Below are 461,373 nucleotides of genomic sequence, written 5' to 3' on the forward strand. Positions count from 1 at the left end.
CTGGACGGCTTCACCGAGGGGCGCAACGCCGTGCTCGCCGCGGCGAAGGACCTCAAGGTCACCGACGCCCAACTGCGGACCGTCGAGCGCTCGTTCAACGCCCACGGCATCGTCCCCGGCTGGGAGCTCGCCATGGGCGTGGACTCCGACCAGCTGCTGGGCCGGGTCAACACCAACGAGAGCCGCGCGGGCGCGGGCGGCGGCTGGTGGGCCGCGTCCAAGTCCAACGACGACGGGACCGAGGCGTACTCCGTCTGGGCCGGCCGCACCGACGGCACCGGCGCCCCCAAGCTGATCAGCCCCAACGACGGCCGCTTCCACGTCGACCCGGTCACCGACGGCAAGACCGTGGTGTGGATGTCGTACAAGGGCCGGGACATCCAGCTGCTGGCCCGGCCGCTGGCCGGCGGGCCGGTCAAGGTGCTCGCCACCAGCCGCTACCGCTTCACCTCGCTGGCGGTCGAGGGCAAGACGGTCGCCTTCGAGCTGCACGGGCGGCGCGGCTACACCGCGGCGGCGTACCTGCGGATGGGCCAGGACGACGAACCGGTCCGCATCCCGCCCTCCGCGGGCACCGGCCGCTTCAACCGCACCAACTACCCCTCGCTGCACAACGGCAGGATCGCCTTCGCCGACGAGCACCGCGTCGACGGCGCGTACCGGAACGACGTCGGGATCCTGGACGTCGCCACCGGCAACCGGACCACGGTCAAGCTGACCGACGCCGCGGCCGAGGCCGGCCCGACCGCGATCACCGGCAAGCACGTCTTCTGGCTGAGCACGCCGGACTACGAGACCGGGCTGACCGCGGTGCGCCGGGCGGACCTGGACGGCGGTAACGTCGTCGACATCAGCCCGGCGACGGGCAAGGACGCGCTGCGCGGCGTGCTGCTCACGGCCTCCGACGAGGCGGTGACGGTCCTGGCGCAGACCCCGGACACCCAGTACCGCAACGAGACGCTGTCCAAGCTGTGGCAGTTCTCGCCGGACGGCGCCCGCAAGGGCCGGGTCTCCTGCAACCGCGGTGAGCAGCTGGGCGGCGCGGCCGACACCGGCACCCGCGTGGTGTGGACCGACGCGACCACCGGCTACACCGACCTGGTGACCCGGCACCGCCCGGCCGGCAACTGCGGCTGACGGCCGACGCCCGGTGGGACGCTGACGGCCGTGCCCCCGGCGCCGATGTGCCGGGGGCACGGCCCGCCGTCAGGCCGCTTCTCAGCCGACCGCCGACCGCCGGCCGCCGACCGCAGACCGCAGACCGCAGACCGCAGACCGCAGACCGCAGACCGCAGACCGCAGACCTCCGGCCGTCAGCCGCCGGCCGTCAGCCGTCGGCCAGTGCCTGGAGGCGGGATTGCGAGCCGTTGAAGCGGTTGTGGTCGCCGACCGTCGGCCCGGTGTCGGTGTACTGCCAGAACGTGTGGAAGCTCCAGCCGGCCGGGAGCGTCCCCGGCGACCCGGAATAGCGTGGGATCCAGAGCGGGTTGACGGCGCCGAAGCCGGCGTAGTCACCGGTGCACCGCTGCCACCAGGCGGTGGAGGTGTAGAGGACGGCGTCGCGGCCGGTGCGCTGCCGGTAGGTGCCGAAGAAGTCGGTCATCCAGTCGACCAGGGCGGTGGCGCTCATCCCGTAGCAGATGTCGCCGTAGGGGTTGTACTCCATGTCGAGCACGCCCGGCAGCGTCCGCCCGTCGGCGGACCAGCCGCCGCCGTGGTCGGCGAAGTAGTTCGCCTGGGCGGCGCCGCCGGAGTGGTCGGGCAGCGCGAAGTGGTAGGAGCCGCGCAGCATGCCGACGTTGTACGAGCCGTTGTACTGCTGGGCGAAGTACGGGTTGGTGTAGCCGGTGCCCTCGGTGGCCTTGACGTAGGCGAAGCGGGCGCCGGAGTTCCAGAGGGTGCTCCACGCCACGTTGCCGTTGTGGCTGCTGACGTCCACGCCTTCGACGGAGGCGGTCAGCCGCGCCGGTTCGTTGACGGACCGGCCGCCCTCGTGGAGGCGGACCGTGGAGCCCATCCAGTCGCGGTCCGGGTGGCCCGGGCGGGGCGCCGCGAAGCCGCCGGCGGCGTGCGCGGTGCCGGGGAGGGCGACGAGCAGGGCGAACACGGCGAGCAGGAGGGTCAGGAGGGTCGGGAAGGAGGGGACGGCCGCCCGCGTAGCGGGTCTGCGGCGGGCGTGGGGACTGGTGGGGCGGGGGAGTGCGGACATGCTGCCTCCGGGACCTCGGTGGGGGAGGATCCGATCGGTGGGCGCCGATTGGCGCGGCCATGACATAGATATGCCCACTCGACAAACTACGCGGGGAGCGGTATCGGGGATAGGCCCCCGGGGTGCCGTCGTTGGTCTAATCCTGCGAAATACTGACGGAGCTGCGGCGACCTGCCGCGACCCGGGCAAAGTTTCACGTACTGGAAAGCCGGAGAGGGCCCCACGTGCACCAGACCACCACGCCGCCTCCCGAGGAGGGCGGCACGGACCAGCGGACCGCCAGTGGTGAGGACCACCCGTTCCTCGCCCTGGAACGCGAGCTCTCCGTGTTCCTGCGCCGCGCCCGCGCCTCCTCGGGGGAGATGGCACGCGAGGTCCACCCCGAGCTCGAAGCCGCCGCCTACGGCCTGCTGGTCCGGCTGGCCGACGCCGGCCGCCAGCGCGCCACCGACCTCGCCGCCTACTTCGGCGTCGGCAAGGCCACCATGAGCCGCCAGCTCCGCGCCCTGAGCGACCTCGGCCTGGTCACCCGCACCCCCGACCCGGCGGACGGCCGCGCCTCGCTGGTCGCCCTCACCGAGGAGGGGCACGCCCGCTTCAGCCGCGTCCGCGACGCCCGCCGGGGCCAGTACATGCGCAAGCTCGCCGACTGGGACCGCGCCGAGATCGGCGAACTGGCCCGGCTGCTGCACCGGCTGAACACGACCCTGGGCGGCTGACGGGCCGGGGACGGGCGAGGGGCCGCGGGTGGCGGACGGGCCCGGGGCGGGCCGTTTCGTCGATGTGAGCGGATCGTTCATCGGACTCCCCGAGTGGCTGACGGTCACGCGACGGCGGACGGCCGCCGCAGGCCGTTCCGGACGGATACCCGGCATGGACCGCTCCAGGCGGGAGGTTCACCCGGACGCCGCGCCCGAAGGGGGATCCGGCCGTGGGCGGGGCCCCGGCCCGCTTGCCCCGCGGACCCGCGCGGGGCCTTCGGCCGCGGGGCCTTCGGCCGCAGGGCCGGTCCGCAGACGTCTCCGGCCGCAGGGGCTGCCCGGACGCGTGGGGTCGCGGGGCTTGTCCGGAGCGCCTTCGGTCGCGGACTGGCCGGGAGGCGCCTCCGTCCACGGCGGGGCCCGCTCGCCGGTGGAGCCACCCGTCCGCCGGCAGGCCCGCCCGCCGGCGGACCCGCTCGCCCGCCGGCCCCCGGCCGGCTAGAGCTCCGCGTACACCGCCGCCGCGTCGTCGTGCACCTTCCCCCGCCGGAACAGGCGCCGGTCCGGGTCGGCCAGTTCCGCCGCCCGGACCCGGTCGACGAGGGCGCGCGGGCCGCTCTTGGCCAGCAGGGCGGCGCAGGCGGTCCAGTCGCCCTCGGCGAAGACCTCCACCCAGCGGGCCGCGCCGTCGCTGAGCGCGGCCAGGGCGCGGACCCCGGCGCGCGGCAGCGCGCCGGTGACGGCCAGGCCGGCCACGGCCGGGTCGGCGGCGGCCGTGTGGAAGCCGCCCTCGGCGTTGCGGTGGGCGTCCGTCACCGGGCCGAGCGCGGCGAGCCGGGCGATCCGGTCGTCGAGCACGGGCGTCACCGCGCCGTCCGCGCCCTCCACCAGGAGGACGGAGTCCGACAGCACCAGGTACTCCACCCGCTCCTCGTCCCAGCGGGCGGCCACCACGGTGGCCTGCGGGGTGCGGCGGTGACCGAGATCACAGTGGGCCCGGTGGGCGTCCGCGGCGCGGGTGATCGCGTCGGACAGGCAGTGGCGGAGCGTCAGTTCGCGCCGGGTGGCGCACAGTTCCAGCAGTGCGCCGCCCAGACGCGCCGTGAACCAGGGAACGCCGTGCTCACAGCCGTCGTCCCCGTCCGGCGGCGGCGTCACGCCGTCCAGCAGCACCAGCGCGCCGCCCTGTCCGGAAGCGGGCAGGACCGCCGAGACGAAGTCCTCGTTGGGCCGGGCCGGGTCGCCCGGCCGGGTGGCCAGCTCGATGCGCATGGGGCCAGTGTGCACGAGCCGTGATTTCCGCGGCGGTTGACGCGCATCCTTCCGGCGGGCCGGGCGGTTTACCGGGTGGCGGTTGCCGGGGGCGGCGGACGCGGCGGACACGACACTCCACCTACGCGACGGAGGCGGCGTGCGGCCGGTGGACGATCACGGCAACTTCCGGGACGGAACCCCACACCTTCGGGTGTGGCGGACGGATGACCGGCGCCCGCCCCGCCCCCGTGCTGACAAGGTCCAGTCAGCGCCAGGGGTGGGCGGGACCCAGACCGGACGAGAGCGGATTGTGAGCACCGGTGCGGAAGAAGCGGCTTCGGGGCGGGCGACGGGAGCGACAGACCACGGGGGTGCCGGAGGGCACCGCCCGCGCCCGCAACCGGCTCGTCCTCTCCGTCGCGACCGCCTCCCTGGCGGTCCTCGGCGCGGGCGCGCTGGGCGTCGCGGACGCCTACCGCGACGCGGCGGACACCGCGCGGCTGGTCCCCACGGCCGAGGCCGCGAGCGACGCGGTGCGCCTCGCCCACGAACTGGCGGACGAGCGCGACGCGGTCACCGAGTACGTGGCGGCCGGCCGGGGTCCCGTACCGGCCACCCTCGCGGCCCGGCGCGCCCGGACGGACCGGCGGCTCGGCGCCTTCCTGACCTCGGCGACGACGCGCGCCGGGCTCCCCGAGGCGGTCCGCACCCGGCTCGACGGCCTGGCCGGGGAACGGCGTACGGTCCTCACCGGCTCCGCCGACCCGCTGACCGTCTTCCGCACGTACACCTCCACCGTGCAGGCCCTGCACGGCGTCGCCGGCACCCTCGCGGCCCGGCTGCCCGAGCGGGCCGGGACGGGCGACGGCGAGGCCGTGGCGCTGCTCGGCCGCGCGGTCGAGGAGGCGTCCGCCACCCGCGGGCTGCTCCTCGCCTCGTACGCCGCCTCCGCCGCCCACGGCGAACGGCCCGAACTGGCCGCCGCCGCCCAGCAGACCGACACCCGCGAGCGCGCCGCCCGCGCCGACTTCGCCCAGCTCGCCCCGGCCAAGGCCCGCGACGCCTACGCCCGGGAGGTGAGCGGCCCGGACGTGTCCGCCGCCGAGTCCCGGCTCCCCGCCCTGGTCGCCGGGGAGCGGGTGCAGGACCCCGGGCCGGTGCGCGCCCTGCTCACCACCCGCCTCGACCGGATGCGCGGCGTCGAGACCGACCTGGCCGCCGCCGAGGCCGACCACCTGGCGCGGGTCCACGAGCGCGACGTGACGGCCTTCCAGGTGCGCGCCGGGCTGGTCGCCCTGTGCTTCGCCGCCGCCCTGTTCGGCGGCGTCCGGGCCACCCGCTCGCTGACCCGCCCGCTGGCCGCCCTCCGGCAGGGTGCCCGCCGGGTCTGCGCCGACCCCGGCGCCACCGAACCGGTCGCCTTCAAGGGCCGGGACGACGAGTTCGCGGAGATCGCCCGCTCGGTCAACGTCCTGCACGGCACCGTCGTCCGGCAGCGGGAGCGCATCACCCTGCTGGAGGGCGAGCGGGCCCGGCTGGACGCCGCCCGCCAGGACCTCGCCGAGGAGCGCGACGCGCTGCGCGCCCGCGACCGGGACCGCGAGGAGAAGCTCGCCGGCCTCGCCGGACGCGCCCACACCACCTGTGCCAGCCTGTCGCTGCGCACCCTCGGCCTGGTCGAGCGGCAACTGACGGTCATCGAGGGGCTGGAGGCGCACGAGGCCGACCCCGACCGCCTCGACGTCCTCTTCAAACTCGACCACCTCGCCACCCGGATGCGCAGGCACAGCGAGAACCTGCTGGTCCTGGCCGGCTCCGAGCACGCCGGCGGGCACGCCGGGGCGGTCCCGCTGCTGGACGTGCTGCGGGCCGCCGTCAGCGAGATCGAACGGTACGAGCGGGTCCGCATCCACTCCCTTCCGGCCCGCTCCCAGCTGGCCGGCTTCGCCTCGGACGACATCAGCCACCTGGTCGCCGAACTCCTGGAGAACGCCACGGCGTTCTCGCCGCCGGACGTGCCCGTGCAGGTCTCCGGCTGGCTGCTGGAGAACGGCGACGTGATGCTGTCCGTCCAGGACGAGGGCATCGGCATGGCCCCGGACCGTCTGGAGCAGATCAACTCCCTGCTGGCGCAGGCCGATCCGGAGCCGCCGGGCGCGGGCCCGGCGGGCGTTCCGGACGACGCCGTGATGGGCCTCGGCCTCTACGTCGTCGCGCGGCTCGCGGCCCGGCACGGCGTCCGCGTCCAGCTGCGCGAGCAGCGGCCCGGCGGCATCACGGCCGTCGTGGTGCTGCCCGCCCGGCTGCTGCCCGCGGGCCCGCCGGCCGCGGCCGAGCCGCAGACCGCGCCCCCGGTGCCGGGCGCCTCCACCGCCCCGCCCGTCCAGCTCCCGGGCGTCGCCGCCGAGGCCAACTCGCACGTGATGTCCGGGCGTTCGCGACGGATGGCCGGGTTCGCGCCCCAGCCGGCGGCCTCCGGACCGCCGGACGACGCGACGATCCAGCTCATCGTCCCGGAGCGGGGCGCCGCGCCCGTCGTCCCGCCCGAGGTGCGTCCGCTCAGCCCGGAGGGCCGCCCCACCGTCCCCGCCCAGCCCGGCGGGAGCGGACGGCACGCCCGGCCCCCGGCCCCGGACCCGTACCCGACCGGTACGGCGGAAGGTGCCCTCACCGACAGCGGTCTGCCCAAGCGCACCCCGCGCTCGGTGCCGCAGGCGGTGACGGTGTCACCGCCCCGGCAGGTGCGCAAGGGCGTGGACGCGGAGGCGCTGCGGGCCAAGCTCGCCGGGTTCCAGCAGGGGGCGCGGGAAGGGCGGCGCGACGTCGAGCAGGAGCTCGCGGGGCGCGAGGGCGGCCGGCGCCGGGCGGCGGCGCCGCCCGCAGGTGGTGACGTCGGCGATGTCGAGGAGGCACGCGGTTGACTGCATTTTCCCGGGGGGCGACCCCCGTCACCCCCGTCGGCACCCCAGGAATCCCCGGCGGCGCCGGACTTCCCTCCGGCGGCACCGGCTACGGGCTGAGCCATGAGGCCCGCAACCTCCAATGGCTGCTGACCGACGTGGTCGAGGAGGTGCCCGGCGTCCGGTCCGTGGCGGTCGTCTCCTCCGACGGCCTGCTGCTGCTCTCCTCCGACCCGCGGCAGCGGCCGGACGGCGGCGGCCCGGTGGACGGTCCCCGGCACTCCAGCGCCGACCTGGCGACCATCGTCGCCGGCCTGGGCAGCCTCACCACCGGGGCCGCGTCCCTGATGGACGGGGGCACCGTCAAACAGACCATGGTGGCCATGGAGGAGGGCAGCCTGTTCGTCATGACCATCAGCGACGGCTCACTGCTGGGCGTCCACACCGCCCCGGACTGCGACATGAGCGTCGTCGCCTACCACATGGCGCTGTTCGTCGGCCGCGCCGGACACGTCCTGACCCCCGAACTCCGCCGCGAGCTGCGGCAGTCGGTGGAGGCGGTCAGGTGACCGGCGGCTGCGCCGTGCCCGCCCCGCGCCCGGCCCCCGCGCCCGCGCGCCGGGGCCGGACGGCCCGGGTCCGCCCGTACTCCGCCGCGGGCGGCCGCGCCCCCTGCGGGCACGTCCTCCAGGTGGAGACGTTCGTGCAGACCCACGAGCGGCGGCCCGGCGAGGCGGGGGCCGCCCGGCTGGTCCCCGAGGCGGGCGCCATCGTCGGGCTCTGCCGCGGGCTCCGGGCCGTCGCCGAGGTCTCCGCGCTGCTCAGGATGCCGCTCGGCGTGGTCCGCGTCCTCCTCGGCGACCTGGCGGACCAGGGAAGAATCCGCGTCTACGGGCCCGGCCACGGCACCGGCCGGCCCGACCGCGCGCTGCTCGAAAGGGTCCAGTGTGGACTTCGCAGGATCTGACACCGAGACGGAGACGATAGCGGGCTCCGAACCCGTACGGGAGCGCCCGCAGCACGCCCCGGACGGCCGCACCCGGGCCCCCGCCGCGACGAAGATCGTCATCGCGGGCGGCTTCGGCGTGGGCAAGACGACGTTCGTGGGCTCGGTCTCCGAGATCACCCCGCTGCGCACCGAGGCCGTGATGACGGTCGCCGGCGAGGAGGTGGACGACGCCGTCGCGGTCCCCGAGAAGGCCACGACCACCGTCGCCATGGACTTCGGCCGGATCACCCTCGAACCCGACCTCGTCCTCTACCTGTTCGGCACCCCCGGCCAGCAGCGGTTCTGGTTCATGTGGGACGACCTGGTACGCGGCGCCATCGGGGCCGTCGTCATGTGCGACACCCGCCGGCTGGCGGACTGCTTCCCCGCCCTCGACTACTTCGAGAGCAGCGGACTGCCGTACATCGTCGCCGTCAACCACTTCGAGGGGACGCCCCGGCACGAGACGGAGGAGGTCCGCGAGGCGCTGTCGCTGACCGCTCAGGTGCCGATCGTGATCATGGACGCGCGGAAGCGGAACACGGTCGTCGACTCGCTGCTGATCCTGGTCGGCCGCGCCCTCGACGTCACCCCCGGATGAACGGACCATGCGACGCATCCTCATAGTCGGCGCCGGCCAGTCCGGACTCCAGCTCGCCCTCGGCCTCCAGGCCCGGGACTACGACGTGACGCTGCTCTCCAACCGCACCCCGGACGAGATGCGCTCCGGCCGGGTCACCTCCACCCAGGTCATGTTCGGCACCGCCCTGCGCCACGAACGCGAACTCGGCCTCGCCTTCTGGGAGGACCGGGCCCCCGGCATCCAGGGCTTCGGCTACTCCGTGGCCGGTCCGCCGCTCCCGGCCGCGGCCGGACGGGTGCGGCGCATCGTCGACTGGGTCGGCCGGCTCGACGAGCCCGCCCGCTCCGTGGACCAGCGGCTCAAGATGGCCGGCTGGCTGGAGACCTTCGCGGCCCGCGGCGGCACCCTGGTCCTCCACGGCGCCACCGTCTGCGACCTGGACTTCTTCGCCGGCCGCTACGACCTGGTGCTGGTCGCCGCCGGCAAGGGCGAGCTGGTCTCCCTCTTCGACCGCGACCCCGCCCGCTCCCCGTACGCCGCGCCGCAGCGCTGCCTGGCCCTCGCCTACGTGCACGGCCTGGGGCCGCGCCCCGAACACCCCGAGTACGACGCGGTCCGCTGCACCCTCGTACCCGGCGTCGGCGAACTGCTCGTCATCCCCGCCCTCACCCTCTCCGGCCGCGCCGACATCCTCTTCTGGGAGGGCCTGCCCGGCGGCCCCCTCGACGTCTTCGGCGCCGGCGAGAGCCCGGCGGAGCACCTGGCCCGCATGCTCGAACTGATCGAACGCTACGCGCCCTGGGAGTACGGCCGCGCCACCCAGGTCGAACTCACCGACGCCGGAGCCACGCTGGCCGGCCGCTACACCCCCGTCGTCCGCGATCCCGTCGGCCGGCTCCCCTCCGGGGGCCTCGTCCTCGGCATCGGCGACGCGGTCGTCGTCGACGACCCGGTCACCGGGCAGGGCGCCAACTCGGCGGCGAAGTCCGCGGCGGCGTGCCTCGCCGCGATCGTCGAGCGGGGGGACGAGCCGTTCGACGAGGCGTGGATGCGGTCGGTCTCCGACCGCCACTGGACGACGTCCGCGCGCCACGCCACGCGCTGGACGAACACGATGCTCGCGCCGCTGCCGCTGCACGTCCAGCGGCTCATCGGGGCGGCTTCCGACTGCCGGCCGGTCGCGGACCGCTTCGCGAACGGGTACGACGATCCGGCGGATTTCGAGGGGTGGTTCTATGAGGAGGAGAGGGCGGAGGCGTATCTGCGGGAGGTGGGTGGGGGGTGAGGGTGCCCCGGTCCCGCCCTTTCGCCGTTTCCTGGGGCTGCGCCCCAGACCCCGCTTGTCGCGGCTTCGCCGCTCGTCCTCAAACTCCCCCAGAGGGGGCACCCCCAACGGGCTGGATATCGCGCCCGGGCGCGATATCCAGCCCGTCCGGCGTTTGAGGACAACCGCGCGGAGCGCGGTTTCGGGGGTGCGGGGGCGCAGCCCCTGCAAGAAACGGTGAAAGGGCGGGACCGGGGCTCACCCCCTACCCGACGCCCGCAGCGCCGCCAATTCCCTCTCCGAAAGCCCGGCCAGCAGCCGCTCCACCTCGTCCAACCCCCGCCGCGCCGCCTCCCGCCGCCGATCCCGCCGATCCGCCAACGTCAACTGAGCGTCCAGAGCGACCCGAGCCCCCCGCGCGACGACCTCCGCCCGCGCCGCGGAAGAGGCGAGCCGCGACAGCGCACCGACGCGCCGCGCCGCCTCCCGTTCCAGCTCGTGCTGCCGGCGAAGAGCCCCCTCCGGATCCGCGGCGAGCAGCAGGGTGACGGCGGGGGAGAGACCACCCACGCCACCGCGGTACTGCTCCCGCGCGAGCGCACCCGCCTCGTCGCGGCTCCGCGCCAGCGCCGTCCGCGCCACGGCCAGTTCCTCGGCCGTCCGATCGGCCGCCGCCCGCTGCCGCCGCAGCACGGGCCCCGCCGCCTCGTACTCCCTCGTGGCCGCGTCGGCCTGCCGGTAGAGCGTGCGCAGCCGGGTGAGCAGGGCACCGACCGACCGGTCACCGGACGGCGGCGGCGTCGGCCCCCCGGGCGGCGGGGCCGCCGAGACCGCGGCGGCGACCAGCGCCAGGGCGCAGAAGCAGCGCACCAGCCGTCCTGACACGGGGGTTCACCTCCGGGGCGATCGTGTCACGGACCGGTCGTACTTTTAGGGCGTCAGGGGCGGAACCGCCCGAGCCGCACACCGTCCGGGCGACGCCCCGTCACCCGGACGGCGGCCGCTCACCCCCGGCGTCAGGCCGGGGCCGCGACCACGGCCACCGGATCCGTTCGCTCCGCCGCCCCTCCGGGTCGTACACGAACTTCCACCCCCGCGGCAGCCCCAGCCGCCGCGTCACCCCGGCCTGCGCCCGCCGGTAGACCAGGACGGTGGGCGGCCCGCCGGCCGCGTCCGGCACCGGGACCTCGTAGACCTTCGGGGGGTGCCCGGTCGGCCCCAGCAGCACCGGCAGTACCCGCCCGTCGAGGGGCCCGCCCTCGAAGGGCACTTCTTCGCTTCGCACCGTACGAGCCTACGTTCGCTCCGCCCGAGCCGCCCGTCCGCGCCGTCAGAGCAGATGCCCCGCCTCCGCCAGCACCGGCCCCAACCGCCGCACCAGCCGCGTCACCACCCCGTCCGCCGGTTCCAGCGCGAGGGCCGCCCGCGTCACCCGAGCCGTCTGCTCGTCGCTCGCCGCCGTGGTGATCAGCAGGGCGACGAAGTGGTCGACGAGCCAGTCCCGCAGCTCCTCCACGGGCGGCCGCTTCCCCTCGTCCAGCCAGGTCAGCGACGCGCCCTCGACGGCCGCTATCCACGTCCTGACCGTCATCCGCAGCCGCACCCCGGGCTCGGGCACCTGGAGGTGGGCGAGGATGTGGCCGGCGGCGGTGCGGCGCACCTCGTCCACGATCGCGCCGGTCCGCGACGTCTCGACGACGCTGCCGCCCTGGAGCAGCGCGCCGAACCCCGCCGCGTGCCCGTCGACGAAGGCGAGGTAGCGGTCGAGGGCGGCGGCCAGCCGGACGGTCAGCGGGCCGGTCTGCGGTTCGGCGAAGCACAGTTCCAGCTCGTCGGCCGCGCTGCGCAGCGCGGCTTCGTACAACTGGGTCTTGCCGCCCGGGAAGTAGCGGTAGACCAGCGGCCGGGACACCTGGGCGGCCGCCGCCACGTCGTCGAGGGAGACGTCCTCGGGCGGACGCTGGGCGAACAGGCCGAGCGCGGCGGTGATCAGCTGGGCGCGGCGCTGGGCGACGCCCAGCCGGCGGTAGGAGGTGGTTCCGCTGCCGGTCATGCAGGGCAGGGTACGGCAGCCGGCGCGGCGCCCGGCCGGTGCCCGCGGCCCGCTCAGGCCAGCAGGCCGGAACTGCGCCACAGCCGGCGCCCGGCCCCCCGCAGCACCCCGATCTCCCCGAGGAAGTCGGTCAGCCGCTTGGCGCCCGCCTGCATCACCTCGCGCCGGTGCCCGCTCGCCCGCACCTGGGCGACCGCCTCGCGCCGGTCGAGCCCGACGTTGGTGTAGACGGCCGGGTTGACGAAGGCGACGGAGAAGACGCGGGCCGCCTCCCCGCAGCTCAGCCGGGTGAGTTCCGCCTCCCAGCGCGGGCAGGTCTTCATCTGGCGGCGCAGTTCCTCCCGGGCGTAGCGGACGTGCCGCGCCTCCTCGACGACATGGATCCGCGTCACGCCGCGCACCAGCGGCTGGACGCGCTCGTCGGGGAAGGTCAGCCGCTGCATGTAGTCGAGGATCTCCTCGCCGAGCAGGGTGCAGGCGAACGAGCCGGGGGTGGTGGAGATGGTCTTCAGGATCCGGGCGAGGTTGTGGTGCAGCCGGGCGACGGGGTACGCGGGGGCGCCGCCGCGCTGGATCATGCGGGCGAACATCATGGAGTGCCGGCACTCGTCGGCTATCTCGGTGAGCGCGTAGCGGACGTGGGCGCTGGTCACCGGCTTGTCGTAGATGTGCCGGACGAGCAGCTGCATCAGGATGACCTCGAACCAGATGCCCAGCGAGGCGAGTGAGGCGGCCTCGTGCCGGGCGAGGTCCATGCGCTGTTCCTCGGGCATCCGCCGCCACAGCGGCGTCCCGTAGAGCGAGACGAGCTCCGGGGGCCAGTACCACTTGCCGTCCTCGGGCGGGCTGTCCCAGTCGAGTTCGGTGTCCGGGTCGAAGGAGTGTCTGGCCGAGGACTCCAGCAACCGCTGGGCGATCTGTTCGCGGTCCTTGAGCGGCCCGAGCGCGTCGCGGAGCGCGGGTCCGGCCGTACCGGCCGGGGTCATCGGGTCTGCTGCCATGCCTGATCCCACCTCAATTGCGGGTTACCCGAGGTTACCTGCTTATAAGACTGCGTGTCAGCAAGCCCGTCAAGACCCCCGAGAGCCCCTGCCGTCCCTCGCGGCCCGAACCGCTCCGGACGATTGACCGCCGGTCAAAAACCGTGTGAGCCTGCCCACAGTGGCGAGCCGCGAGGGACAGCGAGCGAAGGAAGCGAAGGAGGCGTCCGATGGCGACGCGACAGCTCTACGCGCACGAGCCCGACGAGCCGCTGTGGGAGGTCCCCGCGAGCGGCGCCGCCCGCTTCGGCTGGGAGTACGAGGAGGGCCGCGAACGGCTCCTCGCCCTCTACCGGAAGGGCAAGGACAAGCAGTGGGACGCCGCCAAGCGCATCGACTGGGACGTGGAGGTCGATCCGTACGACCCGCTCGGCGTCCCCGACGAGAACATGGCGGTGTACGACACCCCGTACTGGCACCGGATGGGCGAGGCGAACCGGCGCGACATGCGCCGCCACTACGCCGCGTGGCAGTTCAGCCAGTTCCTCCACGGCGAGCAGGGCGCACTGGTCTGCGCGAGCCGGATCACCGAGTCGGTGCCCGACCTCGACGCCAAGTTCTACTCCGCCACCCAGGCCATGGACGAGGCCCGGCACGTGGAGGTCTACAGCCGCTTCCTGCACGAGAAGATCGGCATGCTCTACCCCGTCGACGCCAGCCTTCGGGAACTCCTCGGGGACACCCTGCGCGACTCCCGCTGGGACATGCCCTACCTGGGGATGCAGGTCCTCATCGAGGGGCTCGCCCTCGCCGCGTTCGGCATGCTGCGCGACTTCACCGAGAAGCCGCTGCCCAAGCAGATCCTCACCTATGTGATGCAGGACGAGGCCCGGCACGTCGCCTTCGGCCGGCTGGCACTGCGCGACTACTACGCGCAGCTCGGCGACGCCGAGCTGCGCGAGCGCGAGGAGTTCGTGATCGAGGGCTGCTACCTGATGCGGAACCGGCTGCGCGGGGAGGCGGTCCTCACGGACTTCGGCATCCCGGCCGCGGAGGCGGTGGAGCTGAGCGAACGGTCCGACTTCGTCCGGGCGTTCCGCAAGCTGCTGTTCAGTAGGATCGTCCCCTGCGTCAAGGACATCGGGCTGTGGGGCGAGCGCCTGCGGCGCGCCTACGTCGACCTCGGCGTCCTCGACCTGGGCGACGCCAGCCTGGACCGGTTGATGGCCCAGGACGAGGAACTCGCCGAACAGCTCGACGCCCGGCGTTTCGCCGCCGAGGAGGCGGCCCGCGTCGCCGAAGTGGCGCGCGTGATCGCGGAGGGCGAAGCGCCGGACGTGAAGGAGGACGGTATTCCGGGAGAAGATGGCGGAGGAAAGCCGGAAGAGTGACCGCCGTACGGTGATTGAGGACGTCTCAGGCGCGTGAGCGCCTGCTTTGTCACTGTTTTGTGAGCGATACCGCATAACGGAACGGCATGCGGTACAAGCACGTCTTCGCGGGCAGGGAACAGACAGGCGTGCGAGGGAGTGGATCGTTCATGACGCGAACTACCGGGCGGGGGCGGCACATCGCGGTGGCGGCCGGGTCGGGCCTTGCGCTCGTGGCCGTGATACTGGGCTCGGTGGCCGTGGCCAACCAGACGTCGGGCGGTGGCGGGGGCGAGCATGTCGCCGCCGACGCCAAGGGCCCGTCGGCGAAGGTGCCCCGCGAGCGGGGCAAGGCCGCCGAACCCGACGCGGGGGGACCGGTGTCGGAGGAGATCTCGCACGACAGCGAGAGCCCCGGCAAGGTCGTCAACATCACCATCGACGACGGCCCGGACCCCGTCTGGACGCCCAAGGTGCTGGACCTGCTGCGCCGGAACGACGTCAAGGCGACGTTCTGCATGATAGGTCCGCGAGCCAAGGAGTACCCGTCCCTGGTCAAGAAGGTCGTCGCGGAGGGGCACCGGCTCTGCGACCACTCCATGGACCACAACACGGCCATGGACAAACGCCCCGAGTCGTACCAGGCGAGCCAGATCCTCGACGCCCAGAAGCTGATAGAGGACGCCGCCGGCGACGGCGTGAAGGTGCGGTACTACCGCGCTCCCGGTGGCGCGTTCACCCCGTACAGCCGCAAGGTGGCCGCCGCGCACGGGATGCGGCCGCTCGGCTGGCAGGTCGACAGCCGCGACTGGCAGCGTCCGGGCACCGCCCGCATCGTGGCCAACGTCAAGCGCGAGGTCCCCAACGGCCCCACCATCCTCTTCCATGACGCCGGCGGCGACCGCAGCCAGACGATGGCCGCGATGGAAGAAACGCTTCCGTGGCTGAAGGCGCAGGGATACGGCTTCAGCTTCCCGAAGATCTGAGGCGAGCCGGGGGCGCCGTTCCGGCGCCCCCGCCCCTCGGGAAGAGCGCTTACCGCGCACGGGAAGAGCGCTTACCGCGCAAAAAAAGAACCCGCTTCGTCGAAACGAAGCGGGTTCCTCGCGGTGCGCTCGGCAGGATTCGAACCTGCAACCTCTTGATCCGTAGTCAAGTGCTCTATCCGTTAAGCTACGAGCGCGGGCTTGCGAGAAATACTTTACACGCCCCACGGACCCCCGATGACCAGGTCAGGGGGTATTCGGAAAAGAAACGACTGTGACGGTCGCCACTTCCGCTCGCGGCCTCTTGCGGCCTGGGGGAATTCCCGGCGGCGATACCTGGCGAACGGCCCGCCCTCAGTCGCGCCGTCCGCGTCCCGGGGCCGGCGCCCCGGTGGCCGGCGGTTCCGGAGCGCCCTGCTCGTCGGGCCGGTACTTCCCGATCTTCGGCTCCTCGATGGTCCCGTCAGCGTTGATCTTCGGCAGGCTCTTCTGCGGGGTGGGCAGCAGCGCCTTCTTCGGGTCGACCGAGCCCTTCCCGTCGACGCCGTACAGCGCGCTGTAGATGTTCCGCACGGCCGGGGCCGAGGCGCCGGAGCCGGTGCCGCCCTGCGCGATCGTCATCACCACCGCGTAGTCGTCGCTGTAGGTGGCGAACCACGAGGTGGTCTGCTTGCCGTAGACCTCCGCCGTGCCCGTCTTGGCGCGCAGCCGGATCCGGTCCTGCGGCCAGCCACCGAAGCGCCAGGCGGCCGAACCGCGGGTGACGACCCCCGCGAGGGCCTGGTCCATCTCGTCGCGCAACCGCTTGCTCACGGGCAGTTTCCCGCGCGCCTTGGGGGTGAGCTCCCGCACCTTCTTCCCGTCCGGGCTGATCACCGCCTTGCCGATGGAGGGCGTGTAGAGCGTGCCGCCGTTGGCGAGGGCCGCGTAGACGCTCGCCATCTGGACGGGCGTGACGAGGGTGTCGCCCTGGCCGATGGAGTAGTTCACGGCGTCACCGGCGCGCAGCAGGTCGCCGCCGCGGCAGTTGTCGTAGGCGATCCGCTCGGCGTAGCTCCCGTCCTTCTTGCCCTGTTTGCACCAGGCGTCCTTGTTGGCCTCCCAGTACCGCTGCTTCCACCGGCGGTCGGGGACCCGGCCGGGGACCTCGTTCGGCAGGTCGACCCCGGTGGTCGCGCCGAGGCCGAACCGGTGGGCCGTCCGGTAGAACCAGTCGCCGGCGCCGCCCTTCGCCCGGAGTCCGCCGTCCGCGCGCCACTCGTCGTGGGCGAGCCGGTAGAAGACGGTGTCGCAGGAGACCTCCAGGGCGCGGCCCAGGGAGATCGGGCCGTGGTTCGCCGACTCGAAGTTCTTGAAGACCTGGCTGCCGATCCGGTACGAGCTGGAGCAGTCGTAGGGCCCCTCGTAGGAGTGGCCCGCGTCGACCGCGGCCGTGGTGGAGATCACCTTGAAGATCGAACCGGGCGCCGACTGGCCCTGGATCGCCCGGTTGAGCAGCGGGTGGTGGGAGTCCTCGCCGGTGAGCTTGCGGTAGTCGGCGGCCGAGATGCCGCCCACCCAGGCGTTCGGGTCGTACGTCGGCGCGGACGCCATGGCCACCACGCGGCCCGTCTTCGCCTCCATCACCACGACGGCGCCGGAGTCCGCCTTGTAGTTCTCGCCGGTGTTGTGGTCCCACTCCTTGCGGGCGGCCTTCATGGCCTCGTTCAGCTCGTACTCGGCGACCCGCTGGACGCGGGCGTCGATGCTGGTGACGAGGTTCGAGCCGGGCACCGGCGGGTCGGTCTCGGCCGTGCCGATCACGCGTCCCAGCTTGTCGACCTCGTGCCGGGTCACGCCGGCCCTGCCGCGCAGCACCTCGTCGTACTGCCGCTCCAGCCCGGACCGGCCGATCATGTCCGAGCGCAGGTACGGCGAGTCGCCGTCCTTGGCCCGCGCCACCTCCTCGTCGGTGACGGGGGAGAGGTAGCCGAGGACCTGCGCGGTGTTGGCCTCGCCGGGGGCCGGGTAGCGGCGCACCGCCGTGGGCTCGGCGGTGATGCCGGGGAAGTCCTCGGCGCGCTCCCGGATCTGGAGCGCCTGCCGGGTGGTGGCCTTGTCGGTGATCGGGATCGGCTGGTACGGAGAACCGTTCCAGCACGGCCGTGGCGTCTTCGCGTCACACAGCCGGACCTTGGCCATGACCTCTTTCGGGTCCATGTCCAGCAGCCCGGCGAGCCGGGTGAGCACCGCCTTGCCGCGGTCCTTCGCCTTCGACAGCTCGGTCCGGGACGCGGAGACGACCAGGCGGCTCTCGTTGTCCGCGAGCGGCACCCCGCGCGCGTCGAGGATCGACCCGCGCACGGCGGGCTGGACGGACCGCTGGACGCGGTTGCCGGTCGCCTCCGCCGCGTACTCGTCCCCCTTGCGGATCTGGAGGTACCAGAGCCGCCCGCCGAGGGTCAGGAGCAACGAGAAGACGAGGATCTGGACGACGACGAGCCGTATGCGGATCCGCTGCGTCCGGCCGCCGGTCTCCGGGATGTTGGTCACGCGCGGCATTCCCCCCACAGGAACCGAACAGTCGTACCAGCAGCAGAGCTTAGGCGACGTGGGGGGAGCGCGGCATCGGGGGGCGGGGCAGGCCCGTCCTTCGGTCGCGGATCAGCCGATCCGGGTGATCCGCGTACCGAAGGACGGCTCCTTGAGCGCCGACTTCACCACGACGGGGACCTTCCCGGCCGCCGACCCGGGCCCGGGGGTGGCGATCAGCTCGCCGACGACGGTCCCGCGCTTGGCCGTACGGGCGAGGGCCCGTCCGCCGTCGCGGAAGGTGACGCGCACCCGCTGCCCCGGCAGGCCGACGACGGTGAGGTCCTTGGCGGCCACGACGGGCGTCCGGCCGCCGAACCCGTCGTCGACATGCCCGACGACTTGCCCCTTGCGCACGACGGTGGCGGTGGTCAGCCCCTTGCGCACGGCCGCGACGACCTTCCTGCTGTTCTCCAGCACCAGGGCGAGGCTGTTGGAGCCGTTCGGGTCCGGGCCGGTGACGTGCTGGTCCATCATCGTGCCGAGGACCAGCCGTTCCTTCCCGTCCACGGTGGCCCGCGCGGCCCACGACAACGTGCCGCCGGCGGGGGTGTTGGAACCGGTCTTGATGCCCTCGACGCCCAGACCGGCGGTGAGCAGCGGGGCGTTGTTGTTGTCGATGTGCCCGGCACCCGGGATGTCGGCCCCGACCATGGAGACGACGGACCGGAACGCCTCCGACTTCATCACGGCGTCGGCCAGCTTGAGCTGGTCGACGGCGGTGCTGACGGTCCCGCGGTCGAGGCCGCTGGGGTCGGTGTAGGTGGTGTTCCGCATGCCGAGCGCCTTGGCGGCGTCGTTCATCTTCCGGACGAACGCGGTCTCGTCCTTGGACTTGGTGTCCCAACGCGCCAGCATCCGGGCGATGTTGTTGCCCGACGGGATCATGAGCATCCGCAGCATGTCCAGCTCGCTGAAGCTCTGCCCTTCCTGGAGCCCCTCGACGCGGGACTCGTCCTCGGCCGTCCCGTCCGTCACGGTCTTGGCGTCGATCGTGATCCGCGGCCCCTTCTCGCCCTTGGCCAGGGGATGCTCGCGCAGCACCACGTAAGCGGTCATGATCTTGGCGACACTGGCGGTCGGAACGGGCTTCTCCGCCCCGAACGTCCCGACGGTCCCGCCCCCGGCGACCATGACGGCCCCCTGGCCCTTCTTCGGCCACGGAATGACGAACCGACCCCCCGGAACGGTGACCGTGGAAGCGGCCTCCCGCACCTTCAACTCGGGCGAGGGCAACGGCCGCACCATCTGCACGACCAGAAACACGACGACGAGCAGCGCGAGCACACCCCCACCCAGCAGGACGGGCCGCCGCCGCGCGGCTTCCCGCGCCACGCCCCGCACACCGGCGTCACCGGACTCGGCACTCTCCGCCCCGGCACCACCGCCACTCTTGCCCACGACACCGGCAGGACCGGGCGCGGGCACGGCGACCTTGACCGGCCCGGTGGCTTGGGGCTTGGTGCCCGCCGGGGACTTGGCGGAGGCGGCGGCTTGGCTCGATCCGCCGGTCTTGGGCTTGGCGTCTGTCGGGGGCTTTGCCGAGCCCGCGCCCGTGCCCTTGGTGGGAGCGGCGGCCTTGGACTTGGCATCCGCCGGGGGCATTGCCGAGCCTGCGCCCTTGGACTCGGCGGAGGCGGATGCCTTGCCCGCGCCGCGGGCGGCCTGGCCCCCGGCCCGGGGCACGGCCTTGCCCTGCGGCTCGGCGGGAGCATCGGCCTCGGACTCGGCTTCGGCATCGGCCTCGCCCATGCCGCCGCGCTCGGTTCCGGTCTCCGCCGGCGCCTTGCCCCGGGCAGAGGGCTCCGACTCGGTGCCGCCGCTGACCGCGGCAGCGTTGCCGGTGGCGGCGGCCTTGCCCCGCCCGCCCGACCGGACGCCGTCCACGACGTCGCCACTCGCCGCCTTCACGCTGCCGGGCTCACCACCACTCGCGGCAGCGGCCACGTCCGCACCTTCGGTCCCGGAGGCACGGGCGGCGGCATCGCCTTCCGTACCACCCACACCGTCGGCCTCGGCCGCGTCCGCACCGCCGACAGGTCCACCGACCTTGCCCGTGGCAGCGGGCTCGCCCTCCCCGGACCGGCTGTCGGTGGCCACCCCGTTCGTGCCACCGGATTCGGCCCCGGTGTCGCCTTGGTCCGTGCCGTCGCCGGTGGTTCCGACGGCAGAAGCACCGGCCGCGCCCTTGGCGGCGGGCTTGTCCGTCGCGGACTTGCCGCGGGCCTCGGCCGTCTTCTTCGCACCGCTATCGGCCTCGGCTTCGCCCTGGCCCCCGACCTCGCCGGAGGCGACGGCGGCAGCGGTGCCGGGCTCGCCCTTCCCGGACTCGTCGCCGGTCTCGACTTCGGCCGCGTCCCGGTCTTCGACGGTGCCGGAGGCGACGGCGGCGAGGTCGCCCGCCTTGTCCGCGGCGCCGCGCCCGGACTTCCTGCCGGACTCGCCGGTCTCGTCCGTGTCCGTACGGGCCTCGTCCTGGTCTCGCGTCGTGGCCTTGCCCGCCGCGCCGGCTGTGGAACGTTCCGTGGATGCGGCGGGAAGCCGGTCGTCCGCAGGATCCGGTACGTCTTTGGCGTCCGCGGTGCGGGCGGTGCCCTTCGTAGCGCTCCCGGCAAGGGACTTGGGGCCGGCGCCGCCGCTCTTGGCCTCGGACCGGGGAGCGCCTCCGCTGCTCGCCTCGGCTCCGTCCGCGTCATCCGACGCGGCGGGACTGCCGACGGCGTCCGGGACGCGGACGGAGCCGTGCTCGGAGTCGGCTGAGGTTCCGCTGCCGGGGCGGACCTCGGTACCGGCGTCCGCCGCGCCATGAGCGGCGGACGCTTCGGCGTCGGCCTCGGTGTCGTCACCGGGCCGAGGGGCGCCCATGGTGTCGTCACCCGGCCGGGAGCCGCCCTCGGCGTCGGCGGTCACCTTGCCGGACACCTCGGCACGATTCCGCGCCTGGGCGCCGGCCGCCGCGTCGCGCGCGGTGTTCTGCCGGCGAGACTTCGCCTCGGACGCGTCGGAACTCCCGGTCGCCGGCCGGGCCGCCGCGGCCTCGGCGCCCGCGTCGGGCCCGGGCTCCGTCGTCCCGCCGGCGGACGCCGCGCGGTCGCCGGCGCGCGTACCGCCCTCGGCGGAATCGGCGGACTCGGCGTCCCGCTCGGCGCCCACCGCCGTCCCGGCCGCCCGCCCGCGCGAGGCGTCGGCACCGGCCCGTTCGGACGCGGCGCCGGACGCGGTCGCTTCACGTTCGTCGGAGGAGACGTCCGCCCGCGTCGGCTGCTCGTCGGGTGCGTCGGGGGATCGGCCCGCCATCCATGTCTCCTACGTCGCGTGTCCTGGTGCCGCGGGCCGGTGTCACGCCCGGCGGACCCGGCGGTCCACGACTGAGACACTCAGGTGCGCCCGAGCACCGCGAACGCGGGAAAGGACGGTGTGGAGAGACGCCGGGAACCGGACTCCGCACAGGCCCTCCCCCTGGGCCTGAAGGCCGTTCACCGTACGGCGGCGTCAGCGTAACCGATCACTGTTCGACGCCGTCCCGTCCGCCCGGCCCAGCCGACGAGGCCGCAGCCGGAGGGCCCTGTGTCTCAGGCGCTCCCGGCCTGTCGACGGTTTTGAACAGCGTCGCCGCCACTCGCGGCCGGAGCACGTTGTCGGAAACCGTGCCGCACCCTCGCCGCCGATGGACAGACGGCAATAGGAGGGCTTCGCCGCGCTCATACGCGGACTGGCGTGTCCGCTCGGTGGCACCGCCCGTCGTCTCCGCCAACGTCATGCACCGGAAGACCGTCGCCAGCGGCGAGCACACGGTTCTGCTGGGCAGTCCCGCCCTCGCGGGCCCGCGAGACCATGCGCGCCCGACAGGGGCGCTGCTCGAGAGCGTGGGAAGCACCGGTGTCGCCCCGTCGGGGGCATCCGCGGTGAACTGGATCCGGCCTCTGGTTCTGTCCGGCGGGAGGCTACGAGGCGCGGCGGCGGCTGCGTTGTCGCGGGAGCTGTCTTTGCCGCGATCGCCTACCGGATAGATTCGCCTCATGCCCAGCCGCCTCCTCGAACTCCACGTCGAGAACTTCCGAAGCCTGCGAGACGTGACCGTCCCGCTTGGCCCGCTGACCGTCCTGGTGGGGCCGAACGGTGTGGGCAAGTCGAACGTGCTGAAGGTTTTCGATTTTCTTGCCGACATCATTCGCACGGACCTTCAGCCGGCGCTCGACGTGCGCGGCGGCTTCGACGAAGTTGCCTTCTGGGGTGGCGTCAAGCCCCCCACCTTCATGCGCGTCCAATTGAAAGCGACCTGGACGAGCAACTCCACACTTAATGCGCCTGACCAGTACAGTCTCACGATCCGGCGACGATCCCTGCCGGCGAACCGGGACAGCAGCCGGGCCGCCTACACCCTGTCCCGTGAGGAGAGCTTCGTATTCAAGCGAACCCAGGGGAGGGGACGGCGCATCACCATTTCCGGCGAGGAAGCGCGCGTGGTCGACAGGCGCGCGGGCAAGGAGGAAGGCGGCGGGAGGTTCGGTATCCGCAGACTGAGCAGTGGCTTGTCCACGCTTCCCAGGCTCGGTCCCGCGGACGGCGGTGACGAGGTGACCCGCGTTGCGGAACGCCTCTCATCCTTTCGGGTCTTCGACGTCGATGTCGCCGCGGCTCGTATGCCCACTCGGCTGCGTGCCGCAGACATGGATACGCTGGCGTCCCATGCCGAGAACCTCGCTGCTTTCCTGATCAACCTCAGTGGGCGTGAGGAGATCTGGGAGAACCTGGTCGAAGACGCCCGGCGGGTGCTGCCGCAACTGGAGAGCATCGAGTTCGAGGAGGCCGGCGGTTCGACCGACCAACTGACGGTCGTTCTGCGCGAGCGAGGCCTGCGCCGCCTGACCCCTCTGGCCGATGCCTCTTACGGCACGGTCCGCTTGTTGGGGCTGCTCGCCCTTCTCTACGATCCTCACCCGCCGGCCTTCACCTGTATCGAGGAGATCGATCACGGGCTGCACCCGCAGGCGCTGGAGCTCATCGTGGAGCGGCTGCGGGAAGCCTCTGAGCGTACGCAGCTCATCGTCGCCACTCACTCTCCCGCCCTCGTGAACCGGCTTCGACCTGACGAGTTCGTCGTCTGCGACCGGGACGATGGAGGCGCATCGGTCATTCCGGCGCTCACGGCGACGGAAGTCGAGGAGATCGTCGAGGAGTCGGGAGACCAGCCACTCGGCGAGCTCTGGTTCGCGGGCGTGCTCGGCGGCGACCTTACCGGGGGAGCGCTGTGAGCGGCAGAGGCCGGGGAAGTGGCTCGCGCGGCAGTTCCCCAAGCAAAGTGATTGTTCTCGCCGGTGAGGACCAGAACGACTGCGACATCATGGCGGCTTTGATACGTGCGCACCGCCCCGACTTGTGTGCGGCTGCCAAGCTGGTTCGCATCAATGACCCCGTGCGACTGCGCAAGAAGTCCGGCGCCGATCTGAGCGCGGCGGTAAAAGCGCTTGTCGGTAAGGCGCGGGCCAAGGCGCTGCAGCAGAAGGCGCAGCTTCTCGGGTTTGTCGTCCACGAAGACCTGGATGGATTCACCGATCCCCACTACAGCAAGGTCCGTGCAGCGGTCTCCGCTGAACTCGACCGTCAGTGCACGAGCTTCCACCACACTGCGCTGGCGCTTGCCGCCTGGGAATCGGAAGGCTGGCTACTCCTCTTCCCGGATGCTTTCCCGCACGTACGCCCCAGGTGGAAGGTTCCCCCTCGGCTGCGGGGAAGGGACATGGGCCGGGTCAAGGAACCCAAGGAGGAACTCAAAGGACAGCTCGGGTCACCGCGCTTTCGCGAGAGCGACGGCCCCCTGGTCGCGCGTGCCGCTTTGGAGCATGGTCTGATTCGCGCCCCCGAGGGCGAAAACGACTCGTACATGGACTTCGTCGAGGAGCTCAGGAACTGGTGAGCACCCGGGTACCGGAGGCCGTGCAGGGTTCCGACAGGTGCCGCTAGGTCTCGTTCGCGGGGTTCGCCCACGAAAGATGGGCGGGGACGTTCACGGCCCGGGCCGGCTCAAGGGAACAAGTCAACGTCCCGGTCCGTGGCGCCCGTCGGCGGCCGGATCCATCCACGCATACGGGAAAACCCCGCCTCACCGGTTTCGGTGGTAGGCGGGGCTTTCCGGCACTTCCTGCGAAGTGCCCCCGGCAGGATTCGAACCTGCGCACACGGCTCCGGAGGCCGTTGCTCTATCCCCTGAGCTACGGGGGCGTGTCTTCCGTTCGCGGTCTCGCTCGCGGCGACAGGAAGAACAGTACCAGCTCCGGGCGGGTGATCCGTAACGGGTTCCGGAACGGGCGCCGGTGGAGGGAGGCCGGGTCGCTCTCGGGGGTGGAAGTGGGGAAAACCCGGACGCGGTGCGGTGGGCGCGCCTACCCTCGGGGTGTGCCTGGCTTGCCCGGCCGGGTCCTCGTTGTCGACGACAACAGGGTCATCCGGCAGTTGATCAGGGTCAACCTCGAGCTCGAAGGCTTCGAGGTCGTGACCGCGGCCGATGGTGCCGAGTGCCTGGAGATCGTGCACCGGGTGCGCCCCGACGTCGTGACCCTCGACTTCGTGATGCCCCGGCTCGACGGCCTGCGGACGGCGGCGCGGTTGCGGGACGATCCGCGGACGCGGGACATACCCATCGCCATCATCAGCGCCTGCACGCAGCTCGAAGCGGAGGGCGGGCGGTCCGCCGGGGTGGACGCGTTCCTGGCGAAGCCCTTCGAACCGGCGGAGCTCGTGCGGACGGTGTGGGGGCTGCTCCTGGGGCGCGGGGTGCGTGACGGGGGCGACGGGGAGGCGGGGGAGACGGCGCCCGGTGACGCCGGGGCCGGAGCGGGGACGGGGACCGGGGCCGGGACCGGGACCGTGGTGCGGCCCACCGGCTGCCCATGAGAACGGATCGGCGTGACGACGGACCAGCGTGACGACGGACCGACGTGGCAGCGGCCCGCCCTGGCGACAGCCCGTGTTCGGCGGACCGGCGTGAGGCCGATCGCCCCCGAGGACGGATGTAGGGGGCATGTCCGGGGAACATCGGGGAAACCGGCTGGCGGAGCGACCCGCTTCCTCCCCTAGGCTTGCCCCTGTGACCCCCGCAGATCTCTCCCGTACCGTGCTGCGCGCCGTGCGTCGTGCCATCGACGCCGACGAGCTGCGCGCCGTGGCGCCGGCCGCGGTCGGGATCCGGGTGCCGCCGCACCCGGGCAGTGGGGACTACGCCACCGAAGTCGCCCTGCGGCTCGCCAAGGAGAGTGGACGGCCCGCCCGGGAGGTCGCCGAGCTGCTGCGGCGCCGGCTGGTACGGGAGCCCGGGATCGCCCGGGTCGACATCGCCGGCCCCGGGTTCCTCAACATCACCCTCGCGGGTGCCCCGCACGCGCGGCTCGTACAGGACGTCCTCGCGCGGCGCACGGACTCCGAGCCGCTCCCGCTGCACCCCTCCGACGAGCTCGTCCGGCGGCTCGGGTCCGACGCCGCCCGCTGGAGCCTGGTCAGCCCGCCCGGCCTCGACCGCCGCCTGCTGCTGGTGCAGCGCGAGGCCAACCCCCTCTTCCGGGTGCGGTACGCCCACTCCCGGTGCCGCGCCCTGCTGCGCAACGCCCACGACCTCGGGTTCGGCCCCTCCGTCGCCGACGGCGGCGAAGGCACGGAGGGCACCGACGGCCCCGACCTCTTCGGTGCCGGCTCCGGGCCCCTGATATCCGGCCTCGCCGATCACCCCCGCATCGTCGCCGCCCGTGACCCCGAGCGGCTCGCGCGGGCCCTGGAGCGCCTGGCCGACGCCTTCCTCCGCTGGCAGACGTCGTGTCCGACGCTGCCCCGGGGGGACGAGAAACCCTCGGTCGTCCACCGCGCCCGCCTGGCCCTCGCCGAGGCCACGGGCACGGTGCTCGCCGACGGCCTCCACCAGCTCGGCATCACCGCACCCGCACATCTCTGAGACCCCACATCTCCGAGCACCGAGCACCCGAGGAGATCAGCGCCATGAGCCGCTCCGCCCACCCCGCCGGGCCCCGCTACGCCGACGTCCTGCCCGAGGGCCACTACCCGGCGCCCCCCGCCGACCTCAACGCCCTCCACCCGCGCGTCTGGTCGCGCACCGTCTCCCGGAACGAGGACGGCGTCGCCACCGTCGGCGGGCTGGACGTCAAGCGGCTGGCCGAGGAGTTCGGCACCCCCGCCTACTTCCTCGACGAGGACGACTTCCGGGCCCGCTGCCGCGCCTGGCGCGAGGCGTTCGGACCGGACGCCGACGTCTTCTACGCGGGCAAGGCGTTCCTCTCCCGGGCCGTCGTGCGCTGGCTGACCGAGGAGGGGCTCAACCTCGACGTCTGCTCCGCCGGCGAGCTGGCCACCGCGCTCGACGCGGGCATGCCCGCCGAGCGGATCGCCCTGCACGGCAACAACAAGTCGGCCGAGGAGATCAGCCGGGCCGTCGAGGCCGGTGTGGGCCGGATCGTCGTCGACTCCTTCCAGGAGATCGTGCGCGTCGCGCACACCGCCCAGCGGGCCGGGAAGCGGCAGCGGGTGCAGATCCGGGTCACGGTCGGCGTCGAGGCGCACACCCACGAGTTCATCGCCACCGCCCACGAGGACCAGAAGTTCGGCCTGCCGCTGGCCGGCGGCCAGGCCGCCGAGGCCGTCCGCCGCGCGCTCAAGCTGGACGGGCTCGAACTGATCGGCATCCACTCGCACATCGGCTCGCAGATCTTCGACACCTCCGGTTTCGAGGTCGCCGCGCACCGCGTCGTCGGCCTGCTCCGCGAGATCCGCGACGAGCACGGCGTCGAGCTGCCCGAGATCGACCTCGGCGGCGGCCTCGGCATCGCCTACACCCCGGACGACGACCCCCGCGAGCCGCAGGAGATCGCCACCGCGCTGCGCGCCATCGTCGAGCGGGAGTGCGCGGCGGCCGGGCTCGCGGTGCCGCGCCTGTCCGTCGAGCCGGGGCGCGCGATCGTCGGTCCCACCGCCTTCACGCTGTACGAGGTGGGGACGGTCAAGGAGCTCCCCGGACTGCGGACGTACGTCAGTGTCGACGGCGGCATGTCCGACAACATCCGTACCGCGCTCTACGACGCCGACTACTCGGTGGCCCTGGTGTCGCGTACGTCGACGGCCGACCCGATGCTCTCCCGCGTCGTCGGCAAGCACTGCGAGTCCGGTGACATCGTGGTCCGCGACGCCTTCCTGCCCGCCGACGTCGCCCCCGGCGACCTCCTCGCCGTGCCCGCGACGGGCGCCTACTGCCGCTCCATGGCCAGCAATTACAACCACGCGCTGCGGCCCCCGGTCGTGGTGGTGAAGGACGGCGCGGCCCGGGTGATCGTCCGGCGGGAGACGGAGGAGGACCTGCTCCGCCTCGACGTCGGCTGACGACTCCGACGTCGGCTGACCCCCTGACATCGGCTGACGACGCCCGGCCGATCACAGCCCCCGCCGGCCGCCCGAAAACCGGCCGGCGGATGTCGGAATCTCGGATACTGGACGGGGGAGCGAATCCCTCCGACCGGTGAGTGAGACTGGTGTACCACCCAAGATGTACGAGAAACGAGGTCGGATGATGCGTACGCGTCCGCTGAAAGTGGCGCTGCTGGGCTGTGGAGTGGTCGGCTCCGAGGTGACGCGCATCATGACGACGCACGCCGACGACCTCGCGGCCCGGATCGGCGCCCCGGTCGAGCTGGCCGGCATCGCGGTGCGCCGGCCCGACCGGGTCCGGGCCGGGGTGCCCGCCGAGCTGATCACCACCGACGCGACCGCGCTGGTCAAACGGGGTGACATCGACGTCGTCGTCGAGGTCATCGGCGGCATCGAGCCGGCCCGCACCCTGATCACCACCGCCTTCGAGCACGGCGCGAGCGTCGTCTCGGCCAACAAGGCGCTGCTCGCCGAGGACGGCGCCGCCCTGCACGCCGCCGCCGGGCAGCACGGCACGGACCTCTACTACGAGGCCGCCGTCGCCGGCGCCATCCCGCTGATCCGCCCGCTGCGCGAGTCCCTCGCCGGCGACAAGGTCAACCGGGTGCTCGGCATCGTCAACGGCACCACCAACTTCATCCTCGACAAGATGGACTCGACGGGCGCCGGCTATCAGGAGGCCCTGGACGAGGCCACCGCCCTCGGCTACGCCGAGGCGGACCCCACGGCCGACGTCGAGGGCTTCGACGCCGCGGCCAAGGCCGCGATCCTGGCCGGTATCGCCTTCCACACCCGCGTCCGCCTCGACGACGTGCACCGCGAGGGCATGACGGAGGTCACGGCCGCCGACTTCGCCTCCGCGAAACAGATGGGCTGCACCATCAAACTGCTGGCCATCTGCGAGCGCGCCGCCGACGGCCGGTCGGTCACCGCCCGCGTCCACCCCGCGATGATCCCGCTCAGCCACCCGCTGGCCTCGGTCCGCGAGGCGTACAACGCGGTGTTCGTCGAGGCCGAGGCCGCCGGGCAGCTGATGTTCTACGGGCCGGGCGCCGGCGGCGCGCCGACCGCCTCCGCGGTCCTCGGCGACCTGGTCGCCGTCTGCCGCAACAAGCTGGCCGGGACCACGGGCCCGGGCGAGTCGGCGTACGCGCGGCTGACCGTCAGCCCCATGGGCGAGGTCGTCACGCGCTACCACATCAGCCTCGACGTCGCCGACAAGCCGGGCGTCCTCGCCCAGGTGGCCACGGTCTTCGCCGAGCACGGCGTGTCCATCGACACCGTCCGCCAGCAGGGCAAGGACGGCGAGGCGGCGCTGGTCGTCGTCACCCACCGGGCCCCCGACGCCGCCCTGTCGGCGACGGTCGAGGCGCTGCGCAGGCTGGACACGGTGCGCGGGGTCGCCAGCATCATGCGCGTCGAAGGTGAGTAGGGGAGCAAGGAAGACCATGTCTGCGAACAACGGCAACGCCGCCACCCGTCAGTGGCGCGGCATCATCGAGGAGTACCGCGACCGCCTCCCGGTCTCCGCGGACACGCCGGTGGTCACCCTGCGCGAGGGCGGCACGCCCCTGGTGCCGGCCCAGGTGCTCTCCGAGCGCACCGGCTGCGAGGTGCACCTCAAGGTCGAGGGCGCCAACCCCACCGGCTCCTTCAAGGACCGCGGGATGACGATGGCCATCACCCGGGCGAAGGAGGAGGGCGCCAAGGCCGTCATCTGCGCCTCCACGGGCAACACCTCCGCCTCCGCCGCCGCCTACGCGGTGCGCGCCGGGATGGTCTGCGCCGTCCTGGTGCCCGAGGGCAAGATCGCGCTCGGCAAGATGGGCCAGGCCCTGGTGCACGGCGCCCGCATCCTCCAGGTCGACGGCAACTTCGACGACTGCCTGGACCTGGCCCGCGCCCTGGCCGACAACTACCCGGTGGCTCTGGTCAATTCGGTCAATCCGGTGCGCATCGAGGGCCAGAAGACCGCCGCCTTCGAGATCGTGGACGCGCTCGGCGACGCCCCGGACATCCACGTCCTGCCGGTGGGCAACGCGGGCAACATCACCGCGTACTGGAAGGGGTACAAGGAGTACGCCGCCGACGGCGTCGCCTCCCGCACCCCGCGGATGTGGGGCTACCAGGCGTCCGGCTCGGCGCCGATCGTGCGCGGCGAGCCGGTGAAGGAGCCGCACACCATCGCCACCGCCATCCGCATCGGCAACCCCGCCTCATGGCGGTTCGCCGAGCAGGCGCGTGACGAGTCCGGCGGGCACATCGACGAGGTGACCGACCGCCAGATCCTCGCCGCCTACCGGCTGTTGGCCGCGCAGGAGGGCGTCTTCGTCGAGCCCGCCTCGGCGGCGAGCGTCGCCGGTCTGCTGAAGGCCGCCGAGCAGGGCAAGGTGGACCCGGGCCAGCGCATCGTCTGTACGGTCACGGGCAACGGCCTCAAGGACCCCGACTGGGCGGTGGCCGGTGCCCCGCAGCCGGTGACCGTACCGGTGGACGCGGCCGCGGCGGCCGAGCGGCTCGGGCTCGCGTAGCGGCGGGCGGCGGCCGTCCCACGGTCCGTGACCCCGGCCGCGTACCCGCGCGTCCGCCGCGTACGTACGCCGCCCCCCCCGGGCGGCCGCCCCTCACGGGACGGCCGCCCGGCTCCCGGGAGGGCGCAGGCACCTCCCGGCGCCGGGCGCGACGCGACGGACGGGCGGGGCGCGGCGGACCCGTAGTGGACACGACGGACCCATAGACGGACCCATAAAGGAACACCGGAGAAAAAGGGAGAGCGAAAAATTTCGCCCGCTCCCCTCCGAATCCGCGAATCCGCAGGTCACAACCCCGACGAAAGCCCGCCAAAATCGACACGGGGCATGGCTTGGCGTGCGACACGCATCGCGCGCCTCCTGTGCGCCCTATGTCGCCACAGAACCTTCCTTCGATAGGCTGTCCTCACTCCGCCCCGTCGCTGACCCAAGCCGCCCCCCATGCGGTATCGCCGTCGCGGCCCTTGCGGATGTCGCACGCCCTACCAAGGCCACATCAAGGAGAGTCATCGAGCGATGGCCGGTCCCGCCTTCCGCGCCGCCGCCGTCCGAGTGCGCACCCCCGCCACCAGCGCCAATCTCGGTCCCGGCTTCGACGCCCTCGGTCTGTCCCTGGGGCTCTACGACGACGTCGTGGTCCGGGTGGCCGAATCCGGGCTGCACATCGACATCGCCGGCGAGGGCGCCGATTCGCTCCCGCGCGACGAGGGTCACCTGCTCGTACGGTCCCTGCGCACCACGTTCGACCTGCTGGGCGGCCAGCCGCGCGGCCTGGAGGTCGTCTGCGCCAACCGCATCCCGCACGGCCGCGGCCTGGGCTCCTCGGCCGCCGCGATCTGCGCCGGGATCGTCGCCGCCCGGGCGGTGACCATAGGCGGGGCCGAGCGGCTCGACACCACGGCGATGCTGGAGCTGGCCACCGAGATCGAGGGTCACCCGGACAACGTCGCGGCCTGCCTGCTCGGCGGTTTCACCCTGGCCTGGATGGACGGGGGAGCGGCCCGCGCGGTGCGGATGGACCCCGCCGATTCCATCGTTCCGGTGGTCTTCGTGCCCGGTCGTCCCGTGGCGACGGAGACCGCGCGCGGCCTGCTGCCGCGCACGGTCCCCCATGTGGACGCCGCGGCCAACGCCGGTCGGGCCGCGCTGCTCGTCGAGGCCCTGACCAGGCGCCCCGACCTGCTGCTGCCGGCCACCGAGGACCGGCTCCACCAGGAGTACCGCGCCCCGGCGATGCCGGAGAGCGTGGCCCTGGTCAACCGACTGCGGGCGGACGGCGTCCCCGCGGTCGTCTCCGGCGCGGGCCCCACGGTGCTCGCGCTGGTCGAGGACAGTGCGGCGGACAAGGTCGCACGGCTGGCGGGCGAGGGGTGGGCGGCCAACCGGCTGTCCCTCGACGCCGGGGGGACGAGTGTGCTGCCGCTCGCCTGACAAGGGGCGGAACGCGGTGGCACACCGCCGAGGAAGGCCCCGCGGAAAACGCGGTTGCCGGACTTTGAGAGGGGGAATGTTTGTGGGATCCGGTAGTGTTAACCTCAAGTCTGCACCCGAAGCCACGTCGGCTCGGTGCTCTGTGTCCCGATCAGGGACCGCTTTTCTTCCGGGAGCCTCCCAGACTGCCTGAGCAGATTCGAGCACGCTCCGGAAATCGGCGTGGGCGACATGAGTGATGCGATGCGTCTTGTCCTCACTGATTTCCCCACGTCGGCATCAACGCACTGATTCTTCCGCCGTACCGCGGCGGACCACCGCCCCGGCCCGGTCCGCGATCAGGACCGCAGCCGGACAGCACAACCGGTCGCCGAGCCAGACAGGCCGACGCCCGCTCCAGGGAAGGACCCCTTCGTGAGCGACACCACCGATCTGATGGGCGTGAACGCCGCGGGCACCAAGGGTGCCGCGGGCAATGCCTCCGCGCCCGCCACGGACGCTCCCGCCGCGCCTGCCACCGGTGCTTCCGCCGCCCCCCGGCGGCGACGCTCGGGCACGGGCCTCGACGCCATGGTCCTGGCCGAGCTCCAGCAGCTCGCCTCCAGCCTCGGCATCAAGGGCACCGCGCGGATGCGCAAAGGCCAGCTGATCGAGGTCATCAAGGAGAGGCAGGCCGGTTCCGGCGCCTCCGCCAAGCCCGCCGCCGAGCCGGCCGCGGAGCAGCCGGCGGAGAAGCCGAAGCGCCGCGCCACCTCCCGGGCCCGTACCGGCGAGGCCGCCGAGAAGACCGCCGAGCAGGCACCCGCCGCCCAGCAGCAGATCGAGATCCCGGGCCAGCCGGGCAGCGAGGAGGCGCCGGCCGGCGAGCGCCGCCGCCGCCGTGCCACCGCCCCCGCGGGCTCCCCGGAGCCCACCGCCGAGGCCCGCACCGAGGCCCGTGCCGAGGTGCTGACCTCGGAGAAGCCCGAGGCCGCGGTGGACACCGCCGAGGGCCGGGGCGCCAAGGGCGACCGCCAGGAGCGCGGCGACCGCGCCGAGCGAGGCCAGAAGGGCGACCGCCGCGAGCGGGGCGACCGCGGTGAGCGGGGCGAGCGCGGCGACCGTGGTGAGCGCGGCCAGCGCGACCGCCGCGACCGCCGCGGCGACGAGGCCGGCGCCGGCCAGCAGGGCGGCAACCGCCAGCAGCGCGCCGGGCGCGCCGAGGGCCCGCAGGACGACTTCGACGACGAGGCGGGCGGCCGCCGCGGCCGGCGCGGCCGTTACCGCGACCGCCGGGGCCGTCGTGGCCGCGACGAGTTCGCCAACGAGCCGCAGCTGTCCGAGGACGACGTCCTGATCCCCGTCGCGGGCATCCTGGACATCCTCGACAACTACGCGTTCATCCGCACCTCCGGCTACCTGCCGGGCCCGAACGACGTCTACGTCTCCCTCGCCCAGGTCCGCAAGAACGGCCTGCGCAAGGGCGACCACGTCACCGGCGCGGTGCGGCAGCCGAAGGACGGCGAGCGGCGCGAGAAGTTCAACGCCCTCGTGCGGCTCGACTCGGTGAACGGCATGGCGCCCGAAACCGGCCGCGGCCGCCCCGAGTTCCACAAGCTGACCCCGCTCTACCCGCAGGACCGGCTGCGGTTGGAGACCGACCCGGGCGTTCTGACGACCCGTATCATCGACCTGGTCGCCCCCATCGGCAAGGGCCAGCGCGGTCTGATCGTGGCCCCGCCGAAGACCGGCAAGACCATGATCATGCAGGCGATCGCCAACGCGATCACCACCAACAACCCCGAGTGCCACCTGATGGTCGTCCTGGTCGACGAGCGTCCGGAAGAGGTCACCGACATGCAGCGGTCGGTCAAGGGCGAGGTCATCTCCTCGACCTTCGACCGCCCGGCCGAGGACCACACCACCGTCGCCGAGCTGGCCATCGAGCGCGCCAAGCGCCTCGTGGAGCTGGGTCACGACGTGGTCGTGCTGCTCGACTCCATCACCCGCCTGGGCCGCGCCTACAACCTGGCGGCGCCCGCCTCCGGCCGCATCCTGTCCGGTGGTGTCGACTCGACCGCGCTCTACCCGCCGAAGAAGTTCTTCGGTGCCGCGCGGAACATCGAGGACGGCGGCTCGCTGACCATCCTGGCCACCGCGCTGGTCGAGACCGGCTCGCGGATGGACGAGGTGATCTTCGAGGAGTTCAAGGGCACCGGCAACATGGAGCTCAAGCTCGACCGGAAGCTCGCCGACAAGCGCATCTTCCCCGCGGTGGACGTCGACCCGTCCAGCACCCGCAAGGAGGAGATCCTGCTCGGCGGCGAGGAGCTCTCCATCGTCTGGAAGCTCCGCCGGGTGCTGCACGCGCTGGACTCGCAGCAGGCCATCGAGCTGCTCCTCGACAAGATGAAGCAGACGAAGTCGAACGCCGAGTTCCTGATGCAGATCGCCAAGACGGCGCCCGCGCCGGGCAACGGCAACGACTGACCCGGCGACCGCCGGCAGTCCCCGGAACCTCCCCGTCACGTCCGTGGCGGGGAGGTTCCGCGTTTTTCGGGGATTCCGGGACCGTTGTCCGGATCCCACGGGCACCCGGTGTCGCCTTCGTGATCTTGTCGAGTCCTCACCGTGACCTTCTGAGACTTCCGCCACAGGGGCACCCGCCGAAGCGCGGCGCACCGACGCCGATGCGACGGGCGAAAACGCAGGTGACAGGGGGTGTGGGTGGGTTTGTCGCGGCGTTCCGTCCGGTCGGTTCATAAGAAGGGGCTCTCACCGCTCCGTGCAACCCTGTCGCAGACCTCGCCGTCTGAAAGTGGCGAGGCACCGCGCCTGATCGGGCGGCAGGGGGGAAGCCGAACCAGCGGAGGACTGAGGAGCGTATGGCGGACGAGACCAGGGGCAGGCAGGCGGGAGCGCGCCGTCGGCGCCCCGGCGGACCCCATGGCCGCAGGCGCAAGCCCCGCGCGCGCCGCACGGGCTGGCGAATAGTCCTCTGGACGGCCGCGGCGCTGGTCGTCCTGGGCGGATCCGGGATCGGGTACGTCTACTTCAAGCTCAACGGCAACCTGCACGGCGTGGACATCAACTCCGCGCTCGGCACCGACCGCCCCGACAACGTGGACAACGGCTCGCAGGACATCCTCGTCCTGGGCTCCGACTCGCGGGCCGGCGACAACAACAAGTACGGCCGGGACGAGGGCAGCTCCCGCTCCGACACCGCGATGATCGTCCACGTCTACGCGGGTCACAAGCAGGCCAGCGTGGTCAGCATCCCGCGCGACACCATGGTCCCCCGGCCCGAGTGCAAGACCCTCGACGGCAAGACCAGCCCGGCCGTCCGGCGGGCGCAGTTCAACGACGCCTACTCGGTGGGCGGCGCGGTCTGCGCCGTGAAGACCGTCGAGGCCATGACCGGGATCCGGATGGACCACTACCTGGAGGTCGACTTCGCCGGCTTCCAGAAGCTCATCGACCGGCTCGGCGGCGTCGAGGTGACCACCACCAAGCCGATCCACGACAAGTGGAGCCACCTCGACCTCCCGGCCGGCAAGCACACCCTCAACGGCGAGCAGTCGCTCGGCCTCGTCCGCACCCGGCACGGCGTCGGCGACGGCAGCGACCTCGGCCGGATCAAGCTCCAGCAGGCGTTCATCAAGGCGCTGATCGACCAGGTCAAGTCCGTCGGCCTGTTCACCAGCCCGACCAAGCTCTACGGGATCGCGGACACCGCCACCAAGGCACTCACCACCGACTCCGACCTGGCCTCGGTCAACAAGCTGCTCTCCTTCGCCAACGGCCTCAAGGGCATCGGCTCCGGGGACATGCACATGGTGACCCTGCCCGTCACCACCGACCCGCTGGACAAGAACCGCGTGGTGCCTCTCGCGTCCGCCAAGGAGATGTGGCGGGCGCTGCACGAGGACAAGCCGATCCCCGCGTCGGCCCTCAAGGGCGGCGAGGGGACGAAGACGGACGCCGACGGCGTCGTGAAGTAGTCCGCGGCCGGTCGCGCCCCCCGGAAAGAGCCTGGGAATAACGGGCTCCCGGACCCCGTTTTGGGGGATGCGACCGGTACTGGCAGACTGGTACGTCGGCCCCGGTTCACGTACGGCAATCCCGCCGCACGACCCGGTGCCCTCCCGAACCTAGGAGATCCCTTGAAGCGCGACATCCACCCGGAGTACGTCGAGACCCAGGTCAGCTGCACCTGTGGCGCCTCGTTCACCACCCGTAGCACCGTCGCGGACGGCACCATCCGTGCCGACGTGTGCTCCGAGTGCCACCCGTTCTACACGGGCAAGCAGAAGATCCTCGACACCGGTGGCCGTGTGGCGCGGTTCGAGGCCCGCTTCGGCAAGAACGCCGGGTCCGCCAAGAAGTAGCGACCCGCAGGCGCCGGTCGGCCGTCCCTCCTCGGCGGGGGACGGCCGCACCGGCGCTTTGTCGTCCGGCAGGTCCGTGACAGGTCCGTCACTTCCAGCAGCTCCGTCACCTTCGTAGGGAATCCTGATGTTCGAGGCAGTCGAGGAACTGATCGGCGAGCACGCCGACCTCGAGAAGCGGCTCGCCGACCCCGCGGTCCACGCGGACCAGGCCAACGCCCGCAAGCTCAACAAGCGCTACGCAGAGCTGACCCCGATCGTCGGCACGTACCGCTCCTGGAAGCAGACCGCGGACGACATCGAGACGGCCCGCGAGTTCGCGGCCGACGACCCCGACTTCGCCGCCGAGGTCAAGGAGCTGGAGAAGCGGCGCGAGGAGCTCACCGAGAAGCTCCGCCTGCTGCTCGTCCCGCGCGACCCCAGCGACGACAAGGACGTCATCCTGGAGATCAAGGCCGGTGCCGGCGGCGACGAGTCCGCGCTCTTCGCGGGCGACCTGCTGCGCATGTACCTGCGCTACGCCGAGCGCGTCGGCTGGAAGACCGAGATCATCGACTCCACCGAGTCCGAGCTCGGCGGCTACAAGGACGTCCAGGTCGCCGTCAAGACCAAGGGCAACGTCACCCCCGAGCCCGGCCAGGGCGTCTGGGCCCGGCTGAAGTACGAGGGCGGCGTGCACCGCGTCCAGCGCGTGCCGGCCACCGAGTCCCAGGGCCGCATCCACACCTCCGCCGCCGGCGTGCTCGTCACGCCCGAGGCCGAGGAGATCGACGTCGAGATCAACCCCAACGACCTGCGGATCGACGTCTACCGCTCGTCCGGCCCCGGCGGCCAGTCCGTCAACACCACCGACTCGGCCGTCCGCATCACCCACCTGCCGACCGGCGTCGTGGCCTCCTGCCAGAACGAGAAGAGCCAGCTCCAGAACAAGGAGCAGGCCCTGCGCATCCTCCGCTCCCGGCTGCTCGCCGCGGCGCAGGAGAAGGCCGAGGCCGAGGCCGCCGACGCGCGCCGCAGCCAGGTCCGCACCGTCGACCGCTCCGAGAAGATCCGGACGTACAACTTCCCGGAAAACCGGATCTCGGACCACCGGGTCGGCTTCAAGGCGTACAACTTGGACCAGGTGCTCGACGGCGAGCTGGACGCGGTCATCCAGGCGTGCGTCGACGCCGACTCGGCGGCCAAGCTGGCTGCCGCACAGTAGAGATCGCGTACGGAGTTGGTCATGGAGCGCAACAGGAGGAAGGTCCAGTGAACCTGCTGCTCGCCGAGGTGGCGCAGGCCACCCAGCGGCTGGCCGACGCCGGCGTGCCCTCCCCGCGCTTCGACGCGGAGGAGCTCGCGGCCTTCGTGCACGGCGTCAAACGGGGTGAGCTGCACCTGGTCGCCGACGCGGACTTCGACGCCCGCTACTGGGAGGCCGTCGCCCGCCGCGAGGCCCGCGAACCCCTCCAGCACATCACCGGGCGCGCCTTCTTCCGCTACCTGGAGCTCCAGGTCGGACCCGGCGTCTTCGTCCCCCGGCCGGAGACCGAATCGGTCGTCGGCTGGGCCATAGACGCGGTCCGCGCCATGGACGTCGTCGAACCCCTGATCGTCGACCTGTGCACCGGCTCCGGCGCCATCGCGCTGGCCCTGGCCCAGGAGGTGCCGCGGTCCCGCGTGCATGCCGTGGAGCTGGACGAGGGCGCCCTGTCGTGGGCGCGCAAGAACGTCGAGGGCTCGCGCGTCCAACTGCACCACGGGAACGCGCTCGACGCGCTCCCCGAGCTCGACGGCCAGGTCGACCTGGTCATCAGCAACCCGCCGTACATCCCGCTGACCGAGTGGGAGTACGTCGCCCCCGAGGCCCGCGACCACGACCCGCAGCTCGCGCTGTTCTCGGGCGAGGACGGTCTCGACACCATCCGCGGCCTGGAGCGCACCGCGCACCGGCTGCTCCGCCCCGGCGGCGTCGTCGTCATCGAGCACGCCGACACCCAGGGCGGCCAAGTGCCGTGGATCTTCACCGAGGAGCGGGGCTGGGCCGACGCGGCCGACCACCCCGACCTCAACAACAGGCCCCGGTTCGCGACGGCCCGGAAGGCCCTGCCGTGACCGCCACGGCACCCCAGACATCTGCCCCGTACGAGGAGGTTGGCTCAATGGCTCGGCGATACGACTGCGGCGACGCGACCGACCGCAGGACCGGTCTGCGCGAGGCGACCGCCGCGGTCCGCCGCGGCGAGCTGGTCGTGCTGCCCACCGACACCGTGTACGGCATCGGCGCGGACGCCTTCAGCCGCGACGCCGTCGGCGACCTCCTCCAGGCCAAGGGCCGCGGCCGGGGCATGCCCTCGCCGGTCCTCGTCGGCTCCCCGAACACCCTGCACGGGCTCGTCACCGACTTCTCCGAGCAGGCGTGGGAGCTCGTCGACGCCTTCTGGCCCGGTGCGCTCACCCTGGTCGCCAACCACCAGCCGTCGCTGACCTGGGACCTCGGCGAGACCCGCGGCACGGTCGCGGTGCGGATGCCGCTGCATCCCGTCGCCATCGAACTGCTCACCGAGTTCGGGCCGATGGCCGTCTCCAGCGCCAACCTCACCGGGCACCCGGCGCCGCAGACCTGCGACGCCGCCCAGGAGATGCTCGGCGACTCCGTCTCCGTCTACCTCGACGGCGGGCCCACCCCCGCGGACGTGCCGTCCTCGATCGTCGACGTCACCGGCAAGGTGCCGGTGCTGCTGCGGGCCGGCGCGATCAGCGCCGAGCAGCTCCGCGAGGTGGTACCCGACCTCGAGGTGGCGAATTGATCGCCCCGCAGGGGCGTGGCATAGCGGGACCGGAGACGAGCACCGACACCTTCCGCATCCTCCACGTCAGCACCGGCAACGTCTGCCGCTCGCCCATCACCGAGCGGCTGACCCGCCATGCCCTCTCCGAGCGCCTCGGCGACCCGGACGCGGGCGGGCTGGTGGTGGAGAGCGCCGGCACCTGGGGGCACGAGGGTGCCCCCATGGAGGCCCACGCCGCCACCGTGCTGACCGACTTCGGCGCGGACCCGCACGGGTTCACCGGGCGGGAACTGCTGGACGAGCACGTCATCCGGGCGGATTTGGTGCTCACCGCTACGCGTGATCACCGGGCTCAGGTCATCTCGATGGGGCACTCGGCCGGGTTGCGGACCTTCACGTTGAAGGAGTTCACGCGGCTGGTGCGGGCGATTGATCCGACGACCTTGCCCGCTCCGGACGGGGCCGGTGGGGTCGTCGAGCGCGCCCGTGCTCTGGTGCAGGCGGCTGCCGCGTTGCGGGGGTGGTTGCTGGCGCCCGACGCGGAGGCGGATGAGGTGCATGATCCGTACGGGGCGCCGATCACGTTCTTCCGCTCGATCGGCGAGGAGATCCAGGTGGCGCTGGATCCTGTGGTGACCGCCCTGACCGGGGTCCCGGCGGGTTGAGGGAGCCCCGGTCCCTCCCTCTCACCGTTTCCTGGGGCTGCGCCCCAGACCCCCCTTTTTCGCGGCTTCGCCGCTCGTCCTCAAACGCCGGACGGGCTGAAAGCGCCAGCTCAGGCACCATTCAGCCCGTCCGGCGTTTGAGGACAGCGCGCGCAGCGCGCTTGGGGGTGCGGGGGCGCAGCCCCCGTAAGAAACGGTCAAAGGGCGGGACCGGGGCACCCTGCACGCGGCCCGCACCCGGCCTACATTGGGAGTGAGCACAGCGCTCACCCCCACCGCACGGAGCCCCCGATGCCCGTCACCGACACAGCGGCCGACGCGCTCACGCGTCAGGATCCCGAGATCGCCGGCATCATCCTCGCCGAGACGAGACGGCAGTCCGCGGGGCTCCAGCTGATCGCGGCGGAGAACTTCGCCTCGCCCGCCGTGCTGGAAGCACTCGGCTCGCCGTTGGTGAACAAGTACGCCGAGGGCTACCCGGGAGCCCGGCACCACGGCGGGTGCGAGGTCGTGGACATGGCCGAGCGGGTGGCCGTGGAGCGGGCCAGGGCGCTGTTCGGGGCGGAGCACGCCAATGTGCAGCCGCACTCGGGCTCGGCGGCCGTGCTGGCCGCGTACGCCGCGCTGCTGGCCCCGGGGGACCGCGTGCTGGCGATGGGGCTGCGGGAGGGCGGGCACCTCACGCACGGGTCGCCGGCGAACTTCTCGGGGCGGTGGTTCGAGTTCACGGGGTACGGGGTCCGCGCGGACACCGGGCTCATCGACTACGACCGGGTGCGGGAGCTGGCCCTGGACCGCCGCCCGCGGGCGATCGTCTGCGGGTCCATCGCCTACCCGCGCCACCCGGACTACGCCCGCTTCCGGGAGATCGCCGACGAGGTGGACGCGCTGCTGATCGTGGACGCCGCGCACCCCATCGGCCTGGTCGCCGGGGGAGCGGCGCCGAGCCCCGTGCCGTACGCGGACGTGGTGTGCGCCACCACGCACAAGGTGCTGCGCGGGCCGCGCGGCGGGATGCTGCTGTGCGGCGGGCGGCTCGGGGACCGGGTCGACCGGGCGGTGTTCCCGTTCACGCAGGGCGGCGCCCAGATGCATACCGTGGCCGCGAAGGCCGTCGCCTTCGGGGAGGCCGCGACGCCGGCGTTCGCCGCGTACGTCCGGCAGGTGGTGGCCAACGCCCGGGCGCTCGCGGCCGGTCTGGCCGAGCAGGGGCTCGCCGTCGCCACCGGCGGGACGGACACCCACCTCGTCGTCGTGGACGTGACCGGGCTCGGGCTGGACGGCGTCCGGGCGCGCGGCCGGCTGGCGGCGGCCGGCATCGTCCTGGACGTCTGCGGTCTTGGCCACGGCGCCTCCCGCGGCCTGCGGCTGGGCACCGCGGCGGTGACGACGCAGGGGATGCGCGAGCCGGAGATGGCCCGGGTGGCGGCCCTGACGGGCGCGGCGCTGCGGGGCGACGGCGACGTCGCGCGGCTCCGGGAGGCGGTCGCGGAACTGGCGCTGGCGTTTCCGCCGTATCCTGCGCTGGCGTGATCGTTTACCGAGCGCTCGCAACCATCAGGGGGTGGTGAACGTCTTCATCTGCATTCACGGATCCGGTCCGGACGCGAATATGGTGTGGGGCTGTGATGGCCGGCGAAATCCCTGGGGCAGCCCGTGCGTGAATACCTGCTGACGCTCTGCGTCACCGTGGCGGTCACCTATCTGCTCACGGGTCCGGTACGGAAGTTCGCCATCGCGGCGGGCGCGATGCCGGAGATCCGGGCGCGTGACGTGCACCGGGAACCGACGCCGCGGCTCGGCGGGATCGCCATGTTCGGCGGGCTCTGCGCGGGCCTGCTGGTCGCCTCGCACCTGTCCAGCCTCAAGCACGTCTTCGAGACCTCCAACGAGCCGCGCGCGCTGCTCTCGGGCGCCGGGCTGATCTGGCTGCTCGGGGTGCTGGACGACAAGTGGGGCGTGGACGCCCTGGTGAAGCTCGGCGGGCAGATGATCGCCGCGGGCGTGATGGTGCTCCAGGGACTCACGATCCTCTGGCTGCCGGTGCCCGGTGTGGGCACGGTGGCGCTGACGCCGATGCAGGGCACCCTGCTGACCGTCGCCCTGGTCGTGATCACCATCAACGCCGTGAACTTCGTCGACGGCCTCGACGGCCTCGCCTCGGGCATGGTGTGCCTGGCGGCGGCGGCGTTCTTCCTCTACGCGTACCGGCTCTGGTACGGGCACAACGTGGAGGCGGCGGCCCCGGCGACGCTGTTCGCGGCCATCCTGATGGGCATGTGCCTGGGCTTCCTGCCGCACAACATGCACCCGGCGCGGATTTTCATGGGCGACTCGGGTTCGATGCTCATCGGACTGGTGCTGGCCGCCGGCGCGATCTCCATCACCGGCCAGGTCGACCCCGATCTGCTGGGCTCGTTCACCGGGTCGGAGAAGGCCACCGTCCAGGCCACGGTGCCGATCTACATCCCGCTGCTGCTGCCGCTGACGATCATCGCGGTGCCGGTGGCCGACCTGCTGCTGGCGATCGTGCGCCGGACGTGGAACGGCCAGTCGCCGTTCGCGGCCGACCGCGGTCATCTGCACCACCGGCTGCTGGAGATCGGCCACTCGCACAGCCGGGCCGTGCTGATCATGTACTTCTGGTCGGCGCTGATCGCGTTCGGCACGGTGGCGTACTCGGTGAACTCGGCGGGCGGCGTACTGCTGTTGATCGTCGCGCTGAGCGCCGTGGGCCTGGTGCTGCTGCTGATGCCGCGCTTCCGGCCGCGGGCGCCCCGGTGGGCCGAGCACCTGGTGCCGCCCCGCTACCGGCGCCGTAAGACCGCCGTCGCGCCGGCGTCCGGGGAGGAGCGGCCCGAGGGCCCGGAGGGGGCGGAGAAGCCCGGGGAGGCGCTCGACGAGGACCGCGAGCCGGTCCCCGCGGGGCTGCACGGCGCGACCGCGGTGGGCGACCGCTCGCGCTTCCGGCACGTGCGCGACATCAGCGGACGGCGCTGACCCCGGCGTTAGCAGAGAACAAGCCGCTCGTCAGCACGAGGACGGGCGGCTTGACTCTTGTGTGTGACAGGCAGCACACGATATAGGTAAAGACCTCATCAAATAGTTTGTGATACCGTTCACGAAACCCGTGGCAGAGCCGAAGGACCGTAGTGGAGCGCCCCCCGGCGGTTCCTTCGTCGCGAGGTCGCGCCCACACCCCGGGATACCCTCGTCCCCGACGAATCGTTGCTTCCGAATCCGCCGGAGAGACCCTTCATGCAGGCCAACGACGCCCGAACGCTACTTCAGTGCGCCGTCCCGACCGCAGCCGCGGGGGTCGTCGCCGTTGCCGTCGGATTCGCCGTCGCGGGCGGCAAGGGGGCCATCGGCGCCGTGGTGGGCACCCTGTTGGCGCTGGCCAGCATGTCCCTCGGGCTGTACATGCTCCAGCGGACCGCGCGGCAGTGGCCGCAGGTCTTCCAGATGATGGGCCTGGCGCTCTACGCCGTGCAGTGCCTGGTGATCGTGATCCTCCTCGGCATCCTGAAGGGCACGACGCTCTTCAGCTTCAAGAGCTTCGCCTTCTCCGTGCTCGCCGCGACCCTGGTGTGGGTCGCCGCCCAGCTGCGCGCCCACCTGAAGATGAAGATCCTGTACGTCGATCCGGAGGCCGCCGCCGACGCGAAGAAGCCCGCGCCGGCGGAGTCTCCGTCATGACAGGTAGGGCCGGGATAAGCCTCCGTGTGCTCACCTGCTATCGTCCGGTGCCATCTGAGGTGCAGCGGACGCAGACAGCCGGGTCCCCGCTTCCGGCGGGAGCGAACCGGCGGTCCGCGCAGCTGATGCCCGCGATGGTTCCCGGCCACCGGCCGACCTGCCGCACCCCTAACCGTAAGACCAGTCCAGTGCCGTTCCGTGGCTGCTTGCCGCGCCGACACAACGAGGTTGCCGTACCTATGCGCCACGCTGAAGGAGCTCGCGGTGAGTGCTGACCAGATGCTCGCCTTCGAGACCGATTGCCACATCTTCGACGGGTGCGGCTTCCCGACCCCAGGGCTCCACTCCTTTGTGTTCGAGCCGCTGTTCACCGTCGGCGGTATCGAGGTCAACAAGCCGATGCTGCTGGCCGTCCTGGGCTCGGTCATCACGATCGTGTTCCTCTGGGCCGCCTTCGGCCGGGCCAAGCTGGTCCCCGGCAAGCTCCAGATGGTCGGTGAGGCGGGCTACGACTTCATCCGCAAGGGGATCGTCTACGAGGCCCTGGGGAAGAAGGAGGGCGAGAAGTACGTCCCCCTCATGGTCTCGCTGTTCTTCTTCATCTGGATGATGAACCTCTGGTCGATCATCCCGGTCGCCCAGTTCCCGGTGACGTCGATCATCGCGTACCCGGCAGGTCTCGCGCTGCTGGTCTACCTGATCTGGGTGCCCCTGACGTTCAAGCGGCACGGCTTCATCGGCGGCATCAAGAACATCAGCGGCTACAACAAGGAACTCGGCTGGGTTCTTCCGCTGGTCATGATCCTGGAGCTCTTCTCCAACCTGCTGATCCGGCCCTTCACCCACGCCGTGCGGCTCTTCGCCAACATGTTCGCGGGCCACGTGCTGCTGCTGATCTTCACGATCGCCAGCTGGTACCTGCTGAACGGGATCGGCATCGCCTACGCCGGTGTCTCCTTCGTGATGGTCATCCTGCTGACCGTCTTCGAGATGTTCATCCAGGCCCTTCAGGCGTACGTCTTCGTCCTTCTGGCCTGCTCGTACATTCAGGGCGCTCTCGCCGAGCACCACTGAGCAGACCCTCCCCACAGACCCCCAGACGTCCGGTGGCCAACCCCCACCGGTCCGTGAAAGAGAAGGAAGTAACGGCATGTCCGCTGCTCTCGAAATGGTCAACCTCGCCGCCGCCAAGGACACGTTCCACGGCAACGCCGCTGCGATCGGTTACGGTCTCGCGGCCATCGGCCCCGGTGTCGGCGTCGGCATCATCTTCGGCAACGGCACCCAGGCCCTGGCCCGCCAGCCCGAGGCGGCCGGCCTGATCCGCGCCAACCAGATCCTGGGCTTCGTCCTCTGTGAGGCGCTCGCCCTGATCGGCCTCGTCATGGGCTTCGTCTACAGCTGATCCGTAGACGGCCACTCATTACGCGACGAAAGGCACTGATGTGATCGCCCTGGTACAGCTGGCATCGGAGGAGACGGAACCCGCGTTCCTCCCCCCGCTGCCCGAGCTCGTCATCGGCACGCTGGCCTTCCTCATCGTCGTCCTCTACCTCGGCAAGAAGCTCCTCCCGAACCTCAACAAGGTCCTGGACGAGCGCCGTGCCGCCATCGAGGGCGGCATGGAGAAGGCCAAGGCCGCCCAGGACGAGGCTCAGCAGGTCCTCGACGACTACCGTGCACAGCTCGCGGAAGCCCGCAACGAGGCCGCCCGGCTGCGCCAGGACGCGCAGGAGCACGGCGCCGCCTTGGTCGTCGAGATGCGGACCGAGGGCGAGCGCCAGCGCGACGAGATCGTCGCCGCCGGCCGGGCCCAGGTCGAGGCCGACCGTCAGGCCGCCGCGGCCTCGCTCCGCCAGGACGTCGGCAAGCTGGCCATCGACCTGGCCGACCGGATCGTCGGCGAGTCCATGAAGGACGCCGCCCGACAGGAGCGCACCATCGACCGGTTCCTCGACGCGCTCGAGGCCAAGCCGGCCGACACGACGAAGGCTGAGGTCACGCGATGAACGGAGCGAGCCGCGAGGCCCTTGCCTCGGCACGCGAAAACCTCAACGCGCTGGCGGACAGCGCCTCGGTCGACGCCGCGAAGCTGGCCGGGGACCTTGCCTCCGTCACCGCGCTGTTCGACCGCGAGGTCTCGCTGCGCCGGGTCCTCACCGACCCGGCGCAGCCCGGCCAGGCCAAGGCCGAACTGGCCGGACGCCTGCTCGGTGGGCAGATCGGCGCCGACTGCGCCGACCTGGTGAGCGGCATGGTCCGCTCCCGCTGGTCGACCTCGCGCGACCTGGTGGACGCCCTGGAGGAGCTCGCGGCGTCGGCCGACCTGGCCGCCGCCGAGCGCGCCGGCCGGCTGGACGACGTCGAGGACGAGCTGTTCCGCTTCGGCCGGATCGTCGACTCCAACCCCGGTCTGCGCGCCGCGCTGACCGACAAGGTCGCCGACCGCTCCGCCAAGGCCGAGCTGCTGCGCAGCCTGCTGGGCGGCCGGGCGAACCCGGTCACCGAGCGGCTCGTCGTCCGCCTGGTCACCGCGCCGCGAGGCCGTAGCCTGGAGGCGGGGCTCACCGCCCTCTCCAAGCTGGCCGCCGACCGCCGCGGCCGCGTCGTCGCGGAGGTCGTCTCCGCGGTGCCGCTGAACGACCGGCAGAAGCGGCGGCTGGGCGACGCGCTCGCCCGGCTGTACGGGAAGGACGTCCACCTCAACCTGGACGTCGACCCGGAGGTCCTCGGCGGCATCCAGGTGCGCATCGGCGACGAGGTCATCAGCGGGACCATCGCGGACCGCCTCGCCGAGGCGGGCCGGCGCCTCGCCGGCTGACCAGCCACCAACTCAAGAGCATGACTGACGGCCCGAGTTGGGCCGACGGTGTCCCGCGGGGCAACACCCGCGGGAGAGAAATACTTCGGGCCCAACAAGGAGAGCAGGGAACCCAGATGGCGGAGCTCACGATCCGGCCGGAGGAGATCCGGGACGCGCTGGAGAACTTTGTCCAGGCGTACAAGCCGGACGCGGCCTCGCGCGAGGAGGTCGGTACGGTCAGCCTTGCCGGCGACGGCATCGCGAAGGTCGAGGGTCTTCCCTCGGCCATGGCGAACGAGCTGCTGAAGTTCGAGGACGGCACCCTCGGCCTCGCCCTCAACCTTGAGGAGCGCGAGATCGGTGCGATCGTCCTCGGTGAGTTCAGCGGCATCGAGGAGGGCCAGCCGGTGCAGCGCACCGGCGAGGTGCTCTCCGTGGGTGTGGGCGAGGGCTACCTCGGCCGCGTCGTCGACCCGCTGGGCAACCCGATCGACGGCCTCGGCGAGATCAAGACCGAGGGCCGCCGCGCCCTCGAACTGCAGGCCCCCACGGTCATGCAGCGCAAGTCGGTCCACGAGCCGATGGAGACGGGCTACAAGGCCGTCGACGCCATGACCCCGATCGGCCGCGGTCAGCGTCAGCTGATCATCGGTGACCGCCAGACCGGCAAGACCGCCCTGGCGATCGACACGATCATCAACCAGCGTGCCAACTGGCGCACCGGCGACCCGAAGAAGCAGGTCCGCTGCATCTACGTCGCCATCGGCCAGAAGGGCTCCACCATCGCGTCCGTCCGCGGCGCGCTGGAGGAGGCCGGCGCCCTGGAGTACACGACGATCGTCGCCGCCCCGGCGTCCGACCCGGCCGGCTTCAAGTACCTCGCGCCGTACACCGGCTCCGCCATCGGCCAGCACTGGATGTACCAGGGCAAGCACGTCCTGATCGTCTTCGACGACCTGTCGAAGCAGGCCGACGCCTACCGTGCCGTCTCCCTGCTGCTGCGCCGCCCGCCGGGCCGCGAGGCCTACCCGGGTGACGTCTTCTACCTGCACTCCCGCCTGCTGGAGCGCTGCGCCAAGCTCTCCGACGAGATGGGCGCCGGTTCCATGACCGGTCTGCCGATCGTCGAGACCAAGGCCAACGACGTCTCGGCGTTCATCCCGACCAACGTCATCTCCATCACCGACGGCCAGTGCTTCCTGGAGTCCGACCTGTTCAACGCCGGCCAGCGCCCGGCCCTGAACGTCGGTATCTCGGTCTCCCGTGTCGGTGGCTCCGCCCAGCACAAGGCCATGCGCCAGGTGTCCGGCCGACTCCGTGTGGACCTCGCCCAGTACCGCGAGCTGGAGGCGTTCGCCGCCTTCGGTTCCGACCTGGACGCGGCCTCCAAGGCGGCCCTGGAGCGCGGCAAGCGCATGGTCGAGCTGCTGAAGCAGACCCAGTACGCGCCGTACGCCACCGAGGACCAGGTCGTCTCCATCTGGTCCGGCACCACCGGCAAGATGGACGACGTCCCGGTCGAGGACATCCGCCGCTTCGAGCGCGAGCTGCTGGACTACCTGCACCAGGCGCACAAGGGCCTGATGACCAGCATCGTCGAGGGCGGCAAGATGTCCGACGACACGCTGCAGGCGCTCGGCGACGCCGTCGCGTCGTTCAAGCAGCAGTTCCAGACCGCGGACGGCAAGCTGCTGGGCGAGGGCTGAGCATGGGTGCCCAGCTTCGGGTCTACAAGAGGCGGATCAAAGCCGTCTCCGCGACCAAGAAGATCACCAAGGCGATGGAGATGATCGCCGCCTCGCGCATCGTCAAGGCACAGCGCAAGGTGGCCGCGTCGACTCCGTACGCCAGTGAACTCACCCGGGCCGTGACCGCCGTCGCCACCGGCTCCAACACCCGGCACCCGCTGACGACCGAGGTCGAGCAGCCGACCCGGGCCGCGGTCCTGCTCGTCACGAGCGACCGCGGTCTCGCGGGCGGCTACTCGTCCAACGCCATCAAGGCGGCGGACCAGCTCACCGAGCGGCTCCGCCGCGAGGGCCGGGAGGTCGTCCACTACCTGGTCGGCCGCAAGGGCGTGGGCTACTACGCCTTCCGGGAGCGCCCGGTCGCCGGTTCGTGGACGGGCTTCACGGACAACCCGACGTACGCGGACGCCAAGAAGGTGGCCGACCCGCTGATCGAGGCCGTCCTGAAGGACACGGCCGAGGGCGGCGTGGACGAGCTGTACATCGTCTCCACGGAGTTCGTGTCGATGATGACGCAGACGCCGGTGGACAAGCGGCTGCTGCCGCTGACCCTCGAGAAGGCGGACGCCGAGGACGCGGCGGCGAAGGACAGGATCCTTCCGCTGTTCGAGTTCGAGCCGTCGGACGAGGCCGTGCTCGACGCGCTGCTGCCGCGGTACGTCGAGTCCCGGGTCTACAACGCCCTGCTGCAGGCCGCGGCCTCCGAGCACGCGGCCCGGCGCCGGGCGATGAAGTCGGCGACCGACAACGCCGAAGAGCTCATCAAGTCGTTCACGCGGCTTGCCAACGCGGCCCGACAGGCCGACATCACCCAGGAAATCAGCGAGATCGTCGGTGGCGCGAGCGCCCTGGCCGACGCGACCGCGGGGAGTGACCGATAAATGACCACCACTGTTGAGACGGCCGCCGCGACGGGCCGCGTCGCCCGGGTCATCGGCCCGGTCGTCGACGTGGAGTTCCCCGTCGACGCGATGCCGGAGATCTACAACGCCCTGACCGTCGAGGTCTCCGACCCGGCCGAGGCCGGCAAGAAGAAGACCCTGACGCTCGAGGTCGCCCAGCACCTGGGCGAGGGCATGGTGCGCGCCATCTCCATGGAGCCCACCGACGGCCTGGTCCGCCAGGCGCCCGTGACCGACACCGGCGACGGCATCACCGTCCCCGTCGGCGACGTCACCAAGGGCCGGGTGTTCAACACCCTGGGCAAGATCCTGAACGACCCGGCGGCCGAGAGCGAGGTCACCGAGCGCTGGTCCATCCACCGCAAGGCCCCCGCGTTCGACCAGCTCGAGTCGAAGACCGAGATGTTCGAGACCGGTCTGAAGGTCGTCGACCTGCTGACCCCGTACGTCAAGGGCGGCAAGATCGGTCTGTTCGGTGGCGCCGGTGTCGGCAAGACCGTTCTGATCCAGGAAATGATCATGCGTGTGGCCAAGCTGCACGATGGTGTTTCCGTGTTCGCCGGTGTCGGCGAGCGCACCCGTGAGGGCAACGACCTCATCCAGGAAATGGAAGAGTCGGGCGTTCTGGACAAGACCGCGCTGGTCTTCGGCCAGATGGACGAGCCCCCGGGCACCCGTCTGCGCGTCGCGCTGGCCGGCCTCACCATGGCCGAGTACTTCCGTGACGTCCAGAAGCAGGACGTGCTGTTCTTCATCGACAACATCTTCCGCTTCACGCAGGCCGGTTCCGAGGTCTCGACCCTGCTCGGCCGCATGCCCTCCGCGGTGGGTTACCAGCCGAACCTGGCCGACGAGATGGGCCTCCTCCAGGAGCGCATCACCTCGACCCGCGGTCACTCGATCACCTCCATGCAGGCGATCTACGTCCCCGCGGACGACCTGACCGACCCGGCCCCGGCCACCACCTTCGCCCACCTCGACGCGACGACGGTTCTCTCCCGTCCGATCTCCGAGAAGGGCATCTACCCGGCCGTGGACCCGCTGGACTCCACGTCCCGGATCCTGGACCCGCGCTACATCGCGCAGGACCACTACGAGTGCGCCTCCCGCGTCAAGGGGATCCTGCAGAAGTACAAGGACCTCCAGGACATCATCAACATCCTCGGTATCGACGAGCTGGGCGAAGAGGACAAGATGGTCGTCCACCGCGCCCGTCGCGTCGAGCGCTTCCTGTCGCAGAACACCCACGCGGCGAAGCAGTTCACCGGTGTCGACGGTTCGGACGTTCCGCTGGACGAGTCCATCGCCGCGTTCAACGCGATCTGCGACGGTGAGTTCGACCACTTCCCGGAGCAGGCCTTCTTCATGTGCGGTGGTCTCGAGGACCTCAAGAAGAACGCCAAGGAGCTGGGCGTCTCCTGAGCATCGCGATGCTCGCGGTCCGGGGGCGGGGCACTCCCGCCCCCGGACCGCACGTCCCCTATTCTTTGACCCAACACCCGCCGCGCCCGGCGGGTGGAGACCCGAGGAGCCACGTTGGCTGCTGAGCTGCACGTCGAGCTGGTCGCGGCGGACCGAAGCGTCTGGTCCGGCGAGGCCACTCTGGTCATCGCGCGTACCACATCGGGTGACATCGGCGTCATGCCCGGCCACCAGCCGCTGCTCGGTGTGCTGGAGTCCGGCCCGGTGACCATCAGGACCACGGGCGGCGGCACCGTCGTCGCCGCGGTGCACGGCGGTTTCATCTCCTTCGCGGACGACAAGCTGTCGCTGCTGGCGGAGGTCGCCGAGCTGGCGGACGAGATCGACGTCACCCGTGCGGAGCGGGCTCTGGAGCGTGCGAAGGCGGAGGCCGACGGCGCCGCCGAGCGCCGCGCGGATGTCCGGCTGCGTGCGGTCGCGGGCCCTCACTAGCCCACGGCCACACTGAAGTACGTCCCTCAGCCGCGGACCGCCCGGAACAAACCGGGCCGGTCCGCGGCTGAGGCAATACAGGTGCGGTTGCTCTAGATGATGCGAGGAGGTCGGTGGTGATGGTCCTCGCTCTGCTCGTGAGCGGCATCGTCGTTCTGCTGGTACTGCTGGGACTCTTCGTCTTCGGACTGCGCAGACGGCTCATCCAGCGGTCGGGGGGCACCTTCGACTGCAGCCTCCGCTGGGACGTCACCGAGCCGGCCGCGGACCCGCCCGGGAAGGGGTGGGTGTATGGCGTCTCGCGGTACAGCGGTGACCGGATCGAGTGGTTTCGGGTCTTCTCCTACGCGTATCGCCCGCGGCGGGTTCTCGAGCGGGACGCGATCGAGGTTCTGGAGCGGCGGGCTCCTCATGGGGATGAGGAACTGGCCCTGTTGTCGGACGCGGTTGTCCTTCGGTGTGCGCATCGCGGCACGCGGCTGGAGCTTGCGATGAGCGAGGACGCTCTCACGGGGTTTCTGGCTTGGTTGGAGGCGGCGCCTCCTGGGCAGCGGGTGAATGTGGCGTAGGGGGGGTGTTGCCCCGGTCCCGCCCTTTCTCCGTTTCCTGGGGCTGTGCCCCAGACCCCCTTTTCGCGGCTTCGCCGCTCGTCCTCAAACGCCGGACGGGCTGGAAGAAACGGTGAAAGGGCGGGTCCGGGGCTCCTTCCGCGTCAGCGGAGACCGTTGTCCAGCGCGGTCATGAGCGTGCCGCTGTCACCGCTCATCTCCCACACCATGGCCCCGCCAAGCCTCTTCGACTTCAGCCAAGCCGTCTTCTTCCCGATCGACCAGGCGTCGTCGAACGTCCACCACTGCCCGTTCTCGCCGGTGTAGCCGTACGTCGCGACCGACGTCTCGTCGTGGTAGACGGTCAAGTTCGGTACCGAGGCGAGCAGGTTGTCGTAGCCGCGGGTGCCGGACTCCTCGGGGAACTGGCCGGGGGCCGCGCCGTTGGCCTTCTGCCAGACGCCGTGGACGCCGCCGTCGGTGACCTGCTGCCAGCCGCGGCCGTAGAAGGCCATGCCGAGGACGAGCTTGCGGGAGTCGACGCCGGCGTCGAGGTAGGTCTGGACGGTCTTCTCGACGCTGAACTTGGTGGCGTACGGGTCCTTGGCGTCCGGGTACAGGTTGCCCTGGTGGCCGGTGAGGTTGGGTTCCCAGCTGTTGTCGCTGCCGGAGCCGTGGAAGTCGTACCCCTGGACGTTGGCGTAGTCCATGTAGTCGAACACGCTGGGCGTGCCGTCCTTGGTGGTGATGTCCCAGCCCGCCTCGATCTTGCCGGGGTCGGCCGGGGTGAAGGCGGAGAGCAGGTACTTCTTGCCGTCGGCCGCGCCCTGCGCGTCGAGCTGCTTGCGGAACTCGGCGAAGAGGAGGGTGTTGCCGGCCTTGTCCTCCTTGGAGATGTGGTTGCCGGCGTGGCCCTCGGAGCCGGGCCACTCCCAGTCGATGTCGAAGCCGTCGAAGATGCCGGCTGCCGCGCCGTTGCCTCCGCGTCCGTTGCTGACCGGCAGGTTGCCCTTGATGTACATGTCGATACAGGACTTGACGAACTTCTGCCGGGACGCGTCGGTCTTGACCACGTCGGAGAAGTACTTGCTGTACGTCCAGCCGCCGATCGACATCATCACCTTGAGCTTCGGGTACTTGGCCTTGAGCTGCTTCAGCTGGTTGAAGTTGCCGGCCAGCGGCTGGTCCCAGGTGTCCTGGGTGCCGTTGACGGACTCGCCGGAGCTGAAGCCCTTCTCGTAGTCGGCCCAGGAGTCACCGGCGCCGTCGCCCTGGTTGGGGTCCTGCGGGTTGGAGCCGGTGGCCTTGGTGACGCCGTTGAGGCAGGTGAGGTTGTTCGGGTCGATGTTGCTGAAGGCGTAGTTGATGTGCGTGAGCTTCGCGGCGGCGCCGGTGGTGTCCAGGGACTTCACCGTGTAGGCGCGGCCGTAGATGCCCCACTGGGCGAAGTACCCGGCCTTGATCATGTCGCCGGAGGGCTGGGTGCCGCCGCCGGTGGTGCGGACGGTCAGCGGCGGGCTGGCCGGTCCGGTCTGGCCGGCGGTGTCGCGGGCGACGACGGTGTACGTGTAGTCGGTGCCGGGCTGGAGGCCGGTGTCGGTGTACGCCAGTTTGGCGACGGTCGCGACCTTCGCCGTGCCGCGGTAGACGTCGTACTCCTTGACGCCCTTGTCGGACGTCGCCGCCGTCCACTTCAGGGCGACGGAGGTGTCGGTGACCGCTGTGGCCTGCGGGGTGCCGGGGGCGGACGGCGGCTGGTCCGAACCGCTCTTCGTGGTGCGGAAGGTGGCGGCGGGGCTCGCGGGGCCCGTCTTGCCGTCCAGGTTGCGGGCCACCACCGTGTACGTGTACTCGGTGTCCGCCGTCAGTCCGGTGTCGGTGTACGCGAGCTTGGCGACGGTGGCGACCTTGGCCGTGCCGCGGTAGACGTCGTACTCCTTGATGCCCTTGGCGTCGGTGGCCGCCGCCCACTTCAGGCCGATGCTGGTCGCGGTGACGCCGGTCGACTCCGGCTTGCCGGGGGCGCTGGGCGGGGTGTCGGTCGACGAGCCGTCGCACGCCCCACCGTTGAGCTTGCAGCCGGCCGGGGTGCCGGAACCGGTGGCGACGAAGCCGAAGGAGACGCTGCCGCCGGGCGGTATGGAGCCGTTGTACTCCCGGTTCTTGGCGGTGTAGTGCGTGCCCGAGCCGGTGATCAGGGCGTCCCAGTAGGCGCCGACGGCGGTGCCGGAGGGGAGGTCCCACTCGACGGTCCAGCCGTCGACGGCGGTCGTCCCGGTGTTCTTGACGGTCCATTCGCCCTGGTAGCCGGAGCCCCAGTCGCCGGTCTTGGCGAACGTCGCGGTCGCGGAGGCGGCCTTGAGGGGTTTGCCGGCCGCGCTGGTCGCCGGATGGGCCGGCGCGCCGGCCGAACTCGCCGGTGCCGCGAAGCCGATGAGGGCGGCGGCCGGGAGGAGCAGTGCGCCGAGGGTGGCGACGGCGCGGGTGAGGGGGCGTCTGCGTGGGGTGTTGAGGGTGGGGTTCGTGAGATGTCGAGAGGGCTCTGTTGGCAAGGGAGTGCTCCTCAGCTGAGGTCAGGAGATGTGGGGGGTGATGTGGGGGGTTTCCGTGACCTGTGCGCAGTGAGGTGAGCGTGCGAGTGGGCGAGGGGAACGGGCCCGGCGCAGGAGGGTGCTGTCGGCGATGGCGCTCACCACGACTGTGAGGGGAGCGTAAGAAGGTCCGTACCAATGGTCAAGAGGTCTGGACCATGCCCAACTCCTGGGCCAGCACAGCCGCTTGCACCCGGCTGCGCAGCCCCAACTTGGCCAGCAACCGGCTGACATGGGTCTTCACCGTGGCCTCCGCCATCCCCAGGCGTCCCGCGACCTCCGCGTTGGACAGTCCGCCGCCCAGGCAGGCCAGCACCTCCCGTTCGCGGCGGGTGAGGGTGTCCACGACCGCGGCGTCCCGATGCGCCGCCGGGTCGGGGGCGCGGCGGGCGAACTCGGAGATCAGCCGGCGGGTCACGGCGGGCGAGATCAGCCCCTCGCCGCGGGCGACGGTCCGTACCGCCGCGAGCAGGTCGGCGGCCTCGCTGTCCTTGAGCAGGAAACCGGCCGCACCGGCGCGCAGCGCGCCGAAGACGTACTCGTCCAGGTCGAAGGTGGTCAGGACGAGGATGTCGGCCAGGCCCTCGCCGGCGATCCGCCGCGTGGCCGAGATGCCGTCCAGCCGGGGCATCTGGACGTCCATCAGGACGAGGTCCGGGCGCAGTTCGCGGGCGAGCCGGACGGCCTCCTCGCCGTCGGCGGCCTCCCCGGCCACCTCCACGTCCGGCGCCGACCGCAGGATCAGGGCCAGCCCGGACCGCACGGACGCCTGGTCCTCGGCCACGACCACGCGGATCGGCCGTTCCCGCTCGCTCATGTGTTCTTCTCCTCGTCGTCCAGGGGCAGTTCGGCCCGTACTTCCCAGCGGCCGTCGCCGTCCGGTCCCGCCGTCAGCCGGCCGCCCAGCAGGGCGACGCGCTCCCGCATCCCCACCAGGCCCGCCCCGGCGCCCGGGGCGCGCGGTTCCGTGCCGCCGCCGGCACCGCCGTCCAGGGCGCTGGTCACCCGTACGGTCAGGGCGCGCTCCCGGCCGTCCGCGCCGGTCAGTTCCACGGCCACCGGGCCCGGCGCCGCGTGCTTGACGGCGTTGGTCAGCGACTCCTCGACGATGCGGTACGCGGCCAGTTCGACCGGGGCGGGCAGCGGCCCGGGGCCGCGGCCGTCGCGCAGTTCCACGGTGAGGCGCCCGTCGGGCAGCGCGGCACGGGTGCGGTCGAGGAGGGCGTCGAGACTGCCGAGGGTGGGGGTCGCGGCCGGCTCCCCGGCCTCCTCCGCGCCGCGCAACAGGGCGATCAGGCGGCGCATTTCGGCCAGACCTTGGACGCTGTTGCCGCGGATGACGCCGAGCGCCTCGCGGGACGTGTCCGGCTCGTCGATCGACAGGGCGGCCGTGGAGTGGATCGCGATGGCCGACAGGTGGCCCGCGACCACGTCGTGCAGCTCGCGGGCCATCCGCGCGCGCTCCGCGACGACCGCCTCGCGCCGGTCCATCTCGGCCAGCAGCACGGTCCGTTCGGCCGCGAGCCGGGCGGCCTCCGCCGCGTCGCGGTGCTGCCGGACGCCGACGCCCGTCCAGGCCGGGGCGATGGTGACGACGGCCAGCGCGCACCCGACGAGCACCGCCTCCGGCCGGCGGATCAGGGCGAGCGACAGCAGCGTCCCGATCACGGTGACCGCCTCGCAGGCGCGGGGGAGGAGGCGGTACGCGGCCGGGGGCCCGTAGAGCACGGCCGCGTAGACCAGGTCCGTGAACATCACCGTGGTGGCGACCAGGTTGCCCGAGCACACGTCGACCGCCAGCGCGCACGTCCCCACGGCGAGTCCCACGAGGGGCCTGCGGCGGCGCAGCAGTTCGACCGCGGCCATCGCGGCCAGTGCCACGAGCGCCACCCGGCGGGGCAGCCCGGCCACCGGGCGGCTGCTCAGCCCCAGCGCGTACAGCACCAGACCGCCGAGCAGCCCGGACGCCGCGATCAGCAGGTCGTCGCGGTGCGGGAGGGAGCGGGGCATGAGGACATCACAGCACGTGGGAGGGGGTGCCGTCGTCCGCCGGCGGGAGGCGGGGCGGAGCGCGGAGTACATCGAAGGATGCAGCCGTGAATCACCGTCCGCGCGGACGAGACGGCGTGCGCGGGCCGGGAGCCTGGAGGGGAGGGAAGGGAGAACACGTGGTCGTCACACTGATCATCGCCTGCGAGGTGGCGTTCTGGCTGCTGCTGGCCGGTGGGCTGAGCCTGCGCTACCTGCTGCGCATGCCGCGCGCGGGTGCGGCGCTGCTGCTGTTGGAGCCGGTGCTGGAGCTGGTGCTGCTGGTGGTGACCGCGATGGACCTCCGCGACGGCGCGACGGCCGACTGGAAGCACGGCCTGGCGGCCGTCTACATCGGGTTCTCGGTCGGCCTCGGCCATTCGACGCTGAAGTGGGCCGACCAGCGCTTCGCCCACCGGTTCGCGGGCGGACCGCCGCCGGTGAAGCCGCCGAAGTACGGGCCGGAGCGGACCCGGCACGAGTGGCGGACGGCGGGCCGCTGGATCCTCTCCGCGGTGGTCGCCATGGCGCTCCTCCAGGCGGCCGTCTGGTACGTCGGGAGCGCGGGGGACACGTCCTCGCTGCGGATGTGGCAGACGCGCATGCTGTGGGTGATCGGCATCAACGTGGCCATCGCGGGGAGCTACACCCTGTGGCCGCGGCGCGCCCCGGACGCGTGACGCCGCGCGGCGGCGGTCCCCGCCGGGGGCACGCGGGTGCCCCCGGGGGCCTTCGGCGTCGCGTTCAGCGGTTCTCGCCGGGCACCCAGAGGACGTCCCCGACCTCCTTGTTCGCCGTGCGCGCCAGGATGAACAGGAGGTCGGAGAGGCGATTGAGGTAGGTGGCCGTCAGGGGGTTCATCGTCTCGCCGTGCGTCTCCATGGCCGCCCAGGTGGAGCGCTCCGCCCGGCGGACCACCGTGCACGCCTGGTGCAGCAGCGCCGCACCCGGCGTGCCGCCCGGCAGGATGAAGCTGCGCAGCTTCTCCAGTCCGGCCAGGAAGCGGTCGCAGTCGGCCTCCAGCCGGTCGACGTACGACTGCTCGACGCGCAGCGGCGGGTACTTGGGGTTCTCCACGACCGGCGTGGAGAGGTCGGCGCCCACGTCGAACAGGTCGTTCTGCACCCGGACGAGCACCTGTACGACGTCCTCGGGCAGCTCCCCGAGGGCCAGGGCCACGCCGATCGCGGCGTTCGCCTCGTTGGCGTCCGCGTAGGCGGCGATGCGGGGGTCGGTCTTGGCGGTGCGGCTCATGTCGCCGAGCGCGGTGGTGCCCTTGTCGCCGGTGCGGGTGTAGATGCGCGTCAGATTGACCATGCCCCGAGCCTAGCCGCGGCCCTCGCCGGGGCGGCCGACGCGGGCGGTCCGGGGGCCGGACAGGTGCCGGACGGGTGTGACCGTCGGTACGGGAGTGGCTGGATTGAGCCGTGCGCCCGCGCGGCCGAGCCGTCCGGTGTGATGTCCGTCATTTGGGACGTGACGCGCATCTCTCTGCCCCCACCAGCGCGGTGACGGGCGCTAAGGTCCGCAGCGGAGCCGTAAGTGAACCGCCGGTAAGCGCACAGGAATTAAGGGGACAGTCGTGGCCAAGAAGCTCGCCGTCGTCGGAGCCGGACTGATGGGTTCCGGTATCGCCCTGGTCTCCGCACAGGCCGGCTGGGAGGTCGTCCTGCGGGACGTCACCGACGCGGCGCTGAAGCGGGGCACCGACGGGATCCGGGCCTCGTACGACAAGTTCGTCTCCAAGGGGAAGCTGACGGCCGAGGCGGCCGACGCGGCGTTCGGGCGGATCACGGCCACCACCGACCTGGACGCGGCGGCCGACGCGGACGTCGTCGTCGAGGCGGTCTTCGAGGACGTCGACACCAAGCGCGACATCTTCCGCGCGCTGGACGGGATGGTGCGCGAGGACGCCGTGCTCGCGTCCAACACCTCCGCCATCCCGATCACCAAGATCGCCGCCGCCACCTCCCGCCCCGAGCGCGTCGTGGGCGTCCACTTCTTCTCCCCGGTTCCGCTGATGCAGCTGTGCGAGCTCGTGCGCGGCCACAAGACCAGCGACGAGACGCTCGCCAAGGCCCGAGAGTTCGCCGAGGGCGTCGGCAAGACCTGCATCGTCGTCAACCGGGACGTGGCGGGGTTCGTCACCACCCGTCTGATCACCGCGCTCGTGGGCGAGGCCGTCAAGCTGTACGAGTCCGGGGTGGCCACCGCCGAGGACATCGACACCGCGTGCAAGCTCGGTTTCGGCCACGCGATGGGCCCGCTGGCCACCACCGACCTCACCGGCGTCGACATCCTGATGCACGCGATGGGGAACATCTACACCGAGTGCCAGGACGAGAAGTTCGCCCCGCCGGAGATCATGCGCCGCATGGTGGACGCGGGTGACCTCGGCCGCAAGAGCGGGCAGGGCTTCTACCAGTACTGAGCCGTCCGCGCAAAGCCCGGTTCACCCTGCCGTGTGAATTCGGTAATGGTTCGCTAACGGACGGCAACCTTCGCGTGTGAGAGGCAGTCAGTTCTTTAGAGCCACAACCACACCACGCAGCACTCAGGGGAGCGCATATGCACATCAGGGGCGACCACGCCGAACTGGTCGTCGGGGGCCGCCTCGACGTCCGCAACGCGGCGGACGCCCGAACGGTCCTGCACTCCGCGCTCGACGCCGGCCGGGGCGACCTCGTCCTCGACCTCACCGAGCTGGACTCCTGGGACGCCACCGGACTCGGCGTCATCATGGGGGCCCACCGCCGGGCCGGGCGCACCGGCCGGCGGCTGGTGCTGCGCGGGGTGCCGGACCGGATGCAGCGCGTGCTGGTGGCCACCCGGCTGCACCGGATCCTGGCCATCGAGGACCCCGAACAGCCGGGCCGCGTCACCCCCCTCCCGGCGTGTGAACGCGCCGGATGAGGCGGGTGTGAGCCGAGTGTCCGGATTGCCCGCACGAGGGTGACGCCCGGGGCGCCGTGGGCGCTCCCCGTCGGCGATACTGTCCCAAGGTCTGTTCGGTTTCCCGTCGCTTTCGCCTTGCAGAAGCCCGCGGGGCGCCGGACCGGTGGTCGGAAGAGCGCGGACAGGCCGGGAGGACACGACGGCACGCCACGCGACTGGGGGGCTTTGAACGATGGACCCGACCAACCGGACACCCGACGCGGCGCGGCCGGGTGAGGGCCGTACGGGTACCGGCTCCCCGGTGCCCGCCCAGCAGGGCGAGGAGACGGGTCAGAGCCCCGCCCCGGTCCGGGTCGTCCAGCTCGTCGCCGGGGACTACCTGCTCACCGTCAACCCCGTGGACGGCAGTGAGATAGAGCCCTGTCCGCCCGGCCGCATGCCCCCGCCCGCCCGCCGGCACGATCCCGAGGCACGCGCGGAGCGGGACCGCGCCGCCGTCCCGCCGCCGCCCGCCGGCGCCGTACGGTCCGGGGCGCCGCTCATCGGCCGCGCCGAGGTCCGCGAACGGCTCGGCCGGCTGCTCTCGCGCGGCCGTTCCGTCCGCCTCACCGGCCCCGCCGGTTCCGGGCGCACCGCCCTGCTGGACGTCCTCGCGGCCGACTGCGCCCACCTGGCGCCCGACGGCGTCGTCCGGCTGAACGGCCGTCACCGCACCACCGCCGACCTCCTCCACGAGCTCTTCGCCGCCGTCCACCACGCGCCCCTGCACCGGCCCGACCGGGCCGGACTGCCCGCCGCCGTACGGGAGATCGGCGCGGTCGTCGTCCTGGACGACCTGGAGTTCGGCGGTGCCGCGCTCGACGAACTCCTGGACGCCACCCCGGAGTGCGCCTTCCTCTTCGCCGCCCGGCCCGACGTCCCGGCGCCCTCCGCCGACGCGCACGTCGAGGAGGTCGTCCTCGACGGCCTCGACCGCACCGAGTGCCTGGAGCTCCTGGAGACGGCCGTCGACCGGCCGCTCACCGACGAGGAGGCCGACTGGGCGGCCGACCTGTGGGTCGAGTCGGACGGGCTGCCGCTGCGGTTCGTCCAGGCCGGCGCGCTGCTGCGGCGGCTCGACAGCGCCGCGTCCGACGCGGACGCGGCCGACGGGGAGCGGCCGTTCAGCATTCCCGAGGACGGCGTCGCCGAGGGCGATCCCTCGCGCGGCGGGGAGGGGGCCCCGGCCGGCCGGCGCGAACCGCTGCCCCGGGGGACCGCGCCCGCCGCGGCGCTCGCCGCCCGGCTGAGCGACTCCGCCCGCGAGACCCTGCGGTTCGCCCTCGCCCTGGGCGGCGAGGTGCCGCACCAGGCCCAACTGCCCGCGCTCGTCGGGGACGAGCACGCCGACGCCGCCGTGGCGGAGCTGTTCGACGGCGGGCTGATCACCGTCGTCGGCGCGCACTACCGGGTGGCCGCCGGGGTCGCGGGAGACCTGGCGGCCGCGGACCGGTCCGAGGGCGCCGCCGAGCGCGTCCTGGCCGCCGCCCGGCACTACGCCTGGTGGGCCGGGCACCCCTCCGTCACCCCCGAGCGCATCGCCGCCGAGGCGGACGTCGTCCTCGCCGCGCTCGCCGCCCTGGTCACCTCCGGCGCGCCCGGCCACCCGGCCGCCGCCGTCCTGCTGGCCCGCACGGCCGCGCCGGCGTTCGCGGGCGCCCTGCACTGGAGCGCCTGGGAGCGCGGGCTCCGGCATGGACAGGAGGCCGCGCGACTGGCCGGCGAAGTGGGCGAAGAAGCGTATTTCCACCATGAGTTGGGCGTTCTCGCGCTGTGCACCGGGAACCTGGGCCGGGCGCGCGCCGAACTGGAGGCGTCCACCGGGCTGCGCGGGGTGCTCGCCGACAAGCGCGGCGCCGTCGCGAGCCGGCGGGCGCTCGCCCTGGTCGCCGACCGGTCCCGGCCGGCGCCCGCCCCCACGCCCGTCGGACGGCCCGGCGGTCCCGCCGTCCGGCCGCCCGCCGCGCCGGCCGGCGGCCCCCGCGGGTCCGCGGGCGAGGAGGTCCCGGCGGCCCGCAGCGAGCAGTCCGCGGCGCCGCCGGCCGGGCCCGCGCCCTTCACCACCGACCCGGACCGCGTCGCCACCGCGGCCATCAACCGCGTTCCCGCGCCGCGCGCCGGGACGGGCGCCGGTGCGCCCCCGGCGGGCGGCAAGCGGGGCGGCCGGCCGCAGGCGTGGGTGCAGAAGCTGATGGCCGGCGGCGGGCGCCGCAACCTGGCCGCCGCCGGGGCCGGCGTGGTGCTCGCCGCCGTGCTCGGCACCGTCGTGTCGCTCGGGACGTCCGCCGGGGGCGGCGAGTCGGGTGGCGGTGATCAGGACGCGGTCAAGCCGGACCGGTCCGCTTCCCAGCAGGACGGGGAGCCCGATCTGACCGCCGACCATCCGGTGGGGGGTGGGGGTGGGCCCGCCCCGATGCGGGGGCGGGGTGGCGCGTCGGAGCGGGTCGGTACGCAGGGGCCGAGTGGGGCGCCGTCGGGGACGCCGTCCGGGAGCACCTCGCCGTCGCCGTCGGGCACCGCTTCGCCCGATGACTCGCCGTCGCCCACCCGGACGCCTGGTGGTGGGCACTCGACTGGGCCCACTCGTACGCCGGGGGGCGGTGAGTCGACCAAGACTCAGCCTCCGACCACTCCGAGTGAGCCGACGGATACGCCGAAGACGGAGCCGCCGGTGACGCAGAAGCCGACTCCGCCTGCCGGCGGGGGTGACTCGGCGGGGTCGGGGACGGTCAAGCCGAGTAGCTGACCGGGGTGGGGGTGCCCCAGTCCCGCCCTTTCGCCGTTTCCTGGGGCTGCGCCCCAGACCCCCTTTTCGCGGCTTCGCCGCTCGTCCTCAAACGCCGGACGGGCTGAAGAGGGCGCCCGCTCCAGCCCGTCCGGCGTTTGAGGACAGCGCCCGAAGGGCGCTTCGGGGGTGCGGGGGCGGAGCCCCCGGGGCCCCTCAGAACAGCCGCAGCTTGTCGTCCTCGATCCCCCGCAGCGCGTCGTAGTCGAGCACGACGCACCCGATCCCCCGGTCCGTCGCGAGGACACGAGCCTGCGGCTTGATCTCCTGGGCGGCGAAGATGCCGCGTACCGGTGCCAGGTGCGGGTCGCGGTTGAGGAGTTCGAGGTAGCGGGTGAGCTGTTCGACGCCGTCGATCTCGCCGCGGCGCTTGAGTTCGACGGCGACCGTCTGACCGTCGGCGTCGCGGCAGAGGATGTCGACCGGGCCGATCGCCGTCGGGTATTCGCGGCGGATCAGGGTGTAGCCCTCGCCGAGGGTCTCGATGCGGTCCGCGAGGAGCTCCTGAAGGTGCGCTTCCACGCCGTCCTTGATGAGGCCCGGGTCGACGCCCAGCTCGTGCGAGGAGTCGTGGAGGACCTCCTCCATGGTGATGATGAGCTTCTCGCCCGCCTTGTTGATCACCGTCCAGACACTGCCGTCGCCCTCCTTGAGGGTGCACGGCGGGGACATCCAGTTGAGGGGCTTGTAGGCCCGGTCGTCCGCGTGGATCGAGACACTGCCGTCGGCCTTGACGAGGATGAGACGGGGGGCGGACGGCAGGTGGGCGGTGAGCCGGCCGGCGTAGTCCACGGAGCAACGGGCGATGACGAGACGCATGGTGAGCCACGCTACTCGACTCCCGGCACCGGACGCGATTCGCCCTGGATGGGCCCGTTCGCCGGTGGCCAGTTGTAGGTGCGTTCTCCTGGTGGGGCAGCAGTGGCCGGATTACCGTTGAAGCGGGCGGTCGTCGTACGGGCACAGGGCGTCGTCGTCCGCTCGCCCACCCCAGGACCCCGCCCGGCGGGGTCCGCGAGAGGAGAACTCATGTCGCTCGACGTCTCACCGGCCCTCCTCGAACAGGCCGAGCGAGGCGAGGTCGACGAAGAGGCATTCGTCGACTGCGTCCGGAACTCCCTGCCCTACGCCTGGGAGATGATCAGCTCGCTGGTGACCCGGCTCGAGGTCGAAGGCGGCGAGTTCGCCGACAACCGGACGCCGCCGCCGGACGAGCAGGCGCGCGGTCAGCTGCTGCGCGCCCTGGCGAGCGACGCGATCCGCGGAGCGCTCCAGCGGCACTTCGGGGTCCGGCTGGCGTTCCAGAACTGCCACCGGGTCGCCGTCTTCCCGCTCGACCCCTCGGCCGACGAGCGGCTGGCCCGCTTCACGTCCGTCCGCGGGCAGCTCCTCAACCAGTCCCCGGAGCTGCGCGACTGCTGAACCGGCGCCGCCGCCGCTCCGCGCGCGGGGGCGCGGGACGGTACGGGGGCGGCGGCTCCCCGGAACCTGTGGCCGGGGAGCGGGGGCGGTCACCGCGGTGCGCGGCGCCGACGACGTGCCGCGCGCCGGGGGCGGCCCGCCGTGTGGCGCGCACGCGTCCGCGCGCCCCGTGGGAAACGGCCAAAGACCGTCACCGTTCTCAGCGGATCAGCGGCAGTACCTCCGCGCCGAGCCTGCGCAGGTTCTCCTCGGTCGCCGCGAGGTCCCCCGATCCCTCGGCCAGCAGCGCGAAGCCGCGGATCCCGGTCCGTTCCGCCGTGGCCGCGAGGCGGTCGGCGCACAGCCGGGGCGAGCCGACCGGGTGGAGGGAGCAGAGCAGCTCCGTGTACGCGAGCGGGTCCCGCATCCGGCGTTCCCGGCCGTCGACGGTGACGTGCGCGCCGAGGCCCTGGCGCAGCCAGCCGGGCATCGCCTTCAGCAGGGTCTCCGCCGCCTCCTGGCGCCGGTCCGCCACCTGCACCACGCCCGCCGCGACGTGCCCGGCGGTCGCCACGTGCTCCGGGGAACTCCCGGATTCCAGGGCGCACTTGCGCCACAGGGACACCATTTCGGCCTTCTCCTCGTCGGTGCTGTGCATGCCGAGCAGCATGGGCAGCCCGTGCCGGGCGGCCAGCCGGACGCCGGCGGGCGAGGTGCAGGCGACCAGCACCGGCGGACCGGGCCGGTCGAGCAGTTCGTCCGGGCGCGGCACCACCGGCACCTCGCGGAAGGAGAATCGTTTGCCCGAAGCGCCGACGCGGGGTTCGCGCAGCCAGCGCATCAGCAGTTCGAGGGATTCCGGAAACGCTTCTTCGTAAGCCTGGACGCCCGCGTTGAACACTTCCAGGTCCACCCAGGGCCCACCGCGGCCCACCCCGAGGGTGAACCGGCCGCCCGAGGCGATGTGCAGCACCGCCGTCTGCTCCCCGAGGGTCACGGGGTGGGTGGTGGGCAGGACGCTCACCGCCGTGCCCACCCGGATCCGCCGGGTGCGGCCCAGGAGCAGCCCGGCCAGCGTCACCGCCGAGGGGCAGACGCCGTACGGGACGAAGTGGTGCTCGGCCAGCCAGACCGCGTCGAGCCCGGCCTCCTCGGCGACCTCGGCCGTCCGCACCGCCCGGTACAGCGCCTCTCCGTGACCCTGGCCCGGGAACTGGGCGGCCAGGACGAACGCTCCAACGCGCATCTCGTGCACCTTCCTGCGCGACCGACCCGACCCCCCGGTGGCAATAACGCCCGACACGTGCCACGAGGTACGGGCGCTCAGGAAGTTTTCATGATGATCGGAGAGGGTGGCCGGGTAGGGCTGGGGTACGTCCGGCCGGGGTGGTGACCGTCCCGCGTACCCTGGTCACAGCCCGTAGCTCGTCCGACCTCCGAGGTGACCCGTGTCCCCGCGCCGAAACCGCCCCCGAGGCGGCGCCGCCAGCCAAGCCGCCGAGTCCGACCGGTACGAGGGCGGCGGGACGCGCTACGGCCTGGAGCAGACGGAGAGCTGGCAGGGCGAGGACTGGTCGGTCCGCATGGTCGGCGGGAGTTCGGCGGGCAAGCGCTACCGCTGCCCCGGCTGCGACCAGGAGATCCCGCCCGGGGTCCCGCACTTGGTGGTGTGGCCGCAGTACGGCGCCGGGGTCGAGGACCGCCGGCACTGGCACAAGTCCTGCTGGAACGCGCGGGACCGCCGGAGCGCGCGGCTCCAGCGGTCCCGTAACGCGCCGCGGTACTGAGTACCGCTCGTCTCGACTGCCGTCAGGCGTCGCGCTTGTTCAGCACCAGGTGGGCGCCGGCCGTGGCGGCGGCGGTCAGCGCGAGCATGATCCACAGCGGCTCCCAACCGGACGGGCCGCCGTCCACGTTCGCCCCGTAGAGGGTGAACAGCTGCATGGGGATCGAGTACTTGGCGAGCACCTCGCCGATGTCCTTGACGGCGTCGGCCTGGAGGAACAGGGACAGCAGCGGCGGCAGCAGCACCAGGCCCAGCATGCCGGTGATCGCCCCGGCGGAGTGCCGCAGCAGGGTGCCGACGGCCAGCGCCAGCAGCCCGGCCAGCGCCACGTAGAGGCTGACGCCGACGGTCGCCTTGAACCACTGGCCCGCGGTCGGGTCCTCGGTGACCTGGTCGCTCAGCAGGGCGGCACTGATCATGGCGACGAGGAGCGTCGCGATCAGCGTCGTCACAAAGGACAGGGAGCCGAAGACGATCGCCTTCGCCGTCAGCACCCGGGAGCGGCTGGGGCAGGCGGTGAGAGTGGTGCGGACGAGCCCGGTGCCGTACTCGGAGGAGATGGTCAGCACGCCCAGGGTGAGCACCGGGATCATGCCGAGCAGTACGCCGACGGCGCCCAGGCCCAGCATGTCCTCACCGCTGGCGAGCTTGTCCGAGGCGGAGGCGACCAGCGACAGCGTCAGGCCGAGGCCGACGACGAGCACCAGCATCGTGCCCAGCGTCCACATCGTGGACCGCAGGCTCCGGATCTTCGTCCACTCGGCGACGACGGCGTCCCCGAGGTGCGCCGCGCGCACCGGGACCGGCGAGACATAGCCGCCCGGCCCGCCGGGGCCCGCCTGACCGGGCCAGTACGGCTGCGCGTGCTGCGGCGCGCCCTGCGGGGGCGCGGGGTGCTGAGGGGTCGTCGGGGTGGTCATCGGGCGTCCTCGGTGTCGCGCTTGGTCAGGTCGGCGGGTGCTGACGGGGCTGAGGGTGCTGCGGGGGCCGGGGCCGCCGCGGGTGCGCCGGCCGGCGGCTGCGGCGGGGCGGCGGGGGCCGCGAGGTGCTGCGGGGGCCGGGGTGCCTCCGGTGCCTGCGGGGCCGCCGCGGGCTGCTGCTGGGCGTACGGGTTGGGCTGCTCGCCCGGCAGCACCGGGTAGCCGGCCGGCCCGCTCCACCCCTGGGGCACCGGCGCGCCGGGCCCGCCGGGCATCCCGTAACCGGGGGCCGCCGGCGGCTGGAAACCGGCCCGGGCGTCGTGGGTCGACCGGTAGTCGACGGCGCCCTGCGTCATCCGCATGTACGCCTCCTCCAGGGACGCCTGGTGCGGGGAGAGCTCCCAGAGGCGGACGTCGTGGTCGTGGGCGACGTCGCTGATCCGGGGCAGCTCCAGGCCGGTGACGCGCAGCGCGCCGTCGGGCTCGGGGAGCACCTGGCCGCCCGCCTCGACCAGCGCGGCGGTGAGCTTCTCGCGCTTCTCCGGCTCGGTGTCGGGGGTGCGGACGCGGGCGAAGCCGGCCGAGTTGGCGGCGATGAAGTCCTGGACGCTCATGTCCGCGAGCAGCTGCCCGCGGCCGATGACGATCAGGTGGTCGGCGGTGAGCGCCATCTCGCTCATCAGGTGCGAGGAGACGAACACCGTCCGGCCCTCGGCGGCCAGCCGCTTCATCAGGTTGCGGACCCAGAGGATGCCCTCGGGGTCGAGGCCGTTGACGGGCTCGTCGAACAGCAGCACCTGCGGGTCGCCGAGGAGCGCCGCCGCGATGCCGAGCCGCTGGCCCATGCCGAGCGAGAAGCCGCGGGAGCGCTGCTTGGCCACGCCGTGCAGACCCACCACGCCCAGCACCTCGTCCACCCGGGAGCGCGGGATGCCGGCGAGCTGGGCGAGGGACAGCAGGTGGTTGTAGGCGCTGCGCCCGCCGTGCACGGCCTTGGCGTCGATCAGCGCGCCGACCTGGCGAGCGGCGTTGGGCAGTTCCCGGTAGGGGCGGCCACCGATGGTGACCCGGCCGGCGGTCGGCGTGTCCAGGCCCAGGATCATGCGCATGGTCGTGGACTTGCCGGAGCCGTTGGGGCCCAGGAAGCCGGTGACGGCCCCCGGCCTCACCCGGAAGTTCAGGTTGTGCACGGCCGTCTTGGCGCCGTAGCGCTTCGTCAGGCCGACTGCCTCGATCATTCTCCGCCCCTCGCGAGATGGTCGGGGCGTGTGCCCCCGTTCGGGTTAGGAGGATAACGAGAGGCTGACGGTTCCATTGCATGCCGGGGGAGGGGGACCCGCGTTGTCAAGGGGTCAGGTCGGCATGGCGGAGGTCGATCGTCCCGGAACCCGACGGAAGATCACCTTCCGGGTGGATCCAGCCCTCCTCGCGGAAGATCCGGGCACCCTCCGCCCGTACCGCCTCCTCGGCGCGCGCCCGCTCGGTCCAGGCGAGCGGGTCGGGCCCGAGCAGGGTGCGCAGGCGCTTCGAGGAGCGCAGCAGCGCGGAGAGCAGCGTGCCCTGGTCCTCCGCGCCGGGGCGCGGGCGGCCGGTGGCCGGGTCCAGCAGCACGCCGTGCCGGGAGACGTAGAGGTAGGCGCCGCCCAGCGGGTCGCCGGAGGGCAGGGTCATGGGGAACGCCGTGCCGGGCAGCAGGACGCGCCGGTAGTGCAGCTCGGAGGCGTCCACGGCGGCCAGTTGGTCCGGGTCCAGCCAGCTCACCACCAGCCGCCGCTCGGCGGCCGGGTCGGCGTACGGCGCGGCGGCCACGTACCCGGCGCGCCCGATGTGGGCGGAGCAGCCGACGCCGATGCCGCGGACGGTCACCGGGACCATGGGCACGGCGGCCGGCAGGCCGTGTGCGGCCAGCTTGTGGCACATCTGGGCGGGGGAGGCGTTGGAGCCCACGGCGAGGACGGGGTGCCGGTGGCCGGTGGTGAGCCGGCCGAGGGCGGTGAGGAGGGTGTCCAGCGCGCGCCCGGTGCCGTCCCGGGCCCATGTGTCCCCGTCGGCCACCGGCCACGCCCCGAGCGGCCGTCCCGGCACGGCGCGCAGCGGCAGCAGTTCCGTCTCCAGCAGCAGGCACGGCTCCGGGGCCGGGCGGCCCGGGTACTCCAGGGGGTGCCGGAACGGGACGGCGTCCAGTCCCAGCGCGCGCAGCGACCGGCGGCGCATCGGCGGGCTACGCGTCGCGCTTCTTCAGCACGGCGTACCCGCCCACCAGAGCCGCGACCACCCACAGCACCATGATCGCGAAGCCTCCCCAGGGCCCGTACGGCGCGTCGTCGTCCACCAGCACGACCTGCATCACCTTCTGCCCTGCCTTGTCGGGCAGGTACTCGCCGACCTTCTTCGTGGCCGAGACGTTCGCCAGGATGCTGGAGATCAGGAAGAAGAACGGCATCAGGACGCCGAGCGAGAGCATGGGGCTGCGCAGCATCGCCGCCACCCCCATCGAGAACATCGTGATCAGCGTCATGTAGAGCCCGCCGCCGACGACCGCGCGGAGGACGCCCGGGTCGCCCAGGTGCGCGCCGCGGTCGCCCAGCATCGCCTGTCCGACGAAAAAGGTGAGAAAGCTGGTGATCATGCCCACGACCAGCGCGAGCGCCGTCGCAATTGCGATCTTGCCGAACAGGAAGACGCCGCGTTGCGGAACCGCCGCCAGCGATGTGCGGATCATTCCGGTGCTGTATTCATTGGCGACCACCAATACCCCGAAAACGATCAATGCGAGCTGGCCGAGTCCCATCCCCGCGAAACTGATGAATGTCGGGTCGAAGGTGAACCGGTCCCTCGGGGAGAGGTTTTCGTAGTCGTTTTTCGCGAGTGCGCTGATCAGCGCGCCGAGCGCGACGGTGACCACCACGCCGGTGCCCAGCGTCCACACCGTGGAGCGCACGGATTTGATCTTCGTCCATTCCGATCGCAGGACCTGTGCCGTCACCGCCATGATCAGGATTCCTTCCCGCGCCAGTCCGCGCCCCAGCCCGGCCGCCCCTCCGGCGGCTCGCCGGGCACCCCGGCGTCCGGCGGCGCGTCGTCCCCCGCGCGCGCGTGGTACTCCACGGACGCGGCCGTCAGCCGCATGAACGCCTCCTCCAGCGAGGCCCGCTGCGGGCTGAGTTCGTGCAGCGTGATCCCGTGCCGCGCCGCCAGTTCGCCCAGGTGGGCCGCGTCCTCCCCGGTCACGTCCAGCCCGCCCTCCGGGCCCGGCGCGGCCGTGATCCCGGCGCCCGAGAGCACGTCCCGCAGCCGCTCGTGCTCCGGCGAGCGCATCCGCACGAACGACTTCGAGTTCCGCGCGATGAAGTCCGCCATGGAGGTGTCGGCGAGCAGCCGGCCCTGGCCGATGACGATCAAGTGCTCGGCGGTGAGCGCCATCTCGCTCATCAGGTGCGAGGAGACGAACACCGTCCGGCCCTGCGCGGCCAGCCCCTTCATCAGCGTCCTGATCCAGTGGATGCCCTCCGGGTCCAGGCCGTTGACGGGTTCGTCGAACATCAGGATGCGCGGGTCGCCGAGGAGCGCCGCGGCGATGCCCAGCCGCTGGCCCATGCCGAGCGAGAACCCCTTGGCCCGTTTGCGCGCCACCGACGTCAGGCCCACCGTGTCCAGCACCTCGCGCACCCGCGTGGCCGGGATGCCGTTGCTCTGCGCCAGGCACAGCAGGTGGTTGTAGGCGCTGCGACCGCCGTGGATCGCCTTGGCGTCCAGCAGGGCGCCCACCGTCCGCAGGGGGTCGCGCAGTTCGCGGTAGTGCCGGCCGTCGATGCGCACCGTGCCGCTGGTGGGGTTGTCGAGGTCCAGCATCATGCGCATCGTCGTCGACTTGCCCGCGCCATTGGGACCGAGGAAGCCGGTGACGATTCCGGGGCGCACGGTGCAGGTGAGGTGATCGACGGCGAGCTTGTCGCCGTAGCGCTTGGTCAGACCCTCCAGCTCGATCATTCATTCACGGTACGGGCGTGCCGGGGGCCCCGCCACCGGAAGGACGCCGTTCGCGGGGGCGAGGGCGCGCGGGACACGTCAGCGCGCCGTAAGCCGCCGCCGGATCCTCGGACGGCCACGACGCGCTGAGCGCGGGATCCCCCGAACGAATGTGGTGCTGGGTACTGCTGTTGTCGCTGTGATGCGTTGTCGCGGTGCGGCGTTGCCGCCGTGGTGCGTTGTCGCTGTGGTGCCGCTCTGTGCCGCTGACGCGCGGATCCGCCGTACCGCCCTCGTGCGGGTCCCCCGCCGCCGCGCGGCCGCTCTCGCCGCCGGTGAACCGCCGCGGTTCAGCGGCTCTGCTGGGCCGGGACGCCGCGCGAGATCGGCTCGTCGTCACCGGGCACACCGGCCGCGGCCACCGCGGCGCCGGTCAGCGTGGCCAGCATCTCGCGGACGTTGGTGAGCTGGGCGTTGATGCTGTCGCGGCGGTTGGTCAGCGCCGCCAGCTCGCGCTCGGACTCGCTGCGGATGCGGTCCGCCTTGGCGTTGGCGTCGGCCACGATGTCCTCGGCCTGGCGCTGCGCGGTCTCCACCGTCTGGCGCGCCCGGCGCTCCGCGTCCGTCCGCAGCTTCTCGGCCTCCAGCCGCAGCTGCTCCGCGCGGTGCTCGATCTCCGCGAGCCGCTTCTCCGCCTTCGCCTGCCGGGAGGCGAGGTCCCGCTCGGACTGCTCGCGGCGCTTGGCCAGGTTGGTCTCGAAATCGGCCGCCGCCTGGGCCGCCTTGGCACGCGTCTCCTCGAAGAGGGCGTCCGCCTCCTCGCGCTTGGACTGCGCGTCCTTCTGCGCCTCGGCCCGCAGCGTCGCCGCGTCCCCCTTGGCCTTCTCGACGATCCGGGCGCCCTCGTCCTCCGCCTTCGCCTTCCGGTCGGCGGCGAACGCCTCGGCGTCGTTGCGGACTTGCTGCGCCGCCGACTCCGCCAGCTCCCGGTGCTGCTCCGCCGCCCGGCGGGCCTCCTCGCGCAGGTCCTTGGCCTCTTCCTCGGCCAGCCGGAGGATCTTCTCGACCCGCGCCCCGAGCCCCGCGTACGACGGTTCCGCGTCATTGATCTGGGCCTGAGCGTTCTGCGTTTCGAGGTGCAGCTCCTCGATGCGCTTTTCCAGAGAGGTGATCCGGGCCAGTGCGCTGTCACGGTCGGCGACGAGCTTGGTAATGCGGTCGTCCACCTGGCCGCGGTCGTATCCACGCCGCACGAGCTCGAAGCCGAAGGGGGAGGAAGTGTCGCTCATGGGGTTCCTGTCGAAAGAGACCGGTGAGGTGATAAGGGAATCCTAGGGCGGTGAGCGGCGTCGCATGGAGCAGATCCTCGTACTCGGTTGGCGGATTGGGGAATTGTCCCCTCGAATGAGTGGCTTACTTCTGACTCTGCTTGCCACCCGAACGAGTTGCGCCGGCTCCCGCCGCCGCCTTCACCCCGCCCTCCTTGGAGCCGCTTGCCCCGGGGGACTCAAATGATTCCAACGCCTCCAACACGTCCTGGACACGGGAAATCTCCGCGTTGATGTCCTTGCGGCGCCGAACCAGCGCCTCCAACTCCGCCCGGCCCTCCTCGACCAGGCGCCGCGCCTCCTCCTCGGCCTCGGTGCGCAGGCGCTCCGCCTCGCGTACGGCCTCGGTGCGCAGCCGCTCCGCCTCGCGCACGGCGGCGTTCCGCTTCTGCTCGGCCTCCTTCAGCAGGCCCTCGGCCTTCTTCACCGCGGCGACGCGGACCTTGTTGGCCTCGCCGCCGGCGTCCGACACCAGCTGCTTCGCCTTGGCCTCGGCCTCCGCCAACTGCTCGGTGGCCGCCGCGACGAGCTTGTCGCAGCGCTCGCCGGCCGACTGCATGGCCTCCGCGGACTCCCGCCGCGCCCGGTCGTGCAGCTCCTCGACCTCGGCCTCGATCCGCGCCCGCAGGTCCTCGGCGCGCTCCCTTATGGCGGTCGCGTCCCCGCGGGCCTCGGCCAGCAGGGTGTCCGCGTCCGTACGGGCCTGCTCCACCAGCGCGTTGCCCTCGCCGGTGGCCTCCGCGACGATCCGCTCGGCCTCCCGGCGGGCGACGCCCACCATGGTGTCCGCCTGCTCCTCGGCCGCGGCGGCGGTCTTCACCGCCTCCTCCTGGGCCTTGGCGATCAGCGCGTCCGCCTGCTCGGCGGCCTCGGTACGCCGCTGGGCCGCCGCGTCCCGCGCCTCGTCGACCGTCCGCTCGGCCTCCTCGCGCGCCTCCGCGCGCAGCCGCTCGGCCTCCAGCACCGCGTCGGCCTTCAGCTTCGCCGAGTCGGCGCGCGTGCTGTTGGCGTTCTCCTGGGCCGCGGCCAGCGCGGCCCGCGCCTCGGCGGCCATCCGCTCGGCCTCGGCCGTCGCCTCGGCGACCAGCTCGTCGGCCTGCCGCGCGGCCTCCGCGCGCCGCCGCGCCGCCGCCTCCCGCGCCTCGTCCGCCGTCTCGGCGGCCTCCTGACGCGCCTGCTCCAGCGCCGCCGCCGCGTCGGCCCGGACCCGCTCGGCCTCGGCCTGGGCGTCCGCCAGCGTCCGCTCGGCCTCCGCCGCCGTCTCCGCGCGGTGCGCCTCCGCCGCCTCGCGGGCCTCCTCGACCGTGCGCGCGGCCTCGGCGGCCATCCGCTCGGCCTCGGCCGTCGCCTCGGCGACCAGCTCGTCCGCCTGCCGCGCGGCCTCCGCGCGGCGCTTGTCGGCCTCCGCGCGCGCCTCGTCCAGGATGCGGTCGGCGTCCTCCTGCGCGGAAGAGGTCAGCTCCGCCGCCTCGTTGACGATCCGTTCGGCCTCCGCACGGCCGTCCGCCCGCATCTTGTTCGCGTCCTCACGGGCCTCGGCCCGGGCGCGCGCCGCGTCCTGCTCGGCCGACGCCAGCGCGTCCGACGCGTCGGTACGCATCTGCTGCGCCTTCGCCGACGCGTCCGAGACCAGCCGCTCGGCCTCCGCCGTCGCCATCGCGACCAGCTCGTCGGCCTGCTGCGCCGCCTCCACCCGGTGGGCGTCGGCCGCGTCCCGCGCCTCGTCCAGGACCCGCTGGGCCTCGGTCCGCAGCGCCTCCGCGTCGGACGCCGCCTGGGCGCGCTCCGCCTCGGCGGCCTCCTCGGCCTCGTCCAGCACCCGGCCCGCGTCCGCGCGCAGCCGCTCGGCCTCGCTCGTCGCCTCCGCGATCAGCGCGTCCGCCTGCTCGGCGGCGTCCGACCGGCGCTTGTTCGCCGCCTCGCGGGCCTCCTCCAGCACCCGCGCCGCCTCGGCCTCGACGCGCTCGCCCTCGGCGATCGCCTCCTCGACCGTGCGCTCGGCCAGCTCCCGGGCCGCCTCCGAGGCCGACTGGGCCTCGGCGCGGATCCGCACCGCGTCCTCCCGGGCGCTCTCGCGCTCGGCGTACGCCTCGGAGCGGACCCGGTCCGCCTCCTCCTGCGCCTCGGTGACCGTCCGCTCGGCACTGTGCTCGGCGGCCGACCGCAGCCCGGCGATCTCCTCCTCGGCCTGCTCGTGCAGACCCGCGACGGACTCCCGCACCTGCTGGGCCGTCTGCTCGGCCGCGGCCACCAGCTCGGCGGCCCGCGCCTCGGCCTCCTCGACCAGGCGCCGGGCCTCCTCCTGCGCCTCCGCGACCCGCTTGCGCGCCGAGGCCAGCAGCTCCTCGCTCTGCTCGCGCGCCGCCTCGCGCTCGGCCTGCGCCTCCGTACGGGCGTCGCCGAGCGTCTCCTCCGCCTCACGGCGGCGCCGGGCGGCCTCCTCCTGCGCGGCGGCCAGCTCTTCGGCGGCCTCCGCCGCCGTCCGCTCCGCCGCCGCGTTGGCCTCGGCCCGGATCCGGTCGGCGGCCTCCTGGGCCTCCGACCGCAGCCGCTCCGCCTCCTCGGCCGCCTCGGCACGCAGCCGCGACGCCGTCTCCTGGCCCTCGGCGCGGGCCGCGGCCGCCTCCTCGGCGGCCTCCGCGCGCTGCCGCTCGGCGTCCTCCTCGGCCTGCGCCCGCAGCGCCCGGGCCCGCTCCGCGGCCTCGGTCCGCTGCCGCTCGGTCTCCTCGGCCGCCTCCTTGCGCAGCCGCTCGGCCTCCGTACGCGCCTCGCGCAGCGCCTCCTCGGCGGCCTCGACCCGCTCCTCGGCCTCGGTCCGCAGCCGGGTCAGCTCCTCGGCGGCGTCCTCACGCAGCGCCTCGGCGGCCTTCTCGGCCTCCGCGCGCAGCTTCTCCGCCGCCGCGGCGGCCTCGGTACGGGTGCGCTCGGCGTGGTCCTCGGCCTCCTCGGCCATCTCCTCGGCCTCGGCCCGGGCGCGCTCCAGCGCCTCCTCGGCCTGCTTGCGCAGCCCGGTGGCGCGCTCGGCCGCCTCGGCCCGTACCCGCTCGCCCTCGGCGGTCGCCGCCGACCGGGTCTCGGCCGCGTCGTCCTTCGCCTTGGCCAGCAGCTCCTCGGCGGTCTTCGCCGCCTCCTCGATCTGCTGCAGCGCCTCGCGGCGCGCCTCGGCCCGTACCTTCTCGGCCTCGGCGACGGCGTCCGCGCGCAGCTGCTCGGCCTCGCCGCGCAGCCGCCGCGCCTCCTCCTGGAGCTCGACGGTCTTGGCGCGGTACTCCTTGGTGTCGTCCTTCGCGGCGCCCTTGAGCTGCTCGGCCGATTCCTCGGCCTGCGCCCGCAGCCGCTCCGCCTCGGCCTCCGCCTCCTTGCGGATGCGCTCGGCCTCGGCCGCCGCCGCCTTGGTGGTGGCCCGGGCGTCCTCGGACGCCTTGGACAGCATCTCCTCGGCCGTCCGCGCGGCCTTCGCCAGCTGGGCGGCCGAGTCCTCGGCGGCGGCGCTGCGCGCCTTGTCCGCCGTCTCCGCCAGCAGCCGCTCGGCCTCCGCCGCCGCGTCGTCACGCAGCTGCTGGGCCTCGGCCCGCAGCGCCTCGGCCTCCTTGGTGGCCTCGCCGACCAGCCGGGTGATCTCGGCGCGCGCGGCCCGGGTGCGCTGCTCGTTCTCCGTCTCGGCCTCGGACAGCCGCGCCGCGGCGGCCTGTCCGGCCTCGGAGACGACCTTCTCGGCCTCGGCCCGCGCCTCGCGCAGCGCCGTCTCGGCCTCCCGCATCCGCTCCTCGGCGGCCCGGGTCAGCTCGGCGGCGGCCGTCCTGGCCTGCTCCGCCTCGCCGCCGGCCTCGGTACGCAGCCGCTCGGCGTGGTCGGTGGCCTCCTGCGCCTGCTGGGAGGCGGCGGTCAGCAGCCGCTCGGCGTCCGTGCGCGCCCGGCGCAGGATCGCTTCGGCTTCGGCCCGCGCCTCCTCGGCGGCGGCGCCCAGCCGGGTGCGGGCCTGCTCGGTGAGGCGCGCGGCCTCGGCGCGGGCGGCGCTCAGCGCCTGCTCGGCCTCGGCCCGGGACTCGTCCAGCAGCCGGCGGGCCTGCGCCTCCGTCCGGGCGCGCAGCTGCTCGGCCCAGGCGACGTTCTCGTTGACGTGCGACTCGACGGTCGAGCGGCGCTCGTTGAGCTCCTCGTCCAGCCGCTGCCGGCGGGCCACCGCCTCGGCGTGCAGCTCGGCCTCCATGCGGGCCTGCCGCTCGGCCTGCTCCTGGAGCAGCCGCTGCGTCTGGGCGCGCGCCTCGCGCAGCTCGCGCTCGGCGTCCGCGCGCAGCTGGTCGGCCTGGATCTGCGCGTTGCGCAGCAGTTGTTCGGCCTGGTAGTCGAGCCCGGCCGCGTCATAGGCGGGACGGTGCGCGAGCGTGCGCCGCGCCTCGTGCAGCTTGGCGCGCAACACCTCGACCTGGTAGCCGAGGTCGTCGGCGTGCTGAACCGCCTTCTCCCGCTCCTTCTTCAGCCGCTCCATCTCGGCCTCGAATTGCGAGAGGTGGTCGGTTTCAGCCCGCTGGCTGTCCTGGCGCTCGTAGCCCCGCACTGCGCGGTCCATCCGTCCCCTGGTCGCGTCGGTGGCCGGCCCCGTGCGTGGTGGTGGAACCCGGAGCCCGCCCTTCCGAAGAAATGGTGTCAGATCATCGGCACAGCCTGGGCCGGACCCCACCCGTACCCCGGCCGAACCTGCACTCTACCGGCCGGGGCAGGTGTGGGTCAGTGCTCCTCGGCCGGGCGGGGCGCCGAGGTGACCAGTTCCGTCAGCACGCCGTGGCAGTCCTTGGGGTGCAGGAAGGTGATGCGCGAGCCCATGGAGCCGGTGCGCGGGGTGTCGTAGAGGACGCGGACGCCCTTGTCCCGCACGGCCGCGGCGTCGGCGTCGACGTCGGCCGTGCCGAAGGCGATGTGGTGCACGCCCTCGCCGTTCTTCGCCAGCCACTTGCCGACCGGGGAGTCCTCCCGGATCGGCTGCAGGAGCTGGAGGTAGGAGGCGCCGCCGTCCGACGTCTCATTGATCTTCAGCATGGCCTCGCGTACGCCCTGTTCCTCGTTGACCTCCGTGTGGAACACCTCGAAGCCGTACGTGGCACGGTAGAAGTCGACGGTGGCGTCGAGGTCGGAGCAGGCGATCCCGATGTGGTCGATGCGCGTCAGCATGGGTCCAGTGCACCGCCGCGCGGAGCGGTTACGCAACGTGCGCGCGATCACACCCGCGGCCCGATGACCGACCGGTGTACCGCTCAGTACATTGACGAGAACCACCGTTAACCGCCTCCGCCGAAGGAGCACCGTCCATGTCTGGTACGAACGGTTCGACCGCCCCCACGTCAGTGATCGTCGCGGGCGCCCGGACGCCCATGGGCCGCCTCCTCGGCTCCCTGCGCTCCTTCTCCGCGGCCGAACTGGGCGGTTTCGCCATCAAGGCCGCGCTCGACCGGGCCGGCATCGGCGGCGACCAGGTGCAGTACGTGATCATGGGTCAGGTGCTGCAGGCCGGCGCCGGGCAGATCCCCGCCCGCCAGGCGGCCGTGCACGGCGGCATCCCGATGAACGTCCCCGCACTGACCGTCAACAAGGTGTGCCTCTCCGGCCTCGACGCCATCGCGCTGGCCGACCAGCTCATCCGCGCGGGCGAGTTCGAGATCGTGGTCGCCGGCGGCCAGGAGTCGATGACCAACGCCCCGCACCTGCTGCCCAAGTCGCGCGAGGGCTACAAGTACGGCGCGATCGAGATGCTCGACTCCATGGCGCACGACGGACTCACCGACCCGTTCGAGGCCATCGCCATGGGCGAGTCGACGGAGAAGCACAACACCCGGCTGGGCATCGGCCGCGCCGCCCAGGACGAGATCGGCGCCCGCTCCCACCAGCGGGCCGCCGCCGCGCAGAAGAACGGCCTGTTCGACGCCGAGATCACCCCGGTCGCGGTGCCGCAGCGCAAGGGCGAGCCGGTGGTCTTCAGCAAGGACGAGGGCGTCCGCGGCGACACCACCGTCGAGGTGCTGGGCAAGCTCAAGCCCTCGTTCAGCAAGGACGGCACCATCACCGCCGGCACCTCCTCGCAGATCTCCGACGGCGCCGCGGCCGTGGTCGTGATGAGCAAGGCCAAGGCCGAGGAGCTGGGCCTGGAGTGGATCGCCGAGATCGGCGCCCACGGCAACGTGGCCGGTCCGGACAACTCGCTGCACTCGCAGCCGTCCAACGCGATCCTGCACGCCCTGTCCAAGGAGGGGCTGACGGTCGACGATCTGGACCTGATCGAGATCAATGAGGCTTTCGCGGCGGTTCTTGTGCAGTCAATCAAGGATCTGGGGGTATCGCCGGAAAAGGTGAACGTCAACGGCGGCGCCATCGCGCTGGGCCACCCCATCGGCATGTCCGGCGCCCGCACGGTGCTCCACCTCGCCCTGGAGCTGCGCCGGCGGGGCGGCGGGGTCGGCGCCGCGGCGCTGTGCGGCGGCGGCGGCCAGGGCGACGCCCTGATCATCCGCGTGCCGGGCAAGTGACGGCCGGGACCCGACGGACCCCGGCGGAAGGAGCGGCGATGGCGGACGTGACCAGGCTGGTCGAGCAGGCCCGGGCCGGCGGTCCGCGCGCCGTCGCCCGGCTGATCTCGCTGGTGGAGGGGGCGTCCCCGCAGCTCCGCGAGGTGATGGCGGCGCTGGCGCCGCTCGCCGGCGGGGCCTACGTCGTCGGGCTCACCGGCTCGCCCGGGGTCGGCAAGTCCACCTCCACCTCGGCCCTGGTCTCCGCCTACCGGCGGCGGGGCAAGCGGGTGGGGGTGCTGGCCGTCGACCCGTCCTCGCCGTTCTCCGGGGGCGCCCTGCTGGGCGACCGGGTGCGGATGTCGGAGCACGCCTCCGACCCGGGGGTGTACATCCGCTCGATGGCCACCCGGGGGCACCTGGGCGGCCTCTCCTGGGCCGCGCCGCAGGCGATCCGCGTCCTGGACGCGGCCGGCTGCGACGTGGTGCTGGTGGAGACCGTGGGCGTGGGCCAGTCCGAGGTGGACATCGCCTCCGAGGCCGACACGACGGTGGTGCTGCTGGCCCCGGGCATGGGCGACGGGATCCAGGCGGCGAAGGCCGGGATCCTGGAGATCGGCGACGTCTACGTGGTCAACAAGGCCGACCGGGACGGCGCGGACGCGACGGCCCGGGAGCTCAACCACATGCTGGGGCTGGGCGAGGCCCGCAAGCCCGGCGACTGGCGGCCGCCGATCGTCAAGACGGTGGCGGCCCGCGGCGAGGGCACCGACGAGGTGGTCGAGGCGCTGGAGAAGCACCGGGCCTGGATGGAGGAGAACGGCGTCCTCGCGGAGCGGCGCGCGGCCCGGGTGGCGCACGAGATCGAGCGCATCGCGGTCACCGCGCTGCGCTCGCGGATCGGCGACCTGCGCGGCGGCCGGGACGTGGGCGCCCTGGCGGCGCGGGTGCTGGACGGGTCGCTGGACCCGTACACGGCGGCGGACGAGCTGGTGGCGGGGCTGACGGCGGGGGCGTGAGGCCGTCCTGCCGTGCGCTGTGCCGCGGGGCGCGGGGTCCGGCCGTGCGTTTCCGACGCGGAGCCGTGGAGCCCGGGAGTCCGGCCGTCCGCTCCTCCGGCCGGAGGAGCGGACGGCCGGACCGTGGCGTCCCGAGGGTCAGCCCTTGCCCCGCGCGGCGCGCAGGTGCTCCGCCACCGGCGCCAGCGAGGAGCTCAGCGCCTTCAGCTCGTCCGGCGACAGCAGATCGATGAAGTGCTGCCGGACGGACGCCACATGGTGCGGGGCCACCTTCCGCATGGTCTCCCAGCCCTGTTCGGTGAGGACGGCGAACAGCCCCCGCCGGTCGGACTCGCAGTTCTCCCGGCGGACGAGACCCGCGTTCTCCATCCGCGTGATCTGGTGCGAGAGGCGGCTCTTCGACTGGAGGGTCGCGGCGGCGAGGTCGCTCATCCGCATCCGGTGGTCCTTCGACTCGGAGAGGTTGACCAGGATCTCGTAGTCGTTGTTGGTCAGTCCGAACGGCTGGAGGTCCCGTTCGAGCTGATGCATCAGCAGTCGGCTGACGTCCAGGTGGGCCCGCCAGGTGCGCTGTTCCTCATCGCTGAGCCAACGTGTGCCGTTCTCGGTGTCCATGGTGAGATTCTACCTAAGAAAGTTGAAAAGCGAACCAATTGGAATGTGGGGCCGGAACGGGAGGTCAGGCGTTCGACGTCACACTCCGCAGGGTACCGCTCACAGCCCGAAGCGGCGCTGGAGGTCTCCCAACTGGCCGGGCAACCGGGGAGCGGATGGCTGATTCCCATGCGTCGACGGCGTCCCGCCCGAGGGCACGCCCGCCTCGTCCGGCGGCGCCCCCGTGGGCTGTTCGGCCATCAACTGCTCACTGGACTGCAGCAGCACCGTGCCGGCGCCCACGAACTCGAACTGGTGCTCCTCGCCCGACGTCCCGCCGAGACCGGTGAACATCCGCACCCCGCCCAGCACTCCGCGCATGTACCCGTGGTCGTAGTGGTGGCACGGCGCGGGGCAGTCCGCCCAGCCGACCAGCGCCTGCGGATCCACCCGGATCGGCGGCTCCACGAAGACCACCGGCCCGTTGGACGCGGCCACGAACTTCCCGGTACCGATGAGCGTCACGAACCCCGGGATGATCGACTGCTTGAGGGCCAGGGTCGGCTGGTAGGCCAGCAGATTCCCCGACCGCACGGTCAGGTTGCCCTCCTCCAGGTCGTACGAGTTCACGTCGAACGACCGGTCCGCGAGCAGCATCCTGCCCCGCCCCTCGGCCACCACCCAGTCCGCGGCGTGCAGCGGCGAGTGGAAGCTGCTCCGGATCAGCCGGTCCAGCGGACCGTGGCCGATACCGTGGAAGCTGATCTGCCCGAAGTAGGCGATCATCTTCCCCTTCTGCAGGAACCACTGGCCGTCGAGGTCCACGCTGAACGCGTAGGGGTTGACGTTGTCGTCGACCGGCAGCGAGTGCGCGTCATGGATGACGGGGCCGTTCACAGCTTCTCCTCGGACGCCTGGACGAACACGGTGCCGGTGCCCGACAGTTCGAGCTGGAACGCCTCGCCCGAGCCGCGGCCGATCATCTCCCGCCAGCCGATCGCCGTCGACAGCTTGTTGCGCACATCACCGCGGTGCGCCACATACGCCTGGGGATCGACGTGCACCGGCCGCTGCGGCCGGATCGGCAGCTCGATGAAGCCGCCGTGCGCCATCACCGCCACGGCGCCATGACCCTTGAGGGTCGTAGTGAACAGGCCCTGGCCCGTCACCTGGCCGCGCACCATGCCCATCACGCCGCCCTGCGACCCCATGAACATCGTGCCCTGCTGGAGCGGACCGTCGAACGCCAGCAGCCGGTCCGCCTCCACGTAGAGGGTGTCACCGGTCAGTTCGATCACATGGACGTGGTGACCGCCGTGCCCGAACATCACCGTGCCGCTGCCCTCCACCGTCATCAGCGGCGTGGCCTCGTTGGCGATCCGGCGGCCGATCATCCCCATGACGCCGCCCTGGCCGCCCGTGATGCTGGGGGTGAAGGAGACGTCCCCCTTGTACGCGAGCATCGCCCCGCGCTGGCTGAACAGCCGCTGCCCCGGGATCACCTGGGCCTCGACCATCCGCGAGTTCAACGAACGGAACGGCATCAGACGTCACCCCCGAACGTGGTGCGCTCGCTCGGCTGCACGTACACCAGCCCGTCGCCCTCGAAGCGGATCTGGAACGCCTCGCCGGACCCCTCGCCCAGGAACGTCCGGAAGTTGACGCCGGACTGGAAGTGCTGCCGGAGCCCGCCGGTGTGCGCGATGTACGCCCCCGGGTCGACCGACAGCGGCGTCTGCGGTGTCACCCGCAGCACGATCGCCGTGCCGTCCGAGAGGATCGCCGCCTGGCCGGTGCCCTCCACGGTCGTCGTGAACAGGCCGTTGCCCTGGGACGCCCCGCGCAGGCCGGTGAACGACGTGCCGGTGCGCAGCGCCGAGTCGGTGCAGAGCAGATTGCTCGCCTCCACGTACAGCGTCTCGCCCTGGAGGTTCACCAGGTTGATCTCGCTCGCCCGGTCGGCGAAGTAGCAGGTGCCGTGCCCCTTCACCTCCATGACCGTCATCTGTTCCCCCGTGAGCCGGCGGGTGACCATGCCGCGCAGGCCGTCACCGCCACCGGTCATCTTCTTGAATGTCATGTCGCCCTCGTACGCGACCATGGACCCGTTCTTGGCCTTGACCGCGTCGCCCGCCATGTCGACGGCGAGGACTTTGCTCCCTTGGAGCCGAAACTGTGCCACGCGTCGAAGCTAGCGGGCGCCGGCGCCGCTCCGACAGGCCCCCGGCCCCGGAGAGACCCCGGAGTCGTCCCTGATAAGGCCCCTGGTATGGGTTCGAACACCACCCGGAGCCGGGGCTGTCGGCGGTAACTGCAACAATGGTCAGAACTTGTGAACGCACTCACAAGATCGCTGCAGTGCGTGACCGTCCCGCCACTCCCGACGGAAAGGGTGCTCACCCGTGGACCTCAAGACCGCCTCCGCTCTGCGCCGGCTCCGGCTGATCTCCGCGCCCGAGGCCACGTCGTTCCTGCTGCTGCTCGTCTGCGCGGTCCTCAAGCGGACCACCAGCTTCAACGCCGTCCCGACCATGGGTATGGTGCACGGCTTCCTGTTCATCACCTACGTGATCTTCTGGGTCGACGCCTGGAAACGGGCCAAGTGGGAGACCAAGACCGCCGTCCTCTACTTCGTCCTCTCCGTCCTCCCGCTGGGCGGCTTCTTCGCGGACCGCAAGCTCCGCCGCGAGGCCGAGGCGAGCGTCATGGCCGCCCGGGCCCGCAAGGAAGGCGTGGTCGGCGCGTGATCGTCGCTTTTTCCGTCACCCCCATCGGTGCCGGTGAGGACGTCGGCGAGTACGTCGCGGAAGCGGTCCGCGTCGTCCGCGCCTCCGGCCTGCCGAACCGCACCGACGCCATGTTCACCTCCCTGGAGGGCGAGTGGGACGAGGTCATGGACGTCGTCAAGCGCGCCGTCCAGGCCGTCGAGGCCCGCTGCGGCCGGGTCTCCCTCGTCCTGAAGGCGGACATCCGGCAGGGCGTCACCGACGGCCTCACCGCCAAGGTCGAGACGGTGGAACGCCACCTGGCGTCCTGACGACGACGGCACGGCCTCGTCCCGAACGACCGGGGAGGCCGTCGCCGTCCGCGGCCCCGCCCCGGAGAGGACGTCCGAAGAGCGGAACGCCGGCGCCCGGAAGAGGGCCGGGCGATAGGCTCATGCCGTGTCCAAGCCGCTCAGCCTCCCCTTCGACCCCATCGCCCGCGCCGACGAACTGTGGGAGCGGCGCTGGGGCGCGGTGCCCTCGATGGCCGCGATCACCTCGATCATGCGGGCGCACCAGATCCTGCTCGGCCAGGTCGACGCCGTCGTCAAGCCGTACGGGCTGACGTTCGCGCGCTACGAGGCGCTGGTGCTGCTCACGTTCTCCAAGGCCGGCGAGCTCCCGATGTCCAAGATCGGGGAGCGGCTGATGGTGCACCCCACGTCGGTGACCAACACGGTGGACCGCCTCGTCACGGCCGGTTTCGTGGACAAGCGCCCCAACCCGCGGGACGGGCGCGGCACGCTCGCGTCGATCACCGACAAGGGGCGCGAGGTCGTCGAGGCGGCGACGCGGGACCTGATGGCGATGGACTTCGGGCTCGGCGTGTACGACGCGGAGGAGTGCGCGGAGATCTTCCGGATCCTGCGGCCGCTGCGGGTGGCGGCGGAGGATTTCCGGGACGAAATGTGATGCGGAACAGTAACCTCAAGGGCGGGTCAGTGCGGAGTCCCTGCTAGGCGGGGGTTTCTCCACCAGGTACAGCACGTAGAGCCAACTGTGGGCGTGGTCCCCGTGCAAGCGGGGTTCGGCGGGCGGTTACGCTCGTGGGCATGAAACGAGCCGTGCTGACCCGTTACCGCATCCTTGCGTACGTAACCGGCGTTTTGCTGGTCCTCCTCACGCTTGGTGTGATCGCCAAATACGGCCTGGACATGGATGGCGTCTCGGGTCTCGTGCGGGTCGTCGCGATCGCGCACGGATGGCTCTTCGTCGTCTACCTTGTCGTCGCCTTCGACATGGGCTCCAAGGCCAAGTGGCCCTTCGGCCGGCTGGCCTGGATCCTGCTGGCGGGCACCATCCCGACGGCCGCGTTCTTCGTCGAGCGCAAGGTCACCCGCGAGCTGGAGCCCCTCTTCGCCGAGGCGGCGCCCGCTCCGTCGCCCGTCGCCTGACCCCCGCCCGGCGGGGCGGCGCCCCGAGAACGAACGGCCCCGGACGCCCCTTGTGTCCGGGGCCTTCTTGCGCGACGATTTACTAGGACGTCCTAGTAATTCGACGTCCCCGGGACGGCCCGCGACGACGGGGGCCGCCCGGCGGTCGTAGACCCGCGCGGGGTCGCGCGGGAGCGCGGAGAGGCGGACGGCACCACCATGGACGCAGCATCCATCGAAGCGGGACGCGGTCGCTGGCAGGCCCGTTACGACGCGGCGCGCAAGCGGGACGCCGACTTCACCACCCTGTCCGGCGACCCGGTGGACCCGGTCTACGGCCCCCGCCCCGGCGACACCTACGAGGGCTTCGAGCGCATCGGCTGGCCCGGCGAGTACCCCTTCACCCGCGGCCTGCACCCCACCGGCTACCGGGGCCGCACCTGGACCATCCGCCAGTTCGCCGGCTTCGGCAACGCCGAGCAGACCAACGAGCGCTACAAGATGATCCTGGCCGCGGGCGGCGGCGGCCTCTCGGTCGCGTTCGACATGCCGACCCTGATGGGCCGCGACTCCGACGACCCCCGCTCGCTCGGCGAGGTCGGCCACTGCGGCGTCGCCATCGACTCGGCCGCCGACATGGAGGTCCTGTTCAAGGACATCCCGCTCGGCGACGTCACCACCTCCATGACGATCAGCGGCCCGGCCGTGCCGGTCTTCTGCATGTACCTCGTCGCCGCCGAACGCCAGGGCGTGGACCCGGCCGTCCTCAACGGCACGCTCCAGACCGACATCTTCAAGGAGTACATCGCCCAGAAGGAGTGGCTGTTCGGCCCCGAGCCGCACCTGCGCCTGATCGGCGACCTGATGGAGCACTGCACCCGCGCCATCCCCGCCTACAAGCCGCTCTCCGTCTCCGGCTACCACATCCGCGAGGCGGGGGCCACGGCCGCGCAGGAGCTCGCGTACACCCTCGCCGACGGCTTCGGATACGTCGAACTCGGCCTGTCCCGCGGCCTGGACGTGGACACCTTCGCCCCCGGCCTGTCCTTCTTCTTCGACGCGCACGTCGACTTCTTCGAGGAGATCGCCAAGTTCCGCGCGGCCCGCCGGATCTGGGCCCGCTGGATGAAGGAGGTCTACGGCGCCAGGACGGACAAGGCCCAGTGGCTGCGCTTCCACACCCAGACCGCCGGCGTCTCGCTCACCGCGCAGCAGCCGTACAACAACGTCGTCCGCACGGCGGTGGAGGCCCTGGCGGCGGTCCTCGGCGGCACCAACTCCCTGCACACCAACGCCCTCGACGAGACCCTGGCGCTCCCCAGCGAGCAGGCCGCCGAGATCGCCCTGCGCACGCAGCAGGTGCTGATGGAGGAGACGGGCGTCGCCAACGTCGCGGACCCGCTGGGCGGTTCGTGGTACGTCGAGCAGCTCACCGACCGGATCGAGGCCGACGCCGAGAAGATCTTCGACCAGATCAAGGAGCGCGGCCTGCGCGCCCACCCCGACGGCAAGCACCCCATCGGTCCGATCACCTCCGGCATCCTGCGCGGCATCGAGGACGGCTGGTTCACCGGCGAGATCGCCGAGAGCGCCTTCCGCTACCAGCAGGCGCTGGAGAAGGGCGACAAGCGGGTCGTCGGCGTCAACTGCCACGAGGGCTCGGTCACCGGCGACCTGGAGATCCTCCGCGTCAGCCACGAGGTGGAGCGCGAGCAGGTCCGCGTCCTGGCCGACCGCAAGGCCGCCCGCGACGACGCCGCCGTCACGGCCGCCCTGAACGCCATGCTGGCCGCGGCCCGCGACGGCTCCAACATGATCGAGCCCATGCTGGCGGCGGTCCGCGCGGAGGCCACGCTCGGCGAGATCTGCGACGCGCTGCGGGACGAGTGGGGGACGTACACGGAGCCGGCAGGCTTCTGACCTGCTGATACCCCCGTTATTCGGTCGAGGTGCCCGGTCCCCTCCGGTTAGGGTGACCGGGCATCGATCGTGATGCGGACGAGACTCGGGGGGAACGGCAATGCGGTACGACGGACATGTGGACGAGGGCTTCGAGGCCGTCGCCGACGCCTTCGCGCGGAACTTCGCCGAGACCACCGAACTGGGCGCGGCCGTCACCGTCTTCCACCGCGGCCGCAAGGTCGTGGACCTCTGGGGCGGCACCGCCGACGAGCGCACCGGCCGCCCCTGGGAGGCGGACACGGCCGTCCCGGTGATGTCCGCCGCCAAGGGCGTCCTCGCGCTCTGCGTCCACCTCCTCGTCCAGCGGGGCCTGCTCGACCTCGACGCGCCCGTCGCCGCCTACTGGCCCGAGTTCGCCCGGAACGGCAAGGAGGGCATCACCACCCGCATGATCCTCGCCCACCGAGCCGGCCTCCCCGTCCTCGACGCGAGCCCGGACTTCGCGGAGATCACCGCGTGGACCCCGGTCGTCCGCGCCCTGGAGGAGCAGAAGCCGCTCTGGGAGCCGGGCACGGCGCACGAGTACCACGGCCACACCATCGGCTGGCTGGCCGGCGAGCTGATCCGGCGGATCACCGGCCGCACCCCCGGCGCCTACTTCCGCTCCGCCGTCGCCGACGACCTGGGGCTGCGCACCTGGATCGGCATCCCCGAGGACGAGTACGAGGGCCTCGCCCGGCTCGCGTACGACGGCGAGCCGCCGGTCCTCCCGGACCCGGACCACCTGATCGTGCGCATCCTCACCATGAACGGCGCCTTCGTCTTCCCGGGGCTCGACCACCCGCGCGGCTGGAACGCCAAGGACTTCCTGACCGCCGAGATCCCCGCCACCGGCGCCGTCTCCACCGCCCGCGGCCTCGCCGCGATGTACGCGGCGGCGGTCACCGGCGTCGACGGCGGCCCCCGGCTGCTCACCGAGGAGACCGTGGACGCCGCCCTGCGCCCGCAGACCTCCGGCGCCTCCTGGTCCGGCTTCCCCGACCTGGGCGTCCGCTGGGGCGTCGGCTTCCACCTCGACTCACCCCCCGTCGTCCCCATGCTCGGCCCCCGCAGCTTCGGCCACGACGGCGCGGGCGGCCACCTGGGCTTCGCCGACGACGAGTTCGGCGTCGGCTTCGGGTACGTCGCCAACCGCATGATCGGCGAGGGGGACGAGCGGGCGGGGCGGCTGGTGGCGGCGGTGCGGGGGTGTTTGGAGGGGTGAGGGTGCCCCAGTCCCTCCCCCAGAGGGGGCACCCCCATTCGCCGTTTCCTGGGGCTGCGCCCCAGACCCCCTTGTCGCGGCTTCGCCGCTCGTCCTCAAACGCCGGACGGGCTGAATAATGCGCCCGGGCGCACTATTCAGCCCGTCCGGCGTTTGAGGACAACCGCGCGGAGCGCGGTTTCAGGAGGTCCGGGGTCCTCCCCGGGAAACGGTGAAAGGGCGGGACCGGGGCACCCCTACCGCGGCGAAGCCGCGCCCGCCAACCCCCCGATAAGCAACGCCGTGAACCCCCGCGCCCACTCCGCGTCCACCGGCTCCGCACTCACCAGCGTCCGATGTACAACCGCGCCCGCGATCACGTCGAAGATCAGGTCCGCGGTGCGCGCCGCGGCGGCCGGCTCGTCCTCGCGGGGGAGTTCGCCGCGGGCCTGAGCCCGCTCACGACCGACAAGAACGAGCATCTTCTGCCGGTCGACGATCGCCGAGCGGATGCGTTCGCGCAGCACCTCGTCCCGGGTCGACTCCGCGACGACGGCCATGAGGGCCGTCTTCGTCTCGGGGCGGTCGAGCAGGGCGGCGAACCGGAGGACGACGCCCTCGATGTCGGCCTGGAGGCTGCCCCGGTCGGGGAGTTCGAGGTGCTCGTCGAAGAGGTCGGCGACGGCGTCGACGACAAGGGCGTTCTTGCCGGCCCAGCGCCGGTAGAGGGTGGTCTTGGCGACCCCCGCGCGGGCGGCGACGTCGCCCATCGTCAGCTTGCCCCAGCCGAGTTCCACCAGCGCGGCGCGCGTCGCGTCGAGGATCGCGCGGTCGGCCTCGGCGCTGCGGGGGCGGCCCGTGCGGCCGCTCGCGCGGTGTGCGGGGGGCGGGGCGGACGTCATAGGGGCGACCTTACCGCCGAGTAGCCGCGCGGGTATGAGGCAGATCACGGAAGGCGCCCTGCCGTGGCGATGGGGTTCCAGTTACGCTACGAGTCGTAGCGAAAGAGTGAGCGACAACCACGGACGCCAGGTGGGGACCCGGCGTCGAATTCGCTGTGTACCGCTGCGTACTTTTCCGATCGCCGCGCGGAAGGGGGAGGATAGGCCCATGCAGCCACGGAACATGTCCATGAGTGGAGTGGTCGACCTCGCCGCGGTGAAGGCGGCCGGGGAAGCCAAGCAGAAGGCGGAGCAGGCGCGGGCCGAGGCGGCGCGCCAGGGCGGCGCGCCCGCGGGCGCGGTGCGTCTGGTCCTCGACGTCGACGAGGCGTCGTTCGAGCACGAGGTGCTCCAGCGGTCGGCCGAGGTGCCGGTCGTCATCGACTTCTGGGCCGACTGGTGCGAGCCCTGCAAGCAGCTCGGTCCGGTGCTGGAGCGGCTGGCCGGGGAGTACGCGGGCCGGTTCGTGCTGGCCAAGGTGGATGTCGAGGCCAACCAGCGGCTGTTCCAGCAGTTCGGCGTCCAGTCCATCCCCGCGGTCTTCGCGGTGGTGGCCGGGCAGGCGCTGCCGCTGTTCCAGGGCGCGGCGCCCGAGGCGCAGATCCGGCAGGTGCTCGACCAGCTCGTGCAGGTGGCCGAGCAGCAGTTCGGGATCGTCGGCGTGCCCGTGGCGCCGGGTGCCGGTGAGGCGGAGGTGCCGGCGCGGCCGGCCGGGCCGCACGACGCGGCGCTGGGCGCGGCCCACGACGCCCTCGACAAGGGGGACCTGGGCGGTGCCGTCCAGGCGTACAAGAACGTGCTGTCCGACGACCCGGGCAACGTCGAGGCCAAGCTGGGGCTGGCCCAGGCGGAGCTGCTGCAGCGGGTCCAGGGCATGGACGCCCAGCAGGTGCGCAAGGCCGCGGCCGACGCGCCGGGCGATGTGTCCACGCAGATCGCGGCGGCCGACCTCGACCTGGTCGGCGGGCACGTCGAGGACGCGTTCGGGCGGCTGATCGACGTCATCCGGCGGACGGCCGGCGAGGACCGCGACGCGGCACGGGTCCGGCTGCTGGAGCTGTTCGAGGTCATCGGCCCGGACGACCCGCGGGTGACGGCGGCGCGGACGGCGCTGTCGCGGGCGCTGTTCTGATCGCCTCGTTCACACGCTTGTCACAGGGGAAACATCGGTCGCGGTATATCAAATCTTTATAAAGGCGACCGTAGTTACTTGAGGTAAGGGAAACCCGGGCTTCCGCCCGGGTTTTTCCGTATATGCCGTGATGTTTCCGGCATGCCGCCGCTCACGCCGCGTGCCCGCTCGTCGCGACCCCGACTCCTCGGGGACGTCCGCGCGTTACTCGCAAGTAATGAACCTCTTGTGCCCCGCCCCGGAATCGACCACGATCGGCGCAACCCGGTCCAGCACCGCGGCACGGCATCCGGCCGGCGCCCGGGAGCTGGGTCCCCACCGGGGCGACCGGCGGCCCGCCCGCCGGCCGTGGGACAGGGGGGTCCCCGCCGCCAACGACGGGGCCTGTCCCGGAGGTTGCGCGCACGCGTGGCCACGTGGTTGTCGCTCGGGGGTGATCGCCGGTGTTTCGGTCGCGGCTTGGCGTTGGACGCCACCGCATGCGACGGCGCTCCGCTTCCCGAGGACGTAGCACGTCTCCCACCCCGGGCCACAGGTCGTCGGCCCGCTCGGGGTGTACGTCCGAGAAGGAGGCAAGTCATGAAGTCCCAGGCACGCGGTGGGACCAGATGGAAGCGGTTCGCGGTCGTCATGGTCCCGAGTGTGGGCGCGGCGGCGGCGGTCACGATGGCGATCGCGCAGGGCGCGCTGGCGGCGTCGTTCCAGGTTTCCGGTCAGCAGTTCCAGATCACGGCCAAGCACATCCACGGCGAGGGCTTCGGCCAGTACGGCGCCATGGAGGACACCGACCCGAACGCGAAGGACCACAAGGCGGTCGCGGTCGTCGGCATGAACCGGGCCGACATCACCAACCTCTGCCAGGCGGTCAACGTCCCGACGCCCTTCGGAGCGGTGGGGCTCAAGCTGAAGGCGGGCGGCGGGGACACGAAGGTCGTGGCGAAGCAGCTCTATCTCGACGCCAATGAGATGAAGGTCAAGAAGGCCCAGTTCAACAAGATCGACATCGGCGTCTCGTCGGACCACATGACCCAGGGTCCGGGCAAGAACCCCGGCGACAAGACCAAGTCGGTTCCGGGCTCCTTCGCCCAGCAGGCCGAGACGGTCGACTTCGACGGCGTGGAGCAGCAGGCATGGGCCACGTCGGCCGGTTCGTTCACCCTCCCCGATCTCCACATGAGTGTCGGCATGGGCGGACAGAAGTGCCAGGTCGGCGAGTAACACGCCGGGACGGCCGGGTACGGGAACCGCACCGGCTCCCGTACCCGCGCCGCGCGCACTCCGCAGCGGGGTGACGGAACGGAGCCCCGGAAGGGCTCGCACAGCACCAAACCGCCAGTTCCGAGGAGCTGTACATCATGAGCGCCGACACGACGCCACCACAGCCGGCCGACAAGGGCGGCCTGCGCCGCAGGTTCCGGACCTGGCGGGGTGAGCGCCCGTTCTGGGCCGGTCTGTGGACCATGCTCGCCGGTGTACCGATCATGTACATCCCGTACCAGACCCTGAAGTTCGGCGAGCTGAGCATCCGGCTGTCCACCACGGCGGGCGCCGGCTCGCTGATCATCGGGATCCTGCTCATCGTCCTCGGACTGACCATGTGGTACCAGCGGCACTCCCGGGTCTTCGCGGGGGTCGCGGCCATCCTGCTCGGGATCGTCTCGCTCGTCGTCTCCAACTTCGGCGCGTTCCTGCTCGGCATCATCCCGGCGATGCTGGGCGGCGCGCTCGCCGTCGCCTGGGCGCCGGCCCAGCCGATGCCGGAGACCCCGGAGGTTTCGGAGGAGGAGCCGCCGGACCTCCCGATCCCGTCCGGTCCGTCGCTGGTGAAGGAATGAACAGGAGCCACCGTGGCGACTGACGACGACGCGCGCGACCGCGACCGCCCGAGTTCCGGTCCGCGCCACGCCGCGCCCAGGAGACCTCTGCTGGCGCGCCTGCACATGCCCGCGGGGAAGGCGGTCGCGCTGGCGGCCATGCCCACCGCGGTGCTCATGGGCATGGGCTTCACGCCCCAGCTGGCCACGGCCAAGCCGGGGGCGCCCAGTCCGTTCGGCGACGCGTTCTGCGTGACCGCGCCGGACGGGACGCCCACGCCGGACGTGCCGACGCCCGGTTCTCCGACGGCGGGTTCACCGACGGCCACGCCGAGTCCCGGCACGAGCGCGGGCGGGGACGCGGACGAGGACGAGGACGCCGGCAAGGAAAAGGACAAGGGCAAGAAGAAGGACAAGGGCGAGGACGGGGGCAAGGACAAGGACAAGGCGACGAGCGCGCCCGACCACGACGGGACGGACGGCCCGGACGCGAACCGGAAGCGGAAGCCCGCTCCCACGCCCACCGCCGATCCGACGCCGGACCCGGCCGTACCGGGCGAGGGCAAGCTGCCGGTGCCGCCCGTACCGGACCTGCCCACGACGCCTCCGACGCCGTCACCGGACCCGACGGCGACGAAGTCCCCGAGCCCGAAGGCCACTCCGTCACCGGGCGCCACGGACACCACACCCACCCCTCCGGCCACTTCCGCAACGCCCAAACCCGGAAAGACTCCGGACGGCGCCGGAAGGAAGACGGAGGAAGCGGCGGGCAAGAAGCCGGCGCACCCCACCGCCGACCCTTCCCCGGGCGCCTCCACCGGCCCGAAGGACGGATCCCCGGACGCGACCCCCACGCCCACCACGACCCCTGGCTCGTCGCCGTCGAGCACCCCGTCACCCGGCGCGTCGGCCGCGAAGACGCCACCCCCCTGCCCGCTCACCAAACGACAGGCCGACAAGGGACAGGCCGCCTTCGCCGACAACCCCTGGTACCTGGAGGCGAACCGGCTCACGCTGACCGGCCTCACCTACGAGGGGGTCAAGGAGGTCGTCACGGCGGGCGGACAGAAGAAGTCCGTCCTCAAGTTCACCGCTGACAAGCTGGCGATCGACGACCTGCACGCCCTGGTCAACGACCGGAAGCGGATCTACCACCAGTCCGGCCCGGGCGAGGTCTCGACCGTCGACGGCGACCGCGTGACGATGTACACCGAGCAGCTGAAGGGCAAGCTCCTCGGCAGCACCCTCCCGATCTTCGCCGCCGACTACACCGCCGAACACCCGCCCCCGCTCATCCCGGGTCTCAAGCTCCCCATCCCGATCTTCTTCACCGACGTGAAGATCCGCCAGGCGGGCCAGTTCGGCGGCACCCTCACCATCCCGAACATGCACGTCTACGTGACGGACGGGGTGTATCCGTAATGTCCACCTGACGGGACCGGGCGTACGCCCACGGCCGCGCGTTCGAGCCGAGGCTCCTCGGCGGCCGGGAGGAACGGTTCCGTCCCGTCCGTCGCGCCCAGCCTGTACCGGAATGGGGCGAATGACCGCCGGCCGAGCCCGCATCGGGCCCGCGCTCGGGCCCACGGTGGCTGATCACCGGTGTGCCATCGTCGGGAACGACCGGGATATCGGGGCCCGGGAGTCCGTTCCGGCGAGGGGAGAAGCGACCGGTGATCCGTCGACCGTGGTTCCTGTCGGGTGCGGCTGCCGTCGCCATGGGGCTGGCGTCGGCCGTACCGCCGCCCGCGGCGGCGACCCCGCCGGCCGCTCCGCTCGCCGCGGTGCTCGAGGGCGGCGGCGCGCACTGCACGGCACGGCCGCAGAACCCGCACTGGTCCTCCGGAGCCGCCGACCGCCGGATCCTGTTCAAGACGCGCGTCTCCTGCTCCGGCACGTACCCGGCCGTATCCGTGCGCATCGACGGACAGTTGCTGCGCGGCCCTCTCGTAGGGCCGAAGGCTCTGGTCGCTGTCAGCAGCGGGGAACAGACCGTTCGCGGGGGGAAGGTGGCGACCTTCTACACGCCCCTCGCCGGCGCGAAGCAGGTCTCGGCTCCCGGCTGGTACACCGGCGTGATCCGGGGCCGGATCATCGCGCCCCAGCCGGGGAACCTGGACGACGGCCACACACAGACCGTGCTGCTGGAGTGAGCGGGCCGCGAGACGCCGCCGACCCTAAGGTGGGCGCATGCTGACGCGTCGCGTGGATCCCAGGGACATCGTCTGGGAAGAGGACCGGGCCGTGTACCGGGTGTACTTCTGGGACACCAGGTCGCGGCAGTCGCACGAGTACGAGGTGACGGACGGCGACGTCGACGAGGTGCTCGGCTGGGCGCGGGACCGTGCCGCCGGGCAGGGATGGGCGTACACCGTCTACGCAAAGGTCGGCGGGCAGGGGGACGGGCCGGGGCTCGTGCGGCTGTGCGGGGTGGTGGGCGACCCGTTCGCGTGAGCAGTGCCCGTCGCCCGGAAACGGCCGTGGCCGCCGGCCCCCGGAGGGGTGGCGGCCACGGCCGTCGGGCGTTGGGGCGAGGTCAGTTCTCGCGGCCCAGGTGGTGGACGCGGACCATGTTGGTCGTGCCCGGGACGCCGGGCGGGGAGCCGGCGGTGATGATCATGGTGTCGCCCTCGTTGTAGCGCTTGAGCTTGAGGAGTTCGGCGTCGACGAGGTCGACCATGGCGTCGGTGTTGTCGACGTGCGGGACGACGTACGTCTCGACGCCCCAGCTCAGGGCGAGCTGGTTGCGGGTGGCGGCGTCGGTGGTGAAGGCCAGGATCGGCTGGGCCGCGCGGTAGCGGGACAGGCGGCGGGCGGTGTCACCGGACTTGGTGAAGGCGACGAGGGCCTTGCCGCCCAGGAAGTCGGCGATCTCGGCGGCGGCGCGGGCCACCGAACCGCCCTGGGTGCGCGGCTTCTTGCCCGGGACGAGCGGCTGGAGGCCCTTGGAGAGCAGCTCCTGCTCGGCCGCCTCGACGATGCGGGACATCGTCTTGACGGTCTCGATCGGGTAGGCGCCGACCGAGGACTCGGCGGACAGCATGACCGCGTCCGCGCCGTCCAGGATCGCGTTGGCGACGTCGGACGCCTCGGCGCGGGTCGGACGGGAGTTGGTGATCATCGACTCCATCATCTGGGTCGCGACGATCACCGGCTTGGCGTTGCGGCGGCACATCTCGATGAGGCGCTTCTGCACCATCGGGACGCGCTCCAGCGGGTACTCCACCGCCAGGTCGCCACGGGCCACCATCACACCGTCGAAGGCCATGACGACCTCCTGCATGTTCTCGACGGCCTGCGGCTTCTCGACCTTGGCGATCACCGGGACGCGGCGGCCGACCTCGTCCATGACGCGGTGCACGTCGAGGACGTCCTTGGCGTCGCGGACGAAGGACAGGGCGACCATGTCGCAGCCCATCGCGAGCGCGAACTTCAGGTCCTCGATGTCCTTCTCGGACAGCGCCGGGACGTTGACGGCCGCGCCGGGCAGGTTGATGCCCTTGTGGTCGGAGATGACACCGCCCTCGATGACGATGGTCTTGACCCGCGGGCCGTCGACCTCGGTCACGCGCAGCTCGACGTTGCCGTCGTTGATCAGGACCTGGTCGCCCTTGGACACGTCACCCGGCAGACCCTTGTAGGTGGTGCCGCAGATCGTCCTGTCGCCGGCGACGTCCTCCGTCGTGATGACGAACTCGTCACCGCGCACCAGCTCCACCGGGCCGTCCGCGAAGGTCTCCAGGCGGATCTTCGGGCCCTGGAGGTCGGCCAGGACGCCGACCGCGCGGCCGGTCTCCTCGGCGGCCTTGCGGAGGCGGTGGTACCGCTCCTCGTGCTCCGAGTGGCTGCCGTGGCTCATGTTGAAGCGGGCCACGTTCATACCGGCCTCGATCAGCGTCTTCAGCTGCTCGAAGGAGTCGACGGCGGGGCCCAGGGTGCAGACGATTTTGGAACGGCGCATAAGGCGGATCCTATCGGTTTGTTTCGGAGCGGAATATTCGAGCTGTGGGAAATGACAGGAGCGGGCCGCGGGCGGAACCCCCGGCTCCACCGGGATTCAGGCGCTGACCAGCGCGTACGCCTGAGTGGCGATCTCCAGCTCCTCGTCGGTCGGCACCACCGCGACGGCGACCCGCGCGTAGTCCGGGGAGATCAGCCGCGCCGATTCCCCGCGCTGCGCGTTGAGCTCCGCGTCCACGGCCAGGCCCAGCTCCTCCAGACCGGCCACCGCGGCCTCCCGCACCGGCGCCGCGTTCTCGCCCACACCCGCCGTGAAGGCGATCGCGTCGACCTTGCCCAGCACCGCGTAGTAGGCGCCGATGTACTTCTTCAGCCGGTGCACGTAGATGTCGAACGCGAGCCGCGCCGCCTCGTCGCCCTCGTCGATCCGCCGGCGGATCTCGCGCATGTCGTTGTCGCCGCACAGTCCGATCAGACCGCTCTTCTTGTTGAGGAGCGAGTCGATCTCGTCGACCGACATCCCGGCGTTGCGGGCCAGGTGGAAGATGACCGCCGGGTCGATGTCACCGGAACGGGTGCCCATGACCAGGCCCTCCAGCGGGGTGAGGCCCATGGAGGTGTCCACGCAGCGGCCCCCCTGGACGGCGGACGCGGACGCGCCGTTGCCCAGGTGCAGGACGATCACGTTGACCTCGGACGGGTCCTTGCCCAGCAGCTTCGCCGTCTCCCGCGAGACGTACGCGTGCGAGGTGCCGTGGAAGCCGTAGCGGCGCACCCGGTGCGCGTCCGCGGTCGCCACGTCGATCGCGTAGCGCGCGGCGTGCTCCGGCATCGTCGTGTGGAACGCCGTGTCGAACACCGCGACCTGCGGCAGGTCCGGGCGGAGTGCCTGGGCCGTGCGGATGCCGGTGACGTTGGCCGGGTTGTGCAGCGGGGCGACCGGGATCAGCCGCTCGATCTCCGCCAGCACCTCGTCGGTGACCAGCGTGGGCTCGGTGAACTGGCTGCCGCCGTGCACCACCCGGTGGCCGATGGCGGCCAGCTCGGGGGAGTCCAGGCCGAGCCCGTCCGCGGCCAGCTCGGCGGCGACGGCCTGGAGCGCGGCGGTGTGGTCGGCGATCCGCTCGGTGATCTCGCGCTTGGTGCCGCCGGTCGCCAGCGGGGTGTGGGCCAGCCGCGAGGTGTCCTCGCCGATGCGCTCGACGAGCCCGACGGCGAGCCGGGAACCGTCGGCCATGTCCAGCAGCTGGTACTTCAGCGAGGACGAGCCGGAGTTGAGGACGAGGACGCGGGTCGCGGGGGCGTTGGCCTGGGCGTTGGCAGTCATGGGGCTTTCCGTGGTGGGGGGAACGTCGGGGTACGGGGTGGGCGTCACGGCTCGACGCGGTCGCCGCGCTGGTCGCCCTGGGCCTGGATGGCCGTGATGGCGACCGTGTTGACGATGTCCTGGACGAGGGCGCCGCGGGACAGGTCGTTGACCGGCTTGCGCAGGCCCTGCAGCACCGGGCCGACGGCGACCGCGCCGGCCGACCGCTGCACGGCCTTGTAGGTGTTGTTGCCCGTGTTGAGGTCGGGGAAGACGAGGACGGTCGCCTTGCCGGCCACCTCGGACCCGGGCAGCTTGGTGGCGGCGACGGCGGCGTCCACGGCCGCGTCGTACTGGATCGGGCCCTCGACCAGCAGGTCGGGACGGCGCTCGCGGACCAGCTCGGTCGCCCGGCGCACCTTGTCCACGTCCGCGCCGGAACCGGAGGTGCCGGTGGAGTACGACAGCATGGCGATCCGCGGCTCCACGCCGAACTGGGTGGCGGTCGCGGCGGACTGGATGGCGATGTCCGCGAGCTGCTCGGCGTTCGGGTCCGGGTTGACGGCGCAGTCGCCGTAGACGAGGACCCGGTCGGCCAGGCACATGAAGAAGACCGACGAGACGATCTGCGCGCCCGGCGCGGTCTTGATGATCTCGAAGGCGGGCCGGATGGTGGCGGCCGTGGAGTGCACCGCGCCGGAGACCATGCCGTCGGCCAGTCCCTCCTGCACCATCAGGGTGCCGAAGTACGACACGTCGGCGACGACGTCGTGGGCCAGCTCCACGGTCATGCCCTTGTGGGCGCGGGCCGCCGCGTAGATCTCGGCGAAGCGCTCGCGCAGCGGCGACTTCTGCGGGTCGATGAGCTGCGCCTCGCCCAGGTCGATGCCCAGCTCGGCGGCGCGCTTGCGGATGGCCTCCTCCTCGCCCAGCAGGGTGAGGTCGCAGACGTCGCGGCGGAGCAGCACGTCGGCGGCGCGCAGGACGCGCTCCTCGGTGCCCTCGGGGAGGACGACCCGGCGGCGGGCGGAGCGGGAGCGCTCGATCAGCTCGTGCTCGAACATCATCGGGGTGACGCGGGCGGAGCGGGCGACGGCGATGCGCTCGGTGAGCTCGGCGGTGTTCACGTGCCGCTCGAACAGGCCGAGGGCGGTCTCCGCCTTGCGCGGCGACGAGCCGTCCAGCTTGCCCTCGACGGCGAACAGCTCGCCCGCGGTCGGGAAGGAGCCGCCGGGCACGGAGATCACCGGGGTGCCGGGGGCGAGCCGGTCGGCGAGGGCCAGGATGTCCGGCCCCGGGCGCTCGTCCAAGGTGAGGAGCACACCGGCTATGGAGGGGGCGCCGGCGCTGTGCGCGGCGAGGGCGCCGACGATCAGGTCGACGCGGTCGCCGGGGGTGACCACCAGGCAGCCGTCGGTCAGGGCCGGGAGGAAGACGGGGAGCATGGCGCCGCCGAAGACGAAGTCCTTGGCGTCCCGGTTGAGCCCGGCGTCGTCGCCGAGCAGCACCTCGGCGCCCAGCTTGCGGACGATCTGCGCCACGGTCGGGGCGGACAGCGAGGCGTCCTCGGGGAGCGCGTAGCAGGGCACGGGCAGGCTCGCCGCCAGGCCCTCGGCGATGGCCTCGCGGTCGGCCGGGGCCACCCGGTTGACGACGAGGGCGACGACGTCGCAGCCCAGCGCCTCGTAGGCGCGGCAGGCGTTGCGGGCCTCGGCGCGGACGGCCTCGGCGGTCTGGCCGCCGCCGCCCACGACGGTGATCACGGAGGCGCCGAACTCGTTCGCCAGCCGCGCGTTGAGGGCCAGCTCGTCCGGGAGGTTGCTGCCGATGAAGTCGGTGCCGAGGACGAGGACGGTCTCGTACTCCCGGGAGACGGCGTGGAAGCGCTCGACGAGCCGGGAGACCAGCTCGTCGGTGCCCTTCTCGGCCTGGAGGGCGGCGGCCTCGGCGTAGGTGAGGCCGTACACGCTTTCGGGTGACTGTTCCAGCCGGTAGCGGGTGCGGAGGAGGTCGAAGAGGCGGTCCGGCCCGTCGCCGTGCACCAGCGGGCGGAACACCCCGACCCGGTCCACCTGGCGGGTGAGGAGCTCCATGACTCCCAGCTCGATGACCTGGCGTCCGTCGCCGCGGTCGGTCCCGGTCACGTACACGCTGCGCGTCACGCGTGCTCTCCTTGCTCCATGGCCGTGTGCTGTTCGAGTGGCGTTTGTTCGGCTTGTGAAATTACCCGTTAGGGTGGTCTTGCCCTCTTGACAATACCTGCGACCCTGGATAAGGCGCTCGTCAGGCGGGAGGCGATGGCCCGGCGGACGACCGTCAGTATTCGTTGACGGTCGTCAGTGCGGGCGCGGCGGGCCCGGCAGGCCCGTGGAACAATCGGGTCCGGCTCACAGGTCCCACTAGCGACCACCAGAACCAGCAGGAGACACAGCACGATGCGCATCGGAGTCCTCACCGCGGGCGGCGACTGCCCCGGCCTGAACGCCGTCATCCGCTCGGTGGTGCACCGTGCCATCACGGAGCACGGTGACGAGGTCATCGGCTTCGAGGACGGCTTCAAGGGCCTGCTCGATGGCCGGTTCCGCAAGCTCGACCTCGACGCCGTGAGCGGCATCCTGGCCCGGGGCGGCACCATCCTGGGCTCGGCCCGGCTGGAGCGCGCCCGGCTGCGCGAGGCGTGCGAGAACGCCAAGGACTTCTCCCGTGAGCACGGCATCGACGTGCTCATTCCCATCGGCGGCGAAGGCACTCTCACCGCGGCCCGAATGCTGTCGGACGCCGGTCTCCCGGTCGTCGGCGTCCCCAAGACGATCGACAACGACATCTCCTCCACCGACCGCACCTTCGGCTTCGACACGGCCGTCGGCGTCGCCACCGAGGCCATCGACCGGCTGAAGACCACCGCCGAGTCCCACCAGCGCGTGATGGTCGTCGAGGTCATGGGCCGGCACGCCGGCTGGATCGCCCTGGAGTCCGGCATGGCCGGCGGTGCCCACGGCATCTGCCTCCCGGAGCGCGCCTTCGACCCCGCCGACCTGGTGAAGATGGTGGAGGAGCGGTTCGCCCGCGGCAAGAAGTTCGCCGTCATCTGCGTCGCCGAGGGCGCGCACCCGGCCGACGGGACGATGGACTACAAGAAGGGCGCCATAGACCAGTTCGGCCACGAGCGGTTCGCCGGCATCGGCACCAAGCTCGCGGGCGAGCTGGAGCGCCGCCTCGGCAAGGAGGCCCGCCCGGTCATCCTCGGCCACGTCCAGCGCGGCGGCACCCCGACCGCGTACGACCGCGTCCTCGCCACCCGCTTCGGCTGGCACGCGGTCGAGGCCGCGCACCGCGGCGACTTCGGCAAGATGACCGCGCTGCGCGGCACCGACATCACGATGGTGCCGCTGGCGGACGCGATCACCGAGCTGAAGCGGGTGCCGGAGGACCGGATGGACGAGGCGGAGTCGGTCTTCTGACCGGCTGAGGGTGCGCGGGCGGACGGCTCGCCTGGACGGCTCCGGTGTGCGGCATTCCACCTCCCCCGTACGGGGGTTGGCGGGTACGGCACTTGACGCGGCGGCGTTTACGGTGTGTCGCGGGAGCGCTAGAGTGCTGGTGGCCCTGGGGAGTCTTCGTAATCCTCGGGGCTGGGGACGCCCCATGGCTTCGCCCGGGCTGATCTCCTGAGCAAGGTGCTCCCTTCATTGGTCCAGCACAACCAAAAAGAGGCTCTCGCCCCTGGGCGGTCACCCGGGACGAGAGCCGACACCGCCTTCAACGGACGGCATCCTGACCGTCAGTCCTCAGTAGCTCGGAGGACTGGCGGTCACCGAGGCGGCGCTCACCGCGTCGTCGCGGCACAACCAAAAAGAGGCTCTCGCCCCTGGGCGGCCACCCGGGACGAGAGCCGACACCGCCTTCAACGGACGGCATCCTGACCGTCAGTCCTCAGCTTTTCGGAGGACTGGCGGTCACCGTTCGTTGAGCCACCTCCAGAACTCCCGGATCACTGCCGCGATCCGCTCGTGCAGAGGCTTTTTGCGGTGACGCCCCACGGCGCCCCCCTTCATCGGTTGCGGTCAGAGGACCGGTGACCGCTCCGGAGGGGGCCCGGGTTCGGGCTCCCCGCCCGTGGAAGCCCGTGAAGGACCTCCCGGACGAGGACCCCGACGTGCGTGGGTCCCTCGTGAAGGGGGGCGCGTATGAAGCGCTGGTCCGTACGCTATCGCAACGGACCTGCGCTCAAAGGCCGTTGGGAGATCGTCGAGAGGGAGCGTGAAAGCGGCGTGCGGCGCCCGGAGTTCACCGGGCGCCGCACGCCGCTTCTTCGCAACCCCATTCCGCCGGGGCTCCGTTCTACTTCCGCGTCATCATCAGCTCGACGACGCTCGTGAGGTCGTCCGCCCCGTACCCCTCCGCCGTCCGCCGCACCATCAGCTCCTGGAGCGCCGTGAAGAAGACCGGGCGCACGCCCTGCTCCTCGGCGGCGCCGATGAGGTTGTCGAAACCGGCCGTCTGCATCGCGAGGTTGGAGACGACGTGCTGGGAGTGGTCGCCCGTCTCGATCTGCTCGGCGAAGCGCGGGATGCCCGTCGCCATGGCCTCCAGCCAGGAGGTGAGCAGCGGGACGAACTCCGCCGCCGGGACCCCGGCCGAGGACGTCATCGCCAGGGCGTGCATCACGCCCATGAACTGGCCGTACATGCCGCTCAGCAGCGACACGTCGTACAGCGCCGCCAGCCCGGGGTCGGTGCCGACGAAGCGGGCCGCGCCGAGTCGTTCCAGCACCGGGAGGTACGTGTCGAACGCCTCCCGGGCGCCGCTGTAGACGATGAACGCCTGCTCGGTGCCGATGCCCGGCGGGACGGCCATGATGCCGCCGTCGAGGTAGGTGATGCCGTGCTTGTCCGCCCAGGCGGCCATCCGCCGGGCCTGGTCGGGCGTGCCGTTGGTGAGGTTGACCAGCGTCCGGCCCTTCAGGGCGTCGGCCGCCGGCTCCAGCGTCTCCATCACCGACGCGTAGTCCCAGATGCAGGCGATCACCAGCTCGCTCGCGCTCGCCGCCGCCACGACGTCGTCGGCGCGGACGGCGCCGAGGGCGACGAGCGCGTCCGCCTTCTCGGGAGTGCGGTTCCAGACGGTGGTCGGGTGGCCGTTGGTGAGGAAGGCGGTGGCCAGCGCCTTGCCCATGGCGCCGAGGCCGAGGACGGTGACGGGGGTGTTGCTCATGATGGGTCTGCTCCTGGAGAGGCGGGGAGGGATGTGTTCTCGGCTGTGCGCGCCCCTTCAGCCTCGTCCAGGTGACTGTCCCGCTCAAGTACGCACAATAAGGTGGGTACTTACCCGGAGGTGGGGGCCCGCCCGCGACGGACCCCCGGACCCCCGAACCCCGGGCCCCTCACTGCGCCCCGATCGCCTCCAGCGTGTTCAGCCGCGCCGCCCGCCGGGCCGGCCACGCCGCCGCCAGGATCCCGACGGCCAGCGCCAGCAGCAGGAACACCCCGATCCGCTCCCACGGCACGACCATCTCGTACTGCGGGAACGAGGTCCGCAGCAGATGCCCGCCCGACCAGGCGAGGAAGAGGCCCAGCCCCACCCCGAGCACCGCGCCGAACATCGCGATCATCACGGACTCCAGCCGCACCATCGCCTTGACGCCCGAGCGGGACAGGCCGATCGCCCGGAGCATCCCGATCTCCCGGGTCCGCTCGAAGACCGACATGGCGAGGGTGTTGACCACGCCGATCACCGCGATCACGACGGCCACGCCCAGCAGCCCGTACATCAGGTACAGCACGTCGTCGATGTCGCCGGCGGCGGAGCGGCGCAGTTCGTCGCGGCTCGCGACCTTGACGGCCGGGTTGCCGCCCAGGGCCTCCCTGATCCGCGCGCGCAGCCCGTCGGTCTTCCCGGGCGCGGCCTTGACCAGCACCGACTGGTCGCGCACCCGGTCCAGGTGCGGATCGACGAAGGAGGGGGCGGCGAGGACGTCGCTCAGTACGTCGTTCTCCGAGTGGACGGCGACGACGCGGGCGGTGCCGCGCTTCCCGTCGTAGAACGTCATGGGCAGCGACGAGCCGACCGTCAGGTGTCGTTTGCGAGCGTAATCCTCGCTGACGGCCACGCGGTCGCCGTGCACGTCGGACAGGGAGCCCTTGAGGACCTTCAGGTCGGTGACCTTCCCGACCGCGGCCACGTCCGTCCCCCGGATGCCCGCCGGATCGCCCGCGGAGTCGAAGCCGGTGACGCGGAGCGGCACCGCCGCGGCGACGCCCGGCAGCTTCGCCAGCGCCCGCGCGGTGGCGGGGTCCAGGCCCCGGCCGCCCGCGCCGTCCACCCGGTAGTCGGCCGTCAGGTCCTGGTCGCCCATCCGGTCGACGCCCCGGTCGGCGGAGACCGCCGTCACGGTCAGGCCGGTGATCAGCGTCAGGCCGATCATCAGCGCCGAGGCGGTGGCGGCGGTGCGCCGCGGGTTGCGCAGCGCGTTCCGCCGGGCCAGTCGGCCGCTCACCCCGGAGACGCGCTCGGCGAGCCGCCCGAAGAGGTGGACGACCGGCCGGGACAGCAGCGGGGCCAGCACGATCACGCCGGTGAGGGTGAGCACCGAACCCGCCATGGGGACGGTGAGGTCGCGGGCGTTCCTGAGGGTGCTGACGTAGAGCATGGTCGCGACGCCCGCGCCGGTGAGGACGGCGCCGATGGTGTTGCGCACGACGAGGCTCCGGGCGCCCGCAGGCGCGTCCACGGCGGCGAGCGCCTCCACCGGTGCGATACGCGCCGCCTTGCGGGACGGCAGCCACGCGGACAGGACGGTGACCAGGAAGCCGACGCCGAGGGCGGCCAGCGCGGACGTGGGCGTGACGACCAGCGGCCCGTCCGGGAGTTCCGCGCCGTTGGCGTCGAGCAGCGACCGCATGCCGACCGCGACCCCGAGGCCCAGCAGGAACCCGGCCGCCGACGCGATCAGGCCCAGCAGCCCGGCCTCGATCAGCACCGAGCGCACGACCTGGCGTCGCGACGCGCCGACCGCCCGCAACAGCGCGATCTCACGGGTGCGTTGGGCGATGAGCATGGTGAAGGTGTTGGCGACGATGAAGATGCCCACGAAGAGCGAGACCGCGGCGAAGACCAGGAACGTCTTGCGGATCGTGCCGGTCTGCTCGTCGATGGCCTTGGACTGCTCGGCCGCCAGCTCGGTGCCGCTCCTGGCCTGCGCACCGTCGGGCAGGACGGTGCGGACGCGGGCGGTCAGCGCGTTCCGGTCGGCGCGGGGGGCGGCGGTGACGACCAGCTCGTCGAACCGGCCCTTGGTACCGAGGAGTTTCTGGGCGGTGGCCGTGTCGAACAGGGCCAGGCTGCCGCCGGCGCCGACCCGGGGGTCGTCCGTCCGCACCGTGCCGACGAGCTTCTTGGTCAGCACCGGCCCGTCCACGGCCAGCCGTACCGTCCCGCCGATCCGCGCGCCGGTCTTCCCTGCCGTCCTGGTGTCGAGCGCGACCTCCCCGGCGGCGGCCGGGCCGCGGCCCTCGACGAGCGGGTAGCGGCGGTCCTTGCCGTCCGCGCCGGGCACGTAGTTGGCGCCGGTACTGCCCCAGTCGCTGCCCGCGGACTCGCTGTGGCGGTCGGCGACGACGACGGTGCCGGTGACGGAGGGGCGTACGGAGGCGACGCCGGGGAGCGCGCGGATCCGGTCGGCGGTCCGGGCGTCGAGGCCGGGGGCGCCGGGGCCGCCGCCCGTCGACGTCACGGAGACGGCGACGTCGTCGAGGCTGCGGGACGTCCGGTCGCGGTACGCCTTGTTCACGGAGTCGCTGAAGACGAGCGTGCCGGAGACGAAGGCGGTGCCGAGGAGGACCGCGAGGGCGGTCATCAGCAGGCGGGTCCGGTGCGCCAGGAGGTTGCGCAGAGCGGTACGGAACACAAGCTGTCCTGGATTCTGGTGGTCTGGTCGGTTGCTGTGCGTTTTTCGGCGGCCGGTTGTGTGTCTTCGGCGGCCGAATGGGGGCGCCGGTGGGCGATCAGCTCGTGCGGCCGTGCGCCTCGAACGCCTTCATCCGGTCCAGCACCGCCGAGGCGGTCGGGCGCGGCATCTCGTCGACGATCCGCCCGTCGGCGAGGAACAGCACCCGGTCCGCGTACGAGGCCGCCACCGGGTCGTGGGTGACCATGACCACCGTCTGGTCCAGGGCGCGCACCGACTCCCCGAGGAAGCCGAGGAGTTCGGCGCCGGCGCGGGAGTCCAGGTTGCCGGTGGGCTCGTCGGCGAAGACGATCTCGGGGCGGGAGGTGAGCGCGCGGGCCACGGCGACGCGCTGCTGCTGCCCGCCGGAGAGCTGGTTCGGCCGGTGCGCGAGCCGTCCCGACAGCCCCAGGGCGTTGACGATCTCCTGGAGCCACTCGGGGTCGGGCCGCCGGCCCGCGATGTCCATCGGCAGGGTGATGTTCTCCAGCGCGGTCAGGGTCGGCAGCAGGTTGAACGCCTGGAAGACGAAGCCCACCTTGTCCCTGCGCAGCCGGGTGAGCTGCCGGTCGCCGAGTGCGGACAGCTCCGTGTCGCCGATCCGGACGGATCCGGAGGAGACGGTGTCCAGGCCGGCCATGCAGTGCATCAGCGTCGACTTGCCCGAACCCGAGGGGCCCATGATCGCGGTGAACTCGCCGCGGCGGAACGCGACGTCGACCGCGTCCAGGGCGGTCACCCGGGTCTCCCCGGCGCCGTACACCTTGCTCAGGCCGGTGGCGCGGGCCACGACAGCGCCGGTGCGGGGGGTGGTCGGGACGGCCGTGGGGGACAAGGGGGCTCCTCGGGGACGGTCGGGGGCGCCGATTCCGCGGGGGCCGGAGTGGGGGACCGGGCCGGACGGGAATCGGAAGGGACCCGTCCAGTCTCGGCGCCGGGAGGCCGCCGGGCGTCAGCCGCGAGACCGGAAAGCGGTGTCGCACTTTCGGGAGGAGCGGGGTCCGTCGCGTAGTCCCTGAGAGGGACGGCAGTCATCCTGGGGGCGCACGGGGCCGCGCGAGCGTACGGGGCGTGCGTGCCGTCCCCGTACGGTCACCCCTTCACCGCACCGCCCAGCGCGAAGCCGCCGCCGAGCCGCCGGGCGACCAGGGCGTAGAGCAGGACGACGGGCGTCGAGTAGAGAACCGAGAACGCGGCGAGCTGCCCGTAGGCCACCTGCCCGTGGTTGCCGAAGAAGGTGAAGACGGTGACCGACGCGGGCAGCCGGTCCGGCGACAGCAGGAGCAGGAACGGGACGAAGAAGTTGCCCCACATCAGCGCGAAGCAGTAGACGGCCACGACGGCCGTGCCCGGCCCCATGAGCGGCAGGACGATCCGCACCAGCGCCGTGAGCCGGCCGGCGCCGTCCGTCCACGCCGCCTCCTCCAGCGACGTCGGGACGCCGTCCATGAAGTTCTTCATCAGCCAGACGGCGAACGGCAGTTGGGCGGCGGCCAGGAACAGGATCGTGCCGGACATGGTGTCGATGAGGTTGATCCGGACGAACAGGCCGTAGACCGGCACCATGACCGCGGTGATCGGGAGGCAGGTCGTGAACAGGATCGTCAGCAGGTAGGAGTGGCCGAAGCGGGAGCGGAAGCGGGACAGCGGGTACGCGGCGAGGGCCGCGCAGGCCACCGTGAGGGCGGTGGCCGCGCCGCACAGCAGCAGGCTGTTGAGCATCGGGGTGAAGGTGATCTCGTCCGTCAGCACGGCCGAGAAGTTGTCCGCCGAGGGCGCGTCCGGGGCCCTTACGCTCAGCCCCGCCTCGGGGTCCACCGACGCCAGGGCCAGCCACAGCAGCGGCACGGCGAAGGCGGCGGCCACGGCGAGCAGCGCGGCGTCCGCGGCCAGCCGGCGCCGGGCGCGGCGGGTAAGACGGGGGAGGGGCGGGCGCGGGGCGGGGAGCGGACGCATGAAACCTCCGCGGCGGTCGGCGCTGCGGGCGCGCGTGCTCGGAACGGAGGGTGCCGGCGCGCGTGCTCGGAGGATAGCGGCCGCGGGGTGAGGCGGACAGGGCGCGTGGAGTGCGTGCGCCCGGCGTGAGGAAGCGGGCCCGGTGGCTCCGGGCCCGCTCCGCATCGGCTCGTCGTCCCCCGCCCGGACCACCTCAGGTCTGCGGCGGTGTCGCGTAGACGCGCGACGCGAACGCGTGGACCTGGTTCTCGGGAAGGTTGCGGGCGACGTCCGCCTCGCTGATCATGCCGACCAGCCTCTTGTTCTCGATCACCGGCAGCCGGCGGACGTGGTGGTTGCCCATCTCCTCCACCACCTCCTCGACGCTGGCGTTCGCGTCGACCCAGCGCGGTGTGCCCTGGACCAGGTCGGCGGCGGTGCACCGGGACGCGTCGTGGCCCTCGGCCACGCACTTCACCACGATGTCCCGGTCGGTGATGATGCCGCACAGGCGCTCGTTCTCGTCGCTGACGGGGAGCGCGCCGACGTGCAGGTCGCGCATCCGCTGAGCGGCGTTGAGCAGCGTCTCCGTCTTGGGGATCCACTGCGCGCCCTCGTGCATGATGTCCTTGGCGGTGGTCATGGTGGTACCTCCTGACTGCGCCTTCGTGGTCTCCCCCTCGCGCCTGCCCCGCCCGGGCAGCGTGACGCGTGCCGCGGGGCACGCCGGGCCGTCCGGCCCCGTCCGTCCCCTCTTCCCATGCTCGCGCGGTCGCCGCCGTGCCGCACGCGGGGGCGGGCCGCGCCGTACCGGGCGGGGGCCCTGGGCCGGTGCCAGACTGGGAACCGGGGGGTAGGCGGGAAGCACCGCGCGAGTGGTACGAGGAGAGACGGGGTTCACGGCCATGCTCACCACCGATTTCGTCACCGGTTCGCCCAGCTGGCTCGACCTGGGGAGCCCGGACACCGGACGGGCCGCCGACTTCTACGGGACGGTCTTCGGCTGGGAGTTCCAGTCGGCCGGGCCCGACGCGGGCGGCTACGGCTTCTTCCGCCGCGACGGCGCCACCGTCGCGGCCGTCGGCCCCCTCACCGAGGAGGGCGCCTCCTCCGCCTGGACCGTCTACTTCCGGACACCGGACGCCGACGCCACCGCGAAATCCGTCGAGCAGGGCGGCGGCACGGTCCGCGTCCGGCCCTTCGACGTGATGGACGCCGGGCGGATGGCCTGCTTCACCGACCCGGGCGGCGCGGAGTTCGCCGTCTGGCAGCCCGGTCGCGTCGGCGGCCTGGACAGCGCCTCCGCGGAGAACGCGCTGTGCTGGACCGAACTGCACGTGGCCGACCCGACCGCGGCGTACGCGTTCTACCGCGGCGTCTTCGGGTGGCGGGTCGCGGACATGGAGGTCCCGGGGATGGTCTACAAGGTGCTCTCCACGGCGGAGGGCGACCAGCAGGCCGCCTCGTTCGGAGGGGTGGCCCCCTTGCAGGAGGGTGACCGGCCGCGCTGGATCCCCTACTTCGCGGTCGTCGACCCGGACGCGGTGGTCGCGGCGGCGGAGCGCGGCGGCGGCTCGGCCCTGATGCCGGCGGCCGACGTGGCCGGGGTCGGGCGCATCGCCTGGCTCGCCGACCCCTTCGGCGCCCCCTTCGCCGTCATCCGCCCGGACCAGCCGGCGGCGGCCGCCTGACGGGCGGGCCCCGCCTCGTCCTCCGCGGCGCTCTCCCGCCCGCTCGGCCTCTCGACGCGACGTGTGCCGGGGGCCGCGCGGACGGACTTCCTCGCCGGGCTCCCCCGGGGCTCGTTCGGGCCTCGCGCCCGGTCTCCCCGGACGTGCTCCGGGCTTCCGGCCCCGCAACGACTACGGGCCCGCGGCGGTGGGGCGCGACGGGCTCGGGCCGGACTCGTACGGGTCGGCGGGCGTCACCTGGGCGCCCGGCTCCCGTTGTGGGCTACTCAAACCTGACAAGGCTTGTTTTTGCCCGGTTTTTGCGTAAAGATCGGCGGCATCCCCGCTGATCAGCGGCCTCCCCCGCGGTCGGCGCCTCCCGTGTGGACCGGCGCTGGAGCAGGTCCGCGCGTGCGGCGGGGAATCCGACGGTTCCCCTCCGTCGGACCGCAACCCCTCACTTGCTGTGGGGTGTCTTTTCAGCCGTTGAGCACAGGACTAACTTCGCGTTGAGCGGTGGTGGCCCTGAAGGGAGAACGTAAACCCGAACGCGGTAACTGGCGCCGTATCAACTCCGCCCACTGCCGCCATTTCCCGTCGAAGGACGATCGCATGTTCCCCTCCCGTAACTGATACATCACTCGCCGTGGACGGCGAATCGGGTTCGGTCACCCCCGTAGGTCGAACCCGAGTCTGATGATGCAGGAGAGATGCGATCATTACAGCGGTCAACTTTTCCTCCGAAAAACTCTCGGACAAAAGCGTCTTCCCTCTGCGGGGGAGCCGTGGTAATGGGGGGTCGATGGACAAGGGTGCGCTTCAATGGCTGTTGCGCGAACGAAGGGCGCTCATCGCCCCGGAAGAATACGGTTTGAGTAGGCCGTCCCGACAGGGGCGACGTGCTCCCGGGCTCACGCAATCGCAGATCGATCAACTGTTGCACCGTACTCACGGAACGTACAACAGGCTGGAGACGGGTAACTACCCCAATCCTCCAGAGGACTTATTGCGGGATGTCGCCCGACTTCTGGCGTTCAACGAACACGAGTGGTCGTTGCTTTGGCTCTACACGCTTCATCGCGATCCGCCGACGCCGCTTCATCCGCGGTCCGGCACCGAAGTCCGCGGAGCGTGGCAGGACGTCATCGACGGCATCTCCCATATCGCCTACATCACCGACCAGTCATGGCGGGTGGTCACGTACAACAAGGCGTTCGCCGAGATCTTCCCGAGCGGACGGGTGCCCACCAACACCATGCGGTGGATGCTCCTGGCGCCGGAGGCGCGCGAGGTCCTGATGGGCTGGGACGAGCACTGGCTCCCCATGGTGCTGCCGCAGTTGCGTGCCGCCATGGCGGCCCTGCCGAACGACGAGACGCTCGCGGGCATCGAGAAGGACGTCCTGGCGGACCCGGTCGCGGGCCCGCTCTACGAGGCGGGCGGCGGGTCGTACATCCACCCGGACGGTGACGAACGGCCGTTGCTCCACGCCCGGCTCGGCCCGGGCTGGGTGTCCCTGTGCACCGCCGAGCCGCTGTCGTCGCCCCGGGCCCGCCTCATGGTCATGATCTTCCGCCCAGGTGAGGAACGCCGGCACACCGGGCCGGCCATCCTCCGCGCCACATGAGCCCGAACTTACCCGGCCGGGCGGCCGCCGTGCGGCGGCCGCCGCCGGGCGCAGCCCCCCGCACCGACCCCCCGTGGAGGATCCCTTGCCCGCCTACGTCGCGCGGCCCGCCATAGCGCTGCCCGAACACGTCGTCACCACCGACGAGATCTGTGACGACATCCAGTCCCACCACGGCGGTCTGCCGCGCCTGGCCGCCACCTTGCGCATCGTCCGGGCGACCGGGGTCTCCACCCGCAGGTTCGCCCGCCCCCTCCACTCGCCGACCGTCTCCGGGAACGCCCCGGTCCTGGAACGCAACCAGGTGGCGTTCGACGACGCCTGCCGGCTCGCCGAGGAGGCCGCCCACCGCGCCCTCGCGCACGCCGGGCTGCGGCCCTCCGACATCGACTGCGTCGTCACCAGCCACAGCACCTCGTGGGCGGTCCCGGGACTCGACGTCCACCTGGTCCAGGCACTCGGGCTGCGGCCGGACGTCCGGCGCGTCCCGATGGCGTCCCTCGCCTGCTCGGGCGGGGCCCAGGCGCTGGTCCGCGCGAGCGACGTGATCGCCGCGCATCCGGGCAGCAGGTGTCTGGTGGCCGTCGCCGAGACCTTCAGCGCCATCTACCACCAGCAGGACACCTCGGTGGAAGCCATGATCTACAAGGTGCTGTTCGGCGACGGCGCCGGCGCCTGCGTGGTCACGGACGAGCCCCTCTCGCCGGGCCTGCGGATCGACTCCACATGGGAGTATTTGCTTCCGCACAGCCGCGATCGGTACTGGGCCCATCTGGACGGCAGCGGCTTCCACTTCAACTCCAGCCGCAAGGCCATCGAGGCGGCGGGCGAGGCGATGCCCGCGCTCCGGAAATGGCTGGTGACCGCCGCCGAGGGGGGCCGGCCCTTCCTGCCGGAGTGGACCGTCGCCCACCCCGGCGGGCCGCGCATCCTGGACAGCGTGGCCGAGGAACTGGACCTGGACCGGGAACGGCTGCGGCACTCGTGGGACAGCCTGGCGGCCAACGGCAACCTCGGCGGGGTAGCCGTCCTGGACGTCCTCGCCCGCACCCACACGGATCCGCCGCCGGCCGGCGCCCCGGGGCTCCTGCTCGCCTTCGGCCCGGGCTTCGTCGCCACCGGAGGGGTCGGCGCCTGGCACGCGTGATCCGGTCACGGCGCGGGAACGCACGGCGGGTAGTACCCGGCGGGGTCGTGGGTGCGCGGGTCCGACTCGGGGTACTCCCGGACAGCTGACTCGTCCGTCCGGAACGTCAGTTGGAACTGCCGCAGTCCAGGGAACCCGGAGAGTTCGCTGACGCACATGGTGACGGTTCCGGGGCCGTGCTCCGGGTGGCGCCAGGGCCGTATCGCCCCGTCCGGATGGGCGTGCCCGGACGGGACGCTCCGGTACCACCTGCTCAGCAGCGGGTCGGCCAGGCAGCGGTCGGTCAGCCACTGGAGCACGGGGTCGCCCTTGTGCCGGACCAGCGCCAGCCGGAGCTGGGGGACGGCCACCGGCCCCCAGCGGTTCTCCCAGTCGAGCAGGGTCACGGTACGGGCGCTCTCGTCGAAGAGCATCCAGTGCATGGTGTTGTGCGGAACCCGGCGCCCGGGGAACAACGCGGCGAATCCGCGGCTGTAGGCGTGGACGTTCCACAGGCTGTCGCTGATGTAGGTGACGCCGGGGGACTCGGTGACCATCTCGCGCCAGTGGCGGGGCGTGGTGGTACGGGAACCGTCCGCGAGGGGGAACGGCGGCTGCTCTCCCCGGGCGTATCCGTAGAGAACGACCCATTCCTGTTCGGTGAGTCCGAGAGTATGGGCCACATCACGCAAATACTCGGGCGCCGGATTGTCCAGGACGCCGCGCTCCAGTTTGCCGTAGGTGCCCGGGGCGCGCAGGAGTAAGTGGTCCATGTGCGCCTGCGTCAGACCCGGGGACTTTCTGCCCCGGGGATCCATCCGTACCAGCCCCAGCCCTTCGGGACTGATGGCCGCCCGGCGTTCGGTGAGCATCTGGCGCAACACCTCCGCGTCCAATGAACAACTCCCTTCCTACACCGGGGACCTCCGTTTTTCGAGGTGCGGTCCGCACCTGGAAAGGCCACTCGCGCCCCGATGATAGGGCCGGAGAAGCCCGCGCCCCGTCGCGGGTCGCGGAAATGGCAACGGGCCGGTCCGGAAAGTGCCCGGCAACGCCCCGCCCCGGCGCGCCCCCCGAGGGCCGGTCCCTCCGTCCGCGCGGGGCCCCCGCGTTCACTCCTCGCGCAGCAGGCGCAGATACACCGCCGAGAACAACCCCCCGACGAGCAGCAGGAGCAGCGCGACCGCCGTTCCGTAGCCGATCAGGGACTTGAGGAACGCCTGGTCGTACATGAAGACGGGGAGGGTCTCGCTGCGGTGGGCCGGGCCGCCTCGGGTCATGGACCAGATGAGGCCGAAAACCGACAGGGTTTGCAGGGTGTTGAGCATGAGGTTGGTGCCGATGGTGCGGCGGAGCATGGGGAGGGTGATGTGGCGGAAGCGGCGGAGGCCGGTGGCGCCGTCGACGAGCGCGGCTTCGGTCACGTCCTGCGGGATGCCGTCCAGCGCGGCCGAGTAGACGAGCATGGAGAACGCGGTGCCGCGCCAGACGTTGGCGAAGGAGACGGCCAGGATGGGCAGGGTGAACAGCCAGTTCTGGGTGGGCAGGTGGAGCGCTTCGAGGATGGCGTTGAGGGTGCCGCGCCGGTGGAAGAAGGTGTAGAGGAGGAACCCCGCCACGATCTCCGGCACCACCCACGCGGCGATCACGATCGTGCCGGTGACCGCGCGGACCGGCCGGGACGCGTGCCGCATCAGGGCGGCGAGCGCGAAGCCCAGGGTGTTCTGGCCGACGAGGGACGACAGAACCGTGAAGACGAGGGTGAGGACGACCGCGTTCCGGAAGTTCTCGTCCGCGAAGGCGTGCCGGAAGTTGGCCAGTCCGACCCAGGAGGCGGACGCCTGGCCGGTGAGCCGGGTGTCGGTGAACGCGATCCCGACGCACCAGACGACCGGTCCGGCGAGGAAGAGCAGCAGCAGGACGGTGGCGGGCGCGAGGGGGAGCCAGCGGGTGAGCGCTCGGCGGCGGGGGGCGGTCACCGGCCGTCCCCCGCCGTGTCGGCGAAGGACCGCAGCTCCTCGTCGTAGTCCCGCGCGGCGCGCGCCGGCGCGGCGTCGCCCGTGGCGACCTCCTCCATCGCCTCCTGCAGCGCGGAGGACACCTGCGGGTAGACGGGCAGGGCCGGGCGATGGCGGGTGACCGCGACCAGCCCGGTGAAGAAGTCGATGCCCGGTACGTACGTCCGGTAGCGCGCGTCGGCGGCGACGTCGTCCCGGACGGCGATCTGCCCGTCGCGGACCGTCCAGTCGAGGGCGTTCGATCGGGTCTGCAGGGTTTCCACCACCTGCCAGGCCAGGTCCGCCTTCCGGGAGCGGGCGGCGACGGCCCAGGCCCAGCCGCCCGAGAGGCTGACCCGCCCGGGGGCCGCGCCGTGCTGCGTGGGGAAGGCGGCCCGGCCGAGCACCCGCGACCACGCGGGCCACGGTCTGCTGCCGTCCGGCTGCCAGTTCTTGCCGAGCCAGTTGCCGTCCAGGGCGATGGCGAGCTTCCCCTTGGGCAGCCATTCGGCGGTGACGCGCGTGCTGACGTTGGGGTCGAGGGCGTCCGTCGGGTCCGGGCCGAGTTTCTCGGAGTAGACAGTGCGGACGAATTCCAGGGCGTCGACGAGCCCTTGACGGCCGGTCAGCCACTTCTTCCGCGCCGGGTCGTACAGCGGGTCCCTCCCGGTGCCGTACAGCAGCATCTCGAACCCCTGCATGGCAGCCGCCTCCCCGGGCCCCTTGCCCGTGTAGAGGTGGAACGGGATCACCCCGGGGACCCGCTCCCGGACGGCCCGGGCCGCGGCGAGGACGTCGTCCCAGGTCCGCGGCTGCCAGTCGGCCGGCAGACCGGCCCGGGCGAAGATCTCCTTGTTGAACCACAGCCCCCGGGTGTCCGTCCCGTCCGGCACCCCGTACGTCCTGCCGTCCTCCGCCGTCACCAGTGCCTTGGCGGCCGGCAGATACCGCTTCCAGTCCTGCCAGCCGGCCAGCTTGTCGTCCAGTGGTCGCAGATAGCCCGACGCGACGTCCGAGTCGATGAGGGAGGTGTCCTCACGGACCAGGTCCGGCGCGGTCCGCGGCGAGCGCATCATCTGCTGCACCTTGACGGCGTAGTCGTCCTGCGCGGCCTGGACGGGGACGAGCTCCATCCTCCGGCCCGGGTGCTCCCGCTCGAACTGCCGCTTCACGCCCGTCAGATAGTCGTCCAGGATGCGGTACTTGTTGTCGGTGCTGCGCTGGTAGACCACCCGGACGGTGTCCGGGTCGCCACCCGGGGCCCCGCAGGCGGTGAGCGGCCCGGCGAGCGCCGCGGCGGTCAGCGCGGCGGCGAGAAGCACCCTGGTGACGGGACGCGTGGGGGCGGCGGTACGAGCGGGGGAGCTGGTACGCACACGGGTACTGGCGCGTACACGGGTGCTGGTGCGTACAGGGGCGGCGGGGCGCACGGGGGCAGTGGGGCGCACGGGCGACCTCCTACGGGCCGGAGCCTGCGAGCGGCCCGCGGCGGGCCCGGCGGCTCGGTGGCACCCGGTAACGTTCCCTGCCCGCCGCCCGGGTACGCGCCAGGGACGCCGTACGGCGCACGCCGTGCCGGGCTCCGGCCTCGGCGTCGCGGCTTCCCCCTCAGCCCCCGCTCAGCCAGCGGTAACGCAGCTCCGGCCGTCCCACCTGCCCGTACAGCGGTGCCCGCGCCGCCCGGCCGGTGCCGACCAGGTGTTCCAGGTAGCGGCGGGCGGTGATCCGGGAGATGCCCACCGCGCCGCCGGCCGTGGTGGCGGAGAGGCCGTCCGGGCCCGCCGCGCGCAGCGTGTCCGTGATCGCCGCCAGGGTGTCGGTGCTCAGGCCCTTGGGCAGCACGGCGGGGCGGGGGGCGCGCAGCGCGCCGAGCGCGCGGTCCACCTCGTCCTGGCCGCTGGCCTCGCCCGCGACGGACCGGAACTCGGCGTACCGCACCAGCCGGTCGCGCAGGGTGGTGAAGGTGAACGGCTTGAGCACGTACTGCACCACGCCCAGCGACACGCCCTCCCGGACGACGGCCAGGTCGCGGGCCGAGGTGACGGCGATGACGTCCGCCGTGTGCCCGGCGGAGCGCAGCGAGCGCAGCAGCCGCAGTCCGTGGCCGTCGGGGAGGTAGAGGTCGAGGAGCAGCAGGTCGGCGGGGGAGCGCTTGAGGAACTGCGAGGCGTCGCCCACCGAGCGCGCCACCCCGGCCACGGCGAAGCCCGGGACGCGCCGGACGTAGAGGGCGTGGGCGTCGGCGGCCACCGGGTCGTCCTCCACGACGAGGACGCGGATCGGTGGCGTCGGCGGTGGTGGCGCCGTGGGTGGCGCGGGGGGTGTCACGGCCGCTCACCGGCTTCGCTCGGCGCCGCGGCGCTGCTGCCCAGCGGCAGCCGGACCGTGAACTCCGCGCCGCCGGACGGCGCTTGACTCGCCTCGACCGTCCCGCCGTTGCGCACCGCCGCCTGGCGGACCAGGGCGAGGCCCAGGCCGTGGCCGTGGGGGGCGTCGCCGGGGGCCTTGGTGGACCAGCCGCGGCGGAAGACCTCGTCGGCCGTGCCGGGGGCCAGCCCGGGGCCGGTGTCGGTGACGCGCAGCAGCAGGTCGTCGCCGTCCGGCCGGACGGTCACGGTGACCCGGGCGGCGCCGGCGGGGAGGCCGTCGCCGGGGCGGGGACCGGCCGCGTCCACCGCGTTGTCGATGAGGTTGCCGAGGACGGTGACCAGGTCGCGGGTGGGCAGGCCGGGCGGCAGCAGGCCGTCGTCCACGTGGCTGTCGGGGGAGAGCAGCAGTTCCACGCCGTGCTCGTTGGCGTGGGCGGCCTTGCCGAGCAGCAGCGCGGCGAGGACGGGTTCGGCGACGGCGGCCACCACCTGGTCGGTGAGGGCCTGGGCGAGTTCGAGTTCGGCGGTGGCGAAGCCGATGGCCTCCTCGGCACGGCCGAGTTCGATCAGCGAGACGACGGTGTGCAGCCGGTTGGCGGCCTCGTGCGCCTGGGAGCGCAGCGCCTCGGCGAAGCCGCGGACGGAGTCCAGTTCGCCGCTGAGGGCCTGGAGTTCGGTGTGGTCCCTGAGGGTGACGACGGTGCCGCGGCGCTGACCGCCGGAGACCGGCGAGGTGTTGACGACCAGCGTCCGGTCGGCGGTCAGGTGCAGTTCGTCGACGCGCGGCTCGGGCGCCAGCAGGGCGTCGGTCAGCGAGCGGGGCAGGCCGAGGTCGGTGACGTGCAGGCCGACGGCGTCCGTCCCGCGCAGCCCGAGCAGTTCCCGGCCGCCGTCGTTGACGAGGGCCACCCTGCGCTGCCCGTCCAGCATCAGCAGCCCCTCGCGTACCGCGTGCAGGGCGGCCTCGTGGTAGTCGTGCATCCGGGCCAGCTCGGTGGCGTTCATTCCGTGGGTGTGCCGGCGCAGCCGCCGGTTGAGGACGTACGTACCGGCGCCGCCGAGCGCGAGGACGGCCGCGGCGAAGACGAGCAGGGCGACGACCTGACGGCGGTGGCGCGCGCTGATCGCGTCGACCGTGATGCCGGCGCTGACCAGGGCGGTGACCCGGCCGTGCCGGTCCCGGACGGGGGCGACGGCCCGTACGGACGGGCCGAGCGTGCCGGTGTACGTCTCCGCGAACACCCGCCCCTCCAGCGCCGGCCCGGTGTGGCCCAGGAAGCGCTCGCCGATCCTGGCCGGGTCCGGGTGCGTCCAGCGGATGCCGCCCGGGCTCATGATCGTCACGAAGTCCACGTCCGTGTCGTGCCGGACCCGCTCGGCGTAGGGCTGGAGCGTCCGCGAGGGGTCCTTCGTCCCGGCCGCCTCGGCGACGGCGGGGGACGCGGCCACCGCCGTCGCCGTCGCGGTCACCTGCCGGCGCGCGGCCCGCTCGGCCTCGGCGCGGTCGGAGATCCAGGCGAACGCGGCGCACCCCGCCACCACCGCGGCCACCAGCACGATCTGCACGGCGAAGAGCTGGCCGGCGAGGCTGCGGGAACGTATGCGAGGTGTGCGCATGGCCGACAGTGTGCACCGCGGTCCATTCGTGAACGTAATGCACGCAAGGGTGACCGCGGTCACAGCGGCGTGCATAGTCTCCGGGACCCCCCTCACGGGAACGGGACCCCGCCGAACGGACGGGCGGGGCCGGCCCGCAGGAGCCGCGACGACGAGGAGCCCCACGTGACACCCGTGACGACGACGTCACCGTCCACCCCACCGGGACCGCCGGACCGGCCGGGACCGCCCGGACCGTCGGGACCGCCCGGACCGTCGGCAGGGCCGGCCGGGAAGCGGGACCGGACCCACTACCTCTACCTCGCCGTCATCGCGGCGGTGCTGGCCGGTATCGCGGTCGGCTTCGCCGCCCCCGGCACGGCCGTCGAACTCAAGCCGCTGGGCACGGGATTCGTCAATCTCATCAAGATGATGATCTCGCCCGTCATCTTCTGCACGATCGTGCTCGGCATCGGATCGGTCCGCAAGGCCGCCAAGGTCGGCGCGGTGGGCGGGCTGGCGCTCGGCTACTTCCTGCTGATGTCGAGCGTGGCGCTGGCCGTCGGCCTGCTCGTCGGCAACCTGCTGGAGCCCGGCAGCGGCCTGCACCTGACGGAGGCCCTCCGGCACGCCGGCGAGGCGCAGGCCAAGAACGCGCACGAGTCCACCACCGCGTTCCTCCTCGGCATCATCCCCACCACCCTGGTGTCCGCCCTCACCGGCGGCGAGGTGCTGCAGACGCTGCTGGTCGCGCTGCTGGTGGGCTTCGGCCTGCAGGCCATGGGCGGCGCGGGGGAGCCGGTGCTGCACGGTGTCGGCCACCTTCAGAAGCTGGTCTTCCGGATCCTGTCCATGATCATGTGGGTGGCGCCGGTGGGCGCCTTCGGCGCCATCGCCGCGGTGGTCGGGGCGACGGGCGTCGACGCGCTGAAGTCGCTGGCCGTCATCATGATCGGCTTCTATACGACCTGTCTGCTGTTCGTCGTGGTGATTCTGGGGACGCTGCTGCGCCTGGTGGCCGGGGTGAACATCTTCCGGCTTCTGAAGTACCTGGGACGGGAGTTCCTGCTGATCCTCTCCACCTCGTCGTCGGAGTCGGCGCTGCCCCGGCTCATCGCGAAGATGGAGCACCTGGGCGTCAGCCGGCCCGTCGTCGGCATCACCGTGCCGACCGGCTACTCGTTCAACCTCGACGGCACCGCCATCTACCTGACGATGGCCTCGCTGTTCATCGCGGAGGCGATGGGCACGCCGCTCGACCTGGGGCAGCAGGTCTCGCTGCTGCTGTTCATGATCATCGCGTCCAAGGGCGCGGCGGGCGTCACCGGCGCCGGGCTGGCCACCCTCGCGGGCGGCCTCCAGTCGCACCGGCCCGAACTCGTCGACGGCGTCGGCCTGATCGTCGGCATCGACCGCTTCATGAGCGAGGCGCGCGCCATGACCAACTTCGCCGGGAACGCGGTCGCGACGGTGCTCGTCGGCACCTGGACGAAGGAGATCGACCGGGAGCGGGCCCAGGAGGTCCTCGCCGGGCGGCTGCCCTTCGACGAGAGCACGCTGACGGCGGAGGACGGCGGCCACGGAGCGCCGCCGCCGGAACCGCGGGAGGCGGAGCGGGCGGCGGCGGGCGTCTGAGGGCGTCTGAGGACGGCGGTGCGTTCTCGGTGGGCGCGTGCGTCGGTGACGCGTCGGTGACACGTCCCAGGGGCGCCGGGCGGGGTTCCGCCCGGCGCTCCGGTGCGTGTTCGGTGGGGGCGGCTCGCCGCCGTGTGGTCCGACGGGGGGCAACTGGTCGTCGCGTGTTCCGGCGGGGGTCGGCTCGCCGCCGTGTGTTCCGGCGGGAGTCAACCGGCCGTCTTGTCCGGCGGGGGTCAATTCGCCGTCGCGAGTTCCGACGGGCGGTCGGCTCACCGCCGTGTGTCCCGGCGGGCGGTCGGCCCGTCGCCGCGTCCGCCGCTGTCCCGGCGGGCGGTCAGCCCGCCGCCGTGTCCTCCGCCGCGATCCGTTCCACCAGTTCCGCCGCCTCGTCCGCCCGGACGCCCGCCGCCGTCAGGACCGTCACGGCGGCCGAGCGGCCCGCCCGCTCGGGCGGCAGCAGCCCGTCGTTGACGGCCTGGAGCAGTCCGAACAGGATCTGCTCGTGCACGTAGGCGAGGGCCGCCGCGGGCAGTACGGACGTGAACCGTCCCGCCTCCAGACCGCGCCGCAGCAGCGCCTCGCTCTCCCGCCGGACCGGCTCCAGCCGGCGCAGGATGCCCTCCACCGTGACGCTGCGCTGCGCCATGGAGACCAGCAGCCGGTAGCCGTCGGCGATCTCCCACACCGCGAGGATCGCGCGGGCCAGCGCCTCCGCCGCATCGCCCGGGTCGCCGACCGCCCGCAGCGCCTCGGCCCGTGCCGCGCCGACCGTCTCCGCCGCGTCGTCCACCAGGGCCGCGACCAGCGCGTCGCGGCCGGGGAAGTGGCCGTAGACGGTACGGCGTACGACGCCGGCCGCCCGGGCGATCTGGTCCATGCTCGCCTCGGGGTCGCGCAGCAGCTCCGCGAGGGCGACGTCCAGGATGCGGCGGCGATTGGCGTTCGCTCTGCCGGTCATCGGTTCTCTTCTCCGTCGGGCCCGTCCGGCCCGCCCAGGGCCTTCTGCCTCCTCATTTTGCACACCGCCGTCCACCCCCCGTACATTGCACAGCAGTGTGTAATTGCACAACCCTGTGCAAGATCGAGTGCAAGATCGAGGAAAGGAAGGTTGCCATGCGCCTGGGGATATCGCGTCCCGTCGACGCGATGGACGGGCCGTACGCGCGACGCTGGTGGGCACTGGGGGTGCTCTGCATCAGCCTGCTGATCATCGTCATGGCGAACACGTCGCTGACGGTGGCCGCCCCGGACATGGTCCAGAGCCTCGGTCTCGGCAGCTCCGACCTCCAGTGGGTCATCGACGGCTACACCGTCCCGTACGCCGCGCTGATGCTGATCCTGGGCGCGGTCGGTGACAAGTACAGCCGCCGCGGCGCCCTCGTGCTCGGCCTGCTCGTGTTCGCCGGGGCGTCGGTCGCGGGCTCGCTGGTGGACAGCGCGGGGGGCGTCATCGCGTCCCGCGCGGCGATGGGCGTCGGCGCGGCCATGATCATGCCGGCGACCCTGTCGCTGCTCGCCGCCACTTTCCCGCGCGCCGAGCGGGCCAAGGCCATCACCATCTGGACGGCCACCGCCGGTCTCGCCATCGCCGTCGGCCCGCTGGTCGCGGGCGCGCTGCTGGAGGACCACGGCTGGGCCTCGACGTTCCTCATCAACGTGCCGATCGCGCTGCTGGGCGCGGTGGGCGCGCTGTTCCTGGTGCCGCCTTCCAAGGCGGAGAACGCCGAGAACGCTGCGAAGATCGACTACATCGGCGGCCTGCTGTCCGTCATCTGGGTCGGCTCCCTGATCTACATGATCATCGAGGGTCCGCACTTCGGCTGGGGCGCCAAGGCCATCACGGCCGCGGTAGTGGCCGGAGTCGGCTTCGTCTGCTTCGTGCTGTGGGAGCTGCGCCACCCGCGTCCGGTGCTGGACGTGCGCCGGTTCGCCAAGCGGGCCTTCGCGGGCTCGACGCTGGCGGTCGCCCTGTTCTTCCTCGCCGTCTTCGGCGCGTTCTACTACCTGACGCAGCACCTGCAGTTCGTCCTCGGCTACTCGCCGCTGGACACCGGCGTCCGGATGCTGCCGCTGGCCGGCGCGGTGTTCGTGGGCGGCGCGCTGACCGCGTTCCTCACCCCGCGCTTCGGCATGAAGATCACGGTCGCGCTGGGCATGACTGTGGGCACGGTCGCCATCGCGCTGCTCACCCGCGTCGACGCGTCCTCCTCCTACGACGACTTCGTGCTGCCGCTGATCATCCTGGGTCTGGCCATCGGCCTGTCCCTGTCGCCCTGCACCAACGCCATCATGGGCTCCTTCCCGGAGAGCCAGCTGGGCGTCGGCGGTGCCGTCAACAGCACCTCCATCGAGCTCGGCGGCTCCCTCGGCATCGCCATCCTCGGCACGGTGCTCGCCAAGACGTACTCCTCCAACCTCGGTGACGCCGCCGCCAAGGCCGCCGCCGCGGGCGGCCCCAAGCTGCCGGAGAAGGCGCTCTCCGCCGCCCAGGACTCGGTCGGCGCGGGCCTCTACGTCGCCAAGGAGGTCGGCAAGCAGGTCGCGGCCGGTGCCGCGCCCAAGGTCGGCCCGGAGAAGGCCGCCGCGCTCGGCGCCCAGCAGGCCCAGACCGTCGTGGACGCCGTCCACAAGGCGTTCGCCGACTCGGTCGCCCACACCAGCGTCGTCGGCGCCGTGATCCTCGGCATCGGCACCGTCGTCGTCGCCTTCCTCCTCCCGCGCAAGGCGTCCCAGCCGCAGCCCGCCGCGGCGGAGCGCTCGGAGGAGCGGGAGACCGAGCGGGTCTGACCGCGCTGCTCCCACCGACGGGGTGGGGCCGGGACGATGCCCCGGCCCCACCCCGTCGGCTTGTGCGGTCCCGCTTTCCCCGCGACAGGTCGTGTCACCGGCGCCGGCGCCGCGGGTACGTGGAGGTCAGCGCCGGTACGCCGCTGGGCCCGACCGGCTCACCCGCCGACGGAGCCGTGGCCGCCGCCCGTCCGGAGGTAGACGGGAACGCCGTCCCCCAACGCGGCGACGGCGGCGGCGAACCGCCGGGTCAGACGGGGGCTCAGCAGCCCCCGCGCCCGCCCGGGCGCGACGAACGACAGCCCGGACAGCTCCCCGTCGCAGGGCCGAAGGCGGGCGGCCGTCGCCGCGTCGAGCACGCCACCGTCGAAGACGAAGGCGATCAGATCGTCCCAAGGCCCGTGCGGCGCCACCCAGTCGACGACGAGCAGCCCTCGGATCGCCGCAACCAGACCCAACTCCTCCCGCAACTCCCGCACCGCGGCGACATCAGGAGCCTCATTGGCCTCGGCCATCCCGCCGGGGAGGTCCCATCCGGGCTTGTAGGTGGGCTTGACCAGCAGGAAGCCCCCGGTCTGGTCCCGGAGCAGCACGTCGGCGCTCACGCGCTTGCGCGCCTGTCTGGCGTTGCCTTCCGCCAGGTAGGCGTTCCACGCCTCGGGATCGGAAGGGTCCGGGCTCATGTCTCCGTGCCTTCGCCACGCTGCGGGATCAGGTCGGCGAGGAGCAGGGATCGCGTTCTCGTGAAGTCGTCCAGTCTCGCTGCGAACTCACGCCGGGGCGGGTGGTCGCATCGCTGCCTCAGCCGGTGTCCGAGAGCTGCCATGCGGCGCATCACGCGCACCGATCCGAGGGCCGGACTGATGGTGAGCAGGTCTGCCCCGTGGTGCACGACTGCGTCCCAGTCGGCGCGACGAGCGTGGACGTCGACCAGAGTGATGCGGTTCGACGCGAGTGAGCGCACCCTGTGCGCCTCGCGCAGCGTGATGGCCCGTTCCGCGTAGGCGACGGCCCGGTCGTAGTCCGCCAGGTCCCGGGCGACGAGAGCGGCTTCGCCGGAGAGGGCGGCCGTGTCGAAGGGGCTCACCCAGGGATGAGCCGCCGCCGGAGGCCGTTCCAGGGCCTCATGCGCTCGATCGAGGGAGCGAAAGGCCGCGACTCGTCGCCCTGTCGCCGCGGCGGCTCTCGCGCTCATCGCGCCGAGCCGGGCGTCGGGCCACGGGCGGCGATGTCCGGGCCGGCGGCCGCCCAATGCGCGGCCTTCGACGGATCTCCCGTCTGGAGCGCGAGGTGACTGATGCCTACCGCTACGTTGCCGGCCGACGACCAGTCCCCGGATGCGTGAGCCAGGTGCGAAGCGCGCTGAAAGTGCCTGGCCGCGAGTGCGTCGCGTCCGGAGTCGTGGGCCGTCCAACCGGCCATCTCCGAGAACGCGGCCGCCTCCCCCGAAGGCTTGGACATCGCCTTCGGAATCGACGAGCCGCCGGGCGACCTTCTCGTTGAGTGATGCGGCACGGCCTGGTACAAGCGCCCGCCACCCGCTGCCTTGTCCGCCTCGCGGAACGTGGTCACGACGGAGACATCGTCACCTGCCGGTGCGGTCTGCGCTTCGATTCCGGACGGTGGCGGCTGTGGTTCCCAGGGGCGGCTCGCGATGCCCAACAGCCGCCCGGGGATACGGAGTCCGTCGGCGATCTCCTCGAAGACCGACAGCTTTTCGACCCGGCTCTTCCCGTTCATGTAGTCGTAGAGCCGTCCCTGCGAAATGCCGGCCGGCTCGGCGAGGCGGCGGGTGCTGACGCCAGGGTGGTTGAGCATGCGGAAGACCGCTCCCATGTCGCGCCGCGCGCACGCGTCGGCGAACCGAGCGTCGTCGAGCAGCCCCGCCACGACATGCCCTGGGTACTGCGCCCGCTTCACCGCGCTCCTCCCCTGGTGTAAGTCGAAGCGTAGACCTCAGAGGCGCGCATGACTCCGCCTTGGTGCCACCTCATGCGGTCACTTGGACAGCCGGGGGGACCGTTCACTGGAAGCAACCGATGCCCGGCCCGGCCTTCTGGCCTGGGCCCGAACTTCAAGGCGACTGTTGATGAGTCTGCCCCCTCCACTCTGCACTCCGGCGGCCCGCTCCTTTACCCGTCACGAGAGGAGCGCGGTGTCTGCCGCCGGTACGCAGGCAAGTGCGCGATGACCCGCGCGGCCGGGTGGGGCACCGCCCTAGCCGACCCTGTCCCGCAGCGTGTAGCCCCCGGCGATGACGCGTGCGTCGGTGGCCGAGGCCATGCACTTGGTGAGCGTCGGCTGCCCCTTCGGGGATGGTGCCGCCAGCCCTATGCGGCTGGGGCCGGCGCCCTTCGGGGCGATGTAGAAGCTCACGCCCATGCGGGCGTGCTCGGGCAATGTGGTGCGCCAGGGGTGGCCGGGGCTGGTGCGGGTGAGGGTGCCGGTGACGACGGCGGTGGGGCCGCCGGTGCGGAGGCAGTCGACCGTGAAGTCGCCCCAGTAGACCTTGGCTTGCTTTCCGGTGCCGATTTTGTGGGAGAGGCGGAAGGTGCCCCAGGACTTGGTGGGGAAGGTGGGGCCGCTCGTGTAGGCGGCGTGGGCGTCGACGGTCAGGCGGATGTCCTCCGTGGTGACGGGGTACTCCATGCGTCCCGAGCCCCGCAGGGCGGACGTCACGATGCGGTCAGGGGCCTTGGTCGGCGTCGCGGCGTCCGCCACGCCGGCCGTGTCCGTCGTCGTGAGGATCAGGGCGAGGAGGGCGGCGGTGCGGAGGGTCCTGTTCATCGGTGCTCCGGTTCGGGATTCGGGAGAAGTGGTGGCCGGGGGGACACCGTCGATCCTGGCCGGGGGTGTGTTCGCCCGCCTCCGCCGCGAGGCTCGTTCCGCTCCGTCGTGCGGGTGAGGACCGGTGCTACCCGGGGGCGATCCGATGCGGGATCCACGTCGGCCGTTCGTGGTGCCGCGTTACGCGGGTACGGCGCCGGGGCGTCCCGCCGCGCCGATCAGGGGGCCCACCACGAGGAGTTGTCCGGCCGCCAAGGTGAGGCAGACCGCCGCCGTGCCGGACCACAGGGCCGTGACGCCGGCGTGTTCCAGGACCTGTGTGGCGGTGATCGGGGCGGCGACCGTGGCGATGCCCCAACTGACGCCGTACGCCGCCAGATAGCGGTCGGCGCCGCCGGGTGGTGCCAGTTCCGCCACGACGCCGAGGATCCGGCCCAGGACGAGCAGATCGCCCAGGCTCCACACGACCGTGGCCGCCAGGAACGCGGGGAGGCCGGACGCCGGCGCGTAACCCGCCAGGCCGGCCGCCATCAGGGCGTGGCCGAGGGCGAGGGCCGTGGAGTCCGGGAGGGCGGCGAGGCGGCGGAGGCGCAGGGCGGGCTGGGCCGCGACGATGGTCACGGCCGAAGCGCTGAACAGCAGCCCGGCGTCGGAGGGCCGGAGGCCGCGGTGGGCGAGGGTCAACGGCAGCGCCATCGTGATCTGCAGGGAGACGAGGGCGAAGACCGTGCCGGAGGCGAACAGGGCCCACAGCGCGCGGTCCCGCCACGGGTGGGCCGGCTCGGGGAGCCCGGCGTGCCCGGCGGACCCCCGGCCGGGGCGATCGGCGGGCAGTGCGAAGCGGAGCGTCACCGCGCAGGCCAGGCAGGTCAGCGCGTCGGCGACGAACAGCCAGCGCAGGTCCCACCGGCCCAGGGCGGCGGCGATCAGGCCGGCGCCCGTACCGCCCGCCGCGAGCGCGGCGTTGAGCAGGCTGTAGGCGCGCACCCGGTCGGCCGGGCCGACCGCGTCGGCGATCATCCCCTGGCTCGGCGGTTCGTACAGTTCGAAGGCCAGGCCGAGGAGGACCGCGAAGACCGCCACCGCGGCCAGGGAGTCGGCGACCGCGATGCCCACCTGCGCGAGCGCGCAGCCCGTGAGGCCGAGCACGATCGTCCGGCGCCGCCCGAGCCGCGCCGCCAGGTGGCCTCCGGCCAGGCGCGACGGGATGGTCGCGAGGCCGAAGGCGGCCGAGAGCAGCCCCGCCGTGGTGGCGCTCGCACCGAAGTCGGCGCTGATCAGGACGGTCAGGAAGGGCAGCGAGAAGGCCCCGAGCCGGTTGATCGCCCGCGCCGCCACCAACAGCCATACGATGCGCGGCATTGCCGTCGCCGTCGCCGTCTCCATCCCCGTCCCCCCGCCGTCCCCGCGTAACTGGTGAATCGAGTAACGTCGGTTACGGACGCTAGCCCCGGAAGGAGTGACTGGTCAAGTGATGTTCGACAGTCACGTCGCGCTGCTGCTGGACCAAGCCGTCGCGCTCGTGAACACGTTGACCGATGGAGCCGCGCGCGGCCGCCCCTACACCGCGCCCCGCGGAACCGGGCTCCGGACCGCGATCGACGCCGCGCTACCGCGCACCGCCTCCTCGCTGCCGCGCGACATCGACGACGAGCAGGCGGCGTATCTGTCCGGAGCGGCCCGGCGCATGCGCGACGTCTTCCAGGCCATGCAGGACGGGCGGCCGGACGACGCGGCGGCGGCCGTGAACGACCTGCTGCGCGACACCGGCGCCCGGCCGCGGCTGGACCGGGGTGCCGGTGAACCCTGGCAGCTGCACTTCCACGGCCCCGACGACTCCTTCGCCGCGGGGTCCAGTGCCGCCTGCGCCACCGCGCTCGCCGTGGCGGTGGGCGGTGGCCTCGCCGGGCGGCTGGGCGTCTGCCGCGCCGACCGCTGCGACCGCGTCTACGTCGACCTCTCCCGCAACGCCGCCCGCCGGTTCTGCTCCACCGCCTGCCAGAACCGCGCCAAGGCCGCCGCCTTCCGCGCCCGCCAGGACGCTCGCGGCTGACGCGCGACGGGGTCCGGGTACGCGGGTGCCTTACGCGGTGCCGGGGCGGGCGCTGCACGCGGTCCCGGTGCGTGGGGCTCACGCCGTGCCGGTGCGTGCGGCTCACGCGGTGCCGGTGCGTGCGGCTCACGCGGTGCCGGTGCGTGCGGCTCACGCCGTGCCGGTGCGTGCGCCTCGACGCCGCGCCTCACGGGCGTACCTCACCGGATGTACCTCGCCAGGCGTGCCCCACCGGGCCACCGCGCCCTCACCCCCTCGGTGGCGGAACCCGTTCCACATACGGCCCGTCCGTGAGCCGGCGGCCCAGGATCGGGGCGCGGGGGCCCGGGGACGGGTCGATGCGGATGACGGTGGCCAGGCCGCGGGTGGGGACGGGGAGCGGGGGAGGCTCCTCCTCGGCGGTGGGCTCGGGGTGCGGGGTGATCGCGGGGCGGAGTTCGGCCAGGAGGTGGTCGGCGGCGGCGGGGACGCCGGCCAGGCGGAGGATCTCCGCCAGGGCGCGGGCCTCGGTGCGGGGACGCTCGCGGGCGGCGAAGCCGAGGAGCCAGCGGGCGTCCTCGGAACGGCCGGCCGACTCCAGCGAGCGGACCAGCGGTGGTACGTCGCCGAGCGCCCGCAGCCGGCCGGCGGCCATGAGGATCTGGTAGACGTCCGAGTGCAGGCCCGCCTCCCGGAGCGCGGCCACCACCTCCAGGACCCGTTCCGCGGACTCCGCGCGGGCGACCGCGACATGGACGTGCGAGGCGTCCTGCGGCCGCCCGGCGCGGAACAGGGCCGTGAGGACGGCGGGGACGCGGGCGGCGGGGCGGGTCCGGGCCACGGCCGTGAGGACGCGCTCGGCGTCCGCCGGCTGTTCGTCGGCGTGCAGCAGGGCCACCACGCGCTGGACGAAGCCGGGGTTGCCGTCCCGGCCCACGGTGGTGGCCAGGTGCCGGGCCGCGGTGTCCTGGCCGTGGGCGCGGGCGTCGGACAGGGCGCGTACCGCCGTCAGCGGGGAGTTGTCCGGCGGTGGAGTCGTCCGGACGTCGCCGGGGGTGCCCCAGGGCTTGTCCGGGCGGTTGTCCGGGCGGTTGTCCGGTGGATCTGTCCGGGCTTCGCCCCCGGTTGTCCGGACCGGGCCCCCGGTTGTCCGGTCGTCCGGACCGGACAGGGAGGCGCGGCGCAGTGCGTCCCGTTCGGCCCGGACCCGCCGCAACTCCTGTGCGAGCAGCGTACGTCGGGCCTCGCTCCGCTGGAGTCGCCGGTGCGCCCGCCGCAGTTGCTCCGTGCGCACGCCGTCCGCCCCTCCCCGGGCACGCAGTTCGTCCAGGTCCTTCTCCAGTCGTCCGACGGTCGTGAGGAGCAGGACGGACAGCTGGTGTGCCCCGTCCCGCGCGCGTTCCGCCTCGGCGGCCCGGTCCAGCGCGGCGCGCAGCGCCTCGTCGGCCGGCCCGCCGGGAGCCGAGCGGGAGGGATCGTCCGGGCTTCCGCCGGAGCGGCAGTCATCAAGCGGGCAATCAACGGGCCGGCCTTCGTCGCCCCTCGCGCCACCGACTCCGCCATCCTCGTACCGACCGGGTTGTCCGGCCCGTTCCCCGCGTTGTCCGGTCCGGCCGTCGCGCCGCAGCGCGGTCGCCCGGACGCGCTCCCACACGGGACGTGCCTCGTCGAGCAGCCGGGAGCGCTCCGCGTCGTCCCGGGAGCAGACGTCGGCGACGGCCTCCACGAAGTCCCAGCGCGGGTTCGCGCCGGCAAGCCGGTCCGAGACCGTGGAGCGGGCGGGCACCCGCCCGTCCGTGAAGTGCTCGGGCTGCAGGGCGCCCGCCAGGTCCCTGACGCGCAGTCCGGCCTTGTCCAGCCAGGCGCGCTGTAGGTCGGCCAGCTCCCGGGCAGGGCCGGAGGGGCCGCGCAGCGGTCCCCAGGGTCGTGTCCGCCTCCTTCCCTCACTCAACGTCCCTCTCCTTGTGTTCGCAACGGCAATGAATGCAATCGATAGCAACGGTTGGCGACGGCTGGCAATGGATCTTGTCCATGCTTGTCCGGCCGGACGCCCGGACCAGTGGACCAACGGATTCCGTTGGACGAACCTCGCTCTGGAGGCCGGTCCGCCGGGGGAGTTGATGGATCTCATACTGAAGCACGCGTCATGCTTCCGGCGCACCGGGTGGTGGGGTCGACTCCGGGTTCGATCAGGGAAAACCCCGAGACGTTTCGCACTGGTGAACGAGGCGAGGAGTGGCCGGCCCGGCACGTCCGGCGCTTCCCCGCATCCGGGGCCTGCACGTTCGGGCCCCGAACGGCGCTTGTACCCATGGAGACCACGCGTCTCCGGCGCCGCATGGGGGATGACCGGCGTCCCCCCACTCCACACCGCTACGCAGTACGGGAGAAGCAGGTGCATCAAGAGAACGCGGCGCGATGGATCGAAGTCGGCCTGGCCTTGCGGGTGTTCGGACCGGACGCCTTCCGGTTGCTGCGCCGGCTGCTCGCCGCCGGCGTCCGGATCGGTATCTCCGGCCTGGCCGGCGGCCCCCGCCACTCGGGACCGGTGAAGCCCTCCTGCAAGCACGGAGGCCGCTGTGACTGAGGGGGTGCCCGACGGGGAAGACCCGATGGAGCGGTGGCCGGACGCCGACCGGCTGTCGTTCTGGGCCTTCCACCTCGCCCGCAGACGGGACTACATGCGGTTCGCCTACGCCCGGTTGGGGTCCGACGCCGACGCGGAGGAGGCGGTGGACCTCGCCTTCGAAGCCGTCATGCACAGCTGGCCCCGCATGCTGCGGATGGCCCACCTGGAGCAGTACGCCTGGACGATCCTCAAGCACCGCATCTGCGACCAGTGGCGCCGCCGCAGGCGCCGCCCCGAGCCCATGGACACCGACGCCTTCGAGGCCGCCCTCCGCGACCAGGCCGAGGACCCCTATGAACTCCTCGCCGATTTCATACAGTTGAACGAGGCCATCAGCGGTCTGAGTGAGCGCCAGCGGGACGCGGTTGTGCTTCGGTACCGCATCGGCTACACCACCTCCGAAGCGGCGGAACTGCTGGGCATCGAGGAGGCCACCGTGCGCTCCCACGTCAGCCAGGCATGCCGGCGGCTGGCCCGGGTGCTGCGGACGGGCGTCACCGGAGCACCGCGCGGCGAAGGGACCCCGGGCGCCCCCGGGGCCCCGGAGGCCACGGCCGACACCGCACCGCGGGAGGAGACCCCATGACCGACGACCTCGCGCCCGCGGCCCGGGGCAGAGTCGAACGACTGCTGTCCCTGGCCCGCACCCGGGACCGCTACGCCGACTACGACGTGCCGGCGGCCGAGGCGCGCCTCCGGGCCCGGCTGTCCGCCCGCGCCCGCCGGACCGCGCCGGCCGTCTTCGTCGCCTGGTCCCCGGCCTGGACGGAGCCCGCCCCCGGAGCCGCGGGCACCCTCGGCGACCCACCCGCCCCCGGCGGCCGGGCCGCCCCCGACGCCGACCGCGCCTGGTGGGACCTGACGGACATGAGCCTGGCCGTGCTGCGCGCCCCGGACGCCCCCCGCGACCTCGACCGGTTCATCCGCGACCGGTGCGCGGGCCGCACCGGCGCGCGGGTCTTCGCCTGCCTGCTGCACCTGGCCGACCACGGCGACGGCGCCCGCTTCTGGTGGCAGTTCGCGGCCGGCGCGGGCGACGGCACGGCCGAGTACTGCCTGTTCCTGGACCACTCCTGCCGCGGTGAGTACCACGACGCGGCCTTCTGGTGCGGGGAGCTCGTCCGCCACGGCTTCGTCCCGGACCGGGTGTGGGGCGACCGGGCCGCCGCCACGGCCGCGCGCCGCCTGCCCGAACCGCCCGTCGTCCACTTCAGCGAGCACCACGACCCGGACCTCGGCGCGATCCCGCTCCCCGAGCCCCCCCTCGTCCAGGACCTGCGCGCCCTCGCGGCGGCGGCTCCCTAGGCCCCCGGGCCCCTTGGCCCCCGGGCTCCAGGCCCCGAGGGCCAAGCCCTCACCCCGGCCGGAACCACACCGTCGCCAGCGGCGGCAGCGTCGGCTCGATGCTCGCGGGCCGCCCGTGCCGGCCCACCGGGAGCGCCTTGACGGGATCGGGGTTGCCGACGCCGCTGCCGCCGTACCGGGCCGCGTCCGTGTTGAGGCACTCCTCCCAGACCGCCGTCCCGGCCGGCACCCCCAGCCGGTACCCGGTCCGGACGACGGGCGAGAAGTTGCTCACCGCCAGCAGCGGCGAGCCGTCGGCGGCGAAGCGGAGGAAGGCGAGGACGTTGTCCTCCGCCGCGTCGCCGACGACCCAGGAGAAGCCGTCCGGCACCGTGTCGTACTCCCACAGCGCGGGCGTGGCCCGGTAGCGGGCGTTGAGGTCGCGGACGAGGTCCCGTACGCCCCGGTGGTCGCCCCCGGCCGCGTACGTGGGGTCGAGCAGCCACCAGTCCGGTCCATGCCCCTCCGACCACTCGGCCCCCTGGGCGAACTCCTGGCCCATGAAGAGCAGTTGCTTGCCCGGATGGGACCACATGAACCCCAGGAAGGCCCGGTGGTTGGCCCGCTGCTGCCACCAGTCGCCCGGCATCTTCGACACCAGGGACCGCTTCCCGTGCACCACCTCGTCGTGCGAGATCGGCAGCACGTAGTTCTCGCTGTACGCGTAGACCATGGCGAACGTCATCTCGCCGTGGTGGTACTTGCGGTGCACCGGCTCCTTCGCCATGTACTCCAGCGAGTCGTGCATCCAGCCCATGTTCCACTTCAGCCCGAAGCCCAGCCCGCCGAAGCCGCCCGGCCCCACGTGGTGGGTGGCCCGGGTGACCCCGTCCCAGGCGGTGGACTCCTCCGCCACCGTGACGATCCCCGGGCAGCGCCGGTAGACGGTGGCGTTCATCTCCTGGAGGAACGCCACCGCGTCCAGGTTCTCCCGCCCGCCGTGCTCGTTGGGCGTCCACTGACCGGGCCCGCGCGAGTAGTCGAGGTAGAGCATCGAGGCGACGGCGTCCACCCGCAGCCCGTCGATGTGGTACTCCTCGCACCAGTAGACGGCGTTCGCCACCAGGAAGTTGCGCACCTCCGTGCGCCCGTAGTCGAACTCCAGCGTCCCCCAGTCCGGATGCGCCGCCCGCAGCGGGTCGGCCGGCTCGTACAGCGGACGCCCGTCGAACTCCGCCAGCGCCCATGCGTCCCGCGGGAAGTGCGCCGGCACCCAGTCGACCAGCACCCCGATGCCCGCCTGGTGCAGCCTGTCCACCAGGTACTTGAACTCGTCCGGCGTGCCCAGCCGGGCGGTCGGCGCGTAGAAGCCCGTCACCTGGTAGCCCCACGAGCCGCCGTACGGGTGCTCCGCGACCGGCAGGAACTCCACGTGCGTGAAGCCCAGGTCCGTCACGTACGCGGAGAGCTGCTCGGCCAGCTGCCGGTAGCCCAGGCCGGGCCGCCAGGACGGCAGGTGCACCTCGTAGACGGAGAACGGCGCCGTGTGCGCCGGCCGGTCGCCGCGCCGGGCCATCCAGTCGCCGTCGCCCCACTCGTGGTGCGAGACGTGCACCACCGACGCGGTGGCGGGCGGCGCCTCCGTGCGCCGGGCCATCGGGTCGGCCCGCAGGGTGTGCGTCCCGTCGGGCCGGGTGATGTCGAACTTGTACAACTCGCCCTCGCCGACCCCCGGGACGAACAGCTCCCACACCCCCGTCGCCCCCAGCGAGCGCATCGGGTGGGCCGTGCCGTCCCAGAGGTTGAACCCGCCCGCCACCCGCACCCCGAGGGCGTTCGGCGCCCACACCGTGAACCGGGTGCCCGTCACCCCCTGGTGCGTCATCGGCCACGCGCCGAGCGCCTGCCACAGCTGTTCGTGGCGCCCCTCGCCGATCAGGTAGAGGTCGAGCTCGCCGAGGGCGGGCAGGAAGCGGTACGGATCGTCGATCTCGACCTCGCTGACCTCACCGACCTCGCCCGCCTCGTTGTCTTCGTACGCCACGTGCAGCCGGTACTCGGGGATCTCCCGCAGCGGCAGCACCCCGCCGAAGAAGCCGTCCCCCTCCGGGAGCAGCTCCGCCCGCAGCCCCTTGGCCACCACGGTCACCGCGCGGGCGTACGGGCGGAGCACCCGGAACGCCACCCCGCCCGGGGCGTGGTGGGCGCCCAGCAGGGCGTGCGGATCGTGGTGGGCGCCGCTCAGCAGCCGTGCGCGCTCGGCCTCGTCCGGGCGTGGTGCGGGCCGCACCCCCCGCCCGCCGGCCGGCGCGGGCGGGGAGCCGGGGCGTCGGCGGCCGGGCAGGAACGTGGCGGGGACGAACCCGCTGGGGGGCTCGTGGGACGACGGTCGAGCGGTCACGGGGTCTTCCTCCCGGAAGTCATCAAGGGGGGACGGGTGCGGTCAGGGCCGCCGGACGCCGTCCGCCCGCTCGGCGAGCCGGCGGATCGCGGACAGCGGCACGGGGAGCCAGTCCGGCCGGTGCCGGGCCTCGTACAGCACTTCGTAGACGGCCTTGTCGGTCTCCTGCGCGACCAGCAGCGGGCCGTCCTCGCGCGGGTCGCGGTGGGCGGCGGCGTAGCCGTCGCAGTACGCCTCGCGGGCCCGGGGCGCCCACTCGGTGCCGGCCCGGCCGACCGCCGCCGCGTAGTCGAAGGAGCGGAGCATGCCCGCGACGTCCTGCTCGACCGGCTGCGGGCGGCGCCGCTCGGCCAGCGGCCGGGCCGGCTCGCCCTCGAAGTCGATCAGCGACCAGCGCCCGTCCGCCGCCGTGCGCAGCGCCTGCCCCAGGTGCAGGTCGCCGTGGATCCGCTGGGCGCGGCGCGGCCGGCCGGGACCCGGCGGGCGGGTCAGCTCGTCGTAGGCGGCGCGCAGCGCGTCCCGGTACGGGCGGAGCGCCGGGACGGCCTCGGCGGTGACGTCCAGCCTGCGGCGCATGGCGGCGGCGATCCGCTCCAGCCGCGGCGGGTCCAGGTCGACGCTCGGGAGGGCCGCGGCCAGGGCGCGGTGCACCTCGGCGGTGGCCTGCCCGAGGGCGCGCGCGGCGGCGGTGAAGCCGTCCCCCGCGGCCAGCGCGTCGAGGGCGAGCCGCCAGCCGTCGGCGGAACCGGCCAGGAAGGGCTGGAGGACGCCGAGGGTCATCGGCTCGGCGACGCCCGGCGGTTCGGCCTCGAACCAGGCCGCGGGCGCGGGAACCCGGGCGCAGCCGGTACGGGCGAGGGCCCGGGGGAGTTCGAGGTCCGGGTTGACGCCGGGGCCCACGCGGCGGAAGAGCTTGAGGATGTACGAGTCGCCGTACACCACCGAGGAGTTGGACTGCTCGACCCCGAGGAGCCGGGGGGCGAGGCCGGCCGGCAGGTCGGTGTGCGGCTCCCGGGCGAACCGCAGCGGGCCGAGCCGGCCGGGCACCCGCAGCCGCTCCAGCAGCAGCCCGGCCAGCCGGGGGTCGGCCAGCGCCTCGTAGACGGCGAGCCCGCGCAGCGGCCCGCCGTCCGGCCGGCCGACGAGCGCGGGCGCGAGGCGCGGCGGCAGCACGTGCCGGACGCCGAGCAGCAACTGGTAGCAGTCGTCCGAGCCGGTCCCGGGCTGCCGGGCGCGGACGAGGAGGTGCAGCAGGCCGGGGGCACCGCCGGGCGGGCCCAGGGGCAGCAGGTCGACGGCGGTGACCGGGGCGAGTCCGGTGACCGGGCTGCCCTTGCCGGCGAACCAGCGCTGCCGGGGCAGCCAGTCGAGGAGCGGCGGGGCCAGCGAGGCCAGCAGCGCCTCGGCGCGGCCCGGCCCGTCTGAGGAGTGGCCCTGCCGGCCGGAGGAGCGGCCCGCTCCGTCGGAGGACGTGAGGGGTACGGGCGGCGGCGCGGCGGTGACGCCGGACGGTGCGGACCCGGGGCTCTCCGCCCCCGGTGCGGTCTCCCGGCGGGGCGGTACAGCGTCCGACATGGCGTCGCGTCCTTTCCCCGGGGCACACGACGATGGGGCACAGTGTCCCGGATTGCGGCTTTGGCCAGTGTGCGGTGCGTCGGGGCGCTCCCGCCGAAGGCGGCGGGAGTGTCCGGCCAGGATCGTCCGTACGGTCAGCGCGTGCCCTGCCGGAACCGTTCGATCCGGGCCGGTCTGTGCGTAGTAGTGAGGGTGCCCGGGGCGGGGGCGGGAAAACCGGGTCCGCGACCCGCTCCCGCCCCGCGCGTCGGTCACCCGGGCTGGTGGCCCCCCGCCGGCGCGTTGCGGCGCAGCCGGAACCAGTAGAAGCCGTGCCCCGCCAGGGTCAGCAGGTACGGCAGCTCCCCGATGGCCGGGAAGCGGACGCCGCCGATCAGCTCCACCGGGTGCCGCCCGTTGAAGGTCCGCAGGTCCAGTTCGGTCGGCTGTGCGAAGCGGGAGAAGTTGTTCACGCACAGGACCAGGTCGTCCTGGTACTCCCGCAGGAACGCCAGCACCGCCGGGTTGCTCGACTGGAGCTCGGTGTACGAGCCGAGCCCGAACGCCACGTTCTGCTTCCGGATCTCGATCATCCGGCGGGTCCAGTGCAGCAGCGACGACGGACTGCTCATCGCCGCCTCGACGTTGGTGACCTGGTACCCGTAGACCGGGTCCATGATCGTCGGGAGGAACAGCCGGCCCGGGTCGCAGGAGGAGAAACCCGCGTTGCGGTCCGGCGTCCACTGCATCGGGGTCCGGACGCCGTCCCGGTCGCCGAGCCAGATGTTGTCGCCCATGCCGATCTCGTCCCCGTAGTAGAGGATCGGCGAGCCGGGCAGCGACAGCAGCAGCGCGGTGAACAGCTCGATCTGGTTGCGGTCGTTGTCCAGCAGCGGGGCCAGCCGGCGCCGGATGCCGATGTTGGCGCGCATCCGGGGGTCCTTGGCGTACTCCGCGTACATGTAGTCGCGTTCCTCGTCCGTCACCATCTCGAGGGTCAGCTCGTCGTGGTTGCGGAGGAAGATGCCCCACTGGCAGCGCGAGGGGATGGCCGGGGTCTTGGCCAGGACTTCGGAGACCGGGTAGCGGGACTCGCGGCGGACGGCCATGAAGATCCGCGGCATCACCGGGAAGTGGAACGCCATGTGGCACTCGTCGCCGCCCTTGGCGTAGTCGCCGAAGTAGTCGACGACGTCCTCCGGCCACTGGTTGGCCTCGGCCAGCAGCACGGTGTCCGGGTAGTGGGCGTCGATCTCGGCGCGGACCCGCTTCAGGAACGCGTGCGACTGCGGCAGGTTCTCGCAGTTGGTGCCCTCCTGCGCGAACAGGTACGGCACCGCGTCCAGCCGGAACCCGTCGATGCCCAGGTCCAGCCAGAACCGCAGGGCCGCCAGGATCTCCTCCTGGACCGCCGGGTTCTCGTAGTTGAGGTCCGGCTGGTGGGAGAAGAACCGGTGCCAGTAGTACTGCTTGCGGACCGGGTCGAAGGTCCAGTTGGACGTCTCGGTGTCGATGAAGATGATCCGCGCGTCCTGGTACTGCTTGTCGTCGTCGGCCCACATGTAGTAGTCGCCGTACGGCCCGTCCGGATCGGTGCGGGACTGCTGGAACCAGTCGTGCTGATCGCTCGTATGGTTCATGACAAAGTCGATGATGACGCGCATGCCGCGCTGGTGCGCGGCGTCCACGAACTCGACGAAGTCCGCCAGGTCACCGAACTCCGGCAGGACGGAGGTGTAGTCCGAGACGTCGTAGCCGCCGTCCCGCAGCGGGGACTGGAAGAACGGCGGCAGCCAGAGGCAGTCGACGCCCAGCCACTGCAGGTAGTCCAGCTTGGCCGTCAGCCCTTTGAGGTCCCCGATGCCGTCGCCGTCGCTGTCCTGGAAGGAACGCACGAGGACCTCGTAGAACACCGCGCGCTTGAACCAGTCGGGATCCCGGTCCTTGGCGGGGGTGTCCTCGAACGTGTCCGGTACGGGCTCGTTGACGATCATGGTGTGGGTGACCCTCCGATCGGTGAGGACGGTCGCAGCGAGAACACGTGCGCGGGCGCGATCGCACGGCCCGGCTCCAGGCGCACATAGTTGTCCCTGCCCCAGTGGTAGGTCTCGCCGGTGAGCTCGTCGCGCACCGGGAAGGTCTCGTGCCAGTCGAGGCCGAGCTCCGGCATGTCCAACGAGACCGTGGCCTCCTGGGTGTGGTGGGGGTCGAGGTTGACGACCGTCACCACGCAGTCTCCGCCCGGGCCGGCACAGCGCTTGGAGTACGCGATGACGGCGTCGTTGTCCACGTGGTGGAAGCGGAGGTTGCGCAGGCGCCGCAGAGCCGGGTGCCGCCTTCGCAGCCGGTTGAGCACGGTGATCAGGGGAGCCAGGCTGCGCCCCGCGCGCTCGGCCGACTCCCAGTCGCGCGGCCGCAGTTGGTACTTCTCCGAGTCCAGGTACTCCTCGCTGCCGGGCTGGGCCGGGACGTTCTCGCACAGCTCGTAGCCGGCGTAGACGCCCCAGGACGGGGAGAGGGTGGCGGCGAGCACGGCCCGGATCTCGAACGCCGCGCGGCCGCCCTCCTGGAGGTAGGCGTGCAGGATGTCAGGGGTGTTGACGAAGAGGTTGGGGCGCATCACGGCAGCGGAGTCACGGGACAGCTCGGTGAGGTAATCGGTGAGCTCCTGCTTGGAGTTGCGCCAGGTGAAGTAGGTGTACGACTGCTGGAAGCCGACCGCCGCGAGGGTGCGCATCATCGCGGGCCGGGTGAACGCCTCGGCCAGGAAGATCACATCGGGGTCCGTGCGGCCGATGTCCGCGATGACCTTCTCCCAGAAGGCGACCGGCTTGGTGTGCGGGTTGTCCACCCGGAAGATCCGCACCCCGCGGTCCATCCAGAACCGCAGCAGCCGCAGCGTCTCCCGCACCAGCCCGTCGAAGTCCGCGTCGAACGCCAGCGGGTAGATGTCCTGGTACTTCTTGGGCGGGTTCTCGGCGTACGCGATCGAGCCGTCCGCGCGGTGGTGGAACCACTCCGGGTGCTTCTCCACCCAGGGGTGGTCGGGGGAGCACTGGAGGGCGAAGTCCAGCGCCACCTCCATCCGCAGCTCGCGGGCCGTGGCCACGAAGTGGTCGAAGTCCTCGAAGGTGCCGAGGTCCGGGTGGATCGCGTCGTGCCCCCCGTCGGCCGAGCCGATCGCCCAGGGGCTGCCCACGTCGTACGGGCCCGCGCTCAGCGCGTTGTTGGGACCCTTGCGGAAGGCGGTGCCGATGGGGTGGACGGGCGGCAGGTAGACGACGTCGAAGCCCATCCGGGCGACGGCCGGCAGCCGCTGGGCCGCCGTCCGGAACGTCCCGCTCACCGGTGGCCCGGCCGCCGTCACCACCGCACCCTCCGAGCGCGGGAACAGCTCGTACCACGAGCCGTACAGCGCCCGTTCCCGCTCCACCAGCAGCGGCAGCGGCCGGGTGGAGGTGACCAGTTCGCGCAGCGGGTGGGCGGCCAGGGCGGCCGAGACGGCCGGGGTCAGCGCGGCGGCGAGCCGGTCGGCCACCGGGCGCTCGGTGTCGCGCAGCGCGTCGACCGCGGCCAGCACCGCCTCCCGGCCCTCGCTCTTGGGCACGCCGCCGGCCGCCCGCTCGTACAGCCGGGCGCCCTCCTCCAGCACCAACTCGGTGTCGATGCCCGCCGGGATCTTGATCCGGGCCGCGTGCCGCCAGGTGGTCACCGGGTCGCTCCACGCCTCGACCGCGTACGTCCAGCGGCCCTCCGCGTCCGGGGTGACCTCGGCGCCCCACCGGTCGGTGCCCGGGGCGAGCTCCCGCATCGGCGTCCACGGCCCCGACCGGCCGGCCGCGTCCCGCAGTACCACGTTGGCACCCACCGCGTCATGGCCTTCTCGGAAAACCGTAGCGGTGACCCCGAAGGACTCGCCGACCACTGCCTTCGCCGGTCTGCGGCCGCAGTCCACGAGCGGGGCGAGGTCCAGGACGGGGATGCGACCGATCATGGAATCACCTGGGGTTCGAGGGGAAACCGGAGAAGTGCCCGGTTGCCGACGGGTGCTGACGGGAGGTCTGGCGCGTTCCGTTCTTTCTATCCGCTGCCCCGACGGCCGGGAGAACGCGGGCAGGGCTGCACCTGTCCGCATTCACCCGGCCGGGCGCCGGAAAACCTGCGAAAACCTGACGAGCGGGAAGTGCGGAAATACCGAGGGGGTCGACCTGGGGGCGAGTGGACGGGGGCGCGGGGTCCCCGCACCGATGGAGCTTTCCCACCGGACCCTGGCGGACATGCCCGCACCGCCCGGTCTACCGGTGCGTAGTTCCCCTGGCACCGCCCGGGGAGGGCGGCGGGGCCTCCGTCACTCGTAGGGAGTCTCCCCGCTGGGCCGACCGTGTGCAATGTGACGACCGGGTGCCGCCGACGGCCGGATGGGGGAACGCCGCGCCCGCCCGGCGTTCGAAGGTCGTAGCGACTTCCGGCCTTGGAACGTCCTGGTGTAGGCGTGGCGTATTTCCGCCTCGTACCAGAACATCAGCGCACGGTCGGCCCCTGGCGGTCGTGTTCCACGCGCGGGGCGACGGCGCCCTCGGGCCCCGGTGCGCCGGCCGGCTCCAGCGTCGTTGCCAGCAGCCGCAGCCCCGCCTCCGACGGACTCCCCGGCTCCGCGCTGAACGTCAGCAGCGCCTGCCTGGGACCGTCCGCCACCGGCACCCGCAGCAGCTCGAACGTCAGCGTCAGCGGGCCCACCAGCGGGTGGTGGAACTCCTTGGTGCCCGAGACGCAGGCCCGCACCGGGTGCCGGGCCCACAGGGAAGCGAACTCCGGGCTCTTCATGGTCAGTTCCCCGATCAGCTCGGCCAGCGCCGGGTCGTCCGGGTGCTCGCCCGCGGCCAGCCGCAGCGCCGACACCGCCCGCCGCGACTCCAGGTCCCAGCGCGGGTAGAGGTCCCGTACGTGCGGGTCGAGGAAGAGCATCCGCTGCGTGTTGGGGCGCGCGGCGGCGCGGTGCGGGACGTCGGCGGCCAGGTGGCCGGCGGTCAGCGCGTGGCCCAGCGGGTTCCAGTCGAGCACGTCGTAGCGGTGGTTCAGGACGAGGGCGGGGATCCCGTCCAGGGCCGCGACCAGTCGCCGCACCCCGGGCCGCACCCGCGCGGGCCGGCCGGCGGCGGCGCGCGGCGCGGGACGGCCGGGACGCGCCAGGTTCCTCAGGTGCGCGTGCTCGTCCGGGCTCAGCCGCAGGGCCCGCGCCAGCGCGTCCAGCACCGCGTCCGAGGCGTTCACGGACTGCCCCTGCTCCAGCCGGGTGTAGTACGCGGTGCTCACCCCCGCCAGCAGCGCCAGCTCCTCGCGGCGCAGCCCGGGCACCCGGCGCTGTCCCCCGTAGGTGGTCAGCCCGACGTCCTCGGGCCGCAGCGCGGCGCGGCGGGTGCGCAGGAATTCGCCCAGGGCGGCAGGAGTGTCCATGGGGCCAGTCAACCGCGCCCGCGCGGGCGCTGCCTGCCCCTGCCAGGGTCAGGGAGGGCGGCCCTGACGCGCACCGGTGGCCGGGACCCCGTCGGCCCGCCTCCGGGGGAAGCCCGCGCGCCACCGATCGAGAGGCGGCGTCCGGCCGGAGCCCATCGGCGCGCCTCCGGGGGAAGCGACTCGGGCAGAAGGAGGCACTTGGCGTCTTGAGCCGCGACCGCGGCCCCCGCGCCGCTACCGTCGTCCCCGTGAAGGCCATTCGTCGATTCAGCGTGCGCCCCGTCCTTCCGGAGCCCCTACGACCGCTCAGCGAGCTGGCGCGCAATCTGCGCTGGTCCTGGCATCCCGAGACCCGTGAGCTGTTCCAGACCCTCGACCCCGAGGGCTGGCGGGCGGCCGGCGGCGATCCGCTGCGGCTGCTCGGCGCCGTGCCGGCCGCCCGGCTGACCGCCCTCGCCGACGACCGCCGCTTCCGCAGGCGGCTCGCCGCGGCCGCCGACGACCTGCACGACTACCTCACCGGCGCCCGGTGGTACCAGGAGCAGCCGCCCGGACTGCCCGCCGCCGTCGCCTACTTCTCGCCCGAGTTCGGCATCACCGCCGCCCTCCCGCAGTACAGCGGCGGCCTCGGCATCCTCGCCGGCGACCACCTGAAGTCCGCCAGCGACCTGGGCGTCCCGCTGATCGGCGTGGGACTGCTCTACCGGCACGGCTACTTCCGGCAGTCCCTCTCCCGCGAGGGCTGGCAGCAGGAGCACTACCCGCTGCTGGACCCCAACGAGCTCCCGCTGTCCCTCCTCCGCGAGGCCGACGGCACGCCCGCCACGGTCGCCCTGGCGCTGCCCGGCGGCCGGTCGCTGCGCGCCCACGTCTGGAAGGCCGAGGTCGGCCGGGTGCCGCTGCTGCTCCTCGACTCCGACGTCGAGGAGAACGCGCCGGGCGAACGCGACGTGACCGACCGCCTCTACGGCGGTGGCAGCGAGCACCGGCTGCTCCAGGAGATGCTGCTGGGCATCGGCGGCGTCCGCGCGGTCCGCGCCTACTGCCGGCTCACCGGCCACCCGGCCCCCGAGGTGTTCCACACCAACGAGGGCCACGCCGGCTTCCTCGGTCTCGAACGCATCCGCGAACTCAGCGCGGGAGGGCTGGACTTCGACGCCGCCCTGGAGAGCGTCCGGGCCGGTGCCGTGTTCACCACCCACACCCCCGTCCCCGCGGGCATCGACCGCTTCGACCGCGAGCTCGTCGCCCGGCACTTCGCCGACGGCGCCGAGCTGCCCGGCATCGACGTCGACAGAGTGCTGCGGCTCGGCGCGGAGGACTACCCCGGCGGCGACCCGGCCCTGTTCAACATGGCCGTGATGGGACTGCGGCTGGCGCAGCGCGCCAACGGCGTCTCCGTCCTGCACGGGGAGGTCAGCCGGCGGATGTTCGCGGGCCTGTGGCCGGGGTTCGACGACACCGAGGTGCCGATCACCTCGATCACCAACGGCGTCCACGCGCCCACCTGGGTCGCCCCCGAGGTCTTCCGGCTCGGCGCCCGCCGGATCGGCGTCGCCCGCGCGGAGGACGCGCTCACCCTCGGCGGCAGCGAGCGCTGGGACTCGGTGGCCGACATCTCCGACGCGGACGTCTGGGAGCTCCGCCGCACCCTGCGCGAGCAGCTGGTGGAGGAGGTCCGCGAGCGGTTGCGCGCCTCCTGGCGGGAGCGCGGCGCGGGCACGGCCGAGCTCGGCTGGATCGACGGCGTCCTCGACCCGGACGTGCTGACCATCGGCTTCGCCCGCCGCGTCCCGTCGTACAAGCGGCTCACCCTGATGCTCAGGGACCGCGAGCGGCTCACCCGGCTGCTGCTCGACCCGGAACGGCCGATCCAGATCGTCGTCGCGGGCAAGGCCCACCCGGCCGACGACAGCGGCAAGCGGCTGGTCCAGGAGCTCGTCCGGTTCGCCGACGACCCGCGGGTCCGGCACCGCGTCGTCTTCCTGCCGGACTACGGCATGGCCATGGCCCAGAAGCTCTACCCCGGCTGCGACGTCTGGCTCAACAACCCGCTCCGCCCGCTGGAGGCGTGCGGCACCTCCGGCATGAAGGCGGCCCTCAACGGCTGCCTCAACCTCAGCGTCCTGGACGGCTGGTGGGACGAGTGGTACGAGCCCGACTTCGGCTGGGCCATCCCCACCGCCGACGGCTCGGCCACCGACGAGGAGCGCCGCGACGACCTGGAGGCCGCCGCCCTCTACGGCCTGCTGGAGGAGCGCGTCGCGCCCCGCTTCTACGACCGCGGGCCCGACGGGCTGCCCGGCCGCTGGATCGAGATGGTCCGCTCCACGCTGGGCTCGCTCGGGCCCAAGGTCCTCGCCGGCCGGATGGTCCGGGAGTACGTGGAGCGGCTCTACGGCCCGGCCGCCGAGGCGCAGCGGGCCCTGACCCCCGACGCGGCGCGCGAACTGGCCGCCTGGAAGGCCCGGGTGCGGGCCGCCTGGCCGGCGGTGGCCGTGGACCATGTGGAGGCCGCCGCCGACGGGCCCCTCGACGGCACCGCCGAGCTGGGCTCGACCGTCACCCTGCGGGTGACCGTCACCCTCGGCGACCTCGATCCGGCGGACGTCGAGGTGCAGGCCCTGGCCGGCCGGGTGGACGCCGCCGACCGGCTCACCGGCGCGGCGGCCGTGCCGCTGAAACCGGCCGGCACCTCGGCCCTCGACGGCCGCCGCCTCTACGAGGGCCCGCTCACCTTCGACCGCACGGGCCCCTTCGGCTACACGGTTCGCATCCTCCCCAGCCATCGCCTGCTCGCCGACGGCGCCGAGATGGGCCTCGTCGCCGTCCCGCCGGAGGCTTCCGGGGAGGCGGCGGGGGTGCTGATGCGCTGAACGCGCCGGGGCCGGCCGGGCGGGGCGTCGCCCCTGCCCCGGCCGGCCCCGGAACCCGCGTTTACTTGACGTTGACGCCGTCCCACGCCGCCTGGACCGTCTTGTACTGCTTGCTCTTGGTGCCGAACATGTCCCGGGCCGCCTTCAGGGTCGCGGAACGCGCGCCCTTGTAGTCGGTGTTGGTGGTCATGTACACCGTGAGCGCCTTGTACCAGAGCTTCTCGGCGGCGCCGCGGCCGATGCCGTTGACCTTGATGCCACCCCAGGTCGGGCTGTTGTACTTGACGCCGTTGATCGTCTTGGCGCCGCTGCCCTCGGCCAGCAGGTAGAAGAAGTGGTTGGCCACGCCGGACGAGTAGTGCACGTCCAGGTCGCCGAGGTCCTTGCGCCAGTAGTCGGCCGAGCGGCCGTCCTTGCTGGGCTTGTCCATGTAGCGGAGCGGCTTGCCCAGCTTCTCGCCGATGAGGTAGTCGCCCTTGTCCTGGCCGTTGCGGGCGTAGAACTCGACGGCGGTACCGAAGATGTCGGAGGTGGCCTCGTTCAGGCCGCCGGACTCGCCCTCGTAGCGGAGGCGGGCGGTGGCGGAGGTGACGCCGTGGGTCATCTCGTGGCCCGCGACGTCGAGGGAGGTCAGCGGCGCCTTGTTGCCCTTGCCGTCGCCGTAGACCATGCAGAAGCACTCGTCCGACCAGAAGGCGTTGTTGTAGCCGTTGCCGTAGTGGACGAAGGAGTTGGCGGCCTTGCCGTTGCCCTTGATGCCCTTGCGGCCCAGGACGTTCTTGTAGTAGTCCCAGGTCATCGCGGCGCCGTACTGGGCGTCCACGGCGGCGGTCTGGGCCATGCTCTGCTTGCCGTTGCCCCAGACGTCGCGGGTGTTGCTGAAGGCCGGGAAGGACTCGCCGGACTTCTTGTTCTGGGCGTGGAAGGTCGTGTGACCGCCGCGCTGGCCGTCCTTCATGTAGAACCGGCCGCCGGACTTCACGGAGTTCACCGGCACCTTGCCGTTGTACATGCCGGTGCCCGTGCCGGTGGCGATGGCCTGGAACTCGTCGAGCTTCTTGCCGGTGGTGGCGTCGGTGACGACGTGCAGCTCGCTGGGGGTGCCGTCGTGCTGGAGGCCGCCCACGACGGTCTCGTAGGCGAGGACGGGGGTGCCCTTGGCCGCCCAGACCACCTTGCGCGGGGCCTGGTTGCTGATGAACGCGCCGGCGCCCTCGTCCGCCGAGGCCAGCATCGCCTGGCGGCGCGCGGCGGGGGCGGAGATCTTCGCCTTGGTGGTGGGGACCTTGATGGCGGCCTCGACGGCCTTGGTGACGTCCTCGACCTTGCCCTGCTTGTCCTGGTGGACGACGAGGTCGCCGCCGAGCACCGGCAGGCCCTCGTAGGTGCGCTCGTACCGGGTGTGGACGGTGCCGTCCTCGTCGGTGACCGTGCCGCGCGGGACCAGCCGCTCCTTGCCGCTGAGGTGCAGGGCCTTGGCGGGGTCCTCCTGGCCGGCCGCCTGGGCCGGGGCCCCGGCGAAACCGGAGGCGAGGAGGGCCGCGGCGACGGTGGCCGCGCTCGCGGCGACGGCGGGGCGACGGGACCCGGAACGGGCTATTCGGGGCGTGTGACGCACGCATGCTCCTGGCAGGTGAGAGTAGAGCGGTCCGCGAGGGATCGCGGCCGAGCGTCAGTTTGATCGAACTTGCGTGCGTCCTGCCGGGAATATCGGGGCTGCTGTGGCAGCGGTTTGATAAAGATTCTTCGTTCGTTCAGGGAATTTCCGGGCGAAACGGGCGAATTGGCCATTCCGGTTGTGTTGGGGCGCCGGGTGACCCGGGCCGAGGGGGCACGACGAGAGGCGCCGCCCGGGGGAGTCGGTGCTCTCCCCGGGCGGCGCCCGGTCCTGCGGGGCGGGCCGTGCCCGGCCCTAGGGGGCCTGCTGTCAGAAGGTCAGCCGCCACTTGTCGATGGTGCCGGAGTCACCCGAGTACACGTCCTGGACCTTGAGCTTCCAGGTGCCGTTGGCGCTCACCGAGGAGGCGTCGACGGTGTACGTCTCGGAGACGTCCGCGGCGGAGTCCCAGGCGTCGGAGTTCTTGAGCCGCCAGGTCTTCCCGTTCGGGGCGACGAGGTCGATCGTCAGGTCACCGCGGTAGGTGTGGGTGATGTTCACGTCCACCTTGAGCGCGGAGGGGCCGTTGCCGCTCCGGGTGACGACGATCGGCGAGGTCACGGCCGCGCCCGCGTCCGGGATGGCCACCTGGGTGGTGTTCTCGAAGACGCTGCCGCCGCCGGTGGTGTTGACCGTCCACTTGAAGGAGGTGGAGCCGGTCTTGCCCGCGGAGTCCTTGACCGTCACCGTCACGTTGCTGGTGCCCGTGGTGGTGGGGGTGCCGGAGATCAGGCCGGTGGAGGCGTTGATCGACAGGCCGGCCGGCAGGCCGGTGGCCGAGTAGGTCAGCGCGCCGCTCGTCGAACCGGTGGCCTTGATCTGCAGGGAGACGGCCTGGTTCACGATGCTGGTCTGGTCGCCGGGGCTGGTGACCGAGACGCCGGAGGAGGCGCGGGGCCCGACGTTGATGGCGGCCCAGGCGTTGGCCACGTTGTTGTACGTGTCGCTGTTGACGCCGAACAGCTCGCCGGCCGCCCACAGGGTGGCGTCGCGGGCGCCCTTGTAGTCGGTGTTGGACTGCATGCGCTCGGTCAGCGCCTTGAACCAGATCTTCGCGGCGTTGTCCCGGCCGACGCCGGTGACGGGCAGGCCGTCGGAGGTCGGGCTGTCGTAGTGCACGCCGCCGATGTCCTTGGGGCCGCTGCCCTCGGAGGCCAGGTAGAACCAGTGGTTGGCCGGGCCGGACGAGTAGTGCACGTCGATGCCGCCGAGGCCGGAGTACCAGGCGTCCTTGGACGCCCCGTCCTTGCTGGGCTTGTCCATGTAGCGCAGCGGGGTGCCGTCGCCGTTGATGTTGATCTTCTCGCCGATGAGGTAGTCGCCCGGGTCGGCCGGGTTGTTGGCCCAGAACTCCACGGCGGTGGCCATCATGTCCGAGGTCGCCTCGTTGAGGCCGCCGGACTCACCGCTGTAGGTGAGGTTGGCGGTGGCGGAGGTGACGCCGTGGGTCATCTCGTGCGCCGCGACGTCGATCGAGGTCAGCGGGATGCCGTTGCCGTCGCCGTACGTCATGCAGAAGCAGCTGTCGTCCCAGAAGGCGTTGACGTAGTTGTTGCCGTAGTGGACGCGGCTGTACGCGCCGACGCCGTCGCCCCGGATGCCGTTGCGGCCGTGCACGTTCTTGTAGTAGTCCCAGGTGAGCTGGGCGCCGTAGTGCGCGTCCACACCGGCGGTGGCCGGGTCGGAGTTGGTCCCGTTGCCCCAGACGTCGTCGCTGTCGGTGAACAGGGTGCCGGTACCCGACGAACCGTGGTTCAGGTTGTACGTCTTGTGGCCGCCGCGCGTGGTGTCGTTCATCTGGTACGAGCTGCCGGACTTGGTGGTGCCGATCTGCACCTGGCCGCTGTGCTGGCTGTTGCCCGTGCCCTGCTTGACGCCCTGGAACTCGAAGAGCTTCTTCCCGGTCTTCGCGTCCGTGATGACGTGCAGCTGGCTGGGCGTGCCGTCGTCCTGGACGCCGCCCACGACGGTCTCGTAGGCGAGCACCGGCGTGCCCTTGGCCGCCCAGACCACCTTGCGCGGCGCCTTGTCGGCCTTGCCGGCCTTCGAGCCCTTGGCGCGCGCGGCCTTGACCGCGTCCTTCTCGGCGGCGGAGGCGGCGAGCGAGGGGGTCGTGCTGGCGACCGCGATGCGCTGCTTGGTGGCCTTCGCGGCGGTCTTGACCTGGCCGCTCCGGGTGGCGTCGACCACCAGGTCGCCGCCGAGGACCGGCAGGCCGTCGTAGGTGCGCTCGTACCGCGTGTGCAGGGTGCCGTTCTTGTCCTTGACGACGTCCTTGACGACGAGCTTCTCCTTGGCCCCGAGGCCCAGGTTCTTCGCCGTCTCCGCCTTGGTGGCGTTGGCGTCGCGTATCAGCTCGGCCCGCTGCGACGGGGTCAGCTTGACCGGCTCGGCGCCCGGATCGGGCTTGTGGATCGACTGCCGGGGGGCCGGGTGCGCGGCCTTGTCCTGCCCGGCGTTGGCCGAGGTCGTCTGGACGCCTACGGCGAGCATCGCGGTGACGGCGACGAGGGCGCCGGTCGCGACGGCGCGTCTCTGGGGGGTGGGTCTCACGCTGACTCCTTCTGCGGCGACCACGACCGGTGGGTGTGTGGCCGAATGGGCGACCGGCCGGCGTGGGGGCCGGCCGGCGGTTCACGGCAGAACCAGTGGAGAAGAGGAGGAAACGTCGGAATGCCGAGGAAAGCGGTGGGAGAGAGGGGGGTGAGGCTTCCGTGGGCCCGTGGCGTCCATGGCGTCCATGGGGTTCCGGGGCGGTACGGGAGCTTCGGTGCGGGTGCTTCGACGGTGAAGCCCCGACGGGGAGGCTTCGGCGGTGAAGCCTCGATGCGGAACGTCTCGCAGTGGGGGGTTCGCTGTGGGGAGTGCGGGGGGTGGGGGGTGTTCCGGCGCCGGTTGTGGTGAAGAGTGCCACCGCCCCCCGTCGTATGTCAGGGGCGCGTCAACAAGTTGGCCGGAAAATGTCCGTTGGCCAAAGATCGCTGTCCGAATAGCGGGCGGTATGCCGGGAGTTGGGCGGGGAAGGGGTGTCTGGGCCGCCGGGCCTGGCCGGAAGGGGCCTCGCCGGGCGGCCGGAACGCGACGGTCCGCCGCCCGCGGCCGGACGGCACGGAGTGCCGGCGGGTGGCCGGATACGGCCGCTCGGGGGCGGTGCCGCTCCGGAGGCCGTTTCAGGAGCCGTTCCGGTGCTCCGGCCCCCCCGGACCGATTCCCGTACGGGCCCGGGTCGTTGACCCGGCTACCGGCTACCGGCTACCGGCTACCGGCTACCGGCTACCGGCTACCGGCTACCGGCTACCGGCTACCGGCTACCGGCTACCGGCTACCGGCTACCGGCTACCGGCTACCGGCTACCGGCCCTGACTCTGGCTTCGACCGATTGCCCCGGCCCCGGCTCTGACTCCGGCCCTGACCGGTTACCACGGCCCCGGTTGTGGCTCTGGTTCCGGTCCTGGCTCTTCCCTGCCCTGGCCCTGGCCCTGGCCGTAGGGCGCGGCCCGGCCCGTGGCTCCGGTCCGGACCGGTCCCGGGCCCGGCCCGCTGGTCCCGGGCGGGCCCGCCGGTCCCGGGCGGGCCCGCCGGTCCCGGGCGGGCCCGCCGGTGGCTCCGCCGCGGCGCGGCGCGGGGCTGTCGGCCGCCCTTCCGCCGCGCGCCCCAGCGCGTGCCCTCACGCCAGGCTCTCCCGCCATGCCCGGTGCAGCTCCGCGAACTTCCCCGTTCCTGACGTCAGTTCGGCCGGAGTGCCGTCCTCCACCACACGCCCGTCGGCCATCACCAGCACCCGGTCGGCGATCTCGACGGTCGACAGCCGGTGCGCGATGACCACCGCCGTCCGGCCGCGCAGGACCGTGCGCATCGCGCGCTGGACGGCGCGCTCGCCGGGGATGTCGAGGGACGACGTGGCCTCGTCGAGGACGACGACGGCCGGGTCGGCGAGGAGGGCCCGGGCGAAGCCGACGAGTTGCCGCTGGCCGGCGGAGATGCGCCCGCCGCGCTTGCGGACGTCCGTGTCGTACCCGTCGGGCAGGGCGGTGATGAAGTCGTGGGCGCCGATGGCCTTGGCCGCCCGCTCGATGTCCGCGCGGGAGGCGTCGGGGCGGCCGACGGCGATGTTCTCGGCGACGGTTCCGGAGAACAGGAACGCCTCCTGCGTCACCATCACCACGTGCCGGCGCAGCTCCGCGCCGGACAGCTCGGTGAGGGGGACGCCGTCCAGCAGCACCCGCCCCTCCGTCGGGTCGTAGAACCGGGCCAGCAGTTTGGCCAGGGTGGACTTTCCGGCGCCCGTTGCGCCGACGACCGCCACCGTGCGGCCGGCGGCGAGGGTGAGGTCGAAGCGGGGCAGCACCTCGCCGCCGGTGCGGTAGGCGAAGCGCACGCCCTCGAAGACGACCTCGCGGCCCGGGTCGCCGGCGGGGCGGGCCGGCAGCGCGACGGGCCGCTCCGGCTCCGGGACGGTGGGCCGCTGGGCCAGCAGCCCGGCGGTCTTCTCCAGTGAGGCGGCGGCCGACTGGTAGGAGTTGAGGAACATGCCGATCTGGTCGACCGGATCGTAGAGCCGGCGCAGGTACAGCACCGCCGCCGCGAGGACACCCAGCTCCAGGCCGCCGGAGGCCACCCGGTAGGCGCTCCAGACCACGATCGCGGCCAGCGAGACGTTGCAGATCAGACGGGAGGTCATCACATAGCGGGCCATGCTGAGCATCGCGTCCGCGTTGGTCTCCCGGTGGGCCCGGTTGAGCTCGGCGAAGTGCTCCTCGTTGACGGCCTCCCGGCGGAACGCCTGCACCGGCCGGATGCCGTTCATCGTCTCCGCGAACTTCACGATGACGGCGGCGGTGGCCGTCGACTTGCGGCGGTGCACGGTCAGCGACCGGCGCCGGTAGCCCCGCATGACGAGGGCGAGCGGGACGAAGGACAGGGCCGCCGCCGCGCCCGTCCGCCAGTCCAGCCAGGCCAGGGTGGCGGAGACGAGGAGGACCGAGGCGGCGATGCCCATGAGCTCCTGGAGCCCGTCGTTGAGCAGTTCGCGGAGCGACTCGACGTCGGTGGTGGCCCGGGAGATCACCCGGCCCGAGGTGTAGCGCTCGTGGAAGTCGACGCTCAGCGTCTGCGCGTGCCGGAAGATGCGGCCGCGCAGGTCGAGCAGGGCGTCCTGGCCGACCCGGGCCGAGACCCGGACGAAGGCGAGCTGGAGCAGCCCGGAGGCCACGGCGCAGGCCAGATAGGCGGCGCCGACGGCGGCCAGTGGGCCGTAGCCGTCCCGGCGGACGGCCGGCACGGCCCGGTCGATGGCGACGGCGACGAGCAGCGGGCCGGCCTGCACCGCCGCCTGTTGGGCCAGCAACAGGAACACCGTGAGCCACACCCGCCCGCGGGCGGGCGCCAGCAGGGAGCGCAGCAGCTTCAGCGAGGCGCCCTTGGGGGCGGGCAGGACGTCCTGTGCGACGGGATCGTCGGCGGCGGGGCCCCGCGCTCTGCCGGCGGGTCCCTCGGTATCGCTCGCGGCGGCCGGGCGGGCGCCGGTGTCCCGCGGCCCGGAGACGGTGGAGGTCACGGTCGGTCGTCCCCTTCCTGACGATCCTCGTGCGGCTCCCGCCCGCCCTCGGGGGCGGACATCAGCCACGCGTACTCCCGGTTGTCGCGCAGGAGTCGGTGGTGGGTGCCGACGGCCGCGATGCGGCCTTCCGACAGCAGCGCGACCCGGTCGGCGAGCAGCACGGTGGACGGGCGGTGGGCGACGACGAGCGCGGTCGTGGTGGCGAGCACCTCGCGCAGCGCCCGTTCCACCTGGGCCTCGGTGTGCACGTCGAGCGCCGAGAGCGGGTCGTCGAGGATCAGGAACCGGGGGTCGCCGACCACGGCGCGGGCCAGGGCGAGGCGCTGGCGCTGCCCGCCGGAGAGGCTGAGGCCCTGCTCGCCGACCTGGGTGGCGGTGCCCTGCGGCAGCGCGTGGACGAAGCCGTCGGCCTGGGCCACCGCCAGTGCCCGCTCCAGCTCGGCGGGCCCGGCCGCGGCCCCGCCCATCAGCACGTTCTCCCCTACGGAGGCGCTGAACAGGGTGGGTTCCTCGAAGGCCACGGCCACCAGCTCGCGCAACCGTGCGCGGGGGAGCGTGGCGATGTCCAGGCCGTCGAGGGTGATGCGGCCGGCGGTGGCCTCGTGCAGCCGGGGGATCAGCGCGGTCAGGGTCGTCTTGCCGCTGCCGGTGGCTCCGACCAGGGCCATGGTTTCCCCGGGGCGGATGTGCAGGTCGACGCCGCGCAGCACGGGCGGCGCGTCCGGCGCCGCGTCGGGATACCGGAACTCGACCCCTTCCAGCCGCAGTCCGCCCCCGACGACCGCCTCCGCCTCCGGAGCGCTCACGGGCACGGACGCGCTCCTGACCGCGGGTGTATCCCGCGGCGCGGGCGCGTCCCCCGCCGTCGGCGCGCCCTCCGACGCGAGCACACCCTTACGCACCGGAGCGTCCCCCGCTGCCGCTGCCACGCTCTCCGTCGCAGGAGAACTCTCCGACGCGGGCGCGCTCTCCGCCACAGCCGTGCTCTCCGCCACAGCCGCGCTCTCCGACACGGGAGCGCCCCCGGACACCCGAGCACCTTCCGGCACCCGAGCACCCCCCGACGCGCAAGCGTCGCGCGGCACCGGCACGTCCAGTACCTCGAAGTAGCGGTCCGTCGCCGTCGCGGCCTCGTTGGACAGGGCCAGCAGGAAGCCGATCGACTCCACCGGCCAGCGCAGCGCCAGCGCCGTCGACAGGAACGCCACCAGGGCCCCCGCCGTCAGGCCGCCGTCGGCGACCTCCCGGACGCCCAGGACCAGCGCCGCGCCGATCGCCACCTCGGGCAGGATCATGATGACCGCCCACAGCGACCCCAGCAGCCGCGCCTTGTGCAGCTCCGTCGCGCGGACCCGGCCGGAGAGCGCCGCGAAGGCCCGCTGCTGCCCCCGGTGCCGGCCGAAGCCCTTGATGACCCGGATGCCGAGGACGCTCTCCTCCACCACCGTGGTCAGATCGCCGACCTGGTCCTGGGCGGTGCGGGCGGCCAGCGAGTAGCGCGCCTCGAAGGAGCGGCAGAGGATCACCAGCGGTATGACGGGGGCGAGCAGCACCAGCCCCAGCGTCCACCGCTGGAGCAGCAGGATCACGAACCCGGTGACGATCGTCAGGCCGTTGACGACGAGGAACGTCAGCGCGAACGCCAGGAAGATGCGCAGCAGCATCAGGTCGGTGGTCGCCCGGGAGAGCAACTGCCCGGACGCCCACCGGTCGTGGAAGGCGACGGGCAGCCGCTGAAGGTGCCGGTAGAGGGTGTCCCGCATGGTCGCCTCGACCTGCGCGAGCGGCCGGGCCACCAGGAGCCGGCGGAGCCCGAACAGGCCCGCCTCCAGCACGCCCAGCACGAGGATCGCCAGCCCGCCGAGCCACACCCCGTGCGGATCGTGGTCCGCGATCGGGCCGTCCACGGTCCACTTGAGGGCCAGCGGGATCACCAGGCTCATGGCCGAGGCGAACACCGCCATCACCACGCCGGCCAGCATCCGGCCGCGGGCCGGCCGCACGAACGGCCACAGGCGCAGCAGCGAGCGCACGGCGGAGCGGTGCGCCTCGGCTCCGGGTGCTTCACGGTTTCCGGTCATCAGTGGGGAGCCTACGACCCACCGCTGACAACGCTCACTCGGATTTCCGCCCTAGGCCGGAGGGCGTGCACCACCCTCCGTCCCGCCCCCGGTCACCCGTCCCGGCAGCACCTTCCACACCACAACGGACCGCGCTTCCACGGTTGTTGGGGCGCCCGCCGGCCGCCGCGCGCCGGGTGCGGCGCCCTGCTCCTCCCGGGCCGTGTCGACGAGCAGCTCGTACCCCTCCGCCCACGGCGGCCCGGGCAGCGTGAACCGGATCGGCTCGTCCCCGGCGTGCAGGACGACGAGGAAGCTGTCGTCCGTGACCGGTGTGCCGTCCGGCCCGCGCTGCGGGATGTCGCCGCCGGAGAGGTACATGCCGAGCGTGGCGGCGGGCGCGTACCAGTCGGACTCCGTCATCTCGGTGCCGCGCGCCGTGAACCAGGCGAGGTCCCGCAGCCCGTCCGACGACTGCGGCCGGCCGGAGTAGAAGGTGCGGCTGCGCAGCACGGGGTGGGTGCGGCGGAGCGCCAGCAGCCGGGAGGTCAGGTCGGCTAGGGCGCGCCAGCCCGGGTCCGCCAGCAGCGACCAGTCGACCCAGCCGGTCTCGTTGTCCTGGCAGTAGGCGTTGTTGTTGCCGCCCTGGGTGCGGCCCATCTCGTCGCCCGCGACGAGCATCGGCACCCCGGTGGAGAGCAGCAGCGTGGTCAGCAGGTTGCGCGTCTGCCGCCGGCGCAGGGCCAGCACGCCGGCGTCGTCCGTCGGGCCCTCCGCGCCGCAGTTCCAGGAGCGGTTGTCGTCGCTGCCGTCCCGGTTGCCCTCGCCGTTGGCCTCGTTGTGCTTCCGCTCGTAGCTCACCAGGTCGCGCAGGGTGAACCCGTCGTGCGCGGTGACGAAGTTGACGGAGGCGTACGGGCGCCGGCCGCCCCAGGCGTAGAGGTCGCTGGAGCCGGAGAGCCGGTAGCCCAGGTCCCGTACGTCCGGCAGGGCGCCGCGCCAGAAGTCCCGTACGGCGTCCCGGTAGCGGTCGTTCCACTCCGTCCACAGCGGCGGGAAGTGCCCCACCTGGTAGCCGCCGGAGCCGACGTCCCACGGCTCGGCGATCAGCTTGACCCGGCGCAGCACCGGGTCCTGGGCGATCACGGCGAGGAACGGCGAGAGCATGTCGACGTCGTGCATGGACCGCGCGAGCGCCGCCGCCAGGTCGAAGCGGAAGCCGTCGACGCCCATCTCCGTCACCCAGTACCGCAGCGAGTCGGTGATCAGCCGGAGCACGTTGGGCTGGACGACGTGCAGGGTGTTGCCGCAGCCGGTGTAGTCGGCGTAGCGGCGGGGGTCGTCCTGGAGCCGGTAGTAGCGGCGGTTGTCGACGCCGCGCAGTGAGAGCGTGGGCCCCAGCTCGCCGCCCTCGGCGGTGTGGTTGTAGACGACGTCGAGGATGACCTCGATCCCGGCCGCGTGCAGCGCCCGGACCATCCGCTTGAACTCGCCGACCTGCTGGCCGCGGGTCCCGGTGGCGGCGTACGCGGCGTGCGGCGCGAAGTAGCCGATGGAGTTGTAGCCCCAGTAGTTGCGCAGGCCGCGCCGGAGCAGGTGGTCCTCGTGGGCGAACTGGTGGACGGGCAGCAGCTCGACGGCCGTCACCCCGAGGCGGACCAGGTGGTCGAGCGCGGCCGGGTGCGCCAGCCCCGCGTAGGTGCCGCGCAGCGCCGGGGGCACGCCGGGGTGGCGCATGGTGAAGCCGCGGACGTGCAGCTCGTAGATGACGGTGTCGGCCCAGGCCGTCCCCGGCCGGTGGGCGCCGGCCGGGACGCCGTCGGGGGCGACGACCACGCCCTTGGGGACGTACGGGGCGGAGTCCCGCTCGTCGCGGACGGTGTCGGCGACGTGCTGCTGCGGCCAGTCCCTGACGTGCCCGTACAGCTCCGGCGGCAGCGGTCCCGAGCGGCCGGGCGGATGGCCGAAGTCGCCGTCGACGGCCCGGGCGCACGGGTCGAGCAGCAGTTTGGCCGGGTTCCAGCGGGCTCCCGTCCAGGGGTCCCACCGGCCGTGGACGCGGAAGCCGTAGCGCTGCCCGGGGAGCACGCCCGGCAGGAAGCCGTGCCATATCTCGTGCGTCAACTCGCTCAGGAAGTGCCGCGTTTCGCGCTGGCCGCCGGTGGCCGTGACGTCGGGGTCGTCGTCGAAGAGGCAGACCTCCACCGCCTCCGCGCCCCCCGCCCACAGGGCGAAGTTGGTCCCGGCGATCCCGTGGGCGCCGACGCCGAAGGAGGCGCCCAGCGGCTCGGGGGAGCCCGGCCACACCGCTCCCTCGGCGCCGTGGACCACCGGCCGCCCGTTGACGGCGGCGGTCGGTGCCCCCGTCGTCGGGGCCGCCGGTCCGGCCTGGGGGCGGCGCCCCGTCTCCTGCTCCGGTGTGCTCGACACGTGTTCGCCTCCGGCGGCTCTGGACGGCGCGCACCGGGCTCCCGGCGTCCCTTCCGGGGGTCCGGCGGTGCGGCCTCCGCCCCGCGACCCGGGGCTCCTTCGGGGTTTCCTTCCCACTCCTGCCCGGTTCCGCGCATGCGCTCACACGTGTGAGCGGGAGCGGCAAGCGAGTGCCGACACGTTTCCCGTGGGGAACCGGGTCGTTGGGACGGATGTGACAGGATTTGCCCTCCCGCGCGCCCTGCGCGGACTGTGCGCCCTCGCCGCCCTCGCCGCCCTCTGCGGCTGCGCCTCCGACGCCCCGCGAGCGGCGCGGCCGCACGCCCCGGTGTCGTCGCCGGCGGCGCCCTCGGACGACCCGCGGCCGGTCGCCGGGCTGATCCGGGTCACCCCGCGCGCCGGCGCCCGGGACGTGCGGGCCGCGGACCGGTTCGAGGTGCGGGTGCGTCAGGGGCGGCTGGAACGGGTGCGCGCGGTGCGGATCCGGGACGGCGTCCGGGCCCCGGTCGCGGGCCGGATCTCCGCCGACGGACGCCGCTGGCGGCCGGACGCCCACCGGGTCGCGCTCGCCGCCCGCTACACCGTGGACGTGGTGGCCCGGGACGCGGCGGGCCACCGGGCCACACAGCATTCGGAGTTCAGGACGTACGTCCCGGCGCACCGCTTCGCCGCGGCCGTCGCCCCCGCCCCCGGCGCCACGGTCGGCACGGGCATGATCGTCTCGCTCGCCTTCGACCGGCCGGTCGTCGACCGGGCCGCGGTCGAACGGGCCGTCCGGGTCACCGCGTGGCCGCGGACCGAGGTGGCCGGGCACTGGTTCGGCGCGTACCGGCTGGACTTCCGGCCGCGCCGGCGCTGGGCGCCCGGCTCCGTCGTCACCGTGGACCTGCGCCTGCGCGACGTCCGCGGGGCGCCCGGCGTCTACGGGCTCCAGCGCCGGAGCGTCGCCTTCCGGGTCGGCCGGGACCAGGTGAGCACCGTGGACGCCGCCACGCACACCATGACCGTGGTCCGCGGCGGCCGGACGCTGCGCACGGTGCCGGTCACCACGGGCGGCCCCGGCACCGAGACGTACAGCGGCCGGATGGTGATCAGCGAGAAGGCGCGGGTCATCCGGATGAACGGGGACACCGTCGGCTTCGGCGGCGCGTACGACATCAAGGACGTCCCGCACGCCATGCGGCTCACCGCCACGGGAACGTTCCTGCACGGCAACTACTGGGTCCCGGCCGGGACGTTCGGCGCCCGGAACGTCAGCCACGGCTGCATCGGGCTGCGCGACGCGGAGCACGGGAACGCCGCCACCCCGGCCGCCTGGTTCTACGGCGTCTCGCTCGTCGGCGACACCGTCGAAGTGATCAACTCCGGGCGCCGCCCGGTCCTCCCCGACAACGGGCTGGGTGGCTGGAACCTGACCTGGGAGGAGTGGCGCGCGGGCTCCGCACTGGGCCGTACGGCCACCCCGGCGGGGGCGGATTGACCCGGTCGGCACCCTATGCACCCCCGGTCGCGTGCCACTTGGAACGCAACGGTGACCTTCACGGGACCGGGCTGTCCGATCCGTATGGTTATCTATCGCCATGCGCGGAGGACGCGCTTCGGGGGCGCCGCGTGGCCGCGGGCCGTGCGATGAGGAGAAGACCGAGTGAACGTGTTGCCGCTGTCCGCGAGAGCCGCGGGGACGGGGACGAGGGGACGCCGGGGAGTGCTGTCCGCCCTGGTGCTGGCCGCGGTGATGACCGTGGCGACGGCGTGCGGAGGCGACGGGGACGGCTCGGACGCGGGCAAGAAGTCGGGCAAGAAGGTCAGCGCCGAGGGCCCGTCCCAGGCCGTGGTCTCGATCGCCGTCAAGGACGGCGCGACCGATGTGAAGACCAGCGGGGCCCTCAAGGTCACCGCCGAGCAGGGCAGCCTGACGTCGGTGAAGGTGACGGACGGCAAGGGCGGCCGAATAGAGGGGAAGATATCCCGCGGCGGGTCCCTCTGGGAGCCCGTCGCCCACCTGGCCGCCTCCACCAAGTACTCGGTGGACGCCATCGCCAAGGACAAGGACGGCCGCGAGTCCGCCAAGCACGCGTCGTTCACCACCCTCACCCCGCAGAACACCTTCGCCGGGTACTTCACCCCCGAGGACGGCAGCACCGTCGGCGTGGGCATGCCGGTCTCGCTCACCTTCAGCCGGGGCATCACCGACCCCAAGGCGGTGGAGCGGGCGGTCAAGGTGACCGCCGAGCCCGCCGTCGACGTCAAGCCGCACTGGTTCGGCAACGACCGCCTCGACTTCCGGCCGGAGAAGTACTGGGCGGCCGGCACCAAGGTCACCCTGAGCCTCAACCTCAACGGCGTCGAGGGCCGCCCCGGCGTCTACGGCACCCAGACCAAGACCGTGAAGTTCACCGTCGGCCGCTCCCAGGTGAGCACGGTGGACGCCAAGGCGCACACCATGAAGGTCGAGCGCGACGGCAAGGTCATCAAGACCGTCCCGATATCCGCGGGCGCCCCCGGCCACTCGACCTACAACGGTCAGATGGTGATCAGCGAGAAGTACGACGTGACCCGGATGAACGGCGACACGGTCGGCTTCGGCGGCGAGTACGACATCAAGGACGTGCCGCACGCGATGCGCCTGTCCACCTCCGGCACCTTCATCCACGGCAACTACTGGTCCGGCCACGACACCTTCGGCTCCGAGAACGCCAGCCACGGCTGCGTCGGCCTGGAGGACCAGCGGGGCGGCGGCGACCCCTCGATGCCCGGCGCCTGGTTCTTCAAGAACTCCATGATCGGCGACGTGGTCGTGGTGAAGAACTCCGACGACAAGGTGATCCAGCCGGAGAACGGCCTCAACGGCTGGAACCTGCCGTGGTCGGAGTGGACCAAGAGCAGCTGACCCCCGTTCACGAGCACGGCCCGGCGCACTGTGACCAAGTGCACCGGGCCGTCGCCGTTTCCCGGCGTCTAACCTGCTGCCATGACTGTGCATCTTGAGGTCGCGGAGGGCGTCGGCACCGTCCGGCTCGACCGTCCGCCGATGAACGCGCTGGACATCGCCACCCAGGACCGGCTGCGCGAGCTGGCCGAGGAGCTCACCCACCGCGCGGACGTGCGGGCCGTGGTGCTCTGGGGCGGGGAGAAGGTGTTCGCGGCCGGCGCGGACATCAAGGAGATGCGGGACATGGACCACGCGGCCATGATCGCCCGGTCCCGCTCGCTCCAGGACGCCTTCACCGCCGTCGCCCGCATCCCCAAGCCGGTGGTCGCCGCGGTCACCGGTTACGCGCTGGGCGGCGGCTGCGAGCTGGCGCTCTGCGCCGACTTCCGGATCGCCGCCGACAACGCCAAGCTCGGCCAGCCCGAGATCCTGCTCGGCCTGATCCCGGGCGCGGGCGGCACCCAGCGGCTGCCCCGGCTGATCGGCCCGTCCAAGGCCAAGGACCTCATCTTCACCGGCCGTCAGGTCAAGGCCGACGAGGCGCTGGCCATCGGCCTGGTGGACCGGGTGGTCCCGGCCGCCGAGGTGTACGAGCAGGCGCACGCCTGGGCGGCCCGGCTCGCCGCGGGACCCGCCATCGCCCTGCGGGCCGCGAAGGAGTCGGTGGACTCCGGCCTGGAGACCGACATCGACACCGGGCTGGCCATCGAACGCAACTGGTTCGCCGGGCTGTTCGCCACCGAGGACCGGGAGATCGGTATGCGCAGCTTTGTCGAGGACGGTCCGGGCAAGGCGAAGTTCGTCTGACGGCGGGCCACTTGTCGTGCCCTGGCGGGGTTTGGCCGGTACGGCAGGTGTTGACAGGGAGTGACCCCCTGGCCCGACCGCGAGTACACGGAGGATCGGGTTCCGGGGGTTGCCTCTTGTGGGGGAATTTCAAGGGCCTTGCGGACCCTTGGTGTTGACCGGGTCGGGCACCCCCGCCGATCTTTTGCGCATCCACGATCGCCGCAGGTCAGTCGTGGTGTGCGGGGGCGAATGAAGCCCCTGGCATATGTCGTCGCGGGCCCTCGGAGGGGGGCCTTCCGGAAAACCGAATCCGAAGGTTCCACTCCCGGACGGCTTTTCGGCCGCCATCATGGGGGCATGGCGGGTCTGGAGGGAACGGAGCAGCCGCGACGCGGAGTCGGTACGGCCGGGACGCGCTGGGCTCCGGCGGTTGACGACGAACTGGCGCTCAGGGCGCTCGAGCGGTACGGCGACCCCACGGTCCGTGAGATCCGGATGCCCTCCTGCCCGGAGTCCACGGTCGCGGTGCGGCGGCTCACCCGGGCGGTGATCGTCCACCACTGGGGGCTCTCCGAGCGGCTCGCCGAGCCGGCGGTGCTCCTCGTCTCGGAGCTCGTGGGCAACGCCGTCCGGCACACCGGAGCTCGGCACTTCGGGCTGCGGCTGGTCCGGCGCCGGGGCTGGATCCGCGCCGAGGTGCGCGACCCCTCGCGCGGGCTGCCGTGCCTGGTGCCGGTGGGGGAGCTGGACATCAGCGGACGCGGCCTGTTCCTCGTCGACCGGCTCGCCGACCGGTGGGGCGTGGACCTGCTGGCGCGGGGCAAGACGACGTGGTTCGAGATGCGGGTCGCCGACCGCTGAACGCGTTCCGCCGCAGGGCGTTGAAGATCGCCTTCCGCTTCCCCCGTTACGCCGAGAGGCCCCGGTCCGTCGTCTTGCGACGGGTGGGGGCCTCTTGCTGGCGCCGCGGAGAAGTGGGGTGTGTTCCGCGGCGTGGTGACGACCGAGCCCGGGTCAATGGGGGTCGTGGCCTCGACTATGGCAGACGGGGCGGTGCCCGGCCAAACCTCAATAGGGACGATTTGGGTCGGTTTGCGGGCGATTTCCCAAATGACTCTGGGTAATCGAAGGTGAGTTGCGCCACTCGCCTTCTTTTCCATGAATTAATCCGCCGAGTAACTTATGTATATGCGGCTGCACGGTAAATAGGTGCAGACCATTCCGGGGAACCTGAGGGGAATTCGGGGTGCGGCGGTGCTTGCGCCCTCCGGTCGCTGCGGGTGTCATGTCCCCGTCCGACGTTCCCTCGCACCTCCGGGAGGCCCCATGGACGCCGAGCCGTTGAACGACGTGCCGCCGAACGCCGTTCCGTCGGACTGCGCACCACCGAACGACGCGCCGCCGAACGCGGTTCCGTCGGACTCCGCGTCATCGGCAGCCGCGTCGGCGTCGTCGGGTGGCGCGTCGTCGGGTGGTGAGTCCCGGCCCGGTCCCGGCCCGGCCGGTGTGCGCCGCCGCCGCGCCCTCGGCGGTGCCGCCACGCTCCTCGGGGCGGCGGCCCTGGGAGCGGCCACCGCCTTCAGCGTCGGCCGCCCGGCCGCCTCCGCCGCCTCCCGGCCCCCGGAGTCGTACCCGCCCACCCACTGGATCCCGGCGAGCAGCGCCAACTACACGGTCTCCGGCCGCCCCGGCTCGTACCCCGTCGAGTACCTGGTGATCCATGTGACCCAGGAGACCTTCCCGGACACCGTGAAGATCTTCCAGGACCCGAAGTCCAAGGTCTCGGCGCACTATGCCGTCGCCTCCGCGGACGGCTACGTCGCCCAGTTCGTCCGCGAGCGGGACATCGCCTGGCACGCCGGCAACTGGAGCTACAACACCCGCAGCATCGGCATCGAGCACGAGGGCTGGATCGACCGGCCCGAGTACTTCACGGACGCGCTGTACCAGGCGTCCGCCCGGCTCGCCGCCGCCGTCTGCGCGCGCTACGGCATCCCCGCCGACCGCGACCACATCATCGGGCACATCGAGGTCCCCGGCTCCACGCACACCGATCCCGGCCCGTACTGGGACTGGGACCGCTACCTGCGACTCGTGACCGGCCACCTCACGGCGGGCGGGGCCGGGCGTCCCCCGGCGGGCGGCTAATCTGTGCCGGTCAACAAGCCCGCGACGCACGGTGCGCGGCAGATTCAGGGGAGGCCCACATGGCTGACATCGAGGAAGCGCGCAAGGTGTTCGCGCAGTTCGACGCGAACGGCGACGGTTTCATCACCGCGGCCGAGTACAAGAGCGCCATGGCCCGGCTCGGCGACCCGTACGTCACCGAGACCGTGGCCCAGGCGATCATCAACTCCAAGGACCTCAACGGCGACGGCCTGATGTCCTTCGACGAGTTCTGGGCCGCCCAGAACAAGGGCTGACCCGCGCCGCGGGCCCGGCGGCCCGGGCGGGTCAGCGCCCGCCCCGCCGCTGGGCGCCCGCCCGGCGCCGCGCGTCGTTGCACAGCAGGCAGCGGCCCCAGCCCGGGGGCAGCGGATCCTCCTTGTCCCCGTACAGCGGGTCCACCGCGCCCTTGGGATGCAGCGAGCATCCCGTCGCGCCGTGCGCGGCCCCCAGGGCACGGGCCGCGTCCAGCGCCCGGCGCAGGGCGTCGACGATCTGCCCCGCCTCCTCGGCGGTGGGCTGGGACTCCAGGGCGTACGCGATGTCCGAAGCGGTGTTGAGCGCGCTGTGGAGTTCGCGCAGGTCTGCGTAACTCATGCTCGCGAGCGTACGCGGTACCACTGACAACGGGCCGGGGCGGCGGACTCCGGCGCCGTTCCGGCCTCCGTACCGGCCGCGGTTTCCGGCCGCCGTACGGGCGCGGCTCCGGCCCCCTGCCGAAGCGGCACGGGCGTGGTTCCGGCACCTTCCCGACGCGGCACAGGCGGGTTTCGGCGCTCTGCCGACGCGGCACGGGCGCGGCTCCGGCCCCCGCCGACGCCGCACCGGCCCGGCTCCCGCCGCCGTACCGCAGCGCCCCGCGCCCGCGATACGGTCGGCTCCATGGACGACGCCGCGACGCCCCCGTACCTCGCCGTGCTGACCACGGCCCCCGACGAGGAGACCGCGCGCCGCCTCGCCAAGGACGCCGTCGAGCGCCGGCTCGCGGCCTGCGCCCAGATCGACGGCCCGGTGACCAGCGTCTACCGCTGGCAGGGCGCGATCGAGACCGACGCCGAGTGGCGCGTCCTCTACAAGACGACGGGCGCCCGCTACGCGGAGCTGGAGGCCCACATCCGCGCCGGGCACCCGTACGACGTCCCGGAGGTGATCGCCACCCCGATCACCGCGGGCAGCGACGCCTACCTGACGTGGCTGCGCGCGGAGACCACCGCCGCCCCCTGAAGGCCCGGCACGCGGCCGGAAAAACCACGAGCGCTCCCGCCCGCCCGTACGCGAGGATCGCCACCCATGACCACGCTCGTCCTGCCACCCCGCCTCACCGCCTCCGCCGAGTCCGTCCGGGACGCCGCCGTCCGGCGCGGGCTCGACGCCGTACAACTGCCGGACTTCACCGTTCCGGACGGGCTCCGCGCGGAGCACCTGCACGCCGGGCCGGCGTTCGCGGACGCGGTGGCGCCCGCCCTGGGGATCGCCCCGCTGGAGGCCCCGGCGGACTGGCTCGCCCGGCTGCCGCGGGAGCGCACCCGGCGCGAGGTCCGGGCGGTGCCGATCGGCGAGGCGTACGGCCTCCGCCGGCCCGCCTTCGTCAAGTCCCCGAACGACAAGGGGATACGCGCCATGGTCTACGCCGACGGCTCGCGGCTGCCCGGCCCCGACGCCGTCGATCCGGCGACGACCGTCCTGGTGAGCGACGTGGTCGAGTTCACGGCCGAGTACCGGCTGTTCGTCCTGGACGGCACGGTGCGCGGCGGGAGCCGCTACGGCGAACGGGGCCGGCTCGCCCTCGGCCCCCTGGCCCCCGACGCCGCCCGCTTCGGCGCGGAGCTGCTGGCCGCCCACGCGGACACGCTGCCCTCCGCCGTGGTCGTCGACGTGGGCACCGTCGCGGACGGCTGGGCGGTGATCGAGGCCAACGCCGCGTGGGCGAGCGGCCTCTACACCACCGACCCGGACACGGCCCTCGATGTCGTGCTGCGGGCCGCCGGGCCGCACACGGCGCTCGCGGACCGCGACCGCCCGTTCGTCCGGGGCGCGTCCGGGACGGAGTGACGACACCGGGGGGCCCGATGTGCCACGAGCGGCCTGACGGGGCTCCTGAGACGTCAGTCGTCCGACGACTCCCCTCCTGGGTCGTCGGTCGATTGACGTGGGAACGCGAGCCGGACCCCCGTACCCGCTCGCACCCCGGTCCGCGCGGCCCTTGGCCGGCCGCCGGCGGATGGGCAGCGTCCGTTTCCGGCCGCCGAAGCCCCGCGACCGCTCCAGAGTGCCCAGGCCGGGGCACCCCTGCCCAGGACCGAATGTGCCACCCGCGGCACACGACGCGCCAACCTGTCGGAAAATGAACCCATGGCAGAAGCGCTGACGACCCGGACCAACGGTGAACTGGACTCCATCGTCCTGTCGAAGTTCCTCCTCACCGCGGCGGCGGCGAACGGCGCCGACCCCGACCGCATCGCCCGCGAGGCCGGGGTGCCGGACTGGGCGCTGGCCGAGGACGAGGTCACCATCCCCGCCCGCCGCACGATGCACGTCTGGGAGCTGGTGGAACGGGCCCTGGACACCCCGGACTCCCCGGTGTCCATCGCCGGCCTCTACAGCCTGGGCGCCCTCGGCCTCTTCGACTACCTCTTCGTCAACGCGCCGACGCTCGGCGCCGCGATGGAGACCAGCACCCGGTACCTGCACTTCATCACCACCAACGGCCGCTTCGCGCTGCACACCCAGGACGAGCGGGAGACGACGTTCTCCTTCCACTACCTGGAGGGCGAGCCCCGGCAGGTGGAACTGGCCGAGCAGTTCGCCCTGGCCGTGCTCTGCGCGCGCTCGCGGGGGGTGACGGGCACGCCCGTGCACCCGCTGCACGTCGGCTTCTCCCAGCGGGCGCCGCGCCGGCACGCCAACCTGGCCGACGCGCTCGCCGCCGAACGCGGCGTCGACTTCGGCCAGGACCGCGCCACGGTCACCTTCCGCACCGCCGACCTGGCCCGCCCGGTCCTCGGCGCCGACCCCCGGCTGGGCGCCATCCTCAGCCGCTACGCGGCGACCCTGCCGCCGCCCCCGCCCGCCGACTGGCGCGACCAGTTCCGCCAGGCCCTCGACACCTGCCTCGCCGAAGGCCCCCCGGCCCTCGACCACGTGGCCCGGCGCCTCACCATGAGCCGCCGCACCCTCCAGCGCCGCCTGGCCGAGTCCGGCACCACCTGGCGCACGGAACTGGACGCCGCCCGCCGCCGCCAGGCCGACCTCGCCCGCCGCACCGGCCACCCCACCAACGCGTCCCTCGCCGACCGCCTCGGCTACTCCGACCCGCGGTCCCTGCGGCGGGCGGTACGGCGGTGGTCGGCGGAGGAGTCCGACGAGCGGGGGGAGGGCGGCGGACCGACGGCCGGGGCCTGAGCGCTCGCGCTCCGGGCGCGTGACGTCACCGTTTGCCGAAGTCGACGACGTAGGCGATAGCGAGCGTGAGTCCGAGCGCACCGATGCCGAGCGCCGCCAGAACCTGGAACACGCTCGCCCCCGTCGCGACGCCCCGGGCCGCTCCGGCGAGCCCGCCGACGGAGGCGAACACTCCGAGAACGAGCATGCGAGACGACATACGCCCTGCGGACCGGCCCGCCTTGCCCCCTCGATTCGGCATGCCGCCGCGCTCCCTTCCGACTTGCGGGTCCTCTCGTACCCTTGGAGGCTACGAGAGGAGCGACGCCCCTTCCACCGCGCGCTTGCCGGAAGGCCGGGCGCCTTCGTTCTCGGACAAGTGGGTTCCTTTCGATTCACGTTCCGACGAGCGCGGGAGCGAGCCGGCGCGCCCGTTCGTGGAGTTCCCTGGCGGCCCGGTTCCGTAGGTACGGGCGGAGGCGGGAAGTCATGGCGCGGACGCGGTCGTCCGCGCGGCCGGAGTGGACGTCGGGGTAGTCGTCCAGGGCGAGGTGCCAGGTGCGGCAGGCTTCCTCCAAGTGCCCGAGCTGCAACTGCCGTTCGGCGAGGGCGCAGCGGTGCCGCACGCGGGCCCGCCGGAACACCCCTTGCCGTGCCCGGTCCGACTCCTTCAGGGCGGTCACCGAGCCGGTGACGTCCCGTAGTTCGTAGCGGACCTGGCTCACGTGGTACAGCAGTGACGAGGGATCGTACGAACCGAACGCCCTGGCCCGGGACTCGGCCTTCTCCATCGCCACCTCCGCCTCCCGGAGATACGCCAGCGCGCCCGCCCGGTCCCCGGTACGAGCCGTCGCGTGGGCCTGCTGCCCGGCCAGGAACGCGCGCATCCGGGGGCCCGCTCGCGGTGACGCGGCGGCCGCCGCGTCGGCGAGGCGCAGGGCCTCGCTCCCGTGCCCGAGGTCCACGGCCTGGACGCTCATCCCGCGCAGGGTGGTGCAGTACGTGAGGTGGTCGCCCGCCGCCCCGGCCAGCTCCAGGGCCTTGACGTAGTAGCGCTGGGCCAGGCCGTGGAGCCCCTCGTCGACGGCCATGTAGCCGGTCAGGTAGCAGAGGTCGGCGGCGGCCGACAGCATCGCCTGCCGCACCGGCTCGGGGGCGTCCGCACGGAGGTACGGCGCAACCGTGTTGACGAGGAACGCCGCCGCCATCGGCCGCGCGTGCCGCCCGCCGAACCGGTCGTCCAGTTCCGAGATCCGCTCGGTCATCGCGGTCACCATGGCGACGTCCGACTCGCCGAACCGCTGCCGCCCGCCCCGCCCGACCGCCTCCATACGCCCGACCACGTCCTGCCAGTGCGGCACGGTCAGAGCGACGGAGAACAGCCCGGCCCCGAGGACGCCACGCCGGGACGGGTCCATGTCCTGCCGGCCGAGGGCGAGCAGCCCCTCCGTCGTGCCCGCCGCTTCCTCGGCCTCCTCGCGGGGCGCGGGGAAACCGGCCTCCGCGTACGCGACCGGCCGCCCCAGCCGCCGGGCCAGGGTCTCCACGACGAGTGGTCGTACGGACTCCTTGGGCAGGTGGCCGGCGAGCCACTGATGGACCGACGGTTCGCGGTACTTGAGCGGCGTCCCGCGCTCCGTCCCGAGCCGGTTCACCTCCTGCGCGAACCGGCGCAGCGTCCAACCCGTCTCGCGGTACAGCTTCGTCAGGCCCGTGTTGCCCTGCGCTTCACTCACAGCACTCACGCCCTCGTGCCGGACTGTCACTTAAAGCTCTTAAGCCATGACGCCCCGCCCAACCGTACCGCCGCGACTGGCCCGTTGGTTCTCTGGACGAGTGACCGCCACGATCACCAATAGAGACAGATGACCGACTTCCGCGGCAGCGACAGCCCGCACGCGCCCGACCGCCTGCCGCCCGTGCCGCTGGGGCGACTGGTCAAGGACATGGACACGGGAAAGCTGGGGCTGGTGAGGGAGACCCAGGGCGGCAAGGTGCGGCTGTCGGGGATCGGTGGCGCCGGGTCGTGGTGGTGTCCGCGGTACCGGCTGAGCCTCGCCTCGCCGGACGAGCGGCGCGCGCTGGGGCTCGACCCGCAAGGGGCGCACGATGACCGGATCGGGTGACCTCGACGCCGCCGCGCTCAGCCCCGGGCGGCCCGACCTGGCGATCCTGCACGAGTACGTGGTCACCGTCCCGCACGGATCCGGCGCCGTGGGCGCGTACGCCCTCCCCGCCGTCTCCCGGCGGCCACGTCACCCGTGTGTCCGCTGCGCCTCGCTGCGGGACGCGCTCTCCGATGCCGTGCGGGCGGGCGACGCGGCCGTCGAAGCCCGGGTCGCCAGGGAACGGGCCGCGCACTGGCGGCGGGAGCACCGGCGGGTGCACTGGTGAACGGCGAGGCCCCGCCCGGGAGTGGCGGTTTCTAGGGGTCGTTGCAACACGTGGTCGTGTTGATCAGGCCGCAAGCAGTTTATGCAGGCGCTCGGCTGGGGTTTCCCAGCCGAGCGTTTTGCGTGGGCGGCCGTTGAGCTCGGCTGCGACGGCGTCGAGGTCTTCACGGCTGTGGGCGGACAGGTCGGTGCCCTTGGGGAAGTACTGCCGCAGGAGGCCGTTGGTGTTCTCGTTCGAGCCGCGCTGCCAGGGGCTGGCGGGATCGCAGAAGTAGACCGGGACATCAGTGGCGATGGTGAAAGCGTGGTGGGCGGCCATCTCGCTGCCCTGGTCCCAGGTCAGGGACCGTTTCAGGTGGGTGGGAAGCCGCTGCACGGTCTCCTGGAGCGCGTCGCGGACCTGCTCGGCACCGCGGCCGTCCGGCAGATGGACCAGCATCACGTAGCGGGTGGCGCGCTCGACCAGGGTGCCGATCGCGGAACCGCTGTCCTTGCCGATGATCAGGTCGCCTTCCCAGTGGCCGGGCACCGCCCGGTCCTCGGCCTCGGCGGGGCGTTCGCTGATCATGACCATGGGGTGGGTGAAGCGCGGCTGGCGCGAGGCGGCCTGGCGCTGTGGCCTGCGCATGGCCCGGCCGCTTCGCAGGGAGCGGGCCACTTCGCGGCGCAGTTCGCCGCGTCCTTGGATGTAGAGGGCCTGGTAGACGGTTTCGTGGACCACGTGCATCTCCGGCCGGTTCGGGAACTGTGCCCGCAGAGCGTTGCAGATCTGTTCCGGGCTCCACCGCCGTCTCAGGTGGCGCTGGATGAAGTCCCGGAGTGCCGGGTTGCGGGCGATCTTCCCCTGCTTGGGGCGGGGCCGGCGGGCATCGGCGCGGGCCTGGGCAGCGTGGGGACGGTACTGCCCGCCCACGGGGTGGCGGTTGCGGCGGATCTCGCGGCTGACCGTGGAGGGGCTGCGGCCCAGCTCGGCCGCGATCGCCCGCACCGATGCCTTCTCCCGCAGCCGGTCGGCGATGTGGATCCGGTCGGTCTCGGTCAGGTACCGGGACGACAGCGAGGGCGCCCGCACAGCGTGTGCGGGCAGCCTCGGCGGCTTCCTGCGGCCCTCGGGCCGGCCGTTGCGCCACTCACGGCCGGTCCGAGGGTTGACACCTACGCGTCGGCTCGCCTCCGCGTTACCGAATCCCAGCTGCATGAGCCGGAAGTATTCCTCCCGTTCCCGGTGCAGCTTCCGTGGGCCCTGTTCCCTGCGGCTCTCACGGATCTTGAAGTCCATCGCATCCCCTGAGCTGGGGTGTTGCGACGACCACTAGAACCCAAGAGTTCCGGGCGGGGCCTCGCCGGGGCGGGGAGCAGCGTCAGCACTCGATGACGTTGACCGCCAGGCCGCCGCGGGCCGTTTCCTTGTACTTGACCTTCATGTCGGCGCCCGTCTCCTTCATGGTCTTGATGACCTTGTCGAGGGAGACGTGGTGCCGGCCGTCGCCGCGGAGGGCCATGCGGGCCGCCGTGACGGCCTTCGCCGCGGCCATGCCGTTGCGCTCGATGCAGGGGATCTGGACCAGGCCGCCGACCGGGTCGCAGGTGAGGCCGAGGTTGTGCTCCATGCCGATCTCGGCCGCGTTCTCGACCTGCTCGGGGGAGCCGCCCATGACCTCGGCGAGGCCGCCGGAGGCCATGGAGCAGGCCGAGCCGACCTCGCCCTGGCAGCCGACCTCGGCGCCGGAGATCGAGGCGTTCTCCTTGAAGAGCATGCCGATCGCGCCCGCGGCGAGCAGGAAGCGGACGACGCCCTCCTCGTCCGCGCCGGGCACGAAGTTCATGTAGTAGTGGAGGACGGCCGGGATGATGCCGGCGGCGCCGTTGGTGGGGGCGGTGACGACGCGGCCGCCGGCCGCGTTCTCCTCGTTGACCGCCATCGCGTAGACGGTGATCCACTCCATCGCGCGGGCCTGCGGGTCGCCCTCGGCGCGCAGCTGGCGGGCGGTGCTGGCGGCGCGGCGGCGGACCTTGAGGCCGCCGGGGAGGATGCCCTCGCGGGACATGCCGCGGCTGACGCACGCCTGCATGACGCGCCAGATCTCCAGCAGGCCGGCCCGGATCTCGTCCTCGGTGCGCCAGGCCTTCTCGTTCTCCATCATCATCGCGGAGATCGACAGGCCGGACTCGCGGGACATCCGCAGCAGCTCGTCGCCGGTGCGGAAGGGGTACTTCAGGACCGTGTCGTCGGGGACGATCCGGTCCGCCCCGACCGCGTCCTCGTCCACCACGAAGCCGCCGCCGACCGAGTAGTAGGTCTTCTCCAGCAGGGGCGCGCCGCTCTCGTCGTAGGCGAAGAGGGTCATGCCGTTGGCGTGGTACGGCAGGGCGCGGCGGCGGTGCAGGATCAGCTGCGTGGAGGCGTCGAAGTCGATCTCGTGGGCCGAGCCGATCTCGGTGCCGAGGAGGCGCAGGCGCTTGGTGGTGCGGATGCGCTCCACCTCGTCGTCGGCGATCTCGACGTCGACGGTGCGCGGCGAGTGGCCCTCCAGGCCGAGGAGGACGGCCTTGGGCGTCCCGTGGCCGTGCCCGGTGGCGCCGAGGGAGCCGAACAGCTCCGCGCGCACGGAGGCGGTCTGGGCGAGCAGGCCGTCCTTCTTCAGGCGGCCCACGAACATCCGGGCGGCGCGCATCGGGCCGACCGTGTGGGAGCTGGACGGGCCTATGCCGATCGAGAAGAGATCGAATACGGAGATGGCCACGGTGGCAGCTCCTTGGGTCGGGGGGTGGTACAAGAGGTGGTACAGCGGTATGACGTGGTGCGGGGCACCGCGCTCACCACCAGTGTGCGCGATGCCCCGTACATCCCGGTAAAACCGGAGGTCCGGTCCTACTTCAGGCCGGGGTACAGCGGGTGCTTGTCCGCCAGCGCGGTGACGCGGGCGCGCAGCGCCTGGGCGTCGTACTCGGGCTTCAGGGCCTCCGCGATGACGTCCGCGACCTCGCGGAAGTCCTCGGTGGTGAAGCCGCGGGTGGCCAGCGCCGGGGTGCCGATCCGCAGGCCCGAGGTGACCATCGGGGGGCGCGGGTCGTTCGGGATGGCGTTGCGGTTGACCGTGATGCCGACCTCGTGGAGGCGGTCCTCGGCCTGCTGGCCGTCCAGCTGGGAGTTGCGCAGGTCCACCAGGACCAGGTGCACGTCCGTGCCGCCGGACAGGACGGAGACGCCGTGCTCCTTGACGTCGTCCTGGACCAGGCGCTCGGCCAGGATCTTGGCGCCCTCCAGCGTGCGCCGCTGGCGCTCCTTGAACTCCTCGCTGGCCGCGACCTTGAAGGAGACCGCCTTGGCCGCGATCACGTGCTCCAGCGGACCGCCCTGCTGACCGGGGAAGACCGCCGAGTTGATCTTCTTGGCGAGCTCGGCCGTGGAGAGGATCACACCGCCGCGCGGACCGCCGAGGGTCTTGTGCGTGGTGGTGGTGACGACGTGCGCGTGCGGCACCGGGGAGGGGTGCAGCCCGGCGGCGACCAGGCCCGCGAAGTGGGCCATGTCGACCATCAGGTACGCGCCGACCTCGTCGGCGATCCGGCGGAAGGCCGCGAAGTCCAGCTGGCGCGGGTAGGCGGACCAGCCGGCGACGATCAGCTTGGGGCGGTGCTCCTTGGCGAGGCGCTCGACCTCCTCCATGTCGACCAGGTTGGTCTGCTCGTCGACGTGGTAGGCGACCACGTTGTAGAGCTTGCCCGAGAAGTTGATCTTCATGCCGTGGGTCAGGTGCCCGCCGTGGGCGAGGTTCAGACCCAGGATGGTGTCGCCCGGCTTCAGCAGCGCGAACATCGCCGCGGCGTTGGCCTGGGCGCCCGAGTGCGGCTGCACGTTGGCGGCCTCGGCGCCGAACAGCGCCTTGATCCGGTCGATGGCGATCTGCTCGACGACATCGACGTGCTCGCAGCCGCCGTAGTAGCGGCGGCCCGGGTAGCCCTCGGCGTACTTGTTGGTGAGGACCGAGCCCTGGGCCTCCATGACCGCGACCGGAGCGAAGTTCTCCGAGGCGATCATTTCGAGCGTGGACTGCTGACGGTGGAGTTCGGCGTCGACTGCGGCGGCGACGTCGGGGTCGAGCTCATGGAGGGAGCTGTTCAGAAGCGACATGAGTTCTTCCTGGCGGGAAGGGGCCGGGAGGGGCCGGGTGGAGGCGGGACGCGGGGTCAGCCGGCGAAGTCCGTGTACGCGTCGGCGGTCAGCAGCTCCGCCGGCTCGTCCGTGATCTTCACCTTGAACAGCCAGCCGCCCTCGAAGGGGGCGGAGTTCACCAGCGAGGGGTCGTCCACGACGTCCTGGTTGGCCTCGACGACCTCGCCCGTGACGGGGGCGAAGAGGTCGCTGACCGACTTGGTGGACTCCAGCTCACCGCAGGTCTCGCCCGCGGTGATGGTGTCGCCGACGGCCGGGAGCTGGGCGTAGACGACGTCGCCGAGCGCGTTGGCCGCGAACTCGGTGATACCCACCGTCGCCACACCGTTCTCATCCGTGGCCGACAGCCACTCGTGCTCCTTGGTGTAGCGGAGGTGCTGGGGGTTGCTCATGGGTCGATTCTCCTGTACGCGGGTGGATGCTTGTGCAAGGGGTCTTGACAGGTGAGACGGGGACCGGACGAACGTACTCGCCGGGCGGGCTCAGCGCTCGCGCTTGTAGAACGGCAGGGCGACCACCTCGTACGGCTCGTGGCTGCCGCGGATGTCCACCGCGACCCCGGCCGTGCCGGGCGCGGCGTGGGCCGCGTCCACGTAGGCGATGGCGATCGGCTTGCCGAGCGTGGGGGAGGGGGCGCCGGAGGTGACCTCGCCGATCACCGCGCCGGAGGCGGCGTCCACCACCGGGTAGCCGGCCCGCGGCACCCGCCGCCCGGTCGCCACCAGGCCCACCAGCTTGCGCGGCGGGGCGTCCGCGGCGCGCTCGGCGGCGGCCTCCAGCGCGGCCCGCCCCACGAAGTCGCCCGGCTTGTCGAACTTGACGACGCGGCCGAGCCCGGCGTCGAACGGCGTGGTCGCGGTGGTCAGCTCGTGCCCGTACAGCGGCATGCCCGCCTCCAGGCGCAGGGTGTCCCGGCAGGAGAGGCCGCAGGGCACCAGGCCGGCGTCCGCGCCCGCCTCGGTCAGCGCCTGCCACAGCTTCTCCGCGTCGGCGGGGGCGACGAACAGCTCGAAGCCGTCCTCGCCGGTGTAGCCGGTGCGGGCGATCAGCGCCGGGACGCCGGCGACCGTGCCGGGCAGGCCCGCGTAGTACTTCAGGCCGTCCAGGTCGGCGTCGGTGACCGACTTCAGGATGGCGGGGGAGGCCGGGCCCTGGACGGCGAGCAGCGCGTAGTTCTCGCGGTCGTCGCGCACCTCGGTCTCGAAGCCCGCGGCCCGCTCGGTCAGCGCGTCCAGCACCACCTGGGCGTTGGAGGCGTTGGCGACGACCATGTACGTCTCGTCGGCCAGCCGGTAGACGATCAGGTCGTCCAGGATGCCTCCGCGCTCGTCGCAGATCATCGTGTAGCGGGCGCGGCCGGGCTTCAGCGCGGAGAGGTTGCCCACCAGGGCGTGGTCCAGGGCCTGGCCGGCCTGCGGACCCGTAAGGGTGATCTCGCCCATGTGCGAGAGGTCGAACAGACCGGCGCGGGTGCGGACGGCCACGTGCTCGTCGCGCTCGCTCCCGTAGCGGAGCGGCATGTCCCAGCCGGCGAAGTCGGTCATCGTGGCGCCCAGGGCGCGGTGCAGCGCGTCGAGCGCGGTACGACGCGGGGCGGCGGTCTCTGAGGGCTGTGAGGTCTCTGCGGCAGACATGATCAAGGCTCCCGGGCAGCGGTCGCGAGGACGCGGGGACGTCGAAGGACGGCCTCCCCATCTGTCATCGGAACCTGAGAGGTTCACCGGGAGCCCCCGGAGAGGGCACGCGGCTTGCACCTTGGGTGGGACCGCCGGGCGGTCCGCTTTTCAGATCTGCCTCACCCTGCGCGGTACGGGGCCTGAGAGATTCAAGGGAGGAACTTGCTCCTTCGGCGCCCGGCATGCGGCGTGCCGCGGTGCGGCAGGCACATGGCCGGGACTCTCCCGCGCGGATTCGAGCGGCCGGTATGCAGTTGTACGCAGGTGCGCGTGTACGCAGGTGGTCGTGCTCTTGGCGCGCACATCATTGCACGTACGGGCGTGCGATGGACCGTTCGGAGCCCATCGCATTGGATTACTTTTCCTTTACTCCGTCCGTATGCGGGTGGGGTACACCGTGGGCACCGGGTGACGGGGCACGGAGCGGCACGGAACGGCGGGGCCGCGGAGCGGAACGGCGGACGAGGGCGGGGGAGCGGTGCGAACGGGCGGCCGGACGGAAACGGTGGACGCCGCGTGGGCGACGGGCGGCGGCGGGGCGCGGGTGCGCGACCTGCGCGGGGCGGTGCCGGCCGCGGTGGAGCTGCGCTGCCGCGCCGGTGATCTGCTGGTCGTCTCCGGCCTGCCCGGCGCGGGGAAGTCCACCCTGATCCGACGGGTCGTGCCCGCCCTCGACGGCCGGGGCGAGCCCGTGCGCGGCGTGGACTCGCAGGACTCCCGGGCCCGCCTGGAGCGCCGGTTGCGCGGGCTGCCCGTACGGCTCCCGTACGGCGTCTACCGCCCCGCCGCGCGCCTCGCGCACTACGCGCGGCTGTGGCGCGCCCTGCGCTCCGGCGCGAGCCTCGTCGTGCACGACTGCGGGCAGCGCGGCTGGGTCCGCCGGCTGCTGGCCCGCGAGGCGCGGCGGCGCGGCACCGCGCTGCACGTCCTGCTGCTCGCCGTCGAGCCCGGGACCGCGCTCGCCGGGCAGCGGGCCCGGGGGCGGACGGTCTCCCGGGCCGCGTTCGGGCGCCACCGCCGCGCCATGGAGCGGCTGGTCGCGGCGGCGGTGGCGGGCCGGCCGCCGGCGGGCGCGACGAGCGTCCTCCTGCTCGACCGCCCGGCCGCGACGGCGCTGCGGACGATCACCTTCGCGGAGACGCCGGGCGGACCGGACGGTGCGGGCGCGCCCGCGGCTCCGGCCGTCCCGAAGACGTCCTCGGGCCCGCCCGCACCGTCAGCGCCCGCCGTCCCCGCCGCGCCCGGGTCGCCTGCCGTCCCGCCGGCGCCGGGAGCACCCGGCCGGCCCGCCCCCGGCACCCCGCCCGTCCCCGGCGCCCCGCCCGTCCCCCTTGCGCGCCGCCCGGCCCGCCCGGTCGCCGTCCCCCTCCCGCCCCCTGACGGGGAGCCGGCCGTTAAGGTGCGGGTGCGAGCGCGACGAGACCGTGGGGAGAACGGATGAGCGGCCCCGAGCTGCACGGCATGGAGCGGGCCCGGGGCGAGGCCCCCGGCTGGCCCGCCAACGAACTGGAGGAGACCCTCGCCGCCTGCGCGGGCGTCCCCGGCACCGGCGAGCGCGTCGTCGAGGCGCTCGGCCGCAGCGAGATCTGGATACCCCTGCCCAAGGGCGGCGGCCCCGACAGCCCCGACCTCGACCTGCCCACCGTCGAGCTCGGCGGCGCCGCGTTCGTTCCGGTGTTCAGCTCCGAGGAGCAGTTCCGCCGCGTCATCGGCGATCACATGGCCTACGCGGTCGCGCCCGCCGTGGAGTTCGCCCGCGGCCTGCCCCCGCAGGTCGGCCTGGTCGTCAACTTCGAGGGAACGGTGGCCGCGCCGCTGCCCCCCGCCGCCGTCGCCGGGCTCTGCCGGGCGGGCACGCTCCGGCTGGAGGGCGAGCCGACCGGCGGCCGGGTGCGGCTGCACGAGCCGGACTGGCAGGTCGAGCCCACCGCCTTCCTCGCCGCCGCCGGCCTGGAGTTCACCGCCGCCCGCGCCGTGCGCACCGCCCGCCGCGCCCTGGCCAGCGTCGAGGGCGGCCCGCCGGAGCTGTTCGTCGGCGTGGAACTCGACCTCCCCGACGACGACAGCCGTGCCGCCGCCGTGGCCGCCCTGGGCCGCGCCCTGGGCTCCGCCCCCGTCCCCTGGCCGGTCCGCACGGTCTTCCTGGACGTCACCCGCGACCCGGTCGCCGAGTGGATGCGGGACCGCGTCGCACCGTTCTACGACCGTGACCGTTGACTGCTCCCCTGCGGGCCGCCCCGGCCTCGTAAGCTGGTTGGACGACCGTACGGGAGGCGCGACCGCGCCGTGAGGCAGGGGGCGGACGCGACGCGAGCGTCCGCCGGGAGAAGGGGCGGGATCAGGTGAGCGCGGGCGCGGAGAGCGGCGTGGAGCAGGTGCTGCGCCAAGTGGCGCCCGGGCGGTACGACGTCTACGAGTCGCTGCTGCACGCCGTCGCCGAGGGCCGGTTGTGGATGCTGCTCTGGCACGGCCGGCCCGGCTCGCCCGACGCCCAGTACGGCAACATGGAGGTCGACGGCCTCGGCTACGCCCCCTGCGTCACCTCCGAGCGCGAGCTCGCCGCCAGCGGCTGGAACCGCGCGCACGAGGTCGCCACCGGCCGTACTCTCGCCGCCTCCCTCTACCCGGGCCGCTGGGGCCTGTGGCTCAACCCGCACGCCCCGGGCGGCGGCGTCGGCATCCCCTGGCTCGACCTGCGCCGGATCGCCGGCGGCCTGGACCGGCTGCCCGCGGGCCCCCTCCAGATCTCCGAACCCACCGTCGACATCGCCCGGTTCTACGCCCTGCTGGCGCAGCACGCCCAGCGGACGCCCGCCGTCCGGGCCCTGCGCCGCGCCTGGGTCCAGCCGGCGATCGGCGCCGCGTACCTGGCGATCGGCCTCGACCTGTACGACACCTCGCCGCCGGCCGTGGAGTCCGTGCGGGCGATGATGCAGCAGGTGGTGGCCGTGGTGCCGGAGGGGCTGCCGGTGTCCACGGTGGCCATGTCGGACGAGTTCGACCCGGTGGCCCTGTGGATGCGCGCCCACGCCCGCCCGTTCTACGGCCACGCCGCCCCGAGCGGGGCGGCGGCACCGGTGCCGGGGTACGGGTACCCGCACTAGCGACGCGGCCCGCGGCCGTCCCGCCCTTCCCACGCCCGCGGCCGTCCCGCCCGTCCGGGCGCGCCCGCGCCCGTCCCACCCGCCGGCGGCCCCAAGCCCGTCCGCGCTCGTCCAGGCCCGCCCGCGCCCGTCCAGGCCCGCCCGGGCCCGTCCCGCCCGAGCCCGGCCGCCGCGCGCACGCGAACCGGCCGGCCCGTCGACGACGGACCGGCCGGCAGATGGGGAGGCGTCCCCGGGCGTCACTCCCAGATCCAGAGCTCCCAGCCGCCCGACACGTCGTAGCACTCGTAGTGGGTCGCGCCGTGGCGCATGAAGTACGCGCCGCCGCCCTGGCACTGCTGCTTGCTCTCGTAGAGGTCGATGTAACGGCGCGTGTCGGGGACCACCCGGGAGGCCGAGGAGTCCCCGGAGGGGGCCGCCATGGCCGAGGCGCCCGCGGCCAGGGCGCCGGTCAGTCCGAGGGTGAGCGCCGCGCCCGCCATGGCGGCGCGGTGGATCAGCTTCCGTGTCACGTCAACTCCCTTGATTGGAGCGGCAGATGGATCACCGGGATCGACGGTGAGCCTGATCGTTTACAGTGCCGCTGTCAAGCCTCAGGGGTCACTTGTGCCACTTGCGCCACATCCGTAACGCCATTACCAATGGGCGGAGTTGATGGTTCCCCGCCCCTTCGCTGAGCGGCCGCCCCCGTCCGTATAACGGAACCTCGCATCGCACATCACGGTTGCGCATCCATTGGTTGCCAGGTCTGGCGGGTGATCGTGAACGCGTTGAAGACTCCCGCTCCAAGGACCCGCAGGTCCGGTGTACGACCAGCTCCGCTTGTACTTCCCGCACCACAGCACCGCACAGCACCGCATGTGTCAGTGATGTCGACCAGCCGCGACCGCGCGGCAGGCGGAGGCCGGTTCCACCGGCCGAGAGGGGTCCAGCGAACGATGACGGCACCACTCCCCGAGACGAGCGCGACCGGGACCGCGACCGTCGTCGCCGACGCGGAAATACCGGTCCCGGGCACGACGATCGAGGGCCGCTCCCCGTGGCGCATCGCCTGGACGCGGCTCAAGCGCGACAAACTGGCCCTCGCCGGCGGGATCGTGGTCCTGCTCCTCATCCTGGTCGCGATCTTCGCCCCGCTGATCGTGAGCCTGCTGGGCCACCCGCCGAACGAGTACCACGAGGACCAGATCGACCCCCTCTTCGGCACCCCGAAGGGCTCGTGGGGCGGCATCAACGGGGACTTCCTGTTCGGCGTCGAGCCGGTCAACGGCCGGGACGTCTTCAGCCGGGTCGTGTACGGCGCCCGGGTCTCCCTGCTCGTCGCCTTCCTCGCGGCCGTGGTCGCCGTGGTGATCGGCACCGTCCTGGGCATCGTCGCCGGCTACTTCGGCGGCTGGGTGGACACCGTGGTGAGCCGGGTGATGGACGCCCTGCTGGCCTTCCCGCAGCTGCTCTTCATCATCGCGCTGATCTCCGTCGTCCCCAACGAGCTGTGGGGACTGAGCGGTTCGGGCGTCCGGATGGCCGTCCTCATCGGGGTGATCGGCTTCTTCGGCTGGCCCTACGTGGGGCGCATCGTGCGCGGGCAGACGCTCTCACTGAGGGAGCGCGAGTACGTGGAGGCGGCGCGCAGCCTGGGCGCGGGGCGGACGTACATCCTCTTCCGCGAGCTGCTGCCCAACCTGGTCGCGCCGATCACCGTCTACGCCACGCTGATGATCCCGACCAACGTCCTCACCGAGGCCGCGCTGAGCTTCCTCGGCGCCGGCGTCAAGCCGCCCACGTCGTCCTGGGGGCAGATGCTCTCCAAGGCCGTCAACACCTACGAGGGCGACCCGATGTTCATGGTGATCCCGGGCCTCGCCATCTTCGTCACCGTGCTGGCGTTCAACCTCTTCGGCGACGGCGTCCGGGACGCCCTGGACCCCAAGGGCTCGCGCTAGCCGCACCCGCACCACAGTTCACAGGGAGCGATCCGACGGGGCGTCACTCACGACGCACCCGGTCCCTCCCGCATCAGGAGTACGAGCTGAAGGAACCACCCCCATCGCGGTCCGCTCCCCGGCCCGCGACGATCACGGAGGTCGCGACATCTTGGCAACGCACAGGACTTCGAGGCGCGGAACGGCCGCGGGCGCGGCACTGGTGGTCGCGGCCCTCGTCGGGGTCACCGCCTGCGGTGGCGGAGGCGGCAGCAAGGACGACAAGGGCGGGGGCGGAGGCGGCAAGGGCCCCGGCTTCAACGCGGGCGTCGAGAAGGTCGCCAGCCCGTCCGACAAGAAGGGCGGCGAGCTGAAGTTCATCGCCACCCAGGAGGCCGACTCCTGGGACCCGCAGCGCATGTACTACGGCTTCGCCTGGGACTTCGCCCGCTACTACGTCCGCACCCTCGTCACCTCCAAGCCCGCGCCGGGCCACGAGAGCGCCGAGCTGGTGCCGGACCTGGCCACCGACCTGGGCAAGGTCTCGGACGACAAGAAGACCTACACGTTCACCCTGAAGGACGGGATCACCTGGGAGGACGGCAGACCGATCACCGCCCAGGACATCAAGTACGGCATCGAGCGCACCTGGGCGCAGGACAAGATCTCCGGCGGCCCGACCTGGCTGATGCAGGTCCTGGACCCGGAGAAGAAGTACAAGGGCCCCTACAAGGACGACAGCAAGGACAAGCTGGGCCTGTCCGCGATCGAGACGCCCAACGCCAAGACCATCACCTTCAAACTCGCCAAGCCCAACGGCGACTTCCTCCAGATGCTGGCGCTGCCCGCCGCGAGCCCGGTGCCCCAGGACAAGGACACCGCGGAGAAGTACAGCCTGCGGCCGTTCTCCAGCGGACCGTACAAGTTCGAGTCGTACAACCCCAACAAGAGCATGGTCCTCGTCCGCAACGACAAGTGGAACAAGGACTCCGACAAGGTCCGCAAGGCGCTGCCGGACAAGATCTCGGTCAAGTTCACCACCAACGCGGACGCGATGGACAGCGACCTGATCGCGGGCAACTACGACGTCGACCTCAACGCCACCGGCATGGGCTCGGCCGGCCGCCAGAAGGCGCTCCAGACCGCCAAGGGCAACCTGGACAACCCGCAGACCGGCTTCATCCGGTACGCGGCCTTCCCCAAGTCCGTCGCGCCGTTCGACAACGAGCACTGCCGCAAGGCGGTCATCTACGGCGCCGACCACACCTCCCTCCAGACCGCCCGCGGCGGCCCCCAGGCGGGCGGTGACATCGGCCTCAACATGATCCCGCCGGCCGTCACCGGGCACGACGGGTCCTACGACCCGTACAACCTCAAGCAGGGCGCGCCCGACCCCGACAAGGCCCGCGCGGAGCTGAAGGCGTGCGGCAAGCCGGACGGCTTCAAGACCACCATCGCGGTGCGGAACAACAAGCCGCAGGAGATCGCCACGGCCGAGTCGCTCCAGGCGTCCCTGAAGAAGATCGGCATCGAGACGCAGATCGACCAGTACGACGGCGCGCAGTCGTCGACCGTCGTCGGCGCCCCGGCGAACGTGAAGAACAAGAACTACGGGATCATCGTCTTCGGCTGGGGCGCGGACTTCCCCAGCGGCCAGGGCTTCCTCCAGCCCATCGTGGACGGCCGGTTCATCCTCGACACCGCCAACCAGAACTACCCCGAGCTCAACGACCCCGAGGTCAACAAGCTGATGGACCAGGCCATCGCGGAGAGCGACCCGAAGAAGGCGGGGGCGATCTATCAGGAGGCCGACAAGAAGGTCATGGAGGGCGCCTGGTACCTGCCCTTCACCTACGAGAAGAACATCATCTGGCGCAGCTCCCGGCTGACCAACGTCTACACGACGGACGCCTTCAACGGCCGGTACGACTACCAGGCCCTGGGCGTCGTCAAGTGACGGCGCCCGGCCCGCACAGCCCGCAGTCGATCGTCCATCCGCTCCTCCGGCACTCCCGCCGCTAGGCCCGAAGGGCAGGTGAGGGCCGAGTGCGGCGGTCCGGTGGCAACCCCACCCACCGGACCGCCGCCGGGCCGACCGCAGTGTTCGCTTACATCGTCAGGCGACTGTTCGCCGTCATCGTGATGCTGCTCGTGGTCACGCTGGTGACCTTCTTCATCTTCTTCACCATTCCCAAGCTCACCGGGGCCGACCCCGCCGCCATGTACGTCGGCAAGCAGGCGGACCCGCAGACGATCGAGGGCATCCGGCAGAAGCTCGGGCTGAGCGACCCGGTCCTGGTCCAGTTCTGGCACTTCATCACCGGCATCTTCGCCGGCCGCGACTACACCGGGGGCGGCACCACCGACCACTGCCCGGCCCCCTGTTTCGGCTACTCGTTCCGCACCGAGCAGGCCGTCTGGCCGATCCTCACCGACCGGCTGCCCCCGACCCTCTCGCTCGCCGGCGGCGCCTGCGTCATCTGGCTGCTGCTCGGCGTCACCGCCGGCGTCGTCTCCGCCCTCAAGCGCGGCACCAAGATCGACCGCGGCGCCATGATGACCGCCCTGGCCGGCGTCTCGCTGCCGATCTACTTCACCGCCCTGCTGCTGCTCGCGCTGTTCAAGTACAAGCTCGGCTGGACCTCGTCCGAGTACGTGGACTTCGCCGACGACCCGGCCGGCTGGTTCGGCGGGCTGATCCTGCCCTGGGTCGCCCTCGCCTTCCTCTACGCGGCCATGTACGCCCGGCTCACCCGCGCCACCATGATGGAAGTGCTCGGCGAGGACTACATCCGCACCGCCCGCGCCAAGGGACTCACCGAGCGCGTGGTGATCGGCAAGCACGCCATGCGCTCCACCATGACCCCCATCGCCACCATCCTCGGCATGGACCTCGGCGCCCTGGTCGGCAGCGCGATCCTCACCGAGAGCGCCTTCAACCTGCCGGGACTCGGCCAGGCCGCGGTCACCGCCATCAACAACCGCGACCTGCCGATCATCCTCGGCGTGGTGCTCATCGCCGCCACCGCCGTCGTCATCGCCAACCTCGTGGTGGACCTGCTCTACGCCGTGATCGACCCCCGTGTGAGGCTCTCATGACCACCACCCCCGAGCCGGCCGTCGAGACGGCCGCGGAGCCGCCGGGCGACCGCGCCTATCTGGACGTCCGCGACCTGCGCATCCACTTCCCGACCGACGACGGCGTGGTCAAGTCCGTCGACGGGCTCTCCTTCAAGCTGGAGAAGGGCCGCACGCTCGGCATCGTCGGCGAGTCCGGCTCCGGCAAGTCCGTCAGCTCGCTCGGGATCATGGGCCTGCACACCGTCGGCCAGTACGGCCGGCGCAAGGCCCGGATCTCCGGGGAGATCTGGCTGGACGGGCGGGAACTGCTCACCGCCGACCCCGAGGAGGTCCGCCGGCTGCGCGGCCGCGAAATGGCGATGATCTTCCAGGACCCGCTGTCCGCCATGCACCCCTACTTCACCATCGGCGCGCAGATAGCCGAGGCGTACCGGATCCACCACGACACCGACAAGAAGACCGCCCGCAAGCGGGCCGTCGAACTCCTCGACCGCGTCGGCATCCCGCAGCCCGACCGCCGGGTGGACGACTACCCGCACCAGTTCTCCGGCGGCATGCGGCAGCGCGCGATGATCGCCATGGCGCTGGTCAACAACCCCGCCCTGCTCATCGCGGACGAGCCCACGACCGCCCTCGACGTCACCGTCCAGGCGCAGATCCTCGACCTCATCCGCGACCTGCAGAAGGAGTTCGGCTCCGCCGTCATCATCATCACCCACGACCTGGGCGTGGTCGCCGAACTGGCCGACGACATCCTCGTCATGTACGGCGGCCGCTGCGTCGAACGCGGCCCGGCCGAGCAGGTCTTCTACGAGCCCCAGCACCCGTACACCTGGGGCCTGCTCGGCTCCATGCCGCGCATCGACCGTGAGCAGACCGAACGGCTGATCCCGGTCAAGGGCTCCCCGCCCAGCCTGATCAACGTGCCGCCCGGCTGCGCCTTCAGCCCGCGCTGCCCGTACGCCGACGTGCCGGCGGAAGGGGTCACCCGGACCGTACGGCCCGAACTCCGGCCGGTGACGGGGGAGAAGAGCCGGGGCCACGTCGCCGCCTGCCACATGGCGCAGGAGGAACGGACGCGGATCTGGACCGAAGAGATCGCTCCCAAGCTGTGAAGGACCGAGCTGTGCCTGAAGACAACGACGCGGTTCCCGTGGGAGCGCCGGAGAAGGCGGTCGCGCTCGACAAGGAGGCCCCGGCCACCGCCCCGGACGCCGCCGCCCGGCCCCTGCTCCGGGTGGAGGGCCTGGTCAAACACTTCCCGATCACCAAGGGGCTGCTCCGCCGCCAGGTCGGGGCCGTGCACGCCGTGGACGGCATCACCTTCGAAGTCCGCCCCGGCGAGACCCTCGGCGTGGTCGGCGAGTCGGGCTGCGGCAAGTCCACCATGGGCCGGCTGGTGACCCGGCTGCTCGAACCCACCGGCGGGACCGTGGAGTTCGAGGGCCGGGACATCTCCCACCTGGGGGTGGGCGGAATGCGCCCGCTGCGCCGGGACATCCAGATGATCTTCCAGGACCCGTACTCCTCGCTGAACCCCCGGCACACCGTCGGCACCATCGTCGGCGCGCCCTTCCGGCTCCAGGGCATCACGCCCGAGGGCGGGGTGAAGAAGGAGGTGCAGCGGCTGCTGGGGCTGGTGGGGCTCAACCCCGAGCACTACAACCGCTACCCGCACGAGTTCTCCGGCGGCCAGCGGCAGCGCATCGGCATCGCCCGCGCGCTGGCGCTCAAGCCGAAACTGGTGATCGCCGACGAGCCGGTCTCCGCGCTGGACGTCTCGATCCAGGCCCAGGTGGTCAACCTGCTGGACGACCTCCAGGACGAGCTCGGGCTGACGTACATCATCATCGCCCACGACCTGTCGGTGATCCGGCACGTCTCGGACCGGATCGCGGTGATGTACCTGGGCAAGATCGTGGAGCTGACCGACCGCGGCTCGCTCTACAGCACCCCCCTGCACCCCTACACCAAGGCCCTCCTCTCGGCCGTGCCGGTGCCCGATCCGCGCCGGCGGGCCAAACGGGAGCGCATCCTGCTGAAGGGCGACGTACCGTCGCCGATCTCGCCGCCGTCGGGCTGCCGGTTCCACACCCGGTGCTGGAAGGCGACGGAGGTCTGCCGGCGGGACGAGCCGGTGCTGACCGCGCTGCGGCCCGGGCACCAGGTGGCGTGCCACCACCCTGAGGAGGCGGCGGAGGCGGGAGCGGGGGAGGCGGCGGCCTGAGCGAACGGGCCCCGCGAGGGAACCCTCCCAGGGCGGGACAAGGGGGACACCCGGCCGACCGGTAAGAATGTCGCGTGCTCACCGATCTGTTCTCCCCCTCCGTCCAGCACTGGCTGGACATCGTCGGGATCTTCGTCTTCGCGATCTCCGGCGCGCTGCTCGGCGTCCGCAAGAACTTCGACGTCTTCGGCATGGCGGTGCTGGCGGAGGTCACGGCACTGGGCGGAGGTCTCTTCCGGGACCTGGTCATCGGTGCCGTGCCGCCCGCGGCCTTCAGCGACCTCGGCTACTTCGTCACCCCGCTGATCGCCACGCTGATCGTCTTCTTCCTGCACCCCGAGGTGGAACGGATCACCAGTGCGGTGAACGTCTTCGACGCCGCCGGGCTCGGCCTCTTCTGCGTCACCGGGACGGTCAAGGCGTACGCCCACGGGCTCGGCCTCACCCAGTCCGCCACCCTCGGACTGGCCACCGCGGTGGGCGGGGGAGTGCTGCGCGACGTCCTCGCCCACGAGGTCCCGTCGCTGCTGCGCTGGGACCGCGACCTGTACGCCGTCCCCGCCATGGCCGGCGCCACGACGGCGGCCCTGATGCTGAAGTTCGGCGCGCTGCACGGCGCCACCAACGCCATCCCGGTCGTCGTCGGGTGCGGACTGCGGCTGCTCGCGATGCGCTTCCACTGGCGGGCCCCGCGCGCCTGGCACCGGAGGAGCGCGGCGGCGGAGGAGGTGGCGCCCGGTGTCGGGCCGAATGCCACGCCGCGTAAGGCTACCCGCCGGTAACCTACCGGTAGTACGGTGCCCGCATGGCACTGGCAAGCATCGGCAACAGCGAGTTCGACCGGGACACCGCGATCACGCCGCGCGCCCCGGGCGTCACCGGGGACGGCACCGCCGAACACGACGTCCACATCCACCAGGGCTGGACGCTCTTCGGCGCGGCCAACGGCGGCTACCTCCTCGCCACCGCGGCGCGCGCCCTCGCGGACACCCTCCCGCACCCCGACCCGTTCACCGTCACCGCCCACTACCTGAGCGCCACCCGGCCGGGCCCGGCCGTCGTCCGCAGCAGCCGGGCGCACACCCGGCGGTCGCTCTCCACCGGCCAGGCGAGCCTGTTCCAGACGGCCGGCGACGGCACCGAGGTGGAACGGCTGCGGGTGCTCGCCACGTACGGCGACCTGGACGCGCTCCCCGAGGACGTGCGCACCACCGCCAAGCCGCCGGAGCTGCCGCCGCGCGAGCACTGCGTCTCCCGCGACGGCCTCGGCGACGGCGAGGGCTTCGGCGCCGCCGAGATCGTCGCCCGTCTCGACCTGGCGCTCGACCCGGCCACCGCCGGCTGGGCGACCGGCGGGCCGACGGGCCCGGGCGAGATGCGCGGCTGGTTCGACTTCGCGGACGGCCGCGACCCGGACCCGCTCTCCCTCCTCCTGGCCGCCGACGCGCTCCCGCCCACGACGTTCGACCTGGGCGTCATCGCCTGGGTCCCGACGGTCGAACTCACCGTCCACGTCCGCCGCCGACCCGCCCCGGGCCCCCTCCGCATCGCGGTCGTCACCCGCAACCTCGCGGGCGGCTTCCTGGAGGAGGACGCGGAGATCTGGGACAGCGCGGACCGGCTGGTGGCGCAGTCGCGGCAGCTGGCGCGACTGCTGTCCTGAGGCGCGCGACCCTGGCCGGTCAGTCCAGCGGGCGCCCGGTGCGGGCCGCCAGCCGGGTGTGCACGTCGGCACCTTCGGGGGCCGGCCGGGCGGCGCCGAAGGCTCCCTCCTTGCCCTCGGGCGGCAGCGTCTCGGCCACCTTGAGGGCGAGCTCGGACAGCTCCGGGTCGAGGGTCACGGGTCGGCCGAGCGCCTGGTTGAGGTCCCAGGTGTGGGTGACCAGCTCCAGCACCAGGAAGCTCACCACGCCGTGGCCGGGCGACTTCCCCCACGGCACGTCGTACTTGGCGGTCAGCAGGGACTCGTCGTCCCAGGCGGCGGCGAGCCGGTCGCCCGCCTCCGCGACGGCGGCGCCCCAGCCGTCGTCCGCCACCTGCGGGGTGGGCAGCGGCCCGCTCCGCTTGAACCCGCCGGCGGCGGCGACGCCCGCCAGAGCGCGCGCGGCGCCGACGAGATGCTGCAGCAGCCCCTTGACGTCGTACTCGGCGCACGGGGTCGGATCGGTCAGCCGTTCCGGCCGCACCTCGGCGGTGACGGCGGCCAGCTGCGCGACGGCCCGGCGCAGGTGCGGGCGAGGGTCGGGAACGTTTTCGGTGTCGGGCACGGGCGGCTCTCCTCGGTGCGCTGCGGGTGGTGGTACGGGCGGATCGCCCCAGCAGAGCCTGCCGCTCAAGAACGCGGCTCGCCGTGCGCTTTTCGGCCAATATGAGGGCCGAATCGGTCCGTCCGCCACCTGTCCACCAGCCCGTCCGCCACCCACCCATCAGCCCGTCCGGCGTTTGAGGACAACCGCGCGGAGCGCGGTTTCGGGGGTGCGGGGGCGGCAGCCCCTGCCGGAAACGGCGAAAGGGCGGGACTGGGGCACTCCTCCCACCGAACCGTAGAATCGTCCCACCATGGCCTACCTCGACCACGCAGCCACCACTCCGATGCTCCCGGAGGCGGTGCGGGCGATGACCGCCCACCTCCCGGTAGCCGGGAACGCCTCGTCGCTGCACGCCGCCGGGCGCGCGGCCCGCCGCACCGTCGAGGAGGCCCGCGAATCGCTCGCCGCCGCACTCGGCGCCCGCCCCAGCGAGGTCGTCTTCACCGCCGGCGGCACGGAAGCGGACAACCTCGCCGTCAAGGGCCTGTACTGGGCCCGCCGCGCGGCCGACCCCGCACGGACCCGGGTCCTCGCCAGCCCGGTGGAGCACCACGCCGTCCTCGACGCCGTCGACTGGCTGGCGGACCACGAGGGCGCCACCGTCGAGTACCTGCCGGTCGACGCGCACGGCAGGGTGCACCCGGAGGCGCTCCGCGAGGCGATAGCCCGCGACCCGGCGAACGTCGCCCTGATCACGGTCATGTGGGCCAACAACGAGATCGGCACGATCCAGCCGATCCGTGAACTCGCCTCCGTCGCGGCCGAGTTCGGCATCCCGATGCACGCCGACGCCGTCCAGGCGGTGGGCCAGCTGGACGTGGACTTCGCCGCCTCCGGCCTGGCCGCGATGACCGTCAGCGGCCACAAGATCGGCGGCCCGTACGGCATCGGCGCGCTGCTGCTGGGCCGCAGCCACACGCCCGTCCCCCTGCTGCACGGCGGCGGTCAGGAGCGGCACGTGCGCTCGGGCACCCTGGACGTCCCCGCGATCGCCGCCTTCGCGGTGGCGGGCACGCTGGCGGCCGAGCGCCGCGAGGAGTTCGCGCGCGAGGTCGGCGCGCTCCGCGACCGCCTGATCGCCGGCGTCCTGGAGGCCGTCCCCGACGCGGTCCTCGGCGGCGACCCGGACCCGGCGGGCCGCCTGCCCGCCAACGCCCACTTCTCCTTCCCCGGCTGCGAGGGCGACTCGCTGCTGCTCCTCCTGGACGCCCAGGGCATCGAGTGCTCGACCGGCTCGGCCTGCACCGCAGGCGTCGCCCAGCCCAGCCACGTCGTCCTCGCCACCGGTACGGATCCGGAGCTGGCCCGCGGCACGCTCCGCTTCTCGCTCGGCCACACCTCCACGGAGGCGGACGTGGCGGTGGTCCTGGAGGCGATCGGCCCGGCGGTGGAACGGGCGAGAACCGCGGGCCTGAGCTAGCCGGGCCTCGGGGCGGGGCGCGACGGCCCGCGCGATGACCCCCGAAATGGGGGAGGGGACGAGATCGCGCCTCCCGTACCCTGGAGAGGCTATGACTGACTTCCCGGGTGCACCCGATCCCCAGGCCCCCCGCAAGGGACTCCGCGTCCTCGCCGCCATGTCCGGCGGCGTCGATTCCGCCGTCGCCGCGGCCCGCGCCGTCGAAGCGGGCCACGACGTGACCGGCGTGCACCTGGCCCTGTCGGCCAACCCGCAGTCCTTCCGCACCGGCGCCCGCGGCTGCTGCACCATCGAGGACTCCCGCGACGCCCGCCGCGCCGCCGACGTGATCGGCATCCCCTTCTACTGCTGGGACCTGGCCGAGCGCTTCCGCGAGGACGTCGTCGAGGACTTCGTCGCCGAGTACGAGGCCGGCCGCACCCCCAACCCCTGCCTGCGCTGCAACGAGAAGATCAAGTTCGCGGCGCTGCTGGACAAGGCGCTCGCCCTGGGCTTCGACGCGGTCTGCACCGGCCACTACGCGACGGTCGTCCTCAACGAGGACGGCACCCGCGAGCTGCACCGCGCCAGCGACATGGCCAAGGACCAGTCGTACGTGCTCGGCGTCCTGGACGAGCGCCAGCTCGCGCACGCGATGTTCCCCCTGGGTGACACGATCACCACCAAGGAGGAGATCCGCGCCGAGGCCGAGCGCCGCGGCCTGGCCGTCGCGAAGAAGCCGGACAGCCACGACATCTGCTTCATCGCCGACGGCGACACCCGCGGCTTCCTCGCCAAGCGCCTCGGCACCGCCGAGGGCGACATCGTCGACGAGACCGGCGCCAAGGTCGGCACCCACGAGGGCGCCTACGGCTTCACCATCGGCCAGCGCAAGGGCCTCCGCCTCGGCCACCCGGCCCCCGACGGCAAGCCGCGCTACGTCCTCGACATCTCCCCGGTGAACAACACCGTCACCGTGGGCCCCGCCGAGGCCCTGGACGTCTCCGCCCTCACCGCCATCCGCCCCCGCTGGTGCGGCACCGCCCCCACCGGCCCCGGCCGCTACACCGCCCAGCTCCGCGCCCACGGCGGCGAGACCCCGGTCACGGCGGAGCTCGTGGACGGCACCCTCCAGGTCACCTTCACCACTCCCGTCCGCGGCGTCGCCCCGGGCCAGGCGATCGTCCTCTACGACGGCACCCGCGTCGTCGGCTCGGCCACCATCGCCTCGACGGAACGGGCCGTCGCGGCCTGAACGGAGCCCGCTGCTCCTGGGCGCGGCCGACTCGACGTCGCCGCACGGCGGTTCACCGGAGCCTTCGGGCGGGCCGGGGAACCGTCACCCCTCACTCGGCGGGGTGTCCCGACGGACGCCGAGGATGATGTCGGCGGCGCGGTCGATGACCGCCGCGCGGGTGGTGCCGGGGTGGTCGGCGGCGAGGAAGTGGCTGCCGATGGCCGTGCAGAAGGCGAGCAGGGCGCGGGCCTCGACCTCGTCGGGGTCGGCGCAGGTGACGCCGAGCGCGTCGCGCACCAGCTGGATGCGCTTGTTGTCGACGCGGCGCAGGCGCTCGGCGACGGCCTGGTCGCGGCGGGCCCACTCGCGGATGGCGAGGTCGATGGGGAGTAGGCGGTCGCCGGAGAAGGTGAGCTGCCCGGCCAGGCGGACCTTTTCCCGTACGTCGCCGCCCTCACGCTCGACCCGGGCGATGACGTCGTCGACGCTCTCGCGCTCCCAGGCGTCCAGCATCGCCGTCAACAGGGCCTCGCGGTCGGCGAAGTACCCGTAGAAGCCGCCTTTGGTGACCCCCATCGCCTTGGCGAGCGCCTCGACCCGCACCGAGTCCACCCCGCCTGAGGCCAGGGCCGCCAGCCCCGCCTCGATCCACTTCTCCCGCGGGGTACGCAACGCGCCCATCTGTGGCCCACCTCACCCTGTCCATCCGATTGTACGGAGCCGTATATCGCCCTACTCTGGCGTTGTACGGCATCGTATAACTGTCCGGGAGAGGACACCCCCATGGCGTTCGGTTTCGTTGCCTTCCACTACCCCGCCCCCGAGCACCTCGACGCGTTCGTCCGCGAGGCCCACCAAGTCGCCGAGGCGGCGCGGCGGCAGCCCGGATTCCTGTCCGTCGGGGTCTGGGTCACCCCGGACGGCGACGCCGTCGTCACCACCGGGGCGTACGAGTCCGAGGCGGCCTTCGTGGCGGCGTCCGAGGTCGGCCGCGAGATGGGCGCGACGCCGGACGGCATCAGCGACCTGGAAGTGAAGCCCCGCGAGGTCCACTTCCTCGTGTCGCGCTGACGAACTGTTCCGCCCTGCCCGACAGTTCGACGCCACCCACGAGGAGCGATGATGACCGACCCCGTTGCCCGCCCGCGGGTTGCGGACCGGGTGCGCCACATCCCGGTGCCGCCCGCCGCGCACGCGCTCAGCACACTGCCGCGGATCGACTACGAGAACGCCGTGCTCGCCGAACCCGACCCGGCACCGGACCGCACCGCCCTGCGATGGGCGCGAGCCGTTCTGGAAGACGCGGACGCCGAGACGCGCCAGGCCCTCACCCAGGGCTGGACGTCGCTCGGCCTCGCCCTCGCACCGGCCGGATCCGACGGCCACGTACTCGGCTGGCGAGTGCGCGGCAGCACCCCGGACGCCGTGCTCCTCGCCGCCGACGCCACCCGGGGACTCCGCGGCGAGCTGCTCTTCCAACGGGCACAAGGCACGCTCCTGTTGGCCTGTTTCATCCGACTGGACGACGACGCGGCACGCGCCTTGTGGGCCCAGGTCGAGAGTCACCACCCCCAGGTCATGCACCGCCTTCTCGAACAGGCCGTATCCCGGGCGACGTGACCGGGCGGGACGCCTGGTGGCCGGGCATCGGAGGTCTGTCGGCGGTGGCCGCGGCCTGTCGGTGGTCCGTCGGTGGAGGCCGCGAGGGTGAACGGGTTGCCGCCCAGCGCAAGGAGCCTGTCATCGTGTCTTCCGCATCCCCGAGCCGAGCGTGGGACGTCCGCCGGCCGCCCTCCGCCGAGGGCAGGACTGTCCTGGTCACCGGGGGCAACGCCGGGATCGGCTACTTCGTCGCGGAGCAGCTCGCCGCCACCGGCGCCCTCGTCGTGCTCGGCAGCCGGAACGCGGCCAAGGCCGACGCCGCCATGGCCGCGATCCGCTCGCGCGTGGCCGGCGCGCGCCTGCGGCACCTTCCGCTGGACCTCGCCGACCTGTCGTCCCTGAAGACCGCCGTGGAGGGATCGGGTCTCGACCGGCTCGACGCGGTGGTCCACAACGCGGGTGTCGCGCTCGACCACCCGCCGCGCCGGGTGACGGCGGACGGCCACGAGCTGATGTTCGGCACCAACCACCTCGGTCACTTCGCGCTCACCCAGTGGCTGGCCCCGCTGCTGTCCGCGGCCCCGGCCGGTCGCGTCGTGACGGTCGGCAGCTTCGCGGCGCGGTCCGAGCGCCTGGACCCGGACGACCCGCAGTCGACCCGCGACTACCGGCCCAAGCGCACCTACGGCCGGTCCAAGCTGGCGCAGATGTGCTTCGGCTTCGAACTCGACCGCCGCTTGCGTGCCGTCGGCAGCCCGGTGCTCAGCGTGGTCGCGCACCCAGGTGGTGCGCTGGACGGCCTCACGCCGTCCCGCCCGCCTGTGCACGAGACGAAGCGCGGCGCGCGGCTGCGCGCCTTGCCCGCCGGGCTCCTGGTGCAGGGCAAGGAAGCGGGGGCTTGGCCCGTCGTCCGCGCCGTCCTCGACCCGGACGTGCGGGGCGGGCAGTTGTGGGGGCCGAGGATCTTCGGCCTGCGGGGCGCGCCGCGGCGCGAGCCCGCCCCCGCCCACATGGCCGACGAGACCGCCGCCGCCCGCCTCTGGAGGCTCAGCTGCGAACTGACGGGCACGGATCCGTGCCTCGGCTTTTCCTCCCGGTAGGCCACGGTGGCGCTCGGGGCGCGCCGAGGTCCCCGCCGCCGCCCGTTCCGCCCCGTCAGGCGCTGTCGGCGGTCGCGCTCGCCCTTATCCCACGCACCAGCGCCCGGAAGGCGCTCGGGCCGGTCCGTACGACCTGGTCGGGCTCGGTGCTTTCGCGCAGGGCGATGCCGCCCTTCACGGCCGCGATCTCCAGACAGTTGTTCCCGCCGCCCGCGCACATGGACGAGCGTTGCCAAGGGGGACGGTCCATGAAACAACTCCTCACAGCCGCGAACGGGGCGCCTGCTCTTATCTCGCGTATCAGCGAGTGGAAAGCGCTCGGGCTGGTCCGTATGACGTGTTCGGGTTCGGAGCTCTCGCGTAGGGCTATACCGGGTGTGTTCGCGCGCACCTGTACGCAGTTGTTACCACCCTCCTCTGAGAACGACGACTTGACCCAGCTGCGGCTGTACAACCCGCTCCCCCTAGAGCTCTTTGGCGACGGTGAAGATGAAGTCCCTCGACTTCTCCCGGGACAACGCGGTCTTTTCGACGATGTCCAGCCTCGTGCGGAAGTTGGACAACTGCGTCGGTGAGTCGATGAACACGGCTCCGGTCGGGGAGTCCATGTGCACGGTGTCCAGGCACGTGTGGGTGTACTCCGCGTAGAGGACCGAGTTGCCGGCCATCGGGAAGCCTCCGGCCGCGAAGGGGATGACCAGGAGGGTGACGTTGTCGCGTTCGCTCGCCTCCAGGAGATGGGTCAGCTGGGAGCGGGCGGTGTCACGTCCGCCCAGTTGCATGCGCAGGGCGGCTTCATGGATGGTCCCTACGTACGGGATCGCATGGTCACCGGTGACGACGGCCTGTCGGGCGAGCCTGTGTGCGACGCGCAGCTCGACCTCAAGCCGCCGCAGCGGTGGCACGATGAGGTCGAAGATGGCCCGCGCGTGATCCTCGGTCTGGAAGAGGCCCGGCAGATGCGCGGTCTGGACGGTCCGTAACCGGATGGCGCCGTGTTCCAATTCGGATACGTCGAGGAAGCCAGGCGGGATCTTGCCCCGGTACTCGTCCCACCAGCCGCCTTTGCGTCCGCCCGTCATCCGTGCCAGCGCGTCGACCAGCGAATCGTCCTCGCATTCGTAAATGCTCACGAGACGTCGGAGGCGTTCTTCGCTGATCCCGAAACGGCCTGCCTCGATGTTGGAGATCGCTGTCCGGTCGGCGCCCAGCAGACCGGCCGCTGTCGGTGCGGACATCCCGACTGCCTCGCGGAGTCGACGCAACTCCGTACCGAACCGGCGCTGAAGGATCGGCGGGGCTTGCCTTGGTGCCATGTGCCCTCTCTCTGCGGTCGCGGACAGTGTGCCCGTGCGGACGGCTCCGGTCCATTGCGACTGCGGGAAGCACCCGTTGTAGTGAAACGGGTCGCACGGGTTATAGAGCGGGCGCTACGGTGTGGCGCGAGCCACCCGCTCCCCACCCCACCACGCCTCCGGAAGCGCACCGCGCTCACCCCCGTCGCGGCACTGACACCGCGAGGCGCCAGAGCTCTGGGTCCGCCCAGTCGCGACCCCAACTCCACGCAACCACCCAGCCGTACAGCAGCCATCGCGCTCCGCATGGAGGTGCCCTCGTGGTCACACGCCCCCCACAACCCGCTCCCGCCCCTCAACCCCTCCCCTTCAACGCCCCCTGGGAGTACGAACTCGTCTTCCCGCACGACCCGCGCGGTCCGGGGATCGCGCGCGTCACCTTGCGGGCCGTGCTGGCCGTGCACGGGCTGGAGGAACTGGCGGACAGGGCGGAGCTGTTGACGTCCGAGCTCACGACGAACTCCGTCCGGCACGCGTGGGGGCCGGCGACGGTCCGGCTCGCGTGGGAGTACCCGGTGCTGCGGGTGAGCGTGGCGGACACCGGCCCGTACGTGCCGGCCGTGCCGCCGGATCCGTCGGCCGTGGCGCTGGACGCGATCCGGGGCAGGGGGATGCTGATCCTCGACCTCGTCGCGTACCGGTGGGGTGGGTTCCCGCTCGGTCTGCCGCCGGCCGAGCCGAAGGGGAAGATCATCTGGTTTGAGCTGAGGCTGGACGCGGAGGCGCCGCCTCCGGGAGCCGTCCCGGCGCTGGTCGCCTGAGCGCGGCGCGGTATAGCGCGGACCGGGCGGGGGAGGGCCCCCGCCCGGCGCCGGGCGGGGCGTCAGCGGGACGTGCGCGAGACGTTCGTCACCGAGCAGCGGAAGGTGCCCGTGGAGCCGGGCTTGGCGACGTAGATGGTCGAGACGTCGGCCTTGCGGCTGCTGTTCGGGGGCACGGACATGATGGAGGTGTAGCGGGTGCGGGTGTCGCCCTCCGGCATCGTGAACTTCACGGTGAGCGAGTAGTCGCTGGTCTGCGACGCGCTGCTGTTGGTGGCGGTGAGCTTGGCGGTGATGCCGCTCGCGCTGCTGTAGGTGCAGCCGTTGATCTTGATGTCCCGCATGGCGTCGTTGGAGCTGCCGCGGCTGCGGCCGGACGAGCCGAGGATCGAGGAGCCGCCGCTCGACGAGTCGCCCGAGGTGGTCGTGCCGCTCGACGTCGAGCCGGTGCTGAAGCCGCCCGACGTGGAGTCGGAGCCGGTTCCACCGGACGTGGTGCCGCCGAACGTGCCGCCCGACGAGTCGCCGCCCGACGTGGACGTGCTGCCGCCCGACGACGAACTGCTGCTACTGCTGCTGTGGTGGCTGGAACCGCCCCCTCCGCAGCTCCCGCCGTGATGGCCCCGGGCACCGGTCAGTGCGACGACGCAGACACCGAAGATGGCCGCGGCGCGGGCATGACGAAACTTCACTGGTTCGGAACTCCCCCGTTGTCAGGCTTTTTTGCCCGTTCTTTTGACGAGCGCACGCCAGACTAACCAGATCTTTACAACCTCAGAAATCCTCGCGCCGTCTGTTCGCCTTCTGTGACAAGGGCGCGATGAAACCGGTGACGAACCGGAACCGGAGTGGCCGGAAAGAGCCGGTAAGTAGAGGGATGTCGGGCATGCCGGACGAGAGGCCGGGATCCGCGTGACCGGGTAGCGGGGCCGGGGCGGAGCACGACCGCGCGCCGGGTCGACAGCCGTCACCCCGAAGCGGGCAGGACCGTCCGTACCCGGAAACCGCCGTCCACCGGGCCCGCCGTGAACTCCCCGCCGAGTTGTTCGGCGCGTTCGCGCAGGCCCGTCAGGCCGTGGCCGCCCGAGGGGAGGGTGGACGGCCGCGAGCCGGTGCCGCTCGGGGCGGCGGTGTTGGCGACCTCGACGGCGAGGAAGGTCCGGCCGGCCTCCCGGAGGACGTCCACGGAGACGGTGACGGCCGCGCCCTCCGCGTGCTTGCGGACGTTGGTCAGCGCTTCCTGCACCGTGCGGTACGCGGCCTCCTCGACCTCCGCCGGCCACTTCAGGGCGTCGAGGGCGGGCAGGTCGGCCTCCAGGCGGGCATCGAGGCCGCTGCCTTTGACGAGGTCCGGCAGGGCGCCGAGCCGGGGGCGGAGGGCCGCGTCGCCGGGGGCCGTGCGCAGGACGCCGAGGAGGCCGCGGAGTTCGCTCAGGGCGGTGGCGCCCAGGCCGCGGATCACCGAGGCGGTCTCGCGGGCGGACGGTTCCTCCGCTGTCCGCTCCAGGGCGCCGGCCTGCACGGTCATCAGGCTGACCTGGTACGAGACGACGTCGTGCATCTCCCGGGCCAGCCGGGCCCGTTCGGCGACGACCGCCCGTTCGGCGATCAGCTCCGCCTCCCGGCGGTGGGCGCGGGACAACTCCTGGATGTGGTCGGCGAGTTGCCGGCGGGCCCGGCTGAGCTGGCCCATCGCCGTCGGGCCGACCGTCATCAGGGCGGACGAGAGGACGCCGAACAGCAGCGCGTCGTCGCGGCTCTGCCAGGCGCCCGGGATCGACGGCCACCAGGGGCCGAGCGAGGTGAGGAAGAACGCCAGGGACCAGCCGTAGACCGTCCACCGCCGCTCCATGGAGCGCGAGACCTGGTACATCGCCACCATGGGCGCGATCAGCAGGTGCCCGCCGAAGGTGACGGGCAGGGCGGTCACCAGGACGGGGACGGGGAAGCGGCGGCGGAGGAAGAGGGCGGCGACGGTCACCGCGTACAGGGTGGTCTCCGTCGGGCCGGCCACGGGGTACATGGCCGCCGTCTCGGCCGCCGTCACCGGGAGGAGGAGCAGGTCGCGGCGGAAGCCCCGCCACGTCACGGGCCACCGCGCACCGCTCGGCCGCCGCGCGTCCCCGCGCCGGCGCATACCGGCGAGCCGCCGCGCACCCCCGCGCCCCGCGCGGAACCGGCTCACGCCGGACCGGCCGCGTCCGGTCGCCCGCCGCGTGCACCGCCGTGTGCCCCGCCGCGCTCTCCGTCGAGGCGGACCAGCCCGTGGTGATGGGCGAGGACGGCCGCCTGGACGCGGTTGGCCGCGCCGAGTTTGGCCAGGATCGCGCTCACGTGGTCCTTGGCCGTGGCGGCGCCCATCAGCAGGGCGGCGCCGATCTCGGCGTTCGACTTCCCCCGGGCCAGCAGGGTCAGCACCGCGCGCTCGCGGTCGGTGAGGGAGGCCAGCCGGGCGGGCGGGGCGCCGCCGGCCCGCAGGTAGCCGTCGACCACGCTGTTCGCGACGGCGGGGGACAGCACCGTGCCGCCGGCCGCCAGGATGCGGACCGCGCTGGCCAGTTCGTCGGGGACGGTGTCCTTCACCAGGAACCCGGCGGCGCCGGCCCGCAGGGCGGGGGCGATGTGCTCGTCACCGGAGAACGTGGTGAGCATCGCCACCACGGGCGGCTCCGGCAGCGCCAGCAGCGAACCGAGCACCGAGAGGCCGTCCACCTCGGGCATCCGGATGTCCAGCAGCACGACGTCGGGGCGGTGCGCGACCGCGAGTTCCACGGCGCGTACGCCCTCGCAGGCCACCGGGACCTCGATGTCCGGTTCCGCCTCCAGGATGCTGCGGATTCCGGCGCGCAGCAGCTTCTCGTCGTCGACGACCATGACGCGGATCACTATTCACCACTCCTGCGCTGCTACCGGTCAGGAAATATAACAACCGCCCGGTCGGTCGGTTTCCGCCGCCCCCGCCGACCGGAGGGGACGGAACCGACGGTCGGCGGGTACCGGGAGGTGTCCCCGGGTCGTCACCATGGATGTGAGGGGGATGCGGTCCGCATCACGCCGGACATTCCGGAGGCGGGCGGGCGGCCGCGCGTTCCGTGGGGGGAGCGCGGCCGGGAGACGTACGGCCAGGGGGGACGTACGGCTCCGGGGGCCGTCCCGACAAGGGACGGCCGCCCGCCTCCGGAAGGACCCGCCCCGGCCGCGGTGCTTCCCCACCCCCGTAGGGGGTCGCCGCGGCCGGGGCGCTCAACCCGGTTCCCACTCCCGGGCTTCCGCGCCGTGTTGTGGACTGCCGCGTGTCCGCCGGGCGCGGGTAAGGCAAGCTGGGCCCATGGCAACACATGTGATCACCGGTGCCGGATCGGGCATCGGAGAGGTGCTGGCCGAGCGGTTGCTCGCCCGCGGGGACGAGATCTTCCTGTTCGCGCGCGACGCCGGACGCGCCAAGGAGCTGGCGGCCCGGTTCCCCGGCGCCCGCACGCTCGTCGGCGACCTCTCCAACCCCGACCGGCTCTCCTGGGCCCTGGACCAGCAGACGCTCCCGGAGCGCGTCGACTCGCTGCTGCACGTGGCGGGCGTCGTGGACCTCGGCGGGGTCGGCGAGCTGACGCCGCGGACGTGGACGAACACGCTCGCGGTCAACCTCGTCGCACCGGCAGAGCTCACCCGCCTGTTCCTGCCCCAACTGCGGGTCGCCCACGGCCACGTGGTCTTCGTCAACTCGGGCGCCGGCCTCAACGCGGGCCCGAACTGGAGCGCCTACGCGGCCAGCAAGCACGGGCTCAAGGCGCTCGCCGACTCCCTGCGCGCCGAGGAGCACGCCAACGGCGTCCGGGTGACCAGCGTCTACCCGGGCCGGACGGCCACCGCCATGCAGGCGAAGGTGCACCGGCAGGAGGGCAAGGAGTACGACGCGACGCGGTGGATCGAGCCCGGCTCGGTGGCGTCGACGATCCTGCACGCGATCGACCTGCCGCGCGACGCCGAGATCAACGACATCACGGTCCGGCCGGGGCGCTGACCGGCGGGGCGGTCCCGTCCGGCCGGGCCTACATCCGTACGTCCGGCCGGTCCCGCGACCGGCCGGACGGGCGTGCCCCGACCGGCCGGCGCGGTCTCGTACCCTTCCCGGGTGAGCCAGACGATCGAGACCAGCGAGCCCCGTGAGAACCGCCCCTGGGGGCCCGGCGCCGCGACCGGCGTCGGGTCGATGCCGGGAACCGACGCCCGGGAGGCGGCCAAGACCGTCACCGGGTCCCTGGAGACCCTCCCGTACCTGCCGGAACTCCCGGCGCGCGGACCCGGCGCGGACATGATCGGCCGGACCGCGGGCCTCCTCGTGGAGGTCTTCGCCCATGTGGAGCCCAGCGGCTGGCGGATCTCCGACCGGCCCGGCCGCGACACCCGCCGGGCGCGCTCCTGGCTGCGCGAGGACCTGGACGCGCTGGAGGAGTTCACCCAGGGGTACGAGGGCGCCCTGAAGATCTCCGCCGTCGGGCCCTGGACGCTCGCCGCGGCGCTGGAACTGCGCGGCGGCGAGGCCGCGCTGAGCGACCCGGGCGCCTGCCGCGACCTCACCGCCTCGCTCGCCGAGGGCCTCCGCGGCCACCTCTCCGAGCTGCGCCGCCGGGTGCCGGGCGCGACGCCCGTCCTCCAGCTCGACGAACCCTCGCTGACGGCCGTGCTCCGCGGCCGGGTCAGGACCGCCAGCGGCTACCGGACGCACCGGGCCGTCGACCGGGCCGTGGTCGAGGGCGCGCTCCGGGAGATCGCCGCGGTCGCCCGGGAGGCCGGCGCCCCCCTCGTCGTGCACTCGTGCGCCCCCGGCGTGCCCTTCGCACTGCTCCGGCGCGCCGGGGCGACCGGTGTCTCGTTCGACTTCTCGCTGCTCACCGAGCGTGAGGACGACGCGCTCGGCGAGGCCGTCGAGGGCGGAACGACGCTCTTCGCCGGCGTCGTGCCCGGCGTGGACGGCCCATTGTCCGACCCTGCCGGTAGCGTCATGGGTGTCAGGACGCTGTGGCGCCGGCTGGGGCTGTCACCTGGGACTCTCGCCGAGTCCGTGGTGGTCGCGCCCGCCTGCGGCATGGCGGGCGCGTCGCCCGCCTACGCCCGCTCGGCCCTCGCCCACTGCGTCCGGGCGGCACGATCACTCGTGGACAACCCTGAGTGACGGCGCCGGAGGGCGCACCAGAGGACAACGGGAGGACGAGACGGTGGCTGTCGAACAGCACGGCGGGCACGGCGGAAGCGACGGGAAGCTCACCTCGGAGGCGTCGACGCCCGCGGCGGCGCGGGAGCGGCACGCCCTGCTCGCCGAGCAGGTCGAGGAGCACCGCTTCCGCTACTACGTGAAGGACGCCCCGGTCGTCAGCGACGCCGAGTTCGACCGGCTGCTGCGCGAGCTGGAGGCCCTGGAGGAGGAGCACCCCGAGCTCCGCACCCCCGACTCGCCCACCCAGAAGGTCGCGGGCTCCTACGAGACGGAGTTCACCTCCGTCGAGCACCGCGAGCGCATGCTCTCCCTGGACAACGCCTTCGACGACGAGGAACTGGCCGCCTGGGCCGACCGCGTCGCCAAGGAGGTCGGCGAGGGCGCGGACTACCACTTCCTCTGCGAGCTCAAGGTGGACGGCCTCGCCGTCAACCTGACCTACGAGCACGGGCGGCTCACCCGCGCCGCCACCCGCGGCGACGGCCGCACCGGCGAGGACATCACGCCCAACATCAAGACCATCTCCGAGATCCCGCACCGGCTGGAGGGCGACCGGATCCCCGCCCTGGTCGAGGTGCGCGGCGAGGTCTACTTCCCGATGGAGAAGTTCCAGGAGCTCAACGCGCGCCTGGTGGAGGCCGGCAAGCCGCCGTTCGCCAACCCGCGGAACGCGGCGGCCGGCTCGCTGCGGCAGAAGGACCCGCGGGTCACCGCCACCCGCCCGCTGCACATGGTGGTGCACGGCGTCGGCGCCCGCGAGGGCTTCGCCATCGACTGCCAGTCGCACGCCTACGAGCTGCTGCGCGAGTGGGGTCTGCCCACCGCCGCGCACGCCGAGGTCGTCGACTCGCTGGACGGGGTGCGGAAGTTCATCGCGCACTACGGGCAGCCCAAGGTGCGGCACTCCATGGAGCACGAGATCGACGGCGTCGTCGTCAAGCTCGACGAGGTCCCCCTCCAGGGCCGGCTGGGCTCCACCGCGCGGGCCCCGCGCTGGGCCATCGCCTGGAAGTACCCGCCGGAGGAGGTCAACACCAAGCTCCTCGACATCCGCGTCGGCGTCGGCCGCACCGGCCGCGTCACCCCGCAGGCCGTCGTCGAGCCCGTCACCGTCGCCGGCTCCGAGGTCGAGTTCGCCACCCTGCACAACCAGGAGGTCGTCAAGGCCAAGGGCGTCCTCATCGGCGACACGGTCGTGCTCCGCAAGGCCGGCGACGTCATCCCCGAGATCCTCGGACCCGTCGTCGACCTCCGGGACGGCAGCGAGCGCGAGTTCGTGATGCCGGCCGAGTGCCCCGAGTGCGGGACGGCGCTGCGCCCCATGAAGGAGGGCGACGTCGACCTCCGCTGCCCCAACGCCCGCTCCTGCCCCGGCCAGATCCGCGAGCGCGTCTACTACCTCGCGGGCCGCGAGTGCCTGGACATCGAGAACTTCGGCTACGTGGCCGCCTCGGCCCTCACCCAGCCGCTGGAACCGGCCACCCCGCCGCTGCTCAACGAGGGCGACCTCTTCGACCTGACCATCGAGGAGCTGCTGCCCATCAAGTCCTACGTGCGCGACCCGGACACCGGACTGCCCAAGCACGACCCCAAGACCGGCGAGGAGAAGGTCGTCACCTTCTTCGCCAACCAGAAGGGCGAGCCCAAGAAGAACGCCCTGGCCATGCTGGAGAACATCCAGGCGGCCAGGACCCGGCCGCTCGCCCGGATCGTCAACGGCCTCTCCATCCGGCACGTGGGCCCGGTCGCCGCCGCCGCGCTGGCCCGCGAGTTCGGCTCGATCGACCGGATCGCCGCGGCCACCGAGGAGGAACTGGCCGCCGTCGACGGCGTCTCCGACACCATCGCCACCGCCGTCCGCGAGTGGTTCGCCGAGGACTGGCACCGCGAGATCATCGAGAAGTGGCGGGCCGCCGGCGTCCGGATGGAGGAGGAGAGGAGCGGCGACGAGGGGCCGCGGCCGCTGGCCGGCCTCACCGTCGTCGTCACCGGCACGCTCGCCTCGTACACCCGCGACCAGGCCAAGGAGGCCCTCCAGTCGCGCGGTGCCAAGGTGACCGGATCCGTCTCCAAGAAGACCGACTTCGTGGTCGTCGGCGACAACCCCGGCTCCAAGTACGACAAGGCCATGCAGCTGAAGGTCCCCGTCCTGGAGGAGGACGGCTTCGCCGTGCTCCTCGCCGAGGGACCGGAAGCGGCGCGCGCCGCCGCCGTGCCACAGGAGCCCACCCCGGCGGAGTAATGCCCGCGGGGCCAGTGGGCATTACCCCTACAGCGCTTTCCGAACGCCACGCCAGGCCGGATCCTGTTCGGGCAACCGCCGCCGATCGCTGCCCGTCGTAGCCTTCTGCGGCCTACTGTTGAGATGTGCGCCTGCCGTGGCGCGGGCACCGCCGGCTGTGAGAGGGACGGGCATGAAACCCACCGACAGCGCCGAACCGGCATCGCGGCTGCGCAGGGATCCACCACCCGCGCTGCCGGTCGTCTGCGTCCCCCTCGCGCTGCTCGTCCTCGCCCTGGGGATCGAGCGGGCCGCCGCCGCGGGCCACGCGGTGTTCCCCGGGCGGACGGTCGGCTGGTCCCTCGCCACCCTCACGGCCCTCATCGTCGCCCATCTGGTCGCACTGGGCCGTGACCGGTGGTGGGGAGGCTCCGGCTCCGGCGCCGCCCTGACCCTGGCCGTCCTGCTGCTCCACGGCTGGATCCCGGCCGCCGTCATCGGCATCGCCGTCGTCACCTTCGTCACCACGGCCCGGCGGCACCGCTGGCGACAGGCGTTACTCCACTGTGCCGTCGACGTCCTCGGCGTCGCGGCCGGCGGCGCCGCCCTCGGCCTGCTCGACGTGCACGCCTCCGTCGAACACCCCTGGCTGCCCAGCGGCTGGGAGCCGGCCGACGTCCCCCGGATCGCCCTCGCCGCCTTCGTCTACCTCACCGTCACCCGGGCCCTGCTCTGGCGTCACCTCGCCCCGCCGCACTCCGGGTTCACCGGCGGCCCCGCCCGCGCCGCCCTGCTCCGGCAGGCGCTCGTCGGCGGCGCGCTCCTCGGCATAGCCCCGCTGATCGCCGTCGTCGCCGAACACGCGCCGCTGCTGCTGCCGCTGTTCGCGATCCCCCTCATAGCCCTGGACTCCACCCTCTGGATAGCCCACGCCCGGGCCGAGGAGCAGCTCCGCGACCCCCTCACCGGGCTCCCCAACCGGCAGTGGCTCCTCGAACGGACCTGGGCCGCGCTCGACGAGGCCGAACAGGCCGGCGAGCGGACCGCGCTCGTCCTCATCGACCTCGACCGCTTCCGCTCCGTCAACGACACCCTCGGCCACCTGGCCGGCGACCGGCTGCTGCTCCAGATCGCCGCCCGGCTCCGGGACGCACTCCCGCGCGACGCGGAGGCCGCCCGCCTCGGCGGCGACGAGTTCGCCGTCCTCCTCCCCGCCGTGGACTCCCTCACCAGCGCCCAGCGCGTCGCCCGCGGCCTCGTCGCCGCCCTCGGCTCCCCCCTCGACCTCGACGGCCTCACCCTCGTCCTCGAGGCCAGCGCCGGGGTCGCCGTCCACCCCGACCACGCCCTCGACGCCGAAGGGCTGCTGCGCCGGGCCGACGTGGCGATGTACCAGGCGAAACGTGACCGCAGCGGCGTCGAGGTCTACGAGGCCCGCCGGGACGGCAACACCCCCGACCGCCTCGGCCTCCTCGGCGACCTGCGCCGCGCCCTCGACGCGGGGGAAGTGGAGCTGCACTACCAGCCCAAGGTCGGCTTCGACGGGCACGTCGAGGGCCTGGAGGCACTGGTGCGCTGGGTGCACCCGGAGCGCGGCCGGGTCTCCCCGGACGAGTTCATCGCCATCGCCGAGTCCTCCGGCCTGATGCCCCGGCTCACCGAGTACGTGCTGGAGACCGCCCTCGGCCAGGTCGCCCGCTGGCGGGCCATGGGCCTGGAGGTGCCCGTCGCCGTCAACGTCTCCCCGCGCGACGTCCACACCCCCGGCTTCGCCGGTTCCGTCGCCGCCCGCCTCGCCCGGCACGGCGTCCCGCCGGGCGCCCTCCAGCTGGAGATCACCGAGCACGTCCTCCTGGAAGACCCGCAGCGGGCCGCCGACGCGCTCGCCGGGCTCACCGGGCACGGCGTCAAGATGTCCCTCGACGACTTCGGCACGGGGTACTCGTCGCTGGTCCACCTGCGCCGGTTGCCGGTCAGCGAGCTGAAGATCGACCGGTCCTTCGTCGCCCGCCTCGCCATCGACAACGAGGACGCGGAGATCGTCCGCTGCACGCTCGACCTCGCGCACTCGCTCGGGCTTCTCGTGGTCGCCGAGGGTGTCGAGGACGACGAGACGTGGGAGCGGTTGCGGGATCTGGGGTGTGACGCGGTGCAGGGGTGGCTGGTCGCGGCCGCGATGCCTCCTGAGGAGACGACGGCTTGGCTCCGCCTGCGCGAGGCGGGCTGGCGGCGGGAGCACCCGCCGGCCGCCGCGCCCGCGGTGGCGCCCGCGCCCGCGCCGGCGGCGCCCGCTCCCGCTTCCGCGGTGGTCGAGAAGGAGGCGGACCAGCCGGTGACGTAGGGGGATGCCCCGGTCCCGCCCTTTCACCGTTTCCTGGGGCTGCCGCCCCAGACCCCGCTTTTCGCGGCTCCGCCGCTCGTCCTCAAACGCCGGACGGGCTGATTTCAGCCCGTCCGGCGTTTGAGGACAGCGCCCGCAGGGCGCTTCGGGGGTGCGGGGGCGGAGCCCCCGCAAGAAACGGTGAAAGGGCGGGACCGGGGCACCCCACCGCGCCAGCGGACAATCCGTTTCGCGGTGGACGCGGCCCGCGCCATAGGATTGGCCGCGAAACCTACACACTCCACCCTGAGGATCGCTGCATGCCTGGCATCACGCGCGAGGAGGTCGCCCACCTCGCCCGGCTGGCGCGCCTGGAGCTGAAGGGCGAAGAGCTCGACCACTTCGCCACTCAGCTCGACGACATCATCGGCGCGGTCGCCCGCGTCTCCGAGGTCGCCGACCAGGACGTCCCGCCGACCTCCCACCCGCTGCCGCTGACCAACGTCATGCGGCCGGACGAGGTCCGTCCGTCGCTCAGCCCGGAGGCGGCGCTCTCCGGCGCCCCCGCTCAGGAGCAGCAGCGTTTCAAGGTGCCGCAGATCCTGGGTGAGGAGTGACCACGATGACCACCGAACTGATCAAGCTGACCGCCGCGGAGATCGCCGAGAAGATCGCCGCCGGTGAGGTCACGGCCGTCGAGGTCACCGAGGCCCACCTGGCCCGGATCGAGGCCGTCGACGAGAAGGTGCACGCCTTCCTGCACGTCGACCGCGAGGGCGCCCTGAAGCAGGCGCGCGCCGTGGACGAGAAGCGCGCGCGGGGCGAGAAGCTCGGCCCGCTGGCCGGCGTCCCGCTGGCGCTGAAGGACATCTTCACCACCGAGGGCATCCCGACCACCGTCGGTTCCAAGATCCTCGAAGGCTGGATCCCGCCGTACGACGCGACGCTGACCAAGCGCCTCAAGGACGCGGACGTCGTCATCCTCGGCAAGACCAACATGGACGAGTTCGCGATGGGCTCCTCCACGGAGAACAGCGCGTACGGCCCGACCGGCAACCCCTGGGACCTGACCAAGATCCCCGGCGGTTCCGGCGGCGGCTCCAGCGCGGCCCTCGCCGCGTACGAGGCCCCGCTCGCCATCGGCACGGACACCGGCGGTTCGATCCGCCAGCCCGCCGCCGTCACCGGCACGGTCGGCGTCAAGCCCACCTACGGCGCGGTCTCCCGCTACGGCATGGTCGCCTTCTCGTCCTCCCTCGACCAGGGCGGCCCCTGCGCCCGTACGGTCCTGGACGCGGCGCTGCTGCACGAGGTCATCGCGGGTCACGACCCGCTGGACTCCACCTCCATCGACGCCCCGGTCCCGCCGGTCGTCGAGGCCGCCCGCAACGGCAGCGTCGCGGGCATGCGCGTCGGCGTCGTCAAGCAGTTCCGCGGCGAGGGCTACCAGGCCGGCGTCCTCCAGCGGTTCGACGAGTCCGTCGAGCTGCTGCGCGAGCTCGGCGCCGAGATCGTCGAGGTGGACTGCCCCTCGTTCGACCTCGCGCTGGCCGCGTACTACCTGATCGCGCCGTCCGAGTGCTCCTCGAACCTGGCCCGGTTCGACGGTCTCCGCTACGGCCTGCGCGCCGGTGACGACGGCACCCGCTCCGCCGAGGACGTCACCGCCCTCACCCGCGAGGCCGGCTTCGGCCCCGAGGTGAAGCGCCGCGTGATGCTCGGCACCTACGCGCTGAGCTCCGGCTACTACGACGCGTACTACGGCTCGGCGCAGAAGGTCCGCACCCTCATCACGCGGGACTTCGAGAAGGCGTTCGAGCAGGTGGACGTGATGGTCTCGCCGACCACGCCGACCACCGCCTTCGCGATCGGCGAGCGCGCCGACGACCCGATGGCGATGTACCTGGCGGACCTGTGCACCATCCCGACCAACCTGGCGGGCAACGCGGCCATGTCGCTGCCGTGCGGCCTCGCCCCGGAGGACGGGCTGCCGGTGGGGCTCCAGATCATCGCTCCCGCCATGAAGGACGAACGGCTCTACAAGGTCGGTGCCGCGGTCGAGGCCGCGTTCACCGCCCGCTGGGGCCACCCGCTGCTGGAGGAGGCACCCGCACTGTGAGCACCGCGAGCGAGAACAAGAGCAAGGGCAGCGCGCTGAAGAAGGCCAAGGGCTTCAAGAAGTCCAAGGCCGGCACGTACCTGTCCATCGGCACGACCCTGTTCGGCGCGGTCAGCGTCGTCAAGCAGGCGAAGACGGCGCGCGGCGAGCAGGACACGCTCCAGCTGGTCGACGCGGTCGTCTCGGCCGCCGCCATCGTCACCGGCGTCGCCCTGCTCGTGCGGGAGCTGCGCCGTATGAAGAGCGACGACGTCCTCGCGGGCTGAGCCGGGACTGAGAGGTAAGTTTTCCGTGACCGTCACTGAACTGGTGTCGTACGAGGACGCGTTGGCGTCCTACGACCCCGTCATGGGCCTGGAGGTCCATGTCGAGCTCGGCACCAAGACCAAGATGTTCTGCGGGTGCTCCACGGAGCTGGGCGCCGACCCGAACTCGCAGACCTGCCCCACCTGCCTCGGCATGCCCGGCGCGCTCCCGGTCGTCAACGCCGTCGGCGTCGAGTCCGCGATCAAGATCGGTCTCGCGCTGAACTGCGAGATCGCCGAGTGGTGCCGCTTCGCCCGGAAGAACTACTTCTATCCGGACATGCCGAAGAACTTCCAGACCTCCCAGTACGACGAGCCGATCGCCTTCAACGGCTACCTGGACGTCCAGCTGGAGGACGGCGAGGTCTTCCGCGTGGAGATCGAGCGCGCCCACATGGAGGAGGACACCGGCAAGTCCACGCACGTGGGCGGTGCCACCGGCCGCATCCACGGCGCGTCCCACTCCCTGCTGGACTACAACCGGGCCGGCATCCCGCTGATCGAGATCGTCACCAAGCCGATCGAGGGCGCGGGCGAGCGGGCCCCCGAGGTCGCCAAGGCGTACGTCGCCGAGCTGCGCGAGCTCATCAAGGCGCTCGGCGTCTCCGAGGCCCGCATGGAGATGGGCCAGATGCGCTGCGACGTCAACCTGTCGCTGCGCCCGAACGGCACCGAGAAGTTCGGCACCCGCTCGGAGACCAAGAACGTCAACTCGCTCCGCAGCGTCGAGCGGGCCGTCCGGTTCGAGGTCATGCGGCACGCCGCCGTGCTGTCCTCGGGCGGCACGATCGTCCAGGAGACGCGCCACTTCCACGAGGAGGACGGCTCCACCACCGCCGGCCGGATCAAGGAAGAGGCCGAGGACTACCGGTACTTCCCCGAGCCGGACCTGGTGCCGGTGGCCCCCTCCCGCGCGTGGGTCGAGGAGCTGCGGGCGACCCTGCCCGAGCTGCCGCGCGTGCGCCGCAACCGCCTCCGCGAGGAGTGGGGGATCAGCGAGCACGACATGCAGTCGATCCTCAACGCGGGCGCGGTCGACCTGATCGTCGCCACCGTCGAGGCCGGTGCCGACTCCGCCGCCGCCCGCAAGTGGTGGATGGGCGAGCTGGCCCGCCGCGCCAACGAGGGCGGCACCGAGCTGTCCGCCATGCCGATCACCCCGGCCCAGGTGGCCCGGGTGGCCGCGCTGGTCGCGGACGGTTCGCTCAACGACAAGCTGGCGCGCCAGGTCATCGAGGGCGTCCTCGCGGGCGAGGGCGAGCCGGACGCGGTCGTCGAGAAGCGCGGCCTGAAGGTCGTCTCCGACGAGGGTGCGCTCGGCACCGCCGTGGACGAGGCCATCGCGGCCAACGCGGCCATCGCGGACAAGATCCGCGGCGGCAAGGTCGCGGCGGCGGGCGCGCTCGTCGGCGCGGTCATGAAGGCCACGCGGGGCCAGGCGGACGCGGCGCGGGTGCGTGAGCTGATCCTGGAGCGGCTGGGCGTCGAGGGCTGACGTCGGCCGGGTCCGTGCGAGAGGGCCGCTCCCCTGGACGGGGGAGCGGCCCTCTTCCATCAGCACAGGTGACTATTGGCTGACAAGTCGCATTTGGCCGGTTTCGCTCGCTCGCTTCCCCGCCCGCCGGAACGGTCCGGCATGATCCGGGGCAACGGGCCGGACCACGTGCCCGTACTCCATGGCTGGGGGTAGCAATGCGACGGTTGAGCACCGCGCTGGCCGCGCTCCTGCTGGCGGGCGCCGGGCTGGTGACGGCCACGGGGGCGATCGCGTCCGAGCCCGCGGGCGGCGGCGCCACGGACACGTCGGACTGCCGGGTCGGCTGGGGGAGCCAGCCCAGGAGCCATCCCGACTCCGAGTACCACCCGCTGACCGACATCAGAACCGGCCGCCACCGCTGTTTCGACCGGATGGTCTTCGACGTGCACACCTCGCACGGTCACCCGATCGGGTACCACGTGGGGTACGTCGACCAGCTGTATCAGGACGGTTCCGGGGACGTCGTCACCGTCGCCGGCGGCGCCCTCCTGGAGATCCGGGTGGCCGCGCCGAGCCACGACCCGGAGACCGGCGGACCGCGCTACCCCGGGCGCGCCGGCCATCCGCTGCCCGGCGTGGACCTCACCGGTTACCCGGCGTTCCGCGAGGCCAGGTTCGTGGGCAGCTTCGAGGGCGACACGATGGTGGGGCTGGGGCTGAAGGGAAGGCTGCCGTTCCGGGTCTTCCAGACGGGCAACCACGTGGTGGTGGACGTCGCTCATTCCTGGCACACGTTCCGGTAGGGCCGCCGGTCGCGGGGGTGGCGCCCGGGTCCTGTGGTGTGACCCACAAAAGGGACAAACGATCTCCCGGAGCTGTCAGAGTGGTCGGCCGGAGGCCCGCATACTGCGGTCCGTCCCCCCTCTCCGTCGAAGCGCTCCGAACCGCGGGTCCCCCCGGCGTGCGCGACGCGACACGACCCTCCCGGGAAGCAGGGAATGACCGCACTCGCCCGGTGGTGCCTGCGCCGCCGCCTCGCCGTCGTCGTCCTGTGGCTCGTCGCCCTCGCCGGCACGGCCGCCGCGGCGGCGCTGGCCGGTTCCTCCTACTCCGAGGACTACCGGGTGCCCGGCACCGAGTCCGGCCGCGCCACCGCCCTGCTCGAACGGGACTTCCCCGGCCGCGGCGGCGACGACACGATCGTCTGGCACACCACGTCCGGCACCGTCCGCTCCGCCGACGTCCGGCAGCGGATGTCCCACACCCTCCGCGAGGTCGCCGCCCTGCCCGGCGTCGCCTCGGTCGACGGCCCGTACACCGGTTCCGGCGGCGGGATCAGCCCCGACGGCCGGACCGCCTACGCCGATCTGACCTTCCGCGGGGACGGCGCCGGCGATCCCGACGTCGGACAGGTGCGGACGGTCGTCACCACCGCGCGGGCGGCGGCGGGGGACGGGCTGGACGTGGCCCTCGGCGGCAGCTCCATCGGCCTCACCGAGGGCGCGAACAGTCACCTCAGCGAGCTCGTCGGCATCGTCGTCGCGGCGGTGGTGCTCTTCGTCGTCTTCGGCTCGCTCGCGGCCTGCCTGCTGCCCATCGCCACCGCGCTCGTCGGCGTCGGCACGGCCGCCGCGGGCACCGTCCTGCTGGGCCACCTGATGCCGGTCGCCGGCTTCGCGCCCATGCTGGGCACCCTCATCGGCCTCGGCGTGGGCATCGACTACGCGCTGTTCATCGTCACCCGCCACCGCAAGGGCCTGCGCCAGGGGCTGTCGGTCCCGGAGGCGGCCGAACGGGCGGTGGCGACGACCGGACGCGCCGTGGTCTTCGCCGGCGGGACCGTCTGCGCGGCGCTGCTCGGCATGCTCGTGCTCCGGCTGGACTTCCTGATCGGCGTCGCCCTCGCCGCGTCCCTCACGGTCCTCCTCACCGTGGCCGCGTCGCTCACCCTGCTGCCCGCCCTCCTGGGCTTCATGGGACGACGGGTGCTGGGGCGCCGGGAGCGCCGCGCGGTGCCGGGCGCCGGGCTCGGCCCCGACGCTCCGGCGGGCCTGGCCGTCCCGACCGGTTCGGTCGCCTCGTCCGGCCCGGGTGCCCCGACCGGCCTGGTCGCCTCAACCGGTCCGACCGGTCTCGCCGCCCCGGCTGCCCCGACCGGCTCGACCGACCCGACCGCCCCCACCGGCCTGGCCGCCCGCTGGTCGGCGCTGGTCGAACGGCGGCCGAAGCTGCTCGCCGCCGTCGCCGCGGCCGTGATGCTCGTCCTCGCCCTGCCCGCGTTCGCCCTCCACCTGGGCACCTCCGACCAGGGCAACAACCCCGCCTCGTCCACCACCCGGCAGGCGTACGACCTGCTCGCCGACGGCTTCGGCCCCGGCGTCAACGGCCCCCTGACGCTCGTCGCGGAGCTGGACGGCGCGGGCGAGCGCCTCGCCTTCGACCGGCTGCCCGCGCGGCTGCGCGACATGCCGGGCATCGCCTCCGTCGGCCCCGCCACGCACGGCCGCGGCGGCGCCTCCGGCGCCATCGCCGTCGTCCCCGACAGCTCGCCGCAGTCCCGCGCCACCAGCGACCTCGTCCGGCGGCTGCGCGCCGAGACCCTGCCCCGCGCCACCGCCGGCACCGGCCTGGACGTCCACGTCGGCGGGCCGACCGCCGCCTACGACGACTTCGCCGCTGTCATCCGCGGCAAACTCCCGCTGTTCGTCGGCACGGTGGTCGGCCTGGGCTGCGTCCTGCTGCTCCTCGCGTTCCGCAGCGTCGGCATACCGCTGAAGGCCGCCGCGATGAACATCGCCGCCGTCGCCTCCTCGTTCGGCCTGATCGTCGCGGTCTTCCAGTGGGGCTGGGGCAGCGAATCCCTCGGCCTGGGCCGGGCCGGGCCCATCGAACCGTTCCTGCCCGTGGTGATGATCGCCGTCCTCTTCGGTCTGTCCATGGACTACCAGGTGTTCCTGGTGAGCCGGATGTACGAGGAGTGGCTGGCCACCCGCGACAACCGCCGCGCGGTCCGGGTCGGGCTGGCCGAGACCAGCCGGGTCATCAACTCGGCCGCGATCATCATGATCTCGGTGTTCCTGGCGTTCGTGCTGAGCGGCGACCGGGTGATCGCGATGTTCGGCATCGGGCTGGCGTCGGCCGTCGCCCTGGACGCGTTCGTGCTGCGCACGCTGCTCGTCCCGGCGCTGATGCACCTGCTCGGCGGCGCGAACTGGTGGCTGCCGGGGTGGCTGGACCGGCGGCTCCCGCGCATCAGCATCGAGCCGCCGGAGCCGCGGCCGACGCGGCCGCTGCCGACGCCGCTGACGGGCGCGCGGCCCGAGCGGGAGGACGTACGGCCGGTGGCGTGAGGCGGGTGGCGCGACGGTGGCCCCCCGCACACCCGGAGCCCTCTGCTCCTACTGCGTGGCGGTTCGCAGCGCCGCGTGCCGGACGGCGGCCTCCGCCAGGGCCCGGATCAGCGGGTGGGCGCGCGTCCCGTCCCCGGCCAGCTCCGGCTGGAACAGCGTGCCGAGGAAGAACGGGTGGTCCGGCAGTTCCACGATCCGGAGCCCGCCCGCCTCGTCGGCGCCGCTGAAGCGCAGCCCGTGCGCGCGCAGCACGTCCTCGTACGCCGGGTCCAGGGCGTACGAGCAGTGGTAGCGCTCGACCGTGCGGTCCGCGCCGAGCAGCCGCGCGGCGAGCGTGCCGGGCACGACGGTGACCGGGCCCTCGTGTCCGACGAGGGAGCAGGCGAGCGGGGAGATCAGCGGGGCGGCGGCCTCGGGCGCGACCTCCGCGTGCGCCGCGTCGTCCAGTCCGCACACCGAGCGCGCGTACTCCAGCAGCGCGTGCTGGAAACCGCCGCACGTGCCCAGGAACGGAACCCCGCCCTCCCGCGCCGCCCGGACGGCGGCCAGGGCACCCGCCTCGCTGCGGTACGGGCTGCCGGGCAGCAGCCAGACGCCGTCGAACCCGTCGAGCGCGCCGGGGAGTTCGGCGTCCTCGGTGGGGATCCAGTAGGGCTCCACCACCAGTCCGTCGTGCCGGGCGAGGGAGTCGAGGAGGCCGGGGACGCGGACGTGGGAGCGGACGGCGGACGAACGGTCGCCGACGAGGGCGAGGCGGGCGGTGGGAGCGTGCGTTGTGAGAGCCATACGGGCATCCTGACCCGAGCCCGTACTTCAGCACCAACGATGATTCGTGCACTCCCCATCAGAAATACTGATGCGCATGGACCCGCACCTGCTCCGCACGTTCGTGACCGTCGCCCGCCGCGGTTCCTTCTCGGCGGCGGCCGTCGAACTCGGCTACACCCAGTCCGCGGTCTCGCAGCACATCGCCGCCCTGGAGGCGGACCTCTCCGCTGTCCTGCTGCGGCGCCGTCCCGTGGCCCCCACGGAGGCGGGCCGGCTCCTCCTCGACCACGCCGGCCCGCTCCTGCTGCGGCTGGACGCGGCCCGGGCGGACATCGCCCGGCTGGTCGCGGAACCCACGGGCCGGCTGACGCTGGGTGTCACCCCGCTCGCCCTGACGCCTCACGTGGCGGACCGGCTGGCCGCGCTGCGGGCCGCGCACCCGCGCTGGGAGGTGACGATCCGGGTCCTGGACCGGGACGCCGTCCCGGCGGCGGTCTCCGCGGGCACTCTCGACGCGGGCCTCACCGACGGCATGACGGCCCCCAGCGACCCCCTGCGCCTCCCGGAAACGGGCCCGTTGACGTCGACCGTGGTCGCCGAACGCCCCCTCCACGTCACCCTCCCGGCGGGCCACCCCCTCGCCCGCCGCACGGGCCTGCGCCTCCCCGACCTGGCCGACGCCTTCTGGCTCGACGCCCCCGCCACGGCCGTCCCCCTCCCACACCTCCGCACGGCGTGCGCCCCCGGCACCTTCCGCGCCCGCCTCCGCTACGAGGGCACCGACGTCCACGGCCTCGCGGCCCTGATCGCGGCGGGGGAGGGCCTGGCCCTGCTGCCCGCCCTGGACGGCCTGGCGGGAGTGGCCCAAGTCCCGGTGACCGCCCCACGCCTGGTCCACCGCGTGGAACTCCTGACAGGCGGGGTGACGACCGGCCCGGCGGCGGCACTGAGGGAGGCGCTGGCCGGCCCGGAGGGCGGGGGCGCGGCCTCCTGAGGCCCCGGCGCGCCCCTTCCCGTTCCCGCGGGCCGGACCCCGCCCGAGCGCACCTACGGCGCGTGCCCTCGAACGCCGGACCCGCCGTTCGTCCGGCCCGCCCTGAACGACCGCGCGCCGGCGACCTCGTACGGGAAGGCGGCCCGGGCGGACGCCGACGAGATCACTCGCCTGCCGGTGCGGCGCCGTCGGTGGCCGGTGCCATCGGCGGCGGCGTCGTGCGGACCACGCCGGACGGGGGCGGTGGAACGGCCCGGGGCGCACAGGGCAATCGCTGCGCGCGGCAGGCAATGATTACCACTCGAACACGACGGCCCCGTGGCAGCCTCCGCGCCCCTGGCCGCCCTTCGTCCCCTTGTCGCCGCTGTCGCCGTTCCGGGCCCCGGTGTACTTGTTCGAGCCCTGCCCGCCGCCGCCACCGGCGCCGCCACCGGCGCCGCCATCGGCGCCACGAGCGCCGTCGCCGCCGCATCCGAAGGTCCTGTGGCCTTCCGAGCCCGCCGCTCCCTTGCCTCCGCCGCCGCCATTGCCTCCGTTGTAGGAACGCCCACCGAAGCCCTCGTCACGGCCGGAGCCGCCGGCTTGGCCCGCCTCGCCGTCGTAACCGCCCTTGCCCGCAGTTCCGGCGCTCCGCTTCAGCAGCACGCCTCGGCAGAAGGTCTCGCTCTCGTTCAGGCTGCCGCCCTGGCCACCGGAACCGCCCTTGCCGGGCCGGACACCGGCCGCCCCCCGGCCACGGGCACCGTTGCCGATGCTGGCGTTCGTCCCGCCCTCGCCGCCGCCCCCGGCGGCACTGGCCTTTCCGCCGCCTCCGGGCCGGCCGGCTGCCGCCTTGGCCAATGGCTCCCGCAAGTCGGTGAACTCGTACACTTGGGTCGAAACGGGTGAAAGGGGGGAATGCGCGTTCTCGGCGCGGGTGCCCGCCGTGCCGTCGGTGCCCCCGCCGAAGAAGGTTCTTCCGCCCTTGCCGGCTTTTCCGCCAGGGCCTGCGGTCCCGGGAGTACCCCCCTGGTCCGGCCGGCCCACGAAGACGAGGAGGCGGCGGTCCTTGGGGACGGGCATCAGACACTTGACCGCCGCCCCCTCCTCCTCCCGTGCCGCCTGCCGCGGCTCCACCGCCGCCTCCGCCGCCGCCCCCCTCGCCACCGCCGCCACCACCACCGCCACCGGACCCTCCGGCCGTACTGCCGCCCACGCCGCCGGCACCCCACAGGGAGACGGTGACGGCGTCGACCCCCACCGGTACGCGGAGTCCACTCCCACTATGGGTGACCTCCTTCCTTCCGTGCGGCGCCGCCGCCCGGGCGGGGACGGGGGCGGTGAGATCGCCGGTCACCAGGCTCGCCAGTACCAGTGCGGACACCGCCCAGGCGGCCCGGTGGGACCTGCGCCGTTCCGGGGTGGCGACCCCGGGCGGGGAAGACGGGGAGGAAACGCTCGGCACGATGGACTCCAATACGGGTGGACGAGGGGGAGAGCCGTTTCGGCCTTGCCGGGCCGACGTCCTCGCGGTCGCGGGGGTGGGGCGCCGCTCGTGAAAGGGCGAGCGGTTCGACGGGCACGGGCGGGGCGGCTCGTTTCCCGAGGGCCGGCGGGCTGCGCCGCATGGACGACGGGAGCGGTACGTCCCCTGGGGAGAGCACCTCACCGAGGCGCCTGAGAGCTACCGGTGTGATCACCGGGAAGTCAAAAACTCGGACCAGCACACCGAGCCCTGTCGCTCGTACACCGTGCCCAAGGCAGAACATGAGGACGGAGCCGCGACCCCCCCCGGGAGGGGGCGCATGGTCGGCGACGGCCCGGGACGGCCCCGAGGTCCTTCCAAACCCGCCCGGCACGCCTGAAAGGAGGGAGTCTCCGGGCGTCGGGCCGCAGGCCACCCGATCGAGAGGCCCGGTCCCGTTCCCGGCCCCCGCCTACCCCCTGAGTGTGGTGTGCCGAACCGGCCTTGACCCCACCTTCCGCGCCCCACAGCCGTCACCGTCGGACCGTTCGCCGGGCGAGGCGTCGGCTGAGCAGACGGCCGCCGGTCACCGGTCGGCCGAACGCTGCCGACAGCTGCCCCCTACGGGCCCTGAGGGCGCCTAAGGCACCCCGCCCCCGGCACCCGCGCGTCTAAGGCGTCCGCGCACCCCCGATATGAGGCACTCGCCCGATGCCCCGCCCCCACCTCAGAGACGAAGCTTTCCTCAGGTCGGGAGAACGACACCGGCCACCAAAGACCGAAGCGACCTGAGGAGTCACCGTGATCGACAACCTGCTCCACCACTTCCGTCTCGTCGAGTTCGCCCGCGACGCCGTCGACCACCGGCTGCTGGCCGAGGCTCGCGACGCCCGGCGCTCGGAGGGCGGACAGGGCGGCCAGGACATCGGGAGGCGGGTGAGGACGCACACGCTTCTGCCGCTCGTACCGCGGCAGCGGCGCGTGGGCGAGCGGGCCGGACTGTGATCAATTCGGCCGGGCCGTTGTCAGTGGGCTGTGCCATGCTCGGCGATGTGCAGAAGACCTCCGTCAGTCCCGTGTTCGTCGGCCGGACCGAAGAACTGGGCGTACTCGCCGACGCACTCGCCCGCGCCGCCACGGGCGAGCCGCAGTCTGTGCTCGTGGGCGGCGAGGCCGGGGTCGGCAAGACCCGCCTGATCGACGAGTTCCTGGCCGCGGCCGGCGCGGCCGGAGCCGTCACCGCGCTGGGTGGCTGTGTGGAGATCGGCAGCGACGGGCTGCCGTTCGCGCCGGTCTCCACCGCCCTGCGCGGCCTGCACCGGCAGCTCGGGGACGAGCTCACCCGGGCCGCCGCCGGGCAGGAGGGCGAACTGGCCAGGCTGCTGCCGGAGCTGGGCGAGACCGCGCGGGAGTCGGAGGACGGCCGCGCCCGCCTCTTCGAGCTCACCGCCCGCCTCCTGGAGCGCCTCACCACGGACCGCACGATCGTCCTCGCCATCGAGGACCTGCACTGGGCCGACCGCTCCACCCGCGAGCTGCTCTCCTACCTCTTCCGCTCGCTGCACACCGCGCGGCTCGTCATCGTCGCTACCTACCGCTCGGACGACATCCACCGCCGCCACCCGCTGCGCCCCTTCCTCGCCGAGGCGGACCGGATGCGCGCGCTCGGCCGCGTCGAGCTGTCCCGCTTCACCCGGGACGAGGTGCACGCCCAGCTCACCGGCATCAGCGGCAGCGCACCCGACCACTCCCTCCTCGACCGGGTCTTCGAACGCTCCGACGGCAACGCCTTCTTCGTCGAGGAGCTGGCCGCGTCCATCGCCGGCGGCTGCCGCTCCGGCCTCAGCGACTCGCTGCGCGAGCTGCTCCTCGTCCGCATCGAAGCCCTGGGCGAGGACGCCCAGCGGGTGGTCCGCGTCGCGGCCGTGGGCGGCTCGACGGTGGAGTACGCGCTGCTGCGCGCGGTCGCCGGGCTCGACGAGGACGCGCTCATCGAGGCGCTGCGCCAGGCCGTCGGGGCCAGCGTCCTCGTCCCCACCTCCGACGGCGACGGCTACCGCTTCCGGCACTCCCTGGCCCGCGAGGCCGTCGCCGACGACCTGCTCCCCGGCGAGTGCTCCCGGCTCCAGCGCCGGTACGCCGAGGCGCTGGAGGCCCAGCCCGGCCTCGTCCGCGCCGACGAGCTCCCCGCCCGGCTGGCCCTCCACTGGTACCACGCGCACGAGCCGGCCAAGGCGCTGCCCGCCGTCCTGGAGGCGTCCGTGCACGCCCGCCGGCGCTACGCCTACGCCGAGAAGCTCCGGCTGCTGGAGCGCGCGCTGGAGCTGTGGGAGGACGTCCCCGAGGAGGTCCGCGCGGTCCAGCGTCCGCTCGACTTCGCGGATGTCTACCCCGCCTGCGGCTGCGACGACGACGCGCTGCACTACATCGACCTGCTGGCCGAGATCGTCGTCGCCGCCAACCTCTCCGGTGACCAGGAACGGGCGCTGGCCGTCGCCAAGAAGGCGCTGCGCAAGCTGGAGATGGACCCGCTGCGCGGTGCCTGGTTCTGGCTGCAGCGCTCCCGGCTGATGACGGGCCTCGGCCGGGGCGACGGCCGGCACGAGCTCGACACCGCGCTCGGACTGGTCGCGGACCTGCCGCCGTCCGCCGTGCACGCCGAGGTGCTGGCCCAGCTCGCCGGCTGGGGCGCGCTCCACGACCCCGGGCCCGAGGTGCGCGACACGGCCGAGCGCGCGGTCGCGATGGCCCGTGCCGTCGGGGCGGAGAGCACCGAGCTGAGCGCCCGCCTCACGCTCGCCGCCCACCAGGTCGACACCGGCACCGACGTGGAGGGCGGCCTCACCGAGATGGCCGAGGTCTGCGCGCGCGTCGTCGCCGGGGGAGTCGTCGGGGTCGTCGGCCGCAGCCACATCAACCTGGCCTCCGCGCTCCAGGGCGTGGGCCGTTCGGCGCGCGCCGCCGAGGTCGCCCGGGAGGGCATCGCCCTCGCCGACCGCTACTGCCTCGACGACGCCCGCGCCTGGGCGCGGAACAACCTGGCGTCCGCCCTCTTCGTCCTCGGTCACTGGGACGAGGCGGAACGGGCGGCCCTGGAGGCGCGGCGCGAGGCCCGCGGCATCAAGCCGGCCGCCTTCGCCGACCTCCGCCTCGCCGCCGTCGCCCTGTCCCGGGGCGAGCTGGAGCGCGCGGAACACCTGCTCACCGCCGCACGGGAGCTGTTCGGCACCCACGACCCGCAGCCGCAGAGCACCCTGGTCCTCGCCCGGTACGCCATCGAACTGAGCGCGGCGCGCGGCCGGTACGCCGAGGCCCGGGCCGAGCTGGACCGGGTGCTGGCGGAGGGGCTGCCGCGGGGTGCCCACCGGTACGTATGGCCGTTGCTCGCCGCGGCGGCCGCGGCGGAGGCCGACGCCCGGGAGCTGCCTGAGACGGCCGCGGGCCGGGCCGCCGTCCTGGACGGGCTCCGCGCGGCGGGCGAGGGACGGTCCCGGGCGATACCCCTCCGCCGGGCCTTCGGCCTGCTGTTCGACGCCGAACTGGCCCGCGCGGAAGGCGTGTCCGACGCCGGCCGGTGGGAGGCGGCGGTCCGCGCCTTCGAGCCGCTGGACCGGCCTCTGGAGCTCGCGCGCGCCCGCCACCGCTGGGCGGAGGCGCTGCTCACGGAGGGCGGTCCGGGCGTGGAGCACGCCGCCGGGCCGCTCGCCCGGGCGCACGCGGAGGCCGTCCGGCTGGGCGCCCGGCCGCTGCGCGAGGCGACGGCGTCGCTCGCCCGCCGTGCCCGGCTCCCGCTCGACGGGGAGGCGGCGCCGGACGGCCGCGCGCCGGGGGCGGCCGGCGGCGCCGACGCGCCGCCCCGGCTCACGCCGCGCGAGCACGACGTCCTCCGGCTCGTCACCTTGGGCCGGAGCAACCGCCAGATAGCCGAGGAACTGTTCATCTCGCCGAAGACGGCCAGCGTGCACGTCTCCAACATCCTGGCGAAGCTGGGCGCCGCGGGGCGCGGCGAGGCGGCGGCGACGGCGCACCGGCTGGGGCTGTTCGACCTCGGCGCGGCCGGCTCGGCCGTGTCGGGTGCCCCTGCCGTCACCCCTTCCGCGGTCGGATGACGACGACCCGGCCGGAGTCGAGGTCGACCGGCCCCCTCCCGGGGGCGGCGTCCCCGACGTCGTCCAGGCACAGCTCGTGCCGGTCGCGCTCCTCCTTGGTGTGCCGGCGTCCCGGGGCGAACAACTCGCTGAGCGCGTCGAACATGACAACTCCCGTCGTCCTGGCGGATTTTCCAGTGTAAGCACACGGTCGTGCGACACCCGGGTCGTGCGGACGCGCCTTGCCGCTGTACCTACTGGTATGTACAGTCCTGATCATGGACACCTCGGAACGCCTCATCGAGAGCACCCGCGCCCTGCTCTGGGAGCGCGGCTACGTGGGCACCAGCCCCAAGGCCATCCAGCAGCGGGCCGGGGCCGGGCAGGGCAGCATGTACCACCACTTCAGCGGCAAGCCCGACCTCGCCCTGGCCGCCATCCGCAGGACGGCCGAGGAGATGCGCGCCCTGGCCGAGCGGCAGTTCTCCGGGCCGGGGACGGTCCTGGAGCGGATCTCCGCCTACCTGCTGCGCGAACGCGAGGTGCTCAAGGGCTGCCCGGTGGGCCGGCTCACCCAGGACCCGGACGTCGTCGCCGACCCGGACCTCCGGCGGCCGGTGGACGAGACCTTCGCCTGGCTCCGCGACCGGCTCGCCGGGCTCCTCGCGGAGGGCCGCGACCGCGGCGAGCTGGACGCGGCGCTCGACCCCGCCGCGACGGCGGCCACCGTCGTCGCGGTGCTCCAGGGCGGTTACGTCCTGGCGCGCGCCGCCGACTCGGACGAACCGTTCCGGCAGGCGGTGCGGGGGGTGCTCGGGCTGCTGGAAGCGCACGCCCGGTGAGTCCCCGGGGGCCGGGCCGTACCCGGTCGTACGCGACACACGTCGGCCCGCGCGCCGCTTGACCCCTACCGCTGTCGGAAAGCACGATCGGAAAAGAGCGAACCCGTGTATGCGATGCAGTACGAGATCACCCTCCCCGCCGACTACGACATGGGCGTCATCCGGCACCGCGTGGCCACCCGCGGCCACGCCCTCGACGACCGCGCCGGGCTCGGGCTCAAGGCGTATCTGATCCGGGAACGCGGTCGCGGCGGCTCGCCCGTCAACCAGTACGCGCCCTTCTACCTCTGGCGGGACGGTGGGGCGATGGCCGAATTCCTCGTCGGAGGCGGGGGATTCCAGGGCATCATCGCCGATTTCGGCCGGCCCGCCGTCCGGCAGTGGACGGGGATCGCCTGCCATTCCGGCCCGGCCCGGAGCGCCGTTCCCCGCGCCGCGTCGCGCCGGGTCGGCCCGTTGCCCGTCGCCGAGGACCCGGGTGCCCTCGCCGCCCTGGTGGCCGAGGAGACCGCCCGGCTCGCCCAGACCGCCGGGCGCGACGGCGTGCACACGGCGGCGCTGGCCTTCGACCCGGGCCGCTGGGAGCTGATGCGGTTCGTGCTGTGGGAGCACGAGGTGCCGGAGGGGGACGACGTGACCGAGCGGTACGAGGTGGGTCACCTGTCGGTGCCCTGCCTGGACGACGTCTCCGTCGGGCGGCAGTGGTGATGCCACGGGAATGCGGCCGGGCGGGTGCCGCGCTGCACTGGTCATGCGTATGGGAGACATGGTGCGGCGCACCGGCGTCAGTGAGCGGCTGCTGCGGTACTACGAGGAGCAGGGGCTGTTGACGCCCTCGCGGCAGCCGAGCGGGTACCGCGTCTACTCCGAGGCCGATGTCGTCACCGTCCGGCGGATCCGGGGGTTGCTCGCGGCGGGGCTCACGACCGCCGTGATCGCCCGGGTGCTGCCCTGTCTTGAGGGGGATGGCGCGCACATGGTGCCTGTTTGTCCGGATCTCGTCGCCGAGTTGCGAGGGGAGCGGGCGCGGATCACGTCGGCTATCGACGAGTTGCGGGCCGCGCGGGATGTTCTGGACGCGGTGATCGCGGCTGGGCCGCGGGGGTAGGGCCCCGGTCCCTCCCCCGGACGGCGGGGGAGCACGAGCCCGTCCCGTCGCCCCCTCAGTACCACGACCCCAGCGCCCGCGGCAGCCCCCCTATCTCCTCCAAATCCTTCTCCGTCAGCCGTAGTTCTGCCGCCCCCGCGTTCTCCACCGCCCACCGCGCCTTCTTCGTCCCCGGCACCGGTATGACGTACCGTCCCTGCGCCAGCACCCACGCCAGGGCGACCTGTGCCGCCGTCGCGCCGTGGCGGTCGGCCACGCGGCGGAGGCCGGCGACTATGGGCTGGTTGGCGGCCATCATCTCGGCGGTGAAGCGGGGGTGGCGGGCCCGGATGTCCTCCGGTTCGAAGCCCTGGCCGGGGGTCAGGGTGCCGCTGAGGAAGCCGTTGCCCAGGGGCATCGCAGCGAGGAGGCCCACGCCGCGGGAGGCGCACCAGGGGGCCAGGGCGTCGAGGGCCTCCCGGGACCAGACCGACAGTTCGGCTTGGACGCAGCTGACGGGGAAGACCTGCTGGACGCGTTCCAACTGCCGGATCGTGCCGTCGTACAGGTCGCCCGCGACCCGGCGGCGGGTGCGTGCGCCGATCGCGCACCAGCCGAGGGCGCGGACCTTCCCCGCCGCGACGAGGTCGGCCATCGCTCCCCAGGTCTCCTCGACGGGGACCTCGGGGTCGGGCCGGTGGAGCTGGTAGAGGTCTATGACGTCGGTCTGGAGCCGGCGCAGCGAGGCGTCGCAGGCGCGTTTGACGTAGCCGGGGCGTCCGTTGGCGACGATGTGCTGTTCGCCGACGAGCAGCCCGCACTTGGTCGACACGAACGCCTCGGAGCGTCGCTCGCGCAACACCCGTCCCACGAGCAGCTCGTTGGTGAACGGGCCGTACATGTCGGCCGTGTCGAGCAGGCTGGCGCCGGCGTCCAGGGCGGCGTGCACGGTGCGGAGCGCGGTCTCGCCGCTCTGCTGGGAGGCGGTGTAGGCCCAGTGCATGGGCATGCAGCCGAGGCCGATCGCCCCCACTTCGAGCGCCGTGGCACCGATTGTCCTGCGCTCCACCGGCCGTATCCCTCCCGTTCCCTCCTGATCGGCGCGCGTCCAACTTAACCTTTGGCGCCCGTCCGCCCGTCGGCGGGCCGCCGGGGGGCGTCACCTAACCTCGCGGTATGAGCGCAGATCACAGCGGTGCACACGCGTCCACGCCCCGGCCCCTGGCCTGGCTGCCGTACCGTCCCGAGGAGATCGAGGGGCTGCCCGACGGGCTGGAGTACGCGTACTGGAACGGCGGCGGCGACTACCCGACCGACCCGGCCCGGGTCGCCTTCTACGGGGTGCCCTACGAGATCGACGGCCGGCTGGCCCCCGCCGAGGTGTGCCTCCGCCCGCTGCCCCTGATGCGCGGCGTCCGCGTCGTCCAGGCCCTCACGGCCGGAGTCGACCACCTCAAGTCCGCGCTGCCGCTGCTGCCCTCGGGCGCCGTGCTGTGCAACGCGCGCGGGCTGCACGACGCGAGCACCGCCGAACTGGCCCTCACCCTGACCCTGGCCTCGCTCAGGGACATCCCCGGTTTCGTCCGGGCGCAGGACGCGGGGGAGTGGCGGCAGGGCTTCCGTCCGGCGCTCGCCGACAAGGCGGTCCTCATTGTGGGTTACGGCTCGATCGGACGTGCCATCGAGGAGCGGCTTGCCCCCTTCGAGTGTGCGCGGGTGACACGCGTCGCGCGCGCACCCCGCCACGCGGAGCGCGGGCCCGTGCACCCGGTCACCGCCCTCCCCGGTCTCCTGCCGGACGCCGACGTGGTGATCGTCGCGACCCCGCTCACCGACGAGACCCGAGGACTCTTCGACGCCGGTCTGCTGGCCCGGATGAAGGACGGGGCGCTGCTGGTCAACGTGGCGCGCGGGGCCGTCGTGGACACCGAGGCGCTGGTCGCCGAGGTGCGGAGCGGCCGGCTGCGCGCCGCGCTGGACGTCACCGACCCCGAGCCGCTGCCCCCGGGCCACCCCCTGTGGAGCACCCCCAACACCCTGATCACCCCGCACGTGGGCGGCCCTTCCTCGGCCTTCCGGCCCCGCGCGGAAGCGTTGCTCCGCGGCCAACTGGCCGGATTCGTCCTGGACGAGCCTCTGCGAAACGTCGTAGGCACTGCGATCTGAAGCCACGTACAGATACCGTCTGGCTGCACTGCGTATCCATAATCCCGTAGCTAGTTACGCTATGTATATGAGCTATGTCCCTGAGTGACCAGTCTGGTGTATCGTCCGGACCGGGGGCTGCGCCGGGCACCGTACGGGCGCAGCGAAGTACCGCACTCAAGGGGGGCGACGGGCGATGCACGGCCAATGGACGATCAACCCGACGCGGCTCACGCACCAGCGGTCCACGTGCCGTCGGTTCACTTCCTCGGCGGGGCCGGAGGCGTTCCGGGTCCCGCTCGGGACGGCGGAGCGGTGACCGCGCAGGGAGCCGCCCTGCCCCGGCGCACCGCCCCGGCCGGGGGGCCGGGCGGCCGGCCCGCCGGGGCCTCGGGCGTGGTGTCACAGCTCCTGCTCGCCCTCGTCTGCGGCGGGTACGCCACGGGGGCGGCGTTCGGCTGGGGTTCTCCCGATCTCGCCAAGACCATGGGCGACTTCGGGCTCAGCGGGGCGGCGGTCCTCGCGGCCGTCTCCTGCTTCTGGTACGCGCGCACCCGTACCACCCGCTTCCGCCCCGCGTGGCTGCTCTTCGCGGTCTCCTCGGGCATGGCGGGCTTCGGGAACGCGGTCTGGGGCTGGTACGAGGTCGTGCTGCGGGAGCGCGTCCCCACCACCTCGCCCGCCGACTTCGCGTTCCTCCTCTTCGCGCCGCCCGCCATCATCGGCCTGCTGGTGCTGGCCCGCCGCCCGGTCACCCGGGCCGGCTGGGTCTGCCTGGCGCTGGACTCCTGGCTGATCGGCGGCTCGCTGCTGACGCTCTCCTGGAGCCTGGCGCTCGCCCACACGGCGCACTTCGCCGACGAGACGGTGGCGCACGCCGCGCTCTCCCTGGCGTACCCGCTGCTGGACATCGTGCTGGTCTCCATGGTGCTGGCGCTGCACTTCCGGCGCTCCTCCGCCAACCGGTCCGCCGTCAACACGGCGATCGCCGCGCTCGCCCTGACGGTGCTCTGCGACGCCCTGTTCACCTCGCCGCTGCTGCGCGAGAACTACCGCTCGGGCCAGATCCTCGACGCGGGCTGGTTCGCGGGCTACATGCTGATGGCCTACGCGCCCTGGGTGACCCGGCAGCAGGAGAGGGCGTCCGGCGCGTCCGGCACGGCGGGCCGCCAGGCCCAGCCGTCGTCGGGCCGGCCCATCGCCGGCTCCCTCGCCGCCCTCACGCCGTACCTGGCGGCGGCCGTCTGCACCCTGGGCATCCTGTACAACGTCCTGGACGGCCACCACGTCGACCGGGTCGTGCTCTTCACCGGCTGCACGGTCGTCCTGGCCCTCGTCGTCCGGCAGGGCATCATGCTGCTCGACAACATCTCCCTCACCCAGGAACTGGCCCAGACGGAGAACCACTTCCGCTCCCTGGTGCAGGGCTCCAGCGACGTCATCATGATCGCCGCGCCGACCGGCGTCCTGCGCTACGTCAGTCCCGCCGCCGCCGGCGTCTACGGGCGCGCGGCCGAGGACCTGGTCGGCTCCGAGCTCGCCTCCCTGATCCACCCCGAGGACCTGGGCCGGGTCGTCCACGAGGTGCGCCGCTTCCTCGCGGCGCCGCCCGCCGACGAGCCGACCACCCGGATCGAGTGCCGCTTCCGCTCCGGCGACGGCGACTGGCTGAACGTCGAGTCCACCGTCAAGCGGCACCACGGCGGCCTCATCTTCAACAGCCGGGACGTGACGGAACGGGTGCGCCTCCAGGCCCAGTTGCAGCACACCGCCGAGCACGACCCGCTCACCGACCTGCCCAACCGCTCGCTGTTCACCAAGCGCGTCCAGCAGGCCCTGGCCAGCCGCAGAGTGACCGACCCGGGCACGGCCGTGCTCTTCATCGACCTCGACGGGTTCAAGGCCGTCAACGACACCGTCGGCCACCAGGCCGGGGACGAACTGCTGGTGCAGGCCGCCCGCCGGCTCCAGGAGTCCGTCCGCGCCGGGGACAGCACCGCCCGGTTCGGCGGCGACGAGTTCGCCGCGCTGATCATCGGCGACGGCACCCGCGACGCGTCCGCCCGCGAGTACCGCATCATGGAGATCGCCGACCGGCTCCGGCTCACCCTCTCCCAGCCCTACGTGGTGGAGGGCGGCACCGAGGTCCGGGTGGCCGCCAGCATCGGCGTCGCCTTCGCCGAGCCCGGCATCACCCCCGGCACCCTGATGCGCAACGCCGACCTGGCCATGTACCGGGCCAAGCAGGCCGGCAAAGGCCGCGTCGAGCTGTACAGGCCGCACCTCCAGGACGAGGTCGTCCGCCGCGCCGAGCGCACCACCCGGTGGCGCACCGCCCTGAACGACGGCGAGTTCGCGCTGCTCCACCAGCCCGTGGTGGAGCTCGCCACCGGACGGGTCACCGCCGTCGCCGCCCAGGCCCGCTGGCGCTCCCCGCAGGGCATCCTGTTCCCGCCGGAGGAGTTCCTGCCCGGCACCGACCCGGACCGCGGCGACGAGAGCGGGCGCACGGCCGAACTCGGCCGCTGGACCCTGGAGAAGGCCCTCGAGCAGGCCGAGCGGCGACGGGCCGCGGGCCACGCGGTACCGGTGTACGTCCGGCTGTCCGCCGCCCGCCTGGTCGACCGGGCGCTGCCGGCCAAGCACTTCGAGTCCCTGCTCCTCCGGCACGGCATGCCCGCCGGCGGGCTGGTGCTGGAGCTGACCGGCGTCGATTCCCGCGTCCCCCTGGACGAGCTGGAGCGGCGGCTCGCCTCGCTGCGCCGGTTCGGGGTGCGCATCGCCCTGGACGGCTTCGGCAGCGGCCACGCGGCGATGAGTGCCCTGCGGCGGCTCCCCGTCGACGTCCTCCGGCTCGACCGGGACCTCGTCGACGGCGTGGCCGATTCCGTACGGCTGCGCAAGATCACGGCGGGACTGCTGAGGATCGCCGGCGACCTCGGGATGCAGTCCGTGGCCGAGGGCGTGGACGACGCCGAACAGGCCCGCGCGCTGCGCGCCATGGGCTGCACCCACGCCCAGGGCCTGGCGTTCTCCGGCCCGCTCGACGAGCACCGGCTGCGCCAGGCGCTCGGCCGCGGCCCGTTCCCGGTCCCCGGCGGGCCCCTGGACGGCGACGGCGGCCCCGCCCCGGCCGGGCCGCTGCCGTCGCCCGCCAACCGGCTGCCGGGTGGCGGGAAGCGGGTGCTCCTCGGCGGGCCGGTGCCCGTCAATGTGCTGTTGCCGTCCGCGCTGCGGGCCGGGGGCGCGGGGGCCCTGGCCCATGCTCCATTGCGCTCAAATAGTGAGACGCCCATCCCACCCACTTGACACCTCGCCCGTGACAGGGAGAGGGTCGGTCCCATGCGCACCCGAATTCTCGTACTTGGACAGCGCGTCGGCTGAAGCAGGCCGCGGTTCCCCGCCTGCTGACCCACACCGGCGCGCTCCCCTCGCTTGCCTTACGGCACGAGGGGTTTTTTGTTGCACCGACACCTCCACGACACCTCCACCGAGACTCCACCGTCCGACGGGACCGCGACGAAGCGGTTCCCCCGCAGCAGCGGCTCGCGGCGGCCCGACCGGGTCCCGCGGCAGCTCCTAGCCGTCCGAAGCAGTCCGAAGCAGCCGATGCGGTCGTATCCCTCGCGTCCCGCGCGTCCGTCGCATCAGTCCCTCGAAGCGTCCGTCCAGCAGCCGTCAGCGTCCACAGCGTCCGTCCAGTAGCCGTCCAGCAGTACGAATCTCCGAGAAGAGAAGGTCGATGTCCGAGCAGGCCACCGGAGTCCCCCATCCGCAGCCGCGCACCCGAGGCGGCGCGGCCCAGCAGCAGCCCGCCATCGTCGAGCCCGGCGTCACGGGCGCGCAGTCGCTCATCCGCTCGCTGGAGGAGGTGGGCGCCGACACCGTGTTCGGCATCCCCGGCGGCGCGATCCTCCCGGCCTACGACCCGATGATGGACTCCTCGAAGGTGCGGCACATCCTCGTCCGCCACGAGCAGGGCGCCGGGCACGCCGCCACCGGGTACGCGCAGGCCACCGGCCGGGTCGGCGTCTGCATGGCGACCTCGGGACCGGGCGCCACCAACCTGGTCACGCCCATCGCCGACGCCCACATGGACTCCGTCCCGCTGGTGGCCATCACCGGCCAGGTCTCGTCCAAGTCGATCGGCACGGACGCCTTCCAGGAGGCGGACATCTGCGGCATCACCATGCCGATCACCAAGCACAACTGGCTGGTCACCGACCCCGCCGAGATCCCGCGGACGATCGCCGAGGCGTTCCACGTCGCGTCCACCGGCCGCCCGGGCCCGGTCCTGGTCGACATCGCCAAGGACGCCCTCCAGGCGCACACCACCTTCGTCTGGCCGCCCCACACCGAGCTGCCCGGCTACCGGCCCGTCACCAAGCCGCACGCCAAACAGATCCGCGAGGCCGCCAAGCTGATCACCCAGGCCAAGCGGCCGGTCCTCTACGTCGGCGGCGGGGTGCTCAAGGCCCGGGCGACCGCCGAACTCAAGGTCTTCGCCGAGCTGACCGGCGCCCCGGTGACCACCACCCTGATGGCGCTCGGCGCCTTCCCCGACAGCCACCCGCAGCACATCGGCATGCCGGGCATGCACGGCTCGGTCGCCGCCGTCACCGCCCTGCAGAAGACCGACCTGATCATCGCGCTGGGCGCCCGCTTCGACGACCGCGTCACCGGCCGGCTCGACTCCTTCGCCCCGCACGCCAAGGTCGTCCACGCCGACATCGACCCCGCCGAGATCGGCAAGAACCGCGCCGCGGACGTCCCCATCGTCGGCGACGCCCGGGAGGTCCTGGCCGACCTGATCGTCGCCGTCCAGGCCGAGCACTCCGCCGGGCACGTCGGTGACCACACCGCCTGGTGGACCGACATCAACCGGTGGCGCGACACGTACCCGCTGGGCTACGACCGCCCCGACGACGGCAGCCTCGCCCCGCAGCAGGTCATCCAGCGCATCGGGCAGCTCGCCCCGGAGGACACCGTCTACACGGCGGGCGTCGGCCAGCACCAGATGTGGGCCGCCCACTTCATCGCCTACGAACGGCCCGCCACCTGGCTCAACTCCGGCGGCGCGGGCACCATGGGCTACGCCGTCCCGGCCGCCATGGGCGCCAAGGTCGGCATGCCCGACCGCACGGTGTGGGCGATCGACGGCGACGGCTGCTTCCAGATGACCAATCAGGAACTGGTCACCTGCGCCCTCAACAACATCCCGATCAAGGTCGCCGTCATCAACAACGGCTCCCTGGGCATGGTCCGCCAGTGGCAGGCCCTGTTCTACAACGAGCGCTACTCCAACACCGTGCTGCACTCCGGCCCCGAAGCCGACGGCAAGCAGCCCTGCTCCGGCACCCGCGTCCCGGACTTCGTCAAGCTCGCCGAGGCCATGGGCTGCGTCGGGCTGCGCTGCGAGGACCCGTCCCAGCTGGACGCCGTCATCGAGCAGGCCAATGCCATCAACGACCGTCCCGTGGTCGTGGACTTCATCGTCCACCAGGACGCCATGGTCTGGCCGATGGTCGAGGCCGGCACGTCCAATGACCGGATCCTCGCCGCCCGCGGGGTCCGCCCCGACTTCGGCGACGTCGTCGACGACTGACACCAGGAGAGAGAAGACCGATCATGACCAAGCACACGCTCTCCGTCCTGGTGGAGAACACCCCCGGCATCCTGGCCCGGATCGCCGCCCTGTTCTCCCGCCGCGGCTTCAACATCGACTCGCTCGCCGTCGGCGTCACCGAGCACCCGGACATCTCCCGCGTCACCATCGTCGTCAACGTCGAGTCGCTGCCGCTGGAGCAGGTCACCAAGCAGCTCAACAAGCTCGTCAGCGTGCTGAAGATCGTCGAGCTGGAGGACGCCGGCGCGGTCAAGCGGCAGCTCGTCCTGGTGAAGGTGCGCGCCGACAACGAGACCCGCTCCCAGATCACCGAGATCGTCCAGCTGTTCCGCGCCAAGACGGTGGACGTCTCCCCGGAGGCCATCACCGTCGAGGCCACCGGCGGCAGCGACAAGCTCAACGCCATGCTCAAGATGCTGGAGCCGTTCGGCATCAAGGAGCTGGTGCAGTCCGGCACCATCGCCATCGGCCGCGGCGCCCGCTCGATCACCGACCGCAGCCTGCGCGCCCTGGACCGCTCGGCCTGAACGAACCCCTTCGGGGTCCGGATACCGGGACCCGACGACCTTCCGCCTTCCCGCCGTCATACGGTGGGACGCAACACCTCGCATTCAAGGAGAAACCACACGTGGCTGCCGAGCTGTTCTACGACAACGACGCCGACCTGTCCATCATCCAGCGCCGCAAGGTCGCGGTCCTCGGCTACGGCAGCCAGGGCCACGCCCACGCGCTGTCGCTGCGTGACTCGGGCGTCGACGTCCGCGTGGGCCTGCACGAGGGCTCCAAGTCCCGGCAGAAGGCCGAGGAGCAGGGCCTCCGCGTGGTCACCCCGGCCGAGGCGGCGGCCGAGGCCGACGTCATCATGATCCTCGTCCCGGACCCGATCCAGGCCGAGGTCTACGAGCAGTCGGTCAAGGAGCACCTGAAGGACGGCGACGCGCTGTTCTTCGGCCACGGCTTCAACATCCGCTTCGGCTTCATCAAGCCCCCGGCCGGTGTCGACGTCTGCATGGTCGCCCCCAAGGGCCCCGGCCACCTGGTGCGCCGTCAGTACGAGGAGGGCCGCGGCGTCCCGTGCATCGCGGCCGTCGAGCAGGACGCCTCCGGCAAGGCGTTCGACCTCGCCCTGTCCTACGCCAAGGCCATCGGCGGCACCCGCGCCGGCGTCATCAAGACCACCTTCACCGAGGAGACCGAGACCGACCTCTTCGGCGAGCAGGCCGTGCTCTGCGGCGGCGCCTCCGCCCTGGTCAAGGCCGGCTTCGAGACCCTCGTCGAGGCGGGCTACCAGCCCGAGATCGCGTACTTCGAGTGCCTCCACGAGCTGAAGCTGATCGTGGACCTGATGTACGAGGGCGGCCTGGAGAAGATGCGCTGGTCCGTCTCCGAGACGGCCGAGTGGGGCGACTACGTCACCGGCCCGCGCATCGTCACCGACCAGACGAAGGCCGAGATGAAGAAGGTCCTCGCGGAGATCCAGGACGGCAGCTTCGCCGAGAACTGGATGAAGGAGTACAAGTCCGGCCTGCCGAAGTACAACGAGTACAAGAAGGCGGACGAGGACCACCTGCTGGCGACCACCGGCCAGAAGCTCCGCAAGCTGATGAGCTGGGTCGACGACGAGGCGTGATCCCTCAGTGACCCCTCGGTGATCCCTCGGTGATCCCCGGTTCCGGTGGGGCCGCTTGGAGTGCGGCCCCACCGGAACCTCCCCCGCCCGGTTGTCCACGGTGGCCGGTCCTGTGGAGTGATCCTTGCGAAACGGAGCAGGACGCCCGCCCGTCCGCCGATACACTTCTCCGCAACAAAGCGCGTCAGGCTCACAGCGTCGTGCGTCTCCAACGCGGCTGCGCCCCTTCACGCCTGCGGCCGTCGGGACGGCCGTCATTCCCCCGTGCCCCCCACGGCACGGCCCGGGAAACCCATGGACCAGTGAGGACTGAGGACCCCGTGAGCACTGCTTCGACCCGCAAACCCGTCGTACTCATCGCCGAGGAACTCTCGCCCGCCACCGTCGACGCGCTCGGCCCGGACTTCGAGATCCGGCACTGCGACGGCGCCGACCGAGCCGACCTGCTGGCCTCCATCGTGGACGTCGACGCCGTCCTCGTACGCTCCGCCACGAAGATCGACGCCGAGGCGGTCGCCGCCGCCAAGCGGCTGCGGGTCGTCGCCCGCGCCGGCGTCGGCCTCGACAACGTGGACGTCTCCGCCGCCACCAAGGCCGGCGTGATGGTCGTCAACGCCCCCACCTCCAACATCGTCACCGCCGCCGAGCTCGCCTGCGGCCTGCTCATCGCCACCGCCCGCAACATCCCGCAGGCCAACGCCGCGCTGAAGAACGGCGAATGGCAGCGGTCCAAGTACACGGGCGTGGAGCTGTCCGAGAAGACGCTCGGCGTGGTCGGCCTCGGCCGCATCGGCGTGCTCGTCGCCCAGCGGATGGCCGCCTTCGGCATGAAGGTCGTCGCCTACGACCCCTACGTCCAGCCCGCCCGCGCCGCGCAGATGGGCGTCCGCCTCTGTACCCTCGACGAGCTGCTGGAGACGGCCGACTTCATCACCGTCCACCTGCCCAAGACCCCCGAGACGCTCGGCCTGATCGGCGACGAGGCGCTCCGCAAGGTCAAGCCGTCGGTGCGCATCGTCAACGCCGCGCGCGGCGGCATCGTCGACGAGACCGCGCTCGCGGCGGCGTTGAAGGAGGGCCGGGTCGCCGGCGCGGGCCTGGACGTCTACGCGTCCGAGCCGTGCACCGACTCGCCCCTCTTCGAGTTCGACAGCGTCGTGGCCACCCCGCACCTGGGCGCCTCCACGGGCGAGGCCCAGGAGAAGGCGGGCATCTCCGTCGCCAAGTCGGTGCGGCTGGCCCTCGCCGGCGAGCTGGTGCCGGACGCGGTCAACGTGCAGGGCGGCGTCATCGCCGAGGACGTCAAGCCGGCGCTGCCGCTCGCCGAGAAGCTGGGCCGCATCTTCACGGCCCTGGCCGGCGAGGTCGCCGTCCGCCTCGACGTCGAGGTCTACGGCGAGCTCACCCAGCACGACGTCAAGGTCCTCGAACTCTCCGCCCTCAAGGGCGTCTTCGAGGACATCGTCGACGAGACCGTCTCCTACGTGAACGCCCCCCTCTTCGCCCAGGAGCGCGGCGTCGAGGTCCGCCTCACCACGGCCTCCGAGTCCCCGGAGCACCGCAACGTCGTCACCGTCCGCGGCACTCTCTCCGGCGGCGACGAGGTCTCCATCTCCGGCACCCTCGCCGGCCCCAAGCACCTCCAGAAGATCGTCGCCGTCGGCGAGAAGGACGTCGACCTCGCCCTCGCCGACCACATGGCCTTCCTCCGCTACGTCGACCGCCCCGGCGTCGTCGGCACCATCGGCCGCATCCTCGGCGAGGCGGGCATCAACATCGCCGGCATGCAGGTGTCGCGGGCGACGGAGGGCGGCGAGGCCCTGGTCGCCCTGACGGTCGACGAGTCGATCCCGCTCCCCGTACTCGCCGAGATCGCCGACGAGATCGGCGCGGCGTCGGCACGGGCGGTGAACCTGGCGGACTGACGTCCAGGGGCGCTTCGCGCGGTTGTCCTCAAGCGCCGGACGGGCTGACTTGCCAGCCCGTCCGGCGTTCGCCGTTCTTCAGGACGTCCGGCTCTGCCGATGCGGGTGTTCCTCCACATGCCCGTCCCAGGCGGCTCGGAGACCCATGGACAGTTCGGGAAGTCCGGTCGCCTTGGCCACCGCGATCTTGCCGGCGTATCGCGCGCAGATGCCGCACTCTTCTCGCGTGGGGAAGAGAAGCGGTCCGCTGGAGTGCGGGACCGGGACGACCGGGCCCAGGCCCCACATCGGCGGAGGGCTCGCGTAAGCCCTTTTGGCGACGGCTCGTTCGGGGAGCTTGTGTGCCGGTCGTGCTTGAGCCGCGTCGTCCATATCGAGCTCCCTGGGTCTCCGTGTGCTGACGGTGGGAGACCGTAGGGGGCGCGATGGCAGGCGTAGGGGACTGGACGTCCCCCTGCCTTCCGCCAGGACGCTTGTCCCCGAGCGGCCCTCAGGCGGCCACGCCGACGGCTTCCGCGAGGGCGACCGCGTCGGCCTTGAGGGGGCCGGACGCCGTTCGGACGAGGCTCGCCGCGAGGCTGCGGGCGGTCGGGACGTAACGGATGCCCTCGGGCGTCACCTGGTGGGCCCGGCCCAGGTAGTGGACGGCCGCCGCCGTCTCCCGCTTCTGCGCGTGTCCCGCGGCGATGTCCAGGAGCAGCCGCGAACGCCGTTCCAGCGACGTGATCTTTTCGGGGGCGATGTTCTCCGCACGGCGCAGCGCCTCGCCGGGATTGAGGAGCCCCACGCCGATGCCGACGCCGTGGACGGCGACGTTCGAGGCGTCGAACGCCGACTGCGGGTGGCTGTAGTCGCCCGGCAGCCGTCGTGCGGTGCGGTCGGCCTCGGCGAGGTAACGCTCGGCGTCGCCGGACCGGCCGTCCAGGCCGCAGGAGATGGCGGCCTGGAGGTTCAGCGCGCCGTAGACGCTCGTGAGCTCGGCGTCACCCCGGTCGAGTTCACCGCGCAGGATCTCCATCCCCGCCTCGTCGGTCCGTACGGCTTCCTCGGCGAAACCGGCCGCACGTTGGCCGATGGCGGTGGACCAAGCCGCCAAGGCGAGCGCCACGGGCTGGTCGGCTTCCTCGCTGTGGGCTCGCCCGCGGTCCAGGGCGATCCAGTACAACTCCGGCTCGCAGATGTGCGCGAGCAGACGTTGGACGAGCCGATACAGATCGGCGGTGGCCGCGTGGGCGGCCCGCCGCTCGTTCCCCTGGTGCGCCTTGACGCAGGCGTGGGCGTCGCGGACGAGGTCGGGCAGCAGGGCGCCGACCTCGGTGCGTTGGTGCGTGCTGGTGTGCCACAGTCGCCACGCTGAGACCACGCGGTCTTTGAGTGCTCCCGGAGTGATCGCTCCCACGGTCGGCGCGGTGGTGAAGGACGCGCCGTGCAGGGCCGACCGGATGGCCGGCACGGCGCTATGCGACAGCTTGCCTGTTCCGTCGGCGGGGATGCTCAGCTCGCCGCCGGTCAACATGCTCACGTCGGGGACGCGCAGGGCGTTCGCCAGCCGTACGAGGTGGGTGATCGACCGGAGTTCGCGGTCCCCGTTCTCGATTTTCTTGAGCCAGTCGGACGAGCGGCCGACAAGGCCCGCCAGCACCGGCAGGGACAGTCCGCGTCGTTCGCGCAGGACGCGGATGCGCTCGCCGGTCGTCAGCTCCGAGGGAAGATCAGTCATGGGCACGCTCCCTTGACGGCCGCAGCCTTACTTGTACTCGCAGCGTACGCACGGAGTGCTGGGCCGCACATGGGAAACGTTTTTCCGCGAGTGCCGCGCACGGCGCCCGCCCGGGCGCGATCCCGGTTTGCTTAACGGAAGTCAGGTAAGCGTGAGAAGAATCGATGCATCCGAGTTTCGTGGGACGCCACAGAGATATGTGGCCGAGTTGGGTCTGACGACCGAACAACTCGTCTCGCGGTGGGGACGCGAGGAAATCACCCACGACGACCTGGGGCCGTGGTTCACGTTCGCCTTCGCTCTCGACGGCGGGACCTTGGCCGCCCTGGTCCGGGAAGTCGACAACGCGCCGTCTCCGGGCTACATCCTGACTGCCATAGGGCGGCAGGAGCCACGCGTGACGCTGGCGGAGTTTCTGGCGGAGTCGGGTCTCGACGGGGACCGCGTGCTGCGTGAGGGATTCGAGTGAGCACGGCTTGATCACCCTTGCCTCATGGCGTAGGCGAACGCCGGACGGGCTGAACTCAGCCCGTCCGGCGTTTGAGGACAACCGCGCGAAGCGTGGTTTCGGGGGTGCGGGGGCTCGCCCCCGCAAGAAACGGTGAAAGGGCGGGGCCGGGGGCTACCTCCCCGCAGCGACCGGCGCCTCGGAAGGCGCCTGCGAAAGCGCCTCGGACGGCGCCTCCGCGCGGCCCCGCAGGAGCCGTACCGACACCGCCGCTCCGGTGAGGAGGACGAGTGCCGCGCCCACCGCGGCGACGTGCATCCCGTGGACGAACCCGTCCCGGGCGACCGAGAGCACCACCGCCCCGGACCGTCCGGGCAGCCGTCCCGCGACCGCCGTCGCGCCGGTCAGCGTCTCGCGGACGGTGGCGAGTTCGCCGTGCGGGAGGGTGGGGGAGAGGCCGTCGGAGACGTCGTGCCGGTAGACGGCCATGCCGATGGTGCCGAAGACGGCCATGCCCAGGGCCCCGCCGAACTCCTGGCCGGTCTCCAGCAGGGCGGCGGCCGAGCCGGCCTTCTCCGGGGGCGTGGCGCCGAGGGCCAGGTCGGAGACGAGGGCCGCGACGGTGACGATGCCGCAGGCGATGACCGCGCAGGAGATCAGGGTGAGGGTCAGGGAGGACGCGTCGGTGCCGAGGAGGAGAGCGAAGCCGGCCGCCGTGATGACGAAGCCGGTGGCGATCACGTACGCCCGGTCCACCCGCTGGGCCGCGACCGTGGCCAGCGGGCCGGCCGCGCCCACGGCGAGGGAGGGCAGTGTGCCCCAGAGCGCCGCCTCCAGCGGGCCCTTGCCCAGGACCGACTGGAGGTACTGGGTGGTGAAGTACGAGGAGCCCATCATGGCGAACATCGCGAGGGTGTTGAGGCCGATGCCCGCCCCGAAAGCCCGGTGGCGGAACAGTTCGCGGCTGATCATCGCGGACCGCCCGCCGCGCTGCCGCCGGACGAACGCCACGCCGAGCGCCAGGCCGGCGAGCACCCAGAGCAGCCGGGACACGGCGAAGCCGTCGGCCGCCATCTCCTTGACGCCGTAGATCGTCGGAAGCACGGCACCCATCGACAGCACCACGCTCGCCAGGTCGAAGCGGCCGGGGCGCGGGTCCTTGAACTCCGGAACCAGGAGCGGCGCGCAGACCAGCAGCAGCACCATCGCGGGCACGTTGAGCAGGAAGACCGAACCCCACCAGAAGTGCTTGAGCATCACCCCGCCGAGCACCGAACCGAGCGCGATGCCGCCGGCCATGGCCGCGGACCAGATGCCGACCGCCTTGGCGCGCTGGGCGTCGTCGCGGAACATGTTGCGCACCAGCCCCATCGTGCTCGGCATCAGCGTCGCGCCGCCGATCCCCAGCACGAACCGCGCCGCGATCAGCATCTCCGCGCTCTGCGCGTAGGCCGCGGCGACGGAGGCCGTGCCGAAGGCGGCGGCGCCCAGCAGCAGGAGCCTGCGGCGGCCGATCCGGTCGCCCAGCGAACCCATCGTCATCAGCAGTCCGGCCAGGGCGAACGCGTAGCTGTCGAAGATCCAGAGCTGCTGGGTGCTGCTCGCGCCCAGGTCCCGGGTGATGGCCGGGACGGCGAAGAAGAGGACGGACGTGTCCATCGAGACCAGGAGGAGGGGCAGCAGGAGGACGGCGAAGGCGGTCCACTCCTTGCGCCCGGCACGCGTCGTGCTGGGGTTCGTCATGGGCAGGACTATACGGATGTATTAAACGGTTGTCTATGACGCTTGTATAAGACGGTCGTCCATGACATGCGTATGAGCGGCGGTTACGCTTCCGCCATGGGACATCGCGAAGACCTGCTGGAGGGCGCCAAGCGCTGCCTGCTCGACAAGGGCTGGGTACGCACCACCGCGCGCGACATCGTGGCCGCCTCCGGCGCCAACCTGGCCTCCATCGGCTATCACTACGGCTCGAAGGACGCGCTGATGATGGCCGCGTTCATCCAGCTCACGGAGGAGTGGGGGGAGCGGGTGGGCCGGGCGCTGGCCGCCGGCGCGGCACCCGACGCCTCGCACGACGAGCGGATGGCGGCCTGCTGGGACTCGCTGCTCGACGGGTTCGCGAACGACCGCGCGTTCTGGGCCGCCCAGTTCGAGATGATCGGCCAGCTCCCCAACCGCCCCGAGGTCCGCGAGCAGTTCGCCGCGGTGCTGCCGAGCGGCCGCGAGGGCATCGTGGCCATCTTCGAGGGCGTCGAGGACGACAAGGTGCCCGCCGTCGCGTCCCGCACCGTCGGTTCCGTCATCCACGCCCTGTTCATCGGGCTGTGGGTGCAGTGGCTCATCGACCCGGCGGTCGCGCCGCGCGGCAAGGACATCGTCGAGGGGATGCGGCGCATCGTCGAGGGGCGGGTGCTCGACCCGAGCGAGGCGTAGGCGTGCGGGCGGCAGGGGGTGCCCGGACCGCGGTCCAGCGCGCCCGGATTGTGGTCTCACGTGGCCGGAATCCGGTCACGCCCCATGGACGGGTGCGGAACCCTCCGCTCTAATGGTTGCCCAAGGATACCAGTCCGCTTGCCGGAGGTCGTCCATGACCGAGACCGCGCAACACCCGCTGTCCGCCGCCCCCTTGACCCCGCCCGCCGACTCCGGAGCCGCCGCCCGCCCCTGGCCGCAGGACCGGGCCTGTCCGTACCATCCGCCCGCCGGTCACCTCCCGGCCCCCGAGGACCGCCCGCTCTCCCGGGTGACGCTCTTCGACGGCCGGGAGGTCTGGTTCGTCACCGGCCACGCCGAGGTCCGGGCCCTGCTCCGCGACCGCCGCCTCTCCGCCGACCGGCAGCACCCGGACTTCCCCGTCACCGTGCCGCGCCTCGCCGAACAGGCCGTCCGGCCGCTCCCGCTGCTGGGCGCCGACGACCCCCTCCACAACCGCCAGCGCCGGACCCTCATCCCGGGCTTCGGCCTCCAGCGGATCACCGCCCTCCGCCCCGCGATCCAGCAGGTCGTGGACGACCTCCTCGACCGCATGCTCGCCGCCGGCCCGGAGGCCGACCTCGTCACCGCGTTCGCCCTCCCCGTACCGTCCACGGTGATCTGCTCCCTGCTCGGAGTGCCGTACGACGACCACGAGTTCTTCGAGACCCACTCGCGGCGGCTGCTGGTCGCGGAGACCGCGGCGGAGGCCGGCGAGTCGCGCGAGGAATTACGGGCGTACTTCCGCCGGCTGCTCGACCGCAAGCGCGAGGCGCCGGGCGACGCCCTCCTCGACACCCTCCTGGCGGACCCCTCCGGCACCCTGGACCGCGAGGAACTGGTCTCCATGGCGCTGCTGCTGCTCATCGCCGGCCACGAGACCACGTCCAACATGATCTCCCTCGGCACCTACACCCTGCTCCGCCACCCGGAGCAACTGGCCGCGCTGCGCGCCGATCCGGAGCTGATGCGCGGCGCGGTCGAGGAACTGCTGCGCTACCTCTCGATCGCCGACTCGCTGGTGCGGGTGGCCGTGGCGGACGTCGAGGTGGCCGGGGAGACGATCCGGGCGGGTGAGGGCGTGCTGCTCGCCACCCCGGAGGCCAACCGCGATCCGGCCTCCTACCCCGACCCCGACACCCTCGACGTGCGCCGCTCCGCCCGCCACCACGTGGCCTTCGGCTACGGGATCCACCAGTGCCTGGGCCAGAACCTGGCCCGCGCGGAGCTCGAAATCGCCTTCTCGTCCCTGTTCGCCCGTATCCCCACGCTGCGGCTGGCCGTTGCCCCCGATGAGGTGTCCGTCAAACCCGGCGGCACCGTGCAAGGACTGTTCGCCCTCCCGGTCACCTGGTGACCGCAGAACGGAGTACTCCCATGCGCGTGAGCATCGATTCGGACCTGTGCATCGGCTCGGGTCAGTGCGCCCTCACCGCCCCCGGCGTCTTCGACACGGACGACGACGGCTTCGGCGTCGTCCGGTCGGAGGGCGAGGGCGGCGCGGACCCGATGGTGAAGGAGGCGGTGCGGGCCTGTCCGGTCCAGGCGATCACCCTCGACGAGGACTGAGGGCAACCCGCTCCCGGGTGCGGCCGGGCGGGCGTCGCGCCCTTCCGCCCGGCCGCCCCGGAGCGCGGGGCTCACACGCCCGGCGGCATGACCTCCTGCGGGTGTGCCGGCGGAGCGATGAGCTGGGCGTGGTTCGCCGCCGGGTTGACGTCGCGGTGGACAGCGCGGGCGACGGCCTGGATGGCGTCGATGCCGCCCTGCCAGGTGCGGTTGCCGTGCGTGAGGACGGACATGGTGTACGTCCGGCCGCCGACGGTGAAGGCGCCGATGCTGTGCACGCGCCACAGGTGGTCCCGGTCGCGCTGCAGCCAGCCGTTCTTGACGTGCACCTTGGTGCCCTTGGGGGCGCCGGCCGGGGTGCCCCAGCGCTGCGACGAGATCACCTTGTTCATCAGGTCGAGGGCGTAGGCCCGGGACTTGTCGGTGATCAGCTTGTTGCGCGAGGTGAACAGGGCGAGAAGCCGCTGCTCGTCCCGCGCGGTGATCTGGGTGGTGCCCCAGGTCTGGTTGGGGAGCGTGCGCTTCATACCGGCGGCCTTGACGAACGACGTGATCTTCGCCGTGGTGAGGCGGTTGCGGAGCTCCGTCGTGGAGTCGTTGTCCGACTCGGTGATCATCTTGTGCGCGAGCGCCTTCTCACGCGACGTCAGCGAGCGCTTCGCCCGGTCGGCGTCCCACAGCAGGGTGCCGAGGACGATCGGCTTGAAGACGCTCGCGGAGTCGAACTGCCGGTCCGCGTCGTAGGTGCAGCTCGTCTTCGTCGCCGGGTCGTCGAACGCGATGCCGGTGTGTCCGGCCCGGCCGCGCAGCGCCGCGGTGATGTCCTTGGTGAGCTTGGCGGCGAGCCCGGCCTTGCCCGAGGTACAGACGACCTTCGGCCCGGCCGCGGCGGCGGGCTCAGCCACGGCGAGCGGCGCGGCGACGGCCGCGGCGGCGACGACGGCGGTGAGGGCGCGACGTGGGAGGCGGCGGGGGCTCGGGGCGTCTTCGGGTATCGGGTGTGCGGTCACGACAGGTTCCCCCCTGAGGTGTGCGGTGGCGGGCCATGCGCGGTGACGGCGCACTTTTTGACCCGCCCTTGAATCGAATGACCGCCCGATTCTCGCTCATGCTTCCTTCTGGTGTGACGGGTGGTTCGCCTGAGCCGGTCGCCCGGCTGGCCGGAACCTTCCCTTCTGGGCCGCAGTTCGCGCCCGGCGACTGAGGACGCGTTCGATGTGCGCGCGGGCCGCCTCGCGGCACACCGGACCGTCCGCGGTGAGCGCGTGGAGCGTCCACCGAGCGCTCGCCCGTGGAACATTCGTCCAAGACGGGACCGCCGGATTCGGCGACCGTAGGGGCATGCGCAGCTACGACACGGGCCTCGCCCCTATGAACGCCGACGCCGGGGACGGCTGGGATGCCAGGGGCGGTTGGGATGCCAGGGGCGGCTGGGAGGCCGTCCCCGGCGTCCGGATGGCGGGCTTCCGGGACCGTGCCGCCGGCGGACTGCACAAGCGGGTGCTGCCTCGGCCCGACGTGGTCGTCGTCATCGGGTTCGGAGAGGACCCGTTCACGGTCGACGGCGCCACCGGACGGCAGTCCGTGCGGAGTTTCGTCGCAGCGCCGGCGCCCGGCCCGGCCCGCGTCGCCGGGGAACGCGTCGAGTGCGTCGAGATGCGCCTGTCGCCACCCGCCGCCTACGCGCTGCTCGGCGGCGTCCTCCCGCACCCGCCGGACCGGCCGGTCGTCGGCCTGGACGAGGTGTGGGGACGGCAGGAGCGGCAGCTGCGGGAGCGGCTGCCCGAAACCGCGTCGTGGGAGGAACGCCTCGCCCTGGTGGACGAGTTCCTCACCCGGCGGGCCGCGCGGGCGCCGGCGATGGCACCCGAGGTCGTGGCCGCCTGGGAGCACATCGTGACCCGCCGGGGCCGGGTACGGGTCGGCGAACTCGCCGCATCCTGCGGCTGGAGCCGCAAGCGTCTGTGGTCCCGGTTCACCGCACAGATCGGCCTCACCCCCAAGCGCGCCGCCATGCTCGTCCGTTTCGACCACGCCGCGCGGGCGCTCCGCGCGGGCCGGAGCGCCGCCGACACCGCCCTGGCGTGCGGCTACACCGACCAGCCGCATCTCCACCGCGACGTACTGGCGTTCGCGGGCTGCACTCCGGGCGCCCTGGCCGCGCGGGCGGCCGCCCCCACTCGCCGTTCGACGGAAGGAAGAAACCCGTGAAGACCCCCGAGACCCGGGCGGCGGACACCGCCGACCGGAGCCTGATCGTCCGGACCGCCTTCGGCAGCATGGCCGCGCAGACCCTGCGCGCGGCGGTGCGGCTGCGGGTGGTCGAGCTGATCGGCGACACCCCGCGCCGGGCCGACGCCATAGCCGCCGACGCCGGAGCCGAGCCCCGGCCCGTGACCCGGCTGCTGCGCGCCCTGGCCGCCCTCGGCGTGCTGCGGGAACACACCCCCGGCACCTTCTCGGTGACCCCCGCCGGCACGCTCCTCGACCCGAGCCGCCCCGGCTCGCTCGCCTCGTTCGTGCGCGTCTTCACCGACCCGGTGTCCACCCGCGCCTGGGAGCACCTGGACGACAGCGTCCGCACCGGCGACGTCGCGTTCGACGCGGTCTTCGGCACGGACTTCTTCGGCCACCTCGCCCGGCACCCCGAGCTGTCGGAGGCGTTCAACACGGCCATGGGCCAGGCCACCGGCGCGACCGCCGCCGCCCTCCCGGCCGCCTACGATTTCGGCCGGTTCACCTCCGTCACGGACGTCGGCGGAGGCGACGGCACCCTCCTGGCCGGTGTCCTCACGGCGTACCCGGACCTCACCGGCGTCGTCTTCGACACGGCGGAGGGCCTGGCCGGGGCACCGGAAACACTGGAGCGGCACGGACTCACGGGACGCTGCTCCCCGCACGCCGGCGACTTCTTCCGTTCCGTACCGGCGGGTTCGGACCTCTACCTGATCAAAAGCGTCCTGCACGACTGGCCGGACGAGAAGGCGGCCACCATCCTGCGCCACTGCCGCGAGGCGCTGCCGCCCGGCGGCCGGATTCTGATCGTGGAACCCGTGCTCCCCGACACCGTCGATCCCGAAGCCCCCGTCACCGGCGGCGGAATCACCTATCTGAGCGACCTGAACATGCTGGTGAACGTGAGCGGCCGGGAACGCACCCGCGCGGACTTCGAGGACGTCTGCCGGCGCGCGGGCCTGACCGTCGTCTCGGTGACGCCGCTCGCGGGAGCCGCGCCGTTCTCCCTCGTCGAGGCCGCCGCGGACTGATCCGCGCGGCGCCGCTCCCGGGGGCGGGACGAGTCCCGGACCCCGCCCCGCGCGCTCGCCCTGACGCGCACCCGAGCGGCCGGCCCGGGGCGGGGGACGGACGGAGGCGCGGGCCGGGACCGGCCACGACGGTCCCGGCACGCGCCTGGGCCCGGCACGCCCCTCCCGGCGCCTGGGCCCGGCACGCCCCTCCCGGTGCCCTTCGGCCCCCGCCCTACCCCAGTCGCGCCGCCTTCAGCGTCATGTGGAGCAGCAGCCGGTCCTCGCCGTTGTCCAGGTCCAGGCCGGTGAGCTGTTCCACGCGGGACAGCCGGTAGTAGAGCGTCTGCCGGTGGATGCCGAGGGCCGCGGCGGCGCGGCCGGCCTGGCCCGCGCAGTCCAGGTAGAGCTCCGTCGTACGGGCCAGCTCGGCGTGGGAGCGCTCCAGGAGGGGGCGGACGGCGTGGTCGGCCGCGCGGTCGGCGGGGAGGCCGGTCAGGACGCGGTACGGGCCGATGGCCGCCCATTCGGCGAGCGGGCCGAGCCGGCGTTCGGCCGCCGCCGCGCGGGCCGCGGCCAGCGCCTCCGACCAGGCGTCGGTCAGCTCCGCGAGGCCCTTGCGCGGGGTGCCCAGACCGGCCGCGGCCAGGCCCGGACCGCCGTCCGCCCCGGCGCGGGGGGAGTGCAGCAGCCGGTCGGCCGCGGCCCGGGCGGGGGCCGGGGCGCTGAGGGCGCGCAACCGGACCAGGGCGGCCAGGGCCGCCGAGCCGTCCGGCAGGCTGTCCGGCACCGCGCAGAGTGCCGCCACGCCCGACCGGGCGGCGAACGCCGAGCCCGGCCGGTCGCTCGTGGCGTCGTGGGGGTCGTCGGCGTCCGTCCGCCAGGGCGCCACCGCCAGCAGTGCCAGCGGCCCGTCGGCCGCCGGACCCAGGGCGTCGCGGAGGGCCAGGCGCGCCGCGTCGCGGCCCGCCGGGCGCGCGGTCAGCAGGTCCCGCAGCAGCTCGCCCAGCTCCGCGCCCGCCCGGGCCTCCGCCGCGAGCAGGGCGCCGATCCGGGCGGCCGTCTCCATGGCCTGCGCCACGCGCGGGTCCGGTGTGGCGGGGCCCAGGTCGAGCCCGGCCAGGTGCTCGTCGTCCAGCAGCCAGACGTAGCCGTGCACCACGCCCCGGTGGCGTACGGGCAGGCAGATGCGGCCCTTGAACACGCCCGCCGCCGGGTCCGGCGGGATCCGCATCGGCGCCTGCGCCCGGGCGATCCCGAACGCCTCGAACCAGGCCCGGACGGCCGCCGTCGAGCGCCGCTGGAGGATCGAGCGCGTCCGTACGGGGTCCATCGACACTTCCAGGTCGTCGTCGCCGCCGTGCGCGCCGAAGGCGATCAGGCCGAAGTCGCGGTCCTCCAGGGTCGCGGGGGCGCCGAACACCGCCGAGATCTCGTCCACGAGCTGCTGGTACTCGCCCCGCATGACGCGCCGCACTCCTTTTCGTCCCTTGTGTCCCGTCCCCGTAGTCCCCGGGCACCATTGTCATACATCTGTCTGAGATCCCGGCCACGGATGCGTGACAGCTGTCGATGGTCCGCGAGGTGGCGTGAAATCTACGTTTCACGTCGAGTTGGTTATGCCGTCGCCCCAGGGGGGACCGGCCGTCATCGTGGAGGTGCCCGTGCTGGGTCCCGTCATCCTCGCCGCCTCGCGCAGCGACCGCATGCGTCGTTTCGTGTCGGCCGCCCCGGGCACCAAGCAGGTCGTCGACCGCTTCATCGCGGGCGAGACCGTCGACCAGGTCATCCCGATCGTCAAGGACGCCGCGGCCAAGGGCCTGGAGGTCACCCTCGACGTCGTCGGCGAGGACATCACCACCGTCGAGCAGTCGTACGCGGCCCGTGACGCCTACCTGGAGCTGATCGAGCGCCTCAAGGAGCTGGGCCTCGGCGAGCGCGCCGAGATGTCCGTGAAGCTGTCGATGTTCGGCCAGGCGCTGGAGGGCGGCCACGAGCTGGCCCTCGCCAACGTCCGACCGGTCGTCGAGGCCGCCGCCGCCATAGGCACCACCGTCACGCTGGACGCCGAGGACCACACCACCCTCGACTCGATGTTCGCCATCCACGAGGAGCTGCGGAAGGACTTCCCGCAGACCGGCTGCGTCATCCAGGCGTACCTCTTCCGCACCGAGGACGACGCCCGCCGGCTCGCCGCCGCGGGCAGCCGAGTGCGTATCGTGAAGGGTGCGTACAAGGAACCCGCCTCCGTCGCCTACCAGGACAAGGCCGAGATCGACAAGGCGTTCGTCCGCATCGTCAGGATCCTGATGGCGGGCGAGGGCTACCCGATGATCGGGTCGCACGACCCGCGTCTGATCGCGATCACCCAGGAGCTGGCCCGGCAGGCGGGGCGCAAGCTGGACGAGTACGAGTTCCAGATGCTCTACGGCATCCGCGGTGACGAGCACGTCCGGCTGGCCGCCGAGGGCCACCGGATGCGGGTCTACACGGCCTACGGCACCGACTGGTACGGGTACTTCATGCGCCGCCTCGCGGAGAAGCCCGCCAACCTGCTGTTCTTCCTCCGCTCGATGATCACCAAGGGCTGAGACCCTCACAACCCCGTAAGGAGCCACGAGACTCATGGACGCTGTCACCCAGGTCCCCGCCCCGGTCAACGAGCCGGTGCACTCCTACGCCCCGGGCTCCCCGGAGCGCGCCCGCCTGGAGGCCAAGCTCAAGGAGCTGGCGGGCAACCCCATCGACCTTCCGATGACGATCAACGGCGAGAAGCGGATGGGCGGCGGCGAGCGCTTCGACGTCGTACAGCCGCACAACCACAAGGCCCGCCTCGGCACCTACGCCAACGCCACCGAGCAGGACGCCCAGGACGCGATCGACGCCGCCCTGGCCGCCGCCCCGGCCTGGCGCGCGATGTCCTTCGACGACCGCGCCGCGATCATCCTCCGCGCCGCCGAGCTGCTCGCCGGCCCCTGGCGCGAGACGCTGGCCGCCTCCACCATGCTCGGCCAGTCGAAGACCGCCCAGCAGGCGGAGATCGACACCCCCTGCGAGCTCGTCGACTTCTGGCGCTTCAACGTGCACTTCGCGCGCCAGATCCTCGCCGAGCAGCCGGTCGCCAACTCCGCCGGCGTGTGGAACCGCAGCGACCACCGCCCGCTGGAGGGCTTCGTCTACGCGATCACGCCGTTCAACTTCACGGCCATCGCCGGCAACCTGCCGACCGCGCCCGCGCTGATGGGCAACGTCGTCGTCTGGAAGCCGTCCCCGACGCAGACCCACGCCGCCGTGCTGCTCATGCAGCTCCTGGAGGAGGCCGGCCTCCCCAAGGGCGTCATCAACCTGGTGACCGGCGACGGCCTCGCCGTCTCCGAGGTGGCCCTGAACCACCCCGAGCTCGCGGGCATCCACTTCACCGGCTCCACCAAGACCTTCCAGTACCTCTGGAAGACCGTGGGCAACAACATCGAGAAGTACAAGGGCTACCCGCGCCTCGTCGGCGAGACCGGTGGCAAGGACTTCGTCGTCGCCCACCCGAGCGCCGACCGCGCCATCCTGAAGACCGCCCTGACCCGCGGCTCCTTCGAGTTCCAGGGCCAGAAGTGCTCCGCCTCCTCCCGCGCCTACATCCCCCGCTCCATCTGGGAGGACGGCTTCAAGGAGGAGTTCGCGGCCGAGGTCGACGGCATCACCATGGGTGACGTCACCGACCTGTCCAACTTCATCGGCGCCGTCATCGACGAGCGCGCCTTCGCCAAGAACAAGGCCGCCATCGACCGCGCCAAGGCCGACCCGACCTGCACCATCGTCGCGGGCGGCAGCTACGACGACTCGGTCGGCTACTTCGTCCGCCCGACCGTCATCGAGTGCACCGACCCGTCCAACGAGGTCTTCACCACCGAGTACTTCGGCCCGATCCTCGCCGTCCACGTCTACGAGGACGAGGACTTCGACGCGATGCTGGAGCAGATGGAGTCCGTCTCGGCGTACGCCCTGACCGGCTCGGTCATCGGCCAGGACCGCGCCGCGGTGGCCGACGCGATGGAGAAGCTGCGGTTCGCCGCGGGCAACTTCTACATCAACGACAAGTCGACCGGCGCCGTCGTCGGCCAGCAGCCCTTCGGCGGCGGCCGCGCCTCCGGTACGAACGACAAGGCCGGTGCGGCCACCAACCTCCTGCGCTGGGTCTCGACCCGGTCCATCAAGGAGACGCTGGTCCCGCCGACCGACTACCGGTACCCGCACATGGGCTGACCTGCCCTCGGTGCTCGTACCCCCGCCCCCGTCCGGCTTGCGCCGGGCGGGGGCGGGGGCGTTCCGGCCGCCGGTGCGTTCCGGCTGTCGGCGCATGACGGTCGGCGGTTCCCGGGGCTCCGACGGCGTCAGGCTTCGACGGCGTCAGGCGGCGACGTCGTAGGCGGGCGTGCCGAGCCGCAGCTCGGCCGGCGCTCCGCCGCGCGCCGCGTCCAGGGCCGCTCTGACCCGGCGGGCCTGGTGCGGAGAGCAGTGCTCGTCCATTCCGGGGACGGGGACCCAGGCGTAACCGGCCAGGCCGGGCCACTCGGGCAGCCGCACGCTGATCTCGTCGCCGAGCGCGGCCACGGCGTACACGAAGGTGATCCCCGCGCTGCTGCCGTCCCCCCGAACCCAGTCGGTGACGAGCAGCCGCGCGGGGCGGACGGCCAGGCCGGTCTCCTCCCGCACGGTTCTGGCCATGGCCTCCCAGGTGGGCTCGCCCGCGACCGCGGGCCCGCCGGGCAGGCGGAAGTTGGTGCCGGGTACGCCGGGGTGCGCGGGCGACACCATGAGCACGTCCTGCTCGCCTGCCTCGGCGGGTGAGGGACGGCAGATCAGCGCCCGCGCGGTCACCCGCACGCACGCCGCCGGGTCCGCGCCCGCCAGACCGAGCTTTCGCCGGTGCGCCAGCAGCTCCCGAGTGATCAGCGCCAGACTCCGGCAGTAGGTGAACGCCGACGCCAGCCCGTCTCCGGGGCCCGTGCACCGGGCCCGGTACGTCGCCTCGTCCGCGGCCCGCTCGGCGGCGACCCGCCGCGGGTCGTCCACCGGCAGCGACTCCCGTGCCGTGCCCTTGATCCAGGGCGCCCACTCATTGATGAAACGGCGCAGTTCGGCGGCCGACGCTTCCATGATCTCCGCCGGCGGCGGCATGCTCGCGGTGAGGATCAGGCCGGCGGTGCTTTCGATGTCCGCTTCGGCTTCGGGGCGGAGGGTCGGCGGGGCGCCGCGTCGTCCTGCGTGGGGCATGGCTGTACCGGGCCAGACGGGCATGGGGGTCGGTCTCCTCGGTGGGGGATGGTCATCGGGAACCGCTGTACGCCGGCGCACACCCTTTCGTTCGCTGACGTGTGCGACGCCACGGTCTGAACGCCGCAGGGTAATTCGAACACAGCCTCGTACAGGGGGAGTTGCGTGTCCCGGTTCCGGACTCCAGTATCCGTCCCAGCCCTTATGCTCAACCCCACCTCTGGGTTGAGTGATCACCAAGTCGATTGGGGGGTACAACTATGGCTGGTGCCGGTCCACTTGATCCGTATCAAGCGCGCGTGCTCGAACTAGGGAAAGTGATCCGCGAGCACCGGATGGCGAAGGGATGGAGGCAGGTGGATCTGGGCAACGCGGTCGCCTTGTCGAACACCGCGATTTCTCACTTCGAGAAGGGCACGCACGTGCCGAGGCGCGATGTCGTCCGTCGCATCGACACTGCGCTGGAGGCGCGCGGTCGTATCTGGAAGCTCCGCGACGAACTCGATGACAATCCCGATGCCAAGTGGGTTCGGCGGGCATTCTGGTATGAGTCGCGAGCGGTAGGTCTCCGCGGCACCAGCTGCGTGATCCCCGCCCTTCTGCAGAATCCCGAGTACGAACGGGCGATTATTGAGAGGGGTATTCCGTTCTACGGCGGGAATGTCGCGGATAAGCTCAAGTACCGAGCGCGTCGGCACCAATTCTTGGAAGGTCCCCGTGGCCCGCAGTTGACCATGGTGCTCACCGAGGCTGCCCTGCACGCGGTGGTCGGTAGCGGGGCGATCATGCGGGAGCAGCTCGCGGACCTGATCGCAGCGTCTCGGGAGCCGGGGTTTCAGGTGAGAGTCGCACCGTTCGAGGGTGACGCCTCTGTCGTCCAAAGCCTCGGAGAGTTCACGATCATGGATCTTCCCGCCGGCAAAAAGGTCGTGTTCGTGTCAACCGGCGTTCAAGGCTATTTCGTCACTAAACCCGAGACGGTGGCTCAGTACGTCGGTCTCTACAACCAACTCCAGGCCAGGGTGCCCAACTCCGAGGCGTCACGAGCGCTCATTCGCAGGGTGCTGAAGCGGGCTTATCGGGTGTCCCTCTGAACCAAAGCTGCTCGAACCCTCCGCGTTCCTGACCACCCTCGCCGCTGGGGGCGGCGGAATGGGATGGGGCCGGGCAGACGGGCTGCACTCGTGGCCCTCGGCTGGTGCCTGGACGCCGGTTGGGCCGTGACCACCTCCGCGCAGACCAGGGAGGCTGCCGTTCTCCCGTGCTGGTGGCCCGGAACCGGCCCCATCGGCAAGACTCTACGTCGCACCTCTGACAGCCGGGCGCGGGCCTGTTCGGTCAACCCCGGGCGAGGTGCTAAGCCTTTCCCGTCTCCTCCGGCAAAGCGTGATCGAGGAGGATCTCCGCCGCCGCCCGCGCGTGCCGGCCGTAGTCCGCTTCGTCCAGGACCATGGCGCGGCTGGCCGCCCCGTCCGCGAGGGTGGCCAGTTGCTCGGCGAGGGGGAGGGGCTCGCGGCAGCCCAGTTCCGTCAGCACCGCGACGATCAGGTGCACCATGCGCAACTTCTGCTCCCGGGCATAGGAGTGCACCGCGCTCTCCGGGTCGGGGAACTCCGCGGCGGCGTCGATGAACGGGCATCCGCGGACCGGAGTCGCGTCCGCCGCCGGCTGGTCGAACAGTCGGCGGATCCGCTCGCGCGGGGGGATGTCGTCGCGGGTCAGGACGCCTTCCAGGGTGGCGCCCGACAGTGCAAGGCCCCGCAAATGGGCGATGACCAGATCGTTCTTGGTGCGGAAGTGCGCGTAGAGCGTCCGCTTGGACACCGGCGCTTCCTCGGCGACCTGTTCCATGCCGGTCGCGCCGATGCCCTGGGTCGCGAACAGTCGGGCGGCGGCGGCCAGGATGCGCTCCCGCCCGCCGCGCCCTCGCCGTTGGGACGCCGCGGCCGGCGTGTTCACGCTCGTGTCCATGCGGCAAGTATACGGACTCGTTTACCTGGGTCGACAGGGTGCGCTACGGTAACCCTCGGCAGGTAAACGCCGCCGTTTACATGACTTCCAAGGAGCCTCATGAGCACGTGCGTCCCCACCGAGCTGAGCGGTTGCGCGGAGAAGCTGATACGCGGCCGCCGCGCGACCCGCGCGTTCCGTCCGGAACCCGTACCCGAGGAGGCGATGCGCAGCATCTTCGCGCTGGCCGGAGCCGCGCCGTCCAACTCCAACGCGCAACCGTGGCGGGTGGAGGTGGTGAGCGGCGCGGCGCGTCACCGCCTGGCCGGCGCCCTGCGGACGGCCCACGCCGAGCGGCGCACCTCGGTGGACTTCCCGTATTCGGACCGGATGTACGGGCCCGAGCACCAGGCGCGCCGGGCGGCGTTCGGCGCCGAACTGTACGGGGCGCTGGGGATCGGCCCCGACGATCACGCGGCACGTGCGGCCTACGACTCGGAAAGCCTGGACTTCTACGGCGCGCCGCACGCGGCCTTCCTCTTCGTCCACGGTTCCGACCACGGTGAGGGCGAGGCCCGGCTGGCCGCGGACGTCGGCGCCTATATGCAGACGCTGCTCCTGGCGATGACCGCGTACGGCGTGGACAGTTGTCCGCAGGGACTGTTGAGCTTCTACGCCGACACCGTCCGCTCCGAACTCGGCGTCACCGCCGCGAAGCTGCTCGTCGGCGTCTCCTTCGGCTACGCCGACGGGGCGGCGCCGGTGAACCGGGTGAGGACCGAGCGGGCGCCACTCGAATCGACGACGGCCTTCCACGGCTAGGCGGTTCCGTACGAGCCGGCGGGCGGGAGGAACGGGGGACGGGCGCCGAAAGGGACCCGGGGCCCGCCCCTGACTCCTCGGGCGCCCGAGGGTCAACGCTGCGAGAAACGATGCCCGTTGAGCTCGACGAAGCCGACCCAGTAGAGCAGGGCCGCGAGGCTGGTCACCGAGTGGCCCATGACGGTCATCGACTCGTTCGGGTTCTGCCGCGCGCGGCGCACGTAATCGGAGATGTCGCCCCACTGGTTCTCCAGACCGGAGTTGAGGATCATGCCTCGGGGAGCGCCCGCGTCGTAGTCCAGGGGCCGGTTCCGGTTGGGATCCTGGATGTTGCCCCGGATAACATCGAAGACGCTGCCGAAGCGGGCGGCTTCCGAGAAGGTCTGGATCGCCACGACCAGCGAGCGGCCGACGTTGTCGTTGTACTGGTTCGCCTGGCCGAGAGTCCGGACCGCGTTGTATATGCGCTCGGGGTTCAGTTGGAGACGGCCACGGTCGTTGCCGCCCGGGAGGCTACTGTAGTTCCCGGTCGTCGGCATGGTGTGGATGTTGTTGAGGTTGAGGCCGAGCGCGTTCGCGAACTCCTGCCGACGGTCGTTGAAGACCCAGTGCGAATTCGTCTGCGGGGCATAGAAACCGGCGACATACAGGTCGTCGGCCCAGAGGTACACCGAGGCCAGGTGCGTGTCACCCGTGTCCAGCACCCGCACCTGAATGAGCCGCCCGCGCTCGGTCGTGGTCTGCGCGGTTCCGTTGACTCCGGTCGGCTCACCGTAGGTGTACCGGTGAATGCGGTCGATCAGATCCCAGTAGTTGTGATGATGGGTGTCGCCGCCCGCGGTGATGTTCGAGACGCGCCAGTCGAGCACCTGGTAGTTGGCGGCGGACGCCGTCCCGCTCAGTACGGTCACGAGGCCCATCGCCGTCGCGAGCGTCAGCAGAAGCGCGCAGAATTTTCGCAGCATTTCCTTGTCGTCCCCTGGCCCGGCTGCCATCGGAGGAGGTCGGGCGCCGCGCATTTCCGTGGCGCCGTCGGCCGGACTCGAACGCTAAACGGGGAAGGGCCGCACGGGTTGCCGGACGGCGCACGTCTCGTTGCCGCTCCGCGCACGGGGGCCGGAGGGGGCGAGGGATCGTCCGGGCGGGTGAGCCGGTTCACGCGGCGCCGAGGAACCCCGGGTCGGCGCCGTCGAACCGCAGGCACGCGTCGCGGTTCAGGCCCAGGAGTTCCGCCATGGGCACCGCACGACGGCTGGTCGCCGGCAGGTCCTGGCGCGCCTCCGCCGACCACAACGGCGGAAAGAACGACAGCCCCTGCCGCCCGTTCAGCGCGGAGACCTCGCCGCGCCAGCCGTCCCACCGCAGGCCCTCGTAGAACTTCCGGAGCCCTCCGTCGAGAATCCAGGACAGCCAGGCCGAGTGCCCGGCCCCCAGCGCCTCCCAACCAAGGGCGTCGGGAGCGAAGTAGACGACCTCGCCCGGCTCACCGGGCCGACCGGCCGCACGGGGGTCACTCCCGTTGAGGGCGAACACCCCGCCCAGCACATCGTGCGCGACCACCAGACCCGCCCCCGGCCCCCACGCCGGATCGAACGTCGCGGGCATCGCGTTGACCACGGCCAGGCTGGGCAGACCCTCGGCATCGGCGCCACGCGGACTGCCGAAGATCCGCAACCATCCACCGTCCACGATCAGACCGCCGCAGTTCAGTACGATCCCGCCCAGATTCGACCGGGCGGAGACCCGGAGCTGCCGCAGGGAGGCGCGGCCTGCCTCGGCGTCACCGGGCGGTACCTCGACCGGAACGCCGGTGCCGGACAGCTCCTCAAAGAGAAGCGGCCAGGCCGGATCGTCGACATCGACCAGCTCATTGACCTCGCTCACCCCCGCATCGTCGCACCGACCGCCGGAGGCCCGGCCTGCCGGGTCACCTTGGCGTCGACCCACCAAGCGAGATGATCTCTACGGGTGGTAGAGGGCGCGGGCGCGTCCCAGGTCGGGAGCCTCGTTCCGGCCGAGGTCGAGGAAGAAGTCCGCCTGCCACGCCTGGGTGCCGCCGGCCTGCCGGCTGGTCGTGGTCACCCACGGCGGATAGACGCGGAACCCGCGCTTCCCGCCGGAGCCGCCGCTGGAGACGACGCCGCGCTCGACCAACACGTCCACCGGGAAGACGAATTGCCCGAAGCCGCCGTCGTCGTCGCGGCTGCTGACGACGAAGAGGTCCACCCCGTCGTCGGCGTCGAAGGGCCGGATCGGCCCCTCCTCGGACCGCTGCCAGACGGTGACGAACCGGCCCGCCTTCGTCGGGGTCGCCTTGCCCACCCGGAAGCGGACCGAGCGGCCGTCGAGCGTGAACGCGCACGCGGCGTACTCGGCGCTCTCCGGCTCCGGCACCGGCACCGAGCAGACGAAGCCACCCGGCTCGTACACCAGCGCCTTCGTCGCCGACAGATCGCCGTGCAGCCCCGCCCACGCTTGGTTCGCCACCATGCCGCCATCCTGCCATCGCGCCGGTTTTCACGCCGGGGCGCTCGCCACCGAAGCGCCAAGGCGGTCATGCCGGACCGCCAGTGAGCTGCCGGGGTCATGCCAGAGGCGGCGGCTTGTACGCCCAGTGTCAGGACGAGGCTTGCGGTGAGCGCGGCGAGGGGCCGAGCGGCCCTTGCTCCGATCACGACCGGCAGTATCCGGGGTGCGGATGGTGCGGGCTACGGGAGAACGAGACAAAGACGGAACACGAGCGATACGTCCGGCATTTATCCGCGTTTATCGCTCGTTGAGCGCCCTTTGCGACGGTGGCGTCGTCGGCCCGACCGGGTCGTCCGCTCCATCCGAGAGCAAGGAGTTCCCCATGCGTGCACTGAGAATCAAGCGCGGCGCCGCCCTGGCGCTGGCCACCGCGGCGCTCGCCGCGACGGCGGCGGTGTCCACCGCCGGCACCGCGGCCGCGTCCTCGGGCGGCGGCTGCGCCGGCCCCACCTGGAAGAACGTCTGCATCGCCGACCACAACAACGGCGCCATCGGCGCCGACGCGTACCTGGACCTCGGGAACGTGAACCCCAACTGCTACGTGGAGTTCGGCGTCTTCGACAAGACCTCGTGGGCCTTCGCCACACGCCAGTCGGTCTCCTGCCGGAACGGCTACCAGCACTTGGGCGTCGAGCTGACCAACCCCTCCTCCGGCCACCAGTACGTCACCTTCGCCAAGATCCACTGGAGCGGTGGCTCCGACCTCGAGACCACGGACAGCCCCATCCTCACCTACTGACCGAACCCATCGAGGTATTGACGGACTGAGCGCGGCAGCCCCGCTGTCGGGCGGCGCGGACGGACGTGAGGCGGTGCCGTCCGGATCCACCGAACCGTTCGCCGCCCGATGGCGGCCCGCCCACGCGGGGCGGCCGTCTCAGATAGTAGGAAGCCCGAGTAAATACGGCGACAGCGCGGTAATGCTGGCTTAGCGTGGAGGAAGCCGAGCGTCCCGCTCCATCGAGCGACGGCGGACGCGGCCGGGCGCGCGAGCGCAGGTGACCCCTGCGAGCGCCCGGGCCCCCGCCCCTTTCTCCGGCTCTTCGCATCCCTCGCAGGACTCTTCCAGAGGAGACGTGACCCATGGCCGAGACCACTGCCGTCCTTGCCCGCAAGCCCCGCCGCACGCGCCGCGCCGACCGCGACGCCGACCGCCGCAACGCCGCCGCCGCCCTCCAGCGCGCCCTCGACCGCCGCGACAACGGGGGACCGGCGGGCCACTAGTCCCGGGCCGATGCCGCCGGGTCGCCGGCCGGCCGCGGCGGCGGGTGCGCGGGCCCACCGCCGCACGCCGGCTCCCGTATCCGCGTGCGGACGAAATCGTTCGTCAGCTCATGAACCAGCACACCGTCGTCCGTGCCGTCGGCGTCGTCCTGGCCCTCCTTGCCGGAGCCCAGGCCGCGGCGGCCCCGGCGTGGGCCGAGGGGCCGGGCGGGGGCGCACCCGCGCCGGTCGCCGGCGAAGACCCGGCCCTGCTGCGGACACTGTTCCGGCCCCCGCTCCAGCCCTTGTGCGTTCCCCCTTCGGCTCCGTCCTCGGCCGACACCCCGCCGCCGCTCCCGGCCTTGGTCAGTGTGGGCGTCCAGGACATCGGCGTGCTGAGCGACGCCGGATCCCGGGCGTGCGCCGGGGGCCCGGTCGAGCGGGCGCTCTCCCGCGTCCTCGACCTTCCGGCCCTGGCGGAGGCCGCGCCCGTCGGCCCTTGACCCCGTCGGCCCCCGACCCTGCCGGGGCCTGACCCTCCCGCGCCCTGACCCCGCCGGGACCTGCCTACCGCCCCGCCCGCACCACGTCGAAGTGGTCGATCCGCTTCCCGCTCTCCGCCAGCGCCGTGACCCGCAGCCGGGGCCGCGAGCCCGGTTCGCACTCCACCGCCAGGAAGGAGTGGCCCGTGTAGCGGACGCGTGACCATTCCACTCGTTCCGGGGACTTCACCCGGCCCTTCTTCCAGTGGTAGCTGGCGACGCTTTCGAGGTCGTGGACGTGGCCCTCGTAGCTGTCCGGGACGGGGAAGTCGTAGAGGTCCGCGCCCGCGCCGCCGGCGGTGACGTAGACGGTGCCGTCGCGGGCCGGGTCGACCGTCGCGCCGATCGGGACGCGGCGGCGGAGCCGGCCCGCGCGGAGGGCGTCGGTGCGTTCGTAGATGTGGTTGTGGCCGTTGATGACGAGGTCCACGCGGTGCTTGTCGAACAGCGGGAGCCACGCGTCGCGGACGCCGCCGTCCGAGGCGTGCGCCTTCGTCGTCGAGAAGGCGCAGTGGTGGAAGAAGACGACGACGAAGTCCACGTCCCGGCGCGCCCGCAGCTCGCGCAGCCGGCGGTCGAGCCAGGCGGTCTGACCGCCGCCGCTGTAGCCCGTGTTGGCGGCGATCTCGTACGAGACGTCGTTGGCGTCGAGGGCGACGACGGCGACGTTGCCGTGGACGAACGAGTACGCGCCCGGCGACCTGCGCGGGTCGAAGCCGTTGGCGGGGAGCGCCCAGCGGGCGCTCTGGCCGCCGTAGCCGTTGGGGGAGTACCAGGCCTCCATGTCGTGGTTGCCGGTGGTCACCATCCACGGCACGCTCCGGGCCACGGACTCCGTCTGCGCGAGGAACTGGTCCCACACCCGCGCGTCGTAGACGTCGCCGGGCCGGCCGGAGCCGCTGCTGTCGGCGTAGCAGATGTCGCCCGCGTGCAGGTGGAACGCCGGGTCCTGGCCGAGCAGCAGCTGGTCGTTGCCGAGCGCGTGGTAGCCGACGCCCTGGTCGCCGAAGGCCGTGAAGACGAACCGCTCCGGGCGCGCGGGCGCGGTGCGGAAGGACGCGACCGTGCCCAGCCGGCGGGCGTCCGCCGGGTCGAAGCCGGTGTGCCCGACGCCGTAGTAGTACGTGGTGCCGGGCCGCAGCCCGTCCAGCGCGACGTGCAGGTAGTACTGGTCGACGGCGGGCAGCGCGCGGACCAGCGGCGGGGTGTGCAGGTGCCGCACCTCCGCCTCGACGCGGCGGCCGAGGTCCCACGGCTTCGACCCGATCCGCAGGAACGGCTTGCGGACCGCGAAGGGCACCTGCCACGAGACGCGCATCTGGGTCTTCGGGTCGGCGCCGAAGGCGAGGTGCCGGCCGAAGGGGGCGACCAGGGAGCCGTCGACGCGGGCGGTGGCTCTCGCCGTCACGAGGGTGGGCGTGGCCAGGGCGGTGGGCGCCGCCCCCAGCAGGCCCGTCCCGGCGACCGCCCCGGCCGTCACCGCGCCCGCGCGCAGCAGACCGCGCCGGCTCAGCTTGCTCCGCAGGTACTCGTGCTGCTCCGGCATGGTCATGCGCTCGGCGAGCGGCCCGGGAATGCCTACGCGTGGAGTGTCCATGCCGGGAACGTGCCAGCAAAGGCCCGTCCCGTCACCCACTTCCGCCGAATTCCGCCGAACCGGCCCCGGCCACCGCACCGTCGCGTCCATATGGTGGACGGAGAGTGTCATTCAGTGGGACGAGGCAGTACGGTCCCGTCATGTCTCGCAGCATTCGCCTCGCAGTGATCCCCGGTGACGGCATCGGCCCCGAAGTGGTGGCCCAGGGACTCCGCGTCCTCACCGCCGTCCTCCCCTCCGACGTGAAGCTGGAGACCCGGGAGTACGACCTCGGCGCCCGGCGCTGGCACGCCACGGGGGAGACCCTCCCCGACGCCGAACTGGAGTCCCTCAAGGAGCACGACGCGATCCTGCTCGGCGCGGTGGGCGACCCCTCCGTACCGTCCGGCGTGCTGGAGCGCGGCCTGCTGCTCAAGCTGCGCTTCGCCTTCGACCACCACGTGAACCTGCGCCCCTCCCGGCTCTACCCCGGCACCGCCGGCCCGCTCGCCGGCCGCCCGGACATCGACTTCGTCGTGGTCCGCGAGGGCACCGAGGGCCCGTACACCGGCAACGGCGGCTCGCTGCGCACCGGCACCCCGGCCGAGGTCGCCACCGAGGTCAGCGTCAACACCGCGTACGGGGTGGAGCGGGTGGTCCGGGACGCGTACGCGCGGGCCCAGGCCCGGCCGCGGAAGAAGCTCACGCTCGTGCACAAGGACAACGTCCTGGTGTACGCGGGCCGGCTCTGGAAGTCCGTCTTCGAGCGCGTCGGCCGGGAGTTCCCCGAGGTCACGACGGACTACCTGCACGTGGACGCGGCGACGATCTTCCTCGTGACGCAGCCCGAGCGGTTCGACGTGATCGTCACCGACAACCTCTTCGGCGACATCCTCACCGACCTCGCGGCGGCCGTCAGCGGCGGCATCGGCACCGCCGCCTCCGGCAACATCAACCCGGACGGCACCTTCCCGTCCATGTTCGAGCCGGTCCACGGCTCGGCCCCGGACATCGCGGGCACCGGCACGGCCGACCCCACGGCGACCGTCCTCTCCGTCGCCCTGCTGCTGCGGCACCTCGGGTACGAGCGGGAGGCGGCGCGGGTGGAGGACGCCGTGGCCGCCGATCTGGCGGGACGGGCGGGGGCCGCCGCCCGCTCGACCGAGGAGACGGGGTCCGCGCTCGTGAACCTGGTCTCCGAGGTACGCGGAGACTCCGCGACGCCTGAGGCACCCGAGGTACCGGGCGTACCCGCCTGACCCGTCCGCCCCGCGCGCGGCCGGAGTCCCACCGTTCCACCGGGCCGCGCGCCTCCTCGGCGTTCGCACAGGTATTTCGTTCATGCCCCCGTCCGAGCGATAATCGGACACGGGGCCGCGAAAAGAGGCGAAGAAGCTCGGACGTCCGCCAGAGCGGGGACGGCGTGAGCGCGGTCCGCAGCACCCGAAAGTTAAGGACACGCATCCATGACCACGCCCACGATCGAGCTCAAGCCCTCCTCGCAGCCGCTGTCCGACGCGGAGCGGGAGCGCATCCTCGCCGACCCCGGCTTCGGCCGCCACTTCACCGACCACATGGTCACCGTCAAGTGGGCGGACGGGGTCGGCTGGCACGACGCCCAGCTGGTGCCGTACGCGCCGCTGTCGATCGACCCGGCCAACATGACGCTCCACTACGGGCAGGCCATCTTCGAGGGCCTCAAGGCTTACCACCGCCCCGACGGCGGCGTCGCCACCTTCCGCCCGGAGGAGAACGCCAAGCGCTTCCAGGCGTCCGCCCGCCGGCTGGCGATGCCCGAGCTGCCCGTCGAGACGTTCATCGAGGCGTGCGACGCGCTCGTGCGGCAGGACCGCGCCTGGGTGCCGACCTCCGGTGAAGCCTCCCTCTACCTGCGGCCGTTCATGTTCGCCACCGAGGCGGGCATGGGCGTGCGCCCGGCGAAGGAGTACCTCTTCGTCGTCATCGCCTCGCCGGCCGGCGCCTACTTCGCGGGCGGCGTCAAGCCCGTCTCCGTCTGGATCTCCGAGGAGTACGTGCGCGCCGCCCCCGGCGGCACCGGCGCCGCCAAGTGCGCGGGCAACTACGCCGCCTCCCTCGTCGCCCAGGCGCAGGCCGCCGAGAAGGGCTGCGACCAGGTGGTCTGGCTGGACGCCGTCGAGCGCCGCTGGATCGAGGAAATGGGCGGCATGAACCTGTACTTCGTGTACGGGAACCGGATCGTCACCCCCGAGCTGACCGGGTCGCTGCTGCCCGGCATCACGCGCGCCTCGCTGCTGCGGATCGCCGAGGACCTCGGGTACGAGGTCGCCGAGGGGCGGATCTCCGTGGACGACTGGCGGAGCGCGAACGCGGACGGCTCGCTGACCGAGGTCTTCGCGTGCGGTACGGCCGCCGTCATCACGCCGGTCGGATCGGTGAAGTCCGCCCGCGGCGACTGGACGATCGGGGACGGCGGACCGGGCGAGGTGACGATGCGGCTGCGCCAGGCGCTGCTGGACATCCAGACCGGCGCCGCGGACGACACGTACGGCTGGATGCACCGGCTGGGCTGACGGGCCCGGACGCCCGAACGCGCGGAAGGGCCCCGCACTCGGAAGAGTGCGGGGCCCTTCCGCGTGGGCGGGTCAGCCCTGCCAGCTGTGGGCCGCCGTGAAGCCGGCGGACCGCTCCAGGCGCCGCCAGGACGCGGCGGACCGGCGCGGCCGGGGCACCTGGGCCGACGATCCGGCGGACGCCCGGGCGAGCAGGACCGCGGTGACGGCGGCCAGCTCCTCCGGCCCGGCCGTCCCCTTCTCGACGCGAACGAGCGTGTCAGTCATGTCTGCTGTGTCCTCTTCGAGTTACCGGGTTGTTCGGGTTACCGGGGTACCGGGTTACTGGGGCGGGTTGCCGTGCTTGCGGGACGGCAGGTCGGCGTGCTTCGTCGCGAGCATGGCCAGCGACCGGATCAGCACCTGCCGCGTCTCCACCGGGTCGATGACGTCGTCGACGAGGCCGCGCTCGGCCGCGTAGTACGGGTGCATCAGCTCGGCCTTGTACTCCTTGACCATGCGGGCCCGCATGGCGTCCGGGTCGTCGGCGTCCGCGATCTGCTTGCGGAAGATGACGTTGGCCGCGCCCTCGGCGCCCATGACGGCGATCTCGTTGGTGGGCCAGGCGTAGGTGAGGTCGGCGCCGATGGACTGGGAGTCCATGACGATGTAGGCGCCGCCGTACGCCTTGCGCAGGATCACCGAGATGCGCGGCACGGTGGCGTTGCAGTAGGCGTAGAGCAGCTTGGCGCCGTGCCGGATGATGCCGCCGTGCTCCTGGTCGACGCCGGGCAGGAAGCCGGGGACGTCCAGGAGGGTGACGATGGGGATGTTGAAGGCATCGCACATCTGGATGAACCGGGCCGCCTTCTCGGACGCCTCGATGTCCAGGACGCCGGCCAGCGACTGCGGCTGGTTGGCGACGATGCCGACGACCTGGCCGTCGAGCCGGGCCAGGGCGCAGATGATGTTGGTGGCCCAGCGTTCGTGGACCTCGAGGTACTCGCCGTCGTCGACGATCTCCTCGATGACCTTGCGCATGTCGTAGGGGCGGTTGCCGTCGGCCGGGACGAGGTCCAGCAGGGCCTCGCCGGTGCGGTCGACGGGGTCCTCGCAGACCACCCGCGGCGGGTTCTCGCGGTTGTTCTGCGGGAGGAGGGACAGCAGGTAGCGGACCTCCTCCAGGCAGGTCTCCTCGTCGTCGTACGCGAAGTGGGCCACGCCGGAGGTCTCGGCGTGCACGTCGGCGCCGCCGAGGCCGTTCTGGGTGATCTCCTCGCCGGTCACCGCGCGGACCACGTCCGGGCCGGTGATGAACATCTGCGAGGTCTCGCGGACCATGAAGACGAAGTCCGTCAGGGCGGGGGAGTAGGCCGCGCCGCCCGCGCACGGGCCGAGCATCACCGAGATCTGCGGGATGACGCCGGACGCCTTGGTGTTCCGCTGGAAGATGCCGCCGTAGCCGGCGAGGGCGGAGACGCCCTCCTGGATGCGGGCGCCGGCGCCGTCGTTGAGCGACACCAGGGGCGCGCCGGCCGCGATGGCCATGTCCATGATCTTGTGGATCTTGGTGGCGTGGGCCTCGCCCAGCGCGCCGCCGAAGATCCGGAAGTCGTGGGCGTAGACGAACACGGTCCGGCCGTGGACGGTGCCCCAGCCGGTGATGACCCCGTCGGTGTACGGCTTCTTCGCCTCCAGGCCGAAGCCCGTGGCGCGGTGCCGGCGCAGCGGCTCGACCTCGGAGAAAGAGCCCTCGTCCAGCAGCAGATCGATACGCTCGCGCGCCGTCAGCTTCCCCTTGGCCTTCTGTGCCTGGGTAGCCCGGTCGCTGGGACCACGCCGAACCTGCTCGCGGATGGCGTGCAGCTCGGCGACGCGCCCACGGACGTCACTCGCCTCTTCGGGCGCACCTTCGAGATTGCTCATGGATAGACGGTACGTGGGACCCGTGCCGGAACATCATGTCGACTCCGCACAAGGTAGTGCTCGATTTGGTGGGCAAGGAGCACAGAATCGCACTGCGCCCCTACCAGTTGCCCCTGTTCGTCTGGACTTCCCACGCTGTGGGTAGTCCACAAAACCACTCGGACACACCGCCGCCCGGCCGGGGCCGGGGCGGGGCGTCAGCCGGTCTCGACCTCGCAGCGGTGCGGCAGGCACCGGGTTCCCGGCCGGATCCGCAGCCGCAGGACGGGCCCGGTGGCGCGTACCTGTACGGACGGGTCGTGGGACACCACCCGGCGCACCGGCCGCGCCCACGCGAGGTCGACCGGCGCGCCCGTGCGCGGGGGCTCGGCGAGGTGCAGGGTGGCGCGCCGGCCCTGCCGGTGGAGCAGGACGGCGGCGGGGCCGGTCACGGTGAGGGTGCCCACAGTGCCGGGGCGCCAGAAGGCGGCGGCGGTGAGGGCGGGCGTAGCGAGACGTACGGCCTGGAGGTCCGCGGTGTTGGCGAGGACGGTCAGCCGGCCGTGGTCGGCGGCGCGGGCGGCGACGGCGGCCCGGCTCGCGCCCGGCATCAGCAGGTGGACGAGGGCGGCCCCTTCGGGGTCGGTGCCGTGCGGGTGCCACAGGGTGAGGTAGCGCCGGGTCAGCGGGCGGGCGGAGCCGCCGGTGTTGACGTCCCGCCAGGCGCCGGTGCGGTGTTCGTCCAGGACGCGCACGGGCGCGCCGCCGGGCAGCACCCAGCCGCCGTGGCCCTCCAGGTGGAGCCAGTGGGCCCGGGGGAGGAAGGCGTCCCCGGCGCGCCGCACGCCGTCCACGGTGAGCCGGGGCGGGCCGGTGAGCCGCCGGTTGTCGAGCACGGTCTCGACGGGGGTGCCGTCGTGGGCGGTGACGCCCGCGGTGAGGCAGACGACGGCGTCGTCCGCGCACACCCACGTCCGGCGCGCCTCCAGGGTGGAGCCGAGCCCCTTGAGGTGCTGGCCGAGGAGCGCGTACGTGCCGTCCGTGACGCCGCCCACCCAGCGCGCGTCGGGTCTCGGCGCGCCCCAGGCGCCGCCCTCGTTGTCGGCGAGGCGCTTGGCGGAGACGGTGATCCCGGGGAGGCGGTACGGGTCGACGGTGGCCCAGAACCCGTCACCGTACTGGTCCTCGCCGCCGGGGCCCCACCAGAGGAGCATCCCGGCGCCGGAGTGCCAGCCGCGCGGGTTCTCGCCGTTGCCGTTCTCGTAGTGGGCGACGCGGTCGGAGGCCATGGCGAGGGCGGCGGTCCAGCCGGGGCGGCGGTGCACGGCCCGGTCCATGGCGGGGAACAGCCGGTGCCCGGCCGGTTCGGGCGCGGCGGGTTCCGGCCCGGCGAGGACGGCGGCGAGCCGGGCCAGGTCGGCGGTGTCGAACTGGGGGTCGGCGAGGAGCGGGGCGGCCGGGTCGCGGGCGGCCCAGCCCTTGATCAGGCCGTGCCACCGGGCGCGCGCGGCGGCGGGCGCGCCCTCGGCGAGCAGGGCGACGGCCGCGACGAGGGCGTGGCCGCGCTGCCGGTCGCTCTGCGGCGGCCCGTCGTCGGTCAGGCCCCGGCTGACGGCGCGGCCGGAGACGGTGTCCGCCACCAGCCCGTGGTGGATCAGCGGGACGAACGCCCGGTCCACGGCGTCGTGGACGAAGCGGCGGCCGGGGTCGGCGACGTCCCAGGCGGAGCCGCGCAGCAGGGCGAGGAGTCGGGCCAGGCCGTCGAGCAGCACCCATCCGTAGGTGCCGGTGTAGGGGACGGCGGTGTGCTGGAGGAACGATCCGTCGGCGTACAGCCCGTCGCCGTGGTCGACGTGGACGAGGACCGGGGAGAGCGCGTCGCGGGCGAGGACGAGCTTCGCGGGCGCCTCCCCGAGGACGCCGCGGAGGGCGACGACGCGGCAGAGGTCGACGCGGTTGGCGCCGGTGCTGGTGCCGGAGTAGTCGCCGAGCAGCGCGTCCGGGACGAAGTGGTCGACGGCCGCGAGCGCGTCGGCCCGCCGGGCGGGCCCGGCCTCGGCGTACAGCAGGGTGAGCGTGTCCAGCAGCGGGCGCGGGGTGCCGATCTGCCACTCCCACCAGTTGCCGTACCGCTGGGTGCCGGGGTGGTAGACGGTCCGGTGGACGTGGTCCAGGCCGGCGAGGACGTCGGCGGCGAGCGCCGCGTCGCCGGTGAGCCCGGTACCGGGCTGGACGTAGGCGCGGGCCATGACGTGCAGCCGGGCGTGGCTGAGGGTGATCCCGGCGGGCGGGTCGAAGGGGGCGTCGGGCCAGAGCGACCCGGGGCCGGGCCGCATCCGCGCCCGGTGGGCACGGGCGGTCTCGCCGGTGCGGCGCAGGACCGCGCGGTACGGCTCGGCGGCCGGGTCGAGGCCGGTGCCGAGGAGGAGGTCGCGCCAGCGGTGGCGGAGGACGGCGAACGGGTCGTCCGGGGCGGGTGGGCCACCGGTGAGGGGAGCGGCGAGCGCCGTGGCGAGGAAGGCGCGGCGGGTCCAGGGTGGAGGCATGAGGGTCCTCACGGTGCGGGAGGGCTGCGCGGGACGGGCCACACCGTGCCAGGCGCCGGTGGGGCGGCGCAATGAGGCGGGCACGGGCGCTGTCCGGTCCGGCCCGGGCGCGGGCGGGCCCGCTGGGCCGTCCCGAGCCGCGCCGCTCCGCCGGCGGCGTGGGCGGCCCGGCCGGAAACGGTCTCCCGGAGCGTCGGCGCGGGCACGGAAAATCTCGCCCGGAAACCTCCGGATTACGTTGAAGGATGAACTACTTCGTCTTACCGTGGAACACGGATGGAACGTTCCGACCGACCCGCCCCGCCGGCCCCGCCCGGCCGGCCGCCGAACCGCGAGGAGAACGCCATGGGCCCCTTCACCCGCAAGCCCGCCTCCGAGACCCCGGCCGCCGCGAACCCCGCACTGGCCGCCCTCACCGGCGACTGGACCATAGACCCCGTCCACAGCAGCATCGGCTTCACCGTGCGCCACGCCATGGTCACCAACGTCCGCGGCTCCTTCCACGACTACCAGGGCGCGCTCCACCTCGACGGGACCGACCCCTCCCGCTCCACCGCCGCCCTCGACATCACCGTCGCCAGCGTGGACACCGGGATGAAGGACCGCGACGCGCACCTCCGGAAGGAGGACTTCTTCGACGTCGAGCGGTTCCCGCTGATGACCTTCCGCTCCACCGCCGCGGAGTCGCTCGGCGGCGACACCTACCGGCTGACGGGCGACCTCACTATCAAGGACGTCACCCGCCCGGTCACCATCGACCTGGAGTTCAACGGCTCGGCCGTCGACGCCTACGGCACCGAGCGCGTCGGCTTCGAGGGCTTCGCCGCGATCCAGCGCTCCGACTGGGGACTGTCCTGGAACGCGGCCCTGGAGGCCGGCGGCGTCATGATCAGCGACAAGGTGAAGCTGCTCTTCGACATCTCCGCCGTCCGTGCCACGTCCCAGGACTGAGCCCGGCGCCGGGCGTCACTCCCGCGGTTCGACGCCCGCGCGCCACAGCCCGTACGCGTAGGCGTCGTCGAGCGCCTGCCAGGACGCCGCGATGACGTTCTCGGCGACGCCGACCGTGGACCACTCGCCGTCCTGGTCGCTGGTGGAGACCAGGACGCGGGTGATCGAGCCGGTGCCCAGGCTGCCCTCCAGGATGCGGACCTTGTAGTCGGTCAGCTCCAGCCCGCCGAGCTGCGGGTAGAAGGGTTCGAGGGCCGAACGCAGCGCCCGGTCCAGGGCGTTGACCGGACCGTTGCCCTCCGCCGTGGCGACGATCCGCTCGCCCTTGGCCCAGATCTTCACCGTCGCCTCGTTGGCGTGGGTGCCGTCGGGGCGGTCCTCGGCGATGGCGCGCCAGGACTCGACGCGGTAGTAGCGGAGCGCCCGGCCGGTCACCTCCTGGCGGAGCAGCAGTTCGAAGGAGGCGTCCGCGGCCTCGTACGTGTAGCCCTGCGCCTCCCGCTCCTTGACGCGCTCGACGACCCGGCCGACGAGCTCCCGGTCACCGCCCAGGTCGATGCCGAGTTCCTTGCCCTTGAGCTCGATCGACGCCCGGCCGGCCATGTCGGAGACCAGCATCCGCATGGTGTTGCCGACCCGTTCGGGGTCGATGTGCTGGTAGAGGTCCGGATCGACCTTGATCGCGGAGGCGTGCAGCCCGGCCTTGTGGGCGAAGGCCGAAACCCCCACGTACGGCTGATGCGTGGACGGCGTCAGGTTGACGACCTCGGCGATGGCGTGCGAGACGCGGGTGGTCTCGGCGAGCCTGCCCGGCGGCAGCACCCGCCGGTCGTACTTGAGCTCCAGGGCCGCGACGACGGGGAAGAGGTTGGCGTTGCCGACGCGTTCGCCGTAGCCGTTGGCGGTGCACTGCACGTGCGTGGCGCCCGCGTCCACGGCGGCGAGGGTGTTGGCCACCGCGCACCCGGTGTCGTCCTGCGCGTGGATGCCCAGCCGCGCGCCGGTCGCCGCGAGCACCGTGGAGACGGTCCCGGCGACCTGCGCGGGGAGCATCCCGCCGTTGGTGTCGCAGAGCACGACCACGTCGGCGCCCGCCTCGTGCGCGGCGCGGACCACCGCGGTGGCGTACTCGGCGTTCGCCCGGTGGCCGTCGAAGAAGTGCTCGCAGTCGACGAACACCCGCCGGCCGTGCGCCCGCAGATGGGCGACGGTCTCCCGGACCATCGCCAGGTTCTCCTCCAGCGTGGTGCGCAGCGCCAGCGCGACGTGCCGGTCGTGCGCCTTGGCGACCAGCGTGACGACCGGGGCGCCGGACGCGAGCAGCGCCGCCACCTGCGGATCGTCCGTCACCGGGACGCCCGGCTTGCGGGTGGCGCCGAACGCGACGAGCCGGGCGTGGCGGAAGGCGATCTCCTCCCGGGCGCGCCGGAAGAACTCGGTGTCCCGCGGGTTGGCGCCCGGCCAGCCGCCCTCGATGAAGCCCACGCCGTAGTCGTCCAGGTGCCGGGCGATGGTGAGCTTGTCCGCCACCGTGAGGTTGATGCCCTCGCGCTGCGCGCCGTCGCGGAGCGTGGTGTCGAAGACGTGGAACGCGTCGGACGGCGCCGCCTCGGGGGCGTCCGTGAGGGTGTCCGTCATGCTGCTGAGGCTCCTGTCGGGATCTCGGTCTACCGGAATGACCGGCTCCACCGTCCCTCCATGGTCCCGCGTGCTCCGCCGCCGGCGAAGGGTGGGCCGGAAACGAAAAAACCCCTCGCGGGTGCGAGAGGTCTGCGCGCGGGTCGGGGACGAGGGTGGCCGTGCCGTACCAGGTGCGTACGGAACGGTCACTGCGGACCGGCGCGCCTGCTGCCCGTAATCATGGCGAGCGAGAACACGTGACGCAGTCTTGCACAACCGCCGCCGCCGGAGCGGAACCGTCTCGCCATCCGGGCAGCGGCGGCCCCGGCCCCCTGCCCTCCCGGCCACCCTCCCGATCCCTCCGCTTTCGCGCCCTATGACGCGCCGCGCGGGGCACTCGGCGTCGCGCCGCCCCGACCCGGAGCAATCGTTTCGGAATTCATCATTCCAATATCCGGCCGCGGGAATAATTCCGCCGGGAGCCCGAGCGGAAAAAGCCTGTTGATCAAGCCTGGAGCCCCTGTTACGGTCGACGTCAGGAAGGAGGCCACATGAAGAAGAACTACATGAAGCCGACCCTGTTCAAGCAGGGCGACTTCACCAAGAAGACGGCCGGCTGGTTCATGAGCAAGAAGTCGGAAAACCTGACCTGGCGCATCGGCGGGTCGTGATCCGGAAATGAAGATGCCCGACCACATGGGTGACTTTTTCACGGTGCTACCGGACCATGCGGAAGGTCGGTCTGTGGTCGGGCACCTCTTCGGGGGGAGCGGAGGTCCGGCCGGGCCGACGACGGTCCGGTACCCCTCCGGACGGCCGTGGGTCGTCGCCCGGAGCCCCTGGCGCCACGTCAGCCACCTGTCCCGCGGAGCCGACGCCCTGGTCCTGATCGGCCCCGCCCGCGTCCCCGACCGGGTGCTCGCCGACCTGCTCGACCGCGCCCGGACCGGCGCCGACCTGGACCGGCTGCTGCGGCGACTGCCCGGAATCCACCACGTCGTCTCGCTGCTCCAGGGCGAGGTACGGGTCCGGGGCACCGCCTCCGGCCTGCGCCGCGTGTACCACTGCCGGTACGGCGGCCTCCGTGTCGCCTCCGATCGCGCCACCGTCCTGGCCGCCCTCTGCGACGCGGAGGTCGACGAGGGCGCGCTCGCGCTGCGGCTGCTGGACTTCGTCCCGCACCCGCTGCGCCACCGCACGCTGTGGCACGGCGTGGAAGAGGTGGAGCCGGAGTTCTCCCTCACCCTCGGCGACGACGGCCCGGGATACCGAATACACCGATGGTGGAATTCACCCCGTCCGCACCTTTCCATGGCGCGCGGGAAATCCGCTGTGGCGGCCGCTCTGGAGAATTCCGTCAGGGAATACACAAAGGAGTACGCGGACGGCCGGAACCGCATCAGCGGTGACCTTTCCGGCGGCCTGGATTCCACTTCCGTCGCCTTTCTCGCCCGACGGGCCGGAGTCCGCGACATGCTGGCGGTGACCGTCGCCGGACGGGACGCCTTCGCCGAGGACGAACAATGGGCGCGGCGCGCGGTGGAGGAATTCCCCGGGCTCGACCACCACGTCATCCCCGCCCATGAGTACCCGCTGTTCTTCGCGGGCGTCGGCACCCCCGGCGAACCGCTGGACGAGCCGTTCTACCTGGCTCCGGCGCGCGAGCGCGCCCGGGCGATGCTGGAGCCGGCGGTCCGCGCGGGATCTCGGATCCACCTCACCGGCCACGGCGGCGACGAGCTGTTCAACGGCGTTCCCGCCGCCTACCGGGACCTCTTCGCGCGCCGGCCGCTGATGGCGTGGTCCCGCCTCAACGCCACCCGCCACCTGCACGGATGGCCCCTGTGGCCGACCCTGCGGCAACTCCTCGCCCGGCCGCGCTACGGCTCCTGGCTGGCCCGCTCCGTGACCCCCGAGCCCCTCCTGGGGCTGCGCACCCCGCTGTTGACCTGGGGAGCCGAGCAGTCCGTCCACCCGTGGATCACCGCTCGCGGGCGGCGGCTGATCCGCGCCGGATACCTGTCGGCCGCGCGGCGGGCCCGGCCCCTGGCCCCCGGGCCGGGGCGCCACACGGAACTCGACGTGATCAGAACCGGTGCCCGGGCCTTCCAGGCCCTGGAGGACCTGGGCGTCGCCATGGGCGTCCCGGTGGCCGCGCCGTTCTTCGACGACCGGGTGATCGAGGCGGTGCTGTCCGTCCGGGTCGAGGACCGCATGGACCCCGCGCGCTACAAGCCGCTGCTGGTCGAGTCCCTGCGGGGCACGGTGCCGGACGCGCTGCTCGACCGCACCACCAAGGACGAGATGTCGCAGGACCAGGCGCTCGGCCTCCGGCGGCACGCCCCGGACCTGCGCCGGCTGTGGACGGACGCGCGGCTCGCCCGGCGGGGGCTCGTCGACGCGGACCTGCTGGTCCGGCTCGCCGACGAACCGGACACCCCCCTCCTCCAGGAGAACTCCCTCTGGACGGTGGTCGCCTGCGAGTCCTGGCTGCGCGCGATCGAAGACCAAGGACGTTCCCGGGCGAACCGCACGAACACCCGGGCCAAGGAAGGCACAGAAGGCACATGAGACTCAGCAAGGGCGTCGCCCTCACCTCGACCGACTACGGGGCCGTCCTCCTCGACGAACGCGGCGGCACCTACTGGCAGCTCAACGACAGCGGGGCCGTCATCGTGGGCGCGCTCGCCGAGGGCCTCGCCCCGGACGCCGTCGCCGAGCGGCTGGCGGCCGAGTTCGACGTCGACGCCGCGGAGGCCCGGGCCGATGTGCGGGAGCTCGTCCGCCGGCTCGTCGAGGCGGGGATCGTCCGGCCGTGACCACGGAGATGACCATGCCCGCCCGGGGCGCCGGCCGGGGCGGGCCCGCCCTGCGGGTGGTGATCGCGCTCGCCTTCCTGCTGGCCAGGCTCCGCCCCGGACGGCTCCGGAGGCTGCTCACCCTGATCAGCCGGGGCGCGCGCCCGGCACACCACGCCGAGGTCCTGGAGGTGTACCAGGCCGTGGTCGGCACCAGCCGCCGCTGCGCCGGCTGGTACGGCTGCCTGCCCCGCTCGGTCGCGATCGCCCTCGTCTGCCGGCTGTCGGGCACCTGGCCCGACTGGTGTGCCGGCGTGCGGAGTTCGCCGCCGTTCGCGGCCCACGCCTGGGTGGAGGCCGACGGCCGGCCGGTCGGCGAGCGCGGCCGGTCCGAGGACTTCCGGCCGCTGATGGTCGTCACGGTACGAGAAGGGGGTTCCGGTGCGGGAGACCGGCGAGGGGCCGGCCGCCGGTAGGCGCGAACCGGCGCCGCTGCGGCTGCTGTTCGGCCGGCTGGGGCCGCACTGGCGGACCTTGGCGCTCGGCGGCGTACTGTCCCTGCTCGGGGCGGCCGCCGGGCTGGCCATGCCCCTGATGGCCAAGTACGTCGTCGACGCCCTCGGGGCGGAACGGCCGGCGACGGGACCGCTGGCGGCCCTCAGCGCCGTCGCGGTCCTCGGCGCGGGCGCCTCGGCGGGCGCCGCCTACCTCATGGGCCGGACCGGGGAGGACATCGTCCTGGGAGCCCGGCGGCGGCTCGTCGGGCGCGTACTGCGCCTGGGGGTCCCGGCCGTCGACCGGCTCACCCCGGGCGATCTGCTCACCCGGGTCACCGGCGACACCACCCTGCTGCGGACGGCGCTCACTACCAGCGTCGTCGAATCGGCCGCCGGCGTCTGCACCCTGGCCGGCGCGATCGCCTTCATGGCGGCCCTGGACGGCGTGCTCCTCTGCGTCACCCTCCTCGTGATCGGCGTCGTCGCCGGCGTCTCCGCCCTCCTCATGCCCAGGATCCAGCGGGCCCAGCGGCGGGCCCAGGAGGCCGTCGGCGAGATGGGTTCGGCGCTGGACCGCGCCCTCCAGGCGTTCCGCACGGTCAAGGCCAGCGGCGCCGAGGAGCGCGAGACGGGCGTCGTGGCCGAGGCGGCGGCACGGGCCCGGGACCGGGGGGTGACGGTGGCCGGCTGGACCGCGCTCACCGGCGCGTCCGTCCTGATGGCCGTTCAACTCGCCTTCCTGAGCGTGCTGGCGGTCGGCGGCACGCGCGTGGCGTCCGGGGCGCTGGAGGTGTCGTCGCTGATCGCCTTCCTGCTGTACCTGTTCTCCCTGGTCTCACCGCTCGGCCAACTCGTCGAGGGCTGGGCCGCCGTACAGCAGGGCCTCGTCGCGGTGGGACGCGTCCACGAGATCGAGGCGCTGCCCGGGGAGCCGGCCGGCACCGCCCCCACCCCGGGCACGGGACCGGTCGGCATCCGGTTCGACGACGTGGCCTTCCGGTACGGGGACGACCGCGGACCGGCCCACGACGGCGTGACCTTCGAGGTACCACCCCGCGGCATGACCGCGCTCGTCGGCCCGTCCGGTGCGGGGAAGTCGACGGTGTTCGCCCTGCTGGAGCGGTTCTACGACCACCAGTCGGGCACCATCGCCGTCGACGGCCGCGACATCCGCGAGTGGCCGCTGGCCGAACTGCGCGCCTCCCTCGGCTACGTGGAGCAGGACGCGCCCGTCCTGGCCGGGACCCTGCGGGACAACCTGCTGTTCGCCGCTCCGCGGGCCACGCCCGACGAACTCCGGCACGCGGTGGCCCGCACCGGTCTCGACGAACTGGTCGCCCGGCTGCCCGAGGGCCTGGACACCCCGGTCGGCCACCGGGGCACCGCGCTCTCCGGCGGCGAGCGGCAACGGGTGGCGATCGCCCGGGCGCTGCTGCGCAAGCCGCGCCTGCTCCTCCTGGACGAGGTGACCTCGCACCTGGACGCGGTCAGCGAGCAGCGGCTGCGCGACGTCGTCCTGGAACTGGCCGCCGAGACCACCGTCCTGGTGATCGCGCACCGGCTCTCCACCGTCGTGCGCGCCGACCGCATCGTGGTCATGGAGGCGGGCCGGGTCCGCGCGGTCGGCGGCCACGAGGAACTCGTCGGCTCCGACGACCTGTACCGCGAACTGGCCGCCACCCAGCTCGCGGCGGACCGGTCCGGCGCGCCGTAGGACCGGCGCGCCCCCGGGGCTCAGGCGAGCGGGGCCGGGGCGCGGTCCGGCTCCTCCGCGCCGGGCTCCTCCGTGCCCGGCCCCCCGCCGACCCGCTTGAGGTCGATGTCCCGGGTCTCCCGCATCGTCAGGTACACCACCAGCGAGACGGCCGCGCAGCCCGCCACGTACCAGGAGAAGCCCGACTCGATCCCGCTCTTCTTGAACCACAGGGCCACGTACTCCGCCGTGCCGCCGAAGGCGGCGTTGGCGATGGCGTAGGGCAGCGCGACACCGAGGGAGCGGACGCCGGTGGGGAACAGCTCCGCCTTCACACAGGCGTTGATCGAGGTGTAGCCGGTGACGACGAGCAGGGCGAGCAGGGAGAGGCCCAGCGCGGGCCAGAACGAGCCGGCGTGCTTCAGCAGCGTCATGATCGGCACGGTGAGGAACGTCGAGCCCACCGCGAACGTGATCAGCAGCGGCCGGCGGCCGATCCGGTCCGAGAGGGCGCCCGCGAGCGGCTGGAGGCAGGCGAAGACCAGCAGCGCGCAGAAACTGACCAGCGTGGCGGTCTGCTTGGGCAGCCCGGCGGTGTTGGAGAGGTACTTGGTGAGGTACGTGGTGTACGTGTAGTACGCGACCGTGCCGCCCATGGTCAGCGCGATGACCAGCAGCGCCTCCCGCTTGTGCCGCAGCAGGGCGCGGACGGTGCCGCGGTCGCCCTGCGGGGTGTCGTCCGCCTCCTGGTACGTCTCCGTCTCCAGCATGTTGCGCCGCAGGTAGAAGATGACGGCCGCGCCGAGCGCGCCGACGACGAACGGGATCCGCCAGCCCCAGTCGTGCAACTCGGCGGAGGTCAGGGTGTGCTGGAGCACGATCAGCAGGCCCAGGCCGAGCAACTGGCCGGCCGTCATGGACACGTACTGGAAGCTGGACGCGAAGCCGCGGCGGCCCGGCGCGGACGCCTCGGTGAGGTACGTGGCACTGGCCGCGTACTCGCCGCCCACCGACAGCCCCTGCAGCAGCCGCGCCACCAGCAGGACGGCGACGCCGCCGTACCCCGCGACCCCGTAGGTGGGCGCGGCGGCGATCAGCACCGCCGAGGCGGACATCAGCGTCACGGTCAGCGTCAGCGCGGCCTTCCGCCCGCGCCGGTCCCCCACCCGGCCGAGCAGCCAGCCGCCGACCGGCCGCATGAAGAAGCCGACGGCGAAGATGCCGGCGGTGTTCATGAGTTTGGCGGTGTCGTTGCCCTCGGGGAAGAAGGAGCCCGCGAAGTAGGTCGCGAAGCTGGCGTAGACGAACCAGTCGAACCACTCGACCATGTTGCCGGCCGAGCCGATCCAGATCTTCTTCCAGTGCTGTTCCATGGACGGCACGGTGGCGGAACGGCGTGGTTCCGGACAAGGGGCGGATCGCAACGATCACGCGTACTTGCGTGCGTTGCGGTCGCCGGTTGACGCGCGTGCGCGAACGCCGGACGGGCCGGGGAGCCGGCCCGTCCGGCGTGCGAACAAGGGTCCGCTAGCGCAGCCGCGCCATCAGCGCGTGCTCGACGAGCGTGATGAGCGCGCTCTTCGCCTCGTTCCGGTGCCGCGCGTCGGTGGTGATGATCGGCGCGTCCGGCCCGATCTGCAGGGCCTCCCGCACCTCGTCCGGCGTGTACGGCTGGTGTCCGTCGAACCCGTTGAGGGCGATGACGAACGGGAGCCCGCTGTTCTCGAAGTAGTCGACGGCCGGGAAGCAGTCGGCGAGGCGCCGCGTGTCCACCAGGACGACCGCCCCGATGGCACCGCGGACCAGGTCGTCCCACATGAACCAGAACCGGTCCTGTCCGGGCGTGCCGAACAGGTAGAGGATCAGGTCCTGGTCCAGGGTGATCCGGCCGAAGTCCATCGCCACGGTCGTCGTGGTCTTGTCCGGCGCGTGCGTGAGGTCGTCGATGCCCGCCGAGGCGGAGGTCATGACGGCTTCGGTGCGCAGCGGGTTGATCTCCGAGACCGCGCCGACGAACGTGGTCTTGCCCACGCCGAAACCACCGGCCACCACGATCTTCGCGCTGGTGGTGGAGCGGGCTGCCTCGCCGCTAGAGGTTCCGAAGTCCACTGAGCACCCTTTCGAGCAGTGTCACGTCAGGCTGGCCGCCGGCGGACGCGTCGCCGCCGGGCTGATGAATGGCGACGAGCCCGGCCTCGGCCAGATCGGCCACCAGGATTCGGGCGACGCCGAGCGGGATGGACAGAAGTGCCGAGATCTCGGCGACCGACTTGATCTCGCGGCACAGGTGGCAGATGCGCTGGTGTTCCGGCAACTGCCCTTGGAGTTGGGCCGGCTGGGCCGTGGTGTGCACCAGCGCCTCGATGGCGAGCTGGTAACGCGGCCGGGTCCGGCCACCGGTCATGGCGTAGGGACGGACCAACGGGTTGCTCTTGCCACCCGACGGAGATCCCGAACGCCGGTGCTGCGGCCCCTGTCCCGGGCGGGTGCCCTGCCCCGCGGGGGGCGGGACATGGCCCGTCGGGACGTGCCCGGGCGCGCCGGGCGGGGAGTACCCGCCGCCGGGCACCCCGTAGGGCGGTGCCGGGGGCTGCGGGGTGTAGGGCACCTGCGAGGGGTGCTGGGCCTCCGACCGGTCCCTGGGGGTGGGCGCGGAGGGGAAGTTGAAGCGGTTCAGCGGCGGGTTCTCCTGCTGGTCATTGCCATACGGGTAACCGCCTGGGGGCGTTGCCACGGCTCCTCCTCCGACTTTCCTGTCTGCTGCTGGTCGCGCCACCGCACCTTAAGGCGCGGTGGCGCGAAACGCACTGTCTCTCTGCTAGTTGAGAAGGCTCCCCTGTAGTTCGGCGCGGAGGTCGGGCGTCAGGACGTTGCCCGCGCGGTCGACCAGCAGGGCCATCTCGTAGCCGACGAGGCCGATGTCGCACTCCGGGTGCGCCAGCACGGCCAGCGAGGAGCCGTCGGAGATGGACATGATGAAGAGGAAGCCGCGCTCCATCTCCACCACGGTCTGGTTGACGGCGCCGCCCTCGAAGATGCGCGAGGCACCCGCGGTCAGGGAGGTCAGGCCGGAGGCCACCGCCGCCAGCTGGTCCGCGCGGTCCCGCGGAAACCCTTCGGACATGGCCAGAAGGAGTCCGTCGGCGGAGACCACGACGGTGTGGGACACCCCTGGGGTGTTCTCCACGAAACTGGTGATCAACCAGTTCAGGTTCTGCGCCGCCTGGCTCATCGGGCTCACACTAACGCTCCTGCTCGTAGGTGCCGCCGGGGCCGAAGCCCTGGTCGTGTTGCTGCTGCTGCTCCTGCGCGGTGATCGCGGGGAACTCCGAGGAGTCCGTTCCCGCGCTGCGCCCCTGCTGGACACCGCGGCGCAGGTTGGCGAGCCTGCCGCGGACGTCCTCGGGGGCCCGGGATATCTGCGGGCCGCCCTGGGCGGTCTCCACCGCCTTGCCCTCGACCAGATTGGCCCTGGGCACCCGGCGCGGGAGACCGGAGGAAGTGATCCCGTCCGCCTTCGGCACCCGGAGCCGCTCGGCGCGCTGCCAGCGCTCGTCGTTGGCCGACTGCCCGGCGGACGTGTCCCCCTCGGTCCGAGGCCGGGAGATGTCCTGCTGGGACCGGTCCGGTTCTCCGCCGCCCCTCGTGGCCTCCTCGCCCGTCTCCGGCTGCTGCCACTGCCGATCGCGGCGCGGCAGACCGGACCCGGTCAGCGAGGGAGGGCCGCTCGTGGCGGGGCCCGGACGGTCGAACTCTACGCGCTCCGGCTGCGCCGTGTCAGCGGACGGCTGAGATTCCGATTCCGCTCCGTAACCCGACGCGTACCCGTGCTGGTACGGAGTGGCCTCCGGAGCCGTCCCGCCCCACTCGCCTTGGTAGGCGGGGGCGTTGAAGTCACCGTAGGTCTGCTGGTCGGTGAAGCCCTGTTCGCTGTAGGCGGCTTCCGTATACGGCTGCTCACCCGTGGCCTGCGGGGCGAACGGAGTCTGCTGGGTGTCGTGCGACGGAACCTGCTGTCCGGCGGCGTCCTGGCCGGGCTGCCCGGCGGGGTGCGCCCCGAGGGCGCCCTCCAGGGCGGCCCGCCGCTCCTCGCGCAGCCGCGAGCGGCCGAGCGGGTCGAGCACCGGGGCACCGGCCGCGCCCGCCGCCCCCGCCTCATAGCGCGAGTCGTCGAAGCCCAGCTCCGCGGCGGTCCGGACGCCGCCGCCCGTCCCGATCGGACCGGCCTGCTGCTCGGGGACGATCCGGGAGACCGTGAAGTCGTCGCCGGCCTGCTCGTCCTCGCCACCGCCACCGTGGGTGATGGCCTCCGGGAGCATGACCAGCGAGGTGGTGCCGGCCTGCTCGCCCGAGGGGCGGAGCTGGACGCGGATGCCGTGCCGCATGGCCAGCCGGCCGACCACGAACAGACCCATCCGCTGGGAGACCGTGGCGTCCACGGTCGGCGGGTTGGCCAGCTTGTGGTTGATGTCCGCGAAGTCCTCGGGGGTGAGGCCGATGCCCTTGTCGTGGATCTCGACCATCACGCGGCCGTCGGGCAGTCGCGTGGCGTTGACGCGGACCTTGGTGTGCGGGGAGGAGAACGTGGTCGCGTTCTCCAGCAGCTCGGCGAGGAGGTGCACGAGGTCGGTCACGGCGAGACCGTGGATCTCGGCCTCCGAGACGCCGTCCAGCTCGATGCGCTCGTACGCCTCCACCTCGGAGGAGGCCGCGCGCAACACGTCCACCAGCGGGATCGGCTGGTCCCAGCGGCGGCCGGGCTCCTCGCCCGCGAGGATGAGGAGGTTCTCGCCGTTGCGGCGCATACGGGTGGCCAGGTGGTCCAGCCGGAAGAGGTTCTCCAACTGGTCCGGGTCGGCCTCGTTGTTCTCCAGCCCGGTGATCAGCTCCAGCTGGCCCTCGATCAGGCTCTGGTTGCGCCGGGAGAGGTTGGTGAAGATCGCGTTGACGTTGCCGCGGAGCATGGCCTGCTCGGCGGCGAGCCGGACGGCCTCCCGGTGCACCTGGTCGAAGGCGCGGGCGACCTCGCCGATCTCGTCCTTGGTGTCGATCGGGATGGGCTGCACCCGGGTGTCGATCCGGCCCGGCTCGGTGCGCGAGAGCTGGTCGACCAGGGCCGGCAGCCGCTGCTCGGCCACCTCGAAGGCGGCACCGCGCAGCCGGCGCATGCTGCGGCTCATCGAGCGGGCGATGCGCCCGGCGACGAAGAACGCGGCCAGCAGCGCGACGATCATGATCGACCCGTTGACGATGGCGTCCTGCCGGGCGTCGGAGGCGACCTGCGACGCCTCGTCCACCGCGTGGTCGGCGAGGTGCGACTCGACGTCGCGGTAGGCGTCGAACTTCCCGGTGGCCGTGGTGTACCAGGACTCGGGGGTGATCCCCAGGGCCTTCAGCTTCTCCGGCGACTCGCCGGACATGATGGCGAGCGCCATCTTGTTCTGCTGCTCGACCTGCGCCTTCTCCTTGAGCGTGTTCTTCAGCCGGTCGATGTCCTCCTGGGAGCCACCGGTCGTGTACTCGTCGGAGGCGATGTACTCCAGGAAGTTGTACGAGGAGAAGGAGGTCAGCAGGAAGCGCCGGTCCTTGGCGGCCATGTCCGGCTTGGCCAGCAGGTGCGTACCCATGGACCGCTGCAGCGACTCGGCGGCCTTGGCCAGCGAGACGGCGTAGACCATGCGGCCGTACGAGGTGACGGTGCCGGTGCCCAGGCCGAGTTCGTTGGTGAACGCCATCAGCGGACGCTGGATGGAGCCGTAGGCGTCCTCGGTCTTGGCCGCCTCGGAGGTGTAGGCGGCCTTCCGGATCTGCGGCAGCTTCTTCTCCGCGTCCCGGACCGCCGCCAGCCGGCGCTGCAGGCTGGGGGTGTCGGGCATGGAGCGGACGGCTTCGCCGAAGGCGGCCTGGGCGGAATCCGTCGCCTCCCGGGCCTTCTTGACGTTCTCGTCCTCGCGCTGCTTGGCCAGCAGGGGGATGACGCTCTTGTCGCGCTCGTCGACGATCGCCTGGGCGTAGTCGGCCGCGGCCCGCACCACACGCGCGGTGTCGGCCGCGTCCTCGGCCTCGGTCCAGGTGTCGACCGACTTCTTGATGCCGAGGCCACCGAAGACCAGGGCGACCAGCACCGGGATGAGGAGGATCGCGTTCAGCCGGGTGGCCACCCGCCAGTTGCGGGGCGAGAACCGTCCGCCGCCACCGCTGGGCGCGACGGGGGTACGGGGAACGTCCGAGGGCTCCACCGCGGCCTGCGACGGCGGTGTGAAGTTGCCCCGCGCGTCCTTCGCCTGCTGCGCGGTGCCGGTCTTTCTTCGCCTCACTCGTCCAACAACCTCTCGGCGTCGGCACCGGCGTCGGGGACGCCGTGCCGTCTTTCGGCTGGGCCACGACGGCCCAGTTCGGGAAATTCCAGCACGCCGGACCAGTGCGTTCCAAACAGTGGGCAGAGCCGACGGCCGGGGGGATCCGCCCGACATAAAACGGGCATTAAGAGCGAGCGACGCCAAAAGGCGGGCGAAACATGTGCGGAGGGGAACCGGGCGGCTGCGGCCCGTGGTGGCCGGCCTGTCGCGCCCCGGTCAATTCTCTGTCGAAACGTTATGAAGCCCGGGGGCGGCCCGTGGTGCATCCCACACGGCCGCCCGCTCCCGCCGGCTACTTCAGCCGCGCCATCAGGGCGTGTTCGACGAGCGTGATGAGCGCGCTCTTCGCCTCGTTCCGATGCCGCGCGTCGGTGGTGATGATGGGCGCGTCCGGCCCGATCTGCAGCGCCTCGCGCACCTCTTCGGGGGAGTAGGGCTGCTCTCCGTGGAAGCCGTTGAGGGCGATGACGAAGGGCAGGCCGCTGTTCTCGAAGTAGTCGACCGCGGGGAAGCAGTCGGCGAGGCGGCGGGTGTCGACCAGGACGACCGCGCCGATGGCGCCGCGGACCAGGTCGTCCCACATGAACCAGAACCGGTCCTGCCCGGGGGTGCCGAACAGGTACAGGATCAGGTCGTCGTCCAGCGTGATGCGGCCGAAGTCCATGGCGACGGTGGTCGTCGTCTTGTCCTGGACGTGGCTCAGATCGTCGATGCCCGCCGACGCGGACGTCATCACGGCCTCGGTGCGCAGCGGACTGATCTCCGAGACCGCGCCGACGAACGTGGTCTTGCCCACGCCGAATCCGCCGGCCACCACGATCTTCGCCGAGGTCGTGGCGCGGCCGGCGGTCCCGCTAGAGCTTCCGAAGTCCACTGAGCACCCTTTCGAGCAGTGTCACATCCGGCGTTCCGCCGGTCTCGCCGCCGCCGCCCGGCTGATGGATCGCCACCATCCCGGCCTCCGCCAGGTCGGCCACCAGGATCCGCGCCACGCCGAGCGGCATGTTCAGCAGCGCGGAGACCTCCGCGACCGACTTCACCTCACGGCAGAGGTGGCAGATCCGCTGGTGCTCGGGCAGCAGGTTGCCCAGCTGGGCCGGGTCGGCGGTCGAGCTGACCAGCGCCTCGATGGCGAGCTGGTAGCGCGGCCGGGTCCGGCCGCCCGTCATGGCGTAGGGACGGACCAGGGGCTGGTCGCCTTCACTCCCGTACGGCATGTGGTGCGAGGCGCCGTACGGGCCGGGCGAGACGGGCGGGGTCATGAATCCTCCGGGCGGGACAGCAGGAAGGCAATGATGCCGTCGAGCGGGGGCCGGTGGGAGCTTTCGGCCGTACGGTCGGACGGGATTTGCGGTGTGTGTACGGTCAGTTCAGCAGGCTTCCCTGCAGTTCGGCGCGGAGGTCGGGCGTCAGGACGTTGCCCGCGCGGTCGACCAGCAGGGCCATCTCGTAGCCGACGAGGCCGATGTCGCACTCCGGGTGCGCCAGCACGGCCAGCGAGGAGCCGTCGGAGATGGACATGATGAAGAGGAAGCCGCGCTCCATCTCCACCACGGTCTGGTTGACGGGCCCGCCCTCGAAGATGCGCGAGGCACCGGCCGTCAGGGAGGTCAGGCCGGAGGCCACCGCCGCCAGCTGGTCCGCGCGGTCCCGGGGGAACCCCTCGGACATGGCCAGCAGCAGTCCGTCGGCGGACACCACCACCGTGTGGGACACCCCCGGGGTGCTCTCCACGAAGTTGGTGATCAACCAGTTCAGATTCTGCGCCGCCTGGCTCATCGGACTCAACTAACGCTCCTGCTGGTAGGTGGGGCCACCGTGGTGGCTACCGGTGGCCGGGCTGGTGCCGGCCTGACGTCCTTGCTGGATGCCCCGACGGAGATTGGTCAGCCGGCCGCGCACGTCGTCGGGCGCGCGCGAGACCTGCGGACCCTCGGGCAGGGCCTGCTGCTGGGCGGTGCCCTCGACGAGGTTGGCCCGGGGCACCCGGCGGGGCAGGCCCGACGAGGTGGTCCCGTCCGCGGCGGGCACCCGGACCTGCTCGGCCCGGCGCCAGCGTTCGTCGTTGGGGGACTCGCGCCAGTCCGGCAGCGGGGTCTGCGCCGTGACGTCGGGGCTGGTGGGGCTGGTGGTGCCGGCGGGGGCGGTCGGGGCCTCGGCACGCGGGGCCCGGCGCGGCAGGCCGCGGGGCGCCTCGGGCTCGGCCGCCGGCTCCGGCGCCCGCTCACGGGTCTCCTGGTCCTGGAACCAGTGCGACTCCAGCTCCTGGAAGAGCGGCGTCGTCTCCTGGGCGCCGTTGTGCCGCGCGGTGTCGGACCCGGTGTCGAACCGGCCCGTGTCGAACCGGCCCGTGTCCTGCCGCCCGCCGTCCTGCTGCCCGAAGCGCCCGGTACCGGCAGGCGGAACGATCCGCCCGCCGCCTTCGGCGTCCGGCACGGGAGCGAGTTGCGGGAAGGACGCGGTGCTGCCCGGGTCGGCCGGGGACGTGGCGTCCCGGGAGGGCAGCGCGTGCCGTCCGGTGCTGCTGCTCTCCGGCTCCGGCACGGGGGCCAGGCGCGGGAACTGCCCGGTGCCGCCCGGACCGTCGGGGTCACCGCCGGGGGCGGTGGGCAGCGCGTGCCGCCCGGTGCTGCTGCCCTCGGGCTCCGGCACGGGCGCCAGCTGCGGGAACTGCCCGGTGGCGGACGGTCCTTCGGCGCGCTCGGGGGTCTCGACGCTGTCGTGGCCGCGCGGGATGTCCTGCGCGGCGCGCGAGGAACCGTTCGAGGCCAGCGGCCAGTCGTCCACCGGCGCGGCGGGGGAGCGGTCGTCGTTGCCCCAGCTCGGTGCCGGGCGGGCCGGCGGCTCGGCGGGGGTGTTCTTGCGGTCGCCGCGCTTGGGCAGGCCGGAGAGCGCGTTGCGCACGGGCAGGCCGTTGCCGGCACCGCCGCGCTGCGGCAGGCCACCGGTGCCGGGCTTGTCCTCGCCGCCGCGGACGGGCAGTTCGGGCAGGCCGGTCGGCGTGCCGGCGCCCCGGACGGGGAGCCCGCCGGGCGTGCTCGTACGGTCGCCGCGCTTGGGCAGGCCGCTCTTGGTGGACTCGCCGCCCTTGCCGGCCTCGCCGCCACCGCGGACGGGCAGGTCGGAGCCGGTGCCCTCGCCGCGCTGCGGCGGCTGCTGCGGACGGCGGCCGTTGCCCACCGGCGCGATCACGGCGGGCCGCTTGCCGCGCGACGGCAGGCCGGACCGGCCGTCGGCGCCCTTGCCGCCGAAGGAGGCGTCGTCACCCGCGCCGGCGTGCGGCGGGGCGTCGAAGAGGCTGGGGCCGCCGGTCGGCGCGCCCGCGCCCGGGGTGGACCCGGGAACGCGCGTCGGCAGACCGCTCTGGGTCAGGCCGCCGGCCCGCGACGGGTTGGCCGGCGGGCGCGGGCCCTTGGGCGGCAGCTGACCGCGGTCGCGGTCCGGCGCCTGCGGGGCACCGCCCGGACCGGGCAGGCCGGGCGCGGCCTTGCCACCGGGAACGCCGGGGACGCCAGGCGCACCCGGGACGCCCGTGCCGGGCATGCCGCCGGGGGCGCCGCCACCGGGCAGGCCGGGGCCGCCGGGCGCGCCGGGGCCGGGCTTCTTGCCGCCCTGGGCGACGTCGACCGGCAGCATGACGAGCGCGGTGGTGCCGCCGGAGTCCGACGGGCGGAGCTGGATGCGGATGCCGTGTCGCAGGGACAGGCGGCCGACCACGAACAGGCCCATGCGCCGGGAGACGGAGACGTCCACGGTCGGCGGGCTGGCCAGCCGCTCGTTGATCGCCGCCAGGTCCTCCTGGGACAGGCCGATGCCGGTGTCGTGGATCTCGACCAGCACCCGGCCGTCGGGCAGGGCGTGACCGGTGACCTTGACCTTGGTCTGCGGGGAGGAGAACGACGTGGCGTTCTCCAGCAGCTCGGCGAGGAGGTGCACGAGGTCGTTGACGACGCGGCCGGCGACCTCGGTCGGCGGCACACCGGTGAGTTCGATGCGCTCGTACTGCTCCACCTCGGACGCGGCGGCGCGGAGCACGTCGACGAGCGGGACCGGCCGGGTCCACCGGCGGCCGGGCTCTTCACCGGCGAGAACGAGGAGGTTCTCACCGTTCCGGCGCATACGGGTCGCGAGGTGGTCGAGCTTGAACAGCGAGGACAGCTGGTCCGGGTCGGCCTCGCGGGACTCCAGTTCGGAGATGAGCGAGAGCTGACGCTGGATGAGGCCCTGCGACCGCCGCGAGAGGTTGGTGAACATCGCGTTGACGTTGCCCCGGAGGAGGGCCTGCTCGGCGGCGAGGCGGACGGCCTCGCGGTGCACGTCGTCGAAGGCCGCGGCCACCTTGCCGATCTCGTCGCGGCTGTGCACGCCGACGGACTCGACGGAGGTGTCCACGTCCTGCGGGTCGGCCTCGGAGAGCTGCTTGACCAGCTCGGGCAGGCGCTCCTGGGCGACCTTCTGCGCGGTGTCCTGGAGCCGGCGCAGCGAGCGCACCATGGACCGGGCCACGACGAAGGCGCCGACCAGCGAGATGCCGAGGACGAGGATGATCAGCGCACCGTTGAGGTACGCCTCCTGCTGGGCGTCGTCGCGGAGTTCGAGGGCCTTCTGCTCCATCTCGTTGAGGAGCGTGGTCTCGATCTTGGACATTTCCGCGATCTTGACGCTGTCGCGGTCGAACCAGTCGCGGTACGTGAGGCTGTCCGCGCCGCGCAGGCCGTCGCCGCGCATCAGCACGCGCTCGGCGTAGGCGTTGGCCTGCGAGATGTCGTAGGTGCCGCCGTTCAGACCCTGGAGCAGCTCCCGGTCCGTGTCGCCGTGCACGCGGAGGAAGCGCTTGTACGCCTGGTCCTCACCACTGAACGCGGACTGGCCGAAGAGGCGGTCGTTCGGGGAGAGCTCGTGCGGCGAGCGGGCGAGACCGGCGCTGATCAGCGCGCGCTGCATGGACGCGTACTCCTTGGCGGAGGAGAACGAGGCCAGGGCGCGGGTGGAGGCGATCATCTCGCTGTTGCTGGACGCCAGGGCCATGTCCTGGGAGAGCGTGATCAGCGAGGTGACGAGGCCGTTGTAGGCGTTGACGGTCCGCGAGACCTGGTCCGGGTCCTTGTACGCGGCGGAGCGGTACTTCTGGATGTCCTGGAGCTGCCGGGTGATCTCCACCAGCGTGGCGTTGACGCCGACGGTGGTGTCGTCGTCGGGCTTGACCCGCTCGGTGAGCTTCTTGAACTCCTCGATCGCCTTGTCGGTCCGCTGGCGCGGCGCCACGACGTCGTCGTTCTTCTCGTCCTTGAGGATCAGCGGGGCGGCGGACCGGTCGCGCTCCTCCTGCAGGGCGTTGGCGAGGTCGGTGGCCACGCTGGTCATGTCGGTCAGCAGCTTCATGTGATCGAGCTGATCGACGTCCTGCAGCGAGCTCTCGATACGCAGCGCACCCAGGGTCGTCGCGGCGACGACGGGCAGGGCGAGCAGGGAGACCAGGCGGGTACTGATTCGCCAGTTGCGCAGGGCTATTCGTGAGCCCGGCCCGCTGGGGACCTTCGCCTTGCCCTTTCCCTTGGGGCCGTCGGCGGATTCGCCGCCGGCCGGCGCGTCGACGGGCGTGCCGCGGTCGCCGCCTGTCGCCGCACCGTGCGGCTCCGGCTCGGCCGCAGCGCTGCCATCCCTCTTGAAACGTCCCTGCACTAGCGTCGCAACCTCTGGACCAGGCGTTCCCCCGGCGAGCGGAGGAACGGTGTCGAGTCGTGGGGGGACCGCGGTGCCCCCCTGGCGGTCCGTGGAATTCCAGCACAGTGCCGGATGCGCCAACAAGGCCGGTGCGCCCCACCGCGGATCGGTGACGGACGGTAGCCCGCCCTGTCGCTCTCCGTGGAGGGTCCACTCCTATCAATTCGGACTTACGCGGGCGAATGCTCCATGGCTTGTCGCGCTGAGCGACCTGTCCCAGTCGCCATGATCAGGAGCGGAACGTCAGCTTCAGTCCGGCGATGTCCGTTTCGTACGGGCGGGACAGGTGCCGGTTATGCGGCATTTATCTTGAGGTTCGTGAGGAAACTCACAGGTGACACCCCGCATCCTGCTCGGTATGGCGGGGAAGGGCGCGCCTAGCCTGGATCCTTGCGCGGACGTGACGACCCGCGGACGTGACGACCGCCGGATCCGCGGGCGACCCGCGAGGCCGCGGCCGGCCGCCCCCGAAGCCCGCGACGGCCGCGACGAGACACCGACGACCGCGACGACGACACCAGAGACAACGCGAGGCAACCGCACAGTGAAGACCACCAGCCCCTCCCGGAAGACCGCCAACCCGCGCCGCACCACGCTCGCGCACCTCAAGGACACCAAGGCGCTCTTCGAGGCCGAGCGCCCGCAGCACGCGGTCGAGCTCCCCACGGTCACCGCCAACCCGCGCCGCACCGTCCTGATGACCGCCCCCGCGCCGGTCCTGGTCGAGGACTGACGGGCCGCGCGCCCCAGGAGCCCCCGAGGGGCCCGCCGGATCCGGCGGGCCCCTCGGCCGTCCCGGCACCGGTCCGGACCACCCGGATCGCCCGGCCGAACGCCGCGCACCGAGCGCGCACGGCCCCCGCGATAGCCTGAAGTGTCAGACTCCGGCCGGATCAGTGAGGGGCTCAGCTTCCCGTGCGCATCGCCAGATTCTCCATCGACGGCAACGTCGGCTACGGCGTGGTCGAGGGGGACGCCTCCACCGAGGGCGGTCCCGTCCTCGACATCATCAAGGGCATTCCCTACGGCGACTTCGAACGCTCCGGGACCAAGGTCCCGCTGAGCAAGGTCCGCCTGCTCCCGCCCGTCCTGCCCAGCAAGGTCGTGGCCATCGGCCGCAACTACGCCGAGCACGCCGCCGAGCTGGGCAACGAGGTGCCCGAGGTGCCCGTCGCCTTCTTCAAGCCGTCGACCTCCGTCGTCGGCCCGGGCGACCCCATCGCGTACCCCTCCTTCAGCAGCGACCTCCACCACGAGGCCGAGCTGGCCGTGGTCATCGGCCGCATGTGCCGCGAGGTCCCGCGCGAGCGCGTCAAGGACGTCATCCTCGGCTACACCTGTGCCAACGACGTCACCGCCCGCGACGTCCAGCAGCGCGAGAAGCAGTGGGCCCGCGCCAAGGGCTTCGACTCCTCCTGCCCGCTCGGCCCCTGGATCGAGACCGAGATCGACCCGGGCGACCTGGCGATCACCTGCACGGTCAACGGCGAGCTGCGGCAGAGCGGCCGCACCGCCCAGATGCTGCGCTCCGTCGAGGAGCTCATCGTCCACATCACCGAGGCGATGACGCTGCTCCCCGGCGACGTCGTCCTCACCGGCACCCCCGCCGGGGTCGGACCCCTGCACGACGGCGACGAGGTCGCCGTCACCATCGAAGGCATCGGCACTCTCACCAACAAGGTGATCAAGCGTGGCTAACGCGAACTCCCCCAAGCTCTCGACTTCGCTCGAGCAGGGGGTACCCCCCCGCGTACGTTTCTGTCCCTCGCCGACCGGCAACCCCCACGTGGGCCTGGTCCGCACCGCCCTCTTCAACTGGGCGTTCGCCCGCCACCACGGCGGCACCCTGGTCTTCCGCATCGAGGACACCGACGCGGCCCGCGACTCCGAGGAGTCGTACGAGCAGCTCCTCGACGCGATGCGCTGGCTGGGCTTCGACTGGGACGAGGGCCCCGAGGTCGGCGGCCCCCACGCGCCCTACCGCCAGTCGCAGCGCATGGACATCTACCGCGACGTCGCGGAGAAGCTGCTGGCCGCCGGCCACGCGTACCACTGCTACTGCACCGCCGAGGAGCTCGACGCCCGCCGCGAGGCCGCCCGCGCCGCCGGCAAGCCGTCCGGCTACGACGGCAAGTGCCGGGTCGTGAGCCCCGAGCAGAAGGCCGCCTACGAGGCCGAGGGCCGCCCGTCGATCGTCCGCTTCCGGATGCCCGACGAGCCGATCACCTTCACCGACCTGGTCCGCGGCGAGCTCACCTTCACCCCGGAGAACGTGCCGGACTTCGGCATCGTCCGGGCCAACGGCGCCCCGCTGTACACGCTCGTCAACCCGGTCGACGACGCGCTGATGGAGATCACCCACGTCCTGCGCGGCGAGGACCTGCTGTCCTCCACCCCCCGCCAGATCGCCCTCTACAAGGCGCTGATGGAGCTGGGCGTCGCCAAGGCCGTCCCGGAGTTCGGCCACCTGCCGTACGTCATGGGCGAGGGCAACAAGAAGCTCTCCAAGCGCGACCCGCAGTCCTCCCTCAACCTCTACCGGGAGCGCGGCTTCCTGCCCGAGGGCCTGCTCAACTACCTCTCGCTGCTCGGCTGGTCCCTCTCGGCCGACCAGGACCTCTTCTCGATGGACGAGATGGTCGCGGCGTTCGACATCAAGGACGTCAACGCCAACCCGGCCCGCTTCGACCTCAAGAAGGCCGAGGCGATCAACGCCGACCACATCCGCCGGCTGGACGTGAAGGACTTCGTCGCGGCCTGCGAGCCCTGGCTGCGCGCCCCGCACGCCCCCTGGGCGCCCGAGGCGTTCGACGCCGCCGCCTTCGCGGAGCTGGCCCCGCTGGCCCAGACCCGCCTCACGGTCCTCTCCGACATCACGGCCAACGTGGACTTCCTCTTCCTCGACCGGCCGGTGGAGGACGAGGCGTCCTGGACCAAGGCCATGAAGGAGGGCTCGGACGCCCTGCTCAGGACCGCCCGCGAGAAGCTGGCCGCCGCCGAGTGGAACGCCGAGGCCCTGAAGGCCGCCGTCGTCGCCGCCGGCGAGGAGCACGGCCTCAAGCTGGGCAAGGCACAGGCCCCGGTCCGGGTGGCCGTCACCGGCCGTACGGTCGGCCTGCCGCTCTTCGAGTCGCTGGAGGTCCTCGGCCGCGAGCGGACGCTGGAGCGCGTCGACGCCGCCCTGGCGAAGCTGGCGGCCTGACGGCCCCCGCCCGCGCCCCGAAGGGCCCTGGAAGCCGCCTTGCGCGGCCTCCGGGGCCCTTCGCCGTGTTCCGGGGGCGGGCCCGGGCACCGGCCCGGGTTATCGATTTTGGTGCCCCGTCCACCTTCGGGTAATGTTCTTCCTGCGCCGCCCGGGAGGGCCGAGAGGCCGGAGCGGAGGGCGCGAGCCGAGCAAGACCCCTTCAGGGGGGTCGAGTTCTGGTGGGGTATGGTGTAATTGGCAGCACGAGTGATTCTGGTTCACTTAGTCTAGGTTCGAGTCCTGGTACCCCAGCAAGAGAAATTCACTGGAAATTCTCTGGCAAATCTACTGATAAAGTAGAAACCGCGCGAAAGCGCAAAACGCGAAGTGCGAGCCCCCGTTGTGTAGCGGCCTAGCACGCCGCCCTCTCAAGGCGGTAGCGCCGGTTCGAATCCGGTCGGGGGTACTGATCCTGAATCCGTCACCATCCGGAGAATTCCGGAGGCGATGTCGATGGATCGCTAGGGCCCCCGTTGTGTAGCGGCCTAGCACGCCGCCCTCTCAAGGCGGTAGCGCCGGTTCGAATCCGGTCGGGGGTACTGGTCATCACCATGGGCTATGGTGTAATTGGCAGCACGAGTGATTCTGGTTCATTTAGTCTAGGTTCGAGTCCTGGTAGCCCAGCGCAAGACTTTCGGGTCTGCAACAGAGCAAGCCCCCGTTGTGTAGCGGCCTAGCACGCCGCCCTCTCAAGGCGGTAGCGCCGGTTCGAATCCGGTCGGGGGTACGCACAGGGAAATGCCCTCCGCGATACGCGGGGGGCATTTCCCGTTTCCCGCCCCCGTGCGCTCTTCTCGCCCCGGGGCGCCGTCGCCATAATTCCCCGCATGGCCCTTCCCCGTGGCGCGCTCCACCGGACCCCCGTCGGCGACCTCCGGCCGGGCGACCACGCCTGCCTGCTCTTCGCCTCCGACGAGGAGCGGACCGCGGTGCTGCGGGAGTTCGTCCGCGGCGGCCTGGACGCCCAGGACAAGATCCTCTACCTGGCCGGCCGCCGGGACCCCCACGACCCCGCGGCCCTGCTGGACCGGTACCGGCTGCCGGCCCCGCGCACCGGCGTGGAGGTGGTCCCCCTCGACGAACTCCGCACCCCCGAAGGCCCGTTGGAGCCCGCCGCCCTGCGGGACCGGTTACGCGCCGCCGCCACCCGCTCCCACGCGGAGGGCTACCGCGCGCTGCGCATCGCGGGGGAGCCCTGCCCGGCTCCGCAGGACGGACGCGACGTGCGCCGGCTGCTGCGGTACGAGTCCCTGCTCGGCGAGGAGTTCGCCGCCGGCCGCGCGCTGGCCGTCTGCCAGTACGACGTCCGGCACTGCGCTCCCGAGGCGCTGGACGCCGCCGCGTCGGCCCACACCCGCGGCGTGGGCCCCGATCCGCTGGTCAGGACCGCCGACCTGCTCGTCGTCCGCACCTACCGGCCGCCCGGCCTGCGCCTGGAGGGCCGGGTCGACGCCTCCTCCCACCGGCAGCTGCGGGACGCCCTGCGCTCGGTGGCCGGGGTCCGCGGCGACCTCCGCCTGGAGATGTCCGGCGTCGAGTTCCCCGACCTGGGCGGCCTCCGGCTGCTGATGACCTTCGCCCGGGCCCGCGCCGCCCGCCACCGCTCCGTCGAACTCACCGGCCTGGCGCCGCGGCTGTGCGAGGTCATCACGCTCATCGGCTGGGACCGGACTCCCGGTCTCCGGCTGCCGGAGTCGGTCGGCTGAGGCCCGCGGGCCCGTCGCCCTCGCCTCCGCCGCCCCCGATCCGCCGCGCCGACTCCTCGGCGTGCGCCAGGCGCCGCAGGCTGAGCAGCACCGGCTCGTAGAGCACGGTGAGCGCCACCGCCGCCTCCACCTGCCCGTCCACCGTCGGCTCCGCGAACACCAGGTCGAGATCGGTGACGGCGAGTTCCGCGGCCAGCCGCCCGTACGGCAGCAGGTGCTCCGTGCCGCACGGGTAGCCCAGCCGGGCCAGGGCCGCCACGGAGTGCAGCAGCGTCCGGTAGGCGGGCGAGGCCGCGACCTCCACCCGCTCCGGGTCCCAGCCCAGCCGCGCGAGCACGCCGTCCACCGCCCCGCGGGCGGCCTCCGCCGCCTCGTCGCCGCTGTCCGGCGCCGGCACCCCCGGCAGGGCCCAGGTGGCCGCTCCCAGGCGCGTGTGGTGGTCCAGGGACGTGTCCTCCGCCGCGGCGATCACCTCCCGCGCGTCGGCCACCGACACCCCGCCCACCTGGATCAGCGCCCGCACCAGCCGCAGCCGCCGCAGGTGGCCCTCGTCGTACGCGGCCTGCGTCGCCGACACCCGGCGGCCCGGCTGCAACAGGCCCTCCCGCAGGTAGTACTTGATCGTCGCGGCGGGAACGCCGCTGCGCTCACTGAGCTCGGCCAGTCGCATGGCTCTTGCGCCCCTCCTTGGATAGTGTCACTATCCAAGCATGGATAGCGCCGCTATCCAACGAGGGGTGGGGGTAACGCCATGGGCAAGTCACCGATCGCGGGCCGGGTCACGGCGGCGGCCGAAGGGGACGTGGTCGTCTTCCTGATCGGTATGCGGATCAACCGCTGGCGCTCGGTGCGCCACTGGATACCGGTGTTCGGGGCGATGCGGCGGATGCTGGCCGAACTCGACCGGGATCCGTCCGCCGGGCTGCTGGGGTACCGGCTCCTGACGGCCGGGCCGCGGGAGTACACGGTGCTGCAGTACTGGGAGTCGCGCGAGAAGCTGCTCGCCTACGCGGCCGACGGGGACCGGCCGCACCGGCCGGCGTGGGCCGCTTTCAACCGGCGGGCGCGGGGGGCGGCGGGGCGGGTGGGGATCTGGCACGAGACGTACGTCGTGCCGGAGGGGGCGTACGAGACGGTCTACAGCGGGATGCCGCGGCATGGGCTCGGGGCCGCTTACGGGGTCGAGCCCGTGGCCCGGCGGGGCGAGCGGGCCGCGGAGCGGCTGGCTGCGCCTGCGGCGGGCTGAGCCCCGGTCCCGCCCTTTCACCGTTTCTTGCGGGGGCGGGCCCGCGCACCCCCGAAACCGCGCTCCGCGCGGTTGTCCTCAAGCGCCGGACGGGCTGACTTTCAGCCCGTCCGGCGCTTGAGGACGAGCGGCGGAGCCGCGAAAGGGGGGCTGGGGGCTTGCCCCCAGGAAACGGCGAATGGGGGTGCCCCCTCTGGGGGAGGGACCGGGGCACCCTCACCCGTTGCGCCGCAACGCCTCCGTCAGCCGCACCGCCGCGTCCAGCACCGCCTGAGCGTGCATCCGGCCGGGATGACGAGTAAGGCGCTCGATCGGCCCGGACACCGACACGGCCGCCACCACCCGATTCGAAGGCCCCCGCACCGGCGCGGAGACGGACGCCACACCCGGCTCCCGCTCCCCGATCGACTGCGCCCAACCCCGCCGCCGCACACCCGAAAGCGCCGTGGCCGTGAAGCGAGCCCCCTGCAGCCCGCGGTGCAACCGCTCCGGTTCCTCCCAGGCCATGAGGACCTGGGCGGCCGAGCCGGCCTTCATGGGGAGGGTGGAGCCGACGGGGACCGTGTCCCGCAGTCCGGACAGCCGTTCCGCCGCGGCGACGCAGATGCGCATGTCGCCCTGGCGCCGGTAGAGCTGGGCGCTCTCGCCCGTCACGTCCCGGAGGTGCGTGAGCACCGGGCCCGCCGTGGCCAGCAGCCGGTCCTCGCCGGCCGCCGCCGCGAGTTCGCTCAGCCGCGGGCCGAGGATGAACCGGCCCTGCATGTCGCGCGCCACCATGCGGTGGTGCTCCAGGGCCACCGCGAGCCGGTGCGCCGTCGGACGCGCCAGCCCGGTGGCCGTCACCAGCCCGGCGAGCGTCGCCGGACCCGACTCCAGGGCGCTCAGCACCAGGGCCGCTTTGTCGAGTACGCCCACTCCGCTCGAGGCGCCACCAGAATTGTCCATGCAACGATACTCGCGTCTCACACTATGAAACGCAAGTTCACGTTTTCCCGGAAGCCGCCAACCTGTACCCACGGCACCCCGATCCGGAGGGACAGCGATGGGACGCACACTGGCCGAGAAGGTCTGGGAAGAGCACGTCGTGGCGCGCGCCGAGGGCGAGCCCGACCTCCTCTACATCGATCTCCACCTGCTGCACGAAGTCACCAGCCCCCAGGCGTTCGACGGACTGCGCAAGGCGGGCCGGCCGGTGCGCCGCACCGACCTGACCATCGCCACCGAGGACCACAACACCCCCACCCTCGACATCGACAAGCCCATCGCGGACCCGGTCTCGCGCACCCAGCTGGAGACCCTCCGCCGCAACTGCGCCGAGTTCGGCGTCCGGCTGCACCCGCTGGGCGACGTCGAGCAGGGCGTCGTCCACGTGGTGGGACCGCAGCTGGGACTGACGCACCCCGGCACCACCGTGGTCTGCGGGGACAGCCACACCTCCACCCACGGCGCGTTCGGCGCCCTCGCCTTCGGCATCGGCACCAGCCAGGTCGAGCACGTCCTCGCCACCCAGACGCTGCCCATGTCGCCGTTCAGGACCATGGCCGTCACGGTCGAGGGCGAACTGCCCGAAGGGGTCACCGCGAAGGACCTGATCCTCGCCGTCATCGCGGAGATCGGCACCGGCGGCGGCCAGGGTCATGTCATCGAGTACCGCGGGTCCGCGATCGAGAAGCTCTCGATGGAGGCCCGGATGACCGTCTGCAACATGTCCATCGAGGCCGGCGCCCGGGCGGGCATGATCGCCCCGGACGAGACCACGTTCGCCTATCTGAAGGACCGCCCGCACGCCCCCCAGGGCGCCGACTGGGACGCCGCCGTCGCCCACTGGCGCACCCTGCGCACCGACGACGACGCCGTCTTCGACCGCGAGGTCGTCATCGACGCCTCCGCCCTCTCCCCGTTCGTCACCTGGGGCACCAACCCGGGGCAGGGCGCGCCGCTGTCGGCAGCCGTCCCCGACCCCGCTTCGTACGAGGACGCTTCGGAGCGCTCCGCCGCCGAACGCGCCCTGGAGTACATGGGGTTGACGGCCGGTCAGGCGCTCCGCGACATCGCCGTGGACACCGTCTTCGTAGGCTCCTGCACCAACGGCCGGATCGAGGACCTGCGGGCCGCCGCGGACGTGCTGCGCGGCCGCGCGGTCGCCGACGGGGTGCGGATGCTGGTCGTCCCCGGGTCCGTCCGGGTGGCGCTGCAGGCGGTCCAGGAGGGGCTCGACGCGGTGTTCACCGCGGCGGGCGCCGAGTGGCGGCACGCCGGCTGCTCGATGTGCCTGGGCATGAACCCCGACCAACTGGCGCCGGGCGAGCGGTCGGCGTCGACCTCCAACCGCAACTTCGAGGGCAGGCAGGGCAAGGGCGGCCGGACGCACCTGGTCTCGCCGCAGGTCGCCGCCGCCACCGCCGTGCTCGGCCGGCTCGCCTCGCCCGCCGACCTGCCGGCCGGCCCGGTGCTCGCCGCCTGAGCGGCGCGGCGCACCCCACCCCAGCACCCCACCCACGAGGAAGAGCAGCTCATGGAAGCGTTCACCGCACACACCGGCCGGGCCGTGCCGCTGCGCCGCAGCAACGTGGACACGGACCAGATCATCCCGGCGCACTGGCTGAAGAAGGTCACCCGCGACGGTTTCGAGGACGGCCTCTTCGAGGCGTGGCGCAAGGACCCGGACTTCGTCCTCAACGACCCCGCCCGCGCGGGCGCCTCCGTGCTGGTCGCCGGACCGGACTTCGGCACCGGCTCCTCCCGCGAGCACGCGGTGTGGGCGCTGCAGAACTTCGGCTTCAAAGCCGTGATCTCCGCACGGTTCGCGGACATCTTCCGGGGTAACTCGCTCAAGAACGGTCTGCTGACGGTCGTCCTGCCGCAGGAGACCGTCGAGCGGCTGTGGGAGCTGACCGAGGCCGACCCCACCGCGGAGGTCACCGTGGACCTCGTCGCCCGTCAGGTGCGGGCCGAGGGCATCACGGCCGATTTCAGCCTTGACGAGAACGCCCGGTGGCGGTTGCTGGAGGGGCTGGACGACATCGGGCTGACCCTCCGGCACGAGTCCGCCATCGCCGCCTTCGAGACCCGCCGGCCGTCCCACAAGCCGTCCACGGCCCAGGTCTGAGGCCGTTTACCGGCCGCTCCGGGGCCCGATTTCCCGCCCGTTCGGCCCAGCGCCCAGGCCCCGGAACCACCCTCGATTTCCGCTGTTCACCCCAGGTTTGGCATGATGCGCCCCCTGTCTTCGGACAGGGGGCGCACCGCGTTGTTGAGGCCCTGTGAGGCGACAACTCGCCTCAGATGGCACAATCGGTGCATGGAACGCGACAGCCAACTCGGGCTCTACCGGCTCGTCGCCGACCAACTCAAGGAAGCGCACTCCCGAGTGCGCGCACTGCAAGTCCCGGAGGGCGTACGGATGGCGCTGTCCCGGAAGCTGCTGGCCATCACGGCCGTGGCAAAACACGATCTCTCAGGCGCGGCAATGCGTCTGGACCGGCTGATGAAGGACCTCGACGAGGGCCGTTTCCCTTCAGAGCGCGGCACCGACGGAACTCCGTGATGGGTCGGGTTCGTTGCGGCACAAGGGTGATTAGACCGTTTCGTGTTTGATTTGCGGTATATATCTGCCTAACGTGCGAAAACGCTGGAACAAATTCCAGCAGGTGTCTCCGAAGGGGAAGACGTGAACAAGGCGCAGCTCGTTGAAGCGATTGCCGACAAGCTCGGCGGCCGTCAGCAGGCCGCTGACGCGGTCGACGCGGTACTCGACGCGATCGTTCGTGCGGTCGTCGCCGGCGACCGGGTCTCGGTCACCGGCTTCGGTTCGTTCGAGAAGGTCGACCGCCCGGCCCGTTACGCCCGCAACCCGCAGACCGGCGAGCGCGTCCGGGTCAAGAAGACCTCGGTGCCCCGCTTCCGCGCCGGTCAGGGCTTCAAGGACCTGGTGAGCGGCTCGAAGAAGCTGCCCAAGGGCGGCGAGGTCGCGGTGAAGAAGGCGCCCAAGGGCAGCCTTTCCGGTGGCAAGGCCACCACCAAGGCCGCGGCCAAGAAGGCCACCGCCAAGAAGACGGCCGCCAAGAAGGCGACCACGGCGAAGAAGGCGACCACCGCCACCAAGGCCACCACCGCCAAGAAGACCACGGCGGCGGCGAAGAAGACCACCGCCAAGAAGACCGCACCCGCCACCAAGGCGGCAGCGGCGAAGAAGGCGGCGCCGGCGAAGAAGACGACCGCAGCCGCGGCCAAGAAGACCACGGCGAAGAAGACCGCCCCGGCGAAGAAGGCCACGGCGACCAAGGCTCCGGCGCGCAAGACCACGGCGCGCAAGACCACCGCCAAGAAGGCCGCGGCCAAGAAGAAGTAAAAAGCCGCTGACGGCGTCACGCGCCGGGCCGGGCTCCCTTCGGGGAGCCCGGCCCGCGGTGCGTTGAGGCGGGGAAAGCCGCGAAAGCCGGGAGCGCCGTGCCGCGCGGGGCCCGTACGGGTCGCTGTACGGCCCCTGGAGCCTCTCGCGCCCGCTCCGGGGTCTCCCTGATGCCGGAGGGGCCGGGGGAGTTCACACCGGCCGCCAGGGGACCGTGGAAGCGCCACGGCGCCACGGAAAGCCGTCCGGGCGTCAGAAGGTCTGCAGCGTCACCAACGTCACACGCCGCCGCCCCGGCTCGCCCGTGCTTCCGTCCGCCGCGTCCGCCAGCTCGATCCGCACCCGCTGCCCCGGCCGCAACAGCCGCAGACCGCCCGCGTCGAACGCCCCGGCGTCGAACGGCACCGGGGTGCCGTCGTCGAGGAGAACGCTTCCGCAGCGGGTCTCGGGGTCGTAGGTGTACGCGGTGGCCTGCATGTCCGAGAGCCTAGTCCGTCGCCGGGCCGGGCGGCCCGACGGCGGCCCACGCCCCGGCGGCCGCGGCCGTGCGGGGCCCCACGCCCAGGGCCAGTGCGGCCCGGAGGTCCGCCGGTGTGTCCACGTCCCGGCGCACGGAATCGACCCCCGGCAACCCGATTTCCCGCGCCCCGGAAGCCCGGTGCCGGGCGCGCGAGCGGCCCTCGAACGCCGGCGCCAAAAGCATTCCGGGAGCCGCCGCCAACAGCGTCGTCCCGATTCCCTCGGCATCCGCGAGAAATGCGCGCGGGAATTCCGCCGCCGAATCGAGCACCCGCCCGAGTTCCACCGGGCGCAGCGCCGGGAGATCCGCGTTCAGCGTCGCCACGCCCGCCCGCGGGCGGTGCGCCCGGACCGTCCGCGCCCCGTGCGCGAGCGCCGCGTTGAGGCCACCGCCGCCCGCCGGTTCGGCGACCGTGCGGGCTCCGGCCGCCCGCAGTTCCGCCCCGGCCAGCGGGTCGTCGGTGACGACCACCACATCCCGTACCGCCGCGCACGACAGCGCGGCCTCCACCGTGTCCAGCGCGAAGGCCAGCGCCAGCGCGGGCCGGCTCGCACCGGATCCGGCGCCCACGGCCGCCGCCAGCCGGCTCTTGGCCCGCGCCAGCGGCTTCAGCGGCACCACCAGCGTCCAGCGCACGGCACTCCCTCTTCTCGGTACACCCGGGCCTCCCCGGTCGCCACCGGCCCCTGCCGGCCCCATTGTCGCCCTCGGCCGCGCGCCGCCGCTCCGGGACTCCGGCCGCTGCCGCCGGAGGGGCACGGGGTTACGGTGTTCTCGACAGACCGGGTACCTGGCGCCACACTTGTCCGGCCCCGGGAGAGCAGCAGGCCCGTGGAAGCTTCCAGGTCCCAAGAGAAGGGTGTACGGGTGTCCCGCCACAGAATCGGCTTCTGGTACCGCTTTACGGCGGTGTTGGCGAAACCGCCGCTCGTGGTTCTGTTCAAGCGGGAGTGGCGCGGAATGGAGCACATTCCCGCCGACGGCGGCTTCATCACCGCCATCAACCACAACTCGTATCTGGACCCGCTCTCCTACGCCCACTTCCAGTACAACACCGGGCGGGTCCCCCGCTTCCTGGCCAAGGCCGGCCTCTTCCGCAACGGCTTCGTCGGCACCCTGCTGCGCGGCACCGGGCAGATCCCCGTCTACCGCGAGAGCACCGACGCGGCCAACGCCTTCCGCGCCGCCGTCGACGCCATCAACAAGGGCGAGTGCGTGGCCTTCTACCCCGAGGGCACCCTGACCCGCGACCCCGACCTGTGGCCCATGGAGGGCAAGACCGGCGCCGCCCGGGTCGCCCTGCTCACCAAGGCGCCCGTCATCCCGGTCGCCCAGTGGGGCGCCCACGAGGCCATGCCGCCCTACGCCAAGGAGAAGAAGGTCCGCCTCTTCCCGCGCAAGACCCTCAAGGTGATGGCCGGCCCGCCCGTGGACCTCAGCGAGTTCCACGACAAGGAGCCGACCGCCGAGGTGCTCCGCGCGGTCACCGACAAGATCATGACCGCGATCACCGAACTCCTCGCCGAACTCCGCGACGAGCCGGCCCCCGCCGAGCCGTACACCCTCAAGAAGGCCCGGGCGGCCGCCGCCGCCCGCCGACAGGCCGGCACCGGCCGCGAGGAGGACGGCAAGTGACGCGCTGCGCCGTCTTCGGCACCGGATCCTGGGGCACCGCCTTCGCGATGATCCTCGCGGACGCCGGCTGCGAGGTGACCATGTGGGGCCGCCGCGCCGCCGTCGTGGACGCCGTCAACAAGGGCGCCAACCCGGACTACTTCCCCGGCGTCGAGCTGCCCTCCGCCGTACGGGCCACCACCGACCCCGCCGAGGCCGCCGCCGGGGCCGCGTTCACCGTCCTGGCCGTGCCCTCCCAGACGCTCCGCGGCAACCTCGCCGCCTGGAAGCCCCTGCTGGCCGACGACACCGTGCTCGTCTCCCTGATGAAGGGCGTCGAACTCGGCACCGCCAAGCGGATGAGCGAGGTCATCGAGGAGGTCGCCGGGGTCTCGCCGGACCGGGTCGCCGTCCTCACCGGCCCCAACCTGGCCAAGGAGATCGCCGACCGGCAGCCCGCCGCCGCCGTCGTCGCCTGCCGCGACGAGGAGGTCGCCAAGCGCCTCCAGGCCGCCTGCCACACCGCGTACTTCCGTCCCTACACCAACACCGACGTCGTCGGCTGCGAGCTCGGCGGCGCCGTCAAGAACGTCATCGCCCTCGCGGTCGGCATCGCCGACGGCATGGGCCTGGGCGACAACGCCAAGGCGTCCCTCATCACCCGCGGCCTCGCCGAGACCACCCGGCTCGGCCTGGCGATGGGCGCCGACGCGCACACCTTCGCCGGACTCGCCGGGATGGGCGACCTCGTCGCCACCTGCTCCTCACCGCTCTCCCGCAACAACACCTTCGGCCGCAACCTCGGCCGCGGGCTGAGCCTGGAGGAGACCATCGCCGTCACCAAGCAGACGGCGGAGGGCGTCAAGTCCTGCGAGTCGGTGCTCGATCTGGCGCGCAGGCACCATGTCGACATGCCGATCACCGAGACGGTCGTGGGCATCGTGCACGAGGGCAAGCCGCCCATGGTCGCCCTGAAGGAGCTGATGGCGCGCAGCGCCAAGCCGGAGCGGCACTGAGACCGGCGGGGTCACCAGGTACGCTCAACGCGATATGAGCAGCGAGAACCCCACCCAGAGCCCCGGCCGCAAGCCGCGCGTCGCGGTCGTCTTCGGCGGCCGCAGTTCCGAGCACGCCATCTCCGTGGTCACCGCCGGCGCGGTGCTGCGCGCGATCGACCGCACCAAGTACGACGTGCTGCCGATCGGCATTACGCAGGACGGCCGTTGGGCGCTGACCACCGACGACCCCGAGCGGATGGCCATCTCCGGCCGTACGCTGCCCAGCGTCGACCGGCTCGCCGAGTCGTCGGAGGGCGAGGTCGTGCTGCCCGTCGCCCCCGCCAACCGCGAGGTCGTCTACGCCGAGCCCGGCTCGGTGCCCAAGGCGCTCGGCGAGGTCGACGTGGTCTTCCCGATGCTGCACGGCCCCTACGGGGAGGACGGCACCCTCCAGGGCATGCTGGAACTGGCCGGCATCCCCTACGTGGGCGCCGGTGTGCTCGCCTCGGCCGTCGGCCAGGACAAGGAGTACATGAAGCGGATCTTCATCTCCTACGGGCTGGCTGTCGGCCCGTACGAGGTGATCCGCCCGCGTGAGTGGGAGAGCGACCGCGAGGCCGCCCGCCGCAAGGTGCTGGACTTCGCCGGCGAGCACGGCTGGCCGCTCTTCGTGAAGCCCGCCCGCGCCGGCTCGTCCATCGGCATCACCAAGGTGGACGACGCCTCCGGCCTGGACGAGGCCATCGAGGAGGCCCGCCGCCACGACCCCAAGATCCTCGTCGAGGCCCTGCTGCGGGGCCGCGAGATCGAGTGCGGGGTCCTGGAGTTCGAGGACGGCCCGCGCGCCAGCGTGCCCGCCGAGATCCCGCCGGTGGAGGCGCACTCCTTCTACGACTTCGAGGCCAAGTACATCGACTCGGCCGCCGGCATCGTCCCCGCGCCGCTGACCGACGAGCAGACCCGCCGCGTCCAGGAGCTGGCCGTCCAGGCGTTCGAGGCCGTCTCCTGCGAGGGCCTGGTCCGCGCGGACTTCTTCCTCACCGAGGACGGCGAGTTCGTCATCAACGAGATCAACACCATGCCGGGCTTCACGCCCATCTCCATGTACCCGCGGATGTGGCAGGAGAGCGGCGTCACGTACCCGGAGCTGGTGGACCGGCTCCTCCAGGCCGCGCTGCGCCGTTCGACGGGCCTGCGCTAGGGGGTCTTCGGAGCGGGGGAGTCGTCCGGATCGTCGGACGGCACCGCCTTCCGGACGGCGGCGGCGAGATCGACGAGCGCGCTCATGTCGCCGCCGTCGCCGACCACCTTCTTCGGCAGCGTGACCTCGACGTACACCGGCCGCAGAGGGGTGGTGCAGCGGATGCTCCCGTCCGGCAGCCGCTCGGGCGACCACTTCACCCCGTCGATGTCCACGGCCTGCGTCCGCACGTCGTTGAAGATCTTCGGCCGCGGCACCCCGCAGCGCAGCTCGATCCACGGACCCTCACCCCACGCGGCGGTGAAGTCCGAGACGGGATCGGTGGCGCGCCGCTTCAGCCCGCCCACCTCGTCCGGCAACTCCTTGTGCAGCGCCCGGCAGAGCGCCGCCTGGCGCCCGGTCGGGGCCGGCACCTCGGGACGCGGGGCGTCGTCCGCCGCCGAGCAGCCGACGGCCGCGCCCAGCAGGACCGCCGTGAAGGACAGGGCGGCCCGCCGGCGCGGCCGGGGGGGACGGACGGATGGGACGGTACGGGCGAACACAGTGCTCACCGGCCGAGCATACGAGGGACTACAGGTGGACGACCGGGCAGGTCAGGGTCCGGGTGATGCCCTCCACCTGCTGGACCTTGGCGACCACCATCCGGCCGAGCGCGTCCACGGTGTCGGCCTGGGCGCGGACGATGACGTCGTAGGGACCCGTCACGTCCTCGGCCTGGATCACGCCGTTGATCTTCGAGATGACTTCGGCCACGGTCGACGCCTTGCCGACCTCGGTCTGGATCAGGATGTACGCCTGTACCACGGAACCTCCAGGGCGGCTTCGAGGATCATGTGGGGAGAAGAGACGCCACCGTACCGCGCCGCCGCACGGCACGGGGAGACCCGCGCCACCTGCGCGGCGCGCGGTTCCTCGGGAACCGCGAGACCACAGCACCGGAAACTCCGAGGAGGAGCGCAGTGAAAGGCACCGTCGGCGAGTTGGGGGAGTTCGGCCTCATCAGGGAGCTGACCTCCCGGCTCACCACCACCCCGGCCGTCCGGCTCGGACCGGGCGACGACGCCGCGGTGGTCGCAGCGCCCGACCGGAGGGTCGTGGCCAGCACGGACGTGCTCCTGGAGGGGCGGCACTTCCGCCGCGACTGGTCCACGGCCTACGACGTGGGCCGCAAGGCCGCCGCCCAGAACCTCGCCGACATCGCCGCCATGGGCGCCGTGCCGACCGCCGTGCTCCTCGCCCTCGTCGTCCCGGCCGAACTCCCCGCCACCTGGCCGGTGGAGCTCATGGACGGAATCCGCGACGAATGTCAGGTCGCCGGCGCGGCGGTGGTCGGCGGGGACGTGGTGCGCGGCGAGACCATCACCGTGTCCATCACGGCCCTCGGCGACCTCCGCAACCACGAACCCGTGATGCGCTCCGGCGCGCAGCCGGGCGACGTCGTCGCGGTCACCGGCTGGCTCGGCTGGTCGGCGGCCGGACTCGCCGTCCTCTCCCGGGGCTTCCGCTCCCCCCGGGCCTTCGTGGAGGCGCACCGCCGTCCCGAACCCCCGTACCACGCGGGCCCGGCCGCCGCCTCGCTCGGCGCCACCTCCATGACCGACGTCAGCGACGGGCTGATCGCCGACCTCGGGCACATCGCCGAGGCCAGCAAGGTCCGGATCGACCTGCACACGGCGGCCATCGACGTCCCCACGCAGATGTCCGACATCGGGCAGGCCGTGGGCGTCGACCCGCTCCAGTGGGTGCTCACCGGCGGCGAGGACCACGCCATCGTCGCCACCTTCCCGCCGGACGTGAAGCTGCCCGCCCGCTGGAAGGTGATCGGCGAGGTGGTCAACCCGTCCGCCCTGCCCCAGGTGACCGTCGACGGCGCGCCCTGGGAGCGGGCGGGCGGCTGGGACCACTTCGGCGACGAGGACCTGCCGGAGGCGGAGGACGACTGAGGGGCGCGTAGGTTGGTGTTCATGCCGATACCCCCGCGTGTGCTGACCGTCGCCGGCTCCGACTCCGGCGGCGGGGCCGGCATCCAGGCCGACCTCAAGACGATGCTCGCCCTGGGGACGCACGGCATGAGCGTCCTCACCGCCGTCACCGCCCAGAACTCCCGCGGCGTACAGGGCGCCTGGCCGCTGCCCGCGGAGGCGGTACGGGCCCAGTTCCGCAGCGTCGTCGACGACATCGGCGTCCAGGCCGTCAAGACCGGGATGCTGGCCTCGGCGGAGCTGGTGGAGACCGTCGCCGAGTTGCTGACGGGGGTCGGGGCGCCCGTCGTGGTCGACCCCGTGGGCGTCTCCAAGCACGGGGATCCGCTGCTCGCCGCGTCGGCGCTGGACGCTCTGTGCCTGAAGCTGCTGCCCCTGGCCACGGTGGCCACCCCCAACCTGGACGAGACCGCCTGGCTCACCGGCGTCCACGTCACGTCCGAGGCGGACCTCCGCCGGGCCGCGGACGCCGTGTTGGCCTTCGGGCCGCGGTGGGTGCTGATCAAGGGCGGTCACCTGCCCGGTGACGCGGTCGACTTGCTGACGGACGGAACGTCGGAGCATCTGTTGCGTGCCCCGCGTCACGACAACCGGCATACGCACGGGACGGGGTGCACGCTGGCGAGCGCGATCGCGTGCGGGCTGGCGAAGGGGCTGTCCGTGCCGGACGCGGTGGGGGCGGCGAAGAAGTACGTCACCGGGGCGATCGCCGCCGGGTTCCCGCTGGGGGAGGGGATCGGGCCGGTGGACCACGGGTGGGCGCTGCGCTGAGTCCGCCTGCGGCGGGCTGTGCCCCGGTCCCGCCCCTTCGCCGATTCCTGGGGGCAAGCCCCCAGACCCCCGAAACCGCGCTCCGCGCGGTTGTCCTCAAACGCCGGACGGGCTGAAATCAGCCCGTCCGGCGTTTGAGGACAGCGCGCGCAGCGTGCTGCAGGGGTGCGGGGCCCTCCCCGCAAGAATCGGTGAAAGGGAGGGACCGGGGCACAGCAAAAAGCCGGCCCCCTCAGGGGGCCGGCCTTCAGCAACCGGAAAGGGCTGCGCGTGACGCGAAGCCGCTAGCGCGAGACCTTGCCGGCCTTGATGCACGAGGTGCAGACGTTGAGCCGCTTCGGCGTCGCCCCGACCTTCGCACGCACCCGCTGGATGTTGGGGTTCCAACGGCGGGAGGTACGGCGGTGCGAGTGCGAGATGTTGTTGCCGAAGCCCGGCCCCTTGCCGCAGACGTCGCAGTTGGCAGCCACGGGTTACTCCAAAGACGGGTCACCCTCGCTCACGCGAGGACGACAGGCACGTACGGTGAATCCCTGCGTGCCGAGATCTCAGAGAGCGACCGGCAGTGTCAGGGGGATGGCCTGACTCTCGTCAGGCAACCGGAGCAGCATACAACGACCGCTCCAGGACAACGAAACTACCATGACCGGCCCGTATCCCGCCCGGCCGGCCCGGTGGAGCGGCCCGCACGACTACTGTGCCCACGGGTCACCGCCCACCGCCACCCACCCCGAGGAGGACCCCCAGGTGCCGCACCCGCTCGACGCCGCCGCGGTACGCGCCTGGTGCGCCCTGGCGCTCGACGCCCTGGGCCGGGCCCGCGAGGAGATCGACGCGATCAACGTCTATCCCGTGGCCGACGGCGACACCGGAACCAACCTCTACCTGACCGCCGAGTCCGCGGTCCGCGCCGTCGAGGCGGTCTTCGAGGCGCACGCCACCGCCGGGCCCGGCGCCCGCCCCGGCCTGTCGGAAGCGGTCCGGGCCATGGCCCACGGCGCCCTGATCGGCGCGCGCGGGAACTCCGGCACGATCCTGGCGCAGCTGTTCCGGGGCATGGCGGAGGTGCTGAAGGACAGCGGCGGGAGTGACCAGGGTCACCTCCTGGGTCGCGCGCTGCGCCGCGCCGTGGACTCCGCGTACGAGGGCGTCGCCCGGCCCGTCGAGGGCACGGTCCTCACCGTGGCCGCCGCCGCGGCCGACGCCGCCGCCCGGACCGAGGGCGACGCCGCCGCCGTGGCCCGCGCAGCGCACACCGCCGCCCGTACGGCCCTGGAGGCCACCCCCGGCCAGCTGGCGGCCCTCGGCCGGGCAGGGGTGGTCGACGCGGGCGGCAAGGGCCTGGTGGAGGTCCTGGGGGCGCTCGTGGCGGCGCTGGAGGGCGGCGCCACGCCGGACGCCCGCCCGGCCCGGATCTCCGCCCCCCGCCCCGCCGACGGCTGCCCGGCCGGGGGCGCCCACGGCGCCGCGCCCGGGACGGGCCCCGCCTTCGAGGTGATCTACCTGCTGGAGGCGGACGACGCCGCCGTCGCCCGGCTCCGCGCCCGGCTGGACGCGCTGGGGGAGTCGCTCGTCGTCGTCGGGGGCGACGGCCTCTGGAACGTGCACGTCCACGTGGACGACGCGGGGGCCGCCGTGGAGGCCGGCGTCGACGCCGGACGCCCGTACCGGATCCGCATCACCCACTTCGGCGCCGCCGCCGACGAGCGCACCCGCGCCCCCGAGCCCGCCCAGCGGGCCGTCGTGGCGGTCGTCCCCGGCGAGGGGCTGGCCGCCCTGTGCGCCGAGGCCGGCGCGACCGTCGTGCCCGTCCGGCCCGGCGAACCGCCCGCCAGCGGTGAGCTGGTCGAGGCGGTCCGGCGCGCGCACGCCCGCGAGGTCGTCCTCCTGCCCAACGACCCCGACCTGCGGCACACCGCCGCCGCGGCGGCCGAGCAGGCCCGCGCCGAGGGCGTCCGGGTCGCCCTCATCCCCACCCGCTCCCCGGTCCAGGGCGTCGCCGCCCTCGCCGTCCACGAGCCCGGCCGCCGCTTCGACGAGGACGTCGTCGCCATGACCTCCGCCGCCGGCGCCACCCGCTACGCGGAGCTGACCGTCGCCGAGAGCCGGTCCTGGACCATGGCGGGCGTCTGCCAGGCCGGCGACGTGCTCGGGCTGATCGACGGGGACGTCGCCGTCATCGGCGCCGACCTGGCCGCCACCGCCGCCACCGTGCTGGACCGGATGCTCGCGGCCGGCGGCGAACTCGTCACCCTCGTCGTCGCCGACGACGCCCCGGCCGGCTTCGCCGAGGGCCTGGAACGGCACGTCCGCGGCGGCCACCTCGCCGTGGACACCGTCGTCTACCGGGGCGGCCGGCAGCCCGCGCCCCTGCTCATCGGCGTCGAATAGCGGTGCTGCCCGGCGTTGTCAGTGCCGTGGTGTGCAATGGGACGTGCCCGTACCCGACGTCCGGAGGATCCGGAGAACCCCGGAGAGCACTGTGCAGCTCGACCAGCCCCTGAAGAAGATCCTCGGCGGCACCACCGCGAAGGTGATGGCCGAGCACCTCGGCCTGCACACCGCCGGCGACCTCCTGCACCACTACCCGCGCCGCTACGCCGAGCGCGGCGAGCTGACCCGCCTCGCCGACCTGCCGCTCGACGAGCACGTCACCGTCGTCGCCCAGGTCTCCAAGGCCGCCATGAAGACGTTCAACCAGGGGCGCGGCGTCCGCCTGGAGGTCGTCGTCACCGACGGCAGCGGCGCCCTGACCCTGGTCTTCTTCGGGCGCGGCGCCTATGCGCGCGAGAAGGAGCTGGTCCCGGGCCGCCGCGGCATGTTCGCCGGCAAGGTGTCGGTGTTCAACCGCTCCCGGCAGCTGCTCCACCCCGACTACGAGCTGCTCGACCGGGACAGCGGCGCGGAGGCCGCCGCGGACTTCGCGGGCCGGCTGCTGCCGCTCTACCCGGCCTGCAAGCAGTTCCAGTCCTGGAAGCTCACCAAGGCGGTGGACACCCTCCTCGACCTCTTCGAGGCCGACGGCTGGCGCGGGCTCGTCGATCCCCTGCCGCCCGCGCTCCGCGAGGGCCGCGGCCTGGCCGAGCTGCCGGACGCCTTCCGCAAGGTCCACCGGCCGCGCACCAAGGCCGACATCGAGGACGCCCGCGCCCGCCTGAAGTGGGACGAGGCGTTCGTCCTCCAGGTCGCCCTCGCCCGCCGTCGGCACGCCGAGACCCAGCTCCCGGCGGTCGCCCGCAAGCCCGCCCCCGGCGGCCTGCTCGACGCCTTCGACGCCAAGCTGCCGTTCACCCTCACCGACGGCCAGCGCACCGTCTCCGCCGAGATCTTCGACGACCTGGCCACCGAGCACCCCATGCACCGGCTCCTCCAGGGCGAGGTCGGCAGTGGCAAGACCATGGTCGCGCTGCGCGCCATGCTCGCCGTCGTGGACGCGGGCGGGCAGGCGGCGATGCTGGCGCCCACCGAGGTGCTGGCCCAGCAGCACCACCGGTCGATCACCGAGATGATGGGCGAGCTCGCCGAGGGCGGTCTGCTCGGCGGCGCCGACCAGGGCACCAAGGTCGTCCTCCTCACCGGTTCCATGGGCGCCCCGGCCCGCCGCCGCGCCCTGCTGGACCTGACGACCGGCGAGGCCGGGATCGTGATCGGCACCCACGCCCTGATCGAGGACAAGGTGCGGTTCCACGACCTGGGGCTGGTCGTGGTGGACGAGCAGCACCGCTTCGGCGTCGAGCAGCGGGACGCGCTGCGCTCCAAGGGAAAGCAACCGCCGCACCTGCTGGTGATGACCGCCACGCCGATCCCGCGCACGGTGGCTATGACCGTCTTCGGCGACCTGGAGACGTCCGTCCTGGACCAGCTCCCCGCCGGCCGCTCGCCCATCGCCACCCACGTCGTCCCCGCCAAGGACAAGCCGCACTTCCTGACCCGCGCCTGGGAGCGGGTGCGCGAGGAGGTCGAGGGCGGGCACCAGGCGTACGTGGTGTGCCCGCGCATCGGGGACGAGGAGGAGGGCACGAAGCGGAAGCCCGGGGAGGGGCCGGACGACCCCGAGAAGCGGCCGCCGCTCGCCGTCCTCGACGTCGCCGCGCAGCTGGCGAAGGGGCCGCTGGCGGGCCTGCGCGTGGAGGTGCTGCACGGGCGGATGCAGCCCGAGGCCAAGGACGACGTCATGCGCCGCTTCGCCGCCGGCGAGGTGGACGTCCTGGTGGCCACGACCGTGATCGAGGTGGGCGTGAACGTCCCCAACTCCACCGTCATGGTGATCATGGACGCGGACCGGTTCGGCGTCTCCCAGCTGCACCAGCTCCGCGGCCGGGTCGGCCGGGGGTCCGCCCCCGGCCTGTGCCTGCTGGTCACCGAGGCCGGCGAGGCGAGCCCCGCGCGGGCCCGGCTGGGCGCGGTCGCCGGCACCCTGGACGGCTTCGAGCTCTCCCGCATCGACCTGGAGCAGCGCCGCGAGGGCGACGTCCTCGGCCAGGCCCAGTCCGGCGTCCGGTCCTCCCTCCGGATGCTCACCGTCATCGACGACGAGGAGGTCATCGCCGCCGCCCGTGACGAGGCGGCGGCCGTGGTCGCCGCCGATCCCGAGCTGGAGTCCTTCCCGGCGCTCCGCACGGCCCTGGACGCCCTGCTGGACGAGGAACGGGAGCGGTACCTGGACAAGGGGTGACACCGGGGGAGCGGCGCGTGTTGCCGTTCGAGCAACAAAGGTTGCTCGTCCGGGCACCGCCGCCGCAGCCTGATGCCCGGCCGACAGGGGCCGCAAGTGATCAGGGAGGCAGCCGATGACCGTGCAGCGGAACGCCGCGACCACGCCGGACACCGACGGGGACGCGAAGCCCAACAACCGGGTCCACCACGTGCGCGCCGGCGAGCTCGACGGCTACGCCGCCATCAGCGGCCACACCGTCGGCTCGCGGAAGCTGTGGATGGGCATGGTGGAGAACCCGCCGCTGAGCGCGACCGACAACCACCACCACGGCGCCTCGGAGGCCGGCATCTACGTGGTCAGCGGGCACCCGGTGTTCGTCTTCCACGACGGCACGGAGGAGGTGCGGATCACCGCCCACCCCGGCGACTTCCTCCTCGTCCCGCCGTTCGTCCCGCACCGGGAGGAGAACCCCTCGGCGGACGAGCCGGTGGTCGTGGTGATCGCGCGCACCACGCAGGAGCCGATCAAGGTCTCCGTCCCCGAGCTCTACCAGCTCACCGAGCTCCCGGCGGAGTAGGCGGCGGGCGGAGCCCCGGGGCGGGTCCCCGGGGCACGGCCTACGCTGAGGGCAGCGGCGAACCCCCGCCGCCCTCCGCCCGCACCCCCGAAGGACCCCACCCCCATGACCCGCGTGATCGCCGGAACCGCCGGCGGACGCCGCCTCGCCGTACCGCCAGGCACCGGTACCCGTCCGACCTCCGACCGGGCGCGCGAGGGCCTGTTCTCCACCTGGACGGCCCTGCTGGGCCCGCTGGAGGGGGCCCGCGTCCTCGATCTCTACGGCGGGTCGGGCGCCGTCGGCCTGGAGGCGCTGTCGCGCGGCGCGGCGCACGCGCTGCTGGTGGAGGCCGACGCCCGGGCGGCGAAGGTGATCCGGGACAACGTCCGGACGGTCGGCCTGCCGGGCGCCGAGGTGCGCACCGGCCGGGCCGAGCAGATCGCGGCGGGCCCCGCCCCGGCCGCCCCCTACGACATCGTCTTCCTCGACCCGCCCTACGCGGTCACCGATGACGAACTCCGCGAGATCCTCCTCACACTCCGCGCCGGTGGCTGGCTCGCCGAGGACGCGCTGGTCACCGTCGAGCGCGCCACCCGGGGCGGCACGTTCCACTGGCCCGAGGGCTTCGAGGGGCTGAGGGCCCGTCGCTACGGCGAGGGAACCCTTTGGTACGGTCGCGCCGCCTCGGCGTGCGGCACCGACAACGCTCCGAGCACGTCACGCACGCCATGAACGCACCGGAGAGCGAGGAACCACCGTTGTTGCGCCGCGCCGTCTGTCCGGGGTCGTTCGACCCCGTCACCAATGGACACCTCGACATCATCGCCCGCGCTTCCAGGCTGTACGACGTCGTGCACGTGGCCGTGATGATCAACAAATCCAAACAGGGCCTCTTCACGGTGGACGAGCGGATAGACCTGCTCCGCGAGGTCACCGCCGAGTACGGGAACGTGGAGGTGGAGTCCTTCCACGGCCTGCTGGTCGACTTCTGCAAGGACCGCGGCATCCCGGCCATCGTCAAGGGCCTGCGGGCGGTCAGCGACTTCGACTACGAGCTCCAGATGGCCCAGATGAACAACGGGCTCTCGGGCGTCGAGACCCTGTTCGTCCCCACCAACCCCACCTACAGCTTCCTCTCCTCCAGCCTGGTCAAGGAGGTCGCGGCCTGGGGCGGCGACGTCTCCCACCTGGTCCCGCCGGCCGTGCTGGACGCCCTCACCGAGCGCCTCGCGCGCGGCTGAGCCGCCACCCGGAACCGACACTCGTCAGTAGCTGCCGGGCGGCGGCCGGCGGCCGTACAGTCGTGGCGTTCGTAGCCGTCGTCCGGGAGAGAGTGGCGAGCGTCAAGGTGGACGTCCAGAAGAAGCTCGACGAGATCGTCGCGACGGTCGCCGGGGCCCGTTCGCTGCCCATGTCCGCGTCCTGCGTGGTCAACCGGGCCGAACTGCTCGGCCTCCTGGAGGAGGTGCGGGCCGCCCTGCCGGACTCCCTCGCGCAGGCGAGGGAGCTGATCGGCGGCCGGGAGCGGCTGGTCGCCGACGCCCGCGAGGAGGCCGAGCGGATCATCGAGTCCGCCCGCGCCCAGCGCGGCTCCCTGATCTCCGACACCGAGGTCGCCCGCGAGTCCCGCGAGGAGGCCGACCGCATCCTCGCGGAGGCCCGCCGGGAGGCCGCCGAGATCCGCGCCCAGGCCGACGACTACGTCGACGGCAAGCTCGCCAACTTCGAGGTCGTCCTCACCAAGACCCGCGGCTCGGTCGAGCGCGGCCGGGAGAAGCTGCTCGGCCTCGGCGACGGCTCCGGGACCCCCGAGGACTCCGCCGACGCCCCCGAGCGCAGCGGCGACCCGGTCATCCAGCGGCAGAACGCCGACGCCTACGTGGACGCCAAGCTCACGGCCGTCTCCGCGGTTCTGGCCAAGACGCTGGAGGCGGTCGGCCGCGGCCGGGAGAGGCTGCTCGGCGCCCGCCCGGCGGACGAACTGGGCGCCCACCTGGCCGCCCAGGACGGCCGCCCGGCGGCCGACCGCCCCGCCACGGACGCCGACTTCCTGGCGGAGCTCGCCGCCCACCCGGCCCCGGCCGCCGAGCCGCGGTCCGACTGGGCCTCCCCGGCCCCCCGGGCCCCCCGGCAGGAGCCGGCCCCGGAGCCGGCGTACGGCGGCTGGCAGCAGTACCCCGGCCAGACGGACCCGTACGCGGCCGGAGCGGCCGGCGGGACCACCGGCGGCCATCCCGGGCAGGAGGCGGGCTACGGCTGGCCGGCCCAGGACGCGGGGCAGCAGGCGTACGGACACGGGTACGGACAGGGCTACGACCAGGGGTACGGTCAGGGCTACCCGGCGGCCCACCAGCCGGTCCACCCCGCGCCGGACGCCCCGCTGGAGGGCGTGGTCGTCGTACCGCCCCAGGGCGGCGCCGCGCTCGACGAGACCAGCTTCTTCGACACGAGCATGATCGACCTCGAACAGCTCCGGCGCTACGAACAGGGGCGCTGAGCCGGTCCCGGCCGGTCCCGGAGGCGGCCCCGGGCGCGGGCCCGAAGCCGGTGCGGAAGGCACGATTGGGCCAGGGGCGGACCGTCCAGTATCCTGACTGTTCGGTCGCGCGTACATTCGCGATCCCGGCTGCCCGCGGCGTGGCGTACGAGGTTTCGTACGGCGCGCGATCACGGGCCGCCTTCGCCGCAGCGTAGAAAGCAGGAAGCCCTGAACGCCCGCCTCGATCACCGTTCCCCCCTCGTGTTCGACACGCACGAGCTGGGCCGGCGTCCCGGTGCGCTGAAGCGGCTCTCCCGCTCGATCCCGGCCCCGGCCGACCTCGGCATCGAGGTCATCGGAGTCGCCGAGGGCGCGACCGTGGAGCTCGACCTCCGACTGGAGTCGGTCATGGAAGGGGTGCTCGTCACAGGCACCGCCCGTGCGCCGCTCACCGGGGAGTGCGTAAGGTGTCTGGAGCCGCTGGAGCGAGAGCTCGAGGCGGACTTCCAGGAGATGTACTCCTACCCCGACGCCGACAGCCGGAACCGCCCCGTGGCGGAGCCCGCTGACGACGACGAGGACGAGGAGGACACGCTCTTCCTTGAGGGCGACCTGTTCGACCTCGAACCCGTGCTGCGGGACGCGGTGGTGCTCTCACTGCCGCTGCAGCCGGTGTGCCGGGAGGACTGCCCGGGTCTGTGCCCCGAATGCGGGGCGCGGCTCGCGGACGACCCGGACCACCACCACGACGTCCACGACATTCGCTGGGCGGCACTGCAGGGACTCGCCGTATCCGACCAGGACGGCGAGATGGACAACGCACCCCGGTCCGCCGGGGATGACTCACAGGAGAAGTAGCCGTGGCTGTTCCGAAGCGGAAGATGTCGCGCAGCAACACGCGCCACCGCCGGTCGCAGTGGAAGGCTGCGGTCCCCACCCTGGTGGCGTGCGAGCGCTGCCACGAGCCGAAGCAGCAGCACATCGCGTGCCCGAGCTGCGGCACCTACAACAAGCGCCAGGTCCTCGAGGTCTGATCGGCGGGTGACAGGCTCCATGTCAGACGCCAATACGCCGTCCCGCGGACGCGGGACAGGATCCGGACCGGCGCCACAGGACGCAGCCTCGTCTCACACGCTTCTGGAAGGGCGGCTCGGGTACAGACTCGAGACCGCCCTTCTGGTGCGTGCGCTGACCCACCGCTCCTACGCCTACGAGAACGGCGGTCTGCCCACCAACGAGCGGCTGGAGTTCCTCGGTGACTCCGTCCTCGGCCTGGTGGTCACGGACACGCTGTACCGCATCCACCCCGACCTGCCCGAGGGCCAACTGGCCAAGCTGCGGGCCGCGGTGGTCAACTCGCGGGCGCTGGCCGAGGTGGGACGCGGTCTCGACCTGGGCTCGTTCATCCGGCTCGGCCGGGGCGAAGAGGGGACCGGCGGCCGTGACAAAGCCTCCATCCTCGCCGACACCCTGGAAGCGGTGATCGGCGCCGTCTACCTCGACCAGGGGCTCGACGCCGCCGCCGAACTGGTGCACAGGCTCTTCGACCCGCTGATCGAGAAGTCCTCGAACCTCGGCGCCGGCCTGGACTGGAAGACCAGCCTCCAGGAGCTCACGGCGACGGAGGGGCTGGGCGTGCCCGAGTACCTCGTCACCGAGACGGGTCCGGACCACGAGAAGACCTTCACGGCTGCTGCCCGCGTCGGTGGTGTCGAGTACGGCACCGGCACCGGCCGCAGCAAGAAGGAGGCCGAGCAGCAGGCGGCCGAGTCCGCCTGGCGCGCCATCCACGGTGCGGCCGAGGCCCGGGCCAAGGCCGCGGAGGCCGAACGAACCGGGAAGCCGGCCACGGCTGCCCCGGCCGCCAAGCCGGTCAAGCAGCAGGACAAGGCCGTCAAGGCCGACGGGACGACGGCACCCGCCGCGACCGGCACCGCGTCCGCGGAGCCGGTCGTCGACGGGGACACCGATCCCACCAGTGGCGGAGCGCAGCCCGCCGCGCAGTGAACCACCGGCCGGCCCGGGGTGCTTTCCGCACCCCGGGCCGGCCGTTTCCCGTTCGCCCCCACAGATGCCGTTCCCGGAGGAACACCGTGCCCGAACTGCCCGAGGTCGAGGTCGTCCGGCGCGGGCTGGCGGCCTGGGCGTCCGGCCGCACCGTCGCCTCCGTCGAGGTCCGGCACCCCCGGGCCGTCCGCCGGCACCTCGCCGGCGCCGCCGACTTCGCCGCGCAGCTCACCGGGGAGCGGCTGGGCCTCGCACGGCGCCGGGGCAAGTACCTGTGGCTGCCGCTGGAAGGGCCCTCGGGCCGGGCCGTCCTCGCCCACCTGGGCATGAGCGGCCAGCTCCTCGTCCAGCCGGAGGACGCGCCGGACGAGAAGCACCTGCGGGTCCGGCTGCGGTTCGACGACGCCGCGGGCACCGAGCTGCGCTTCGTCGACCAGCGCACCTTCGGCGGGCTCTCGCTCCACGACACCGTGCCGGGCAGTGCGGACGCGCTGCCCGACGTCATCTCCCACATCGCGCGCGACCCCCTGGACCCGGCCTTCGACGAGGCCGCGTTCCACGCCGCGCTGCGCCGCCGCCGCACCACGGTGAAGCGCGCCCTGCTCGACCAGTCGCTGATCAGCGGGGTCGGGAACATCTACGCCGACGAGGCGCTGTGGCGCTCGCGGCTGCACTTCGACCGCCCCACAGCCGGTCTGACCCGTCCCCGCACGGCCGAACTCCTCACCCACATCCGCGAGGTCATGAACGAGGCGCTGGCGGCCGGCGGTACCAGCTTCGACAGCCTCTACGTCAATGTGAACGGCGAATCAGGCTATTTCGACCGCTCGTTGGACGCCTACGGGCGGGAGGACGAGCCCTGCCGGCGCTGTGGCACGCCCATGCGGCGCAGCCCCTGGATGAACCGGTCCAGCTACTTCTGCCCGCGCTGCCAGCGGCCGCCGCGCGTCTGAGCCGTCAGGCCGGCCGGTGGCAGGCGTCGTACCGCTCCCGTGCGGCGTCGATGTCCGCCTGCCGCTCCTGCACCAGCTCGATCACGCCCATCAGCCGCTTGGCGACCTCTTCGCCCAGCGGCGTCAGGCGGTAGTCCACCCGCGGCGGGTTGGTGGGCTGTGCCGTGCGTTGCACCATTCCGTCCCGCTCCAGGGCCTGGAGCGTCTGGGACAGCATCTTCTCGCTGACGCCCTCGACGCGGCGGCGCAGCTCGTTGAAGCGGAGGGTGTTCTCCAGCAGCGCGGTGAGGGCGAGCGAGCCCCAGCGGCCGGTGATGTCGAACAGGGTCTCCCGGGACGGGCAGTCGCGGGCGTAGACGTTGAAGGCGAGCGCCTCGGTACAGGTGATCTTCCTGGTCGGTGCTGCGGTGCCGTCGGCTGTCATAAACCCAGCGTACTCTCCCGCAGCGCTTCCTCAGGGGTTGCGCTAACCAAAAGTTAGTGCTTTCCTTTGGTTATCGGCACGGCCCGCAGCGGCCGGCCGGCCCCCTCAGCTCTGCCTCAGGAGACCCCCATGACCACGCCCGTTGTCTCGATCGCCTTCCACTCCGGCTTCGGCCACACCGCCGTCCTCGCCGAGGCCGTCCGCACCGGCGCCGCCGAGACCGGCGCGACCGTGCACCTGATCGAGGTCGACAAGATCACCGAGGAGCAGTGGGCGCTGCTCGACGCCTCCGACGCGATCGTCTTCGGCTCGCCGACCTACATGGGCACGGCCTCCGGCGCCTTCCACACCTTCGCCGAGGCGACCTCCAAGCGCTGGTTCACCAACGCCTGGCGCGACAAGCTGGCCGCCGGCTTCACCAACTCCGGCTCCAAGAGCGGCGACAAGCTGCACACCCTGCAGTTCTTCGGCATCCTGGCCGGCCAGCACGGCATGCACTGGGTGAGCCTCGGCCTGCACCCGGGCTGGAACACCTCCGAGGCGTCGGAGAACGACCTCAACCGCCTCGGCTTCTTCCTCGGCGCCGGCGCCCAGAGCAACAACGACCAGGGCCCCGAGGGCGTCCACAAGGCGGACCTTGAGACCGCCGCGCACCTCGGCCGCCGCGTCGCCGAGCAGGCCCGCGTCTTCGCGGCCGGCCGCGCCGCCCTCTGACGGCGGCGCCCCCACGGCGCCGAACGCCGCTCCCCCCACACACCGACGGGCGGGCTGCACCCCGGAGTTCCGGGACGCGGTCCGCCCGTCGGCGTGCGGGGCCTCGCCGTGCTCCCTCAGTACCCGAAGTCCTGCGTCCACCACGGGCCGCCCGCGCCCTGCTGGACGCCGACGCCGAGGGTCCGGTAGTCGCAGTTGAGGATGTTCTGCCGGTGTCCCGAGCTGCGCATCCACGCGTCGACCACCGCGTGCGCGTCGGCGTGGCCCCGGGCGATGTTCTCCCCGCCCAGATTGCGGACGCCGTGCCGGGCCGCCCGGTCCCAGGGGGAGCGGCCGTCCGGGTCGGTGTGGTCGAAGAAGCCGCGTCGCGCCATGTCCTCGCTCATCGACTGGGCGAGGGAGGTGAGCCGCGCGTCCGTGTGCAGCGGCCGGCAACCGGCCTTCGCCCGCTCGGCGTTGACCAGGGCGACGACCGTCCGCGCCGCGGCGCCCCGGGTGTCGGCGGCGGCCTCGGCGGACGCCCGCGCGCCCGTCTCGGCGGCCTGGTCGGCGCGGTCGGCCCACAGCCGGGCGGACGCCGCCGCGTCCCGCCGGTGCGCGTCGACCGCGACCCGGGCCGCGGCGGACGCCGACGCGGCGGTGGACGAGCCGGACGTGCCGGATGGACGGGACGGGGCGGTCGCGACGGTGGAGGCCGTGGTCGTCTCCGCGACGGCCGGCGGACGCCCGGCGGACGTCCGGGCGACGGCCTGGACCAGCGAACGGGCGCTCCCGCGGTCGTACGCCGTGCCCACCGCCGTCCCCGGCCGCGCCACCGGGACCGTCGGGCCGGTGTGCCCGGCCGTCGGCGGCTGCCCGGGCCGGGCGCCGGGCGGCACCTCGATCGGGGCGTCGGCGCGGACCTGGCCGCCGGGGACCCCGCCGCGCCCGCCGCCGCTGTCCCCGACGGTCAGCGGGTTGCCGGGCAGCAGGCCGGAGACCATGGCCACGGCTCCTATGGCCACCGCGGCGGAGGCGCCGAGCAGGCCGGTCCGGGCGGGGGCCTTCGCCTTCTGCGTCTTCGGCGGGCGGACCGCACCGCCGCCGACGGCCCCGCTCCTCACCGCGGCGGCCCGGCCGCGCGCCGCCTTCTTCTCCTTGGGCTGTTTCTCCGGCTTCTCCGGCCGCGAAGCCGGCGCCTTGCCCAGGCCGCCCTCGGGCGTCGCGGCCCGCCGCTCCCCGCGCCCGGCCCGGCGCCGGCCGCGGTGCCGACCCGGACCGGCCGGGCGGCACTCGTCCGCCGCGGACGCGCCGGGACCGGTGCGCGTGTCACCGGCCGGGCGGGGGGCCTCCACCGGCACCGCCACGGGGAGGGGCACGGTGGGCGCCTCGTCCGGGTCGTACGGCACGACGGCCGCGTGCGAGGGGAGCGTCGGGGTCGATGTGAGGGCCTTGGCCGTCTCGGTCGTCTCGCTCGTCAGGGGATCCCTGGATGCCCGGGGACTCGCTGTCGCTTCTTCGGAGGTCACGGGGGCAGAGCGTCGATGGCGACCCATCCGCTGCCTTCCTTGGGTGCTCGGCGTCACGGTGCGTGGGGTGTCACTCGTACGGGCTAGTCCTTTTCGAGGCGCGACTGTACGGCACGACATGAGGGGCCGAAGTGCTGCTTATCTAATTGGCCGGTTAGCGTGCAGACATGAACGACTGTGTCCGTCTCACCGCCTGGGTTCGTGGTCATGTGCAGGGTGTCGGCTTCCGCTGGTTCACCCGGGAGAACGCATTGCGCATCGGCGGGCTGATCGGTTTCGCCTCGAACCTCTCCGACGGCCGCGTCCAGGTGGTGGCCGAGGGCCCGCGCGCGGCGTGCGAGGGGCTGCTCGACTGGCTGCGCGGCGGGGACACGCCCGGGCGCGTGGACGGCGTCACCGAGATCTGGGCCACACCGCGCGGGGGGTACGACGGCTTCGAGATCCGCTGACCGGGTACCGCCGAAAGGGCGGAAGAGGACGGATTCCGGAAGGCCCGAAGCCCTGCTTATATGCCATTGGCATATGCACTCAGGGAATATTGCCTGATGGTTGCCAAGACGGCGCCGTCATGGAAGGCTGCACCCAACGGATGATCTCCCCGCCCTCCGGGCCCGGTCAGGGAAAGGCGCCGCGCATTCCGCCGCCGCACCGCCGGGACGCCCGTCGATACGCGGTGTGATCGTGTTGACCGTCAAACCATTTGGTGAGACTCTGGAAGCCCCGCGCACCTTAGCTGTTTGGCATGGAAGACACGAGCAAGAGCGAAGGCCAAGCACCGCGGGTGCGAATCCCTCACGACCCACACCGCTTAGGTCGGTCACTCAGTGTGGAGGACCATCCATCATGGCAAAGGCGCTTCTCGGTTACGTCGGCGGCTCCGACCCCCGAGTCCTCTCCGAGATGCGACGGCTTCAGCAGCGAGTCCAGGACCTGGAATCCGAGCTCATCCGGATGCAGGCCGAGAACGACGCGCTGTCTGCCGCCGCTCACCGCGGTGACTCGCTGCTCGACAGCATCGACGTTTCCAAGGCGGAGCCTGCGCTCGCCTGACCGCCACGGCCCCGCCCCGGGGGCCCGGTCGGGCTGCACTGTCAGCCGCTCGAGAATCTGCAAGGGACGCTTCGGCGTCCCTTCGTCGTACCCGCCTTCGCCGACGGCGGCCGCCGACCGCTCGCTCCGTTCCCCCGGCGTCCCCCGTCGTTCCTTCCGTCGTCCACTCGCGTTCGCCCCCCGTCCCGTACCGCAACTGTGCCCTCCCCGTTCCGGGGCGAAACCACGGCCCGCGGATCGCGTCGCGGCGCGCCAGCGGCCCGTACGGGCCCGGAACGGCGCAGGACAGAACGGTAAAGTCGGTCCGCGTGCACCTCAAGAGCCTGACCCTGCGCGGGTTCAAGTCCTTCGCCTCCGCCACCACCCTGCGCTTCGAGCCCGGCATCACCTGCGTCGTGGGCCCCAACGGCTCCGGCAAGTCGAACGTCGTGGACGCCCTCTCCTGGGTCATGGGCGAGCAGGGCGCCAAATCGCTGCGCGGCGGCAAGATGGAGGACGTCATCTTCGCCGGGACGACCGGCCGGCCGCCGCTCGGCCGCGCCGAGGTCTCGCTCACCATCGACAACTCCGACGGCGCGCTCCCCATCGAGTACGCCGAGGTCACCATCACGCGGATCATGTTCCGCAACGGCGGCAGCGAGTACCAGATCAACGGGGACACCTGCCGCCTCCTCGACATCCAGGAACTCCTCTCCGACTCCGGCATCGGCCGCGAGATGCACGTCATCGTCGGCCAGGGCCAGCTCGACTCCGTCCTGCACGCCGACCCCGCCGGCCGCCGCGCCTTCATCGAGGAGGCCGCGGGCGTCCTCAAGCACCGCAAGCGCAAGGAGAAGGCGCTGCGGAAGCTGGACGCGATGAAGGCCAACCTCGCCCGCGTCCAGGACCTCAGCGACGAACTGCGCCGCCAGCTCAAGCCGCTGGGCCGGCAGGCCGCCGTCGCCCGCCGCGCCGCCGTCATCCAGGCCGACCTGCGTGACGCCCGGCTGCGGCTGCTCGCCGACGACCTGACGGCCCTCCGCGAGGCGCTGCGCGCCGAGATCGCCGACGAGGCCGCGCTCAAGAGCCGCAAGGACGCCACCGAGGCCGAGCTGCGCGAGGCGGCCCGCCGGGAGGCCGAACTGGAGCGGCAGGTCGAGGAGCTGACGCCACGGCTCGCTACGGCCCAGCAGACCTGGTACGAGCTGTCCCGCCTCGCCGAGCGGGTGCGCGGCACCATCGGCCTCGCGGACGCCCGCGTCACCAGCGCCACCGCCGCCCCCGCCGAGGAGCGGCGCGGCCGCGACCCCGAGGACCTGGAGCGCGAGGCGGCCCGGATCCGGGAGCAGGAGGCCGAGCTGGAGGCCGCCGTGGAGGCCGCGGGCCGCGCCCTGGAGGACACCTCCGCCCACCGCGCCGACCTCGAACGCCGCCTCGCCGACGAGGAACGCCGGCTGCGCGACGCCGCCCGCGCCCTCGCCGACCGCCGGGAGCAGCTCGCCCGGCTGCAGGGCCGGGTCACCGCCGCCCGCGGCCGGGTGGCCTCCGCCGAGGCCGAGGCCGGCCGGCTGGCGACCGCCCGCGACGAGGCCCGGGAGCGCGCGGCGGCGGCGCGGGAGGAGTACGAGCTCCGGCAGGCCGAGGCGGACGGCACCGACGCGGGCGACGCCGAACTCGCCGGCCGGCTGCGGGCCGCCAAGGAGGCGCTGGCCGAGGCCGACGCCGCGCTGGCCGCCGCCCGCGAGGCCGCCACGGACGCCGACCGCCGCCGGGCCGCCGTCACCGCCCGGCACGACGCCCTGGCCCTGGGCCTGCGCCGCAAGGACGGCACGGGCGCCCTGCTGACGGCGGGGGAGCGGTGGTCCGGGCTGCTGGGCCCGGCCGCGGAACTCCTCACCGTCGCCCAGGGGTACGAGCTCCCGGTGGCCGCCGCCCTGGGCGCCGCCGCCGACGGCGTCGCCGTCACCGGCCTCCCGGCCGCCGCCGAAGCCCTGCGCCTGCTGAAGAAGGAGGACGCCGGCCGGGCCGTCCTGCTGCTCGGCGGCGCTCCTTCACCCGACGCCCCGGAGCGGCCCGCCCCGCCCGTCGGCCGCTTCGCCGCGGGCCTGGTCGCCGGCCCCGACGAACTGCTGCCCGCCGTGCGGCGGCTGCTGGACGGCGTCGTGGTCGTCGACACCCTGGAGGACGCCGAACGGCTGGTCGCCGGGCGGCCGGAGCTGACCGCCGTCACCGCCGAGGGCGACGTCCTCGGCGCCCACCTCGTCCAGGGCGGTTCCGAGGGCGCGCCCAGCCTGCTGGAGGTGCGGGCGGCCGTCGACGAGGCCGCCGCCGAGCGGGCCGAGCTGGACGGGCGCTGCGCCGCCCTGGCCCGCGCGCAGGAGGAGGCGGTGGACGAGCGGGCCCGCCGCGCCGCCCTCGTCGAGGAGCTGGCGGCCCGGCTGAGCGCCGCCGACCGTGAGAAGTCCCGGTCCGCGCAGGTGCTCGGCGGGCTCGCCGGGCAGGCCCGCGCGGCGGCGGGCGAGGCCGAACGGGCCGCCGCCGCGGCCGCCCACGCGGAGGACGCCCTGGTCCGGGCCCGTGAGGAGGCCGAGGAACTGGCCGCGCGGCTGGCCGCGGCCGAGGAGCTGGGGGAGGACGAGCCGGCCGAGGAGCCGGACACCGCCGTCCGCGACCGGCTGGCCGCCGACGGCGCCAACGCCCGGCAGACCGAGATGGAGGCCCGGCTGCAGCTGCGCACCCATGAGGAGCGGGTCAAGGCGCTGGCGGGCCGGGCGGATTCGCTGGACCGGGCGGCGCGCGCGGAGCGGGAGGCGCGGGAGCGCGCCGAGCGGCGGCGGGCGCGGCTGCGGCACGAGGCCGAGGTGGCCACGGCCGTCGCGGCCGGCGCCCGGCAACTGCTGGCGCACGTCGAGGTGTCGCTGGTCCGCGCGGACGAGGAGCGGCGGTCGGCCGAGGCGGCGAAGGCGGAGCGCGAACGCGAGCTCGTCGCCGGCCGCAACCGGGCCCGCGAGCTCAAGTCCGAGCTGGACAAGCTCACGGACTCGGTGCACCGGGGCGAGGTGCTGGGGGCCGAGAAGCGGCTGCGCATCGAGCAGTTGGAGGCGAGGGCCCTGGAGGAGTTCGGCATCGAACCGGCGGCGCTGGCCGCCGAGTACGGTCCGGACCAGCCGGTGCCGCCGTCGCCCCCGGCGGAGGGCGAGGAGCCGCGGGAGCTCGCGCCCGTCCCGTACGTCCGGGCCGAGCAGGAGAAGCGGCTGCGCGCGGCCGAGCGGGCGTACCAGCAGCTGGGCAAGGTCAATCCGCTGGCGCTGGAGGAGTTCGCGGCGCTGGAGGAGCGGCACAAGTTCCTCTCCGAGCAGCTGGAGGACCTGAAGAAGACCCGGGCCGACCTGCTCCAGGTGGTCAAGGACGTGGACCGGCGGGTGGAGGAGGTCTTCACCGAGGCGTACCGGGACACCGCCCGGGAGTTCGAGGGTGTCTTCTCCCGGTTGTTCCCGGGCGGCGAGGGCCGGCTCGTCCTCACCGACCCCGACGACATGCTGGCCACCGGCGTGGACGTGGAGGCCCGGCCGCCGGGCAAGAAGGTCAAGCGGCTGTCGCTGCTGTCGGGCGGCGAGCGGTCGCTGACCGCCGTCGCCCTGCTGGTGGCGATCTTCAAGGCGCGCCCCAGCCCGTTCTACGTGATGGACGAGGTCGAGGCGGCGCTGGACGACACCAACCTCCAGCGGCTGATCCGGATCATGCGGGAGCTCCAGGAGAGCTCGCAGCTGATCGTGATCACGCACCAGAAGCGGACGATGGAGGTCGCCGACGCGCTCTACGGCGTGTCCATGCAGGGCGACGGTGTCTCAAAGGTGATCAGTCAGCGGTTGAAGTGACCGGATCGATACGCCTGTCAATGATCGATCGTTGATCGCGGAGACCCTTGACACCCCCGCATTCAGGGCATTTTTCATGATCGCCTTCAAGTAATGAAGGCAAACTACCCCAAAGGTGAGGGATAGTTCTTCGTCACAAAGTATTGACTTCGCCAAATGAAGACATAGGGTCTGCTGCGTTGCTTATGCCTTCAACTGGTGGGCACTTGGATCATGTGACCCACTGGAAAGGCCACCCCCACACCTTTCCCGGCAATGTCGCCGCGGAACCCAGGAGTACACGTTGACCAGCACTGCGATGGCGCAGGGGGCCGAGGGCCGCAAGGCCCAGCCGGACCACCTCGGCCACGTCATCTTCATCACCGCGGCCGCGGCCATGGGTGGCTTCCTCTTCGGCTATGACAGCTCCGTGATCAACGGCGCGGTCGAGGGCATCCGCCACAAGTACGACATCGGCTCGGCGGCCCTGGCCCAGGTCATCGCCATCGCGCTGATCGGCTGCGCCATCGGCGCCGCCACCGCGGGCCGCATCGCCGACCGCATCGGCCGCATCCGCGTGATGCAGATCTCGGCGACCCTCTTCACCATCAGCGCCGTCGGTTCCGCGCTGCCCTTCGCCCTCTGGGACCTGGCCTTCTGGCGCGTCCTGGGCGGCATCGCGATCGGCATGGCCTCGGTCATCGGCCCGGCCTACATCGCCGAGGTCTCCCCGCCCGCGTACCGCGGCCGCCTCGGCTCCTTCCAGCAGGCCGCGATCGTCGTCGGCATCGCCGTCTCCCAGCTGGTCAACTGGGGCATCCTCAACATGGCCGACGGCGACCAGCGCGGCAAGGTGCTGGGCATCGAGGCCTGGCAGCTGATGCTCGGCGTCATGGTCGTCCCCGCCGTCCTCTACGGCCTGCTCTCCTTCGCGATCCCCGAGTCCCCGCGCTTCCTGATCTCCGTCGGCAAGATCGACAAGGCCAAGGCCGTCCTCGCGGACGTCGAGGGCAAGGGCGTCGACCTCGACGGCCGCGTCGCCGAGATCGAGCACGCGATGCACAGCGAGCAGAAGTCCACCTTCAAGGACCTGCTCGGCGGCAAGGCCGGCTTCCTCCCGATCGTCTGGGTCGGTATCGGCCTCTCGGTCTTCCAGCAGCTGGTCGGCATCAACGTCGCCTTCTACTACTCGGCGACCCTGTGGCAGTCCGTGGGCATCGACCCGAGCGACTCGTTCCTCTACTCGTTCACCACGTCGATCATCAACATCGTCGGCACCGTGATCGCGATGATCTTCGTCGACCGGGTCGGCCGCAAGCCGCTCGCGATCGTCGGCTCCGCCGGTATGGCGATCTCCCTGGCCCTGGAGGCCTGGGCCTTCTCCTCCCAGGCCGGTGACGGCTCGCTGCCGACCGCCCAGGGCACCGTCGCCCTGATCGCGGCCCACGCCTTCGTCCTCTTCTTCGCCCTCTCCTGGGGCGTCGTGGTCTGGGTGTTCCTCGGCGAGATGTTCCCCAACCGCATCCGCGCCGCGGCGCTGGGTGTGGCCGCGGCCGCCCAGTGGGTCGCCAACTGGGCCATCACGGCGAGCTTCCCGAGCCTGTCGGACTGGAACCTGTCCGGCACGTACATCATCTACACGGTCTTCGCCGTGCTCTCCATCCCCTTCGTGCTCAAGTACGTCAAGGAGACCAAGGGCAAGGCGTTGGAGGAGATGGGCTGACATCCCCCCGCCGCCCCTCTCCACGGACAGGCCGTCCCGGTTCCGCACCGGGGCGGCCTGTCCGCTGTCTACTCTGGGACCGTGCTGTCTGTCGTCGTGGCCCCCCGGGGCCGCCCCCCGGTGATCGAACGGAACGCGGACGCGGTCCACTACGCCGCGAGCACCATGAAGGTGGCCGTGCTGGCCGCCCTCCACCGCTCCGGCACCGACCTCGACCGGCCCGTGGCGGTCGTCAACCGCTTCGCCTCCGCGGCCGGCGGCACCTACGCCAACGACCCCGCCGAGGACAGCGATCCGCTGCCCTGGCGACGGCTCGGCGAGACGGTCCCGCTGCGCTGGCTCGCCGAGCGGATGGTCACCCACTCCTCCAATCTGGCCACCAACCTCTGCCTGGCCGAGGCCGGTTACGCGGCCGTGGCCGACGTCTGGCGCCGGGCCGGCGCCACCCGCAGCACCGTCACCCGCGGCATCGAGGACCACCGCGCCCGCGCGGCCGGCCTCCAGAACCACGTCACCGCCCGCGACCTCGCCGCCCTCCTGGACTCCCTGGAGCCCGAGGTCCTGGCCCTGCTGGAGCACAACGCCCACGCCGTCGACCTCGCCGCGGGCCTGCCCCCGGGCACCCGCCTGGCCGGCAAGAACGGCTGGATCACCGGCCTCCGCCACAGCGCCGCCGTGATCCACCCACCCGACGCCCCGCCCTACACCCTCGCCGTCTGCTACACCGGCCCCCTCGGCTCGGGCGACGACGTCCACGACCCGGCGGCGCGACTGCTGGCGCGGGTCTCGGCGGGGGTGTGGGGGAGGCGGCGGGAGATCGGGCGGATGGCGGTGGGCTGAGGGCGGGGCCTCACCGACGGGGACTCACGGCACGATCGTCCAGCGCTGCCGCGGGCCGTCGTCGCAGGGCTCGGTCGTCACGTGACCCGCGTGCCGCAGCGGCGCCGCCAGGCACAGGCGCGCGGCCTCGTCGCGGATGCGGAGGGTGCCGTCGCCGTACCTCTCGGTCTGCCGGCGGTGGCCCGTGCCGTCCTTTCTGGCGCGGCGGTCGGAGCGGTCGCCCCGGACGGCGTCCTCGGCGAGGGCGCCGGGCGCGGCCTGGGGACTGCCGCCGCGGGCGAAGCGGTGCCAGTGGCCCTGCACGGTCCGCATCCGGAACCGCTGGTCGGCGCTGTCGTGCGCCTGCCGCCGGGTCCCGCGCGCCTGACCCGGCTCGGCGGGCGGCCCGCCGCCGACCTCCTGAAGGGCGACGACCTCGTGCCGAATCGTCAGCGGCCCCACCTCGCCGGTCCAGCGCAGCCCGTGGTCGGAGCCCCGCATGTTGTACGAGGCGAACGGCCGACGGCTGCCGTCCGACCGGCTCGCGACCGCCCCGCCGTCCGCCCGCGTCGGCTCCCCGCCGGCCCCGGCTCCGGCCCCGACGAGCAGCCCGGTCGCCGGCAGCGTGGTGGCGAGGACGGCGGTCAGCCGCGGTCTACGGGCCGGGGAGGGGGGGGTCGGGAGCGGGGTAATAAGGGTGTGCTCATCGTGGTCTCCGCACAGTAGTACGGGAATGGGCAACCGCGGGAACGATCCGTTCACGTCCGAAAGGTCCGCGTCAAGAGTGTGCCGGGCGACAACTCGCTTGCGCGGCAAGGGCCATGGCGACATGCCGCCCTGACTCCCCGGCCGGTCGCGGTGCGCGGCGCGATCCTCCACTGCGCGGCCCCCGGCAACCGGTTCGACCGGGCCTGGGACCCACCACTCGTCCGCCGACCGCATCGGCCAGCCGTGCACGCGCTGTCGCCCGACATGATCCGCGACGCGCGATACGGCGCGGGGACTGGTGGGGTCCGCGCTCGCCGGCGCCGTCGTGGCGCAGGGGCGAGACGACGTCGACGCGATTCGGCGCGTTTCAACGCCGCCTCGCCGCCATGAAGCGACAACAACCGGCGACACGGGCCGGGTTGGCCATCGGTACCGTTCGGAGGAACGAGTGAGACCCACGCTGGGCCCGTGACGCCACCCTCGAAGCGCTCGCCGAGGCGATGGATCTCCCGCGAGCCACCCGCGCCGCTCGCCGGACGGATGCGAGGCGTGCCGGGCGAGCGCGTCCACCCCGGCGGGTACTGACGTGCGCCTGAACGCACGCCCTACGCTGGCTGTGCCGAGCCGCGCGAAGAAGGGCATCCCCATGCCGAACGAGGCCACCCCGGACCCTTATGCCCATCCCCTGGTCTTCGGCCAGCGGATGCAGATCCTGCGCACTCGCCGTGGAATGAGCCGTCCGGTGCTCGCCGGGCTGCTCGGGCGGTCGCCTTCGTGGGTGAAGCAGGTGGAGAACGGCGTCCTCAACACGCCGTCCCTGTCGATGATCCTGCGCATCGCCGAGGTCCTGCGGGTGCGCGACCTGGTGGAACTGACCGGGGACCCGGCCACATCGGCCGAGTTGTTCACCGGCCCGGGGCACCGGCTCCTCCCCGCGGTGCGGGAGGCGGTCGACGCCTTTCCGGTCCGGTACGAGCGCGAGCCGGTGTCCGCGACGTGCCTGCGGCAGCGGCTCGACCGTGCCTGGGCGGCGCGCCACTCCGCCGCGAACCACCGTGCCGCCGTGGGCGCGCTGCTGCCCGACCTGATCCGCGACGCGCAGTGCGGCGCGCGGGCCGCCGAGACGTCGGCCAAGCGGCGGGCCATGCAGGCGATCCTGTCCGAGGTGTACTCTCTGGCCCAGTTCTTCGTGGCCTACCAGCCCGACCCGGCCCTCCTCTGGCGGGTGGCCGAACGCGGCATGGTCGCCGCCCAGGAGTCCGAGGACCCGCACGCCATCGGTGTGGCCGCCTGGCTGACCGTCCAAGCCCACCGCGACGCCGGACACTTCGACGCGGCCGAGACCGTCAACGCGGAGACGCTGCGGTACCTGGAGCCGATGCTCCCGGACGCGAGCACCGAAGTGCGCGCCGTGACCGGGGCCCTGCGCTTCGAGGCCGGTTACACGGCGGCACGCCGTGGTGAGGCCGGGACCGCATGGGGCTGGTGGGACCGGGCCCGCAGGCTGGCGGAGGCGTTGCCGCCCGGCTACTACCATCCCGTCACCTCGTTCTCCACGGCCGTGATGTCGGCCCACGCCGTCACGGTCGCCGTCGAGTTGCGTGCGGGCCCCGAGTCCGTCAGGCAGTCCGCCAGGGCGGACGGGGACCTGATCCCGTCCCGCCCGCGCCGTGCGCGGCACCGCATCGAGGAAGCCCGCGCCCACCACCTCGACGGCCGGGCGGACGTCGCCCTGGCGACCCTCGCCAAGGCCCATGCGACGGCACCCGAGACGATCGCCTACAACGGCTATGCCCGACGGATCGTGCTGGAGGAAACCGAGTCCCGGCGCCCGGAGCGACGGCGGCGCGCCGGCGAACTCGCCGTGCAGCTGGGGGTTCTCGCGGTCTGACCGCACCGGCTTGAACGCATGAGCGAGGGGCAGGATCTCTGCCCCTTCCGCTTTCCCCGGAGCCCTACGGTCGGCGCGACACCCCATCCCTCAGCGACTCCGGGAGTCGTATGGACAACACCACGACGGCGCGGGCGGCTACGCTGCCCGCCCCGCACAACGCCTCAAGGCGCTCGGCGAGAGGCACTTCGAGTGCCTGCCCCGACCCGCGTGACCAAGGCCCCGCTCCGGAAACGGCACGGGCGCGGGCATCGGAACCGTGTCACTTCGGACAGCATTCGCGGTGCCCCGGAGTCACGGTGATCCGCTGGATCTCCGGCGACGCCGACCGTGACCGTACCGAACGCTCACCCTGCGACTGCCCCTGCCATGAGCGGGCGGCGAGTCGGGCCGGGAACCTGCCGTCGCCCACCGACTCCACCTCCGCCGCCACCCCGAACGGAAAGCCAAGCCCATGGCCTCCCTCCTCCGCCTCCACCCCTGGCTCGCCACCGGCCCCGCCGCCTGGCTCGTCTCGCGGGAGGTGCACCCCGGGGTGGCCAGGGAAGCGTGGGCCAAGGGGCTGCCGGCCACGTTGCGGGCCGGGATTCATTTCGACGCCGTCCACGTGTCCGCCGCGCTCGTCGAGAGCCGGGTCGCGAGCCGGGAGCGCGGGGCGGTGGAGGCGTGGTTCCGGGAGGGCGGGATCGCGGCGTCGGTGATCGTCTCCCGGCTGCGGGACCGGTACACCGCGCTCGTGCCGCCGGACACCGCCGCCGGGTGGGACGTGGCGCACACGCACTGCCTCGGGGCGACTCGCCGCACCCCCTACCTGGCCGTCCCGGTCCCCACACGCCGCCGGCCGCCGGGCGCCTTCTGGCTGCTGCCCGCGCCGGACGACGACGGCATGCTGTGCGCAGCTGAGCGGCTGCGGGAGTTGCTCGGGGGCGCGGCGGCGCGCTGACGGTCCGCTCCGGACGCGCGACGCCCCCGCACCGATGGTCGGTGCGGGGGCGTCGCGCAGGTGAACGAGGGAGCCGTCAGACGGCGGCCTTCTGCCGCTCCGCCGCGTCCTCGCGCTGGGACGGGACCGGGGCGGTGCCATTCTCGCGCGGGGTGGGGAGGACGGCCATCACGATCGCGGAGATCACGATGGTCGCGGCCCAGCCCAGGCCGTACTTGCCGACGAAGGTCGTGGCCAGCGGGCCGGTGAACCAGGCGCAGTCCGTGAAGGAGAGGCCCGCCAGCAGGGCCACGCCCCAGGCCGTCATGGCCTGCCAGCAGAAACCGCCGACGTACCAGTAACGGCTGGTGCGGCCGGTGTCCATGAGGGCCTCGGGGTCGTAGCGCACGGCGCGCGAGCGGCGGCGGAACATGTCGACCGCGTAGACGCCGATCCAGGCGGAGAAGGAGACCGCGAGCAGGATCAGGAAGGTGATGAAGGAGCTCAGGAAGCTCTTCGCCACCAGCATCAGCATCAGACCGCCGACCAGCGAGATCACCGCGTTGATGCTCACGGCCATGGCACGCGGCAGCTTGACGCCCATCGTCTGGGCGGTGAAGCCGGCCGAGTACATCGAGAGGCTGTTGATCAGCAGCATGCCGACGATGGCGGTGATCAGGTAGGGGACCGCCAGCCAGGTCGGGAGGATGTCACCGAGGAAGGAGACCGGGTCGGCGGCGTTCGCCAGGTCCGGGGTGGAGACGGCCATCACAGCACCCATGAGCACCATCGGCACCATGACCAGGCCCGCGCCGGAGATCGTCGTCCCGACGATCTTCTTGCCCGAGGCCGAGTGCGGCAGGTAGCGCGCGAAGTCCGGGCCGGTGGGGACCCAGCTGATGCCGCCGGCGGCGATGGTGCCGATGCCGGCGACCATCATGGCCGTGGTGCCCGCGGGCTTCGAGAAGACCTCGTCCCACTTGATGTTGGCGATCAGGTAGGCCAGGACCAGCACGCTGAAGACGCCGAACAGGTAGGTCGACCAGGTGTTGCAGACGTTGAGCGCCTTGCGCCCCATACCGCTCACCAGGAACGTGCACGCCACGAACGCCAGCAGTGTGACCACGATCAGCGCGGTGTTGCTCTTCACACCGAAGACCAGGTCGAGGACGGTCAGCACGGCGTACGCGCCGGTGACCGCGTTGATCGTCTCCCAGCCGAAGCGGGCCACCCAGAGGATCGCGCCCGGGAAGAGGTTGCCCCGCACACCGAACGTCGCGCGGGAGAGCATCGCGCCCGGCGCGCCGCCCCACTTGCCGGAGACCGACAGGACGCCCACGAGACCGAAGGAGACCAGCGCCGCGCAGGCGGCGACGATCAGGACCTGCCAGAAGTTCAGGGAGTTGAAGACGATCAGAGCCGCGCCCATGGTGAGCAGCAGAACGCTGATGTTGGCGGCGACCCAGGTCGGGAAGAGCTCCCGGACCCGGCCGTGCCGCTCGTGGTCGGGGACGGGCTCGATGCCGCGCGTCTCGATGGCGCTCGCGGCGCCGTCGGTGCTGGACACGTTGGCGCCTTCGGCAGCGTTGTCCATGGTGGGGGCCATATCGGGGGCTCCGTGCGGGGTGTGAACAGGGCGGGCCCTGAACAGCAAGGGGACAGAAAGGAACAGTCGGACTCTACGCGCGTCGCGCGAGCCCAGACCATCGTACTTAGTTCCAACTTTGCGCAGTTAGTGCCATTGGTCCTTGTGGAAAAGCACAAGAGTGCCGCGTCGTCGGGCGCTGCGGCGCCCTGACGGCAGGGTGGCCGATACTGGGTCCGTTATGGAAATCGTCATCCTTGCTGTAGTCATCGCTGTGGTCGTGCTCGGCGCGATCAGCGGGCTCGTGGTCAGCAGCCGCAAGAAGAAGCAGCTGCCCCCGGCTCCGCCGCCGAGCAGCCCGTCCGTCACCGCGCCGCCCGCCGAGCCCCACGTCGGCGAGGAGGCCGAGACCCCGCGCGAAGAGAAGCGCCGTACCGTCGAGGAGGTCGAGCTCCCTCCCGCGGAGGAAGTCGCTCCGGAGGCTCCCGAGGAGCCGGCCCCCGTCGCCGAGCCCGAGCCCGAGGCGCCCGCCGTCGAGGTGCCCGAGCCCACCGCGGGCCGGCTCGTCCGGCTCCGCGCCCGCCTCTCCCGCTCACAGAACTCCCTGGGCAAGGGCCTGCTCACGCTGCTCTCCCGGGAACACCTCGACGAGGACACCTGGGAGGAGATCGAGGACACCCTGCTCACCGCCGACGTCGGCGTCGCGCCGACGCAGGAGCTGGTCGAGCGGCTGCGCGAGCGCGTCAAGGTGCTCGGCACCCGTACCCCCGAGGAACTGCGCGGCCTGCTCCGCGAGGAGCTCCTGACCCTCATCGGCACCGACGCCGACCGTTCCGTGCACACCGAGCCCGGCGTGGGCGCCAACGGCGAGGAGAAGCCCGGCGTCGTCATGGTCGTCGGCGTCAACGGCACCGGCAAGACCACCACCACCGGCAAGCTCGCCCGCGTCCTCGTCGCCGACGGCAAGTCCGTCGTCCTCGGCGCGGCCGACACCTTCCGCGCCGCCGCCGCCGACCAGCTCCAGACCTGGGGCGAGCGCGTCGGCGCCCGTACCGTCCGCGGGCCCGAGGGCGGCGACCCCGCCTCGGTCGCGTTCGACGCGGTCAAGGAGGGCATCGCGGAGGCCGCGGACGTCGTCCTCATCGACACCGCCGGCCGGCTGCACACCAAGACCGGGCTCATGGACGAGCTGGGCAAGGTCAAGCGCGTCGTCGAGAAGCACGGCTCGGTCGACGAGGTGCTGCTCGTCCTGGACGCCACCACCGGGCAGAACGGCCTGGTCCAGGCCAGGGTGTTCGCCGAGGTCGTCAACATCACCGGCATCGTGCTCACCAAGCTCGACGGTACGGCCAAGGGCGGCATCGTCGTCGCCGTCCAGCGCGAGCTGGGCGTGCCCGTGAAGCTGGTCGGCCTGGGCGAGGGCGCGGACGACCTCGCGCCGTTCGAGCCGGAGGCGTTCGTCGACGCCCTGATCGGAGACTGATCGGGGCCCGGTTCGGCCGGGCTGCGGGAACGGGTTCTGCCGCGGAGGTACGCGGCAGGGCCCGTTTCGCGTTCCGGGCCCGGTTGTCCGTCCGGCCGAGGGGCCGGGGGCCGAGGTCGGCTGTACTACGGTCCAGTTCCGGCTGCGCGGTCCCGTTCCGGCGGTACGGTCAGGGGCTCGCCGGGCGGCGGAGTCGTGCGCGTCGATGGCAGGCGTCAGGGCTCGGACGTCAGGGGCATGGACCAGGGCTCGGATGTCATCAGAGACCAAGGCTCAGACGTCAGGGACCAGGGGCCGAGCCTCACACCTCAGGCCACGCCCGAGCGGTGGCAGACGTACGCGAGGGTGCCCAGCAGCAGCCGGGCCTCCGGCGGGCGGTAGGCGGTGTCCAGGGCCGGCGGGCGCAGCCAGCGCATCGGGCCGAGCCCGGCGAAGTCGGACGGCGGCGCGGTGACGTGATCGCCGATGCCGAGGCCGTGCAGGTCGAGCCGGGCGTCGTCCCAGCCCATCCGGTAGAGCAGCTGCGGCAGTTCGGCGGCGGCCCCCGGGGCGACGAAGAACAGGGCGCGGCCGTGCGGGGTGAGGGCCACCGGGCCCAGCGGGAGCCCCATCCGCTCCAGCCGGGCCAACGCGTGCCGGCCTGCGGCCTCGGAGACCTCGAGGGCGTCGAACGACCGCCCCACCGGCAGCAGGACGGCGGCGCCGGGCACCCGCGACCAGGCGGTCGCGGCCTCGTCCAGCGTGGCGCCCGCCGGGACCGCCGGGGCGAAGGGGAGGGGATGGGCGCCGGGGGAGGGGCAGTCGCCGGCCCCGCACGAACACGACACCTGCTGCCCCGCACGCACCGCGCGGGCGCCCGGCACCACGTCCCAGCCCCACAGGCCGGTGCACTCCGCGACCACGGTCACGTCATCGGACGTACGGCCCCGGCGCCGAGAACTCGTACGCAGGTCCCGGATGCCGCCGATTGTGAAGCCCATGCCCCCTCCAACGGGTCCTCTATGCGGTTGGTTACGGGTCGGAGTGTCCTGGACACGTACCGTCGCGGGACCTGCTTCATAGCGGCGCGACGGTGTGCGGCGGGGGGCGTGACCTGCGGTGCGCGCCGTGGCGTGCGCCAGTTCACCCCTTGCCGGGCGCCGGTCCCCGTGCTCTCCGGTGCCCATGTCAAGTCAATCGCGCGGCAGGCGTGGCGCGTTCATTCCTTGGGGTGGCGAATGGTGGCGTTTACTGGACTGCACTCGCTTCGACCGTGATCGTAGGATTACTTTCGGTGTGTGAACCGCGGCGGCGCCACGGGGTGCCGCCACCACGTTCGCACCCGTTCTCCCTTTGCCCGTGCGGCTGTTGAGCCGCGACGGCGCGGTGTGGGCGGCGGGCGGCGTGAGCGGCGCGGTGCGCCGGTGGTTCGCGACTCAGCGGTCCCGTGCGGGTGAGTGCGGGAGCGGACGGTCTGGATGGGGGCGTTCCAGTGGACGGCAGCGTCAGCGGCACCGGCGGTGCCGACAGGGCTGAGCGGGCGGCGGACGAGGTCGACAAGGCCGGCGGCGCCGGCGCGGCCGACACGGCGGAGGACGCCGGGAAGGCCGTGAAGGGCGAGGCGTCGGGGACACCGGAGAAGCCGGAGAAGCGCCCCAACGAGCAGCTCAACTCCTGGTTCCTGCGCAGCGGCTGGTCGAAGGGCGAGCTGGCGCGGCAGGTCAACCGCCGGGCCCGGCAGCTGGGCGCCCACCACATCAGCACCGACACCTCCCGGGTCCGCCGCTGGCTGGACGGCGAGCAGCCGCGCGAGCCCATCCCGAAGATCCTCTCCGAGCTGTTCTCGGAGCGGTTCGGCTGCGTCGTCGGCGTGGAGGACATCGGCCTCCGCACCGCCCACTTGTCACCGTCCGCGTCCGGCGTCGACCTGCCCTGGGCCGCCCCGCAAACCGTCGAGATGATCAGCGAGTTCTCGCGCAGCGACCTGATGCTCGCCCGGCGCGGCTTCCTCGGCACCTCGCTCGCCCTCTCGGCCGGGTCCGCGCTGATCGAGCCCATGCAGCGCTGGCTGGTCCCCACCCCGTCCACGGGCGCCAAGCCGCCCGCCGGCGGCGACCGCACCCGCCGCGGCCGGCTCTCCCCGCCGGAGCTGGACCTGTTGGAGTCCACCACCAAGATGTTCCGCGCCTGGGACGCCCAGTGCGGCGGCGGCCTGCGCCGCAAGGCCGTGGTCGGCCAGCTCCACGAGGTCACCGACCTGCTCCAGGAGCCGCAGGCCGACGAGACGTCCAAACGACTCTTCAAGGTGGCCGGCGAACTCGCCCAGCTCGCGGGCTGGATGAGCTACGACGTCGGCCTGCACCCCACCGCCCAGAAGTACTTCGTGCTGGCCCTGCACGCCGCCAAGGAAGCGGGCGACCGCTCCCTCGGCTCGTACGTCCTCTCCAGCATGAGCCGGCAGATGATCCACCTCGGCCGGCCCGAGGACGCGCTCGAACTGATCCACCTCGGGCAGTACGGATCACGCGAGACGGCGACGCCCCGCATCCAGGCCATGTTGTATGCGATGGAGGCCCGCGCGTACGCCACCATGGGCCAGCCCGCCAAGTGCAAGCGCGCCGTCGGCATGGCGGAGGACTGCTTCTCCGACTGCGCTCCGACGGACGGCGACCCGGACTGGATCCGCTTCTTCTCCGAGGCCGAGCTCAACGCCGAGAACGCCCACTCCTACCGCGACCTCGCCTACGTCGCGGGCCGCAGCCCGATGTACGCCTCGCTCTCCCGCCCCAAGATGCTCCAGGCCGTCCACCTCTTCGAAGAGGACGGCGAGCACCAGCGCTCCTACGCGCTCAACCTGATCGGCCTGGCCACCGTCGACCTCATGGAGCGGGAGCCCGAGGCGTCCACCGTCCACCTGGCCAAGGCCCTGCGGATCGCCAAGCAGGTGCGCTCCGAGCGGGTCAACAACCGGCTCCGCAAGACCGTGGACACCGCGGTCCGCGACTTCGGGGACGTCGACGAAGTCCGCGACCTCACCGAGCAGCTCGCCCTCCACCTGCCGGAATCCGTGGAGACCGCCCCTGCCTGAACCCGCCGAACGTCCCGCGCGAGACCGCTGAATCCCCGCGCGGACTTCCGAACCCGCTGCCCCACCCGCCGTTCGCGCCTGCCCGACGGGCCCTCAGCCCGCGGCACGCGCCGGCGCCCCGAACCCCGGCCGCGGCGACCGTCCCGTACAGCCCGACTCGGCTCCCCCACGCCAGTCAGACGTCGGACGGCCGCCGCGGTCGGCCTTCTTCCCGGCGGGCGGCACTCCCCGGCACCCCCGGCCGGCCCCGGCCGTACGGTCACCCCGCCGCGCCCCGGAATCCCCGCCCACTTCACCCGCCCGTAACACTCCCGCCGCCTTCGTCACCCGCGCGAAACAGCGGGCTGCCCTGGCCGAAACCGCGCTGCGTCAGCCTCGAGGCAACACCGGCCCACAGCGAACCCCGCCCGCACGGGGGCACGGGCCCCGCTGCGAGGAGACACGGATCGTGAATGGAGCGGATACCGCGTTCGTACTGATCAGCGCCGCGCTCGTGATGCTGATGACCCCCGGCCTGGCCTTCTTCTACGGCGGCATGGTCCGGGTGAAGAGCGCGCTGAACATGCTGATGATGTCGTTCGTCTCGCTCGGCATCGTCACCGTGCTGTGGGTGCTCTACGGCTACTCGCTCGCCTTCGGTGACGACATCGGCGGAGGGCTGCTCGGCGACTTCGGGCACGTGGGCCTCAAGGGCATCAGGCCGGAGACGCTCACGGGCGGCAAGGAGGGGATCCCGGTCCTCGCCTTCGCCCTCTTCCAGCTGATGTTCGCGGTGATCACCCCCGCCCTGATGAGCGGCGCCCTCGCCGACCGTGTGCGGTTCAGCGCCTGGTGCCTGTTCATCACCCTCTGGGTCAGCCTGGTCTACTTCCCGGTCGCCCACTGGGTCTGGCAGGCCGACGGCTGGCTCTTCAAGCTCAAGGTGATCGACTTCGCGGGCGGTACGGCCGTCCACATCAACGCGGGCGTCGGCGCCCTCGCCGCCCTCCTCGTCGTCGGCAAGCGCATCGGCTTCCGCAAGGACCCCATGCGCCCCCACAGCCTCCCGCTGGTGATGCTCGGCGCGGGCCTGCTGTGGTTCGGGTGGTTCGGCTTCAACGCCGGATCCGCGCTCGCCGCCAACGGCACCGCCGCCACCATGGCCCTCAACACCCAGGTGGCCACCGGCGCCGCGATGCTCGGCTGGCTCGCCTACGAACGCGTCCGGCACGGCGCCTTCACCACCCTCGGCGCCGCCTCCGGAGCCGTCGCCGGCCTCGTCGCCATCACCCCGTCCGGCGCCGCCGTCAACGCCTTCGGCGCCATCCTCATCGGGCTCGTCGCCGGAACCGTCTGCTCCTGGGCCGTCGGCCTCAAGTTCCGCCTCGGCTACGACGACTCGCTCGACGTCATCGGCGTCCACCTCGTCGGCGGCGTCATCGGCACCCTCCTCGTCGGCGTCCTCGCCGTCGACGGCGTCGGCGGTGCCACCCAGCTCGGCCGGCAGGCCGCCGGCGCGTTCTCGGTCATGGCGTACTCGTTCGCCGTCTCCTGGCTGCTCGCCAAGCTCGTGGACCGTGTCGTCGGCTTCCGCGCCACGGAGGACGACGAGATCGCCGGGCTCGACCGGGCGTTCCACGCCGAGACCGCGTACGACCACAGCGCGGTGGGCGGCACCACGGCCCTGCGCGGCGCGCCCGCCCCGGACCGGCGGCCGGAGGACCCCCTGCCGGATCATGGGCCGGGCAACCAGCCGGACAACAAGAAGGTGGACGCATGAAGCTCGTCACCGCCGTCGTCAAACCGCACCGCGTCGACGAGATCAAGGACGCCCTGCAGCGGTTCGGCATCCAGGGGCTGACCATCAGCGACGTGCAGGGGCACGGCAGGCAGCGCGGCCACACCGAGGTCTACCGGGGAGCCGAGTACCGCATCGACACCCTCCCGAAGTCCCGCATCGAGGTCCTCGTCGAGGACCAGGACGCCGCCGACGTCGTCGACGTCATCGTCCGCACCGCACGCACCGGCAAGATCGGCGACGGCAAGGTCTGGGTCGTCCCCGTCGAGACCGTCGTCCGCGTCCGCACCGGCGAACGCGGACCCGACGCCCTCTGAACCACCCACCAGGGAGCCCGAGTTGACCGACACCCACCTGCGCGCCACCGACTCGGGCACCGACTGCTACGCGGCGGCCCGGCTGCGCCTGCTGCACGACCGCACCCGCAGCGGGCCGGCCCTGCGGGCCGAACTCGCCCGGCTCACCGACGGCTGGCTCGCCGGCCTCCTCGGCCGCGCCCAGGGCGTCGCCCTCGCCGCCGTCGGCGGTTACGGGCGCGGCGAACTCTCGCCCCGCAGCGACCTCGACCTCCTGCTGCTGCACGCGCCCGGCGCCGACCCGGCGCACGTCGCCGCCGTCGCCGACCGCCTCTGGTACCCGGTCTGGGACCTCGGCCTCGCCCTCGACCACGCCGTCCGCACCCCGGCCGGCGCCCGCCGGACCGCCGCCGACGACCTCAAGGTCCACCTCGGCCTGCTCGACGCCCGCCACCTCGCCGGCGACCCCGACCTCACCGCCGCCGTCCGCGCCACCGCCTACGCCGACTGGCGCGACCGCGCCCCCGCCCGGCTGCCCGAACTGCGCGAACTCGGCGAGGAGCGCGCCCGCCACCACGGCGACCTGCGCTTCCTCCTCGAACCCGACCTCAAGGAGGCCCGCGGCGGCCTCCGCGACGCCACCGCGCTGCGCGCCGTCGCCGCCTCCTGGCTCGCCGACGCCCCGCGCGCGGGCCTGGAGCCCGCCCGCGCGCTGCTCCTCGACACCCGCGACGCCCTCCACCTCACCACCGGCCGCGCCACCGACCGCCTCACCCTCCAGGAACAGGACCAGGTCGCCGCCGCCCTCGGCCACCCGGACGCCGACGCCCTGCTGCGGCGCGTCTACGAGGCGGCGGGCACCGTCGCGTACGCGGCCGACGTCGTCTGGCGCGAGGCCGGCCGGGTGCTGCGGGCGCGCTCCGGGCGGCCCCGGCTGCGGCGGGTGCTCGGGGGCCGGGGCGGGCGCGGCGGGTTCGTCGAGCCGGAGCGCCTGCCGCTCGCCGAGGGCGTCGTCGAACAGGACGGCGAGGTGGTCCTCGCCCGGACGGCCCGGCCCGGGGACGACCCCGTCCTGCCGCTGCGGGCCGCCGCAGCGGCCGCCCGCGCCGGGCTCCCGCTCGCCGCGCACACCGTCCGCCGGCTGGCCGCCGCGGGACCGCTGCCGGAACCCTGGCCCGCCGAGGCGCGCGAGCACTTCGTCACCCTCCTCGGGGCCGGCCCGCACACCGTCGCCGTCTGGGAGGCGCTGGAGGCGGAGGGCGTCATGTCCCGGCTGCTGCCGGAGTGGGAACGCGTCCGCTGCCGGCCGCAGCGCAACCCGGTCCACCGGTGGACCGTCGACCGGCACCTGATCGAGACGTGCGTCCGCGCCGCCGCCCTCACCCGCCGGGTCGACCGCCCGGACCTCCTGCTCGTCGCGGCGCTGCTGCACGATCTGGGGAAGGGGCTGCCCGGTGATCACTCGGTGGCGGGGGAGGCCGTCGCCCGCGAGGTCGCGCCGCGGCTCGGCTTCGGTCCCGGGGACACGGCCGCGCTCGCCCTCCTCGTCCGCCACCACCTGCTGCTGGTCGAGACCGCGACCCGGCGGGACCTCGACGACCCGGCGACGGTGCGGGTGGTGACGGACGCCGTCCCGGACGGTCCGACGCTGGACCTGCTGCACGCGCTCACGGAGGCGGACGCGCTCGCCACCGGCCCGGCGGCGTGGAACTCCTGGCGGGCGTCGCTGGTCGGGGGGCTGGTGCGGCGGGCGGCGGGGGTCCTGGCGGGGGAGTCGGCCGTCGGGCGTGCGGAGCCTTCGCCGCCCTCCGCCGAGGGGGAACGGCTCGCGGCGGAGGCCCGGGGGACCGGCTCTCCTGCGGTGGCGCTGTCTGCCGGGCCCGACGGCGTGGAGCTGCTGATGGCCGTACCCGACCAGCCCGGCGTCCTCGCCGCCGCCGCGGGCGTGCTCGCCCTGCGGCGGCTCACCGTGCGGGCGGCGGACCTGCGGGCCGTGGCCGGCGGCGTCCTGCTGCTGCGGTGGCGGGTGGCGGCGGAGTTCGGCGATCCGCCGGCGGGGGCGCGGCTGAGGGACGATCTCGTCCGGGCGCTGGACGGGTCGCTTGACCTCGCCGGGCGGCTGGCCGAGCGCGAGGCGGCGTACGCGGGCCGCCGCCGGGCCCTGCCCCCGGCCGCGCCCTCGGTGTCCGTCTGCGACGGAGGCTCCCACGACGCGACGGTCCTGGAGGTGCGGGCCGAGGACGCTCCCGGGCTGCTGTACCGGATCGGGCGGGCGTTGGAGGGGGCGGGGGTGTGGGTGCGGAGTGCGCATGTGTCGACGTTGGGGGCGAGTGTGGTGGATGCGTTTTATGTGACGGGGGTGGATGGGGTTCCGCTGCGGGGGGCGGGGGATGTGGCTGAGGCGGTGGAGCGGGCCCTCGCGTGAGGCGCCTGCGGCGGGCTGTGCCCCGGCCCCTCCCCCAGAGGGGGCACCCCCATTCACCGTTTCTTGCGGGGGCTGCGCCCCCGCACCCCCGAGCGCGCCTGCGGCGCGCGTCCTCAATCGCCGGACGGGCTGGAAACCCAGCCCGTCCGGCGATTGAGGACAACCGCGCGGAGCGCGGTTTCGGGGTCTGGGGCGTCAGCCCCAGGAAACGGTGAAAGGGCGGGACCGGGGCCACCCCCACCGGAGGTGCGGATACCCTGGAGGGCGATTCCCACCGCCCCCGACCCCGAGGACCGACGAGCGCCGTGTTCGATACCCTTTCCGATCGCCTCGCAGCCACCTTCAAGAGCCTCCGCGGCAAGGGGCGCCTGAGCGAGGCGGACATCGACGCCACCGCTCGCGAGATCCGCATCGCCCTGCTGGAAGCGGACGTCGCCCTCCCGGTCGTCCGGGCCTTCATCAAGCAGGTCAAGGAGCGCGCCACCGGCGAAGAGGTCTCCAAGGCCCTCAACCCGGCGCAGCAGGTCGTCAAGATCGTCAACGACGAGCTGGTCGGCATCCTCGGCGGCGAGACCCGCCGCCTCCGCTTCGCCAAGACCGCCCCCACCGTGATCATGCTCGCGGGTCTCCAGGGTGCCGGTAAGACGACCCTCGCCGGAAAGCTCGGCCTCTGGCTGAAGAACCAGGGGCACAGCCCGCTGCTGGTCGCCTGTGACCTCCAGCGCCCGAACGCCGTCAACCAGCTCAGCGTCGTCGCCGAGCGCGCCGGGGTGGCCGTCTACGCGCCGCAGCCGGGCAACGGCGTGGGCGACCCGGTGCAGGTCGCCAAGGACTCGATCGAGTACGCGAAGTCCAAGGTCCACGACATCGTCATCGTGGACACCGCCGGCCGCCTCGGCATCGACGCCGAGCTGATGCAGCAGGCCGCGGACATCCGCGACGCCGTCAACCCCGACGAGACGCTGTTCGTCGTCGACGCGATGATCGGTCAGGACGCCGTCAACACGGCGGAGGCGTTCCGGGACGGTGTCGGCTTCGACGGCGTCGTGCTGTCCAAGCTCGACGGCGACGCCCGCGGTGGTGCCGCGCTCTCCATCGCGCACGTCACCGGCAAGCAGATCATGTTCGCCTCCAACGGCGAGAAGCTGGACGACTTCGACGCGTTCCACCCGGACCGCATGGCGTCCCGCATCCTCGACATGGGCGACATGCTCACCCTGATCGAGAAGGCCGAGCAGACCTTCAGCCAGGCCGAGGCCGAGAAGATGGCGGCCAAGCTGGCGAAGGGCCCCAAGGAGTTCACGCTCGACGACTTCCTGGCCCAGATGGAGCAGGTCCGGAAGATGGGCTCCATCAGCAAGCTGCTGGGGATGCTGCCGGGCATGGGGCAGATCAAGGACCAGATCAACAACCTCGACGAGCGCGACGTGGACCGCACGGCCGCCATCATCAAGTCGATGACGCCGGCCGAGCGCCAGGACCCGACGATCATCAACGGCTCGCGCCGGGCGCGGATCGCCAAGGGTTCGGGTGTCGACGTCAGCGCGGTCAAGAACCTGGTCGAGCGCTTCTTCGACGCCCGCAAGATGATGTCGCGCATGGCGCAGGGCGGCGGTATGCCGGGCATGCCGGGGATCCCCGGGATGGGCGGCGGCGCCGGCAAGAAGAAGAAGCAGCAGAAGCAGGGCAAGGGCAAGCGGCAGAGCGGCAACCCGATGAAGCGCAAGGCGGAGGAGCAGGCCGCCGCCGCGCGCCGGGAACAGGCGGCGGCGGGCAACCCGCTGGGCCTGCCCGCCGGCCAGGACCCGAAGAACTTCGAACTCCCCGACGAATTCAAGAAGTTCATGGGCTGAGTCCGGAGTCGCGTCCGAACAGGCCCCCGGTCCGCGGCCGGGGGCTTTTCCCATGCCCCCGGCTGCCCCGGCGCGTCCCGCCGTTACCCGCCGCCGCTACACGCGTGCGATGAGATAGCGGAACACATTCGGCATCCAGACCGTGCCGTCGCCGCGCAGATACGGGTGGACGGCCTCGGTGAGTTCCTTCGACACCTGCTCCTGGTCGGTGGTCCGGGTGGCCGCGTCGAAGGCGCCCGTCGAGAGCAGCCCGCGGACCGCGCTCGCCAGATCCGCGTAGCCGTACGGGCAGGCCACCCGCCCCGAGCCGTCCGGCCGCAGCCCGGCCATCCGGGCCAGGTCCTCCAGGTCGTCCCGGCCGCTCGGCCGCCAGTGCGCCGCGGTGGCCATCGGGTCGGCCAGCCGGGCCGCGACCCGCAGCGCTCCCGAGGCCGCGCAGCGCTCCGGCGGCCCCCAGCCGGCCAGCACGACCGGCGCCCCGCGCCGCGCCCGGGCGGCGGCCTGGCGCAGCGCCTCCGCCATCTCCCGGGCGCCGCCGCCCGCGCAGTAGAGCGGGTCGAAGGCGGTGACGAGGGTGAACGGGGGGTCCGCGGGATCCACGACGCAGTCCACACCGCCGTGTCCCAGCCGGACGGGCACGCTGGAGGGGTGGGCCGCCAGCCGTTCCCGGGCGAGGTCGAGCCGTCGTTCGTCCGTGTCGATGCCGCTGACGGTGGCTCCGCGGGAGGCCGCCATCAGCAAGGCGAGTCCGGATCCGCAGCCCAGGCTCAGCAACCGGGTCCCGTCATCGACTTCCAGCCGCTCGTAGACCGCTTCGTACAGCGGCACGAGCATGCGTTCCTGGATTTCCGCCCAGTCGCGGACCCGCGACCGGGGCGGCGACGGGGACGGCCGGTGCCGTCGCACGAGCGTTGGTGTCATCGCATGCGCCCCAATCCGCCGAATTCGGTTTCCTGACCGAAGTGCCGCCCCCCATGTGCTGTCGTGCGCGCGGTTGTGCCGAACCGCCCCCCAAGCCAGGGAACCCCGCATCCGCCCGGGAGTCCAGGGGGTACGGCGAGAACTTCCCCCACCGCCCAAGATGGCATGTGCCGCGCCGGACCGCATGAGATGAATACCCAGCCGCAAACCCTGAACGGGCCGACAACGCGGGGTTGCGGGCGGACGGATTCACACTCGGCCCGACCGGGCCCGTACCATTCGCACCATGGCAAAGGCTCCCATTCTCACTCCGCAGGCGGAAGACTTCCCGCGCTGGTACCAGGACCTGATCAACAAGGCCGAACTGGCCGACAACGGCCCGGTGCGCGGCACCATGGTCATCCGCCCGTACGGCTACGGGCTGTGGGAGCGCATGCAGCAGGAGATGGACGCCCGGATCAAGGACGCGGGCGCCTCCAACGCGTACTTCCCGCTGTTCATCCCGCAGTCGTACCTCACGCGCGAGGCCGAGCACGTGGAGGGCTTCGCCCCCGAGCTCGCGGTCGTCACGCACGGCGGCGGCAAGGAGCTGGAGGAGCCGGTCGTCGTCCGGCCCACCTCCGAGACGATCATCAACGAGTACTTCTCCAAGTGGGTGCAGAGCTACCGCGACCTGCCCCTGCTGATCAACCAGTGGGCCAACGTGGTCCGTTGGGAGATGCGCCCCCGCGTCTTCCTGCGCACCAGCGAGTTCCTCTGGCAGGAGGGCCACACGGCGCACGCGACGTACGAGGACGCGCGCGACTACGCGGCGCGCATCCACCGGGACGTGTACTACGACTTCATGGTCAACGTCCTGGGCATCGACGTGGTCCTCGGCCGCAAGACGCCCAAGGAGCGCTTCGCCGGCGCGATCAACACCCTCACCCTCGAGGGCATGATGCGCGACGGCAAGGCCCTCCAGATGGGCACCAGCCACGAGCTCGGCCAGAACTTCGCCAAGGCGTTCAACACCTCGTACCTGTCCAAGGACGGGCAGCAGGAGCTGGTCTGGCAGACCTCGTGGGGCGTCTCGACCCGCATGGTCGGCGGTCTGATCATGTCGCACGGCGACGACAGCGGCCTGCGCGTCCCGCCGCGCCTGGCGCCGGTGCAGGCCGTCGTGCTCGCGATCAAGGGTGACGACGCCGTCATCGCCAAGGTCCGCGAGATCGGTGACCAGCTCAAGGCGGCGGGTGTCCGCGTCCAGGTCGACGACCGCACGGACACCCCGTTCGGCCGCCGCGCGGTGGACTGGGAGCTCAAGGGCGTTCCGGTCCGCATCGAGATCGGTCCGCGCGACCTGGAGAACGGCACCGCGATGCTCGCCCGCCGCATCCCCGGAGGCAAGGAGCCGGTGCGCATCGAGGACCTGGTGACGCTGCTGCCGAAGGTCCTGGAGGAGGACCAGGCGCTGCTGCTGAGCCAGTCCCGCGAGCGCCGCGAGCAGCGCACCTCGGACGTCTCGACGCTGGAGGAGGCCGCCGAGGCCGCCGTGGCCGGCGGCTGGGCGCGGATCCCGTGGTCGGTGCTGGGCGCCGAGGGCGAGGCCAAGCTGGCCGAGCAGGCGGTGACCGTGCGCTGCCTGGTGACCGAGGACGGCGGGGTGCCGGAGACGGACGACGCCCCGGGCGCGCTGGCCATCGTCGCGCGGGCCTACTGAGGGCACGGGTACTGCCTGTTTACGAGCCGGGGCGGAACTGACGCACGAGTCAGTTTCGCCCCGGCTTGCGAACAGGTGCGCGTACTTCTGCGGCTTCTCCGTACTTCTGTGCAGATCGGGGCACCCGCCCTCGACGCGGCGGGTGGCCCGGTATCGCAGGGATACTGACTGGTACGTGCAAATTATTTGGGATGGCCCGGTATCGGAACACCGGGCGGTCCCGACTCGTTGTCACGACGTGAGCACGACACCACCTGTTCTCGCCGCAGAACTGGCGCAGGCGTGGGCCGACATTCAGCGGTTCCACCCCGAGCTGCCGGATCTCGCCGCGCCCGAATCGTTGATCGGGGAGTCGTCGTCCGCGTGCGGCGCCGAGCTCTCCTTCGAAAGGCTGCTGCACGAGGCAGTGCACGGCATCGCGGCCGCCCGCGGTGTCCGGGACACCTCACGCGCCGGCCGCTACCACAACCGCCGGTTCCTGGCGATCGCCGAGGAGCTGGGCCTCGACCACAGTGACGAGCCGCATCCCAGCAGCGGCTTCTCCCTGGTCGTGCTCAACCCGGAGGCGCGCCGCCGCTATCGCGCCACCATCGACAGACTGCAGCGCGCCCTCAAGGCGCACACGATGGCCACCGCGGCCGACACCTCGCGCACCTTCCGCGGGCCCGCCGCCCGGCACGGTTCGTCGGGCGGTGGGGTGCGGGTCAAGGCCGTGTGCGACTGTGGGCGGAACGTCCGCGTGGTGCCGTCCGTGCTCGCCCAGGCGCCGATCATGTGCGGGGGCTGCGGCCAGCCGTTCCGCATCCCCGAGGCGATGTCCGTGGGGTGACGCGGGCCCCGGCCGGCGCCCTCCGGCCGGGGTCGGGTGATGTTCGTGCGCCCGGGCGCGTATGGCACAATGGGGGGCTGTACTCGACAGTCGTACAGGACCCCTCTCTCCTCCGGCTGACGCGTCCATCGGGCACTCCGAGTACCGCAACCCCACGTGGCATCTTGTTGTGCCCACCACGTCAAGACCAGGAGACACCACTCCAGTGGCAGTCAAGATCAAGCTGAAGCGTCTGGGCAAGATCCGTTCGCCTCACTACCGCATCGTCGTCGCCGACTCCCGTACCCGCCGTGACGGCCGGGCCATCGAGGAGATCGGCCTGTACCACCCGGTGCAGAACCCCTCGCGCATCGAGGTCGACTCCGAGCGTGTCCAGTACTGGCTGGGTGTCGGCGCGCAGCCGACCGAGCCCGTCATGGCCATCCTCAAGGTCACCGGCGACTGGCAGAAGTTCAAGGGCCTCCCGGCCCCGGCCCCGATGCTGGTGGCCGAGCCGAAGAAGGACCACAGCGGTCTCTTCGAGTCCGTCGTGAACGCCGCCGGCGAGTCGAAGGGTGAGGCCATCACCCCGAAGGCGAAGAAGGCGGAGAAGAAGGACGAGGCTGCCGACGCCGCCGAGTCCGCTGAGTCGACCGAGGCCTGAGCATGCTGGAGGAGGCCCTTGAGCATCTGGTCAAGGGCATCGTCGACAACCCCGACGAGGTGCAGGTGGCGTCACGCACCCTGCGCCGCGGGCGCGTGCTGGAAGTCCGGGTCCACCCGGACGACCTCGGCAAGGTGATCGGCCGCAACGGCCGTACCGCCCGAGCGCTGCGGACCGTCGTGGGCGCCATCGGCGGCCGGGGCATCCGCGTCGACCTTGTCGACGTGGACCAGGTTCGCTGAACGGGCGGCAGGCATCGGCACGGGCCGGGAAGGGATCCCCTTCCCGGCCCGTTGTCGTGTGGGAGGGGCGTTCCGGGGCGCCCCAGGATCGTGGAGAAGGAACGGAATCGTGCAGCTCGTAGTGGGCAGGATCGGCCGCGCCCATGGCATCAAGGGCGAGGTCACCGTCGAGGTGCGGACGGACGAGCCGGAGCTGCGGCTCGGCCCGGGCGCCGTGCTGGTCACCGACCCCGCCGGGGTGGGACCGCTCACCGTCGAGAGCGGCCGGGTGCACAGCGGGCGGCTGCTGCTGCGGTTCGCCGGCGTCCCCGACCGGACGGCCGCCGAGGCGCTCCGCAACACCCTCCTGATCGCCGAGGTCGACCCGGACGAGACCCCCGAGGACCCCGACGAGTTCTACGACCACCAGCTGGTGGACCTGGACGTCGTCACCGTCGACGGCACCGAGGTCGGCCGGATCACCGAGATCGCCCACCTGCCGTCGCAGGACCTCTTCATCGTCGAACGCCCCGACGGCGGCGAGGTGATGATCCCCTTCGTCGAGGAGATCGTCACCGAGATCGACCTGGAGGCGCAGCGCGCCGTCGTCGACCCGCCGCCCGGACTGCTCGACGCCGAGCAGGCCGTGATCGCCGGCAGCCGTGACGAGTCGGCCGACGCGTCGGGTAGCGAGGGTGACCGCTGATGCGCCTCGACGTCGTCACGATCTTCCCCGAGTACCTCGAGCCGCTGAACGTCTCGCTCGTCGGCAAGGCCCGCGCCCGCGGGCAGCTCGACGTCCGCGTCCACGACCTGCGGGAATGGACGCACGACAAGCACAACACCGTCGACGACACCCCGTACGGCGGCGGCCCCGGCATGGTGATGAAGCCCGAGCCGTGGGGCGAGGCGCTGGACTCCGTCGTCGGCTCCGGTTCCGGTGCGGACGCGCCGACGATCATCGTGCCCACGCCTAGCGGCCGGCCCTTCACCCAGGAGCTGGCCGTGGAGCTGTCGGCCAAGCCCTGGCTGGTCTTCACCCCCGCCCGCTACGAGGGCATCGACCGCCGGGTGATCGAGGAGTACGGCGAGCGGTTCGACGTCCGCGAGGTCTCGATCGGCGACTACGTGCTGGCCGGCGGCGAGGCCCCGGTCCTCGTCATGGTCGAGGCCATCGCCCGGCTGCTGCCCGGGGTGCTCGGCAACGCCGAGTCGCACCGCGACGACTCCTTCGCCCCCGGCGCCATGGCGGGCCTGCTGGAGGGCCCGGTCTACACCAAGCCACCGGAGTGGCGCGGCCGGGGCATCCCGGACGTGCTGGTCAGCGGCCACCACGGGAAGATCGCCCGCTGGCGCCGGGACGAGGCGTTCCGCCGTACCGTCCTGAACCGGCCGGATCTGATCGAACGCGCCGACCCCGCGTCCTTCGACAAGAAGGACCGCGAGATGCTCTCCATCCTCGGCTGGGCCCCGGGCCCCGACGGCCGATTTGGGCGAGTGGCCCCCGACGTGGAAGAATAAGCCGTTGCCTTGCGTCCGGCGCGCGCCCCTGCCACAGGGGGAACGACGTTCGCCGGGGGCAGTACGGCACTCCTTTCACTTTCCGCACGCATTCCGCCGATGACCTGTGGCATCGGCGAGGAAGAGACGACTCATGTCCTCCCTGCTCGACAACGTCAACGCCGCGTCGCTGCGCACCGACGTCCCGGCCTTCCGTCCCGGTGACACCGTGAACGTCCACGTCCGCGTCATCGAGGGCAACCGCTCCCGCATCCAGCAGTTCAAGGGTGTCGTCATCCGCCGCCAGGGCGCGGGCATCAGCGAGACCTTCACCGTCCGCAAGGTCTCCTTCTCGGTCGGCGTCGAGCGCACCTTCCCGGTCCACAGCCCGATCTTCGAGAAGATCGAGCTCGTGACCCGCGGTGACGTCCGTCGCGCCAAGCTGTACTACCTCCGTGAGCTCCGCGGCAAGGCCGCGAAGATCAAGGAGAAGCGCGACAACTGAGCTTCCGCCCGGCGTCCCGGTCCGGCCGGATAGGCTCTCGGACCGATGGACACCGACGCACAGCTTTCGGAGCGCGACCGCTCTCCCCACCCCGAAGGGGGCGAGGAGCAGCGGTCGCGTTCTTCGCGTATACCGGGCCGTTCGGGGCTTGCCGGACTGCCCCGGCGGGCCTGGCGGTGGCTGACCGGCGGCGGGCCGCTGCGGCGGGCGGGGGTGCTGCTGGCCTGCTGCCTGGCCTTGGTGATGCTGGTCGGCGCGTATGTGGTGCAGCCCTTCGTGATCCCTTCGGCGTCGATGGAGAACACCCTGCGGCCGGGCGACCGGGTGCTGGTCAACAAGCTGGCCTACCGCTTCGGCGACGGGCCGCGGCGCGGGGACGTGATCGTCTTCGACGGCCTGGGGTCGTTCGTGCAGGAGGAGCCGGCCGAGAACGCGGTGACGAAGGCCGTGCGCAAGGTCGCCTCTTCGGTCGGCCTGATGCAGCCGGCGCCGACGGACTACGTGAAGCGGGTCGTGGGGGTCGGCGGGGACCGGGTGGTGTGCGACCACCGGGGGCGGCTGTCGGTCAACGGCCGTGTGATCACCGAGGACTACCTCTTCCCGGGGGACACGGCCTCGCGGGTGCCCTTCACGGTGGTGGTGCCGGAGGGGCGGCTGTTCGTCCTGGGGGACCACCGCAGCGCGTCCCGGGACTCGCGCGACCACCTAGGGGAGCCGGGCGGCGGCATGGTCCCGGTCGACCGGGTGATCGGCCGGGCGGAGTGGATCGGCTGGCCGCTCGGCCGGTGGACCGCGCTGGACCGGCCGGACGCCTTCGACGACGTGCCCGAGCCGCGCGGCCACGGCGGGGGTGCGCGTGGGGCACCGTAGGGGCGGGCCCCGGTGGCGGCGGGGCGCGGGGGCGGGCGTGCGGTACGGGCGGAGGCGCCTGCGGTACGGGCGGAGGCGGCCGCGGTACGGGCGTCCCCGTGCGCGGTACGGACCCCGGCCGCCGGGCCCCGCGCCGGGCGGGCCTGGCGGGCGGGCGGCGCGTCGGCTGGCGGCGCGGCGGGTGCGGCGGAACCGGCGGAGGTCCCTGGTCACCGAGATGCCCGTGCTGCTGTCGGTGGCGCTGCTGATCGCTCTGCTGCTGAAGACGTTCCTGGTGCAGGCGTTCGTCATCCCGTCCGGCTCCATGGAGCAGACGATCCGGGTCGGCGACCGGGTGCTGGTCGACAAGCTGACGCCCTGGTTCGGCGACCGGCCGGGCCGGGGGGACGTGGTGGTGTTCAAGGACCCGGGGGACTGGCTGGGGGAGGCGGGGGTGCCCGCGGAGGGATCGGCCGGGATCAGGGCGGGGCGGCGGGTGCTGTCGTTCATCGGGCTGCTGCCCTCGGCGGGGGAGCAGGACCTGATCAAACGGGTGGTCGCGGTCGGCGGGGACCGGGTCAAGTGCTGTGACGCGAGCGGCAAAATCATGGTCAACGGTTCGCCGGTCCGCGAGCCCTATGTGCACCCCGGAAACCCGCCCTCCGAGCTGATATTCGACGTACGGGTGCCGCGCGGGCGGCTGTTCGTCCTGGGGGACCACCGCTCCGACTCGGCCGATTCGCGGTTCCACCTCGCCGATCCCGGGCACGGTACCGTCCCGGAAGACCTGGTCATCGGCCGTGCCATGGTGGTCGCCTGGCCGCCGGGGCACTGGCGGCCGCTGTCGAGGTGACGAGGCGGCGGCGGTTTCCCGGTGCCACCTGGCCCGCTCCGGAGGGCGAGGACGTTCCGGGGCGTGCGGGGTGAACGGGATGATCCGGACCCCGACCCCTGTGGAACTCCCGCTCGTTAAGGGAGTGGCGGGCCTGCGGCGGATGGCGACAGGCGACAGCGCGGAGTGAGGAGTGGATGTGGGGGATGTGGCGGTCGGCGCCCGGTCCGGCCATGGAGAGCCCGAGAAGCGCCCGGACGGTGCCGGGGACCCGGCTGCGGGGCAGCGGGTGCCCCCGTCGCCTTCGGTGCCGCCCTCGCCTTCGTCGTCCCCTGGGTCCCAAGGGCCCCATGAGGGCCCCGGAGGCCCCCCACCACCGGAGGATCTCGGCCGGACTCCGGAGGGGCCGGGGGGTGGCGATCTGCCGGAAGGCCAGGAGCCCGGAGGTTCGGTGCCGTCATCGAAGGGCGGCAAACCCGGTAAATCGGGGAAATCCGGGAAGCAGCGGTCCTTCTGGAAGGAACTGCCGATCCTGATCGGTGTCGCGCTGATCCTCGCGCTCTTCATCAAGACGTTCCTGGTGCAGGCGTTCTCCATCCCCTCCGAGTCGATGCAGGACACCCTCCAGCGCGGTGACCGGGTACTGGTCGACAAGCTCACCCCCTGGTTCGGCGCCGAGCCCGAGCGCGGCGAGGTGGTCGTCTTCCACGACCCGGGAAGCTGGCTCAGGGACACCCCGGGCGAGCAGTCCGGACCGGTGGGCAACGGGGTGCAGAAGGTCCTCAGCTTCGTCGGGCTCATGCCGTCCGCCGGGGAGAAGGACCTGATCAAGCGGGTCATCGCGGTCGGCGGTGACAAGGTCGAGTGCAAGGGCGGCAACAACCCCGTCGTCGTCAACGGCAAGGCGCTCGACGAGCCGTACATCTTCCCGGGGGACACCCCGTGCAGCGACAAGCCGTTCGGGCCGGTCACCGTGCCCAAGGGCAAGCTGTGGGTGATGGGCGACCACCGGCAGAACTCGATGGACTCGCGCTGGCACCAGGACGAGGACGGCGGCTTCGTGCCGGTGGACGACGTCGTCGGCCGCGCGATCGTCGTCGCCTGGCCGCTGAACCGCTGGGCGACGCTGCCCGTACCCGACACCTTCGACCAGCCAGGTCTCGGCGCTGCCGCCGCCGCGGCGCCCCCGGCACTGGGCCTCGCGGGGGCCGTCCCGCTGGTGCTGTGGCGCCGGCGCAGGCTGCTCGCCACCCGCGCCCGTGCCGCCTCCGCCGTGCGGGACTGACGGCACGGTCCGGCCTTCCGGGCCGACGGCGAGGCTCCCGGGCCGGCGGCGTGTTCCGGCGCCGCCGGCCCGGCGGCGTGTTTCAGCCCTCCCCGCCCCGGCCCCTCGGCCGCCCGGCCGGGAGGGCTGACGCCGTTCCCGTACCGCGGGTAGGGTGCGATTCCGTGCCCCGGCGCGGGGAGCGGATCTTCTACGGGTGGGGGACGCGATGGGCGGAGCGGAACGCGGTGGTCCGGGACGTGCCGGCAGGCTGGTGTCCGGGATCGCCGTGGCCCTCGGCGCCGTCCTCTTCCTCGGCGGCTTCGCGTGGGCGGCCCTCGTCTACAAGCCGTACACCGTCCCCACCGACTCCATGGCGCCGACCATCGCCCGCGGCGCCCGCGTCCTCGCCCAGCGGATCGACGGGGACGACGTCCGGCGCGGCGACGTCGTCGTCTTCCACGACAAGGTGTGGGGCGACATGGCCATGGTCAAACGCGTGGTGGGGGTCGGCGGCGACACCGTCGCCTGCTGCGACCGGCGGGGGCGGATGACCGTCAACGGCACCCCCGTCGAGGAACCGTATCTGCACGGTGGCGGCCCGGCCTCCAGTGATTTCTCCGCCACCGTGCCCAAGGGGGAGCTGTTCCTGCTCGGCGACCACCGCGCCGACTCCGTCGACTCCCGCTTCCACCTGGGCAAGGACCAGGGCGCGATCCCGCGCGACGCGGTGAGCGCGCGCGTGGACGCCGTGCTCTGGCCGGCCGGTGACCTGGGTGTGCTGTCCCGTCCCGCCGCGTTCGGCGCCCTGCCGGGCGGCACGTCGCGGCCGGGACCGGTGCGGCTGCTGGCCGTCGCCGTCGTGGCGGGCGCGGCGCTCATCCTGGGAGGTGCGGCGTACGGGCCGCTCGCCCGCCTGCTGACGCGGCGGAGGGCTTCGGGCGGCCCGGCGTCGGGTGGGCCCGCCTCCGGCGGGAAGGCTTCGGGCGGAACGGGAAGGGCGGTGGCGCCTCGTGGCTGACGCGGCAGGCACCGGGGGAGCCCGGCGGAGGGCGGCCCGCGTCGTCCTGCTCGACGCCCGGGACCGGATCCTGCTGCTGCACGGCTTCGAACCCGCCGACCCCGGGCGGACCTGGTGGTTCACCCCGGGCGGCGGGCTGGAGGGCGACGAGGGCTGGGAGGCGGCGGCCCGCCGCGAGCTCGCCGAGGAGACCGGGATCACGGAGATCGAGCTCGGCCCGCCGCTGTGGCGGCGCACCTGCTCGTTCCCCTTCGACGGCCGCCGGTGGGACCAGGAGGAGCGCTACTACCTGGCCCGCACCCGGCAGTCCGGCGCCTGGACCGGCGGCGGGACCGAGCTGGAACGCCGCAGTGTGACCGGACTCCGCTGGTGGACCTGCGGTGAACTCCTCGCCACCCATGAGACGGTGTATCCGACCAGGCTCGCCGAGCTGCTGAGCACGCTGCTCCGAGACGGTCCCCCGCAGGTGCCGGTGCGCCTGGAGACGGAACGCGCCTGACGCACAATGGGGGGACGCACGGCTGAAGGGGAACATGCCATGAGCGCCGAGGACCTCGAGAAGTACGAGACCGAGATGGAGCTGAAGCTCTACCGGGAGTACCGCGACGTCGTCGGTCTGTTCAAATACGTGATCGAGACCGAGCGGCGCTTCTACCTGACCAACGACTACGAGATGCAGGTCCACTCCGTCCAGGGCGAGGTCTTCTTCGAGGTCTCGATGGCGGACGCCTGGGTCTGGGACATGTACCGGCCCGCCCGCTTCGTCAAACAGGTGCGGGTCCTGACGTTCAAGGACGTCAACATCGAGGAGCTCAACAAGAGCGATCTCGACCTTCCGAGTGGCTGAGTTCTCCACAACCGGCGGGTTGTCCACAGCTTTCGACCAAGATCCCCCACTTCCGCCCGGAGGCCGCACCGTCGGTCCCGGGAGGTGGTGCGGATGGACGCGCGACGGGCGCTCGGGCGCTACGGGGAGGACCTGGCGGTACGCCGGCTGACGGAGGCCGGGATGAGGGTGCTGGCCCGCAACTGGCGCTGCCGCGAAGGCGAGATCGACGTGGTGGCGCACGACCGCGACGCGCTGGTCGTGTGCGAGGTGAAGACCCGTAGGGCGGGGCCGTACCAGCATCCGATGGCGGCCCTCACGGCCGCCAAGGCCGAGCGGCTGCGCCGGCTCGCGGGGCGCTGGCTGGAGCGGTACGGCGGCCCGCCGCCGGGCGGGGTCCGCATCGACCTGGTCGGCGTGGTGCTCCCGGAGCGGGGCGCCCCCGAGGTGCAGCACGTCAAGGGGGTGGCGTGATGGGCTTCGCCCGGACGTGCTCGGTCGCCCTGGTCGGGGTGGAAGGGGTGGTGGTCGAGGTCCAGGCCGACCTCGAACCCGGCGTCGCCGCCTTCACCCTCGTCGGGCTGCCCGACAAGAGCCTCTCCGAGAGCCGTGACCGCGTGCGTGCCGCCGTCGTGAATTCCGGGGGCGAATGGCCGCAGCGGAAACTGACGGTGGGCCTGAGCCCCGCCTCTGTCCCCAAGGGCGGCAGCGGTTTCGACTTGGCGGTCGCCTGCGCGGTGCTGGGCGCCGCCGAGCGGATCGACCCACGGCGGATCGCCGACCTGGTGATGATCGGGGAACTGGGCCTGGACGGCCGGGTCCGCCCGGTACGGGGTGTGCTGCCGGCCGTCCTCGCGGCGGCGGACGCCGGGTACCGGCAGGTCGTCGTCCCCGAGCGCACGGCCGCCGAGGCGGCGCTGGTGCCCGGTGTCGCGGTGCTCGGCGTGCGCAGCCTCCGCCAGCTGGTGGCCGTCCTCACCGACGAGCCCGTGCCCGAGGAGGAGGATTCCACGGCGGAAGGCCGTCCCGACCCGCTGCTCGCCGGGCTCGCGGTGCCCGGCGCGGGTCAGGGCATGGGCGTGGGCGCGGCGGTCGGCGGGGACGGCGGGCACGTGCCCGACCTCGCCGAGGTCGCGGGCCAGCGGCGGGCACGCCGGGCGCTGGAGGTGTCCGCCGCCGGGCGGCACCACCTGTTCCTGCTGGGCCCGCCGGGCGCGGGCAAGACCATGCTCGCGGAGCGGCTGCCCGGCCTGCTGCCGCCGCTCACCCCGGAGGAGTCGCTGGAGGTCACGGCGGTCCACTCGGTGGCGGGCACGCTCCCGGCCGGCCGGCCGCTGGTCGCCCGGCCGCCCTACTGCGCCCCGCACCACTCGGCCTCGATGGCCTCGCTGGTCGGCGGGGGCTCGGGGATGCCCCGGCCGGGCGCGGTGTCCCTGGCTCATCGCGGAGTGCTTTTTCTGGACGAAGCGCCCGAATGTTCCCCTCGCGTCCTCGACGCCCTCCGCCAGCCGCTGGAGTCGGGGCATGTGGTCGTGGCCCGCTCGGGCGGGGTGATGCGGCTCCCGGCCCGGTTCCTGCTGGCCCTGGCCGCCAACCCCTGTCCGTGCGGGCGGCACGGGCTGAGCGGGGACGGCTGCGACTGCGCGCCCCGGGCCGTACGGCGCTATCTGGCCCGCCTCTCCGGGCCGTTGCTCGACCGGGTCGACCTCCGGGTGACCGTCGAACCGGTGGCCCGCGCGGAGCTGGTGGGGCTCGGCCGGGGCGCCGAGAGCACCGAGACGGTCGGCGCCCGGGTGCGGGCCGCCCGTGAGCGGGCCGCCGCGCGGTACGCGGACACGCCCTGGCGCACCAACAGCGAGGTCCCGGGGCACGAACTGCGCACCCGCTGGCTCGTCGAGCCGGAGGCCCTGCGGGAGGCCGAGCGGGACATGGAACGCGGCCTGCTCACCGCGCGGGGGCTGGACCGGGTGCTCAGGGTCGCCTGGACCGTCGCGGACCTCGCGGGCCACGCCCGCCCGTCGGCGGACGACGTGCGCCAGGCCCTGGAACTGCGCACCGGCGTCCGGCGGGGCGTGGCGGGGGCCGGGGTTGGGGTCGGGGTTGGGGTCGGGGCCGAGGCCAGGGGGACGCTGTGACGGGGGTGTGGGACGTGGACGGTGCGGCGGACGGTACCGCGGCCGTCGGCCGGGGAGACGTGACGGGAGGTTCCGCGAACGGCTTCCGAGGCGGTTCGGCGCATGGCGTCATGCCGGGCGTCCGGGACGGATCGGCCGGTGACCCCGGAGACGGCGCCCCGGGCGGCATGGCCACCGGAACCGCCCATGGCGGCCGGGGCGGTGGGTCGGCGGCCGGTGCGCGGGGCCGTCCCGGGATGGCTGCCTGGAACGGATCGGCTGCCGGGAACGGGTCGGCGGCCGGGGCGGATCGGTCGGCGGCCACCGCCGGGAGGGAACGCGCGGGATCCGGTACCGGCGCGGGAGGGGCGGGATCCGGTACCGGCGCGGGAGGGCACGACGAGGAACGGCTGGCCCGGGCCGCGTTGACGCGGCTCACCGAGCCCGGGGACGAGGTCGTGGGGCGCTGGTTACGGGAGTTGGGCGCTCCCGCGCTGGTGCGCGGGCTCGTCGGGGACGGGCCGGCGCCGAAGGGGGCCCGGAGCGAGCGGCTGGCCGGGTGCCGGGCCCGAGCCGCGACCCTGGACCCCGCGGGCGATCTCGCCGCGGTGGCCCGGCTCGGCGGGCGGTTCGTCTGCCCCGGCGAGCCCGAGTGGCCGACGCAGCTCGACGACCTCGGGGACGCCCGGCCGCTCGGCCTCTGGGTGCGGGGCCCCGCCGACCTCCGGCTGTGGGCCCTGCGGTCCGTGGCCGTGGTGGGCGCCCGGGCGTGCAGCGACTACGGCTCGCACGTGGCGGCCCTCCTCGGCGCCGGGCTCGCCGAGCGCGGCTGGGTGGTCGTCTCCGGCGCGGCCTACGGGGTCGACGGCGCGGCCCACCGCGGGGCGCTGGCCGCCGGCGGGGCGACCGCGGCCGTCCTGGCCTGCGGAGTGGACGTGCCCTACCCGCGCGGCCACGCCCAACTGCTGGACCGGATAGCGGAACAGGGCCTCGTCCTCGCCGAACTCCCGCCGGGCGGCCACCCCACCCGCAGCCGGTTCGTCCTCCGGAACCGGGTCATCGCCGCCCTCACCCGTGGAACGGTCGTCGTGGAGGCGGAGTACCGCAGCGGGTCGCTCGTCACGGCGCGCCGCGCCCGGGCGTTGGGCCGGCACACGATGGGCGTCCCCGGCCCGGTCACCTCCGGCCTCTCGGCCGGCGTGCACGAACTGCTGCGCGAGGGCGCCACACTGGTGACCGACGCCGACGAGGTCGCCGAACTGGTGGGCGCCATGGGCGAGCTGGCGCCCGAACGTCGGGGCCCCGCCGTTCCCCGCGACCTCCTCGCCCCCGAGGCGGCGGCCGTGCTGGACGCCGTCCCCGGCCCCGGCGGCGACACCGCTCGGATCGCCCTCAACGCCGGGCTGAGCAGGGACACCACCCTCGGCAGGCTCTACGAACTGCACGGCCTGGGCTTCGTCGCGCGCCGGGGCGACCGGTGGCGCCCGGTCGCCCGGGCGTCAACATCCGTCCCCTCCAAGCCCCTCGGACGGCGCCCCCCGATGCGGCGAGGCGGTTCTTGACCTGGGGCGATCGGGTGAAAGGGTTAAGGACATGACCGCCAAGACAGCGGTGACCCCGGCGGCCCCGGCGCCGGGCCGCGCCCCCGCCGGGCCCCGCACGGTCCCGGTGCACGGCCGCCGGCCGAGAGCACGGCCGGTGGATCACGGCCGTGCGGACCGCCGTGCGGGCCCAAGGAGTCCGGTCGCTCCCCGCAGCGCTCCGGTCACGCTACGCTCACGGGATTCCGGCCATGCGGATGGATCCTGTCGCACCTGATCCACGTCACAGCAGAACGGCTCAAGACGACGAATGCCCCAGCAACCCTCCGGATCGGACCGCGCGGCGGCGCCGCCCGCGGCGCGCGGCGCCACCCGCCCGCCCGCACCCTCGACCCTCGACGAGCTGTGGCGCTCGTACAAGGCCACGGGTGACGAAAGGCTGCGGGAGCAGCTCATCCTCCACTACTCGCCGCTGGTGAAGTACGTGGCGGGACGGGTCAGCGTCGGACTGCCGTCCAATGTGGAGCAGGCGGACTTCGTCTCGTCCGGGATCTTCGGACTGATCGACGCGATCGAGAAGTTCGACCCCGCCCGCTCCATCAAGTTCGAGACCTACGCGATCACCCGCATCCGGGGCGCGATGATCGACGAACTGCGGGCGCTGGACTGGATCCCCCGGTCGGTCCGGCAGAAGGCGCGGGCCGTGGAGCGCGCCTACGCCACCCTGGAGGCCACCCTCCACCGGACGCCCTCCGAGGCGGAGGTGGCCGCCGAGATGGGCATCCCGGTCGAGGAACTGCACACCGTCTTCAGTCAGTTGTCCCTGGCGAACGTCGTCGCCTTGGAGGAGTTGCTGCACGTCGGGGGCGAGGGTGGCGACCGGCTCAGCCTGATGGACACCCTGGAGGACACGGCGGCCGACGACCCCGTCGAGGTCGCCGAGGACCACGAGCTGCGCCGGCTGCTCGCCCGGGCCGTCAACACCCTCCCGGAACGGGAGAAGACGGTGGTCACCCTCTACTACTACGAGGGGCTCACCCTCGCCGAGATCGGCCAGGTGCTCGGCGTCACCGAGAGCCGGGTCAGTCAGATCCACACCAAGTCGGTGCTGCAGCTGCGGGCCAAGCTCGCGGACGTGGGCCGCTGACGGGCGGGCCGGTCCCCACGTCCAATCGCCGCTCCCACCTCGTCTCTTTCCTCCCCGGTCCGTAAAGTGGAGCCGTGCCCAGGATTCGAGCGGCCTCAGTGGCCGAGCACCGGACGATGCAGCGCGACGCCCTGCTGGACGCCGCCCGCTCCCTGCTGTCCGAGGGCGGTACGGAAGCGCTCACCTTCCCCGCCCTCGCCGAGCGCACCGGGCTCGCTCGGTCCTCCGTCTACGAGTACTTCCGCTCCCGCGCGGCCGTCGTCGAGGAGCTGTGCGCCGTCGACTTCCCCGTCTGGGCGGCCGAGGTCGAGTCCGCCATGGCGGAGGCGGAGACGCCCGAGGCGAAGATCGAGGCGTATGTCCGGCGGCAGCTGGCCCTGGTCGGGGACCGGCGGCACCGTGCCGTCGTCGCGATCTCGGCCGGCGAGCTGGACGCCGCCGCCCGGGAGAAGATCCGGGCCGCGCATGGTGGGTTGATCGCCATGGTGGGCGACGCGCTGGTGGCTCTGGGGCATGAGGAGCCGCGGCTCGTCGCGATGATGCTGCAGGGCGTCGTGGACTCGGCTGTCCGGCGGATCGAGCTCGGGGTGGAGGAGCCGGAGCGGGTCACCGCTGTCGCGGTGGGGATGGCGCTGCGCGGGGTTCGGGGCTGAGGCCCCGGGTGGGGTGCCCCCGGACCCGCCCTTTCGCCGTTCCTTGCGGGGGCGAGCGCCCGCCCCCCGAAGCGCGCTGCGCGCTCCCCCAGAGGGGGTGCCCCCAGTCCTCAAACGCCGGACGGGCCGTATCAGCCTGTCCGGCGTTTGAGGACGAGCGGCGAAGCCGCGAAAGGCCCAGGACACGGCGAAGGGGCGGGACAGGGGCAACAACCGCGACGGCCCCCGCCGCACCATCCACCCCGGCAGCAACCCCAGCGGATCCAGATACTCCCGCCCCCGCAACAACCCCCAGTGCAGGCAGCCCGCAGCGCAATGCCAGGGCCCGGGTCCCAGCTCACCCAGCACGGCACCCGCCTCCACCCGGTCCCCCCGCCGCACTCCGGCCACCACCGGCTCGTACGTCGTCCGCAACGGCGGGTCACCGGTCCCCGGAAGCTCCACGGCCACCACACCCCGCCCGGCCACCGTCCCGACGAAGGAGACGACGCCGTCGGCGGCCGCCCGGACCGCGTCGCCGGGCGCGGCGGCCAGGTCGACGCCCCGGTGGCCACGGGCCCAGGGCGCGGCGGGGGGATCCCAGCCGCGCAGGACCGCCGGCCGGGTGCCCACCGGCCAGGCCCGGGCGGACGACGTGGCCGGGGCCCCGTCACCGGCCGCCGCCGGCAGCGCACAGACGAGCATGACCGCGGCCACCGCCGCCGCCGGAAGAAGCTGAAGGATCCGTCGCGTAGACATGCGCCCACCGTGGCGGAACCCCGTGAATCCAGCGGATCTTGACCCGTACCTGTGGACTACTCGCCGGTTGTGGACAACGCCGTCACCCGCCCCTTCCCCGGTCCCGTACACTTCTCTTGGCGATCCGGGTCACCGGGTCGACTTCGCACGCCCCGCCACCGTCGCGTCAGACCCCTCCCGGGCAGCGCGGTGGACGTGTCCCTCGGTCCGTGAACGGCTCCCCGACAGGGGAGCGGCACACGGCGGACGCCGCGGGGCGTCAGGAGCGGCGGCCGGCCGGCCGCCGTGGAAACCGAGTATCACAAGGAGCACGGCCATGGCCGTCGTCACGATGCGGGAGCTGCTGGAGAGCGGCGTCCACTTCGGTCACCAGACCCGTCGTTGGAACCCGAAGATGAAGCGTTTCATCTTCACGGAGCGCAACGGCATCTACATCATCGACCTGCTCCAGTCGCTGTCGTACATCGACCGCGCCTACGAGTTCGTCAAGGAGACCGTCGCGCACGGCGGCTCCATCATGTTCGTCGGTACGAAGAAGCAGGCCCAGGAGGCGATCGCCGAGCAGGCGACCCGCGTCGGCATGCCATACGTCAACCAGCGCTGGCTGGGCGGCATGCTCACCAACTTCTCGACCGTCTACAAGCGCCTGCAGCGCCTGAAGGAGCTCGAGCTCATCGACTTCGAGGACGTGGCCGCCTCCGGCCTCACCAAGAAGGAGCTCCTGGTCCTCTCCCGCGAGAAGGCCAAGCTGGAGAAGACCCTCGGCGGTATCCGCGAGATGCAGAAGGTGCCCAGCGCCGTCTGGATCGTGGACACCAAGAAGGAGCACATCGCCGTCGGTGAGGCGCGCAAGCTCCGCATCCCGGTCGTCGCCATCCTCGACACCAACTGCGACCCCGACGAGGTCGACTACAAGATCCCGGGCAACGACGACGCGATCCGCTCCGTCACCCTGCTCACCCGCGTGATCGCCGACGCCGTCGCCGAGGGCCTCATCGCCCGTTCCGGTGCCGCGACCGGCGACCAGAAGCCGGGCGAGAAGGCCGGCGAGCCGCTGGCCGAGTGGGAGCGCGACCTGCTCGAGGGCGAGAAGAAGGCCGAGGAGGCCCCGGCCGCCGCCGAGGCTCCGGCCGCCGAGGCCGAGGCCAAGCCGGCCGCGGACGCCGAGCAGGCCTGACCCTGCCGTACCGGACGGCGGGGGATCACGGACCGACGTGACCCCGCCGTCCCTGGTGGATCCACGGCCGGGTTCCGTCCGGTGGACGGGGACCGGCCGTCGTGGTGACCTCAAGACGGACCTGCCCTGCCGGGTGCCGAGCGGCACGGCGGGGCACAGTGCACAAGAAGGATTTCAACGATGGCGAACTTCACCGCCGCTGACGTCAAGAAGCTCCGTGAGCTCACCGGCGCCGGCATGATGGACTGCAAGAAGGCGCTCGACGAGGCCGAGGGCAACCTCGAGAAGGCCGTCGAGATCGTCCGCGTCAAGGGCCTGAAGGGCGTCGCCAAGCGCGAGTCCCGCACGACCGAGAACGGCGCCGTCGTCTCCTCCATCGCCGACGACAACACCTCCGGTGTCATCGTCGAGCTGAAGTGCGAGACCGACTTCGTCGCCAAGGGCGAGAAGTTCATCGCCGTGGCCGAGGCGCTCGCCGCCCACGTCGCCAAGACCGCCCCCGCCGACATCGAGGCGCTGCTCGCGTCCGAGATCGAGGCCGGCAAGACCGTCCAGGCGTTCATCGACGAGGCCAACGCCACCCTGGGCGAGAAGATCGTCGTGGACCGCTTCGCCGCGTTCGCCGGCGGCTACGTCTCCGCGTACATGCACCGCACCGCCGCGGACCTGCCCCCGCAGGTCGGCGTCCTGGTCGAGCTGGACAAGGAGAACGCCGAGGTCGCGAAGGACGTCGCGCAGCACATCGCCGCGTTCGCGCCGAAGTTCCTCTCCCGTGACGCCATCCCGGCCGAGGTCGTGGAGAACGAGCGCCGCGTCGCCGAGGCCACCGCGCGCGAGGAGGGCAAGCCCGAGGCCGCCCTGCCGAAGATCGTCGAGGGTCGCGTCACCGGCTTCTTCAAGGAGCAGGTCCTGCTGGACCAGCCCTTCGCCAAGGACAACAAGAAGACCGTCCAGAAGATCCTGGACGAGGCCGGTGTCACGCTGAAGCGCTTCGCCCGCATCCGCGTCGGCGCCTGAGCCCCGGCAGGGCAGCGATTGACCCGCGACCCGCTAGGGTCGTACGCAGCCGACCGGTCACCGGCCGGCCGCTGATGTGACGAGGAGGCCATTGCCGCAGAGGGAACCGAAAGGACCCACCGGCAATGGCCTTCTTCGTATGTGCACGAGGAGAACTCCAATGAATCAGGGTGCGGACGCCCACCGGGCCGCCGACGGCAAGAGCGACGACCACGGGAAACCCCGCCGGTTCCTGCTGAAACTGTCCGGCGAGGCCTTCGCCGGCGGCGGAGGGCTCGGTGTCGACCCCGATATCGTGCACGCCATCGCCCGGGAGATCGCGGCCGTGGTCCGCGAGGGCTACGAGATCGCCGTCGTCATCGGCGGCGGCAACTTCTTCCGCGGCGCCGAGCTCCAGCAGCGCGGCATGGACCGGGCGCGCTCCGACTACATGGGCATGCTCGGCACGGTGATGAACAGCCTCGCCCTCCAGGATTTCCTGGTGAAGGAGGGGGTGGAGACCCGGGTCCAGACCGGCATCACCATGGGCCAGGTCGCCGAGCCGTTCATCCCGCTGCGCGCCGTGCGCCACCTGGAGAAGGGCCGCGTCGTGATCTTCGGCGCGGGCATGGGCATGCCCTACTTCTCCACCGACACCACCGCCGCCCAGCGCGCCCTGGAGATCCACGCCGAGGCGATCCTCATGGGCAAGAACGGCGTCGACGGGATCTACGACTCGGACCCGAAGAAGAACCCCGCCGCGGTGAAGTTCGACGCCCTGGAGTACGGCGAGGTGCTGGCGCGCGGCCTGAAGGTCGCCGACGCCACCGCCATCAGCCTGTGCATGGACAACAAGCTGCCGATCCTGGTGTTCGAGCTGCTCGCCGAGGGCAACATCGCCCGCGCCGTCAAGGGTGAGAAGATCGGCACGCTCGTGAGCGACCAGGGCACGCGGGACTGACACGCCCGTACGGCCGTCCGCCGCGCCCCCGGGCGCCGGCGGACGGCAACCCGGGGCCGCGGGAAGACCACGGCCCGGGGATGGACAACCGCCTGCCGGTCGGACACCGTGCAGGAGAAGACGCGCGCAGGGGCGAGGCTCTGCTTACTGATAACACCAGGAGCAAGTGGTGATCGAAGAGATCCTCCTCGAAGCCGAGGAGAAGATGGAGAAGGCCGTTGTGGTCGCCAAGGAGGACTTCGCGGCGATCCGCACCGGGCGTGCGCACCCGGCGATGTTCAACAAGATCGTGGCGGACTACTACGGTGCGCTGACGCCCATCAACCAGCTGGCGTCGTTCTCGGTCCCCGAGCCGCGCATGGCCGTGGTGACCCCGTTCGACAAGAGCGCGCTGCGCAACATCGAGCAGGCCATCCGCGACTCCGACCTGGGCGTCAACCCCAGCAACGACGGCAACATCATCCGAGTGAACTTCCCCGAGCTCACCGAGGAGCGCCGCCGGGAGTTCATCAAGGTCGCCAAGGGCAAGGGCGAGGACGCCAAGGTCTCGATCCGCTCCATCCGCCGCAAGGCCAAGGACGCCCTGGACAAGCTCGTCAAGGACAAGGAGTCCGGCGAGGACGAGGTGCGCCGCGCCGAGAAGGAGCTCGACGACACCACCGCGAAGTACGTGGCGCAGGTGGACGAGCTGCTCAAGCACAAGGAATCCGAGCTGCTCGAGGTCTGATGAACGACGCATCCTGGGGAACCCCGTCGCGCGCCGGGCAGTGGGGATCCGCCGACCGGCACACCCCGTTCCCGGCGGGTCCAGTGCGCGAAGCGGCCGGGGCGGCGCAGACTCGGCCCATGCCGATCGTGCCCGACGCAGGCGGAGACCAGGAGGACCGTGACCAGGGGGCCGCTCACCTCGGTGGCCCCCTGTTCCGTGACGAACGCGACCACAGCGACGACCGCGACCGAGGGGAGCCCGACATCCGGCCGCACGAACCCGCCGCCCCCCAGGCGCCCAAAGCGGGGAAGAAGAGCGCGGGCCGCGACCTGAGGGCCGCGATAGGGGTGGGCCTGGGGCTCGGCGCGGTCATCGTCGCCTCGCTCTTCGTCTACAAGCCCGTCTTCCTCGGCGTGATCGTGATCGCCGTGGTCGTCGGGCTCTGGGAGCTGACCTCGCGGCTCGCGGAGCGCAAGGGCATCAAGGCGCCGCTGGTGCCGCTCGCCATCGGCGGGGCCGCGATGACCGTCGCGGGGTACGTGGACGGCGCCGAGGGCGCGTGGGTGGCCATGGCCCTCACCGCGCTCGCCGTGCTGGTCTGGCGGATGACCGAGCCGCCGGACGACTACCTCAAGGACGTCACGGCGGGCATCTTCGCCGCGTTCTACGTGCCGTTCCTGGCCACCTTCGTGGCTCTGATGCTGGCCGCCGACGACGGTGCCTGGCGGGTGCTGACCTTTCTGATCCTCACGGTGGTCAGCGACACCGGCGCCTACGCGGTCGGCTGGCGCTTCGGCAAGCGCAAGCTGGCGCCGCGCATCAGCCCCGGCAAGACCCGCGAGGGCCTGATCGGCGCCGTGCTGTTCGCCATGGCGGCGGGCGCGCTGTGCATGCGCTTCCTGATCGACGACGGGGTGTGGTGGCAGGGCCTGCTGCTCGGCCTGGCCGTCGCGGTGAGCGCGACCCTGGGCGACCTCGGCGAGTCGATGATCAAGCGCGACCTGGGCATCAAGGACATGGGCCGACTGCTGCCGGGCCACGGCGGGATCATGGACCGCCTGGATTCGCTGCTGCCGACCGCGCCGGTGGTGTGGCTGCTGCTGGTGGCTTTCGTCGGCGCGGGCTGACGAGCACCAGGTACGCTGGAAGGGCCTGTGGCATTGCCGCCGCGGGCCCTTCGCTCGTCCCCGCCACTGTGGGGGTCGTCCAGTGAGGTCTCCGGGCTTCGGCATCGTATTGCTGTTGTCCCCGTCGCTGCGGGGTGCCCGACCTCGTCGTTTTGAGGAGTAGCCATCGTGGCACGTCCGGCTCCCGGTGAGCTCACTTTCGTCGCCCCCCGCGGAGCCAAGAAGCCCCCGCGGCACCTCGCCGACCTCTCGCCCGCGGAGCGCAAGGAGGCCGTCGCCGCCATCGGTGAGAAGCCGTTCCGGGCGAAGCAGCTGTCCCAGCACTACTTCGCGCGGTACGCGCACGATCCCGCGCAGTGGACGGACATCCCGGCCGCCGCCCGCGAGAAGCTCGCGGGCGAACTGCTGCCGGAGCTGATGAGCGTCGTACGGCACATCTCGTGCGACGACGACACCACCCGCAAGACGCTGTGGCGGCTGCACGACGGCAAGCTCGTCGAGTCCGTCCTGATGCGGTACCCGGACCGGGTCACCATGTGCATCAGCTCGCAGGCCGGCTGCGGGATGAACTGCCCGTTCTGCGCCACCGGCCAGGCCGGCCTGGACCGCAACCTGTCGACCGCCGAGATCGTGCACCAGATCGTCGACGGCATGCGGGCGCTGCGCGACGGCGAGGTCCCGGGAGGCCCGGCGCGGTTGTCGAACATCGTCTTCATGGGTATGGGCGAGCCGCTGGCCAACTACAAGCGCGTCGTCGGCGCCATCCGCCGGCTGACCGACCCGGAGCCCGACGGCCTGGGGCTGTCGCAGCGCGGCATCACTGTGTCCACCGTCGGCCTGGTACCGGCGATGCACCGGTTCGCCGACGAGGGCTTCAAGTGCCGCCTCGCGGTCTCGCTGCACGCGCCCGACGACGAGCTGCGCGACACACTCGTGCCGGTCAACACCCGCTGGAAGGTCCGCGAGGTCCTGGACGCGGCCTGGGAGTACGCGGAGAAGTCCGGCCGCCGGATCTCCATCGAGTACGCCCTGATCCGGGACATCAACGACCAGGCGTGGCGCGGCGACCTGCTGGGCCGGCTGCTCAAGGGCAAGCGGGTGCACGTCAACCTGATCCCCCTGAACCCCACGCCGGGCTCGAAGTGGACGGCGTCCCGTCCCGAGGACGAGCGGGCGTTCGTCGCGGCGATCGCCGCGCACGGCGTCCCGGTCACCGTCCGGGACACGCGCGGCCAGGAGATCGACGGCGCCTGCGGCCAGCTGGCGGCGACCGAGCGCTGAGCCCCGCCGGGGGCGGGGGAGCGGGCGAGCGCACTGGTACGGTGCACTCGCACCACTCGTACAAATGAACAATCCGACAGGGGAGCGCACACAGCGCTGAGAGTGCGGCCCGCGCCGCAGACCCTCGGACCTGATCCGGTTAGTACCGGCGTAGGGAGTCAGCTCGACCATGAACACCACCCTCCGGCGTGCCCTGGGCGCCGCCGCCGTCACCGCCCTGGCCGTCCCGGCCCTCGCGGCCTGCGGCGGCTCCGACGAGGCCAAGGAGACGGACGGCGGCAAGACGGTCACCCTCGTCTCGCACGAGTCGTTCGTCGTCTCCCCGGACGTGCTCAAGGAGTTCACCGCACAGACCGGCTACAAGGTCAAGATGCTCAAGAGCGGTGACGCCGGGCGGGCGGTGAACCAGGCGATCCTCTCCAAGAGCCACCCACAGGGCGACGTGTTCTTCGGCGTGGACAACACGCTGCTCTCCCGCGCCCTGGACAACGGGATCTTCGCGCCGTACGAGGTCAAGGGCCTGGACCGGGTGGCGAAGGAGTTCCGGGCCGATGACCCCGAGCACCGTGTGACGCCGGTCGACTCCGGTGACATCTGCGTCAACTACGACCGCGCCTACTTCACCGACCACAAGCTGGCGCCGCCGAAGACCTTCGACGATCTGGTGAAGCCCGAGTACAAGGGGCTGCTGGTCACCGAGAACGCCGCCACCTCCTCCCCGGGCCTCGCCTTCCAGCTCGCGACCGTCGGCAAGTATGGGGACGACGGATGGCAGGACTACTGGAAGAAGCTCAAGGACAACGGCGTCGAGGTCGTCGACGGCTGGGAGCAGGCGTACAACGACCGCTTCTCCGGCTCCGCCGCCGGCCGCAAGGCCAAGGGCGACCGGCCCCTCGTCGTCTCCTACGCCTCCAGCCCGCCGGCCGAGGTGCAGGGCATGAAGCAGCCGCCGAAGTCCGCGGACGAGGCGCCGACCGGCGTCGCGACCGGCACCTGCTTCCGGCAGACCGAGTACGCCGGGCTGCTCAAGGGCGCGAAGAACGCCGAGGGCGGCAAGGCGCTGCTGGACTTCCTGCTGAGCAAGCGGTTCCAGGAGGACGTGCCGCTCAGCATGTACGTCAAGCCGGTGGTGACGGACGCGAAGCTGCCCGAGCTGTTCACCAAGTTCGGCGCGACGGTCGACGCCCCGCAGACGCTCGCTCCCGAGAAGATCGCGAAGAACCGTGATCAGTGGGTCAAGGCATGGTCCTCGATCGTCCTGAAATAACCGCCCCGAGGGACCGCGGCCCCCGGCGCACGGGGGTCCGCCTCGGCCTGATGGCCGTCCCGCTCGCCTTCTTCGGCCTCTTCTTCGCCTATCCGGTGGCCGCGATCGTCACGCGGGGACTGAAGACGGACGGACGGTGGCGGTTCGGCCGGATCGGCGAGGTGCTGACCGACCCGGCCACCGGGCACGTCCTGTGGTTCACCACCTGGCAGGCGGCGGCCTCCACGGCGCTCACGCTGCTGCTCGCGCTCCCCGGCGCGTACGTCATGGCACGCTTCGACTTCCCCGGCAAGGGGCTGCTGCGGGCGGTGGTCACCGTCCCGTTCGTCCTCCCCACCGTGGTGGCCGGCTCCGCCTTCCTGGCGCTGCTCGGGCGGCGGGGGCTGCTCGACGAGCTGTGGGGCGTCCGGCTCGACAACTCCGTCTGGGCGATCCTGCTCGCCCACGTCTTCTTCAACTACGCCGTGGTCGTCCGGACCGTCGGCGGGCTCTGGGCGCAGCTCGACCCCCGGCAGGAGGAGGCCGCGCGGGTCCTCGGTGCCGGCCGGTTCGCCGCCTGGCGGCGGATCACGCTGCCCGCCCTCGCCCCGGCCGTGGCCGCCGCGGCGCTGATGGTCTTCCTGTTCACCTTCACCTCCTTCGGCGCCGTCCAGATCCTCGGCGGCCCGCGGTACGCCACGCTGGAGGTGGAGATCTACCGGCAGACCGCCGAACTGCTCGACCTGCCGACGGCCGCCGTCCTCACCCTCGTCCAGTTCGCCGCCGTCGCCGCGCTGCTCTTGGTGCACGCCTGGACCGTGCGCCGGCGCGAGTCCACGCTGCGCCTGGTCGACGCGCGCCGCACCGCGCGCCGGCCGCGCGGCGCCGCCCAGTGGGGGCTGCTGGCCGCCGTCCTCGCCGGTGTGGCCGCGCTGCTCGTGCTGCCGCTCGCGGTGCTGGTGCTGCGCTCCTTCGACGGGCCCGACGGCTACGGCCTCGCCTTCTACCGCGCCCTGGCCTCGGCCGGGGACGACGGCGTGCTCGGCGTCGCCCCGCTGGAGACGATCGGCAACTCGCTGGCGTACGGCCTCGCGGCCACCGCCATCGCCGTCGTCGTCGGCGGCCTGGCCGCCGCCGCGCTCACCCGGCGCGAGGGCCGGCTGGTGCGCGGCTTCGACGCGCTGCTGATGCTGCCGCTGGGCACCTCCGCCGTGACCGTCGGCTTCGGCTTCCTGATCGCCCTGGACGAGCCGCCGCTGGACCTGCGGACCTCGTGGATCCTGGTGCCGCTGGCCCAGGCGCTGGTCGGGGTGCCGTTCGTGGTGCGGACGATGCTGCCGGTGCTGCGCGCCGTCGATCCCCGGCTGCGGGAGGCCGCGGCGGTGCTCGGCGCGTCCCCGCTGCGGGTGTGGCGGGAGGTGGACCTGCCGATGGTCGGCCGGGCCCTGGCGGTCGCGGCGGGCTTCGCCTTCGCCGTCTCGCTGGGCGAGTTCGGCGCCACCGTCTTCATCGCCCGTCCCGACAACCCCACCCTTCCCGTCGCCGTGGCCCGGCTGCTGGGCCGGCCCGGGGAGCTGAACTACGGGCAGGCGATGGCCCTGAGCACGATCCTGATGCTGGTGTGCGCCGTGGCGCTGCTGGTGCTGGAACGCGTACGCACCGACCGCACGGGGGAGTTCTGATGCCACCCGCTCCGATGCCGCCGGCTCCGATGCCGCCCGCTCCGACGCCGCCGGCTCCGATGCTGCGCCTGGAAGGCGTCACCGTCCGGTTCGGTGACCGGACCGTCCTGGACGCCGTCGATCTCGACGTCGCCGAGCACGAGGTCGTCTGCGTCCTGGGCCCCAGCGGGAGCGGCAAGTCCACGCTGCTGCGGGTGGTCGCCGGGCTCCAGCGGGCCGACGCCGGGCGGGTGTTCCTGTCCGGAGAGGACGTCGGCGGGGTGCCCGTGCACCGGCGGGGCGTGGGGCTGATGTTCCAGGACCACCAGCTGTTCCCGCAGCGGGACGTGGCCGCGAACGTCGCCTTCGGGCTGCGCACGCGCGGCGCCGGGCGCGACGAGGCGCGGCGCCGGGTCGCGGAGCTGCTCGACCTGGTGGGCCTGCCGGGCGCCGGGCGGCGGTCCGTCGCGGCGCTGTCCGGCGGCGAGCAGCAGCGCGTCGCGCTGGCCCGGGCGCTCGCCCCGAGCCCCCGGCTGCTGATGCTCGACGAGCCGCTCGGCCAGCTCGACCGGAGCCTGCGCGAGCGGCTGGTCACCGAGTTGCGGCAGCTCTTCGGGCGGCTGGGGACGACCGTGCTGGCGGTCACCCACGACCAGGGAGAGGCGTTCGCGCTCGCCGACCGGGTGGTGGTGATGCGGGACGGCCGGATCGCCCAGCAGGGCACGCCCCTGGAGGTCTGGCGGCGGCCCGCCTCCGAGTTCGTGGCCCGCTTCCTCGGCTTCGACAACGTCGTCGCCGCGACCGTGACCGGCGACCGGGCCGACACCCCGTGGGGCAAGGTGCCCGTCCCGGCAGGTGCACCGGAGGGCCCGTGCTTGCTGCTGGTCCGGCCGGGCGGCGTCCGGCTGGTGGCGGACGGTCCGCCGTGCGAGGTCACCGCCCGGACCTTCCGGGGCGACCATGTGCTGCTCTCGCTCCGTCCGGAGCACGGTCCGGCGCTCCAGGCGGCGTGCGCGCTGGCGCACGCGCCGGGAGTGGGTGCACGGGTGGCGGTCGCGTTCGACGCCGAGCACGTGGTAGTGCTGGGCGGCTGAGCGATTCGGCGGGAAGGCGCCGGAAGCGCCGGGAGGCGCCGTTACCTTTTCCGTGGCCCCGCAACGGGGCGCCTGGCCCCCGGGCTCGGTATGGCTGTGTGCCCCCTGTCGAAGTACATGACCTGGGGGGTGTTGCCGCCGGGCTTCGGGGCACCGCTTGACCGCTGATGAGGGGCCTGACGACCACTCTGGTTCGGCGCAATGCCGGACCGCTTCACGGGTGGCATGTCTGCGTAACGTGGTTGCCGGCGTGTGGTGCCGCAGGGACGGCCGGGAGTTGGGGAGACGAGTGGCGAGGGGCACGCGCACATGGTCGACACGACCGCGACAGATCTCTTCCTCGGCCTGGACCTGGGCAAGGAGTTCCACCACGCCCACGGCCGGACCGGGGACGGCAGGACCGTGCACGACAAGCGGCTGCCCAACACCGAGCCGAAACTGCTGGAGCTGTTCACCAAGCTGGTGGCGAAGTTCGGTACCGTCCTGGTGATCGTGGACCAGGTCGCCAACATCGGCGCGCTGCCGCTGACGGTGGCCCGCGCGAGCGGGTGCCGGGTGGCCTACCTGCCGGGACTGTCGATGCGGCGGGCCGCCGACCTGCATCCCGGTGAGGCCAAGACAGACGCCCGCGACGCGTTCGTGATCGCCGAGACCGCCCGGACCATGCCGCACACCTTGCGCGCGGTGGACCGTGACGACGAGGTACTGGCCGAGCTGACCATGCTCACCGGCTACGACAACGACCTGGCCGGCGAGGTGAACCGCACCACCAACCGGCTGCGCGGCCTGCTCTCCCAGATCCACCCCTCCCTGGAACGCGTGCTCGGCCCGCGCCTGGCCTACCCCTACGTCCAAGCCCTCCTGGCCCGGCACGGCTCCCCGGCGAAGCTGAAGAGACTCGGCCGGGCCCGCTGCGAGGCCCTGCTCAAAGCGCACGGCTCGCGCAAGGCGAAGCAGCTGGCCGGGGAGATCTCCGACGCGCTGGCCGAGCAGACTCTCGTCGTTCCCGGCACCGAGGCGTCCGCGCTGATCGTTCCGGGCCTGGCCGCTCAGCTCGCCGCCGCCCACACCCAGCGACAGGCCACCGAGCAGGAGATCGCCGCCCTGCTGGAGGCCCTCCCTCTTTTCCACCTCCTGACGTCCCTGCCCGGCATGGGCGTCAGGACCACCGCCGCGGTGATCGTCGCGATCGGTGACGGCACCGGCTTCCCCACCGCCGGACACCTCGCCTCCTACGCCGGACTCGCCCCCGCAACGAAGTCCTCGGGCACCTCCATCCGCGGCGAGCACGCTCCCCACCGCGGCAACCGGCTCCTCAAACGCGCCCTGTTCCAGGCCGCGTTCGCCGCGACCGGCTGCAAGAGCGACCCGTCCTCGCGGATCTACTACGACCGCCAGCGAACCCGCGGCAAGACTCACACCCAGGCGATCCTCCGCCTGGCCCGGCAACGCGTGAACGTCATCCACGCGATGATCCGCAACGGCACCCTCTACGAACCCCGCGCCCTCGACCTCGCTGCCTGACACCCACCCCACCCCCTGCCTCTTCCAGCCCGCTCCATCCCGTCACCGGCACGGCCACCCCCGCCACGCCGGCCACCGCCCTGCCCGCACCGCACCCGAGCCGCCGGGAACATCCCGCTTCGCGGGACGTTCCCGAAAACCAGCACGAACCCCTACGAACCAGCCCCGCCAGGGTTGACGAAACAGATAGGGGCACCCCCCCTTTTTCTTGACCTTTTCTTGACCCAAGGCAACTTCGGCGTCGTGTTGAACGTCTGGTTCAGGAGCAGGCGGTTCATTGGCGAACGGAGCAATTGGTGATCATCGGCCTGGTGACGGCTGTCGCGGCCTCGGCGTGCTACGGCACGGGTTCGGTCCTGCAAGCCGTCGGATCGCGGAAATCCGCCCTCCGGGAGGCGGCCTCGTCCCCCGACACGGGCGTGACCCAGCATGGCGGACCCAGCCTGTCCTCCACCGCCAAGGCCGCAGTGACCTGGGAGTTCATGGTCGGCACGGTCCTGGACTTCCTCGGCTTCGGCCTCGGCGCGCTCGCCGCCCGGATGCTGCCCCTCTTCCTCTCCCAGACGGTCATCAGCGCCAACCTGATCGTCACCGCGCTGCTCAGCATCAAGCTGCTCGGCATCCGGCTCAAGCGTCCCGAGTGGGCGTCCATAGCGGTCGTCTGCGCCGCCCTGGTGCTGCTCGCCACCGCCGCCGGGCACGAGGGCAGCGGGGAGACCGCACGGTCCACGCACTGGTGGCTGCTGATCATCTCCGTGGTGCTGATGGCCGGTGGCACGGTGGCCGTGCGCCTGATGGGCTCCCGGGCCGCGATCCTCGCCGGCCTGCTCTCCGGCCTGGGCTTCGGCGCCATTGGCGTCGGCGTGCGGATCCTCGACGGCATCGACCCGTTCGACGTGCCGACGATGCTCGCCGATCCGGCGCTCTACGCGATTCTGATCTCGGGTGGTGTGGGGATGTACCTGCACACGGTGGCGCTGCAGATCGGGTCGGTGAACGGGGCGACGGCCGCGCTCGTCGTCGGCGAGACGATTCTGCCCGGCATCATCGGGGTTCTGCTGCTCGGGGACGCTTCGCGTGCCGGCTTTGCCTGGGTGGCCGTCCTCGGCTTCGTCCTGGCCGTCGCCGGCGCGGTCGCCGTCGCCTGGTTCGGTGAGCCCGACAGCCATGGGGTGGCGGCGCCCGCTGTGGAGGGGGCGGAGGCACCCGTGCAGCGCGTGTAGGGGGTTGCCCCGGTCCCGCCCTTTCGCCGTTTCCTGGGGCTGCGCCCCAGACCCCCCTTGTCCTCAAGCGCCGGACGGGCTGAATTCAGCCCGTCCGGCGCTTGAGGACAACCGCGCGGAGCGCGGTTTCGGGGGTGCGGGGGCTTGCCCCCGCAAGAAACGGAGAAAGGGCGGGACCGGGGCACCCTCACCGCGTCAGCGGCAGCGCCGCCAGCTCCGCGACCACCCACGTCAGTGGGGCCAGCACAACGACGAGCGCCGCGGTCCGCACAGCGGCGGCGCCCCGCAGCAGCGACCCCGGAAGGCCCAGCCGCAGCAGCGCCGCCGTGGTCTCGGAGCGGACCTGCCGCGCGTCCAGCGCCGCGGTGATCGCCGTGGCGGTCGCGGAGGCCATGACCACGGCCGCGCCGAGCCCGGTGAGCGGGCCGAACGGCCGCGGGCCGGCGCCCTCCCAGGCCACTCCGTAGAGCTCGGCGGCGGCCAGCGCGCCGGCCGCGACCGCGCACAGCACGCCCAGCGGTCGGCCCAGCCGCGTCGCCGCGTCCTGGAGGGTGCGCCCGGCCAGCATCCGGACCGCGCCGGGCCGGCCGGCCGCGAGCGCCGCCCCGCACCAGTGGGTCAGCCCCGGGCCGGCCAGGACCAGCCCGAACACGGTGAGCAGCCAGCCGCCGAGGAGGCCGGGGGATGCCCCGCCGTCCTGGCCGGGGAGGGCCAGCAGCCGGCCCGGTTCCGGTGCGGGCGCGTGGCCCACGTACGCCACCAGTGCCAGGCCGGTGGCGATGACGGCGACGCCCCACGGGAGCCCGGCGTACGAGGGGCGGGCGGACGCGCCACGCGGCGGCGCCGAGCCGTCGTCCGGCTGCGGACGGGCGTGCGCCGGTCCCGGGCGCTTGCGCTGCTCTTCGCGCGGGCGCAGAACGAGGGCGCACACGCCGGCGCTCACGGCGGGCAGCACGGCGAGCAGGGTCACGGTGGCGGCCCACGGCAGGGCGTGGCCGCCGTCCAGCAGCCGGTTCGCCGTACCGCTCAGCGGGGTGCCGCCGAGGTCGCCCCGCAGTTCGAGGTAGCCGAGGAGCGCCGCGCCGCTGCCGAGTCCGCAGGTGACGGCCGTGGAGGCGGCCGCCAGCAGGGCGAGCCGCACCGGCCCCAGACCGATCGCGTCCAGCCCGTCCCGGGGCCGGGTGGCGGGGTCCGTCCGGGCCACCGCCAGGGCGAAGTGCACGACCGCCGCGCAGGGGACCACGCACCACAGCAGCCGCACGACCCCCTCCTCCGGCCGCTTCGGGTGCGCGACGGCGTACCCGAGGGCGCAGAGCAGCAGGAAGGCGGCGCCCGCCGCGGCGGCGGCGACCAGCACGCGCCGCAGCAGGACGAGCGGGTGCGCGCCCCGGGTCAGGCGGAGACTGAGCACGCGGCCCTGCCCTCCCCGTCGGGCGCGTCCGGTGCGGGGATGCCGCCGCCCCGGCGGCCGTCGGCGAGGCCGACCGCCCGGTCGGCGAGCGCGGCGCCCTCGTCGTCCGGCGTCGCGAGGACGACCGTGATGTGGTGCGAGCGGGCCGCGGTGGTGAGGGTGCGCAGGACCTGGGCCCGGTCGGTGCTGTGCAGCGGCGCGGTGGGGTCGTCGGCGAAGACGACGGCGGGCTCGCAGGCCAGGGCGCGGGCGACGGAGATCCGCTGGCACTGGGCGCGGGAGAGCGCGGCGGGCCGTTTGCGGGCGCAGTCGCCGACGTCGAGCCGTTCGAGCCACTCGGCGGCGGCCTGCTTGGCGGCGCGGTGGCCGGTGCCCCGGGCCAGCAGGGGGAGCGCGGCGTTCTCCCAGCCGGTGAGTTCGGGCACCAGGTGCGGGGTACTGTCGATCCAGCCGAACCGCTCGCGCCGCAGCCGTTCGCGCCCGGCGCGGGGGAGGGTGTGCACCGGCGCGCTGTTGAACCAGACCTCGCCGGAGTCGGGTACGAGCTGGCCGGAGAGGCACTTGAGGAGCGTGGTCTTCCCCGCGCCGCGCGGCCCGGTGACCGCGAGGACCTCGCCCTCGCGGATGCCGATGGACACGCCTGCGAGGGCGGGGGAACCGTTGTAGGAGTAGTGCAGGCCGCGTGCCCAGAGCACGTCGTTGTCCGGCGGGGCCACCATTTCGAGCACACCTCGGGTCGCTGGAGGGTCCGTTCCCCTGTCCGGGTGAACGAACCGGGGGCCATTGGGTCACTGGCACCGTACGGAACGGGGATCCTAGCCCCGGTCCAGGCTCGGCGCGGGAGTGGTCCAGGAGTGGCCCACTTTCCTCCCATCGGGCTCATGGCGCGAGGGTGCGAAGAGGGTGTGCGGGGGCGGAAACGGTCTCAAGGGGCGGGCGCACGCGACAGAGGCCCGCGCGCACCGCCGACGTGGCGCGCGCGGGCCCCCGCCGGACCCGTCAGGCCGTCAGATCCGCGCCCACGCCTCGGTGAGGACGCCGCGCAGGATCTGCTCGATCTCGTCGAACGTGCCCTGGTCGGCGACGAGCGGCGGGGCGAGCTGGACGACCGGGTCGCCGCGGTCGTCGGCGCGGCAGTAGAGGCCGTCCTCGAACAGCCGCTTGGACACGAAGCCGTAGAGCAGCCGCTCGCACTCCTCCGGCGTGAACGACTCCTTGGTGGCCTGGTCCTTCACCAGCTCGATGCCGTAGAAGAAGCCGTCGCCGCGCACGTCGCCGACGATCGGCAGGTCGCGCAGCTTCTCCAGGGTGGCGCGGAAGTCCGCCTCGTGGTCCAGGACGTGCCGGTTGAGGCCCTCGCGCTCGAACAGGTCGAGGTTGGCCAGCGCGACCGCGGCCGAGACCGGGTGGCCGCCGAAGGTGTAGCCGTGCAGGAAGGTGTTCTTCCCCTTGAAGAACGGCTCGGCGATCCGGTCGGAGACCACGGCCGCGCCGATGGGGGAGTAGCCGGAGGTCATGCCCTTGGCGCAGGTGATGATGTCCGGGACGTAGCCGAACTTGTCGCAGGCGAACATCGTCCCGAGCCGGCCGAAGGCGCAGATGACCTCGTCGGAGACGAGCAGTACGCCGTACCGGTCGCAGATCTCGCGTACCCGCGCGAAGTAGCCGGGCGGCGGCGGGAAGCAGCCGCCGGCGTTCTGCACCGGCTCCAGGAAGACGGCGGCGACGGTGTCGGGGCCCTCGAAGAGGATCTGCTGCTCGATCTGGTCGGCGGCCCAGCGGCCGAACGCCTCGGGGTCGTCGCCGTGGATCGGCGCCCGGTAGAAGTTGGTGTTGGGCACCTTGTGGGCGCCGGGGACCAGGGGCTCGAAGGGGGCCTTGAGAGCCGGGAGTCCGGTGATGGCCAGCGCGCCCTGCGGGGTGCCGTGGTAGGCCACGGCCCGCGATATCACCTTGTACTTGCCGGGGTTGCCGGTGAGCTTGTGGTACTGCTTCGCGAGCTTCCACGCCGTCTCGACGGCCTCGCCGCCGCCCGTGGTGAAGAAGACCTTGTTCAGGTCGCCCGGCGCGTAGTGGGCCAGCCGCTCGGCCAGTTCGATCGCCTTGGGGTGGGCGTAGCTCCACACCGGGAAGAAGGCCAGCTCCTGCGCCTGCTTGGCGGCGGCCTCGGCCAGTTCGGCCCGGCCGTGGCCCGCCTGGACCACGAACAGCCCGGCCAGGCCGTCCAGATAGCGCTTGCCGTTGTCGTCGTAGATGTACGTGCCCTCGCCGCGCACGATCGTCGGCACGGGGGCGTTCTCGTACGACGACATGCGGGTGAAGTGCATCCACAGGTGGTCGTACGCCGTCTGGGAGAGGTCCTTGCTGCTCACGGCTATCGGGTTCCCCATGTATAGGTCTGTTTGCGGAGCTTGAGGTAGACGAAGCTCTCGGTGGAGCGGACACCGGGCAGGGCGCGGACGCGTTTGTTGATGACGTCCAGCAGGTGGTCGTCGTCCTCGCAGACGATCTCGATGAGCAGGTCGAAGGAGCCGGCCGTCACCACGACGTACTCGACCTCGTCCATCGCGGTGAGGGCGTCGGCGACCGGGTCGAGGTCCCCCTCGACATTGATGCCGATCAGGGCCTGCCGGCGGAAGCCCACGGTGAGCGGGTCGGTGACCGCGACGATCTGCATCACGCCCTGGTCCAGCAGCTTCTGCACGCGCTGCCGGACGGCCGCCTCGGAGAGCCCCACGGCCTTGCCGATGGCGGCGTAGGGTCGGCGCCCGTCCTCCTGGAGCTGTTCGATGATCGCCAGGGAGACGGCGTCGAGGGGTGGTGCGCTGTGGGCGCCCTTGGAATCCGCTGCGTTACGAGTGGCCACGGTGTCACTGTGCATGAGGACTCCGCCGTATGGCAAGCATCAAGCGATGAAATCCGTTGTCGTGGGGTGCCTGAATAACTGATTCCGTTGCTCCTGGCTGGTGGGTATATCGAAAGCGTGGTCCTCCTGGCTAGGCTGGGCGTCTCGCCCTTCGGACATCTCACAGGAGAGGTGCACACCGTGACCACCGAGCCGCGCCGGTTGCGCAACTACATCAACGGGGAGTTCCGGGACGCCGCGGACGGGCGGACCACCGACGTGGTCAACCCGGCCACGGGCGAGGTGTACGCCACCGCTCCGCTGTCCGGCGCCGCCGACGTGGACGCCGCGATGGCCGCCGCCGAGGAAGCCTTCCCGGTCTGGCGCGACCTGGTCCCGGCCGAGCGCCAGAAGGTGCTGCTCAAGATCGCCGACGCGATCGAGGCCCGGGCCGAGGACCTGATCGCCGCCGAGTCGGAGAACACCGGCAAGCCGCTGGCGCTCACCCGCAGCGAGGAGGTCCCGCCGATGGTGGACCAGATCCGCTTCTTCGCGGGCGCCGCCCGGCTGCTGGAGGGCCGCTCCGCCGGCGAGTACATGGAGGGGATGACCTCCATCATCCGCCGCGAGCCGGTCGGCGTCTGCGCCCAGGTCGCGCCCTGGAACTACCCGATGATGATGGCCGTCTGGAAGTTCGCCCCGGCCCTCGCCGCGGGCAACACCGTCGTCCTCAAGCCGTCCGACACCACCCCGGCCTCCACCGTGCTGCTCGCCGAGATCATCGGCGGGGTGCTGGAGGAGCTCGGCCACCCCAAGGGCGTCTTCAACGTCGTCTGCGGCGACCGCGACACCGGCCGGCTGATGGTGGAGCACCCGGTGCCCGCCATGGCCTCCGTCACCGGTTCCGTGCGGGCCGGCCAGCAGGTCGCGGCGTCCGCCGCCAAGGACGTCAAGCGCGTCCACCTGGAGCTCGGCGGCAAGGCGCCCGTCGTCGTCTTCGAGGACGCGGACCTCGCCAAGGCCGTCGAGGACATCGCCGTCGCCGGCTACTTCAACGCCGGCCAGGACTGCACGGCCGCCACCCGCGTGCTCGTCCACGAGTCCGTCCACGACGAGTTCGTCACCGCCCTCGCCAAGGCCGCGGCCGACACCAGGACCGGGCAGCCGGACGACGAGGACGTGCTCTACGGCCCGCTCAACAACGCCGACCAGCTCGCCCAGGTCACCGGCTTCATCGACCGCCTCCCGGCGCACGCCAAGGTCGAGGCGGGCGGCCACCGCGTCGGCGACAAGGGCTACTTCTACGCCCCGACCGTCGTCTCCGGCCTGAAGCAGGACGACGAGATCGTCCAGAACGAGGTCTTCGGCCCGGTCATCACCGTCCAGTCCTTCACGGACGAGGACCAGGCCGTCGCCTACGCCAACGGCGTCGAGTACGCCCTCGCCTCGTCCGTGTGGACCAAGGACCACGCCCGCGCCATGCGGATGTCGAAGCGGCTCGACTTCGGCTGCGTGTGGATCAACACCCACATCCCGCTGGTCGCCGAGATGCCGCACGGCGGCTTCAAGAAGTCCGGCTACGGGAAGGACCTGTCGGCGTACGGGTTCGAGGACTACACGCGGATCAAGCACGTGATGACGTCGCTGGGCTGACGCCACGCGCGTCCGAACGCGGGCTCCGGGACAGGCCGTGTCCCGGGGCCCGCGTTTATCGTTTAACCGTGCGGCTGCGCGTACGTACGCGCGGGAGGGGGAGGAGCGGCACGATGACAGTCGAATTGACGGACGGGATCGCCGTGACCGACAACGATGGCCTCAGCCTGGATGAGCTGTTCGACCAGTTGGAGCCGGTCCCCGAGGGATACAGGGTCGAGGTTGTCCGAGGGGTCGTCCACATGTCACCGCAGCGTCGTACGCACTGGAAGATCATTTTTGAGATCGCCTGTCGGCTCCGGCAGCACTTCGGCGAAGACGCCGAAATCGACTCGGACGTGCGCATCGACTTCCCGGGCTACCTGAACGGGTTCTGTCCCGATCTCGTGAAGATCGCCGACGGGGCGACGCCCGACGGCAAGGGAAGGTTCTCCCCCTCCGACGCGGAACTGATCGTGGAGGTCATCTCCCAGGGAACCGCGGTCAACGATTACGGACCCAAGAAGCAGACGTACGCCGAGGCGGAGGTACCCGTCTACGTGATCGCCGACCCGTACAGCGGGCAGTGCCACGTCTTCACGTCTCCGAAGGGCGACACCTACCGGAGCGAGGTCACCGTCGACTTCGGCGACCCGATCGACCTCACCTGCACCCCGCTCGGCCTGACGATCGCCACCGACAAGTTCCCCCGCGACTGATCCCGCCCCCGGCGGTCCCGTATCATCGACGGCCCGGCGAAGCGTCCGCCGGCACCCGCGATCTCCGGACACCCCGCCCCTTGTCCGCGAAGATCGGCTCCCCCATCCTGCCGTCATGCGAGAGAAGCCCGTGAAGCCCCTGTCCCGCCGCTCCCTGCTGCGCGCGACGGTCGCCGGCGCGGGTGCCGCCGCGCTCGCCGGCTGCGGAGTCCCGGCCGCCTACATCGCCCCCGGCGACCGCGCCGCGAAGGATCGTTCCGCCACCGACCGTCGCCTGTCGTTCGCCAACTGGCCGCTGTACATCGACACCGACGAGAAGCACCCCGGCCGGCGGCCCACGCTGGAGGCGTTCGAGAAGCGCAGCGGCGTCTCGGTGAAGTACACCGAGGAGATCAACGACAACGACGAGTTCTTCGGGAAGATCAGCCCCGCCCTGATGAACCATCAGGACACCGGCCGTGACCTGATCGTCGTCAGCGACTGGATGTGCGCCCGTTACGTCCGCCTCGGCTGGGTGCAGGAGATGGACCGGGCCGCGCAGCCGAACGTCGCCCGGAACCTCGACCCGCTGCTGCGCAAGCCGTCGTTCGACCCCGGTCGGAAGCACTCCGTGCCCTGGCAGTCCGGGATCACCGGCATCGCCTACCACCGCAAGAAGCTGGGCCGCGAGATCCGCAGCACGGCCGAGCTGTGGAAGGACGACCTGCGCGGCCGGGTCACCCTGCTGTCCGGGATGGACGAGGCGTTCACCCTGCTCATGCTCGGCGACGGGGTCGACGTCACCCGGTGGACCGCCGACGACTTCCACCGCATGACGGACCGGCTGTGCCGCCTGGTCGCCAAGCGGCACATCCGCCGGTTCACCGGCAACGACTACATCAAGGAGCTGTCGTCCGGCGACGTGCTGGCCTGCCAGGCGTACTCCGGCGACATCATCCAGCTCCAGGCCGACAACCCGGACATCGCCTTCGTCGTGCCCGAGGAGGGCGCGGAGCTGTGGGCGGAGAGCCTGATGATCCCGGACCTCGCCCGGCACAAGGCCAGTGCCGAGCAGCTGATCGACCACTACTACCGGCCCGAGGTGGCGGCGGAGCTGGCCGCGTCGGTCAACTACGTCTGCCCGGTGCCCGCCGCCCGGGAGGTGCTCGCCTCGTCGAAGGACAAGGAGCTCGCCGAGCTGGCGGAGAACCCGTTGGTCTTCCCGACGGACGACATGCGCAAGCGGCTGGCGACGGCGCGCGACATCACGGCGAAGGAACGGCCGGGGTTCGCGAAGGAGTGGAACGAGATCGTCGGGCTGTGACGCGGTCCCGGCCGCGCTGTGGGGGCGGTGTCTCTCAGGAGGCCAGCAGGGATCGCAGGGTGCTCACCCGGTTCGTCGTGATCGAGTCGACGTCGGCGGCCAGCAGGCGCCGCATGGAGCGCCGGGTGTCCGCCGTCCACGCGGAGACCAGGTAGCCGTCGGCGTGGTGCCGGGCGACCAGCTCCGGACTCACCAGTCCGAAGCGGTAGTTGAGCCAGTGCGGGCGGACCGCGGCGAGCAGGGCCGCGGGGGGCGGGGTCAGGGTGGTCCGGGTGAGGGCGATCTCCGCCTCCGGGTCGGCCCGCCGCACCTCGCGCATGGAGTCGGTGCCGCCGCAGTAGTAGACGCGTCCGGCGGCCCCCGCCGCGTGCACCTCCGCGACGGCGGCGGACGCCGCCGAGGGGTCGGGCAGGTCGACGAACAGCCGCCCGGGGCCGTCCTCCGCCAGCGCCTCCCGCAGCGTCGGCACTCCGCCGCCGGTCAGGGCGCGCAGCTCGTCGGCGGTCACCGAGGCGAGGGCGCGGTCGTGGCCCCACAGCCGGCGCAGGGTGGCGTCGTGCAGCAGGACGGGCACCCCGTCGCGGGTGAGGCGGACGTCGATCTCCACCGCCGCCGCGCCGGCCCGCCGGGCCGAGCGGATGGACGGCAGGGTGTTCTCGCGGTGGACGTACGGGTCGCCGCGGTGGGCGACGGCCTGGAAGGCGCGGGTGATCGGCATCCGCCCATTGTGGCCGGAGCGTGCGCGGGCCGCGGGACGAGCCCCGGCGGCCCGGCCGCGCGCCGCCGGTCAGCCCGCGTGGGCCGCCGTGTGTTCCGCCGTGTACGCGTCGATCTCGGCGGCGAGCCGGGCCTTGCCCGCCGTGTCCATGAACGACGCCTCGACGGCGTTCTTGGCGAGGTCCGCGACGCCGCGGGCGTCGAGCTCCAGCAGCCGGGCGGCGACCGCGTACTCGTTGTTGAGGTCGGTGCCGAACATCGGCGGGTCGTCGCTGTTGACGGTGACCAGGACGCCCGCGGCGGCCATCTCCCTGATCGGGTGCCGCTCGATGTCGGTCACGGCCCGGGTGGCCAGGTTGGAGGTCGGGCACACCTCCAGCGGGATGCGGTGCTCGGCGAGGTGGGCGAGCAGGCGGGGGTCCTGGGGGGCGCTGGTGCCGTGGCCGATGCGCTCGGCGCGCAGCGCGGTCAGCGCGTCCCAGATCGTCTCCGGGCCGGTGGTCTCCCCGGCGTGCGGCACGCTGTGCAGCCCGGCGGCGATGGCGCGGTCGAAGTACGGCTTGAACTGCGGGCGGGGTACGCCGATCTCGGGGCCGCCGAGCCCGAACGAGACCAGGCCGTCCGGCCGCAGGTCGCAGGCGATCCGGGCGGTCTCCTCGGCCGCGTCCAGGCCGGCCTCGCCGGGGATGTCGAAGCACCAGCGCAGCACCACGCCCAGTTCGGTCTCGGCCGCCTTGCGGGCGTCCTCGATCGCCTCGACGAAGGCCACGTCGGGGATGCCGCGCCGCACCGAGCTGAACGGTGTGACCGTCAGTTCCGCGTAGCGGATGTTCTGCCGGGCCATGTCCCGGGCGATCTCGTAGGTGAGCAGCCGGACGTCCTCGGCGTCGCGGACGAGGTCGACGACCGACAGGTAGACCTCGATGAAGTGCGCGAAGTCGCGGAAGGTGAAGAAGTCGGCCAGCGCCTCGGGGTCGGTGGGCACCGGGGAGTCGGGGTGCCGGGCCGCCAGCTGGGCGACGATGCGCGGCGAGGCCGAACCGACGTGGTGCACGTGCAGCTCGGCCTTGGGCAGGCCGGCGATGAAGGGGTCGAGCGCTGACATGCGGGCCTCCGGGGGCTGGTCGGTCGGCGGGTGCCGATCATCGTATGCGGGGGGTCTCCGCCGCCGTCGGGGAGGCCGTAGCATGGCGGGTGAGCAGGGGAGGGTCAGTGTCCGACACGGGCAGTGCGCAGCAGGAGCCGCGGGACCGCGACCCGTGGGCGCGGCCGGAGCGGGGGGTGCCGCTCGACGGGGGCGGAGTCCCGCTCGGCAAGGGCCCCGACGCCGTCCACCCGCCGCGGCACCAGGCCGTACCGCCGCAGGCGCCGCCGCTGCCGGAAGGCGTCGTGCCGCCCGTCCCCCCGGCCCCGACGGGCCCCGGCACCCCGAGCGCGTGGCGGCCCTCCGCCCCCTACGGGACGCCGGCCGGCTTCCCCAACGTGCCGCGGGCCGGCTCGCCGTACGGGCCGGCGTACCCGGCGTACGGCGGCGCGCCCCAGGGGCCGGGCCCCTACGCGGGTCCGGCGCCCGCCCCCGGCCTCCCCGGCGGTTCCGGACTCCCGGTGTACTACGGGCCGATGGCGCCCATGGCGCCGGCCGTCCCCGACAACGGCTTCGGCACCGCCGCCCTGGTGCTGGGCATCGTGTCGCTCGTCCTCGCCGTCTCCGTGGTGCTGGGGCTCGTCCTCGGTGTCCTCGCCGTCATATTCGGCGCGGTCGGGCGCGCGAAGGCCGTCCGGGGCGTGGCGACCAACCGGGGACAGGCCGTGGCCGGGCTGATCCTGGGCGCGCTGGGGCTGGCCGCCTCCGTCGCCGTCCTCGTCCTGGTGCTCAACACCCCGGACGACCCCGCGCACGACGACGACCACTACGTCGACGATCCCGACGTCACCGAGATCTCCGACGTGGCCTACCGGGCGTCGGGCGCGTCCGGCGCCGTCGGCGGTTACGCGGCGGGCGCCTCCGGCCGGGGCCCGCTGGTGCCGGCCGCGAGCCGCTGACGCGCCTCCATCAGCGCGAAGCCCAGCAGGTTCAGCCCGTTCCAGCGGGCCGGGTCCGCGGCGCGCTCGTCATCCGCCGCCAGACCTATGCCCCACACCCGGTCCAGCGGGCTGGCCTCCACCAGCACCCGGCTTCCGGTGCCGAGCAGGTACTCCCGCAGCTCCGGGTCGTGCGCGAACTTGTGCACGCTGCCCTCGACGACCAGCTCGAAGCGGTGCCGCCGCCAGGTGTCCTCGTCGAAGCCGCGCACCGTCCGCCCGGCGTCCTTCGCCTGCTTGGGGTGGCCCGCCGCCAGCACCCGGGCCTCGGCCTCGGCGTCGCCGAACAGCCGGGCCTTGCCCGCCATCATCCAGTGCTCGGCCGTCGCGTAGACCGTGCCGTCCACCGTGAAGGGCGACGGCCACCACTGGCTGAAGCAGCCGGGCCCCACCGAGCCGTCCCGCCGCGGCCGGTGCCCCCAGAAGAAGACGTACTGCGGACGCTCACCATCCGTGACGGCCGCCGTCAGCTCCTCGACGGTCCGCGCGCCCGCCACACCCCTGTTCACCATGTCATTCCCCGTTCCCCTCGACATGCCGACCATTCTGGCACCCCCCACTGACAACGCAGAGTGAATATCGGAGGGGCCGGCGCGGACCGGCGCACCGGTCGGGGCAGGGGCAATGAGAAGATCGCATCGTCCGGTCCGGCGACCAAGCGCGGACCGACGGCGACCGGTGACGCGCCGTCGGGTCCGCACCGCGTGACCCTCACCCCTCCCGCAGCACTGAATCCGTCGTGGAGTCAAATCTCCGCGACGGAATCTCTTGTTGTGGGCCGCCTCCTCTGCCAGGATCGGCGATCACATCCGTTAGGAGCGACGGCTGGGACCGCTCCGGTCCCGGCCCGAGCGGGCAGCGGAGGAGTGAGCGATGCGGCACCCGCACGGCCCGTACGCGGACATCCCCGTCCGTATGTCACTGTTATGTGCTCTACGCCCCCACGTTTCGATGGATCCACACCCATGACTGCAACCGCCCCGAGCGGCCCCGGCGGCAGCGGAACCGACGTCCGCCTGGCCGGGATCAGCAAGCGCTACGGCGCCTTCACGGCCGTGCACCCGCTGGACCTCTCCGTCCCCGCGGGTTCCTTCTTCGCCCTGCTCGGGGCCTCAGGCTGCGGCAAGACCACCACCCTGCGCATGATCGCCGGCCTGGAGACCCCCACCACCGGCAGCGTCGTCCTCGCCGGCCGGGACGTGACCGCCCTGCCGCCGTACAAGCGCCCGGTGAACACCGTCTTCCAGAGCTACGCCCTCTTCCCGCACCTCGACATCCACGAGAACGTCGCGTTCGGCCTGCGCCGGCGCGGGGTGAAGTCGGTGCGCAAGCAGGTCGGCGAGATGCTCGACCTCGTCCAGCTCGGCGACCTGGCCCGGCGCCGGCCGCACGAGCTCTCCGGCGGCCAGCAGCAGCGCGTGGCCGTCGCCCGCGCGCTCATCAACCACCCCCAGGTGCTGCTGCTCGACGAGCCGCTGGGCGCCCTGGACCTCAAGCTCCGCCGCCAGATGCAGCTGGAGCTCAAGCGGATCCAGACCGAGGTCGGCATCACCTTCGTGCACGTCACGCACGACCAGGAGGAGGCCATGACGATGGCCGACACCGTGGCCGTCATGAACGCCGGCCGGGTGGAGCAGCTCGGCGCCCCCGCCGACCTCTACGAGACCCCGCGCACCACCTTCGTCGCCAACTTCCTGGGCACCTCCAACCTCATCACCGCCGACGTCCTCGACGCCTCCGGCGACGACCTCGTGCTGCGCGCCGCCGACGGCAAGCTCGCGCTGCCCGCCGCCCGTTGCCAGGTCCCCGCGCGCCCCGGCTCCAAGGTCCTCGTCGGCATACGGCCGGAGAAGATCGCGCTCACCCACGCCGACGACGCCGCGACCGTGCCCGAGGGCCGCAACCGGCTGCGCGGACGCATCAGTTCCGCGAGCTTCATCGGCGTCTCCACGCAGTACCTCGTCGACTCCCCGGTCGCCGCAGGCGGCTCCGGCCTGTCCGTCTACGCCCAGAACGTCGACCGCGACCCCCGGCTGGTCCCCGGCGCCGAGGTGCTCCTGCACTGGAACCCCGGCCACGGCTTCGGACTGGACGCCGCACAGCGCATCGAGGCGGGCACCGACGTGGACCTGGGGGAGGCCCCCTCATGACGACTGTCACTTCCGGCACCCCCGACACCGCCGAGACCCCCGCGCCCGCCCGCCCCTCCGGCACCGGACGGCGCGTCCCCTACTGGCTGCTCCTCCCCGGCGTCCTCTGGCTGCTGGTCTTCTTCGTGGCCCCCCTCGTCTACCAGGCGTCGACCTCCGTCCAGACCGGCTCGCTGGAGGACGGCTTCCGGGTCACCTGGCACTTCGCCACCTACTGGGACGCCCTCGGCACCTACTGGCCCCAGTTCCTCCGCTCGATCGGCTACGCCACCGCCGCCACCCTGCTCTGCCTGCTGCTCGGCTACCCGCTCGCGTACCTCATCGCGTTCCGGGCCGGCCGCTGGCGCACCCTGCTGATGGTGCTGGTCATCGCGCCGTTCTTCACCAGCTTCCTGATCCGCACGCTGGCCTGGAAGACGATCCTGTCCGACGGCGGGCCGGTCGTCGGCGCCCTCGACTCGCTGCACGTCCTCGGCCTGACCGACGCGCTCGGGGTCACCGAGGGGCACCGGCTGCTGGCCACCCCGCTCGCCGTCGTCTGCGGCCTCACCTACAACTTCCTGCCCTTCATGATCCTGCCGCTCTACACCTCCCTGGAACGCATCGACGGCAGGCTCCACGAAGCCGCGGGCGACCTCTACGCGGGACCCCTCACCACGTTCCGCCGGGTGACCTTCCCGCTGTCCATGCCCGGTGTGGTGGCCGGCACGCTGCTCACCTTCATCCCGGCCGCCGGCGACTACATCAACGCCGAGCTGCTCGGCTCCCCGGACCAGAAGATGATCGGCAACGTCGTCCAGTCGCAGTTCCTGCGCGTCCTCGACTACCCGACCGCCGCCGCGCTGTCCTTCCTGCTGATGGCCGTGATCCTCGCCATGGTCACCGTCTACCTGCGCCGGGCCGGGACGGAGGACGTGGTCTGATGCGTACCGCCGCCCGCCCGCTCCGCTGGCTCCGCCGCCACCTGGTGGTCATCGCCGGCCTGGGCACCCTCGCCTACCTGCTGCTGCCCAACGTCATCGTCACCGTCTTCTCGTTCAACAAGCCCGCCGGCCGCTTCAACTACGAGTGGCGGGAGTTCTCCACGGACGCCTGGACGCACCCCTGCGACGTCGCCGGCCTCTGCGGCTCGCTCTCGCTCAGCCTCTGGATCGCCCTCTGGGCCACCCTGGGCGCCACCGTGCTCGGCACCCTGGCCGCGTTCGCCCTGGCCCGGCACCGCTTCCGGGGGCGCGGCGGGGTGAGCGGCCTGGTGTTCCTGCCGATGGCGATGCCCGAGGTGGTGATGGCCGCCTCGATGGCCACCCTCTTCCTCAACACCGGTGTCGCGTTCGGCTTTTGGACGATCCTCATCGCGCACATCACGTTCTGCCTGAGCTTCGTCGTCACCGCGGTCAAGGCCCGCGTGGCGAGCATGGACCCGCGCCTCGAACAGGCCGCGCAGGACCTCTACGCCACGCCCCTCCAGACGTTCCTCCGCGTCACCCTGCCGATCGCGGCGCCCGGCATCGCGGCCGGGGCCCTGCTGTCGTTCGCGCTCTCCTTCGACGACTTCGTCATCACCAACTTCAACGCCGGCTCCACCGTGACGTTCCCCATGTACGTCTGGGGAGCCGCCCAGCGGGGCACCCCCGTTCAGATCAATGTCGTCGGCACGGCGATGTTCGCCGTCGCCGTCCTGTGCGTCCTGGCCGGACAGCTGGCCGGGCGCCGGAAGAACAGAAGAAGAGGCAGCCGAAGGAGCTGAGAACATGGCCGCTCGTGCCATGAACCCTGCCCAATCACTCTCCGACACCACCCTGCGCCCCTACTGGCTGGACGACCCCGGCCGGCCCGACCCCCGTCCCGCCCTCGTCGGCGACGAGCACTGCGACCTGCTCGTCGTCGGCGGCGGCTACTCGGGGCTCTGGACCGCCCTCAACGCCAAGGAACGCGACCCCGCCCGCGACGTCGTCCTCATCGAGGCCGAGGAGACCGGCTGGGCCGCCTCCGGCCGCAACGGCGGCTTCTGCGCCGCCTCCCTCACCCACGGCGTCGCCAACGGCCTCGCCCGCTGGCCCGACGAACTCCACCGCCTGGAGGAGCTCGGCCGGCGCAACCTCGACGGCATCGAGGCCGCCGTCCGCCGGCACGGCATCGACTGCGACTTCGAACGCACCGGCGAGATCGACATCGCCACCGCCCCGCACCAGGTGGCCGAACTCCGCGAGGCCGCCGAGGAGTACGCGTCCCTCGGCATCACCGGCCACGAGTACCTCGACCGCGAGGCCCTGCGCGCCGAGGTCGACTCCCCGACCTTCCTCGCCGGCCTCTGGAACCGCGACGGCGTCGCCATGCTGCACCCCGCCAAGCTCGCCTGGGGCCTCAAGCGCGCCTGCCTGGAGCTGGGCGTACGGATCTACGAGCACACCCCCGGCAGCGGCCTGTCCTCGCGCGGCGCCGGCGTCGCCGTCCGCACCCCCTACGGGCGGGTGTTCGCCCGGCGGGCCGCCCTCGGCACCAACGTGTACCCGTCCCTGGTCAAGCGGCTGCGCCCGTACATCGCCCCGGTCTACGACTACGTGCTCGTCACCGAGCCGCTCACCCAGGAACAGCTCGCGGCCGTCGGCTGGAAGCGGCGGCAGGGGCTCAGCGACTCCGCCAACCACTTCCACTACTTCCGGCTCACCGCCGACCGGCGGATCCTGTGGGGCGGCTACGACATCGTCTACCACTACGGCGGCGAGGTCCGGGCCGAGTACGACCACCACCCGGCCACCTACCAGCGGCTCGCCGAGCACTTCTTCCGCTGCTTCCCGCAGCTGGAGGGCGTCCGCTTCTCGCACGCCTGGGGCGGGGCCATCGACACCTGCTCCCGTTTCTCGGCCTTCTTCGGCACCGCGCACGGCGGCCGGGTCGCCTACGCCCTCGGCTACACCGGGCTCGGCGTGGGGGCCACCCGGTTCGGCGCCGACGTGATGCTCGACCTGCTGGCGGGGGAGCGGACGGAGCGCACCGAGCTGGAGATGGTCCGCAGCAAGCCGCTGCCCTTCCCGCCGGAGCCGGTGCGGTCGGTGGGGATCGGCATCACCCAGTGGTCGATGACCCGGGCCGACGAGAACGGCGGGCGCCGCAACCTCTGGCTCAAGGCCATGGACAAGGTCGGGCTGGGCTTTGATAGCTGACGACAGCTGACGTCAGCCGACGCCGGCTGACGTCAGCCGACGCCTCGCGCCGGCTTGTCCGCCGGCCGGTGAACCCGGTCGGGGGAATCCCGCCGGACCCGCGTAACGGCCGCCCGGCCGCCCCCTCCCACCCGTGCACGCACATCCGCGACACGGAGGAGGACGGCGTATGAGCGGCGGAGCGGGCCGGACGAGCGCGGTGGAGTGGCTGGTGTCGGCCGCGCCGGATCCCGTGGGCTGCCGGTGGGAGTGGGAGCGCAATCCCTTCGGGATCGCCCTGCTGCCCGCCGGCCGGCTCTGGGACGTCCTCATCTTTCCCGGCGGCCTCGGCCGCCCCACGGCGGACGTCCTGGCCGAGCGCGCCGGCCGGCCCGGACCCGTCCTCGCCGACGAACGGGCCGGCCGGATCGGTTTCCTCGTCCCGCCCGGGACGGCGGCCCGGTGGCTGGCGACCGGGGTGCGCGGCGCCGGACCCGGCACCTGGATCGTGGTGCCGCACCCGGTCCGCAACGCCTCGCTCGTCCGCTGGCTGGTGCCGCCCGACGGATCGGGGGTGCTCACCGATCCGGTGGTGCTGGAACTCTCCCTGCACGAGGCCGCCGCCCGGCTCGCCCGCGGCTGAGCGCCCGGGACAGGCACCACAGCACGAGCGCCGCCAGGCACCAGGAGCCCAGCACGTCCAGCGGCCAGTGGTAGCCGCGGTGCACGAGCGCCGCCCCTACCGCCGCGTTGAGCAGCGTGTATCCGGCGGTGGCCCGGCGCGAGCGGGTGAGCAGCAGCAGCGCGGCGCCGTAGGCCACGGCGGCGGTGGCGGCGTGGCCGGAGGGGAAGAAGCCGTCGTGCGGGCCGGCCCCCATCGCGGGCGGGCCCGGCCGGTCCACGAGCGTCTTGAGGGGGACGACCAGGGCGGGCACCGCCGCCATGGCGACGGCGGCGGCCAGGGCGTGGGACCACGGCCGGCCCCGCCGCAGGACCGCCCACAGCACCGCGGCGACCAGCACGGGCACGGCGACGGAGGCGTTGCCGAGATCGGCGAGGAACCCGGTGACCGCCCGCGGGAACGCCGTGCCGGCGACGGCGCGTCCCACCCGCTCGTCGAGCGCGCGCAGCGGGCCGTGCCCGGCGACCTGCCAGGTGACCAGGGCGAACAGGACGGCGGAGAGCGCCGGGAGGAGGGCTTTCCGGAGCGGGGACGACCGAAGGGCCGGCGGCTGCGGAACAGGGGGGGAGGTTCCGGGGCCGCCGGCCTGGCCGGCGTGCCGCTCGCCCCGGGGGGTGTGGAACGGGCGGCCGTCCGATCGGTGAGGAGTCCCGGGATCCGCGTCGGACGCGGCCCCGGTGGCGTGCGCGGTGGCACGGCCGCGCCGGCACTGGGGACGTACCGGCGGGGCGTCGTCCGCAGTCCCCTGCGGACGGGGTGTCTCACTCATCTGCAGAAACCGTACGGCAGGGCGGGCGGCGGACGGTAGCCGTGTCACCCGTCCACCACCCGCCCCGCACAGGTTCTTCACGGGCGCGCGTGCAGACGCCCGCGCACGCCGGATCCTCAGGCGGCTCAGAGGCGCCCGAGGGCCGCCTCGATGATGTCCAGACCCTCGTTGAGCAGGTCTTCCCCGATGACCAGGGGCGGCAGGAAGCGCAGCACGTTGCCGTAGGTGCCGCAGGTCAGCACCAGCAGGCCCTCGGCGTGGCACGCCTTGGCCAGGGCGCCGGCCGCCTCCGGGGCGGGGGCCTTGGTCTCCGGGTCCTTGACCAACTCGATCGCGATCATCGCGCCACGGCCGCGGATGTCACCGATGACCGGGAACTTCTCCTGCATGACCGCGAGGCGGGCCTTCATGACCTCCTCGATGCGCTTCGCCTTCGCGTTGAGGTCCAGCTCGCGCATGGTCTCGATCGCGCCGAGCGCGGCGGCGCACGCCACCGGGTTGCCGCCGTAGGTGCCGCCCAGGCCGCCCGCGTGGGCCGAGTCCATGATCTCCGCGCGGCCGGTGACCGCGGCCAGCGGCATACCGCCGGCGATGCCCTTGGCGGTGGTGATCAGGTCCGGGACGACGCCCTCGTCCTCACAGGCGAACCACTGGCCGGTGCGGCAGAAGCCGGACTGGATCTCGTCCGCCACGAAGACGATGCCGTTGTCGTTGGCGAACTTCACGATCGCCGGCAGGAAGCCCTTGGCCGGCTCGATGAAGCCGCCCTCGCCGAGCACCGGCTCGATGATGATCGCGGCCACGTTCTCCGCGCCGACCTGCTTGGTGATCTGGTCGATGGCCTGCGCCGCGGCCTCGGGGCCGCAGTTCTCCGGGCCGGTCGGCCAGCGGTAGCCGTAGGCCACCGGCACCCGGTAGACCTCGGGGGCGAAGGGGCCGAAGCCGTGCTTGTACGGCATGTTCTTGGCGGTCAGCGCCATCGTCAGGTTGGTGCGGCCGTGGTAGCCGTGGTCGAAGACGACGACCGCCTGGCGCTTGGTGTACGCGCGGGCGATCTTCACCGCGTTCTCGACGGCCTCGGCGCCCGAGTTGAACAGCGCCGACTTCTTGGCGTGGTCGCCCGGCGTCAGCTCCGCGAGCCGCTCACAGACCTCGACGTACCCCTCGTAGGGGGTGACCATGAAACAGGTGTGGGTGAAGTTCGCCAGCTGGGCCGACGCCCGGCGGACCACGGCCTCGGCGCTGGCCCCCACCGACGTCACGGCGATGCCCGAACCGAAGTCGATCAGCGAGTTGCCGTCCACGTCCTCGATCACGCCGCCGCCCGCGCGGGTCGTGAACACCGGCAGCACCGAGCCGACGCCCCCGGCGACCGTCGCCGTGCGACGCGCCTGGAGCTCCAGCGACTTCGGGCCGGGGATGGCGGTGACGACGCGGCGCTCCTGGGGGAGGGCCGAGCCTCCGGTCAGTTCGGTCATGGTGGGCTCCCGGGGGAAGAACGCGGACTTTTGACCGCAGGCTAAGGGCGGGCCGACGGGCCCGGCATGTTCCGTTCGGGAGAAGTACGGGCGCGCCGTTGTCCGGACGGTACATGGCGGGACGCTCCGCCCCCGCCGCCTCCACTGGCTGTTTTCGTCGTCGCGCCGCCCAGGCCCGCCCCCGCCGGACCGGGCGCCGCCGCCCCCGCGACCACCCCGGGTGAACCCCGGGTGAACCCCGAGTCACCCCCGAGACGACCCGGAGTCACCCCGGAACTCCGCCCGGAGACGCTGAACTCCCCGCTCAGGGCCGCTAGATTGGCCACGCGACGTCGGTCCGGCCGCAGCCGGGCCGTACGGCGGGCAGGCAGCAGCAGGAGTGGTGACGGCGGGACCGGCCGGCGGGGGCAAGGGGCAGCGATGGCGACCGAGGACACGTACGGGGACGCGTACGGCGCACCTCCCTTCCACGGCGGACGGACGGCCCGGCCCGTCCCCCCGGCGCCGCGCCGGCCGCCGGCGCCCGCCCCGCCGGACGAGGTCGAGCACCCGTTCCTGACCTGGCTGCGCACCCCCAGACCGGCCGCCCAGCCCGGCGTCTGGCGCTTCGGCCACCGCCCCAAGCCGCCGGAGGAGCCCGGCCGCACCCCCGGCAGGCAACTGGCCGGCGGCGCGGTGATCTCGATGCTGTGCGGCTGGCTCGTCTGGTCCCTGCTCTGGCACGGCTACTTCGGCCCGTACTGGAAGTGGCCGCTGAAGGCGCTGGTCCCCGGCGACTGGGACGAGCTGTCCCGCGAGTGGATGCTGTCCTCCTACGTCTACTACGCCCTGTGGTTCTGCGGCCTGGTCGTCCTCTTCGCCCGTATCGGCCGTGTCCCCGAGCTGTGGCGCCGCTACGGGCGTCCCGCCTGGGCCTCCCTCAAGCGCCGGACGGGCGTCCGGCTGCCCCCCGCCCTGCTCCCCGAGCGGCCCGACCGCATCCCCCGGCCGCTGCTCGTCCGCCGCGCCGCCCTCGCGCTGGCCGGCGCGGTCGCCGCCTGGGAGCTCTGCTACGACGTCTTCGGCGAGATCTGGCTGTGGCCGCTGATGCGGGTCATCCCGGTGTCGTGGATGCGGCCGCCGATGTACTTCTACGCCAGCTACGCCTACTACACCCTCTTCATCGCCCTCTTCCTCACCACGGCCGCCCGGGTCGGCTGCTGGGGCGAGCTGTGGCGCCGGTACACGGCCCCCGACCGGCCGCCCCGGCTCCCCGGCCGGCCCGCCGGGAGCGCCGCTCCCGCCCCCGACGAGGACCCGGCCGACTGGCCCCGGCTGCGCGCCGAGGGCGCCCCCGACGCCGCCGAGCGGCTCGCCGCGGACGCCCGCCTGGGCCTGATGAACGACGTGGACCGGGCCCGGATCGAACGCGCCTGGGAGGCCGTCCGCGACCGGCCGGAGTGGCGGCCCGCCTTCACCGACGCCGTGCTGCGGGCCGGCGCCGCCGCCTGCGCCCACCCCTCCGGCGCGCGCGACCTGCCCGTCCGGGCCGCCCGGCACGACCTGGTCACCGGACAGGTCCGGATCGGCACCGCCGCCGAGGACCGGCGCAACCCCTACGACCACCGCGGCGTCGGCTGGGCGCTGGAGCCGGGCCTGCTCGGCACCTCCCTGCTCGCCGTCGGCCCGCCCGGCTGCGGCAAGACCGCCGGTCTGGTCCGGCCGGTGCTGGAGTCGCTGTGCCTCCAGGCCCTCGCCGGCCGCGCCGCCGTCGTCGCCGTCGGAGCCGCGGGCACCGATCTGGCGCCCGACGACGCGTTCGACGTGGTGATCCGCATCGGCCGGCCGGACTCCGCCTACGACCTGGACCTGTACGGCGGCACCGAGGACCCCGACGAGGCCGCGGCGATCCTCGCGGAGGGGCTGGTCGGCGACCTCGCCGCCGCGCTCCCCGGCGGGGACGGCCGCCGCGCGGCCACCGCCCTCGCCCAGATCCTCGGCCCGTACCACGGCGCCCACGGCCGCTTCCCGTCCGTCCAGGAGCTGCGCGAGCTGCTCGACGGCTCGCCCGTGGCGCTCGACGCGCTCCGCGACCGGCTCGCGGCCACCGGCCAGGAGGCCCTGATCCGGGAGCTCGACGCGCGCGAGCGGCAGGCGCGGCGGCCCGGCGACCCGGCGCCGATGCTCGCCGACCGGGTCGCGCTGCTCGACCGCCCCGCCTTCGCGGGCTTCTTCGACACCGGCGACCCCCGGCGCACCTTCTCCCTCCGCACCCTCGAACACCCGCTGCGGGTCCGGATCGACCTGCCGGAGCGCGGGCACGCGGAGGCGTCCCGGATGCTGGCCCGGCTGATCCTCGCCCAGTTCACCGAGTCCGCCACCGCCCGCGCCGACCGCTCCCTCTTCGCCTGCCTGGTGCTCGACGACGCCACGCACACGGTGACGGCCGAGTCGGTGCGCGGCCTGCAGCGGCTGCGCTCCGCGCACGCCGGCGCGGTCCTCACCCTCCGCACGCTGGACGACGTGCCCGAGGCGCTGCGCAGCGCCCTGCTCGGCACCGTCGGCTGCCGGATGGCGTTCTCCGGCGTGACCACCTGGGACGGCGCGCGGTTCGCCGAGGTCTGGGGCAAGGAGTGGGTGGAGACCCGCGACGTCACCGACCGGCAGATCATCGCCCACGAGCCGCTCACCCGCGCCCTGCACGTGCTCCGCCGGGTGGTCACCGGCCGCGCGGTCACCGCGCAGTCCGTCACCGTGCGCACGGTGGAGCGCGAGCGCTGGTCCGCCTCGGAGCTGGCGCACGGGGTGCCGCCGGGGCACGCGGTGCTGTCGGTGACGTCGGTGCGGGGGGCGATGACGCCGCCGGTCCTGGTGAACCTGCGGGACTGAGGCCCGCCCGGTACCGGGCCGCGCCCTTTGCTCCGCTGAGGCAGAATCGGTCACAGCAGTTCATACGGGACGGCCCGGTCGCCGTGCCGCTTCCCCCGAAGGTGCCATGCCCCCCACGCTCGCCTCGCTCGTCCACCACTCCTCCCTCAAGCTCACCGTGCTCGCGGGCCGGGAGCGGCTGGACACCCCCGTCCGCTGGGCGCACGTCAGCGAACTGGCGGACCCGGTGCCCTGGATGGAGGGCGGCGAACTGCTGCTGATCACCGCCATGAAGATCGACGCGGCGGATCCGGACACGGTGCGCCCCTACGTCCGGCGGCTGGTCCGGGCGGGCGTCGTCGGCCTCGGGTTCGCGGTCGGCGTCAACTACGAGCAGGTGCCGGACGCCCTCGTCGAGGCCGCGGAGGAGGCGGCGCTGCCGCTGCTGGAGGTGCCCCGGCGCACCCCCTTCATCGCCATCAGCAAGGCCGTCTCGGCCGCCATCGCCGCCGAGCAGTACCGGGCGGTCACTGCGGGCTTCGCCGCCCAGCGGGAGCTGACCCGGGCCGCCCTCGGCCCGGACGGCCCGGCCGGGCTGCTCGCCCGGCTCGCCGCGTACCTCGACGGCTGGGCCGCCCTCTACGACGCGTCCGGCGCGGTCGTCGCCGCGGCCCCCGACTGGGCCGCCCGGCGCGCCGCCCGCTTCGGCCCGGACGTCGAGCGGCTGCGCGGCCGGCCCGCGCCCGCGAGCGCCGTCGTCGCGCCGGAGGAGGGCGACGATCGGGTCGAGCTCCAGTCCCTCGGCACCGGCCGGCGCGCCCGCGGTGTCCTCGCCGTCGGCACCGGCGCGCCGCTCGGCACCCCGGAGCGGTACGCCGTCCACTCGGCCGTCGCCCTGCTCACCCTCGCCACCGAGCGCTCCCGCGCCCTCCAGGCCGCCGAGCAGCGGCTGGGCGCGGCGGTGCTGCGGATGCTGCTGTCGGGGGAGGCGGAACACGCGCGGACGGTCGCCGGCGAGCTCTACGGGACCCTGCTCGACCGGCCCTTCCGCGTGCTCGTCGCCGAGCCGGTGCCGGCCGAGGGCTCCGACGCGTCCGCCGGCGACCCGCTCGCCGCCCTCGCCGACGCGGCGGACGCGGCGGCCAGCCGGGCGGCGGAGCCGGTGCTCGCCGTGCCGGAGGGCGGGCGGCTGGTGCTGCTGGCCCCCGACGGCGGAGCCGCGGTCGGTGCCTGCGCGGACGCCGTGCGGGCGGAGGGCGCCGGTGTCGCGCTCGGCCTGTCCGCGCCCGCCCTGCCCGGCGGCACCGCCGCCGCCCTCCGCCAGGCCGAACAGGCCCTGTCCGTCGCCCGGCGCCGGGGGCGCCCCCTCGTCGAGCACGAGGACGTCGCCGCCGGATCCGTTCTCCCGCTGCTCGGCGACGAGGCGGTACGGGCCTTCGCCGACGGGCTGCTGCGGGCGCTGCGCGCGCACGACGCCACCGGGCGCGGGGACCTCGTCGCCTCGCTGCGGGCCTGGCTCTCGCGGCACGGGCAGTGGGACGCGGCCGCGGCCGATCTGGGGGTGCACCGGCATACGTTGCGGTACCGGATGCGGCGGGTGGAGGAGATTCTGGGGCGGTCGCTGGACGATCCGGATGTGCGGATGGAGTTGTGGCTGGCGCTCAAGGCTTCGCCGGGGGCGGGGGAGTGAGCCCCGGCCCCGCCCTTTCGCCGTTTCCTGGGGCTGCCGCCCCAGACCCCGCTGATCGCGGCTCCGCCGCTCGTCCTCAAACGCCGGACGGGCTGGAATTCGCGCCCGGGCGCACACTTCAGCCCGTCGGGCGCTTGAGGACAACCGCGCGGAGCGCGGTTTCGGGGGGTGCGGGGGCTCGCCCCACCGCGCCGATCCGGCGCGCCCCTCGCGCCCACCGCTCCATCGCGGACAAACGACGCCCGTAGGGCCGCCCCCTACCGTGGGGAGCGAATCAACCACCCCCACTTCGGAAGGGCCGGACCCGTGACCGACACCCCCGCCCCGCACGCGTTCTGGCTGGCCGGCCGCAAGGCCACCGGCGAGGAGACCTTCGACGTCACGAACTCCTGGGACGGCCGCCTGGTCGGCACCGTGAGCGTGCCCACCGAGGCCCAGGTGGAGGAGGCCGTGGCCGCCGCCCACGCGGTACGCGAGGAGTTCGCGGGGACGCCCGCGCACGTCCGTACGGCCGCCCTCGACCACGTCGCCAAGCGGCTGGCCGAGCGCACGGAGGAGATCGCCCAGCTGATCTCCGCCGAGAACGGCAAGCCCATCAAGTGGGCGCGCGGCGAGGTCGGCCGGGCCGTCTCCGTCTTCCGGTGGGCCGCCGAGGAGGCGCGCCGCTTCAACGCGGGTGACGCGCAGCGGCTGGACACCGACCCCGGTTCCACCGGCCGCCTGGCCCTCACCCGCCGCTTCCCGCGCGGCGTGGTGCTCGGCATCGCGCCGTTCAACTTCCCGCTGAACCTGGCCGCCCACAAGGTCGCGCCCGCCATCGCCGTCGGCGCGCCGATCATCCTCAAGCCGGCCCCGGCGACCCCGCTGTCCTCGCTGGTCCTGGGCGAGCTGCTGGCCGAGACGGAGCTGCCGGCCGGTTCCTGGAGCGTCCTGACCGTTCCCAACGACCGCATGCCGGCCCTCGTCCAGGACGAGCGGCTGCCGGTGATCTCGTTCACCGGTTCCGGCCCGGTCGGCTGGTCCATCCTGGACTCCGCGCCGCGCAAGCACGTCACGCTGGAGCTGGGCGGCAACGGCGCGGCCGTCGTCCTGGCCGACTGGTCCTCCGAGGCGGACCTGGACTGGGCGGCGCAGCGCATCGCCACCTTCTCCAACTACCAGGGCGGCCAGTCCTGCATCTCGGTGCAGCGCGTCATCGCCGACGCGTCGCTGTACGAGCGCCTGGTGCCCAAGGTCGTCGCGGCCGTCGAGGCCCAGGTGACCGGCGACCCGTCGGACGCGGCCACCGATGTCGGCCCGCTGGTCAGCGAGGACGCCGCCAAGCGGGTCGAGTCCTGGGTGGACGAGGCCGTCGCCGCGGGCGCGAAGCTGCTCGCCGGCGGCAAGCGCGAGGGCGCCACCTACGCCCCGACCGTGCTCGCGGACGTCCCCGCCGGTGTCACCATCGCCTGCGAGGAGGTCTTCGGACCGGTCCTGACCCTCTCCAAGGCCGACGGCGAGGAGGCCGCCTTCGCGGCCGTCAACGACTCGCCCTACGGCCTCCAGGCGGGCGTCTTCACCCACGACCTCCAGACCGCCTTCCGCGCCCACCGCGCGCTGGAGACCGGCGGCGTGGTCATCGGCGACGTCCCGTCGTACCGCGCCGACCAGATGCCCTACGGCGGCGCCAAGCAGTCCGGCGTGGGCCGCGAGGGCGTGCGCTACGCCATGGACGACTACACGTACGAGCGGGTGCTCGTCCTGACGGGCCTGGCCCTGTAACACGCCAGTGCGCTCCGGGCCCGCGGCCCGGAGCGCACTGTTCCCCCGTGCTGCCGGCACGTTCCCCCGATTTTCCCCCGTGAAGCTCCGGGGTGCCGACGGGAAAGACTCTAGGGACCCGGCGGGCGGGACCCATCCCCTCGCCGGTTGAATCCCGGGTCAACCCCTGCGGTACCCGGGCCCCTCCCCTCCACCCGACGCGGCAGGCGGCGCGCCCGCGCCCGGCCGATGCCGGGCCGCGCGCCGCGCGGGTACGCTGCGGCGGTGCGGACGGCAGGGGCGGCAGCGGCGCGGTCGCGCGCGTGGATGCGGACGCTGGAACGGCGGTCCGCCGCCTGGCCGTTGTGGGTGCGGGACGCGCCGCTGGCGGTGTGCTGCGCCATCGCCACGGTGGTCTACGTCAGCACGCCCTCGCCCGCGAACGACCTCTGGAAGCGGCCCGACGCCCTGGCCTACGGGCTGATCTGCGTCATCAACCTGAGCCTGGCCGCCCGCCGGCTGGCGCCCGTCCTCACGTTCGTCCTGACCAGCACCCTGTGGATGGTGTTCGTCGCTTCCGGATACTGGCCGATCGTCAACAGCCTGTGCCCGATGGTGACGCTGTACGCGGTCGCGGCGAGCCGTCCCGCGCCGGTGGCCGTGGTCTGCGGCGTCTGCTGCGCCGGGTGCGCGGTGCTCTCCTCGGTGCTCGGCGACACCGACGACCTGGTGACCACGGTCGCCCAGGCCGCGGTGATGCTCCTGATCATCCTGAAGTTCGGCGGCAACGCGCGCCAGCTCGCCGACCGCAACGCCGAGTTGTCCCGCCTGGCGGCCCAACTCCGCAGGGAGCGGGAGGAGAACGCCCGCCGCGCCGTCGCCGAGGAGCGGGTCCGCATCGCCCGGGAGCTGCACGACGTGGTCGCCCACCACATGTCCGTGGTGTCGGTGCAGGCCGGGCTCGCCCGCTATGTCTTCACCAGCGATCCGGCCACCGCCCGGGACGCGCTGGGCACGATATCGGCCAGCAGCGGGGAAGCGCTGGAGGAGATGCGCCGGCTGCTGGCCGTGCTCCGGGTCGGCCCGGAGGGCGGGGACGACGGCGGGCATCCGGAAGGCGACTGCCCGTACCACCCGATGCCCGGCCTGGACCGGCTGGAGGCGACCGTGGAGCGGATGCGGGCGGTCGGCGTCCGGGTGGACCTGGAGGTCACGGGGGAGCGGCGGCCCCTGGCGGCCGGCCCCGACCTGTGCGCGTACCGCGTGGTCCAGGAGGCGCTGACCAACATCATCAAGCACGCGGGCGCGGCCCGCGCGGTGGTGCGCGTCGCCTTCCGCCCGCACGAACTGGAACTCAGCGTCACCGACGACGGCCGGCCGTCGTCCCGCCGGCGCCGAAACGTTCCGGCCAACCCGGTGCCGTCCGGCGGGCACGGATTGATCGGCATGCGCGAGCGCGCCAGGATCTACGGGGGAAGACTCGCGGCCGGACCGCGGGCGGACGGCGGCTTCGAGGTCCGGCTGACGCTTCCCCTCCAGTGACCGGCGGGGGCGGGACGGATCATGACCGGCGAGCAGGGCGGCGGTACCGGCATACGCGTCCTCGTCGTCGACGACCAGGTCCTCATCCGGGCCGGCGTCGCGGCCCTGCTGCGCGCGGCCCCCGGCGTGACCGTGGCCGCCGAGGCCGCCGACGGGCAGGAGGCCGTCGACCTGGCCGTCGCCCACCACCCGGACGTCGTCCTCATGGACATCCGGATGCCCGGTCTCAGCGGCATCGCCGCCACCGAGCGCATCCTCGCCGCCGGACTCGTCCCCGCGCCCAGGATCCTCGTCCTCACCACCTTCGACCTCGACGAGTACGTCTACGCCGCGCTGCGCGCCGGTGCCTCCGGCTTCCTGCTCAAGGACGCCGGGCCGCAGCGGCTGCTGGCCGCCGTCACCGCCGTGGCGGGCGGCGACACCCTGTTCTCGCCCAGCGTCACCCGCCGCCTCGTCGAGGCGTTCACCCGGCCGCGGTCCGCCCCCGAGCCCCCGCGCGGCGAGGTCCTCGACGCGCTCACCGGCCGGGAACGGGAGGTGCTGCGGCACACCGGGCGCGGCCTGTCCAACGGCGAGATCGCCGCCGAACTCGTCATCAGCGAGGCCACCGTCAAGACCCACCTCAACCGCGCCATGGCCAAACTCGGCCTCTGCAGCCGCGCCCAGGCCGTGGTCGTCGCCTACGAGAGCGGCCTGGTGACGCCCGGCGCCCGGCACTGACGGCCGCTCCGGCCCGGCCGGAATCCCGCACGCGGTCTGGTAGACACCCCGCGAATCGGGTACATACGGACCGGTAGCACCGGTCGGTATCGACCGTGACAACCGCCACGACTCAAGCGGCGAGGTGCCCCATGACCGCACCATCCGTACGGCCGGTCTCCGAGCGCGAGGCCCGCCGGGTCGCCGAGGCGGCCCGCGAGCAGGGCTGGCAGAAGCCCAGTTTCGCCAAGGAACTCTTCCTCGGCAGGTTCCGGCTCGACCTGATCCACCCGTACCCGACGCCCGCGCCGGAGGACGTGCGGCGCGGCGAGGAGTTCCTCGCCCGGCTGCGCGCCTTCTGCGAGACGGGCATCGACAGCGCCCGCATCGAACGCGAGGCGCGCGTCCCCGACGAGACGGTCGCGGGCCTCAGGGAGCTCGGCGCCTTCGGGATGAAGATCGACGTCCGGTACGGCGGCCTCGGCCTCACCCAGGTGTACTACAACAAGGCCCTGATGCTGGTCGGCTCGGTCAGCCCGGTCGTCGGCGCGCTGCTCTCGGCCCACCAGTCCATCGGCGTCCCGCAGCCGCTGAAGCTGTTCGGCACCCAGGAGCAGAAGGACGCGTTCCTGCCGCGCTGCGCCCGCGGCGAGATCTCGGCGTTCCTGCTCACCGAGCCGGACGTGGGCTCGGACCCGGCCCGGCTGGCGACCGCCGCCGTGCCGGACGGCGACGACTACGTCCTCGACGGCGTCAAGCTCTGGACCACCAACGGCGTCGTCGCCGACCTGCTGGTCGTCATGGCCCGGGTGCCCAAGAGCGAGGGCCACCGGGGCGGGATCACCGCGTTCGTCGTGGAGACGGCGTCCGAGGGGGTCACCGTCGAGCACCGCAACGCCTTCATGGGCCTGCGCGGCATCGAGAACGGCGTCACCCGCTTCCACCAGGTCCGGGTGCCGGCGGCCCACCGCATCGGCCCCGAGGGCGCCGGCCTGAAGATCGCGCTGACCACGCTCAACACCGGACGGCTGTCCATCCCGGCGATGTGCGTCGGCGCCGGCAAGTGGTGTCTGAAGATCGCCCGCGAGTGGTCCGCCGCCCGTGAGCAGTGGGGCAAGTCCATCGCCCGCCACGAGGCCGTCGGAGCGAAGATCTCCTTCATCGCCGCCACCACCTTCGCCCTGGAGGCGATCGTCGACCTCTCCGGCCAGATGGCCGACGAGGACCGCAACGACATCCGCATCGAGGCCGCCCTCGCCAAGCTCTACGGCAGCGAGATGGGCTGGCGGATGACGGACGAGCTGGTCCAGATCCGCGGCGGCCGGGGCTACGAGACCGCCGCCTCGCTCGCCGCCCGCGGCGAGCGGGCCGTCCCCGTCGAGCAGATGCTCCGCGACATGCGCATCAACCGGATCTTCGAAGGCTCCACCGAGATCATGCACCTGCTGATCGCCCGGGAGGCCGTCGACGCCCACCTGTCGGTCGCCGGCGACCTCATCGACCCCGAGAAGTCCCTGGGCGACAAGGCGCGGGCCGGCGCGCGGGCCGGCGGCTTCTACGCCCGCTGGCTGCCCAAGCTCGTCGCGGGACCGGGCCAGCTGCCGACCAGCTACGCCGAGTTCCACCCGGCCGGTCACACGGATCTCTCCGTGCACCTGCGCTACGTCGAACGCGCCTCGCGCCGGCTCGCGCGCTCCACCTTCTACGCCATGTCCCGCTGGCAGGGCAGGCTGGAGACGAAGCAGGGGTTCCTGGGGCGCGTGGTGGACATCGGCGCCGAGCTTTTCGCCATGAGCGCCGCCTGCGTCCGGGCCGAGAAGCTGCGCACCGAGGGGGCGCACGGCAGGGAGGCGTACGGGCTCGCGGACGCCTTCTGCCGGCAGGCGCGGATCCGCGCCGACGAACTCTTCGCCCGGCTGTGGACCAACACCGACACCCTCGACCGCTCGGTGGTGAACGCGGTGACGGCCGGGGCCTGCACCTGGCTGGAGGAGGGCATCCTCGACCCGAGCGACGACGGCCCCTGGATCGCCGACGCCACCCCGGGCCCGGCCAAGTACGACAACGTGCACCGGCCGATCCCCTGACCCGCCCGCCGGGGGCCCGGGGGCGCCTTCCGCACCGGGCTCCCCGGGCCCCCGCCCGCCGTGACCGCCCCAGCCCCCACAATGGGGGGATGACCGACTCCCTCGCTGACCCGCATCTGCGCTACTCCGCCCCCACGCACCGGAGCGGCGGCCCGCGCGAGATCGTGATCCTCGGTTCGACCGGTTCGATCGGGACCCAGGCCATCGACCTCGTGCTGCGCAACCCCGACCGGTTCACGGTGACGGCCCTGTCCGCCGCCGGCGGCCGGGTCGAGCTGCTCGCCGAGCAGGCGCACCGGCTGGACGTGCGCGCGGTCGCCGTGGCGCGGGAGGACGCGGCCCCGGCGCTGCGGGCGGCGCTGGCCGACCGCTACGGCTCCCGGCCGCTGCCGGAGGTGCTGGCGGGCCCGGACGCGGCCACCGAGCTGGCCCGGAGCGAGTGCCACACGGTGCTCAACGGCATCACGGGTTCGATCGGTCTGGCGCCGACCCTGGCGGCCCTGGAGGCGGGCCGGTCCCTGGCGCTGGCGAACAAGGAGTCGCTGATCGTCGGCGGCCCGCTGGTCAAGGCCGTCGCCAAGCCCGGCCAGATCGTCCCGGTGGACTCCGAGCACGCGGCCCTCTTCCAGGCGCTGCTCGGCGGTGCCCGCAGCGAGGTCCGCAAGCTCGTGGTGACCGCTTCCGGCGGTCCGTTCCGCGGCCGCACCAAGGAGCAGCTGGCCGCCGTCACCCCGGCGGACGCCCTGGCGCACCCGACCTGGTCCATGGGCCCGGTGATCACCGTCAACTCCGCGACCCTGGTCAACAAGGGCCTGGAGGTGATCGAGGCCCACCTGCTCTACGACATCCCGTTCGACCGGATCGAGGTCGTCGTCCACCCCCAGTCGTACGTGCACTCCATGGTCGAGTTCACCGACGGCTCCACCCTCGCCCAGGCCACCCCGCCGGACATGCGGGGCCCGATCGCCATCGGCCTGGGCTGGCCGGAGCGGGTGCCGGACGCCGCCCCGGCCTTCGACTGGTCGAAGGCGTCGACGTGGGAGTTCTTCCCGCTCGACGAGGAGGCGTTCCCCTCCGTCGCGCTCGCCCGCCACGTCGGCGGCCTGGGCGGCACCGCCCCGGCGGTCTTCAACGCCGCCAACGAGGAGTGCGTCGACGCGTTCCTCTCCGGCGGCCTGCCGTTCAATGGCATCGTGGACACCGTCGCCGAGGTCGTCGCGGAGCACGGCACCCCCGACCGGGGAACCCTCCTCACGGTCCCGGACGTCCTGCAGGCGGAGACCTGGGCCCGCGCCCGGGCCCGCGAACTGGTGGCGCGTACGGCAACCGCGGTCCGTACGGCCGGAGCGACCTCGGAGGCCCGCGCATGACCCTTCTGATGACGGTCCTCGGGATAGTCGTCTTCGTGGTGGGCCTGCTGTTCTCCATCGCCTGGCACGAGCTGGGCCACCTCTCGACCGCCAAGATGTTCGGCATCCGCGTGCCGCAGTACATGGTCGGCTTCGGACCGACGATCTTCTCCAGGAAGAAGGGCGACACCGAGTACGGCATCAAGGCGATCCCGCTCGGCGGCTACATCCGCATGATCGGCATGTTCCCGCCCGGCGAGGACGGCAAGATCGCGGCCCGGTCCACGTCCCCCTGGCGCGGGATGATCGAGGACGCCCGGTCGGCGGCGTTCGAGGAGCTCCAGCCGGGCGACGAGAGCCGGCTGTTCTACACGCGCAAGCCCTGGAAGCGCGTGATCGTGATGTTCGCCGGGCCCTTCATGAACCTGGTGCTCGCCGTGGTGCTCTTCCTCGGCGTGCTGATGACCTTCGGCGTCCGCACCGAGACGACGCAGGTCGGCTCGGTCCAGGACTGCGTCGTCAAGGCGTCCAGCGCCACCGACACCTGCCCCAAGGACGCCCCGAAGTCCCCGGCCAACGCGGCCGGCCTGCGGCCCAAGGACAAGATCGTCGCGTTCGACGGCGACCCGACGCCCGACTGGAAGACGATCCAGAAGGACATCCGGAAGACCACCGGACCGGCGACGATCACCGTCGAGCGCGACGGCAAGCGCCTCGACCTGCACGCCAACCTGATCAAGAACCAGGTCCAGAAGTACGACGGCGACGGCAACCCGATCCGCGGCGAGTACATCACCGCCGGATTCCTCGGCTTCGCGCCCGCCAGCGGCATCGTCCAGCAGTCCTTCGGCCAGTCGGTCGACCGGATGGGCGACATGGTGCAGTCCGGCGTCGAGTCCCTGGTCGCCCTGCCCGGCAAGATCCCCGACCTCTGGAATGCGGCCTTCGACGGTGGCGAGCGCAAGGCCGACTCCCCGATGGGCGTCGTCGGCGCGGCCCGGGTCGGCGGCGAGGTGTTCACCCTCGACATCCCGCCGTCCCAGCAGATCGCGCTGATGCTGACCCTGGTGGCCGGCTTCAACCTCTCGCTGTTCCTGTTCAACATGCTGCCGCTGCTGCCCCTGGACGGCGGGCACATCGCCGGCGCCCTGTGGGAATCGGTGCGCCGGATGTTCGCCAGGGTCTTCCGCCGCCCGGATCCCGGCCCCTTCGACGTGGCCAAGCTGATGCCGGTCGCCTACGTCGTCGCGGGTATCTTCATCTGCTTCACCCTGCTCGTCCTCGTGGCCGATGTGGTGAATCCGGTGCGCCTGACGTAAGGAGGGCGGGGTCCGCTCCCGGCCCCGCGCCCCCGGCGCGCGGAATGCGTTCCGCCACCGTTCGTTCGGGCGGTGTTCGGGGCGGGATGTGCTTCGGGGGAGGCGCTTGCCGTAATCTCGGAGACCGGAGCCCGCCGATCTCGGGACCATGATTCAGACCTTGGGGTTGCTCGCCAGATGACCGCGATTTCGCTGGGAATGCCGTCCGTTCCGACCAAGCTCGCCGACCGCCGCGTCAGCCGCAAGATCCAGGTCGGGTCCGTCGCCGTGGGCGGGGACGCGCCGGTGTCGGTGCAGTCGATGACGACGACGCGGACGTCGGACATCGGTGCGACGTTGCAGCAGATCGCGGAGCTGACGGCGTCGGGGTGCCAGATCGTGCGGGTGGCGTGTCCGACGCAGGACGACGCGGACGCGTTGAAGGTGATCGCGGCGAAGTCGCAGATCCCGGTGATCGCGGACATCCACTTCCAGCCGAAGTACGTGTTCGCGGCGATCGATGCCGGGTGTGCGGCGGTGCGGGTGAATCCGGGGAACATCAAGCAGTTCGACGACAAGGTCAAGGAGATCGCCAAGGCGGCCTCCGACGCCGGGACGCCGATCCGCATCGGTGTGAACGCCGGGTCGCTGGACCGCCGTCTGCTGCAGAAGTACGGCAAGGCCACGCCCGAGGCGCTGGTGGAGTCGGCGCTGTGGGAGGCGTCGCTGTTCGAGGAGCACGGCTTCCGCGACATCAAGATCTCGGTCAAGCACAACGACCCGGTGGTGATGGTCAACGCCTACCGGCAGCTCGCCGCCCAGTGCGACTACCCGCTGCACCTGGGCGTGACGGAGGCGGGCCCGGCGTTCCAGGGCACGATCAAGTCGGCTGTGGCCTTCGGTGCGCTGCTGTCGGAGGGGATCGGTGACACGATCCGGGTGTCGCTGTCGGCGCCGCCGGCGGAGGAGGTCAAGGTCGGCATCCAGATCCTGGAGTCGCTGAACCTGCGCCAGCGCCGGCTGGAGATCGTCTCGTGTCCGTCGTGCGGGCGGGCGCAGGTGGACGTCTACAAGCTGGCGGACGAGGTGACGGCGGGCCTGGAGGGCATGGAGGTGCCGCTGCGCGTGGCGGTGATGGGCTGTGTGGTCAACGGTCCGGGTGAGGCGCGTGAGGCGGACCTGGGTGTGGCGTCCGGCAATGGCAAGGGGCAGATCTTCGTGAAGGGCGAGGTCATCAAGACCGTCCCCGAGTCGAAGATCGTCGAGACCCTCATCGAAGAGGCCATGAAGATCGCCGCCCAGATGGAGAAGGACGGCGTCGCCTCCGGCGAGCCCGAGGTCAGCGTCGCCGGCTGACGTGCGCGGTCCCGTGGCGGGAGGCCCGTCGTCCTCCCGCCGGGACGGGGTAGGCGTCGCACCGGAGAGGTAAAGTGCCAGGAATCTGTTTTCCCGGCCTCCGGCCGCGACGGTGAGGCAACCGCACACGTGTTGACGACGACCACGACCAAGGTCCTGGAGCCCGGCGACCTCGACGCCGCCCTCGCGGTACTCGACCGCGACCCCGTCGCCAACGCCTTCGTCGCCGCCCGTGTCCAGGTCGCCGGCCTGGACCCCTGGCGGCTCGGCGGCGAGATGTGGGGCTGGTACGTCCTCGGGCGCCTGGAGGCGCTCTGCTACGCCGGGGCCAACCTCGTCCCCATCTGCGCCGGCCCCGAGGCCGTCCGCGCCTTCGCCGACCGCGCCCGCCGGGCCGGCCGCCGCTGCTCCTCCATCGTCGGCCCCGCCGAGTCCACCGCCGCCCTCTGGGCGCTGCTGGAGCCGCACTGGGGCCCGGCCCGCGAGGTCCGCGCCCACCAGCCGCTCATGGTCACCCGCTCGATGCCCGCCGACGTCGAACCCGACCCGCTGGTCCGCCGCGTCCGCAAGGACGAGATGGAGTTGATCCTCCCGGCCTGCGTCGCCATGTTCACCGAGGAGGTCGGCGTCTCGCCGCTGGCCGGCGACGGCGGGCTCCTCTACCAGGCGCGCGTGGCCGAACTGGTGGGCTCCGGCCGGTCATTCGCTCGGATAGAGAACGGCAAGGTCGTCTTCAAGGCCGAGATCGGCGCCGCCACCGCCCGCGCCTGCCAGATCCAGGGCGTCTGGGTCGCCCCCGAACACCGGGGCCGCGGGCTGTCCGTGACCGGCATGGCCGCCGTCCTGGACCACGCCCTCCGCGAGGTCGCCCCGGTGGTCAGCCTCTACGTCAACGACTACAACGCCGCCGCGCGCGCCGCCTACCGCCGGGTCGGCTTCCGGGAGACCGGCGCCTTCATGAGCGTGCTCTTCTGACCCGCCGCCTCCCCGGGCCCGGCGGGAAGACAGGCCGGCCGGGTAGCCTCCCCGCATGGATGACATCGTGGTCGGCCCGCTGGACCTCGCCGCGCGGGTCGACGACGCGCTGGCCGTGCAGGCCGTGGCCTTCGGGCTCACCGCCGAGGAGGTCGGCGTCCGGCGCCACATCGTGCTCCGCCACCTCACCAACCCCGGCGCCCGCGCCCTCGGCGCGACGACACCGGGCGGACGGCTCGTCGGCTTCGTCTACGGCATGCCCAACGACCGCGGGCACTGGTGGTCTACCGTCGTCGAGCCGTACCTGCGGGCCACCGGGACGGAGGAGTGGCTGGACGACGTCTTCGTCATCACCGAACTGCACGTCCACCCCGCCTTCCAGAACCGGCGGATCGGCCGGACGCTCATCACCGCGCTGACGGCCGACGCGGCGGAACCGCGCTCGATCCTCTCCGCCATCGACGTGGAGAGCCCGGCCCGCGCGCTCTACCGCAAGCTCGGCTACCGGGACCTGGCCCGGCAGGTGGTCTTCCCCAGCGCCGTCAGCCCGTACGTGGTGATGGGCGCGGAACTGCCGCTGCCGGACTGACGGCCCGCCCCGGAAATACCGGTGAGATCCGCCCGGCCCGCCGCTACCCTCCCGGCATGTCACCCGTACAGCGCCCGCTGCGTCTCTCCCAGTCGATGCTCACGACCCTGCGCGACGATCCGGCCGACGCCGAGACGCCGGGCCACCGGCTGCTCGTCCGCGCCGGCTACGTCCGCCGGAGCTCCGCCGGGGTGTGGACGTGGCTGCCGCTCGGCAAGAAGGTGCTGGACAACGTCGCCCGCGTGGTGCGCGAGGAGATGGACGCCATCGGCGGCCAGGAGGTCCTGCTGCCCGCCCTGCTGCCCCGGGAGCCCTACGAGGCCAGCGGGCGCTGGACGGAGTACGGGGACCTCCTCTTCCGGCTCCGCGACCGCAAGGGCGCCGAGTACCTGCTCGGGCCCACGCACGAGGAGGTCTTCACCCTCACGGCCAAGGACCAGTGCGCGTCCTACAAGGACCTCCCGGTCACCCTCTACCAGATCCAGACCAAGTACCGGGACGAGGCCCGGCCCCGCTCCGGGGTGCTGCGCGGGCGCGAGTTCCTGATGAAGGACGCCTACTCCTTCGACCTCGACGACGAAGGGCTCGCGGAGTCCTACCGCCGCCACCGCGAGGCGTACCTGCGGATCTTCGAACGCCTCGGGCTCGACCACCGCGTGGTCTCCGCCGTGTCCGGCGCCATGGGCGGCTCCGCCTCGGAGGAGTTCCTGGCCCCGGCCGCGGCGGGGGAGGACACCTTCGCGGACTGCCCGCGGTGCGACTACGCCGCCAACACCGAGGCGGTCACCACGGTCGCCGAAGCCGCCGACCCCGCCGCGCACGGACCGCTGGAGGAACTGGACACCCCCGACACCCCCACCATCGACACCCTCGCCGCCCACCTGGACGTGCCCGCCTCGGCGGTGCTCAAGAACGTCCTCGTCAAGATCGACGGCGAGATCGTCGCCATCGGCGTACCCGGCGACCGCGAGGTGGACCTCGGCCGGGTCGCCGAGCGGCTGGCCCCCGCCGAGGTGGAGCTCGTCACGGCCGACGACTTCGCCTCCCACCCGGACCTGGTGCGCGGCTACGTCGGCCCGCAGAAGCTGCCCGTCCCCTACTGGGCCGACCCCCGGGTGGCACCCGGCACGGCCTGGATCACCGGAGCCAACAGGCCCGGCACCCACGCGCGGAACGTCGTCTGCGGCCGGGACTTCACCGTCGACCGGTACCTCGACGCCGTCGTCGTCGAACCCGGCGACCCCTGCCCGCGCTGCGGCACCGGCCTCCGGCTCGGCCGGGCCATCGAGATCGGCCACATCTTCCAACTGGGGCGCAAGTACACGGACGTCTTCGGCTTCGACGTCCTCGGCCCTGCGGGCAAACCGGTCCGCGTCACCATGGGGTGCTACGGCATCGGCGTCTCCCGCGCCGTCGCCGCCCTCGCCGAGCAGACCCACGACGCGCACGGCCTGTGCTGGCCGCGCGAGATCGCGCCCGCCGACGTCCACATCGTCGTCGCCGGCAAGGCCGTCCAGGCGGAACTGGCCGACGCCCTCACCGCCAGGCTCTCCGCCGCGGGCGTCCGCGTGCTGCTCGACGACCGGGCGGGCGTCTCGGCGGGCGTCAAGTTCGCCGACGCCGAACTGATCGGTGTCCCGGCCCTGCTGACCGTCGGCCGCGGCGCCCCGGACGGCCGGGTGGAGCTGAAGGACCGGCGCACGGGGGAGCGGGAGGAACTGTCCGTGGACGCGGCGGTGGAGCGAATCCTCGGGCTGCGGTAGGGCGTTGGGGCGGGGTCCGGCTGGGGCGCCCGGCGGCCGGTCGCGGCGGAAGGCCAGGGCCGGTTCGGTCGAGCGGGCCGGCAGTTCGCGCGGGTCCTCGGGGTGCCGGGCGGCGGGTGTCCGGTGGCGGTGGTGGGGCGGCGAACGGTCGGCGGTGGGGTGCCGGGCGGCGAGCTCCCGGTGGCGGTGGTGGGTTGCCCGGCGGCGAGCGGTCGGCGGACCCGCCGCCCGCCGTCTCGCCGGGCGTGCCCGCGGGGAACCGCCGGCGGACGCCCGGGGCGGGCCGGTCGCCGCGCGCCGGGCTCTCCGCCGGGCCGCTCCCTACAGCAACGCCGCGAACTCCAGCAGGAGTTCGGCCGCCTTCCCGTTGCCGGCCGCCCGCTCCCGTACCCCGTCCGCCACCGCGCGGAACAGCGTCCAGCCGCGCAGCCGCTCCGCGTCCACCTCCAGGGTGTCCGCGAGACGGGCCGCGCGGCGGCGGGCGATCGCCGCCGCGCCGGGGGAGGCGAGGAGGGTGTCGGCGCGGTCGCGGACCAGGCGGGCCAGGTCGTAGGCGCGTTCGCCGGTCAGCGGGCGGGGGCCCACCGCCAGCCAGGGCAGCCGCTCGCCGGCCAGGACCTTGCCCTGGTGGTAGGCGCCGTGCAGCAGGCTCGGCGGCTCGTCGGCGGGGCCCGGGGCCAGCGCGTCCCGCAGGTCCAGGGCCTCGTCGACGAGCGGCCGGGCGTCGGCCGCCCAGGGCTCGTCCCGCCAGGTGCGCAGGGCGCCGGCCAGGCCGGCCGTGTGGTCGGCCACCGAGGGGACGGCCGTGCCGCCGGGCGGCGCGACCCACAGCCGCTGGAGCGTCGCCGACGCCTCCAACTGTGCCTTGGCCTCGGCGAGCGAGCGCAGGCCGACGTCCGGGCTCAGCCGCTCCAGCAGCAGCGCGCCCGCCTCCGGAGCGGCCGTCAGGACCCGGACCGCGCCCAGTCCGCCCCAGTGCTCCAGCGCGGCGTGCTCGGCCGCCGCCGCGCCGCCGGGCGGCAGGAGCTTGAGCGCCGCCGGGGTGCCGTCCGCCCGGTGCGCCAGGACCACCAGGCCCGTACGCCCACCCGGCGCCTGCACCCGTTCGGGCGTCAGCTCCCAGCGGTCCAGCCACTCCCGGGCCGTCGCCGGGAGCCCGGCCAGCCACCGGCGGGCGGCCTCCGCGCGGGCGGGGTCGGGGTCGGAGCCCAGGGCGTGAACCAGCCGTTCCGGCGGTTCGAGGCGGTCGTTCGCATGGCCCATCCCTGTGCTGTCCCTTTCGTCCGTGCAGTCCCTACCGGTCGGGCGTCCGTGCCGGTGGGGCCGGCCGGGGACGGAGAGCTACGCGCCGGCCGGGGCCCGCCCGGCGAGCCCAGGGAAGGCTACGCTGCCGCCCCGCCAGCGCGTTCCGCGCACCGCCGCCTCGCGCAGCGCCGCCGCGGCCTCCCCGCGCAGCGCGCCGTCCGCCGCCGCGACCAGATCGGCGTAGACGGCCGCCACCCTGCTCTCCAGCTCCGCCGCCAGGCGCGCCGCGGCGGGCGCGTCCGGCACCGGGAACGGCAGTACGTACGCCGCCTCGGCGACGACCGGGGCGCCGCCCAGGCCGTGGACGGTCCGCCGCAGCGCGTCCCGCCGGCCCCGGTGTGCCTCGTACGCCTCGCGGGCCTCCTGGGCCCGCTCCTCCCCGGCACGCGCGCCGACCACCCCGTACCCGTAGACCGCGGCGTGCTCGGCGGCCAGGGCCGCCTGTACGGCCGTCAGCACGGCCGGATCCGTCATGCGTCCGCTCCCAGCAGGTAGGCGTGGGACGCGCCGGCCGCGGCCACGGAGGCGAGCAGCCGGGCGAGTTCGGGCGGGGCCGCCGCGAGGGCCGCGGTGTGGCCGTCGGCCGTCCGCCGCTCGGCGGCGGCGAGCGCGGCGAGCGCCTCGTCGGGGTCGTCCGGGACAGCGGGCGGAGGCGCCGAAGGAGAAGGGGCAGGTGTGGGGGCGGCGCCGAACGCCTGGGCGTGGCGGGCGGTTTCGGCCCGCAGCGGGCGCAGCCGGGGCGCGAGGGCGGCGTGCGCGGCGAGCGTCGCGTCGTAGCGGGCGAGCAGGGCCGTCGTGTTCCGGCCGGCCTCGGCGCGGGCCCGGCCGGCTGCGCCGTCGCCGTCCCTGCCGCCGGCGCAGCCGGTGAGCAGCAGTGCCGCCGCGCCCGTCAGCAGCGCGCGTCTGCGGGGGCCGCGGGCCCGCGCCGTCGTCATGAACGCCACGTTCCACTTCCTGCCGGTGGTCGTCGGGGCACCGTCGCGGGACCAGGGGTCGTGATCACCGTTCGTGAGCGTACCGGCGCCCGGCGGGTGTCCCGCGGACGAAGGCACCGAATCGTCAGCCGGGTGCCGGAACGGATAGGCTTTGACCTGACACGCGACTTTCCCACAACAGCACACGCGGCCGAGGAGTCACCCGGATGAGCACCACCCAGAGCGAGCGGCTCCGCGAGCTGCTCGCCCCTCTCGTCAGCGCACGGGAGTTGGATCTGGAAGAGGTCGAAGTGACACCGGCCGGAAAACGGCGTGTGCTGCGCATCGTGGTGGATTCCGACGACGGCGTCCAGCTGGACGAGTGCGCCGAGCTGAGCCGGGAGGTCTCCGCGAAGCTCGACGAGAGCGACGTCATGGGCGGCGCCCCGTACGTCCTGGAGGTCACCTCCCCCGGCGCCGACCGCCCCCTCACCCTGCACCGGCACTACGTCCGGGCCACCGGCCGGCTGATCAAGGCCCAGCTCACCGCGGGCGGCGAGCTGGTCGCGCGGATCGTCGCCGTGGACGACGAGGGGCTGGATGTGGAAGTGCCGGGTGTGAAGGGACGCAAGCCCACCGCCCGGCGGCTCGCCTTCGACGAGATCGCGAAGGCCCGCGTGGAGATCGAGTTCAACCGACCGTCCGGTGCGGGGGCCGCCCAGGCCGAAGCGGAAACCGACGAGAATCAAGAGGAGGCGTAGCCGTGGACATCGACATGAGTGCCCTGCGGGGCCTGGTGCGAGAGAAGGAGATCTCCTTCGACCTGCTGGTCGAGGCGATCGAGTCGGCCCTCCTCATCGCGTACCACCGCACCGAGGGAAGCCGCCGCCGGGCCCGCGTGGAGCTGGACCGGTCCACCGGCCACGTCACGGTCTGGGCCAAGGAGGACCCGCAGGACCTCGCCGAGGGCGAGGAGCCGCGCGAGTTCGACGACACCCCGTCCGGCTTCGGCCGGATCGCCGCGACCACCGCCAAGCAGGTCATCCTCCAGCGTCTGCGCGACGCCGAGGACGAGATCACTTTCGGTGAGTTCGCCGGCCGTGAGGGCGACGTCGTCGCCGGTGTCGTCCAGCAGGGCAAGGATCCCAAGAACGTCCTGGTCGACATCGGCAAGCTGGAGGCCATCCTGCCGGTGCAGGAGCAGGTCCCCGGCGAGGACTACACCCACGGCACCCGGCTGCGCACCTACGTCGTCCGGGTCGCCAAGGGCGTCCGCGGCCCGTCCGTGACGCTCTCGCGGACCCACCCCAACCTGGTGAAGAAGCTCTTCGCCATGGAGGTCCCGGAGATCGCCGACGGTTCGGTGGAGATCGCGGCCATCGCCCGCGAGGCCGGCCACCGCACCAAGATCGCCGTCCGTTCGACCCGCTCCGGGCTGAACGCCAAGGGCGCCTGCATCGGCCCGATGGGCGGCCGCGTCCGCGCGGTGATGGCGGAGCTCAACGGCGAGAAGATCGACATCGTCGACTGGTCGGACGACCCGGCGGAGCTCGTCGCCCACGCGCTGTCCCCCGCCCGGGTGAGCAAGGTCGAGGTCGTGGACCTCGCCGCCCGCTCGGCCCGGGTGACCGTGCCGGACTACCAGCTGTCGCTCGCCATCGGCAAGGAGGGGCAGAACGCCCGCCTGGCCGCGCGGCTCACCGGCTGGCGGATCGACATCCGGCCGGACACCGAGCACACCGAGCAGCAGGACAAGCCGGAGTAAGCCCGCGCTCGGCGCGGGCGGATGGAAGCACTCGGGGGCGCGCGGCACGGAGCCGGCGCCGGTTCGCCACCTCGCGCCCCCGGCGCGATCCGTGGGTGGAACCCCCGGGAAACCGCCGCCCGCGCGCCGCGAGTCAAAAAGCATACGTAGCCGATCTGTGCCCCAAAGGGGTGAGCCCGGCTCGGGGAGGTAGACTTAACCAGTGTCTGGCCGGACGCATGCCCGCGCATGCCCTCAGCGCACCTGTGTGGGGTGCCGGGAGCGAGCGGCCAAGGGCGATCTGTTGCGGATCGTGCTGATCGAGGGCGCCTGCGTCCCCGATCCGCGCGGTACGCTGCCCGGCCGGGGTGCCTCCGTGCACCCCACACTGGTCTGTCTCGACCTGGCGGTCCGCCGCCGGGCGTTCCCCCGGGCCTTCAAAAGCCCGGGACCGCTGGACACCGCGGAACTGCGCCGTCACATCGAGACGATCAGGCAGTAAGAAGAGTTGGACCCCGCATCAGCGGGGATGTCCCAGGCACGGGTACCCGGTACCCGTGCGGTCAGGTACCTCGCGATTTGGAAGTAGGTCGAGATTGCGATGAGCACTCGATGAGTACGCGATGAGTACGCCCATGAAGTAGCGACGGTCCGGTTGACAACCCGGACCTAGAAGGAGCGAAGTGGCTAAGGTCCGGGTATACGAACTCGCCAAGGAGTTCGGAGTGGAGAGCAAGGTCGTCATGGCCAAGCTCCAAGAACTTGGTGAATTCGTCCGTTCGGCGTCCTCGACGATCGAGGCGCCGGTCGTCCGTAAACTGACTGACGCGCTGCAGGGGCCCGGCGGCAACGCCGGCAAGTCCGCTGCCAAGCCCGCGGCGCCGCGCAAGGCGGCCCCCGCGAAGCCGGGCGCGCCCACTCCGGGTGCCCCGCGCCCCGCCGCACCGGCCCCGAAGCCGGCCGCGGCCCCCACCCCCACCCCCAAGCCCGCCGGTGGCGCCCCCACCCCGGGTCCCCGTCCGGGTCCGAAGCCGGCCCCGGCGAAGCCCGCCCCGGTCACCCCGGTGCCCGCCGCGGAGTTCTCCGCGCCCGCTCCGGCCCAGCCCGCCGCCCCGCAGCAGCCCGGCGCCCCGCGCCCGGCCGCTCCCGGCCCGCGCCCCGGCGCCCGTCCGGGCCCGGCGGGTCAGCAGCGTGACGGCGGCCAGGGCCAGCGTGCCCCCCGTCCGGGCCAGGGCGGTGCCCGTCCCGGCGGTCGTCCGGCCGGTCCCCGTCCGGGCAACAACCCCTTCACCTCCGGTGGCTCCACCGGCATGGCCCGCCCGCAGGCCCCGCGCCCGCAGGCACCCCGCCCCGGTGGCGGCCCGGCCGGCCCCGGCGGTGCCCCGCGCCCGCAGGGCGGTCCCGGCGGCGCTCCCCGCCCGCAGGGCCAGGGCGCTCCCCGTCCGACCCCCGGCGGCATGCCCCGTCCGCAGGCTCCCGGCGGCGCCCCGCGTCCCGGCCCGGCGGGCAACCGTCCGAACCCCGGCATGATGCCGCAGCGTCCCGCTGCCGGCCCGCGTCCGGGCCCCGGCGGCGGTCGCGGTCCCGGCGGCGGCGCCGGCCGTCCCGGCGGCGGTGCCCGTCCGGGCTTCGCCGGCCGTCCGGCCGGTCCCGGCGGCGGCGGTCGTCCCGGTGGCGGCGGCGGCTTCGCCGGTCGTCCCGGTGGCGGTGGCCCCGGTGGCGGCGGCGGCTTCGGCGGCGGTCGTCCCGGCTTCGGCGGGCGTCCCGGCGGCCCCGGTGCCCGCGGTGGCACGCAGGGTGCCTTCGGCCGTCCCGGCGGTCCGGCCCGTCGCGGCCGCAAGTCCAAGCGTCAGCGGCGCCAGGAGTACGAGGCCATGCAGGCCCCGTCCGTGGGCGGCGTGATGCTGCCGCGCGGCAACGGCGAGACCATTCGCCTGTCGCGTGGTGCCTCCCTCACCGACTTCGCGGAGAAGATCAACGCCAACCCGGCGTCGCTCGTCGCCGTGATGATGAACCTCGGCGAGATGGTCACGGCCACGCAGTCGGTGTCCGACGAGACGCTGACGCTCCTCGGCGACGAGATGAACTACACGGTTCAGATCGTCAGCCCCGAGGAGGAGGACCGCGAGCTCCTCGAGTCGTTCGACATCGAGTTCGGTGAGAACGAGGGCGGCGAGGAGATGCTCGTCGCGCGTCCGCCGGTCGTGACCGTCATGGGTCACGTCGACCACGGTAAGACGCGACTGCTCGACGCGATCCGCAAGACCAACGTGGTCGCGGGCGAGGCCGGCGGCATCACCCAGCACATCGGTGCCTACCAGGTCGCGACCGAGGTCAACGACGAAGAGCGCAAGATCACCTTCATCGACACCCCGGGTCACGAGGCGTTCACCGCCATGCGTGCCCGCGGTGCGAAGTCGACCGACATCGCGATCCTCGTGGTGGCGGCCAACGACGGTGTCATGCCGCAGACGATCGAGGCCCTGAACCACGCCAAGGCGGCCGACGTGCCGATCGTGGTCGCGGTCAACAAGATCGACGTCGAGGGCGCGGACCCGACCAAGGTGCGCGGTCAGCTGACCGAGTTCGGCCTGGTGGCCGAGGAGTACGGCGGCGACACGATGTTCGTCGACATCTCCGCCAAGCAGGGTCTGAACATCGACAAGCTGCTCGAGGCCGTCGTCCTCACCGCCGACGCCGCGCTCGACCTGCGCGCCAACGCGGAGCAGGACGCGCAGGGCATCGCGATCGAGGCCCACCTCGACCGCGGCCGCGGCGCCGTGGCCACCGTCCTCGTCCAGCGCGGTACCCTCCGCGTCGGCGACACGATGGTCGCGGGCGACGCCTACGGCCGTGTGCGGGCCATGCTCGACGACAAGGGCCAGAACGTGGAGGAGGCGGGTCCGTCGACCCCGGTCCTCGTCCTCGGTCTGACCAACGTCCCGGGCGCCGGCGACAACTTCCTGGTTGTCGACGAGGACCGCACGGCCCGCCAGATCGCCGAGAAGCGCGCGGCGCGCGAGCGCAACGCCGCCTTCGCCAAGCGCACCCGCCGGGTGTCCCTCGAGGACCTCGACAAGGTGCTCAAGGCCGGCGAGATCCAGCAGCTCAACCTCATCATCAAGGGCGACGCGTCCGGTTCGGTCGAGGCTCTCGAGTCCTCGCTGCTCCAGCTCGACGTCGGCGAGGAGGTCGACATCCGCGTGCTGCACCGCGGCGTGGGTGCGGTCACCGAGTCCGACATCAACCTGGCGTCCGGCTCCGACGCGATCGTCATCGGCTTCAACGTCCGCGCCGAGGGCCGTGCCACCCAGATGGCCGAGCGCGAGGGCGTCGACGTCCGGTACTACTCGGTCATCTACCAGGCGATCGAGGAGATCGAGGCGGCTCTGAAGGGCATGCTGAAGCCGGAGTACGAAGAGGTCGAGCTCGGTACGGCGGAGATCCGCGAGATCTTCCGCTCGTCCAAGCTGGGCAACATCGCGGGTGTCCTCATCCGCTCCGGCGAGGTCAAGCGCAACACCAAGGCGCGCCTCATCCGCGACGGCCGGGTCGTCGCGGAGGACCTCACCATCGTCGGTCTGCGTCGCTTCAAGGACGACGTCACCGAGATCCGCGAGGGCTTCGAGGGCGGTATCAACCTCGGAAACTTCAACGACATCAAGATCGACGACGTCATCGCGACGTACGAGATGCGCGAGAAGCCGCGAGGCTGATCACCGCAGCCTGTCCGGGGCCGGTCGGCGGGGGAATATCCCGTCGATCGGCCCCGGCCGTTGCGTGTACGGTTTCGAATAAGCCGTACACACCACGGATGCCCAAGGCCCCACGGGTGGCATGAACCCGCACCACATGTATGTAGGGACGCTGTCCTTCGACCTCCTCCTCGGCGACGTGCGGTCGCTGAAGGAGAAGCGCTCCGTCGTCCGCCCGATCGTCGCCGAGCTGCACCGCAAGTACGCGGTGAGCGTGGCGGAGGTCGGCGAGCAGGACCTCTACCGCAGGGCCGTGATCGGTCTGGCGGCGGTCTCCGGCGACATGGGGCACCTCACGGACCTGTTGGACCGCTGCGAGCGCTGGGTCGCCGCACGTCCTGAAGTGGACCTGCTGTCCGCGCGGCGGCGGTTCCACGGCGAGCACGACGACTGAAACACCAAGAAGGAGACGGACCAGTGGCCGACAATGCGCGGGCTAAGAAGCTGGCGGACCTCATCCGGGAGGTGGTGGCCCAGAAGCTGCAGCGCGGCATCAAGGACCCGCGGCTCGGCAGCCACGTGACCATCACGGACACCCGGGTCACCGGCGACCTGCGGGAGGCTACGGTCTTCTACACGGTCTACGGCGACGACGAGGAGCGCGCCGGCGCCGCCGCCGGGCTGGAGAGCGCCAAGGGCATGCTCCGGTCCGCGGTCGGCAAGGCGGCGGGGATCAAGTTCACCCCGACCCTGACGTTCGTCCCGGACGCCCTGCCGGAGAACGCCCGGACCATCGAGGACCTCCTCGACCGGGCCCGCAACCTGGACGCCAAGGTGCGCCAGGAGGCCTCGGGCAAGGACTACGCCGGCGAGGCCGACCCGTACCGCAAGCCGGGCGAGGACGACAACGGGGACGCCGAGGGCGGCGCCTCCGCATGAAGCGCAAGACACCGCCCGGCCCCGACGGTCTCGTCATCGTCGACAAGCCGGCCGGCTTCACCTCGCACGACGTCGTCGCCAAGATGCGCGGCATGGCGAAGACCCGCCGCGTCGGGCACGCCGGGACCCTCGACCCGATGGCGACCGGCGTGCTCGTCCTCGGCGTCGAGCGGGCCACCAAGCTCCTCGGTCACCTCGCGCTGACCGAGAAGGAGTACGTGGCCACCATCCGGCTCGGGCAGAACACGGTGACGGACGACGCCGAGGGCGAGATCACCTCGTCGGCCGACGCCTCCGGGGTCACCCGCGAGGCGATCGACGCCGGCGTGGCCAAGCTGACCGGGGCCATCATGCAGGTCCCGTCCAAGGTCAGCGCCATCAAGATCGACGGCAAGCGCTCGTACAAGCGGGCGCGCGAGGGCGAGGACTTCGAGATCCCCGCCCGCCCGGTGACCGTCTCGTCCTTCACCGTGCACGCCGTGCACCCGGCGGAGGCCGAGGACGGCACCCCGGTGCAGGACGTGCTGGTCTCCGTGGTCTGCTCGTCCGGCACCTACGTCCGCGCCCTGGCGCGCGACCTGGGCGCGGACACCGGCGTCGGCGGCCACCTCACGGCGCTCCGGCGCACCCGGGTCGGCCCCTACGGGATAAGCGAGGCGCGCACCCTGGACCAGCTCCAGGAGGAGCTGGCCGTGATGCCCGTCGCGGACGCGGTCTCCGCCGCGTTCACCCGCTGGGACGTCACGGAGGAGCAGGCGAAGCTGCTGGGCAACGGGGTCCGGGTGCGGATGCCGCTCTTCGAGACCGCCGGACCGGTCGCCGTCTTCGGCCCGGACGGCACCTTCCTCGCCCTGGTTGAGAACCAGGGCGGGCGGGCGAAGAGCCTCGCCGTCTTCGGCTGAGCCCCGGAACCGCTTCCGGAACACCGTGGGGCGGGGACCGTGTCACCGCGCTCCCCGCCCCACGACCCCCCTCCCCCCATCTCTATCCATCTGATACGCACGATTCACCCCAACGGGCAGGCGCTCGGAGTGAACCAGGGGGGTGCAAGGGGGCGCGTTCGGCTCGCGATCTGTCCTGCCGATCACCGGCTGCCTACCTTCGGAACGTACGGGCGTACGCACGTACGGTCACGCGGGGAGGTTCGGCGGATGAGCGGTCGGCGGGCCGACGCGGACGAGTCCTTGGTACGCATCAGGGATCTCGCCGGGCGGCGGCGCGGCACGGGCTTCCCGGTCGACGACAGGTCCACCCTGATCACCAGCCACGAGGCGGTCGACGGCCTCGCCTGCCTGGTGCTGCATGCCGCGGGCGACCGCACGGTGGTGGTCGGCGCCGACGCCGTCACCCCGCTGCCCGACTGCGACCTGGCCCTGGTCCGGACGGAGGGCCTGGACCTGCCGCCGCTCGCCGTCGCCGCGACCGAGCACATCGCGGGCGGCACCCGGGTCCGGCTGCGGGCCGGCCGCTGGCACGACGCCTCGATCGTCGGCGAACCCCTGGTCACGTACACCGCCACGGACCGCTTCCACCTGCTGCGCACCGCCCTGGAGCTGTCCCTCCCGGAGCGGACGCCGCTGCGGCTGGGGGAGGAGGCCACCGGCGGCCCGGTGCTCGACGCGGGCACCGGAGCCGTCGTCGCCGTCCTCGGTACCGCGCTGCACGCCGAGCGCCGGGCGGGCGGCTACGCGATCCCGCTGCGGGCCACGGCCGCCGCCGACCCCGACGGGCCGCTGGCCAGACTCCTGGACCGGAACGCGGCGACCGTCCCCGCCTACGGCCGCGACCTCAACCTCGCCGGCGCCCTCCAGCTCACCGGCACTTCCCTGGGCTCGGTGGTCACCCCCCGCACCTGGCGCGACCCCGTCGGGCGGCCCGAGACGATCCGCGAGTTCGACTGCTTCCTGGCCGGCGGGGCGCCCGGCGGGCGGGCCCTGACCCGGGCCGCCGGCGGGCACGGCCCCGGCGGGCCGTACGTCCTCGGCCTGGTCGGCGAGCCGGGCACCGGGCGCACCACCGAGCTGGGCGCCCTCGCCGCCCGGCGCTCGCGCGGCGCGGAACCGGCGCCGACGCTCTGGCTGCGCGGCGCCGACCTGCGCGCCGACGACGTGAGCCTGCGCGACGCCATCGCCCGCGCGCTGCAGGCCGCCGGCCGCATCGTCACCGCCTCGGCGGGCGCCCAGGGCACCGTCGGCGACACCTCCGCGGCCACCCCCGAGGCCGTCGCCCACCTCGCCCACCGGGTCGGCCGGCCGCTGCTCGTCCTCCTCGACGGCCCCGAGGAGATGCCGCCCCTGCTGGCCCACGCGCTGCCCGGCTGGACCGCCGCCACCGCCCACTGGCTGGAACGGACCGGCACCCGGCTCGTCGTCGCCTGCCGTCCCGAGCACTGGGAGACGGCCGGCGCCCTCTTCCCGCCCGCCGCCCTGCACTCCCCGGCCACCGCCCTCGGCACCGGCGCCCCGGCCCTCACCGCCGCGCCGCCGGCCGCGCTGCCCGCCTGCGTCCGGCTCGCCGACCTCACCCCCGAGCTCGCCGAGCGCGCCCGCGCCTCGTACGGCGTCCCGGCCGGCGGACTCGCCCCCGCGGACGCCGGGCATCCGCTCGCCCTCCGGCTGCTCGCCGAGGTCCACGCGGCGCTTCCGGACGGCGCGGACCGGCCGGAGGGCGCCCCCGCCCCCGACCGGTGGGACGTCTTCGCCGCCCACCTCGACCTCGTGTGCCTGCGCATCGCCGTCCGCCTCGCCGCCGCCCGCCGGCCCCCGCTGCGCGGCACGGCCGTCCGCCGGCTGGCCGCCAAGGTGGCCGGGCAGGTGCACGAGGCCGCCCGGCAGTGCCTCGGCCCCGGGCAGGGCGAGCTGGAGCGCGAGACGTTCGAGCAGCTCTTCCCGTGGCGCACCGGCTGGGCCTCGGCCGTCCTGACCGAGGGCCTGCTCGTCCCGGCGGGCAGCGGCTACCGGTTCGCCCACGAGGAGTTCGCCGACTGGCTGCACGGCACCCACCTCGACCTGGACGCCGCCCTGCACGCCCTCGTCCACCGCTGGTACGAACCGGAGGGCCCGCCCGCCGAGGCGGCCGTCCGGCTGCCCTCCCGCCGGGGCGGCGGCCCGGCCCGGGCGCCCGAGGGGCACGTACCGCCGCCCCCGGGCTCCCGGCCCCCGACCAGACGCCGGGGCCGGCGCGGCGGGGACCGGCAGGAGGGGCCCACACTGCTCCCCGTCCCACGGCACCGCATCGGCCCCGTCCTCCAGTCCCTCCTGCTGCTCGGCCGCCGCTCGGGCCCCACCGAGCTGTCGCGGCGGCTGACGGCGCTGGTCCACGCCGTGGAGACGCTCTCGGGGCGGGAGGGGGCGCCCGCCGGTGGGGTGTCCTCCGGCCGGGGGGCCGACGGTGGGGCGGCTGACAGTGGGAGGGCGGAGGGCGCGGCAGGGGAAGGCGGGGCGGCGGACGGCGCGGAAGGGGCCACCGCCGACCGGCCGCCGGTGCTCACCGACCCGGCCTGGTGGGCGGCCCACCTGCTCTCCGAGACCCTGCTGCGGGTCCCGGACGCCACTCCGTACCTCGGCGTGCTGCGGCTGCTCGCCGAGCGGGTCGCCGAGTGCGCCCGCGCGGCCGGCGGCTTCGACTCCACCGCCACCGGGGCGCTCGGCGGCCTCACCCGGTTCGGCCCGCCGTTCTGGCTCCGGCTGCGCCTCGGCCTGGGGGACCGCCTGGACCTGCTGCGCCGCCTCGTCCCCGCCGACGCCCCGCCGCCGGGCGCGGCCGGCGGGGTGCCCCAGCCGCCGGTCGCCGACCGCTTCCTCCCGGCGGCGGCCGCGCTGCTCGGCGACGAGCCGTGTGCCGCCCAGGCGCTGATCTGCCGCTGGTTCGACGACGACCGCCCGCTGCTGACCGCGCCGGACGGCGGCGCCGGGTTCGCGGCGCCCACCGTCGCCACGGCCGCCCAGGCCATGCTCCACACCCACCGCCGACGCGCCCTCGACGACCTCACCGACGCCCTGGTCGGCGCCGCCCACCCGCGCGCCGACGAACTGCTGGCCGCCCTCGCCGAGGACGAGCCGTCCGCCCTGTGCCGGGCCGTCGACCGCTGGGCCCACGACGACCGGGTGGAGCTGCACGTCGCCGCCGCCGCGTACGGCCTGAAGGCCGTGCCGTACGTCACCACCGAGGCCGACCGCGAGCTGCTGCGCTACTCCGCGCTGGCCCTGCTCGCCCGCCCCGCCGAGGGCGCCCTGCGCGGCCCGGCGCTGGCCGTCCTGGTCCGCGACCCGCTCACCCGCGCCAAGCACCTGCCGGAGGCCGTCGCCCGGTTCTCCGCCGGCGACCCGCAGGTCCCCGCCGCCGCCCTGGCCGCCGCGCTGACCACCCACCCCGAGCCGGTGCTCGGCGCCTTCCGCGCCCGGCTCTACCAGCCGGGGGACGGACCGGCGGACGTCCTGCGGATCCTCGCCGAGGTCTCCGACCCGGCGCTGGCCCGCCGCGCGGCCTCCCTGGTCCGCGAGCACGTCGAGCACCGGCCGGACAACGCCCCGCACGTGGCCGCCTTCATCGACCGGCGGCTGGAGGACGGCCCGTCCGCCCGCGCCGTCCTCTTCCCGCTCGTCACCCACCTGTTGCGCACCCGCCCCGCGCCCGTCCGCCGCGCCCTCGCCCCGGTGCTCGCGGCACCCGGCACGGCCGCCTCCCGGGGGTTGCGGCGCGAGTTGCTGGAGGTGCTGCTGGAACGCGAGGAGCAGGAGCCGTACGAGCGGGGCGGCGACGTCCTCGACGCGCTGCTGCGGGCGGTGGCCGAGGGCGCGTCCGAACGCTCCGAGGCGCGCACCCGCGACCTCGTGCTCCGGGTCGGGGAGCTGCTGGCCCGCACCGCGGAGGGCGCGGCCCGCTTCGACCGCCGGCTGGTGCAGCTCGCCGGCGAGGTCCCGGCGTTCGGCGCCCGGCTGCGCCGCTGGCTGCGGACCGCGCCCGCGCAGTGGGCGCCGGTGGTGGGGCCGGGGGCGCGGATCCGGCTGACGGCGGGGAACGGGAGCGACGTGCGCGGGGCGGACGATGCGGGGGTCCCGGCCGATGCGGACCGCCGCCAACCGGCATGGCACTCTTAGACCTGCGTAATCGACAGAGACAAGAGTTCGGGTTCGGGCGAGGAGCGGGCACAGTGCAACGCTGGCGTGGCTTGGAGGACATCCCCCAGGACTGGGGGCGCAGCGTCGTCACCATCGGCTCGTACGACGGTGTCCACCGCGGGCACCAGCTGATCATCGGCCGTGCGGTGGAGCGGGCACGCGAGCTGGGGGTGCCGTCGGTCGTGGTGACCTTCGACCCGCACCCCAGCGAGGTCGTACGGCCGGGCAGCCACCCGCCGCTGCTGGCGCCGCACCACCGGCGCGCGGAGCTGATCGCGGAGCTGGGCGTGGACGCGGTGCTGGTCCTGCCGTTCACGGCGGAGTTCTCCAAGCTGTCGCCGGCCGACTTCGTGGTGAAGGTCCTGGTCGACAAGTTGCACGCGAAGCTCGTCGTCGAGGGCCCCAACTTCCGCTTCGGCCACCGTGCCGCGGGCACGGTGGCGCTGCTGGAGGAGCTCGGCACGACCTACGACTTCGGCGTCGAGGTCATCGACCTCAAGCTCACCGGCGAGGCCGGCGGCGGCCTGCCGTTCTCGTCGACGCTGACCCGCCGCCTGGTCGCCGAGGGTGACGTGGCCGGCGCCATGGAGATCCTCGGCCACCCGCACCGCGTCGAGGGCGTCGTCGTCCGCGGCGCCCAGCGCGGCCGGGAACTCGGCTTCCCCACCGCCAACATCGAGACCCTGCCCCACACGGCCATCCCCGCCGACGGCGTCTACGCCGGCTGGCTCGTCGTGGCGGGCGAGGCCATGCCCGCCGCGATCTCCGTCGGCACGAACGTGCAGTTCGACGCGACGGAGCGGACGGTGGAGGCGTACGCGATCGACCGGGTCGACCTGGACCTGTACGGGCTGCACGCCGCCGTCGACTTCCTCGCCTACCTGCGGGGGATGGAGAAGTTCGAGACGCTCGACGCGCTGCTGGAGCGGATGACCGACGATGTGAAGCGGGCACGGGAGCTGGTGGCTGCGGCTTCGCGGTGAGAGTGCCCCTGTCCCGCCCTTTCGCCGTTTCCTGGGGGCTGCGCCCCAGACCCCGCTTGTCGCGGCTTCGCCGCTCGTCCTCAAACGCCGGACGGGCTGACTGTTCAGCCCGTCCGGCGTTTGAGGACAACCGCGCGGAGCGCGGTTTCGGGGGTGCGGGGGCTGGCCCCCCGCAAGAAACGGTGAAAGGGCGGGGCCGGGGCAAACCACCCGGCCCCGCCGGATATCACTGCTGCTGCGGCCAGCCCCCGGGCGCCGGGTACTGCTGCCCCGGCTGAACAGGCGGCGGCACAGCCGCCTGAGGCGGCTGCCCACTCGTCCCCCACAACCCCTGCTGCTGCTGGGCCCGGACGAAGTCCTCCGCCACCATCGCCGACAGAGTGAAGTAGGCCTCCCGCGTCTTCGGCCGCATCATCTCCAGGTCCAGCTCCGCCCCCGCCGCGAGATGCTCGTCGAAGGGCACGACCACGACTCCCCGGCAGCGCGTCTCGAAGTGGGACACGATGTCCTCGACCTTGATCATCTTCCCGGTCTCGCGGACCCCGGAGATGACGGTGATGCTGCGCCCGACGAGCTCGCCGTAGCCGTGCGCGGCCAGCCAGTCGAGCGTGGTGCTGGCGCTGCTCGCGCCGTCGACGGACGGGGTGGAGACGATGATCAGCTGGTCGGCGAGGTCGAGCACGCCGCGCATCGCGCTGTAGAGCAGACCGGTTCCCGAGTCGGTGAGGATGATCGGGTACTGCCGCCCCAGGACGTCTATGGCCCGGCGGTAGTCCTCGTCGTTGAAGGTCGTGGAGACGGCCGGGTCCACGTCGTTGGCGATGATCTCCAGGCCGGACGGCGCCTGCGAGGTGTAACGGCGGATGTCCATGTAGCTGTTGAGGCCGGGGATGGCCTGCACCAGGTCACGGATGGTCGCGCCGGTCTCGCGGCGCACCCGGCGGCCGAGGGTGCCGGCGTCCGGGTTGGCGTCGATGGCCAGGATCTTGTCCTGGCGCTCGCTGGCGAGGGTGGCGCCGAGGGCGGTCGTCGTCGTGGTCTTGCCGACACCGCCCTTCAGGCTGATGACGGCGATCCGGTAGCACGACAGGACGGGCGTGCGGATCAGCTCCAGCTTGCGCTGCCGCTCCGCCTCCTCCTTCTTCCCGCCGAACTTGAACCGGCCCGAACTCTGCTTCTTCGGCTTCGGCTTGCTCTTGAGCAGCCGCTCCGAGGACAGCTCGACCGCGGCCGTGTAACCCAGCGGAGCGCCGTGCACGGACCGCTGCCGCTGCTCCGGCGTCACCGTCGGCCAGCCGCCGGTACGCGGGTCGACGGGACCGGTGGCCGCCGCGTCGGCGGGCTGACCGGGCTGACCGGGCCGGCCCCCGGGCTGACCGGCCTGTGCGGGCTGTGCGCCGGGGGCGCCCTGGGGGAAGGCGCCGGTGTCGGTCGGGCCGGCCTGCGGCTGGGGGGCGTACGGGCCGGGGGCCTGGGCCGGGGCGCTCTGGGGCGCGGTGGGCGGCTGGGGCTGCGCCTGCGGCAGGGGGTACGGGTTCTGCGCGGGGGGCGCGGGCGTCTCCCCGGTGGGGGTTCCGGGATGCGGGAAGCCGTAACCGCCCTGCGGGGCGGCGCCCGTCGGGTGGGGGAAGCCGTAGCCGCCCTGCGGCGTGGACGCGGGCGCGGTGGTCGCGGCGGCGGGCGGGAAGCCGTATCCGCTCGTGGGCGCGGGCGCTTCGGCCGAGGGGACCGTCGGCTGCGGGAACCCGTAACCGGCTTGCGGCTGGGGTGCGTTGACGGGCGCCTGCGGCGTGGGCTCCGGTACCGGAGCGGGCGCGGGCGCGGGCGGGGCCGCCGCCGGGTCCGGCTGCGGGGCGCCGTACCCCCCGTACGCGGGAGGCGGTGTCGGGGTCGGCAGGGACGGCGGGGGAGTGGGCTGCCCGGCGGCGGGCAGCGCGAAGTCGCCCTGGGCGGACGCCGCTTCGGCGGCCGGGACGGAGGGGTTCGGTGCGCCGTACGCCGGGAGCGCGTGCGGCGCGGGCGGGGCGTACGGGCTGTGCTGAGCGCTGTCCTGCGGAGCGGGTGCCGGTGCCGTAGGGGACGGAGTGCCCGCGTTCGCGGGATAGGGAGCGGCCTCCGGACCGGATGCCGTGGGCAGCGCGAAGGCGCCCGAGCCGTCGGCCGTGGCGGGTGCGGGCGTGGCCGAGGTCTCCATCTGGGCCGGGGGAGTGGGCGGCGCGGCGGGCGGCGCGGGCGGCATCGCCGGGGCTTGCGGCGCTGCCTGCGGTGCCGCAGGCGGGGCCCAGGCGGCAGGGGCGGCCCGGCCGTCGGCGGGCTCCGCCGGGCGGAAGTCCGGCGGCAGGGGCGGCAGGGACGAGGGCGGAACGGAGGGCGGGGTCCAGGACTCGGTGGACGCGCTGGGCGCCTCCGCTTCCTCCGGCGTCACCGCAGCGGAAGGGGAAGAGGGGGCGGAAGTAGAGGGGGAGGGGGAAGGAGAAGGAGAAGGAGAAACGGAAGAGACAGGTGCGGCGGGCGCGGCCGGCGGCGACGCCGAGGGCGCCGATGCCGCCGCCGCCGACGCGTCCCCGTCCGTCGCGGCTCCGGTCCGGTTGCGCAGCGAGCTCGCCGAGAACCGCATGGTGCCCTCGCTGCGCAGCGTGCCGCTGTTGTCGGCTTCGCCTGAAACCTCCGGCGTCTGCGCCGACTTGTCCGTCTTCGCGGGCGCGGCGTTCGCTCCGGTTTCCTCCGCTTCGCCGGACTTCGGGGCGTGCGCGGCGATTTCGTCCCTGAGGGCCGCGGCCGAGAACCGCATGGTCGCGGGCGTCGTCGTCGCCCCGGTCGGCGCGGGCTCCGCGTCGGCGGCGGCCCCCGTGTCGGCGGCGGCCCCCGCGTCGGCGGTGCCATGCCCGGCCACGGCGCCGGGCCGCGCGTCGCCGCTGTCGTCCGCGCTCCCGTCGGCGTTCTTCCCGCTCACGGCGTGAGCGTCATGGGAGTGAGCGTCGGCGTCAACGGCCTGAGCAGGGGCGGCGATGGCGGACGAGTCCGCGACCCCACCGCCCTCCGCACCCTCAACCGTCACCGGCGCCACAGGAGCGACCGGCTCCGGCGCCGTGTGAGGACCCGTTCCCTCCCCCGAGGCGGGCGGTGCCGGAGGGACGGAAGGGGCCGGACGCGCCGGGGGGACCGCCGGAGCGGGCGGGGAGGTCTGGACGTACCAGGCGGGTGGCGTGTAATCGATGGTGAACTCGCCCGTGTGCTCGACTTCCTGCTCCTGGTCCAGCTCGTGGTCGGCGTCGGACCGGTTCTCGCCGGCTGTGGTCCCGGCCGCGCGGATCTCGTTCCGATCGCTGCTCACAATGCCTCCTGCTGGTGTGGTCCGGCGCTTCGGGGAATCACCTGCCGGCACCGGGCCGTTCCCGGGGCACGACCGCCCGATTCCCCCATACGTCACGCTGCGGGCCCCCGGCGTCGGGTTCTCCATGCGTACGGTCATCAAGACTAATCGTCATCCGTAGCACTGCGGCAGGCCCGCTCACTCCCGCCCCGTCCGCGCGGGTCACGGCCCGATACCGCCGCCGGAACCCCCGTCACCACCCGGGCCCCCGGCCCCCGTCGGAGCCGGTCGAACGCATGAGTAGGCTCCTGTGTCCGCCTGTCGTACGCGCTTTCCGCGGTCGTCAGTGCTTGTCATCCGTGCGCAGGGCGCCCCCGGAGGGGGACGAGGGGAAGTGGGGGAGTGGCCGGAATGGAACCGTCAGGCCCGGGCGACCCAGGGCGGATCGGCCCGTACGCGGTGCTGGGCCGGCTCGACGCCGGGGTGGGCGGTGACCTGACGGCCGGTGGTCCGCCTGCCGCCGTCCGTGCCGCGGGGCACCGGTTCGTCGCGCGGTCCCGGGACGGCGACCGCACGGTGATCCTCACCACGCCCCCGGCAGGCACCGACCCGGACCGCTTCCGGGCCGAGGCGGAGGCGGCCCGGCGGCTGTTCGGCCCGTGGACGGCCGTGGTGGACGAGGTCGGAACGACGGCCGCGACCAGCGAGGGAACTCCGGGCGGCGACCCCGCCCCCTGGTACACCACCCCGTACGTCCCCTCCCTCCCGCTGCCCGCCGCGCTCGCCGCGCACGGCGGTCCGCTGCCCGAACGGACCGTCCGCGCGCTCGGCACCGCCCTCGCCGAGGCCCTGGCGGCGGTGCACGCGACGGGCGTGGCCTACGCGGGGGTCTCCCCCGCGGCCGTCCTGCTGACGTCCGACGGCCCCCGCCTCACCGGCTACGGCGCGGTGCGCGCGGCGACCCCGCCGGGACCGGACGGCACCGGACCCGTCGGCCTGGCACCGGGGACGGTGCCCCCCGAACAGCTCGCCGGGGCACGGCCCGAGCCGCCCGGCGACGTCTTCGCCCTGGGCGCGGTCCTGGCCTGCGCGGCGACGGGACACACCGTCCCGGAGCGCGACGAACTGCCCGAGGGCCTGCGCGCCCTCGTCTCCGCCTGCCTCGCCCGCGACCCCGCCCACCGGCCGTCGGTCCGCCGGCTGCTGGACGAACTCCCCGGCACCGCCCCCGGCTTCGGCCCGCCGCCCGTCATGGACGGTCCGCCGGAGGCCACCGTGGTCGACGGCGGACCGAGCCGGGCGGGCACGCTCCTCGCCCCCGGCTGGCTGCCGGCCCGGGTGGTCGCCGCGCTCGTCGGGCAGTCCGCCGCCGTCCTCGCCGCGGAACCGGCGGAACCAGCGTCCCCACCCGCACCACCCCACCCACACCCGTCCCCCTCACCCCACCGCGGACCGTCCTGATGCCTCTGCCCCTCCACCACGACGACCCCCGGCAACTCGGCCCGTACCGGCTCGTCGCCCGGCTGGGCGGTGGCGGCATGGGCACGGTGTACCTGGCCCGTTCCGCGGGCGGCCGGACGGTCGCGCTCAAGGCCGTACACCCCCGGTTCGCCTCCGACGAGGCGTTCCGCGCCCGGTTCCGGCTGGAGACCGACGCCGCCCGGGTGATCGGCGGGGAGTACGGCGCCGGGGTCGTCGACGCCGACCCGTTCGCGTCCCGGCCCTGGCTGGCGACGGAGTACGTCCTGGGCCCGCCGCTGGACGAGGCCGTGGAGCTGTGCGGCCCGCTCCCCGAGCGGACCGTACGGGCCCTCGGCGCCGTACTGTGCCGTGCGCTCGGCCAGTTGCACCGCTCCGACGTCGTCCACCGCGACCTCAAGCCGTCCAACGTCCTGGTCACCGCCACCGGCCCGAAGATCATCGACTTCGGGGTGGCACGGGCCCTCGGCGACGACCGTCTGACCCGGCTCGGCACCGCGGCCGGCACCCCCGCCTACATGTCGCCCGAGCAGGCGGCGGGCGTCGAACACACCTCCGCCGGCGACGTCTTCGCCCTCGCCGGCGTCATGGTCTTCGCGGCCACCGGCCACGCCCCGTTCGGCGCCGGCCAGGCCGCAGACCTCCTCTACCGGGTGCGCTACGCGGCCCCCGACCTGACGGGCCTGCCGCCCGCCCTCACCCCCGCGCTGACCCGCTGCCTGGACAAGGACCCGACCCGCCGCCCCTCCACGACCGAACTGGCCGAACTGCTGGCCGACACGGGGACCGGCGGAATGGTCACCGCGGAGTGGTTCCCCACGGCCCTCACCGACACCCTCCTCGCCGAAATCGCCCGCCGCTCCACCGAAGTCTGGCGCCACCACCCGCACCGCCTGCCCCCGCCCCCGGACACGGACGGCACCCCGCCCGCCCCCGGCCCCCGCCCCGCCCTCTCCCGCCGCCGCCTCCTCGCCATCGCCGGCGGCTCGACCCTGGCCGCGGCGGCGACCGGCACGGGCGGCTGGCTCTGGTGGAGCGGCCGCGAGCACACCGGCACCTCCCGGTCCACCCACTTCTCCCGTCCCGCCAACATTCCCGGCCGCGTCACTTGGTGGGCCCGCCTCGACAAGGCGGACGGCAGCCGTCCGCCCCTCGCCGTCGGTGCTCTGGTGGCCGTGCACGGTCAGGCGGGACTGGCCGCCTATGACGCGAAGACCGGTATCAGGCGGTGGCTGGCCACGGCGGTCAAGCAGTCGTACGAGTTCACGGCGGACACCGAACGCGTCTACGCCTCCGCGCCCGACGGCGCGTCCACGACGGGCTTGAAGGTCTACGGCGTCTCGGACACCGGTGTCCTGGAACACGTCGCCGGCCCGTTCGGCGACCTTTCCTCGGGAACCGGCCACGCCGAACCCCTGGCGGCCGTCGGCGGAGTGGTCTACCTGGCCGCCCGCCAGAGCGGCGATCAAGGCCCGGAGCGCTGGTCCCTTCTCGCCGTCGACGCCAAGACGGGCGAGCGGCTCTGGAAGCAGCCTCTCGGGGACCACACCCCGGGTTACGCGACGGACAGGATCGTGGCCGGCGTCGCCGGTGGGCACCTCGTCTATGCCCGGCCCCTGCCCTCACAACGCACGAACCTCCTTGTCTCCCACCGGCTTTCGGACGGGCGGCGGGAGTGGGACCGGGAGGTTCCGGGGCGGCGGCCCGACGATCCCTTCCCGGACCTCGGGAAACTGGCGATCGACGGCCGGCACGTCTACTTCGCCGGGTCGGAACTGACCGCCGTCGGCCTGGACGACGGCAAACCGGTGTGGACGTTCGGCCACGGCCGCCCTCAAGGCGACCTCCCGGCGGGGACCGGCGCCTACGGCCCGCCGACGGTCAAGGCCGGCGTGGTCTACGCGGCGGAGGGGACCCGCGGCGTCGTCGCCCTGTCCGCCGCCACGGGGGAGCTCTTGTGGGAGGCCCCGTTCCCCGGCATGCCGCCCGGCCCGACGGCACCGGTGCTCGGCCGCACGTACCTCTACGCCGTCGCGACGGACGGTGCGCGGGACCAGATCCGGGCCGTCGACCTGCGTACCCACCGGATCGCCTGGTCGATGGACGTACCGGGGCGGATCGGCGGTGCGCCCCTCGCCCATGAACGGGCGGGCCACGTCGTCTGGACGTCCGGCGACTACGTGTGCGCCCTGCCGTTCGCATAGCTCCCCGCGCAGCTCCCGACGCAGCCTGGTGAAAGGAAGTCCCCAACCGTGAAGCCACTCGCCGCCGGTGACCCGGTCCGTCTCGGCCCGCACCGGATCCTCGGCGTCCTCGGGGAAGGCGGCATGGGCAAGGTCTATCTCGGCCGGGACGACGCCGGCCGGCCGGTCGCGATCAAGGTGCTGCTCCCTGAGCTCGCGCACGACCCGGGCATGGCCCGGCGCTTCGTCCGCGAAGCGAGGGCCGCGCAGGCGGTCGCCAGTCCGGGCGTCGCCCGGGTGCTCGGCGCCTGGACGGACGGCGAACGGCCCTGGATCGCCACCGAGTTCCTCGCCGGTCCCACGCTCGCCGAGACGGTCGAGCGGCTGGGGCCCCTGGACGAGACGGCCGTGCGCGCCCTGGGAGCGGCCCTCGCCCGGACGCTCCAGGACATCCACGCCGCCGGCCTCGTCCATCGCGACCTCAAGCCCGGCAACATCGTCCTGACCTCCGCGGATCCGCGCGTCATCGACTTCGGCATCGCCCGCCCCGAACACGGCCTCACCCTCACCGCCACCGGCACGAGCCCGGTCACCCCCGGCTACGGACCGCCCGAACAGGTCCTCGGGCAGCGGGTCGGTCCGCCCGGCGACGTCTTCGCCCTTGGCGCGGTCCTCGCTTACGCGTCGACCGGCCGCCGCGCGTACGACGGGGCCGATGTGGCGGCGGTGCAGTACCGGGTCGTCCACGGCGCGCCGGACCTCTCCGCCCTGCCGCCGGCCCTCCTCCCGGTCGTGGCACCGTGCTTCGCGCGCGACTCCGCCCACCGGCCGGCACCGGCTCGGATCGCCGCCGCCCTCGCGCCGCCCAAGTCCGCCCGGAACCTGTGGCGCCGCGGTCCGCTCGGCGACGACATCGCGCGGCGCGAGGCCGAGGCCCGGAAACTCGTCGCGGCGCCCGTGCCGGAGGCGACCGGCGCCCCGGGTCGCCGGCGCTTCCTCGCCGGGCTGGCCGGGGCCGGCACCGTGGCCGTGACCGCCGCGGGCGGCGGCGCCTGGTGGTTGCTCCGCGGGGGCGGCGACGGGGAAGGCGGGAGACCGGCGGAGAAGGAGGCCGCACCGGCGCCTCGACCCTGGGACGCCAAGCGCCTGAACGCCGCCGACCACCGTGACGGCGAACCGCCCACACCGCTGTGGGGGCCGTTCACCGCGCATCGGCTCGGTCGGTGGCTGCAGCCGGTGCGCGACCTCGTCCTCGTCGCCGGAAAGGAAGGGCTGACGGCACTCCGGGTGACCGACGGTCAGGTGAAGTGGGTGGTGCGGAACGACCACCAGTCCCACAGCGCCGCACTGCCGAACGGGCTGGTGGCCACGGTCTTCGAGGATCGGCTGGTCGCGGTCGACGTCGGCACGGGCAAACCCAGGTGGAGCGCCGGCGAACACGTCTTGCGCGTGCTGGCGGCCGACGAGTCGGCGGTCTACGTCGCCACCGGTGAGTCGGCGGAGACCCGACTGTGCGCGTTCGACTTCTCCACGAGGGCGCTCCTCTGGGACGTGCGGACGCCGATACCCCAGGCGTACGGCCGGGGTGACTCGCGGGCGGCGGCCGGCAGCGGACGGTTGGTGCTGTTCGGAGGGGACGAGGGGAACGCCGTCGCGCTCGACGCCCGTACCGGTCGTACGGTGTGGCGGCAGCCGCACCAGGGGATCGCGGTAGGGCTGCCCCCTGTCTTCTCAGGAAGCACCGTGTATCTGGGCGGCAGCAGCCTGACGGCCAGGAGAGCGGAAGACGGCAAGACGATCTGGTCGATTCCGGCCAAAGGCAAACCTTTTGGCTATGTGGGAGGCTGGAGCACTCCCGTACTCGACGGGGACGCGCTGTACGCCGTGGACGAGGATCGCATCAGCCGACGGAACCGCCACGACGGCAAGGCGGATTGGACCCGCCCCTTGGAAGGGTTGGCGAGCACCAACTCCGTGACCGTCCAAGGGGGGATGGTCTAGGTGTCCGAATCGAACGACAAAGGCGTGATCGCTCTGGACAAGGCCACCGGTGCGCCTGTGTGGACCTGGTCGAACGGCTACGGCGAGTGGCTGGCGGCCGGAGCGGGCAACCGGGTCTTCCTTCTGCGGGACGGACAAGTGACGGCCATGCCCGTCACATGACGGCCGTCCCGCCACCGGCGCGGGCTGACACGCCCGCTCCGGCCCCTTCCGGTTCCGGGCGCGGCGTCGGCCGCACGGGTTCTCCCGAGCGTCCACTCCGGCCGCCTCCGGAACGCCGCTACTCCAACCGCCGCGCCGCCCCCAGCAGCCCCGCCTCCGGGTCCGTCGGCTGGGTGGTGACGTAGGTGCGGGACGAGCGGGTGCACCACAGGGTGACGCCGTCGGGGAGGGTGGAGAGGGATTCCACGTCCTCCCGCGGCAGGTTCATGGTGCGGCCGATCTGGACGGCCTCCTCGGGGGCGACCCGCTGGACGCCCACGAGGTCCGCCTGCGACATCAGGCGCGCGGTCGTCGGGCCGGGGTAGGGGAGCAGGGTCAGGACCGGCTGCCAGGGCGCGGAGCGGACGCGGCCGAGGGGAGGGCGTATGCCGCAGTCGCGGACGATGAGGACGGGGCTCGGCACCGAGGGGCCCTGCGGGGGGACGCGGCCCACGTCGTGCAGGGTGATGGACTGCTGGCCGGTGTTGGCGGCCTGCGCGAGCGCCGTCCAGAGCTGTGGGCGTCCGCTCTCCACGGCGACCCGCGCGCCCGTGCCCACCGCGCGCAGCGCGATGACCTGCGCCGTCCACGCGCCGCCGACCAGGACGACGTCGAACGCGGCCGGGCGGACCAGTCCCAGCACGGCCGGGGCGCCCTGGGCGTCCGTGCCGACGACCACGCCGTCGTCGCCGACCGGCAGGCCGAGCTCCGCGAATCGGTCGGGATCCAGCTCGTGCCGCTCGCGGCGGGGGCCGAGCAGCCCGAAACCGGACGCGGGGCGCCGGGTCGGGGAGGCCGACGGCGGGGGAGCGGACGGCGATCCGTCCGGCGCCGCCGGGGCCCGGCGTGCCCGCGCCGTTCTCGACAACAGACCCATCAGCGTGTCCCTCCCAGCGGCAGCGTGGCGAGGACGCCCGGAACCTGCTCGTGGTCCAGCCGGACGAGCCCGACCTTCACCCCGCGCGCCGTCCGCTCCAGCTCCCGCCGGACCTCGCTCAGTTCGTCGGCGCTGCGCCCGCACACCCGTATGTGCCCGGTGACCGTCGGCACGTGCCCGCCGTCCTGGGAGCGGCCGCGGCCGAGCGTCAGGCTCAGCGTCGTCGACAGCGCGGGCAGCGACGTCAGCAGCGCCGCCAGCTGCGGCAGCGACGCCGCCCCGGAGCCCAACTGCGGCCAGCGGCCGACCCAGTAGGAGGTGTGCCAGCGGTCGTCGCACCGCCACGTCCGGGACGTCTCGACGGTCCGCCGCGCGCCCGTACCCGAACGGCTCGCCTGCGCCGTGGCGGCCGGGTTGACGTTCGCCGCGGTCGACAGGGCCGTCGCCAGCCCGTCCTCCGCGAGCAGCACCGCCCGGAACCCGGCGCTCCGCAGCCGGCTCGTCAACTGGTCCGCCGCGCGCAGCACACACCGCCGGGCACCCTGGACCCCGCCGCCCCGGGCCGCGACGGCCTCCGGGCACAGCTCGGGGTCGAGCTTGAGCGCCACCCAGGTCATCCGGACCGCGGGGGCGCCCGTCAGCGCGTGCAGGGGCGCGTAGTTCCGCGCGGCCAGCGCCTGGGCGGACAGGTGGGGGGCGGGCGAGGGCAGCGCGCTCTGCACCACCTGCACCGACTCCAGCCGGACGTCCGCCGTGTCCAGCGCGTCGCGCAACAGGCCCAGGGGCAGCGCCTTCTCCACCCGGCGCGGGCGCAACGGCTCGTCCACCGCCTCGACCTGGAGGACGACCGTCACGAACGTCCCGTCACCCACCACGCCTATGTGCCGGCCCTCGCGGTCCGTGAACGACTCCACCCGCAGCGCCGGTTCGCACTCCACGAGCGGGGCCAGGGCGGGCGCGATATCGGAGGGGGCCGGCGCGCCGGCGGTGCCGCGCGTACGGCGGCGCAGCGCGAGGACCGCGCCCAGCCACTCCGGCACCGGCCGCTGCCGCCGCCGCGCGAGCGCCAACGCCGCGAGGACGACGGCCACTCCGCCGGCGGGGGCGGCCAGCAGCGGGTCGACGGCGTACCCCACGAGCACCAGCGCCGCCGCCACCTCCAGCAGCACGAGCTGCTGCAGCCGCACCGGGCCCAGCCGGCCCGGCCCGGACCGCCGGCGCACCACCGTGGCCTGCTGCGCCGTTCGCGCCGCGGACGCCATACCCGCGCACCCCCCTCATCCTCGTCGGAACACTCACCCGAACACCCGCCGGACCGCCCAACGGGACGCCCGCGACGCACTCGCCGGACCGCGTGCCGGATCGTCCGCCGGGACACCCACGGACCGTCCGCCGCGCAACCGCCGGACCGTCCGCCGGGACGCCCACAGGACCGTCCACCGGGACGCCTCCCGGACCGTTCACGGCACACACGCCGGACCGTCCCGGAACCGCGCCCCGTCACGGCCGCGGACGGGCCGCCGCGGACCCGGGCCCGTTCGGCGACCGCACCCGGACGGCACGACCGGATCGTCAACAGGCATAGTAGGGGGCCGGTCTGACAACGCGGACCGAGGGCAGGTCCGACCAGCGGGTCCGGCCGGTTCCGACGGCCGGCCCGACGGCGGGCCCCGGACGGGACCCGGCGACGTAACCCGGCGACGGGGGGAGTACTTCGGCACATGGCAACACGGCGGGACGAGCTCAACGCCTACACCTTCGCGCGCAAGCGCATGGTCGCCGCCTTCCTGCAGCCCTCGGCGGCGGGGACGGACGAGGCGGCGCCGCGCCCGGTGCGCGCCATCCTGCCCGGAATCGTCGTCGGGGCGCTCGTCCTGGCGGGCTTCGGCGGCTGGGGCATCTTCAAGCCCAAGGCGCCGGCCGGCTGGTCGGAGCCCGGGGCGCACGTCATCGTGGGCAGCAAGTCGACCACCCGGTACGTGGTCCTCAAGACCGACGGCACCAAGCGGCTGCACCCGGTCCTCAACTTCTCCTCCGCGAAACTGCTCCTGAAGCCCGAGAAGTCCTCGGTGATAAAGGTCGACGAGGGCGAGCTCGACAACGGGAAGATCCAGCGCGGCCCCACCCTCGGCATCCCCTACGCCCCCGACCGGCTACCCGCGCCCCAGGACGCCGGCAAGGAGAAGAGCTGGGCCGTCTGCGAACAACCGGGCAGCGGGGGCAAAACGGTGCAGAAGGCCGTCTTCCTCCTCGCCGACCGCGACGCGGCGAAGGTCGCCGGCAGCGGCAAACTGCGCGACGGCCAGGCCCTGTACGTCGAGGGGCCCACCGGCGACCGCTACCTCGTCGACCCGAGCGGCACCAAGCACCTCGTCGGCCTGCCCGACGGCGACCACCCGTCCCCCCGCGACCAGGTGCTGCGCCGCTCCCTGTTCAGCGAGGGCGCCCGGCCGCAGAAGGTCGACAAGGAGTGGCTGGGCACCCTGCACGAGGGCACGCCCATCACCTTCCCCCGGCTCCCCGGCCGGATCGGCGCCCCGGCGGGCGTCGGCAGCCTCGACCCGCGGCTGAACCGCGTCGGTACCGTCATCCGCGCCGTCGCCGGCAAGGGCATGCAGCACTACGTGGTGCTCCCGGGCCGGGTGGCGCCTGTCTCCGACCTCGTCGCCCGGCTGCTGCTCACCAGCCCGGACGCGGTGGTGCTGCACCAGAACGCCCGGGCGGAGGAGGTCGGTCCGCAGTCCTTCACCTCGTCCCCCGAGTGGTTCTACGGCGACTTCGGCTGGCCGGGGCTCGTCCCCACCCAGGTCAACGACGCGGGCACCGGCGTCCGTACGGTCTGCAACGTGATGCACGGCGTGGACGGCAAGGGCGTGCCCCAGCTGACCACCTGGGCCGGGGCCAAGTACCCCGCCGAGATCGTGGACGGCGCGACCAGCGCCTACGTCACCCCCGGCAGCGGCCTGCTCTACCGCCAGATCAACGGCTCGTCCACGAGCGTCGGTTCGCTGTTCCTGGTGACCGACACCGGACTGCGGTACGCGGTGCAGACCAACAACGACAGCAGCGCGGGCCGCTCGGGCATCGGCGACGACGGGCCGAAGACGCCGGAGGAACGGGCGTCGCAGGTCAACGAGGCGCAGATCCGGCTCGGGTACAAGGAGGTCAAGCCGGTGCCCGTGCCGGACAACTGGTCCGCCTTCCTGCCGAAGGGGCCGCGGCTGGACGTCGGCAGCGCCGGCCAGCCGCAGAGTTCGTGAGGGGGGCCGTTCGATGACGGTGACGGTACTGAGATCGGCCGCGGCGTCGGCCATGGCCCTGGCGACGGTGCTGACGGTGGGGGTGGGCCCGGCCGCGGCCGGGCAGCGCGCCGCGGCTCCCGACGCCCTGCTGCTGAACGGCAGCGGTGAGTGCACCTTCCCGATGAAGCAGCAGATATCGGGCATGCCGTGGGCCCTGCAGCGGGTCGTGTTCGACCGGCTCTGGCAGGACACCAAGGGCAAGGGCGTGCGGGTGGCCGTCATCGACACCGGCGTCGACATCGACAACCCCCAGCTGACCTCGGCCGTCGACCGCTCCGCCGGACTGGACCTGCTGCCCAAGGACAAGAACGCCCCACCGGAGAAGGGCGCGCGCACCGACGGCACCACCGACCCGGTCGGCCACGGCACGAAGGTCGCGGGCATCATCGCGGCCCGCCCGCGCGAGGGCACGGGTTTCGTCGGGCTCGCGCCCGAGGCCACGATCCTGCCCATCCGGCAGAACGACGAGAAGGGCACCGGCACCGAGCGGACGCTCGCCACCGCCATCCGGCACGCGATCAGCCGGCACGCCCGCGTCATCAACATCTCGCAGGACACCGCGAAACCGCTGCACGCCGACTCGGACCTCGCCCAGGCCGTCCGGGAGGCCCTCAACGAGGACATCGTCGTGGTCGCCTCGGCGGGCAACGACGGACTCCAGGGCAAGGTGCGGAAAACGTACCCGGCGGCATATCCCGGCGTACTGGCCGTCGCCGCCTCCGACCGCAACAACGAGCGCGCCGCCTTTTCCCAGACGGGCGATTTCGTGGGAGTGGCCGCCCCCGGTGTCGAAATGGTCTCCACCGTGCCGAAGGGCGGCCAATGCGTGGACAGCGGAACGAGTTTCTCGGCACCGTACGTCGCCGGAATCGCGGCGCTTCTCCGCGCGAAACACCCGAACTGGAAACAGCATCAGGTCGTCGCCCAGATCGAGCAGACCGCGGAAAGGGCCGTCAAGGGCCGCGACGACTTCGTCGGCTGGGGCGTCGCCGATCCGGTGCGCGCGCTGACCGAGGACGAGCACCCCATCGACGCACCGGTGGCGGACCGCGCCGTCTCGGCCGGCCGGGCCGTACCGAAAGCGGCCCCGCTCACCATCGGCGAGACCCCGCGCGAACGCGACGAACGCCTCGCCACGTACGCGCTGATAACGGCGGGCGTCCTCATCGCGGCGGTCGCGGGAACGGCGGTGGCGCTACGGGATCGAAGACGACGCGGGTGACGGCTTGGTTGATGTCTGGACCAATGACCGCCTCACTCGTGTGACACACGTGCGCGAACTCACGTCAAAGGCATACCGGTTGGACGCCTTCGTGTGAGTGGCTAGAGTGGCAGCCGACAACTTCGGTCTGATGCAAAGAGGGAGCCACGCGAACGGCTCCCACAGAACATCCGATTCATGGGGGGTAGGTGTAACGATGGCCGACCTTCGGCTTGAAGTAGGAAACCTCGATCAGCTGGTCAAGGATCTGGGGACCATGCACGACACGCTCGAGGCGAAGATCAACAGCCTCAAGGGTGTCGTCGCCACCGTCCAGGGCGGCTGGAAGGGCGATGCGGCGTCCGCTTACCACTCCCTCCAGGAGCGTGTGAACGAGGACACGCGTCGGCTGAAGGAGCTGCTGGCCTTCACCAAGGACGCGATGCAGTCGAGCCGTCAGGGCTTCGACCAGGAGGAGCAGGAGCGCCTCAACAGCTTCAAGGGCGTGGGCGAGGGCGGCACCACCGGCATGGGCGACGGCGGCGTCACCGGCGTCCTGGGCCGGTTCCACGGCTGACCGCCGCTTCCCGCTTCCGCATCGCGTCAGGAGACAGTTTCATGGAAATCAAGTACGGCACCGTCGTCGAGGCTTCGAACGCGGTCAAGTCTGCGGCCAACAACATCAAGAGCGAGCTGGACTCGCTCGACGCCCGCGTCGAGGCGCAGGTCGCCCAGTGGGACGGTGAGACCCAGCAGGCGTTCCACTCCCGCCACAAGGGCTGGAAGACCAACGTGGACGACATGCACCAGACCCTGCTGAAGATCTCCAGCCTCCTCATGGAGGCCACCCACGGCTACCAGGCCAACGACAAGCGCCAGGCGGCCCGCTTCGGCCACTGAGGCGTCCTCGCACTCGTTCTCCGTCCGTGGGCGCGGATGCGGCCGGTTGTCCGCAGACCGCGCCCACGGGCGTTTCCAACAGACTTCATCGTGCATGCACATTCACCAACAGGGGGCTGACTCATGGGATCCGGGGATCCGGCACAGCACGGCGGGGGCGGTGGCAGTCCGTCGGACCTGGATGTGGGCGACGAGGACAACCTGCAGGGCCTGAAAAAGCGTGTGGACCGCCTCCTCGGCAAGCTGGACAAGTCCGCGGCCTCGCACAAGCACATCGCCGACCAGAAGGTCAGCAAGGAGGCGTTCGGAAGCTTCGGGGAGGCGCAGGCCCTGTCGGACGCGTATGACAGGGTCCACCAGCGGCTGGAACTTCTGTCCCAGATGCTGGGCGACCAGCTGGAGGCCATGAGCCTCGCGGTGGGCATGGCGGACCGCGACTACAAGAACGTCGACCGCGAACACTCCCGGCGGCTCGCCGCGATCCAGAAGCGGTCCATCGAGAACTGGGAACAGCAGCAGAAGCTGAAGCAGCAGGCGCAGGCCGGAAAGCAAAACACGTCCGGGGACCACTCCGGGCAGGGCGGAGGAGAGGAATCCTCCGACCAGGCCACACCGTGACGCGGGGGGAGGAAGACCATGGGTGACCGTAAGAGCGTAAAAGACATGTCCTTCGAGGAAATCTATTACGCGTTCATCAACACCAAGGGCGAGGAGCTGAGCGGCAAGGGCCACGCCCTGGAGGCGGCCAAGCCGGAGATCGAAAGCATCGGCGAGGAACTGAAGCGGCATGTCGGCCGAACGGAGTGGAAGGGCGCCGGCGGCGATGCCTTCCGCGAGTGGGGCGACGCCTTCGCCAAACAGATCATCAAGCTGGCCCATGTCGCCGGAGTGACGGGCAAGGAGATGATCGAAGCCGGCGGCGACATCAAGGTTGCCGCCGAAGAGATCATGAAAACGCCGCCCGGCGACGTCGCACAGTGCTATGCGGACGCGGACAAGGAAAAAGCTCGCCTCAAGGCGGTGTCCAAGCTGCGTGACGCGGTCATGCACGGTTCCGTCAAGACGGCGGCGGACAAATGCGTCAGGGCCGAGGCCACGCTTCGGGGGCTGGAATTTCCGGAGCTCCGCCCGATGCCGGGCAAGGCGGGTTTCGGGGATGGCGAGTGGGACGAGCCGTATAGCTCGTCTGGTGGATCCGCCGCCGGCGGTTCCGGTGGGGGGCAGCCTTACAGCTCCGCGGCGGGTGGTGGCGCCGAGGGCGGGGGCGGCGCGGCAACGCGCACGACCGGTCCTTCGTACTCGGACGCGCCAAGCGCACATGTTCCGTCTCCTGCGCCTGGTGACACCGGAACGGGACCGGTGCACGTACCTTCGGGTGGGCACGACGGTACGGGCTCCGACCAGGGCCCGACAGGCACCCGGATCGACAGTGGACCGGCCGCGCCTCCCGCGCCTGCTCCGACGATCCCACCCAGCACGGGGCCCCACACTCCTAGCGACCCCACTCGATCCGTTCCGCCGATGCCTCCGCTGCCGACCCTTCCGGGGTATCCCCGCCCCGGAGACAGCCGGCCGCAAGGAAGCAACGGACCCAAGACCACGCCGACTTCGCCGGTGAGCACGGGCCGCCCAGGGCGGAGTGTCGTCGGTCCCGGTCGCGTCGGTGTCCCTGCGGTCGGAAAGGTACCCGCCTTGCCGAGGACCGATACCGGTGTCATCGGCGGCACGCCTTTGACAGGGCCCGGGGCGGGGAGCGGCCGAGGGGTTCCGCGCGGGACTGTCATCGGCGGTGAGTCTCAGCAAATGGGCCGTGGAATGATGGGCGCTCCGGGGAGCATGGGCCCGAGTTCTCCTTCTCGCGGGCCAGGCGGTGCCGGGAAGCGATATGCGTCGCAACCTGGTGGTGTCGTGGAAGGGCCTTCCGGAGCCCAGGGATCTCGGCGTGAGTTCACGCCGGGGGGGAGCGGGCTGGTCCGTGGGGGCAGCGCCGCTGGGACGAACAAGCGTGGAGCGGAGAAGGAGCGCAAGCGTTCCCAGGGGCCCGGCTACCTGACGGAAGACGAGGAGACTTGGACCGGGGGCGGGCCCGAAAGTGTTCCCCCAGTAGTCCAGTAACACCCGTAACGACGCCGGATGGTGAGCAGAGAACACGTGAAGAAGATGATGATGAGGGGCGCTCGTCGCCGAGTGCTGGTTTTGGCATCCTCCCTGAGTTCTCTGCTTGCCTTCGGCGGCGTGGTCGCCCCCTCCGCGCATGCCGGAACGGTTCGCGAGGGTCAGTGGTACCTGGAGACCATGCAGGCCGAGCGCATGTGGGAAAAGACCACAGGAAAAGGCATCACCGTCGCGGTGCTGGACTCCGGTGTGCGCTCTTCCCAGCCGGAATTGCAGGGGAAAGTCCTCCCCGGGAAGAGCTATATTTCCGGTGGAGAGGGCGACGACGGTCGCGAGGCCAGTGACCTTCACGGGACCGCCATGTCGGCGCTCATCGCCGGTGATGGGCAAAGCGATATGCAGGTCAAGGGGCTCGCCCCCGGAGTTCGCATCCTGCCTGTGAAGATGAAGATGGGATTGGGTGACACCTCGCCGATCGCCGACGGTATCAGGTATGCGGCCGACAGTGATGCGAAAATCATCAGCATGTCCATTGGCAGCGACGCTGCCTCAGTGGATGACAAACACAAGGCGCAGCTCCAACGTGCCGTCGACTATGCGGTCAAACGAGGAAAGCTTCTTTTCGCGGCCGTGGGTAATGAGGGGAGCAGGACCAATATCGCCTCCTACCCGGCGGCGACGCGCGGGGTCGTGGGGGTCAGCGCTGTCGACACGCGCCTGCGAACGGGGAAGTTCTCCACGCATGGCCCGCAGGTAGCCTTGTCCGCTCCCGGGGTCGACATTCCCACGGTGTGCGAGGGGAAAACGGGGTATTGCCGTGGCAGGGGCACCAGCCACGCCACCGCTCTTGCTTCCGCCAGCGCCGCCCTCGTCTGGTCCCTGCACCCCAAGTGGACCGGCAACCAAGTCCTGCGCGTCCTCCTGGACACCGCCGGCAGGCCGCCACACGGCAAGGTGCCCAGCGAGTACGTCGGCTACGGCATGATCCGTCCCCGCGAGAACGTGCTGGAGAACAAGGGCGACCCCGGCCCGCCTGACGTCAACCCGCTGGTCGCTGCCGCGGAGAAGGCCGACAAGTCGTCCGGGAAGAGCGCGAGCCCGACCGCTCCCGCCACTCACGAACCCGCGGGCGCGACCGGCAAGAAGAGCAAGGGCAAGGGCAAGGACGACAACCTGCCCTGGTTCATCGGCGGCGCCATAGCCGTCGCCGTGCCCGGCGCGGTGCTGGTGGCCCTCATGGTGCGTCGCGGGCGGCGCAAGGCCCGGGCGCGCAAGCAGCAGATGCAGTCGGCCGTCGCCGCGGGCCCGTACGGAGGTACGGCGCCGATGGATCCGCCGTACCCGCAGCAGCAGCCCCAGCAGCCCCCGCAGCCCCCGATGCCCCCGCCCGGCGGCGGTCGTCCACCGGGCGGTTCCTGACCGACGTCGGGCGACGTCGGAGACAACCGTGGCCCCTTGCCGGCTCCTCAGGAGACGGCAGGGGGCCACGTCACATCACGTGATGTCGAACTCGCCGTCCCGCACGCCCAGGACGAACGCCCGCCACTCGCTCGCCGTGTACCGCAGCACCGTGTCCGGGTCCTCGGAGTTGCGCATGGCGACGGCGCCGCCCGGGAGGTAGGCGATTTCCACGCGCTCCTTCGTCGGGGTGTCCGGAGCGCTGAGCCATTCCACGCCGGAGATGTCCATGGCGTACAGCTCTTCCGTCTCACGCTGGGTAGCCATCAGAGGAGTTCCTTTCCGCACGGATGACGAACGCCGCGGGTCCACACCCGTGGACCCGCGGTCAGGCTACCGGCCACCGGGCAAGCGTCACCGGGGCTTTCGGCAAGTGCCCGAGGGGATCCAGGGCACGCGGCGCAGGTGTGCGCTCCGCCACGGGTATCGAAATTGAGGACCAACGGATTCTTGCCTAAGGTCGAAGGGTTCGGATTTTGACAGTGTTCTGACGGGGGAACAGAGATGGGAGTCGTCCTACCGGACAAATTGGCCTTCGTGCTCGACCTGATCGGCGTCAACTGGCCGAACGTCGACGAGGACGACTACCGCGAGATGGCCAAGTCGCTCCGCGGTTTCGCGACCGACGTGGACGCGGGCCGGGGAGACTCCAACGTCGCTCTGAACCGGCTCATCTCCACCAACCGCGGTGAGATGACGGAGGCCATCGAGGGACACGTCCGCAAGCTCAACGGCAAGCACCTGCACAACCTCGCCGAGGCGGGACGGTTGCTGGCCGGTGGCCTGGACGCGGCGGCGGTCGTCGTGGCCGGTGCCAAGGGCGCGGCCATCGTCCAACTCGGCATCCTGGCGGCCGAGGTGGCGACGGCGCAGGCCGCCGCACCGTTCACCCTGGGGCTTTCGGAGCTCGGCGCGCTGGGTGGTGTCGCGGTCACGCGGACGGTCGTCAAGCGCATCCTGAAGGGGGCGGCCGAGGCCGCTGTGCAGGAAGTGATGTCCGTGGTGACGGGGCCGGTCTTCGCCGCCCTGGACTCGATGACGACGGACCTCGTCGTCCAGGTCGTCTCCGACGGCCTCGGTGCGCAGGACGGCATCAACCTCAAGCAGACGCTCCAGGCCGGCAAGGACAACCTGAAGATCGCCAGCGCGGGGGGTGGGGGCGGCGGGGGAGGCGGCCTCATCCTCGCGAGTGCCGGTGGGGGCGGCGGTGGCGGCAGTGACCTCGTCTTCGACGAGCACGAGCACAACACCTTCACCGGCAAGGTGCACGAGCACTCCAAGCACCTTGAGGAGAAGGGCGGCAAGCATCTCCACGCCTCCCGCCACCACTTCGGCCGCACGCGCGGCCGCGGTTCGCTGGCCAAGGCGATCGAGGAGGTCACCGAGAAGGCGATGAAGTCCCTCGGTGACGCGCACGGGCAGCTCAAGAAGCACCTGAATGACGTCGGCGAGGGCCTCTCCGAGGCGGGCAAGGCCCAGAAGAAGCACGACAAGCACGTCCAGGACGGCATGGACGGCGTCAAGAACCGCCACCCCGACCAGAAGCCGGCGAACGGCTCGGGCGGCGGGAACGGCGGAAGCGGCGGCAAGGGCGGAGGTGGCTCGGGAGGCTCCGGCGGTAGCGGTCCCGGTGCTGGGAGTCCCCAGGGGCAGCCGATGAACCCGCAGCCCGACTGGCACGGGCAGAGCGCTGGAAAGATGCGGCACCACCGGCGTGATGCGCTGGACGTCGCGCATCTCGACGAGGCGGGCCAGCGAGACGTCATGAAGCGTGAGGCGCGGCACCTTGCCGATGACAGCAAGAATGCGCCTGCGCCCGATGGCCGCCAGGAGCCCCTGCCCGAGCAGGTGGGCAAGGAACGGTCCCTGCCCGGTTGCGCGGGAAGCCTCCTGCACAATGGAGTGGTGACCTCGCACACGGGGACCAGCCAACGGTACAAGGGCGATCCCAACAAGCACCCGGCGGTGCACCCCGTGCTAGGGCAAGTCCTGGACGACATCAGGGCTGACAGCGACGCGGGCAGGATCGGAAAAGTGGGAGCGGGGCACGGCAAGTGCGCCGAAGTGGCGCTCATCTCGGACCGGCTTCATCAAATGGATCCGACAGGGCAGTCCATCAGGACGGCTGAGGATGCGAAGAAGGCGTTGTCCGGAGCGGTCGTCCACACGCGTCAGATCGGCGATGTCCCGAAAATCGGGTTGGTGCACGGGCAGTACAAACCGCCGTGCCGGTCGTGCGAACACATGTTGCCCGCCCTGGGTGTCACACCCATTTAGTGTCCAGGTGTAGTTGAGGAGTCCCCGTGGGAGCAGAAATCCCCAAGTCGGTTGTCGAAGAATGGCTGAGAAGTCATGGCTGGTCCCCTGAGAGGGACATCGGCGATCAGGCCGATCGGCTGATCGCGGAACGGGTGGAGGACAGCACACGGCAAGGCCATCCGCTCCGGCCTTCCGAGGCATCGGTGCGATTCCTGCACTCCTTCGGCGGCTTGGACCTTGCGTATCCGGAAACCCCGGAGATCCGTTGGATCGTCGACCCCACCGTGGGATACGAAGGCGATGCGGCGGAGTTTGCGGAGTTCTCAGAAGACCTCGGACGCCCGTTGTTCCCGGTGGGAGGCGAGACGTCCGAAGCCGGATTCTTGCTCATGGACGATCTGGGACGCTGCTTCTATCAGCATTGGAGCGGCCGCTATTATGTGGGCGAGGACGCCTGGGGCGCTTTCGCGAAGCGGCTGCGGGGCACGCTGATGCAGGACGCGGAGGATTTCTATGTCTGATATTTCCCCCGGCGTCGCCGCGAGCCTGCTCGTGCAAGGCAAGATTTTCAGCATGACCAACCTGTCCGGCCCGGGCACCCCCGACCTCCACCCGGCCGTGCGGCACTTCTTCGACACGCTGCCCCCTGAGCTCCGCGAGCCCTACATCGGCTATTGCGCCGAATCCGCTCTCGTGTCCGACCAGTTCTGGGGGTTGGACGAGGGCCGGAGCGACGGCGGGCACACCGGCCTCGACGAGGGCGCCGCGCACTTCGCCGGGGCGATGGTGATGTCGGTGAAGATCCGCGAGGAGGGCGACCCGGAGCACGGGGAGACCACTCTGCCCTGCCGCTCCTGCACCGCCCTCCTCGACCGCCTGGGCGTCGGGATCAGTCGCCCATGAGCGGAAGAGTGCCCATGAGCGGAAGAGGACGAGGTCGCGAAGCGCTGATAGCGGCGGGCTGGTCGCCGGAACGCGACGCCGGATACAACGCCCTGCACGGCATGCTGACGGCGGTCAGCACCGTCTCGCCGGACGGTACCGTCTCCTGGGAGCCCTTCCCCGCGGCGGAGAACGCGCTGCGGTCGTTCCACGGCCTGACCGTGCGGCCGGCCGGTCCCGGGGTCGAGGTGGCGGCACGTGGCTGCGTCGTCGATCCGGCGCGGGCCCGCTTCACCGTCCGTGCCGCGGCCGACTTCGGCCGGGAGATCGGCGTGCGGCTGTTCCCGCTGGGGGTCACGGACACGGAGACGCCGCTCTTCGTCGACGAGGAGGGGCGGCTGTTCGTCGCCGACACCGGGGGCTGGTGGGTCCTCGGGGACTCCGTGGAAGAGGGCCTGGCCGCCCTCGCCGAGGGCCGTGCGCCGCGCCGGATCGCCGCCGTCGACCAGGGCTGGCGGCTCGGCCGCCTGCCGGCCGAGGACGTGGTGGCGGACCTGGTCAAGACCGGCATGGTGCTCGTCTACGTACTGCACCGGCACGGCCTGCTCGCGACCCGCGCCGTCCGCTTCCGTGTCGTCGGCCTGCGCGGGCACGGACCCGTACGGCTGGACGAGGTCTTCCGCCTCGCGCCGGGCTCGCTCGACGACAGCGCGGAAACGCTTCTCGGGAACGTCCGCGAAGCCGTGGGCGAGGTCCCGCTCGGAGCGGCCGAGAAGTCCGTCGAGCTCCTCCCCGGCACGTCGGGAAGACGCCCGCACCCCGGCGTGACCTGCACGGTCTCCGCCGGCCGGCAGGGCGCCGAGGGCATCGGCGTACGGCTGACGGCGAAGACCCGCACCGCCCTCGAGAAGGGCGACGGCCTGGCCGGTGCCCTCGACGAACTGTCCGGCTACGCGAGCCAGCGCGTGCTCGCCCCCGTCGGCACATCGGACACGACCGCCACCGCCACCGCGTCGGTCGCGTCGGGTACGTCGCAGGGCTGAGGCATGCCGGGACGGGAAGACCCCACCGCCCCCGGCTCCAACATCCCCGACCCCGTCGCCCCCGACCCCACCGCCCCTGGCCCCACCACCCCCGACCCCACCGCGGCCTGGCTCACCGCCCACGGCTGGTACCCCGGCCGCGACATCGGGGACGTCCTCGCGCCGCGCGTCGCCCGACGCGTCCGCGACTTCCACGACCAGGGCGAGGAACTCACCCCGTCGCGCCCGGCGCTGTCGTTCCTCCGCGCCTACGGCGGCCTGCGCCTGCCCCTTTCGGACCGGGTGCACCTCGTCACCGAACCGGACGGCGGACACGTCGAGATCGCCGCGGACGTCGCGGAACTCGCGGCGCACCTCGGGCAGCGCCTCTTCCCCGTGGCCTACGAGACGTACGAGGGGTCGGTCCACCTCGTGGACGAGACCGACCGCTTCTTCCTCCTCCATCCCTCCGGCACCTACTACCTCGGCACCGGAGCCCTGGAAGCGTTCACCAACCGCCGCCGCCACACACTCGTCGACGCCTGGAGCCTCAAGGCGTGAAGGCGTGAAGGCGTGAAGGCGTGAAGGCGTGAAGGCGTGAGACCTCCACGCCCTCACCCGCCCCGAACCACCCCTACTCCGCCAAAGCCACCCACCCCGTCTGCACCAGCGACGCCCCACCCCGCCGCGACACGAACAGACCCCGGCCCGGCGGCAGCGGGCGCGGCTTGACGTTGCCGAGGAGTTCGCCCTCGCTCGAGTTGCCGGACAGCAGCACACCCTGGGCACCCAGCTCCTTGAAGCGCTGGATGAACGGCTCGTACGCGGAGCGGCCGGCGCCCGCGCTGCTGCGGGCGAGGATGATGTTGACGCCGGCGTCGCGCGCGTAGGGCAGGTTGTCGACGAGCTGCGCCATGGGGTTGCCGGAAGACGTGGCGACCAGGTCGTAGTCGTCGACGATGATGAACGCCCGCGGGCCCTTCCACCAGCTGCGGTCCCGGAGCTGCTGCGGGGTCACGTCCGTGCCCGGGATGCGGCTGCCGATCAGGGTGTTCATGTCGGTGAGGTACTCGTCGAACGCGTTCTGGGTGGTGGCGTAGCCCACGAGGTAGGGCTCCGGCACGCACTCCAGCAGGCTGCGCCGGTAGTCGGCGACGAGGAACAGCGCCTCCTCGGGCGAGTACCGCTCGGTGAGCTGCTTGATCAGCAGCCGCAGCAGCGCTGTCTTCCCGGACTCGCTCTCGCCGTAGACCGCGAAGAACGGGTCGGTGTCGAAGTTGACGAAGACGGGCGCGAGGTTCATCTCGTCGAGGCCGATGGCCACGCCGCGGCCCGGCTGCGCGTGCCCGTCGGGCAGTTCGCGGGCGGACAGCATCCGCGGCAGCATCCGCACCTGCGGCGCGTGCGGGCCCGGCCAGGCGTCCACGGCCGTCTTGACGAAATCGGCGGTGGCGTCCGAGAGGTCGTCGCCGCCGCCCGAACCGCCGTCGATGCGCGGCAGACCGGCCAGGAAGTGCAGCTTCTCGGCGGTGATACCGCGGCCGGGCACGCCCACCGGGACGTTCACGGCGATCTTCCGGTCGAGCTCGGAGTCGAGCGGGTCGCCCAGCCGCAGTTCCAGTCGGCTCAGGAACTGGTCCTTGAGCGCGGCCCGCATCTCCATGTAGCGGGAGACGGTGACGACGAGGTGGACGCCGAGGCCGAGACCGCGCGTGGTGATGTCGGCGATGTACGGCTCCAGCATCTCGTAGTCCGTCTTGAACGTCTGCCAGCCGTCGATGACGAGGAAGACGTCGCCCCATGGCTGGTCGGGCAGCCGGCCGGCGGCGCGCAGCCGGCGGTAGGTGGCGATGGAGTCGATGCTGTTGTCGCGGAAGAACTCCTCGCGCCGGTTGAGGATGCCGGTCACCTCGGCGACCGTCCGGCGGACCTTCTCCGGATCCAGCCGGGAGGCGATGCCGCCGACGTGCGGCAGCCCCTCGACGGCGCTCAGCCCGCCGCCGCCGAAGTCGAGTCCGTAGAACTGCACCTCGTGCGGGGTGTGGGTGAGCGCGAACCCGGAGACCAGGGTGCGCAGCAGCGTGGACTTGCCGGAGCGCGGACCGCCCACGATCAGCATGTGGCCGGCCGCGCCGGAGAAGTCCCGGACCAGCACGTCGCGCCGCTGCTCGAACGGCTTGTCCAGCAGGCCCAGTGGCACCCGCAGGCCGCCGGTGGTCTGCGGGTCCGGGCAGTGCAGGCCGCGCTCGGGGGTGGCCGTCAGGCGGGGGAGCAACTGGTCCATGGAGGGCGCCTTGTTGAGCGGCGGCAGCCACACCTGGTGGGCGGCCGGGCCCTGCCCCTCCAGCCGGCGGACGATCACGTCGAGGACGGTGTCGGCGAGCGCGTCGTCGTCCGGCCGCGCCGGGGTGTAGCTGAAGTCGGGGTCCGGCGCCTGGTAGCGGACCGGCACCGGCGCCGCCGTGAACAGCACCGGTCGGCGGTCGGCGGGCAGCGGTCCGGTACGCGTCAGGGCGCCCGCGCCGTCGCGGTACGTGCCCGACACGTAGGCGGCCTTGAACCGCGTCATCTCGTCGGTGCCGAACTTCAGGTAGCCGGAGCCGGGGACGGACGGCAGGTGGTACGCGTCCGGCACGCCCAGCGCGGTGCGGGACTCGGCGGCGGAGAAGGTCCGCAGACCGATCCGGTACGACAGGTAGGTGTCCAGACCGCGCAGCCGGCCCTCCTCCAGCCGCTGCGAGGCCAGCAGCAGGTGCACGCCCAGGGACCGGCCGATGCGGCCGATCTGGATGAACATGTCGATGAAGTCCGGCTTGGCCGTGAGGAGTTCGCTGAACTCGTCGATGACCAGCACCAGCGAGGCCAGCGGCTCCAGCGGCGCGCCCGCGGCCCGGGCCTTCTCGTAGTCGTTGAGGTTGGCGTAGTTGCCCGCGGCGCGCAGCAGCTCCTGGCGGCGCTGGAGCTCGCCGGTGATGGAGTCGCGCATGCGGTCGACGAGGGTGAGGTCGTCGGCGAGGTTGGTGATGACGGCCGCGACGTGCGGCAGCTCGGCCATGCCGGAGAAGGTCGCGCCGCCCTTGAAGTCGGCGAGGACGAAGTTCAGGTTCTCGGACGAATGGGTGACGGCCAGGCCCAGCACCAGCGTCCGCAGCAGCTCGGACTTGCCGGAACCGGTGGCGCCGACGCAGAGGCCGTGCGGGCCCATGCCGTCCTCCGCGGCCTCCTTGAGGTCGAGCATGACGGGCGTGCCGTCCTCGCCGACGCCGATCGGCACCCGCAGCCGGTCGGCCCGCGAGCGCGGCCGCCACGTCGTGGCCGTGTCCACGGAGGCGGCGTCGCCCAGTCCCAGCAGGTCGGTGAACTCCAGGTTGGCCAGCAGCGGTTCCTCGTCGTCCCCGGCGGCGCCCAGGCAGAGCGGGGCCATCTGCCGGGCGAGCGCCTCCGCGACCGGCACCGGCAGGTCGTCGGGTACGCCCTGGTAGACGGCGGTCGCCGACTCCAGGCGCAGCGCGCCCGGCCGGACGGTGACGCACAGCCCGCCGCGCGGCTCGTCCTCCTCGCCCGGGGCGATCTCCAGGACGGTGACGCCCTGCAGGCCCTCGGGCGAGGCGAGCAGCGACTCCGGCGGCACCGCGCCGCCGTCCAGCACCACCACGACGTGCGGCTGGTCGAGCAGCGGCTGGGCGTCCCGGCTGAACCGGGTGCGTCCCTCCAGCCGCTTGCCCAGCAGCTCCTCCACCTCCGGCAGGTGGTCGCTGAACAGCCGCTTCGTACCCGCGCCGTCGGCCGTGCCGGGCGCCTGGGTGTGCGGCAGCCACTTGCTCCAGTCCCACTCCGGCGCCGCCTCGCCGTCCGCGACCACCGCGATCACCAGGTCGTCGGGGGAGTGCAGGGCGGCCAGGCCCGCCACCATCGACCGGGCGGCGCCCCGCACGGCGTCCGCCTCGCCGGTGACGACCACGTGGTAGAAGGCGCGCATCGACACCGCGACCGGCAGCCCGTCCAGCGAGCCGTGCGTCGCCAGGAACTGCTGCATGGCACCGGCCGACAGCGGCTCCAGCTCGTCCACCGGCGCCGTGGTCGGCGCCACCAGCGGCGTCCACAGCTGCTGCGGGCCCAGCCCGATCCGCACCTGTCCGAAGTCCTTGTCGGAGACGCGCCGCTCCCACAGCCGGCTGCGCTCGGCGACCAGCGCCCACAACTGCTCCGGGCCGGGGTGCAGATAGAACTGCGCGTCCCGCTGCGCCCGCGCCGTGCGCCGCACCTTCCGCCGGGTCTGCGCCAGGTACTTGAGGTAGTCGCGCCGGCCGTCGACGGCCGCCCCCTGCGAGCCCTTGCGGTAGCGGACGACCTGCGCGATGGCCATCGCGACCGTCGACAGCAGCATCATCACGCCCATGACCTTCATGAACGGCTGGGTGCCGGGCATGAAGAAGAAGACGACCGACGAGCCCATGCCGAGCATGGGCAGCAGCTGCATCGCCATGCCCTCCTGCTGCCCGCGGGGCAGTTCGGGAGGGGATTCGAGCTGCAGCTCATCCGCGTCGGGCTCGGGCGGCAGCACCCGGGGCGGACGTTTGACGACGATCTGACTCACCGGAGTATCAATCCCTCGCGTGCGGACTGGGCGGTTGCGACCGGCGCCCCCCTGGTGGTGGCCTGTCTCCGCGCGACGATGATCCTACGTGCATAACACAGCGGTGGGCCCCGGTATGGTGTCGGCCCGTCAACACGCGGGACCACCGGCGGCAGACCGCGGGAACCGGCGGGTGGAACAGCAGGCAACGAGGGGGCCCTCCAAGGTGAGTCCGACCACAACGACCGGTTACAGCCGAGTGACGGTCGTCGCGCCCGACAGCCGGATCGACGTCGCCCTCCCCGACGACGTCGCCGTCGCCGATCTCCTCCCGGAGATCCTCCGGCTCACCGGGCACACCGCCGAGGGGACCACCCCGCCCGGCTACCACCTGGTGGGCACCGACGGCACGGTGCTCGAACCGGCGCGTTCGCTCGGCGCCCAGCGCGTGCTCGACGGCGCGCTCCTGCGCCTGCGTCCGTTCACCGAGTCGCTGCCGACCGCCGTCTACGACGACGTCGCCGACGCGGTCGCCGCCGCCGTCACCCGCGACCGCACCCTGTGGAACGAGCGGCTGCTGCGCGCCTCCGGCCTGGCCGGCGGCTCCCTGCTGCTCGTCCTGCTGGGCTTCGTCCTCTGGTTCGCCGACCCCGCGCGGCACGACATGCACAGCCTGCCCGGCGTCATCGCCGCCGCGGTCGGCATCCTGCTGACCGCCCTCTCCGGCGTCCGCGCCCGGATCTACGACGACCGGCCCTCCGCCGTCGCCATGGGCCTCTCCGCCCTGCCGCACCTGATGATCGCCGGATCCGGCCTGATCGCCCTCCGGGACGGCGAGGGCGTCGGCCGCCTCCAGTTCCTGCTCGGCTGCGTCACCGTCCTCGTCGCCTCCGTGGTGCTCGCCGCGGTCATGCCCAGCGGGGACGCCCCCTTCGTCGCCGCCGTCTTCGCCTCCGCGGTCGGCACCCTCGCCACCTTCTGCGCGATCCTGGCCGGCGCGAGCCCCACCGACACCGCCGCCGTCTGCGCCGTCGTCGCGGTCGGCGCCCTCGCCTTCCTCCCCGGGCTGTCCGCCCGCGTCGCCCGGCTGCCCATCGGCTACGCCGCCCCCCGGTCGGCCACCGCCGGCGACCCCGACCGCGAGCCGGGCGTCCCGGCCGCGGACCCCGTCGACGCCGACCGCGTCGCGGCGCAGGCGCGCCGGGGCCACGAGATGCTGCTCGGCCTGGTCGGCGGCAGCGCGGCGGTCGTCGCCGGCGCCTGCGCCGTCCTCGGCTTCTCCCATGACGTGTGGGCGCAGCTGCTGGCCCTGGCCACCGGCGCCGCCATGCTGCTGCGCGCCCGTCTCTTCCGCTACACCGCGCAGGTCTCGGCCGTCCTCGCGGCCGGTCTCGCGGGTCTCGGCCTGCTGGTGCTCGGCCTGTCCCTGAACCCGCCGGGCGAGGCGGTCCGCAAGATGGTGATGGAGGGCGACCGCGGACCGCTCGACGTGCACACCGTGTGGCTGGCGGCGGCCGTCGCCGCCGGTGCCGCGCTGATCGTCGGCATCGCGCTGATCGTCCCCAAGAAGGGGCTCTCCCCCTTCTGGGGCCGCCTCTCCGACCTCGCCGAGAGCGCCTTCCTGCTCGCCCTGGTGCCCCTGTGCCTCGCGGTGCTCGACGTGTACTCCGCGGCCCGGAGCATGACCAGCGGGTGACGCCCCGGTCAGGGCTGCTGGTACGCTGTGTGACGGCCGTATGTGTACGCGCCCCCGGACCGCCCTCCGCGGTGTCTGGGGACAGCGCCCAGCGGACCCCGCCTCCCGAGTAACGGAAGCTCCCCTGAGACCAAGACCAGGGGCACTCGGTGGCCAAACGAGACTCATAAGGAGTATCGCGTGTCGCTCGACGCCGCTACGAAGAAGCAGATCATGTCCGAGTTCGCCACCAAGGAGGGCGACACCGGCTCCCCCGAGGTCCAGGTCGCGCTGCTCACCCGCCGCATCTCGGACCTGACCGAGCACCTCAAGACGCACAAGCACGACCACCACTCCCGCCGTGGTCTGCTGCTGCTGGTCGGCCAGCGCCGCCGCCTGCTGCAGTACCTGGCGAAGAAGGACATCACGCGCTTCCGCGCCCTGGTCGAGCGCCTCGGCATCCGCCGCGGTGCCGCCGGCGCCAAGTAAGACGTGAACGAGGGAGCGGTTCCCACTTCGGGGGGCCGCTCCCTTCGCGTATCTCGTGGGACCCGGAAGCTTTGTACTCTGGTCCCACAACGGCACAACGCACGGCATAACGAACACGGCGCATACCGGGTACACGAGGTACACGAGGTATACGCCGTGAACGAGGAGGAGCGCGGACTCTCCGCCGGTCCTCGGTAGTGGCCCCCGGAACGGGGAATTCCGGGTGCTTCGATCGAAGACCGGCCCGCACAGAGCACAGCGCGCCCTCCACCACCGTCCCGCCACACGGGCGCGGACGGCACATGGATCCGACGAGGAGATATCCCTGGTGGAGAACGAGACCCACTACGCCGAGGCCGTCATCGACAACGGCGCCTTCGGCACCCGCACCATCCGCTTCGAGACGGGCCGCCTGGCCAAGCAGGCCGCCGGCTCCGCCGTCGCGTACCTGGACGACGACACCATGGTGCTGTCGGCCACCACCGCGTCCAAGCAGCCCAAGGACCAGCTCGACTTCTTCCCGCTCACGGTGGACGTCGAGGAGCGGATGTACGCCGCCGGCAAGATCCCCGGCAGCTTCTTCCGCCGCGAGGGCCGGCCCTCCGAGGACGCGATCCTCACCTGCCGCCTGATCGACCGCCCGCTGCGCCCCTCCTTCAAGAAGGGCCTGCGCAACGAGATCCAGATCGTCGAGACGATCATGGCGCTCAACCCCGACCACCTCTACGACGTGGTCGCCATCAACGCCGCCTCCTGCTCCACGCAGCTCGCGGGCCTGCCCTTCTCCGGCCCCATCGGCGGCACCCGCGTCGCCCTGATCAAGGGCCAGTGGGTGGCGTTCCCGACCCACACCGAGCTCGAGGACGCCGTCTTCGACATGGTCGTGGCCGGCCGCGTCCTCCCGGACGGCGACGTCGCGATCATGATGGTCGAGGCCGAGGCCACCGAGAAGACCATCCAGATGGTCAAGGACGGCGCCGAGGCCCCCACCGAGGAGGTCGTCGCCGCCGGTCTCGAGGCCGCGAAGCCCTTCATCAAGGTCCTCTGCCGCGCCCAGGCCGACCTCGCCGCCAAGGCCGCCAAGCCCGAGGGCGAGTTCCCGATCTTCCTGGACTACCAGGACGACGTCCTGGAGGCGCTGACCGCCGCCGTCCGCCCCGAGCTGGCCCAGGCGCTCACCATCGCCGGCAAGCAGGAGCGCGAGGCCGAGCTGGACCGCGTCAAGGCGCTCGCCGCCGAGAAGCTCCTCCCGGAGTTCGAGGGCCGCGAGAAGGAGATCTCCGCCGCGTACCGCTCGCTGACCAAGTCCCTGGTCCGGGAGCGCGTCATCAAGGAGAAGAAGCGCATCGACGGCCGCGGTGTCACCGACATCCGCACCCTGGCCGCCGAGGTCGAGGCCATCCCGCGGGTCCACGGCTCCGCCCTGTTCGAGCGTGGCGAGACCCAGATCCTGGGCGTCACCACCCTCAACATGCTCCGCATGGAGCAGCAGCTGGACACCCTCTCCCCGGTGACCCGCAAGCGCTACATGCACAACTACAACTTCCCGCCGTACTCCACCGGCGAGACCGGCCGCGTCGGCTCCCCGAAGCGCCGCGAGATCGGCCACGGCGCCCTCGCCGAGCGCGCGCTCATGCCCGTCCTGCCGTCGCGCGAGGAGTTCCCCTACGCGATCCGCCAGGTCTCCGAGGCGCTGGGCTCCAACGGCTCGACCTCCATGGGCTCGGTCTGCGCCTCCACCATGTCGCTGCTGAACGCCGGTGTGCCCCTGAAGGCCCCGGTCGCCGGCATCGCCATGGGCCTGATCTCCCAGGAGATCGACGGCGAGACCCACTACGTCACCCTCACCGACATCCTCGGTGCGGAGGACGCCTTCGGCGACATGGACTTCAAGGTCGCCGGCACCAAGGAGTTCGTGACCGCCCTCCAGCTCGACACCAAGCTGGACGGCATCCCGGCCTCCGTTCTGGCCGCGGCCCTCAAGCAGGCCCGCGACGCACGCCTGCACATCCTCGACGTGATGATGGAGGCCATCGACACGCCGGACGAGATGTCCCCCAACGCCCCGCGGATCATCACCGTCAAGATCCCGGTGGACAAGATCGGTGAGGTCATCGGCCCCAAGGGCAAGATGATCAACCAGATCCAGGAGGACACCGGCGCCGAGATCACCATCGAGGACGACGGCACCATCTACATCGGTGCCGCCGACGGCCCCTCTGCCGAGGCCGCCCGCGCCACGATCAACGCGATCGCCAACCCGACCATGCCGGAGGTCGGCGAGCGGTACCTGGGCACGGTCGTCAAGACCACCACCTTCGGTGCCTTCGTCTCCCTCATGCCCGGCAAGGACGGCCTGCTGCACATCTCGCAGATCCGCAAGCTCGCCGGCGGCAAGCGTGTGGAGAACGTCGAGGACGTGCTCGGCGTCGGCGCCAAGGTCCAGGTCGAGATCGCCGAGATCGACCAGCGCGGCAAGCTCTCCCTCGTCCCCGTGATCGAGGGCGAGAACGACGACACCGCCGAGACCAAGGACGAGTCCGCCAAGTGACGTCCCGTAGTACACGGAAGACGGCCCGCACCTCCTCGGAGGGGCGGGCCGTCGCCCGTACCCAAACGCTTCTCAAGGGCGAGAACGGCATCGGCACGGTCCGCAGGACCACCCTCCCCGGCGGCCTCCGGGTCGTCACCGAGACCCTGCCGTCCGTCCGCTCCGCCACCTTCGGCATCTGGGCCAACGTCGGCTCCCGCGACGAGACCCCGACGCTCAACGGTGCCACCCACTACCTTGAGCACCTGCTCTTCAAGGGCACGGCCAAGCGCAGCGCGCTCGACATCTCCGCCGCGATCGACGCGGTCGGCGGCGAGATGAACGCCTTCACGGCCAAGGAGTACACGTGCTACTACGCGCGTGTCCTCGACACCGACCTGCCGCTGGCCATCGACGTCGTCTGCGACATGCTCACCGGGTCCCTGATCGACCCGGCGGACGTGGACGCCGAGCGCGGGGTGATCCTCGAAGAGATCGCCATGACCGAGGACGACCCCGGCGACTGTGTGCACGACCTGTTCGCGCACACCATGCTGGGCGACACCCCCCTCGGCCGCCCGGTCCTCGGCACCGTCGACACGATCAACGCGCTGAGCCGCGACCGGATCGCGCGCTTCTACAAGAAGCACTACGACCCCACCCGCCTCGTCGTCGCCGCCGCGGGCAACGTCGACCACGCCAAGGTCGTCCGCCAGGTCCGCGCCGCGTTCGACCGGGCCGGCGCGCTGTCCCGTACGGACGCCGTGCCCGTCGCGCCGCGCTCCGGCTCCCGCACCATCCGCACCGCGGGCCGTGTGGAGCTGCTGGGCCGCAAGACCGAGCAGGCGCACGTCGTCCTCGGCATGCCCGGCCTGGCCCGCACCGACGAGCGCCGCTGGGCGCTCGGCGTGCTCAACACGGCGCTCGGCGGCGGCATGAGCTCCCGCCTCTTCCAGGAGGTCCGGGAGAAGCGCGGCCTCGCCTACTCGGTCTACTCGTACACCTCGGGCTTCGCCGACTGCGGCCTCTTCGGCGTCTACGCCGGCTGCCGGCCCAGCCAGGTCCACGACGTGCTGCGGATCTGCCGCGACCAGCTCGACCTGGTCGCCTCCGAGGGCCTGTCCGACGAGGAGATCGGCCGCGCGATCGGCCAGCTCTCCGGCTCCACGGTCCTCGGCCTGGAGGACACCGGCGCGCTGATGAACCGCATCGGCAAGAGCGAGCTGTGCTGGGGCGAGCAGATGTCGGTCGACGACATGCTGGCCCGCATCTCGGCCGTCACCCCGGACGAGGTCCGCGCGGTGGCCCGCGATGTCCTGGGACAGCGCCCCTCGCTGTCCGTGATCGGCCCGTTGAAGGACAGGCAGGCCGCCCGCCTGCACGAGGCCGTCTCCTAGTGTCACCGTCGAAGGAAGCAGGAACGATGAGCAAGCTGCGCGTGGCGGTCATCGGCGCCAAGGGCCGCATCGGCTCCGAGGCCGTCCGGGCCGTCGAGGCCGCCGACGACATGGAACTGGTGGCCGCGCTGGGCCGGGGCGACGACCTGGAGGCCATGACGGCCGCCGGGGCCCAGGTCGCGGTCGAGCTGACGCACCCCGACTCCGTCATGGACAACCTGGAGTTCTGCGTCCGCAACGGCATCCACGCCGTCGTCGGCACCACCGGCTGGACCGAGGACCGCCTCGCGCGGCTCCGCTCCTGGCTCGACGCCTCCCCGTCGACCGGAGTGCTCATCGCGCCGAACTTCTCCATCGGCGCCGTGCTGACCATGACCTTCGCCCGGCAGGCCGCCCGGTTCTTCGAGTCGGTCGAGGTCGTCGAACTGCACCACCCGAACAAGGCGGACGCCCCCTCCGGGACCGCCACCCGCACCGCGCAGCTGATCGCCGCCGCGCGGCGCGAGGCCGGCTGCCCGCCGCAGCCCGACGCCACCACCACGGCGCTGGACGGCGCGCGCGGCGCGGACGTCGACGGGGTCCCCGTGCACTCCGTCCGGCTGCGCGGCCTGCTGGCCCACCAGGAGGTGCTGCTCGGCGACACCGGCGAGACCCTCACCATCCGGCACGACTCGCTGCACCACAGCTGCTTCATGCCGGGCATCCTGCTGGGCGCCCGCCGCGTGCCGCAGACCCCGGGGCTGACCTTCGGCCTCGAACACTTCCTGGACCTGGGCTGATCGACGATGCGCGCGAAGATCGTCTACTTCGGGCTGGCCGCCGTCCTGGTCGTCTACTTCGTCCTGGTCGGCAGTCGCGGCGTCATGCTCATCGAGCAGGGCACGGCGATCACGGTCGCCTTCGGCATCGCCGTCCTGATCCTGCCGTTCATCGGCGCCTGGTTCCTCTACCAGACCACCAAGTTCGCGCGGGACGCCAACCGGCTGGCGCGCGAGCTGGAGGCCGAGGGCGGGCTGCCCGTCGACGAGCTGGAGCGGACGCCCAGCGGCCGGGTGGACCGGGACTCGGCGGACGCCGTCTTCGCCCGCCGCCGGGCCGAGACGGAGGCCGCGCCGGACGACTGGCGCAGCTGGTTCCGGCTCGCCGTGGCCTACCACGACGCACGGGACACTCCGCGGGCCCGCAAGGCCATGCAGCGGGCGATCGCCCTGCACGACGGGAAGCCGGTGCGCACGGCGCACTGAGGTCCCCTCGGAGTACGGAAAAGGGCCCGGTCGTCTTTCGACCGGGCCCTTTTCGGGTGAACCGCCCTCAGCGGTCGGACGCCTGCGAGCTCTGCGAGTGGTGGGTGTTCTGCGGGCTGGTGTCCATCGCGGGCAGGCCGAACAGAAGCGCTCCGACCAGCCCGGCGGTGACCGTCAGCCCCATCAGCACCCGCCCTGCGATCTGCGAGCGGCTGGCGCGCTGAGGAGGCGGCGTGATGTTGCTGCGATACCGCTCGGCTTCGGCGACGAAGGCGAACGGTACGGGCTCTCGCCGGCGGAACATGTGGGGCTCTCCTAGGAACCTCGAAGGTGTTGTCACCCGTAAAGACGCTCGAACGCCCGATTTGGTGCCCGATTCCTGGGACGTCTGTGAAAAATCTCAACCACCGGACATCTGGCGGGCGGACGGAGTCGGTGCCCTCGATCCACGCCGCCGTCGACCCGGAAGGGTCGTGTCGCTCCGTAGCCCGGCAGCCCGGAGGAGGGGCGGGCACCCCGGCGGGCTCCGACGGGCGGGTTGTCCGGATTGCGACCTTTCGGCCTCTTCATTTAGGCTGAATAAACGGACCCGGCGCTGTTTGAACCCCCGAGCAGGCAGTGCCGGGATCCATTGCACACTCCCCGAGGGAGTACCTCACGGTGAGCAACGAGTAGCGTGGCCCCCATGGCTCCGATCTCCACACCGCAGACGCCCTTCGGACGTGTCCTGACCGCCATGGTCACCCCCTTCACCTCCGACGGCGCCCTCGACCTCGACGGCGCGCAGCGGCTCGCCGCCCACCTGGTCGACGCCGGCAACGACGGCCTCGTCGTCAACGGCACCACCGGCGAGTCGCCCACCACCAGCGACGCGGAGAAAGCGCAGCTCGTACGGGCGGTTGTGGAGGCCGTCGGCGACCGGGCGCACATCGTGGCCGGAGCCGGCACCAACGACACCCGGCACAGCGTCGAGCTGGCCCGCGCCGCCGAGCGGGCGGGCGCCCACGGCCTGCTGGCCGTGACGCCGTACTACAACAAGCCCCCTCAGGAGGGCCTGTACCAGCACTTCACCACGGTCGCGGACGCCACCGACCTCCCGGTGATGCTCTACGACATCCCGGGCCGCAGCGGCACCGCGATCGAGACCGAGACGATGGTCCGGCTCGCCGAGCACCCCCGCATCGTCGCCAACAAGGACGCCAAGGGCGACCTGGGCGCGGCGAGCTGGGCCCTCAGCCGCAGCGGACTGGCCTGGTACTCCGGCGACGACATGCTGAACCTGCCGCTGCTGTCCGTCGGCGCGGTCGGTTTCGTCTCCGTGGTCGGCCACTTCGTCGCCCCCGAGCTGCGTGCCCTGCTGGAGGCGTACGCCGCCGGTGACGTCACCAAGGCGACGGCGATCCACCAGCGGCTGCTGCCCGTCTTCACCGGCGTCTTCCGGACCCAGGGCGTGATCACCACCAAGCGGGGCCTGGCACTCCAGGGTCTCCCGGCCGGGCCGCTGCGACTGCCCCTGGTCGACCTCGGCCCCGAGCAGACCGAACAGCTCAAGCGCGATCTGACGGCCGGCGGGGTACAGCTCTAGGAGAGGGCGCGCGCCCGACCGCGCCACCGCGCGACGGGCCGCCACGGACTTCACAACCGAATACCGCTTCACAACTGAACAAGCGCAACAACCGAACACCGGTCAACCACAACTGCAAGTGCACGAATGTCACGCGCGCCATGTGTCCCCGGGACATGTGGCGTGCGTGGTGAGGAGAGTCTTTTGAGTCACCCGCACCCTGAACTCGGTCCCCCGCCGAAGCTCCCCGAGGGCGGCCTGCGCGTCACACCGCTCGGCGGTCTCGGCGAGATCGGCCGCAACATGACGGTCTTCGAGTACGGCGGCCGTCTGCTGATCGTCGACTGCGGAGTGCTTTTCCCCGAGGAGGAGCAGCCCGGAGTCGATCTGATCCTGCCGGACTTCACGTCCATCCGGGACCGCCTGGACGACATCGAGGGCATCGTGCTCACGCACGGCCACGAGGACCACATCGGCGGCGTCCCCTACCTGCTCCGCGAGAAGCCGGACATCCCGCTGATCGGCTCGAAGCTGACCCTCGCGCTGATCGAGGCGAAGCTCCAGGAGCACCGGATCCGTCCGTACACCCTGGAGGTCGCCGAAGGCCACCGCGAGGCCATCGGCCCCTTCGACCTGGAGTTCGTGGCGGTCAACCACTCCATCCCGGACGCGCTGGCGGTCGCCATCCGCACGCCTGCCGGCATGGCGGTGCACACCGGCGACTTCAAGATGGACCAGCTCCCGCTGGACCGCCGCCTCACCGACCTGCCCGCCTTCGCGCGGCTCGGCGAGGAGGGCATCGACCTGCTGCTGGTGGACTCCACCAACGCCGAGGTCCCCGGCTTCGTCCCGCCGGAGCGCGACATCTCCAACGTGCTGCGGACGGTCTTCGCCGGCGCCCAGAAGCGCATCATCGTCGCCAGCTTCGCCAGCCACGTGCACCGCATCCAGCAGATCCTGGACGCCGCGCACGAGTACGGCCGCCGGGTGGCCTTCGTCGGTCGCTCGATGGTCCGCAACATGGGCATCGCCCGTGACCTGGGCTACCTGCGTGTCCCGGCGGGCCTGGTCGTCGACGTCAAGGCGCTGGACGACCTGCCGGACGAGCAGGTCGTGCTGGTCTGCACGGGCTCCCAGGGCGAGCCGATGGCCGCGCTGTCCCGGATGGCCAACCGCGACCACCAGATCCGGATCGTCCAGGGCGACACCGTGATCCTGGCGTCGTCCCTCATCCCGGGCAACGAGAACGCGGTCTACCGCGTGATCAACGGCCTGACCCGGTGGGGCGCCAACGTCGTCCACAAGGGCAACGCCAAGGTCCACGTCTCCGGTCACGCCTCCGCGGGCGAGCTGCTGTACTTCTACAACATCTGCAAGCCGCGGAACCTGATGCCGGTGCACGGCGAGTGGCGCCACCTGCGCGCCAACGCCGAGTTGGGCGCCCTCACCGGCGTGCCGAAGAACCACATCGTCATCGCCGAGGACGGCGTGGTCGTCGACCTGGTCGACGGCGCGGCGCGGATCGTCGGCAAGGTCCAGGCCGGCTACGTGTACGTGGACGGCCTCTCGGTCGGCGACGTCACGGAGTCCTCCCTGAAGGACCGCCGCATCCTGGGCGACGAGGGCATCATCTCGGTCTTCGTGGTCGTCGACTCCACGACCGGCAAGGTCGTCAGCGGCCCGCAGATCCAGGCCCGCGGCTCCGGTATCGACGACGCGTCGTTCAACGCCGTGGTGCCCAAGATCGAGGAGTCCATCGCCAAGGCGGCAGCGGACGGCATCGCCGAGCCGCACCAGCTCCAGCAGCTGATCCGCCGCGCGGTGGGCCGCTGGGTCTCCGACCAGTACCGCCGGCGCCCGATGATCCTGCCCGTGGTCGTCGAGGTCTGACGCACGCCCGGTTGACGCCCCGTCAGCCGCGTGGACGGCCGCACCCGCCTCGATTTGCATCCGGGCGCGGCCGTCCAGTACGTTTACGGCTCCACCGCGACGGGAACCCTGTAGCGCTTCGGCGTGAGGGGGCAACCGGAAGGCGGTCGGAGAATCCGACTGAATCGCATCTGATAAAGTCGGGCAAGCCGGAAAGCGAAAGCGAGAAGGCGAAACCCCGCTCCAACAGGGGGCCGGAAACGGAATCCGAACCGGAAACGGAACGGAATACGGATCTGGTAAGGTTGGAAACACCGAAGGGAAGCGCCCGGAGGAAAGCCTGAGAGAGTCTCTCGGGTGAGTACAAAGGAAGCGTCCGTTCCTTGAGAACTCAACAGCGTGCCAAAAGTCAACGCCAGACTATAAAACAACCCCGTCCACGGATCCTTGTGGTCCTGGATGAGGTTCCTTTGAAAAACACAGCGAGGACGCTGTGAACGACCGGGCCTATTCCGCCTGGTCGTTCCGCTCTCGTGGTGTCGCCCCGATTACGGGGAAACATTCACGGAGAGTTTGATCCTGGCTCAGGACGAACGCTGGCGGCGTGCTTAACACATGCAAGTCGAACGATGAACCTCCTTCGGGAGGGGATTAGTGGCGAACGGGTGAGTAACACGTGGGCAATCTGCCCTGCACTCTGGGACAAGCCCTGGAAACGGGGTCTAATACCGGATACGACTGCTGAGCGCATGCTCGGTGGTGGAAAGCTCCGGCGGTGCAGGATGAGCCCGCGGCCTATCAGCTTGTTGGTGGGGTGATGGCCTACCAAGGCGACGACGGGTAGCCGGCCTGAGAGGGCGACCGGCCACACTGGGACTGAGACACGGCCCAGACTCCTACGGGAGGCAGCAGTGGGGAATATTGCACAATGGGCGAAAGCCTGATGCAGCGACGCCGCGTGAGGGATGACGGCCTTCGGGTTGTAAACCTCTTTCAGCAGGGAAGAAGCGAAAGTGACGGTACCTGCAGAAGAAGCGCCGGCTAACTACGTGCCAGCAGCCGCGGTAATACGTAGGGCGCAAGCGTTGTCCGGAATTATTGGGCGTAAAGAGCTCGTAGGCGGCTTGTCGCGTCGGATGTGAAAGCCCGGGGCTTAACCCCGGGTCTGCATTCGATACGGGCAGGCTAGAGTTCGGTAGGGGAGATCGGAATTCCTGGTGTAGCGGTGAAATGCGCAGATATCAGGAGGAACACCGGTGGCGAAGGCGGATCTCTGGGCCGATACTGACGCTGAGGAGCGAAAGCGTGGGGAGCGAACAGGATTAGATACCCTGGTAGTCCACGCCGTAAACGTTGGGAACTAGGTGTGGGCGACATTCCACGTCGTCCGTGCCGCAGCTAACGCATTAAGTTCCCCGCCTGGGGAGTACGGCCGCAAGGCTAAAACTCAAAGGAATTGACGGGGGCCCGCACAAGCAGCGGAGCATGTGGCTTAATTCGACGCAACGCGAAGAACCTTACCAAGGCTTGACATACACCGGAAACATCCAGAGATGGGTGCCCCCTTGTGGTCGGTGTACAGGTGGTGCATGGCTGTCGTCAGCTCGTGTCGTGAGATGTTGGGTTAAGTCCCGCAACGAGCGCAACCCTTGTTCTGTGTTGCCAGCATGCCTTTCGGGGTGATGGGGACTCACAGGAGACTGCCGGGGTCAACTCGGAGGAAGGTGGGGACGACGTCAAGTCATCATGCCCCTTATGTCTTGGGCTGCACACGTGCTACAATGGCCGGTACAATGAGCTGCGATACCGCGAGGTGGAGCGAATCTCAAAAAGCCGGTCTCAGTTCGGATTGGGGTCTGCAACTCGACCCCATGAAGTTGGAGTTGCTAGTAATCGCAGATCAGCATTGCTGCGGTGAATACGTTCCCGGGCCTTGTACACACCGCCCGTCACGTCACGAAAGTCGGTAACACCCGAAGCCGGTGGCCCAACCCTTGTGGAGGGAGCCGTCGAAGGTGGGACTGGCGATTGGGACGAAGTCGTAACAAGGTAGCCGTACCGGAAGGTGCGGCTGGATCACCTCCTTTCTAAGGAGCACATAGCCGACTACGAGCGAATGTCTCGTACGGTTGCTCATGGGTGGAACGTTGACTATTCGGCACAGTTTCAAAGGACTTGTTAGTACTGCTTCGGCGTGGAACACAGGGTCTTGCGAGGCTGGGTCGGGCACGCTGTTGGGTGTCTGAGGGTGCGAGCGTGAGCTTGTTGCCTTCTGCCGGCCCCGGTAAAGGTCCGCCTGTTGGTGGGTTGTGACGGGTGGCTGGTCGTTGTTTGAGAACTGCACAGTGGACGCGAGCATCTGTGGCCAAGTTTTTAAGGGCGCACGGTGGATGCCTTGGCACCAGGAACCGATGAAGGACGTGGGAGGCCGCGATAGGCCCCGGGGAGCTGTCAACCGAGCTGTGATCCGGGGGTGTCCGAATGGGGAAACCCGGCAGTCGTCATGGGCTGTCACCCGCTGCTGAACACATAGGCAGTGTGGAGGGAACGCGGGGAAGTGAAACATCTCAGTACCCGCAGGAAGAGAAAACAACCGTGATTCCGGGAGTAGTGGCGAGCGAAACCGGATGAGGCCAAACCGTTTGCGTGTGATACCCGGCAGGGGTTGCGCATGCGGGGTTGTGGGATCTCTCTTCTGTCGTCTGCCGGCGACGGGACGAGTCAGAAACCGTAGTGATAGGCGAAGGACATGCGAAAGGTCCGGCGTAGAGGGTAAGACCCCCGTAGCTGAAATCATTGCGGCTCGTTTGAGAGACACCCAAGTAGCACGGGGCCCGAGAAATCCCGTGTGAATCTGGCGGGACCACCCGCTAAGCCTAAATATTCCCTGGTGACCGATAGCGGATAGTACCGTGAGGGAATGGTGAAAAGTACCGCGGGAGCGGAGTGAAATAGTACCTGAAACCGTGTGCCTACAAGCCGTGGGAGCGTCGCACAGGGAGCTTGCTTCTTGTGTCGTGACTGCGTGCCTTTTGAAGAATGAGCCTGCGAGTTTGCGGTGTGTTGCGAGGTTAACCCGTGTGGGGAAGCCGTAGCGAAAGCGAGTCCGAATAGGGCGATTGAGTAGCGCGCCCAAGACCCGAAGCGGAGTGATCTAGCCATGGGCAGGTTGAAGCGGAGGTAAGACTTCGTGGAGGACCGAACCCACCAGGGTTGAAAACCTGGGGGATGACCTGTGGTTAGGGGTGAAAGGCCAATCAAACTCCGTGATAGCTGGTTCTCCCCGAAATGCATTTAGGTGCAGCGTCGTGTGTTTCTTGCCGGAGGTAGAGCACTGGATAGGCGATGGGCCCTACCGGGTTACTGACCTTAGCCAAACTCCGAATGCCGGTAAGTGAGAGCGCGGCAGTGAGACTGTGGGGGATAAGCTCCATGGTCGAGAGGGAAACAGCCCAGAGCATCGACTAAGGCCCCTAAGCGTACGCTAAGTGGGAAAGGATGTGGAGTCGCAGAGACAACCAGGAGGTTGGCTTAGAAGCAGCCACCCTTGAAAGAGTGCGTAATAGCTCACTGGTCAAGTGATTCCGCGCCGACAATGTAGCGGGGCTCAAGCGTACCGCCGAAGTCGTGTCATTGCAGTACGTACCTCTAACGGGGACTGTGATGGGTAGGGGAGCGTCGTGTGCCGGGTGAAGCAGCCGCGGAAGCGAGTTGTGGACGGTTCACGAGTGAGAATGCAGGCATGAGTAGCGATACACACGTGGGAAACGTGTGCGCCGATTGACTAAGGGTTCCTGGGTCAAGCTGATCTGCCCAGGGTAAGTCGGGACCTAAGGCGAGGCCGACAGGCGTAGTCGATGGACAACCGGTTGATATTCCGGTACCCGCTTTGAAACGCCCAATATCGAATCAGGCGATGCTAAGTCCGTGAAGCCGTTCCGGACCCTTCGGGGAATGGAAAGTGGTGGAGCCGACGATCCAGACTTGTAGTAGGTAAGCGATGGGGTGACGCAGGAAGGTAGTCCAGCCCGGGCGGTGGTTGTCCCGGGGTAAGGGTGTAGGCCGTGTGGTAGGCAAATCCGTCACACGTTAAGGCTGAGACCTGATGCCGAGCCGATTGTGGTGAAGTGGATGATCCTATGCTGTCGAGAAAAGCCTCTAGCGAGTTTCACGGCGGCCCGTACCCTAAACCGACTCAGGTGGTCAGGTAGAGAATACCGAGGCGTTCGGGTGAACTATGGTTAAGGAACTCGGCAAAATGCCCCCGTAACTTCGGGAGAAGGGGGGCCATGTCCGGTGATGGGATTTACTCCTTGAGCTGGGTGTGGCCGCAGAGACCAGCGAGAAGCGACTGTTTACTAAAAACACAGGTCCGTGCGAAGCCGTAAGGCGATGTATACGGACTGACGCCTGCCCGGTGCTGGAACGTTAAGGGGACCGGTTAGCTCCATTTCGGTGGGGCGAAGCTGAGAACTTAAGCGCCAGTAAACGGCGGTGGTAACTATAACCATCCTAAGGTAGCGAAATTCCTTGTCGGGTAAGTTCCGACCTGCACGAATGGCGTAACGACTTCTCGACTGTCTCAACCATAGGCCCGGTGAAATTGCACTACGAGTAAAGATGCTCGTTTCGCGCAGCAGGACGGAAAGACCCCGGGACCTTTACTATAGCTTGATATTGGTGTTCGGTTCGGCTTGTGTAGGATAGGTGGGAGACTGTGAAGCATGCACGCCAGTGTGTGTGGAGTCGTCGTTGAAATACCACTCTGGTCGTGCTGGATGTCTAACCTGGGTCCGTGATCCGGATCAGGGACAGTGTCTGGTGGGTAGTTTAACTGGGGCGGTTGCCTCCTAAAGGGTAACGGAGGCGCCCAAAGGTTCCCTCAGCCTGGTTGGCAATCAGGTGTTGAGTGTAAGTGCACAAGGGAGCTTGACTGTGAGACCGACGGGTCGAGCAGGGACGAAAGTCGGGACTAGTGATCCGGCGGTGGCTTGTGGAAGCGCCGTCGCTCAACGGATAAAAGGTACCCCGGGGATAACAGGCTGATCTTCCCCAAGAGTCCATATCGACGGGATGGTTTGGCACCTCGATGTCGGCTCGTCGCATCCTGGGGCTGGAGTCGGTCCCAAGGGTTGGGCTGTTCGCCCATTAAAGCGGTACGCGAGCTGGGTTTAGAACGTCGTGAGACAGTTCGGTCCCTATCCGCTGTGCGCGTAGGAGTCTTGAGAAGGGCTGTCCCTAGTACGAGAGGACCGGGACGGACGAACCTCTGGTGTGCCAGTTGTTCTGCCAAGGGCATGGCTGGTTGGCTACGTTCGGGAGGGATAACCGCTGAAAGCATCTAAGCGGGAAGCCTGCTTCGAGATGAGGACTCCCACCCACTTGATGGGGTAAGGCTCCCAGTAGACGACTGGGTTGATAGGCCAGGTGTGGAAGACCGGTAACGGTTGGAGCTGACTGGTACTAATAGGCCGAGGGCTTGTCCTCAGTTGCTCGCGTCCACTGTGTTGGTTCTGAAACCACGAACAACCAATATGCCGGTTGTTGATATGTTTCATAGTGTTTCGGTGGTCATAGCGTTAGGGAAACGCCCGGTTACATTCCGAACCCGGAAGCTAAGCCTTTCAGCGCCGATGGTACTGCATGGGGGACCGTGTGGGAGAGTAGGACGCCGCCGAACTAAATTTCAGAAAAGCTCTGGTGTTTGAACCTCGGTTCAAGCGCCAGAGCTTTTTTGTTTTCCCAAAAAAGTACGGAGTGTCATGCGGGGTTAACGTCCTGCCGCCATCCTGTGGAGGCATGGGCACAGGCATCACAGGGACAAGGACAGCAGACCTCCTGGCGGCGGCCGGCGTGGGCTTCGGTGACGAGGTGATCGTGCCCTCGTACGGCACCACCGAGATCGCGGACACCGTACGGGCACTCGGGGCCATACCGGTGTTCGCGGACATCGACGCCGTCAGCTACTGCCTCGCACCGGCCTCCGTCACCGAGGCGATGACCGAGCGCACCGCCGCGATCGTCCCCACCGACCTCTTCGGGCACCCCGCCGACATCACGGCCCTTCAGGCCCTCGCCGGAGCCCGCCCGTTGCCCGTCATCCCGCACATTGAAGAGCGGCCCGCCGAGTCCGCGGAAGCGCTCCAGCGGCGCCGGTCCAACGCCGCCTACCTGGACGGCCGGCTGACCGGCGTCCTGACGCCCCGCACCGCACCCGGCGCCGAGCACCGCTACCACTCCTACGTCGTCCGCGTCCCTGGCAACGGGCGACCGGACCGTGACGCCTTCGCGCGGGCCCTGCGGGCGCGCGGCGTGCGGTGTTCCGTACCCGTCACCACGCCCCTGCACCGGACGCCGGCGTACGCGCGGGACCTGAGGGCCCTGAGCCTCCCCGAGACCGAGCGGGCCGCGGAGCAGTGCCTCGCCCTGCCCGTCGACGCCGGGATGACGCACCGCGAACTGCGTCATGTGGTGGCCGCCTGCAACGCGTTGGGCGGGCTCCTCCCGTACGACGTCGCCGCCTGACCGGCGGGCCGGCGGCCGGATGGTCAAAAGCACGTCCGGACATCCGGTATGCTTTATCTCGTTGCCGGCCCCAATAGCTCAGTCGGCAGAGCGTCTCCATGGTAAGGAGAAGGTCAACGGTTCGATTCCGTTTTGGGGCTCCAGAAGAAAAGGCCCCCGCCTCACGGCGGGGGCCTTTTCCGTACCCCTGAGGGCTCACTCCGTCGGCCGCTCCGGCATCCGCATGGCCAGGATCGCCATGTCGTCGGACGGCGGTTCGGCCGCGAAGCGCTCCACCGCGCGGAGGATGCGCGCCGAGACCGCGCCCGCGTTGAGACCCGTACAGGTCGCGAGGACGTCGGCGAGACCGTCGTCGCCCAGCATGCGGGAGCCCTCGCGGCGCTCGGTGACGCCGTCCGTGACGCACAGCAGGACGTCGCCCGGGTCCAGGGTGACCGGCTGCTCGTACAACTCCAGGTCCTCCATGACGCCCAGCAGCGGCTGCGGGTCGGCCGCCGGCTCCACCGTGCCGTCCGGGCGCAGGCGCAGGGGCAGCGGATGGCCGGCGCAGACGACCTTGAGGAGGGCGCTGCCGTCCTGCTGCGGCCACAGCTCGCCGTACAGCAGGGTGAGGAAGCGGCTGCGGGCGCCCTCGTCGAGGATGGCCGCGTTGAGGCGCTCCAGGACCGCGGGGCCGCCGAAGCCCTCCCGGGCCAGCAGGCGCAGGGCGTGCCGGGCGAGGCCGGTGACGGCCGCGGCCTCCGGGCCGGTGCCGCAGACGTCGCCGATGGCGAAGCCGTACGCGCCGTCCCGGATCGGGAAGATGTCGTAGAAGTCGCCGCCGACCTCGTTGCCCTCGCCCGCCGCGCGGTAGATGACGTCCACCTCGACGCCCGGCACGTCCGGCAGCCCCGGAGGGAGCAGGCTGCGCTGGAGGCTCTGGCTGATCGCCGTGCGCTCGCTGTAGAGGCGGGCGTTGTCCAGGGCCAGGGCGGCCCGGCGGGACAGGTCCTCGGCGAGCTCCACGATCTCCTGGCGGAAGTGGTCGTCGGCCGGCTTGCCGAGGGTGAGCATGCCGATCACGCGGTTGCGGGCCACCAGGGGCAGGACCACCGTCTCGCCGCCGACCGCCGCCGCCGTGGTGAGCGAGACGCCGGGGGCGGGTGAGGACTCCGGGACGTCGGCGAGGCCCACGCTCCGCAGGGAGCTGCGCAGCGCCTCGGAGTGCGCGGCCCGGGCGGGGGCCGTCCAGATGCGGGCGCCGGGGGTGGGGACCGGGTCCGGCGGGGCGACCTTGGCCAGCAGTGCCTTGAGGCCGTCGATGAGGTCCTCGTCCTCGTGCAGGACGTAGGAGAGCTCCGGCTCGGAGGACTGGTCGGCGATGGTGTAGACGGCGCACCAGGTGGCGAGGGTCGGGACGGTCATCTGGGCCATCAGGGCCAGCGTCTGGTCCCGGTCCAGGGTGCCGGCCAGCAGGTCGGACGCCTCGACGAGGAAGGACAGCGAGCCGCGGCGCAGCCGTTCCAGCTCGCCGAGGCGGGCGGACTCGACGGCGAGGGCGATCCGGTCGGCGGCGAACTGGAGCCGCAGCGCCTCCTCGTTGCCGTACCGGTGGGGGGCCTCGGCGGCGACGCCGAGCGAGCCGGTGAGGCGGCCCTCGACCTTGAGCGGGACGGTGACGACCGAGCGCAGGCCGGTGTCGGTGAGCAGGGGCACGGCCCCGGGGACCGCGTTGAGGTCGTCGTGGACCGAGGGCAGCCGGGCGGAGCCGTAGCGGCCGGTGCCGGCCTCGACCGGGACGCGGGCGAAGCGCTGCCGGGCGGAGGGCAGGCCGGTGGAGGCCCGGACCTCCAGTTCGGTCTCGTCGTCGGTGGCGAGGAGGAGGTAGGCGGCGTCGCCGTCGAGCATGTCGCGGGCGCGTTCGACGGTGCGCTGGAGCAGGCCGTCGAGGTCGTCGGGGGCGGGGGAGCCGATGAAGACCTCGAAGGGGTCGGCGGCGGTGCCGCGGTCCGTCGAGGCGTCGGCGCCGGAGGAGCGCGGCGGGCTCTGGAGGACGGCCCGCTCCTCGTCGCGGACCAGCAGGCAGACCGTCGAGGGCGCGCCCTCGTTGTCGCGGACGCGCAGGTGGGAGGCGTAGACGGGGATGACGCGGCCGTCGGCGCCCCTTATCCCGTACGAGCCCTCCCAGCGGGAGAGGCGGAGGGCCTCGGCGATGCCGGTGGAGGTGCCGGGGGTGTGCGGCCAGGCGGCGAGGTCGGCGAGGGGCTTTCCGGTCACCTGGTCGGCGGTGTAGCCGAAGAGGTGCTCGGCGTCGTCGTTCCACGCGCTGATGCCGCCGGTGCCGTCGATCTGGACGACCGCGACGCGGACCCGGGGGTCGGCGACCGGGAGCGCCTCGACGGGCAGGGCCGGACCGGCCGAGCGGGTGCCGGCGGGGCGGTCGTCGAGGTCGAGGCGGAACCAGACCTTCTTGTGGGTGGCGCCGTACTCGACGCCCCAGCAGGCGGCGAGGGCGGTGCAGAGCATCAGTCCGCGGCCGCCCTCGCGGTCCACGCCGCCGAACTGGCGGGTGGGCGTCTGGAGCGGAAGTT

Annotated in this window: 392 protein-coding genes, 8 tRNA genes, 3 rRNA genes, 5 pseudogenes and 2 riboswitches (2 of these 410 cut by a window edge); of the genes and pseudogenes, 270 read left to right on the top strand and 138 right to left on the bottom strand. The window is 72.6% G+C overall.

Features of this window, described 5'->3' with window-relative positions; genetic code table 11:
- A protein-coding gene (locus tag J7W19_RS22055) for a M4 family metallopeptidase (RefSeq protein WP_411848843.1) crosses the window boundary here: on the top strand, positions 1-1,137 show its 3' end. The gene continues 1,737 nt to the left of window position 1, outside the view; only the last 1,137 of its 2,874 coding nucleotides appear in the window; its start codon lies beyond the left edge, outside the window; its stop codon occupies positions 1,135-1,137.
- Positions 1,138-1,327: 190 nt separating this feature from the next.
- Here the strand turns inward: J7W19_RS22055 and J7W19_RS22060 are convergent, their stop codons facing one another.
- Positions 1,328-2,209, bottom strand: a complete 882-nt coding sequence (locus J7W19_RS22060; RefSeq protein ID WP_004937787.1) for a lysozyme — start codon at positions 2,207-2,209, stop codon at positions 1,328-1,330.
- A gap of 224 nt (positions 2,210-2,433) precedes the next feature.
- Between J7W19_RS22060 and J7W19_RS22065 the strand changes: the two genes are divergently transcribed.
- Positions 2,434-2,928, top strand: coding sequence for a MarR family winged helix-turn-helix transcriptional regulator (locus J7W19_RS22065; protein ID WP_004937790.1), 495 nt, complete (start codon positions 2,434-2,436; stop codon positions 2,926-2,928).
- Between the two features lie 480 nt (positions 2,929-3,408).
- Here J7W19_RS22065 and J7W19_RS22070 read toward each other — a convergent pair whose 3' ends face one another.
- Positions 3,409-4,182, bottom strand: a complete 774-nt coding sequence (locus J7W19_RS22070; RefSeq protein ID WP_004937791.1) for a protein phosphatase 2C domain-containing protein — start codon at positions 4,180-4,182, stop codon at positions 3,409-3,411.
- A gap of 353 nt (positions 4,183-4,535) precedes the next feature.
- Here J7W19_RS22070 and J7W19_RS22075 point away from each other — a divergent pair, with 353 nt between their 5' ends.
- The 5 genes from J7W19_RS22075 to J7W19_RS22095 are packed head-to-tail and all read left to right on the top strand — an operon-like array spanning position 4,536 to position 9,920.
- Complete coding sequence (locus tag J7W19_RS22075) at positions 4,536-7,085, top strand: sensor histidine kinase (RefSeq protein WP_004937794.1); 2,550 nt, start codon at positions 4,536-4,538, stop codon at positions 7,083-7,085.
- Between the two features lie 50 nt (positions 7,086-7,135).
- Positions 7,136-7,633, top strand: a complete 498-nt coding sequence (locus J7W19_RS22080) for a roadblock/LC7 domain-containing protein (RefSeq protein WP_040887421.1) — start codon at positions 7,136-7,138, stop codon at positions 7,631-7,633.
- Positions 7,630-8,031, top strand: a complete 402-nt coding sequence (locus tag J7W19_RS22085) for a DUF742 domain-containing protein (protein WP_004937803.1) — start codon at positions 7,630-7,632, stop codon at positions 8,029-8,031. The genes J7W19_RS22080 and J7W19_RS22085 overlap by 4 nt, the downstream gene beginning before the upstream one ends.
- Positions 8,032-8,047: 16 nt before the next feature.
- The gene (locus J7W19_RS22090) at positions 8,048-8,653 is read left to right on the top strand and encodes a GTP-binding protein (RefSeq protein WP_051072441.1); all 606 of its coding nucleotides are present in this window, start codon (positions 8,048-8,050) and stop codon (positions 8,651-8,653) included.
- A 7-nt stretch (positions 8,654-8,660) separates the two neighbouring features.
- Complete coding sequence (locus J7W19_RS22095) at positions 8,661-9,920, top strand: styrene monooxygenase/indole monooxygenase family protein (RefSeq protein ID WP_004937811.1); 1,260 nt, start codon at positions 8,661-8,663, stop codon at positions 9,918-9,920.
- 237 nt (positions 9,921-10,157) lie between these two features.
- On the opposite strand, the gene J7W19_RS22100 is transcribed toward J7W19_RS22095, so the two are convergent.
- The 4 genes from J7W19_RS22100 to J7W19_RS22115 all read right to left on the bottom strand — a co-directional run bounded on the left by J7W19_RS22100 (position 10,158) and on the right by J7W19_RS22115 (position 12,953).
- Positions 10,158-10,784, bottom strand: coding sequence for a coiled-coil domain-containing protein (locus J7W19_RS22100; protein WP_040892816.1), 627 nt, complete (start codon positions 10,782-10,784; stop codon positions 10,158-10,160).
- Positions 10,785-10,884: 100 nt separating this feature from the next.
- Entirely contained in the window at positions 10,885-11,184 is a 300-nt protein-coding gene (locus tag J7W19_RS22105; RefSeq protein ID WP_040892812.1) for a hypothetical protein, read from the bottom strand.
- A 45-nt stretch (positions 11,185-11,229) separates the two neighbouring features.
- Positions 11,230-11,952, bottom strand: coding sequence for a TetR/AcrR family transcriptional regulator (locus tag J7W19_RS22110; RefSeq protein ID WP_004955925.1), 723 nt, complete (start codon positions 11,950-11,952; stop codon positions 11,230-11,232).
- Between the two features lie 53 nt (positions 11,953-12,005).
- Positions 12,006-12,953: an AurF N-oxygenase family protein gene (locus J7W19_RS22115; protein ID WP_233478153.1), complete on the bottom strand. Its 948-nt coding sequence runs from the start codon at positions 12,951-12,953 to the stop codon at positions 12,006-12,008.
- Between the two features lie 209 nt (positions 12,954-13,162).
- Between J7W19_RS22115 and J7W19_RS22120 the strand changes: the two genes are divergently transcribed.
- Both J7W19_RS22120 and J7W19_RS22125 read left to right on the top strand, forming a co-directional pair.
- Positions 13,163-14,323, top strand: coding sequence for a ferritin-like domain-containing protein (locus tag J7W19_RS22120; RefSeq protein WP_004955934.1), 1,161 nt, complete (start codon positions 13,163-13,165; stop codon positions 14,321-14,323).
- A gap of 149 nt (positions 14,324-14,472) precedes the next feature.
- Entirely contained in the window at positions 14,473-15,288 is an 816-nt protein-coding gene (locus J7W19_RS22125) for a polysaccharide deacetylase family protein (protein WP_051072788.1), read from the top strand.
- A gap of 124 nt (positions 15,289-15,412) precedes the next feature.
- On the opposite strand, the gene J7W19_RS22130 is transcribed toward J7W19_RS22125, so the two are convergent.
- The 3 genes from J7W19_RS22130 to J7W19_RS33100 form a co-directional block, all read right to left on the bottom strand.
- Positions 15,413-15,485: transfer RNA gene (locus tag J7W19_RS22130), tRNA-Arg, on the bottom strand.
- Positions 15,486-15,642: 157 nt separating this feature from the next.
- Entirely contained in the window at positions 15,643-17,820 is a 2,178-nt protein-coding gene (gene mrdA, locus J7W19_RS22135; RefSeq protein ID WP_004952520.1) for a penicillin-binding protein 2, read from the bottom strand.
- A 111-nt stretch (positions 17,821-17,931) separates the two neighbouring features.
- A complete protein-coding gene (locus J7W19_RS33100) occupies positions 17,932-21,156 on the bottom strand; it encodes a penicillin binding protein PbpA (protein ID WP_004952517.1) in 3,225 nt (1,074 codons plus the stop codon).
- A 722-nt stretch (positions 21,157-21,878) separates the two neighbouring features.
- Here J7W19_RS33100 and J7W19_RS22145 point away from each other — a divergent pair.
- The gene (locus J7W19_RS22145; protein ID WP_004952514.1) at positions 21,879-23,114 is read left to right on the top strand and encodes an AAA family ATPase; all 1,236 of its coding nucleotides are present in this window, start codon (positions 21,879-21,881) and stop codon (positions 23,112-23,114) included.
- A 47-nt stretch (positions 23,115-23,161) separates the two neighbouring features.
- A complete protein-coding gene (locus J7W19_RS22150) occupies positions 23,162-23,776 on the top strand; it encodes a hypothetical protein (protein WP_004952512.1) in 615 nt (204 codons plus the stop codon).
- A 233-nt stretch (positions 23,777-24,009) separates the two neighbouring features.
- On the opposite strand, the gene J7W19_RS22155 is transcribed toward J7W19_RS22150, so the two are convergent.
- Positions 24,010-24,081: transfer RNA gene (locus tag J7W19_RS22155), tRNA-Arg, on the bottom strand.
- Positions 24,082-24,207: 126 nt separating this feature from the next.
- Here J7W19_RS22155 and J7W19_RS22160 point away from each other — a divergent pair.
- From J7W19_RS22160 to J7W19_RS22280, 25 genes are all read left to right on the top strand, one after another.
- On the top strand, positions 24,208-24,753 hold the full coding sequence (locus J7W19_RS22160) for a response regulator (RefSeq protein WP_086025285.1): 546 nt from the start codon (positions 24,208-24,210) through the stop codon (positions 24,751-24,753).
- 193 nt (positions 24,754-24,946) lie between these two features.
- Complete coding sequence (gene nrtL / locus J7W19_RS22165) at positions 24,947-25,801, top strand: ArgS-related anticodon-binding protein NrtL (protein WP_040892086.1); 855 nt, start codon at positions 24,947-24,949, stop codon at positions 25,799-25,801.
- 44 nt (positions 25,802-25,845) lie between these two features.
- Positions 25,846-27,237, top strand: a complete 1,392-nt coding sequence (gene lysA / locus J7W19_RS22170; RefSeq protein WP_004952503.1) for a diaminopimelate decarboxylase — start codon at positions 25,846-25,848, stop codon at positions 27,235-27,237.
- 184 nt (positions 27,238-27,421) lie between these two features.
- Positions 27,422-28,714 (top strand): homoserine dehydrogenase, encoded by a 1,293-nt coding sequence (locus J7W19_RS22175; protein ID WP_040892085.1) that lies wholly within the window; start codon positions 27,422-27,424, stop codon positions 28,712-28,714.
- Between the two features lie 16 nt (positions 28,715-28,730).
- Positions 28,731-29,813 (top strand): threonine synthase, encoded by a 1,083-nt coding sequence (gene thrC, locus J7W19_RS22180; protein WP_004952497.1) that lies wholly within the window; start codon positions 28,731-28,733, stop codon positions 29,811-29,813.
- 516 nt (positions 29,814-30,329) lie between these two features.
- A complete protein-coding gene (thrB, locus tag J7W19_RS22185; protein ID WP_004952494.1) occupies positions 30,330-31,244 on the top strand; it encodes a homoserine kinase in 915 nt (304 codons plus the stop codon).
- A gap of 414 nt (positions 31,245-31,658) precedes the next feature.
- Positions 31,659-33,713, top strand: a complete 2,055-nt coding sequence (gene rho / locus J7W19_RS22190) for a transcription termination factor Rho (protein ID WP_004952492.1) — start codon at positions 31,659-31,661, stop codon at positions 33,711-33,713.
- A gap of 395 nt (positions 33,714-34,108) precedes the next feature.
- Positions 34,109-35,224, top strand: a complete 1,116-nt coding sequence (locus J7W19_RS22195) for an LCP family protein (RefSeq protein ID WP_152262396.1) — start codon at positions 34,109-34,111, stop codon at positions 35,222-35,224.
- A 162-nt stretch (positions 35,225-35,386) separates the two neighbouring features.
- A complete protein-coding gene (rpmE, locus tag J7W19_RS22200) occupies positions 35,387-35,611 on the top strand; it encodes a 50S ribosomal protein L31 (protein WP_004953295.1) in 225 nt (74 codons plus the stop codon).
- A gap of 127 nt (positions 35,612-35,738) precedes the next feature.
- A complete protein-coding gene (prfA, locus tag J7W19_RS22205; RefSeq protein ID WP_004953294.1) occupies positions 35,739-36,815 on the top strand; it encodes a peptide chain release factor 1 in 1,077 nt (358 codons plus the stop codon).
- Between the two features lie 47 nt (positions 36,816-36,862).
- Positions 36,863-37,708: a peptide chain release factor N(5)-glutamine methyltransferase gene (prmC, locus tag J7W19_RS22210; RefSeq protein ID WP_004953292.1), complete on the top strand. Its 846-nt coding sequence runs from the start codon at positions 36,863-36,865 to the stop codon at positions 37,706-37,708.
- Between the two features lie 47 nt (positions 37,709-37,755).
- The gene (locus tag J7W19_RS22215; RefSeq protein WP_004953289.1) at positions 37,756-38,403 is read left to right on the top strand and encodes an L-threonylcarbamoyladenylate synthase; all 648 of its coding nucleotides are present in this window, start codon (positions 37,756-37,758) and stop codon (positions 38,401-38,403) included.
- Positions 38,400-39,050, top strand: coding sequence for an arsenate reductase/protein-tyrosine-phosphatase family protein (locus J7W19_RS22220; RefSeq protein ID WP_004953287.1), 651 nt, complete (start codon positions 38,400-38,402; stop codon positions 39,048-39,050). Before J7W19_RS22215 ends, J7W19_RS22220 begins: the two co-directional genes overlap by 4 nt.
- A 291-nt stretch (positions 39,051-39,341) precedes the next feature.
- On the top strand, positions 39,342-40,583 hold the full coding sequence (locus J7W19_RS22225; RefSeq protein ID WP_004953281.1) for a serine hydroxymethyltransferase: 1,242 nt from the start codon (positions 39,342-39,344) through the stop codon (positions 40,581-40,583).
- A 123-nt stretch (positions 40,584-40,706) separates the two neighbouring features.
- Entirely contained in the window at positions 40,707-42,050 is a 1,344-nt protein-coding gene (locus J7W19_RS22230; protein WP_004953278.1) for an MraY family glycosyltransferase, read from the top strand.
- Positions 42,051-42,308: 258 nt separating this feature from the next.
- Positions 42,309-42,749, top strand: a complete 441-nt coding sequence (locus tag J7W19_RS22235) for a hypothetical protein (protein ID WP_004953273.1) — start codon at positions 42,309-42,311, stop codon at positions 42,747-42,749.
- A 279-nt stretch (positions 42,750-43,028) separates the two neighbouring features.
- The gene (gene atpB, locus J7W19_RS22240) at positions 43,029-43,823 is read left to right on the top strand and encodes a F0F1 ATP synthase subunit A (protein WP_004953269.1); all 795 of its coding nucleotides are present in this window, start codon (positions 43,029-43,031) and stop codon (positions 43,821-43,823) included.
- 76 nt (positions 43,824-43,899) lie between these two features.
- A complete protein-coding gene (locus J7W19_RS22245) occupies positions 43,900-44,154 on the top strand; it encodes an ATP synthase subunit c family protein (RefSeq protein WP_004953266.1) in 255 nt (84 codons plus the stop codon).
- A 40-nt stretch (positions 44,155-44,194) separates the two neighbouring features.
- Positions 44,195-44,758 carry a F0F1 ATP synthase subunit B gene (locus J7W19_RS22250; protein ID WP_004953263.1) on the top strand — a complete coding sequence of 188 codons (564 nt, stop codon included), beginning with the start codon at positions 44,195-44,197 and terminating at the stop codon, positions 44,756-44,758.
- Complete coding sequence (locus J7W19_RS22255) at positions 44,755-45,570, top strand: F0F1 ATP synthase subunit delta (protein ID WP_004953259.1); 816 nt, start codon at positions 44,755-44,757, stop codon at positions 45,568-45,570. Before J7W19_RS22250 ends, J7W19_RS22255 begins: the two co-directional genes overlap by 4 nt.
- Positions 45,571-45,686: 116 nt before the next feature.
- Complete coding sequence (gene atpA / locus J7W19_RS22260; protein ID WP_004953256.1) at positions 45,687-47,258, top strand: F0F1 ATP synthase subunit alpha; 1,572 nt, start codon at positions 45,687-45,689, stop codon at positions 47,256-47,258.
- A gap of 2 nt (positions 47,259-47,260) precedes the next feature.
- A complete protein-coding gene (locus J7W19_RS22265) occupies positions 47,261-48,181 on the top strand; it encodes a F0F1 ATP synthase subunit gamma (RefSeq protein WP_004953254.1) in 921 nt (306 codons plus the stop codon).
- Positions 48,182-49,624, top strand: a complete 1,443-nt coding sequence (gene atpD, locus J7W19_RS22270) for a F0F1 ATP synthase subunit beta (RefSeq protein WP_004953252.1) — start codon at positions 48,182-48,184, stop codon at positions 49,622-49,624. It begins immediately after the preceding gene.
- 114 nt (positions 49,625-49,738) lie between these two features.
- A complete protein-coding gene (locus J7W19_RS22275) occupies positions 49,739-50,116 on the top strand; it encodes a F0F1 ATP synthase subunit epsilon (protein WP_004953249.1) in 378 nt (125 codons plus the stop codon).
- A 113-nt stretch (positions 50,117-50,229) separates the two neighbouring features.
- The gene (locus J7W19_RS22280; protein WP_040892240.1) at positions 50,230-50,685 is read left to right on the top strand and encodes a DUF2550 domain-containing protein; all 456 of its coding nucleotides are present in this window, start codon (positions 50,230-50,232) and stop codon (positions 50,683-50,685) included.
- A 143-nt stretch (positions 50,686-50,828) separates the two neighbouring features.
- Here J7W19_RS22280 and J7W19_RS22285 read toward each other — a convergent pair whose 3' ends face one another.
- The 3 genes from J7W19_RS22285 to J7W19_RS22295 all read right to left on the bottom strand — a co-directional run bounded on the left by J7W19_RS22285 (position 50,829) and on the right by J7W19_RS22295 (position 55,265).
- The gene (locus tag J7W19_RS22285; protein WP_004952091.1) at positions 50,829-53,216 is read right to left on the bottom strand and encodes a glycoside hydrolase family 18 chitinase; all 2,388 of its coding nucleotides are present in this window, start codon (positions 53,214-53,216) and stop codon (positions 50,829-50,831) included.
- Positions 53,217-53,397: 181 nt separating this feature from the next.
- Positions 53,398-54,072, bottom strand: coding sequence for a response regulator (locus tag J7W19_RS22290; RefSeq protein WP_004952092.1), 675 nt, complete (start codon positions 54,070-54,072; stop codon positions 53,398-53,400).
- Complete coding sequence (locus tag J7W19_RS22295; protein WP_004952094.1) at positions 54,069-55,265, bottom strand: sensor histidine kinase; 1,197 nt, start codon at positions 55,263-55,265, stop codon at positions 54,069-54,071. Before J7W19_RS22295 ends, J7W19_RS22290 begins: the two co-directional genes overlap by 4 nt.
- A gap of 158 nt (positions 55,266-55,423) precedes the next feature.
- On the opposite strand from J7W19_RS22295, the gene J7W19_RS22300 reads away from it, so the two are divergent.
- Positions 55,424-55,963 (top strand): hypothetical protein, encoded by a 540-nt coding sequence (locus tag J7W19_RS22300; protein ID WP_004952095.1) that lies wholly within the window; start codon positions 55,424-55,426, stop codon positions 55,961-55,963.
- A gap of 64 nt (positions 55,964-56,027) precedes the next feature.
- Here J7W19_RS22300 and J7W19_RS22305 read toward each other — a convergent pair whose 3' ends face one another.
- Positions 56,028-56,600: a cob(I)yrinic acid a,c-diamide adenosyltransferase gene (locus J7W19_RS22305; protein ID WP_004952098.1), complete on the bottom strand. Its 573-nt coding sequence runs from the start codon at positions 56,598-56,600 to the stop codon at positions 56,028-56,030.
- 265 nt (positions 56,601-56,865) lie between these two features.
- Here J7W19_RS22305 and J7W19_RS22310 point away from each other — a divergent pair, with 265 nt between their 5' ends.
- The 3 genes from J7W19_RS22310 (at position 56,866) to J7W19_RS22320 (ending at position 60,963) form a co-directional block, all read left to right on the top strand.
- Positions 56,866-57,714 carry a 3-hydroxyacyl-CoA dehydrogenase family protein gene (locus J7W19_RS22310; protein ID WP_004952099.1) on the top strand — a complete coding sequence of 283 codons (849 nt, stop codon included), beginning with the start codon at positions 56,866-56,868 and terminating at the stop codon, positions 57,712-57,714.
- Between the two features lie 137 nt (positions 57,715-57,851).
- Entirely contained in the window at positions 57,852-58,196 is a 345-nt protein-coding gene (locus J7W19_RS22315) for an STAS domain-containing protein (RefSeq protein WP_004952101.1), read from the top strand.
- 214 nt (positions 58,197-58,410) lie between these two features.
- Complete coding sequence (locus J7W19_RS22320; RefSeq protein WP_004952102.1) at positions 58,411-60,963, top strand: ATP-binding protein; 2,553 nt, start codon at positions 58,411-58,413, stop codon at positions 60,961-60,963.
- A gap of 195 nt (positions 60,964-61,158) precedes the next feature.
- On the opposite strand, the gene nucS is transcribed toward J7W19_RS22320, so the two are convergent.
- Positions 61,159-61,821, bottom strand: a complete 663-nt coding sequence (gene nucS, locus J7W19_RS22325; protein WP_004952105.1) for an endonuclease NucS — start codon at positions 61,819-61,821, stop codon at positions 61,159-61,161.
- A 210-nt stretch (positions 61,822-62,031) separates the two neighbouring features.
- On the opposite strand from nucS, the gene J7W19_RS22330 reads away from it, so the two are divergent.
- The gene (locus tag J7W19_RS22330; RefSeq protein ID WP_004952107.1) at positions 62,032-62,424 is read left to right on the top strand and encodes an SCO5389 family protein; all 393 of its coding nucleotides are present in this window, start codon (positions 62,032-62,034) and stop codon (positions 62,422-62,424) included.
- 199 nt (positions 62,425-62,623) lie between these two features.
- Here the strand turns inward: J7W19_RS22330 and J7W19_RS22335 are convergent, their stop codons facing one another.
- Positions 62,624-63,649, bottom strand: a complete 1,026-nt coding sequence (locus tag J7W19_RS22335; RefSeq protein WP_004952109.1) for an LLM class flavin-dependent oxidoreductase — start codon at positions 63,647-63,649, stop codon at positions 62,624-62,626.
- Positions 63,650-63,851: 202 nt separating this feature from the next.
- Between J7W19_RS22335 and J7W19_RS22340 the strand changes: the two genes are divergently transcribed.
- Positions 63,852-64,190, top strand: a complete 339-nt coding sequence (locus J7W19_RS22340) for a hypothetical protein (protein WP_004952112.1) — start codon at positions 63,852-63,854, stop codon at positions 64,188-64,190.
- 22 nt (positions 64,191-64,212) lie between these two features.
- Here J7W19_RS22340 and J7W19_RS22345 read toward each other — a convergent pair whose 3' ends face one another.
- The 8 genes from J7W19_RS22345 to mce all read right to left on the bottom strand — a co-directional run bounded on the left by J7W19_RS22345 (position 64,213) and on the right by mce (position 75,575).
- Positions 64,213-65,109, bottom strand: a complete 897-nt coding sequence (locus tag J7W19_RS22345) for an ABC transporter permease subunit (RefSeq protein ID WP_004952115.1) — start codon at positions 65,107-65,109, stop codon at positions 64,213-64,215.
- Positions 65,106-66,347 carry an ABC transporter ATP-binding protein gene (locus J7W19_RS22350; protein ID WP_004952116.1) on the bottom strand — a complete coding sequence of 414 codons (1,242 nt, stop codon included), beginning with the start codon at positions 66,345-66,347 and terminating at the stop codon, positions 65,106-65,108. The genes J7W19_RS22345 and J7W19_RS22350 overlap by 4 nt, the downstream gene beginning before the upstream one ends.
- A gap of 106 nt (positions 66,348-66,453) precedes the next feature.
- On the bottom strand, positions 66,454-67,323 hold the full coding sequence (locus J7W19_RS22355) for a hypothetical protein (RefSeq protein ID WP_004952119.1): 870 nt from the start codon (positions 67,321-67,323) through the stop codon (positions 66,454-66,456).
- A 7-nt stretch (positions 67,324-67,330) separates the two neighbouring features.
- Complete coding sequence (locus J7W19_RS22360; RefSeq protein WP_004952121.1) at positions 67,331-68,101, bottom strand: ABC transporter permease subunit; 771 nt, start codon at positions 68,099-68,101, stop codon at positions 67,331-67,333.
- 2 nt (positions 68,102-68,103) lie between these two features.
- Positions 68,104-69,099, bottom strand: coding sequence for an ABC transporter ATP-binding protein (locus tag J7W19_RS22365; protein ID WP_004952124.1), 996 nt, complete (start codon positions 69,097-69,099; stop codon positions 68,104-68,106).
- Between the two features lie 329 nt (positions 69,100-69,428).
- On the bottom strand, positions 69,429-70,367 hold the full coding sequence (locus tag J7W19_RS22370) for a coiled-coil domain-containing protein (protein ID WP_004952125.1): 939 nt from the start codon (positions 70,365-70,367) through the stop codon (positions 69,429-69,431).
- A gap of 124 nt (positions 70,368-70,491) precedes the next feature.
- The gene (scy, locus tag J7W19_RS22375; protein ID WP_210455463.1) at positions 70,492-74,964 is read right to left on the bottom strand and encodes a polarized growth protein Scy; all 4,473 of its coding nucleotides are present in this window, start codon (positions 74,962-74,964) and stop codon (positions 70,492-70,494) included.
- A 170-nt stretch (positions 74,965-75,134) separates the two neighbouring features.
- A complete protein-coding gene (gene mce / locus J7W19_RS22380; protein WP_004950823.1) occupies positions 75,135-75,575 on the bottom strand; it encodes a methylmalonyl-CoA epimerase in 441 nt (146 codons plus the stop codon).
- Between the two features lie 173 nt (positions 75,576-75,748).
- Here mce and J7W19_RS22385 point away from each other — a divergent pair, with 173 nt between their 5' ends.
- Positions 75,749-76,924 carry an acetyl-CoA C-acetyltransferase gene (locus J7W19_RS22385; RefSeq protein WP_004950827.1) on the top strand — a complete coding sequence of 392 codons (1,176 nt, stop codon included), beginning with the start codon at positions 75,749-75,751 and terminating at the stop codon, positions 76,922-76,924.
- 38 nt (positions 76,925-76,962) lie between these two features.
- Positions 76,963-77,922, top strand: a complete 960-nt coding sequence (gene meaB, locus J7W19_RS22390; protein WP_004950832.1) for a methylmalonyl Co-A mutase-associated GTPase MeaB — start codon at positions 76,963-76,965, stop codon at positions 77,920-77,922.
- A 138-nt stretch (positions 77,923-78,060) separates the two neighbouring features.
- Here the strand turns inward: meaB and J7W19_RS22395 are convergent, their stop codons facing one another.
- The 4 genes from J7W19_RS22395 to J7W19_RS22410 form a co-directional block, all read right to left on the bottom strand.
- Complete coding sequence (locus J7W19_RS22395) at positions 78,061-78,537, bottom strand: MarR family winged helix-turn-helix transcriptional regulator (RefSeq protein ID WP_004950834.1); 477 nt, start codon at positions 78,535-78,537, stop codon at positions 78,061-78,063.
- Between the two features lie 99 nt (positions 78,538-78,636).
- Positions 78,637-79,413, bottom strand: a complete 777-nt coding sequence (locus tag J7W19_RS22400) for an AIM24 family protein (RefSeq protein ID WP_004950837.1) — start codon at positions 79,411-79,413, stop codon at positions 78,637-78,639.
- A complete protein-coding gene (locus J7W19_RS22405) occupies positions 79,410-80,060 on the bottom strand; it encodes an AIM24 family protein (RefSeq protein WP_004950840.1) in 651 nt (216 codons plus the stop codon). The genes J7W19_RS22400 and J7W19_RS22405 overlap by 4 nt, the downstream gene beginning before the upstream one ends.
- On the bottom strand, positions 80,060-80,698 hold the full coding sequence (locus tag J7W19_RS22410) for an AIM24 family protein (protein ID WP_078588190.1): 639 nt from the start codon (positions 80,696-80,698) through the stop codon (positions 80,060-80,062). The genes J7W19_RS22405 and J7W19_RS22410 overlap by 1 nt, the downstream gene beginning before the upstream one ends.
- Before the next feature lie 220 nt (positions 80,699-80,918).
- Here J7W19_RS22410 and J7W19_RS22415 point away from each other — a divergent pair, with 220 nt between their 5' ends.
- From J7W19_RS22415 to J7W19_RS22440, 6 genes are all read left to right on the top strand, one after another.
- Positions 80,919-81,263 (top strand): DUF3817 domain-containing protein, encoded by a 345-nt coding sequence (locus tag J7W19_RS22415; RefSeq protein ID WP_004950844.1) that lies wholly within the window; start codon positions 80,919-80,921, stop codon positions 81,261-81,263.
- Positions 81,260-81,553 carry an MTH1187 family thiamine-binding protein gene (locus tag J7W19_RS22420; protein WP_004950846.1) on the top strand — a complete coding sequence of 98 codons (294 nt, stop codon included), beginning with the start codon at positions 81,260-81,262 and terminating at the stop codon, positions 81,551-81,553. Before J7W19_RS22415 ends, J7W19_RS22420 begins: the two co-directional genes overlap by 4 nt.
- A 127-nt stretch (positions 81,554-81,680) precedes the next feature.
- Positions 81,681-82,193, top strand: a complete 513-nt coding sequence (locus J7W19_RS22425; protein WP_004950849.1) for a MarR family winged helix-turn-helix transcriptional regulator — start codon at positions 81,681-81,683, stop codon at positions 82,191-82,193.
- Between the two features lie 140 nt (positions 82,194-82,333).
- A complete protein-coding gene (locus J7W19_RS22430; protein ID WP_040891602.1) occupies positions 82,334-82,675 on the top strand; it encodes a DUF3817 domain-containing protein in 342 nt (113 codons plus the stop codon).
- Positions 82,676-82,873: 198 nt separating this feature from the next.
- Complete coding sequence (locus tag J7W19_RS22435; protein WP_004950855.1) at positions 82,874-84,574, top strand: acyl-CoA mutase large subunit family protein; 1,701 nt, start codon at positions 82,874-82,876, stop codon at positions 84,572-84,574.
- Between the two features lie 100 nt (positions 84,575-84,674).
- Positions 84,675-85,820 carry a serine hydrolase domain-containing protein gene (locus J7W19_RS22440; RefSeq protein ID WP_004950858.1) on the top strand — a complete coding sequence of 382 codons (1,146 nt, stop codon included), beginning with the start codon at positions 84,675-84,677 and terminating at the stop codon, positions 85,818-85,820.
- A gap of 236 nt (positions 85,821-86,056) precedes the next feature.
- On the opposite strand, the gene J7W19_RS22445 is transcribed toward J7W19_RS22440, so the two are convergent.
- Complete coding sequence (locus J7W19_RS22445; RefSeq protein WP_004950860.1) at positions 86,057-86,701, bottom strand: TetR/AcrR family transcriptional regulator; 645 nt, start codon at positions 86,699-86,701, stop codon at positions 86,057-86,059.
- A 208-nt stretch (positions 86,702-86,909) separates the two neighbouring features.
- On the opposite strand from J7W19_RS22445, the gene J7W19_RS22450 reads away from it, so the two are divergent.
- The 6 genes from J7W19_RS22450 (at position 86,910) to J7W19_RS22475 (ending at position 92,140) form a co-directional block, all read left to right on the top strand.
- Positions 86,910-87,872 (top strand): tetratricopeptide repeat protein, encoded by a 963-nt coding sequence (locus J7W19_RS22450; protein WP_078588191.1) that lies wholly within the window; start codon positions 86,910-86,912, stop codon positions 87,870-87,872.
- Between the two features lie 579 nt (positions 87,873-88,451).
- Positions 88,452-89,090 carry a DUF6230 family protein gene (locus tag J7W19_RS22455; RefSeq protein ID WP_004950863.1) on the top strand — a complete coding sequence of 213 codons (639 nt, stop codon included), beginning with the start codon at positions 88,452-88,454 and terminating at the stop codon, positions 89,088-89,090.
- A gap of 137 nt (positions 89,091-89,227) precedes the next feature.
- Complete coding sequence (locus J7W19_RS22460) at positions 89,228-89,707, top strand: DUF6114 domain-containing protein (protein WP_004950865.1); 480 nt, start codon at positions 89,228-89,230, stop codon at positions 89,705-89,707.
- A 12-nt stretch (positions 89,708-89,719) separates the two neighbouring features.
- Entirely contained in the window at positions 89,720-91,108 is a 1,389-nt protein-coding gene (locus J7W19_RS22465; RefSeq protein WP_004950867.1) for a hypothetical protein, read from the top strand.
- 251 nt (positions 91,109-91,359) lie between these two features.
- Positions 91,360-91,839, top strand: coding sequence for a hypothetical protein (locus J7W19_RS22470; protein WP_004950869.1), 480 nt, complete (start codon positions 91,360-91,362; stop codon positions 91,837-91,839).
- A gap of 37 nt (positions 91,840-91,876) precedes the next feature.
- The gene (locus tag J7W19_RS22475) at positions 91,877-92,140 is read left to right on the top strand and encodes a hypothetical protein (protein WP_004950871.1); all 264 of its coding nucleotides are present in this window, start codon (positions 91,877-91,879) and stop codon (positions 92,138-92,140) included.
- 82 nt (positions 92,141-92,222) lie between these two features.
- On the opposite strand, the gene pyk is transcribed toward J7W19_RS22475, so the two are convergent.
- The 3 genes from pyk to pta all read right to left on the bottom strand — a co-directional run bounded on the left by pyk (position 92,223) and on the right by pta (position 97,114).
- Positions 92,223-93,647, bottom strand: coding sequence for a pyruvate kinase (gene pyk, locus J7W19_RS22480; RefSeq protein WP_004950873.1), 1,425 nt, complete (start codon positions 93,645-93,647; stop codon positions 92,223-92,225).
- A 96-nt stretch (positions 93,648-93,743) separates the two neighbouring features.
- The gene (locus J7W19_RS22485; protein WP_004950875.1) at positions 93,744-94,973 is read right to left on the bottom strand and encodes an acetate kinase; all 1,230 of its coding nucleotides are present in this window, start codon (positions 94,971-94,973) and stop codon (positions 93,744-93,746) included.
- 44 nt (positions 94,974-95,017) lie between these two features.
- Positions 95,018-97,114, bottom strand: coding sequence for a phosphate acetyltransferase (gene pta, locus J7W19_RS22490; protein ID WP_004950877.1), 2,097 nt, complete (start codon positions 97,112-97,114; stop codon positions 95,018-95,020).
- 273 nt (positions 97,115-97,387) lie between these two features.
- Here pta and J7W19_RS22495 point away from each other — a divergent pair, with 273 nt between their 5' ends.
- Positions 97,388-98,413, top strand: coding sequence for an ATP-dependent 6-phosphofructokinase (locus J7W19_RS22495; protein ID WP_004950879.1), 1,026 nt, complete (start codon positions 97,388-97,390; stop codon positions 98,411-98,413).
- 880 nt (positions 98,414-99,293) lie between these two features.
- On the opposite strand, the gene J7W19_RS22500 is transcribed toward J7W19_RS22495, so the two are convergent.
- The 5 genes from J7W19_RS22500 to J7W19_RS22520 form a co-directional block, all read right to left on the bottom strand.
- Positions 99,294-100,166: an NAD(P)-dependent oxidoreductase gene (locus J7W19_RS22500; protein ID WP_004946526.1), complete on the bottom strand. Its 873-nt coding sequence runs from the start codon at positions 100,164-100,166 to the stop codon at positions 99,294-99,296.
- A gap of 169 nt (positions 100,167-100,335) precedes the next feature.
- Positions 100,336-102,858, bottom strand: coding sequence for an ABC transporter permease (locus J7W19_RS22505; RefSeq protein ID WP_004946524.1), 2,523 nt, complete (start codon positions 102,856-102,858; stop codon positions 100,336-100,338).
- A gap of 97 nt (positions 102,859-102,955) precedes the next feature.
- A complete protein-coding gene (locus J7W19_RS22510) occupies positions 102,956-103,732 on the bottom strand; it encodes an ABC transporter ATP-binding protein (RefSeq protein ID WP_004946521.1) in 777 nt (258 codons plus the stop codon).
- A 257-nt stretch (positions 103,733-103,989) separates the two neighbouring features.
- Positions 103,990-104,853, bottom strand: coding sequence for a carbohydrate ABC transporter permease (locus J7W19_RS22515; protein ID WP_004946520.1), 864 nt, complete (start codon positions 104,851-104,853; stop codon positions 103,990-103,992).
- Between the two features lie 193 nt (positions 104,854-105,046).
- Positions 105,047-105,475, bottom strand: coding sequence for a CBS domain-containing protein (locus tag J7W19_RS22520; RefSeq protein WP_004946516.1), 429 nt, complete (start codon positions 105,473-105,475; stop codon positions 105,047-105,049).
- A 262-nt stretch (positions 105,476-105,737) separates the two neighbouring features.
- On the opposite strand from J7W19_RS22520, the gene J7W19_RS22525 reads away from it, so the two are divergent.
- From J7W19_RS22525 to J7W19_RS22535, 4 genes and pseudogenes are all read left to right on the top strand, one after another.
- Complete coding sequence (locus tag J7W19_RS22525; RefSeq protein WP_004946513.1) at positions 105,738-106,523, top strand: VOC family protein; 786 nt, start codon at positions 105,738-105,740, stop codon at positions 106,521-106,523.
- 781 nt (positions 106,524-107,304) lie between these two features.
- Positions 107,305-107,547: pseudogene (locus J7W19_RS33940) on the top strand (helix-turn-helix domain-containing protein); the annotation flags it as partial.
- Positions 107,548-107,556: 9 nt separating this feature from the next.
- Entirely contained in the window at positions 107,557-108,129 is a 573-nt protein-coding gene (locus J7W19_RS22530) for an MmyB family transcriptional regulator (protein WP_459214092.1), read from the top strand.
- A gap of 85 nt (positions 108,130-108,214) precedes the next feature.
- Positions 108,215-109,276, top strand: coding sequence for a type III polyketide synthase (locus J7W19_RS22535; protein WP_004946509.1), 1,062 nt, complete (start codon positions 108,215-108,217; stop codon positions 109,274-109,276).
- 5 nt (positions 109,277-109,281) lie between these two features.
- On the opposite strand, the gene J7W19_RS22540 is transcribed toward J7W19_RS22535, so the two are convergent.
- The 5 genes from J7W19_RS22540 to J7W19_RS22560 form a co-directional block, all read right to left on the bottom strand.
- Positions 109,282-110,151 (bottom strand): MmyB family transcriptional regulator, encoded by an 870-nt coding sequence (locus J7W19_RS22540; protein ID WP_004946506.1) that lies wholly within the window; start codon positions 110,149-110,151, stop codon positions 109,282-109,284.
- Between the two features lie 216 nt (positions 110,152-110,367).
- On the bottom strand, positions 110,368-111,234 hold the full coding sequence (locus J7W19_RS22545) for a carbohydrate ABC transporter permease (protein ID WP_004946503.1): 867 nt from the start codon (positions 111,232-111,234) through the stop codon (positions 110,368-110,370).
- Positions 111,231-112,628, bottom strand: a complete 1,398-nt coding sequence (locus J7W19_RS22550; RefSeq protein WP_106429643.1) for an extracellular solute-binding protein — start codon at positions 112,626-112,628, stop codon at positions 111,231-111,233. Before J7W19_RS22550 ends, J7W19_RS22545 begins: the two co-directional genes overlap by 4 nt.
- Positions 112,629-112,860: 232 nt before the next feature.
- Positions 112,861-113,580 carry a response regulator gene (locus tag J7W19_RS22555; protein WP_063825800.1) on the bottom strand — a complete coding sequence of 240 codons (720 nt, stop codon included), beginning with the start codon at positions 113,578-113,580 and terminating at the stop codon, positions 112,861-112,863.
- The gene (locus tag J7W19_RS22560; protein WP_004946493.1) at positions 113,577-115,238 is read right to left on the bottom strand and encodes a sensor histidine kinase; all 1,662 of its coding nucleotides are present in this window, start codon (positions 115,236-115,238) and stop codon (positions 113,577-113,579) included. The genes J7W19_RS22555 and J7W19_RS22560 overlap by 4 nt, the downstream gene beginning before the upstream one ends.
- Positions 115,239-115,403: 165 nt before the next feature.
- On the opposite strand from J7W19_RS22560, the gene J7W19_RS22565 reads away from it, so the two are divergent.
- On the top strand, positions 115,404-116,852 hold the full coding sequence (locus J7W19_RS22565) for a cation:dicarboxylate symporter family transporter (protein ID WP_004946491.1): 1,449 nt from the start codon (positions 115,404-115,406) through the stop codon (positions 116,850-116,852).
- Positions 116,853-117,189: 337 nt separating this feature from the next.
- On the opposite strand, the gene J7W19_RS22570 is transcribed toward J7W19_RS22565, so the two are convergent.
- Entirely contained in the window at positions 117,190-117,813 is a 624-nt protein-coding gene (locus J7W19_RS22570; protein WP_004946488.1) for a TetR/AcrR family transcriptional regulator, read from the bottom strand.
- Positions 117,814-117,968: 155 nt separating this feature from the next.
- On the opposite strand from J7W19_RS22570, the gene J7W19_RS22575 reads away from it, so the two are divergent.
- A complete protein-coding gene (locus J7W19_RS22575) occupies positions 117,969-119,642 on the top strand; it encodes an MFS transporter (RefSeq protein ID WP_004946485.1) in 1,674 nt (557 codons plus the stop codon).
- 158 nt (positions 119,643-119,800) lie between these two features.
- On the opposite strand, the gene J7W19_RS22580 is transcribed toward J7W19_RS22575, so the two are convergent.
- From J7W19_RS22580 to J7W19_RS22595, 5 genes are all read right to left on the bottom strand, one after another.
- Positions 119,801-120,325 (bottom strand): NUDIX domain-containing protein, encoded by a 525-nt coding sequence (locus J7W19_RS22580; RefSeq protein WP_004946482.1) that lies wholly within the window; start codon positions 120,323-120,325, stop codon positions 119,801-119,803.
- Complete coding sequence (locus J7W19_RS33105; protein WP_004946479.1) at positions 120,322-120,729, bottom strand: hypothetical protein; 408 nt, start codon at positions 120,727-120,729, stop codon at positions 120,322-120,324. The genes J7W19_RS22580 and J7W19_RS33105 overlap by 4 nt, the downstream gene beginning before the upstream one ends.
- Before the next feature lie 104 nt (positions 120,730-120,833).
- A complete protein-coding gene (locus J7W19_RS33110) occupies positions 120,834-121,562 on the bottom strand; it encodes a helix-turn-helix domain-containing protein (RefSeq protein ID WP_004946476.1) in 729 nt (242 codons plus the stop codon).
- Positions 121,563-121,859: 297 nt separating this feature from the next.
- Positions 121,860-122,429, bottom strand: a complete 570-nt coding sequence (locus tag J7W19_RS22590; RefSeq protein WP_004946474.1) for a hypothetical protein — start codon at positions 122,427-122,429, stop codon at positions 121,860-121,862.
- 180 nt (positions 122,430-122,609) lie between these two features.
- Complete coding sequence (locus J7W19_RS22595) at positions 122,610-123,791, bottom strand: MFS transporter (protein WP_004946471.1); 1,182 nt, start codon at positions 123,789-123,791, stop codon at positions 122,610-122,612.
- A gap of 112 nt (positions 123,792-123,903) precedes the next feature.
- Between J7W19_RS22595 and J7W19_RS22600 the strand changes: the two genes are divergently transcribed.
- A complete protein-coding gene (locus J7W19_RS22600) occupies positions 123,904-124,482 on the top strand; it encodes a CGNR zinc finger domain-containing protein (RefSeq protein ID WP_004946468.1) in 579 nt (192 codons plus the stop codon).
- 247 nt (positions 124,483-124,729) lie between these two features.
- Here the strand turns inward: J7W19_RS22600 and J7W19_RS22605 are convergent, their stop codons facing one another.
- Positions 124,730-126,412 carry a hypothetical protein gene (locus J7W19_RS22605; RefSeq protein ID WP_004946465.1) on the bottom strand — a complete coding sequence of 561 codons (1,683 nt, stop codon included), beginning with the start codon at positions 126,410-126,412 and terminating at the stop codon, positions 124,730-124,732.
- A gap of 444 nt (positions 126,413-126,856) precedes the next feature.
- Between J7W19_RS22605 and J7W19_RS22610 the strand changes: the two genes are divergently transcribed.
- From J7W19_RS22610 to J7W19_RS22620, 3 genes are read left to right on the top strand one after another with little or no spacing between them, the layout of a single operon-like run.
- The gene (locus J7W19_RS22610) at positions 126,857-127,048 is read left to right on the top strand and encodes a hypothetical protein (RefSeq protein ID WP_004946463.1); all 192 of its coding nucleotides are present in this window, start codon (positions 126,857-126,859) and stop codon (positions 127,046-127,048) included.
- Positions 127,041-127,676, top strand: coding sequence for an RNA polymerase sigma factor (locus tag J7W19_RS22615; RefSeq protein WP_233478156.1), 636 nt, complete (start codon positions 127,041-127,043; stop codon positions 127,674-127,676). Before J7W19_RS22610 ends, J7W19_RS22615 begins: the two co-directional genes overlap by 8 nt.
- A complete protein-coding gene (locus J7W19_RS22620) occupies positions 127,673-128,395 on the top strand; it encodes a hypothetical protein (protein WP_004946456.1) in 723 nt (240 codons plus the stop codon). The genes J7W19_RS22615 and J7W19_RS22620 overlap by 4 nt, the downstream gene beginning before the upstream one ends.
- A gap of 49 nt (positions 128,396-128,444) precedes the next feature.
- Here the strand turns inward: J7W19_RS22620 and glgB are convergent, their stop codons facing one another.
- The 5 genes from glgB to J7W19_RS22645 form a co-directional block, all read right to left on the bottom strand.
- The gene (gene glgB / locus J7W19_RS22625) at positions 128,445-130,775 is read right to left on the bottom strand and encodes a 1,4-alpha-glucan branching enzyme (protein ID WP_004946451.1); all 2,331 of its coding nucleotides are present in this window, start codon (positions 130,773-130,775) and stop codon (positions 128,445-128,447) included.
- Positions 130,776-130,817: 42 nt separating this feature from the next.
- A complete protein-coding gene (locus J7W19_RS22630; RefSeq protein ID WP_004946449.1) occupies positions 130,818-132,350 on the bottom strand; it encodes a maltokinase N-terminal cap-like domain-containing protein in 1,533 nt (510 codons plus the stop codon).
- A gap of 251 nt (positions 132,351-132,601) precedes the next feature.
- On the bottom strand, positions 132,602-134,323 hold the full coding sequence (gene treS, locus J7W19_RS22635) for a maltose alpha-D-glucosyltransferase (RefSeq protein WP_004946447.1): 1,722 nt from the start codon (positions 134,321-134,323) through the stop codon (positions 132,602-132,604).
- Positions 134,320-136,323 carry an alpha-1,4-glucan--maltose-1-phosphate maltosyltransferase gene (locus tag J7W19_RS22640; RefSeq protein WP_004946444.1) on the bottom strand — a complete coding sequence of 668 codons (2,004 nt, stop codon included), beginning with the start codon at positions 136,321-136,323 and terminating at the stop codon, positions 134,320-134,322. The genes treS and J7W19_RS22640 overlap by 4 nt, the downstream gene beginning before the upstream one ends.
- Positions 136,324-136,850: 527 nt before the next feature.
- A complete protein-coding gene (locus J7W19_RS22645) occupies positions 136,851-137,783 on the bottom strand; it encodes a helix-turn-helix domain-containing protein (RefSeq protein ID WP_004946440.1) in 933 nt (310 codons plus the stop codon).
- A gap of 248 nt (positions 137,784-138,031) precedes the next feature.
- Here J7W19_RS22645 and glgP point away from each other — a divergent pair, with 248 nt between their 5' ends.
- Positions 138,032-140,659 carry an alpha-glucan family phosphorylase gene (glgP, locus tag J7W19_RS22650; RefSeq protein WP_004946437.1) on the top strand — a complete coding sequence of 876 codons (2,628 nt, stop codon included), beginning with the start codon at positions 138,032-138,034 and terminating at the stop codon, positions 140,657-140,659.
- A 61-nt stretch (positions 140,660-140,720) separates the two neighbouring features.
- Here the strand turns inward: glgP and J7W19_RS22655 are convergent, their stop codons facing one another.
- The 5 genes from J7W19_RS22655 to glgX form a co-directional block, all read right to left on the bottom strand.
- Positions 140,721-142,277 carry a M4 family metallopeptidase gene (locus tag J7W19_RS22655; RefSeq protein WP_004946435.1) on the bottom strand — a complete coding sequence of 519 codons (1,557 nt, stop codon included), beginning with the start codon at positions 142,275-142,277 and terminating at the stop codon, positions 140,721-140,723.
- A 309-nt stretch (positions 142,278-142,586) separates the two neighbouring features.
- Positions 142,587-144,869 carry a M4 family metallopeptidase gene (locus J7W19_RS22660; protein ID WP_004946433.1) on the bottom strand — a complete coding sequence of 761 codons (2,283 nt, stop codon included), beginning with the start codon at positions 144,867-144,869 and terminating at the stop codon, positions 142,587-142,589.
- Positions 144,870-145,983: 1,114 nt separating this feature from the next.
- Positions 145,984-147,873 carry an ABC transporter ATP-binding protein gene (locus J7W19_RS22665; protein WP_004954219.1) on the bottom strand — a complete coding sequence of 630 codons (1,890 nt, stop codon included), beginning with the start codon at positions 147,871-147,873 and terminating at the stop codon, positions 145,984-145,986.
- Positions 147,870-149,957, bottom strand: coding sequence for an ABC transporter ATP-binding protein (locus J7W19_RS22670; RefSeq protein ID WP_004954222.1), 2,088 nt, complete (start codon positions 149,955-149,957; stop codon positions 147,870-147,872). The genes J7W19_RS22665 and J7W19_RS22670 overlap by 4 nt, the downstream gene beginning before the upstream one ends.
- A gap of 51 nt (positions 149,958-150,008) precedes the next feature.
- Entirely contained in the window at positions 150,009-152,366 is a 2,358-nt protein-coding gene (gene glgX / locus J7W19_RS22675; RefSeq protein ID WP_004954225.1) for a glycogen debranching protein GlgX, read from the bottom strand.
- A gap of 214 nt (positions 152,367-152,580) precedes the next feature.
- On the opposite strand from glgX, the gene J7W19_RS22680 reads away from it, so the two are divergent.
- From J7W19_RS22680 to J7W19_RS22705, 6 genes are all read left to right on the top strand, one after another.
- On the top strand, positions 152,581-153,846 hold the full coding sequence (locus J7W19_RS22680; protein ID WP_004954228.1) for a L,D-transpeptidase: 1,266 nt from the start codon (positions 152,581-152,583) through the stop codon (positions 153,844-153,846).
- Between the two features lie 165 nt (positions 153,847-154,011).
- Positions 154,012-155,256 carry a L,D-transpeptidase gene (locus J7W19_RS22685; RefSeq protein ID WP_040892491.1) on the top strand — a complete coding sequence of 415 codons (1,245 nt, stop codon included), beginning with the start codon at positions 154,012-154,014 and terminating at the stop codon, positions 155,254-155,256.
- Between the two features lie 81 nt (positions 155,257-155,337).
- Complete coding sequence (locus J7W19_RS22690) at positions 155,338-156,105, top strand: enoyl-CoA hydratase/isomerase family protein (RefSeq protein WP_004954233.1); 768 nt, start codon at positions 155,338-155,340, stop codon at positions 156,103-156,105.
- Between the two features lie 339 nt (positions 156,106-156,444).
- Entirely contained in the window at positions 156,445-156,948 is a 504-nt protein-coding gene (locus tag J7W19_RS22695) for an ATP-binding protein (protein WP_004954236.1), read from the top strand.
- A 465-nt stretch (positions 156,949-157,413) separates the two neighbouring features.
- The gene (locus J7W19_RS22700) at positions 157,414-158,235 is read left to right on the top strand and encodes an N-acetylmuramoyl-L-alanine amidase (protein ID WP_004954239.1); all 822 of its coding nucleotides are present in this window, start codon (positions 157,414-157,416) and stop codon (positions 158,233-158,235) included.
- 59 nt (positions 158,236-158,294) lie between these two features.
- The gene (locus J7W19_RS22705; RefSeq protein WP_004954243.1) at positions 158,295-158,510 is read left to right on the top strand and encodes an EF-hand domain-containing protein; all 216 of its coding nucleotides are present in this window, start codon (positions 158,295-158,297) and stop codon (positions 158,508-158,510) included.
- A 31-nt stretch (positions 158,511-158,541) separates the two neighbouring features.
- On the opposite strand, the gene J7W19_RS22710 is transcribed toward J7W19_RS22705, so the two are convergent.
- Positions 158,542-158,850 (bottom strand): hypothetical protein, encoded by a 309-nt coding sequence (locus tag J7W19_RS22710; RefSeq protein ID WP_004955900.1) that lies wholly within the window; start codon positions 158,848-158,850, stop codon positions 158,542-158,544.
- Between the two features lie 285 nt (positions 158,851-159,135).
- Between J7W19_RS22710 and cutA the strand changes: the two genes are divergently transcribed.
- From cutA to J7W19_RS22725, 3 genes are all read left to right on the top strand, one after another.
- On the top strand, positions 159,136-159,477 hold the full coding sequence (cutA, locus tag J7W19_RS22715; RefSeq protein ID WP_004955897.1) for a divalent-cation tolerance protein CutA: 342 nt from the start codon (positions 159,136-159,138) through the stop codon (positions 159,475-159,477).
- A 66-nt stretch (positions 159,478-159,543) separates the two neighbouring features.
- A complete protein-coding gene (locus J7W19_RS22720) occupies positions 159,544-160,305 on the top strand; it encodes an ATP-grasp domain-containing protein (protein WP_004955895.1) in 762 nt (253 codons plus the stop codon).
- Between the two features lie 300 nt (positions 160,306-160,605).
- Positions 160,606-161,655, top strand: a complete 1,050-nt coding sequence (locus J7W19_RS22725; protein ID WP_004955894.1) for an AraC family transcriptional regulator ligand-binding domain-containing protein — start codon at positions 160,606-160,608, stop codon at positions 161,653-161,655.
- Between the two features lie 25 nt (positions 161,656-161,680).
- Here J7W19_RS22725 and J7W19_RS22730 read toward each other — a convergent pair whose 3' ends face one another.
- Complete coding sequence (locus tag J7W19_RS22730; protein ID WP_158688842.1) at positions 161,681-161,842, bottom strand: hypothetical protein; 162 nt, start codon at positions 161,840-161,842, stop codon at positions 161,681-161,683.
- A gap of 187 nt (positions 161,843-162,029) precedes the next feature.
- The gene (locus tag J7W19_RS22735) at positions 162,030-163,370 is read right to left on the bottom strand and encodes a hypothetical protein (protein WP_004955892.1); all 1,341 of its coding nucleotides are present in this window, start codon (positions 163,368-163,370) and stop codon (positions 162,030-162,032) included.
- Positions 163,371-163,499: 129 nt separating this feature from the next.
- On the opposite strand from J7W19_RS22735, the gene J7W19_RS22740 reads away from it, so the two are divergent.
- Together J7W19_RS22740 and J7W19_RS22745 are read left to right on the top strand one after the other, a co-directional pair.
- Positions 163,500-163,760, top strand: a complete 261-nt coding sequence (locus tag J7W19_RS22740; RefSeq protein ID WP_004955890.1) for a hypothetical protein — start codon at positions 163,500-163,502, stop codon at positions 163,758-163,760.
- On the top strand, positions 163,744-164,028 hold the full coding sequence (locus tag J7W19_RS22745) for a hypothetical protein (RefSeq protein WP_004955889.1): 285 nt from the start codon (positions 163,744-163,746) through the stop codon (positions 164,026-164,028). The genes J7W19_RS22740 and J7W19_RS22745 overlap by 17 nt, the downstream gene beginning before the upstream one ends.
- 63 nt (positions 164,029-164,091) lie before the next feature.
- Here J7W19_RS22745 and J7W19_RS22750 read toward each other — a convergent pair whose 3' ends face one another.
- From J7W19_RS22750 to gcvT, 5 genes are all read right to left on the bottom strand, one after another.
- Complete coding sequence (locus J7W19_RS22750) at positions 164,092-165,225, bottom strand: IS30 family transposase (protein ID WP_201768282.1); 1,134 nt, start codon at positions 165,223-165,225, stop codon at positions 164,092-164,094.
- A gap of 163 nt (positions 165,226-165,388) precedes the next feature.
- On the bottom strand, positions 165,389-166,771 hold the full coding sequence (locus J7W19_RS22755; protein ID WP_004949860.1) for an L-serine ammonia-lyase: 1,383 nt from the start codon (positions 166,769-166,771) through the stop codon (positions 165,389-165,391).
- Between the two features lie 128 nt (positions 166,772-166,899).
- Positions 166,900-168,162 carry a serine hydroxymethyltransferase gene (glyA, locus tag J7W19_RS22760; RefSeq protein ID WP_004949858.1) on the bottom strand — a complete coding sequence of 421 codons (1,263 nt, stop codon included), beginning with the start codon at positions 168,160-168,162 and terminating at the stop codon, positions 166,900-166,902.
- Positions 168,163-168,218: 56 nt separating this feature from the next.
- Entirely contained in the window at positions 168,219-168,596 is a 378-nt protein-coding gene (gene gcvH, locus J7W19_RS22765; RefSeq protein WP_004949856.1) for a glycine cleavage system protein GcvH, read from the bottom strand.
- Positions 168,597-168,686: 90 nt separating this feature from the next.
- Positions 168,687-169,838, bottom strand: a complete 1,152-nt coding sequence (gene gcvT, locus J7W19_RS22770) for a glycine cleavage system aminomethyltransferase GcvT (RefSeq protein WP_004949854.1) — start codon at positions 169,836-169,838, stop codon at positions 168,687-168,689.
- A 161-nt stretch (positions 169,839-169,999) separates the two neighbouring features.
- Positions 170,000-170,118: riboswitch (glycine riboswitch) on the bottom strand.
- Between the two features lie 267 nt (positions 170,119-170,385).
- Between gcvT and J7W19_RS33850 the strand changes: the two genes are divergently transcribed.
- The 3 genes from J7W19_RS33850 to J7W19_RS22785 all read left to right on the top strand — a co-directional run bounded on the left by J7W19_RS33850 (position 170,386) and on the right by J7W19_RS22785 (position 172,984).
- On the top strand, positions 170,386-171,321 hold the full coding sequence (locus tag J7W19_RS33850; RefSeq protein ID WP_004949852.1) for an AAA family ATPase: 936 nt from the start codon (positions 170,386-170,388) through the stop codon (positions 171,319-171,321).
- Positions 171,318-172,097, top strand: coding sequence for an enhanced serine sensitivity protein SseB C-terminal domain-containing protein (locus J7W19_RS22780; protein WP_004949850.1), 780 nt, complete (start codon positions 171,318-171,320; stop codon positions 172,095-172,097). The genes J7W19_RS33850 and J7W19_RS22780 overlap by 4 nt, the downstream gene beginning before the upstream one ends.
- Before the next feature lie 125 nt (positions 172,098-172,222).
- Positions 172,223-172,984, top strand: a complete 762-nt coding sequence (locus tag J7W19_RS22785; RefSeq protein WP_004949848.1) for an enhanced serine sensitivity protein SseB C-terminal domain-containing protein — start codon at positions 172,223-172,225, stop codon at positions 172,982-172,984.
- 239 nt (positions 172,985-173,223) lie between these two features.
- Here the strand turns inward: J7W19_RS22785 and J7W19_RS22790 are convergent, their stop codons facing one another.
- Positions 173,224-173,496: a hypothetical protein gene (locus J7W19_RS22790; protein WP_004949845.1), complete on the bottom strand. Its 273-nt coding sequence runs from the start codon at positions 173,494-173,496 to the stop codon at positions 173,224-173,226.
- Positions 173,497-173,922: 426 nt separating this feature from the next.
- Here J7W19_RS22790 and J7W19_RS22795 point away from each other — a divergent pair, with 426 nt between their 5' ends.
- The 7 genes from J7W19_RS22795 to J7W19_RS22825 all read left to right on the top strand — a co-directional run bounded on the left by J7W19_RS22795 (position 173,923) and on the right by J7W19_RS22825 (position 181,877).
- Positions 173,923-174,927, top strand: coding sequence for an ABC transporter permease (locus tag J7W19_RS22795; RefSeq protein WP_004949844.1), 1,005 nt, complete (start codon positions 173,923-173,925; stop codon positions 174,925-174,927).
- Between the two features lie 151 nt (positions 174,928-175,078).
- Entirely contained in the window at positions 175,079-176,863 is a 1,785-nt protein-coding gene (locus J7W19_RS22800) for an ABC transporter substrate-binding protein (protein WP_040891318.1), read from the top strand.
- A 143-nt stretch (positions 176,864-177,006) separates the two neighbouring features.
- On the top strand, positions 177,007-178,005 hold the full coding sequence (locus tag J7W19_RS22805; protein WP_040891324.1) for an ABC transporter permease: 999 nt from the start codon (positions 177,007-177,009) through the stop codon (positions 178,003-178,005).
- Entirely contained in the window at positions 178,002-179,102 is a 1,101-nt protein-coding gene (locus tag J7W19_RS22810; RefSeq protein ID WP_004949836.1) for an ABC transporter ATP-binding protein, read from the top strand. Before J7W19_RS22805 ends, J7W19_RS22810 begins: the two co-directional genes overlap by 4 nt.
- Complete coding sequence (locus J7W19_RS22815; RefSeq protein ID WP_078588156.1) at positions 179,099-180,214, top strand: ABC transporter ATP-binding protein; 1,116 nt, start codon at positions 179,099-179,101, stop codon at positions 180,212-180,214. The genes J7W19_RS22810 and J7W19_RS22815 overlap by 4 nt, the downstream gene beginning before the upstream one ends.
- Positions 180,215-180,288: 74 nt before the next feature.
- Positions 180,289-180,996: a trimeric intracellular cation channel family protein gene (locus J7W19_RS22820; protein WP_004949832.1), complete on the top strand. Its 708-nt coding sequence runs from the start codon at positions 180,289-180,291 to the stop codon at positions 180,994-180,996.
- Positions 180,997-181,019: 23 nt separating this feature from the next.
- Entirely contained in the window at positions 181,020-181,877 is an 858-nt protein-coding gene (locus tag J7W19_RS22825) for a thioesterase family protein (protein ID WP_004949829.1), read from the top strand.
- Between the two features lie 19 nt (positions 181,878-181,896).
- Here the strand turns inward: J7W19_RS22825 and J7W19_RS22830 are convergent, their stop codons facing one another.
- Complete coding sequence (locus J7W19_RS22830) at positions 181,897-182,481, bottom strand: TIGR03086 family metal-binding protein (RefSeq protein WP_004949826.1); 585 nt, start codon at positions 182,479-182,481, stop codon at positions 181,897-181,899.
- A gap of 292 nt (positions 182,482-182,773) precedes the next feature.
- Here J7W19_RS22830 and J7W19_RS22835 point away from each other — a divergent pair, with 292 nt between their 5' ends.
- Both J7W19_RS22835 and mnmA read left to right on the top strand, forming a co-directional pair.
- Positions 182,774-183,943 (top strand): cysteine desulfurase family protein, encoded by a 1,170-nt coding sequence (locus tag J7W19_RS22835; protein ID WP_004949825.1) that lies wholly within the window; start codon positions 182,774-182,776, stop codon positions 183,941-183,943.
- Between the two features lie 91 nt (positions 183,944-184,034).
- A complete protein-coding gene (mnmA, locus tag J7W19_RS22840) occupies positions 184,035-185,177 on the top strand; it encodes a tRNA 2-thiouridine(34) synthase MnmA (protein WP_040891316.1) in 1,143 nt (380 codons plus the stop codon).
- A gap of 84 nt (positions 185,178-185,261) precedes the next feature.
- On the opposite strand, the gene J7W19_RS22845 is transcribed toward mnmA, so the two are convergent.
- Entirely contained in the window at positions 185,262-185,840 is a 579-nt protein-coding gene (locus tag J7W19_RS22845; RefSeq protein ID WP_004949821.1) for a TetR/AcrR family transcriptional regulator, read from the bottom strand.
- A 102-nt stretch (positions 185,841-185,942) separates the two neighbouring features.
- On the opposite strand from J7W19_RS22845, the gene J7W19_RS22850 reads away from it, so the two are divergent.
- The 3 genes from J7W19_RS22850 (at position 185,943) to J7W19_RS22860 (ending at position 187,861) form a co-directional block, all read left to right on the top strand.
- Positions 185,943-186,230, top strand: a complete 288-nt coding sequence (locus J7W19_RS22850; protein WP_004949819.1) for a putative quinol monooxygenase — start codon at positions 185,943-185,945, stop codon at positions 186,228-186,230.
- Between the two features lie 51 nt (positions 186,231-186,281).
- Positions 186,282-186,779, top strand: a complete 498-nt coding sequence (locus tag J7W19_RS22855; RefSeq protein ID WP_004949816.1) for a hypothetical protein — start codon at positions 186,282-186,284, stop codon at positions 186,777-186,779.
- A gap of 125 nt (positions 186,780-186,904) precedes the next feature.
- The gene (locus J7W19_RS22860) at positions 186,905-187,861 is read left to right on the top strand and encodes an SDR family NAD(P)-dependent oxidoreductase (RefSeq protein WP_004949815.1); all 957 of its coding nucleotides are present in this window, start codon (positions 186,905-186,907) and stop codon (positions 187,859-187,861) included.
- A gap of 55 nt (positions 187,862-187,916) precedes the next feature.
- Here the strand turns inward: J7W19_RS22860 and J7W19_RS22865 are convergent, their stop codons facing one another.
- From J7W19_RS22865 to J7W19_RS22875, 3 genes and pseudogenes are all read right to left on the bottom strand, one after another.
- The gene (locus tag J7W19_RS22865) at positions 187,917-188,111 is read right to left on the bottom strand and encodes a DUF397 domain-containing protein (RefSeq protein WP_004949812.1); all 195 of its coding nucleotides are present in this window, start codon (positions 188,109-188,111) and stop codon (positions 187,917-187,919) included.
- 48 nt (positions 188,112-188,159) lie between these two features.
- Positions 188,160-188,315 (bottom strand): annotated as a pseudogene (locus tag J7W19_RS22870) (DUF397 domain-containing protein); the annotation flags it as partial.
- 10 nt (positions 188,316-188,325) lie between these two features.
- Complete coding sequence (locus tag J7W19_RS22875; RefSeq protein ID WP_078588154.1) at positions 188,326-189,177, bottom strand: helix-turn-helix domain-containing protein; 852 nt, start codon at positions 189,175-189,177, stop codon at positions 188,326-188,328.
- Positions 189,178-189,476: 299 nt separating this feature from the next.
- Here J7W19_RS22875 and J7W19_RS22880 point away from each other — a divergent pair, with 299 nt between their 5' ends.
- On the top strand, positions 189,477-189,977 hold the full coding sequence (locus J7W19_RS22880) for an ATP-binding protein (RefSeq protein WP_004949807.1): 501 nt from the start codon (positions 189,477-189,479) through the stop codon (positions 189,975-189,977).
- 62 nt (positions 189,978-190,039) lie between these two features.
- Here the strand turns inward: J7W19_RS22880 and J7W19_RS22885 are convergent, their stop codons facing one another.
- Entirely contained in the window at positions 190,040-190,321 is a 282-nt protein-coding gene (locus J7W19_RS22885; RefSeq protein ID WP_004949805.1) for a hypothetical protein, read from the bottom strand.
- Between J7W19_RS22885 and J7W19_RS22890 the strand changes: the two genes are divergently transcribed.
- The gene (locus tag J7W19_RS22890) at positions 190,320-190,595 is read left to right on the top strand and encodes a hypothetical protein (protein WP_004949804.1); all 276 of its coding nucleotides are present in this window, start codon (positions 190,320-190,322) and stop codon (positions 190,593-190,595) included. The genes J7W19_RS22885 and J7W19_RS22890 overlap by 2 nt on opposite strands.
- A gap of 349 nt (positions 190,596-190,944) precedes the next feature.
- Here the strand turns inward: J7W19_RS22890 and J7W19_RS22895 are convergent, their stop codons facing one another.
- Both J7W19_RS22895 and J7W19_RS22900 read right to left on the bottom strand, forming a co-directional pair.
- Positions 190,945-192,066 (bottom strand): sensor histidine kinase, encoded by a 1,122-nt coding sequence (locus J7W19_RS22895; protein WP_051072682.1) that lies wholly within the window; start codon positions 192,064-192,066, stop codon positions 190,945-190,947.
- Positions 192,067-192,158: 92 nt separating this feature from the next.
- Positions 192,159-192,863 (bottom strand): response regulator, encoded by a 705-nt coding sequence (locus J7W19_RS22900; protein WP_004949799.1) that lies wholly within the window; start codon positions 192,861-192,863, stop codon positions 192,159-192,161.
- A gap of 442 nt (positions 192,864-193,305) precedes the next feature.
- Here J7W19_RS22900 and J7W19_RS22905 point away from each other — a divergent pair, with 442 nt between their 5' ends.
- The 10 genes from J7W19_RS22905 (at position 193,306) to J7W19_RS22950 (ending at position 206,981) form a co-directional block, all read left to right on the top strand.
- A complete protein-coding gene (locus tag J7W19_RS22905; protein WP_004949797.1) occupies positions 193,306-193,995 on the top strand; it encodes an SDR family oxidoreductase in 690 nt (229 codons plus the stop codon).
- Between the two features lie 111 nt (positions 193,996-194,106).
- Positions 194,107-195,147, top strand: a complete 1,041-nt coding sequence (locus J7W19_RS22910; protein WP_267939154.1) for a methionine synthase — start codon at positions 194,107-194,109, stop codon at positions 195,145-195,147.
- 43 nt (positions 195,148-195,190) lie between these two features.
- Complete coding sequence (gene ligA, locus J7W19_RS22915) at positions 195,191-197,431, top strand: NAD-dependent DNA ligase LigA (RefSeq protein WP_004949794.1); 2,241 nt, start codon at positions 195,191-195,193, stop codon at positions 197,429-197,431.
- 172 nt (positions 197,432-197,603) lie between these two features.
- Positions 197,604-199,751 (top strand): putative bifunctional diguanylate cyclase/phosphodiesterase, encoded by a 2,148-nt coding sequence (locus tag J7W19_RS22920; protein WP_210455365.1) that lies wholly within the window; start codon positions 197,604-197,606, stop codon positions 199,749-199,751.
- A gap of 299 nt (positions 199,752-200,050) precedes the next feature.
- Positions 200,051-200,347 carry an Asp-tRNA(Asn)/Glu-tRNA(Gln) amidotransferase subunit GatC gene (gene gatC / locus J7W19_RS22925; RefSeq protein ID WP_004948522.1) on the top strand — a complete coding sequence of 99 codons (297 nt, stop codon included), beginning with the start codon at positions 200,051-200,053 and terminating at the stop codon, positions 200,345-200,347.
- Positions 200,348-200,352: 5 nt separating this feature from the next.
- Complete coding sequence (gatA, locus tag J7W19_RS22930; protein ID WP_004948519.1) at positions 200,353-201,849, top strand: Asp-tRNA(Asn)/Glu-tRNA(Gln) amidotransferase subunit GatA; 1,497 nt, start codon at positions 200,353-200,355, stop codon at positions 201,847-201,849.
- Positions 201,846-202,115, top strand: coding sequence for a hypothetical protein (locus J7W19_RS22935; protein ID WP_004948516.1), 270 nt, complete (start codon positions 201,846-201,848; stop codon positions 202,113-202,115). The genes gatA and J7W19_RS22935 overlap by 4 nt, the downstream gene beginning before the upstream one ends.
- A gap of 25 nt (positions 202,116-202,140) precedes the next feature.
- Complete coding sequence (gene gatB, locus J7W19_RS22940; protein WP_004948513.1) at positions 202,141-203,649, top strand: Asp-tRNA(Asn)/Glu-tRNA(Gln) amidotransferase subunit GatB; 1,509 nt, start codon at positions 202,141-202,143, stop codon at positions 203,647-203,649.
- A 197-nt stretch (positions 203,650-203,846) separates the two neighbouring features.
- On the top strand, positions 203,847-204,434 hold the full coding sequence (locus J7W19_RS22945) for an AMIN-like domain-containing (lipo)protein (protein ID WP_040890868.1): 588 nt from the start codon (positions 203,847-203,849) through the stop codon (positions 204,432-204,434).
- A gap of 195 nt (positions 204,435-204,629) precedes the next feature.
- A complete protein-coding gene (locus J7W19_RS22950; protein ID WP_004948508.1) occupies positions 204,630-206,981 on the top strand; it encodes an MMPL family transporter in 2,352 nt (783 codons plus the stop codon).
- A gap of 48 nt (positions 206,982-207,029) precedes the next feature.
- On the opposite strand, the gene J7W19_RS22955 is transcribed toward J7W19_RS22950, so the two are convergent.
- Positions 207,030-207,767 carry a CTP synthase C-terminal region-related (seleno)protein gene (locus J7W19_RS22955; protein ID WP_004948505.1) on the bottom strand — a complete coding sequence of 246 codons (738 nt, stop codon included), beginning with the start codon at positions 207,765-207,767 and terminating at the stop codon, positions 207,030-207,032.
- Between the two features lie 76 nt (positions 207,768-207,843).
- Here J7W19_RS22955 and J7W19_RS22960 point away from each other — a divergent pair, with 76 nt between their 5' ends.
- Complete coding sequence (locus tag J7W19_RS22960) at positions 207,844-208,743, top strand: LysR family transcriptional regulator (RefSeq protein WP_040890875.1); 900 nt, start codon at positions 207,844-207,846, stop codon at positions 208,741-208,743.
- A 294-nt stretch (positions 208,744-209,037) separates the two neighbouring features.
- Here J7W19_RS22960 and J7W19_RS22965 read toward each other — a convergent pair whose 3' ends face one another.
- The gene (locus tag J7W19_RS22965) at positions 209,038-209,910 is read right to left on the bottom strand and encodes a hypothetical protein (RefSeq protein ID WP_004948499.1); all 873 of its coding nucleotides are present in this window, start codon (positions 209,908-209,910) and stop codon (positions 209,038-209,040) included.
- A 1,078-nt stretch (positions 209,911-210,988) separates the two neighbouring features.
- Between J7W19_RS22965 and J7W19_RS22970 the strand changes: the two genes are divergently transcribed.
- A complete protein-coding gene (locus tag J7W19_RS22970) occupies positions 210,989-211,192 on the top strand; it encodes a hypothetical protein (protein ID WP_004948496.1) in 204 nt (67 codons plus the stop codon).
- A gap of 35 nt (positions 211,193-211,227) precedes the next feature.
- Complete coding sequence (locus J7W19_RS22975; protein ID WP_004948494.1) at positions 211,228-214,296, top strand: helix-turn-helix transcriptional regulator; 3,069 nt, start codon at positions 211,228-211,230, stop codon at positions 214,294-214,296.
- On the opposite strand, the gene J7W19_RS22980 is transcribed toward J7W19_RS22975, so the two are convergent.
- Complete coding sequence (locus J7W19_RS22980; RefSeq protein ID WP_004948492.1) at positions 214,274-214,441, bottom strand: DUF6191 domain-containing protein; 168 nt, start codon at positions 214,439-214,441, stop codon at positions 214,274-214,276. The two genes, J7W19_RS22975 and J7W19_RS22980, sit on opposite strands and share 23 nt — an antisense overlap.
- Positions 214,442-214,553: 112 nt before the next feature.
- Here J7W19_RS22980 and J7W19_RS22985 point away from each other — a divergent pair, with 112 nt between their 5' ends.
- From J7W19_RS22985 to J7W19_RS22995, 3 genes are all read left to right on the top strand, one after another.
- Positions 214,554-215,117: a TetR/AcrR family transcriptional regulator gene (locus J7W19_RS22985; RefSeq protein WP_004948489.1), complete on the top strand. Its 564-nt coding sequence runs from the start codon at positions 214,554-214,556 to the stop codon at positions 215,115-215,117.
- A gap of 105 nt (positions 215,118-215,222) precedes the next feature.
- Positions 215,223-215,825, top strand: a complete 603-nt coding sequence (locus tag J7W19_RS22990) for a DUF4865 family protein (RefSeq protein ID WP_040890860.1) — start codon at positions 215,223-215,225, stop codon at positions 215,823-215,825.
- 43 nt (positions 215,826-215,868) lie between these two features.
- The gene (locus J7W19_RS22995) at positions 215,869-216,225 is read left to right on the top strand and encodes a MerR family transcriptional regulator (protein ID WP_040890859.1); all 357 of its coding nucleotides are present in this window, start codon (positions 215,869-215,871) and stop codon (positions 216,223-216,225) included.
- A gap of 55 nt (positions 216,226-216,280) precedes the next feature.
- Here J7W19_RS22995 and J7W19_RS23000 read toward each other — a convergent pair whose 3' ends face one another.
- Positions 216,281-217,273 carry an aldo/keto reductase gene (locus J7W19_RS23000; protein WP_004948478.1) on the bottom strand — a complete coding sequence of 331 codons (993 nt, stop codon included), beginning with the start codon at positions 217,271-217,273 and terminating at the stop codon, positions 216,281-216,283.
- A 107-nt stretch (positions 217,274-217,380) separates the two neighbouring features.
- On the opposite strand from J7W19_RS23000, the gene J7W19_RS23005 reads away from it, so the two are divergent.
- The 6 genes from J7W19_RS23005 to serA all read left to right on the top strand — a co-directional run bounded on the left by J7W19_RS23005 (position 217,381) and on the right by serA (position 227,530).
- Positions 217,381-218,370, top strand: a complete 990-nt coding sequence (locus J7W19_RS23005) for a 2-hydroxyacid dehydrogenase (RefSeq protein WP_004948475.1) — start codon at positions 217,381-217,383, stop codon at positions 218,368-218,370.
- A gap of 294 nt (positions 218,371-218,664) precedes the next feature.
- The gene (locus J7W19_RS23010) at positions 218,665-221,658 is read left to right on the top strand and encodes a putative bifunctional diguanylate cyclase/phosphodiesterase (RefSeq protein WP_004948472.1); all 2,994 of its coding nucleotides are present in this window, start codon (positions 218,665-218,667) and stop codon (positions 221,656-221,658) included.
- Positions 221,659-222,091: 433 nt separating this feature from the next.
- Complete coding sequence (locus tag J7W19_RS23015) at positions 222,092-223,954, top strand: acetolactate synthase large subunit (protein WP_004948471.1); 1,863 nt, start codon at positions 222,092-222,094, stop codon at positions 223,952-223,954.
- Positions 223,955-223,977: 23 nt separating this feature from the next.
- Positions 223,978-224,502: an acetolactate synthase small subunit gene (gene ilvN / locus J7W19_RS23020; RefSeq protein WP_004948465.1), complete on the top strand. Its 525-nt coding sequence runs from the start codon at positions 223,978-223,980 to the stop codon at positions 224,500-224,502.
- A gap of 101 nt (positions 224,503-224,603) precedes the next feature.
- Complete coding sequence (gene ilvC, locus J7W19_RS23025; protein WP_004948463.1) at positions 224,604-225,605, top strand: ketol-acid reductoisomerase; 1,002 nt, start codon at positions 224,604-224,606, stop codon at positions 225,603-225,605.
- 320 nt (positions 225,606-225,925) lie between these two features.
- Positions 225,926-227,530 (top strand): phosphoglycerate dehydrogenase, encoded by a 1,605-nt coding sequence (gene serA, locus J7W19_RS23030; protein ID WP_004948460.1) that lies wholly within the window; start codon positions 225,926-225,928, stop codon positions 227,528-227,530.
- 78 nt (positions 227,531-227,608) lie between these two features.
- Here serA and J7W19_RS23035 read toward each other — a convergent pair whose 3' ends face one another.
- Positions 227,609-227,902 (bottom strand): hypothetical protein, encoded by a 294-nt coding sequence (locus J7W19_RS23035; RefSeq protein ID WP_158688801.1) that lies wholly within the window; start codon positions 227,900-227,902, stop codon positions 227,609-227,611.
- A gap of 118 nt (positions 227,903-228,020) precedes the next feature.
- Positions 228,021-229,250: a helix-turn-helix domain-containing protein gene (locus J7W19_RS23040; RefSeq protein WP_004948457.1), complete on the bottom strand. Its 1,230-nt coding sequence runs from the start codon at positions 229,248-229,250 to the stop codon at positions 228,021-228,023.
- 151 nt (positions 229,251-229,401) lie between these two features.
- On the opposite strand from J7W19_RS23040, the gene J7W19_RS23045 reads away from it, so the two are divergent.
- Complete coding sequence (locus tag J7W19_RS23045; RefSeq protein WP_106429672.1) at positions 229,402-229,719, top strand: hypothetical protein; 318 nt, start codon at positions 229,402-229,404, stop codon at positions 229,717-229,719.
- A 153-nt stretch (positions 229,720-229,872) separates the two neighbouring features.
- On the opposite strand, the gene J7W19_RS23050 is transcribed toward J7W19_RS23045, so the two are convergent.
- Positions 229,873-231,441, bottom strand: coding sequence for an MFS transporter (locus J7W19_RS23050; RefSeq protein ID WP_004948451.1), 1,569 nt, complete (start codon positions 231,439-231,441; stop codon positions 229,873-229,875).
- 96 nt (positions 231,442-231,537) lie between these two features.
- Here J7W19_RS23050 and J7W19_RS23055 point away from each other — a divergent pair, with 96 nt between their 5' ends.
- The 3 genes from J7W19_RS23055 to J7W19_RS23065 all read left to right on the top strand — a co-directional run bounded on the left by J7W19_RS23055 (position 231,538) and on the right by J7W19_RS23065 (position 233,742).
- Positions 231,538-232,134, top strand: a complete 597-nt coding sequence (locus J7W19_RS23055; RefSeq protein WP_040890871.1) for a TetR/AcrR family transcriptional regulator — start codon at positions 231,538-231,540, stop codon at positions 232,132-232,134.
- A 154-nt stretch (positions 232,135-232,288) separates the two neighbouring features.
- Positions 232,289-233,530 carry a cytochrome P450 gene (locus tag J7W19_RS23060; protein WP_004948445.1) on the top strand — a complete coding sequence of 414 codons (1,242 nt, stop codon included), beginning with the start codon at positions 232,289-232,291 and terminating at the stop codon, positions 233,528-233,530.
- 20 nt (positions 233,531-233,550) lie between these two features.
- Complete coding sequence (locus J7W19_RS23065) at positions 233,551-233,742, top strand: ferredoxin (protein WP_004948443.1); 192 nt, start codon at positions 233,551-233,553, stop codon at positions 233,740-233,742.
- A gap of 71 nt (positions 233,743-233,813) precedes the next feature.
- Here the strand turns inward: J7W19_RS23065 and J7W19_RS23070 are convergent, their stop codons facing one another.
- Positions 233,814-234,752, bottom strand: a complete 939-nt coding sequence (locus tag J7W19_RS23070; protein ID WP_004948439.1) for a serine hydrolase — start codon at positions 234,750-234,752, stop codon at positions 233,814-233,816.
- 331 nt (positions 234,753-235,083) lie between these two features.
- Here J7W19_RS23070 and J7W19_RS33120 point away from each other — a divergent pair, with 331 nt between their 5' ends.
- Complete coding sequence (locus J7W19_RS33120; RefSeq protein WP_004948436.1) at positions 235,084-235,953, top strand: helix-turn-helix domain-containing protein; 870 nt, start codon at positions 235,084-235,086, stop codon at positions 235,951-235,953.
- A complete protein-coding gene (locus J7W19_RS23075; RefSeq protein WP_004948432.1) occupies positions 235,950-237,008 on the top strand; it encodes a methyltransferase in 1,059 nt (352 codons plus the stop codon). The genes J7W19_RS33120 and J7W19_RS23075 overlap by 4 nt, the downstream gene beginning before the upstream one ends.
- Before the next feature lie 214 nt (positions 237,009-237,222).
- Here the strand turns inward: J7W19_RS23075 and J7W19_RS23080 are convergent, their stop codons facing one another.
- Positions 237,223-238,452, bottom strand: a complete 1,230-nt coding sequence (locus J7W19_RS23080; protein ID WP_004942934.1) for a PucR family transcriptional regulator — start codon at positions 238,450-238,452, stop codon at positions 237,223-237,225.
- Between the two features lie 199 nt (positions 238,453-238,651).
- Between J7W19_RS23080 and J7W19_RS23085 the strand changes: the two genes are divergently transcribed.
- Together J7W19_RS23085 and pruA are read left to right on the top strand one after the other, a co-directional pair.
- Positions 238,652-239,578 (top strand): proline dehydrogenase family protein, encoded by a 927-nt coding sequence (locus J7W19_RS23085; RefSeq protein WP_004942933.1) that lies wholly within the window; start codon positions 238,652-238,654, stop codon positions 239,576-239,578.
- Between the two features lie 34 nt (positions 239,579-239,612).
- Positions 239,613-241,244 (top strand): L-glutamate gamma-semialdehyde dehydrogenase, encoded by a 1,632-nt coding sequence (gene pruA / locus J7W19_RS23090; RefSeq protein WP_004942931.1) that lies wholly within the window; start codon positions 239,613-239,615, stop codon positions 241,242-241,244.
- A 144-nt stretch (positions 241,245-241,388) separates the two neighbouring features.
- On the opposite strand, the gene J7W19_RS23095 is transcribed toward pruA, so the two are convergent.
- Positions 241,389-242,255: a DUF6415 family natural product biosynthesis protein gene (locus J7W19_RS23095; protein WP_051072553.1), complete on the bottom strand. Its 867-nt coding sequence runs from the start codon at positions 242,253-242,255 to the stop codon at positions 241,389-241,391.
- A 299-nt stretch (positions 242,256-242,554) separates the two neighbouring features.
- On the opposite strand from J7W19_RS23095, the gene J7W19_RS23100 reads away from it, so the two are divergent.
- On the top strand, positions 242,555-243,349 hold the full coding sequence (locus tag J7W19_RS23100; RefSeq protein ID WP_158688759.1) for a helix-turn-helix domain-containing protein: 795 nt from the start codon (positions 242,555-242,557) through the stop codon (positions 243,347-243,349).
- 262 nt (positions 243,350-243,611) lie between these two features.
- Here the strand turns inward: J7W19_RS23100 and J7W19_RS23105 are convergent, their stop codons facing one another.
- Entirely contained in the window at positions 243,612-244,226 is a 615-nt protein-coding gene (locus J7W19_RS23105) for a TetR/AcrR family transcriptional regulator (RefSeq protein ID WP_004942926.1), read from the bottom strand.
- Between the two features lie 99 nt (positions 244,227-244,325).
- Here J7W19_RS23105 and J7W19_RS23110 point away from each other — a divergent pair, with 99 nt between their 5' ends.
- Complete coding sequence (locus J7W19_RS23110) at positions 244,326-245,027, top strand: nitroreductase (protein ID WP_004942923.1); 702 nt, start codon at positions 244,326-244,328, stop codon at positions 245,025-245,027.
- Between the two features lie 92 nt (positions 245,028-245,119).
- On the opposite strand, the gene J7W19_RS23115 is transcribed toward J7W19_RS23110, so the two are convergent.
- From J7W19_RS23115 to J7W19_RS23125, 3 genes are all read right to left on the bottom strand, one after another.
- Positions 245,120-245,992, bottom strand: coding sequence for a ribosome-inactivating family protein (locus J7W19_RS23115; protein ID WP_004942922.1), 873 nt, complete (start codon positions 245,990-245,992; stop codon positions 245,120-245,122).
- 190 nt (positions 245,993-246,182) lie between these two features.
- The gene (locus J7W19_RS23120) at positions 246,183-246,911 is read right to left on the bottom strand and encodes a DUF2625 family protein (protein WP_004942920.1); all 729 of its coding nucleotides are present in this window, start codon (positions 246,909-246,911) and stop codon (positions 246,183-246,185) included.
- Positions 246,912-246,989: 78 nt separating this feature from the next.
- Positions 246,990-247,517 (bottom strand): MepB family protein, encoded by a 528-nt coding sequence (locus J7W19_RS23125; protein ID WP_004942919.1) that lies wholly within the window; start codon positions 247,515-247,517, stop codon positions 246,990-246,992.
- A 361-nt stretch (positions 247,518-247,878) separates the two neighbouring features.
- Between J7W19_RS23125 and J7W19_RS23130 the strand changes: the two genes are divergently transcribed.
- The 3 genes from J7W19_RS23130 to J7W19_RS23140 all read left to right on the top strand — a co-directional run bounded on the left by J7W19_RS23130 (position 247,879) and on the right by J7W19_RS23140 (position 249,262).
- Positions 247,879-248,295: a hypothetical protein gene (locus tag J7W19_RS23130; RefSeq protein ID WP_004942918.1), complete on the top strand. Its 417-nt coding sequence runs from the start codon at positions 247,879-247,881 to the stop codon at positions 248,293-248,295.
- Between the two features lie 344 nt (positions 248,296-248,639).
- Positions 248,640-248,780, top strand: a complete 141-nt coding sequence (locus J7W19_RS23135; protein WP_004942914.1) for a hypothetical protein — start codon at positions 248,640-248,642, stop codon at positions 248,778-248,780.
- 110 nt (positions 248,781-248,890) lie between these two features.
- Positions 248,891-249,262 carry a hypothetical protein gene (locus tag J7W19_RS23140; RefSeq protein WP_004942911.1) on the top strand — a complete coding sequence of 124 codons (372 nt, stop codon included), beginning with the start codon at positions 248,891-248,893 and terminating at the stop codon, positions 249,260-249,262.
- A gap of 64 nt (positions 249,263-249,326) precedes the next feature.
- On the opposite strand, the gene J7W19_RS23145 is transcribed toward J7W19_RS23140, so the two are convergent.
- On the bottom strand, positions 249,327-250,898 hold the full coding sequence (locus tag J7W19_RS23145; protein ID WP_040889170.1) for a purple acid phosphatase family protein: 1,572 nt from the start codon (positions 250,896-250,898) through the stop codon (positions 249,327-249,329).
- Between the two features lie 140 nt (positions 250,899-251,038).
- Between J7W19_RS23145 and J7W19_RS23150 the strand changes: the two genes are divergently transcribed.
- Positions 251,039-252,136 carry a 3-isopropylmalate dehydrogenase gene (locus J7W19_RS23150; RefSeq protein ID WP_051072552.1) on the top strand — a complete coding sequence of 366 codons (1,098 nt, stop codon included), beginning with the start codon at positions 251,039-251,041 and terminating at the stop codon, positions 252,134-252,136.
- A gap of 207 nt (positions 252,137-252,343) precedes the next feature.
- Positions 252,344-253,429 (top strand): branched-chain amino acid aminotransferase, encoded by a 1,086-nt coding sequence (locus J7W19_RS23155; protein ID WP_004942902.1) that lies wholly within the window; start codon positions 252,344-252,346, stop codon positions 253,427-253,429.
- A gap of 72 nt (positions 253,430-253,501) precedes the next feature.
- Here the strand turns inward: J7W19_RS23155 and J7W19_RS23160 are convergent, their stop codons facing one another.
- The 3 genes from J7W19_RS23160 to J7W19_RS23170 all read right to left on the bottom strand — a co-directional run bounded on the left by J7W19_RS23160 (position 253,502) and on the right by J7W19_RS23170 (position 257,859).
- Entirely contained in the window at positions 253,502-253,696 is a 195-nt protein-coding gene (locus tag J7W19_RS23160; protein WP_004942900.1) for an acyl-CoA carboxylase subunit epsilon, read from the bottom strand.
- Positions 253,697-253,750: 54 nt separating this feature from the next.
- Positions 253,751-255,334 (bottom strand): acyl-CoA carboxylase subunit beta, encoded by a 1,584-nt coding sequence (locus J7W19_RS23165; RefSeq protein ID WP_004942896.1) that lies wholly within the window; start codon positions 255,332-255,334, stop codon positions 253,751-253,753.
- A gap of 197 nt (positions 255,335-255,531) precedes the next feature.
- A complete protein-coding gene (locus tag J7W19_RS23170) occupies positions 255,532-257,859 on the bottom strand; it encodes a polysaccharide lyase 8 family protein (protein ID WP_004942893.1) in 2,328 nt (775 codons plus the stop codon).
- A gap of 345 nt (positions 257,860-258,204) precedes the next feature.
- Between J7W19_RS23170 and J7W19_RS23175 the strand changes: the two genes are divergently transcribed.
- On the top strand, positions 258,205-258,810 hold the full coding sequence (locus J7W19_RS23175; protein WP_040889202.1) for a YceI family protein: 606 nt from the start codon (positions 258,205-258,207) through the stop codon (positions 258,808-258,810).
- 15 nt (positions 258,811-258,825) lie between these two features.
- Here J7W19_RS23175 and cimA read toward each other — a convergent pair whose 3' ends face one another.
- On the bottom strand, positions 258,826-260,448 hold the full coding sequence (cimA, locus tag J7W19_RS23180) for a citramalate synthase (protein ID WP_004942886.1): 1,623 nt from the start codon (positions 260,446-260,448) through the stop codon (positions 258,826-258,828).
- Between the two features lie 533 nt (positions 260,449-260,981).
- Between cimA and J7W19_RS23185 the strand changes: the two genes are divergently transcribed.
- The 5 genes from J7W19_RS23185 (at position 260,982) to J7W19_RS23205 (ending at position 265,439) form a co-directional block, all read left to right on the top strand.
- Positions 260,982-261,101, top strand: a complete 120-nt coding sequence (locus J7W19_RS23185; protein ID WP_106429581.1) for a keywimysin-related RiPP — start codon at positions 260,982-260,984, stop codon at positions 261,099-261,101.
- Positions 261,102-261,174: 73 nt separating this feature from the next.
- The gene (locus tag J7W19_RS23190; protein WP_004942884.1) at positions 261,175-263,001 is read left to right on the top strand and encodes an asparagine synthase-related protein; all 1,827 of its coding nucleotides are present in this window, start codon (positions 261,175-261,177) and stop codon (positions 262,999-263,001) included.
- Positions 262,998-263,249, top strand: a complete 252-nt coding sequence (locus tag J7W19_RS23195; RefSeq protein WP_004942881.1) for a lasso peptide biosynthesis PqqD family chaperone — start codon at positions 262,998-263,000, stop codon at positions 263,247-263,249. The genes J7W19_RS23190 and J7W19_RS23195 overlap by 4 nt, the downstream gene beginning before the upstream one ends.
- On the top strand, positions 263,246-263,704 hold the full coding sequence (locus tag J7W19_RS23200) for a lasso peptide biosynthesis B2 protein (RefSeq protein WP_004942876.1): 459 nt from the start codon (positions 263,246-263,248) through the stop codon (positions 263,702-263,704). Before J7W19_RS23195 ends, J7W19_RS23200 begins: the two co-directional genes overlap by 4 nt.
- Positions 263,670-265,439, top strand: a complete 1,770-nt coding sequence (locus J7W19_RS23205) for an ABC transporter ATP-binding protein (RefSeq protein ID WP_004942874.1) — start codon at positions 263,670-263,672, stop codon at positions 265,437-265,439. The genes J7W19_RS23200 and J7W19_RS23205 overlap by 35 nt, the downstream gene beginning before the upstream one ends.
- A 20-nt stretch (positions 265,440-265,459) precedes the next feature.
- Here J7W19_RS23205 and J7W19_RS23210 read toward each other — a convergent pair whose 3' ends face one another.
- From J7W19_RS23210 to J7W19_RS23250, 9 genes are all read right to left on the bottom strand, one after another.
- Complete coding sequence (locus tag J7W19_RS23210) at positions 265,460-266,791, bottom strand: MFS transporter (RefSeq protein ID WP_004942871.1); 1,332 nt, start codon at positions 266,789-266,791, stop codon at positions 265,460-265,462.
- A 154-nt stretch (positions 266,792-266,945) separates the two neighbouring features.
- The gene (locus tag J7W19_RS23215; protein WP_049717346.1) at positions 266,946-267,527 is read right to left on the bottom strand and encodes a GTP-binding protein; all 582 of its coding nucleotides are present in this window, start codon (positions 267,525-267,527) and stop codon (positions 266,946-266,948) included.
- Positions 267,508-268,152, bottom strand: a complete 645-nt coding sequence (locus tag J7W19_RS23220) for a DUF742 domain-containing protein (RefSeq protein ID WP_063825780.1) — start codon at positions 268,150-268,152, stop codon at positions 267,508-267,510. Before J7W19_RS23220 ends, J7W19_RS23215 begins: the two co-directional genes overlap by 20 nt.
- A gap of 84 nt (positions 268,153-268,236) precedes the next feature.
- Complete coding sequence (locus J7W19_RS23225) at positions 268,237-268,659, bottom strand: roadblock/LC7 domain-containing protein (protein WP_049717348.1); 423 nt, start codon at positions 268,657-268,659, stop codon at positions 268,237-268,239.
- Position 268,660: 1 nt separating this feature from the next.
- Entirely contained in the window at positions 268,661-271,735 is a 3,075-nt protein-coding gene (locus tag J7W19_RS23230) for a sensor histidine kinase (RefSeq protein ID WP_004942862.1), read from the bottom strand.
- Between the two features lie 334 nt (positions 271,736-272,069).
- Positions 272,070-272,651, bottom strand: a complete 582-nt coding sequence (locus J7W19_RS23235; RefSeq protein WP_004942857.1) for a GTP-binding protein — start codon at positions 272,649-272,651, stop codon at positions 272,070-272,072.
- Positions 272,632-273,039, bottom strand: a complete 408-nt coding sequence (locus J7W19_RS23240; protein WP_004942854.1) for a DUF742 domain-containing protein — start codon at positions 273,037-273,039, stop codon at positions 272,632-272,634. The genes J7W19_RS23235 and J7W19_RS23240 overlap by 20 nt, the downstream gene beginning before the upstream one ends.
- A 103-nt stretch (positions 273,040-273,142) precedes the next feature.
- Positions 273,143-273,556, bottom strand: coding sequence for a roadblock/LC7 domain-containing protein (locus J7W19_RS23245; RefSeq protein ID WP_040889161.1), 414 nt, complete (start codon positions 273,554-273,556; stop codon positions 273,143-273,145).
- Between the two features lie 9 nt (positions 273,557-273,565).
- A complete protein-coding gene (locus J7W19_RS23250) occupies positions 273,566-277,459 on the bottom strand; it encodes a sensor histidine kinase (RefSeq protein ID WP_004942850.1) in 3,894 nt (1,297 codons plus the stop codon).
- Positions 277,460-278,045: 586 nt separating this feature from the next.
- Here J7W19_RS23250 and J7W19_RS23255 point away from each other — a divergent pair.
- The 9 genes from J7W19_RS23255 (at position 278,046) to J7W19_RS23295 (ending at position 282,451) form a co-directional block, all read left to right on the top strand.
- Complete coding sequence (locus J7W19_RS23255; RefSeq protein WP_004942848.1) at positions 278,046-278,234, top strand: hypothetical protein; 189 nt, start codon at positions 278,046-278,048, stop codon at positions 278,232-278,234.
- A gap of 182 nt (positions 278,235-278,416) precedes the next feature.
- The gene (locus J7W19_RS23260; RefSeq protein ID WP_004942845.1) at positions 278,417-279,199 is read left to right on the top strand and encodes a fumarylacetoacetate hydrolase family protein; all 783 of its coding nucleotides are present in this window, start codon (positions 278,417-278,419) and stop codon (positions 279,197-279,199) included.
- Positions 279,192-280,703 (top strand): glutamate--tRNA ligase, encoded by a 1,512-nt coding sequence (gene gltX, locus J7W19_RS23265; protein ID WP_078587918.1) that lies wholly within the window; start codon positions 279,192-279,194, stop codon positions 280,701-280,703. The genes J7W19_RS23260 and gltX overlap by 8 nt, the downstream gene beginning before the upstream one ends.
- Positions 280,704-280,925: 222 nt before the next feature.
- A tRNA-Gln gene (locus J7W19_RS23270) sits at positions 280,926-280,997 on the top strand.
- An 81-nt stretch (positions 280,998-281,078) separates the two neighbouring features.
- Positions 281,079-281,151: transfer RNA gene (locus tag J7W19_RS23275), tRNA-Glu, on the top strand.
- 60 nt (positions 281,152-281,211) lie between these two features.
- Positions 281,212-281,284, top strand: a tRNA-Glu gene (locus J7W19_RS23280).
- A 13-nt stretch (positions 281,285-281,297) separates the two neighbouring features.
- A tRNA-Gln gene (locus J7W19_RS23285) sits at positions 281,298-281,369 on the top strand.
- Positions 281,370-281,399: 30 nt separating this feature from the next.
- Positions 281,400-281,472 (top strand) — tRNA-Glu (locus J7W19_RS23290).
- A gap of 100 nt (positions 281,473-281,572) precedes the next feature.
- Positions 281,573-282,451, top strand: a complete 879-nt coding sequence (locus tag J7W19_RS23295) for an MEDS domain-containing protein (protein ID WP_004942841.1) — start codon at positions 281,573-281,575, stop codon at positions 282,449-282,451.
- On the opposite strand, the gene J7W19_RS23300 is transcribed toward J7W19_RS23295, so the two are convergent.
- Positions 282,399-283,121, bottom strand: coding sequence for a MerR family transcriptional regulator (locus J7W19_RS23300; RefSeq protein ID WP_004942839.1), 723 nt, complete (start codon positions 283,119-283,121; stop codon positions 282,399-282,401). The two genes, J7W19_RS23295 and J7W19_RS23300, sit on opposite strands and share 53 nt — an antisense overlap.
- A gap of 81 nt (positions 283,122-283,202) precedes the next feature.
- On the opposite strand from J7W19_RS23300, the gene J7W19_RS23305 reads away from it, so the two are divergent.
- On the top strand, positions 283,203-283,697 hold the full coding sequence (locus J7W19_RS23305) for a DUF4188 domain-containing protein (protein WP_004942837.1): 495 nt from the start codon (positions 283,203-283,205) through the stop codon (positions 283,695-283,697).
- Between the two features lie 216 nt (positions 283,698-283,913).
- Here the strand turns inward: J7W19_RS23305 and ndgR are convergent, their stop codons facing one another.
- Positions 283,914-284,642 carry an IclR family transcriptional regulator NdgR gene (gene ndgR, locus J7W19_RS23310; protein ID WP_040889156.1) on the bottom strand — a complete coding sequence of 243 codons (729 nt, stop codon included), beginning with the start codon at positions 284,640-284,642 and terminating at the stop codon, positions 283,914-283,916.
- A 97-nt stretch (positions 284,643-284,739) separates the two neighbouring features.
- Between ndgR and leuC the strand changes: the two genes are divergently transcribed.
- The 4 genes from leuC (at position 284,740) to J7W19_RS23330 (ending at position 288,048) form a co-directional block, all read left to right on the top strand.
- The gene (leuC, locus tag J7W19_RS23315) at positions 284,740-286,161 is read left to right on the top strand and encodes a 3-isopropylmalate dehydratase large subunit (RefSeq protein ID WP_004942833.1); all 1,422 of its coding nucleotides are present in this window, start codon (positions 284,740-284,742) and stop codon (positions 286,159-286,161) included.
- 51 nt (positions 286,162-286,212) lie between these two features.
- Entirely contained in the window at positions 286,213-286,806 is a 594-nt protein-coding gene (gene leuD / locus J7W19_RS23320; protein WP_004942832.1) for a 3-isopropylmalate dehydratase small subunit, read from the top strand.
- Between the two features lie 192 nt (positions 286,807-286,998).
- Complete coding sequence (locus tag J7W19_RS23325; RefSeq protein WP_004942829.1) at positions 286,999-287,244, top strand: SCO5555 family protein; 246 nt, start codon at positions 286,999-287,001, stop codon at positions 287,242-287,244.
- A 123-nt stretch (positions 287,245-287,367) separates the two neighbouring features.
- Positions 287,368-288,048, top strand: a complete 681-nt coding sequence (locus J7W19_RS23330) for an HU family DNA-binding protein (protein WP_004942826.1) — start codon at positions 287,368-287,370, stop codon at positions 288,046-288,048.
- Between the two features lie 252 nt (positions 288,049-288,300).
- Here the strand turns inward: J7W19_RS23330 and J7W19_RS23335 are convergent, their stop codons facing one another.
- Both J7W19_RS23335 and cofC read right to left on the bottom strand, forming a co-directional pair.
- A complete protein-coding gene (locus J7W19_RS23335; RefSeq protein WP_004942824.1) occupies positions 288,301-288,525 on the bottom strand; it encodes a hypothetical protein in 225 nt (74 codons plus the stop codon).
- A 10-nt stretch (positions 288,526-288,535) separates the two neighbouring features.
- Positions 288,536-289,204 carry a 2-phospho-L-lactate guanylyltransferase gene (gene cofC / locus J7W19_RS23340; RefSeq protein WP_004942822.1) on the bottom strand — a complete coding sequence of 223 codons (669 nt, stop codon included), beginning with the start codon at positions 289,202-289,204 and terminating at the stop codon, positions 288,536-288,538.
- 231 nt (positions 289,205-289,435) lie between these two features.
- On the opposite strand from cofC, the gene J7W19_RS23345 reads away from it, so the two are divergent.
- From J7W19_RS23345 to J7W19_RS23355, 3 genes are read left to right on the top strand one after another with little or no spacing between them, the layout of a single operon-like run.
- Positions 289,436-290,203, top strand: a complete 768-nt coding sequence (locus tag J7W19_RS23345; protein WP_040889153.1) for a lysophospholipid acyltransferase family protein — start codon at positions 289,436-289,438, stop codon at positions 290,201-290,203.
- Complete coding sequence (locus J7W19_RS23350) at positions 290,200-291,198, top strand: NAD(P)H-dependent glycerol-3-phosphate dehydrogenase (protein WP_004942818.1); 999 nt, start codon at positions 290,200-290,202, stop codon at positions 291,196-291,198. The genes J7W19_RS23345 and J7W19_RS23350 overlap by 4 nt, the downstream gene beginning before the upstream one ends.
- 34 nt (positions 291,199-291,232) lie before the next feature.
- Positions 291,233-292,381, top strand: a complete 1,149-nt coding sequence (locus J7W19_RS23355) for a D-alanine--D-alanine ligase family protein (RefSeq protein WP_004942816.1) — start codon at positions 291,233-291,235, stop codon at positions 292,379-292,381.
- Here the strand turns inward: J7W19_RS23355 and J7W19_RS23360 are convergent.
- Complete coding sequence (locus J7W19_RS23360) at positions 292,378-292,932, bottom strand: DUF3515 domain-containing protein (protein WP_233478158.1); 555 nt, start codon at positions 292,930-292,932, stop codon at positions 292,378-292,380. The genes J7W19_RS23355 and J7W19_RS23360 overlap by 4 nt on opposite strands.
- 19 nt (positions 292,933-292,951) lie before the next feature.
- The gene (locus J7W19_RS23365) at positions 292,952-293,185 is read right to left on the bottom strand and encodes an Lrp/AsnC ligand binding domain-containing protein (protein WP_004942812.1); all 234 of its coding nucleotides are present in this window, start codon (positions 293,183-293,185) and stop codon (positions 292,952-292,954) included.
- Positions 293,186-293,340: 155 nt separating this feature from the next.
- Between J7W19_RS23365 and J7W19_RS23370 the strand changes: the two genes are divergently transcribed.
- Together J7W19_RS23370 and thiD are read left to right on the top strand one after the other, a co-directional pair.
- Positions 293,341-294,324, top strand: a complete 984-nt coding sequence (locus tag J7W19_RS23370; protein WP_004942811.1) for a thiamine-phosphate kinase — start codon at positions 293,341-293,343, stop codon at positions 294,322-294,324.
- A gap of 21 nt (positions 294,325-294,345) precedes the next feature.
- Positions 294,346-295,134: a bifunctional hydroxymethylpyrimidine kinase/phosphomethylpyrimidine kinase gene (gene thiD, locus J7W19_RS23375; RefSeq protein ID WP_040889188.1), complete on the top strand. Its 789-nt coding sequence runs from the start codon at positions 294,346-294,348 to the stop codon at positions 295,132-295,134.
- Positions 295,135-295,418: 284 nt separating this feature from the next.
- Here the strand turns inward: thiD and rpmB are convergent, their stop codons facing one another.
- Positions 295,419-295,604, bottom strand: a complete 186-nt coding sequence (rpmB, locus tag J7W19_RS23380) for a 50S ribosomal protein L28 (protein ID WP_004942804.1) — start codon at positions 295,602-295,604, stop codon at positions 295,419-295,421.
- Between the two features lie 277 nt (positions 295,605-295,881).
- Here rpmB and J7W19_RS23385 point away from each other — a divergent pair, with 277 nt between their 5' ends.
- The 10 genes from J7W19_RS23385 (at position 295,882) to mutM (ending at position 305,789) form a co-directional block, all read left to right on the top strand.
- Positions 295,882-297,525, top strand: coding sequence for a DAK2 domain-containing protein (locus J7W19_RS23385; RefSeq protein ID WP_040889185.1), 1,644 nt, complete (start codon positions 295,882-295,884; stop codon positions 297,523-297,525).
- Positions 297,526-297,592: 67 nt separating this feature from the next.
- Entirely contained in the window at positions 297,593-299,809 is a 2,217-nt protein-coding gene (gene recG, locus J7W19_RS23390) for an ATP-dependent DNA helicase RecG (RefSeq protein WP_158688760.1), read from the top strand.
- Positions 299,810-299,924: 115 nt separating this feature from the next.
- Positions 299,925-300,368: a cupin domain-containing protein gene (locus J7W19_RS23395; protein WP_004942794.1), complete on the top strand. Its 444-nt coding sequence runs from the start codon at positions 299,925-299,927 to the stop codon at positions 300,366-300,368.
- A 105-nt stretch (positions 300,369-300,473) separates the two neighbouring features.
- Complete coding sequence (gene rsmD, locus J7W19_RS23400) at positions 300,474-301,082, top strand: 16S rRNA (guanine(966)-N(2))-methyltransferase RsmD (protein WP_004942793.1); 609 nt, start codon at positions 300,474-300,476, stop codon at positions 301,080-301,082.
- Positions 301,079-301,591 carry a pantetheine-phosphate adenylyltransferase gene (gene coaD / locus J7W19_RS23405; RefSeq protein WP_040889183.1) on the top strand — a complete coding sequence of 171 codons (513 nt, stop codon included), beginning with the start codon at positions 301,079-301,081 and terminating at the stop codon, positions 301,589-301,591. The genes rsmD and coaD overlap by 4 nt, the downstream gene beginning before the upstream one ends.
- A gap of 107 nt (positions 301,592-301,698) precedes the next feature.
- The gene (locus J7W19_RS23410; RefSeq protein WP_040889180.1) at positions 301,699-302,847 is read left to right on the top strand and encodes an ATP synthase F0 subunit B; all 1,149 of its coding nucleotides are present in this window, start codon (positions 301,699-301,701) and stop codon (positions 302,845-302,847) included.
- A gap of 243 nt (positions 302,848-303,090) precedes the next feature.
- Positions 303,091-303,687, top strand: coding sequence for a YceD family protein (locus J7W19_RS23415; RefSeq protein WP_004942785.1), 597 nt, complete (start codon positions 303,091-303,093; stop codon positions 303,685-303,687).
- A 2-nt stretch (positions 303,688-303,689) separates the two neighbouring features.
- Positions 303,690-303,863, top strand: coding sequence for a 50S ribosomal protein L32 (rpmF, locus tag J7W19_RS23420; RefSeq protein WP_003951102.1), 174 nt, complete (start codon positions 303,690-303,692; stop codon positions 303,861-303,863).
- 19 nt (positions 303,864-303,882) lie between these two features.
- On the top strand, positions 303,883-304,836 hold the full coding sequence (gene rnc / locus J7W19_RS23425) for a ribonuclease III (RefSeq protein WP_233478159.1): 954 nt from the start codon (positions 303,883-303,885) through the stop codon (positions 304,834-304,836).
- An 86-nt stretch (positions 304,837-304,922) separates the two neighbouring features.
- Positions 304,923-305,789 carry a bifunctional DNA-formamidopyrimidine glycosylase/DNA-(apurinic or apyrimidinic site) lyase gene (mutM, locus tag J7W19_RS23430; RefSeq protein ID WP_004942780.1) on the top strand — a complete coding sequence of 289 codons (867 nt, stop codon included), beginning with the start codon at positions 304,923-304,925 and terminating at the stop codon, positions 305,787-305,789.
- 4 nt (positions 305,790-305,793) lie between these two features.
- On the opposite strand, the gene J7W19_RS23435 is transcribed toward mutM, so the two are convergent.
- Positions 305,794-306,213, bottom strand: coding sequence for a winged helix-turn-helix transcriptional regulator (locus J7W19_RS23435; protein ID WP_004942778.1), 420 nt, complete (start codon positions 306,211-306,213; stop codon positions 305,794-305,796).
- 129 nt (positions 306,214-306,342) lie between these two features.
- Between J7W19_RS23435 and J7W19_RS23440 the strand changes: the two genes are divergently transcribed.
- Positions 306,343-306,927 carry a flavodoxin family protein gene (locus J7W19_RS23440; protein WP_004942777.1) on the top strand — a complete coding sequence of 195 codons (585 nt, stop codon included), beginning with the start codon at positions 306,343-306,345 and terminating at the stop codon, positions 306,925-306,927.
- A gap of 116 nt (positions 306,928-307,043) precedes the next feature.
- Here J7W19_RS23440 and J7W19_RS33125 read toward each other — a convergent pair whose 3' ends face one another.
- Complete coding sequence (locus J7W19_RS33125) at positions 307,044-308,435, bottom strand: CAP domain-containing protein (RefSeq protein WP_233478160.1); 1,392 nt, start codon at positions 308,433-308,435, stop codon at positions 307,044-307,046.
- A 167-nt stretch (positions 308,436-308,602) separates the two neighbouring features.
- Here J7W19_RS33125 and J7W19_RS23450 point away from each other — a divergent pair, with 167 nt between their 5' ends.
- The 5 genes from J7W19_RS23450 to J7W19_RS23470 all read left to right on the top strand — a co-directional run bounded on the left by J7W19_RS23450 (position 308,603) and on the right by J7W19_RS23470 (position 315,884).
- The gene (locus tag J7W19_RS23450) at positions 308,603-308,884 is read left to right on the top strand and encodes an acylphosphatase (protein WP_004944925.1); all 282 of its coding nucleotides are present in this window, start codon (positions 308,603-308,605) and stop codon (positions 308,882-308,884) included.
- A 394-nt stretch (positions 308,885-309,278) separates the two neighbouring features.
- A complete protein-coding gene (locus J7W19_RS23455; RefSeq protein ID WP_004944922.1) occupies positions 309,279-309,485 on the top strand; it encodes a hypothetical protein in 207 nt (68 codons plus the stop codon).
- 308 nt (positions 309,486-309,793) lie between these two features.
- The gene (smc, locus tag J7W19_RS23460; protein WP_004944920.1) at positions 309,794-313,342 is read left to right on the top strand and encodes a chromosome segregation protein SMC; all 3,549 of its coding nucleotides are present in this window, start codon (positions 309,794-309,796) and stop codon (positions 313,340-313,342) included.
- A gap of 283 nt (positions 313,343-313,625) precedes the next feature.
- A complete protein-coding gene (locus J7W19_RS23465; RefSeq protein ID WP_040889798.1) occupies positions 313,626-315,044 on the top strand; it encodes a sugar porter family MFS transporter in 1,419 nt (472 codons plus the stop codon).
- Positions 315,045-315,125: 81 nt separating this feature from the next.
- Complete coding sequence (locus J7W19_RS23470) at positions 315,126-315,884, top strand: serine hydrolase (protein WP_004944916.1); 759 nt, start codon at positions 315,126-315,128, stop codon at positions 315,882-315,884.
- Positions 315,885-315,908: 24 nt separating this feature from the next.
- Here J7W19_RS23470 and J7W19_RS23475 read toward each other — a convergent pair whose 3' ends face one another.
- A complete protein-coding gene (locus J7W19_RS23475) occupies positions 315,909-316,364 on the bottom strand; it encodes a hypothetical protein (RefSeq protein WP_040889796.1) in 456 nt (151 codons plus the stop codon).
- An 853-nt stretch (positions 316,365-317,217) separates the two neighbouring features.
- Between J7W19_RS23475 and J7W19_RS23480 the strand changes: the two genes are divergently transcribed.
- Together J7W19_RS23480 and J7W19_RS23485 are read left to right on the top strand one after the other, a co-directional pair.
- On the top strand, positions 317,218-318,462 hold the full coding sequence (locus J7W19_RS23480) for a helix-turn-helix domain-containing protein (RefSeq protein WP_004944906.1): 1,245 nt from the start codon (positions 317,218-317,220) through the stop codon (positions 318,460-318,462).
- Positions 318,463-318,916: 454 nt separating this feature from the next.
- Positions 318,917-319,405, top strand: a complete 489-nt coding sequence (locus J7W19_RS23485; protein ID WP_004944904.1) for a hypothetical protein — start codon at positions 318,917-318,919, stop codon at positions 319,403-319,405.
- 76 nt (positions 319,406-319,481) lie between these two features.
- Here J7W19_RS23485 and J7W19_RS23490 read toward each other — a convergent pair whose 3' ends face one another.
- Complete coding sequence (locus J7W19_RS23490) at positions 319,482-320,990, bottom strand: purine-cytosine permease family protein (protein WP_004944902.1); 1,509 nt, start codon at positions 320,988-320,990, stop codon at positions 319,482-319,484.
- A 220-nt stretch (positions 320,991-321,210) separates the two neighbouring features.
- Here J7W19_RS23490 and ftsY point away from each other — a divergent pair, with 220 nt between their 5' ends.
- Complete coding sequence (gene ftsY, locus J7W19_RS23495; RefSeq protein ID WP_040889793.1) at positions 321,211-322,452, top strand: signal recognition particle-docking protein FtsY; 1,242 nt, start codon at positions 321,211-321,213, stop codon at positions 322,450-322,452.
- A 308-nt stretch (positions 322,453-322,760) separates the two neighbouring features.
- Here ftsY and J7W19_RS23500 read toward each other — a convergent pair whose 3' ends face one another.
- On the bottom strand, positions 322,761-323,432 hold the full coding sequence (locus J7W19_RS23500; protein WP_004944899.1) for a bifunctional DNA primase/polymerase: 672 nt from the start codon (positions 323,430-323,432) through the stop codon (positions 322,761-322,763).
- Positions 323,433-324,040: 608 nt separating this feature from the next.
- Between J7W19_RS23500 and nsdA the strand changes: the two genes are divergently transcribed.
- The 5 genes from nsdA (at position 324,041) to ffh (ending at position 331,870) form a co-directional block, all read left to right on the top strand.
- The gene (gene nsdA / locus J7W19_RS23505; RefSeq protein ID WP_051072598.1) at positions 324,041-325,519 is read left to right on the top strand and encodes a transcriptional repressor NsdA; all 1,479 of its coding nucleotides are present in this window, start codon (positions 324,041-324,043) and stop codon (positions 325,517-325,519) included.
- A gap of 448 nt (positions 325,520-325,967) precedes the next feature.
- On the top strand, positions 325,968-327,278 hold the full coding sequence (locus J7W19_RS23510; RefSeq protein WP_004944892.1) for an ammonium transporter: 1,311 nt from the start codon (positions 325,968-325,970) through the stop codon (positions 327,276-327,278).
- On the top strand, positions 327,275-327,613 hold the full coding sequence (locus J7W19_RS23515) for a P-II family nitrogen regulator (RefSeq protein WP_004944889.1): 339 nt from the start codon (positions 327,275-327,277) through the stop codon (positions 327,611-327,613). Before J7W19_RS23510 ends, J7W19_RS23515 begins: the two co-directional genes overlap by 4 nt.
- Before the next feature lie 22 nt (positions 327,614-327,635).
- Complete coding sequence (locus J7W19_RS23520; RefSeq protein ID WP_004944886.1) at positions 327,636-330,017, top strand: [protein-PII] uridylyltransferase; 2,382 nt, start codon at positions 327,636-327,638, stop codon at positions 330,015-330,017.
- Between the two features lie 305 nt (positions 330,018-330,322).
- Positions 330,323-331,870, top strand: coding sequence for a signal recognition particle protein (ffh, locus tag J7W19_RS23525; RefSeq protein ID WP_004944885.1), 1,548 nt, complete (start codon positions 330,323-330,325; stop codon positions 331,868-331,870).
- A 96-nt stretch (positions 331,871-331,966) separates the two neighbouring features.
- On the opposite strand, the gene J7W19_RS23530 is transcribed toward ffh, so the two are convergent.
- Positions 331,967-332,791, bottom strand: a complete 825-nt coding sequence (locus J7W19_RS23530; RefSeq protein ID WP_078588027.1) for a class I SAM-dependent methyltransferase — start codon at positions 332,789-332,791, stop codon at positions 331,967-331,969.
- Positions 332,792-333,077: 286 nt separating this feature from the next.
- On the opposite strand from J7W19_RS23530, the gene proS reads away from it, so the two are divergent.
- The 18 genes and pseudogenes from proS to J7W19_RS23620 all read left to right on the top strand — a co-directional run bounded on the left by proS (position 333,078) and on the right by J7W19_RS23620 (position 348,438).
- Complete coding sequence (proS, locus tag J7W19_RS23535; RefSeq protein ID WP_004944877.1) at positions 333,078-334,493, top strand: proline--tRNA ligase; 1,416 nt, start codon at positions 333,078-333,080, stop codon at positions 334,491-334,493.
- 238 nt (positions 334,494-334,731) lie between these two features.
- Positions 334,732-335,322 (top strand): hypothetical protein, encoded by a 591-nt coding sequence (locus J7W19_RS23540; RefSeq protein WP_004944874.1) that lies wholly within the window; start codon positions 334,732-334,734, stop codon positions 335,320-335,322.
- 205 nt (positions 335,323-335,527) lie between these two features.
- A complete protein-coding gene (gene rpsP / locus J7W19_RS23545) occupies positions 335,528-335,965 on the top strand; it encodes a 30S ribosomal protein S16 (RefSeq protein ID WP_004944872.1) in 438 nt (145 codons plus the stop codon).
- 2 nt (positions 335,966-335,967) lie between these two features.
- Positions 335,968-336,207: an RNA-binding protein gene (locus J7W19_RS23550; RefSeq protein WP_004944869.1), complete on the top strand. Its 240-nt coding sequence runs from the start codon at positions 335,968-335,970 to the stop codon at positions 336,205-336,207.
- 109 nt (positions 336,208-336,316) lie between these two features.
- Positions 336,317-336,892 carry a ribosome maturation factor RimM gene (gene rimM, locus J7W19_RS23555; RefSeq protein WP_040889789.1) on the top strand — a complete coding sequence of 192 codons (576 nt, stop codon included), beginning with the start codon at positions 336,317-336,319 and terminating at the stop codon, positions 336,890-336,892.
- Positions 336,892-337,707 carry a tRNA (guanosine(37)-N1)-methyltransferase TrmD gene (gene trmD, locus J7W19_RS23560; RefSeq protein WP_004944865.1) on the top strand — a complete coding sequence of 272 codons (816 nt, stop codon included), beginning with the start codon at positions 336,892-336,894 and terminating at the stop codon, positions 337,705-337,707. Before rimM ends, trmD begins: the two co-directional genes overlap by 1 nt.
- 133 nt (positions 337,708-337,840) lie before the next feature.
- Positions 337,841-338,191, top strand: a complete 351-nt coding sequence (gene rplS, locus J7W19_RS23565; protein ID WP_004944863.1) for a 50S ribosomal protein L19 — start codon at positions 337,841-337,843, stop codon at positions 338,189-338,191.
- Between the two features lie 45 nt (positions 338,192-338,236).
- Positions 338,237-339,061, top strand: a complete 825-nt coding sequence (gene lepB, locus J7W19_RS23570; protein ID WP_078588026.1) for a signal peptidase I — start codon at positions 338,237-338,239, stop codon at positions 339,059-339,061.
- 37 nt (positions 339,062-339,098) lie between these two features.
- Positions 339,099-340,148: pseudogene (gene lepB, locus J7W19_RS33130) on the top strand (signal peptidase I); the annotation flags it as partial.
- Entirely contained in the window at positions 340,081-341,157 is a 1,077-nt protein-coding gene (gene lepB, locus J7W19_RS23580) for a signal peptidase I (RefSeq protein ID WP_078588024.1), read from the top strand. The pseudogene lepB (J7W19_RS33130) and the gene lepB (J7W19_RS23580), both read left to right, overlap by 68 nt.
- A 208-nt stretch (positions 341,158-341,365) precedes the next feature.
- Positions 341,366-342,157: a signal peptidase I gene (gene lepB, locus J7W19_RS23585; protein WP_040889786.1), complete on the top strand. Its 792-nt coding sequence runs from the start codon at positions 341,366-341,368 to the stop codon at positions 342,155-342,157.
- Entirely contained in the window at positions 342,150-342,656 is a 507-nt protein-coding gene (locus J7W19_RS23590; RefSeq protein WP_004944842.1) for an NUDIX hydrolase, read from the top strand. Before lepB (J7W19_RS23585) ends, J7W19_RS23590 begins: the two co-directional genes overlap by 8 nt.
- A 39-nt stretch (positions 342,657-342,695) precedes the next feature.
- A complete protein-coding gene (locus J7W19_RS23595) occupies positions 342,696-343,004 on the top strand; it encodes a DUF2469 domain-containing protein (RefSeq protein ID WP_004944840.1) in 309 nt (102 codons plus the stop codon).
- A gap of 93 nt (positions 343,005-343,097) precedes the next feature.
- Entirely contained in the window at positions 343,098-343,457 is a 360-nt protein-coding gene (locus J7W19_RS23600; RefSeq protein ID WP_004944830.1) for a YraN family protein, read from the top strand.
- Positions 343,457-345,118 (top strand): YifB family Mg chelatase-like AAA ATPase, encoded by a 1,662-nt coding sequence (locus tag J7W19_RS23605; RefSeq protein WP_004944827.1) that lies wholly within the window; start codon positions 343,457-343,459, stop codon positions 345,116-345,118. The genes J7W19_RS23600 and J7W19_RS23605 overlap by 1 nt, the downstream gene beginning before the upstream one ends.
- A gap of 236 nt (positions 345,119-345,354) precedes the next feature.
- Positions 345,355-346,659, top strand: a complete 1,305-nt coding sequence (gene dprA, locus J7W19_RS23610) for a DNA-processing protein DprA (RefSeq protein WP_078588028.1) — start codon at positions 345,355-345,357, stop codon at positions 346,657-346,659.
- A 289-nt stretch (positions 346,660-346,948) separates the two neighbouring features.
- The gene (gene whiG / locus J7W19_RS23615) at positions 346,949-347,785 is read left to right on the top strand and encodes an RNA polymerase sigma factor WhiG (protein WP_004944820.1); all 837 of its coding nucleotides are present in this window, start codon (positions 346,949-346,951) and stop codon (positions 347,783-347,785) included.
- Positions 347,786-347,883: 98 nt separating this feature from the next.
- On the top strand, positions 347,884-348,438 hold the full coding sequence (locus J7W19_RS23620) for a TetR/AcrR family transcriptional regulator (RefSeq protein ID WP_040889783.1): 555 nt from the start codon (positions 347,884-347,886) through the stop codon (positions 348,436-348,438).
- 201 nt (positions 348,439-348,639) lie between these two features.
- On the opposite strand, the pseudogene J7W19_RS23625 reads toward J7W19_RS23620, so the two are convergent.
- Positions 348,640-349,122 (bottom strand): annotated as a pseudogene (locus tag J7W19_RS23625) (murein hydrolase activator EnvC family protein); the annotation flags it as partial.
- A gap of 370 nt (positions 349,123-349,492) precedes the next feature.
- Here J7W19_RS23625 and rpsB point away from each other — a divergent pair.
- The 11 genes from rpsB to J7W19_RS23680 all read left to right on the top strand — a co-directional run bounded on the left by rpsB (position 349,493) and on the right by J7W19_RS23680 (position 362,175).
- Positions 349,493-350,353, top strand: a complete 861-nt coding sequence (gene rpsB, locus J7W19_RS23630) for a 30S ribosomal protein S2 (protein WP_004944815.1) — start codon at positions 349,493-349,495, stop codon at positions 350,351-350,353.
- Between the two features lie 180 nt (positions 350,354-350,533).
- Positions 350,534-351,370 carry a translation elongation factor Ts gene (tsf, locus tag J7W19_RS23635; RefSeq protein ID WP_004944812.1) on the top strand — a complete coding sequence of 279 codons (837 nt, stop codon included), beginning with the start codon at positions 350,534-350,536 and terminating at the stop codon, positions 351,368-351,370.
- A gap of 160 nt (positions 351,371-351,530) precedes the next feature.
- Entirely contained in the window at positions 351,531-352,310 is a 780-nt protein-coding gene (gene pyrH / locus J7W19_RS23640) for a UMP kinase (protein ID WP_004944811.1), read from the top strand.
- 169 nt (positions 352,311-352,479) lie between these two features.
- Positions 352,480-353,037: a ribosome recycling factor gene (frr, locus tag J7W19_RS23645; protein ID WP_004944809.1), complete on the top strand. Its 558-nt coding sequence runs from the start codon at positions 352,480-352,482 to the stop codon at positions 353,035-353,037.
- Complete coding sequence (locus J7W19_RS23650) at positions 353,037-354,146, top strand: phosphatidate cytidylyltransferase (protein WP_004944806.1); 1,110 nt, start codon at positions 353,037-353,039, stop codon at positions 354,144-354,146. The genes frr and J7W19_RS23650 overlap by 1 nt, the downstream gene beginning before the upstream one ends.
- Positions 354,147-354,314: 168 nt before the next feature.
- Positions 354,315-355,427, top strand: coding sequence for a dual-specificity RNA methyltransferase RlmN (gene rlmN / locus J7W19_RS23655; protein WP_004944802.1), 1,113 nt, complete (start codon positions 354,315-354,317; stop codon positions 355,425-355,427).
- Positions 355,428-355,495: 68 nt separating this feature from the next.
- Positions 355,496-355,601, top strand: a riboswitch (TPP riboswitch).
- On the top strand, positions 355,597-356,694 hold the full coding sequence (locus tag J7W19_RS23660) for a thiamine ABC transporter substrate-binding protein (RefSeq protein ID WP_004944794.1): 1,098 nt from the start codon (positions 355,597-355,599) through the stop codon (positions 356,692-356,694). It overlaps the preceding riboswitch by 5 nt.
- Positions 356,670-358,355 (top strand): ABC transporter permease, encoded by a 1,686-nt coding sequence (locus tag J7W19_RS23665; protein ID WP_078588023.1) that lies wholly within the window; start codon positions 356,670-356,672, stop codon positions 358,353-358,355. The genes J7W19_RS23660 and J7W19_RS23665 overlap by 25 nt, the downstream gene beginning before the upstream one ends.
- Positions 358,355-359,428, top strand: a complete 1,074-nt coding sequence (locus tag J7W19_RS23670; RefSeq protein ID WP_233478161.1) for an ABC transporter ATP-binding protein — start codon at positions 358,355-358,357, stop codon at positions 359,426-359,428. Before J7W19_RS23665 ends, J7W19_RS23670 begins: the two co-directional genes overlap by 1 nt.
- 309 nt (positions 359,429-359,737) lie before the next feature.
- Positions 359,738-360,952, top strand: a complete 1,215-nt coding sequence (locus J7W19_RS23675; RefSeq protein ID WP_004956465.1) for an IS110 family RNA-guided transposase — start codon at positions 359,738-359,740, stop codon at positions 360,950-360,952.
- 296 nt (positions 360,953-361,248) lie between these two features.
- Entirely contained in the window at positions 361,249-362,175 is a 927-nt protein-coding gene (locus J7W19_RS23680; RefSeq protein ID WP_004956575.1) for a DMT family protein, read from the top strand.
- A gap of 187 nt (positions 362,176-362,362) precedes the next feature.
- Here the strand turns inward: J7W19_RS23680 and J7W19_RS23685 are convergent, their stop codons facing one another.
- From J7W19_RS23685 to J7W19_RS23700, 4 genes are all read right to left on the bottom strand, one after another.
- Positions 362,363-363,586, bottom strand: a complete 1,224-nt coding sequence (locus J7W19_RS23685; RefSeq protein ID WP_004949946.1) for a hypothetical protein — start codon at positions 363,584-363,586, stop codon at positions 362,363-362,365.
- On the bottom strand, positions 363,568-364,305 hold the full coding sequence (locus J7W19_RS23690; protein ID WP_004949949.1) for an ABC transporter ATP-binding protein: 738 nt from the start codon (positions 364,303-364,305) through the stop codon (positions 363,568-363,570). Before J7W19_RS23690 ends, J7W19_RS23685 begins: the two co-directional genes overlap by 19 nt.
- A gap of 288 nt (positions 364,306-364,593) precedes the next feature.
- The gene (locus J7W19_RS23695) at positions 364,594-365,976 is read right to left on the bottom strand and encodes an aspartate aminotransferase family protein (protein WP_078588162.1); all 1,383 of its coding nucleotides are present in this window, start codon (positions 365,974-365,976) and stop codon (positions 364,594-364,596) included.
- The gene (locus J7W19_RS23700; RefSeq protein ID WP_004949954.1) at positions 365,961-366,467 is read right to left on the bottom strand and encodes an Lrp/AsnC family transcriptional regulator; all 507 of its coding nucleotides are present in this window, start codon (positions 366,465-366,467) and stop codon (positions 365,961-365,963) included. The genes J7W19_RS23695 and J7W19_RS23700 overlap by 16 nt, the downstream gene beginning before the upstream one ends.
- 165 nt (positions 366,468-366,632) lie before the next feature.
- Between J7W19_RS23700 and J7W19_RS23705 the strand changes: the two genes are divergently transcribed.
- From J7W19_RS23705 to J7W19_RS23715, 3 genes are all read left to right on the top strand, one after another.
- Positions 366,633-368,084, top strand: coding sequence for a gamma-aminobutyraldehyde dehydrogenase (locus tag J7W19_RS23705; protein WP_004949957.1), 1,452 nt, complete (start codon positions 366,633-366,635; stop codon positions 368,082-368,084).
- Positions 368,085-368,197: 113 nt separating this feature from the next.
- Positions 368,198-368,782, top strand: coding sequence for a Uma2 family endonuclease (locus J7W19_RS23710; protein ID WP_040891354.1), 585 nt, complete (start codon positions 368,198-368,200; stop codon positions 368,780-368,782).
- Between the two features lie 115 nt (positions 368,783-368,897).
- A complete protein-coding gene (locus tag J7W19_RS23715; RefSeq protein WP_411848844.1) occupies positions 368,898-370,085 on the top strand; it encodes a polyamine ABC transporter substrate-binding protein in 1,188 nt (395 codons plus the stop codon).
- Positions 370,086-370,119: 34 nt separating this feature from the next.
- On the opposite strand, the gene J7W19_RS23720 is transcribed toward J7W19_RS23715, so the two are convergent.
- Entirely contained in the window at positions 370,120-370,803 is a 684-nt protein-coding gene (locus J7W19_RS23720) for a glycerophosphodiester phosphodiesterase (RefSeq protein WP_004949965.1), read from the bottom strand.
- A gap of 69 nt (positions 370,804-370,872) precedes the next feature.
- Complete coding sequence (locus J7W19_RS23725; RefSeq protein ID WP_004949968.1) at positions 370,873-371,907, bottom strand: adenosine deaminase; 1,035 nt, start codon at positions 371,905-371,907, stop codon at positions 370,873-370,875.
- A 107-nt stretch (positions 371,908-372,014) separates the two neighbouring features.
- Between J7W19_RS23725 and J7W19_RS23730 the strand changes: the two genes are divergently transcribed.
- A complete protein-coding gene (locus J7W19_RS23730; protein ID WP_004949972.1) occupies positions 372,015-372,845 on the top strand; it encodes a DUF4190 domain-containing protein in 831 nt (276 codons plus the stop codon).
- Here the strand turns inward: J7W19_RS23730 and J7W19_RS23735 are convergent.
- Complete coding sequence (locus J7W19_RS23735) at positions 372,791-373,396, bottom strand: NADAR family protein (RefSeq protein ID WP_086025266.1); 606 nt, start codon at positions 373,394-373,396, stop codon at positions 372,791-372,793. The genes J7W19_RS23730 and J7W19_RS23735 overlap by 55 nt on opposite strands.
- 453 nt (positions 373,397-373,849) lie before the next feature.
- Here J7W19_RS23735 and J7W19_RS23740 point away from each other — a divergent pair, with 453 nt between their 5' ends.
- The 5 genes from J7W19_RS23740 (at position 373,850) to J7W19_RS23760 (ending at position 378,820) form a co-directional block, all read left to right on the top strand.
- Positions 373,850-375,034, top strand: a complete 1,185-nt coding sequence (locus J7W19_RS23740) for an ABC transporter ATP-binding protein (protein WP_004949978.1) — start codon at positions 373,850-373,852, stop codon at positions 375,032-375,034.
- Positions 375,031-375,957, top strand: a complete 927-nt coding sequence (locus J7W19_RS23745; protein WP_004949981.1) for an ABC transporter permease — start codon at positions 375,031-375,033, stop codon at positions 375,955-375,957. The genes J7W19_RS23740 and J7W19_RS23745 overlap by 4 nt, the downstream gene beginning before the upstream one ends.
- Entirely contained in the window at positions 375,957-376,781 is an 825-nt protein-coding gene (locus tag J7W19_RS23750; protein WP_004949987.1) for an ABC transporter permease, read from the top strand. The genes J7W19_RS23745 and J7W19_RS23750 overlap by 1 nt, the downstream gene beginning before the upstream one ends.
- 4 nt (positions 376,782-376,785) lie before the next feature.
- Complete coding sequence (locus J7W19_RS23755) at positions 376,786-378,198, top strand: NAD(P)/FAD-dependent oxidoreductase (RefSeq protein ID WP_040891356.1); 1,413 nt, start codon at positions 376,786-376,788, stop codon at positions 378,196-378,198.
- A gap of 169 nt (positions 378,199-378,367) precedes the next feature.
- The gene (locus tag J7W19_RS23760) at positions 378,368-378,820 is read left to right on the top strand and encodes a hypothetical protein (RefSeq protein ID WP_004949995.1); all 453 of its coding nucleotides are present in this window, start codon (positions 378,368-378,370) and stop codon (positions 378,818-378,820) included.
- On the opposite strand, the gene J7W19_RS23765 is transcribed toward J7W19_RS23760, so the two are convergent.
- Positions 378,756-379,628 (bottom strand): phosphatase PAP2 family protein, encoded by an 873-nt coding sequence (locus J7W19_RS23765; RefSeq protein ID WP_004950000.1) that lies wholly within the window; start codon positions 379,626-379,628, stop codon positions 378,756-378,758. The two genes, J7W19_RS23760 and J7W19_RS23765, sit on opposite strands and share 65 nt — an antisense overlap.
- Before the next feature lie 125 nt (positions 379,629-379,753).
- Positions 379,754-381,106: a 4-aminobutyrate--2-oxoglutarate transaminase gene (gene gabT / locus J7W19_RS23770; protein WP_004950003.1), complete on the bottom strand. Its 1,353-nt coding sequence runs from the start codon at positions 381,104-381,106 to the stop codon at positions 379,754-379,756.
- Positions 381,107-381,526: 420 nt separating this feature from the next.
- Between gabT and J7W19_RS23775 the strand changes: the two genes are divergently transcribed.
- The 12 genes from J7W19_RS23775 (at position 381,527) to J7W19_RS23830 (ending at position 399,041) form a co-directional block, all read left to right on the top strand.
- Positions 381,527-383,974, top strand: a complete 2,448-nt coding sequence (locus tag J7W19_RS23775) for a hypothetical protein (RefSeq protein WP_004950008.1) — start codon at positions 381,527-381,529, stop codon at positions 383,972-383,974.
- 106 nt (positions 383,975-384,080) lie between these two features.
- Entirely contained in the window at positions 384,081-385,643 is a 1,563-nt protein-coding gene (locus J7W19_RS23780; protein WP_004950010.1) for a PucR family transcriptional regulator, read from the top strand.
- A 306-nt stretch (positions 385,644-385,949) separates the two neighbouring features.
- Positions 385,950-387,404 carry an aldehyde dehydrogenase family protein gene (locus tag J7W19_RS23785; RefSeq protein WP_004950012.1) on the top strand — a complete coding sequence of 485 codons (1,455 nt, stop codon included), beginning with the start codon at positions 385,950-385,952 and terminating at the stop codon, positions 387,402-387,404.
- Between the two features lie 264 nt (positions 387,405-387,668).
- The gene (locus J7W19_RS23790) at positions 387,669-388,925 is read left to right on the top strand and encodes a sensor histidine kinase (protein ID WP_233478162.1); all 1,257 of its coding nucleotides are present in this window, start codon (positions 387,669-387,671) and stop codon (positions 388,923-388,925) included.
- Positions 388,926-388,946: 21 nt separating this feature from the next.
- The gene (locus J7W19_RS23795) at positions 388,947-389,645 is read left to right on the top strand and encodes a response regulator (protein ID WP_004950018.1); all 699 of its coding nucleotides are present in this window, start codon (positions 388,947-388,949) and stop codon (positions 389,643-389,645) included.
- A 131-nt stretch (positions 389,646-389,776) separates the two neighbouring features.
- Positions 389,777-391,711 (top strand): acyl-CoA dehydrogenase family protein, encoded by a 1,935-nt coding sequence (locus tag J7W19_RS23800; RefSeq protein ID WP_004950019.1) that lies wholly within the window; start codon positions 389,777-389,779, stop codon positions 391,709-391,711.
- Between the two features lie 89 nt (positions 391,712-391,800).
- A complete protein-coding gene (gene dxr, locus J7W19_RS23805; RefSeq protein WP_004950020.1) occupies positions 391,801-393,081 on the top strand; it encodes a 1-deoxy-D-xylulose-5-phosphate reductoisomerase in 1,281 nt (426 codons plus the stop codon).
- Positions 393,078-394,379 carry a M50 family metallopeptidase gene (locus tag J7W19_RS23810; RefSeq protein ID WP_004950021.1) on the top strand — a complete coding sequence of 434 codons (1,302 nt, stop codon included), beginning with the start codon at positions 393,078-393,080 and terminating at the stop codon, positions 394,377-394,379. The genes dxr and J7W19_RS23810 overlap by 4 nt, the downstream gene beginning before the upstream one ends.
- A gap of 177 nt (positions 394,380-394,556) precedes the next feature.
- Positions 394,557-395,714, top strand: a complete 1,158-nt coding sequence (ispG, locus tag J7W19_RS23815) for a flavodoxin-dependent (E)-4-hydroxy-3-methylbut-2-enyl-diphosphate synthase (protein WP_210455368.1) — start codon at positions 394,557-394,559, stop codon at positions 395,712-395,714.
- 129 nt (positions 395,715-395,843) lie between these two features.
- The gene (locus tag J7W19_RS23820) at positions 395,844-396,689 is read left to right on the top strand and encodes a GNAT family N-acetyltransferase (RefSeq protein WP_004953194.1); all 846 of its coding nucleotides are present in this window, start codon (positions 395,844-395,846) and stop codon (positions 396,687-396,689) included.
- 55 nt (positions 396,690-396,744) lie between these two features.
- A complete protein-coding gene (locus tag J7W19_RS23825; protein ID WP_004953198.1) occupies positions 396,745-397,278 on the top strand; it encodes a GNAT family N-acetyltransferase in 534 nt (177 codons plus the stop codon).
- 56 nt (positions 397,279-397,334) lie between these two features.
- The gene (locus J7W19_RS23830) at positions 397,335-399,041 is read left to right on the top strand and encodes a proline--tRNA ligase (protein ID WP_040892226.1); all 1,707 of its coding nucleotides are present in this window, start codon (positions 397,335-397,337) and stop codon (positions 399,039-399,041) included.
- A 321-nt stretch (positions 399,042-399,362) separates the two neighbouring features.
- Here the strand turns inward: J7W19_RS23830 and J7W19_RS23835 are convergent, their stop codons facing one another.
- The 3 genes from J7W19_RS23835 to J7W19_RS23845 all read right to left on the bottom strand — a co-directional run bounded on the left by J7W19_RS23835 (position 399,363) and on the right by J7W19_RS23845 (position 401,281).
- Positions 399,363-400,304, bottom strand: a complete 942-nt coding sequence (locus J7W19_RS23835) for an aminoglycoside phosphotransferase family protein (RefSeq protein WP_004953202.1) — start codon at positions 400,302-400,304, stop codon at positions 399,363-399,365.
- Positions 400,305-400,382: 78 nt separating this feature from the next.
- Positions 400,383-400,820, bottom strand: a complete 438-nt coding sequence (locus J7W19_RS23840) for a ferritin-like domain-containing protein (protein WP_004953204.1) — start codon at positions 400,818-400,820, stop codon at positions 400,383-400,385.
- Positions 400,817-401,281 (bottom strand): hypothetical protein, encoded by a 465-nt coding sequence (locus J7W19_RS23845; protein WP_040892234.1) that lies wholly within the window; start codon positions 401,279-401,281, stop codon positions 400,817-400,819. The genes J7W19_RS23840 and J7W19_RS23845 overlap by 4 nt, the downstream gene beginning before the upstream one ends.
- Before the next feature lie 206 nt (positions 401,282-401,487).
- Here J7W19_RS23845 and rimP point away from each other — a divergent pair, with 206 nt between their 5' ends.
- From rimP to J7W19_RS23890, 9 genes are all read left to right on the top strand, one after another.
- Entirely contained in the window at positions 401,488-402,021 is a 534-nt protein-coding gene (rimP, locus tag J7W19_RS23850; RefSeq protein WP_004953211.1) for a ribosome maturation factor RimP, read from the top strand.
- 2 nt (positions 402,022-402,023) lie between these two features.
- Positions 402,024-403,025: a transcription termination factor NusA gene (gene nusA, locus J7W19_RS23855; protein ID WP_004953213.1), complete on the top strand. Its 1,002-nt coding sequence runs from the start codon at positions 402,024-402,026 to the stop codon at positions 403,023-403,025.
- Positions 403,026-403,227: 202 nt separating this feature from the next.
- On the top strand, positions 403,228-403,506 hold the full coding sequence (locus J7W19_RS23860; RefSeq protein WP_040892230.1) for a YlxR family protein: 279 nt from the start codon (positions 403,228-403,230) through the stop codon (positions 403,504-403,506).
- A 181-nt stretch (positions 403,507-403,687) separates the two neighbouring features.
- Positions 403,688-406,720 (top strand): translation initiation factor IF-2, encoded by a 3,033-nt coding sequence (gene infB / locus J7W19_RS23865; protein WP_040892232.1) that lies wholly within the window; start codon positions 403,688-403,690, stop codon positions 406,718-406,720.
- A gap of 136 nt (positions 406,721-406,856) precedes the next feature.
- Positions 406,857-407,153, top strand: coding sequence for a DUF503 domain-containing protein (locus J7W19_RS23870; protein ID WP_004953226.1), 297 nt, complete (start codon positions 406,857-406,859; stop codon positions 407,151-407,153).
- A 23-nt stretch (positions 407,154-407,176) separates the two neighbouring features.
- The gene (gene rbfA, locus J7W19_RS23875) at positions 407,177-407,638 is read left to right on the top strand and encodes a 30S ribosome-binding factor RbfA (protein WP_004953230.1); all 462 of its coding nucleotides are present in this window, start codon (positions 407,177-407,179) and stop codon (positions 407,636-407,638) included.
- Entirely contained in the window at positions 407,635-408,540 is a 906-nt protein-coding gene (gene truB / locus J7W19_RS23880) for a tRNA pseudouridine(55) synthase TruB (RefSeq protein WP_004953232.1), read from the top strand. The genes rbfA and truB overlap by 4 nt, the downstream gene beginning before the upstream one ends.
- A gap of 249 nt (positions 408,541-408,789) precedes the next feature.
- Positions 408,790-412,737, top strand: coding sequence for a serine protease family protein (locus J7W19_RS33135; protein ID WP_233478163.1), 3,948 nt, complete (start codon positions 408,790-408,792; stop codon positions 412,735-412,737).
- Between the two features lie 53 nt (positions 412,738-412,790).
- Positions 412,791-413,741 (top strand): bifunctional riboflavin kinase/FAD synthetase, encoded by a 951-nt coding sequence (locus J7W19_RS23890; protein WP_004947619.1) that lies wholly within the window; start codon positions 412,791-412,793, stop codon positions 413,739-413,741.
- A gap of 226 nt (positions 413,742-413,967) precedes the next feature.
- Here the strand turns inward: J7W19_RS23890 and J7W19_RS23895 are convergent, their stop codons facing one another.
- Together J7W19_RS23895 and J7W19_RS33535 are read right to left on the bottom strand one after the other, a co-directional pair.
- Positions 413,968-415,980 (bottom strand): MinD/ParA family ATP-binding protein, encoded by a 2,013-nt coding sequence (locus tag J7W19_RS23895; RefSeq protein ID WP_004947615.1) that lies wholly within the window; start codon positions 415,978-415,980, stop codon positions 413,968-413,970.
- A 948-nt stretch (positions 415,981-416,928) separates the two neighbouring features.
- Positions 416,929-417,213, bottom strand: a pseudogene (locus J7W19_RS33535) (SCO5717 family growth-regulating ATPase); the annotation flags it as partial.
- Between the two features lie 252 nt (positions 417,214-417,465).
- On the opposite strand from J7W19_RS33535, the gene J7W19_RS23900 reads away from it, so the two are divergent.
- From J7W19_RS23900 to J7W19_RS33700, 4 genes are read left to right on the top strand one after another with little or no spacing between them, the layout of a single operon-like run.
- Positions 417,466-418,515 (top strand): protein kinase family protein, encoded by a 1,050-nt coding sequence (locus J7W19_RS23900; RefSeq protein ID WP_004947609.1) that lies wholly within the window; start codon positions 417,466-417,468, stop codon positions 418,513-418,515.
- Positions 418,515-420,737: a protein kinase domain-containing protein gene (locus J7W19_RS23905; RefSeq protein ID WP_004947607.1), complete on the top strand. Its 2,223-nt coding sequence runs from the start codon at positions 418,515-418,517 to the stop codon at positions 420,735-420,737. The genes J7W19_RS23900 and J7W19_RS23905 overlap by 1 nt, the downstream gene beginning before the upstream one ends.
- Before the next feature lie 48 nt (positions 420,738-420,785).
- Entirely contained in the window at positions 420,786-422,717 is a 1,932-nt protein-coding gene (locus J7W19_RS23910; RefSeq protein ID WP_004947605.1) for a serine/threonine-protein kinase, read from the top strand.
- Positions 422,718-422,879 carry a hypothetical protein gene (locus J7W19_RS33700; RefSeq protein WP_004947603.1) on the top strand — a complete coding sequence of 54 codons (162 nt, stop codon included), beginning with the start codon at positions 422,718-422,720 and terminating at the stop codon, positions 422,877-422,879.
- Positions 422,880-422,997: 118 nt separating this feature from the next.
- Here J7W19_RS33700 and J7W19_RS23915 read toward each other — a convergent pair whose 3' ends face one another.
- Both J7W19_RS23915 and eccE read right to left on the bottom strand, forming a co-directional pair.
- Positions 422,998-423,795 carry a hypothetical protein gene (locus J7W19_RS23915; protein ID WP_004947600.1) on the bottom strand — a complete coding sequence of 266 codons (798 nt, stop codon included), beginning with the start codon at positions 423,793-423,795 and terminating at the stop codon, positions 422,998-423,000.
- Positions 423,795-425,057 (bottom strand): type VII secretion protein EccE, encoded by a 1,263-nt coding sequence (gene eccE / locus J7W19_RS23920; RefSeq protein WP_004947598.1) that lies wholly within the window; start codon positions 425,055-425,057, stop codon positions 423,795-423,797. The genes J7W19_RS23915 and eccE overlap by 1 nt, the downstream gene beginning before the upstream one ends.
- A 459-nt stretch (positions 425,058-425,516) precedes the next feature.
- Here eccE and eccB point away from each other — a divergent pair, with 459 nt between their 5' ends.
- The 7 genes from eccB (at position 425,517) to J7W19_RS23955 (ending at position 432,732) form a co-directional block, all read left to right on the top strand.
- Positions 425,517-427,055: a type VII secretion protein EccB gene (eccB, locus tag J7W19_RS23925; protein ID WP_004947595.1), complete on the top strand. Its 1,539-nt coding sequence runs from the start codon at positions 425,517-425,519 to the stop codon at positions 427,053-427,055.
- 13 nt (positions 427,056-427,068) lie between these two features.
- Positions 427,069-428,319, top strand: coding sequence for a type VII secretion-associated serine protease mycosin (gene mycP, locus J7W19_RS23930; protein ID WP_004947592.1), 1,251 nt, complete (start codon positions 427,069-427,071; stop codon positions 428,317-428,319).
- Between the two features lie 196 nt (positions 428,320-428,515).
- On the top strand, positions 428,516-428,875 hold the full coding sequence (locus J7W19_RS23935) for a WXG100 family type VII secretion target (protein WP_040890593.1): 360 nt from the start codon (positions 428,516-428,518) through the stop codon (positions 428,873-428,875).
- Positions 428,876-428,916: 41 nt separating this feature from the next.
- Entirely contained in the window at positions 428,917-429,198 is a 282-nt protein-coding gene (locus J7W19_RS23940) for a WXG100 family type VII secretion target (protein WP_004947586.1), read from the top strand.
- Positions 429,199-429,321: 123 nt separating this feature from the next.
- On the top strand, positions 429,322-429,816 hold the full coding sequence (locus J7W19_RS23945) for a hypothetical protein (protein WP_004947582.1): 495 nt from the start codon (positions 429,322-429,324) through the stop codon (positions 429,814-429,816).
- A gap of 18 nt (positions 429,817-429,834) precedes the next feature.
- Positions 429,835-431,313, top strand: coding sequence for a hypothetical protein (locus J7W19_RS23950; RefSeq protein WP_152266233.1), 1,479 nt, complete (start codon positions 429,835-429,837; stop codon positions 431,311-431,313).
- Positions 431,314-431,358: 45 nt separating this feature from the next.
- Positions 431,359-432,732 (top strand): S8 family serine peptidase, encoded by a 1,374-nt coding sequence (locus J7W19_RS23955; protein WP_233478303.1) that lies wholly within the window; start codon positions 431,359-431,361, stop codon positions 432,730-432,732.
- A gap of 75 nt (positions 432,733-432,807) precedes the next feature.
- Here the strand turns inward: J7W19_RS23955 and J7W19_RS23960 are convergent, their stop codons facing one another.
- Positions 432,808-433,038: a DUF397 domain-containing protein gene (locus J7W19_RS23960; RefSeq protein WP_004947576.1), complete on the bottom strand. Its 231-nt coding sequence runs from the start codon at positions 433,036-433,038 to the stop codon at positions 432,808-432,810.
- A gap of 270 nt (positions 433,039-433,308) precedes the next feature.
- Here J7W19_RS23960 and J7W19_RS23965 point away from each other — a divergent pair, with 270 nt between their 5' ends.
- From J7W19_RS23965 to J7W19_RS23985, 5 genes are read left to right on the top strand one after another with little or no spacing between them, the layout of a single operon-like run.
- Entirely contained in the window at positions 433,309-435,048 is a 1,740-nt protein-coding gene (locus J7W19_RS23965; protein ID WP_158688794.1) for a YwqJ-related putative deaminase, read from the top strand.
- 26 nt (positions 435,049-435,074) lie between these two features.
- Positions 435,075-435,551, top strand: a complete 477-nt coding sequence (locus J7W19_RS23970) for an SUKH-3 domain-containing protein (protein ID WP_004947567.1) — start codon at positions 435,075-435,077, stop codon at positions 435,549-435,551.
- The gene (locus J7W19_RS23975) at positions 435,544-435,933 is read left to right on the top strand and encodes a YwqJ-related putative deaminase (RefSeq protein ID WP_004947564.1); all 390 of its coding nucleotides are present in this window, start codon (positions 435,544-435,546) and stop codon (positions 435,931-435,933) included. The genes J7W19_RS23970 and J7W19_RS23975 overlap by 8 nt, the downstream gene beginning before the upstream one ends.
- 14 nt (positions 435,934-435,947) lie before the next feature.
- A complete protein-coding gene (locus tag J7W19_RS23980) occupies positions 435,948-436,955 on the top strand; it encodes an SUKH-3 domain-containing protein (protein ID WP_004947561.1) in 1,008 nt (335 codons plus the stop codon).
- 3 nt (positions 436,956-436,958) lie between these two features.
- On the top strand, positions 436,959-437,495 hold the full coding sequence (locus J7W19_RS23985) for an SUKH-3 domain-containing protein (RefSeq protein WP_004947558.1): 537 nt from the start codon (positions 436,959-436,961) through the stop codon (positions 437,493-437,495).
- 73 nt (positions 437,496-437,568) lie between these two features.
- Here J7W19_RS23985 and J7W19_RS23990 read toward each other — a convergent pair whose 3' ends face one another.
- Complete coding sequence (locus J7W19_RS23990) at positions 437,569-441,531, bottom strand: type VII secretion protein EccC (RefSeq protein ID WP_004947555.1); 3,963 nt, start codon at positions 441,529-441,531, stop codon at positions 437,569-437,571.
- A gap of 205 nt (positions 441,532-441,736) precedes the next feature.
- Between J7W19_RS23990 and eccD the strand changes: the two genes are divergently transcribed.
- The 6 genes from eccD to J7W19_RS24020 all read left to right on the top strand — a co-directional run bounded on the left by eccD (position 441,737) and on the right by J7W19_RS24020 (position 448,845).
- Entirely contained in the window at positions 441,737-443,206 is a 1,470-nt protein-coding gene (eccD, locus tag J7W19_RS23995; protein ID WP_040890591.1) for a type VII secretion integral membrane protein EccD, read from the top strand.
- Between the two features lie 180 nt (positions 443,207-443,386).
- Positions 443,387-443,674, top strand: coding sequence for a 30S ribosomal protein S15 (rpsO, locus tag J7W19_RS24000; protein ID WP_004947547.1), 288 nt, complete (start codon positions 443,387-443,389; stop codon positions 443,672-443,674).
- 328 nt (positions 443,675-444,002) lie between these two features.
- Complete coding sequence (locus J7W19_RS24005; protein ID WP_004947545.1) at positions 444,003-446,225, top strand: polyribonucleotide nucleotidyltransferase; 2,223 nt, start codon at positions 444,003-444,005, stop codon at positions 446,223-446,225.
- Positions 446,222-447,601, top strand: a complete 1,380-nt coding sequence (locus J7W19_RS24010) for a M16 family metallopeptidase (RefSeq protein WP_004947543.1) — start codon at positions 446,222-446,224, stop codon at positions 447,599-447,601. Before J7W19_RS24005 ends, J7W19_RS24010 begins: the two co-directional genes overlap by 4 nt.
- Positions 447,602-447,627: 26 nt before the next feature.
- A complete protein-coding gene (gene dapB / locus J7W19_RS24015; protein WP_004947540.1) occupies positions 447,628-448,380 on the top strand; it encodes a 4-hydroxy-tetrahydrodipicolinate reductase in 753 nt (250 codons plus the stop codon).
- A 6-nt stretch (positions 448,381-448,386) separates the two neighbouring features.
- Complete coding sequence (locus tag J7W19_RS24020; protein ID WP_004947537.1) at positions 448,387-448,845, top strand: tetratricopeptide repeat protein; 459 nt, start codon at positions 448,387-448,389, stop codon at positions 448,843-448,845.
- Positions 448,846-448,912: 67 nt separating this feature from the next.
- On the opposite strand, the gene J7W19_RS24025 is transcribed toward J7W19_RS24020, so the two are convergent.
- A complete protein-coding gene (locus J7W19_RS24025) occupies positions 448,913-449,149 on the bottom strand; it encodes a hypothetical protein (RefSeq protein ID WP_004947534.1) in 237 nt (78 codons plus the stop codon).
- Between the two features lie 381 nt (positions 449,150-449,530).
- Between J7W19_RS24025 and dapA the strand changes: the two genes are divergently transcribed.
- The 7 genes from dapA (at position 449,531) to J7W19_RS24060 (ending at position 458,946) form a co-directional block, all read left to right on the top strand.
- Complete coding sequence (gene dapA / locus J7W19_RS24030; RefSeq protein WP_004947533.1) at positions 449,531-450,430, top strand: 4-hydroxy-tetrahydrodipicolinate synthase; 900 nt, start codon at positions 449,531-449,533, stop codon at positions 450,428-450,430.
- A 183-nt stretch (positions 450,431-450,613) separates the two neighbouring features.
- Positions 450,614-452,299, top strand: coding sequence for a ribonuclease J (locus J7W19_RS24035; protein ID WP_004947530.1), 1,686 nt, complete (start codon positions 450,614-450,616; stop codon positions 452,297-452,299).
- Between the two features lie 540 nt (positions 452,300-452,839).
- A 16S ribosomal RNA gene (locus J7W19_RS24040) occupies positions 452,840-454,365 on the top strand.
- Between the two features lie 276 nt (positions 454,366-454,641).
- Positions 454,642-457,765 (top strand): 23S ribosomal RNA (locus tag J7W19_RS24045).
- 76 nt (positions 457,766-457,841) lie between these two features.
- Positions 457,842-457,958: ribosomal RNA gene (gene rrf / locus J7W19_RS24050) — 5S ribosomal RNA — on the top strand.
- The 16S, 23S and 5S rRNA genes sit together here, the layout of an rRNA operon.
- 119 nt (positions 457,959-458,077) lie before the next feature.
- Entirely contained in the window at positions 458,078-458,803 is a 726-nt protein-coding gene (locus J7W19_RS24055) for a DegT/DnrJ/EryC1/StrS family aminotransferase (protein WP_051072771.1), read from the top strand.
- 67 nt (positions 458,804-458,870) lie between these two features.
- Positions 458,871-458,946, top strand: a tRNA-Thr gene (locus J7W19_RS24060).
- Positions 458,947-458,998: 52 nt separating this feature from the next.
- Here J7W19_RS24060 and J7W19_RS24065 read toward each other — a convergent pair.
- On the bottom strand, positions 458,999-461,373 hold the 3' portion of the coding sequence (locus tag J7W19_RS24065; protein ID WP_004954797.1) for a SpoIIE family protein phosphatase. Its footprint extends 244 nt past the window's final position; only the last 2,375 of its 2,619 coding nucleotides appear in the window; its start codon lies off the right edge, out of view; its stop codon occupies positions 458,999-459,001.

Origin of the sequence: Streptomyces mobaraensis NBRC 13819 = DSM 40847 (genome assembly GCF_017916255.1) — a bacterium.
Classification (GTDB): Bacteria; Actinomycetota; Actinomycetes; order Streptomycetales; family Streptomycetaceae; genus Streptomyces; species Streptomyces mobaraensis.

What these genes read in the sequence shown, in the direction of transcription:
- J7W19_RS22975 (WP_004948494.1), top strand. Translation starts at nt 211,228, where the DNA reads ATGCTCGGCGATGTGCAGAAGACCTCCGTCAGTCCCGTGTTCGTCGGC.
- eccE (WP_004947598.1), bottom strand. Translation starts at nt 425,057, where the DNA reads ATGGCGTCCGCGGCGCGAACGGCGCAGCAGGCCACGGTGGTGCGCCGG.
- mycP (WP_004947592.1), top strand. Translation starts at nt 427,069, where the DNA reads ATGACGGTGACGGTACTGAGATCGGCCGCGGCGTCGGCCATGGCCCTG.
- glyA (WP_004949858.1), bottom strand. Translation starts at nt 168,162, where the DNA reads ATGTCGCTTCTGAACAGCTCCCTCCATGAGCTCGACCCCGACGTCGCC.
- ndgR (WP_040889156.1), bottom strand. Translation starts at nt 284,642, where the DNA reads ATGGACAATTCTGGTGGCGCCTCGAGCGGAGTGGGCGTACTCGACAAA.
- J7W19_RS23760 (WP_004949995.1), top strand. Translation starts at nt 378,368, where the DNA reads ATGAGCGGCGGAGCGGGCCGGACGAGCGCGGTGGAGTGGCTGGTGTCG.
- J7W19_RS22630 (WP_004946449.1), bottom strand. Translation starts at nt 132,350, where the DNA reads ATGTCGGACGCTGTACCGCCCCGCCGGGAGACCGCACCGGGGGCGGAG.
- J7W19_RS24020 (WP_004947537.1), top strand. Translation starts at nt 448,387, where the DNA reads ATGCGCGCGAAGATCGTCTACTTCGGGCTGGCCGCCGTCCTGGTCGTC.
- J7W19_RS22525 (WP_004946513.1), top strand. Translation starts at nt 105,738, where the DNA reads ATGCTCACCACCGATTTCGTCACCGGTTCGCCCAGCTGGCTCGACCTG.
- J7W19_RS22460 (WP_004950865.1), top strand. Translation starts at nt 89,228, where the DNA reads ATGAGCGCCGACACGACGCCACCACAGCCGGCCGACAAGGGCGGCCTG.
- J7W19_RS23170 (WP_004942893.1), bottom strand. Translation starts at nt 257,859, where the DNA reads ATGCCTCCACCCTGGACCCGCCGCGCCTTCCTCGCCACGGCGCTCGCC.
- J7W19_RS23950 (WP_152266233.1), top strand. Translation starts at nt 429,835, where the DNA reads ATGGGTGACCGTAAGAGCGTAAAAGACATGTCCTTCGAGGAAATCTAT.
- J7W19_RS23080 (WP_004942934.1), bottom strand. Translation starts at nt 238,452, where the DNA reads ATGCGGGGCGAGTACCAGCAGCTCGTGGACGAGATCTCGGCGGTGTTC.
- tsf (WP_004944812.1), top strand. Translation starts at nt 350,534, where the DNA reads ATGGCGAACTTCACCGCCGCTGACGTCAAGAAGCTCCGTGAGCTCACC.
- J7W19_RS23060 (WP_004948445.1), top strand. Translation starts at nt 232,289, where the DNA reads ATGACCGAGACCGCGCAACACCCGCTGTCCGCCGCCCCCTTGACCCCG.
- J7W19_RS23095 (WP_051072553.1), bottom strand. Translation starts at nt 242,255, where the DNA reads ATGCCCCACGCAGGACGACGCGGCGCCCCGCCGACCCTCCGCCCCGAA.
- J7W19_RS22960 (WP_040890875.1), top strand. Translation starts at nt 207,844, where the DNA reads ATGGACCCGCACCTGCTCCGCACGTTCGTGACCGTCGCCCGCCGCGGT.
- J7W19_RS22845 (WP_004949821.1), bottom strand. Translation starts at nt 185,840, where the DNA reads ATGGGCGCGTTGCGTACCCCGCGGGAGAAGTGGATCGAGGCGGGGCTG.
- J7W19_RS23980 (WP_004947561.1), top strand. Translation starts at nt 435,948, where the DNA reads ATGAGCGGAAGAGGACGAGGTCGCGAAGCGCTGATAGCGGCGGGCTGG.
- J7W19_RS23825 (WP_004953198.1), top strand. Translation starts at nt 396,745, where the DNA reads ATGGATGACATCGTGGTCGGCCCGCTGGACCTCGCCGCGCGGGTCGAC.
- treS (WP_004946447.1), bottom strand. Translation starts at nt 134,323, where the DNA reads ATGATCGTCAACGAGCCCGTACCGGACACGTTCGAGGACACCCCCGCC.
- J7W19_RS22115 (WP_233478153.1), bottom strand. Translation starts at nt 12,953, where the DNA reads ATGGCAGCAGACCCGATGACCCCGGCCGGTACGGCCGGACCCGCGCTC.
- J7W19_RS23550 (WP_004944869.1), top strand. Translation starts at nt 335,968, where the DNA reads ATGCTGGAGGAGGCCCTTGAGCATCTGGTCAAGGGCATCGTCGACAAC.
- J7W19_RS23650 (WP_004944806.1), top strand. Translation starts at nt 353,037, where the DNA reads ATGAACGACGCATCCTGGGGAACCCCGTCGCGCGCCGGGCAGTGGGGA.
- J7W19_RS22945 (WP_040890868.1), top strand. Translation starts at nt 203,847, where the DNA reads ATGCGACGGTTGAGCACCGCGCTGGCCGCGCTCCTGCTGGCGGGCGCC.
- J7W19_RS22430 (WP_040891602.1), top strand. Translation starts at nt 82,334, where the DNA reads ATGAAACGAGCCGTGCTGACCCGTTACCGCATCCTTGCGTACGTAACC.
- J7W19_RS22095 (WP_004937811.1), top strand. Translation starts at nt 8,661, where the DNA reads ATGCGACGCATCCTCATAGTCGGCGCCGGCCAGTCCGGACTCCAGCTC.
- dxr (WP_004950020.1), top strand. Translation starts at nt 391,801, where the DNA reads ATGACCGACTCCCTCGCTGACCCGCATCTGCGCTACTCCGCCCCCACG.
- J7W19_RS22590 (WP_004946474.1), bottom strand. Translation starts at nt 122,429, where the DNA reads ATGAACAGGACCCTCCGCACCGCCGCCCTCCTCGCCCTGATCCTCACG.
- J7W19_RS22145 (WP_004952514.1), top strand. Translation starts at nt 21,879, where the DNA reads ATGCCCAGCCGCCTCCTCGAACTCCACGTCGAGAACTTCCGAAGCCTG.
- meaB (WP_004950832.1), top strand. Translation starts at nt 76,963, where the DNA reads ATGGCGGACGTGACCAGGCTGGTCGAGCAGGCCCGGGCCGGCGGTCCG.
- J7W19_RS22850 (WP_004949819.1), top strand. Translation starts at nt 185,943, where the DNA reads ATGGCGTTCGGTTTCGTTGCCTTCCACTACCCCGCCCCCGAGCACCTC.
- J7W19_RS23160 (WP_004942900.1), bottom strand. Translation starts at nt 253,696, where the DNA reads ATGACTGACACGCTCGTTCGCGTCGAGAAGGGGACGGCCGGGCCGGAG.
- J7W19_RS23245 (WP_040889161.1), bottom strand. Translation starts at nt 273,556, where the DNA reads ATGAGCCAGGCGGCGCAGAATCTGAACTGGTTGATCACCAACTTCGTG.
- J7W19_RS23750 (WP_004949987.1), top strand. Translation starts at nt 375,957, where the DNA reads ATGCGTACCGCCGCCCGCCCGCTCCGCTGGCTCCGCCGCCACCTGGTG.
- J7W19_RS22745 (WP_004955889.1), top strand. Translation starts at nt 163,744, where the DNA reads ATGACCGGATCGGGTGACCTCGACGCCGCCGCGCTCAGCCCCGGGCGG.
- coaD (WP_040889183.1), top strand. Translation starts at nt 301,079, where the DNA reads ATGAACGCACCGGAGAGCGAGGAACCACCGTTGTTGCGCCGCGCCGTC.
- J7W19_RS22110 (WP_004955925.1), bottom strand. Translation starts at nt 11,952, where the DNA reads ATGACCGGCAGCGGAACCACCTCCTACCGCCGGCTGGGCGTCGCCCAG.
- J7W19_RS23810 (WP_004950021.1), top strand. Translation starts at nt 393,078, where the DNA reads ATGACCCTTCTGATGACGGTCCTCGGGATAGTCGTCTTCGTGGTGGGC.
- pyrH (WP_004944811.1), top strand. Translation starts at nt 351,531, where the DNA reads ATGAATCAGGGTGCGGACGCCCACCGGGCCGCCGACGGCAAGAGCGAC.
- J7W19_RS23845 (WP_040892234.1), bottom strand. Translation starts at nt 401,281, where the DNA reads ATGACGACGGCGCGGGCCCGCGGCCCCCGCAGACGCGCGCTGCTGACG.
- J7W19_RS23595 (WP_004944840.1), top strand. Translation starts at nt 342,696, where the DNA reads ATGAGCGCCGAGGACCTCGAGAAGTACGAGACCGAGATGGAGCTGAAG.
- truB (WP_004953232.1), top strand. Translation starts at nt 407,635, where the DNA reads ATGAAGCGCAAGACACCGCCCGGCCCCGACGGTCTCGTCATCGTCGAC.
- ispG (WP_210455368.1), top strand. Translation starts at nt 394,557, where the DNA reads ATGACCGCGATTTCGCTGGGAATGCCGTCCGTTCCGACCAAGCTCGCC.
- J7W19_RS23690 (WP_004949949.1), bottom strand. Translation starts at nt 364,305, where the DNA reads ATGGTGGCCCCGCCGGACAACGACGTGCTCTGGGCACGCGGCCTGCAC.
- J7W19_RS22520 (WP_004946516.1), bottom strand. Translation starts at nt 105,475, where the DNA reads ATGACCACCGCCAAGGACATCATGCACGAGGGCGCGCAGTGGATCCCC.
- trmD (WP_004944865.1), top strand. Translation starts at nt 336,892, where the DNA reads ATGCGCCTCGACGTCGTCACGATCTTCCCCGAGTACCTCGAGCCGCTG.
- J7W19_RS23780 (WP_004950010.1), top strand. Translation starts at nt 384,081, where the DNA reads ATGCCCCCCACGCTCGCCTCGCTCGTCCACCACTCCTCCCTCAAGCTC.
- J7W19_RS22780 (WP_004949850.1), top strand. Translation starts at nt 171,318, where the DNA reads ATGAGCGGCCCCGAGCTGCACGGCATGGAGCGGGCCCGGGGCGAGGCC.
- J7W19_RS23055 (WP_040890871.1), top strand. Translation starts at nt 231,538, where the DNA reads ATGGGACATCGCGAAGACCTGCTGGAGGGCGCCAAGCGCTGCCTGCTC.
- J7W19_RS22320 (WP_004952102.1), top strand. Translation starts at nt 58,411, where the DNA reads ATGGACCCGACCAACCGGACACCCGACGCGGCGCGGCCGGGTGAGGGC.
- J7W19_RS23740 (WP_004949978.1), top strand. Translation starts at nt 373,850, where the DNA reads ATGACTGCAACCGCCCCGAGCGGCCCCGGCGGCAGCGGAACCGACGTC.
- J7W19_RS22885 (WP_004949805.1), bottom strand. Translation starts at nt 190,321, where the DNA reads ATGCGGGACATCAAGATCAACGGCTGCACCTACAGCAGCGCGAGCGGC.
- J7W19_RS23605 (WP_004944827.1), top strand. Translation starts at nt 343,457, where the DNA reads ATGGGCTTCGCCCGGACGTGCTCGGTCGCCCTGGTCGGGGTGGAAGGG.
- J7W19_RS23795 (WP_004950018.1), top strand. Translation starts at nt 388,947, where the DNA reads ATGACCGGCGAGCAGGGCGGCGGTACCGGCATACGCGTCCTCGTCGTC.
- J7W19_RS23035 (WP_158688801.1), bottom strand. Translation starts at nt 227,902, where the DNA reads ATGGACGACGCGGCTCAAGCACGACCGGCACACAAGCTCCCCGAACGA.
- J7W19_RS23935 (WP_040890593.1), top strand. Translation starts at nt 428,516, where the DNA reads ATGGCCGACCTTCGGCTTGAAGTAGGAAACCTCGATCAGCTGGTCAAG.
- eccB (WP_004947595.1), top strand. Translation starts at nt 425,517, where the DNA reads ATGGCAACACGGCGGGACGAGCTCAACGCCTACACCTTCGCGCGCAAG.
- J7W19_RS23905 (WP_004947607.1), top strand. Translation starts at nt 418,515, where the DNA reads ATGCCTCTGCCCCTCCACCACGACGACCCCCGGCAACTCGGCCCGTAC.
- ftsY (WP_040889793.1), top strand. Translation starts at nt 321,211, where the DNA reads ATGGAAATCGTCATCCTTGCTGTAGTCATCGCTGTGGTCGTGCTCGGC.
- nucS (WP_004952105.1), bottom strand. Translation starts at nt 61,821, where the DNA reads ATGCGTCTCGTCATCGCCCGTTGCTCCGTGGACTACGCCGGCCGGCTC.
- J7W19_RS22600 (WP_004946468.1), top strand. Translation starts at nt 123,904, where the DNA reads ATGTTCGACAGTCACGTCGCGCTGCTGCTGGACCAAGCCGTCGCGCTC.
- ilvN (WP_004948465.1), top strand. Translation starts at nt 223,978, where the DNA reads ATGACCAAGCACACGCTCTCCGTCCTGGTGGAGAACACCCCCGGCATC.
- J7W19_RS23485 (WP_004944904.1), top strand. Translation starts at nt 318,917, where the DNA reads ATGGCCTCCCTCCTCCGCCTCCACCCCTGGCTCGCCACCGGCCCCGCC.
- J7W19_RS23295 (WP_004942841.1), top strand. Translation starts at nt 281,573, where the DNA reads ATGGCCCTTCCCCGTGGCGCGCTCCACCGGACCCCCGTCGGCGACCTC.
- gcvH (WP_004949856.1), bottom strand. Translation starts at nt 168,596, where the DNA reads ATGAGCAACCCCCAGCACCTCCGCTACACCAAGGAGCACGAGTGGCTG.
- J7W19_RS22730 (WP_158688842.1), bottom strand. Translation starts at nt 161,842, where the DNA reads ATGCTCGTTCTCGGAGTGTTCGCCTCCGTCGGCGGGCTCGCCGGAGCG.
- J7W19_RS22120 (WP_004955934.1), top strand. Translation starts at nt 13,163, where the DNA reads ATGGCGACGCGACAGCTCTACGCGCACGAGCCCGACGAGCCGCTGTGG.
- J7W19_RS23115 (WP_004942922.1), bottom strand. Translation starts at nt 245,992, where the DNA reads ATGCTGCGAAAATTCTGCGCGCTTCTGCTGACGCTCGCGACGGCGATG.
- J7W19_RS22825 (WP_004949829.1), top strand. Translation starts at nt 181,020, where the DNA reads ATGGCACTGGCAAGCATCGGCAACAGCGAGTTCGACCGGGACACCGCG.
- J7W19_RS23940 (WP_004947586.1), top strand. Translation starts at nt 428,917, where the DNA reads ATGGAAATCAAGTACGGCACCGTCGTCGAGGCTTCGAACGCGGTCAAG.
- J7W19_RS23125 (WP_004942919.1), bottom strand. Translation starts at nt 247,517, where the DNA reads ATGGTGGCGAACCAAGCGTGGGCGGGGCTGCACGGCGATCTGTCGGCG.
- J7W19_RS23130 (WP_004942918.1), top strand. Translation starts at nt 247,879, where the DNA reads ATGCGTGCACTGAGAATCAAGCGCGGCGCCGCCCTGGCGCTGGCCACC.
- J7W19_RS22445 (WP_004950860.1), bottom strand. Translation starts at nt 86,701, where the DNA reads ATGACGTCCGCCCCGCCCCCCGCACACCGCGCGAGCGGCCGCACGGGC.
- J7W19_RS22360 (WP_004952121.1), bottom strand. Translation starts at nt 68,101, where the DNA reads ATGGCGGTGACGGCACAGGTCCTGCGATCGGAATGGACGAAGATCAAA.
- J7W19_RS22580 (WP_004946482.1), bottom strand. Translation starts at nt 120,325, where the DNA reads ATGAGCCCGGACCCTTCCGATCCCGAGGCGTGGAACGCCTACCTGGCG.
- J7W19_RS23110 (WP_004942923.1), top strand. Translation starts at nt 244,326, where the DNA reads ATGAGCACGTGCGTCCCCACCGAGCTGAGCGGTTGCGCGGAGAAGCTG.
- thiD (WP_040889188.1), top strand. Translation starts at nt 294,346, where the DNA reads ATGCCGATACCCCCGCGTGTGCTGACCGTCGCCGGCTCCGACTCCGGC.
- J7W19_RS23945 (WP_004947582.1), top strand. Translation starts at nt 429,322, where the DNA reads ATGGGATCCGGGGATCCGGCACAGCACGGCGGGGGCGGTGGCAGTCCG.
- lepB (WP_040889786.1), top strand. Translation starts at nt 341,366, where the DNA reads ATGGGCGGAGCGGAACGCGGTGGTCCGGGACGTGCCGGCAGGCTGGTG.
- J7W19_RS22225 (WP_004953281.1), top strand. Translation starts at nt 39,342, where the DNA reads ATGCCCGTCACCGACACAGCGGCCGACGCGCTCACGCGTCAGGATCCC.
- J7W19_RS22645 (WP_004946440.1), bottom strand. Translation starts at nt 137,783, where the DNA reads ATGGACACTCCTGCCGCCCTGGGCGAATTCCTGCGCACCCGCCGCGCC.
- J7W19_RS22265 (WP_004953254.1), top strand. Translation starts at nt 47,261, where the DNA reads ATGGGTGCCCAGCTTCGGGTCTACAAGAGGCGGATCAAAGCCGTCTCC.
- J7W19_RS22995 (WP_040890859.1), top strand. Translation starts at nt 215,869, where the DNA reads ATGCGTATGGGAGACATGGTGCGGCGCACCGGCGTCAGTGAGCGGCTG.
- J7W19_RS22560 (WP_004946493.1), bottom strand. Translation starts at nt 115,238, where the DNA reads ATGCGCACACCTCGCATACGTTCCCGCAGCCTCGCCGGCCAGCTCTTC.
- J7W19_RS23735 (WP_086025266.1), bottom strand. Translation starts at nt 373,396, where the DNA reads ATGGTGAACAGGGGTGTGGCGGGCGCGCGGACCGTCGAGGAGCTGACG.
- rpsB (WP_004944815.1), top strand. Translation starts at nt 349,493, where the DNA reads ATGGCCGTCGTCACGATGCGGGAGCTGCTGGAGAGCGGCGTCCACTTC.
- pruA (WP_004942931.1), top strand. Translation starts at nt 239,613, where the DNA reads ATGGACGCTGTCACCCAGGTCCCCGCCCCGGTCAACGAGCCGGTGCAC.
- dapB (WP_004947540.1), top strand. Translation starts at nt 447,628, where the DNA reads ATGAGCAAGCTGCGCGTGGCGGTCATCGGCGCCAAGGGCCGCATCGGC.
- rplS (WP_004944863.1), top strand. Translation starts at nt 337,841, where the DNA reads ATGTCCTCCCTGCTCGACAACGTCAACGCCGCGTCGCTGCGCACCGAC.
- J7W19_RS22435 (WP_004950855.1), top strand. Translation starts at nt 82,874, where the DNA reads ATGGACGCAGCATCCATCGAAGCGGGACGCGGTCGCTGGCAGGCCCGT.
- J7W19_RS33100 (WP_004952517.1), bottom strand. Translation starts at nt 21,156, where the DNA reads ATGGCGGGCCGATCCCCCGACGCACCCGACGAGCAGCCGACGCGGGCG.
- J7W19_RS23135 (WP_004942914.1), top strand. Translation starts at nt 248,640, where the DNA reads ATGGCCGAGACCACTGCCGTCCTTGCCCGCAAGCCCCGCCGCACGCGC.
- J7W19_RS22290 (WP_004952092.1), bottom strand. Translation starts at nt 54,072, where the DNA reads ATGAGCGAGCGGGAACGGCCGATCCGCGTGGTCGTGGCCGAGGACCAG.
- J7W19_RS22125 (WP_051072788.1), top strand. Translation starts at nt 14,473, where the DNA reads ATGACGCGAACTACCGGGCGGGGGCGGCACATCGCGGTGGCGGCCGGG.
- atpD (WP_004953252.1), top strand. Translation starts at nt 48,182, where the DNA reads ATGACCACCACTGTTGAGACGGCCGCCGCGACGGGCCGCGTCGCCCGG.
- J7W19_RS23870 (WP_004953226.1), top strand. Translation starts at nt 406,857, where the DNA reads ATGTATGTAGGGACGCTGTCCTTCGACCTCCTCCTCGGCGACGTGCGG.
- atpB (WP_004953269.1), top strand. Translation starts at nt 43,029, where the DNA reads ATGCTCGCCTTCGAGACCGATTGCCACATCTTCGACGGGTGCGGCTTC.
- J7W19_RS22575 (WP_004946485.1), top strand. Translation starts at nt 117,969, where the DNA reads ATGCGCCTGGGGATATCGCGTCCCGTCGACGCGATGGACGGGCCGTAC.
- lysA (WP_004952503.1), top strand. Translation starts at nt 25,846, where the DNA reads ATGAGCCGCTCCGCCCACCCCGCCGGGCCCCGCTACGCCGACGTCCTG.
- cutA (WP_004955897.1), top strand. Translation starts at nt 159,136, where the DNA reads ATGGACGACGCCGCGACGCCCCCGTACCTCGCCGTGCTGACCACGGCC.
- J7W19_RS23240 (WP_004942854.1), bottom strand. Translation starts at nt 273,039, where the DNA reads ATGACCCCGCCCGTCTCGCCCGGCCCGTACGGCGCCTCGCACCACATG.
- J7W19_RS22235 (WP_004953273.1), top strand. Translation starts at nt 42,309, where the DNA reads ATGCAGGCCAACGACGCCCGAACGCTACTTCAGTGCGCCGTCCCGACC.
- J7W19_RS33120 (WP_004948436.1), top strand. Translation starts at nt 235,084, where the DNA reads ATGCGCAGCTACGACACGGGCCTCGCCCCTATGAACGCCGACGCCGGG.
- J7W19_RS23955 (WP_233478303.1), top strand. Translation starts at nt 431,359, where the DNA reads ATGATGATGAGGGGCGCTCGTCGCCGAGTGCTGGTTTTGGCATCCTCC.
- prfA (WP_004953294.1), top strand. Translation starts at nt 35,739, where the DNA reads ATGTTCGAGGCAGTCGAGGAACTGATCGGCGAGCACGCCGACCTCGAG.
- J7W19_RS23500 (WP_004944899.1), bottom strand. Translation starts at nt 323,432, where the DNA reads ATGGGCTTCACAATCGGCGGCATCCGGGACCTGCGTACGAGTTCTCGG.
- mnmA (WP_040891316.1), top strand. Translation starts at nt 184,035, where the DNA reads ATGACTGACTTCCCGGGTGCACCCGATCCCCAGGCCCCCCGCAAGGGA.
- J7W19_RS23065 (WP_004948443.1), top strand. Translation starts at nt 233,551, where the DNA reads ATGCGCGTGAGCATCGATTCGGACCTGTGCATCGGCTCGGGTCAGTGC.
- J7W19_RS23600 (WP_004944830.1), top strand. Translation starts at nt 343,098, where the DNA reads ATGGACGCGCGACGGGCGCTCGGGCGCTACGGGGAGGACCTGGCGGTA.
- J7W19_RS22485 (WP_004950875.1), bottom strand. Translation starts at nt 94,973, where the DNA reads ATGACTGCCAACGCCCAGGCCAACGCCCCCGCGACCCGCGTCCTCGTC.
- J7W19_RS22475 (WP_004950871.1), top strand. Translation starts at nt 91,877, where the DNA reads ATGCTGACGCGTCGCGTGGATCCCAGGGACATCGTCTGGGAAGAGGAC.
- J7W19_RS23840 (WP_004953204.1), bottom strand. Translation starts at nt 400,820, where the DNA reads ATGACGGATCCGGCCGTGCTGACGGCCGTACAGGCGGCCCTGGCCGCC.
- J7W19_RS22985 (WP_004948489.1), top strand. Translation starts at nt 214,554, where the DNA reads ATGGACACCTCGGAACGCCTCATCGAGAGCACCCGCGCCCTGCTCTGG.
- J7W19_RS22245 (WP_004953266.1), top strand. Translation starts at nt 43,900, where the DNA reads ATGTCCGCTGCTCTCGAAATGGTCAACCTCGCCGCCGCCAAGGACACG.
- J7W19_RS23355 (WP_004942816.1), top strand. Translation starts at nt 291,233, where the DNA reads ATGAGCAGCGAGAACCCCACCCAGAGCCCCGGCCGCAAGCCGCGCGTC.
- J7W19_RS23725 (WP_004949968.1), bottom strand. Translation starts at nt 371,907, where the DNA reads ATGTCAGCGCTCGACCCCTTCATCGCCGGCCTGCCCAAGGCCGAGCTG.
- J7W19_RS22865 (WP_004949812.1), bottom strand. Translation starts at nt 188,111, where the DNA reads ATGGACCGTCCCCCTTGGCAACGCTCGTCCATGTGCGCGGGCGGCGGG.
- J7W19_RS22455 (WP_004950863.1), top strand. Translation starts at nt 88,452, where the DNA reads ATGAAGTCCCAGGCACGCGGTGGGACCAGATGGAAGCGGTTCGCGGTC.
- J7W19_RS23755 (WP_040891356.1), top strand. Translation starts at nt 376,786, where the DNA reads ATGGCCGCTCGTGCCATGAACCCTGCCCAATCACTCTCCGACACCACC.
- J7W19_RS24055 (WP_051072771.1), top strand. Translation starts at nt 458,078, where the DNA reads ATGGGCACAGGCATCACAGGGACAAGGACAGCAGACCTCCTGGCGGCG.
- J7W19_RS22295 (WP_004952094.1), bottom strand. Translation starts at nt 55,265, where the DNA reads ATGCCCCGCTCCCTCCCGCACCGCGACGACCTGCTGATCGCGGCGTCC.
- J7W19_RS22305 (WP_004952098.1), bottom strand. Translation starts at nt 56,600, where the DNA reads ATGGTCAATCTGACGCGCATCTACACCCGCACCGGCGACAAGGGCACC.
- J7W19_RS23050 (WP_004948451.1), bottom strand. Translation starts at nt 231,441, where the DNA reads ATGACGAACCCCAGCACGACGCGTGCCGGGCGCAAGGAGTGGACCGCC.
- J7W19_RS22060 (WP_004937787.1), bottom strand. Translation starts at nt 2,209, where the DNA reads ATGTCCGCACTCCCCCGCCCCACCAGTCCCCACGCCCGCCGCAGACCC.
- J7W19_RS23105 (WP_004942926.1), bottom strand. Translation starts at nt 244,226, where the DNA reads ATGGACACGAGCGTGAACACGCCGGCCGCGGCGTCCCAACGGCGAGGG.
- J7W19_RS23395 (WP_004942794.1), top strand. Translation starts at nt 299,925, where the DNA reads ATGACCGTGCAGCGGAACGCCGCGACCACGCCGGACACCGACGGGGAC.
- J7W19_RS23195 (WP_004942881.1), top strand. Translation starts at nt 262,998, where the DNA reads ATGAGACTCAGCAAGGGCGTCGCCCTCACCTCGACCGACTACGGGGCC.
- rnc (WP_233478159.1), top strand. Translation starts at nt 303,883, where the DNA reads ATGTCAGACGCCAATACGCCGTCCCGCGGACGCGGGACAGGATCCGGA.
- J7W19_RS22405 (WP_004950840.1), bottom strand. Translation starts at nt 80,060, where the DNA reads ATGCCGTTCCGTTCGTTGAACTCGCGGATGGTCGAGGCCCAGGTGATC.
- pyk (WP_004950873.1), bottom strand. Translation starts at nt 93,647, where the DNA reads ATGCGCCGTTCCAAAATCGTCTGCACCCTGGGCCCCGCCGTCGACTCC.
- J7W19_RS22350 (WP_004952116.1), bottom strand. Translation starts at nt 66,347, where the DNA reads ATGATCGAGGCAGTCGGCCTGACGAAGCGCTACGGCGCCAAGACGGCC.
- J7W19_RS23710 (WP_040891354.1), top strand. Translation starts at nt 368,198, where the DNA reads ATGACAGTCGAATTGACGGACGGGATCGCCGTGACCGACAACGATGGC.
- mce (WP_004950823.1), bottom strand. Translation starts at nt 75,575, where the DNA reads ATGCTGACGCGCATCGACCACATCGGGATCGCCTGCTCCGACCTCGAC.
- J7W19_RS22175 (WP_040892085.1), top strand. Translation starts at nt 27,422, where the DNA reads ATGATGCGTACGCGTCCGCTGAAAGTGGCGCTGCTGGGCTGTGGAGTG.
- J7W19_RS22670 (WP_004954222.1), bottom strand. Translation starts at nt 149,957, where the DNA reads ATGACCGGAAACCGTGAAGCACCCGGAGCCGAGGCGCACCGCTCCGCC.
- J7W19_RS23675 (WP_004956465.1), top strand. Translation starts at nt 359,738, where the DNA reads ATGGTCGACACGACCGCGACAGATCTCTTCCTCGGCCTGGACCTGGGC.
- gcvT (WP_004949854.1), bottom strand. Translation starts at nt 169,838, where the DNA reads ATGTCTGCCGCAGAGACCTCACAGCCCTCAGAGACCGCCGCCCCGCGT.
- thrB (WP_004952494.1), top strand. Translation starts at nt 30,330, where the DNA reads ATGGCCGGTCCCGCCTTCCGCGCCGCCGCCGTCCGAGTGCGCACCCCC.
- rsmD (WP_004942793.1), top strand. Translation starts at nt 300,474, where the DNA reads ATGACCCGCGTGATCGCCGGAACCGCCGGCGGACGCCGCCTCGCCGTA.
- dapA (WP_004947533.1), top strand. Translation starts at nt 449,531, where the DNA reads ATGGCTCCGATCTCCACACCGCAGACGCCCTTCGGACGTGTCCTGACC.
- J7W19_RS23715 (WP_411848844.1), top strand. Translation starts at nt 368,898, where the DNA reads ATGCGAGAGAAGCCCGTGAAGCCCCTGTCCCGCCGCTCCCTGCTGCGC.
- J7W19_RS22905 (WP_004949797.1), top strand. Translation starts at nt 193,306, where the DNA reads ATGGCAACACATGTGATCACCGGTGCCGGATCGGGCATCGGAGAGGTG.
- proS (WP_004944877.1), top strand. Translation starts at nt 333,078, where the DNA reads ATGGCAAAGGCTCCCATTCTCACTCCGCAGGCGGAAGACTTCCCGCGC.
- J7W19_RS23185 (WP_106429581.1), top strand. Translation starts at nt 260,982, where the DNA reads ATGAAGAAGAACTACATGAAGCCGACCCTGTTCAAGCAGGGCGACTTC.
- J7W19_RS23490 (WP_004944902.1), bottom strand. Translation starts at nt 320,990, where the DNA reads ATGGCCCCCACCATGGACAACGCTGCCGAAGGCGCCAACGTGTCCAGC.
- J7W19_RS23765 (WP_004950000.1), bottom strand. Translation starts at nt 379,628, where the DNA reads ATGAGTGAGACACCCCGTCCGCAGGGGACTGCGGACGACGCCCCGCCG.
- J7W19_RS22355 (WP_004952119.1), bottom strand. Translation starts at nt 67,323, where the DNA reads ATGCGCCGCCGGTCGCTGCGCGCGCTGGGACTGGACGCCGTCCCGTTC.
- J7W19_RS23140 (WP_004942911.1), top strand. Translation starts at nt 248,891, where the DNA reads ATGAACCAGCACACCGTCGTCCGTGCCGTCGGCGTCGTCCTGGCCCTC.
- J7W19_RS22620 (WP_004946456.1), top strand. Translation starts at nt 127,673, where the DNA reads ATGACCGACGACCTCGCGCCCGCGGCCCGGGGCAGAGTCGAACGACTG.
- J7W19_RS22710 (WP_004955900.1), bottom strand. Translation starts at nt 158,850, where the DNA reads ATGAGTTACGCAGACCTGCGCGAACTCCACAGCGCGCTCAACACCGCT.
- J7W19_RS22720 (WP_004955895.1), top strand. Translation starts at nt 159,544, where the DNA reads ATGACCACGCTCGTCCTGCCACCCCGCCTCACCGCCTCCGCCGAGTCC.
- J7W19_RS22215 (WP_004953289.1), top strand. Translation starts at nt 37,756, where the DNA reads ATGGCTCGGCGATACGACTGCGGCGACGCGACCGACCGCAGGACCGGT.
- cimA (WP_004942886.1), bottom strand. Translation starts at nt 260,448, where the DNA reads ATGACGGACACCCTCACGGACGCCCCCGAGGCGGCGCCGTCCGACGCG.
- J7W19_RS22495 (WP_004950879.1), top strand. Translation starts at nt 97,388, where the DNA reads ATGCGCATCGGAGTCCTCACCGCGGGCGGCGACTGCCCCGGCCTGAAC.
- J7W19_RS23985 (WP_004947558.1), top strand. Translation starts at nt 436,959, where the DNA reads ATGCCGGGACGGGAAGACCCCACCGCCCCCGGCTCCAACATCCCCGAC.
- J7W19_RS22980 (WP_004948492.1), bottom strand. Translation starts at nt 214,441, where the DNA reads ATGTTCGACGCGCTCAGCGAGTTGTTCGCCCCGGGACGCCGGCACACC.
- J7W19_RS22395 (WP_004950834.1), bottom strand. Translation starts at nt 78,537, where the DNA reads ATGGACACCGAGAACGGCACACGTTGGCTCAGCGATGAGGAACAGCGC.
- J7W19_RS22955 (WP_004948505.1), bottom strand. Translation starts at nt 207,767, where the DNA reads ATGGCTCTCACAACGCACGCTCCCACCGCCCGCCTCGCCCTCGTCGGC.
- J7W19_RS22370 (WP_004952125.1), bottom strand. Translation starts at nt 70,367, where the DNA reads ATGAGCGACACTTCCTCCCCCTTCGGCTTCGAGCTCGTGCGGCGTGGA.
- J7W19_RS23475 (WP_040889796.1), bottom strand. Translation starts at nt 316,364, where the DNA reads ATGCGGGGCTCCGACCACGGGCTGCGCTGGACCGGCGAGGTGGGGCCG.
- J7W19_RS23830 (WP_040892226.1), top strand. Translation starts at nt 397,335, where the DNA reads ATGTCACCCGTACAGCGCCCGCTGCGTCTCTCCCAGTCGATGCTCACG.
- J7W19_RS23440 (WP_004942777.1), top strand. Translation starts at nt 306,343, where the DNA reads ATGACCACGCCCGTTGTCTCGATCGCCTTCCACTCCGGCTTCGGCCAC.
- lepB (WP_078588026.1), top strand. Translation starts at nt 338,237, where the DNA reads ATGGACACCGACGCACAGCTTTCGGAGCGCGACCGCTCTCCCCACCCC.
- J7W19_RS23040 (WP_004948457.1), bottom strand. Translation starts at nt 229,250, where the DNA reads ATGACTGATCTTCCCTCGGAGCTGACGACCGGCGAGCGCATCCGCGTC.
- J7W19_RS22690 (WP_004954233.1), top strand. Translation starts at nt 155,338, where the DNA reads ATGACTGTGCATCTTGAGGTCGCGGAGGGCGTCGGCACCGTCCGGCTC.
- J7W19_RS23670 (WP_233478161.1), top strand. Translation starts at nt 358,355, where the DNA reads ATGCCACCCGCTCCGATGCCGCCGGCTCCGATGCCGCCCGCTCCGACG.
- gatA (WP_004948519.1), top strand. Translation starts at nt 200,353, where the DNA reads ATGACCACCGAACTGATCAAGCTGACCGCCGCGGAGATCGCCGAGAAG.
- atpA (WP_004953256.1), top strand. Translation starts at nt 45,687, where the DNA reads ATGGCGGAGCTCACGATCCGGCCGGAGGAGATCCGGGACGCGCTGGAG.
- J7W19_RS23435 (WP_004942778.1), bottom strand. Translation starts at nt 306,213, where the DNA reads ATGACAGCCGACGGCACCGCAGCACCGACCAGGAAGATCACCTGTACC.
- J7W19_RS22725 (WP_004955894.1), top strand. Translation starts at nt 160,606, where the DNA reads ATGGCAGAAGCGCTGACGACCCGGACCAACGGTGAACTGGACTCCATC.
- J7W19_RS23960 (WP_004947576.1), bottom strand. Translation starts at nt 433,038, where the DNA reads ATGGCTACCCAGCGTGAGACGGAAGAGCTGTACGCCATGGACATCTCC.
- J7W19_RS22595 (WP_004946471.1), bottom strand. Translation starts at nt 123,791, where the DNA reads ATGCCGCGCATCGTATGGCTGTTGGTGGCGGCGCGGGCGATCAACCGG.
- J7W19_RS23745 (WP_004949981.1), top strand. Translation starts at nt 375,031, where the DNA reads ATGACGACTGTCACTTCCGGCACCCCCGACACCGCCGAGACCCCCGCG.
- J7W19_RS23975 (WP_004947564.1), top strand. Translation starts at nt 435,544, where the DNA reads ATGTCTGATATTTCCCCCGGCGTCGCCGCGAGCCTGCTCGTGCAAGGC.
- J7W19_RS23155 (WP_004942902.1), top strand. Translation starts at nt 252,344, where the DNA reads ATGACCACGCCCACGATCGAGCTCAAGCCCTCCTCGCAGCCGCTGTCC.
- J7W19_RS22855 (WP_004949816.1), top strand. Translation starts at nt 186,282, where the DNA reads ATGACCGACCCCGTTGCCCGCCCGCGGGTTGCGGACCGGGTGCGCCAC.
- J7W19_RS23165 (WP_004942896.1), bottom strand. Translation starts at nt 255,334, where the DNA reads ATGAGCAATCTCGAAGGTGCGCCCGAAGAGGCGAGTGACGTCCGTGGG.
- J7W19_RS23150 (WP_051072552.1), top strand. Translation starts at nt 251,039, where the DNA reads ATGTCTCGCAGCATTCGCCTCGCAGTGATCCCCGGTGACGGCATCGGC.
- J7W19_RS22890 (WP_004949804.1), top strand. Translation starts at nt 190,320, where the DNA reads ATGGCGTCGTTGGAGCTGCCGCGGCTGCGGCCGGACGAGCCGAGGATC.
- J7W19_RS23515 (WP_004944889.1), top strand. Translation starts at nt 327,275, where the DNA reads ATGAAGCTCGTCACCGCCGTCGTCAAACCGCACCGCGTCGACGAGATC.
- J7W19_RS23325 (WP_004942829.1), top strand. Translation starts at nt 286,999, where the DNA reads ATGGAACGCGACAGCCAACTCGGGCTCTACCGGCTCGTCGCCGACCAA.
- J7W19_RS23480 (WP_004944906.1), top strand. Translation starts at nt 317,218, where the DNA reads ATGCCGAACGAGGCCACCCCGGACCCTTATGCCCATCCCCTGGTCTTC.
- J7W19_RS23660 (WP_004944794.1), top strand. Translation starts at nt 355,597, where the DNA reads ATGAACACCACCCTCCGGCGTGCCCTGGGCGCCGCCGCCGTCACCGCC.
- J7W19_RS22315 (WP_004952101.1), top strand. Translation starts at nt 57,852, where the DNA reads ATGCACATCAGGGGCGACCACGCCGAACTGGTCGTCGGGGGCCGCCTC.
- J7W19_RS23665 (WP_078588023.1), top strand. Translation starts at nt 356,670, where the DNA reads ATGGTCCTCGATCGTCCTGAAATAACCGCCCCGAGGGACCGCGGCCCC.
- J7W19_RS23895 (WP_004947615.1), bottom strand. Translation starts at nt 415,980, where the DNA reads ATGCCGCCCGCGCCGCCCGCCGCGCCGCCCACTCCCCCGGCCCAGATG.
- J7W19_RS22570 (WP_004946488.1), bottom strand. Translation starts at nt 117,813, where the DNA reads ATGACCGGCAGAGCGAACGCCAATCGCCGCCGCATCCTGGACGTCGCC.
- gabT (WP_004950003.1), bottom strand. Translation starts at nt 381,106, where the DNA reads ATGACCGAACTGACCGGAGGCTCGGCCCTCCCCCAGGAGCGCCGCGTC.
- J7W19_RS22195 (WP_152262396.1), top strand. Translation starts at nt 34,109, where the DNA reads ATGGCGGACGAGACCAGGGGCAGGCAGGCGGGAGCGCGCCGTCGGCGC.
- J7W19_RS22515 (WP_004946520.1), bottom strand. Translation starts at nt 104,853, where the DNA reads ATGCGTCCGCTCCCCGCCCCGCGCCCGCCCCTCCCCCGTCTTACCCGC.
- whiG (WP_004944820.1), top strand. Translation starts at nt 346,949, where the DNA reads ATGCCCCAGCAACCCTCCGGATCGGACCGCGCGGCGGCGCCGCCCGCG.
- J7W19_RS22365 (WP_004952124.1), bottom strand. Translation starts at nt 69,099, where the DNA reads ATGATCGAGCTGGAGGGTCTGACCAAGCGCTACGGCGACAAGCTCGCC.
- J7W19_RS22750 (WP_201768282.1), bottom strand. Translation starts at nt 165,225, where the DNA reads ATGCAGCTGGGATTCGGTAACGCGGAGGCGAGCCGACGCGTAGGTGTC.
- J7W19_RS22950 (WP_004948508.1), top strand. Translation starts at nt 204,630, where the DNA reads ATGACCGCACTCGCCCGGTGGTGCCTGCGCCGCCGCCTCGCCGTCGTC.
- J7W19_RS23210 (WP_004942871.1), bottom strand. Translation starts at nt 266,791, where the DNA reads ATGGAACAGCACTGGAAGAAGATCTGGATCGGCTCGGCCGGCAACATG.
- J7W19_RS22255 (WP_004953259.1), top strand. Translation starts at nt 44,755, where the DNA reads ATGAACGGAGCGAGCCGCGAGGCCCTTGCCTCGGCACGCGAAAACCTC.
- J7W19_RS22705 (WP_004954243.1), top strand. Translation starts at nt 158,295, where the DNA reads ATGGCTGACATCGAGGAAGCGCGCAAGGTGTTCGCGCAGTTCGACGCG.
- leuD (WP_004942832.1), top strand. Translation starts at nt 286,213, where the DNA reads ATGGAAGCGTTCACCGCACACACCGGCCGGGCCGTGCCGCTGCGCCGC.
- J7W19_RS23775 (WP_004950008.1), top strand. Translation starts at nt 381,527, where the DNA reads ATGGCGACCGAGGACACGTACGGGGACGCGTACGGCGCACCTCCCTTC.
- J7W19_RS23335 (WP_004942824.1), bottom strand. Translation starts at nt 288,525, where the DNA reads ATGCAGGCCACCGCGTACACCTACGACCCCGAGACCCGCTGCGGAAGC.
- J7W19_RS22440 (WP_004950858.1), top strand. Translation starts at nt 84,675, where the DNA reads ATGCGGTACGACGGACATGTGGACGAGGGCTTCGAGGCCGTCGCCGAC.
- J7W19_RS23450 (WP_004944925.1), top strand. Translation starts at nt 308,603, where the DNA reads ATGAACGACTGTGTCCGTCTCACCGCCTGGGTTCGTGGTCATGTGCAG.
- J7W19_RS22500 (WP_004946526.1), bottom strand. Translation starts at nt 100,166, where the DNA reads ATGAGCAACACCCCCGTCACCGTCCTCGGCCTCGGCGCCATGGGCAAG.
- J7W19_RS22640 (WP_004946444.1), bottom strand. Translation starts at nt 136,323, where the DNA reads ATGATCGGTCGCATCCCCGTCCTGGACCTCGCCCCGCTCGTGGACTGC.
- J7W19_RS23695 (WP_078588162.1), bottom strand. Translation starts at nt 365,976, where the DNA reads ATGGGGAACCCGATAGCCGTGAGCAGCAAGGACCTCTCCCAGACGGCG.
- J7W19_RS23720 (WP_004949965.1), bottom strand. Translation starts at nt 370,803, where the DNA reads ATGCCGATCACCCGCGCCTTCCAGGCCGTCGCCCACCGCGGCGACCCG.
- J7W19_RS23915 (WP_004947600.1), bottom strand. Translation starts at nt 423,795, where the DNA reads ATGGGTCTGTTGTCGAGAACGGCGCGGGCACGCCGGGCCCCGGCGGCG.
- J7W19_RS22070 (WP_004937791.1), bottom strand. Translation starts at nt 4,182, where the DNA reads ATGCGCATCGAGCTGGCCACCCGGCCGGGCGACCCGGCCCGGCCCAAC.
- J7W19_RS23300 (WP_004942839.1), bottom strand. Translation starts at nt 283,121, where the DNA reads ATGCGACTGGCCGAGCTCAGTGAGCGCAGCGGCGTTCCCGCCGCGACG.
- J7W19_RS22345 (WP_004952115.1), bottom strand. Translation starts at nt 65,109, where the DNA reads ATGACCACCCCGACGACCCCTCAGCACCCCGCGCCCCCGCAGGGCGCG.
- rimP (WP_004953211.1), top strand. Translation starts at nt 401,488, where the DNA reads ATGAGCACCACCCAGAGCGAGCGGCTCCGCGAGCTGCTCGCCCCTCTC.
- J7W19_RS22700 (WP_004954239.1), top strand. Translation starts at nt 157,414, where the DNA reads ATGGACGCCGAGCCGTTGAACGACGTGCCGCCGAACGCCGTTCCGTCG.
- J7W19_RS22740 (WP_004955890.1), top strand. Translation starts at nt 163,500, where the DNA reads ATGACCGACTTCCGCGGCAGCGACAGCCCGCACGCGCCCGACCGCCTG.
- J7W19_RS23835 (WP_004953202.1), bottom strand. Translation starts at nt 400,304, where the DNA reads ATGGGCCATGCGAACGACCGCCTCGAACCGCCGGAACGGCTGGTTCAC.
- J7W19_RS22875 (WP_078588154.1), bottom strand. Translation starts at nt 189,177, where the DNA reads ATGGCACCAAGGCAAGCCCCGCCGATCCTTCAGCGCCGGTTCGGTACG.
- J7W19_RS23005 (WP_004948475.1), top strand. Translation starts at nt 217,381, where the DNA reads ATGAGCGCAGATCACAGCGGTGCACACGCGTCCACGCCCCGGCCCCTG.
- dprA (WP_078588028.1), top strand. Translation starts at nt 345,355, where the DNA reads ATGGCTGCCTGGAACGGATCGGCTGCCGGGAACGGGTCGGCGGCCGGG.
- J7W19_RS22920 (WP_210455365.1), top strand. Translation starts at nt 197,604, where the DNA reads ATGAAACCCACCGACAGCGCCGAACCGGCATCGCGGCTGCGCAGGGAT.
- J7W19_RS23015 (WP_004948471.1), top strand. Translation starts at nt 222,092, where the DNA reads ATGTCCGAGCAGGCCACCGGAGTCCCCCATCCGCAGCCGCGCACCCGA.
- thrC (WP_004952497.1), top strand. Translation starts at nt 28,731, where the DNA reads ATGTCTGCGAACAACGGCAACGCCGCCACCCGTCAGTGGCGCGGCATC.
- J7W19_RS23700 (WP_004949954.1), bottom strand. Translation starts at nt 366,467, where the DNA reads ATGCACAGTGACACCGTGGCCACTCGTAACGCAGCGGATTCCAAGGGC.
- J7W19_RS23900 (WP_004947609.1), top strand. Translation starts at nt 417,466, where the DNA reads ATGGAACCGTCAGGCCCGGGCGACCCAGGGCGGATCGGCCCGTACGCG.
- J7W19_RS23175 (WP_040889202.1), top strand. Translation starts at nt 258,205, where the DNA reads ATGGGCCCCTTCACCCGCAAGCCCGCCTCCGAGACCCCGGCCGCCGCG.
- J7W19_RS24025 (WP_004947534.1), bottom strand. Translation starts at nt 449,149, where the DNA reads ATGTTCCGCCGGCGAGAGCCCGTACCGTTCGCCTTCGTCGCCGAAGCC.
- J7W19_RS22695 (WP_004954236.1), top strand. Translation starts at nt 156,445, where the DNA reads ATGGCGGGTCTGGAGGGAACGGAGCAGCCGCGACGCGGAGTCGGTACG.
- J7W19_RS23800 (WP_004950019.1), top strand. Translation starts at nt 389,777, where the DNA reads ATGACCGCACCATCCGTACGGCCGGTCTCCGAGCGCGAGGCCCGCCGG.
- J7W19_RS22335 (WP_004952109.1), bottom strand. Translation starts at nt 63,649, where the DNA reads ATGCGCGTTGGAGCGTTCGTCCTGGCCGCCCAGTTCCCGGGCCAGGGT.
- J7W19_RS22330 (WP_004952107.1), top strand. Translation starts at nt 62,032, where the DNA reads ATGTCGCTCGACGTCTCACCGGCCCTCCTCGAACAGGCCGAGCGAGGC.
- J7W19_RS22795 (WP_004949844.1), top strand. Translation starts at nt 173,923, where the DNA reads ATGACGGCACCACTCCCCGAGACGAGCGCGACCGGGACCGCGACCGTC.
- J7W19_RS23305 (WP_004942837.1), top strand. Translation starts at nt 283,203, where the DNA reads ATGGGCAAGTCACCGATCGCGGGCCGGGTCACGGCGGCGGCCGAAGGG.
- J7W19_RS23145 (WP_040889170.1), bottom strand. Translation starts at nt 250,898, where the DNA reads ATGGACACTCCACGCGTAGGCATTCCCGGGCCGCTCGCCGAGCGCATG.
- J7W19_RS33135 (WP_233478163.1), top strand. Translation starts at nt 408,790, where the DNA reads ATGAGCGGTCGGCGGGCCGACGCGGACGAGTCCTTGGTACGCATCAGG.
- J7W19_RS22450 (WP_078588191.1), top strand. Translation starts at nt 86,910, where the DNA reads ATGCAGCCACGGAACATGTCCATGAGTGGAGTGGTCGACCTCGCCGCG.
- J7W19_RS22810 (WP_004949836.1), top strand. Translation starts at nt 178,002, where the DNA reads ATGACCACCACCCCCGAGCCGGCCGTCGAGACGGCCGCGGAGCCGCCG.
- J7W19_RS23530 (WP_078588027.1), bottom strand. Translation starts at nt 332,791, where the DNA reads ATGACACCAACGCTCGTGCGACGGCACCGGCCGTCCCCGTCGCCGCCC.
- J7W19_RS22835 (WP_004949825.1), top strand. Translation starts at nt 182,774, where the DNA reads ATGGCCTACCTCGACCACGCAGCCACCACTCCGATGCTCCCGGAGGCG.
- leuC (WP_004942833.1), top strand. Translation starts at nt 284,740, where the DNA reads ATGGGACGCACACTGGCCGAGAAGGTCTGGGAAGAGCACGTCGTGGCG.
- J7W19_RS23455 (WP_004944922.1), top strand. Translation starts at nt 309,279, where the DNA reads ATGGCAAAGGCGCTTCTCGGTTACGTCGGCGGCTCCGACCCCCGAGTC.
- gatC (WP_004948522.1), top strand. Translation starts at nt 200,051, where the DNA reads ATGCCTGGCATCACGCGCGAGGAGGTCGCCCACCTCGCCCGGCTGGCG.